The following is a 455599-nucleotide window of genomic DNA, read 5'->3' as shown; positions in this document are numbered from 1 at the left end:
GCATCGCCGCGCTGGAAGGCGGCGTGGCGGGCATCGCCACCGCCAGCGGGCAGGCCGCCATGCACCTCGGCCTGGCCACCATCGCCGGCGCCGGATCGCACATCGTCGCGTCGCGGGCGCTGTACGGCGGCTCGCACAACCTGCTGGGCTACACGCTGAAGCGCTTCGGCATCGCCACCACCTTTGTCGACCCGCGCGACATCGACGCCTGGCGCGCCGCCATCCGCCCCGAGACCAAGGTGCTGTTCGCCGAAACGCTGGGCAATCCGGGCCTGGACGTGCTGAACGTGCCCGCCGTGGCCGCGCTGGCGCACGAGCACCATCTGCCGCTGATGGTGGACTCCACTTTCACCACGCCGTATTTGCTCAAGCCCTTCGACCACGGCGCCGACCTGGTGTTCCACTCCGCCACCAAGTTCCTGTGCGGGCACGGCACCGCCATCGGCGGCCTGCTGGTGGACGGCGGCACATTCGACTGGCAGGCCGCCTACGACCAGACCGGCCGCTTTGCCGAACTGTGCGAGCCGTATGACGGCTTCCACGGCATGGTGTTCGCCGAAGAGTCCACCGTGGCGCCGTTTGCGCTGCGCGCGCGGCGCGAGGGCCTGCGCGACTTCGGCGCCGTCATGAGTCCGCACAACGCCTTCGCCGTGCTGCAGGGCATAGAGACGCTGGGCCTGCGCATGGAGCGCCACGTCGCCAACACGCGCAAGGTGGTGGAATTCCTGCTGGCGCATCCGGCGGTGGAATCGGTGTCCTATCCCGAGCTGGAATCGCATCCGGACTACGAGCTGGCCAAGACCCTGCTGCCCAAAGGCTGCGGCGCCGTGTTCACCTTCACCATCAAGGGCGACCGCGCCGCCGGCCGCCGCTTTGCCGACCGCCTGGCCGTGTTCTCGCACCTGGCCAATGTGGGCGACGCCAAGTCGCTGGTGATACATCCGGCGTCCACCACGCACTTCCGCGTGCCTGCCGAGCAGTTGGCTGCATCCGGCATTGCCGAAGGCACCATGCGCCTCTCCGTCGGCCTGGAGGACGCGGACGACCTGATCGAAGACCTGGCGCGCGGCCTCAAGCTGTCGCAGAAAGGAGGCTGAGATGCTGTTCGACATTGATGGCGCGGCCGCGTACTGCTACACCGGCGGAAAAACCTTCGACCCCGCCCTGCCCACGGTGGTTTTCATCCACGGCGCGCAGAACGACCATTCCGTGTGGGCGCTGCAAAGCCGCTACCTGGCGCACCACGGCTACGGCGTGCTGGCGGTTGACCTGCCCGGCCATGGCCGCAGCAAGGACGAGGCAAAGCGCAGCGTGGAGGAGATGGCGGACTGGCTGCTGGCGGTGCTGGACGCGGCCGGCGTGGTGCAGGCCGCCCTGGTGGGCCACAGCATGGGCTCCTTGATTGCGCTGGAACTGTCGCAGCGCGCGCCGGAACGGGTTGCCAAACTGGCCCTGCTGGGAACGGCCTATCCGATGAAGGTGTCCGACGCGCTGCTGAACACCTCGCGCGCCAATGAGCAGGCGGCGATCGACATGGTCAACATCTACTCGCACTCCAGCATGGCGCAGAAACCATCTTGTCCCGGTCCAGGCTTTTCCGTCATGGGCGGTGCGCAGCGGCTGATGCAGCGCATGTCGGCACTGAATCCGGAGCAGCTGTTCTATACCGACTTCCATGCCTGCAACGCCTACGCCAACGGCGAAGCGGCCGCGCAGGCGGTGCGCTGCCCCACCCTGTTCATCCTGGGGTCCAAGGACATGATGACGCCGGCCAAGGCCACCAAGCTGCTGACCACCGCGATCCCGCATGGCCGGGTGGTGCAGGTCGATGCGGGCCATTCCATGATGGCGGAGCAGCCCGACGCCGTACTGGACGCGCTGATAGCCTTCCTGCGCTAACGGCAAGCCCGCTGGGGCAGCCCGTGGATGAAATCTATGGCCGCCCCGGCCACGGCCGGCGCCAGCGGCAGGGCCGGATTTGAGTAGGAGGCCATCTGCTGGCCCATATCAGCCGGCACCCGCTTGAGCACGTGGTTCACGCCATCCGCCAGCACCAGGCGGCTTGCCGGATTCGCCTTGTGCAGCAGCGTGGCCTGTTCGGCGCCAACCTGGATATCGGTCGTGCCCTGTACGATCAGCGCAGGCATGCGCAACTTGGCGAATTCCTGGGACGGCACATATTTGAACCACGAAATCATATAGGGCTGCACGCTAGGACGGTAGATGGCCTGCAGCTCCGTCGGCAGCGTAGCCGGGCGCTTGCCGCTTTCAAGCGCAGACAGAATCCGGTCGTTGGCCTGCGCCAGCTCGGCGGACAGCTTCGAGTCGAGCTGGCGGCGCAGCAGCAGTGACGCGCGCTCCGCAGGGCCGGACAGCGAGATAAACCCGTCCGTCTTCGCCGCGCGCGCGGCCAGCATGCCGATCAGCGAGCCTTCGCTGTGGCCTATCACCGTGACGGATGAGTAGCGCCCTTCCTGCCTGAGCTGATGCACCCAGGCGGCGGCGTCGCCGCTATAGGTCTCAAAGCGCAGCTGCGCCTCGCTGGCTGCGGCGCGGGCGCTGGCGCCGATGCCGCGCTTGTCATAGCGCACACTGGCAATGCCCGCTTCCGCCAGCGCCTGGGCCAGCATCTTCAGGCTGTTATTCGCGCCGGGCGCCAGCTTGCTGTTGCCGTCGCGGTCCGTCGGCCCGGACCCGGCAATGATCAGTGCAACCGGCGCGCAGCCAAGCGGCAGCGGCACCATCAGCGTGCCTTGCACGTCGCCGCTGGGCGTGGACAGCGTGGCGGCACGCGGCAGAGCCGTATATTCCGCCGCCGTGCAAACCGATGCCAGGCCGAGCGCAGCGCCTGCCAACATGATGAGTTTTCCTTGCACGCGCAGTCTCCTGTGGTTCCAGGCCCGATCCTCGGGCCGCGATAATTATGGCCGCGACAAATCTATGCCGTACAGCGCCAGCCCCTTGCCTGCGCCGTCGTCGGCCTGCAGCTGCGTTATATTGTCCAGCCCCGCCGCGCGCGCCAGCTCAAGCTTGCCGGGCGCGGAATGGAACACCACCGGCCCCTTGGTCCGCACGGCGGCAAAGCGCCAGCTGCGCGCGGCGCCGTGGGTGGCGCGCAGCAGCGTCTTCGTGCGCTGGATGTAGGCGATCAGCACATCCCGGTTGGCGTCCGGCGCCGAGAAGATGGTGCTGCGAGCGTCCACGCCGGGGAAGGAGCCGCCGCCGGACGCGCGGTAGTTATTGGTCGCCACCAGGAATTCCTGGCCCGGCTGGACCGGCTTGCCCTTGTAGCTCAGGCCCTGTATGCGGCTGCCTTGCGGCTGCGTCACGTCGATGCGGTAGCTTACGTCCGGGCTGCTCAGCATGTCGAAGTTGTAGCCCGCAAAGCCGGGATTCACCAGCTCCTGCGGCGCGGCCTTGTCAGGGTCTATCGTGTTGAAACGGCTGGCCGCTTTTTCCAGCCAGGCTTTCAGGCCCGCGCCGTCCACTTTGACGCCGGACAGCGTGTTCGGATACAGATACAGGTCGGCAGCGTTGTTCAGGGCGATGGCGCCCAGCTTCACATCGGTGTAGTCGCCCGGCCCGGCGGCGCCAGACTTGAACGGCGCGGAGACCGACAGCACCGGCAGCTGCGCGTACTGCGGCAGATTGGCGCGCACGTAGCCGGCAAGGTAGGCTGCCTGCGCTTCGTTCACCGCCTGCACGGCGCTCACGTCGCCCACGTCCGCAAAATAGGAAGTCATGGGGAAATCGGTCGTACCCAGCGGCGTTTGCACATAGCGGATGGTGGCCGCATGCTCGGCCGCCACCAGCGGGGCGATGGCCGGGTCGGGCTCCACGTAGCGCTTCGCGCCGGTGTTGGCTGCACTGGCCGTGCTGCGGGCCTCCACCGTGGTGCGGGCCTTGTCCAGCACCCAGCGCTGCCCCTCGCGCTGCAAGTGCAGGCCGATCACGCCGAGATGCTTGCCCCACAGGCTGGCCATCACGGCCGGCACGCCATGCACCGTGCCCTTTACCTTGTCCACGCCGGGCAGGCTGAATGGCGCGGACGTGCTGGCCGCGTTCGGGAAGGCTTCGTGCGCGTGCCCCAGCAGCATGGCGTCTATGCCAGGCACTTGGGCCAGGTACAGGCCCGCATTCTCCATCTGCGGCGTGTACGGCGCGCCGTCCAGGCCGCCGTGCAGGATGGCCACCACGATGTCGGCGCCCAGCGCGCGCATCTGCGGCACGTATTTGAGGGCAGATTCGCGCACGCCTTCCGCGTACACGCGCCCTTCCAGCCAGCGCTTGTCCCAGCCCAGTATGCCCGGCGGCGTGAAACCGATCAGGCCCACTTTGAGCACCGCCTGCACCGGCTTGCCGTCCGTGCCGGTGGCGCTGATGCGCTTGTCGATAATGGTGTAAGGCTGGAACAGCGGCTGCTTCGTCTTGCTGCTGTAGATATTGGCCAGCACCAGCGGGAAGGCAGCACCGGCGCAGCGAGGCGCGCCCGGGTCCAGTCCCTCCACGTCAAAACGCGCGCCCGTCACCTGGCTCAGATAAGGCAGGCCGTAGTTGAAATCATGGTTGCCCAGGCCGCCGCCCTCCACGCCCAGCAGGTTCAAGGCTTTGTAGACCGCCAGCGTTTCACCGCAGGACAGCGGCGCGGCCAGCGCCTGGTAGTCCGCAAGCGCCGTGCCCTGGATGGTGTCGCCGTTATCGAGCAGCATGCTGTTCGGGAATTCCGCACGCGCCTGGCGGATCAGCGTTGCGGTGCGCTCCAGGCCCAGCGAGGCATCGGGCGCCAGCTTGTAATAGTCGTAGCTCAGCACATTGGCGTGCAGGTCGGAGGTTTCGAGCAGCGCCAGCGTGGCCCGCGTGCCGTCCGGAACTGCCGGTAGGCCGGCGTCCAGCGTACTGCATCCAGCCAGGGCGGTCAGGAACAATGGGAGGGAAGACTGGCGCAAAAAGGACATCTTGATATAGGGCAAAGTATTCGGACGGGCCATCATACGCTGCGCACACCCCTGCCGCAATCCCTGCCAAGTCAAGGAATATCGCTGGTAAAAATGCGATGTGCGGAAATGCGACGATGTTAAAAAGAAATGTATTGATGACAATTTATCGGGCGTATGATCTCAGCGGTGACCAGGGCATTTCCAGCTATTAATTTGCTAGGGAAGACATCGACATGTACACGATACGCTCCGTTTTACTCGCCGCCGCGCTGTTCTGCGCCTCCCCGTTGCTGCATGCCACCGAACTTATTCAGAACGGCAATTTTGAAGGCGCCGACAAGAGCATGTGGCTGCTGTCCGGTGACTCCTTCTACCAGCTGTACGCCCTGGACACGAGCGGCACGCCGCTCTCCAACCCGGCCAACAATGTTTTCGCGGATGGCAATTACCTGTCGCCCGGCGTCATAGGCCAAAAGATCAACACGCTGGCGACGGCGACCTATACGCTGAGCTTCGACTTCCAGCGCTACAGCCTCCCGAACGACCCGGTGCAAACCGTCTTCCAAGTCAAGTTCAACGGCGTATCGCTCATGCTGGAAAGCGACATCACGTCCGACTGGCTGCACGTTGTCATCCCCAACCTCACGGCCGCGACCGGCGAGTCCCTGCTGGAGTTCTACAACCTGAACGCCAGCTACTACAACCAGCTCGACAACATCTCGCTGTTTGAAACCCGCGACGGCACGCCAACCGACCCGACCGGTCCTGGCACCGTGCCGGAACCGGCCACGCTCGCCATTCTGGCAGCAGGACTGGCACTGATGGCCGGCGTCCGCCGCCGCGCATCGCGCCCATAAGCAAACCACCCTCGGGAGGCACCCATGTCCAACCCCTATCTCGGAGAAATCCGTCTGGTATCGTTCAACTTCGCGGCCAAGGGATGGGCCAGATGCGAAGGCCAGCTGCTGTCCATCGCGCAGAACCAGGCTCTATTTTCACTGCTGGGCACGACGTATGGCGGCAACGGCCAGTCCACCTTCGCCCTGCCCGACCTGCGCGGACGCGTTCCGATGCACATGCACAGCAACTACCCCCAGGGCATGGCCGCCGGCTCCACCGTCAGCACCCTGACTGCGGCGGAAATGCCGGCCCACACCCACGCCGCCATGGCCTCGCCCACGGTAAGCCATTCGGCTGACCCGGCCGGACGCGTGCTGGGCTCCGTTGAGGCCGGCGCGCTCAACATCTACCGCCCTGCCGACGGTAGCGCCGCCTTGCATCCGAGCACCCTCAGCAATGCTGGCGGCTCGCAGCCGCACACGAATATGCAGCCCTACCTGACGATGACCTTCATGATCGCGATGGCGGGCATCTTCCCTTCACGCGATTGACGCCAACCAACCGGAGCGCATCATGGGTCAACCCTATATAGGCGAAGTTCGCATGTTCGGCGGCAATTTCGCTCCACGCGGCTGGGCTTTCTGCAATGGCAGCCTGGTGCCGATAGCCGAATACGACGCCCTGTTCAACCTGATCGGCACCACCTATGGCGGCGACGGCCAAACCACCTTCGGCCTGCCCGACTTGCGCGGACGCGCGCCCATGCACCAGGGCACGCAGCAGGGCAACACCTACCAGATGGGAGAATCCGGCGGGGTGGAGCAGGTCACCCTGACGGTGGCGCAGATCCCCAACCACTCGCACAGCGTGGGCGCGAGCAGCGCCGCGCCCGCTGCCGCAGGCGCCGGCGTGGACCTGCTGGGTGCGGTCGCCTATGTGCCGTCCTCGCCCACGCCCAAGCCGAAGATGTACGCCCCGCCGGGCGCCACCGTGGCCATGGCGAGCGCTGCCATCGCCCCCGCCGGCGGCAGCCAGCCGCACAACAATATGGCGCCCTTCCTGGCGGTCAATTTCATTATCTGCCTGGAAGGCATCTTCCCGTCACAGTTCTGAGGAGCATGCCATGTCCGATCAATTCGTCGCAGAAATCCGCATGTTCAGTGGCAATTTCGCGCCTACCGGCTGGGCCATGTGCAACGGCCAGCTACTGCCGATCTCGCAGAATACCGCCCTGTTCTCCCTGCTCGGCACCACCTATGGCGGCGATGGACGCACCACTTTCGCCCTGCCCGACCTGACGCAGCGCATACCCATCCATCCGGGCCAGGGGCCGGGCCTGAGCGAGCGTTTCCTGGGCGAGGAAGGTGGGGAAGCGGCGGTGACGCTGACCATCAGCCAGTTGCCGGGACACAGCCATGCGATGCAAGCCTCGTCCGCTGGGGCAACCCTGAACGCGGCGGGCGGCAACCTGCTGGCAAAACCGGTCGTGCCGAGCCCGCCTTATCACGATCCGGTCAGCCTGGCGGCCATGCCGCCTGGACTGATAGGCACGGTGGGGACTGGTGTGCCGCACAACAATCTGCAGCCCTTCCTGGTCGTCAATTTCATTATTGCGCTGCAGGGCATCTTCCCGCCGCGCAGTTGACGCCCCATGGACAGCGCCACGCTGGCCTTGCGCCCCGCCACCGACGGCGACCAGCCCTTTCTGCTGGCGCTGCTGGCAAGCACGCGGCCGGAACTGTCGCTGCTGGACGAAATCCAGCGCACCATGCTGCTGCAGATGCAGTTCAGCGCACAGCGCTCGCACTACCGGCAGCAGTATCCGCATGCCGAACACAGCATAGTGATGGCCGGCGGCGAGCCTGCCGGGCAGATGCTGGTGGCCCGCTCCGATGCCGAACTCAGGCTGGTGGACGTCAGCCTGCTCCCGGCTTGCCGGGGCCGGGGCGTGGGCTGCCAGCTACTGGCGGCCTTGCAGCAGCAGGCTGCGCAGGCGGGACTGCCGCTGCGCCTGCAAGTGCTGCACAATAATTCAGCCCGCCGGCTCTATCTCCGGATGGGCTTTGTACCGGGACTATCCGAAGGCGTGCACGAAACCATGGAATGGCGCGCCGCTGTCAACTTCATAGGGGAACCGACATGAAACGCCGTACCTTCATCGTGGCAAGCGGCAGCCTGCTGGGCGCAGCCAGCCTGGGCCGGGCCGCCACCTTGGCCGGCGGTCTGCCGGCCGCAAGTTCCGTCCGCATGGCGGCTTTCAGCGGGCTGGAAGGCGCGAGTTTCAGCGCCACCCAAAACCGCCGCAGCACCGAACTGCGCCTGGTCTCGGTCAAACAGGCGGCCTCGTCGCCGGGCATCGAGCAATTTTCCCTGGTATTTAGCGCCGGCGCCCCGCTGGCCAGCGGGCTGTACGAGGTTGAACAGGCCGCTACCGGCACGGTCGCCATGTACCTGGAAGCGGCCGGCGAATCGCCCCAGGGCCAGCTCTGCCGGGCCGATTTCAGCCTGCTGGCGTAAAACTGCGGCAGGGGACGCCGCGGCGGGCCGCGACACTGGTCAACTGGGGTATAATCGAAGGTTTGATTACACCACTAAAAGACTAGAAGATCATGGAAGCCGAACGCATCAACGCCCTCTCCGCCCTGCTCGCCGATCTGACGACCCGCGAAGCCGAACTTCGGAGGTATCTTTGACTTCACTGTCAAAGAAGAGAAGCTCGAACAAGTAAACGAAGAACTGGAAGACCCCACCGTCTGGAATGACCCGAAACGCGCCCAGGATCTGGGCCGCGAGAAGAAGGCGCTGGAAGCCATCGTCCATACGCTGACCAAGGCCGACGCCGACCTGAAGGACATGGCCGACCTGTTCGCCATGGCCAAGGAAGAAGGCGACGACGACACGTTGGAAGCGGTCATCACGGACACCGAGGAAATCAAGACCGTCATCGAAGGCATGGAATTCCGCCGGATGTTCAACAATCCGATGGACCCGAACAACTGCTTTATCGACATCCAGGCCGGCGCCGGCGGCACCGAGGCCCAGGACTGGGCGTCCATGCTGCTGCGCCAGTACCTGCGCTATTGCGAGCGCAAGGGCTTCAAGGTCGAGGTCATGGAACAGTCCGACGGCGAGGTGGCCGGCATCAAGACCGCCACCCTGAAGGTCGAGGGCGACCACGCCTACGGCTACCTGCGCACGGAAACCGGCGTGCACCGCCTGGTGCGCAAGTCCCCGTTCGACTCGGCCAACGGCCGCCATACCTCGTTCACGTCGCTGTTCGTGTACCCGGAAGTGGATGATTCGATCGACATCGAGATCAACCCGGCCGACCTGCGCATCGACACCTACCGCGCGTCCGGCGCCGGCGGCCAGCACATCAACAAGACCGACTCCGCAGTGCGCCTGACGCACGGCCCGTCCGGGATTGTGGTGCAGTGCCAGAACGACCGCTCGCAGCACCGCAACAAGGCCGAGGCGATGGACATGCTGAAGGCCAAGCTGTACGAACTGGAACTGCGCAAGCGCATGAGCGAGCAGCAGAAGCTGGAAGACTCCAAGACCGACGTGGGCTGGGGCCACCAGATCCGCTCCTACGTGCTGGACCAGTCCCGCATCAAGGACTTGCGCACCGGTTTCGAAACGGGCAACACCAAGGGCGTGCTGGACGGCGACCTGGACGAGTTCATCTCCGCATCCCTCAAGCAAGGCGTCTAATGGCACAAGCTCAGCGCGCGTTCATCTTCGACATGGACGGCACCATCGTGGACAACATGGCCTTCCACACCAAGTCGTGGCTGGCCTTCTTTGAACGGCGCGGCCGCGCGCTGGACGCGGACGCCTTCTTCCGCGACACGGCCGGCCGCCAGGGCCATGAGATCATGCGCCTGTACATGGGCGACCACCTGAGCAAGGAAGCCAGCGCCGAGCTGGACGCCGAGAAGGAAGCGCTGTACCGCGAGCTGTACGGCCCGCACCTGGAAACCGTGCCCGGTTTCGACCAGCTGATCGCCACCGCCCAGGCGGACGGCGTGGCGCTGGCCGTGGCCACCGCCGCGCCGAACGACAACATCGTCTTCACGCTGGACGGCCTGGACCTGCGCAAGCACTTCAAGGCCGTGGTGGGCGCGGCCGACGTGGCGCGCGGCAAGCCGAATCCGGACGTGTTCCTGCTGGCCGCCGAGCGCTGCGGCGTGGCGCCCGAGCACTGCATCGTGTTCGAGGACGCGCCGCTGGGCGTGGAAGCGGCGCGCCGCGCCGGCATGCGCGCGGTGGTGCTGACCACCACCCTGCCGGCCGAAGCGTTTGCCGAATTCGACAACGTGATCTGCGTGGCGCGCGACTTCAGCGAGCTCAATATCGCCGAGCTGTTTGCAGCCGAAATTAATTAATCTACCAAATACAATCATGACTACGGATATCCAAGAACAAGCAGCCGCCCCGCAAGACGAGAACAAAATCATCGCCGAGCGCCGCGCCAAGCTGGCCGCCATCCGCGAACAGGGCGTCGCCTTCCCGAACGACTTCAAGCCGCAGCACAAAGCCGCCGACCTGCACATCCAGTACGGCGAGAAGACCCGTGAGGAACTGGAAGCCAATCCGGTGACCGTGGTGCTGGCAGGCCGCATGATGCTGAAACGCGAAGCCGGCAAGAAAGCCGCCTTCGCCACGCTGCAGGACGCCTCCGGCGCCAAGGCCGACGGCCGCATCCAGATCTACGCCACGCTGGACCTGACCGGCGAAGCCGCCATGGCCGCCCTGCACCACTACGACCTGGGCGACATCCTGGGCGTGACCGGCACCCTGTTCAAGACCAAGACCGACGAACTGACCATCAAGGTCACCGAGCTGCGCCTGATCACCAAGTCGCTGCGCCCGCTGCCGGACAAATTCCACGGCCTGGCCGACCAGGAAACCAAGTACCGCCAGCGCTACGTGGACCTGATCATGAGCGAAGAGACGCGCCGCACCTTCAAGGCCCGTACCGCCGCCATGTCCTCGATCCGCCGCTTCATGGAGAAGAACGACTTCATGGAAGTGGAAACGCCGATGCTGCACACCATTCCAGGCGGCGCCGCAGCCAAGCCTTTCATCACCCACCACAACGCGCTGGACATGCAGATGTTCCTGCGCATTGCGCCCGAGCTGTACCTGAAGCGCCTGGTGGTGGGCGGTTTCGACCGCGTGTTCGAGATCAACCGCAACTTCCGCAACGAAGGCGTGTCGATCCGTCACAACCCTGAATTCACGATGATGGAGTTCTACGCGGCCTACACCGACTACAAGTGGCTGATGGACTTCACCGAAGCCGTCATCCGCCAGGCCGCCATCGACGCGCACGGCACCGCCACCCTGACCTACGGCGGCCGCGAGCTGGACCTGGCCAAGCCATTCCACCGCCTGACCATCGTGGAAGCAATCAACAAGTACGCGCCGGGCTATACCGACGCGCAGCTGAACGACGCGGAGTTCATCAAGGCGGAACTGAAGAAGTTCGGCGTGAAGCCGCACGCGCACTCGGGCCTGGGCGCGCTGCAGCTGGCGCTGTTCGAAGAAACCGCCGAGTCGCAGCTGTGGGAACCAACCTACATCATCGACTATCCGGTTGAAGTGTCGCCGCTGGCGCGCGCTTCGGACACCCGCGAAGGCATCACCGAGCGCTTCGAGCTGTTCATGGTGGGCCGCGAGATCGCCAACGGCTTCTCGGAGCTGAACGATGCGGAAGACCAGTCGGCGCGCTTCCTGGCGCAGGTTGCTGCCAAGGAAGCGGGCGACGACGAAGCCATGTTCTACGACGCGGACTACATCCGCGCGCTGGAATACGGCATGCCGCCGGCCGGCGGCTGCGGCATCGGCATCGACCGCCTGATGATGATCATCACCGACTCGCCGAACATCCGCGACGTGCTGCTGTTCCCGCACTTGCGCAAGGAAGAGTAATCGCGTAGCGATTACGAACACTTTTGGCTTTTGTAAGAAGCCGCCCGGCAAGCAAGCCCGGCGGCTTTTTTTACGCCTGCTTGCGCTGCCTCAGCAGGCGGCCGGGTTCGCTTGACGCCCTGCGGGGCACGGCGCAGCATCAGGGAATGAACGGGCCGCCCTCACGAGAAGAAGTCGATACCAAGCTGGACAATGTTCGCATGTCCGCCGAGGTCTTTTTCGCCCGTATGGACGCACGTTGCGCAAGGATGGAGGCAGCCTTCGAACTGCACCTGCGGGAAATGGACTTGAAACTCGCCAAGATCACGGAAGAGTTTGCAGCTAAACTGGACGCAAAAATCGCTGCCCTCTACAAGGCAATGATCATCACCGCCATCACCTCCACGCTCACCATCATTCTCGGCGTGGGCGCCATCAACGCGACGGTGTTCACCGGCATGCTGGCTGCGCTGGACAAGGGCGAGGAACTAGGCACCATGTACACCAAGCTGGGCCAGCGCATGCTGGAGCAGGATGCGCAGTTCAACCGGATGATGCTGAAGCAGCGCGAGGACTTTGCGCGCATGGAAGCCAAGCTGGAGGCCCACATCGCTGAAGAAAAGGCCGAGCGCGCGCGCCAGCAAAGCCAGCGCGCGCCCCGGCGTTAGAGCACTACTGGACGATGCGGTAGCAAGGCGTGTAGGCCTTGCCCGCCAGTTTCATGCGGCTCTGCGCCACAAAGGACGCCAGCAGCGAGTCCATCGGCCCCATGATGGCCGGGTCGCCGTGGATCTCGAAGTGGCCGAATTTCTCGATGGCGCGTATGCCCTCGTCCTTCACATTGCCCGCCACCACGCCCGAGAACGCCCGGCGCAGATTCGCCGCCAGCAAGTGCGTGGGCTGGTTCTTGTGCAGGCTCAGGTTGCGCATATTCTCATGCGTGGGCGCGAACGGCTTCTGGAACTCCTGGTCGATTTTCAGCGCCCAGTTGAAATAGTAAGCGTCGCTGCGCGCCTTGCGGAACTCGCGCACTTCCTTGATGCCGGCCTGCATTTCGCGCGCCACCAGTTCCGGGTCGTCCACGATGATCTTGTAGCGCTTCTGCGCCTCGGGTCCCAGCGTGTCGGCGATGAACTGGTTGATCTGCACGAAATACTCGCGCGACGTTTCCGGGCCGGTGAACACCAGCGGGAACGGGATTTCCGCGTTCTCCGGGTGCAGCAATATGCCCAGGATGTACAGGATCTCCTCGGCCGTGCCGGCGCCGCCGGGGAACACCACGATGCCGTGGCCGGTGCGCACAAAGGCCTCCAGCCGCTTCTCGATGTCCGGCATGATGATCAGGTCGTTCACGATGGGGTTGGGCGACTCGGCCGCGATAATGCCCGGCTCCGAGATCCCCAGGTAGCGCCCCTGGTGGGTACGCTGCTTGGCGTGTCCGATGGTGGCGCCCTTCATCGGCCCCTTCATCGCGCCCGGACCGCAGCCGGTGCAGATGTCCAGGCCGCGCAAGCCCATCTGGTAGCCCACTTCCTTGGAATAATTGTATTCGGCGCGGTTGATCGAGTGGCCGCCCCAGCACACCACCAGGTTGGGATTCAGGTGCGGCTTGAGCACGTTGGCATTGCGCAGGATATGGAACACCGCGTCGGTAATGCCGTCGGTGCGGCTCAGGTCAAACTTCGGATTGTCCGTCACCTCGTTGCTGACGAAAACAATATCGCGCAGCACCGCGAACAAATGCTCGTGTATGCCCTTGATCATTTTGCCGTCGACAAAAGCAATCGCCGGCGCGCCCTTGATTTCCAGCTTGATGCCGCGCTCGCGCTGCATGATGTTGATGTCGAACGATTTATAGCGCTCCAGCAGTTCCTTTCCATCGTCGATAGTGCTACCGCAGTTCAGCACCGCCAGGGCGCAGTTGCGGAAGATGTTATACAGCCCGCCCTTGCCGGAATCGAGCAACTTTATTACTTCCGCCTTGGAAAGCACCTCCAGCATGCCTTCAGGGGAAATCAGGGTATCGACAACGTCATGTTCCATGATACGAATTCCTTATTCAGTTCCACACAACCACAACAACTCTTGAGCCTGCGACACCAATATACGACAAAGGCACCGTTTTGGGGCCAGTGTTTAATAGGAAACGGCTATCGCAAATGGACATCCAGCGAATAGCCGTTGCAAGTTTAGCCACATTGCTGCGGCGCAGCAAGCGAATTGCTGGACATAAGTGCGCGGTAGATTAAAATGGCGCCCTGTTGGGACGCGGACTACCGGCAACCACGCTACAAGCGCGCTTGCTTAGCCCGGTCCCATATTTTTTTATCTAAACAGAAAATTTTTCAGGAGAAGCCGTGAGCGGAGCAACTACGCAAAGCCCGGAAGTCAAAATCCCGGAGTTCAAACAGATCCTGGGCCATCCGGCCCCGCTGTGGATGCTATTCATGACAGAGTTCTGGGAGCGCTTCGCGTTCTACGGCATACGCTGGGCTTTGGTGCTGTACATCGTGGCCCAGTTCTTCGGCGGCGACGCCTCCGGCCAGCAAACCGCCAGCGCGCTGTACGGTTCCTACCTGGCGCTGGTGTATGCCGCCGCGCTGTTCGGCGGCTACGTGGCCGACCGCGTGCTCGGCTACCAGCGCTCCATCCTGGTGGGCGCCGTGTTCATGGCCGCCGGCCTGTTCGCCATCGCCATCCCTGACGACACCATCTTCAAGATCGGCCTGGCCACCATCATCGTCGGCAACGGCCTGTTCAAACCGAACATCTCCACCATGGTGGGCAAGCTGTACTCCGTGGCCGACCCGCGCCGCGACTCCGGCTTCACCATCTTCTACATGGGCATCAACACCGGCGCCCTGATCGCCCCGGTACTGACCCAGATCCTGGCCGAGAAGGTATTCGGCGCCGAAGGCATGCCTTCGTACAAAGTGGTCTTCATGGCCGCAGGCGTGGGCATGATCATCAGCCTGGTCTGGTTCTTCATCGGCCGCGCCCAGCTCAAGGGCATCGGCGCGCCGGACCCTGCCGCTCCCGGCATGAACCGCGTCGCCTACGTAGTGCTGGGCGGCCTGGCCGTGATTCCTGTGTTCTACCTGCTGCTCGCCGTGGGCGCCAACCAGCTGCAAGTGGTGCTGACCGTGCTGTTCCTGATCCTGGCCGCCATGCTGCTGCTGGAAGGCTTCCGCAACGGCGCCGTGGCGCGCGACAAGGTCATCGCCATGATGGTGATCTTCACCTTCAACATCATGTTCTGGATGTTCTTCGAACAGGCCGGCAGCTCCTTCACCTTCCTGGCCGATAACATCGTGCGCCGCGACTTCGGCGGCTGGACCTTCCCGACCGCCTGGTTCCAGACCGTGAATTCGATCGCCATCATCGCCTGCGCACCTATCGTGGCTGCTGCATGGGTGTTCCTGGCCAAGCGCAACGCCAATCCATCGATCCCGCGCAAATTCGGTCTGGGCATCCTGTTCAACGCAGCCGCCTTCGGCCTGCTGTGGTTCTCGCTGTCCTCGCTGGTCGGCGCCGACAGCAAGATCCCGTTCTGGACCCTGTTCATGGTCTACGTGATCCAGTCGGTTGGCGAGCTGTGCCTGTCGCCTATCGGCCTGTCCATGGTCACCAAGCTGGCCCCTACCCGCCTGGTTGGCCTGGGCATGGGCGGCTGGTTCCTGTCCACCGGCATCGGCAACAACCTGTCCGGCATCTTCGCCTCCCACGCCTCCGGCGAGAGCGGCATGTCGGTGACCACCGCCCTGTCGGCCTACACCCAGGGCTTCTGGATACTGATGGCCGGCGGCGTGATCCTGTTCCTGGTCGCACCGCTGATCCAGAAACTGATGCACGGCGTGAAGTAGGCTTCAGCGCTTCATGGAAAACGGCAGCCGAGGCTGCCGTTTTTTTTGCGCGGGCGCATGCTGGCGGGTTACGGCGTGCCGCCTAACCCGCCCTACGGCCGCGCTATCGTTAGCACGTAGGGCGGGTTAGCGAAGCGTAACCCGCCTATGCCGGCAAGGGATGCGCGGCCATCCATGCCGCGAGGCGCGCTTCCGCGCCCTCGGGCACGTGCAGGCCAAGCTTGGAGCGCCGCCACAGGATGTCCTGCGCCGCCGTAGCCCATTCGTAGCGGCGCAGGTAGTCCACTTCCACCGCATACAGGCCGGGCTCCACTTCCGCGCCCATGTCCTCCAGCTTCACGCGCCCCGCCAGCAAGGTGTGGATGCGGGTGCCGTAAGCGCGGGCATAACGCGCCACCAGCACGCGCGGCAGCCAATCGTACTGCTGCAGCAGCTTGTCGCGCCATTCGTCGTAACGCAGCACGGCGCAGTTCTGCGGCGTGTCGCCGAACAGGTCGCCGCCCGGCAGGCAGGCTTTCGCCGTCCAGCCCGGCTGGCGGTTGCCCAGCGCCTTGCACAGCATGTCCACCGCTTCCTCCGCCAGCTTGCGGTAGGTGGTGATCTTGCCGCCGAAAATACTCAGCAGCGGGGCCGCGCCGCCATCGTCGTCCAGCTCCAGCCGGTAGTCGCGCGTGACGGCCTTGGCGTCCTGCGCCTCGTCCTCCACCAGCGGGCGCACGCCTGAATAGGTCCACACCACATGCTCGGGCCGCACCGGCTCCTTGAAGTACTGGCTCACCAGCTCGCAGAGATAGGACACTTCGTCCGGCGTGATCGCCACCGCGTTCGGGTCGCCCTTGTAGTCCAGGTCGGTGGTGCCGATCAGCGTGTAGTCCTGCTCGTAGGGAATCGCGAACACGATGCGGCCGTCGCGGTTCTGGAAAATGTAGGCGTGGTCGTGGTCGAACAGCCGCTTGACCACGATGTGGCTGCCCTTGATCAACCGCAGATGCTGGCTGCTGCGCTGAGGCAGCGCCTGGCCCAGCAGGCTGGCGGTCCATGGCCCGGCCGCGTTGACCACGCTGCGGGCGCGCACCACCGTGTCCTGCCCGTCCGCGCCGCGCAGCGTGGCGTACCACAGGCCGCCCTCGCGCCGCAGGGCCGTGCAGGCGGTGCGGGTCTTGATGGCGGCGCCGTGCATGCAGGCGTCCATGGCGTTGAGCACCACCAGGCGGGCGTCGTCCACCCAGCCGTCCGAATAGACAAAGCCGCGCGTGAACTCGGGCTTGAGCGGCCGCCCCGCCACGTGGCAGCGCAGGCCGATGCCGCTGGAACCGGGCAGCAGCTCGCGCTTGGCCAGGAAGTCATACAGGAACAGGCCGGCGCGTATCAGCAGCGCGGGCCGTTGGCAGGGCGCATGCGGCATCACGAAGCGCAGCGGATGCATGATGTGCGGCGCGGCGCGCAGCAGCACTTCGCGCTCGATCAGCGCCTTGCGCACCAGCGAGAATTCATAGTATTCGAGGTAGCGCAGGCCGCCGTGTATCAGCTTGGTTGACGCGGACGAGGTGTGCGACGCCAGGTCGTCCTTCTCGCACAACACCACGCACAAGCCGCGCCCTGCGGCGTCGCGCGCTATCCCGGCGCCGTTGATGCCGCCGCCGACCACCAGCAAATCGCATTCGATATCGTGCACCGCAGCCGTCATTCCATTATCCGAGATGTTGCCGTGGGATAAAGATACGCCATTTATGAAGAATCTGGCAACCCCTATCTGGGCGCCTGTTCCGGCGCCGGCGAGCAAGCCGCCAGCGCGCGCTGCATTTCCGCCATTTCGTCGGCCAGCCAGGCGCGGAAACGCTCGATCTTGGGCATGCGTTCCTTGTTGATGTTGACCAGGAAGCGATAGCCGGAGGTGTAGGGTATGGGGCAGGCGGCGATCATGTGCAGGTCGCCCCGGCGCAAGTCCTCGTAGACGATGCTGAACGCGGCCAGCGCCACCCCCTGCCCCGCCACCGCCGCCTGCGCCAGCACGCCCCAGTGGCTATAGCCGCGCGAGACCTTGTAGCCGCCCCTGGGCAGGCCGTTGGCCTCCACGTAGCGGTCCCAGTACACATTGCTGCCCTCGTCCAGCAGCGGCAGGCTGCGCAGGTCCGCCAGCGTGAACTCGCTGCGGCCCGGCGGCAGGATGTCCGGGCTATAGACCGCCACCAGGCGGTCCGAGAACAGCATGGCGGGGTCGCCCGGCTCGTACAGGCCATAGCGGATGGCCACATCCACGCTGTCGTCCTCCAGGCTCACGTTGCGGTCGCTGGCGTCCAGCCGGATATCGATGTCGGGATGCAGGCGCGTGAAATGCGTCAGGCGCGGCGCCAGCCATTTCAGCGTGAACGAGTGCGTGCTGGAGATGCGCAGCACGCACTCTTCGCCGCTCTTTTGCAGCGCCGCCGCCTTGGTGCGCAGGTCGCCCAGCACGCGCGCCACCGTGGCGGCGAAATCGCGCCCCTTCTCCGTCAGCGCCACGTGGCGCGGATGGCGCAGGAACAGGGCGAAGCCGAGTTCCTCCTCCAGGTTCTTGATCTGCTGGCTCACGGCGGCCGGCGTCTTGTGCAGCTCCTCCGCAGCCAGCTTGAAGCTGCCCCAGCGGGCTGCGGATTCCAGGTCGATCAGCCCGGACAGGCTGCGCAGCGGTTTGGCCATGCACGCTCCATGAATTAGTTTAACTTGTTCTCAGACTGGCAATTTTCTCGTTTGATCGCCACCCGGGCAGGAAGGACAATGAATCCATACTAACAGGAGATTATCATGCACAAGAATATCTTGGTGATCGGCGGCACGCGCTATTTTGGCAAATTATTGGTCCAGAAGCTGCTGGACGCTGGCCACCGCGTCACGCTGGCCACGCGCGGCGTCAGCGCGGACGGCTTCGGCAGCCGCGTCCAGCGCATCCGCGTGGACCGCCGCGACCATGCCGCCATGCGCGCGGCCTTCGCCGGCAGCCAGGGCTACGATATTGTGTATGACCAGACCTGCTACAGCCCGCTGGACGCGGCCATCGCCATCGAACTGTTTGCCGGCAAGGTCGAGCGCTACGTGATGGCGTCCAGCATGGAGGTGTACCGCAAGCTGCTGGGCCGCCAGGACGGCGCCTTCGAGGAGCTGGACCTGGACCTGAAAGCGCAGCGCATCGACCTCGCGCATCCCTGGAACGACCCGCTGATGGCGGATGAGAATTACGCCGAAGGCAAGCGCCAGGCCGAGGCGCTGCTGTACCGCGACGGCAAGCTGCCCGTGGTGACGGTGCGCCTGGCCCACGTGCTGGGCGGCGACGACTTCACGGGACGGCTGGCCTATTACGTGGCGCTGGCGCAGGCGGACCAGGCGCTGCTCTACGCCAGCGCCAGGGCGGCCACCTGCTTCATCAGCGCGGAGGAAGCGAGCGATTTCCTGCTGTGGACCGGCATGCAGGATTTTCTCGGCCCGGTGAACGCGGCCGACAGCGGCGCGCTGTCGGCACTGGATCTGCACCGCCGCGTGGGCAAGGTGCTGGGACTGAAAGTGCGCGCGCTGCCGCACATCACGCAGGGCGGACTGAGCCCCTTCGACTACCCGGTGCCCTACCTGATGGACACGGCGCGCACCCGCTGCCTGGGTTACCGCTTCGGCGACAGCGCCAACTGGCTGGACCTGGCGATCCACCAGCTGCAGCCGGAGCTGGTGTGCGGCGGTCTTGCCCCTGTCTCAGCGCTTGAAGACCACGCCGTCCTTCATCACAAAGCGGACCTGCTGCAGCAGGCTGATGTCTTTCAGCGGGTCGCCGCTGACGGCGACGATGTCGGCGGCGTAGCCCGGCTCCACCGAGCCTAGGCGGCTGCCCTGGTTCAGCAGCTCGGCCGCGTTCAGCGTGGCCGAGCGTATCGCCTCCAGCGCCGGCATGCCCGCTTCGACCATATAGGCGAACTCCTTGGCGTTGTCGCCGTGCGGGAAAACGCCCGCGTCGGTGCCGAAGGCGATCTTCACGCCGGCCTTGTAGGCACGGCCGAAAGTGGCCTGTATCAACGGGCCGATGGCCGCCGCCTTGGGCCGCACCACAGGCGAGAAGAACTCCGGATCCTTGGCCTTGTCCGCCACGTAGCGCCCGGCGCTGATGGTGGGCACGTAGTAGGCACCCTGCTTCTTGAACAGGGCGATCGCCTCGTCGTCCATATAGGTGCCGTGCTCGATGGAGTCGATGCCCGCGCGCAGTGCGCGCTTGATGCCCTCCACGCCGTGCGCATGCACGGCCACGCGGAAGCCGTAGTCCTTGGCCGTGGCGGTGATGGCTTTCAGTTCCTCGTCCGTGAACTGCGAGTTCTGGCCGCTGGCGGCCTGGCTCAGCACCCCGCCGGTGGCGGTGATCTTGACCAGGTCCGCGCCCTCCTTGTAGCGGGCGCGCACCGCTTCGCGCGCCTGGTCCGGGCCGTTGATCACGCCGTCGTACGGCGTTGGATGCCCCACCGCCTTGCCCAGTTCCCGCGACAGGCCGTTGGTGCCGTCGCCGTGGCCGCCGGTGGTGGAGATGATGGTGCCCGCCGTGTACATGCGCGGCCCGACAATGGCGCCGCTGGCGATGGCGCGCTTGAGCGATATATTCAGGCCGTCGCCGGCGCCCAGGTCGCGCACAGTGGTGAAGCCGGCCTTCAGCGTGCGCTCGGCGTAGGCCACCGAGCGGAAGGCGTCGTCCGCCACGTCCTGGCTCAGCTTCATGCGCAGCGACTCCACTTCCTTGTGCGACTCGCCCGTCAGATGCACGTGCATGTCAATCAGCCCGGGCAGGCAGGACTGGCCGCTCAGGTCGATATCGCCCTTGGCCGCGCCGGTCGGCGCCACCGACTTGACCACGCCGCCGTCCACCACCACGGTCACGCGTTCGCGCCAGACGCCGGCCTTCACGTCCAGCAGGCGGCCGCAATCAAGCGATTGCGGGGCAGCGGTGGCGGTCGTGGCAACAGCGGCGCCGTTCAATAACAGCAGCAGACCCAGGGCAGACTTGGCACGCATAAGCGGATTCCTGTAAAAATTGGTGTGCGGCAAGCGTAGCATAAGAACAAGCTGTGGCGGAATGGGCTTGGACTATAATTGCCCGCATCCGCAAACCTTGCGCAACCATGAGTACCCGTTTTGACTGCCAATTCTCCTGCCTTGCCTAAGTGGCTCACAAAGTGTCTCACCCGCCGCAACGCCATCCGCGCCCTGGCCGCAAGCGGCATCGCCGCCGCCGTGGGCGCCGCCCTGCTGGGCGGCTACATGGTGCTGTTCATTGCCCCCAAGCTGCCTGCGCTGGATGCCGTTACCGACTACCGGCCCAAGATCCCGCTGCGCATCTACACGGCGGACAATGCGCTGATCGGCGAGTTCGGCGAGGAGCACCGCGACTTCGTGGCCATCAAGGACGTGCCGGAGATGATGAAGAAGGCCATCCTCGCCATCGAGGACAAGCGCTTCTACGACCACGGCGGCATAGACTGGATACGCGCGCTGGGCGCAGTCAAGTCCAATCTGCGCGGCAGCTTCCGCCAGGGCGGCTCCACCATCACCATGCAGGTGGCGCGCAACTTCTTCCTCACCCGCGACAAGACGCCGGCCCGCAAAATGACCGAAGTCATGCTGGCCTACCGCATCGAAGCGGCCCTGAGCAAGGACCAGATCCTGGAGCTGTACCTGAACCAGATCTACCTGGGCCAGCGCTCCTACGGTTTCGCCAGCGCCGCGCAGGCCTACTTCAGCAAGCCGCTCAAGGAACTATCCATCGCCGAAATGGCGATGCTGGCCGGCCTGCCGCAAAACCCCGCGCGCCACAACCCGGTGGCCAATCCCAAGCGCGCGCGCCTGCGCCAGCACCTGGTGTTGAAGAGCATGCGCAGCCAGGACGTCATCACCGAAACGCAGTACCAGCAAGCGCTGAAAGAGACTCTGCACGTCAGCAACAAGGGGCAGGAGTTCGACACCCACGCCGAATACGCGGCCGAGCTGGCGCGCCAGGCGGTGTATGAGCAGTACAAGGAAGAGTCGTATTCGCGCGGCATCAGCGTCTATACCACCATCCTGAAGGCGGACCAGGACGCGGCCTACGAGTCGGTGCGCCGCAATGTGCTGAACTACGACCAGCGCCACGGCTACCGTGGCCCGGAAGCCTTTATCGACTTGCCTTCCGACCCGGAAGACCGCGAGGACGCCATCGACGAGGCGCTGCAGAAGCGCCGCAGCAGCGACCGCCTGATCCCGGCCGTGGTGCTGGCCGCGTCGGCCAGGAGCGTGACGGTAGAGACCATAGACGGCGAAGAGGTGGAGATCACCGGCGACGGCCTGAAGCTGGCCGCGCCTGGGCTGAGCGAGAACGCCAAGCCCGGCCTGAAACTGCGTCCCGGCGCCATTATCCGCGTCTCGCAGGGCGACAAGAAGCGCTGGGCCATCACGCAGGTGCCGCAAGTGGCGGCGGCCTTCGTGTCCATGGATTCGGCCACCGGCGCCTACCACGCCATGGTGGGCGGCTTCGACTTCAACCTGCACAAGTTCAATCACGTGACGCAGGCATGGCGCCAGCCCGGCTCCTCCATCAAGCCTTTCGTCTACTCGTCGGCGCTGGAAAAGGGCTATTACCCCGGCACCCTGATCAACGACGTCAAACTGTCCGAGACCGGCGTGGACAGCGGCGGCTGGGATCCGCAGAACGACGACAACGTCTACGACGGCCCCATCTCCATGCATGTGTCGCTGGCCAAGTCCAAGAACGTGACCTCGGTGCGCCTGCTGCGCGCGGTGGGCGTGCCGTATGCGCACGGCTTCCTCGAAAAATTCGGCTTCACCCCGGCCAAGCACCCAACCAACCTGACCATGACGCTGGGTACGGGCGCGGTCACGCCGCAGCAGATGGCGGGCGCCTACTCGGTGTTCGCCAACGGCGGCTACCAGGTGCAGCCCTACCTGATCGCCCGCATCGTGGACGGCAACGGCAAGGTGCTGTCCGAGACCAAGCCGCAGCAGGCCGCGCAGGAAAGCAACCGCGTGCTCGACCCGCGCAACGTCTTCATCACCGACTCCATGCTGCGCGAAGTGGTACGCAGCGGCACCGGCGCGCAAGCAGGCGCGCGCCTGGGCCGCCCCGACCTGGCCGGCAAGACCGGCACCACCAGCGACGCGGTGGACGGCTGGTTCGCCGGCTACGGCGGCGGCGTGGTCGGCGTGGCGTGGATGGGCTACGACGATCCGAAATCGCTGGGCGGGCGAGAATTCGGCGCCACCCTGGCCATGCCGATCTGGATAGACTACATGCGCGTGGCGCTGCAAAAAGCGCCGCCGCGCGAACGCCCGGTGCCGGAAGGCGTGGTGCAGGCGGAAGACGGTTCATGGATGTACGCCGAATACATCAACGACGCCTCGGTGCGCAGCATCGACCTGAACGCACAGCCGGCGCCGGCGCAGCCACAGGAGCCCGGGGCAATAAACGTCCAACCCACCACGCCGTAGGGCGGGTTAGGCGCGGGCGCGCCGCAACCCGCCAACACCAAGCTCAACAATGCTACACTCTTGCCAATTCAATATCACGGCTATCCGGGTGTGCAAGCATGGCGATGTCACGACTCAGCGTTACGATTACCGCGCCCATCGTGCTGATTTCGGCGCTGGCCATCGGCCTGACGGTTTTCCTCAACGTGGGAAAGCTGGACCGCACGCTGGGCGAACTGGAAGACTCGCGGCTGCGCTTCACCATCAACGTGCTGCGCCAGAACCTGGAGACGGGGCTAGACCTGGGCCTGCCGGTGCGCGGCCTGGGCAACGCGCAAGCGGCCATCGACTTCGAAACGCGGCAAGACCCGGACATCGTGGCCATCGTCGTCAAGGACGAGCGCGGACGCCCCGCCTTCACCACCGGCCGCCCCGCTGAACGCAACAGCGTCACCGTCAGCACGCCGCTGTCCAACAACCTGGGCGTGACGGTGGGCGCCATCGAACTGCACTATTCCCGGCGCGGGCACGACCAGTTCGTGGCCGGCATTTCGCGCCAGCTGCTGCTGGCGGGGCTGGTGGCCACCGCTTTGTCCACGCTGCTGGCGGTGCTGGGCACGCGGCTGTGGGTGCGGCGCATAGGCCGCACGCTGGGCAGCATGGAACACGCGCTGGACGCCAGCGCGCCGCCGGTGGCGCGGCCGGACCGGCACGCAGCCGCGCTGGCGGAACTGGCTGCGCACAGCGCCGGCCAGGCCTTGCGGGAGCTTGAGCAGGCGCAGCACGCCATCACCAGCAAGGACGTGGCGGGGGAAAAGCTATGAGCCTGGCCGCGCCGCTCACCGTGGCCCACGAGGAGCGCCTCTACACGCGCCCCGTGCGGCGCCTGTTCGTGTTCACGCTGGCGCTGCTGCTGGCGGTGCAGCTGGCGCTGTCGCTGTATGCGTGGTCGCTGTCCGAGCGCGCGCTGCTGCCGGAGTTCGGCCGCAAGGCGCAAACCACCGGCACGGCGCTGGCGGCGCAACTGGCGCGCGCGCTGGACTACGGCATCCCGCTGCAGCGACTGGAAGGTGTGCCGGAATTCTTTGCCGACGTGCTGAAGCAGAATCGCGACCTGGCCTATCTGCGCATCGTGGACGGCAGCGGCAAGGCACTGTTTGGCAGCACGCAGGCCGAGAGCAGCGCACCGGAGCAGTTCCTGGATACGGCGCTGCCGCTGATGCACAAGGGACAGGCGGTGGGCCGGCTGCATGTGGGTGTGGACAAGAACTACATCGCCGCGCGCGTGCGCGAGCTGCGCTACGACATCGGCATTGTGCTCATCACCAGCCTGCTGATTGCTTTCGAAATCCTGTGGTTCGTGGTGACGCTCACCTTCACCGCGCCCATGCGCCAGATCCTCGGGCTGATGACCAGCATGGCGGCGGGCGACTTCCGCCAGCGCGCCGCGCCGGAAGCCGGCGCCGCCATCGCCGTCCGCCTGCACACGCTCAGCGCACGCATCAACCACGGCTTCGGAGAACTGGTGCGCAGCGCAGCAGCGCTGCGCCAGACCAGCCCGCAGCAGGCGGCGCATGCCGAGCCGCTATTGCAGCGGCTGCGTCAGGCTTACTCCTTCGGCGACGCCGCCGCCGATCCCGCCCAGGCGCCGCGCATCGTGCTGGTGCGCGTGCTCAGCTTCCTGTTCATGTTTGCCGAAATGCTGTCCCGCCCCTTCCTGCCGGTGTACGCGGCATCGCTGCCGGCCGGCGCGGCCGCCGGGTCCCTGCACGCCAGCCTGCCGGTCACCGCCTTCCTGCTCGGCGTGGCGCTGAGCATGCCCTTTGCCGGCCGCTGGTCGGACCGGATGGGGCGGCGCAGCAGCTATATCGCCGGCGCGCTGGCCGTCATGGCGGGACTGGCCGTCACAGGGCTGGTGCCGGATTACTACGCCCTCGTCGTCGCGCGCGCACTCACCGGCGTGGGCTACGCCATCATGTTCATGGCCTGCCAGGGCTTCGTGTTCGACAACACGGACAGCAGCAACCGGGGCAAAGGCATGGCGCTGTTCGTGGGCGCCATCATGGTGGCCGAGATCTGCGCACCCGCCGTGGGCGGCATCCTGGCGGACAGGGTCGGCTACCGCATGGTGTTCCTGCTGGGCGCGGCCGTGGCGCTGGTGGCGGCCGCCATCGCGGCGGCGGTGCTGAGCAAGGGCGTGCCGGCGGGCGTTCAGCAGACGCCGGCACGGCAGCCCCAGTCCCAGCCGCCGCAGGCTTCGCTTCTGGCGCGGCTGGTGCGGAACCGGCGCTTCCTGGCGTTGTCCATCCTGTCCGGCGTGCCCGCCAAGTTCCTGTACTCCGGCTTCCTTATCTTCCTGGTGCCGGTGCTGCTGTCCGGCCTGGGTTTGTCCAAGTCGGAAATCGGCCGCTACACCATGCTGTACGGCCTGAGTTCCCTGGCCCTGGCGCCGCTGTTCGCGCACCTGGCCGACCGCTACAACGCCTACGCGCCGCTGGTGGCGGCCGGGGGCGTGCTGACCGGCCTGGGATTGCTGCCGGTGGCATGGGGAGCCAGCGGGGAGCTGGTCATGCTGGGCATAGGCGCGCTGGGTGTCGGCCAGTCCATGAGCATCTCCGCCCAGCTGGTGCTGGTGGCGCGCGTGACGGCGCAGGAAGCGCAGGACGCGGGCACCGGCCCCATCGTCGGCCTGTTCCGGCTGCTCGAGCGCCTGGGTGCGGCGGCCGGGCCGGTGGCCACCGGCGCGCTGGCGGCGCGCTACGGCGCCGCCCACGCCATGGCCTTCCTCGGCGTGTTCGCGCTGGGCGCCTCGCTGCTGTTCTCGCTGGTCTTCGCTCTGGCCAGCCGCGCGGCCGGAAAACCGGCCGGCCCGCCGGCGGAGGCATCGGCATGAGGCGGCGTTCCATTTGCGGCGCGGCGGCCGCACTGGCCCTGGGCTGCGCCCTGCCGCGCGCGCTGGCGCAAAGCGCGCAAGCGGCGCCGCGCCCGCCGCGCATCTACATGATACTGTTCCGCGGCGAGACCGCCGTGGAAAAAGGGTTCCGCGACTACTTCGCCGTGAACGGCATGCCGGTGGAGCTGATCGTGCGCGACGTGGCGCTGGACGTGGGCAAGGTGCCGCAGCTGATCGCCGAAGCGCGCGCCATGAAGGTGGACCTGATCTACACCTGGGGCACGCCCATCACGCTGGCGGTGGCGGGCAAACAGGGCGCGGTCGATCCAACCCGCCACGTCACCGACATCCCGGTGGTGTTCACCATGGTGGCCTCGCCGCAGGGTTCGGGGCTGGTCAAGTCGCTGGTCTCGTCGGGCCGCAACATCACCGGCGCCTGCCACGTGGTGCCGCCCAGCCAGCAGCTCAGCGCCATCCGCGCCTACCGCCATTTCGACCGCCTGGCCATTATCTACAACCCGGCCGAACCGAACTCCGTGCAGAACGTGAAGGACTTGCGCGCGGTGGCCGCCAGCGAGCGCTTCCAGCTGCTGGAGCGCCCGGTGCCGCTGGACGCCAAAGGCCAGCCGCTGGCGTCCGAACTGCCCGCCATGGTGGCGGAACTGGCGCAGCAGCGCGTGCAGCTGCTCTACATCGGACCGGACAGCTTCCTGGCCGCCAACCGCAAGCTGCTGACCGAAGCCGCGCTGGAGCAGCGCCTGCCCGCCTTCTCCGCCACCGAGATCGCCGTGCGCGAAGGCAAAGCGCTGTTTGGCCTGGTGTCCGGCTACGAAAGCGTGGGCCGGCTCACGGCCCACAAGGCGGAACAGATCCTGCGCCAGCACATGGCGCCTGCCGCCATACCGATTGAAACGCTGGCGCGTTTCTCCTACCTGGTAAACATGCCTGTAGCCGCCCAGCTCGACCTCTACCCGCCGCTCAAGGTGCTCAACTACGCGGAGCTGCTGAAATGACTTCCTGCTCGAACGATCCGCAATTCCGCTGGCAGCAGATGCGCCAGGACGAGGCGGCCGAGGTACACCAGCTGCACCTTGGCGTGCTGGCGCAGATGCCCGCCGGCCTGGTGCGGCCCGATGAACTGAGCCACTTCGAACAGCACGCGCAGGCCCAGGGCCGCATCCTGTGCTGCCGCGCGGACGGAGAGCTGGTGGCCTACGGCGTGCTGGGGATGGACTCGCACACGGTGGACCACATGGCCGAGCTGCTGCATGCCGGCCCGGCCGGGCGCGCGCGCATGTGCGTGCTGGACGGCGCCGCCTCGCTGCCCGAATGGCGCGGGCGCAGGCTGCATTGCGCGGCCATCGAAGAACGCATGGCGCTGGGCCGGGAGCTGGGCCGCACGCTGGTGGTGGCCACGGTGGCGCCGGAAAACATGCGCAGCCTGCGCGGGCTCACGCTCGAGGGTTTCTGCGTATCCGGCTACGCCATCGTCTACGGCGGCCTGGCCCGGCTGCTGGTGCAGCGCGACCTGCTGCAGCCGCAGGCGCCCTGGATCGCCTGCCGCCGCGTGGCCCATGGCGACCACGCAGGCCACCAGCGCGCGCTGGCGGACGGCCTGCGCGGCTTCCAATGCTGGCAGGACGAGAACAATCACTGGTCCGTGGAATACGGCGTGCAGGCCTCAGGCTAGCGGCACGCTCTGCTCAAAGCGGAACAGATTGTGCGGGTCCACGCGGCGCTTCACTTCCGACAGCCGCTTCAGGTTCGTGCCGTAGTAAGCCTGCGCCCAGTTCTTCAGGTCGCGGTTGGGGAAGTTGACGTAGGACTCGGGCTGCAGGAAACGCTGCATGTCGTCGTAATAGTCCTTCAGCCAGGCGCGCTGGCGCTGCACCGTCTCCGGCTTGTCGATCGGCCCCCACGAAGCTTCCATTTCGAAGATGTAGTTGGAATCGCGGTGCACATAGGCCGTGGCGTTGCTCGGCACCTCCTTCACCTTGCCGCCGATGGCGAACAGGATGCCCATATTCTCCTGCAGCAGCGAGCCGCCCGGCCAGCGCGTCATCCAGTTCAGCATATTGTCCAGCGCCGCCTCGCTCAGCTCCTTGTGCACGAAGCTGCAGCGGATGTCGTACAGGCCGTTCGGATCGTCGGTCAGCAGGTAGTCGCGGCCGCGCCAGTAATCGACTTCATAGATGTCGGCAATCTGCGGCACGGCGACGGCGTACAGCGGCGCCAGCATCTCGCGCAGCTCTTTTTCGCCGCCCCAGAACTGGCCCAGCGTTTCCACGTACAGGCTGTCGCGCGAAGGACGCGGGCCGGCGGCCAAGGGCAGCGCCTTGCTGCGCGTGGAAATCCGGGTTGGGTGCGCCAGCTGCAAGGCCTGCAAGGCGCGCAGCAATTCGATCTGCTTGCCCGGCGCCCACGTCAGGTTGAAGGTGGTGACCGTGCCCACCGGGTGCACATTAAAGGTAAAGCCGGTATGGACGCCGAAGTTGCCGCCGCCGCCGCCGCGCACCGCCCAGAAAAGTTCACTGTCGCTATTGGCGTCGATGCGGCGGGATGCAGCGCTGGCGACCACCAGCTCGGTGCCGACCAGGCTGTCGCAGGTCAGGCCCCTGTGCGTGGCGGCAAAGCCCCAGCCGCCGCCCAGCACCAGGCCGCTGGTGCCCACCGTGGGGCAGCGCCCCGAAGGAATGGCCACGCCGTAATTGCGCAGCGCCGCCGCCACGTCGTTATTGTTGGCGCCGCCCTGCACCCACGCGGTCTGGTTCTTCAGGTCCAGCTTCACGTTGTTCATGGCTTTCACGTCGATCAGCAAACCGGCCGTGGTGGAGAAGCCCGCGTAATTGTGGCCGCCGGAGCGGATGGCGAAAGGCATGCGCGTGTCGCCTGCCAGGCGGATGCAGCGCTGCACATCGGCCTCGGTGGCGCACATGGCCACAGCCTGCGGCTGCACGCCGGCCCAGCGCGCGTTGTTCGGCCAGGCGGCCAGCGCAAAGCCATCTTCGCCCGGCAGTATCAAGCGTCCCTCAAAGTCCCGCGCCAGGGAGCGCAGGCCGTGCGGCCCCAGCTTCAGCGCAGGCTTGGCCAGTACCGCCGCCGGCGCCAGGCCCAGTGCTGCGGCGCCTAAAGCGCCTGCCTGCAGAAAGCCGCGGCGCGTGTTCACGATTTCATTCGTCATCCTGTTGATTTTCCTTTGATTGATGTCCAAGTTTACCTCTCTGCTTCTCCCGCTCCCGCTGCCGCAGCACGTCTATCATGACGTTGAAGGTGCGCGCCAACCGGCCGATTTCATCGGTGCTGGTGACCTTGATGCTGGCGCGGTCGTAGTCGCCGTCCTTGAGCGCATTGGCCGCTTCCGTCAGCCGCACCACGGGACGCGTAATGCTGCGCGCGAACAGCACCGCCAGGATCAGGAACACCAGGCCCACAGCGGCCACGCTGTACAGCACATTGACGAACAGGCGCTGCAGGGGCTCCTCGAAGCGCGTGCGCGACTCGGTCACGCCCACCACCCAGTTGTGGCCCTGCACCGGCGCGTAGCCCGCGTGTTCGTCCACGCCGCTCAGCGTGGAGTGGTAGCTGATATTGCCCGCCGTCCTGGCGCCTATCAGCACCTTGGCCAGCTCCGGCATGTCCACGCTTTCTATGCGGTGGCGGCGGAAGCGCTGGTCGGCCACGATGCGGCCCAGCGTGGCCTTGGGCAGCGGCGCCAGGCTGCGGTACAGCTGGTTCTGGTCCGGGTAGTGCACCAGGATGCCGTCGCCGTCTATCATGAAGGGCACGCGCTTGCCGTTCCCGCCAGCGCCGGCATCGTTGAGGATGGACGATATCGTGCCGCCCTTGATGCGCAACACCACCACGCCTATCACCTTGTTCGCGTTGTCGAACACCGGGTTTGCGTAGTACACGCCGGGCTTGCCCGCCGTGGAGCCGATAATCACGCCGGTCATGAAAGGATGGCCCTTCATGGCCTCCTGGAAGTACTCGCGGAACTTGAAGTTCACGCCCGCCACGCCAGGCTCGCTGGACACCAGCGCCGTGCCTTCGCTGTTCATCAGGAAGATCAGGTGCGCGTCCGGATTGGTCTTGATCAGGTTGGCCAGCTTGGCGCTCACCACTTCCCGCTTCGCATCGCTGGGCGCGCGCAGGTAGTCGATAAAGGCGGAATCGGTCGCCAGGTAGCTGGCCTGGTAGCGGCTGTCCAGTATCAGCTGCGAGATGCGGCCCGCCGTCGCTTGCGCCAGGCTCTCCAGGTTGCGCAGCTCGCTGGCCGACACGGCGGCCACCGAACCGTTCAGGTTGTAGTAGGCGGTAATCGTCATGGGCAGCAGCGCGGCCAGCATCATGGCGATGGTCATCTTCACCACCAGCGGCCACGAGGATGGCCGCCAGATGGCCTTGCCCAGCTTGCGCACGCCTTTCGTCAGCCGCCGCTGGCCTTCCAGGTCGCCCACGCGCAGCGCCTCCTGCAAGCCCAGGCTGCCGGCGTGCGAGGCGAACAGGCTTTGCGAGAGCTCCGCGATGCTTTGCGGACGCTGCTTGGGATCGACCACCAGCGCCCAGTCCACCGCCATCAGGAATTCTTCGCTGTAGCGGCCCTTGCCCGCCTGCGTGGCGGGAATGTATTCGGCCACGCCGCTCTGGCGTTCCGGCGCGGGCGCTGGCTTGGCGCCGGTGATCATCCAGTACAGCGTGGCGCCGATGGCGTAGATATCGGTCCACGGCCCCTGTTCGCCGCCCTGGTACTGCTCCAGCGGCGCGTAGCCGGGCGTGACCACGTCGGCCATGGTTTGCAGGCCGCCCACGGTCTGGCGCGCGGCGCCGAAGTCGAGCAGCACCCAGCTGCCGTCTTCCTTGCGCACGTAGATGTTATCCGGCTTGATGTCGCGGTGGAGGTAGCCCGACTCGTGCACCAGCGACAGGCCGTCCAGCAGCGGCTGCACCAGCGACAGCAACTGCTGCTCGCCCATGTTCTTCTGCTTGTCCCACCACTGCTTGAGCGGCTGGCCGCGCTCGTATTCAAGCACCATGTAGGCGGTGCGGTGCGCCTCGAAGAAGCGCGCCACCCGCACGATGTTGGAGTGCCGGAAGGTGGCCAGGGTGCGCGCTTCGACCAGGAAGCATTCCAGGCCGTTCAGGTAGAAGTCGTTATCTTCGGGCCAGCGCGGCGAGACCGACTTGTCGCTGGCGCGGGTGGCGAAATCGGCCGGCAGATACTCCTTGATGGCCACGCGCACGTTCAGGTTCACGTCCGTGGCCAGATAGGTGATGCCGAAGCCGCCCTGCCCCAGCACCGCGTCGATGCGATATTCAAACAACTCGAAACCCGGCGCCAGGGCCAGCGGCGTGGAAATGCCGGGCGCAATGGAGCGGTTGGGCGCGGCGGGCAAAGCCGGCAGCTGCGAGCGCACCGGCTGCGAAGGCGGCTGCGAGCGGCCCAGCGTGGGCGTGGTGGGCTGGGTGTGCGAGGGCTGCCCGGCATCCGCGTGGGCAGGCGTGGCTTCCCCGCCGCGCTGGCGCGCCGGTTCGCGCGTGCCGTCGGGACGGTAGTGCGGCACGGGGATGGTGGCGTCATCGTCATGCGCGTACTGCGCGCTGTGCGGGCGCGGGACAGTGATGTCGGCCTGGCCGTCGCGCGCGGCCAGCTGGTCCGTCGCTGCGCGGGCCGTCATTTCCTGCACGTCGCGCATGCGCCGTTCAACCGCCACCACGGCTTCCAGCGCAGCCACGCGCCGCGCCAGGATGGCCGCGCGCGCCTCGGCGGCGGCGTTGCGGCCTTCATTGGCCGTTCCCTCCGCTCCGTCCGCTCCGTGCTGCTGCCCGCGCTGTTCGCTATCGTCCATGCATCATCCCGCCATTCATTTTTCACCACGTGGCGCCATAGAGCGCATTGCGCATGCTAGCATGCAGTTATGGCCTTTGTGACAAAGGCCTGGAGACAATTTCTACTACTGGAGACACCTTGGGCAATTGGAAGCAATTATCACCGTCGGCGCTGCACCGCCTCGACCTGGGCCTGGCCTACGGCCTGACCGATGTTGGCACCGTGCGCGAGTCCAACCAGGATAATTTCTTCATCGCTCCCGAACTTGGCCTGGTGGTCGTGGCCGACGGCATGGGCGGCCACGAGGCGGGCGAAATCGCCAGCGCGGACGCCATCCGGCTGCTGCACAGCTTCCTGCGCGCATCGCACGGCGACCAGCAGTCCTCGCCCGGCGACGCCAGCGACGCCACCGTGCCCGCCTTCCACGCCAGCGCCTTCGATCCGGTGCAGGCCGACCCCGACGCCACCTGGACCGACGCCACCATGCGCGCCATGATCACGCTGCACGACGCGGTGGAATTCGCCAACGAGCGCATGTACCAGACCAACAGCGCCAACGACCAGGCCGACGGCGCGGGCATGGGCACCACGCTGACCGGCATGTGGCAGGTGGCGCAGGACGGGCCGGTGTTCATCTTCCACATCGGCGACAGCCGCCTGTACTGCTTCCGCAATGGCCGCCTGAACCAGCTCACGCGCGACCAGACCTTGTACCAGCAGGCGCTGGAGGCGGGCATGGCGGAGCCGCTCCCGGCGCGCAACCTGCTGCTCCAGGCGCTCGGCCCGGCGCCGCTGATCAAGCCGGACCTGCAGACGCAGGCCGTGTCGCCGGGCGACGTCTACATGCTGTGCAGCGACGGCCTGTATGGCAACTCGCCGCCGGAAGCCATCGCCGCCATCCTGGCCCGGGTGCGCGACGACAACCTGGCCGAGTGCTGCGCCGAACTGGTCGCCATGGCCAAGCGCGACGGCAGCCGGGACAACATCACCGCAGTGATCGTGCGCTGCAAGGACGCGTGATAGCGGCGGGCTACGGCGCCTTGCGCCTAACCCGCCCTTGTATTATTCCATCTGCCCCGAAAACGGAACGTCGGGGCAGAGCAACTGGATGCCGTACCCGCCCTTGGTCGCCAAGACCGTGATGTAGATTTCGCAGCAGTTGCTCTTATTCCATTAAAGATCGAACAGTATCTTTGGCCCGGCGTGCCGTGAGCCCGCATTTGCAAGGTTGATCAGGAGAAGAGTAATGTTGTGTCTTGGTATAGATGTCGCCAAATTGAAGGTCGATTGCGCACTGCGCCTGGAAACGGGCAAACACCGTGCGAAAGTTGTAGAAAACACCCAGGCTGGCTTTGCCAAACTGGAAGCGTGGCTGCAGAGTCATACGGACGGGTTGCCCCATATCTGCATGGAGGCCACTGGCGTCTATTGGGAGGCGATCGCGGAGTTCTTTGCCCGTCGGGGCTACCGCGTCAGTGTCGTCAATCCGGCCCAGATCAAGGCGTTTTCCCAGGCGCAGCTGGTGCGCACCAAGACCGACCAGGTCGACGCCAAGGTCATTGCCGAGTTCTGCGCCAAGCATGGTCCGGAAGCATGGCAGCCGCCGCCGCTGAGCGAACAGGAATTGAAAGCGATGGTGCTGCGCCTGGATGCGCTGCTGGCCATGCAGACGCAGGAAACGAACCGCCTGGACGTGGCGCGCGAATCGGTCCGGGCCGATATCGAACAGCATATTGCCTGGCTCGGCGAGCAGATTAAACAGCTGCGCAAGCGCGTACGTGATCACATCAACGACGATCCCGACATGCGCGGCAGACGCGACTTACTCGATACCATTCCCGGTGTCGGGGACAATACCATTGCGTTACTGCTGGCCTATGGCATGCATGCCGGGCGCTTCGACAACGGTCGGCAGGCTGCCGCCTTTGCAGGCCTCGATCCGCGCCAACATGAGTCCGGATCAAGCGTGAAGCAGCGGCCCCGGATGTCCAAGATCGGCCACGCGCATCTGCGCAAAAATCTGTACATGCCGGCTATGGTGGCGCTGTACCGCACCGACTGGGGGCGCCAGTTCCGCACCCGCCTACAAGCAGCAGGCAAGCCGGCCAAGCTGGTGATCGGCGCCATGATGCGCAAGCTCGTCCACGTTGCTTTCGGCGTCTTAAAATCTGGCAAACCATTCAATCAGGAGCTTCAAAACGCTTGACCGGCATAACAGTATCTACGCACCAATACAGTCCCGGGCCTTGTAGGGCGGGTTAGGCCGGAGGCCGTAACCCGCCAGGCGGTCACGCGCCCCATCCGCTCTGCAGCCACGTCCCCGCCAGCATCCCCGCAAAAGCCGCCGGCGCAGGCAAGCCCCGGCACAGCAGCAAGCTCGGTTCCACCTCGGCCGAACCGTCGGTCCACCAGATACTCTGCCCGCGCAGCGCCGCTGCGGCCAGCGCCGGAACCTGCGCCGCCACGGCATCCAGCGATGCGAGCGGCAAGCGGCAACCCACGCCTCCCTGCTGTCCGGCCAGCGGCGCATCGCTCAGCGGCGGCATGGCCTGCAGCAAGCCATCGAACGGCTCCAGCTGGAAGCGTTCCTCCAGCGATGACAAGGCCAGCGCCTCCAGCTGGTCGAACCATGGCTTGCCGTTCGCCACCCAATCCAGCAGCCCCCCGCCGCCCGGCGCACCGGCCGCTATGGTGAGCGGAAAGTGCCGCCCCACGCGGTCCACGCTGGGCATCAGCACGCCGGCCCAGGCATTGCGGTCGCACACGCCCGGCGCCAGCGCAAAGCGCCAGATCGGGCTCGTCAGATAGGTTTGCAGCCAGCGCGCGCCCAGCGCCTCGCGGCTGCCCTGCATGGACGCCTGCAGCCACGCGTCCCACACGCCCAGCAGGGGCGGCGGCAAGCGGCGCGAAACGAAGTCGCCATGCGTGCTCACTTTGCCGAAGAATCCCGGCGCCAGTTCCGGCTCTTCCATTACAGCGACTCCAGGCAGCGGAACTGCTCCACGCCGTCGCGCTTGAACGGATTGTTCACGCTGTTGGCTGTCAGTTCGTAGATAATCTTGCGGCCTTCCAGGTCGAAGGTCAGCTTGTAGCGTTCGCCCTGAGCGGAAGGCTCCAGCATGGCTTTGTCCAGCATGCGGAACCAGGCCCACGCGCCCTCGGTGCGCAGCTCCGCCGTGGTGGCGGGCGCCACCTCGAAGCGCACCGCGTTCACGCCTTTGCCGCTCGGGATCTGGAAGCTCGCCGCGCCCTGCTGCGTCTTCGGCGCGAACGCCAGCTGCTGGCCGTCGACGTCCAGCAGCACGCGGGTCAGCGCGGCGTCCGCCGCCAGCGGCTTCAGGTCGAAGCGCACGGAAGGCTGCTTGCCGCCGTTGCCGAAGAACTTGTCGCGTATCTGCGCGGCGCGCTGGAATTCGTTCAGCACTTCCTGGCTGATGCCAAGATCCATATTGTTCACCATGCGCCAGCGCCATTGCGCGCCGCTGGTGTCGACGTAGTTGACCAGGTGCTTCTGGAAGAATTCATCGGCCAGGCCGCCGGGGCCGAAGAAGCGGCCGAAGTCGTCCGGCGTGGCTTCCTGCACGGCCTTGCGAACCAGCGGGTAGCGGCCTGCGATGGCGGCGCGGCAGAACAGCGCAGGGCCGGTCTTCCACAACGCGTCCAGGCGGTCGCGCTCCGTGCCCAGCGTGAGGCCAGAACCGGCCGTGTTCACATTGCGCACCAGCGCGCCCAGCGGCGCCGGCAAGCCGTCCGCCTCGCGCTTCAGGCGCGCCAGCGCGTCGGCCGGCGGCGCGGGCTGGCCGGCGGCGCGCGCGGCGCTGGCCGCGTCCAGGTAGACCGCCACGTCCTTCAACTTGAGCAGCACGCCGTCCAGGCCCGAGGCCCCGCCTGCGCCGCCGGCCGCACCGCCTGCAACGCCCGCCCCCGCCTCCACCATCTTGTGCAGCGGAGCGAAATGGATATCGACCGGATTCACGGGCCGCACGTCGGCCGGCAGCACGTCCTGCGTGCCGTCGCTGAGGGCGGACTCCAGGCGCCGCTTGGCCGCGTCGCTGAGCTGCTTGACGGTGTCGGTGGCCGCGTCCACGCTGGACTTGGCGGTTTTCAGCTTGTCGAGCCGCGTCTGTTTCGCGGCCGCCTGCAGGAATTTGCGCAGCGGCGACTCCTGGCTGCTCACGCTGTTGATCACGCGCGCCGCCTGGTCCAGGGACGTGAACGGCACCAGCGTCACGTCCGCCAGCAAGCCGTCCCACAGGCGGATGTACTCCTCGAAATACATCTGCTGGACCACGGCCTTCATCTGCGCCGCGCTCTCAAGGCTGTCCACCGCTTCGCGCTGGTCCAGCACCCAGCTGTCCTTGACCACGTCGGCAATGGCGCCGTCTATCTGCTCGGTGAATTTCTTGTAGCCGGCCAGCGTGAACGGACCAGCGATGCCGCGCGTGAGCGGCAGGCCGCTTTGCCGCTCCAGCACCACGCCCGCGTCCCGTCCAGCGGCGGCGGTCACGTCGAAGTCCGGCACATTGGCGGCGGCCAGCCCGCGCTTCAAGCGGGTGTAGACCCGTTCGCCCATCGGCAGCTTGGCCAGGCTGAGGCGAACCTGCGCGATCAGCGCCCTGTTCAGCTGCGGCGGCGCCTCGGCCTGGCTGGACGGCGCCAGCATGGCCGCCACGTGCTGCGACAGATCCTGGCGCTGCAGTTCGTTCGCCTCCGGCAGGTTGCGGCTCCAGTCGTAGTCCAGCCAGGCACGCACGGCCGGCGCGTCCAGGTGGTTGCGCTCGCCCAGCATGATGTAGACGCGCAGCAGCTCGTACAGGTATTCGGGATTGTTGGCGGTGCCGCGCCGCAGCTGGGTCTCCATCTGCTCCAGGATGCGCGGCATCAGCGCCTCGCGCAGCACGCGCTGGTAGGCGCCCTGCGCACCTTCGCCCAGTTTGCCGCCCTGGTACAGGCCCAGCCCCATCAACAGCGGCACTTCCTCGCCCTGGCTGCGGTAACCGCCCGGGATGTCGCGCAAGGCGTTCAGCAGCGGCAGCGCAGCAACCGGCGACGGATCTTTCGGCAAGGCCCGCGCCAGCTTGTCGATCTCTTGGCTGCGCGCGGCCACGTCGTTCACGTAATTCTGGTTGCGCACATAGCTCGTGACCAGGCCCGCCGTCACCAGCACCAGCACGGCGGCCGTCAGCGCGTAGGCGCCCCATTGCAGCCAGCGCCGGTTGCGCTCCAGGCGCAGATTGGCGCCCGCCAGTTCGCTCTCCTGGAACACCACGTCGCGCAGCAGCCGCGTGATGAAGTAGCTGCGCCCGCCGAAGGCGTTCGCCGGCAGCACTTTGCGGTCCAGGCCAAAACTGGCGGCCAGCGTGGACATCACGCGGTCGATCGGGCTGCCCTCCTGGGTGCCGCTGGTGAAGTACACGCCGCGCACCAGCGCCGCTTCCTCGTAGGAGGTGGATTCAAAGACGTCGGTCAGGAAGGATTCCAGCACGTCGCCGATGGCGGCGAACTGCTGCGGGAAGTTGTACATCAGCGCGCGGCGCTGGATGTCGCGCTCCTGCTGCATGCGCTCGAACAGGCGCGCCTGCAACTGCGCCTGCAGCGCGTCGAACTCGGCTGGGAAGGCTTTCAGGCCGGCGTCCGCCTGCTCGGCAGAAGCCAACGGGAAGGTCACGCCCCAGACCTGGGTGCGCTCCTCGCGCCCCAGGTTGTCGAAGAACTCGACAAAGCCGGCCAGCAGATCGCACTTGGTGACGATGACGTAGACCGGGAAGCGGATGCCCAGTTCCTCGTGCAGCTCCTTGATGCGCGCGCGTATCGCCAGCGCCTGCACGCGGCGCTGGCCTTCGCCTTGCTGCAGCAGGTCCGCCACGCTGAGCGCCACGATCACGCCGTTGATGGGGCGGCGGCGGCGGTGCTTGCGCAGCAGCTGCAAAAAGCCCTTCCACGCGGCCTGGTCCACTTCGGTGTAGCTGTCCTGCGTGGTGTAGCGGCCCGCCGTGTCGAGCAGCACCGCCTCGTCGGTAAACCACCAGTCGCAGTTGCGAGTGCCGCCCACGCCGCCGATGGCGCCTTTGCCGTGCGTCTCGGACAGCGGGAACTTCAGGCCGGAATGTACTAGCGCAGTGGTCTTGCCGCTGCCGGGCGCGCCAACAAACATGTACCAAGGCAGCTGGTACAAGCCGCCGCCGTTGCCGAATCCGCTGCCTGCCTTCGATTTGCGCAGCACCGCCATGGCTTCCTGCAGGCGCTTGGCCAGCAGCGCCATTTCAGCCGCGCTTTCCTTCTGCCCCGGCACCACGGCGGGCGCGGAATCCGGATCGCCGGCCACGCTTTTCATCAGGCGGCGCTCGGCCAGCCTTGCGCGCAGCAGCTTCCATCCAAAATAGATGGCCCAGGCCAGGAACATCAGGCCGATAAAGAACCAGCGCACGCCGGTGGAGGCGAACGGCTCCTTACCGTCGAAGGCCAGCAGCGGCGCCTCGAACCAGAAGATCAACGACAGCAGCAGCACGCCGAAAAAAGCCAGCACGGGCGGCTTGATGAACCAGTTGAAGAAGCGTTTGATCATGGGGTCGGTACTGGGGTCAGCACAATAATCACTACGCGGCGGTTGCGCGCGCGGTTGGCGGCGCTGTCATTGGGCACCAGCGGTTCGGTCTCGCCGCGCCCTTCCACGGTATAGCGCGCTGCGGGACCGGCCTGTTTGGCCAGCAGCTCCACCACGGTGGCGGCGCGGCCCTTGGACAACGCCCAATTGGAAGGATAGCGCGCCGATCCGCCGGGCACGTCGTCCGTGTGGCCGATGACGATGACCTTGCCGGGCACCGGCTTGAGCGCTTCGCCTATGCGCCGCAGCAGGCCGTCGTAGGACGGCAGCACTTCGGCGCTGCCGGATTTGAACACGCCGTCGCCGTGCAGCACGATGGTGGAGCGGTCCGGCGTTTCCGTCACGCTCACCAGGCCGCGCTCGATTTCGGGCGCCAGGAAGCGGGCCACGCGCACCGGCGGATTGGCCATGGGTGGCGCCGGCGGCACAGGGGCCACCAGGCGGATGCGCTGCAAGGCGGCGTACACGGGGTCTGAATGGCGGTTCAGCAGGAAGCTGAAGCCGAGATGAATGCACAGCAGGACCAGGCCAGCAACGGCGGCGATCACCCAGACGGGAATCAGGCGCAGCAGGCCGGGGCGTTTTTCGTTCGAGCCTTTCCAGCGCAGCGACAGGTCCGGTTCGAAGGGGCCGCGCTCTTTCTGGATCAGCTGCTGCAGCCGCTCGCGCAGCACGTCGAGCTGGACGCGGCCGCCGTCCATTACGCGGTAACGTCCTTCCAGTCCCAGCGCCAGGCACAGATACATCAGCTCCAGCACGTGCAGGTTGGCGCGCGGCTGCTGGCTGAGCTTTTGCAGGATGAGGAAGAATTTCTCGCCGCCGAAGGCCTCGTTGTGAAAGGCCACCAGCAGGCTGCGGCTGGCCCACACGCCGCTGCCGCCCCATGGGGTGCTGGAGATGGTCTCGTCCAGGAAGGTGCACAGCGAGTAGCGCGCCACGGCAATGGCCTCCTGCGCGCAGCCCGCGTTCCTGGCGTCGATCTCGAATTTTTTGATGGCGGCCACCAGCTGGCTGCGCAGCCCTTCCACGCTGGGGTGCGTGGCCATGATGCGCAGCGGGACCACCAGGTCCAGCAAGGCGTTGGCGGCGCCGACCAGCGGGTTGACGCCATTCAGGTGGGCGCGCGGCGCGGCCGTCAGCGGGGCCAGCGCGGCGTCGTAGTTTACATGGCCGGCGGCGCGTTCGGCGCCGTAGCTGTTCGCAGCGGCTGCCGCGCCCAGGCCGGGTCCGGGCCAGGCTGCCGCCGCAGGCTCGCCGCCAGCGGCGCCGCCCATGCCGTCGCCGCCGCCAGGCGGAGGGCTGGCCGGGAAAGCGCCGGCTGCCCCCGCAGGCGGGACGCCTGCATCGCCGCCCAGTCCCAGTCCCGGTACGGGCGCGGGTGCACCGCGCCGTCCGCCGGGCTTGGGGACCAGGATGGTGCGGTCGGAGTCTGGCAAATCGTCCTGGCTCATCTTCGCTTACTTCCGGATGGCCCAGAACTCCATCTGCAGGCCGGGGAAGTCGCCCGCCACGTGCATGGCGAAACCGGCGGAAGTGGCCAGGTGCTGCCAGTACTCGCTGCCCTTGTCCAGCTCAAAGTAGGTATGGCCCGCGTGGAACGGCAGCTGGCGCGGCGCAACCGGCAGGGGGCGCAGCGCAATGCCGGGCAGCTGCAGATTCACCAGGTCGCGGATTTTCTCGACCGAGCCTATCTTCACCTGGCGCGGGAAGCTGCTGCGCACCGTTTCGGGCGGCATGTGGGCGTTCACCATCAACACGAAGGTGGCGGACTTCAGCAGTTCCGGATCGCGCATCACCGCCACGCGGATGCCGAACTGGCGCTCCTCCAGCGGAATTGGAATGGCGTGCGTATCGAGCACCATGGACAGCGACTGGCGCAAGTCCTCCATCACCGGCAGGAAGGTCTCGCGCAGCTGGTCGTGGCGGTACACCGGATACTGGATGGCGCGCTTGTTGTTCGGGCTGAAGGTGGCCAGCTCACCGGCCAGCTGCACGGCCTCGCGGTAGTAGTCTTCGGGATGCAGGCCCGTCATCGTGGCCAGATGCGCGAACAGCGGCTCGGCGCGGTTCACCAGTTGCAGCAGCAGGAAGTCCGCAATCTCGGCCGCGCCGGCGGCGCCGGGCTGGGACAGGCGGTTTCCGAGCGCGTCGCCGCGCTGGTGCAGCAGCCCCACCACTTCGTCCGCAAAACCACCGAGGCGCGGCGCAACGCGGAAGTCCAGGCACGGCGGGCAGAATTCGGGGTCCAGCACCACGCGGTTGTCCGGCCGCCGTTCGATCACGCGCGCCACGGCGATACAGGCGTAGGCGTTGGCGACGTCCGATTCCAGCGCCAACCGCAGGCGCAGGCGCCCCACCTGCATCAGCGCGCTGTTGTCGATGCCGTTGCTGTCCCAGGCTTCGTGGTCCACGGCGCCGTGGCGGGCAAAATTGTCCGGCGCCGGGCTGTCGCCGGTTTCCGGTATGCCGGGCCGGCGCAGCGGCAGCGCCAGCACGATCACCGCGTTGCGCGCGTCTTCCGGTATGTCCAGCGGCAGCGGCAGGTCGTCGTCCGCCGGCAGGATGAATGGCGTGCCGTCCGGCAGCACCGCGCTGCACGACAACAGCGCCAGCTTGCCCAGCGCAAGCTGCTGCTCGTCTATCTTCAGCGAAGAAAAGCCCCAGGAATAAGGCCGCAACCTGGCCACCCGGCTTTCGAGCTGGGTTTGCAGGTAGCGGTCGTGCTGCTGCAAGTGCTGCGGTTGCAGCAGCATGCCTTCGGACCAGATGACTTTACGGTTCCACGCCATGATGTCTCACTCGATAGGATTATTTGCGGTGCAGCCGGCCGATCTGGTCTTCATAGGCGGCAGAGAATTTTTCGCCGAACAGGTGCTGGAAATCATCGTCCGCTTCGCGCAGGATGTCTTCGTGCAGCGCCACCATGCGGTCCCAGAGGCGGGCCTTGCGGGTGGTTGCCATCATCTTGTCCATCACGCCTTCCGGCTCCTTGGCCTCGATCAGCGCGGGGTTGAAGCGCGCCAGCACGCCGTCCAGCGCCGCGCGCATGCCGGCGATGACGGCCAGTTCGTGGGCTTTCAGGTCTTCAAAGGCGCTGCCGATGGACTTCACCGGCGGCATGTAGCCGGACAAGGTGTTGGTCAGCATTTGGGACAGCGCGCTTTCGGCGTCCGGGAAGAATTTCAATGGGTTGTTGGCTTGCGCACCCAGCACCGTCATTTCAAGGCGGCTTTCGCGCTTGGTCATGGCGCGCGCCATCAGCACGGCCATGGTGCCGGAGGTCGCCTCGCGCAGCATGGCGCCCACCAGTTCAGCCGTTTCGGCCGGGGACTTCGTGGTGCGCAGGCCGGTCAGGCCCAGGCCGCGCAGCAGCGCCTGAATCACTTCCTCGCCGCCCTGGGCCGCACCCACCTGCGCCGCCGCACCGCCGGGAGCGGCGTGGCTTTGCTGCGGCGGCAGCGCGTAAGCGATGGGCGCGGCGGGCTGCGGCACATATGGCGCGGCCGGCGCCTGCACGCGCGGCGGCAGGAAATCGGCCAGGGGGTCGTAGTCGTCCGGTATCAGCATGGCAGGTGCAGGCGCAGCGGGCGCTGGCGGCTGCGGTGCGGCGCGCACGGTCAGCACTGTCGGCTCGGGCGCATGGGCATAGGGCTGCGCTGGGGCGCCGTATGCCGGGCTGGCCCACTGCGGGACGGGTTCCGGGGCTGGCGGCTGCGGCTGCGGCTGCGCCATCGGCATCCACTGCGGCGGCGCGTGGTCCGCCTCCGAGCCACGGAAGGCCACAGGCGCCGCGGCCTGGGCGGCGTTGGCGTCGCTCAGCATATTCAGGCCGAGCGGATCGTTGGCGGACGGCGTGGCCAGCGGATCATGTCCGCCGCTCAGTTCCAGTATCTTCACGCCGGCCAGCGTGTCACGCATCTCGTCAAAGGATTTGCCCTCGTAGGGCGACGCCGCCACCGCTGGCTGGGCCTGGAAAGGCAAGGCGTCCGAGGTCTCGGGCTGGAACACGGGTATGGCCGGCGCGGCGGCGCCCTCGCCCACCTGCACTTCCAGCACGTAGTCGCCTATCAGCAGCCGGTCGCCGTCGGCCAGCACGGCGCTCTTGCCTGTGCCTACCGGACGGTCGTTGATCCAGCTTGGATTGGCGCCCAGGTCCATCAGCGTGTACTGGCCGCCCGCGAAATCGATCTTGCTGTGGTTGCGCGAGATGTATTTGCCCGGATCGGGCAGCTCCAGGTCGTTGCCTGCGGCACGGCCTATGGTGCCGCCCAATTGATCGAAGCGGCGCTCAACGGGCGCAGCCGGAGCTTGCTTTCTGTATGACTGGATCCGCAGGGTTAAGTACATCGGCTCACTATCGCTGCTAAGAGGCTGCTAATTGAAATCAAAGGGCACGGCGCGGATCATTATACGGTTGCTATTGCGTAAAACACAATCACCCCGGTCAGTTGATCTTCACGAGCGCGCCGCCTATGGTCATGATGCCGCCCGCCTTGAGCGTGGCCATGCCGTCGGCCTGCACCGTCACATCCGGCGACTTGATGGTGATCTTGGCCGGTTCCATCTTGATGCTGGTGCCGCCCACCTTCAGCTCTATCGACGTGGTGGCCTCGATTACGATGGTCTTCGACACCGTCACTTTCTGGTCGCCCTTGATGGCCGTGGTCTGGTTGCCGCCCACGTCCAGCTTGCGGTCCACCGCGATCTTCATGGTCTGGTTGTTGTCGACCTTGAGCGTCTGGTCGTTGGTCACGGTGATGATCTGGTCGTGGTCCACCGTCACCGTGTGGTCGTTCACCACGTGCTCCTTGTGGTCGTGTCCCACGTCCAGGCTGCGGTCGTTCTTGATCTGTATGGTCTGGTCGCCCTTGTCCTTCTTCTCGAAGCCGACCTTCAGCGTGTCGTTGTTTTTCACCACGCGGTTGAAGTCCTTCTCGGCCTGGACGTAGATCTCCTCGGCGTCCTTCTTGTCCTCGAAGCGGATCTCGTTGTAGCCGCCCCCGCCCTTGCTGGTATTGGTCTTGACGGTGGACTTGGTCTGCTCGCCCGGCAGCGCATACGGCGGCATGGCGTCGCTGTTGTAGACGCAGCCGGTGACCAGTGGCCGGTCCGGATCGCCTTCCAGGAAGCTCACCACCACCTCCATGCCGATGCGCGGAATGAACACGCTGCCCCAGCCCGCGCCGGCCCAGCTTTGCTGCACGCGCACCCAGCAGGAACTGAGCTCGTCTTCCTTGCCCTCGCGGTCCCAGTGGAACTGCACCTTCACGCGGCCATATTTGTCGGTCCAGATCTCCTCACCCGCCTTGCCCACCACCATGGCGGTCTGCGGCCCCTGCACCACCGGCTTGGCGATGGTGCGCGGTGCGCGGTAGCTGTGTTCCTTGCCGATGGCGTTGAACACGCAGCGGAAGTCCAGCGGCGTGTCGCCGCCGGTGGCGTAGTCGTCGCCGACGATCTCATACTGCGCGCCGGTGACCAGGAATTCGCGGTTCTGGTCCGCGCGCGGATGGTGCACCAGCTTGAACAGGCCGCCCGGGAACAGGCCGCGCGCATTGGTGTCGGCGGAGATCTCCTCGCACTGCCCGTGCAGGCCCTCCATGCGCCCGCGCGCCAGCGTGGTGCCCGTGGCCGCCACGTTGTACAGGCCGGGATAGTCGTACATCTCGTAAGCCTGCTGGTCAAAGGCCGCCGCGATGGTGGACTTTACTTTCAGGCCGCCGCTGTTGCTGGCGGCGGCTTTTTCAAAATCGAAATCGTTCAGCGCATAGCTGCTGGCCTGGATCGCGCCGGCCGCAGCCCAGCCGTACACGGCCTCCTGGTCCACGATGCGGCGGCCCGCCTCGCCGGAAAACTCCACGCTGGCGTAGCCGGGCAGGCTCTGGTGGGCGCTGTAGGAGTCGGCCAGCACCATGGTGTGCTTGCTGGCGTCGTGCGTGAAGTAGAAATAGATGCCCTCGTTCTGCAGCAGGCGGCAGACAAAATTGAAGTCCGTCTCGCGGTACTGCACGCAATACGTCATGGCCTCATAAGTGCCGCTCAGCGCGGATACGTTCAGGTCGATGGCGCCGCCGTAGGCCGCGTCCTGGCACACCGCCTTGACGATGTCGAGGACGTTCTTCTCCTGGAAAATGCGGCAGTTGGAAGAGCGCGTCAGCAGCCACAGGCCGGGGTGGACGGTGGCCTCGTAGCGCGCCAGGCTGCCATGCCAGCCGGTGCAGGCGAAGCGCGTGACAATGCCGTGAAAGTGCCGCACGCCGTCGGCCATGTCCACATGCACGCCCAGCGGCTTGCCCAGCACATCGGCGATCTTCACGTCCGGCTTGGTGCTCAATAGCTGCACACGGAATTCGGACAACTGCCCCAGCCGCTCGCTGCCGCTCATGCGGTCGAACAGCAGCACATCGGTTCCCAGGGGACTGGTGACGTTTACTTCTCGGTTGGCTTGCGTAACTGGCATACGGGTTCCGGTCCGGAATCAGGGGATCATGGTTTTGGTGGTGCCCGCCTGGCTGAAGGCGATCACGCCGCCCCAGTTGCACATGCACTTGCAGAGGTTGTCCAGCGCCGGCATATTCGCAATCAGCACCGTCGGTGCGCCCGGCACCCAGGGTGCGGACGTCATCGGTATGCAGGGCATGGGCGTAAGCACGCCCAACGCCGCGGCGGTAGCGGCGGCCACGGTCGGATTGGCCATCGAACTGCACACGCCGAAAGGCATGATATTGACCATGGGCTTATGATCCATGATATTGGCGGCCGGCGGCCCTTCGGCCATGACCTTGTTCGCGGGAAGCACCACCAGCGTCGACGGCGCAGCGCCGAACGTGCAAGTCATCATCGCCCCCATCACAACCTGATTTGGCATATCCCCTCCTGGACCTATTATGACCGAAAAAACTGTCTTAAAGGTAAGGTTTTAGGATAAGCTCCACAACACCACCACGTATCGACGAGGGACAGTCATGGCCACATCGCTGACATTCGAATTCGGATTTGCCGCCGCCGGCCCCCAGGAGGCCGGAGAGGACGGGCAGCCCATGCGCATCTTGGTGATGGGGGATTTCAGCGGCCGCGCCGGAAGGCCCATGGCTGCGGGCATAGGCGCGGCGCGGCGAGTCGATATCGACAATTTCGACCACCTGCTGGCACAGCTCGCGCCCAGCGTGCAAGTCACACTGGACGGCGCCGTCAACACCTTCCAGTTTCGCGAGCTGGATGATTTCCATCCCGACCAGCTGTATCAAAAATCAGACGCATTTGCAGCGCTGCGCACGCAGCGCCAGCAGCTGCGCAATCCCGCCACCTTCGCTGCCGCCTCCGCCGCGCTGCAATCAGCCGCCGGCTCAGCAGCGCCGCCCGCATCTGCTCAAGCTCCCCAGCCAGCCGCCAGCGACTTCGCCAGCCTGCTCGGCGGCCAGGTGCGCCAGCCAGCCGCGCCGGCAAGCGGCCTGCCGGATATCGACCAGCTGATACGCCGCATCGCCGGCGCCATGCCGCCCGGCCCAGACCCGCGCCAGCCCGAATACGTGGCCGCGCTGGATGGCGTGATCGCCCAGCGCATGCGCGCCGTGCTGCATGCGCCGCAATTCCAGGCGCTGGAAGCCAACTGGCGCGGCCTGCGCCAGATCGTCACCGGCCTGGAACTGGGCCAGGACTTGCAGCTCTACATAATGGACGCGGACAAAGCCGCCTTGCAGGCCGATATCGACACGGCCGACGGCGCCCTGGAAACCAGCACGCTGCACAAGCTGCTGGTCGAGCAGCCGCGCATGGGCGCCGATGCCGCGCCCTGGTCCGTGCTGTGCGGCGCCTACAGCTTCGGCCCCGGCGAAGCGGACGTGGGCCTGCTGGCCGCCCTGGGCGCGCTGGCCGCCCGCGCGCAAGCGCCCTTCCTGGCCGACGCCAGCGCCGCGCTGGCGGGCGCCACCTCGCTGGCCGACCAGCCCGACGCCGCGAGCTGGCAAGAGCTGGACGCCGCCGGCGAAGCGCGCTGGCAAGCGCTGCGCGCAACGCCGCAGGCGAGCTGGCTGGGCCTGGTCCTCCCGCGCGTGCTGCTGCGCCTCCCCTACGGCAAAGCCACCGACCGCACCGACCAGTTCGAGTTCGAAGAAGCGGACGCGGACCACGAGCATGAGGACTACCTGTGGGGCCACGCCTCCCTGGCCTGCGCCTTGCTGCTTGGCCGCGCCTTCGAGGACAGCGCCTGGGACATGTCGCCCGGCGACGCGCTGGACCTGGACGACCTGCCCGCCCACACCGTGCGCCGCGACGGCCAGGCCCATATGCAGGCCTGCGCCGAAGCCTTCCTTTCCGAGCGGGCCGGAACCGTGCTGCTCGAGCGCGGCCTGATGCCGCTGCTCAGCTTCAAGAACCGCAATGCCGCGCGCCTGCTGCGCAGCCAGTCCATCTCCCACCCCGCCCGGGCACTCTCCGGCGCATGGAATTCCTGAGTCAGAATGAAGAAGAAAGCCTTGCAAAAGATCTCGCTGGACGACGCGCTGCAACTGGCGGTGTCGGTGCACCGCCAGGGCAAGCCGCGGCTGGCGGCGCAGCACTACGAAGCCATACTGCAGGTGGCGCCCACCCATCCGGACGCGCTGCATTACATGGGCGTGGCCCAGCACCAGCTGGGCAACCACGAAGGCGCGGTCAACCTGATCAGCCGCGCGCTGCAGGCGGCGCCGGACTATGTGGATGCGCGCAACAACCTGGGCAACGTGCAGAAGGAGATGGGCCGCCACGTGGACGCCGAGCATTCCTACCGCGCCGTGCTGGAAGCGCGGCCGGACTTTGCGCTGGCCCATAACAATCTGGGCGTGGTGCTGCGCGCGCAGGAACGGCTGGAGGAGGCGGCCGCCGCCTACCGGCAAGCCATCACGCTGTCGCCCGAGTTTGCGCAAGGCTGGATCAACCTGGGCCATGTGCTCAAGAAAACCGGCGACTTCACCGAAGCGCTCAGCGCCTACCAGAAAGCCATCCTGCTCTCGCCGGACAATCCGGACCTGTACCGCAGCCTGGCGCGCGCGCTGGTGTCGCAGCAGCGCGATGCGGAAGCGCTGGAAGTCTACCGCCAGTGGGAGAAAATCGATCCGGACAACCCGGTGGTAAAGCACCACATCGCCGCCTGCCAGGGCGCCGCCGCGCCCGAACGCGCATCGGACTCCTATGTGCAGACCGTGTTCGACCGCTTTGCCGACAGCTTCGACGAAGTGCTGGCCAGGCTGGACTACTGCGCCCCCGCCATGTGCGGCGAGATGGTTGCGTCCCTGCTGGGCGGGGCCAGCGAGGCGCAGCGCACGCTGGACGTGCTGGACGCCGGCTGCGGCACCGGCTTGTGCGGTCCGCTGCTGAGGCCGTACGCGAAGCGGCTGGAAGGCGTGGACCTGTCCGCAGGCATGCTGTCCAAGGCAGACAAGCGCCGCGAATACGACAAGCTGCACGAAGCGGAGCTGACCGCCTGGCTGTCCGGCCACACGGACGCCTACGACCTGGTCGTCTCCGCCGACACGCTCTGCTATTTCGGCGCGCTGGAAGCCCTGTTGAACAGCGCAGCGGCGGCGCTGCGAACCGGCGGCCACCTTGTGTTCACGGTCGAAGCTACGCAAGACGTGGCAGCCGCGCCCCAGTTCCTGCTCCATGCGCACGGCCGCTACAGCCACGCCGAACCCTATGTGCGCGGCACGCTGGCCGCCGCAGGACTGGAACTGGCGCAGCTGCGCCACATCACCTTGCGGCAGGAAGCCGGCAAGCCCGTTGCGGGCCTGCTGGTCGGCGCAAGAAAGCCGCAGGAGAAACCGCATGCTGGTTGAAGTACAGGTCACCATCAAGGGGAGCAAGGCGGCGATCTGGGCCGCCATGACGGACATCGAAGGCGCCGCGAAGATCATCCGGGGCATCGACAGCATCGAGGTGGTTGAGCGGCCGGCGAGTGGTCTCGTGGGTTTGAAGTGGCGGGAGACCCGCATGCTGTTCGGGAAACCGGCCACCGCTGAAAAGTGGATCACCGACGCGGTGGAGAACCAGTTCTACAAAACGAGGGCCGAAAGCGACGGCTTCATCTTCCTGTCCACGACCACCATCTCCGAAAGCAGCGGCGGCTTCGCGCTAACCAGCTTCCATGACTCCCAGCCGCAAAGCTTAGCCGCAAAAATCATGTCCATCCCGATGGGACTTCTGTTCAAGGGCGTGGCAAAAAAGGCCCTGCTGCAAGACCTGATCGACATCAAGGCCGCAGTCGAGCAGCAATGAGCAGCGTTATTTAACGGCGGCCGGCCGCACCGGCGCGGCGGGCGCCATCAGGCGCTTGACGGCCAACTGCACCGCGAGCGCGCAGGCGAAGGCTGCCGCGAAAGCAGTGGCGACGCTGCCGTCGCGCAGTTGCAGCGACAGCACGAGGCAGAACGTGGCGAAGGCGAAGTAGCCGTAGACCATGCCGCGCAGCAGGGCCACCGCGAAGGCGCGGCCGGAGCGCACATGCGAGAAGCCCACCAGCACGGTGCTCATCACGGGGAACATGGCAAAAAATCCGCTCAGGCGCGCGCCTATCGCGGCGGCGCCGTAGCTCACGGCCAGCACCAGCGCAGCCCCGGCCAGCATGCGCCACGGCAGGTCGCTGGCAGCTGCGCCGCCAGCCGGCCGTGCCGCAGACAGCCCTGGCATGGCGTCGCCGGAACGCAGCGGCGGAAACAGCCTGGGTGACACCAGCAAGGCCAGCACCACCAGCACGAAGCAGGCCTCCACCGGCAGCGGCAAAGCCTTCAGGCCCGCCACCGCCACGCCCCAGGCCAGCAAAGCGCTCAGCATGGACAGCGCCATGCCGAAGCGCTGCGCAGCCCATGCGTAGACGATGCTGAATGCCAGGATCGCCAGCACCGCCAGCAGCGTGCCCTCGGCGGCGCGCGCCGCGAAGCCGGCGCCCTGCTCCAGCGTCACCGTCAGCAGGATAGGCCCGGAGACGATGGGAAAGGCGGACATCCATCCCGCCACGCCCGGCCCCCATTTGCGGCCCGCCAGCGTTACCGCATAAATCAAGACAGGGACAAGCAACAGCTTCAGCAGCAAAACAAACGGCATCTATCAGGTATCCGTGCGCATGAAGTTATCGATATTCTTCACCAGGAAAGTGGGAGGAATGGTGTTGAGCTCCAGGATATGCTTGCATTTTGCCTCGTCGACGAAATCTATCATCACGAAGTTAGGCATGAACGCCTTCAGCACCGTGCCGCTGGCGAAGCCGTCTATCTTGGCAAACTTGCTCATGCGCGAAGTGATGGCCTCATCCAGCCCGTTGGTCCACATATCCTTCAGCTTCGCCACATTGGGCGCGGTCCACATGCCGGTGTTGCGGTCGCGGATGCTTTCGAACACACCCGTCGTGGTCCAGTACATCATGCCGACCACGTTAGGATTGCCATCGCCGCCGCGCGCCATCAGCTTGCGCTGCTTCTTGATGTTCTGCTCGACCTTGCCAAACGGTTTGCCCACGCTGGTGCCGCCCTTGCCGAAATACTGCATGCCGTCGTACACGTCCTTGTAGGTGCTGCCGGCCTTGCTCAGGTTCTTGATGCCCAATATGCCCTGCGCCGCGCTGTAGGTGCCGCGCACCAGCTCCAGGCCGTCCGAAGCAAACAGCACGATCACCTTGCCCTGCAGCTGGCGCAGCGTCTTGTTATTCAGGTTGCCGGCGCCCTTGTAGATTTGATCGCCCAGCACTTGCACGCAAGCCTCGGCGATCATCTCCCAGTTGTGGCAATGGTCGAACTTCAGTATCACGAACTCGCTGGGGTTGTTGGTGACGAAGCGCGACGCGTCGGTCAGGATCTTGGTCAGCGACAGGCCGTATTCGCCGCCCCACATGCTTTTCACCTTGGCCGTGGCGGCGGTACCGGTGCGCAGGTCCACGCCGGTGGTATTGCTCTCCGGCCCTTTGCCGTGATAGGCCTTCAGCGTTACCACCTTCTCCGCGCCGCCCTTCTTGACCACCGCGCCGGTGATGCGGATGTCGAACAGGCGCGCGCCGGCAACGGCCTGGTCGTGGATGTCCAGGTCCTGGGTCTGCGTATTGGCGCCGCCCATGGTCACCGCCGCGTCATGGCTGCCCGCCATGACGACTTCATTCAGTTTCTTGTCCGGGCCTAACTCGTAGTAGTTAATCATCTCACCCCCTCCAGCTCAATCAATCGAAACGATAAGAGAACTCGCCGTCTTTTACATCAACCTGCACGCCCGCGATGGCGTCGCCCTGCATCATGCGGTTCAGGAACTCGCGGCTGATATCGGGCAGCATGGTGTTGGTCAGGATGGCGTCTATCATGCGGCCGCCGGACTCGCCCTCGGTGCAGCGCGACACCACCAGCTTGACCACTTCCTCGGTATAGTTGAACGGGATCTTGTAGCGCGCCTCGACACGCTTCTTGATGCGGTTCAGCTGCAGCTTGACGATCTGGCCCAGCATCTGGTCCGACAGCGGGTAGTAAGGGATGGTGACGATGCGGCCCAGCAGCGCGGGCGGGAACACCTTCAGCATCGGCGCGCGCAGGGCCTTGGCCATGCCGTCCGGGTCGGGCATCAGGTCCGGGTCCTTGCACAGCCCGGCGATCAGGTCGGTGCCGGCGTTGGTGGTGAGGATGATCAGCGTATTCTTGAAGTCGATGAAGCGGCCTTCGCCGTCTTCCATGAAGCCCTTGTCGAACACCTGGAAGAACATCTCGTGCACGTCCGGGTGGGCCTTTTCCACCTCGTCCAGCAGCACCACGGAGTACGGCTTGCGGCGCACGGCTTCGGTCAGCACGCCGCCTTCGCCGTAGCCCACGTAGCCGGGCGGCGCGCCTTTCAGCGTGGAGACGGTGTGCGCCTCCTGGTATTCGCTCATGTTGATGGTGATCAGATTCTGCTCGCCGCCATACAGCGCTTCGGCCAGGGCCAGCGCCGTTTCGGTCTTGCCGACGCCGGAGGTACCGGCCAGCATGAACACGCCGATAGGCTTGCTCGGATTGTCCAGCCCCGCGCGCGAGGTCTGGATGCGCTTGGCGATCATCTCCATCGCATGGTCCTGGCCGATCACGCGCTGGCTCAGCAGCGAAGCCACCTTGAGGATGGTTTCCATTTCGTTCTTGGCCATGCGGCCGACCGGGATGCCGGTCCAGTCGCCCACCACCGCCGCCACCGCCTGGTAGTCCACGGTCGGCAGGATCAGCGGGGACTCGCCTTGCAGCTCGCTCAGCTTGGCCTGCACGCCTTTCAGCTCCTCCATCAGCGCGGCGCGTTCATCGGCGGTCAGGCCGTTGCCGACCTTGTGGCCGGCCATTTCCGCGCCGGCGACGGCTTCTGCACCGGCCTCCAGCGCGCTGCCCGTGCCTTCGACGGGCAATGCGCCGTCGCGCAGCTTGGCGCGCAAGGCCAGCAGCTGGTCCACCAGTTCGCGCTCGGCGTTCCAGCGCGTTTCCAGGCCGGCCAGGCGTTCGCGTTCCGCGCCCAGCAAATCGTCCGCGTCGGATTTGCGCTTGCCGATGTCGATGCCGATGGCGCTTTCGCGGCCGATGATATTCAGTTCAGTTTCCAGCGCTTCGATGCGCTTGCGGCTGTCGTCCACTTCCGCCGGGGTGGCGTGCAGGCTCACGGCCACGCGCGCGCAGGCCGTATCGATCAGGCTGACCGACTTGTCCGGCAGCTGGCGCGCCGGAATGTAGCGGTGCGACAGCTTGACGGCCGCTTCCAGCGCCTCGTCCAGGATCTGCACCTTGTGGTGCTTCTCCATGGTGGAGGCCACGCCGCGCATCATCAGGATGGCGCGTTCTTCGCTCGGCTCGTCCACCTGCACGGTCTGGAAGCGGCGCGTCAGCGCAGGGTCTTTCTCGATGTGCTTCTTGTATTCGGCGAAGGTGGTCGCGCCTATGGTGCGCAGGGTGCCGCGCGCCAGCGCAGGTTTCAGCAGGTTGGCCGCGTCGCCGGTGCCGGCCGCGCCGCCCGCGCCCACCAGCGTGTGCGTCTCATCGATGAACAGGATGATGGGTTTCGGGCTGCCCTGCACTTCGTCGATGACCGAGCGCAGGCGCTGCTCGAACTCGCCCTTCATGCTGGCGCCGGCCTGCAGCAGGCCCACGTCCAGCGTCAGCAACTGCACGTCCTTCAGGCTTGGCGGCACGTCGCCGCGCGCGATGCGCTGGGCGAAGCCTTCCACCACGGCGGTCTTGCCCACGCCGGCCTCGCCCACCAGGATGGGATTGTTCTGGCGGCGGCGCATCAGGATGTCCACCACCTGGCGGATCTCGTCGTCGCGGCCCACGATGGGGTCCATCTTGCCGCTGCGGGCCTGCTCGGTAAGGTCCACGGTGAACTTCTTCAGCGCTTCCTGCTTGCCCATCGCCGCCGGGGCGATGGCGCCCGACGCTTCGCCCGGTGCGGCGCCGCCGCCGGCCTGGAAGCCGTCCGTGGCCGTCATCTGCGATTCCGGCGAATCCTTCAGCAGGCTGGCGAACTTTTCGCTCAGGTCGTCGCTCTTGATCTTCTGGAACTGGGCCGACATGCCGTACAGCGCGTTACGCAGGCTGGAGGTTTTCAGCATGCCGATCAGGATGTGGCCGGAGCGCACCTGCGATTCGCCGAACATCAGCGTGCCGTACACCCAGGCGCGCTCCACGGATTCTTCCAGCTGCGAGGACAGGTCGATGCCGGACGTGGAGCCGCGCGGCAGCCGGTCCAGCGCCGCCGTCAGGTCGCGCGCCAGCGCGGCCGCGTCCAGCTCGTAGTGCTTCATCAGCCGCAGCAGGTCGGAGTCCTGCAGTTGCAGGATCTGGTGCAGCCAGTGGACCAGTTCCACGTAGGGATTCCCACGCAGTTTGCAGAAAACGGTACTGCTTTCGATGGCGCGGTAGCACAGCGAATTCAATTTGCCGAACAGGGCAACGCGACTAATTTCTGCCATGGTGATTTTCCTTAGCCCGCATGGGCGCTTGGGTTGATGAGCAATTGGTCCGGATTGCGGCTGGGGGCCGCGCTGGCCGGCCAGGTGCTCCAGCCGAGGCGGAGGCCGCGCCCGCTGGAGTCCCTGCCCAGCCGCAATGCCGGGGTTTCTTCCTTCTTCAGAATCAGGCGCACGTCCCAGTCCAGGGCCGTGCCCGCGTAGTTGCGCACCCAGGCCAGCAGGCGCTTCATGCTGTCCCCGCCGGGCAGCATGCGTTCATAATCGGCAAAGCCCATGGGGCCGATGACGATGCGGAATTTGTTCTGGCTGTCCCACACCTTGCTGCCAAGGACAGTGGAAATGCCGAGCCGGTTGCCGTCCTCCACGCCGCCCAGGCGCGACTGGATTTCCAGCGGCAGCCGCATCCAGTGGCCCACGAACTGCTCCACCTGCACCGGCAGCTTGAAGTACTCGCGCAGGATGGACACCAGGCCGGACGCGGGCCGCGCGTTGTTCGCCAGCAGGCCGGCGAAGTGCAGCTTGGCGAAGTCGCCGATCTCGTCGCGCTGGCGCAGCGCGGGCGCGCCGATGCCGAACAGGCTGCCGACGAATTCGGCGTAGCGGTCGGTGTCCTCGCGGTCCAGGTTGATGGCGGGTTCGGCCTGCGCCTTGGCGCGGTAGAACAGCGACAGCATGCGGTGGTGGAACACGTCCAGGAAGGCCAGCATGGTGGCGTCGCCGCCGTTGCGCAGGCGGTCGCGCACGTATTCGGTGATATGGGTCGGCATTGGCCCGTTGGCGCCCAGCAGGCCGAAGAAATTGACCGCCAGCCGCGCCCTGGAGTCCGGCCCGTTGGCGCCGGCGCGCAGGAACTGGCCCAGCGCGGTGGCGTGGAAGGTCAGCGCCGGGTCCTGGCCGAAGCGCACCGCGTCGTCGCGCGGACGCAGCGAGGCGCCGATGCGCGGCAGTTCGGGGTGCGCGTTCTCGATCAGCCGCAGCACCTGGAAAAAGTCCATGCGCGCGGCGTTGCGCTCCAGCTCCAGGTCCAGTTCTACAGGATCGCGCATGCGCCTCCCTTGGCCGGCCAGCGCATGATTTCGCCCCGCCCCACGGTGCGCACCACGGTCTCGGTGAAGGAATTGATGGAAACGTATTGCGCGAAGAACTGCGCCAGCACGCCGCCCAGCAGGAAGGCGCCGGTGCCCTCGAAGGCCGCGTCGTCCATCGTAACGGTCACCTGCAGGCCGCGCCCGAAAGTGATAGGCCCCGGCGACGGCATGCGGCGCGTGATGCTGGAAGTGCTGATGGACTGCACGCCCTCGATCTGGCGCTGGCCATTCAGGTCGCCTGGATGGCAGTATAGCGACAGCATTTCGCGCAGCGCCACCGCGCCCTGGCGCGGATCGCTGTCGGTCAGCGACAGATAATTGAGCGACAGGTGGTTCAGCAAGCGCCACGCCACCGCGCCCTCGGCGAAGGACGCATTCGGCTGGCTGGGGCCGGCCAGGCAGCGCACCGCCGTCACCGGCGCGCCGGAGTCCAGGATGAAATCGGTCTTGCCCACGCCCAGCGGCATGGACAGCGGCAGGTCGCGGTTGGTGCACCAGACCTGCAGGCCGAGCTGGCGCAGGTCGCTGCGGTACGGCGCCTCTGCCGCGTCGACGATGGAGATAAAGGTCTCGCTGCCGATATAGCTGGAGCGCGGCCCCACCTTGCGCTGGCGCTGCGAGATCACGCGCGGCTCGCGCCGGATATGGTAGAAGGCCTTGTCCTGGTGCAGGCCACCAATGTCCTTGGCCGTGTAGAAGGGGCGGAAGGTCTGCTCGGCCTGCGGGCCGGTGCCGTAGCCCGTCACGTCCTCGATCTGAAATACCTCGAAATCCATCGGCCGCGTACGGTCCACCAGCACGTGGTATTCAAACTGCTCGCCGCTGACGTTGATACGGTCCGCGCGGCGCTGGAACAGGTTGATGGCGGGCGTGCAGTTGAGCGCGAAGTTGGACGCGTCCAGCATCTGCTCGAGCTGGGCGTCGCCCCGGTTCAGCAGGATGACCAGCTCGATTTCCGATTCGGCGCAGCGGCCCAGGGCGCGCCGCAAGCCGCGCAGTTCAACGAACAGGTAGCGCTGCGGGAAGGCGAAGTATTCCTGCAGCAGGCGGTAGCCCTGGAAGGTGCGCCGGCCGCTGGGCAGCAGCGCTTCCTCTTCGCCAAATCCCAGCGGGGCCACGGCGCTTTTCGGCAGCAAGGCCGAACCGCCGGCCGAGGACACCAGCACGCCCTCGACGCTGCCCAGGATTTTTTCGTAGATCTTGACCGGCATTTCGTCGCTGCCGCGCAGGTTCAACGCCAGGCTGTCCATGTTCAGCGCGTGGAAAGGCAGCCCGCCCACGGTGCGCAGGCGCAGGCGGATGCCCGCCTTGACGCCGGCCGGCAGCGGCATAGGTGCGCCGCCAAGCGCGCCGCTGTGGGTGAAGAACTTGGCTTCGGCCAGTTCCACCGGCCACATGGTCACGTCGTGCGCGGTGCGGTATTCGCAGGCCGTGGTGTCGCCCTTGCCCAGCACGCTGCGCATGGCGGTCCCGCGAGGCACCACATAGCCCTGCTTCAGGGCCGGGTTGCTCAGGTCCGGCTGCAGCTGCACCACCGCCATCGACGGCGTGGGCGCCAGGAAGTGCGGGTAGACCAGCTCCGACATATGCTGCGTAAAGCGCGGGAACTCGGAGTCTATCTTCATCTGCACGCGCGCGGCAAGGAAGCTGAAGCCTTCCAGCAGCCGCTCTACATAAGGGTCGGCGCAGTCGAAACCCTCCAGGCCCAGACGGCCGGCGATCTTGGGATATTCCTTGGCGAACTCGCCGCCCACTTCGCGCAGGTGCTGCAGCTCCTGGCTGTAATAGCGCAGCAGGCGCGGATTCATGCCGCCACTCCCTTGCCGCCGCTGTTTTCGGTCAGGCGTATGGTGGCGCGGTCGATGTCGAGTTCCGTTTTCAGGTACAGCCGTTCAGGGTAGGGTTGCGCCCACATATCGCCTTCAATTTCAAACATGATGGTGTTGCCTTCCGACTGCTGCGGCACCGCCTTCACGCTGACCGTGGCGCGTATCAAGCGCGGCTCGAAGTCCCAGATCGCCTGGCGAATGCCCCGTTCCAGGTCGGTCAGGTTCATGCCAGCGACGGAGATGCCGGAGATGTCCGGCATGCCGTAGTTGACCACCGAGTTGGCCACGTGCGGCAGTTTCGGAAAATCCGTGACCGACAGCAGATTGGTGGTGTTGAGCAGCCACGCCAGGTCGCGCAGCACGCTCTCGCGCAGGGTGCGCAGCGACAGCACGCGCCGCTCGCGCGATTCCACGCTGCTGTCCGGCTCGTCGTCGGTCAGGCGGTCCAGCAGCGAGGGCTGCAACCGCTCGCGTGGCGCCAGTTCAGCCATTGGCGGACGTGTCTACTGCATGGCCGCCGGCGTCGAACTCCACGGTCCGCACGTCCATCAGCGCGTAATCGGCGGCGTCGGTGGCCAGCATGCGCTGGCCCAGGCCTATGCCCTCCTCGCTCCATTCCGTGCGGCGCGCCAGCAGCAAAGCCTCGTCGGCGCCGGGGCGCACGGTGCCCGCGTAGCGCGTCGGGATCAGGCCGACCGTGCTGGCGCCGTTGGTCCAGGTGAAGGTGGCGGGCATCCACACCTTGTCGCGCAGGTCGGACGGCGCTTCGATCTCGATGCGGCTCACGTGCTGCACCGGCACCCAGATATAGCGCCCGTTCATGATCACTTCGAGCACCGGACCGATGCGGGCGTCCGCGTCGGCCAGCCATTCAAAGCGTTCGCCGTTGATGCTGCCGGAGCTGGCCGGCGCGTCCTCGAAAGCGCGTGCACGGGCCGCGGCGCCGCCGGCGGCATTGCCCTCGCCTTCCAGCTTGAGCGCCTCGGCCACCAGCGCTATCCACGGCAGCGGCTCGCCGAACACCACTGGCAGGCGCTTGCCGGAAAAAATTTCATCGCGCAGCGCCTCGCACTGGATCGCCTCGCGGTAGGTTTGCGCCATCGGCAGGGTGGCGGCGTCGAGTTCGGCGGCCACGTTCAACTGCGTCAGCGCGCGGTTCCACTGTCCCTGCACGCAGAGCAGCTGGAACAAGAAGGTGCGGTATTTCGCATTCGACGGGTCTTTACGGATCTGGTCCTGCAGCGCGGTGAGCGCGGCGCCAAGCTGGCCATCACTAATAAGCTGTTGCGCGTCCATAAGGAGCCCTGGTGTAAGTCAGAAGAAACAGGTGAAAAAAAAGCCGGGGCGGCAATGCCCCGGCTGCACGAACTTACTTGGCCACGTTGCCGGCGATGTCGTAATTGAACACGCCGCCGGACGCCGTAACGCCCTTCTCGTTTTGCAGGAAGTATTCCATCTTCACTTCAGCGAAATTCAGGCTGATGTTTTCGGTCAGACGGTCTTCGCCGCCGCTGCCGCCGGTCGACAGCGACGTGACCAGCACCTTGGTCATGGTGATTTCCAGGTACTTCTGCTGGCCTTCGCCGGCTTTGCGCACCAGCAGCTTGGCCACTGGAATGTGCGAGCCCTTGGCCAGCGCGCTCAGGATGGCGGTCGAGGACTTGTCCAGGTATTTGGTGATCGAGATATCCTGGAAATTGGCCTTGCCTGCGCCGCCGCCGCCGCCGGTGTGGAAGGAACCGGCGTTCGAAGCGCCCCAGCTCCATGCCAGCACGTCGATATCGCCGGCTGCTTTTTGCGCTTTGTCCTGGGTTTCACCTTTGATGGTGGCGCCCAGATTCAGGAACATGTCTATTGCCATCTTATTCTCCTAGTGTGTGGTCCGACTTGATCTAACTACGATGAAAAACTTAGCCGCCTTTGGCCGACGGCAGCTTCGATACCAGGCGCAGCGACACGGTCAGGCCTTCCAGCTGGTAATGCGGGCGCAGGAAGAACTTCGAGGTGTAGTAACCCGGATTGCCTTCTACTTCTTCCAGGATCACTTCCGCCGCGGCCAGCGGTTTCGTGGCCTTGGTTCCTTCGCTGGAGTTGGCTGGATCGCCGTCGACGTAACGGTTGATCCAGTTGCTCAGCCAGCGCTCCATCTCATCGCGCCCCTTGAAGGAACCGATCTTGTCACGCACGATGCACTTCAGGTAATGCGCAAAACGGCAGGTGGCGAACAGGTACGGCAGGCGCGCGCCCAGGTTGGCGTTGGCGGTGGCGTCCGGGTCGTCGTATTCGGCTGGCTTGTGCAGCGACTGCGCGCCGATGAAGGCGGCGAAGTCGGTGTTTTTCTTATGCACCAGCGGCATGAAGCCGTTGGCTGCCAGCTCGGCCTCGCGGCGGTCCGAAATGGCGATCTCGGTCGGGCACTGCATGGCCACGCCGCCGTCGTCGGTCGGGAAGCTGTGCACCGGCAGGCCTTCCACCGCGCCGCCGGATTCGATGCCGCGGATGCGCGAGCACCAGCCGTATTCCTTGAAGGAGCGGTTGATGTTCACCGCCATGGCGTAGGCCGCGTTGGCCCAGGTGTAGTTCTTGCTGCCGGCGGCCGAGGTGTCTTCCTCGAAGTCGAAGGCTTCCACCGGATCGGTCTTGGCGCCGTAGGGCTGGCGCGCCAGGAAGCGCGGCATGGCCAGGCCCACGTAGCGCGCGTCCTCGGACTCGCGGAAGGAGCGCCAGGCGGCGTGTTCCGGGGTCTGGAAGATCTTGGTCAAGTCGCGCGGATTGGACAGCTCCTGCCACGATTCCATCAGCATGACGGACGGCGCGGCGGCGGCGATCAGCGGCGCATGCGCGGCGGCGGCGATTTTCGCCATGCCGGCCAGCAGTTCCACGTCCGGTGCGCTGTTGTCGAAGTAGTAGTCGGCCACGATGGAGCCGAAAGGCTCGCCGCCGAACTGACCGAATTCTTCCTCGTACATCTTCTTGAAGATCGGGCTCTGGTCCCAGGCCGTGCCCTTGAATTTCTTCAGGGTCTTGGCCAGGTCGTTCTTCGAGATGTTCATCACGCGGATTTTCAGCGTTTCGTCGGTCTCGGTGTTGTTCACCAGGTGGTGCAGGCCGCGCCAGGCGCCTTCCACTTTCTGGAACTCATCGGTGTGCATGATCAGGTTGATCTGCTCGGTGAGCTTCTTGTCCAGCGCCGCGATCAGGCCCTCGATGGTGCCCAGCACGTCGTTCGAGATCAGGTTGGTGCCGCTCAGGGCCTGCTCGGCCAGCGTCTTGACCGCGTTCTCGACCGCTTCCTTGGCCTTGTCCGATTGCGGCTTGAACTCCTTCTGCAGCAAGCTGCCGAAGTCGCTCATCTCCAGGGTGCCGGCCGCGCCTTGTTGTGCTTCAGTGATCTGTGCCATCAATTCCTCCGTCGATTATTCTTGCGGCTTCGGTGCCGAGGTCAGGGCCTGCATCAGGGCCGGTTCGGCCAGCAGCTTGCCGATCAGTTCCTCGGCGCCCGTCTTGCCGTCCATATAGGTCAGCAGGTTGGACAGCTGGCCGCGCGCTTCCAGCAGCTTGTTCAGCGATTCCACCTTGCGCGCGATGGCGGCCGGGGTGAAGTCGTCCATGCTTTCAAAGGTCATGTCGACCGCCATATTGCCTTCGCCGGTCAGCGTGTTCGGCACCTGCACCGCCACGCGCGGCTTCATCGATTTCAGGCGCTCGTCGAAGTTGTCGACGTCGATCTCCAGGAACTTGCGGTCCGCCACCGGCGCCAGCGGATCGGCCGGCTGGCCCGACAGGTCGGCCAGCACGCCCATCACGAAGGGCAGTTGTACGCTTTTTTCCGCGCCGTAGACTTCCACGTCGTACTCGATCTGCACGCGCGGCGCGCGGTTGCGCGCGATGAACTTCTGGCTACTTTCTTTGCCCACGATTTACTCCTCCTAGTGATGGAAACAACCTGAATTAGTACGCCTGCCTGATACTCAATACTTAATACTCAGTACTCGCTTTGCTCCTGCTGCTCGCCCTCGCGCGGCCCGCTGACCATCAGCAGCTGCGCCATGCCCTCCGGCGCCAAGTCTTCCATGATTTCGAAGAAATTCTTGGGCACCAGCCGTTTGGCGCGCTCCAGCAGCAGCGGCACGGGACTGGACGGTTCATACTTCTGGTAATACTGGCTGATCTTGTCCAGCATGCGTATCACGTCGGCCCGGCTGGCCACCTCGCCGCTGATGGCGCCGCCGCGCCCCGCGCGCCCACCGCCGCCCGCCGCGCCGGCGCCGCCGTCTTCACCTTCGCCCTCATACTCGCCTTGCGCCGGCGCGCCCTCGTCGGCCTCGCCGGCCTGCTCGGCGAAGAAATCGCGTCCGCGCCGCAGCAGGCGCACCAGGCCGTCCAGGTTCAGCGCCTGCGAGCTGCCCACCTGGCGCACCAGTATCAGTTCAATCTGCGTGGCGCTCTCGCAAGCGGCGGCCAGGCCGGCGCTGCTGGCGGCCACCCGTTCGGGGTCCGCGTCGCGCAGGGCGGCGGCGATGGAATGCAGTTCTATCTTGCTTTCGCCCTCGGCCGGCGGCAGCTCGCCGCTGCTCACTTCGAGCGTGCGCAGCGACAGCGGCCCCAGTCCGGGCAGCATCAGCAGCGTGGCGTCTTTCAGTTCACGCAAAAAGGCGTTGTCGACCAGGGCGGCCAGGGAATTGATGCGCAACATGGGGTCCATGTCGTCGTCGGGGTCGAGCTGGGGATGGACGCTGTCCCAGCGCTGGTCCAGCAGGCGCTCGATCAGCGCCAGGCCGCTGGCCATGCCCGGCGCGCCTTCCAGCGCGAGCAGCGCGCGCGACAGCGAAACGGCTAGCCGCAAATCACGGCTGCGCTCCAGCAGATCCTTGGCCAGGCGCTTGACAACCTTCCATTCCGGCGGCACGGCAGGCGTGATGGTGTCGCCATACTGGACTTCCGGCTTGCCCAGGATGGCCTGCTCCAGCTCGAGGAACTCCGGGTCGTATTCAAGATTGGGGCCGCACGGCGCGTCGGCCTCGACATCCTGAAGCAAAGAATCTATATCCACTCCACCACCTTAGGCAAATAACCGATTTTCGACCATGACTATAACTTGAAATTGGGAAAAGTATTCTAAAAAATAATTCTATTTTGACACGAATTTGTTGCCCAAACATATTGCAAGATGTGCAGCGTTATGCTTATGCAGCCGTGTCGAGGGCGGCGAGGAATTCGCTGGCATGCTGAAAGCGCCCCGACGGCGCCTTGGCCAGGCCACGGCCGATCACGGCCTGGAAGCGCGCCAGCGCCGGCGGCAGCGGCGGCGGCGCCCCGATCAGCACCTGCTGCATCATCTGGAAAGGCGTGCCTTCGAAGGGACGGCGTCCGGCCAGCATCTGGTACAGCACCACGGCGGCGGCGAACAGGTCGCTGCGCGGATCGGCCTGGCCGCGCATCTGCTCGGGCGCCATATACCCTGGCGTGCCATGCGCGCTGGCGGCGCCGGCCTTGCCGGCAAGGCCGAAGTCGGAGATTTTCAGTGCGCCGCCGGCGTCGAGCAGCAAATTGGACGGCTTGATGTCGCGGTGGACCACGCCCGCGCCGTGCGCGTACTCCAGTCCTTCCAGCATTTGTGCCATCCACGCCACGGCGCGCGCGGCCGGCAGCGGGCCTTCCTGCAACAGCGCGGACAGCGCGGGACCGGCCATATATTCCATCACCGTGAATCCGGGCGCCGCCTCCAGCACCGCCACGATGCGCGTGTGGCGCAGCCCCGGCGGCGGGAAAAGCGGCGCAGCTGCCAGCTTCAGCGCCACCTGTGCGCCGTCCGGAGCGCCGGCCAGCCACACGCCGGGAGCCAGCGCGCGCCGCAGCACATAGGCGCCTGCGCGCCCGGGCAACACACTGCCGATATTTATTTGCATGGGCGCTGGCTTACAAGGTTGTCATTCGCTTATCATACGACGAGACGTTTCTGCTATAAACTTAATCTTTCCAAAGTCTTATACGAGTCTTGCCACTCACATCGCCACATGAATGAACTGAAGCAGCTGGGCCGGTATCAATTATTGCGCGTGCTGGGACGCGGCGCGATGGGCCTGGTCTATGAAGGTGTCGACCCCAAGCTGAACCGCCGGGTCGCCATCAAGGTCATCCACATGGGCCGGATCGACGATCCGGCGCTGCGGGCCGAATATTCGGCGCGCTTCACCCAGGAGGCGCAGGCGGTCGCGCGCCTGAACCACCCCAATATCGTCACCGTGTACGACTTCGGCGAGGAAAACGGCGAAGCCTACCTGGTGATGGAGCTGATCGCCGGCGAGGAGCTGGGCAGCTATTTCGACGATAGCCAGGTGTTCTCGCTCGACTTCACGCTGGAAGACTCGGTGCGCATGACCTGCGAGCTGCTGGACGCGGTGGACTACGCCCACCAGCAGGGTATCATCCACCGCGACATCAAGCCCGCCAACATTATGCTCAGCGGCCAGCTGCGCGTGAAGCTGACCGATTTCGGCGTGGCCCGCATGCAGGACGTGAACACCATGCACACCGAAGCGGGCACCATGGTCGGCACGCCCAGCTACATGTCGCCCGAGCAGATCACCGGCCAGGCCGTGGGACCGCGTTCGGACATTTTCGCGGTCGGCATCATCCTGTACCAGTTCCTCACCGGCGAAAAGCCCTTTGTCGGCCAGGGCCTGTTCGCGGTGCAGCAGAAAATCGTCTACGAGCAGCCGGAGCTGCCGAGCACCCTGAGCCCCCTGATCAGCCCCGCCTTCGACCGCGTGGTGCTGCGCGCGCTGGCCAAGCGCCCGGAAGACCGCTACCCGAGCGCGCGCAGCTTCAAGGAAGACCTCAAGCGCGCCCTGAACGGCGAAGAAGTGGGCCTGGACGACACCATGCCGCCGCAGGCGCGCATGCAGAACGCCTTCCTGGCCGGCACCGGGGCTGCCTCGGGCGCCGTGCATGGCATGGGCGCCCCCAGCACCCTGCCCCCGTTCCAGCCCTACGCCGCCGGCGAGGATCCGGACGCCACGCAGATCTCGGGCGTCGGCCTGCCGCTGCCCACGCCGCCGGGCCTGGACCAGGACGCCACCGTGGTCACCACGCCGCCCGGCGTGCGCCCTGACGTGAAACGCTGAGAGCAGCGGCCATGACCTCCGCCGAAGACCGGCTGCACTTCTTCAAACGCCTGCAGCTGCTGACCAACAAGATCCACGCCACGCAGGATATCGACGACATCATGCTGGAGATGTCGGCCGAACTGTGCGAGCTGTTCAGCGGCGACCGGCTCACCATCTACGCGCTGTCCGAGGACAAGAGCAGCATGGTGTCCAAGGTGAAGACCGGCCTGGCCTCGTTCAAGCAGCTCAAGCTGCCCATCTCGGCGCAAAGCATTGCCGGCTACGCGGCGCTGTCGAAGAAAATGCTCAACCTGCTGGACGTGTACGACGAAGCCGAGCTGCGGCGGCATGATGCCGCGCTGTGCTTCCAGCAGGGCGTGGACCGGCGCACAGGCTACCGCACGCAGCAAATGCTGGTGGCGCCCATCCTGGCCGAGGACGGCGCCGTGCTGGGCGTGCTCCAGCTGATCAACAACCGCAAGGGCGGCGCCTTCGACGCCATGGTGGAGGAAGGCGCGCAGCACCTGTGCGACTCCATCGCCATCGCCTTCGCGCACCGCCACAAGGCGCCCACGCGCGAGCGCAGCCGCTTCGCCGGCATGCTGTCCGAATCGGCGCTGCCGCGCACCCAGCTGGACCAGGCGCTGCGCAGTGCCGCAGCACGCAACATCGACATTGAAGACGTGCTGCTGGACGAACTGGCCATCAAGCCCGCGCTGGTGGGCCGCGCCCTGGCCGACTTCTTCGGCGTGCCCTACTTTATGTTCCAGGTGGACCGGCGCCGCCCGCAAGGCCTGCTCGACAGCTTCAACCGCGAATACGTGGTGCAGAACCAGTGGATGCCGATCGAGGAAGGCCGGCACGGCCTGTTCATCCTGGCGGTGGACCCGGACCAGCTGAAAGCCAGCGGCGCCGTGCAGCGCGTGTTCCCGAACGCCACGCCGATCTACTGCGTGACCACGCGGCGCGAATTCGGCTGGATGGTGAACCAGTTCTTCGGCGCCGCCAATGCGGCGGCGGCCGACGCTTCGCCTTCCGACACGGTGCCGCCGGCGGCGCCTGCGATTGCCCCGCCGGCAGCCCAAGCCGCGCCGTTTGCCATCCCGGACCATGCTTCATCCGAAGCCACCATCATCGCCGCGCCGCGCCGCCCGCCCATTCCCGCGCTGCCGGATGTTGAACAAACCCTGGTCTCCAGCGCCATCAGTCCGCTGCTGCTGGCCGCCGCGCAGCACGGCATCAGCGAACTTCACATCACCACCACGGCCGGCCCCGACGGCGAAATCCGCTTCCAGGCCACCGGCGTGCTCAGAAAGGGTTAATGTCCTACCCCATCCATAACAAGCTGGTGATCGGCATCGCCTCCAGCGCCCTGTTCGACCTGTCGGAATCGCACAAAGTCTACGAAGACGGCGGCGAGGAGGAATACCGCAAATACCAGGAAGCGCACCTCGGCGACATACTGGGCAAAGGCGTGGCCTTCCCCTTCATCCGCCGCTTCCTCAACATCAACAAGCACTTCCCAGGCCAGATGCCGGTGGAAGTGGTGCTCCTGTCGCGCAACTCGCCCGAGACCGGCCTGCGCGTGATGAAATCCATCGCCCACTACGGCCTGGACATCTCGCGCGCCGCCTTCGTCACCGGCAAGTCGCCCTACACCTATCTGCCCGCCTTCAACACCTCGCTGTTCCTGAGCGCGAACGCGGACGACGTGCGCAGCGCGCTGGCCAGCAACTACCCCGCCGGCCTGGTGCTGCCCTCTCTGATCGAGGACGACGAGGACGACATGGAACTGCGCGTGGCCTTCGACTTCGACGGCGTGATCGCCGACGACGAATCCGAAACCGTCTACAAGCGCAACAACGACGTGGGCGAATTCCACGCCCACGAAACCGAGCGCGTGGCCATACCCCACCGTCCCGGCCCGCTGGCGGACCTGTTCCGCAAGCTGCACGTCATGCAGCGCTACGAAGCCGCGCTGGCGCGGCGCGACCCGGGCTACAAGCGCATCCTCAGCATCGCCATCGTCACCGCGCGCAGCGCGCCCTCGCACGAGCGCGTGGTCACCACGCTGAAAAACTGGGGCGTGTCCGCCAACGAAACCTTCTTCCTGGGCGGCATGGAGAAGTCGCGCGTGCTGTCCATCCTCAAGCCCCACATTTTCTTCGACGACCAGCTCAGCCACCTGAAGTCCGAAGGCGGCACCATCCCCATGGTGCATGTGCCTTTCGGCGTGGCCAACCTGCCAAAAATTTAGCAGTGTGGCGGAATAGCATCTAGTGACAATCGGCGTAGTTTCAAAGCACCGCACGCACTAGAATTAGAAAACAACTATTCCCGGAGACACCATGAAAAAACTCGCACTCGCAGCGCTGATGGCCTGCGCCAGCCACGCCGCTTTCGCCGGAGACGGCAGTCACTGGGGCTACGCCGGCGCCGAAGGGCCGGACCAATGGGCCAAGCTCTCGCCGGACAACTACGCCTGCAACGGAAAAAACCAGTCGCCTGTCGATTTGAAAGGCACCATCCACGCCGCGCTCAAGCCGCTCAAGATGGAATACCAGGCCGGCGGCGGCGAAGTGCTCAACAACGGCCACACGCTGCAAGTCGGCTTTGCGCCTGGCAGCGCACTGTGGCTGGACGGCCAACGCTTTGAGCTGAAGCAGTACCATTTCCACGCTCCCAGCGAAAACCTGATCGCGGGCGTGTCCTATCCCCTCGAAGTCCACCTGGTCCATGCGGACAAGGACGGCAACCTCGCAGTCGTCGCCGTCATGTTCAAGCAGGGCGCCGACAACAAGGCGCTGGCCGCACTGTGGCCGCAACTGCCGAAGGAAGCCGGCGCCAAGGCCGCGCTGGCAGCGCCGCTGAGCGCGGCCGCCCTGCTGCCCGCCAAGCGCGGCTACTACCGCTTCAGCGGCTCGCTCACCACCCCGCCCTGCTCCGAAGGCGTGCGCTGGCTGGTGATGAAAAGCCCGGTGACGGTATCCAAAGCGCAGGTCGACGCCTTCGCCGAGCTGATACACCATCCCAACAACCGCCCGGTTCAAGCGCTGAACGGCCGCAGCATCCTGGACTGAAAGCGTCATGGCGCAGTAACAATGCATGGGTAGCATGCCGGAAGTTTTTATCCGTCAGCTCACAAAAGGAAACCCATGCAAGACCTCACCATGTTGCGCCGGCTGCCGCTGGCACTGGCCATCGGCGCCGCCCTGGCGCTGGCCGCCTGCGGCAGTTCCGACAGCAATGCGCCGCAAGCGCTCGTCATCCCTGCCGCGCCCGCAGACGCCGGCGCAGCCGACACCGCGCCGGTGCCGGCCGGCGTGCCGGCCTTCGTCGATAACGTCGCCACCAACCAGCGCGGCGACGCGCGCTACGCCACCGCCGCCACCAACGCCGGCGTGCGCGTGCTGATCGGCATGCTCGACATCTGGAAGCCGCTGACCGAGATCGTGGATGCGGGACAAACCGCGCCCGCAGTGGCGGGCTTCCCGGCTGTTGTGGCGTCAGCCTGGACCGGCCTGCCCAACGACGGCACTCCCGGCGGCACCATCGTCAACGCCGCCGTCCACAACGCCAATATCGACTACGTGGTGAAAGCCACCACCAGCCGCAGCAAAGAGCAGGAAGTGGCGGCCTACCTGGACGACAGGCGCGGCAAAGGCTATAGCCTGACCGACGGCATGGGTCCATTGACCGAAGCCTGGCGCAGCGCCGCGCGCCAGACCACCAGCATTACCGGCGTTCCCGCCGACGCCACCACGGTGCTGTACAACGACAGCGGCAATAATACGGGCGTCGCCGGTAGCGCTAACCCGGAGTTCGGCGACGTTGTCACGCTGGTCAACGCCATGGGCAACAACGGCTCTACCGAACCGGCCAAGCGCTTCTTCAAGTACGCGCGCCCCTACCGCTGGAGCAGCAGCGTGGTGGTGGTGCCGGCCCTGGTCCCGGCCAAGAGCAGCACGCCGTCCACCGACGGCGGCTTCACCAGCGGCCACTCGGCGGAAGCGGTGCGCGGCGCGATGGCCATGGCTTACGCCGTGCCGGAGCGCTACCAGGAGATTATTTCGCGCGGCCTGGAACTGGGCGAAAGCCGCATCATCGCCGGCATGCACTCGCCGCTGGACGTGATCAGTGGCCGCGTGCAGGCGCAGGCCATTGCTGCGGCCAACCTGCTGGATCCGGCCAATGCCGCCACCAAGGCTGCCGCCGTCACGCAGGCGCACGCCACGCTGATGCTAAAGACCGGCACCACGGCGGAGACTTTCAATGACTACGCCCATTCCGGCACCGCCGCCAACGACCGCTTTGCCGACTACGCCGCCATCAAGGCCGCCTATATCCGACGCCTGACCTTCGGCTTTACGCAGATCGGCGCCGCCACCGCGCCGGCCGTGGTGCCGAAAGGCGCAGAGGTGTTGCTGGAAACCCGCTTGCCCTATCTGAGCGAGGCGCAGCGCCGCGTGGTGCTCAAGACCACCGCGCTGCCGTCCGGCTATCCTATCCTGGACGACGCCGAGGGCTGGGGGCGCTTGAATCTGTTCGCGGCGGCGGACGGCTACGGCGTATTCACCGGCAACGTGGTGGTGGCGATGGACGCGGCCAAGGGCGGCTTCAACGCGAACGACCGCTGGCGCAACGACATCTCCGGCAGCGGCAAGCTGACCAAGCAAGGCTCGGGCACGCTGAAACTGGGCGGCAACAACACCTGGAGCGGCGGCACCCAGCTCGAGGCGGGCCGCCTGGAAGGCTATTCGGCCAGCGCCTTCGGCAAGGGCGACGTGTACGTGAGCGGCGGCACGCTGGTGAGCAATGCACCGGCCTCCCTGGCCCTGGCAGGCAAGTACACGCAGCTGGCCGCAGGCAGCCTGGAACTGAAACTGGGCAGCGGCCAGCAGGGCCGCCTGCAAGTGGCGGGTACCATGACGGTAGCCGGAGGCAGCCTGGTGGTGAGCTTCCAGAACGGCTACAGGCCGGCCGCCGGCGACACGCTCAATGTGATCGCCGCCGCCAGCATGCAAGGCAAGTTCGACACCATCACCGTGCCGGGCTTTAAGGTGGAAGCTGTCTATACAGATACCGGCTTGCAGCTGAAGCTGAGCATCTAAAGGCCGGCGGGTTACGCTGCTGCGCAGCTAACCCGCCCTACGCGTGCCCACAATACGCGTGCCCGCCGAGCCGGAGCCGGGATGGGGCCGTAGGGCGGGTTAGCACGCAGTGCGTAACCCGCCAGAGTAGCCACGCCCTCGAGTGGCATCGTCTATAATGTCCGGAGCGTGCGGGGACGGGTCCCGCGCTCAACCGTTCATAGATGTCATCGATGTCCTTTGACTTAAAAAAAGCACTCCCCAAGCCAGGCAACCGCTTTGCGCTCCCCACTTTGCATGGTTCCGCCGACGCGCACGCGCTGGCGCAGGCCGCGCTTGAACTCAAGGCGCGCGGCCAGATGCTGGCAGTGATCGTCGCCAACGCCAGCGACGGCCAGCGCCTGCTCGACGAAATCCCCTGGTTCGCCAGCGAAGACACGGCTTCAAAGCTGCGCTGCCACCTGCTGCCGGACTGGGAAACCCTACCCTACGACGCCTTCTCGCCGCACCAGGACCTGGTATCCGAGCGCCTGGCCACGCTGCACGAGATCCAGACCGGCCAGTGTGACGTGATGATAGTCCCCGCCACCACGGCGCTGGTGCGCATGGCGCCGCCGTCCTTCCTGGCGGCCTACACCTTCTTCTTCAAAAAGGGCGAGTCGCTCGACGAGGCCAAGCTGAAGTCGCAGCTCACGCTGGCCGGCTACACCCACGTGACGCAGGTGATGTCGCCCGGCGAATACTCGGTGCGCGGCGGCCTGATCGACCTGTTCCCGATGGGCTCCGCCCTGCCCTACCGCCTGGACCTGTTCGGCGACACCATCGAGACCATCCGCACCTTCGACGCCGACACCCAGCGCTCGCTGTACCCGGTGAACGAGGTGCGCCTCCTTCCCGGCCGCGAGTTTCCCATGGACGAAGCGGCCCGCACCACCTTCCGCAGCCGTTGGCGCGAACAGTTCGAGGGCGATCCCTCGCGCTCCGTGGTGTACAAGGACATCAGCAGCGGCATCGCCTCGGCCGGCATCGAGTACTACCTGCCGCTGTTCTTCGACGAAACGGCCACGCTGTTCGATTACCTGCCCGAAGGTTCCACGCTGGCCATGGTGGGCGACATCGACGCGGCCATCAAGCGCTTCTGGCTGGACACGCAGTCGCGCTACCGCTTCCTGAAGTCGGACCGCGAACGCCCCATCCTGGCGCCGGATGCCATCTTCCTGGGCGACGAACAGTTCTTTACGCTGGCCAAGCCGCACGCGCGCATCAGCATCTCGCGTGAAGACCTGGGACAGGCTTCCGAGATCTCGGCGCCGGTGCCCAATATCGCCGTCAACCGCCACCTGGACGACCCGCTCACCAATCTGCGCGCCTACCTGCTGCAAAGCGGCCGCCGCGTGATGATCTGCGCCGAATCCAACGGCCGCCGCGAAACGCTGCAGCAGTACTTCGGCGAATTCGACCTGGCGCTGGCGCCGGTGGAAGGCTACGAAGGCTTCCTGCAGTCGGACGCGAAGCTGATGCTGGGCGTGGCTCCGCTGCACGCGGGCTTCGAATGGTCCGCAGACCAAGGCCAGCTCGTATTCATCACCGAGACCGAGCTATACGCCGGTTCCGGCCGCCGTGCGGGCAAGAAAAAACAGGAAGGCGTCACCCAGGTCGAGTCCATGGTGCGCGACCTGTCCGAGCTGAAGATAGGCGATCCGGTGGTCCACATCAATCACGGCATCGGGCGCTACATGGGCCTGACCAGCATGGACCTGGGCGAAGGCGAAACCGAGTTCCTGCACCTGGAATACGCCAAGGACACCAAGCTGTATGTGCCGGTGTCCCAGCTGCACGTGATCTCGCGCTACTCCGGCGCCTCGCCGGACGACGCGCCGCTGCACTCTCTCGGCTCCGGCCAGTGGGAAAAAGCCAAACGCAAGGCCGCCGAGCAGGTGCGCGACACCGCCGCCGAACTGCTCAACCTGTACGCCCGCCGCGCGCTGCGCCAAGGCCACGCCTTCGAATACTCGGCGCACGACTACGAGCGCTTTGCCGACAGCTTCGGCTTCGACGAGACGCCGGACCAGGCAGCCGCCATCGGCAATGTGCTCAAGGATATGACCTCCGGCAAACCGATGGACCGCCTGGTGTGCGGCGACGTCGGCTTTGGCAAGACGGAGGTGGCGCTGCGCGCCGCCTTCATCGCCGTCATGGGCGGCAAACAGGTGGCCATCCTGGCGCCGACCACGCTGCTGGCCGAACAGCACGCGCAAACCTTCGCCGACCGCTTTGCCGACTGGCCGGTGCGCATCGCCGAAATGTCGCGCTTCCGTACCGGCAAAGAGATCGCGCAAGCCATCAAGGGCATGTCGGACGGCACGCTGGACATCGTCATCGGCACCCACAAGCTGCTGTCGGACGACGTGAAGTTCGAGCGCCTGGGCCTCGTCATCATCGACGAGGAACACCGCTTCGGCGTGCGCCAGAAGGAAGCGCTGAAGTCCCTGCGCGCCGAAGTGGACGTGCTGACCCTGACCGCCACGCCGATTCCGCGTACGCTGGGCATGGCGCTCGAAGGCCTGCGCGACTTCTCCGTCATCGCCACCGCGCCGCAGAAGCGCCTGGCCATCAAGACCTTTGTGCGCAGCGAGAACGAGGGCGTAATCCGCGAAGCCTGCCTGCGCGAGCTGAAACGCGGCGGCCAGGTCTACTTCCTGCACAACGAAGTGGAAACCATCCAGAACCGCCTGGCCGCGCTCACCGAGCTGCTGCCGGAAGCGCGCATCGCCGTGGCGCACGGCCAGATGCATGAACGCGACCTGGAAAAGGTGATGCGCGACTTCGTGGCGCAGCGCTACAACATCCTGCTGTGCACTACCATTATCGAAACCGGCATCGACGTGCCGACCGCGAACACCATCATCATGCACCGCGCCGACAAGTTCGGCCTGGCGCAGCTGCACCAGCTGCGCGGCCGCGTGGGCCGTTCCCACCACCAGGCCTATGCCTACCTGCTGGTGAACGACGTGCAAAGCCTGAGCAAGCAGGCGCAGCGCCGCCTGGACGCCATCCAGCAGATGGAAGAACTGGGCAGCGGCTTCTACCTGGCCATGCACGACCTGGAAATCCGGGGCGCGGGCGAAGTGCTGGGCGAGAACCAGTCCGGCGAAATGCTGGAAGTGGGCTTCCAGCTCTACACCGACATGCTGAACGAAGCGGTGCGCTCGCTCAAGGCCGGCAAGGAGCCGGACCTGGCGGCGCCGCTGTCGACCACCACCGAGATCAACCTGCACGTGCCTGCCCTGCTGCCGGCCGACTTCTGCGGCGACGTGCACGAGCGCCTGTCCATCTACAAGCGCCTGGCCAACTGCAAGGAACAGGACAAGATCGACGACCTGCAGGAGGAAATGATAGACCGCTTCGGCAAGCTGCCCGAGCCGGCCAAGGCGCTGATCGAAACGCACCGGCTGCGCATCGCCGCGGCCACGGTGGGCATCGTCAAGATCGACGCGCACAGCGAAGCCGCCACGCTGCAGTTCATGCCCCAGCCGCCCATCGACCCGATGCGCATCATCACGCTGATCCAGAAGAACAAGCAGATCAAGCTCAATGGGCAGGACAAACTCAAGATCACAGCGAACATGCCCGACCTGTCGGCGCGCGTCACGCAAATCAAGACCGCAATTAAACAACTGGTAGCCTGATCCGATGAAGACCCAAAACAACCACACGATGAACCTGGTGCTGCAAGGCCTGGGCGATTGCATGCCGCGCCTGGAGCGCATTGCGGCCCTGACCGCGCCGCAGCGCGTGGTGCGCATTTCCGACACCGCCATTCGCTGCGAAGGCATCACCTACTCGGTGGCGCTGCGCCAGACCATCGAAGTGGCGGCCCACGCGGCCCAGCTGGACGCCACCTATATGATGGGTGTGCACAAGCTGGACGAATTCAAGCTGGTGGCCATGGATATGGACTCCACCCTCATCACCATCGAATGCATCGACGAAATCGCCGACATGCAGGGGCTCAAGCCGCAGGTATCGGAGATCACCGAAGCGGCCATGCGCGGCGAGCTCGATTTCTCGGCCAGCCTGCGCAAGCGCGTGGCGCTGCTCAAGGGCCTGGACGCGTCCGCGCTCGAGCGCGTGTACACCGAGCGCCTGCAGCTGTCGCCGGGCGCCGAGGCCATGCTGGCCGCCGTCCAGCGCGCAGGGCTCAAAACGCTGCTGGTATCGGGCGGCTTCACCTTCTTCACGTCGCGCCTGAAAGAGCGCCTGGGCCTGGACTACACGCTAGCCAACGAACTGGAAATCGTGGACGGCAAGCTGACCGGCGAAGTGCTGGGCGAGATCGTGGACGCGGAAGTGAAGAAGCGCACCGTGGAAGAATGCTGCGCCAAGCTGGGCATCAGCACCGGCGAAGCCATCGTGATGGGCGACGGCGCCAACGACCTGAAGATGATGGGTGTCGCCGGCATGTCGGTCGCCTTCCGCGCCAAGCCGGTGGTGCGCGAGCAAGCCAGCGTAGCCCTGAACTTCGTCGGCCTGGACGGCATCCTCAACCTGCTGGCCTAAGCTGCCAGGGCTTGGCCTTGCAGCAGTAGCGACCGGATTTGACCAAGCACAATACGGCTTCACATTGGGCAAACTACCATGGCCTCCTCACATACAGGAGGCCGAATGCATTTAGCCCCAGCTATCAAATGAATGATACAGGCCTTATGCGCGCTGCGGCGTTCGCCGTTGCATGGACAGGCCTCAGTGCGGTTCATGCGGAGGGCATAGTGTGCCCTCAGACCATCATGGTCACATCCTCGGCCCCGACTGTTCGAGAGTGGCAGCCGGCCGGCGGAAGACATGAGCATACGCTGGAAAATGCGCAGATTTTTTCCGGTCATCCCAGCGAAGAGGCCGCGCTCGTGCCTGACGAGGCTTCCAGCAAAACCACACTGACGGCAAGGTGGCAGCTGCCACCGGAAGCCCAGCAGGGTTATTGGATAAGCTGCAGCTACAGAGACACAGCCCTCACCATGGTCCGCAAGCTGGACCGAAAATATTCCACCTGCATGATCCGCTACAAGCGCAACAAAGGTCCGCCGCCAGGGCGCCTGCAAACAATCGAGTGCTCCTGACACAGGCAGCATGCGCTCGGGCGGCGAAAGCTAGGCCGCCCGGGCGCATAGGCAGGTCTTAGAACTTGTAGGTCGCGCCCACGAAGTAGCGGCGGCCGGACCAGGCCATCTCGTTGCGGCGCGAGGTGGAGCCGGAGTTCAGGTACTGCGCTTCATCCGACAAGTTCTTGCCCTCGAAAGAGATGGTCAGATTGTCGTTCACGCGGTACTGGATCTTCGCGTCCAGGAAGCCCACCGCTTCGCCGTACACCGGCAGCGACGCGTTGGCGTCCACCGAACCGGTGTAGTAGGCGTCGCGGTAGTTGTAGGCCAGGCGCGCGTTCCACTGTCCCCTGTCGTACCAGATGCCCACGTTGTAGCTGTTGCGCGACATGCCCGGATACGGCAGCACCGTGTTGTCCAGTGGATTGAGCAGCTCCTTGCCAGGCGCGTAGGCGAAGGACATGCGGGTGTAGTTGGCGTCCAGCCCCAGCCCGCCCAGCACGCCGGGCAGCATGGTCAGCGCGGTGCGGCCGGCCAGCTCCCAGCCCTTGGTCACCGCGCCTTCGCTGTTGATCGACGTCTTCAGATCCCACAGCCTGCCGTCGCCGAACACGTCCTGGTTCGGCAGCACCACGTCGTTCTGGATGTAGCTGGCGATGTCCTTGCGGAAGAAGGCCAGCGACAGCTGCGAGTCGCGCGATGGATACCATTCCACGCTGAGGTCCTTGTTGGTGGCGCGGAACGGCTTCAGGTTGACGTTGCCGCCGGTGCAGTCGTCCGCGCTGCCGTCGCCGCCGAATTGCGACTGGCCGCTGTTGGCGATGCAGTTGACGGTCGGCGTCAGGCGGTCGATGAAGGGACGCGACATCACCTTGCCCCAGCCCAGGCGCGCCACCAGCGTGTCCGGCACCAGCCAGCCGGCCAGGTTGAAGCTCGGCAGCACGTCGTTGTACTTGTTGTTGACGGTGACGATGTCGTTCTTCAGCACGGTCTCCACGCGCGCGCCGCTGGACGGATTGAGCGTGTAGATGCGGTAGGAACGCAAGCCGGTGGCGTTGGTTTCCGTGCCCGCGTAGCGCACGCCCACGTTGCCGTCCCAGGCCACGCCGAACAGCTCATGCTCGAAGTCGGCCCGCAGGTAGAAGGCCTTGATGCGCTCGGAGACGGCGAACTGCGGCGGCATCTTGTACATCTTGCCATCGCTGCCGATGGATTCGCGCAGCAGGTCATGGTTGTAGCGGCTCAGGTCGAAGAACTGCGCCGAGTTGGCGAAGCTGGGCGCCATCCAGCCGGTGGGATAGCCGCTCAAGCCGTCGTAGCCGTTGAGGAAGGTGCCCGGCGTGTTGGTGCGGATGGCGTCCACCAGCGTGGCCATCTGCGGCGCGGTCACATAGCGCGTGGTGTTGTTGGCCGTGAGCCCGCTGCCCGGAATGATGGCGCCGCCGTTGCGCAGCACGCCGCTGGTGTTGAGCGGGTCGAAGATAATCTCGTGGGTCACTTCCGGACTGCGCACGATGATGTCGTCCGCCGTGCTGTTTGGATCGGCGCCCGCGCTGGCCATATAGCCGGTCCAGCGGTACTGCTCGGAGGTGGACTTGCGGCCCTGGCCGCCGAAGTGCAGCATGGTCAGGATAGGCAGGTCGGGACGATACTTCAGGTCCAGCTTGACCTGGTCTTCGGTATTGTCGGTGAACGAAGGCTGGTAATTCGAGCGGATGCGGGTGTAGCTGCTGCTCTTGTTCGGGTCGAAGTTGGCCGGGAAGACGAATTTCGGCAAGCCCTGTTCGTCGAACTTCACCTGCAGGCCGGGGATGTTCGCGTCCAGCACGATGTTGTTGGTGTGCAGCTCATAGAAGGAGCTGGTCTTGGCCACCAGGCCCTCGGCGGACCACGCGCCTTTTTTGTAGTTGAAGCCGGCCGACTTGTAGTCCGAGTTGATGTTCAACGCAAAGTCGCGCGCGGCGGTATTGAAGTTGTAAGACGCGCCCTCGCCCGGCACGTTGACGCAGCTACCAGCGGTGAAGCCCGTCATCACGTGGTTGGTGAAGCTCATACCCGGCGGCGTGACGCCGGTGGGTGGTTCGGCGCAGGACGCGGCGGGCGTGCCCAGCGGCGCGCCGTTGGCGCCATACACCGGCGCCACGCCACTATTGGAAAAGCGCTTGATGGCGCCGAAGTCGGTCACATAGTTGCGGTCGTTGAGCTTCTGCTTCTGGTCGTTCTTGTTGTAGCGTGCCCACACGTTCAGGTCCTTGTCCACCTTGTACTGCGCGGTCAGCTCGGCGCTGGAGCGCTCATGGTCGCGGGTCCAGATGCCGTAGCGCGGCACGCCGGGCGAGTAATCGAACCACTGGCTGTCGCAGGCGGTGCGGTCGGCTGCCGTGCCCAGGGCGGCGCAGCCAGCTTTCGAGCCGACGGCGGCGGCGCGCGGGTTCAGGCTGGTGTTGGTTTTTTCCGGCGACTGGTCCCAGTCGCGGAAATAGCGCCAGTTGCTGTTGCGGACATAGTCGTTCTGCGTGAACACCTTGTCGTACACCAGGTTGGCCATCAGGCCCAGGCGGCCATCCAGGAACTTGTCGGCCCACAGCAGGCTGCCGCGCGGCTGCGCGCCGCCGCGGTTGGTGCTGCGCTCGCCTTCCAGCTTCACCACCATCGTGCGCTTCTTGAAGTCCAGCGGCATATTGGTCTTGATGCTCACCGTGCCGCCGATGCCGCCCTCGGTCTGGTCGGCCGTTACGCCTTTGAACACGTCGATGGACTTGATCAGCTCGGCCGGCAGCTCGCGCAGCTCCGCGCCGCGGCCCGCCGTGCCGTTGGTGCTCAGCACCGACAGGCCGTTGATCTCGATCCGGTTCAAGTTCGCCTCGACGCCACGGATATTGACCTGCGAACCCTCGCCGAAGTCGCGGGACAGCTGCACGCCGGTTACGCGCGACAGAGCCTCACCCACGTTTTTGTCGGGGAATTCGCCGATGTCTTCCGCCACGATGGAATCGACCACGGTGCTGGCGTTCTTCTTGCGGTCGATGGCGCTGGCCACCGACTGGCGCGTGCCGGACACAATGACGACGCTGCCGCTAGCCGCCGGCGCCTCCTGGGCGTAGGCCGCAGGCGCCGCCAGCAGCGCCAGCGCACTGGCCACTGCGGCCGCACACGCGGTAGGCCGGATAAGTTGATGGGTAATGCTATTCGATGCCATGCCTAGGTCTCCTCATATTTGTTGTAGTGGACTAGCAAGGTGAAATACGCCTTACAAAATCGATAATAGGCGTAAACGTTTAACTGGAATTGTCAACAATGTGACTAATTGCGGCAGGCGGCTCGCCCGGCTGGCGGCAAGCGGTATGTCAAAAAGATGAAAAATTCGCTACACTGGCGATATCAACTTTGCAAGGAGCAAGCATGGCAAGCGACATCGTTTTGGACAACCGGCTGGAATCGGCCAAGAACACCGCCTGGTGGCTCTACCTGCTGCACGGCGTGGCATTTGTATTCTCAGTCGGCACGCTGTCGCTGCTGGTGCTGATCATCAACTATGTGCAGCGGCCGTCCACCGAAGGGACTTTTGTTTACAGCCACCACAACTGGCAGATACGCACCTTCTGGTGGTATCTGGTCTGGTTCGTGGTCGGCATCATCTTCGCCGCCACCTTCATCGGACTGGTGGTTGCAGTGCCGATCTGGGTCATCGCCTGGCTGTGGTCCGCCTACCGCCTGATACGCGGCATCAAAGACCTGAACGAGAACCGGCCCATGCCGGACTGACATGACGGCAGCGGGGGAGATCCTGGCGCACAACCGCCAGTTCAGGGACAGCAACCGGGACGACCTGGAGTTCAAGATAGCGAGCATGCGCAAGGATGTGTATCCCTTCTTCCGCGCCACCGCCCACCTGTTCTACCGCGACATGGCCGCCCTGCCCTCGTCGCCCTACACCAACGCGCAAACAGCTCGCTGCTGGCTGGTGGGCGACGCCCACCCGGCCAACTTCGGCTCCATGCGCGACGCCGGCGGCGGCCAGGTCTTCGCAGTCAGCGACTTCGACGAAGCCTATCCCGGCCAATACCTGTGGGACCTGCGGCGGCTCGCCGTCGGCCTGCTGCTGGCCCCCTACGCCGCCGCGCTGGCGCTGGACGAGCGGCGGGCCGCCATCGCAGCCATGGCAACGGCCTACCTGGCCTGCATGGAGCAGTTCCAGAGCCCCGGCGCCGCACAGGCATTCCGGCTCAGCGAAGACAACACCAGCGGCATCGTTCAAAAGACCATCAAGAAAGGCGCCAAGGGCGAACGCGGCGAACTGCTGGCCAAATTCCAGGACAAGAACACCGGCGCGCTAAGCCAAGCCAAAATCGACGAGGTTGTCGCCGCCATGCCCGGCTACGTCGCCGGCATCGCGCCATCCCTGCGCAAGCCCGCCGGGTTTTACGAAGTGTTGGACGTGGGCCAGCGCTTCGGCGCCGGCATGGGCAGCCTCGGCAAACTGCGCTACTACGCGCTGCTGCGCGGCGGAGCCGACGGACAGGTGCTGCTCGAACTGAAGCAAGCCATCGCCAGCGCCGTCGCGCAAGCCAGCCCCGGCGAGCTGCCGGAAGCAGCCGGCGGCGGCCACGAAGGCCGGCGCATCGCCCTGGCGCAACAAGCCATGCTGCCCGGCGCCGACGAGCTCGCGGGCTACGCCACCATCGGCGGCCTGCCCTTCTACGTGCACGAAAAAGCGCCCACCGATAAGGACTTCAAATTCGAAGACATCGCCACCGCAGCCGAGCTGAACAAAGCCGCAGCCAGCCTCGGCATGGCACTCGCCTCCGCCCACGCCCTGGCCGGCCAGAACCTCGCCAGCCCGCTGGCCACGGCCGATATCGCCGGACAGATCCACCGCGCCGTCAGCAGCCTGAGCGGTTTCCTCGCCGAGTTGACCGGCTTTGCGGACAGCTACGCCGCCAAGGCCAGGCAGGACTGGCAGGACTTCGACGCGGCAGTGGCGCGGGGCGAGCCCATGTACTGAGCGGTAGCTTGATTTTCATCTAAACGCGCGCTGCCGGTGCGTCCTACCATGGAAGTTCTCGTGGAACCGGGAGGCGACATGAAACACGCAGCCGCAATGCTCTGCGCCGCGCTGGCAACCAGCGGCGCGCGAGCCCAGAAAGAAGAAATCGTGTGCCCGCCCGCCATCCTGGCGTCCACCACCGTCACCACCGCCGAAGGCTGGGAACCGGTGGGCGGCGCCGCCGAATACAAGCTCGAGCACGCCCAGCTCTTCTCAGGCCATCCCAGCGACTCCGTGCAAGTCACGCCGGACGAGAGTTCCAAGGGCAAAAACCTGATCACGCAGTGGCGCATCCGGCACGAGCAAGCCCCGGAATTCTGGATCGGCTGCGCCTACCGCGACACCACCGTCGTCCTCGCCCGCAAACTCGACACCCACGTGTCCCGCTGCGTGGCCCGCTATGACCAGAGCGACGGCCCGCCGCCGGGGCATCTGCAGTCGCTGACGTGCTCTTGAGGCGGCTTGCTCCGCGCTGCGCGGGACTTAAACTGCCAGCGTAGCCTTAGATAAGGAGAGCGAAATGAGCCGGACTGCCTCATCTCCCATGCTGCTCAGCGATGAGCAGCGAGCCGCCATCGTCCAGCTAGCCGCTGACGCGGGCCTGTCCAACGAAGAATTCCTGTTCCGCGCATCGCTGTCCCTGCTTCCCGAGCGCAGCCGGCGGTCGCTCAAGGACCTGCTGGACAGGGCTATACAAAGTATCGAAAGCACGTGCGCTGCTATCGATGAAACGGTTGCATTTGTAGAAGCGTCAGAGCAGCGCATGGCCGCACGTGACGCCGGTACGCAGGGATCTCAATGAAGGGCGGTTTCAAATACCAAGCGCAACACTGGGTTAATTAACAGTGTCAGTTGAATGTTGTAGCAGTTCGATGTGTTGAGTATAAACGACGAGTGGCGATTCGTAATTGAGCCTTGCTCTGGGGCGCGTATTGAGCGATAAGGCGATGGCGTCGAGCTCGTCCTGCGAGTAGATCGACAGGTCGGACCCCTTCGGCATGTATTGGCGCAGCAGCCCATTGGTGTTCTCGTTCGAGCCGCGCTGCCAAGGGCTGTGCGGGTCGGCGAAATAGATCTGGACACCGGTGCGCGCGGTAAGGATTTTATGGCCGTGCATCTCGCGGCCCTGGTCGTAAGTCATGGTCTTGCGCATCGCCGCCGGCTCGCGGTTGAGCACAGCGGAGAAGCTGTCGATGACCGCCTTGGTGGTGGCGTTGTCCATCTTGGCGAGCACCACAAAGCCGGTCGTGCGTTCGACCAGCGTGCCGACCGACGAGCGGTTGGCGGCGCCTTTGATGAGGTCGCCCTCCCAGTGGCCAGGGATGAGCCTGTCCTCAACCTCTGCTGGACGGATATGGATGCTTTGCATATCCGGGATTTGGCCGCGCCGGTCAGTGCCCCGGCTGCGGGGTTTGCGGACTTGATTGTGGTGGCGCAGACAGGCGATCAACTCGCGCTTGAGTTCACCGCGCGGATGCACGTAGATGGCGTTGTAGATAGTCTCGTGGGACACGGTCGCGGTAGGGTCGTCTGGCCAAAGGGCCTTGAGTTTGCGCGCTATTTGCTGCGGTGACCAGAAAAGATTCAGGTGATGCCGGACCACCTGGAATAACACGCCGTCCGGATGCAGTTTCGGCAGGCGGCGTGGCAGCACGCGCCGGGCTTGACACTGCGCATGGGCGGCGTCGGCGTCATAGACTCCGACGCCGCTGGTGCGCTTGAGTTCGCGGCTGATCGTGCTGGCAGAACGACAAAGGCGTTTAGCAATGGATCGGGTGGAGCACTGGTCGTCGCGCATGGTCATGACGACAGCGCGCTCCTGGGTTGTCAAATGTTTGTAGATTCTCGCCATGGCGGCACCTTACAGCAAAAGGTGTTGCACTTGGTCTTTGAGAACACCCCTTTAAGCATTTCTCAATTGGCACTGCAGCGCCGGCCGCTCCTGCAACGCCGCCGCCATTATGCCGAAACTGAACGTTTCGTCATTTCCTGTTGATGAAATTTGCCAAAAGGTGTGCGCCCGTAAAAGTCAGGACACCCAATATCAACGGAAATTTAATTGAAAATTCACTCCGAAAATGAATTTAAAACTATCGGATTTAAATGGTTGATATTGGCCTCACAAAAGCCGCAAGATCTATAAACAAATTTCTCAGGGACACGAAGACTTCCAGCAACTCTTCCAAATCTTGAGGTAAGGGTGTAGGGAAATAGTCCACAAAGTTTGGATTAAAGTCTTTCATTGAGTAACAATACAAACTGTGCATAGTTGACGCGTATTCGTCGATACGAAAATTTGCATATATAGAGCCTGTCGATTTTAAGACAAATCTTAGAGAACATCCCTCTGGAATATCTAACACATCATAGACGTTTCCAGGTGGTGGGCATTTTTTTAAATTAATAATTCCAACGGAGGATTTTAATAGCTCTTTTGATGTTGGGCGAGATTTGGCCGACCCACGAGTGTAACTATACGTATCGCAGAGGCTTAGATATTTCTCACAGAAAATCGCTCTAGCATCAGAAAACATTTTTGAATTTTTATCCATTAAGAAATACCGTCAAGAAAATAATTGGAGCACAATCCGCAGCCTTTTTAAGATATCGTGCTCCTCGGCCGCGATTCAATCGCTCATGAGTATCTACAACGGTCATGGCGTTTCAATGAATATTGGGTGTTCTCAAAGACCAAGTGCAACACCTTTTGCTGTAAGGTGCCGCCATGGCGAGAATCTACAAACATTTGACAACCCAGGAGCGCGCTGTCGTCATGACCATGCGCGACGACCAGTGCTCCACCCGATCCATTGCTAAACGCCTTTGTCGTTCTGCCAGCACGATCAGCCGCGAACTCAAGCGCACCAGCGGCGTCGGAGTCTATGACGCCGACGCCGCCCATGCGCAGTGTCAAGCCCGGCGCGTGCTGCCACGCCGCCTGCCGAAACTGCATCCGGACGGCGTGTTATTCCAGGTGGTCCGGCATCACCTGAATCTTTTCTGGTCACCGCAGCAAATAGCGCGCAAACTCAAGGCCCTTTGGCCAGACGACCCTACCGCGACCGTGTCCCACGAGACTATCTACAACGCCATCTACGTGCATCCGCGCGGTGAACTCAAGCGCGAGTTGATCGCCTGTCTGCGCCACCACAATCAAGTCCGCAAACCCCGCAGCCGGGGCACTGACCGGCGCGGCCAAATCCCGGATATGCAAAGCATCCATATCCGTCCAGCAGAGGTTGAGGACAGGCTCATCCCTGGCCACTGGGAGGGCGACCTCATCAAAGGCGCCGCCAACCGCTCGTCGGTCGGCACGCTGGTCGAACGCACGACCGGCTTTGTGGTGCTCGCCAAGATGGACAACGCCACCACCAAGGCGGTCATCGACAGCTTCTCCGCTGTGCTCAACCGCGAGCCGGCGGCGATGCGCAAGACCATGACTTACGACCAGGGCCGCGAGATGCACGGCCATAAAATCCTTACCGCGCGCACCGGTGTCCAGATCTATTTCGCCGACCCGCACAGCCCTTGGCAGCGCGGCTCGAACGAGAACACCAATGGGCTGCTGCGCCAATACATGCCGAAGGGGTCCGACCTGTCGATCTACTCGCAGGACGAGCTCGACGCCATCGCCTTATCGCTCAATACGCGCCCCAGAGCAAGGCTCAATTACGAATCGCCACTCGTCGTTTATACTCAACACATCGAACTGCTACAACATTCAACTGACACTGTTAATTAACCCAGTGTTGCGCTTGGTATTTGAAACCGCCTTGCATATCGTAGGCCATCAAACTTGAACAACACATCTGACAAGCGTCCGGCTGTTCCGCTAAATATTTTCAGGTCCCGAAATGCATTGCTCTTTGAGTTCAACAAAACTACGCCTTGGCCACCGCTGTCCAGCACAACTCGGTAGTGAGTCTTCTCATTTCTCAATACCCAGATTTTTGCAGTTGATGCCCCCCACGCGCAGCCATCCGCTGTCTTTGCGATCCAGTCCAGTTTCCGGCCGCGGCCATCCAAGTCCACCGTGCTTCCGACAAACTGACCTTGCGCACAGTCTTTGTACTCTGTCTTGCTAACATGAGCGCGCAAAGCCTTCATTACGGCTGGTGGTACCAGGCGCAACTTGTCGTCCTCAATGCCGAAACCCTCTTCAGCATGAGCCGGATGAAGTCCGGCACACACAGCAAGCGATGCCACAACAACAGGAAGGTGAAGGTATCTAGCCATTAAACCCATAGCGGTCCGTTGCGCTAGCGGGCGCAATCAGGAAATTTGGGTTTCACGTTTGCTATTACCGTACATTGCTTGACGTTAGGGGGAAGGTTTGTGAGAGCCCTTGATTCACCAACCTTGAGAGAAAATTCAGTAACGAATTCGTGAATGCATTGCAGCACGGGATGGTCATTCTTGATGGCACCCTGGTTGCACTCAGAGGAATACAAGAGGAATGCACACTCGCCGGACGGGCTGCTATCGCATCGAAGCGTCATACTGTTTGTCTTCAAAATCGGCGCTTCCATTTGAGCGAAGACCGAGGTGCAGCCAAGAGCAGCAGCCAGCGATACCAATATGGCGCTTACGTAAGGAGTTACCTTCATTTCTTCCTTCAATAAAAACATGACATAGTGCACGATGGCAACGCTGACCTATAATTTACCTCAAAGCATGCTCGTGAAAATGCGCGCTTTGTCACCAGCCACTTGCAATCTTCTGCTGCGACAGCGCTCCTACAATTCCGGCGCAGGCAAAACGGCCGTGCTCCACGGCGCAAGCAGCCGCCAGCCGAGACTCATGTAAAGGCCTCGGCCTTCCTCGGTGGCGACCAGCAGGCGCTCAGTCACATTTGCTTGCCTGGCTATCGCTTCCAGATGCTGCATGACCACCGTACCCAGGCCACGGCGGCGATGGAATTCGGAGGTGATGATCTGATCGAATACGCCGCAGCCTTTGTCCGTGGTTATGCGGCCTGAGGCGGCTACTTCGCCATCCGCGTGCATGACGCGCACGAGCTTGGCGCCGTATTCCGCCGACTCTTCGATCACATAGCCGGGTGGGAGTTCTGCATGCTTGGTCATCGTCTCGGGTCCCAGCATCAGGTAGCCCGGGTCTTCCACGACCCAGCGGGACGGCAGTGCAGCGCGCAGGACGGCGGGATCGACCGGCGCCTTCAGGTAGATGAGAGGGGCATGTATTTTGTCGGCACATGCCTGCAGCGCAGGTCCGGCGTCGAGGAAAACATGGCGGCGCAATTGGAGTGGCATGCCAACTTCGACGCTCAAGCCACCATTTTCCCTGACGGGCAGCGGCACGCCACGGGACAGGCTCCAGCCAGTCAGCCAGCGTTCCAGCAAGGGCAAATCGATCTCGTTCATTCTCGGTTCTTTCTGTTAGAAGAGTTCATCAAGCTGCTCGAAGAATTCACGCTTGGCAGGAGCGTCGTGCAAGCCCAGGCCGAGCAGCAGTTGCGCGGCTGCGTGCTCGGAGACATCCTCGCGCAGGTTGCGGTGGGCGAAGGCGATGTCCATCCAGCGGTCGGCCAGCCCTCCCCGGCCAAAGTCGATGAAGTGCAATTGATCGTGCTGATCGACGAAGACATTGCTGTCGCCCAGGTCGCCGTGGGCGAAGACGAGGTCCTCTTGGGGGACGGTGGCGTGCTGGCGCGCCACGAGATCCTGAGGCGTGGCGAGGCCGGACCATGGCGTGAGGTCGTAGTCCTCGTCGATGAGGCCTTTGCCGAGCAGGTAGTCCAGTTCGCGCAAACGGAACTGCGCGCCGGCGTCGAATGGGCAGCCGGCGGCGGACACCGACTGCACCTGGCCCAGCGCTTCAAGGAACAGTTCGAGCACGGGCTGCCCGGCCTGCACGCGCGCGGACAGCGGCACGCCGGGCACGGCGCGCGTGATCATGTATTCGTGCGTATCGCTGCTGGCGGTGAGTACCACTTCGGGCACGTTCAGCCGCCCGGAAAGCCAGCCTAGGATGGCGGCTTCGCGCTGAACGCTGTAGGTGGTGGGCGCGTACACGGCCGGGGATGCCTTCAGGTAGAACAGCTCCTTGCCACGCTTGAAGCTATGCACCTGGCACGGCGATTCGCCAACCTTATCGCGCCGCAGCGCGGCGTTCCCGATAAAACCGGCAATCGCTGGCGGCCGCATGCGCTTACAGCTTGCCGAGCGCCTGCTCGATGTCGGCGATCAGGTCGTCCGGATCTTCCAGGCCAATGTTGAAGCGGACCAGGATGCCTTTTCCGTGCTGCCAGTCCTGGCGCATGGCCTGGATGCGGTATGGCACCGCCAGGCTGTTGGCGCCGCCCCAGCTGTAGCCGATGCCGAACAGCTTCAGCTCGTCGACAAAGCGGTCGGTCTGCGCTTCGGTGTAGCGCTCGTCGAACAGCACCGAGAACAGGCCGCCCGCCCCGCTGAAGTCGCGCTTCCAAATGTCGTGGCCTGGGCAGTCTTCCAGCGCCGGATGCAGCACCTTGGTGATTTCGGGACGCGCCTTCAGCCACGCCGCCACTTTGCGCGCGCCCCTGTCGTGCGCTTCGAAGCGCAGCTTCATGGTCGGCAGGCCGCGCAGCACCAGGTAGGTGTCGTCCGCGCCCACGCCCATGCCCAGGCGCATGTGCGCCTGCGAGATGCGGTCGTGCACCGCGCGGTCGCGCGTGATGACGGCCCCCATCAACACGTCCGAGCCGCCGGACTGGTATTTGGTCAGCGCCTGCATCACCACGTCCACGCCCAGCTCGAAGCCGCGCAGCGCCAGGCCGGCGGCCCAGGTGTTGTCCAGCGCGACCAGCGCGCCCTTCTCGTGCGCGGCCTTGCAGATGGCCGGCAGGTCCGGCACTTCCATCGACACCGAACCCGGCGCCTCGGTCCACACCAGTTTGGTGTTGGGCTGGATCAGCGCGGCGATGCCGGCGCCGATCAGCGGATCGTAATAGCGCGCGCTGACGCCGAAGTCGGCCAGCCAGCGTCCCAGCTCGCGGTTAGGGTTGTAGACGTTATCCGGCAGCAGCACGTCGTCGCCGCTTTTCAGCAGCGCGAAGTCGACCATGGCGATGGCCGCCAGCCCGCTCGGCGCCAGCAGGCAATGCAGGCCGCCTTCGATTTCTGCCAACCGCGCTTCCAGCGTAAACGTGGTGGGCGTGCCGTGCAGGCCGTAGGTATAGGCGTTCTTCTCGCGCCACTCGCCCGAGCGCAGGGCGGCAACGTTCTTGAACAGCACGGTCGATGCGTGGTGGATGGCGGTCGGGAAGGCTGCGAAGCCGGACGGCGCTTCATAGTCGGTGTGGATCAGGGCGGTCTGCTGGGATTTTGGATTCGTCATGGCTCTTGAATGAAAAAAGGCGGACCGCCTGTGCGCGTCCGCCTTCGATTTTACAGCAGTGGAATAATTACGCCTCGCCCCACAGGTCATGCGCGTCGGCGCGGGTGATTTCCACGTCGAAGAATTCGCCCACTTTCAGTTTCTTGTGCGGCTCGTATGGCTTCTTCACGTAGACCACGCCGTCGATCTCGGGCGCGTCCGCAGCGGAACGGCCGACCGCGCCGCTCGGGGTCAGCTCGTCGATCAGCACGCGCACGGTCTTGCCGACCTTGGCCTGCAGGCGCTTGCGCGAGATTTCCTCTTGCAGCAGCATCACGCGGCCGCGGCGCTCTTCGCGCACTTCTTCCGGCACCGGGTTGGCGATCTCGTTGGCGGTCGCGCCTTCCACCGGCGAATAGGCGAAGCAGCCCAGGCGGTCGATCTGGGCTTCTTTCAGGAAGTCCAGCAGGTATTCGAATTCGGCTTCGGTCTCGCCTGGGAAGCCGGCGATGAAGGTGGAGCGGATGGTCAGGTCCGGATTCATGGCGCGCCAGCCCAGGATGCGGTCCAGGTTCTTCTCGCCGCTGGCCGGACGCTTCATGCGCTTCAGCACATCCGGATGCGCGTGCTGCATCGGGATGTCCAGGTAAGGCAGCACATTACCGCCGCTCATCAGCGGGATGATCTGGTCGACGTGCGGGTATGGGTAGACGTAGTGCAGGCGGATCCAGGCGCCGTAGGACTTGGCCAGCTCGCCCAGCGCTTCGGTCAGCTGCGTCATGTGGGTTTTGATCGGGCGGCCGTTCCAGAAGCCGGAGCGGAATTTCACGTCCACGCCATAAGCCGAGGTGTCCTGCGAAATGACCAGCAGTTCCTTCACGCCGGACTTGAACAGGTTCTCCGCTTCCAGCATCAGCTCGCCGATTGGACGCGACACCAGGTCGCCGCGCATGGACGGGATGATGCAGAAGCTGCAGCGGTGGTTGCAGCCTTCGGAAATTTTCAGGTAGGCGTAGTGCTTGGGCGTGAGCTTCACGCCTTGCGGCGGCAGCAGGTCGATGAAAGGCTCGTGCGGCTTGGGCAGGTGGAAGTGCACCGAGGCCATCACTTCACCCAGCGCGTGCGGACCGGTCACGGCCAGCACTTTCGGGTGGATGGTCTTGATCATGTCGTTGCCGTCGCCGTCCTTCTTGGCGCCCAGGCAGCCGGTCACGATGACTTTGCCGTTCTCGGCCAGCGCCTCGCCGATGGCGTCCAGCGATTCCTGCACGGCGGCGTCGATGAAGCCGCAGGTGTTGACGATCACCAGGTCCGCGCCGTCGTAGGACTTGGCGGTCTCGTAACCCTCGGCGCGCAGCTGGGTCAGGATTTGTTCGGAGTCAACCAGCGCTTTCGGGCAGCCGAGCGAAACGAATCCGACTTTGGGAGCGGTGCCGGCGGGTGCCGCTGCGGTTGCAGCCTTGGGAATACGGGAGATTTCTTGCATGGTAGTGGGAAGCGATCAATGTTCAAGCCAATCGGCCATTATACCCTATGCGGGCGCAGGCAAGATGTTTCCAAAATGCACTTCACTTATGTATAATTGCCTTAAGTAAAAGATTCCATCCCAGAGGCACTCTTGCTCAGCTTACACACCAGCCAGGCCAATCTGGCCGCACTGAACGCCACCACGGCCACGCAGAGGCAGATGGCCGTCAGCGCGACGCGGCTGGCCACCGGCTACCGCATCAACTCGGCCATGGACGACGCGGCCGGGCTGCAGATCGCCACGCGCCTGAAGGCGCAAAGCAGCGGCATGAAGGTGGCGATGCGCAACATCCAGAACAGCATTTCGCAGCTGCAGTCGGTGGAAACGCTGTACGAGGGCATAGGCAACAACCTGCAGCGCATGCTGGACCTGGCCACGCAGGCGGCCGACGGCAGCTATAGCGAGAGCGACCGTGCAGCCATGCAGGCCGAATACGACGGCCTGGCCAAGGACAACAGCCGCGCCATCTGGCACGAGACGGTGTTCGGCGAGAGCGGCCTGTTCCCGGGCGGCACCTTCACCGACTTCGACCGCTCCTTCCAGATCGGTTCCGACGCCAGCGAACGCTTCATTTTCCAGTTCGACGACGCCTACGAAGACGCCTTCCAGCCCCTGACGAAGACTTCGGTCTTCAACGCCGGCAACATCGCCGCCCTGCCCGTGCTGGGCGATGAGCTGCTTGGCGGCAATGCCGGCGACACGATAGACAAAGTCAACGCCGCAATCGACGGCGTCGCGGCCGGCCGCTCCATCTTCGGCTCGGTATCCAACCGGCTGGAGCATGCTTACGCCAACCTGCAGAACATCAGCCTGAACACCACGCGCGCCGAAGGCCGCTTCATGGACGCCGACTTCGCCCAGGAAACAGCGGTCATGACGGCCAGCCAGATGCTGATGCAAAGCGGCACCGCCATGCTCAAGCAAAGCAGCAGCGTCAGCAGCCTGATCATCTCCCTGCTCCAGTAATCTTCCGTACGGAAACGCAAAAAAAGGGGTCAGGGTTAATTTTCCGCTCGCGGAAAATTAACCCTGACCCCTTTTTCGGTGGGGAAAGCGCGTTACTTTTTGTCGGTGGGCGGGACCGGCATGACGAAGGGGAAGGCGCCGAACAGGTTTTTGCTCTGGTTCTGCATCTGCTCCTGCATCTGCACGAACAGGCTCTTGCTCTGGTCGATATAGTTATTCATCATGCCTTGCATCATCGGGCCTTGCACGTTCATGAACTGGGTCCACATTTCCGGGCTGAACGGTTTGCCGTCCAGCGAGGCGCCGGTGAATTTGCGCTGGATGTCGGTGAAGGCTTCCACGTTCTTTTCCAGGTAGGAACCCATCATGCCCTGCATGGCGTGGCCGTAGTAACGGATGATCTGCGCCAGCACGCTGGTGGAGAACATCGGCACGCCGCTGGCCTCCTCTTCCAGGATGATTTGCAGCAGGATGCTGCGGGTCAGGTCTTCATTCGACTTGGCGTCGACCACCGTGAATTCTTCGTTGTCCAGCACCAGCTGCTTGACGTCGGTTAAGGTGATGTAGGAGCTGGTCTGCGTGTCATACAGCCGGCGATTGGGATATTTCTTGATCAAGCGTTCCGCATTTTTTTTTGCACTACTCATCACAAGTCCACGTATTGCGCCGCAGCGCGTTAATCCGAAAAAAAAGCGAACCAGGTTCGCTTTTTCACAAGCCTTATAGTCCTATTATAGAGTGAAAAAAACTCATCAGCACGTTCTGGCTTATAACTTTCGTGTTTTATTGCAACGCAACCAAGACGCTAGTCGGCTTTCATTTTTACGTAGCGGCCTGGAGCCGGCTCGATAGGCTGGTATGTGGCGTTGCCGGGCTGGGTGGGCGCTTTGATGTCCTTGCCGCCATGCTCGGCCAGGAACCTGGCCCATTCCGGCCACCAGCTGCCCGCGTGCTCGGCCGCGCCCTGCAGCCAGGTGTCGGCGTCGGCGCGCTTGGCCTTGGCGGTCTTGGGCGTGGCTTCGTCATTGATCCAGTAGCTGCGTTTTTTCTTCGAGGCCGGATTGATCACGCCGGCGATGTGGCCGGACGCGCCCAGCACGAAGCGGTTGGCCTTGGGCTTTTTCGGGTTCAGGATGTTCAGCGAGCTGTAGGCCGAGGTCCAGGGCACGATGTGGTCTTCGCGCGAGGCATAGATGAAGGCCGGGGCGTCGATGGCGGACAGGTCGATCTTTTCGCCCGCCACGGTGAGCTTGCCGGGCTCCTTCAGGCTGTTTTCCAGGTAGGTGTTGCGCAGATACCAGCAGAACATGGGGCCGGGCAGATTGGTGCTGTCCGAGTTCCAGTACAGCAGGTCGAACGGCACCGGTTCGTTGCCTTTCAGGTAGTTGGACTGCACATAGTTCCACACCAGGTCGTTCGGACGCAGGCTGGAGAAGGTGGTGGCCAGGTCGCGGCCCGGCATCAGGCCGCCCGCCTTGAGCGACTGCTCGCGCAGCGCCACCTGGGTTTCGTCGACGAAGACGTTGAGCACGCCGGTGTCGCTGAAGTCCAGGAAGGTGGTCAGCAGGGTCAGGCTGGCGGCGGGCTGCTCGCCGCGCGCGGCCAGCACGGCCAGCGCGGTGCTGACCAGAGTGCCGCCCACGCAAAAGCCGAAGGCGTTGACCTTGTCCTGGCCGCTGATGTCGCGCACCAGGCCGATGGCGTTGATCACGCCGCGCTCGACGTAGTCGTCCCAGCTCACCTGAGCCATGGACTGGTCCGGATTGCGCCAGGACACCAGGAACACGGTATTGCCCTGCTCCACCGCGTAGCGCACCACGGAGTTTTCCGGCTGCAGGTCGAGAATGTAGAATTTGTTGATGCATGGCGGCACCATCAGCAGCGGCCGCTCGTGCACTTTGGCGGTGGCCGGCGTGTACTGGATCAGCTGGAACAAATCGTTCTCGTAGATCACATGGCCCGGCGTGAGCGCCAGGTTGCGGCCCACTTCAAAGGCGGACTCGTCCGACAGCGAGATATGGCCCTTCTGCATGTCGCCCAGCATATTGGCCAGGCCCTTGGTCAGGCTTTCGCCCTTGCTTTCCACCAGCTTTTGCTGGGCTTCCGGGTTGGTGGCCAGGAAGTTGGCGGGCGACATGGCGTCCACTACCTGCTGCACGGCGAAGCGGATTTTCTGCTTCTGTTGCGGCGCGGCGTCGATGGCGTCGGCCATGGCGGTCAAGAATTTGGCGTTAAGCAGGTATGATGCGGCATTGAATGCGGTCACCGGGTTGCTTTGCCAGGCGCTCGAGGAGAAACGGCGGTCGCTCAGCGACGGCGCCTTGCCGGACAGGACTTCCTGCCACAGCGCGCCGAATTGCTGGAGGTACTCGTTTTTCAGCTGCTCGATCGTGTCAGGCTTGATGGTGGCGCCCGCATCGCGCAGGATGGCGCCGATGGGGTGGGACTGGACGTCCGGCACCATGTTGAACCAGGATTGCCATTGGGCCGGGTCGCTGAATTGCGAGGTCCAGGAGGTGGCAAAGGCTTGAGGATCGGGCAATTTCATGTTTAGTCCATAAAAAGAGTTTTTTACCGAGACTGCTTATGCTGATTGTCGCTGTTGCTTGGATCTACGTGGTGGTGCTGATGGCATTCACCGAACCTACCGTGGTTGCCGGAATTATGACGTTTTTGCTGTATTGCGTGTTGCCTTTGGGAATACTATTCTATTTAACAGGATCGGGCCGGCGCAAGCGCGCCCGCGCCGCCCGTGCAGCCGCCGAGCGGCCACCCGAAGCCTAAGGCCTTCCGGCCGCACATCATTTGATCCAGATCAAAGTGGCTTGCCGCCCGGTCACGCCGTCGCGGCGGTAGGAGTAGAAACGGCCGGAATTCGACACCGTGCAGTATTCCCCGCCCGCAACCCGCAGCACGCCGTCGCGCCGCAATATGGCGCGCGCCAGCGCGTACATGTCCGCCAGGTATTTGCCCGGTTTGATCTCGATAGGCACGATGGCGGCCTGCACCAGGGCTTCCGCCGCCGCGTCGCCGGACGCGCGCGCCTGCTTCAGGAACGCCTGCAGCACGTCGTTGCCGACTTCAAAGCGCACCGGGCCGATGGCCACACCCAGCCAGGCCATGATCTCCCCCGCCCCCGCCTCGCGCATCGCGCGCGTGGTTTCCTGCAGCACGCCGTCGGCCAGGCCGCGCCAGCCGGCGTGGGCCGCGCCCACCACCGTGCCGGCGGTGTCGCAGAACAGCACCGGCAGGCAGTCGGCCGTGAGGATAGCGCAAACCGTGTTCGGCACGCGCGCGATACTGGCGTCGGCCGTCGGCACCTGGCCGGGACGGACCTTGTCCGCGTCCGCCACGGCCACGCCATGGACCTGGTTCAGCCAGACCGGCTCGTCCGGCAGCTCGGCCGCCAACGTGGCGCGGTTTTGCGCCACGTTGTGCGGCTGGTCGCCGACATGGATACCAAGGTTGAGGCCGCCTCCACCCTGGCCGTCGTCATAGGGCGCGGGGCTGACGCCGCCGCGCCGCGTGGTGGCCAGCACGCCGATATTCGGCGGCAGGCCCGGCCAGTCGGGAACCAGCCATTGCGGGGAGCCTCGGGGTGCTGTCATCAGTCGTCGTCACCGTAGTCGAAGTCGTCTTCCTGGTAGTCGTCCTCGATGTCGCCGCCCACGTCGCCCAGGCCGGGGTTATGGATGCCGACCTGCTCCAGCAGCGCCGCGAAGTCGTCCGCCAGCGGCACGCGCCATTCGCAGTCCTCGCCGGTGGCCGGATGGATCAGGCCCAGGCGGCGCGCCTGCAGCGCCTGGCGCGGGAAGAAGTGGGTCAGGTGGGCCTTGCCGTACACATAGTCGCCGACCAGCGGGAAGCCAAGGTGGGCCATGTGGACGCGAATCTGGTGGGTGCGGCCGGTGGACAAACGGCACTGCACCATGCTCACCGGACGGCCTTCCAGCACGCCGGACTCGATGCGCTCGTAGTGCGTGATGGCAGGCTTGGCGCCCAGGCCGGTGGACACGGCCATCTTCACGCGGTCTTTCTGGTGTCGGCCCATGGGGGCGTTGATGGTGCCGCCGGACTGCGGCGTGCCCCATACCAGGCACCAGTATTCGCGCTTCACGCTGCGCGCCTGCAGCTGGCGCACCAGGTCGGTCTGCGCGGCCAGGGTCTTGCCGACCACCATCAGGCCGCTGGTGTCCTTGTCCAGGCGGTGCACGATGCCGGCGCGCGGCACGCCCATCAGCTGCGGGCAGTGGTGCAGCAGGCCGTTGAGCAGCGTGCCGCTCCAGTTGCCGTTGCCGGGGTGGACCACCAGGCCGGCGGCCTTGTTGACCACGATCAGGTGCTCGTCCTCGTAGACGATGTCCAGTTCCATCGGCTCGGGCTTGAAGGCCTCGGTTTCCTGGTCCGGCTGCGGCAGGATGACGACCTTCTCGTCGCCATACACGGTGGCCTTGGTTTTCGATGGCTTGCCGTCCACGGTAACGAAGCCGCCTTCGATCCACATCTGCAGGCGGCCGCGCGAAAACTGGGGCACCAGCTTGGAGATCACTTTATCCAGGCGTTCGCCGCACGCTTCGGGGCTCAATTCGAGTACGATAGGGGCCAGCGCGTCGCTGGCCTCGTCTTCGCCCAGGAAGTCCGCATCAAAGTCGGCGTCTATTTCGTTATTATCGTTATTAGTTAAAATCACAGCATTCCCATCGGCTATAATCAGCCAGTTGTACATATCTTGGTTAAACGTTCTTGCAAAACAACATGCAAAAAAAATTATCGGTAAGCGCGGCAAAAACAGCAGCAACCGCAGCAACTTTCTTAGTGCTCAGCCTCTCCGGCTGCAGCTTGCTGCCGGAAAAGGCAGATGAAACCAAAGGCTGGTCCGCTACGAAATTATACTCGGAGGCCAAGGAGGAATTGGCCGGCGGGCACTACGAGCGTGCAATTCAGTTATTTGAGAAGCTGGAAGCGAGCTATCCGTTCGGCACTTACGCGGTGCAGGCGCAGATGGAAATCGCCTACGCCAACTACAAGGCCCAGGATCAAGCCCAGGCGCTGGCGGCCGTGGAACGCTTCATCAAGCTGCACCCCAATCATGCCAACGTAGACTATATGTACTATCTGCGCGGCCTGATCAGCTTCAACGATCAGATCGGCTTCCTGAACTTCATCTACGAACAGGATCCCACCGAGCGCGACCCGAAAGCCACCCGCGAAGCCTTCGCAGCGTTCAAAGCGCTGGTCGACAAGTTCCCGGACAGCCAGTATACGCCGGATGCCATCGACCGGATGAAGTATCTGATTAACGCGATGGCTTCCTATGAAGTGCATGTGGCGCGCTACTACTACCGCCGCGGCGCCTACCTGGCCTCCGTGAACCGCGCCATGGGCGTGATCAGCGACTACCGCGACTCGCCTTCCATCGAGGAAGCGCTGTTCATCATGATTCGCGGCTACGAAAAAATGGGCAACGTGCAAATGCACGATGACGCCCTGCGCGTGTTCAAGAAGAACTACCCGAACAGCAAGTTCCTCGACGAAGGCGTGAAAAAAGAGCGCCAGTGGTGGAAACTCTGGGGCTAAGCGCTTGGCGGGTTAGGCGGAACGCCGTAACCCGCCAAGCTCAGTCGGCCACGCGGCGGCGGAACACCCAGGTGCGTTCGTCCGAGTCCTTCTTGTCGAAGGCGTAGCCGTCCACGTCGAAGGCCTTCAGCTTCTCCGGATTCGTGATGTTCTTCACCGCCGCGTAACGGGCCAGCAGGCCGCGCGCGCGTTTGGCGTAGAACGAAATGATTTTGTATTTGCCGTTCTTCCAGTCCTCGAACACCGGCGTAATCACCGGCATGCCCAGCTTGGCGCGCTTGACCGACTTAAAGTATTCCTCGGAAGCAAGGTTGATCAGCACTTCGGCGCCCTGCTCCTCGGCGGCTTGGTTCAGCGCATTGGCAATGGTGTCACCCCAGAAGGAATACAGATCCTTGCCGCGCGGCGTGCTCAGGCGCGTGCCCATTTCCAGGCGGTGCGGGTGGATCAGGTCCAGCGGACGCAGCATGCCGTACAGGCCGGACAGGATGCGCACGCGCTGCTGCGCATAACCCAGCTGCTTGGGCGTGAGCGTGCGGGCGGCCAGGCCGTCGTACACGTCGCCATTAAAAGTCATCACCGCCTGGCGCGCTTCCGACGTATCCTTGGTCCAGGACGCGTAGCGGGCCACGTTCAGCGTGGACAGCGCATCCGAAATGTCCATCAGCTCGCCGATTTCAGCGGGCGAGAAATCGCGCAGGCGGCTGATCAGCTGTTCCGAATGGTCGAGAAAATCGGGTTGGGTGTGCAGTTTGGTGGTCGGAGGGGTCTCCAGGTCGAGACTTTTTGCGGGCGAAAGCACTATCAGCATAGATTTTAAAAATTACTTCATATCAAGAACCGACATGATACCTGTTTCACCAAAACGCATCGTGCTGGACACCAATGTCTGCCTCGACCTGTTCGTCTTCAAGGACCCGCGCTGGTCCGCCCTGCTGGCCGCGATGGAAAGCGGCGCGGTGGAAGCCATTACCCGGGCCGACTGCCGCGCCGAATACCTGGTGGTGCTGCACTACAAGCACCTGCCGCTGGACGACGACAGCCGCCCGCTGAGCGCGGCGCGCTTCGACCAGCTGATCAAGGTGGTGGAGCCGCCCGAGTCCGGCGTGCGCCTGCCGGTCTGCACCGACCGCGACGACCAGAAATTCCTGGAGCTGGCGCGCGATGCCGGCGCCGCCATCCTCATCACCAAGGACAAGGCGCTGCTCAAGCTGGGCAAACGCCTGGCCAAGGCCGGCATGTTCAAGGTCATGGTGCCGGAGGCGTGGACGCCGGAGGCATAATGCTGTGGCGGGTTACGATACACCACGCGGCAGGCCGTAGGGCGGGTTAGCAGCGCAGCTGCGTAACCCGCCATGCAAGAAAATAGTGGGCGGATGAGCAACACCGAATGGTGGCGGCTGCGCTAGAATAAGCATACGCATTCTTCCGTCCACGCCCCATGAACAGCCGTCAAATACTGCCCGAAACACCCGTCCTGGCCACCCGCTTGCCGGCGGTGGGCACCACCGTTTTCACCCGCATGTCCGCGCTGGCCGCCGAACACGGCGCCGTCAACCTGGGCCAGGGCTTCCCGGACTTTGCCTGCGAGCCGAAACTGGTCGACATGGTGAGCGACGCCATGCGCGCCGGCTTCAACCAGTATCCGATGATGACAGGCGCGCCGGTGCTGCGCCAGGCCATCGCCGCCAAGATCGCCGCCCATTACGGCCACCAGTACGACGTCAACGCCGAGATCACCGTCACCGCCGGCGCCACGCAGGCGCTCACCACCGCCATCCTGTGCGCGGTCCATCCGGGCGACGAAGTGATCGTGCTCGAGCCCGCTTACGACAGCTACCTGCCCGCCATCGAACTGGCCGGCGGCGTGGCCGTGCGGGTGCAGATGGCCGTGGGCGAAGCGGGCTACAGCGTGCCCTGGGGCCAGGTGCAGGCCGCCGTCAGCGGCAAGACCCGCATGATCGTCATCAACACGCCGCACAACCCCACCGGCACCGTGCTGCGCGCGGCCGACATGCAGGCGCTGGCCGACATTGTGCGCGGCAGCAACATCCTGATCCTGTCGGACGAAGTGTACGAGCACATGGTCTACGACGGCCAGCGCCACGAATCGATCTGCCGCCACCCCGAGCTGGCGGCGCGCAGCTTTGTGGTGTCCAGCTTCGGCAAGACCTACCACGTCACCGGCTGGAAGATAGGCTATGTGGCCGCGCCGGCCGCGCTGATGGTGGAGTTCCGCAAGGTCCACCAGTACAACGTCTTTTCGATCAACACGCCCATGCAGCACGGCATCGCCAGCTATATGGCCGATCCGGCGCCCTACCAGCAGTTGCCGGCGTTCTACCAGCGCAAGCGCGACATCTTCCGCAATGGCCTGCAAGGCAGCCGCTTCGAATTGCTGCCGGCCGACGGCACCTATTTCCAGTGCGTGCGCTACGGCGCCATTTCGGGCATGCCGGAAGCAGAGTTCGCCGAATGGGTGACCACGGAAGTGAAAGTGGCGGCGATACCGGTTTCCGCGTTTTACCAGCAGGGCAAGGAGTCGGGCATTGTGCGCTTCTGCTTTGCGAAGAAGGACGACACGCTGGCCCTGGCGCTCGAACGCCTGGCCGCAATATAAGAAGACGGCAGCACAGGGATAGAGCCATGAACCAGTACAGCAGCCTGAAAGACATCGTCCTGGGCGACACACCCAACCTCGCCATGGCGCGCCCTTCCGCGCTCAACGCGTTGAACAAGTCCAACCGCCGCCTGGAAAAGCTGCTGGCCGATTTGCGCAACGAAGCGAACGCGCAAAGCGAACTGCGCGCCATCGCGCGCGAAGTGATGGCGGCGGTGCAGTTGAACCAGGACGTGGCGCTGGCCAGCATCTTCCTGAGCCAGATCGCCGGCACCTACGCGGTGCGGCACTGCATCGAGACCGCCATCGTGGCCACGCTGGTGGCGCAGCGCATGCGCAAGCCGCAGGAGGAAATGCTGGTGATCGCCGCGGCCTCGCTGACCATGAACGTGGGCATGCTGCGCCACCAGAACACCTTCAACAAGAACTCCAGCCTGACCAGCGAGGAAATGTCCATCGTGCGCCGCCATCCGGAAGAAAGCGTGGACCTGCTGCGCGACGCGGGCGTGGACGACGAGGAGTGGATCGCCTGCGTGCTGATGCACCATGAGAACGACGACGGCACCGGCTATCCCGAAGGCCGCACCAGCGCGCAGATCACGCAGAACGCGCGGCTGATCAGCCTGGCGGACCGCTATTGCGCGCAAGTGTCGGCGCGCAACTACCGCTGTTCGGTGCTGGCCGACAAGGCGCTGAACAATTTGCTGGGCGACCCGGCCAAGGTCAGCGACGCGCTGCTGGCGGACCAGTTCATCAGCCAGATAGGCACGTATCCGCCGGGCGCGCTGGTGCGCCTGCAAAACGGCGAGGTGGGCGTGGTGACGCAGCGCGACGGCGGCGGGGAGATCCACATCCACTGCCTGCGCGACGCCAACGGCAAGTCCTTGCGCGACGCCAGCGGCCTGAGCCAGGCCCTGCGCCGCGCCAGCGATCCGGACTGCGCCATCGCCGAAGTCCTCAGCGAAGACCAGGCAGACGTGCGCTTCAGCATGAAGCAAATCTGGGGCGAGCAGGCCAGCCTGTAAGCGCCTCAGCGTCCCAGCTGCTGCAGCTTGCGGTCTACGAAGCTATGCAGCTCCTGCGACAGATTGCCGCTGTTCTTCGCCCGCGTGAAGGCTTCCTGCGCTTCGGCGTTGCGCTTGTCGGCCATGAGCGAAATTCCCAGCCCCATCCACCACACGCCGTTCTGCGGCTGCAGGCGCAGCGCGGCCTGATACTGTTCGGCCGCTTCGCGGTTGCGTTGCGCGCGCTGCAAGGCGCCGGCCAGAAAAGCGATGTAGTCGCCATTCGCGCCGGCATAAGGCAAGGTCCGCTGCAGGGTCTCGATGGCCGGACCACCCTTCTCTATCTGCAAGCGCGCCAGTATCATGGCCATCTGCGGCTGTTTCAAATCCAGCCCCAGGCCGAACTGCAAATGGCGCATCGCCTCGTCCAGGCGCTTGTTCTCGATCAGCAAGCCCACCAGCGTCTGGCGGGCCGTGTCGTGGCGCGGATACAGGAAAACCGCCTGCTCCATATTCGCCAGCGCGTCCGGCACGCGGCCTTCCTGCAATGCAGCAAGGCCGCGCCGGTAAGCGTTCTCGCCCTGCTGCTGCGACGTCATCGTCACGCCGCCGGTGCCGGGCTGGGCGCCAACTTCGGCGGTGCGCACAGCCTTCGCTTTGGGCTCGGCCTTCGCCGCGCGCGCACCGGCCTGCGCGCCCGCCGGGCCAGCTGCGGGCGCAGCTGCGGAGGCGGCTTTCGCGCTGGCCTTGGCCGCAGCAGCGTCGGCCGCGGCCAGACGCTCAGCCTCGATCTTTGCCTGGCGCGCCTTCTTCTTCGCAGCCTTCAGTTCCGCCGCCAGTTCCGCCGCGCTGTGTTCATCCGCGTTTGAGCGCGGCGGGCGGCGCGAGAAGCTCGCTGCCGTATCGCCCGCGTCAGGCGATACCGCGTCCGGGGATACCGGCATCGGACGCGCGACGGCCAGCAAGGGCGCCGAACCGTGCGGCGCCACTGCAGGCGCGCTGCCGGCGGCGGTTGTGGCGGCTGCGTTGCCGGCGGAGGCGGCCGCCGTATTGGGAGCGGCAGCGGCACTGGCGGCAGTCGCGCCGGAGGCCCCCGGGGCTAAGGCAGCGGTGGCAGGCGCTCCCTCCGGTCTATGCATAAATCGCCATCCCAGCCAGCCACTAAGACCCAGCAGCACCACGGCCAGCCCGGCCCCTGCCGCCATCATGGCGCGCGGCGGCTGGCCTGTCGTAATTGCCCGCATCTGCGGCACGCTGCTCTGCCCGGCCTGCGCGCCGCCGCGCGCGTCCAGATCCTGCAGCATTTTATTTATCAGACTCATTTGATCAAGGCCCAGGTAATGCCGCACGCCGCCAGCGCCAGCCCCGCCGCGCCCGCAAACCACGGCCATGCCGCGCGCTGCGGCGCCACCGTGTCCGACGCGGCCAGCACCACATGGCGCTTTTCCACCTGCTGGCGGCCTTCGCCATACGCCAGCATCAGCGCCTTGTGCGACATGATGTTGACCAATCGCGGTATGCCGCCGGTCGCCAGGTAAAGCTTGCGCACCGCGCCGCGCGCGAACAGCCTGCCGCCGGCATAGCCGGCAATGCGCAGGCGGTGCGCCAGGTAGTAATCCAGGTCGTCCTTCGACAAGGCGCCCAGGTGGTAATGGAAAGTGATGCGCTGCGCCAGTTGCCGGATGGTGGGGCTTTCCAGGTGCGCGTTCAGCTCGGGCTGGCCGAACAGCACGATCTGCAGCAGCTTGCGTTTTTCGGTTTCCAGGTTGGTCAGCAGGCGCAAGGCTTCCAGGCTCTCCACCGGAATCGCCTGCGCCTCGTCCAGGCACAGCACCACTTGCTTGCCTTGTCCCGCCAGTTCCAGCAGCCGGTAGTTGATGGACTTGAGCAGCTGGTGCTGGTCAACGTCGCGCTCCAGCGTAATCTCCAGCTCGTCGGCCAGGGCCAGCATCAGCGTGCGCGGCTCCAGGTAGGGATTGGGAATGTAGGCAGTGACGAATTCCTCGCCCAGCGTGGCCATGAACTTGCGGCACAGCAGCGTCTTGCCCGTGCCGACCTCGCCGGTAATCTTGATAAAGCCTTCACCGCTTCGGGCCGCCACCAGCAGCGTATTGAGCGCCTCCTGCGAATGCGGGCTGGTGAAGAAAAAGCTCGTGTCCGGCGTGATGCTGAAAGGCACCTCACGCAGGCCGAAGTGGGACTTGTACATCAGCGGCGCTCCATAGGCCGGCGCGGGTCCAGCTTGTCGATGCGGCCGCTGGCGTCCTGCATATCCTGCGTCCAGCTGGCGGCGCCGTCCACGATGGTGGGCTTGATCAGCACCACCAGCTCGCGCTTCTGGGTCTGGCTGTCGGTATTGCGGAACAGCGCGCCCACCACCGGCAGGTCGCCCGCGCCGGGCAGCTGCGAACGGTCGTTGACGGTGGACTGGCGCATCAGGCCACCGATCGCGACGATCTGGCCGTCCTGGCCGCGCACCATGCTGTCCATTTCCGACGTACTGGACGCCGCCAGCGGCAGGTTCAGCGAGCCGGCGCTGCCCAGGTTCACCACCTTGTTCACGGTGGTCACCTGGCTGACCGAGGGATGCACGTGCAACATGATGTTGCCCTCGTCGTCGATCTGCGGCGTCACGTCCAGCACCACGCCGGAGAAGAAAGGCTGCAAGGTCACGTTGGGGCTGGTGGTGTTGCCGGTGGCGTTGGAATTGGTGGTGGTGCTCACGCCGGTGACGTAGAACTCGTCGGTGCCTATCTTCAGCACAGCCTTCTGGTTGTTCATGGTGGCGATGCGCGGGCTGGACAGCACATGCACCGAACCCTGCGACTCCAGGAAGGAAATCATGGCGGCGAAATTGCTGGTCTGGAAGGCCAGGCCGAACAGCGAACCGGGGTTGGTGGCGGCATTGGCCAGCGCGAAACCAGTGCTGGCGGCCAGGCCGGCGCCGGTGGTCATGGTGGGCGGCTGGCCGCCGGCATACGGCAGCGGCTGCAATGCCGAGCCCGGCTGCAAAAAGCCCGCCGAGACGCGGTTGTCGTGCCCGGTTTTGAAGGACGCGAACGAGGCCCAGTTGATGCCGCTCTGGAAGCCGGTGTTGAGCTGCACCTCCAGGATCTTGGCCTCCAGGATCACCTGGCGCTCCACCGCCAGCTGGGTGGCTTTCAGGTACTGGTCCACATTACGCAGCTGCTCGGGCATGGCGCGCACCACGATCACGCCGGACTGCGGGCTGATGACCAGGCTGCGGCCGTCGGCCACGCCGCCCATCAGCGCGGTCAGCGCTTCCTTCAGGTCAGCCCAGAAATTGCTGTCGGACGTGGTGGTGACGTTGCTGGAATCTTCCTGCGTCGCCTGCTGGTTGTTCTGCTGCGGCTGCTGCGGCGTGTTGTTCTGGCCGTTGCCGCTCTGCCCGCTCTGGCCGGACGTGGTGGCGCCCGACGTGCCCACCGAGGTGGACGACACGCGCACATTGGAACTGCCCTTGCGGTTGGCGGTCAGGTAGTTCACCTTGAACATGCGGGTCTGCATCGTCAGCGGACGGATATAGATGCGCGTGCCTTCCACCTTGTAGTCGTAGCCGTACAGCTCGCGGACCGCGTCGAGCGCCTCGAACAGCGTGACGTCTTTCAGGTGGGCGGTGATGGTGCCGCTCACTTCTGGGTGAATCAGCATGTTGTAGCGCGTGCCCGCCACGATGGAGTTGTAGAACTGCTGCACCGGCACCTGGTTGAACGCCACATTGAAGCGCTCGTCCAGCACAGCGCGCGCCTTGGGCAGCTGCGAGGCCAGCGCGGGCAGTTGCGGCAGCAGCGCCGCCTCCACCGCGTCCGGCGCGGCCTGCTGGCGCGGCGAGTTGGCGGCGGCCTGGCGCACTTCCTTGCCGATTTCCTCATAAGTGTCGCGCTTCGCGGCAATCTGGCTCTGGCAGGCCGCCAGGCTGGCTACGGCGCCGGCGGCGCAAGCGAGGTGTATGAGTTTTTGCATATTGTGGACTCGGTTGGTACCTATTTTTTGATGCTTCATGGTTTAGCGAACAGTTTCAGCGTTTCCCGGGATTTGCCACGGCGCAGCACCACTTCCGTTTCGCCTACCCGCTCGACGACAGCGTCGCCAACTTTCATTCCCACCCGCACCATTTCGCCATTAATCACGGCAACGCGGCGCCCGCCTGGCTCGCGCGAGACGAGGATGGACTGCAGCTGCGGCGCGGCAGGTTCGCCGGGCTCGCCCGCCTCACCGCCCTGCACACCCATAACGGCGGGCGGCTTGGTGGGATCGGCCAGGCTTTGCGCCTGCGCCGGCCCCGCCAGCAGGCAGGCCAGAGAGGCGTACAGGGCGATAGGCTTCATAGCGCCATCCATTTGGTATCCAGGCTCAGGGTGTACAGCGTCAGCGTCAAGCGCGCTTTCGGGTAGTCTTCCGCTTCCAACGTGGCCTTGCCCCAGAACAGCTGGGACGGCATATGCTCCAGCGCTTCCATATAATTCACCATGTCCAGGTAGCTGCCCTGCAGCACCAGCTGCACGCCGTGGCGGTACAACAATTCTTCCTGCTTGGCCGGGGCCGGCACCGGGGTCGCGCCTGGCGGCGCGGCGGCTGCCCCGGCAGCATTGGCGGGAGCGGCGGCGGGCTGCAACAGGTTGTTGGCAACGCGCTGGGTATCGTTCAGCACCGGCGCGGCGCCGCTTTCCGGCTCGGCAAAACGGCCGTCGCTCATGCCGCGCGGCGGCAGCGTCTTCAGCGACACCAGCTTCAGCTTGCCGCCCTGCAGCATCTGCTCCAGCATATGGCCTATCTTCTCCGGCGCCACCAGGCCTTTTTGCATGGTGCGCAAGGCGGTGCGCATGGCCTCGTTCTCAACCTTGAGCTTGGCCAGGCGGTTCTTGCTGCCCTGGTCCGGATCGACCTGCGCCACGGCCTGGCGCTGCGCCAGTTCCATGTCGTTGGCGGCCATTTGCTGCCGCTGCTGGCTGATCACGGCCTTCAGCGACTTCTCGCGCGCCAGGGCCGGCTCTATCATCATGGTGTACAGCAAAAACACGATCATCGCGGCGGCGGCGCCGCACGCCATCAGCCGCTCGCGCAGGCTCAGCGCTTCAATGCGGGCGGCCAGTTTCAACCATTGCTGCTTCATGGCGCCTCCGCTTTGGCGCCGGCGGGCATCGCTTGCAGGCGGAATTCAATATAGGGAGCCACGGCCGGTGCGCTGGATGCGCCTTCGCCGCCCGGGGCGGCCGCGCTCAGCGCAGGAGCGCCCGGCACCGCTGCGGCAGGCTTGGGCTGGTTCATCTCCAGGTGGCCAAAACTGGTGCCTTTCAGCACCGGCTCGCGCGACAGGCCGCCCAGGTAGCCAGGCAGCAGGCTGGCCTGCAAGGTGCGGCCCTGCAAGCCGATCTCGTTGCCCGCGCCGACTATCTGCACACCGGTCAGCCACAGGCCGTTGACGCGGCTGCGCGCAAACGCCTTGAAATAAGCCGAGTACCCGCGCGTATTGCCGAACTCGCCCTTGTCCAATATGGCCGACACGCCTAGCAGCGCGCGGTTTTCGGCCTCGGCCTGGTCCAGCTCCTGCTGCACCGTCGCGCTGCGCTGGCGCGGCGCCAGTTCGGTCAGCGCGGCGGTCTTGCGGGTTTCACTCTGCGCCAGTTCGCCTTTGACGACGGCGGCCTGCGCTTCCAGCGCGGCGGCGCGCTGCTTGGCCACCATGCCGGCCGCCAGCGCGCCCAGCAGGACAACGCCCAGCACGCCCGCCAGCGCGGCGGCGGAAAAATAGTTCTTCTGCTTGAGGAAACGCGGGTTGAACAGATTGATCTGCTGGCTCAAGGGCGGTCTCCTTCGTCGCGCAGGGCCGCGCCCAGCGTCATGAAGTAGCGCGCCTGCTGCGCCGGGTCGCGCAGCTCGGGCACCTGGTCCAGGTCCAGCACGCTGTCCAGGTCCAGCACTTCCACCGGCAGGTAGAGATTGCGCGACAGGTACTCGTGCAGCTCCGGACTGCCGGTAGGCGCCAGCACCAGCTTGGACACGGCCACATGGCTGAACTGCCGCTCGAAGTGGTCCAGCGAGCGCTGCAGTTCCAGCGTGATGCGGTCGTGCAGTTGCTGCTGCTTGCCGCTGTCGCCGCTCAGAAGCTGGGCCAGCGTGATGTCCATGCGGCGCGCAAGATACAGCTCGCCGCCAAAGGTGACCGTCAGCAGGCCGCCGTCCAGGTCGAACGACAGCAAGGCCACGCCGCGCCCTTCCGGCTCCAGCATGGCGGAGATATTGCGTTGGGCCATTTCAGGAATGTCGATGGCGTCCAGGCTGACTTTGCTGCCCGCGAACAGGTTCTGGCGCGGCTCGATCACGCTGTTGCGCGCGGCCACGGCGAACACCTGGTGGTTGTGGGCCGGCGCGTTCTTGGCCACCGGCACATCGAGCACATCCACAGTGGCGTCGGCCACGGGAAAATCGATCATGTCTTTCAGGCGCCAGCTCACCGCCGTCTTCAGCTCCTCGGCCGGCACATTGGGCGCTTCCAGCATCAGCAGCTGGTATTCGCCCATGCCCAGCACGCTCGAGCATTGGTACTGCGCGGTGTTCAGGTCTTTGTGCAGGCGTGCCAGGGCCGCGCCGGCCTGCTCGCGCGCGCCCTGCACAAACAGCGCCGTCCGGACGGAAGGACGGGCCTCGCGGCGGCGCTCCACGCGCGCGGCGAGCACGCCATCCGCGTACAGCGCGATAGCCAGCCAGCCGTCTTTCTTTTTCGCTTTTCCCCAAAAACCCATAAAACCGTCTCAATATTTAGCAATGCATTCACAAAGCGTCGCAGTGGCTTGATTATATTCAAGATTCCTGTCGCGTCGAGACCATATTTCATCCCTTGAAACAACTTTCCCACGCTTTTTTGCCGAATGGAGACAAAAAGCATATTGCAAGGCGGTCAATGCATTTCCCTGAGGTAAATATATGGCGCGCGGTAGGTGCCAAACGTGAGACGCCCATAGACGCCGGGCAGCCAGACCGGCTTGTTCGGCGTCACATTCGCGCTGCCATAATTGCCCGCGCCCGGCGCCGCCAGCCGGATGCTGATCACGCCATTTTGCAACGTCACCGTGGCGGGGGATGTGCTCGCCAGCACAGGCTTGCATTGCGCGCCCGCCGCCAGCATCTTGGTGCAACCGCTGAACGTGAGGTCGGTGCCGGCCAGGCTGCTGGCGTTGTCGCTGCTGCTGAGCTGCCAGCCGCTGCTGCTGAAGAATTGCGCCTGCAAACGCAGCGGCATGGGCAGCAGCTCCGAGCCGTAGCCGTGGCTGGCCACAAAACGGCCGCTGACGATGACGAGGCCGCCTTCGATGGCGCTGCTGACCTTGGAGGTGACGCCGTCCGTGCCGCTGGTCTCGGCGCCGCGCAGGAAGACATTCGTGGGCGGGATCGTGCTGGCCGCATTGACCGTTGGGAAGGTATACACCGGCGTGAGCGTGGCGACGCCGTCCGCAAAGCTGCTGGCAGCAGCGCTCGCCGCGCTGAGCACTGAACCCGCCGGCGTACTGGGCGGATTGGCGCTGCTGCCCTGCGCGGCGGAGAAAGCGGTCAACGCCGCTGCCCTGGCAAAGCCTCCGCGGTAGTTGCGGGTCGTGGCGCCGAGCGCATTGCGCGCCAGCAGCTGAACCGGGAACGGCTGCTTCGAATAGGCCGCGCCGTTGACGCCGGCCGCGCATGGCAGCTGGGTGTGGCAGTTCATGGTCCCAGCAGGAACGGCGTCGAAATGGTGCGGGTAAAAACGGCCGACATTGACCGGCAGCACATCAATCGGGCCCGTCCCCAGGTAGTCCGATACCTCCGCCGCTAGCCGGATAATGCCCACGTCGTTGAAAACAAGGTCGCCGCTGGCCACGCCGTTGCTGAAAGCGCCGAATCCACCGCCCACGTCGACGTCGCCGAAGTCGTTCTTCTTGTCCATGTCCGGGAAGAACTCACCACTCGCATCGGTCGCCACCCTGGCCTTCACCGTCAAGACCACAGGGACGTCCTCGCGGCCGAAGTTGGGCGTGATTACCGGCGTAATGCCGCCCGACATGGCTTGCACCTGCACCCGGAAGGTCGATCCCGCCGGCACGAAAGCGCCGTCGCTCAAGGACGCGGTCGGCCAGCCCGCCTGGTTGTTGCGGGATGGGGTGATGCCCACGCTGGTGACGGTGGTCAGCTGCAATTCGCGCGGGCGCGATACGAAGGGATCGGTGCTGCCCAGCTTGCCGGCCTGGTCGATGGCCAACAGCTCAACCCGGCCGGCGTCGGCGTAGTTGAACTCGTAGATCACCGCGCTGGTCGGCGAATTGGCCGGCAACACCACATCGCGGAAAGCACTGCCCCACTCGGCGGCGCTGGAGGCCGGCACCAGGCCGCTCTGCGCGCACAACTCAAGCGGAATGGCGGACGCGCCGCGCGGGGTAAAACTGGCCTTGCGTCCGTTGGCGGTGGCCGGATTGTGGCAAGACAAGGCAAACTTCATTTTGACCGTGGTGTCTACGGTATCCAGGCTGGTCGGCACTTCGTTCACCGTGTAGGTGACAAACATCGGTATCGCCTCGTTCGCCGTTACCGTAGTCAGTGAAATCCGTTTGCAGGTCTGGCCGCTGTCGTTGAACGGAAGGCCATGCCTGCAAACACCGTCGGTAAACACATACACGGGCAAAATGCCGCCCTGGCCGACGCGCACGCTGACCGTCGCGCTGTTATTGCTGCTGTCATAGTCAAACAGGGAGCCGCTTACCCTGGCTGTATTGCTCACCAGGCCGCTGGCGTTGGCGGCCGGCGTGACGCGCAGCGTGATGGGGGGCAGCGTGGTTCCCGTCGCCATCGTGCCGCTGTAGGTGCAGGTCACCACCTGCGCCGCCATGCCGCAAGTCCAGCCAGTGCCGCTGGCACCGGTATAGATCAGCGAGGCCGGCAGTGTATCCCTGACCACGATGGGACCGGTCTCCGTGAGCGGACCGTTATTACCTACCGTAATCGTGTAAATACTGGGCAGCGAAGGCGCCAGCGTGTTGTTCAGTGTCATCGTAATACTGCGGTCGGTCGCCGGCACATTCGGCGCCGCGATAATCTCCGCATTCAGCAGTACCAGATCCTGACCGGAACGATAGGTGGTGATCGCCTGTGTATCGCCGCCTTTGATAACCGGCGAACGCACCGTGTAGGCATCGAAATCGATACCGTAGGAGGCCGCATTGTTGTCTATGCTGCTGGCGGAATTGAACTGGTTGTCGCTATTGTTGAGCGTATCCTGCATCGCCACGCCGTTGTACTGCAGATACTCGCTATCGTTCAGCGTAGCGTCGCCTTCCCAGGTGATATGCCCTACCCGGCCAGTAACAGTTCCGATCGGGTTCGGCGTCTGGAAATTGCTAAGCACCAAGGACTGCGAAGAATTGCTAATAAACTGGAACCCTTCGTAAATATTCAGTACGCGGAACGTTTCACTCGGCAGCGAATAGACCACCAGCAACTGGAAGCCGCCAAGCACCGTCTGGTTTGTGCAATACGGAGCGCCCTTTACGATCGCCAGGCCGCCGACGGTATACACCGCATTGCCTTTAGCCCTCACCTGGCCTGTCACGTCGGCTGCGCCGGCGAAGAATGGCCTGCTCACGCCGGCACTGACGTAGTTCAAGGAAAACTGGCGCGCCGCCGGCGCGGTGACGGTTACACCGTCGAAGTTGACTGTGTACTGCTGCGGCGCAGAGTTGGAACCGGCCCAGTACAGCTGCGCGCTCAGAACGGTGGAGCCGGACGGCAAGCCGGTCAAAGACATATTCAAAGTGCCTTCGTCGACCGCGCAGGCATCGCCACCATTATTGCCGCTGGGATTGGGCAAGGTCCGCATGCTCTTCTCGGTGCCGGTGAAGTTGATATTGCCGGCGAAGGCCTTGACTTGCTTGATCGGCGTATCGGCGCGCGCGGCCGGCGCGGCCAGCAGCAGCGCCCCCAGCCCGGCCAGCAATGCCTTGCGCAAGGCCCGCATCAGAACTGCACCGTCACAACGCGCTGCACATAGTCGGGCGACGTTGGCGCAGGATTCGGACAAACGCCGCCGGCCGGCTGGTTGCACGCGGTCGAGGTAATAATGGTTTGCAGCGGATGCCCCGGTGGCTGGTAGTCAGGCGCGCCAAGGGTGCCTATGGAAGACATATTAGTGGTCGCGTTCTGTACGCACTGCACGCTGACCATAAAAGGCGCCATCGTTGGCGCCGGCATGGTGAAGGAACTGCTGCCGCAGGCGCCGTCTATCGCCTGCCGGTACAAGCCGTATTCGGCCCCGGAGCGCGCCGCTTCATATGCGCGTGAACCGAGCAGATCCAGTGCCGAACCCACGTGCTGGGTAGTCGACAGCGTGACGATGGCCGCGCCCAGCGCCGACAGCACCACCAGCAGGAAGATCGCGGTGACGATGCTCACCCCGGCCTGGCGCCGCAAGCGCCGCGCTATGGAAAGTTGCGTTTTCATGGCGTGTTGTCCACGTGAACCTGCCGCACCAGCTCCACGGCCTCGCCGTTGGGCAGCTGCAGCTTCAGCTTGATGGTAATCAGGGCGGTCTGGATGTTCGGCAGCTGCGTGGCATCGAACTGGCAGGTCGCCACCGCGTTCGACATCAGCGCGCCCACGCCCAGCGGCCCCGGCACGTCCACCGCCTGCAGCACCTGGTTGTTTGTGTAGCGCGTCAGCGTGCCGGTCCCGCTCGCGGGCAGCGCGCACTGGTACACCACCGTGCCGCTCACCACCTGGAAGCGGCTGGTGGGCGACGGCATGGTGGGCGTGGCGACGGCGAAGGGGTTGGTGGCCATGGTGATCTGCGTGCCGTTCACGGCAGTGACCAGGCCGGCGTTCTGCTGGTTGTAGGCGTCGGCCGGGCTCTGGCCCTGCCCCAGGTTGTACACCACGATAAAGTCGCCCGGCACGATGGCCTGGCGGCCGGTGGGCGCCGCACCCGCCATGTGGAAGGTGCGCGCGGCCGGGTTGGTAAAACTGAGCGGCAGCACGGCGGGCGGCGGCTGGTCGCGCACGTCGATATAGCGGCCGCCGGTCTTGGTAATCAGGAACATGACCGAACGGCGGTCGGCCGACACGACGATGCTGTTGGGCAGCGCCAGGCGCAGCTCGCGGCTGATGCGGCGCAGTATCAGGTCGGCCGCATCGCTCAGCTCGGCGCGCGCCACGCTGTCGACATAGCTTTGCACCGGGGCTTTGATAAAGATGGCCACCATGCCGGCCACAATACCTGTGATGACGATGACGATAATGGCTTCAACCAGCGTGAAGCCGCGCGCGCGGCGGGTCGGGTAATTGGGTCTCATAGTGGCGACGGTGGGCTGACCGGCAAGTTCTGCGGCGTGTAGCGCGCGCGATAGCTTTCCAGCACCACGTTCTCCGAACCGTAGGCTACGCGCACGGTGATGCGCAGCGCCAAGTTTTGCGGCACCCGGGCGCCCGCCGGACCGAAGGCGCTGTCCTCGACGATGGTAACGGTGGCGGCGTATCCGGTAGGGAAGCTGTTGCCTACCACGTCGGTGGTGTAGGTCGCGGGCGAGCCGAAGGCGGCCACGTAGTCGTTCACGTTGTCATATGGACGCGAGTTGCCAAGCTCCGGGCCCACACCCTCGGCGACGGCGCAGGCCGCGCCGGGGGTTTCCATGGCCGGATCGGCGCCATCGCAGGCCGTGAACGGCGCTAGCCGCACCTCTTCCATCAAACTTTCGGCGATGGCCATGGCCTGCTTGCGACGGGCCGGATCAGTGCTACTGCGGTTGCTCACGGTGATCACCTGCAGCACGCCAACCACGGCCACACCGACGATGACGATGAAGATGATCAGCTCGACCATCGTCAAGCCGCGCTGGCGCCGCTTAATAAACATAGCCAGTCTGCGTTGTGACGACGACATTGTGGTTCAGGCCGTCGCCAGCGATGACGATGGTCTGGGTGGGAAGACTCTGACTGCTGGACGCCAGGAAGGGCTCGCCGGAAGCGTCGAAGTAGAAAGTGGAGTACGCCGTAATGCTCAGGCCGGATGGCACGCCTTCGCAGGCCCACGCAGTGGAGTTGCCGCACCGTTGCAGCGTGGCGCTGCTGCCGGAGTTGCCGCCCGCGGCCGGAAGAACACGCTGCGCGCAGGCCGCGTCGAAGCACAGGGCAGCGCTGGCGCCGTCCAGGCGCACGAACACGTTGCGGTTCTGGGCGATAGCCAGCTTCTGTCCGTATCTGATCAAACCGCGCACCTGGTCGCTGTAAGCCACGGCGCCGAAGTTGCGCTGATCGAACAGGCGAGGCACAGCTACCGCCCCGAGGATGCCGGCCAAGACTATCACGATGATAAGTTCCACCAGCGTAAACCCAAACTGCCCGGACTTACGGCCAGGCAGTTCAGTTAAGCCAGCCACTACGGACAGGCTCAGATGCGTCATGGCGCCAGGATTAGCAGCCAGTGGTGGTCGGCGCACTTACAACGCCGGTCGCTTCGGTGTAGGTAAAGAAGCAGTTGGCCCGTCCAGTATCAGTGCCGATGGTAGCCACCCCCGACGCGGTGGCAAAAGAATAGTCCGACAGACTACCTGCCGCTACACCAATGCCATTCGCATCTGCGGTAGGGTAGCCGCTGCCGTTCATCGTCACACCGTTGAGAGTTTGCGCGGTACTTGGCGAACCCGCAACCAACCAGGCACCGCGCGAAATGCCTACGGCGCTGCTGACAGCGCCGCGTGCGCCGTTCAGCTTGGCGCGACGGGCATCAGCACCCAGGTCCGCAAACTTCGGCAGCGCGGTTGCAGCCAGAATGCCGAGGATGACGATCACCACGATCAGTTCGATCAGGGTAAAACCAGCTTGAGCACCACTACGGATAGAACCGATTTGTTTGTTTTGCATTTAATACTCCACCTTAGTCTGAAAGAAATTGTGACAGGCCTGTAGTCAGTATGTATAACGACCTCAGCTTCCGTCAACTTGAATCAGGGCGACGCTGCCATTCTGGTCATGCGTTCCATCCGGCTTGGCGTCTTTCGTGGGCAAGCGGCTGAATTCTACCTTGAAATACCAGCGATCAATTAGATCCTGCGGAAAACTTTTTTTCCCTCTGAACACATAGACAAGAATACGCTTGTCCCGATTGAAATACCAAAAACCGGGTTCCAGCTTATTTGCTGACAATCCATCAATTTCGCCCTTGTAATTCTCAGGTTCTCGCTCAAGCAGCCTGATCGGATTCGCGCTGACCAACTGGGCAAGGCGTGCACGGTCTTGCTGCACCGCCGCCTCAAGAGCCTTGCTGTACAAGGCGCTACGCATATTTGCCACCAACAATTGCGCACCAGCCCTCTCGGCCTCGTCCTGATAAAAAGCCAAGCGCTGCAACAAGACGGCCGCCAGAACGCTGAAAATAATTGCAACAACAGCGAGTTCGAGCAGGCTGAAGCCTTGCCCTCGCCTCCGTTGCGGCGAAACGACACCAATTGTGTACTGGGCCGGTTTGCGCATCAGTGCAGGGCCGCTTGCCCCAGATTCCAGATCGGCAGGAAAATCCCCAGCGCCAGCACCAGCACCATCGCCCCGAGAAAGGTAATCATGATCGGTTCAATCTGGGATGCCAATGTTTTCAACTCATAATCCACTTCGCGCTCATACATTTGAGCGATCTCATCCATCAAATCATCCAGTGCTCCCGACTCCTCGCCAACGGCGATCATCTGCAGTACCACTGGCGTGAAGACGCCCGCCGCGATGGAAGTACGCAAGATGCTGTCGCCCCGCTCCACGCTGTCGCGCATCTGCTCCACCCGCGACGACAAATACGCGTTATCCACCGTCTGAGACACCACGGTAAGTGCCTGCACGATAGGCACTCCGCTGCGACTGGATAGCGCAAAGCTGCGCGCAAAGCGGGCCATGGTCGCTTTGTGGATGATTTTCCCGGCAATTGGGAAGCGCAGCTTGGCCTTGTCCCAGGCGAAGCGTCCGCCAGGTGTCGCAACCCAGGTGCGCGAAGCGAAAAAGCCCGCAATTGCCGCCACCAGCAATACTGGCCAGTACTCAACGGTGAATTTGGAAGTGGCTATCAAAATGCGCGTCATAAGCGGCAGTTCGGCTTTGAAACTCTCGAACACTTTGACGAACTGCGGAATGACAAAAATGTTCACGACGACCATCGCCAACGTCATGGCGATGATGACAAACGTCGGATAACGTGTAGCGCTTTTGACCCGGTTTTTCATCTCCCGGTCAAATTCCAAGTGATCAAACAGGCGCAGAAACACGTCGTCGAGCCGGCCGGTCATCTCGCCCACCTTCACCATGGACAGGTAAAAGTTATTGAACACTTCAGGGTGGCGCCGCATCGCGGCGGACAATTCGCGGCCCGCGTCCAGCGATTCTCGCAAATCCTTTATAACCCGCCCGAACGATTTGCTGATGGCCGACTCTTGCAGGCCAGCCAGCCCGCGCATGATCGGCACGCCGGATTTGAGCAAAGTATAGATCTGGCGGCTAAATAGCTGCACGTCCATGGAATTGACCTTTTTCTCGGTCATCCTGGCCCACCAGCTCTCGCCGTCCTTGGCCGCAGCCTGGCGCGTGAGCGTGATTTCCACCGGCGTGGCGCCGGTGCCGAACAGCTGGTCGGCCACCGCGTTGCTGTCGGCGCCCTCCAGCACTCCCTGCATCAGTTCGCCGCGCGCGTTGCGGGCCTTGTAGGCAAAAAACGGCACGTCACTCCTCGTACTGGTTGCTGATGCGCATGGCTTCAGAGATGGTCGTGCGGCCCTGGATCACCAGGTGCACCGCGTGCCGGCGCAGGGTCTCGCCCCGCATCTGCGCATGCGCCACCTTCATGAAGTGGCTGGTGTCATGGTGGTGCGACGCGTCCACCACCGCCTGCGTCATCTCCAGCAGCTCATACACGCCGGTACGGCCGCGATAGCCCATGCCGTTGCAGTGCGAGCAGCCCTTGCCGTGGAAATAGCGCGCCATGTCCACCTTGTCGTTCAGCTCCAGGCGCAGCCATTCGTGCTCGGTCGGCGTGGGCGTGTACGGCGTGGTGCAGCTTTCGCAGATCACGCGCACCAGGCGCTGCGCCAGCACGGCCTGCAACGAACTGCCCACCATATAGCGCGGCACGCCCATGTCCATCAGGCGCAGCGGGGTGCTGGCGGCGTCGTTGGTGTGCAGCGTGGAAAGCACCAAGTGGCCGGTCATGGCGGCGCGCAGGCCGATCTGGGCGGTTTCCTGGTCGCGCATCTCGCCCACCAGCACGATGTCCGGATCCTGGCGCAGCGCGGAGCGCAGCACGCGCGCGAAATTCAGTTCGATCTTGTCGTTCACCTGCACCTGGTTGATGCCGGGCAGGCGGTATTCGACCGGATCTTCCACCGTGATGAGCTTTTTCTCCACCGAATTGAGCTCGGCCAGCGCACTATATAGTGTGGTGGTCTTGCCGGAACCGGTGGGGCCGGTCACCAGCACCAGGCCGTTCGGGCGCTGCACGATGGCGCGGAACTTCTCCAGCACACCACGCGGCATGCCAATCGCGTCCAGCCTCAGGTTGATGCCGCCCTGGTTCAGCAGACGCATCACCACCGATTCGCCGTACTGGGTGGGCATGGTGGAAATACGCACGTCGATGCGCTGGTTCTTCACGCGCACGGCAAAGCGGCCGTCCTGCGGCAGGCGCTTTTCCGAGATGTCCAGGTCCGACATCAGCTTGAGGCGCAGCGCCAGCGACGGCGCGATCTTGATATCGGCCTCGGTCTGCAGGTGCAGCACACCGTCGATGCGGAAGCGGATCTGCAAGCGGCTTTCCTGCGGCTCGATGTGGATGTCCGAGGCGCGCACCTGGGTGGCGTCGTCGAACACCGACTGCAGCAGCTTGACGATGGGCGCTTCTTCCAGGCCGGGATTGGCGGCCAGCGCGCCGAAGTCGACCGACACGTCGCCCAGGTCCTGCTCCAGCTCGCGCGCCAGGTCGGTGATATCGTCGGTGCGGCGGTAGATGCGGTCGATGGCGGCCAGCACCTCGGTCTCGTTGACCACGGCCAGCTCGATATTCTGCTGCACCAGGCGGGCGATTTCGTCGTAGGCGAACAGGTCGGTGGGGTCGGCGATGCCGACCAGCAGCGAGCCGCGCCTGTCCTCCAGCACCAGCGCGCGGAAGCGGCGGGCCTGGGTTTCCGGCAGCAGGCGCACCACTTCCGGATTGATGTTGTAGAACTTGAGGTTGATATAGGGGATGTTGAGCTGGCGTGCCAGCGCCCCGGCGATCTGCTCCTCGGTGACGTAGCTGCTCTCGATGAAGACCCGGCCCAGCTTGCGGCCGCTGCGCTTCTGTTCGGCCAGCGCCAGTCCCAGCTGTTCCTCCGTCAGCAGCTTTTGCTGCACCAGGATTTCGCCTAAGCGGACTTTTTCGGGCCGAGCCATACACTACTCCGATCGTTGCACATTGGTCGCGGCCATTTTATGCCAGATCAGCCCGTTTCTACGAGTAATATGTGCTGCCCGCTGGCTAAACCAGTCCGATATTTGCTACAGTGCTCATCTGTTCAGCATGCACGCATATGGCCCTCGACCACTTCAACCTGACCCGCCCGCCTTTCAGCCCCGCAGCCGGCCCCGCCTTCCACTACGAGGACGCGGCGCGGCGCGAGTTGCTGGGCGCCCTGCACTACGCGCTCAGGCTGGGCGATGGCGTGATCAAAGTGACCGGCGAGCCGGGCAGCGGCAAGCGCATGCTGTGCCAGGTGCTGGCCGAGCGGCTGGCGCAAGGGGCCGTGCCGGCCGCGCCGCCGGTGCAGGCCTTGCTGCTGGGGCGGGGCACGCAGTTCCCGGTGTCGCCGCTGGACGCGGTGTGCGCCATCGCGCGCAAGCTGGACCTGGCGCCGGGCGGGCTGCGCACCGACGAAGTGATGCGGCTGCTGCACACCCATCTGGCGGCCGGGCGCGCCGCCGGCAAGCTGGCCGTGCTGCTGGTGGAGGAAGCGCACGCGTTGCCGCTGGACACGCTGGAGACGCTGCGCCAGCTCACCAACCTCAGCGCCGGGCCGCATACGCTGCTGCCGGTGGTGCTGGTCGGTACGCCTGAGCTGAACCATGTGCTGCGCCAGCCGCGTTTGCGGCAGCTGCGCGAACGCATCACGCTCAGCTTCGTGGTGCCGCCGCTGCCGCCGGAACTGGCGCCCGAGCTGCTGGCCTGCCGCCTGCGCGCCGCCGGGCACCCTGACGGCGCCCTGTTCCAGCTTGACGCCGCCAAACTGATCGCCCGCACCGCCGGCGCCGACCTGCACGCGCTCGTGGCGCTGGCGGACCGCTCGCTGGCCGTCGCCGCCGGCGCCAGCGCCTCCGCCGTGGCCATGTTCCATGTGCGCGACGCGATCAAGGGCGTACCGGTGCGGCCCGCCGGCGATGCCGCACCGGCTACCCCAGCTGTGGCGGTTGTGGCGTTTGCCCCAACGGCGCCGCTAGTGGCGGAAGCGGCGCCAGCGCTAAAGACCGAGGCTGAGCCAGAGCCCAAGCTTGAACCCTCCTTCGCGGCAGCGCCTGAAGTTGAGCTTGCGCCCACGCCTGCGCCGGAACCGCCGCCGCCCGCCTCACCCGCCGCACTCGAACTGGCTGAACGATTCGCCGCCCCGCCGTCAACACCGCCTGGCGGCCTGCAAGACTTAATGCCGGCGCAGCTGCGGCCCAGCTCGCTGCGCCGCAAAGCGGTGATTGCAAGCGGCGCCATGCTGGCTGTCGCCGGCATTGCAAGCGCCGCTTTCCTGCTACGCCCTGCGGCCGCCCCGGCCAGCGCCATCGCCGCCGCGCCCCAGCCAGCGGCAGCGGAGTCCGTCCCGACCGCTACGGCAGTTGCATCGGCCCCGCCCGCTGCGGCAGCGGCGCCCGCCCAGTCCCCGGTGAAAGCAGCCGCGTCTGCGCCCGCCATCGCCGCCGCGCGCGGCCTGACGCTGGACGTGCCGCGCCACACGGCGGCAGCCGCCACCTCCCGACCCGCCAGCCTGCTCAAACAGTCCCTGCTGGCCAGCAAGACCTGGCTGCGCGATGAGCCTGCAAACAACTTCTGCGTGCAGATCGAGAACTTCCCCGCCAGCGAACCCGAGCGCGCCGAGCAATTCCTCGCCGACACCCGCGCCGCCATCGGCCTGAGCGAAGTCCACAGTTACCCCATGCTGATCAAGGGCGAACCCCGCATCGCCATCGTCTACGGCAGCTTCGCCTCCGCCAAAAAAGTCCAGGAAGTGCAAGCCACGCTGGCCGAGCGATCCGGCGCCCGCCACAAAATCCGCACCATCAAAGGCATCCGCGAGGCCGTGCGGCTTGCCCAGCAAAAAGCCGCGTCCGAATAGTCATCGCGCCGCAATCTCCCAAAGGTTGGATGGCGCCATCTCCCGCATTAAGGATAATGGGACGCTCTTGACAACGTCCCCCCGGAGACCGCAATGAACAAAAACTTTCTCACAGGCATCGTCGGCATTATCATCTGTGGCGGCCTCCACGCCGCCGAACATGGCACCGAAAAGGAAGCCGAAGACCTGGTGGCGAAAACCATCGCCCAGATGAAGGCGGAGGGCCAGGACAAGGTGCTGACCCAGATCAATAGCCGCGCCGCCGGCACCGAATTGAAGGACCTGTTCGTCTTCGTCTACGACTACGGCGGCACCATGCTGGCGATGGGGCCGAACAAGAAAATGGTGGGCAAGAACCTGATCGATATGAAGGACGTGGATGGCACACCGCTGGCCAAGGGCATGATCGACATGGTCAAGGCCAAGGGCAAGGGCTGGTACGGGCCATACAAGTTCTCCAACCCGCAAACCTCTTCCTACGAATACAAGAAAGCCTACTGCCAGCAGGCGGTCGGCGAGACGCTGGCCTGCGTCGGCGTTTATCTGGGCGACAAGCGCCCGAAATGAGGCGACGCGCCGCCTGCCTGCAGCTGTTGGCCCTGCTGCTGTGCTGCGCCGCCACCGCAGCCGACGTCCAACCGGTGCTCAGGCTGGCAGCCAACTATTGGGAGCCTTACACCGGCGCGGAGTTGCCCGGCAAAGGTCTCGCCGCCGAGATCGTCGCCACGGCGCTGCAGCGGGCCGGCTACGCCACCGCGATCGACATCATGCCCTGGAGCCGGGTACTGAGCAACGCTTACAACGGCCAAAGCGACGGCGTGGTGGCGATCTGGCCGACCGCACAGCGCCGCGCCCGCATCTTGTACAGCGACAGCTACCTGTCCAACGAGCTGCACCTGTTTTTCCTGCGGCCAGAGCTGGGCGACCGAAGCAGTATGGACGCCCTGACCGGCCTGCGGATAGGCGTGATGCGCGGCTACGACTACAGCGACAATTTTCTTCTCCACGACAATTTCCAGGTGCTGCCGGTGGACCGGGTGGTGCAGAATCTGCTCAAACTATCCGTTGACCGAATAGACATGCTACTGGAGGACAAACGCATCGTTGCCTACAATCTGCGCCACCGCTCGGACGAGCTGCGCGGGCTGCCGCCGCTGAGGCACTCGGCCACTCCCCTGTTGACGCTGCCGCTGCATTTCGGCATGAGCCGCCGCCATCCGCAGGCCGAGCAAGTGATAGCCGCTTTCAACGCGCAACTGGCCCGCATGCGCAAGGATGGCACGCTGGCCGCCATACTCCGACGCTTCGACGAGGCCCAGCCAATCAAATTTACAGTTGGCAATTGAACCGTGCGCCCCTGTTGCAGGTTTTGTTAGATGATGCGAACTGTCGTTCCAAAACTACAACATTCCGCTTGCCTGGGGCGTTCTGCACATGAAACAACTCGTCGCTCCGCTCATCCCGGTTGCCTGCTTCCTGCTGGCCGGTTGCGCCACGCCGCAACTGGCGCTCTCGCCTGCGCATCTGGCCGACACGCCGCGCGTGGCCGGCGCCATTCCGGATCCCGTGCGCCAGAGCACGCTGCCGCCGCCGCCCAAGCCTTCCGCCAAGGTGGAGACCTATAGCGTCACCGTGCACAAGGTGCCGGTGCAGTCGCTGCTGTTTGCGCTGGGGCGCGATGCGGGCATGAACGTGGATATTCATCCCGGCATTGAAGGCACAGTCACCCTCAATGCGCTGGACCAGACCTTGCCGCAGCTGCTCGGCCGCATTGCGCGCCAGGTGGATATGCGCTACGAGATCGAGGGCAGCAACCTGGTGGTGCTGCCGGACTCGCCCGAGTGGCGCAACTACAAGGTCGATTACGTCAACGTGGCGCGCAGCACGAACAGCAGCGTGAATATCGCCACCCAGATTTCCACCACCGGCGGCGGACAAGGCCAAAGCAGCAATCCGGTCGGCGCGGCTACGCAGGGCGGCGGCGGCGCCAGCTCCAGCCTCGGCAGCGGCAACAACAACTCCACCACGTCGGTGTCCAACCGCTCGGACAATAATTTCTGGTACAGCCTGGAAAAGAACATCCGCGACATGCTGCGCGCCTCGACCCTGGGGGATGCGCAGCAGGATCCGCTGGCGCAGATGGCGGCGCAGGCCGCGGCCCAGGCCGCGCAAAGTGCGCCGGGCGCCGCCGGCCAGGGCGCCATTGCCCCCATGGGCGCGGCGCCGCAGCCTTTCACCGACAACGCCTCGCCCTACTCGCCGCGCGGGCGCGCCCGCAGCGATCCGTCCATCGTGGTCAATGCCGAGAGCGGCCTGATCGGGGTGCGGGCGACCGCGCGCCAGCACGAGAAGATCCAGGAGTTCCTGGACCTGGTGGTGAACAGCGCCAGGCGGCAGGTGCTGATCGAGGCCACCATTATCGAAGTGAAGCTGGGCGACCAGTACCAGCAGGGCATCAATTGGAACGGCCTGAACGGGCGCCTGAACCTGATCCAGGGCCAGGTGGGCACGCAGCCCCTGCCAAGCGGCGTGCAGCCGGGCGTGAGTCCCGGCATGTTTGTGCTGAACTACCTCAATCCGGGCAACCTGAGCGCGACCATCCAGCTGCTGGAGTCCTTCGGCAAGGTGAAGGTGCTGTCCAGCCCGAAAATCAGCGTGCTGAACAACCAGACCGCCATGCTGAAGGTGGTGGATAACAATGTGTTCTTCACCATCAAGGTCACGCCCGCCGTGCTGAACTCCACCGGCACGGTGACCGCTCCCGCCACGTATGAATCCACCCTGCAGACCGTGCCGGTGGGTTTTGTGATGAGCGTGACCCCGCAAATTGCCGACAGCGACGAGGTGACCCTTAACGTGCGGCCGACCATCACCCGCATCGTCGGCTATGTGCAGGATCCGAATCCGGCTCTGGCGGCGGGAAATGTGCGCAGCCAGGTGCCGGTGATCCAGGCGCGCGAGCTGGAGTCCATTATGAAGATCAGCAACGGCCAAGTGGCGGTGATGGGCGGACTGATGCAGGATTCGGTGGACAACGCCAAAGATGGCGTGCCTTTCCTGAGCACGCTGCCGGTGGTGGGCAATCTGTTCGCCTACCGCAACGAGAGCGCGACCAAGACGGAGCTGGTGATCTTCATGCGGCCGGTGGTGGTGAAGGACGCCAGCATGAGCGGCGACTATAAGGACTACCGCTACCTGATGCCGGGCCAGGCAGGTGGGCTATGAGCTTGCTGATGCAGGCGCTCAAAAAGGCGGAGCGCTCCAAACAACATACCTTGCTGGACGAGGAGACGGCGGACAAGCCGTCCGAGGCGTTTGACGAGGTGCTGGCGCTGACGCCGCAGGACCTGGCGCAGGACCGCTTTCAGCCCAGGCCGACCGAGTTTTCGCTGGAGCCCCTCGATGAGCCGCTGCTGCCGGAGCAGGAGGATGAGCAGATTCCTGCATTGACGCCAGCCGAGGAGGCGCCCCATGATCCGACGCCGCCCCAGGCTCGCGTCGGCGGCGAGCATGCCGGTGCGCCTGCAGCGGAAGCCAGGCATAAAACGGAAAGCGGGGCCGGACCGGACAGCAGCGCCCGCTCCTGGCCACGGTCCGCCCCTGGCCCGCGCGTTGAAGCTGGCACTAGCGCGGGCGCGGGCGCGGCAGCCCGGATGCGGGCGGCGGCGCGCGCGGCGGCGGATGAGAAGCTGGGCTGGGATCCGGCCCGCATGCGGATTGCGGTGCTGGGCGGTATTTTGCTGCTGGTCGTGGCTTTGTTCGGCTATCTGTTCTGGCGCGCCACCACGTCGCCCGGGCCAGGCGCAAGCCTGCCCATGGTGCCCATGCCGCCGCCGGATGCAGCGGGCGCGAAAACCGGCACCATTGTCGTTCCGGCCGGGAGCACGCTGGGCGGGCCGGTCGGCGCTGATCTGCCGGGAGCGCAGGCCGGCGCCGCCGGCGCAGGCGACCATCCGGCGCCATCCGGTGCGGCGCAGCCCCAGGCGCCATCATCCGGCATCACGCTGGCCACGCCCTACCCGCGCGGGTCTTCCGGCCCGGGCTCCATGCTGGGCTCGCCGCGCGGCGCGCCTCCAGCATCCAATACGGTCATGGCGACGCCGGAGGAAATTGAGCAAGCCATGCAGATGCAGGCTGGCCAGCAAGGTGGCTCGCCACCGCCATTCGCGGCGTCGGCGCACGGCACGCCACCGGCCGGATCGGCCGGAAGCGCATCCGGCGCGGGCGGCCTGGGCGCAAACGGCACGGTATCGTCCGGCGCACGCCCGTCGGACACGGCCTGGTCCAGCGGCGACATCAAAGTGAGCCGCCATAGCAATGCCCCGCGCCTCAGCCCGGCGCTGCAAAGCGGCTACCAGGCACTGCTGGCGGGCGACCTGCCTGCCGCCGCCGAGCACTACGCCGCCGCCCTGCGCCAGGAACCCAACAACCGCGACGCCCTGCTCGGCAACGCCGCCGTGGCGCTGCGCCGCAACGACGCCGCGCAGGCTTCGGCCAGCTACACCCGCCTGCTGGAGCTCGACCCCAGCGACGCGGACGCCCTCGCCGGCCTGCTCAGCCTGCGCCCCGGCGACGCCGGCCAGTCCGAGCAGCGCCTCAAGGCCCTGCTGCGCAAAACGCCGGACGCCGCGCCCATCCAGTTCGCCTTGGGCAATCTGTACGCGCGGCAGGCGCGCTGGACCGACGCCCAGCAGGCCTATTTCCGCGCCTACACGGCCAGCCCGGACAACCCGGATTACGCGGTCAACCTGGCCATCGGCCTGGACCGCTTGAACCAGCCCCGGCTGGCCCTGACCTACTACCAGCGCGCGCTGGCCCTGTCCCAGTCCGCCCCAGCGGGCTTTGACGCCGAGGCCGTGCGCGCCCGCATGCGCCAGCTCGGGGCGCCGGACTAAGCGATGGGCGAGTCTCCGAAAATCCCGCTCGGCAAGCTGTTGATCCAGAAAGGCGTCATCAGCGAAGACCAGCTGCGCATCGCCCTGATCGAGCAGAAGCGCAGCGGCGAGCCGCTCGGCAAGATGATGATCGCGCTGGGCTTCGTCACCGAAGCCATCATGCGCGAGGCGCTGAGCGAAAACCTGCACACCCCCAGCGCCGACCTGAACAGCCTGGTGGTGGACGCCGTCGCCCTCAAGCTGATTCCCAAGGAAGTGGCCAAGCGCTACCGCGTGTTCCCCATCGTCTACCAGCGCGACACGGACAACCTGGTGCTGGCCATGTCCGACACCAGCAACATCGTGGCGCTGGACCAGATCAACGCCATGCTGGTGCAGGGCATCACCATCACGCCCATGCTGGCCAACGAGTCCGACATCCAGCGCGCCATCGACCAGTACTACGGCTTCGAGCTGTCCATCGACGGCATCCTGCACGAGATTGAAACGGGCGAAGTGAACTACGCCAGCCTGGGCACGCTGAGCGACGAGTACAGCCAGCCCATGGTGCGCCTGATCGACGCCCTGCTGGCGGACGCGGTGCAGAACGGCGCCTCGGATATCCACTTCGAGCCGGAGCAGAGCTTCCTGCGCATCCGCTACCGCATCGACGGCATCCTGCGCCAGATCCGCAGCCTGCACAAATCCTACTGGCCGGCCATGGCGGTGCGGCTCAAGGTGATCAGCAAGATGAACATCGCGGAAACGCGCGCGCCGCAGGACGGCCGCATCGCCATCAAGTTCTCCGGCCGCCAGATCGACTTCCGCGCCTCGGCCCAGCCCACCACGCACGGCGAGAACATTGTGCTGCGCGTGCTGGACCGGCAAAAAGGCATCGTGCCGCTGGACGGCCTGGGCCTGGACGAGCCCGAGCTGACCCTGCTCAAGCTGATGATCGCCCGTCCGGACGGCGTGATCCTGGTGACCGGCCCCACCGGCAGCGGCAAGACCACCACCCTGTATTCCATCCTGAACCACATCAACACCGAGAGCGTGAACATCATGACGCTGGAAGACCCGGTGGAATACCCGATGAACATGATACGCCAGACCTCGGTCAACGAATCGGCCAAGATGGGCTTTGCCGATGGCATCCGCTCCATGATGCGGCAGGACCCGGACGTGATCCTGGTGGGCGAGGTGCGCGACAAGGAAACCGCCGAAATGGCCTTCGCCGCCGCCATGACCGGCCACCAAGTGTATTCCACGCTGCACACCAACTCGGCCGTCGGCTCCATCCCGCGGCTGCTGGACATCGGCATCGTGGCCGACGTTATGGCGGGCAATATCATCGGCGTGATCGCGCAGCGCCTGGTGCGCCGGCTGTGCCCGCACTGCCGCGCGCCGAACACGGCGGACCCGCTGGAGCGCCGCCTGCTGGGCCTGCCAGAGGACAGCCGGGGCGACACGCCCGCCACGCTGTACCGCGCGGTGGGCTGCGAGCGCTGCGCGCACCAGGGCTACAAGGGCCGGCTGGCCATCATGGAACTGCTGAAGATGAACGCCGAGCTGGACGAACTGGTGGCGCGCCGCGCCTCGGCGCGCGAGCTGCGCAAGGCGGCGCACGCGGCCGGCTTCAAGACCCTGGTGGACGACGGCATGCGCCGCGTGCTGGAAGGCGTGACCACGCTGGAGGAAGTGTCGCGCGTGGTCGATCTGACGGACAGGCTGAGCTGATGCCGCACTATCTTTACACCGCCATGGACAGCGCCGGCCAGCTTATGCCGGGCAATATGGACGCGGCCAACGTGCCCGACCTGGAGCTGCGCCTGGGCCGCATGGAGCTGGACCTGATCGACTACACGGTCACGCGCGAGAAGCTGCTGGTGCTGGGCCGGCGTTCGATTACGCGCGCGGACCTGATCAATTTCTGCTTCCACATGGAGCAGATGACGGGCGCGGGCGTGCCCATCCTGGAAGGCCTGGACGACCTGCGCGAGAGCATGGAGCAGCACCCGCGCTTCCGCGAGGTGCTCACCGCGCTGATCGAGAGCATAGAAGGCGGCCTGCAGCTGTCGGACGCGCTGGCCGCGCACCCGGAAACCTTCGACCGCACCTTCACCAGCCTGATACACGCCGGCGAGCAGAGCGGCAAGGTGGCGGAGGTGTTCGGCAACCTGTCGGACAGCCTGAAATGGCAGGACGAGCTGGCCGCGCGCATGCGCAAGATCCTCACCTATCCGCTGGTGGTGGCCCTGGTGGTGCTGGGCGTGACCTTCTTCCTGATGATCTACCTGGTGCCGCAGCTGACCGCCTTCATCCGCAACATGGGCAACGAGCTGCCGCTGCACACGCGCGTGCTGATCGCCGTGTCCGGCGCATTTATCCAGTACTGGTACGCCATCCTGCTGCTGCCGGTGCTGGCCTGGGTGGCGCTGCGCGTCTGGCTGGGCCGCAGCGAGCGGGCGCGCTTCGCTTTCGACGCCTTCAAGCTGCGCGTGTGGCTGGTGGGGCCGGTGCTGCACAAGATTATCCTGGCGCGCTTTGCCACCTTCTTTGCGCTCATGTACGCGTCCGGCATCACGATACTGGAGTGTTTGCGGCTGTCCGAAGGCATCGTGGGCAACCGGGTGGTGGCGTCCGGGCTGCGCCGCGCGGCGCAGCTCATTTCGGAAGGCTATAGCGTCACGGCGGCGTTCCAGCACACCGGCATCTTCCCGCCGCTGGTGATCCGCATGCTGAAAGTGGGCGAAGCCACCGGCGCGCTGGACCGCGCGCTGCACAACGCCAGCTATTTCTACGACCGCGAAGTGAAGGAGATGATAGAGCGCGTGCAGGCCATGATAGAACCGGCCATGACGGTGACGCTGGGCCTGATGCTGGGCTGGATCATGTTGTCGGTGCTGGGGCCGATCTACGACACCATCAGCAGCATCCGGCTGTGAGGACCACCACCATGCGCCGCAAACACCTCTTTTACCTGAGCAGCGACAGGCTGGACGCCTGGCTGTGGCAGTCCGGCAAGCTGAGCGGACCGGCCAGCTTTGCCGCCACCCGAGCGGGACTGGACGCCTTCCTCGGCTACCTGGAGCACAAGCATCCCGGCGCGCCCGCCCTGCTGCTGGCCGACCTGGTGGAGGAGGACTTCCAGCGCATGCTGCTGCCGCACGTGGGCGGCAAGGCGGGCCGCAATCTGCTGGAACGGCGCTTGCTGCAGCAGTACCGCGAAACGCCCTACCGCCAGGCCATGGCCCAGGGCCGCGCGGAGGAAGGCCGGCGCGACGATATCCTGCTGTGCTCGGCGCTCACCAATCCCTTGCTGCTGCAGCCGTGGACGGATGCGCTGGCGCTGCTGAAGGTGCCGCTGGCGGGCCTGTATTCGGTGCCGCTGCTGAGCGAGGAGCTGGTCTCCCGGCTGGGCCTGGGACGCGAACACGAGCATTTGCTGCTGGTGACGCAGCAGACGGCGGGCGTGCGCCAGAGCTATTTCCACGATGGCCGCTTGAAATTCAGCCGCCTGACGCTGGCCACGGACCGGGAAGGCGCGCTGGTCAACGCCGGCGCGGAGACGGCGCGCACGCAGCAATTCCTGGTGAGCGTGCGGCTGATCGAACGCGGCGAGCAGCTGCACGCCGTCATGGTGGCGCCGGAGCCGGACCTGGAGCGCTGGAGCGCGCAGTGCGAAAGCGGGCCGGAGACGGCTTACCACTTTATTCCGCTGGCGATCGCAGCCGGACTGGCCGGGCTCGGCGGTGCGGGCAACCTGGGCCAGCCGTCCACGGACGCGCCGCTGGCCGATCCGCTGTTCCTCGAGCTGCTGGCCAGGACGCAGCCGGCCGGCCAGTATCCGCTGGGCGAGGACAGCCGCTACTACCGCCTGTGGCGCATCCGGCAAACGCTGATGTCCTCCAGCGCGGCCCTGGCCGCGTGCGCGCTGCTGTGGACCGGGGGCAATCTGTGGGCCTATGCGGACGCGCAGCACGAAGGCAGCCGGCTGGTGATGGAGGCGGCCGGCTACGACGCCAGCTACCGGGTCAGCATGTCGGACATGCCGCCGTCGCTGGCGCCCACCGCCAATATGAAGGCGGCGGTGACGATAGAGCGGCTGCTGGCCACGCAGGCGCCCGCGCCCATCGATATGGTGGGCATGCTCAGCGCCGCGCTGGACAAAGTGCCGCAGGTGCAGATCGTGCGCCTGGACTGGCGCGTGGCGGCGGACGGGGCCGACCCCGAAGCGGCCATTCCATCCAGCGTGCTGGGCATTCCCTCCAAGCCGCCGCAGTCGCTGCGCGTCGAGGCCGAGATTCCGCTGGTGGCCAGCAGCACGCGCGCCATTGTCGACAGCATGAACGCCTTTGCGCAGGAGCTGGCCCGCAACCCCAGGCTGACGGTGGCCATAGAACGGCCGGTGCTGGACGTCAGTTCCTCGGCCAAGCTGAGCGGCAGTACCGGCGCGGCCGGCGGCAAGCCGGCCCCGTTCATCCTTAACCTGAGCCTCGCGCCATGAACGCCGCGTCCCGCAAAGCCCTCTCCCCGCGCGCGGCGGCGCTGCCCTACTGGCTGCGCGAGTTTTCGCTGATCCGCGCGCAGGTGCTCGCTTTCGTGCTCACGGCAGCGCTTGCGGCGGCGGCCGTGACCGCCAGCCGCTGGTACTTCCACCAGGCGCGCGACTACCAGGCCTGGGCGCAGCAGAAGCGCAACGGCGCACGCGACCGGCTGTTCAACGCAGAGACCGAAAAGCGCGAAATCCGCCTGTACCAGCCGCAGTACGCGGCCCTGCGCGAGCGCGGGCTGATCGGCAAGGAGAACCGGCTCGACTGGGTGGACGCCATCCGCCAGGTGCAGGAACAGCGCAAGCTGCTGCCCATCAGCTACGAGCTGGCGCCGCAACAGCCGGTGCGCCTGGATCCGGCCACGCCGCTGGGCGGCTACCGCCTGCACGGCAGCCGCATGAATTTGCATATGGACCTGCTGCACGAAGGCGACCTCTTCGTGCTGCTGGACGACCTGCGCCAGCGCAGCTTCTACAGCGCGCAGGAATGCAGCATCAAGCGCGCCGCCACCGGCCTGCCGACGCCGCTCGCGCCCACGCTCACGGCCGACTGCACCCTTAACTGGCTCACGCTGACGCCCGCGCCGGCCCCGCAAATCGCCCAGCAATGGAGGCCGCAATGAGCCACCTTGCAGCGATCCGCGCAAGCTGCGCGGCCATCGCGGCCTGCCCGGCGGCGGGCCGGGCGCACGTCGCAACAGCGCTCCTGTCCATGTTCGCCGCAGCGCCGCTCTGGGCCATGCCGCCCGAGACGCAGGCCCAAACGCAGGCGCCGGCCGCCCAGGTCCGCCACCTGGGACGCCTGTTCTCCACGCCCCAGCAGCGCGCGCAGCTGGACGCCCAGCGCGACGGCAACGCCGTGGAAAACCAGGCCAGCGCCGACGGCGCCGCCATGCCGGCCGCAACGCCGCCCGCGCCGCTGCAACTGAACGGCGTGGTCCAGCGCAAGGGCGGCCGGGCCACGGTCTGGCTCAACGACGTGCCGCTGGCCGAGCCCGGCAGCCAGGTGCTGCCGGACCGCTCGGTCTTGCTGCATCTCCCTTCCGGCAAGCGCATCACCCTGAAAGCGGGCCAAAGCTATGACGAAGCCACGGGCGCCATCACCAATGCCGGCCAATAAGCCCATGCGCCGCCAGCGCGGAGCCGTGCTCCTGATCCTGCTCGCCGTGCTCGCGCTGGCGGGCGCGTCGCTGTTGATGTCGGCCTTCAGCGGCGGCGCGGTGGACAAGCGGCGCGTCCAAAGGACGCAGATGCTGCTGGCCGACGCCACCGACGCGCTCACCGGCTTCGCCGCCGCCAACGGCCGCCTGCCGCGCCCCGCCGTCTCCGCCACGGACGGCCGCGAGCGGCCCCAGCCCTGCGCCAGCGACGAACAATGCACCGGCTTCCTGCCCTGGGTGGCGCTCGGCGTGGCCGGCGAGGACGCGTGGGGCAAACTGCTGCGCTACAGCGTCACGCCCGCCTTCACCAGCTACGACTACCAGCCTGCAACGGCCGCCGCCACGCGCACCGTGCAGCAGCGCGGCGCGGACGGCGAACTGCACTACGTGGCCGGCGGCCCCGCCTGCACCGCCCAGCTGCGCTGCGCCGCGCTGGTGCTGCTCTCGCACGGCAAGCACAACTACGGCGTGTCGGCGCACGGCGTGGAGCAGGCCAACGCCAGCACTGGCGCCGACGGCGGCGACGAAGCCGTCAACGCCACCACCAGCACGCACTTCATTACCCGCGCCGCCAGCAGCAAGCCGGACGCCCCCGGCGGCGAGTTCGACGACCAGCTGGCCTGGCTGTCCCTGCAAACCCTGTACGCCCGCATGCGCGCCGCCCGCACGCTGCCCAACTGAAGACGCCACGCCGCCATGAACAAGCAACACGGATTCAGCCTCGTCGAAATCGCCATTGTGCTGGTGATCGTCGGCCTCATGGTGGGCGGCCTGCTCACGCCGCTCACCATGCAGCTCGAGCAGCGCAAGGCGGCCGACACCCAGCGCGCGCTGGACGAGGCGCGCGAAGCGCTGGTGGGCTTTGCGCTGCGCAACGGCTACCTGCCCTGCCCCGCCATTTCCGCCAGCGACGGCCAGGAGGACCGCAGCGGCGGCCGCTGCACCGGCGAGCGGCGCGACGGCTATCTGCCCTGGGCCACGCTGGGCCTGCCCCGGCTGGACGCCTGGAACCACTTGTACCGCTACAGCGTCACGCCCGCCTTTGCCGACAGCGCCATCCGCTTCAAGCTGGTCACCGCGCGCGACATCACCGTCTACACCCGCGACGGGCTGGGCAACCTGGCGCCCGCCACCGCGCCGGCCGACATCCCCGCCGTCATCCTCTCGCACGGCAGGAACGGCTACGGCGCCACCAGCGACGCCGGACTGCTTGTCAGCAACGGCTCGCGCAGCAACGAAGACGAACAAAACAACGCCCACGCCGACATCAATTTCATGGCGCGCAGCGCCAGCGACAACCACGCCCTGCCGGGCGGGGAGTTCGACGACATGGTGGCCTGGGTCTCGCCCAACATCCTGTTCAACCGCATGGTGGCGGCGCAGGTACTGCCCTAATCTGAACACAGCGAAAGGAACTCACATGCGCAAATCAAGCAAACCGGCCGCCCAGCGCGGCTTCACCCTGGTGGAAATCGCCATCGTACTGGTCATCATCGGCCTGCTGCTGGGCGGCGTACTCAAAGGACAAAGTCTGATCGACAGCGCCAAGGTGAAAAACATTATCCAGCAGGTGAACTCGCTCACCTCGGCCGTGAATGCCTACCAGGACAAATTCCGCGCCCTGCCCGGCGACGATCCGCTGGCCACCGCCCATGTGCCCGGCGCCACCGGCAACGGCAATGGCGACGGCCAGATCACCGAATACCAGCTCGCGCCGCAGCACCTGGCGCTGGCCGGCTTTATCACCGGCTCGTACAACGGCAGTTCGGACTTCATGACCAGCGCCCAGGGCGGCGCGGTCTATCTGTACAACGACGTGGTGGGCGGGCGCGGCGGCAACGGCATCCGCATCGACAACCTGCCCGACACCGTGGCCGAACAGATCGACGCCAAGCTGGACGACGGCAAGCCCAACACCGGTTCCGTGCGCGCCGCCGTCGCCCCCGGCGTGACCGCCTACACCAACACCGGCGCCATCATCACCCGGCTGGCGATCTTCTTCTGATCTTGGCGGGTTACGGTGCGTTGCACCTAACCCGCCCTACGCTCGTCGGCGCCGTGGTTCCGCATCGACGCATTCGGTTCCGGCCTGGCGCCGTTGGGCTCGCGTAGGGCGGGTTAGCGCGAAGCGCGTAACCCGCCAACACAAAAAAGTACGCGCGTTCGTTTTTATGCGATAGAATAAATAAACTATCCCAACGCAGGAGACGCGATGTTTGAGGAATTCATGGGCACCAAAGCAGTGTCCGAACGCCACCAGTTCGACGTGGCGGCGCTGGACGCGTATCTGCGCCAGCACGTCGAAGGCTACCCGGAAGGCGAGCTGGCGGTGGTGCAGTTCAAGGGCGGCCAGTCCAACCCCACTTTCAAGCTGAGCAAGGGGGACCAGCCGCATTGTCAACACTACGTCCTTCGCACCAAGCCGGCCCCGGCCGCCAAGCTGCTGGCCTCGGCCCACGCCATCGACCGCGAATACCGCGTGATGGACGCGCTCAACAAGGCCGGCTTCCCCGCCGCCCGCCAGTACACCCTGTGCACCGACGAATCCGTGATCGGCCGCGCCTTCTACGTGATGGAGTTCGTCGACGGCCGCGTGCTGTGGGACCAGGCCCTGCCCGGCATGACGCCGGCCGAACGCAGCGCCATCTACGACGAGCAGAACCGCGTCATCGCCCAGCTGCACAGCATAGACTACACCGCCATCGGCCTGGGCGACTACGGCAAGCCCGGCAACTACTTCCAGCGCCAGATCGAGCGCTGGAGCAAGCAGTACGTGGCTTCGCAGACCGAGCAGATCGAAGCCATGGACCAGCTTATCGCCTGGCTGCCCAACAACATCCCGCCCGGCGACGACACCGCCATCGTGCACGGCGACTACCGCCTGGACAATATGATTTTCCACCCCACCGAGCCGCGCATCCTGGCGGTGCTGGACTGGGAACTGTCCACGCTGGGCCACCCCTTCGCCGACTTCTCCTACCACGCCATGGGCTGGAATATCGAGCCGGGCCAGTTCCGCGGCATCGCCGGGCTGGACCTGAAAGCGCTGGGCATCCCCTCGCAGCAGGAATACATCGCCAAATACGCCGAGCGCACCGGCAAGACCATACGCCTGGAAGACTTCAACTTCTACCTGGCCTTCAATATGTTCCGCCTGGCGAGCATCATGCAAGGCATTATGAAACGCTATGTGGACGGCACCGCCGCCAGCGCGCAGGCGCTGGAATCGGGCAAGATGGCGCGCCCCATGGCGGAGCTGGCCTGGGCCTACGCGTCCGGCAAACAAATCTAACAGGAGACGGGCATGGAATTCGAGTACTCGGCACGCTGCAAAGAACTGCAAGCCAAACTGCTGGCCTTCATGGACCAGCATATCTACCCGAACGAGAAGGTGTTCTACCAGGAAGTGGAGCGCAACGGCCGCGAAAAGGGCAACCGCTGGATACCCACCGAGATCATCGAGAAGCTCAAGCCGCTGGCGCGCGAACAGGGCCTGTGGAATCTGTTCCTGCCCAAGTCCACGCGCGCGCCGGAAGGCCTGTCCAATCTGGACTACGCGCCGCTGTGCGAAATCATGGGCCGCGTGCCCTGGGCGCCGGAGGTGTTCAACTGCGCCGCGCCGGACACCGGCAATATGGAAACGCTGGAACGCTACGCCAGCGAGCAGCACAAGCAGCAATGGCTGGAGCCCCTGCTGCGCGGCGAGATCCGCTCGGCCTTCGCCATGACCGAACCGGCCGTGGCCTCGTCGGACGCGACCAATATCGAGACCCGTATCGAGCGCAACGGCGACGAGTACGTGATCAACGGCCGCAAGTGGTGGATTTCGGGCGCGGGCGACCCGCGCTGCAAGATCTACATCACCATGGGCAAGACCGATTTCAGCGCCGCCCGCCACCAGCAGCAGTCCATGATACTGGTGCCGGCCGATACCCCCGGCCTGACCGTGGTGCGTCCGCTGCCGGTGTTCGGCTACGACGACGCGCCGCACGGCCACTGCGAGCTGGTGTTCGAGAACGTGCGCGTGCCGGCCGCCAACATCCTGCTGGGTGAAGGACGCGGCTTTGAAATCGCCCAGGGCCGCCTGGGGCCGGGCCGCATCCACCACTGCATGCGCGCCATCGGCGTGGCCGAGCGCGCGCTGGAGCTGATGTGCCAGCGCCTGCACAGCCGCGTGGCCTTCGGCAAGCGCATTTCCGAACAGGGCGTGTGGCGCGAACGCATAGCCGAGGCGCGCATCCAGATCGACACGGCCCGCCTGCTGACCCTCAAGGCGGCCTATATGATGGACACCGTGGGCAACAAGGGCGCGCAGGCCGAGATCGCCATGATCAAGGTACTGGCGCCCAACGTGGCCCAGCAGGTGCTGGACTGGGCCATCCAGGCGCACGGCGCGGCCGGGGTGTCGGACGAATTCCCGCTGGCCTACCAGTGGGCCGGCAACCGCACGCTGCGCCTGGCCGACGGCCCGGACGAGGTGCACCGCAACGCCATCGCCAAGCTGGAGCTGGCCAAGCACCTGCCGCTGAAGGAAGACCTCGGCCTGCCCGTCACGCGCAGCTGAGCACCCTCCCTGCCCCTGCGACATTGTTTCAGCAGTGTTGCATCGGGGCCGGCGGGCGTGACAATTTTTCTTGGTCGCCGCGCGGCGCTCGGCTATCATCAGAGCGCTATCCACGCACTCCGGGGGCGATGCGGTGCTAAACACTACGGCCAGGCTGCCATCGATACGCTTGCAGATCGCGCTGCTGGTCCTGGCCTGCGCGCTGCCCTCCGTCATCGGCCTGGGCGTGCTGGTCCAGCACTTCTATCACCGCCAGCAGCTGCAGATCCAGCACGACACCCTCATTACCGCGCGCACCCTGGCCGGCGCCATCGGCCATGATATCGACGCTGCCGAAGGCGCGCTCCTGGCGCTGGCCGGCGCGCCCGGACTGGACAACATCGGCGACAGCATGGAAGGCGCCGGCGAGGCCGCCTTCGCGGCGCAAGCCGGGCGCCTTCTGCGGCCCGGCTTGCCGGTCCACCGCATCCTGCTCAGCGACGCGGGCGGACGCCAACTGCTGAACGCAGGGCCGGCCGGCGCCGCCATCCCCCAGCAGGACAACCTCAAGCGCCTGGCCACCCTATTCGAACAAGGCAAGCCGGCACTGTCCGTGCTCCCCCAGCCCGGCCAGCCCCACCAGCCGGAAGTGGCCGTGGACGTGCCGGTACTGCGCAACGGCAAAGCCGTCTACGCGCTGACCGCCGTGCTGCTGCCCCAGCGCCTGGACGCGGCCGCCGCCGTGCAGCACCTCTCGCCCCAGCTGCTGATGGCGCTGATCGGCGCGGACGGCATCGTGGTGGACCGCAACAAAAACCGCGAGCGTTACGTGGGCACGCCCATGTCGGAAACCAACCGCGCATTGTTGCTGGCCAACGGCGAGGCCGCGCTGCGCACCGATTCGCGCGACGGCTTCCCCGTCTTCGCCGCCCTGTGCCTGCTGCCGGGACGGACCTGGGCCGTGGGCGTGGGCATGCCGGAGCAGGAAGCCATACTGAATGCCGAACTGCCGTCGGTGCCGCTGGTGTCCGGCGCGGTGTCCATGCTGCTGCTGGTGGGCATCGTGCTGGCCTGGCTGATGGGCGGCCAGATCAGCCGCTCCATCGTCGGCCTGACCCGGCCCGCGCGCTCGCTGGCCAGCGGCGAAGCCATGCAGCTGCCTGTGATGACTTTCCGCGAAGCCGATGAAGTGGCCCAGGCCCTGGCCCAGGTGGAAGTGGACGTGCACCGCCACCGGCACGAGCTGGAGGCCCTGGTGGCCGAACGCACCGCCGAACTGGAGGCGTCCAAGGCGCTGCTGGAGAACGTGTACGCCAGCGCGCCGGTCGGCCTCAGCTATGTGGACCTGGACCTGCGCATCGTCATGATCAACGACTACCTGGCCTCCGTGAACGGAAGGCCGGTGGCCGAGCACATCGGCCTGCATTTCGGCGACGTGATTCCCGACCAGCAGGTGAGGAACGACGTGGAGCGCGACTACCGCAGGGTGATCGCCACCGGCGAAGCCATCTCCGGCATCGAAATGAGCGGCAGCGCGCCGGGCCGGCCGGACCAGGCCTGCCACTGGCTGTCCGGCTACTTCCCGGTGCGCGACGCCACCGGCCGCATGATAGGCATTACCGGGCTGCTGGTCGACATCTCGCCGCAGAAGCGCATCGAGCGCGAACTGCGCCAGTCCAAGCAGCTGTTCAAGTCGGCCGTCGAATACATGCCCGCCATGCTGTTCCTGAAAAGCGCATCCGACCTGCGCTTTGAAATGCTGAACCGCTCGGGCGAACTGACGCTGGGCCGTCCGCGCACCCAGGTGCTGGGCAAGAACGATTTCGATTTCTTCCCCCGCGAGCAGGCCGAAGCCTTCGCCGCCGCCGACCGCGCCGTGCTGGCCAGCGAGGATGTGGTGGAAATCGCCGAGGAGGAGCTGACCGCGTCCGACGGCACCGTGCACGTGCTCAACACCCGCAAGGTAGCCTTGCGCGACGACGACGGCGTGCCCACCCATTTGCTGGGCATGTCCATCGACATCACCGAACGCAAGCGCGCCGACGAGGTGCTGCGCGCCACCTCGCTCAGCCTGGCGCGCAGCAACGCCTTTATCCGCACCGTGACCGACCACGTGCCCGGCATGGTCTCCTACTGGGACGAGCAGCTGCGCTGCCGCTTCGCCAACCGCGCCTTTATCGAAACCACCGGCAGCGACATCAACACCGTGCTGGGCGCCACCATACCCGAGATCATGGGCGGCGATATGTACCGGCGCAACCGCCAGCGCATCGAGGCGGTGCTGGCCGGCCATCCGCAAAGCTTCTACCAGGACCGCCCGGACCGCAACGGCGAATCGCGCTTTGTATGGGTCAACTATATTCCCGACCTGAACGAAGACGGCAGCACGCGCGGCTTCTTCAGCATGGTGTCGGACGTGACGGAGCTCAAGCGCACCGAGCTGCGCCTGCACGACCTGAACGAGCAGCTGGTGCGCGCGCGCGACCGCGCCGAGGCGGCCAGCCGCGCGAAAAGCGCTTTCGTTGCCAATATGAGCCACGAGATCCGCACGCCAATGAACGCCATCATCGGCCTGGCGCGGCTGCTGGAGGAGGCGCCGCTGGCGCGCCGCGAGCGCAGCTACGTGGGCAAGATCCAGCTGGCCACCCACTCGCTGCTGGCGGTGGTGAACGACGTGCTGGACTTCTCCAAGATCGAGGCCGGCCAGCTCAAGCTCGATCACAGCCCCTTCAATCTCGACCACATCCTCACCAGCATCGGCGTGCTGATCGGGCAGACCGCCTGGAACAAGGGCGTGGAGCCCATCTTCTGCATAGCGCCCGAGGTGCCGCTGGAGCTGCTGGGCGACGCCATGCGCCTGCAGCAGGTGCTGCTCAACCTGTGCAGCAACGCCGTCAAGTTCACCGAGCAGGGCGAAGTGGTGCTGGCCGTGCGCCAGCTCTCGTGCACCGCCACCTCGGCCACGCTGGAATTCGCCGTGCGCGACACCGGCATCGGCATCAGCCCGGCGCAGCAGGCCCATTTGTTCGAGGCCTTCTCGCAGGGCGACAACAGCACCAGCCGCCAATACGGCGGCACCGGGCTGGGCCTGGCGATCTGCCGCCGCCTGGCCGACCTGATGGGCAGCGCCATCAGCGTGCACAGCGAACTGGGCAAGGGCTCCACCTTCCGCTTCGCCTGCACGCTGGAGCGCGCCGTGCACGGCCTGCCGGCGCCGCGCACGCTGGCGCCGACGCTGGAGGGACTGAGCCTGCTTATCGTGGACGACAACGCCACCGTGCGCGACATGCTGGCGCGCCAGTGCGAGGCGCTGGGCTGGCGCGTGTGGAGCGCCGACAGCGGCCAGGCCGGCCTGGCCATGCTGCGCAAGCTGGCGCGCGCCGGCGCCCCGGCGCAGCTCGATTTGCTGCTGCTGGACGCCGGCCTGCCCGACCTGGACGGCATCTCGCTCTTGACCCAGGCGCATACCGACGATACCCTGCTGCTGCCGCCCACCATCATGATGGCGCCCGACCATTACACCGAGGAGTTGATCCCCATCGCCGATAGCCTCCACATCGCCACCGTGCTGGCCAAGCCCACCACGCCGGCCCGCCTGCTGTCGGCCATTACCGCCGTGCGCACCGGCTCGGTGCAGCCGTCCGCGCTGCCGGCCCACACGCCGTTGTCCGGCCGCCTGGCCGGCATGCGCGTGCTGCTGGTGGAAGACAATGAAATCAACCAGGAGATGGCGCAGTACATCCTGCTGCACGCCGGCGCCCGGGTCGATATCGCCGGCAACGGCCGCGTGGCGGTCGAGCTGCTGACCGAGGACCGCAAGCGCTACGACGCGGTGCTGATGGACCTGCAAATGCCGGTCATGAACGGCTACGAGGCCACCGCCGCGCTGCGCGCCATGGGCCTGGCCGACCTGCCCATTATCGCCATGACCGCCAACGCGCTGGACGAGGACCGCCAGCTGGCCATCGAAGCCGGCGTGAACGCCCATGTGCCCAAGCCGATTGACGTGGACGAGCTGCTGGCCACCTTGCTGCGCCTGGCGCCGCTGCGCCCCGGCCCCGGCCGGGCCGCGCCCGACGACAGCTGGCGCAAGCCGGGCGCCGAGGACAGGCCGCTCAGCCTGCCCGGCATCGACCTGGAGGCGGCGCTGAAGCGGCTGGCGGGCAACTACCCGGCTTTTGTCGGCCTGCTCAAGCGCTTCGAGAATTCGCAGGGCGGCACGGTGGGCGAAGTGCGCACCCTGCTGGGCAACAGGAAGCACCACGCCGCCGCCCAGCTGCTGCACCGCCTGCGCGGCGTGGCGGCCAACCTGGGCGCGGGCGACATCGCCCGCCTCAGCGCGCAGGCCGAGGTGGCGCTGCACGAGGCACGCGAAACCGAGCTGGCTTTCCTGCTGACTGCGCTGGACCAGTCCATCAGCGTGGTGACCGAGGCGGCGCGCACCCTGCCGCTGCCGTTGCCGGAATCAGACGCGGCCAGCGGGCCAGCCGGGGCGCCGGACGGCCCCGCGCTTCCGCAAGCACTGGAAGACCTGTTATCCTTGTTACAGACTAACAATATGAAAGCGTTGACGCACTTCCAGTCACTGCGGCCCGGACTCAAGGCGCACGGCCACGACGCCGTGCTGGCCCTGGCCCACGCCGTGGAGACCTTGGATTTCGCTGCCGCAGAACAATTGGTGCAAGATATGCTGAAGCGAAAGGACACTGCATGAGCTGGAGCGACCTGGCGATGAACGGACGCATCCTGATCGTCGACGACGCGATGGAGAATATTCAGATTCTCCACCATGCGCTGCAAGACGAGCACGACGTGCTGTTTGCGCTCAGCGGTGAAAAAGCGCTGCAGATAGCGCACAACCAGCAGCCGGACCTGATCCTGCTGGACGCGGTCATGCCCGGCATGGACGGCTACGAAGTGTGCGCCGCGCTGCGCGCCTCGGCCGCCGTGCGCGACATTCCGGTGATCTTCGTCACCGCCCTCACCCATCCCGAGGACGAAACGCGGGCGCTGGAAGCGGGCGCGGTGGACTTTATCAGCAAGCCCTTCAACGTGGCGGTGGTGCGCGCGCGGGTGCGCACCCAGCTGACCGTCAAACGCCAGGCCGACGCCATGCGCGAACTGACGCTGACCGACGCGCTGACCGGCGTGGCCAACCGCCGCAGCTTCAACGAAGCCATCGACAACGAATGGCGCCGCTGCGCGCGCTCCGGCGTGGCAATGGCGGTCGTCATGATAGACATCGACCACTTCAAGCACTACAACGACGCCTACGGCCACCAGGCCGGCGACCTGTGCCTGCAACAGGTGAGCGCGGCCATGAAGCGCTGCGCCGGGCGCCCGCCCGATCTGCTGGCGCGCTACGGCGGCGAGGAATTCATCATTTTGTTGCCGCAGGTGGGCGCGGACGGCGCCGAAGTGGTGGCCAAGCGCATCCTGGACGAAATCCGGCTGCTGCAGATACCGCACAAGGCCTCGTCGGTGGGACCGCTGGTCACCGTCAGCATGGGCGTCGCCACCGCCCTGCCGGACGAGAACGCGGACCCCAGCGCCCTGATACGCACCGCCGACGCCCTCCTCTACCGCGCCAAGGAAACCGGCCGCAACCGTTATTGCATGTCCGCCACGGACTAAGCCAGGCGGTGGCGGCTGCAGACGCGTCAGCCAAAGTTCGGGCGTGTACGGCAGATTTGCAGCTGGTTTTTTGTCCGGCTGACCGAGCAAGTGGAGATTTGAATGAAATATTTTTTGCGTATCATTCTGGCCGGAGTATCCCTATCTTGCGCTGTTGGCTTTAGCTCTTCGATGTTTTCAGTGTCGATTTCTTCTCTGGAGATGGGGCGGCCAAGCTTTGCATTGCAAACTCGTAACCCTACGGCTTCCAGCGATGAGCCAATCAAAATTTCGAGCTTCGCCGTTTATTCAAAAAAGGATGGTAAATGGGATTACGGCCATGCAGTTTGGGAAATAAAGACTGTCGGTGATTTCAGCATTTCATTGAGAAGTGTCACTTACGGGGTCGTTCCCCGGGAGTTCACTGAGACTGTCAGTGCAAAACCGCTTGCGCCGGGGGTGGAATACCAAGGGGTAGGTTTTGGTCCTGGTTCTACGGGGAGCATTGATTTTATAAGATAGCACTCCCCGAGCTCTCTTGGCGGGTTACGCGCTTTGCGCTAACCCGCCCTACGCATTGGACGGCCTTTAGTAGCGCCGCATGACGAACTCGGCCACGCAGACGGGTTTGGCCTGGCCTTCGCGCTCGATGACCACGCCCCACTCCACTTGCGCGCCGCCTTCGATGTCGGCGATGGACTGGATGGTCAGGCGGGCGCGCAGGCGGCTGCCGACCGGCACGGGGCCGGGGAAGCGGACTTTGTTGAGGCCGTAGTTCAGGCCCATTTTCATGTCCACCATCCTCAGCGCGCTTTCCAGCATGGCGGGCACCAGCGACAAGGTCAGAAAGCCGTGCGCGATGGTGCCGCCGAACGGGGATTCGCGCTTGGCGCGCTCCTCATCCACGTGGATCCACTGGTGGTCGTCGGTGGCGTCGGCGAAGCGGTTCACGCGCTCTTGCGTGATGTCGAACCACTCCGAGACGGCCACTTCCTCGCCCACCAGCTGCTTCATGTCCTCCAGCGTGGCGATCTCACGCATCGGCCGCTCCCGCCGGGCGGCGGCCGAACATGCCCATGCCTTCCACCGTGGCCACCAGCTCGCCGTGCTGGTTGGTGGCCTTCCAGACCGACACCACCACGCCCCGGTCCGGCTTGGAGTTCGATGGCCGCACTTCCTTGGTCACGTAGCTGACGTTCAGCGTGTCGCCCGCGTACACCGGCTTGATCCAGCGGATGCTGTCCAGGCCGGGCGAGCCCATGCTGGACGAGTCGTTCAAAATGCCGTCCACCACCATGCGCATCATCATGCTGCAGGTGTGCCAACCGCTGGCGGCCAGCTTGCCGAAGATGGACTTGGCGGCTGCGTCGTGGTCGATGTGGAAGGGCTGCGGGTCGAACTGGGTGGCGAAGGCGATGATCTCCTCCTCCGTCACATGCCGGCCGCCCAGCGCAATTTCCTGGCCCTCGGCAAAATCCTCGAAATACCATTTCTTCATGCGGCCTCCTGATCAAGCGGCGTGTTTGAATCCGGGCTGGGCAATGAAGCGTTCCAGGTGGTGGTCGGCGTCGCCCAGGGTCAGGTCTATCATGGTCAGGCGCTTGAAGTGGTGGGCGGCGGGCAGCTCGTCCGTCACGCCCATGCCGCCGTGCAGCTGCACCGCCTGCTGGCCGACGAATTTGCAGGCGTGGCCCACGCGCACCTTGGCGGCGGACACCACGCGGCGGCGCTCTTCCACGTCGCTGGAGGCCACTTTCACCGCCGCCAGCATGGCCATGGAACGGGCCTGCTCCAGGTGGATGAACATGTCGGCCATGCGGTGCTGCAGGGCCTGGAATTTGCCGATGGGCGCGCCGAACTGCTGGCGCGTTTTCAGGTAGTCCAGCGTGGCGGCGAAGATGGCGTCCATGGCGCCCACGGCTTCGGCGCACAGCAAGGTGGCGCCGTAATCGGAGGCTGCGTCGAGGATGTCCCAGCCGGCGCCCACGCCGCCCAGCAGCGCGGATGCAGGCACTTCGGCCCCGCTGAACCGCACGGTGGCGGCGCGCTGGCCGTCGATGGTGCGGTAGTCGGTGACGGTCACGCCCTTGGTATCGGCCGGCACCACGAACAGGGAGATACCGCCCTTGTCGCGCTGCTCGCCGCCGCTGCGGGCGGACACGATGAAGGCGCCGGCCTGGCCGCCATGGATCACCACAGTCTTCGTACCGTTCAGCACGTAGCCATTGCCCAGTTCGTGGCCGGTGGTGGCGACGTCGCTCAGGTCGTGGCGCGATTGCTGCTCGCCCAGCGCGCAAGCCAGCTTGAGTTCGCCGCCCGCCACTTGCTCCAGCAGCTTGCCGTGACCGCCGGCCAGGTTCAGGAATTGCGCGCCCAGCACGGTGGCGAAATAGGGTTCCACCACCAGGCCGCGGCCCAGTTCCTGCATCACCACCAGCATGTCCACGGCGCTGCCGTTGAAGCCGCCCTGATCTTCAGGGACGGGCAGCGCCAGCATGCCCAGCTCGGTGAGCGTGGCCCACGCTTCGTCCGACACGCCGGCCGGCGAGTGGATGATGCGCTTGCGCGTCTCGAAGCCGTAGTCCTTGTCCACCCAGCGGCGCAGGGCGTCGGCGAACTGCTGCTGTTCTTCTTTGAAAGTAAAGTCCATGCTGTCTCCCCTCACAGGCCCAGTATCATCTGGGTGATGATGTTTTTCTGAATCTCGTTCGAACCGCCGTAGATCGAGGTCTTGCGGAAGTTGAAGTAGTAGCCCGCCAGCGGCGCGTGGTCGTCGTCGCCGGTGACGGCGTGCTCGGACTTGCCTTCCAGGTAGCTGGTGTCGAAGGGCAGCGCGTCCGGCCCCAGGGCTTCTATCATCAGTTCGGTGAGGATCTGCTGGATTTCCGAGCCGCGCACTTTCAGCATGGACGCTTGCGGCCCCGGGGTCTGATCTTCCTGGCAGATGGTGCGCAGCACGGTGGTTTCCAGCGCCATCAGCTCGATTTCCAGGTTGGCCACTTTGGCCGCGAACAGCGGATCCTCCAGCAGCGGCTTGCCGCGCTTGAGCTGCTTGAGCGCCACTTTTTTCAGGAATTGCAGCTCGCGCTTGGAGCGGCCCACCGCTGCAATGCCGGTGCGCTCGTGGCCCAGCAGGTATTTGGCGTAGGTCCAGCCCTTGTTTTCCTTGCCGATCAGATTGGCGACCGGCACTTTCACGTTGTCGAAGAAGACTTCGTTCACTTCGTGGTCTTCGTCCAGCATGATGATGGGGCGCACAGTGATGCCCGGCGTTTTCATGTCGATCAGCAGGAAGGAAATGCCCTCCTGCTTGCGCACGGTGCTGTCGGTGCGCACCAGGCAGAAGATCATGTCGGCATGCTGGCCCAGCGTGGTCCAGGTTTTCTGGCCGTTCACTATGTAGTGGTCGCCCACGCGCTCGGCGGTGGTTTTCAGCGAGGCCAGGTCGGAGCCGGAGCCCGGCTCGGAATAGCCCTGGCACCACCAGTCTTCGCAGCTGAGGATGCGCGGCAGGTAGTAGGCTTTTTGTTCTTCATTGCCGAAGGCCATGATGACCGGGGCCACCATGTTGATGCCGAAGGGCAGCACGGGCGGCGTGCCGGCGATGGCGCATTCTTCTTCCCAGATGTGGCGCTGGGTGGCGTTCCAGCCCGGGCCACCGTACTCGACCGGCCAGGCGGGCGCAACCCAGCCCTGTTTGGCGACGATCCGGTGCCAGCGCACGATGTCTTCGCGCGACATGCGCAGGTGCTTGCGCACTTTCTGCTGCAGGTCGGCGGGCAGGTTGGCCGCGAGGAAGGCGCGCACCTGGTCGCGGAACGCCAGATCCTCGGACGAGTAGTTCAAATCCATGCTGTCTCCTTGTTATGACGAATCTTAAAAAGCACGATCGTTCATTTATTGTACCGCACCGGGAGACAGCGGCAAGCTCTTTATTATCGCTTCAACTTGCTACAGCAGCGTGAACGGCAAATCGCGCCCCTCGATGGCTTGGTTGCCCGCATAGTCAGCCGCCAGCACGCGCAGCTTGTAGTTGCCGGGCGCCAGGCCGGCCACGCTCCACATGCCGGGCGTGACCTGGCCGTGCATCATGCGGTTGGTGAGCGTGTAGGCGAAGCGCGTAGCCTTGCTGCCGTAGACGGTAATGCCGCTGTTGGGCGCGTAGGCGTATTTCACGGCTTCGCGGTTGCGCGGGAGTTCGTCGTAGACCTGGGTGATGGTGGGCTGCTCGTAGCCGGCCACCGGGCTGCCGTCTTCGCGCAGCAGCTGGTAGCCCAGGGTGTACAGGCCCAGGCGGCGGCGCGCTTCGTTGCCGTCCATCTGGTCGTAGGCGTCCACCACGATGCTCAGCTCGCCGACCTCGCGCGCGATGACCAGCGGCTTGCGCTTGGCGGCCTTGATGACCTTGCCCCGGCTGTCGAACAGGGTGATGCTGTTGATGTGCGGGCGCACCGTGTCCACCTGGCCTTTGAATGGCAGGCTGAGGGGGTTGAGGACTTTGCCTTGCTCGTAGTAGTCGAGGTGGACGTGGGCCATGCCGTTGATGGTGCCCAGCGTGTCGCCCGCCGCGAAACGGGCGCCGCGACGCACGCGCACACGTTCGGGCTTGCCCTTGGCGTTGCGCAGCAGCTGGAAGCGTTCGTCCAGCGCGGCGTTTTTCGTGTTGCGGCCCACGCGCATGTGGATGTAGGAGATGTGGCCGAGGGCAATGCCTTCGCTCAGGCTGCCGAAGCCCCAGTTGGGCAAGGGGTCGCTGACTTTGACGGGGGCCACGGCCAGCACGGGCTGCCCGACGTCGGCCTGCACGTCCAGGCCGGCGTGGAAGTGGTCGCGGCTTTCGCCTTCGAAATTGCCGCGCACTTCGCCCATCAGGCCAACCACTTCGTGCGGCGCGTTTTGCGGGCCGACCGGCCACAGGATGCTGGTCACCGGAGACGGCCTCCGCGCCGTATTGGCCGGTGCCGGGGCGGCCGCAGGGGCGGCAGCTGCCGGCGCCGCTACGGCCACATTGAGCATGCCGTTGCCGCCACCGGCGGCAGGCTGCAGGGCGGACTGCGGCGCGCCCGTGGCGGACGCCGAGGCAGCCTGCGTATCGGCCGGCGTGGCCATGCTGAGGCGGTGGATGCGGAAGGTGGCGGCGTCGCTCACGACCAGGCTGCCATTGCGCGCCAGCGCCATGCCGCGCGGCGCGTAAAGCTGCACTTTGCCGTCGCTGCCATAGCCCGGCTCGACTTTCTGGCTGACGTCGACCAGTCCGTCCAGCCCGCCCTGCGGCGTGAGCTGCAATATCCGGCCTTGCGAGCCGGTGGCGATGTACAAATGGCCGTCGTGCGTGCGCGCCAGCGCGATGGGGCGGCGCAGCAGGGCTTGCCTGTCGTTGTCCGGCGCGCGCACCACCGTGCTGACCATGCCGTCCTTGCCCAGCTTGCGGATGGCGTTGTTGCGCGTGTCGGCGATCAGCAGCGCGCCGTCCGCGTCCAGCAGCAGCGCGCAGGGGGTGTCGAAGCCCGCCTTCAGCGCCGGACCGTCCGCATCCCCCGGCAGGCCGTTGCCCGCGACGGTGCTTACTGTGCCGTCGGGCGCGATGCGGCGGATGGCGTCGTTATAGGTGTCCGCCACGTAGACCACGCCGTCGTCGCCCACCGCCACGCCCACCGGACCGTTGAACTGCGCTTCCCTGCCCTTGCCGTCCGCCGTGCCGGCCACACCGCTACCGGCAAGCGTGCTGACCGTGCCGTCCGGCGCGACCTTCCTGATGGCGTTGTTGCCGGTGTCCGCCACATACAGATTGCCCTGCGCGTCGATGGCGATGCCGGATGGCGTATTGAACATGGCCTGCCCGCCCGGGCCGTCGGCAAAGCCTTCCTTGCCGCCTGCAAGCGTGGACGTGGCGCCACCTGGCGTGAGCTTGCGGATGCGGTTGTTATCGCCCGCGTCGGCGATATAGATATTGCCTGCGGCGTCGAGCGCCACGCCGTAGGGATCGGCAAAACGCGCCACGGTCAGGGGCATATTGCCTTCCGCCTCACCCGCCGTGCCGTCGCCGGCCAGCGTGGTCACGCGCGCAGCCCAGAAGTCCGGCGTTCGTTCCACCGCCTTTTCCGGAGCAGCCTGCCCGGCCTCCACCTGCGGCGCACGCGCTTGCAGATAAAAATACACGCCCGCCCCTGCCACGGCTGCCGCCACAGCGATGCCCGCCAGGGGCAAATGTTTTCTTTGATGCTGCCGATTCTGATTTGCCGCCACGTTACTACCCATCCAGGAATGAATGATGAGCTTAACCGAAAAGGTGATGCGGATGCTATAGTTGGCGATCTTGCAACCCACACGCCGGAGACAGCCATGCTGAAGATTTCCCTGCTTCCTCTCGCCCTCGCGCTGAGCCTGTGCAGCGCCGGCGCCGCCGCCAAAGTGCAGCAGTTGCCGGGCTTTGCCGCCAACAGCAAGGAGGCCAGCATCGCGGTCGATATCAACGCCAACGGCCAGGTGGCGGCCGTGATCGAGGACGAGGACGGCAAGCAGCGCGCGGTGCTGTACGACAAAGGCGTGCTGGAACTGGGCACGCTGGGCGGCAGCGACAGCTACACCAAGGGCATCAACGACGACGGCGTGGTGGTGGGCTCGGCGCAGGACGGCAAGGGCCACTGGCGCGCTTTCCTGGTGCGAAAGGGCGAGCGCATGCGCGACCTGGGCACACTGGGCGGCGGCAGCAGCTACGGCACGGCCGTCAACGCGTCGGGCCAGGCCGCCGGTTTCGCCGACACGGCGGACGGCTATTTCCGCGCCTTCGTGCTGGACGCGCAAGGCCGCATGGTGGACCTCGGCACGCTGGGCGGCAATATCAGCTACGCGTCCGGCATCAACAACAGTGGTGTGGTGGTGGGCACGGCAGCGCTGCCGGACGGCTACCGGCGCGCCTTCATCCACCGTCCCGGCGCGGGCATGACGGACCTGGGCACGCTGGGCGGGCGCTCCAGCGCAGCCACCGGCGTGAACGACGCGGGCATGGTGGTGGGCGCGTCCGAAATGCCGAACCGCCGCTGGCACGCTTTCCTGCACGACGGCAGCAAAATGGTGGACCTGGGCGCGCTCATCGGCTACGGCAACAGCTACGCCACCGGCATCAACGCTGCGGGCCACGTGGTGGGCACTATCCTGATCGGCGACGAGCGCCGCTCCTTCGTCTACCGCGACGGCAAGATGGCGGTGCACCAAGCGGGCAAGGGTTTATACCTGACCAACGCCATCAATGACGAGGAAATCGTGGCTGGGGCAACCTATCTGAGCAAGCGCTACGCGGCGGCCACCATGCGCTCGGACATGGTGCCGGTGGTGCCCAAGGGCCACCGCGAGTTTATGGGCATGATGACGATGGCGGTCGGCACCGCCGTGGCGCTGATGCTGCTGCGCCGGCGCTATCGCGGCATTGCGCTGGCGCGCTACTGAGGCTTACTTCTTCCGCGCGCGCTTGAGGAAAGCGGGCAGCAGGTTGAACAGGCGGACCAGCGCGTGCAGCTGCCAGGGGAACACGCAGCGCTCGTCGCGCCGCGCGATGGCGGCGGCGATGCGCTGCACGGCCTCCTGCTCGGACAGGAGGAAAGGCTTGTGGCTGGCGTCGCCGTGGTTCAGCTCGCGCAGGCGTGCGGTATCCACATAGCCCGGCACAATGACGGTGACGGCGATGCCGAACGGCGCCATCGCCTTGCGGTAGGCGCCGCAGATGGCGATGGCCGCGCGCTTGCTGGCACTGTAGAGGGAGCCGTTCGGATAGTCGTCCTGCAGGCCGGCGATGGAGGCGACCGCCACCAAGTGGCCCTGGCCCCGTTCCATCATGGCATCCGAGGCGGCCGCGAAGGCGTTATCCAGGCCACCCACGTTCACGCGCAGCACCGGCAGCACGCTGCTGCGGTCCCGCGCGATTGCGGCGGCGTCGGTGTACTGGCCGGCGGTGACGATGAGCAGGTCGAGCTGGCCATCGTGGGCAGCATCCGGCAGCGCGGCCACTTCGGCCACCGTGCGCGCCACAGCGGCGCGGTCCGAGATATCGCACACATGGATGCTAACGCGGCTGTCCCGCGCAAACGCCACGCCGTCCAGCTTTTCCGGCCGCCTCCCACAGATTGCCACGCGCGCGCCCTGCATCCAGTAGTGCTGCGCCAAACCCAAGCCTATGCCGCTGGTGCCGCCGATAATCATCACCTTCATGCCAGCGCCTTGTTGTGGCGCGTGGCGCGGCGCATGGCTGGGCTGCGGCCCTGGGCGGCCAGCGCGTAGGCTTCGGCGGCGCGCGCGTAGCCATACTGCCACTGCGCCTCCACCTCCTCAACGTAGCGCGCATAACTGCTTGGCGCCACCAGCCGCACACGGTTGCGCAGCCAGTCCACGCGCTTCTGGATGCCGTTATCGCGCAGGGCGATGCCAACATCGCTGGTATCCACCCACACGTCCACCGGCTGCCCGTGCACATGGCGCATGCGCTGGTTGCCGTCAAAGCCGAACACGGTGCGCAAGGCAGGAATGGCCATCAGCTGGTCGTAGGGCGGCTTCATTTCCATGGTGACGTGCCGCGCCAGGCTGCGCGCCAGCTCAACAGGAAACAGGTCCACCACGCCGCCGGTATAGTCTCCGGCGCCAACCGAGTGGCAGCGGAAGTAATACATATCGGAGATCGAAATGCGCACGGCGTCGGCCAGCGGCATGGTGGAATCGACCCGCAGCTCGGGCGCCACCGCATCCGTCCAGCCGCCGCTGCCGATGGCCGAAGGCAGGCCTTCCGCCAGCGCGGCGGTGCGGCTGCCGCAGAACAGGGTTACGCCGTACAACTGGCGCCCTAGCCTGGGCTGGCCCACCTCGTGCTCGCCGAACAGCATCTTGCCACCCAGGATGGCCAGCGCGGCGCCGCCCTGCCCGGCCGCCGGAGGCAACGGCAGCACGGCGGGGATCTCGAACAGGTAATCCTGGAACAGGTCCGGCAGGCGGGCCGCCTTGCCCGGATGCAGGCGGCGCAGCGCCACGTTGGCCAGCGCGCGCAGCGGCGAAGCGCGCGGCCCTGGCTGCAGGCCGCAGAAAAACTCGTACATCTGCGGCGAAGCCACCCAGGCTTTGCGCGACGCGCTGTCCGGCAGGTTGCGGATGATGGCGCCGGCCACCGCGCCGCCGCAGGTAGCCAGCAGCAGGTCCGGCTCCTGGCCCGCGTCCACGGCGGCGGCGTGCATGCCGAGGTAGTAGCCGAAACGGAAACCGCCGCCGGCCAGCACCATGCAGCGCTGGTATGGTTCGGGCCGTTCCTGCCTTTGGTCTGGTTGTGCTTGCATCATGCGTGCCATAATGCATCAATTACATAGTTAATAACAAGGACAGCTTGACCATGAATCCGGTGGCCGTGCCCAGCATGCGCGAGCGCGTGACACAGCTTGCGTTCAATGGCGCGCTGTTCGGGCTATGTTACCCCTTGGCCAATCACCTTGCCGAACGCTCCGGCGCCGCCCGCAGCGTGGCCCTGCCGTGGGACGCGGCCGTACCCTTTCTGCCGTGGATGGTGCTGCCCTATATGACGTCCGGCCTGCTGTTCGGACTCAGCTTTCTGCTGACGGACAGCCGCGCCACGCTGTCCGCGCTGAGCCGCCGCGTGGCGTTTGCCACTGTGGCCGCCTGCCTGGTGTTCGCCGCCTTCCCGCTGCGTTTCAGCTACTTGCGGCCGCTTGTGGACGCTCCGCTGCCCGCCTGGCTGTTCGCGCAATTGTCCGCCATGGACCAGCCCTACAACCAGCTGCCATCGCTGCACGTGGCCTACTGCGTGATCTTCTGGCCCGCGCTGCGCCGCTTTGCAGGAGGCCGCACACAGCAGGCCGCGCTGGCCGCCTGGCTGCTGCTCGTCGCGGCCGCCACCGTGTTCACTTATCAGCACCATCTGGCCGACGTCGCCGCAGGCGCCCTGCTCGGCCTGCTTGCCATACGCCTGCTGCCCGAGGCCGCGTCCGGCGCGTCCGAGCCCGTCGCCTTCAGCTACACGCTGATGGCGGGCCTCTCACTGCTGGCGTGGTTCGCGTTGGGCGGCCTGTGGTGGCTGTACCTGTGCGCCAGCCTGCTGCTGGTGGCGTGGGCCTACCATCGCCGCCATGCCCCCTTCCTCCACAAGCACGAGGGCCGCTACCCGCTGTGGGTCTGGCTGCTGTACGCGCCCTACCTGGGCGGCTATCTGCTGACATGGCAACTGGTGCGCTGGCGCGAGCGGCACCGTCCGCCTTTCGACCGGCACAGCGAGCGCCTGTGGGTGGGCCGCCGCCTGAGCAATGCGGAAGCGGCCCGCCTGCCCGCCGGATGCGCCGTCATCGACCTGGCCAACGAACTGAGCGAAACAAAGGCACTGCGCAACCGCCCCTACCATCACTTCCCGCTACTGGACCTGCATGCGCTCGATGCGCGCTCAGTCCAGCCCATCCTGGCCGCCATCGCAGCCCACGCCGCCCAGGGCCGCGATATTTATCTGCACTGCGCCATGGGCTACCAGCGCAGCCGCCATATCGCCCAGCTTTACAAGGAGTATTCCCAGCAATGAGCTTTTCGATCTACCAGCTGAAGCCCAAATTCCAGCAACTGCTGCAGCCGCTGATGCGCGCGCTGGTGCGCTGCCGCGTAACGCCGAACCAGATCACGCTGGTCACCATGCTGCTGTCCGTGGCCTACGGCGCCGCGCTCACGTGGCAGCCTGATTGCGCAGGCTTGTGGCTGGGCCTGCCCGCCTTCCTGCTGCTGCGCATGGCGCTGAACGCCATCGACGGCATGCTGGCCAGTGCCACCGGCCAGAAAACCCGCCTCGGCACGCTGCTCAACGAACTCTGCGACCAGGTGTCCGACGCCGCGCTCTACCTGCCCTTCATGCTGGCCGCCGCGCTGCACGCGCCGCTGGTGGTGCTGTGCGTGGTGGGCGCGCTGCTGGCCGAGTTCGCGGGCGTGCTGGCGCTCAGCGTGGGCGCCGCCCGCCGCTTCGACGGGCCGATGGGCAAGAGCGACCGCGCCTTCTGGTTCGGCCTGATTGCCCTGCTGATCGGCTACCAGGCCGCGCCGCTGCTGTTGAACGGCATACTGGTGCTGGTGATCGCCCTGTCCGTGTGGACCGTGTTCAACCGCCTGCGCCAGGCGCTGCGGGCTTCTGCGCCAGCGACACCGTAAAAATGCCCTCCAGGCCGATGCGCGTGGCAATCTTACGCCCGCCCGCATAGGCCACCAGGCCGTCCATTTCAGCTTGCGGCCGGGGCCGCATCTGCCACGGCGTGCCCCGGTGGCTGGTCAGCGTGAGAGCGATCATATCCAGCTGCGGGTGCCAGGGCTGGCCGGTATAAATCAGATAGCCGCCCGGCCGCAGCACGCTGAAGATGCCCTTGAGCGAGGCGCACACCGGCTCGTTGTCGCTGAACAGCTCATGCAGGCCGGACACGATGGCAATATCGTACTCGCCTTCGGCGGCGCGGTAGCTGTCCGGGCTGAAGGCGTCGCGCAGCTGGAAGTCCACGCTGGCGCGCAGTTGCAACTGCTCGGCCAGCACGCGCGCCTGGTCCATGTTGTGCTGCGTGTAGTCGCGCAGGGTGACCTGGATGTCCTTGTCCTGGAAGCGCTTCACGGTTTCAAGCACGTAGCGGCCGGAGCCTGCGGCAATATCCAGGATGCGCAGCGGCCCATCGCCCGTGTGCGCGGCGATGCGCTCGCCCAGCATCTGCTGCAACTGGCGCTTGCGCAGGCGGATGCCGCGCCAGCCCACCGCGTCCAGATAGCCCCGGTCCATGGTTTTGCCCATGATGAATCGTCCGCCGGCCTGGTTGCGGTACACATAGTCCAGCGACGCGCCGGAATCGAAGCCGTGTTCCAGGCCTATCTTCATGCCGTCGCTCACGCCGCCCAGCGTGCCCAGCATGACGCGCTGCATGCCGAACCAGGCCTTGGCGAGCGCGCCGCAGCTCTCGCCGGCCTGCATGGCGGCGTAGCGGCGCGCACTATGGCTGTCGCGGTCGGCATTCAGGTAATGCGACGGCGCCCACGGTGCGCGCTGGAAGCACTGCTCGACGAACTGGCGGCTTTCATGCAGAGCCACGCTGGTGTCCTGCTCGTAGAACAGCGCGTGAAAGGCGTCCGGCAGACGCACGTAGCGCTTCAGCGGCGAGGACAGGCGGTCGAAGAAGACCTGCTGCGGCGCTTCCTTCACCACAAAGTCCTTGCCTGCGGCCAGCATCAGCACCGGCGTATCGATGGCGGCGGCGTCGTGCACGATGCGCTGCGCGGTGTCCGCCAAGCCCAGCAGCACGCAAGCCGAGATGGCCTTGGCGATCAGCGGATCGGCCGCGTAGGCGGCAGCCTCCTGCGGCGAATGCGTCAGCATGCCGGGGCGGATATAGCTGGTGACGAACAGCTCGGGCTTGAAGCGGCGCGCGAAACGCAGCGCGGGCTTGGCCAGCGGTACGTAGAGCTTGATCTCGAAGGCGGCGGCGGCCATGATGACGCCCCGCACGCGCGGCGCGTAGTCGTGCAGCCAGGTGGCGGCGATGACCGCGCCGACGCTGTTGGCCACCACCAGGATGTTTTCCTCGGCAAAGCCGTGCGCGTCGCGGATGTGGCGGATGAAGGTGTCGAAGTCTTCCACCAGGGCTTCGAAACTGGGGGCGTCGCCGCGCTCTCCCGGCGAGTAGCCGTGTCCGCGCGCGTCCCAGGCAAAGGCGTGGTCCTGTGCAAAGCCGAATTGCTCGACCAGCGGCTGGATGCGGCCGGAATGCTCGTGGCCCCGGTGCAGGAAGACCAGCGCGCGCTGCGGCCCGTCCCGGCGCGGCGCCAGCGGTTCCCAGGCGCGGTAGAACAGCCGCGTTCCATCCTTGCAGTCGAAACCGGATTCGGTCGTGCGCCAGGCCAGTGAGCGTTCAGCTTTCATGCGGGCATCCCTTGAGCGTAGGTAATCAGAAAATACAGCAGCGGCGCGGTGACCACCAGGCTGTCCACCCGGTCCAGCATGCCGCCGTGGCCAGGTATCAGATGCGAAAAATCTTTCACGCCCAGCACGCGCTTGGCGGCCGAGAACATCAGGTCGCCGCAGAACCCGCCCAGCGACAGCAGCACGGCATAGCCCGCCAGTTGGCGCGCCGGCGCCAGGTGCAGATAGCTGCCCAGCGCCAGCGACAGCAGCAGCGTTGCCGCAACGCCGCCCAGCAGCCCCTGCCAGGTCTTGTTCGGACTGATGCCCGGCGCGATACGGTGCCGTCCGAACAGCGTGCCGCTGATGAACTGCGCCACGTCGTTCAGCGCGGTCAGCACGTACAGGTAAAACAGCCAGGCCAGCCGCTGATGCGGCGCCAGCGGCAGCATGTCGTAGCGCGGCAAAAAGCTGACGCCAAAGCACAGCATGAGCCACAGCAGCCACAACAGCGAAACCGTGCTGCGTAACCAGAGGAAATATACCAGTGTTATGAGGATGGCAATGGCCAGCGCAAGCGCAATTGCCTGAGGTTTGAGAAAAATCAAGGTGATGGTGGCGGCCAGTGTGGCCCCGGCGGGCCAAGTAAAGCGCACCGCGCCGCCCTGCCCGGCAAACGGCGCCAGCTCCCGCAGCGCCAGCACGCCGATGAGCAGCGCCAGCAAGGGCGCGCCCGCCGGGTGCAGCAGCAGGCTGAGCGTAACCACCGGGAAGATGGCCCACCAGGCGTTGACTTGCAGCCTGAGCCTGCTCTGCGGGCGGGCGCGCAGCTTCAGGCCGACGCCCAGCGAAGCCATGCCCAGCATCAGATACAGCATACCGAGCGCGGTCAGGATTTCCGTGCCCAGCAGAGAAAGCAGTGCTTGCATAATCGCCTCAATTGCTTGAAAGGCAATTATACGTTAAATTTTCCTTTAGACAACGTCCTGCGCGACAGGCAGCGCTTCGGTCTTCCAGCGCAGCATGCCGCCGGCCAGGTTGGCGACCTGCTTGAAGCCGGCCTTGGTCAGCAGCACGCTGGCCTGGGCCGAGCGCACGCCGGAGCGGCACACGGCAACGATGGGACGTTCGCGGTCGAATTCGTCCAGCTTGAACATCAGCTGCGACAGCGGCACCAGGCGCGCGCCGCGCAGATGGCCAAGGCGGTCGATAAACTCGGGCGCCTCGCGCACATCCACGATCTGCACCTGGTCGGCATGCTCGAGCAGCGCCATCGGTTCGATTTCCCACACGCCGCTGAAGCGCAGCGTGAGCGGCGCCCAGGCCGGCGTATCGGGCGGCTCGGTCCCGCCCTCGGGCTGGCCGCAGCGCAGGTTGGCGGGCACGGCCACCGCGATCATCTTGGGATGCGGCAGGTTCAGGTTGTTCATATGGCCGGCGAAATCGCCCTCGTCCACGTCGCCGCCCAGGCGCGGGTTGAAGCGGCGCTCCTCGGCCACGCTGGTGACGGTGATGCCACGGTAGTCGTGCGCGGGATAGAGCAGGCAGTTGTCGGGCAGCGTGAGGATCTGGCCGCGCACCGAGGCGAACAGTTCCTGCGGGCTGCCGCCCTGGAAATCGGTGCGGCCGCAGCCGCGTATCAGCAGGCTGTCGCCGGTGAAGGCCATGCTCTGGTCGTCCAGCACGAAGGTCAGGCAGCCGCTGGTATGGCCCGGCGTGGCGCGCACTTCCAGGTAGCGGCTGCCGAACTGGATGCGGTCGCCGTGCCGCAGCGGCCGGTCCGCCAGCTCGGCGCCTGCCGCCGCCGCCAGCGCAATGCCGCTGCCGCAGCTCTGGTGCAAGCGCCAGGCGCCGGTGACGTGGTCGGCGTGCACATGGGTGTCCAGCGAGGCCAGCAGGCGCAAGCCCAGCTCGCGCACCAGCGCCAAGTCGCGCGGCACCTGTTCGTAGACCGGGTCGATCAGCACGGCCTCGCCGCCGTCGCCGAGCAGGTAGGTGTAGGTGGACGAGGTTGGATCGAATAGCTGGCGGAAAATCATGGTCGTCCCTGAGTTGTTATTCCTCGAATGATAGCAAAGGGCGATGCCCATGCCAGGCGGCAAGGCAAAAAAAGCCCGCTCAGGAAGCGGGCTACATCTATTGTCCTATTGGCCGGATGGGCCGAGAAATTTCTGGGACGTCTTTCGAACGCGTCAAGTCTCCACTAGCCAACGCAGCAGTCATCAAATGCGCAGTTCTCAACGCGCTGGAACGCTTCAAATTCAACAATTCCGGTTTCAGCAATTTATCTTCTTTGGAAGCCATGAAATTCTCCTAAAGGACACTCTATCGCTTTGAACACGGAAAGCACACCGTTCATAGGTAACTGCTTGAAAATTCTAGCATAAAACCTGTCCAGCACTGCAGAAACGGCCATGTAGAAGTATTGCGTAATCGCTGGATTCACCCCGAAATGCTGCGCCACTACATCTCCCAGGGCCTCGCCGAACTGAAACACGTACCGTGCGTCATCCAAGTGCCATTCCGACGCTCTGAACTCATCGCCGGTTGCATCCGCACGGAAAACCTTGCGAGAACGACCTGCTCCCGTCACATCCCCAAAACTACCTGGGCGAGTGGCGCGCGCCGGTCTGACGCTGGCAAAAAAAAAGCCCGCTCAAGGAGCGGGCTAAATCTAATCTCTTGGAGGAGAATAGAGGAGACAGGTGTAATCATGCCGCGTCGCAGCATATAAATCTACTTTATCTTTCCAATGACAGTCATAGCCAAAACAAATATGTCTATTGCCTTCAGCCGCCGCCTCGCCCTCATCTTTGGAATTTTGCTTCCGCTGGCTGAACTGGTACGGCGCAGCGGGCAGCTTGGCAGCGCGGCCGTGATTCCCCATCTGCTGGACGACTTCCTGTTGGGCGGGAGTTTGCTGTATGCCGCCGCGCTATGCCGGCGCGATCCGCGCCGCGGCCGCCTCTATCTCGCGGCGGCGTGGGGCGCAGCGTGCGGCATGGGCTACAACAGCTTCATGTGGCAGCTGCTCACCCTGGACCAGCCCGACCCGGCACCTATTTCCTCAGCGGCGGTCGCCGCCGTCAAAGGCATCGGATTGCTGCTGTGCCTGGCCGCCCTGCTGGGCTGCCTGCGCGAACCGGATGCCGCGCCGCATCGACAAAAAAAAGCCCGCTACGGGAGCGGGCTAAATCTAATCTCTTTGAGGAGAATAGAGGAGACAGGAACTATGATGCCGTAGCGCATCATATATTTCTACTTTATATTGGTGATGATAGAAATAAATGATGCGTATAACTTGGCAAAAATACTTACTTTCCCACGTCGGCTGCGTATGGGAGCACGCGGGAGGCCAGTCGGGTATCGGTTTTGAGCAGGCCCACTTCGTCGGCCAGGATGTGCACCGCTTCATTCAGCAGCACGTCCTTGGCCGCTTTGGCGGCTTTCTCCGCGTCCAGCTCGGCGCTCAGGCTGCGCTCGTCGCCTTGCAGGCCGTCGTCGGTGCGCAGCGCGCCCTTCACTGCCGCAATCTGGCGCGCGGCCTTGGCGTTGGCGTTGGCCGGCTTGGCCGCGATGGCCTTGTTCAGCGCTTCCTTGGCGTCCGGGATCAGCACCGGATCATCCGGTGAGGCCACCAGGTTCAGCAGGCGTGCCTCGCGCAGCTTGGCGCGCGCTTCCTGCTGGTCGCGTTCCTTGCGGCGCGCAGCTTCGTTCAGCGAAATGGTGTTGTCCTTGCGCTGCTTCTTCACCAGGGCGATGTCCTCGGCCAAGTACTGGAAGTCCTTGTCCTTGGCCACGCGCGCCTCGTGCTTCTTGTCCAGCAGCGGCACGATCTCCTTCAGCTCGCCTGCGGGAATGTAGATCGCCGGCTTGATGGCCACCCACGGCAGCGCGTTGTCATAGCTCGATTCGCCAAAGGTTTCCGGGTCCGACATCGACGGCAGGTTGATGTCCGGCACCACGCCGCGCAGCTGCGTCGTGCCGCCGTTGATGCGGAAGAACTGCGCCACCGTCATTTTCAGTTCGCCGTAGCGCGGCTTGTCGGCCTGCGAATAGCGGTCCAGGCTCACCAGCTGCTGCACGGTGCCCTTGCCGAACGACGGTTCGCCGATGACCAGGCCACGGCCGTAGTCCTGGATCGCGGCGGCGAAAATCTCCGACGCCGAGGCCGAGCTGCGGTTGATCAGCACGCCCACCGGACCGTCCCATGCCAGGCCGGCGTTGGTGTCGCTCTCCACTTCCACTTTGCCTTGCGCATTGCGCTGCTGCACCACCGGGCCTTTGTCGATGAACAGGCCGGTCAGTTCCACCGCCTCGGTCAGCGAGCCGCCGCCGTTGTTGCGCAGGTCGATCAGCACGTTGTCGACTTTTTCCTTCTTCAGCTCGGCCAGCAGGCGGGCCACGTCGCGGGTGGCGCTCTTGTAGTCCTTGTCGCCCTTGCGGCGCGCTTCAAAGTCCAGGTAGAAGGTCGGCAGCGAAATCACGCCGACGCGGCGCTTGGCCGTGCCATCGCGCACTTCGAGGATGGATTTCTTGGCCGACTGCTCTTCCATGCTGATTTTCTTGCGCACCAGCGACAGCTGCGCCAGCTTGCCGTCCGGGCCGGCGTCGGCCGGCAGAATCTGCAAGCGCACCGTGGAATCCTTGGCGCCGCGGATCTGCTGCACCACGTCGTCGATGCGCCAGCCCACCACGTCGGTGAAGCTGCCGGACTCGCCCTGGGCCACGCCCACGATACGGTCGCCCACTTTCAGCTTGCCCGACAGCGCGGCCGGGCTGCCCGGCACCACTTCGCGCACCACGGTGTAGTCGTCGCGCTGCTGCAGCTGGGCGCCGATGCCTTCCAGCGACAAGCGCATGGCGATGTCGAAGTTTTCGGCGGCGCGCGGGCCGAGGTAGTTGGTGTGCGGCTCGATCGACATGGCGTAGGCGTTCATGAAGATCTGGAACACGTCTTCATTGTTCAGCTTGCGCGAACGGCTCATGTAGTTTTCGTAGCGCTTGTCCAGCGTCTCGCGGATGGCCTTGTCGTCCTTGCCGGCCAGTTTCAGGCGCAACCAGTCGTTCTTGACGCGCTTGCGCCACAGGTCTTTCACTTCCGCGTCGGTCTTCGGCCACTCGGCCTTTTCCCGGTCGATCTGGTAGCTCTCGTCCAGCGAGAAATCGAATTTGGTCTTCAGCAGTTCGCGCGCATAGCCAATGCGCTCGTTGAAGCGCTGCTGGTAGAGGTTGTAGATGGCGAACGGCACCGTCAGGTTTTCCGACATGATGGCGTCGTCCATCTTGGTGCGCATGGGGGCGAACTGGTCCACGTCGGCTTGCACGAAGAACAGCTTTTCGCCGTCCAGGGACTTGAAGTAGCGGTCGAAGATCTTCTCCGACATCGCGTCATCCAGCGGGGTAGCCTTGTAGTGATAGCGCGTCATGACGTGGGAAGCCCACAACGCGGCCTGCGACTGCACCGCCTGCGGCTTGACGATCTCCGCGGCCTTTTCAGGCGCCGCGGCGCCCACTTGTACCGATACGGCCAGCGCAATCGCGCTCAACAACATCTGCTTCTTCATCGGCTTACTCCGAAAACTTTGATTTCATGGAAAACTGGGTCCCGCTGCGCCTTATTCTACAGGATAGCAGGACGGCGGCAACGGCTGTACGGCTCAGTTTCGGCGCCTAGCCTTAAGGCTGAATTAAAGCGCCCGGCAGCGCCTCAGCCGCCGGCCTCGGGCACGGCGGACGCAGAGGGTCTCCCGGAGCGCGCCCACTTGACCAGCTCGAACCAAGCCACGCTCAGCAGCGCAACCAGGCCGCTGCCAGCCAGTTGCGCCGGGCCAGGCCGCGCAAATGCGAACAGACTGCGCAAAGGCCCCCAACTGAGCACCAGCGCCAGGAGCAGGACGGCAGCCAGGCTGATCCAGGCAAACCAGCGGCTAGCTGCCGCGCGCGGCGCCCACGCCGGCCGCGACCAGGTCCGATTGCTGTAGATTAAGCCCAAATCAGCCAGCACCAGCGCCACGAAGGCCGACGTGCGCGCCAGGTCGTCGGATAGGCCGGACCATCTGACTTGCAGATACAGCCCGACCAGCAGCAGCAACAGGCCGCCGCCTTGCAGCAGGCCGCGCAGGAGTATCTCGCGGTCGAACAGGCGCATATCCGGCCGGCGCGGCTTGCTCGTCATCGCGTCGGGCTCGAGCGGCTCGGCCTCGAAGACGATGGAACAGGCCGGGTCGATCACCAGTTGCAGGAACATGATGTGTACCGGCATCAGCAGCATCGGCCAACCCAGCAGCACCGGCACGATGGACAGGCCGACGATGGGCACGTGCACCGCGACGATGAACACTATCGCCTTGCGCAAGTTCGCGAACAGGCGGCGCCCGTGCCGCACCGCCAGCAGCAGCGAGGAAAAATCGTCCTTGAGCAGCACCAGCGCGGCCGCTTCGCGCGCCACGTCGCTGCCGCGCGCCCCCATCGCCACGCCGATGCTGGCCGCCTTCAGCGCCGGCGCGTCGTTGACGCCGTCGCCGGTCATGGCGACGATATCGCCACGGCGGCGGAAGCCCTGCACCAGCCGCAGCTTCTGTTCCGGCGCGATGCGGCAGAACACCGCGGTGTCCCGCAGCCGCAGTTGCAGGGCGGCATCGTCCATCGCCGCCAGCTCGGTCCCGGACAGCACGCCGGCGGACGCGCCGCCTATCCCGGCCTCGCGCGCGATGGCCTGGGCGGTGGCCGGATGGTCGCCCGTGATCATCACCACCCGCATGCCGGCCGCCTGGCATTCCGCCACGGCGGCCGGCACCTCCGGCCGCACCGGGTCGTGCAGCGCGACCAGGCCGAGAAAGCTGAACTCGAAGACATGCTGGTTGTCCGGCAGGCCGGCGGCCGGAAAGGTCGCCTGCGCCACGCCGACCACGCGCAGTCCCTGGCCGGCCAGCGCGGCGGCCCGGGCCGCAATGGCCGCCGCGCGCGCCGGCGCCAGGTGGCACAGATCGGCGATGGCTTCCGGCGCGCCCTTGGCCGCCACCAGATATGCCGAACGGTCCGGCGACCGCCACACGCGCGACATGGCCAGCATCCCCGGCGACAGCGGGTAGTCGTCTATCAGCTCCCAGTCGGCATGCAGGTGCTCGGTATCCGCCAGCAGGCGCGCGCCGGCCTGGACTATGGCCGACTCCATGGGGTCGAATGCCCGGCGGTGGCTGGCCAGCACCGCGTACTCGAGCAGGCCGTGCAGCTCCTCCTGCAGCGGCGCGCCGCCCGCCGCCCGGCAATCGTAGCCGGACTGCTCCGACCACAACTGGGCCACCTCCATGCGGTTGACCGTCAGCGTGCCGGTCTTATCGACGCACAGCACGCTGGTCGCGCCCAGCAATTCAATCGCCGGTATGCTGCGCGCCAGCACCTGCTCGCGTCCCAGCCGCCAGGCGCCCAGCCCCAGAAACAGCGTCAGGATCACCGGCAGCTCTTCCGGCAGGATGGCCATGGCCAGCGTCAGCCCGGCGAGCAGGCCTTGCAGCCAGTCTCCGCGCAGCGCCCAGTAGGCCAGCGCCAGGGCGCAGGCCAGGCCAATGCCGCCGCTGGCGACGGCCTTGACGACAGCGCGGGTTTCGCTTTGAATCGGCGTCAGTTCGCCGCCGATGGCGGCCAGCGACGCGCCGATGCGCCCCAGCGCGCTTGCCGCGCCGGTGGCCACCACCACGCCACTGGCGGCGCCCTGCGTGACCAGCGTGCCGGAATAGACCCGGTGTTCGGCTTCGCCTTGCGCCGCGCCGGCCGCGCGCTTCATCACCGGAACCGATTCCCCCGTGAGCATGGACTCGTCCGCGCTCAGGCTGGCGGCGGACAACAGATCGATATCGGCAGGGACGCGATCGCCTTCGGCAAGCAGAACCAGGTCGCCCACCACCAGTTCGCGGCCCGCAATGCGTTGCTGCTTGCCGTCCCGCACCACCAGGGCGCGCGGACAGGACAGGTCGCGCAAGGCGCTCAGCGAGCGCTCGGTGCGGCGCTGCTGGAAAAACGTGGTGCCGACCACGATGCCGACAAAGCCCAGCAGCATCAGCGCCTCGTTCCGGTCGCCCAGCATCAGGTAGACCGCGCCGCAGGCGGCCAGCAGCAGAAACATCGGCTCCGATGCCACATCGAGCAGCAGGCGCCAGCCGTTCAAGGGGGGCGAGGCGGGCAGCGCGTTCGGGCCGGCGGCGCGCAGCCGCGCCGCCGCCTCCGCCGCCGTCAGACCTTCCCGCTCAGCGTGCAATGCCATCGTTGGACTCCGGTTCGGATGAGCAATTCCTTGGCGCGCAGCGCCAGCGGACAGCGTATCACACACTGCGCGCTCGCCGTCCTTAGCGGGCCGGCTTAAGGATTGCCGATGGCATCGCGGCGCCGCGTTCAGAATTCCTTAATCTCCGGCAGCCACCATCCGCCTATGCCGACGCGCCGCCGGCCCTTAGCCGGGACGCGCGATTTGGCCAAACCAACGCACAGGAGCATCCCATGAACGACATGCAGACCCGCCCCGGAGAGCGCAACGGCTCCGCTTCCCCACCGTATCAGACGCTGGTCTGGGATCTGCCCGTCCGGCTGTTTCATTGGCTCATGGCCTTCAGCTTCGCGGGCGCCTATTTGACGGCGGAGATGGAGCGCTGGCGAACGGTCCACGTCACCCTCGGCTACACGATGGCGGCGCTGGTCTGCTTCCGCATTGTCTGGGGCTGGATCGGCACCGACTACGCCAGGTTTTCCAGCTTCGTGCGCGGACCGCGAGCGACGCTGCGCTATGTGCGCTCGCTGTTTAGCCCGCGCCCGCAGCATTTCACCGGGCACAATCCGGCCGGCGCCGTCGCGATCCTGCTGATGCTGGCCACCACCATGGCCCTGGCCGGTTCAGGCTGGCTGCTCTACACCGGCCGCGCCGGCGCATGGATGGAGGACGGGCATGAATTGATCGCCGAGCTGATGCTGGCCCTGGTGCTGGTCCACATTGGCGGCGTGCTGGCCGCCAGCCTGCTGCACCGGGAGAACCTGGCCAAGGCCATGCTCACCGGCCGCAAGCGGGCCGACGCCGGTGCGAAGGCACAGGGCCGGCGCGCCGGCACCGCCTTGCTGCTATTGCTGGCCGTGCTGGCGTTCTGGTGGTGGCAGGCCGGTCATGCGGAGGCGCCGGCAAGCGGTGCCACGTCCGCGGCGCAGCGGCACGGCGCGCACCGCGGCGATGACGACTGAGCTGGCAATCGTGGGATAATCCGGGCATGCACATACTCCTCGCCGAAGACGATACGCTATTGGGCGACGGCCTTCAGGCCGGCCTGCGCCAGCTCGGCTTTCAAGTCGACTGGGTGCGGGATGGCGCCGCGGCGGCGCGCGAACTGCGGGTGTCGCCCCCTTACACGGCGGCGGTGCTCGACCTCGGCCTGCCCGTCAAGGATGGCTGGGCCGTGCTGGACGACGTGCGGCGCGCCGGCGTGACGGTGCCGGTGCTGATCCTGACCGCGCGCGACGCCGTCCCCGACCGCATCCGCGGACTCGACCTGGGCGCCGACGACTATGTGGTCAAGCCGGTCGACCTGTATGAATTGGCCGCGCGCCTGCGGGCGCTGGTCCGGCGCGCACACGGCCAGATCCAGCCCTGCCTGCGCGCGCAGGATGTCGAACTCGACGCCGCCGCCAGAATGGTGCGCAAGGGCGGCGCGCCGGTATCGCTGTCGACCCGGGAATTCGACTTGCTGCAGGCGCTGATGCTCAATCCGGACAAAGTGCTCTCGCGCGAGCAGCTGGAACAATACCTGTATAGCTGGGGCAAGGAAGTCGAGAGCAATGCAATCGAGGTCCACATCCACAATCTGCGGCGCAAGCTGGGCGGGACGCTGATCCAGACGGTGCGCGGCGTCGGCTACATGTTGTTGCGGAGCGCCCCCTAGCATGCAGGACAGGCCCGCCTCGCTGCAAGGACAACTGATCCGGCCGGTGCTGGCTGTCGTCAGCCTGATCTGGCTGGTCGCCGCCGGCGCCGTCTGGTTCGACGCCCGGCACGAGCTCGACGAGCTGCTCGATGCGCGGCTGGCGCAGGCGGCGTCGCTGCTGCTGATCCAGAAATTCGGCGACTTCGACGGCGACGACATCGCGCCGCCGCCCGCCGGCACGGAGCAGTACGCCACCGCGCTGATGTTCCAGGTCTATCAATCGGGCCGGTTGATGCTGAAATCCGCCGACGCGCCGTCGCGGCCCATGATGGCGGGTGGCGCGCCCGCGGCGCAATACGCCACGCTGTCGCTGGCGGGCGCTTCTTGGCGGGTCTACCGGGCGCCGGACCGGACCCGTGCGCTCGAAGTGATCGTCGCCGAGCGCCTGGACGCGCGCCGGGAAGTGCTGTGGGCGGTGCTGCGCAGCAGCCTGTGGCCGCTCGCCGTGGCGTTGCCGCTGCTGGCCGCCGCCACCTGGTGGGTGGTGCGGCGGGGCACGGCGCCGCTGCGCGCGCTCAGCCGCGCCATCATGTCGCGCCAGCCGCACGCGCTCGAGCCCATCGCGGACCCCGGCATCCCCCGTGAACTGCAGCCGCTGCTGCGCTCAATGAACGGCCTGTTCCAGCGAATCGCCACCCTGCTCGACTCGGAGCGCCGGTTCACCGCCGACGCGGCGCATGAACTCAGAACGCCGATCGCCGCCATCCGCATGCAGGCGCAGGTGGCCGCCGCCGCCGCCGAGCCCGCGGCGCGACAACACGCGCTCGGTGCGACAATCGATGGCTGCGACCGCGCGACGCGCCTGGTGGAACAGCTGCTGACGCTGGCGCGCCTGGAAGCGAACGGCGTCACGGACCAACGCTGCCTGGACTTGCGGCAACTGCTGCGGCAGGTGGTGGCGGAGCTTGCGCCTCAATCCGCGGCGAAACAGCAGGAGCTGAGCTTCGACGCCGACCGGGCATGCCTGGTCCAAGGAAATGAGCTGCTGCTGGCTATCCTGTGCCGCAATCTGATCGACAACGCCATCCGCTACAGTCCGGTCAAGGCCAGCGTCGCGCTGCGGCTGCGGTGTGACAAGGACCGCTTCCGCCTGACGATAGAGGACAGCGGCCCCGGCATGGCTGCCGCCGACCTGCTACGCGTGGGCGAACGGTTTTTCCGGGTTGCCGGCAGCGGCGCAAGCGGCAGCGGGCTGGGCTGGTCCATCGCGCGGCGCATCGCCGCGCCGCACGGCTTCGCGTTGTGCGCGGAACCGTCCGCGCGGCTCGGCGGGCTGGCGGTCGGGCTAAGCGGTCCGCTGCTCAAACAGGCGGCAGGATGACGGTGTAATAGCTGGCGGACCAGGCCAGGGCGGCGATCACCAGGTAGGGCCAGGAGCGCAGCGCTATCTTCCAGTCCACTGCCGAGGGCCAGCAGGCCAGGAACTGCGGCGCCACGGCGAAGGCCAGCAACAGGTCCAGCGGCTCGAAATGCCAGCCGGGCTGGGCGCGCCACAGCGCCACCGCCAGCGGCACGGCCGCCACCAGGAAGGGGGCCAGCGCGACCGGGGCGGCGTTGTACCAGCGCACCCGGGTCAGGCTCACCGAGCCGAGCTGCCAGCTCTGCCCTACCCTGCGCGGCACCACGGAAAAGCCGGCCGGCCGCGCGCCCGTCAGCAGGCCGACGCAGAAATGCGCCAGCTCGTGGCAGATGGTGCCGGCCAGCGTGAACAGGAAAAAGAAGGGATGGAAGGCGGCCAGGCGCCGTATCACCAGCGCCAGCGCCAGCGACGGGGCCAGGTAGAGCAGAACGTTGAGCAGCACTTCGCGGTGCTGGCAGAACCAGGCGGGGGCGATGGCGGCACAGTCGAACATGGTCGGATACTACCGTGTTTCCGCCACCGCCGGCACAACTATCACTACTCGGAGTAGAAGCAGCGGCCGCAGGCCTGGCGGTAGCTCTCGTTGCCGCCTATGCTGATCTGCTCGCCCTCCTTCATGCGCTTGCCGTCCTGGTCCACGCGGATATTCATGGTGGCTTTCTTGCCGCAAGTGCAGATGTTTTTCAGCTCTTCGATATCGTCCGCCAGCGCCAGCAGGTAGGCCGAACCGGGGAAAGGCTCGCCCCGGAAGTCGCTGCGCAGGCCGTAGCTGATGACCGGAATGCCGCGCACCTGCGCCAGCTTGTGCAATTGCTGCACCTGCACAGTGGTCAGGAACTGCGCCTCGTCGATCAGCAGGCAGGCGATGCGTTGATCGATCACCTTGAGAAAATCGGTGTCGGCGTCAAACACCTCGGTCTCGCGCTGCGGGCCGAGGCGGGACGTGACCTTGCCCACGCCGTAGCGGTTGTCGATGGCGGCGGTGAACAGGCGCACGGCCTGGCCCTGTTCCTCGTAGTTGTGGGCGACCTGCAGCATGGCGGTCGATTTGCCGGCGTTCATGGCCGAATAGCGGAAGTAGAGTTTTGCCACGGCGATGCGAGTGAAATGAACAAAGCGGGATTATACGGCCCGAGTCCCCGGCCCCGCCAGTATGGCGTTGCCGCATCGCCAACTGCGCACGCTGGCACACCAAACCGACATGGTTGCAATTTAGCCAATCACATTTGACTTCAAATGTATTGCTTGCTACGATGGCCGCGTCCTCTGGCGCCTGGCGCCCGGAACCATATCCACATATGCCATCACCTTTGCCTTTGTGCAGCAGGAACCGAGATATTGAGTCGATTAAATAAACTGGGCGCTATCTTGCTGGCAGCCATGATGCTCGCCAATGCAGCTCGTGCGGAAACAACCCTGGAACGCATAGTCCGGACTGGAGTCCTACGCTTGGGGTATGTCGACGAGGCGCCGTTTGCCTACCTCCTGCCCGACGGCACGCTGACCGGCGAGTCCGCCGTGATCGCCACCGAAGTACTTGGCCGTTTGGGGGCGCAGCGCATTGAGCCGGTGGCTGCGACATGGGAGTCGCTTATTCCGGGCTTGCTGGCGGGCCGCTACGACATGGCCGCGGGCGCGCTGACGATTACACCGGAATTGAGCAATACCGTGTTGTTCAGCAATCCGCACTACCGGCTAGGCGATACGCTGCTGGTTGTGCGCAGCAATCCGCGCCAGTTGCGCAGTTACGGCGACATTGCAGCCGACCGGCGCCTGCGCCTGGCCGTGGTGACTGGGTCGGCCCAGTACGACTATGCGCTGGACGCAGGGATGAGCGCGCACCAGTTGCTGTCGGTGCAGAACAGCCAGGCGCAGTTGCAGGCCGTGCGCACCGGCCGGGCCGCCGCAGCCGCCGGCTCGGAACTGAGCATGCGCCGGCTGGCGCAGCGCGATCCGGCCCGGGTGCAAGCGCTGGCGGTGTTCGCTGACGACCCGGTACATGCCGGTTACGGCGCGTTCGCCTTCCGGCCTGAAGACGCGACCTTGTGCGATGCGGTGAACCGCGCGCTGAAGGGATGGCTCGGTAGCGCAGAGCACCTGCGCCTGGTGGCGCCATTTGGTTTTGGGCCGCTGCATGTCACAACCAGGACGGCGGCCGAAGTGGTGGCGCGCGCAGCACCTTAACACTTGTCGAAGACAAGGCAGTCCAGCTCAGTAGGCGGGTTACCGGACCCGTTGGCAGCCCTCATCGGGCTGCTTTTTTTTTGCGGCCCGCAGCCGGCCTATCAGCACGCGCGGGTTTTTCCGCTATGATGCGCCCATGTCTACCTCCACCTCGTCACTTGGCCACGAAAGTGCTTCCGATCCGGCGGCGCCTGCACGCGTGCTGCGCCAATTCCGCGTGCTGTTCAACGCGGTGCGCGGCCATTTTCGCGAAGTGGAGCGGGCAGCCGGCATCGGCGGCGCGCAGTTGTGGGCGCTAAGCGAGATCAGCGCCTCGCCAGGCATAGGACTGGGAGAGCTGGCAGCGGCGCTGGATATCCATCAATCGACCGCCAGTAATTTGGTGAAGGCGCTGCAGGAGCGCGAGCTGGTCACGCTGGCGCGGCGCGCCAAGGACCGGCGCGCGGTACAGCTGACGCTGACCGAAGAAGGGGCTGCGGTACTGGACAAGGCGCCCACACCTTTCCGGGGCGTGTTGCCCACCGCGCTGGGGGAGCTCGATCCGTCCGTGCTGGTCCGGCTGGAGGACGATCTGGCCGCGTTGATCGGGCTCTTGCAGGCCGGCGACCATGGCGCAAGAACGCCCTTGGCGGACCTGTAACTGTTCCGCTAGCGCGGCGGCGCCCGGTTTTTATTGATGATCGCCACCAAGATCAGCACATAGGACGCCAGACGGATCAAGTAATACAGGGGCGCGTCGGCATCGCCCAGCGGCGCCAGCGCCCATAGCAGGCGGTGCAAGGCCTCGAGCATGAAGGCGACCGCGAAATACAGGAAAAAACGGTCGCGGGTCTGGCGCCAGAAACGCAGGAAAAACAGCGCGGCAACCAGTGCCGCCATCACGATGGCGCCGCTCAGCAAAGAGTTGACCGCCATCAGTCGTCCTCCCAAATCAAGCCATACAGCAGCGGCATCAAGGACAGCAATGCCGAACCCAGGCGCCAGAGCGACAGGTCCTGCTCAGGAAGAATGACGCGGTCCAGCATAAGCAGCATATTGTTGATGAACATGCCGGCGAAACACAGTCCGCTCCACAGCAGCAGCCGGTGCCGGGTCCTCGTGTAGCTACGCAGCAGCAGCCAGGCACAGGCCAGCGCGGTTGCCGCGCACAGCAGGTAAATGATGATGGCCATTCAGCGCTCCTTCTTACGCCACACAAAGGCATCGGCAAACAGATGCGCTTTGCGGTTGGTCTTCAGGTGGATCAAGGTACTGACTTCGATCAGATTTTGCCCGTATATCACCGCCAGCTGGTCGACGAGGCCAGCGAGCTGCGGCGTGCGCGGGGCGTAGAAATACCGCGTCGGCGCCGCCTCGTGCAAGCTCAGCAGGCCAGCGCGCAGCAGTTGCGCCAGCAACTCGTCGGCCTTGGCCGTATTCAGGTACAGGCGTTGAGCCAATTGCGCGCTGTCCCACTCCCTGGCGCCACCGTCGCGCAGCAGCAGCAGCGCTTCCAGGAAGGGCACGGAGGGAATGCACTGGACAATGAAGCGTCGGATGTCGTCAGGAATCATGGATGGGCAGTCGCGCCACAAAAATACATTTGGACAAATTATATTCCGGAAACAATATGCCTGGCGCACGATGTTGTGCGACCGCCATGGGTCGCTTCGCCGGAGGCACAGCCTAGGCCGGCGGCGCCACGCGCCGCAACTGCAATTGCGCAAGCGCCCCGTACAGCGGCGGACTGAGCACGCGCGAGACCGTGCTGGCGATGACCGCGCAGGCCATCAGGCTCAGCACCATGGCATGGCCGTCCACCATTTCCATCACGATGATGAAGGCGGTGAGCGGCGCCTGGGTCGCGGCGGCCAGGAAGCCCACCATGCCCAGTGCGATGAGCGCCGGCGCGTAGGGATAGGCGGTCAGCAGCGCGATATCGCGCCCCAGTCCGGCGCCGATGGACAGGGACGGGGCGAAGATGCCGGCCGGTGCACCGGTCCACACGGTAAGCCAGGTGGCGGAAAATTTTTGCAAGGCGAAGCCCGGCGCCGGCGCCGCCGCGCCGTCGAGCATGGCTTTGGTGGCCTCGTTGCCGCTGCCAAACGTCGCGCCGTGACTCAGCACGCCGATCACGGCGACCAGCAGTCCGCAGCCCGCCGCGAACAGCACCGGACGGGCCGCGCGCCAGCGGCTGAAGCGGTCCGCCGACTGGCCGCTCAGGCTGGCGATCAGCAGGCGCGCGAACAAGCCGCCCGCCAGACCGCTGGCCAGCGCGGTGAGCAGCCCCGGCCAGAACAGCGGCCATCCGATGGGGCCGGCGTGGATCACGCCGAAATGCGTGCCGTTGCCATACACCGACACGGCGATCAGGCCAGCCAGGACGATGCCGGCGACTATCAGGCCGCTGTTGCGCTGCTCCGGCGCCCGCGACAGTTCCTCGATGGCGAACATCACGCCCGCCAACGGCGTGTTGAACGCTGCGGCGATGCCGGCCGCGCCGCCGGCCACCAGCAGCGACTGCGCCGAGACCAGGGATCGGCGCGGCAGCAGCGGCTGCACCGCCAGCATGACGCCGGCGGCAATCTGCACCGACGGCCCTTCGCGCCCCAGCGACAGGCCGCCCAGCAGGCCGGCGGCGGTCAGCCCGATCTTGGTCGCGCTCAGGCGCAAGGACACGAACAGCCCGCGTTGCGTCGGCCCCACCTCAGCTTCGAGGCAGGCCATCACCTGCGGGATGCCGGACCAGGCCGCGCCGGGGGCGTAATGCCGCGTCAGCCAGACCACGCCGGCCACACAGGCCGGGCTCCAGACCAAGGGCAACCACCAGGCCCAGTGGCTGGCCCACTCGAACACGGCCAGCGCCGATTCGGCCAGCCAGGTGAACCCGACCACGATCAAGCCGGCCAGGGCGGCGGCGCCCACCACCACCGCGCGTGTCCACCATAGCCGTGGCGTGGCGAATTCGCGCCGGAAGGCGCTGGGAATGTCGTGCCGCTGGTGCATGGGATCGCCGGAGGAGAATAGAATCGTTATTATAGAAGATAGATTTGAACAAATGTAATTTCCGCAGCGACTATATTTGCTATACTTGCCACTTTGCCACTTTGCCAAATTGAAACTCGGCCGCCTCGCCACTGCGGCTCGGCCCCTATTGAAGATCGCCCATGGAAAATCACACCGTCGAACTTGTCGCCGCCGTCTTGTTCGGCCTGGCACTGCTGCACACCTTCAGCGCCAAATTCTTCGAGGTGCTGGCGCACCGCAACGGCCGCCACGCGGGCTTGTTCCACCTGCTGGGCGAGGTCGAAGTGGTGTTCGGTTTCTGGGCCGCCGTCCTGATTGTCGCCATCGCGCTGATCGCCGGCAGTGAACCGGCGGTGCGGTATGCCGAGTCGCGCCAGTTCGCCGAACCGCTGTTTGTCTGCGTGGTGATGGTGGTGGCCGCATCCCGGCCAGTGCTGGCCTTCGTCAATGCGGTGCTGGTTCGGCTGGCGCGGCTACTGCCGCTGCCCGCGCCGTTGGCGCTGGCCTGGCTCGGGCTGGCCGTCGTCCCCCTGCTGGGCTCCTTGATCACGGAACCGGCCGCCATGACGCTGGCGGCGCTGATCCTGGCGCCGCTGGTGTTTCGGGCCGGAATGCCAGAATGGCTCAAATACGGCGCGCTGGGCGTGTTGTTTGTGAATGTCTCGATAGGCGGCACCTTGACTTCCTACGCCGCGCCGCCGGTGCTGATGGTGGCTGGCGCCTGGCAATGGGACAGCGGTTTCATGCTGATGACCTTTGGCTGGCGCGCGGCGCTGGCGGTACTGGTCAACGCGACCGGCGTGACTTTGCTGCTGAGGCGCCATATGGACACGCAAACAGTCCAGGCTGACGCTGGCGAGCCGGTACCCGTGCTGGTGAGCGCCATCCATCTCGGCTTTCTGGCCGCTATCGTGCTGCTGGCGCACCACCCCGTCCTGTTCCTCGGCATCTTCCTGTTTTTCCTCGGCTTTACCCAAGCCTACGAGCGCTACCAGCAGCCGCTGATTTTGAAGGAAGGGCTGCTGGTCGGTTTCTTCCTGGCTGGGTTGGTGGTGCTGGGCGGCCTGCAGCAATGGTGGCTGCAGCCTATCGTCGAGCAACTCTCGCCCACCGCCATGTTCTTCGGCGCGCTAGGGCTGACCGCCGTGACGGACAACGCCGCGCTCACATATCTGGGCTCCCTGATCGCCGGTTTGTCGCCTGAAGGCCGCTACAGCCTGGTCGCGGGCGCGGTGGCTGGCGGCGGGCTGACCGTGATCGCCAATGCGCCGAATCCGGCAGGCGTGGCCTTGCTGCGGCGCGGCTTCAACGATGAATCCATAGGCGCCATGGGACTGCTGCTAGGGGCTTTGATCCCGACCATGGTCGCGGCCGCGGCTTTTCTGACATAAGTGCCACCGCTGTGCCGGTAGTTGCCCGTCTACGACAATAGCTGCCCAACACACACCACTCCGCCACCGCCCCCCGCCGCCGAAAATAGGCGCATACTTGGACATGCAGAATTTGCATATACAAGCACACAATGATTCCTTCCCAGCGACTATCGTGCGGCCTAACATCCGCCTTTTTTCACGGAAAGCGCGGCCGACACAATCGGCCGGCGCTGTTTCGAAGCGAGGAGTGTTTATGAACCAACCCCACGAGGCCGCCCTGTTCGGCCTGATCGGCAATACCCCGCTGATCGAAGTCACCCGGCTCGACACCGGCCCCTGCCGCCTGTTCCTCAAGCTGGAATCGCAAAATCCCGGCGGCTCCATCAAGGACCGCATCGGCCTGTCCATCATCGAAGCTGCCGAGCGCAGCGGCCAGCTCCAGCCGGGCGGCGTCATCATCGAAGCCACGGCGGGCAACACCGGCCTGGGCCTGGCGCTGGTGGGCCGCATCAAGGGCTACCGCGTGGTGCTGGTGGTGCCGGACAAGATGTCCACCGAGAAAGTGCTGCACCTGAAGGCGCTCGGCGCCGAAGTGCACATGACGCGCTCGGACGTCGGCAAGGGCCACCCCGAGTACTACCAGGACTACGCGGCCCGCCTGGCGCGCGAGCTGCCGGGCGCCTTTTACGCCGACCAGTTCAACAACCCGGCCAACCCGCTGGCCCACGAAACCACCACCGGCCCCGAAATCTGGGAACAGATGGGCCACGACGTGGACGCCATCGTGGTCGGCGTGGGATCGTCCGGCACCCTGACCGGGCTGAGCCGCTTCTTCCGCAAGGTGCAGCCGGAGCTGGAATTCGTGCTGGCCGACCCCAAGGGCTCCATCCTGGCCGAATACATCGACAGCGGCGTGGTGTCCGACACCAGCGGCTCCTGGGCGGTGGAAGGCATAGGCGAGGACTTCATCCCGTCCATTGCGGACATGACTTCTGTGCGCAAGGCCTACACCATTTCCGACCAGGAAAGCTTCGACAGCGCGCGCGCCCTGCTGGGCGCCGAAGGCGTGCTGGGCGGCTCGTCCACCGGCACGCTGCTGGCGGCGGCCCTGAAATACTGCCGCGAGCAGACCGAGCCCAAGCGCGTGGTCAGCTTCGTGGCCGACACCGGCACGCGCTACCTGTCCAAGATGTACAACCACGGCTGGCTGGTGGACCAGGGCCTGGTGCAGCGCCCGCAAACGAACGACCTGCGCGACCTGATCGGCCGCCGCTACGACGAGGGCGACGTGGTCAGCGTGGCGCCGTCCGACACCTTGCTGGTGGCCTTCAACCGCATGCGCGCGGCCGACCTGGCCCAGCTGCCGGTGCTGGACCAGGGCCGCCTGGCGGGCATCATCGACGAGTCCGACCTGCTGCTGAAGGTGGACAACCACGCCGAACAGTTCAGCAGCCTGGTCGGCGCCACCATGACCACGCGGCTGGAAACGCTGCATCCCTCGGCCAGCGTGCAGGCGCTGCGCAGCACCCTGGACCGCGGCCTGACCGCCGTGGTGGCCGACGACAACAAGTTCTATGGCCTGATCACCCGTTTCGACCTCCTCAACCACTTGCGCAGGACTTTATCTTGAGCTCAAACAAAGACCACAAAGCCCACCTGGCCACCCGCGTCATCCACGCGGGCCAGTCGCCCGATCCGTCCACCGGCGCCATCATGCCGCCCATCTACGCCACCTCCACGTTTGTGCAGGAAAGCCCGGGCGTGCACAAGGGCCTGGACTACGGCCGCTCGCACAACCCCACCCGCTGGGCGCTGGAGCGCTGCGTGGCCGACCTGGAAAGCGGCGTGCAAGGCTACGCCTTCGCGTCCGGCCTGGCCGCCATTTCCACCGTGCTGGAGATTGCCGACGCCGGCTCGCACATCATCGCGGGCGACGATATGTACGGCGGCAGCTACCGCCTGTTCGAGCGCGTGCGCCGCCGCAGCGCGGGCCACGACTTCACCTATGTGGATTTGACCAATCCGGAAAACCTGCTGGCCGCCATCCGCCCGGAAACGCGCATGGTGTGGGTGGAAACGCCGACCAACCCCATGCTCAAGCTGGCCGACCTGCAGGCGATTGCCAAAATCTGCCGCGAGCGCAACATCATCGCCGTGGCCGACAACACCTTCGCCAGCCCGCTGGTGCAGCGCCCGCTCGAGCATGGCTTCGACATCGTGGTGCATTCGGCCACCAAGTACCTGAACGGGCACTCGGACATTATCGGCGGCATCGCCGTGGTGGCGGGCGAGGAACGGCAGGCGGCGTGGCGCGAGCAATTGGGTTTTCTGCAAAATTCGGTGGGCGCCATCGCCTCCCCCTTCGACAGCTTCCTGGCCTTGCGCGGCGTGAAAACGCTGGCCATCCGCATGGAACGGCATTGCGCCAGCGCCTTGCAGCTGGCCGAGTGGCTGGAGCGCGAGCCCAAGGTGAAAAAGGCGTTCTACCCGGGCCTGAAGTCGCATCCCCAGCACGAACTGGCCAAGCGGCAGATGGAGGGCTTCGGCGGCATTATCTCCATCGACCTGGACACGGACCTGGCGGGCGCGCGCCGCTTCCTGGAGCGCTGCGAGGTGTTTGCGCTGGCCGAAAGCCTGGGCGGCGTGGAAAGCCTGATCGAGCACCCGGCGCTGATGACGCACGCCAGCATACCGGCGGCCCAGCGCGCCGCGCTCGGCATAGGCGACGGGCTGATACGCCTGTCGGTCGGCATCGAAGACCTGGCCGACCTGCGCCAGGACTTGCAGCACGCGCTGGACGCCATCTAGCGCGGCTTCGAGGGGTCCGGCACGTTGAACAGGCGCCGGACAAAGCTTTCCATGGCCTGGAACACCCCTTCCACGCCGAAGCCGGCGATAAAGGACAGCGCCGAGCCGCTCAGCGTCCACGCGCCCGCCAGCGCGGGCTCGGCGGTGCTGCCTGTGCCGCTGGCGTTGACGAACAGGCCGATGCACGCGCCTATGGTGGCGCCCAATGCCAGCTGGCCCAGCGCCAGCGAATGGTCGCGCGGCGACAGCATGCTTTCCCGCATCTTGCGCCACAGGTCGCGCACCACCGCCGCGCCAGCGCCCAGGATGCCGTAGCACAGCGGCAGCACCGCGCTGCCCAGCACCAGCGTGAGGATGCGCGCGGTTTCCTCGTCGCCGCCCTGGCGCGGCGCGCGGCCGGGACGCTGCGGCGGCTCGGGAATGGGTTCCAGGAAATAGGTTGCGCTGCGGTACAGCGCCTTCCACGGCTGCAGCCAGGCGGCCAGGTTGTGGCGGGTGACGGAGCGCTCGCGGTCCAGCCGGCTGTCCTGCGCGCACAAATGGTATTCCTCTATGCTGCGGTAGCGCTGCGCCGGCGGCGTGTTGTCCAGCTGGGGCGCACGCTCGGGGTCGCAGTAGACCACCAGGCGCATGGGCGGCGTGACGGCCGCCGCTTGCGGCGCACCCTTTGCCAGCCGCGCCAGCTCGTCCGCCGCCAGCTTGGCCTCGGCGTCCGACACCTTGGCGGTCAGCTCGCGCTGCTGGGTGCGCAGCGTGTCCAGGTGGGTCAGGATCACATTGCCCGCCGTGACGTTCCAGGACAGCAAACAGGTGAACACCAGCCAGATCACCAGGCCCACCACGATGCGCCAGATGCCACGGCTGAACTTGCCGGCCGGGCCGATCAGGCCGGGGAAGGCGGTGCGCGCCAGCGACATGCGCGTGGGCGGGCGCGTAAAGCCGCCGCCCGGGGCGATCAGGTCGCCATTGCTGGCGCCGGCACGGCTGCCCGGCCAGCCGTTGCCTCCGCCGCCGGCCCCACCGCCTCCGCCTCCGCTACCGCTTCCGCCACTTCCAGCACCGCTGCCCCCGCCGCTGCCATGGCCGCCGTCGCCTCGGCCGGAACCGGGCGCCCTGCGGCTCGCGCTGTCACCCATCAAGCCGCCGGGGCCGGAGGGGCCGCCCAGCCAGGGCGGCGGCCCTGCGTCCGCGCGCATGCCCTCCCCGTCGCCGGCTCCGGGCTGCGCGACGCCGCCTCCCCGGCGGTCGACATGGCGGCCCCAGCGCGAGCGCTGGCGCGGGTCGTCCTCGCCCACCACCAGCAAGGTGAAGGCGATGGTGGCGCCGTTGGCCGGCTTGGCGGCGGCGTTCAGTTTGTCCTTGGCTTGCAGCAGGATGGCCGCCTGATGCGCCTGGCTGGCCTGGCCGGCCTCGGGCGGCCAGCCGATTTCGCAGATCTCGGTGATCAGCTCCTGCACATCCGGCGCCAGGCCCTTGTCCCAGCGGCCGGAAATGAAGTCGAGCAGCAAATACACTTCGCTGAGCTCGCGCACGAAGATGAAATCGCGGATCTGGACGGGCCGCGCGGCCCCTTCGCTTTTAATGTCAGCCATGGCGCACCTCCATACGCCACAGCATGTTCCCTCAAGGCTCAGCCACCATGATTTGCATCAAGCACGGCAGCCGAACTTTTCACTCGCCCGGGTGATACTTGCGTTCCAGGTGCTTTTCCACGTCTTCCTTGTAGAACAGCACATCCTTGAACTCGCCGCGCGCATACATTTCGGCCTGGTCCATGAAGTGCGGCGAGGCCGGGTTGCCGCTCTGGCCGCCCGCCAGGATGCTCCTGGCGCGCACCCGCTTGCCGAATTCCACCGCCGCCACAAAGCTGTTGCCGCGCTCGCCATAGATGCGCTTGGTCTTCGGCGCGGACGTCTGGCCGTAGGCCGCCAGCGCGCCCCAGTTGCCGGAGGCGTAAGGCACCGGAATGCTGGGCTTGCTGTCGTCGAAAGGCTGCACCACGTCGCCAGTCAGGCGCTGGAAGCGGTTGATTTCACCCCACGGCGTTTGCCAGCTGCCAAAGTCCTCGTTCAGCTTGGCCGACGCGCGCGCCAGCGCGTACAGGCGCTCCTGCGGCGCCAGCTGGGTGGCGATATAGTCCAGCACCGGCAGCTCCATCTTGCGGGCCGCCGGGCCGAATATCTTGGCCAGATCCTGCAGCCAGAAGATGGCCAGCGAAGTCTGCACCGAGGCCAGCGAATAGCGCATGTCCCAGCGGCGCAGCACATGCACCTGCGGCGCCAGGCTGGATTTCAGCGTGTCGCCGTCGGGCAGCTCGTCCCAGGCCGCGAACAGCTGCGGCAGCAGCGGCTCGAAGGCGGTGAGCTGGCTGTCGTAGGCCGAGGCGATCAGGCTCTCCAGCGTGAAGTCCTTTTTGTTCTCCAGTACCCGCACGGCGTGGATGCCGCGCGCGTTCTCCGGCTGCGCCGCCATGTAGGCCGGATAGTCGGCCGCTTTCGGGCTGTAGGCGCCCGCCGCCGTGAACGGCGTGCTGTTGGTGTTCTGGATCCAGCCGTTCTTCGGATTGAACAGCTGTATCGTGTCCTTCACCGCGTGCAGGCCCTTCCAGTCGGTGGCGGGATCGCTGCCGTCCACCGGCTTGCGGTAATTGAAGCGCGGGTCGCGCACGGGAATAAAATTGCCATGGAAGTAGGCGATATTGCCGTCCGCATCCGCATACACGGTGTTGTTGGACGAGTTGGTGCGCAGCTCCATCACCTTGTAGAACTCGGCATAGTTGCGCGCCTTGGTGCGCAGCCAGGACTGTTGCAGCGCTTTCAATGGCTCGTTCATCAGGCTGACCGATACCCAGCGGCCGTCGATGGCACGCACCACCGGGCCGTGGTGCGTGAAGTAGGCGGTGACGGTCTTCTCCGCCATGCCGGCGGCGGTTTTGTAGGGCAGGCGCAGCGGCACCGCTTTCACGGGACGCTCCTCGCGGCCGTATTTGTAGACGAATTTGCCATCCTTGCCGCTGACCGTCTCCAGGAACTCGTCGATGACGTCGCCGCCGCCGGAAGTGTGCATCCAACCCAGGCGCTCGTTGAAGCCCTGGTAGACGAAGAACTGGCCCCAGGTCACGGCGCCGTAGGCGTTCAGGCCTTCCATGCTGCTGACCTGCACTTCGGGCCGGAAATAGAAGGAGGTGTGCGGATTGATCATCAGCATGGCGTGGCCGGACTTGCTGATGGCCGGCGCAATGGCGAAGCCGTTCGAGCCGCTGGGCTCGTGGTCCAGGTCGCTGCCGGCCAGCGCCAGCGGCGGCAACGGCTGCGGCGTCTTGCCGTAGAAGCGTTCCAGCTCCTTCAGGTCCACCGATTCGATATCGCCGCCTATGCTGCCTTCGCTGAAGCTAAGCGCCATCCACGGCTCGAAGCGCGTGATCAGCGCCGGCTGCACGTCGGGATGCGTGAGCAGATAGTAGTTCAGGCCGTCCGCATAGGCGTTCATCAGCTTTTTCAGCCAGGCCGGCGCGGCCGCGTACTGCGCTTTCAGACTCTCGGGCGTGATGAACAGCTTCATGCGCAGGTCCCGGTACAGCTCGGCCTCGCCCTGCACCTCGGCCAGGCGGCCCATGGCGTTGATGTAATTGAGTTCCACCCGGTGGAAGTCGTCCTCCGCCTGCGCGTACAGCAGGCCGAACACGGCGTCCGCGTCGGTCTGGCCGTAGACGTGGGGAATGCCCCACTTGTCGCGCAAGATCGTCACGCGCTGGGCCAGCCCTTTCAGGCGCGCGGCCTCGGCTTTGGACGGCGGTACGGCGGCGGCAGCGCGCGGCGTGGCAGGCGTGCCGGACTGCGCTGCACTGGCGCACAGCGGCGCGGCGCTGGCGCCGCAAGCGGCGGCCAGCAGCAGAAAACTCCATCTCGACATAGGCAACTCCGGGTTTGTTCTGATCAGGAAGCGTCCACCAGCTGCGCGATGCGCTCGCGCAGTTCCGCGTTTTCATTGCGCAACTTGGACACGCGGTCTTTCAGCTGCGCCACTTCGGCGCGCAATTGCTCGACTTCGCTCATCGGCTCGGCCATCGCGCCGTCCTCGCCCGCCTTGGCTTCCTTGGGCGGGCGCGATGCGGCGCGCTGTTCGCGGATCTCCTTGGCGGCCTGCTGCAGCAGCTTCTTGCCACCCGCCACCGCCGCCACCTGCTCGGCCTCGGGCAGCGACGCCACCGTGGCGGCGGCGTTGATGGAGATGGTGCCGGCGCGCACAGCCTCCACCAGCTCGGGCGCGGCCGTTTTCTGGATCTTCTCGATCTGGCTGATGGTGTTGCTGCTCAGACGGGCGGCGCGCGCGATGTCCTCGCGCGAGGTGCGCACCTTGGCCGGCGCAGGGGCGCCTTCCTGGTCCGGCTCGGGCGGGGTGATGCTCGCGTCCTCGGCCGCCGTTTTCGCGGCCAGCTCGGCGCTGCGGGCGTCCATGATGTCCTTCTTGCGCAGCGCCAGCACGCCGCGCTGGAAGTCGGACACGCTGCGGCGGCCCAGATGGTTGTCTATCATCCACAGCATCACGTCTTCCATGCTGTGGAAGCTCTCGTTCTGGATCACCTTGAACGGAATGCTGTGGCGCTGGCAGATGGAGTAGCGGTTGTGGCCGTCCACCAGCACGTCGTTCCACAGCACCAGCGCGTCGCGACAGCCTTCGGCCAGGATGCTGCGCTCAAGCGCAGCGTACTCGGCCTCGGTCAAGGGGTCGATATAGCTGCGCAGCATGTCATTGATTTGGATTTGCATTCGGTATTCCTGGAAAAATCGGGCGCGGCCGGCGCGCATGCGCGCACCCTGCCCCATCGCCGTCCAGCATGCTACACCAATTGCGTGTCCAACCCAAGGCGGGCGGCCCTGCTCTCCGGCAGGCTCAGGCGCCGCGCACCCGCAGCACCCGCTCCGCCCCCACATAATTGACCGCGTAGCCTTTGCGGCCCGCCGCTTTCACGCCGTACAGGGCCTGGTCGGCGGCCCGCATCACCAGGTCCGCCGCCACCGGCAGCTCGGTGGTGAGCGCGATGCCCACGCTGGCGCTCACGGCCAGCAGCTGCCCGCCCGCCGCGAACGGCGCCCGCATGGCCTCGATAATCTTTGCGCCCAGCAGGCTGACCTCGGCCCCGCCGGGCAACTGCTCGAAAATGATCACGAACTCGTCCCCCGCCAGCCGGGCCACCGTGTCGGTGCAGCGCACGGCGTCGCTCAGGCGGCGCGCAAACTCCACCAGCACCGCGTCGCCGGCGGCGTGGCCGTGCTGGTCGTTGATGGACTTGAAATGGTCGATATCGAGGAAGGCCAGGCCCACCTGCTGCCCGGCGCGCTGGGCGCGTGCCAGCGCCAGCGGGAAATAGTCGTCGAACATGCGGCGGTTGTGGATGCCGGTCAGCGCGTCGGTGGTGGCCAGGCGCTGCAAGTCCTTCTCGGCCCGCTCGCGGCGGCGCGACAAGGAGAAGAACGCCCGGCTCAGCTGGGCAAACTCGTCGCGGCCCTGGACGTCGAACACGCTGATCGGCGCCAGGCCGGTGTCGATGTCGACCACGTGGCGGTGCAGGCGCAACAGCGGACGCAGCATGAGCTTGACCAGCAGCCAGCCGAACAGGCCCGCCAGCAAGGTCACCACCGCCACCGCCACCAGTGCCCGGGTACGCACGCTGGCCATGGGCGCGAACGCGCTCTGGATCGGATAGGACACGGCGATCACCCAGTCCACCTCGCGCAGGCGCTGGTGCGCCAGCAGGGTCGGCACCCCTTCGTCGAGCAGCTCGTCGGTCCAGCCGTCCGCGCTGCCCAGCACCGCGTCCACCAGAGAGCCGTCGCCGGCGTCCCCGTGGTTCAGCAGCAAGGCCTTGTTGGGATGGTGCACAAAGACGCCGTCGCCGGTCACGATAAACAGATAGCCGCCCGTGCCGGAGCGCAGACTGTCGAGGCGTGCCGAAAACGAGGGCCGCAGCAGCTCGATGGAGCCCTGCACCACGCCGATGATCTCGCCCTTGGAATTGAGCAACGGCTGCGTCAGCGCGACTATCGGCTTGCCGGTCAGTACGCTGCGGAACGGCGCCGACGTCACGCCTTCGCGCGTGCGCAGGGTGTCCCTGAAGTACTGGCGCGCGGCCACGTTCAGCGTGCCCCGGGCGCGGCGGTCCACCAGACTGGCGACCAGATTGCCTTGCGTATCGAACACGGTGACGTTGAAGAATTCGTCGCGCAGGCTGCTGTGCGCTTCCAGCAGCGCCTGCATGTCGCCGAGCGCAGGTTCGGCACCGGACGGCTGCTCGGTGAACGCCTTGAGCATCTGGCGCTTGGCCACGATGTCGCGCTCCACATAGGCTGCGGCGGTCGCCAGCAGCGCCTGCTCCTGCTGCGCGATCGACTGGCGCATGGCCGATTCGGCAATCAGCAGCGACACGCCGCCCGCGCCCAGCGCGGCGAACAGCACCATCGCGGTGACGAGCATCGTGATCTTGAATTTGAAACTAAGGAAGAAATGAACCACTGGCCGCATAGCAAGCCTCCTGCCGCGCACGGAGCGCATCCAATTAATACATTGGCGGAGCTGGGGCCATTTCGGTAGCCGGGAGCGGAGGCGAGGCGCCGGCCAATCTGCCGCGATTATAGTGGATATTCCCGCTGGGCATAACAGCAATTGACGTGCGTTGCACGATGGCAACGAGGGCGCTGGCGAAGAGCAGGCACGAAGAAAATTGCCAATCGTGTATTATTTCCCGACATTTAACTGGAGGGCAGAATAAGTGGACAAACTACTGTTGACCTTGCGGGCCGCCGCTTTCCCGAAAAAGCTGGCTGGATTTGCCCTGCTGTTTTCAGTCGGCGTGGGCGCATGCGGTTCGAGCCACGCGAAGCCGGCCATAGCGGCCCCAGCGAGCGGCTTGGAACACATCGCAGCCCAGACTTGCGAGAGCGGCGTGATAGCGCGCTCGAAAAACAAGACTACGCTGGATTTCCACCATTCCACCACCACGCCACAGGTGCGCAAATTGGGCGAGGACATGGTGGTCGTGCTGCTCAAGTTTTCCGCGAAAAACGCCTCCGGCGCTGAATCGGGATCGATCGCCAAATGCGTGCTCTCCGCAGACGGCAAGAGCTGATTGTGATTGATGTTGAGGATGCTAAGTAAGCCACCTGCGCCGTGCAGGGCCTCATAGCAAGTTTCGCGCAATGTGGCAGGGATCAGCTAATAGCTCTGCGAATATTCTCGCTTCTGAAAACTGCTGGACTTTGGTCGCCATCACCCGCGCCAGCACGCTCTGCACGTGCGAAGAAATGGCATAGGCACGCGCCCCGGGGTGTCGTCGCGACGGATAAATAAACCCGTGTACTTGCCCACCGAGTTCGGCCAAGATCTGGTCAAGCTCAAACCCGAGCCATTGGCACCAAATATAATCTGGACTACGGAGATGATCATAAATTCCCAGTCGGCTCGCAGCGACACCGGAGAGATCGAAAAGCTGCAGTGGCTGAGAGAACGATAGGTTAGCAATCAAGCCATTTTCCGCGCCCGCCTCAATGACGAAACGACCAGGATGGGTCGCGGGGTTCTTGCAAAACTGCGCTTCCCACACTGCTGTATGCCGTGGTCTAATTTGCCTGGACACCTCAATAGGTGGAAAATTCACCATCTGAGGAGTTAAAGCATGACAACAAGAAAACGCAAGACATTCGATCCGAGCCTGAAGCTGGAGGTGGTCAGAATGATCAAGGAACAGGGCCTGAGCATCCAGAACGTCAGCGAAAGCATGGACATCGGCCAAACTGCTATCCGGCGCTGGCTGGCGCAATACAGTGCCGAGCAAAGCGGCCAGCCGGGCATCGGCAAACCACTCACCGCCGAGCAGCAGCGCATTCGGCAACTCGAACTGGAAAATCAGCAATTGCGGCAGGATGTGACCATCTTAAAAAAGGCCTCGGCCTTCTTTGCCCGCGAAATGAAATGATCTATCAGCTCGTTCATCAACTGCAAAAGGAGGCCATTCCGGCCCAACAAAGCTGCCGCGTTCTGGAGGTAAGCCGATCAGGCTACTACGCCGCGCAACGACGCTCCGCCAAACCGGCGGTGTGCAAGGCTAGCGTGCATCTGAAAGCCGAATTTCAAGCCAGCGGGCAAAGCCGGCTTCCACATCGGGCGCTACAAGGTGCGCCGTTTGATGCGCCAAGCGGCTTTGAAGCCCGTCTGGAAACGCAAGTTCGTTCACACGACGGACAGTAAGCACGACCTGCCGATCGCCGCCAATGTGCTGAACCGGCAGTTCAATCCGCCCGCGCCCAACATGGCATACGTATCGGACATCACGTACATCCGCACCGGCTCCGGCTGGCTGTACTTGGCCGTCGTGATAGATTTGTACGCACGCAAGGTGGTCGGCTGGTCCATGGCGCCAAGCATGCCTGCCAAGCTCGTCTGCGAGGCCCTGAACATGGCCATCCAGCAGCGGCGCCCAGGACCCGGCCTGATCGTCCATTCGGACCGGGGCAGCCAATACGCCAGCGAGCTCTACCAAGACCTGCTGGCGACGCATGGTTTTGTTTGCAGCATGAGCCGGAAAGGAAACTGCTGGGATAACGCCGTAGCAGAACGCTTCTTCCTGAACCTGAAAATGGAGCGCGTCTGGCAGCGCCAATACGCCAATCACGCCGAGGCAAAGACCGACATCACCGACTACATCGTCGGCTTCTATAACTGCAAGCGCATCAATTCAGCACTGGGCAATCTGCCGCCCGCCGTCTATGAACGGAAAATGGCAGTGCATGAACCTATCGTAGTGTCCGAAATTACTTGACCACCGCAGTATAGGCTGTCTCGGCGGTATAAATCCAGAAGAAAGGAAATCCCGCACCAGTCTTCATACTGTCCGGCGGCCCGAATCTGTAGGTACGCATCACGGCGTGCGGCCAGATCGACGGCGTATTCCAGGCCGCCCTAACCAGCTCGCAACCGGCTGGAATTTCAACAATATAAGATGCCAGGACTTCCCTTAGCAAATCACGTGGCGGCAACTGTGCAGCAATGGCAGGCGGTATCGCCACTGCATCGGTTGGATAAGACATGTTTAGCCTATAAAGTCGGCCTCGCTCCTGAGTTTGAACTCAACCAGTTCAGTCACCTTGCGCGCACGCTCTGGTGCTGGCGCGCGCAGGATAGCCCACTGGCTGGTGTGTGTTGTGTGCCGCGTTGCAAATGGCAGCCCTGCAAGCACTTCCGCTGGAGACATACCATTTAGTTCCTCGGCCTCGCTCACCCAGAATGCGTGGATTTCACTACTCGGCATGTCGTCAAATAGTGCGAGCACCGGCGCGATCAATTCGGGGACGGGCGGCACAAATTGCCAAGCCGGAAATTCCTTACCGATTGCGCGTCCTGCTGGGGTGATGCAGTAAAACCGCTTGCTATCTACAGCGCGATAAAACGACGCTTGAGAAAGCCCCACCCATCCTTGCCCGACGACTTCCGAAACCTTGAGCTTAGACACTGGAAGAGCACTGGGACTGGTATTGGCAGGCACTTCCGTCGCACCGCCACTTCCGGTCAATGCCTGCCGACCTTCTGAAACAGCGCGTTTTACCAAGTTGAGCACACGGAGACGATCCGGTCCTTGCGCAAGCGCATCTGCCCGTTCGATAACCAGTTGAGAAAAACGGTCCAGAACAGCCAAGTCGCGCTGGGTAAGGTGGATATCCCAGGACTCAATGACAGAAGGTTCAGATTGCAGTGTCATCTCTCGATCCTTAAGCAATTTGTGGTAGAGCGGCTGCAGGATGGGTGGCAGCATGGGATTGATCCTGGCGGCCTAGGGGCTAAATTAGCTATCAGTCGTTAGAATATCAACAATTCTTAAGTTTATCAACTTTCTCGAGATTATCAAAATCCTAAACATAGACATGCTCCAGGGGATGTTGTCGTCCAACGCAGCATGAATTTCCTGAGCGCGCGTGGCAGCATTCGCAAGCCCAGGTTCCGCAAACGCCCATATGCGCAACTGGGCTGCTGGTGGTGTATGCTGCTGCGATTTAGCTCATCCACTATGAAAGTACTCATGAAACAACTGATCCCCTCCAGCCTCCTGGCGCTGTCCCTGACGTTGACCCTGGCCGCGTGCGACCGCGCCAAAGCCCCCGCCGCAGCCGCAGCGCCTGCCGTGGCTTTCCAGAAGATCGACACCGTCACCGGCACGGGCAAGGAAGCGGTGGCGGGCAGCACCGCCGTGGTGAACTACACCGGCTGGCTGTACGAGCCGGCTGCGCCCCAGCAGCACGGCCAGCAGTTCGATTCCTCGATCGGCCGCTCGCCATTCGCCTTCCCACTGGGCGCCGGCCAGGTTATCAAAGGCTGGGACGATGGCGTGCAAGGCATGAAGGTGGGCGGCAAGCGCACCCTGATCGTGCCTGCAGCACTGGGCTACGGCGACGGCGGCGCGGGCCCGATTCCGCCGAATGCCACGCTGATCTTCGAAGTGGAACTGCTGGACGTGCGATAAGGTTCGGCCGCTTAGTCGTTCGCGTTATAAATCGCCACTTCGAAGAGTTTTCGTGGACGAAGCAGCGGAACCTTGTAGTCGAACTCGATAATCGCGTCGTTGCTCCACTGCCCGCTCGCGATTGGCATCCGATACATTGGGTTCTTGGGATCATCGTTGGCTTGCAAGGGCGTGCGCCGGCTTCCCTCGATGATCCACGCGCCGCTGGTGGCTGCCCAAGGCTGATGCCATATTGCCTTGCTGGGCCGCTTGCAGCGGCTCCAGCGCCCCGTCCCCTTGCATTGGGCGTCGTATTCCTGCGGATCGTCAAACATCGCAATGGCGGCGTTGATTTCATATCGCAGGCGAAGGTCGCCCAGGCGCAGCTTTTCAGGCGATACCGTGGGGGTGTGCACGAGTAGTCCAATCCGTAAGGTGCCTCCCTTGAAATTGCTTACCAAGTCCGCCTCCGCTTCAAGATCGGGCAGCAGCGGCAGTGTGAACAATTCGCCATGCTCAAGGGGTATTGGGAATTCCTGCCCTGTCTCGGTGCGCACACGCAGCGCGAAATTGGGCGGGAGCTGCATTCCCGCCGGCGGCATCAGCGCGAAACTGAATACCGCGTCGGGCGCGAGGGATTTGTGTTTTTCGTAGGCCGAGACAGCTGCACGCATGGCGCCATAGCTCTTCCAGGGCACCGCCCGCAAACCGGTCACGCGGACCATGGCCAGGCCTTCCCCTGCCTGGCCATGGCTTTCTGCGGGAAGGACCATCTCGTCGGCAGCAGCGCTCGCCACCGGGCCAGGCAAGCCGTGCCCTGCCGGTTTTGCCAGTTCTGGCGCGGCCTGCGCATGCTCGCCAAGTGCAGACATCCGCCCAATCGCAAGCTGGGGGCCGGAGTGGCCCTCCTCCGCCGCCATGCTGAAATAGCGGTAAGCCCGGTCCAGATCGCGCACGACGCCATCGCGTCCCAGATAGTACTCTCCCAAGGTATTCCATGCCGGTACGAACCCGAACTCAGCAGCCCTGACATACCATCTCTCCGCCTCGGCCCAGTCCCGCTCCGCCTCGTCCCCGAGCTGGTAAATGCGTGCCAACGCCATGGCAGCCTCAATGCGGGCATTCGTCGTTTCCGGCTTGCGGGGATTGAAACGCATCCGGTCGCGGTGCGGATTGAACCGGTCCTCGGCGACCGCACGGAGCCACCGGATGCCCTGGACAGCATCCTTCGGCGTGCCGAGCCCTTGGCGATGCATATGCGCCAGCATCAAGGCAGCATCCGGGTAGCCTACTTTCTCGTACGCGGCCTCGAATCGCTGCAGTGCTATCGCATAGTCGTGCTTCTCGAAGGCCTCCAGCCCTTCACCCAGGCTCTTGTCCTTCGCCTGGATATGGCTCCTGCCGCACATGACTTTAAAATCGAGATTCGTGATCGGCCCCTTCAGGCACCAGCGCAGCAATCCCTCGAATGCGGTGGCCTGCCCCGAAACGATTTTCCGTATCCGCGCTTCGGTATCCGCCATCGGCTGCTTGACCGGGCGCGGCGCAGCCACCACAACGGTGCTGGATTGCTGTGGCTCCTGCGCCAGCGCGGGGGACTGGGCAAACGCGGTGTGCGACAGACCGGCCGCCAGCCAGATCAGGATCTCGGCGCCGTGCCCATATGCTTTTCTACGCAAAGTCCCTCCTGGTAAGCAAAATGACTTCATCCTGCATTGGAGAATTGACTTTGCCACTGGCGCTGATATTTGGCAATGATTAGTACAAAACCACCGAACGGATCGACTCGCCGCTCTTCATCAGGTCGAAGCCTTCGTTGATGCGTTCGAGCGGCAGGCGGTGGGTGATCAGGTCATCGATGTTGAGCTTGCCTTCCATGTACCAGTCGACGATCTTCGGCACGTCGGTGCGTCCGCGCGCGCCGCCAAACGCCGAGCCGCGCCACTCGCGGCCGGTGACCAGCTGGAACGGACGGGTCGAGATCTCCTGCCCCGCAGCGGCAACGCCAATGATGAATGACTTGCCCCAGCCTTTGTGCGTGCACTCCAGCGCCTGGCGCATCAGCGTGGTGTTGCCGACGCACTCGAAACTGTAGTCGGCGCCGCCGTCGGTCAGCTGGACGATGTGGTCGACGACGTTCTCCACCTGATTCGGATTGATGAAGTGCGTCATGCCGAATTTGCGCGCCATTTCCTCGCGGCCAGGGTTGATGTCCACACCGATGATCTTGTCGGCGCCCACCATCCTGGCCGCCTGGATCACGTTCAAGCCTATGCCACCCAGGCCGAACACCACCACGTTGGCGCCGGCCTCCACCTTGGCCGAGAACAGCACCGCGCCCACGCCGGTGGTGACGCCGCAGCCGATGTAGCAAACCTTGTCGAACGGCGCATCTTCGCGGATCCTGGCCAGCGCAATTTCCGGCACCACGATGTAGTTCGAGAACGTGGACGTGCCCATGTAGTGGAACAGCGGCTTGCCGTCCAGCGAAAAGCGGCTGGTGGCGTCCGGCATCAGGCCCCGCCCCTGGGTCGAGCGGATCGCCTGGCACAGATTGGTCTTCCGCGACAGGCAGAATTTGCATTGGCGGCATTCGGGCGTGTACAGCGGGATCACATGGTCGTCTTTCTTGAGGGTCGTGACGCCCGGCCCAACATCCACCACCACACCCGCTCCCTCATGGCCCAGAATGGCCGGGAACAAGCCTTCCGGATCGGCCCCGGACAGGGTGTAGTAGTCGGTATGGCAGATTCCCGTGGCTTTTAGCTCGACCAGAACCTCGCCCGCGCGCGGTCCCTGCAGGTCAACTTCCTCGATGGTCAGCGGCGCGCCGGCGCGCCACGCAACAGCTGCTTTGGTTTTCATAAAACGTGCTCCCGTAAAGGTGTGTGAATCAGGCCGAGGCATTGTGCATGCCTTCGCAGGCCAAACGGCGGGAGCCGGGAGAGAATGGCCGGAAATGGTGCCATAATGACCGGATTTTTCAGACCTCCCAGCATCACCTCTTCATGAATTCACCCTCACACCGCGCAGCAACGACCATCGACATCATCGTCTATCCAGGCTTCAAGGCAGTCGAAGCGATTGGTCCCATGTCGGTGTTCGAATACGCAAATTTGCATCTGCAGCGCCGTGGCAAGGCGCCGGGTTATGACGTGCGGGTGGCGTCGTGCAAGGTCGGCCAGGTGCGCTCGGACACCTTGATGTCGCTCGACGCCACCAAAGCCCTCAGCCCCCTCGCCCTGCCCGACAACGCCATCATCGTCGGCGCGCGCCACATCCAGGAGGCGCTGGTCGAGAGCGCGGCAATCATAGACTGGGTCGCCTCCGTGGCGCCGCGCCTCAAGCGCCTGGCCTCCTTGTGCTCCGGTGCGTTTTTCCTCGCTGCGGCAGGCGTACTGGATGGCAAACGCGCGACCACCCATTGGAGCGTGGCGGAGCGATTGCAAACGGACTTCCCCGCCGTCCACGTGGACGCCGACGCCATCTTCATCTGCGCCGGCAATGTGTGGACGTCCGCCGGCGTGACAGCGGGCATTGATTTGGCGCTGGCACTGGTTGAGGAGGATTTCGGCCGCGAGCTGGCATTGGAGGTGGCCACCGAGATGGTGGTGTTCCTGAAGCGGCCAGGCGGGCAGTCGCAATTCAGCGCGCACCTGCGCAATGAGCGCACGGCCCGGCCCAATATACGTGAACTGCAGAACTGGATACTGGACAACCTGCAAGAAAAGCTTTCGGTGGCGCAGCTCGCGCAGAAGGCGATGATGAGCGAGCGTCATTTCACCCGGGTGTTTCAGCAGGAAGTGGGCATGAGTACCCAGGAGTTTATCGAGCGCAGCCGCTTCGAAGGAGCGATGTCATTGCTGGCGGAGCTGGCGCTCTCGCTGAAGACAGTCGCGGCGCGCGCCGGTTTTACCGATGAGGCGCATATGCGCAGGGTGTTTTTGAAAAAACTGGGCATCACGCCCAAGCTCTACCGCGAGCGTTTTGCCACAACGGGCGTTGAGGCCTGAGGGGCCGAAAGGCTGTTCGAGAGCATCTCGAACAGCGTGCGCGCGGCGGGCGCCATGGTGTGATTGCGCTTGCTGATCAAACCCAGTGTCCGATGGATGGCAGGATTCACCAGCGGCACGCCGACGATGGTATCCGGCCGCCCAGGCAGCACGGACAAACCGGGCACCGCGGCCACCCCCATGCCCGCCTCGACCAGGGCCAGTACGCCCGACACGTGATTGGCTTCGCAAAAGATAAGTGGATGTTTCTCCACGCCGGCCAGCGCGGCGTCGATGACGCTGCGGTTGCCGCTCGACTTGGCCACCGAAATATACCGTTCGCCCACCGTGTCTTTCCAGTTCAGCTTCTTGCGGCGCGCAAAGGGATGATCGCGGCGCATGGCCAGCACATAGCGCTCCTCGTAAATCGGTTCGAACACGATTTCCGGGTCCGCCGCGCCAGTGAAATTGATCCCGAAATCGGCCTCCCCCGCCAGGACCAGGTTTAGCACGTCCTGGGCGCTTTCGTCGTGGATGCGCACCCGGATGCGCGGAAAGCGTTCACTGAACTGCTTCAACACCTCGGGGAGGAAATGCCAGACGGCAGAGGGCACGCACGCAAGCGTCACCGTGCCCGTCCGGTGCGCCGCGAGGTCGGCAACGCCCAGCACGGCATCCTCCAGCCCGCCGAGCGCGGTGCGGACATTCACCAGGAAAGTTTGCCCCACATTGGTCAATTGCACGCGGCGCGTGGTGCGCTCGAACAACTTGACGCCAAGGCCTTCCTCCAGTTTTTCGATCCGCCGGCTCAGCGCTGATTGCGACAGGAAGAGGTCGCTTGCAGCCTGGCGAAAACTGGCGCGGTCGGCAACGGCGACAAAGGCCTGCAAGTCGTGGAGATCGTAATTGATGCGCATGGTGCATTAATACGCTGGAAAATTGCAATTATCAAATTATGCCATTTAGCGGATGATTCATCCACTGAACAATGAGCCTCATCAAGAAGGCATCCAAAGAGGAGACATCGTGCGCCATTCCTGCACCCTTACCGCACTGCTCATGGCAGGCAGCCCCTGCCTCGCGCAGTCAGGCATCGACGTGTACGGCATCATCGATGTCGGCGTGCGGGGCACCAGCGACCTTGGCGCGAACAATGCGCCCGCCCTGCCCGGCCATAGCACTGCAGTCAGCAGCGGCGTGGACCAAACCAGCCGCTGGGGCGCAAAAGGCAAAGAGACACTTGGCGGCGGCTGGGCCGCGCTGCTGCGCCTGGAAGGCGGCATCAATGCCGACACCGGCGCTTCGGCCAAGAGCGACCGCCTGTTCGACCGGCTGGCATGGGTCGGACTTGAATCACCATATGGCACCCTCGCTGCGGGACGCCAGACCAACCTGCTGTCCGACGCGCTCATCCCCGTCGATCCACTCGGCAAGCGCTACGCCTCGTTCAATCCGAACATCAACGTGGCGGGGCTGAGCAATACCGCCTTTGGCACGCATGCATTGGGGCGCCAGTACGGCCCCAGCGGCTACGCCGACAATTTCTACCGCCTCGACAACACGGTCAAATACACCGCCAACGCCGGGCCATGGCAAGCCCGCGCCGCCTGGTCCTTCGGCGAAGCGCCAGGCGACGCATCAGCCTCCTCAAGCCACGGCGCCGCGCTGGCTTACCAGCGCCCGGACTGGGTCGTCTCCGGCGCCACCATGCAATTTCGCAGCCGGGAGGACTTGCCGCTCAACGCCTGGACGCTGGGCGCAGCAGTCCGCATCGCCGGCTGGGACTTCAAGGCAAACGCCGCGCGCAACAAGGCCAACACGGGAGCGGACAAGACGTTACGCCAGCGCGTGCTGTCGGCAGGCGTGAGCCGCGAGGCCCGTCCGGGCCTGCTCGTCACCACGGCCTGGTACAGCGTGCGGCGCGAAACCACGGGTTTTTCCGGCGACGGTTTTAACCGCGGCTTCCTTTTCCTCGAAAACACGCTAGCGCCGCGCACCACGGCATATGCCGAGGCCGACTACACCGTCTGGCGCGGCGACGCGGCTGGACTGACCGCGTCGCGCCCGAACGGCCGCCACGGCAGCGGCCTGACACTCGGCCTCATGCACAAATTTTAACGCACATAAGGAAATCGCCATGCGTCCACATCACTTAAAAACCAAGGCCCTGTCGGTGTTCGCGGCGCTCGCGCTCGCTACCACTGCGCATGCAGCCGACGTCCGCGTCGTCAGCTCCGGCGGCTTTGCCCAGGCCTATAAGGACCTCTCCGGCCCATACGAACACGCCAGCGGCGACCGCCTGCTCTCGGCATGGGGACCATCGATGGGCACGACGAAGAATGCCATCCCCGCGCGCCTCGCGCGTGGGGAAGCTATCGACGTGGTCATCATGGTGGGCGACGCGCTCGACAAACTGATGGCCGAAGGAAAACTCGAACCGGGCAGCAAGGTCGTTCTGGCCAATTCCCCGATCGCATGCGCCGTCAGGCATGGCGCGCCGAAACCGGACATCAGCACAATCGATGGATTGCGCCAGGCCTTCCTGCATGCGTCCCACGTGGCCTACTCCGACAGCGCGAGCGGTGAGTATATCAAGCGGCAACTTCTAGACAAGCTCGGCATCAAGCCGGCGATGGAAGGCAAGGCCGCGCAGATTCCCGCCACCCCGGTGGGGGAGATTATCGCGCAGGGCGAGGCGGATTTCGGATGCCAGCAGCGCAGCGAGCTGAAACCGGTGCACGGCATTGACATCGTCGGCCTGATCCCCGAGGAAGTTCAACTCAGAACGGAATTTTCCGGCGCCGTTGTGCGCGGCTCCAGCCACCCGGAGGCCGCCCGCGCGCTATTGCGCTTCCTGGCTTCGCCCGCCAACGCGGCGGCCATCGAGGCAACGGGCCTGGAACCGGTGGCCACGCGGCACTGAATCCCATTTTCAAGCCGGCGCGGCGCGCCGGTGCTTTTTTTTTTTGAGAGGTCGTTATGACAAGCTACTCCACCATCGACGCGGGCGTTGCGGCTCCCGCCGCAACCGTACCGGTGCGCCGCGCGTCCAGGCTAGGCACGGTCATCCGTGTTACCAGCGGCAACTTCATCGAAATGTATGATTTCTTCCTGTTCGGTTTTTATGCGCAGCAGATCGCTGCCGCATTCTTTCCCGCCACCAGCGAATATGCGGCGCTGATGATGACGTTCGCCACTTTCGGCGCCGGCTTCTTCATGCGTCCGCTGGGCGCTATCTTCCTGGGCAGCTACATCGACCGCATTGGCAGGCGCAAGGGTTTGGTGCTTACCCTCGGCATTATGGCCTCAGGGACCGCGCTGATCGCCTTCGTCCCTGGCTATGCCAGTATCGGCCTGCTGGCGCCGCTGCTGGTGCTGATAGGCCGCCTGCTGCAGGGTTTCTCTGCGGGTGTGGAGTTGGGCGGCGTTTCGGTCTACTTGTCGGAAATGGCAACGACGGGCAACAAGGGTTTCTACGTCAGCTGGCAGTCGGCCAGCCAGCAGGTGGCCATCATCTTTTCCGCCGCGCTGGGCTATGCGCTCAACCAAGCGTTCGCGAAGGAGATGATCGCCGACTGGGGCTGGCGCATCCCGTTCTTCATTGGCTGTTCGATCATTCCTGTGGTGTTTTACATCCGCCGCTCCTTGCAGGAAACCGAAGCCTACCTGGCGCAGAAGACGCATCCGACCTTCCGCCAGATGATGGGGACCATCGCCCGGAACTGGCCCCTGGTCACAGTCGGCGCCATGCTGGTCGTGCTGACAACCGTCGCGTTCTACATGATTACGGTGTACACGCCAACGTTCGGCAAAAACGTCCTCAAGTTGAGCACGGAGGACAGCTTGCTCGTGACCTTGTGCGTCGGACTGTCGAATTTTATCTGGCTGCCCATCATGGGCGCCCTCTCGGACCGGATTGGACGCTGGCCCATCATGGCCGCCTGTTCGGCGATGGTGGCATTGACGGCCTACCCTGTGCTGTCGTGGCTGATCGCCAATCCGAGCTTTGCCAATATGGTACTGGTTGAATTATGGCTGTCGTTCCTGTACGGCAGCTATAACGGCGCCACCATCGTCGCGCTGACGGAGATCATCCCGGTGCAGGTACGGACCACCGGCTTCTCACTGGCCTACAGCCTGGCAACTGCGATGTTCGGAGGATTGACGCCGCTGCTGTGCACCTGGCTGATCAATGTCAGCGGCGATAAGGCGGCCCCTGGCTATTGGCTGGCAGGCGCAGGCGCCATCAGCCTGGTGGCGACCTACCTCGTGTACCGCGGCATCGTCAGGGAACGCCACGCCTGAACTAGTTGCGGTCTGGCTCAGTTGATGCCGGTGGCGGCAACACGTAACCATACTGCAGTAAGTTCGGGGTGTAACTGCCGCCATGACGATACCGGATCCGGACGCCGCCACCATCATCGCGCGCTGCATAGTATAGAGATGGGGCGAACGCGGATAGCCTACCAGGCGCGCCATGTAGCGCAATAGATCGCACACCATGCCGCCGGTTCCGGCGGTATCCCCCCCGCCAGCCGGTGCGGCACAAGTGGCGTCCAGCAGCCCACAGGCAGCCGTTGCGATCACGGCTCGCCGCCATCCTTTCGGCAGTGCGCCGCAACCCGCTAGGGCACGATGTGCCACTCCTTGAGTATCGCCTTCAAAGTACCGTCTCGCCTCATGTCGCTCAGTGCCCGATCAAAGTCGCGCACGATGGCCTCGGCGTCGGGCAGGTCTTTGCGTATGCCCAGACGAATCGGCAATACCAGCACGTCGCTGTTTGACAGAATGACCGTGCGCAACTGCGGATGCTCGGCGCTATGGCGCACTATATTGTATTGAATGATCAACCGGTCCTCGATGGCCGCGTCGATGCGCCCCAGCGTCAGTTTTAGCAGGTTCTGCAGCGCATGGTCCACCGGCTGAGTAACAATACCCGTCTCGCTCAAAAACTCTTCGCTGTAATCGTAATCGCGCCCAATGCCGACTTTCAGGCCGCGCAGTTCGCCGAGCCTTTGGACACGAACGAAGCGCTGCGCCGTCCCGACAACCGCGATCCTGTTTTCAAGGTACTTTTCGCTGAACAGCAGGCGCTCCGAGCGCAACGATGTGCTCCACACCGCCACCAAGCCATCGACGCCACCTTGGTAGGTCGAGTGCAGCGCGCGCGGCCAGTTGGAAAAGCGGACTGTCACGGCGTAGCCGGCTCTTTGCAAAGCAGTGCGCACAATTTGGGTGGCCACGCCCTGCTTTGGCACGTCGCTGCCAGTGTAGGGCTGCCATTCATTCGCGGCCAGCTCGATCGGCCGCCCCGCCTGCGCGCCGCCACAGCCGACAGCGGCCCATACCGTCAACCATACGGCCAGCTGGCGGCCAGTCCCGCCCCTGCTGCGCTGCCGTTCGCTCCATTTGAACACAGCCCTCCCCTTTCCCATGTGATTTCTAAAAAATCAGTGCCTTGCACGGAGCGTGATGTTAGCACCACGCAATGTAACGTGCGGCAGCAAATGGGGGAATGGAGCAACCTTCCGCGATAACAAATCTTTATTGGCGGCATAACATTTTCTAATTGGATGACTGGATGGAGTTGCCATAGAATCCGCCGCGGGCAACCTGGCCCAACCAAGCACAATCGACACCCTCTGGCTCTTCGTGACAGTGATTCATATTCTCGGCATTCTTCTTTCAGTCGCGCTGCTTCCCCTGCGCGGCCTTACATGGCAACCTTGGCGCCAATGGCAGGCCACTATGCGCCAGCAAGAACGCCTGCGCGAGCGGCAGCGCATCGCACGCATTCTTCACGACAATTTTCTACAACAATGCCAGTGCGTCCAGCTGGCGCTGGAGCGACAGGTCGAGCAGTGCGACTTCGCGTCGCAAGACAAGGCCGCACTGCTGCGGCTGGCGAACCAGGCGAACGAGGCAATGGCGGAGGGTCGCGCGCTGATTCTGCAACTGCGACAGGACGGGCACACGGCGTGCCTGGGCCAGCGCGTTGACGCGCTCGGCGCAATGCTGCTGCGCCTGCGGCCCGCCAAGTTTTCATGCAGGCTGCGGCCCGCACTGTACTGCCTGCGGGATGCCTATTCCGACGAACTCTACATGCTACTTGCAGAAGCCATCCGCAACGCGTTCATGCATTCCGCCGCCACACACATTTGGGTCGCAGATTTTGGTTGCCAAGCGGACCTCTCGGTTGCCGTTGGCGACGATGGCGTCGGATTGGGCGGTGCGAGCATGGACAACGCCGATTCGGCGCGCCACTACGGCCTGCTTGGCATGCAAGAGCGGGCACGACTGCTTGGCGCCAGCCTGTCGCTCGACAGCCCGACGAGCGGCGGCACCACCGTGTCCCTGCACCTGAAACGAGCGGGATGGGCGTAGTGCGCGGCGAGCTGGCATCTTGCAAGACCGCACACCGCTTTGCCCACTAGGAGTATTATGCCAGCAGTAGCCACAGTGAACGGGTGGAAGCGCATGAGAATTGCAGAATTGCGGGTCTATCACCACTTCCTTATCCTTGCCCAAGAGTTGCATTTTGGCCGGGCCGCCGACATCGCCCACATCACCCAGCCAGCGCTGAGCCAACAAATCGCGAGGCTCGAGGACGGGCTCGGCGTCAAGCTGTTCGCTCGCGAGCAGCGGCAGTTGAGCCTGACCCCAGCCGGTGCCGTGTTCAGGGACGGCATCGCGCAGTTGATGAGCGACCTGGACCGCCTGACCGAGCGCACCCTGGCCGCCGCAGGTGGCGAGGACTACAGCATGGCGATAGGCATCGTCGAATACGCCAATTTGCCGCTGGTCTCCGCGACCATGTCGCTGCTTCAGCAAGCGTACCCTGCCGCCCGGCTGACCCGGCACAACATCCATTGCGTGCATCATGGCAGTGCGCTGATGCGTGGAGTGATCGATGTGGGGATCGGCATTGTGCTAGCGGAGCGGCAGCCGCCGATGCCACTCGCCGCCGGCATCGACAGCCAGCGGGTGGCAAGCTCCCAGTGGCGACTGCTCATGCCCCAGACCCATCGCCTGGCGGGCGCCGGCAGGCTGCCGCTGCACTGCCTTGGCCATGAAAACGTCATCTTGCCTGCGCGCGAGGTCAATCCCTCGGTGTACGACGGCATTATGCATGCGTGCAACGCTGCCGGCATCGTCCCCAACGTCGTGTATGAAACCTCGCAGGCGCTGTTTGGCATCCAGCTTGCTCGCGACGGCCTCGGCCTCATGCTGGGCAGCGCCTTCTCGCTGGACGTGGCACCGCCGGGCATGGTGACCGTGCCGTTGGACGGCTTGCCGGCGCTGGAAATTATCGCCAACTGGCGCGCCGACGAGTGCCGCGCCATCGTCAAGCAGTTTCTCGAGCTTCTAGGCCTAGAGGGGTGCCGCCATGCGGAACTGGGCTCGATGTCGCCCGCTCGCACCAGGAAAGCCGCGACAAAGCCAGCGCCGCGACCTTCATGATCCCACGAAACCGGATCGATGACCCCTCGTGCTCGGAATGCGGGTTTACAGAACCAATATCCTTGCGTCCGGTCGATCCGGGCATCGTAAAGGCTGTCACGCTCAGATCAGGTTTCTATGCCTTCGGCGAGCACTCGTGCGTCGAGCGCGGCGCACATCGCCACAATGCTATCGACGATAGCCTGTTCCGGCGTGCTGGTATCGATTCTCGAATGTGCTACGGACACAAGCCGCCGGTAGGCAGACTGCGTCCGGCAGAGAATTAATCGACAATAGCCCGGTCAAACCTAGTTCTGCCGCCCCTTCGATTGCCTGCCCCCTGCACTTCGGTGCGGTAGCACTGGTCGAAGCCGCCGCCGCCGCGCTTCATGATGCGGCTGTCCGGGTCGGAGAAGTTCTCCTGAGCCAAGTCCTCCGGCACGCCGAAGTCGGGCTTGTAGCGGTTGCCGTTCTTGTTCTTCGGCTTGCCATCCTTGTCTCGGGGCATGCGCTCGTCATCGTCACTGCGCCCCTTGGCAAGGTCGGCCTCGCGCTGGCGCGCTTCGAGCCGTTCCCGCGGCGCCAGGATCACTTTGAGCCGTTCTTCGCGCCGCTCGATTTCGGCCGGCAGATCCAGTTCTGCTTCATCCCGCTCGGCCACATCGGTCTGCCGGGCACGTTCCATCAACTGCGCAATCTGCTCCTTCAACTCTGCTTCGGTATCGACCATGCGTCGATAACTCATGGCCTTGTGTCGCGATGCCGACGCTTTGACCTTGGTGCCGTCGATCGCCACGGTCCCAAGCTTGACCAGGCCGCACTCGCACTCCAGCTTCACAACCTGGATAAACAGGGCCGACAGCTCATCCAAATGAAACGCGCGAAAATCGCAGATCGTCCTGTGCTTGGGGAAGTTACCAGCGCCGAGCACCCGGAACGCGACGTCCCCGTGCAGCTTGCGTGCGATCTTCCGGGATGAGAACACGCCACTCGCGTATGCATACAACAATACCTTGCCCCATCATCGAAGGATGAAACGGCTGATTCCGAGGGCCGCCGCCCGCGTAACGCGTATGGAATGCACTCAGATCGAGTACATCGACGGTATCGTTGATGAAATACGCAAGATGCCCTTCAGGTGGCCATTCTTGCAGCGCGGGTGGCAGCAAAAACTGCTGCTGCGGATCATAGGGAAGGTAACTGGTCGCCATCCCTTGATTGTAATCCGGGCAGCACGTCAGTTCCAGTCTCTGCCGCGCAGACTCCTAGGCGAATTGGCGCCAGTGTCATCTCTGGTGTGCAACGGCACCGAGGCCTTGCACTGAATCGCCACGACCATGGTAGACATTCTGGAGTGAACCCCTCGGGCTGGATCAAGGTAATGAAACGGATGGCCTATGGCTACCGCAACTCCGACTTCTTTTTCCTGAAGATCAAACCCGCGTTTCCCGGAAATCCGTGAAAAACCAAAAATTTAGGCTGTCAACGGCCACTGATGGAGGTGTGAGCACTGAAAATCCCAATGCGTAATAGGAGAATGGGCGTATTGAGGACGCTGCCGGACGCCGAAATGGTGCTCCGAGCCGGAATCGAACCGGCACGCCTTGCGGCGGGAGATTTTAAGTCTCCAGTGTCTACCAATTTCACCATCGGAGCGGGGAAGCCTGACATTATGCCATGAGTGAAACATTACTACCAGACTAAAGTGCTGGTCCCGCCAGCTTGCCCAAGCTCAAAATGCACTTTGCACGCACCTTCTATAATGGGAAATGACGCATGACGGGAGCAAGCAATCATGGCGGACGTGTCGCGCGAGGAAATGGATGCCAAACTGGGGACCCAGCAAGCAGGGGCCAACGGGCTCATCGCCGAAATGCGCGCGTCGCTGGAGGGGCACGTCCGGCTGGCCCAGGAGCGGGAAAAGGCCAGCCAGCTCCGCATGAAGCGCTTTGAGATGGTGATGGAAGCAAGGATGTCGCGCAGCGAGCAGCGTAGCGAGCGGCAGATCGAACAATTTGCCAAGCTGGTGGCGAGCGTCCGGGCTACAGTGATCGTCACTGGCATCACGGCCACCATCGCATTCGCCTCCCTCGTTGCCGGCTTCCAGGCCAATACGCTGGCCGCTTTAAGCACCGGAAAAGAAGCGGCGCAGATCCTCGCCGAGGCGCAAAAGCAGAACCAGCAAGCGATGCAAGAAATGCACCGTCAAGTGGCGATAATTATCGAAATCGCCGAGGAATTGAAGGCCCAAAAAACGGAAAAAAACAGGCCTCGGCAACCCCGCCCGTAACGTCAAAAAACCAGCCCGTAAGCCGTTTTCCGGGAGGCAAACGTATCCGGATTTGTCCTGTTCAATTTTCACATCAAGTTCTTCCCGGAAACCACTTCCCGTAGAGAAACCCCCTTCTGTGGTTTTTCCGCACTGACGAAATTTTTTCTCCAAATATGAGGCTGGCTGGGCTTTTCGACGCCCTCTTCTTGTCTGGTTTCGTTACCACCAGCTGGGCTTGTTACATTTTGTGAGATTTGTCCTACAATGTACAGAGATTATCAAATAGAAAACTTGCGATGTAGAAATTATAACGAAATTTTGTTGCGCCAATGCACCAAAAATTGTTACAGGACCATGAAATTTTTCTATCGATGATCCAAGTTGCTAGCTGATGTGTTAGACTTTTTCTACACTGCAACGGGTAGAGTCAAAATGAAAACATTTACTATCTCAGCGATTGCGTTTTACTTCTTTTACGTACTGAACGGCCTGATGGCCCCAGGACATGTCCAACGAAATGTTGGTTCGTGTAACGACGTTATTGCCGGCATCGATGCCGGTGCAAAGACCAGTATGCCTAAGCACTGCAAGCGCGACGCGCTGGTAGCGCAGCAAGTCGCTACGGCCGTCCCAAGCAACTAAGGCGGCCGCCATCTGCGCCGGCGCAAGCCGGCGCGTTTCCCCTCTTGATTATTTGTGCTCCACGCCAGTCTTGGCGTGGCTGCGCCTTTGCGCGTGGTAGATGCCGGTGTGGCCTGAGAACAGGTAGCTGACCACGCACGCGAGGGCTGCATAGGGCGCAATTTCCGGCCCGAACAGCTCTATCGCCATCACCGTGGAAGCGATGGGTGTATTGGCTGCGCCCGCGAACACGGCGACGAAGCCCAGGCCCGCCAGCAGCCCGAAAGGCAGGTGCAGCAGCGGCGCCAGCGCGTTGCCCAGCGTGGCGCCGATGTAGAACAGCGGCGTCACTTCCCCGCCTTTGAAGCCGCTGCCCAGCGAGGCGACAGTGAACAGGAATTTGCCCACGCTGTCCCACGGCGCCAGCGGCTGGCGGAACGCGTCCGCAATGACGGGGATGCCGAGGCCGATGTAGCGGTCTGTGCCGATGACCCACACGGCCAGCGCAATCACCACACCGCCCGCCAGCGGCCGCAATGGCGCGTAGGCGATGTGGCGCTTCATGAAGGCCGACGCGCCGTGCGCAGCCTTGGCGAACGCCATGCCGGCCAGCCCGAAGACGATGCCGGCAGCCATCACCGCCAGCAGCGGCAGCGCGCCGACGGGGACATGGGCGCCGACGGCGTAGTGCATATGGTGCACGCCCCAGGCCATGCCTGCCAGGTCGGCGACTATCGCCGCCAGCATGCAGGGGAAGATGGCGTCGTAGCGCATGCGGCCTATGGCCAGCACTTCCAGGCCGAAGATGGCGCCTGCCAGCGGGGTGCCGAACACGGAGGCGAAACCGGCGCTGATGCCCGCCATGAGCAGGATGCGGCGGTCTTCGTGGCGCAGCCGGAACAGATGCGTGAGCTGGTCCGCCAGCGCGCCGCCCATTTGCACGGCCGTGCCTTCGCGCCCCACCGAGGCGCCGAACAGGTGCGACACGATGGTCCCGCCCAGCACCAGCGGCGCAAGGCGCAGCGGCACCACTTGCTTGGGGTCGTGTATCTCGTCGATCAGCAGGTTGTTGCCCGCTTCAACCGAGCGGCCAAAGTGCAGATAGATCCAGCCCACTGCAAAACCGGCCAGCGGCAGCAGCCAGATAATGGCGGGATGGGCTTGCCGCCAGTTGGTGGCGGCGTCCAGCGCGTACAGGAACAGCGCCGACGCGGAACCGGCCAGCGCCGCAACAACGCTGGCGATGACGGTCCATTTCAGGAGATAGGCGAGAGGTTTTATCAAAGTCGGGCCATCGTAGCAAAGGAACGATGGCCCGGCAAGGCGGCAGTGGCTTAGTGCTGGTGCGAGCCGCCGCGTTTGACTTCCATTACGTGGTTGTGATGCGGATTATCCGGCGCCGGCGACGGTGACGGCGCAGCGGCAGGAGCGCCGGGAGCGCGCGGCGCGGCGGGCAGTTCGCCTGTCCATTCGCGCGCCAGGGTGCTCGGCGGGTGCTTGTACCAGCCTGTATCCTTGTAGTCGTTGCGCGCCAGGCCTTCGCGCACTTTCACCGTGGTGAACATGCCGCCCATTTCAATGCCGCCGAACGGCCCCTCGCCCGTCATCATGGGCAGCGTGTTTTCCGGCAGCGGCATCTGCATACCGCCCATGGAGCCGCCTTTGTCCCCCATCACCATATAGTCCGGCACCAGGCGGTTGATCTTCTCCGCCACGCCGCTATGGTCCACGCCGATCAGGTTGGGCACGTTGTGGCCCATGGCGTTCATGGTGTGGTGCGATTTATGGCAGTGGAAGGCCCAGTCGCCCGGATTGTCGGCGATGAATTCGATGGCGCGCATCTGGCCCACCGCGATATCGGTCGTCACCTCCGGCCAGCGCGCGGACGGACGTACCCAGCCACCGTCCGTTCCGGTCACTTCAAACGTGTGGCCATGCAGGTGGATGGGATGGTTGGTCATGGTCAGATTGCCGGCGCGGATGCGCACGCGGTCGCCCTTGCGCACCACCATGGGGTCGATGCCGGGGAAGGCGCGGCTGTTGAAGGTCCACAGGTTAAAGTCCAGCATGGTGTTGGTCTTGGGCTTGTAGCTGCCGGGTTCAATGTCGTAGGCGTTCAGCAGGAAAACGAAGTCGCGGTCCACCGCGTGCTGCGCAGGATCCTTGGGATGCGTCACCCAGAAGCCCATCATGCCCATCGCCATTTGCGTCATTTCGTCGGCGTGCGGGTGGTACATAAAGGTGCCGGCATGCTTGGCCACGAACTCGTAGACAAAGGTTTTGCCCGGCTGGATGCCGGGCTGGGTCAGCCCGGTCACGCCGTCCATGCCGCATGGGAGGATCTGGCCGTGCCAATGCATGCTGGTGTGTTCGGGCAGCTTGTTGGTGACGAAGATGCGCACGCGGTCGCCCTCCACCACTTCGATGGTCGGCCCCGGACTCTGGCCATTGTAGCCCCATAGCCGGGCCGTCATGCCGGGCGCAAGCTCGCGCTCCACCGGCTCGGCCACCAGGTGGAACTCCTTTACGCCGTCCTTCATGCGCCAGGGCAGAGACCAGCCGTTCAGCGTTACCACCGGGTTGTAGGGACGGCCGTTCGGCGGCAGCAGCGGCGGCGCGGTTGCCGCGCCCGACTGCTGCGGCGCTTCCGGCAGCGATGCGGCGCCTGCCCTGGTTGCCATACCCGCGCCTATCAGCGCGGCGCCAGTCAGGAATGATCTGCGGTTGGTCATTTGTTTGCTCCCTTGCCGCCCATCGCAGCTTCCAGATTGGTTTGCGCGACCCAGAACTCCTTGAGCGCGTTGATGTAGGCGCTTACGGCGGCAGCCTGTTCGCGCGAGTCGGCCAGCAGCTCGAAGGTGCTGGCCAGCATGCCGTTGTAGCGCAGCAGCGTCTCCTGCGACACCTGGCGGCGCAGCGGGATCACATTGTCGCGATAGTGCTTCGCCAGCTCGTAGGAGGCGCGGTAGTCGTGATAGCTCTCGCGGGCTTCGCTTTGCGCGTTGGCTGCAGTTTCGGCCAGCTTGTTCACGGCTTGCATATACACCGCCTCGGCGCGCGCCACGCGTGCCGAGCCCCAGTCGAACAAGGGGATTTCCAGCGTGATCTCGTAGCCGCGCTCGCGCGGCCGGCCGGTGGCGCTCTCGCGCACCGCAGCCAGTTCCAGCACGTTGATGAAGCGCGTGCTGCGCGTCAGGCCCAGCGTGGATGCGGTGTGGCCGGTCTCCAGTTTGGCGGCCTGGATGTCCAGGCGGTTGCGCATGGCAGCCTGCTCAACGTCGGCCACCTCCTGTACTGCGGAGGGCAGTTCAGGCAGATGCGGAGGCAGCTTGAGCGCGGATTCGGCCCCGCTCAAACCCAGCAAGCGGTTGAGCTTTTCACGGCTGGCATTCACCTGTTTGCCCGAGCGTAACGCTTCGGCCAACGCGTCGCCGTGGAAGGCCTGCTCGCGCGCGGCATCCAGCTTGCTCCAGTTGCCCGCCTTTTGCATGCGCTGGCCCAGCTCAGCGCCCGCTTCCGCCGCGTCGCGCACTTGCAGCGCGTATTCGTGGGCCTGGGCCGCAGCCACCGCCTCGTAATAGGCGCGGCGCGTTTCAGCGGCCACTTTCAGCGCCTGCTCGGCCACGGCCAGCTTGGCCTGTTCGAAGCGCCGCCCTTCTATGCGGCTGGCCAATGGTGCGGTGATCAGGCTGACCAGATTGAAGCCCAGCGTGCGCTCGATGGACGTGTCGCCGCCGCCCTGGGTGTGCTTGTAGCCAAAGGCCGGGTTTTGCAGGCGCCCGACCTGCACCAGGTCCGCCTCGGCGATGCCGAGCGACCAGTAGGTGGCTTGCAGGCCACGGTTGTTCAGCAGCGCTATCTGCACGGCGCCGTCGGCCGTAAGCGGCTGTTTCAGCTGTTCTTGCAGCAGTCCGGCGAGCGCCTTGTGGTCTTCATCGCTGCGCAGCAGCTTGCCCTGCTGGCCGATGCGCTCTTGCGTGGCCTGGGCCACGGCGCTGAAACCCTGGTCGCCGGAGAACGAGGCGCAACCGCTCAGGACGACGGCCATGGCCACCGCGAGTGCGGGCGCGAGCCTGGCCGCAGGCCGTCCCGGCATAGGTGTGTGTTTACTCATTGCTAAGTCTTCCTTGTCTTGCATGGATGTGGAGCCGCGCGCGCGGGTGCGGAGCACATGCGCAGGCGCGGCAGCAGGCTTTAGACGCGGGCTTCCCGGGGTGGACGCTCGGGCAGCGCCAGATCGACCGCAGGAAGGCGGCCGGAATGGAAGGAAATGCATTGGGAGGATGCTGCTGGCAGCTGCGGCAGTACGGGAAGCGCGGGCGCCAGGGCGGCGCCTACGCAGCAGGCGCCGGTGCTGCCGCACTTGGATGGGCCGTGGGAGCCGTGCATGCCACGCTCATCCTGGCCGCCGTCATGGCTGGCATGCGCTGCGGCGGCCAGCATGGCGGCGTGGTCGTGGTCCGCCGTCATGGCGGGCATGCCGGACGGCGCCTGGGAAGGCGCCGCAGCCGTGGCCGGCCCGCACAGCAGCATGCTGGCCGAGGCGACACCCTGGAAGGGAATCGCCAGCAGCATGAGCCACAGCAGCAGGGATCGGAACACGGCTTTCATGCCCGGCATCCTATCACAACATGGCTTACTTCTCGACCACCGGGGCGCGGCCCAGCGGCTGCTCCATGTTCGCCAGATACCAGGACAGCGTGGACATCACCGCCACGTGGCGGCGCAGGTTTTCCGGGTCCACTTTGTCCAGCGTGTCGGCCGGGGTGTGGTGGTAGTGGAAGTAGGTCGACGTGTCCACCTGCGGCTGGAACAGCGGCACGCCGTCTTTTTCCAGCAGCGCCAGGTCGGCCGCGCCCACGTGGTCGCGGCGCGTGAACACGCCGGCGCCGATAGGCTGCAACGCCGCCATCACGGGCGCAAAGTGCTTCTCCGCCTTGGCTTCCACGCTGGCCAGGATGCCGAACGGACGGCCGCCGCCGCTGTCGCTTTCCATGGCGGCGAACTGTTTCAGGATGCTGTCCTTGTTGGCCGCGTGGTAGGCGGCGCCGCCGCGCGTGCCGTTCTCCTCGTTCATCCACGCGATCATGCGGATGGTGCGGCGCGGCTTCAGATTGAGCGCCTTCAGCGTTTGCAGCACACCCATGGCGCCCGCCACGCCGGTGCCGTCGTCGTTCGCGCCGGTGGCCAGGTCCCAGGAGTCCAGGTGGCCGGAGACGACCACGATCTCGTCCGCCTTGTCGGTGCCAGGCAGGTCGGCGATGACGTTGAAGCTGTCGGCGTCGGGCAGGTTTTGCGGGGTCAGCGTCAAATGCATCTTGACCGGGCCGCGCTTGGACAGGCGTGCGATCAGCATCGAGTCCTCCGCCGTCACGGCCGCAGCGGGAATGCGGTCCGCTTCGGACAGCGCGGTGGCGCCGGTGTGGGCGATGCGGAAGTCCGCGCCGCCGACCGAGCGCACCAGGAAGCCCGCCGCGCCCATTTGCGAGGCGATCTTCGGCCCCAGGGTGCGGTAGCGCGAGCCGTTGCCGTAGGCCGGGCCGGCCAGGCCGCGGTCGGCCATTTCCTGGTCAAACTTCACGTCGAACAGCACGATGGCGCCTTTCACTTCGGCGGCGCGCGCTTTCAGTTCGTCGAAATCGCGCACCACGATCACCGGCGCGGTCAGGCCCGCAGCGGGCGTGGCGCCCGAGCCGCCCAGGGCGGTCAGCACCACGCGCTGGCTCAAGCCGGCCGGACGGCCCGCGTAGTCCACCAGTTCCGCCGTTTCGGCGCCGCGTACCCAGTGCGGCACTTTCACCGGCTGCAGGGTCACCGTTGCGCCCAGCTTGCGCATGGCGGCGGCCACCTGCTCCACCGCCGCCGCCGCGCCGGGGGAGCCGGACAGGCGCGGACCGATCAGGTCCGTCATGTCGGCCAGGCGTTCGTAGGCATAGTCACTCTTCATCGCTGCGTCGCGGATCTGTCCCAGGGTCGCGGGGTCGTTGGCTGGGGCGGCGATCGCGCCGGCGCTCAGCATGCAGCTCATCAAAACGGTCAAAACGGTTTTCATGCAGGTCCTGGTTGGGTAGAACTGTAGGGAGGGAAACGATAACGTATTTAATAATGTTGCGCACTAGTTTTTGGATTTACACTGAAGCTTTTCCAACGGATGGAAGCGGCCATGCTTAAAGGACAACTGTGCACCGTGCGCCATTTGCTCACCGCCGACCTGAATACCTTCATCGCGCTGGCCAATGACCTGCCCTCGCGCGGCGACTATTTTTCGCAGCAGTTCAAGTCGCCGGAAGCCATGCGCCGGGAGTTCATGCAGAACGGCTTCGTCACCGAAGACAGCGAGCTGTTTGTGGTGGAGGACCGCGCCCACCATATTGTCGGCGTCATTACGCATTTCAAAAGCCGCACGCCAACCTCGCGCGAGATCGGCTACCGCCTGCTGGAACCGGCACTGGCCGGGCGCGGCTACATCAGCGAGGCGCTGCGGATGCTGGTCGACCACTTGTTCAAAGTGCATGCCTGGCACCGCATCGAGCTGCTGACGGCGCCGGAGAACACCGGCTCGGTGCGCATCGCGCAGAAATGCGGCTTTACCGAGGAAGGCAGGCTGCGCGGGGCGTTCTTCATCAACGGACGTTATCAGGATGTCAGCATCTACGGCCTGCTGCGGCCGGAATGGGAGCGCCGGCGGGCAGCTTTGTAAGAATGTGTATATTCGTTCCGTGCGCCCGATTTGCCGAGCTATAGTAATACTCATACGACGGCAACATGACCATTCCGGTCCTGGCCGAGCAAAGGGGAACACCATGCTGAACAAAAAATTCCTGGGCGCGGTAGCACTGCTGGCCACCGCTGCCGTCTCGTCTACCGCCATGGCTGCAGGCGACCGTGACTTCAATACCGCAGCCGGTGCCGTCATCGGCGCGGCCATCGGCAGCCAGAATGGCTCCGGCGGTGCCGTCGTGGGCGGCCTGGTTGGCGCGGCAGTCGGCAACAGCCTGGGCGGCGGTCGCCATCACGGCGGCGGCTACGTGTCCACCCGCGTGTACACCCAGCCTGCGCCGGTGTATTACGCACCAGCACCGCAGCCGGTCTACTACGCGCCAGCGCCGCGCTACTACGAGCCCGCCGTGGTTTATGTTGAACCGGCCCGCCCATACTACTACCGCGAGTCGCGCCGCGACTATTACTATGACCGTGGCTACCACGGTCATGGCCGCGGCCACGGTCACGGCCATCGCTGATACCCGATCCCTGTAAGACCCCTTAACGGCCTCCGCCCTCGGCGCAGGCCGTTTTTTTGCGCTTTTCCCTACCCTCCGCTAGGGCTCCCCGACGGCATGCCGCCGTATGGGGAGCACCATGACAGCAAGCGACAGCATCATCACCCTGGAACTGGGCCATTACCGCGTGCGCGAGCGCATCGGCGGCTCGGCCTATGGCGTAATCTGGCGCGCCGAGGGGCCGCGCGGCACGCGCGACGTGGCGCTCAAGCTGATCAACGAAGCCCAGATGGCCCGCGCCCTGCCTGCGCAGCGGGAGCGCTGGATCGCCAGCGCGGAAAACGAGATCACCTTTCTGCAACTGCTGGAGCCCTGGGACGAGCGCCATATCGTGCGCCTGCTCGACAGCGGCTGGCACAACGGCCTGCCCGTGCTGGCGCTGGAGCTGCTGGACTGCGACCTTGGGCGCCACATGAAGACCCTGCGCGGTCGCGGCGAGGCGCTGCCGCAGGAACGGCTGCTGGGCTGGATGTCGCAGTTGAACCAGGCGCTGGCCAAGGTGCATCAATACGGCTGGCGCTACCTGGACCTGAAACCCGCCAATGTGCTGGTCGATACCCTGCTGGGCAATGTGAAGCTGGCCGACTTCGGCACCAACCGGAGGCTGGATGCGCGCAGCGAGCACTCCTACGCAGGAACTGCCAACTGGCAAGCGCCCGAGCAGTTTTTCCCTGCAGCCGGGGGCGGCTATGCCACCGGCCGCCAGAGCGACTATTTCGCGCTCGGCGCCCTGTTCTACTTCCTGGCAACCGGCGGCACCCAGTTGCGCTATTGCGGCGAATGCGGCCAGGCTTACCGCGACCATCCGACCGGGGGCGCGGACATGCTGCTGCGCCAGCATGGCGGCCTGCCCCCCACCTTGCATGCGGACGAGGAGACGCTGTTCATGCGCGCCTTCGGATCCACCGGCCCCGCAGCAGACGCAGCGCTGCGCCTGCTGCGGCAGATGCTGGCTCCCGAGCCGGGCGCGCGCCCGCGCCACGCGATCGACATCAGCCGCCAACTGGCCGGCATCGCCGGCCCGGTCGCATTGCCCGCGCCGGACGCCAGTACGCAGCATTGGTGGAGCGCCCAAGCCGGACTGGCCCACACCAACTGGCATAGCGGCGCGGAGGCGTGATGCGCAACCGCCTGCTCGCCGCCACCGCCGCCGCGCTGCTGGTGCTGACGGCTCTGCAAGCCTGGTCGCTGCTGCGCGCTCCCGCCGCCTGGTCTCCCACCGCCATCGAGATCCGGCTCGCTCCGGGCGTGCAAACCATCCTCGGCGCCCGGGAACTGGCCGCTCCGCAGGCCGAACGCGCCCATATCCAGTTGCGCAGGGACGCGCAAGGCGCCTGGCTGCTGCGCAATCTGAGCGCATCGCGGCCCGTCGTTCTGCACGGCCCGGACGGCGACAAACGCATGGGCAGCGCGGCGCTGGCTGGTTTGGGAAGCTTTCAGATCGGCGGCACGGTGTTCGCGCTGGAGCAGGCTGGCGCTGGCCGCGAGGCCGCATTCCATTTTGGCGGCAGCGCCTGGCGCTACGACGGCGTCACGCTATACCGCGACGGCAGCGCCCAGCCCGCATGCCCGGACGCCTCCGCAGCGGCGCGCATAACGGCGCTGTGGAACCGCGTGGCGCCCGGTGTGCTCACACTGGCCCGTCCACTCGCTTTCGGCGGCAATATCCACTGCGGCAACAGGCTGGGACTCGGCGGCATTGCGCCCGGCGCAGCCATACTGGCCCGCAGCGGCGGCCAGCTCGTGCTCAACGCGGGGCCGCAGGATGACGGCCACACCGCCCTGCGCACCATACGCAACGCTGCAGCGAACGCGCACGCGCCGATGCAGGCCAGCCTGCGCCAGGAAGAACGTCCGCTCGCAGGCGTGAATTCATTCAGTATCGGCCGCACCCGCTTTTTGCTTGGACCGCAACCCGGCGCGGTTGACGGCGATGCGCTCAATCTTGAGCCGTCCCGGCATCTGGCCCTGTTCGCGAGTCCGGAGTCTCGGCTGCCGCCAGGCGTAAGCTGGCAATGGCGCCAGCGGACGCTTCTGGGCATTGCCGACTCCCCTGCCATCCTGGCGCTGCTGGCCATGGCGATAGCCGCGCAGCTGCTCGCCCACGCGGGGGGAAGCCGGAGGACGCCGGCCGCACGAGCTGTTCCTGCGCCCGGAGCGGCGGGGGCAGCGCGCCTCGCATCGGCAGAGCCATTGGCACGTGCCGTCGCCGCCGCGGCGCTGCTGGCGGCGGGGATTGCAGCCATCGTGGCGCAGCGGGCCGGGCATCCTGCCAGCGCGGCCTGCTCCCTGCTGCTCGGCGCAAGCGCGCTGGCTTGCTGGCTGCTCACGCCCAGGCGACTGCCGCTGCCCCTGGCCGCTGCCCTGGTATTGCTGGCGGCGGGCCTGCTGGCGCAACTCGAACTTGGCCTGGGCGCCAGCGTATCGTCCTGGCTGCGCTACTACCAAAAGAGCACCGCGCTGCTCGCGGCAGGCAGCGGCGCCAGCGCGCTGTGGCATCTGTCCCGTACCTGGCGCCGCAGCGCACTTGCCGTCACGCCCCAGCGCACCATGGAATGGCTGCTGGCCGTCCTTGCCGCCGTAGCGCTGGCCGCGCTGGCCGCGCAGGTACTGTGGGGCGACGAAACCGGCGTGTTCGACCTGCAGCCGGTGGAACTCGCCAAACTCGCCCTCACCGCCCTCACCGCCCACTGCCTTGCCCTGCGCATGAGCTGGAATGATGGAGGCCACCGCCAGCCCGGCCACGCCGCGCGCTGGCTGCAGCTGGCCGCCCCCGCCCTGCTCTTCCTGGCGCTGCTCGCCTTCGCGTTGGTCCAGGTGGACGACTTCTCGCCGCTGATCCTGCTGCTGGTGTGGACCCTGTCCATGGCCTTCGCCTACGCCCTGGCGGCCCGCCGGCCCGCGCTCGCTGCGGTAATGGCCTGCGGCGCGCTGTCGGCCATCGCCGTCATCGCCGTGGTGCGCGGCGCGGGCGCGGAAGGCGTGGCGCAATGGCCGCTGGCCAGCAGCTTCTATGCCGACCGCTTCCAGGTCTGGCTCGCACCCGCCGCCCACCCCCACACCGGCCAGCAACTGCTGCTCGGCGCGCACGCCATCGCCGAAGGGGGCTGGCTGGGTGCGGACAATATGCTGGGCCTGCGCTCCCTTGGCCTGCCAGTCGGCGCCGCCGTCAATATCCCCGCCGTACAGGACGACTTCGCGCCCGCCTTCTTCCTGAACCGCCACGGCCTGATCGGCGCTGTGCTGCTGTGGGCCGCCCAGGCCGCGCTGGTGGCGGGCCTGCTGCACGTGGCCGCCCGAACTTATGCCGCCGCCACATTGGCGCGCGACTTCCGCCAGGCCTGGCTGGGCCGCTTCCGCTACTTCGCTTTGTGCGGCGGGGCGGCGTTTGTGCTGGGCCATCTGCTGCTGTCCTGGGGCACCAACCTGGCCATCTTCCCCATCATGGGCCAGCCCATGAGCTTCCTGTCCGCCGGAGGCAGCCATCTGCTGTTTTTCCTGTGCCCCCTGCTAGCCTGCTGTGCGGTCAGCGCGCAATCTTTAGAGGAGAACGAACATGCCGATCTACGTCCAACATGAAGTCCTGGGCCGGATTCCCGACGTCTTCAACGCCGAGGCAATCTGGCAAGCCCCCGGCCTGGCGCTGTTCTCGCGCCGCCCTCTGCTGCGCGACCTGCTGGAACGCAGCCCGCGCGAACATCGCGGCCGCGCCGCCACGCGCTGCTTCTCGCACGTGACGCTGATGCTGCCGCAAGAAGAAGTCGATGACGACTACCACCTGACGCGCGGCGCCCGCGCCCGCGAACTGGCGCAAACCCTGGCTGCCCTGCACCAGAAAGACTTCGGCGACCTGCTCGGCAGCGACCAGGTGCGCTACGACGTGCTGGGCAAGGATGAGCTGGCGCCGGGCGAGGTTGAGGTCCGCTTCGGCCATGCTGTCTATCTGCCCGCGCCCGACGAGAAGGCGCTGTTCAACGTGAGCGTGTCGCGCGACAGTGCGGTTTGGAAGCCCGTGTGCGCGGTCTACCCCAGCCAGCGCCTGGCGCTGATAGGCGGCAGCGAGGGTGTGGCCAGCTATGTGGCAAGCGGCTGGCCTTTCGGCGGCGACAGCGCCATCCTGCTGCTGAACGACGGCCCGGATGCGCAGCCGGTCGTGCAGATGCGGCCAAAGGACGCCTTCGATTGCAACTTCGACGCCAGCCAGGGCCACTACGTTATCAAGGCCAAAGGCAGCAGCGCCAGCGCGCGCCTGCTGCTGAAGATTACCCGCAGCAGCTCCGCGCCGCCAGCGGCCCGCCCGGCGCCACAGCGCAGCGCATCCACCGCAGCGGCCGTCGCCGGCACCGCCTCGCCGTCGCGCGCCGCAGTCTGGCAGGCCCGCCCTCAGGCGCAAGCGGACAGCAGCGACCTGACCGCCGTTCCACAGCCAACCCGGCGGCCCGCCCCGCGCAGCGGAGAGACCGACGCAACGTATGCACCGATGCTGCAACGCCAGCGCGTGAGCCTGGTGGCGCTGGCGTTGCCGCGCCTGAGCCGCTACCGCGACACCGGCGCCACCGCACTGGAAGTCCCGTTCAGCCACACCCTCGGCCTGAATGCAGATCCGGCCGCAGGCAGGGCAATCAGCTTCCTCGTCAACGACAGCGACGAACTTTATGCCTGCACGGACAGTGGCCGCCAGCGCATCACCGCGCCCGCCAGCTTCACGCCGGTGGACGCGCGCGCCATCCGTGTGCTGCCCGCACCACCGGCCATGGCGGAGCGCTACTGCGCTACCGTAAGCTTGGTGCAGCCGCTCAGTACCGGCGTCGCTCCTGGCGCGCGCCTCGCCTTCGGCCGTGGCTCTCCCGCGCTGGCCGCGCTGCGCGTACTCGATTCGCCGCGATTCCTGGGCAGCGGCAACAACGCCAGCGCGGACCGCATCGGCCTGTCGCGCAACGCCTTCAGCTTCGAGGCGGCGCCGCAGGGCTTCAAGATCGGCCGCCTGTCCGCCTCGCAGGCGCTCTATCACCTGGACGAGCGCATGGAATTTGTGGCCAGCATAGGCGAAGCCAGTGCCGACGCGCCATACCTGCTACCGGCAGGCCACCATCTTGTCGCGGGCCACTACGTGCTGCGTTTCGACGTGTGAGCGGCGCCATGCGGATTGATTCTTTTCACGGTCTTGCCGCCTGGCTGGCGGGACTGGCCATCACGCTGGTGCTGGCGTCATGGCTTACGCCGCGCGAGTGGTGGCGCCGTCCCACAGTGCGCAATCTGTGCATTGCGGTGCTGGGCACATGGGCTTTTGGCAGCCTGATACTGCATTTCGCCAGTGCCCCGCTGCCGCAGATGCAGCTGGCTGGCCTGCCCGGCTCCTTCGCTCCGGCCAGCGCAATGCAAGCGCAGACACTGCCGCAAGCCCGCAACATGCCGCCGCCCGCATCCCATCCGTTCCGCGTGCATCGCGACCTGAACCTGCGCGCCTCGGCCAGCGTGGATGCGGAGCGCCTGGCACTGGTGCCGGCCGGCGCCAGCGTCACGCCCACCGGCGTCCGCTACGGCGACTGGTGGGAAGTGCGCGCCCATGCGGACGGCAAGACCAGCACCGGCTGGGTGAGCAGTTTGTGGCTGCGGCGCGCGGCGGAATGAGCATGCCGTCATTATTCGAGACACTTGATTTCGGCCCCGGCCTCGACGTGGCAGCACGCAGCGCCTCCAGCAACAGCAGCAGCCACGCGCTGGAAAACCAGGACAACCTGGTGCTCATAGACGCCAACGGACGCGCCATCGTCCTGCATGGCCAGATCGAGCGCGCGGTCCAGCTTCCAAACTGGCCGCGCGGCCATATGCGCATGGCGGTGCTGGACGGCATGGGCGGCCACGGCTACGGGCGCCAGGCGGCGGAAGCGGTAGCCGCAGGCCTGCTGCGCATGCCCGCCTGCGCCACGCTGGCAGAACTGGCCTCGCGCCTGGACGCCCTGCATGCGCAGCTCCAGCAGCAATTCAGCACACCGGGAGACGCGGGCCAGGCGCGCCGCCCCGGCACCACGCTCACGCTGCTGGAACTGCGCCCGCAGCAGGCGCCGCTGCTCTACCATGTGGGCGACTCGCGCCTGTACGAGATCACGCCCGACCGCGCGAGCGCGCTCACCATCGACCACGTGCCCGCAACGGCTTTCGCCATGCAAGGCATGCTGAACGCCGAGGAATGGTGGCGCCAGGTGCATGGCGAGCACCGGCCGCACATCGCGCAGGCTTTCATACTAGGCAACGCCTTCGCCGATCCGCAGCAGCTTAACGATGCGCTCTGCGCCCTCGACGGCGCGCGCCTGCCCGGCTTCCTGCGGCCGCTGGCGGACCGCCGCGCCATCACGGTGCGCAGCGGCGCGGTCTACCTGCTGGCCACGGACGGCTTCTGGGCCTGCCGCCGTCCGCAGGAATGGATAGCGCAATGGCCGGAATTGCTGGGCAGTTCGGCCAGCGCCGCCGAGGCGGTCGACACGCTGTTCGGCAGCTACCGCAGCGCGCCGCCGTCCGGCCTGAAACTGGACAATCTGACAGCCATCGCCTTGCGTTTCAACGCCAAGCAAGATGTCAGCAATGTTGACGAAACGGCACTACCACTACCCGGCGCGATGCCGTTTTGATCAGGGCATTGTTGCGCCCTTGCCCCGCTCTTTGGCGCTGGCGCAAATCAAATGCAATAAGCGGCGGGAACGGTTGCCATGCACAGGCAAAACCCGTAAGCTCTCGTTTATGCCGCCGGTCCTGAAGCCATGAAAAAATGCAGCAACACTGACCACCCGCACTGCACGTTCTGGGTACTCCCCGGGGAAGATGCATGCGCGGGCGGACATCAGCAGCCTGCAGCCGCGCCCACCAGTTACGATCTACTGAGTGCCATGCGCAGCGCCCGTGCCGCCTCCCCGGCCACGGCGGTCAGTCACGCCCCTGCAAACGCACCTTCAAACGCCAGCGCGCCCGCCTACCAGACGGCGCGGCCCCGCCCCCAGCTCCACATCAGCGGTTTCGACCCGCGCGCCGCAGGCGGCCGCCAAACACTGAAAATGGAATTGCGCGGCATGCCGGACGACTGCGCGCCGCAACTGGCTATCCAATTGCAATCCGAGCTGATACCGAACGGCGCCTCTCGCCAGCAGTTCGTGCGCGCGGCGGACGGCAGCTGGCGGCCTGCGTTTGTCGAATTCACATCACGGAACAAGGAGCACGGCCAGTACCAGATCAGCGCCGAAGTGCTCAGCCAGCACGCCGGCCTTGCCACGCGCCGCTGGGAATGCGTGTTTGTCATCCTGGTGCCGCGCCTGGACGCCACGCTCACTGAAATCCACCGCATCTTCCTCAGCACGCACAAGAATGTGCGCGTGGTGGCGGAAGACGCTTCGATTGCCCGCGTCAGCGCGCAAGGCGGCGAAAGCCTGGATATCGACGTCACCGCCCGCAACGCCGGCATCGCTCACGTCAACCTGGACGCGCCGCAAGGCAAAGTGGACATGGGCTTCTCCACCATCGCCTGGGACGAAGACCTGATCGAAATCGCCGTGCCACGCAGCGCGCCGGTGCACCCGCATCCATCCACTGCGGCAAGCTTCGTCAACGCCGCGCCGGAAGCGGGCTCGCAACGCCAGCTGCGCCTGTTCGCGCTGGACGAATGCGTGCTGGGACGATTTGAACTGGTGGACCCGGAAGCGGACGTGCTGCTGCAGCACTTTGGCGAAGGCAGCCCGGAAGCGAACGGCCTCACGCGCCGCCTGTCCGGCCGCCACGCCGTGATACGCCGCGCCGCGCAAGGCAGCGGTTTTGAAATTGAAGACGTGTCGCGCTACGGCATCCTGCTGGACGGTGTCTGGCCCGGCAAGAACAAGCCGGTGCGCCTGCGCCAGGGCATGCGCATTGAGATGAGCGCCAGCATCAAGGGCATCGTGGTGCTGCACGTGTCGGCCATCATGCCGCACGGCGTGATCCTGCACCGTCTGGACCAGGGCGCGCACGCCGAATGCCTGTTCCTGCTGGCGCCGAACTGCCACCCCGGCTACCCCATGCCGTCCTTCCCCGCCACGCCGCAAGCGGCCGCGCTGCCGCTGATACTGCACCACGACGGCGGTTTCTGGCATCTGGACCAGCTCACCGGCAAGGAGACCGCACTGGCTCCGGCCACCTCGCTGGAAAAACTGAGCCGCATGCCGCGCCTGATGCGCTTTGCCAGCGAACCGTATCCGGAAAGCTGGATCATCCGCACCGGCGCGCACGACCTGCACAGCACCATCGCCGCGCAGGACATGCACACCGCCTGATCAAAACGCTTACAGCGGCGTGGGCTCCTTGTCCACGGGACGCTTGGGCAGCGGAATGCGCTCGGTTTCTCCAGGCACCTGATCGAAACGCATCGCTTCCCAGTCCTCACCCGCCTGCACCACGCGCTCCTTGCGCGACGAGACAAAATTCCAGAACATGTAGCGGCGCCCGTCCAGTGGCTCGCCGCCTATCACCATGAACTGCGCGGCCGAGCGGGCGAGCACGCGCTGGGCGGTACTCGTATCCAGCAGCGCCATGGTGTGCAGCGCCAGCGGCACGCCGTCGATTTCCAGTTCGCCGCTGATGGGGTAGATCGCCGCTTCGGCCGGCAAGCCAGCCAGGCCTATCTCCTGCTCCGCCTTCAGCGCCACGTCCAGGTACAGCGTCTGGCTGTAGGTCTTCACCGGCGAGGTCTTGCCGAAAGCGGTGCCGATCAGCACCCGCACGCTGGCGCCGTCCACCTGGAAGGAAGGAATCTGGTCAGCCCGGGTGTGCTCGAAGCACGGCTCGCATTCCTCGTATTCCTTGGGCAGCGCTACCCACAGCTGCAGGCCGTGCGTGCGGTGCGGCTGGTCCACCAGGTCCTTGGGCGTGCGCTCGGAATGGACGATGCCCTTCCCGGAAGTCATCAGGTTGATCGCTCCCGGCTCGATGCGCTGCACCGTGCCCAGGCTGTCGCGATGGTCCATCGCGCCTTCAAACAGATACGTCACCGTGGCCAGGCCGATATGCGGGTGCGGACGCACGTCATGGTCCGAACCCGGCGCCACGTCGATCGGGCCGAAATGGTCGAAGAAGATGAACGGGCCAACCGCCTGCTTCACCGCGGACGGCAGATAGCGGCGCACCACGAAGCCGCCGCCCAGGTCTTTCTCATGGCCTTTCAACACATTGGAAATAGTCATGATGCTTACCCCAGCACGGTGTTGATCTCGGTGGTCACAGCCGTCATCAGCTTGTGGACCGGGCATTTCTGCGCGGCCGACAGCAGTTCGGCGCGCTGCGTTTCGCTCAGGTCGCCGGTCAGGTGCACCGTGGCGGACAAGCGGTACACGCCCTTGCGCTCCTCGCTGTCGTCGCGTTCGGTGGTCACTTCCACGTTCTCCAGCGGATAGCCCTTGCGCTTGGCGTACCACACCACGGTAAGCGCCTTGCAGGCGCTGATAGCCGCGTCGTACAGGTCGTGCGGCGAAGGGCCGGCGTCGCTGCCGCCTTCCTCCACCGTGCCGTCGACGGAAATGATGTGGTTGCGCACATGGGCGATATGCCGCATCGGCAGGGACTGGTCGCGGATTACTTTGATAGACATGGGCTCCTCGCATGCGTAAGTCTTGGAAGCCACAATGTACACCGTTTGCCCTTGGTTCGCCTATCCCATTCGCCCATCTACACAGAATGCATATCTCATGACCTAGCTCAAACACAGGCCGCATATGGCTGGCAATCGGCACTTGCGCTCCATAGAGTAAAAAGGTGCAGGGCCAACAATGGAGACCATCATGAGCGAAATTACAGGCGCCATAGACTTGAGCAAGATACCCGAGGAAGAATTCGATCCCGACCTGGACCTGCGCGCAGCGGTGGTGCGCGACGGCGCCGTGCTCGGCTCCACCGTGGTAAAGGCGGGCAACCGCCGCGAGCCGCTGCGCTTTGCCGTGCAGTTCGATGCGCCTCTGCTGCCCGGTGCCACGCTGCCATGCCCGGTGCGCCTGGTGATCGGCCCCAACGTGGGCGACCTGGAACTGCTGGGAATAGACACGCTGAACCACGTGGTGGACCTGGCCGGCCAGCGCTCCGATACGGACGACGGCGGCGACGCCACCCCGGGCGAGCCAGCCGGCGCCAGCGCCAGCTACGAAGTGAAGGTGGACGTGGGCGTTCTGGCGGTGGACATCGCCATCTACCACTGCTGGCTGTTCTGCTGCCGCACCTACACGCTGCGCGGGCGCGTGGTCTGCCGCCGCTGGCACTACAATCCGGCCACCGGCCACTGGAGTTTCTGCGACGAGCCGGTGCCCGGCGCCACCGTCGAAGCCTACGACGTGGACCGTTTCTTCTTCTGGTACCACCGCGACCTGATCAAATCCGCCGTCACCGACATCAACGGCAATTTCGTCATCACTTTCCGCTGGTGCTGCCTGCGCTGGCGCCCCTGGCTGCTGCAAAGCTGGGCCGTGGACCATGAGCTGATCAACCAGATCCAGAACCTGCTGACGCGCTACCGCATCCCGCTGCCGCCGGTGCCGCCCCCACCGTCGCCGGACCCGCTGTACCTTCAGCAGCTGGCCGCGCACGCCACGCGCAGCGGCGCCATGCCCAGCGCCCGCACGCAGGTCGGCCAGGGCGTTCCGGACAACGCCATGTCGGCCGAGGCGCTGCTGGCGGTGCTGCCGCCCTCGCCCGAGCTGGCGGCCCTGCACATCTGGCCCTGGTGGGACCGCAACGACTGCGCGCCGGACGTGGTGTTCCGCGTGACCCAGCCTTGCGGCGGCACCGTGCGCGTCATCCGCAATGAAAGCAATGCGCAGACGCGCTGGGACATTCCCGCCAATCTGCACGTTACGCTGCTGGCCAACGACCTGGCGTGCTGCCTGCCGGTGTGCTACGACCCCGATTGCCCCGAGTGCCTGCAAGTGACCTTCGTCGGCTGCGTCGACACCAGCCAGATCGGCGCCGCCGACCTGCCACCTGTGCCGCCGCTGCCGGACCTGCGCGGCTACGCCTACACCGCCATGCCGTCGCCGGACGACCGGCCCTTCTATGGCTCGCTGCGCATACGCGGCGGCGTGGGCAGCGACGTGGACTACTTCAAGGTGCAGATCTCGCGCGACGGCGGCGTCTGGACCGACCTGCCGCCGCCGGCCTTTGAAGGCTTCCAGCGCAACTACTGGGACGGCAGCGGACAAGCCGTGGAGCCGGCGCCCGCCTTCACACCCATCGTCAAGAACGGGCAGACCGTCATGATCACGCGCCAACACTACGAGGCGCTGCACCCGGCCATTCCACGCTTCGGCGGCCAGGTCATCTGGTACGACCCTGACACGCTGTTCTATTTCGACACCACGGCCAATCCCGCCATCACGCCGGACGCGTTGTACCAGCTGCGCTTCATCGGCTACTCGGCCGACGCGGCGGACAACCTGATACTGGGGAGCGCACGCGTGCTGCCCGGCTGCGGCCAGCAGGAGGCGCAGAAAGTGTTCATCCGCGTGGACAACCAGGCCATGGTGCATCCGGCGCCCACCGCGCTGCATCCTTGCGGGCCGGGCACGGTGCATGACTGCACCAATGAGCCGGACTGCTATATCCGCCGCATCTGCGTCAACGAAGGCACGGCGGGCGAGTACTGCATCAGCGCCTGCGACATGGTGCGCCTGTCCGCCAGCGACACGCTCACCGTGCACTTCAGCGCCACCGTTCCGGCCACCGTGCAGGACGGCCACCTGGGCGGCTACACGCTGTTCGCGGAATACGGCGTGGCGCAGACCTTCCAGATCGGCACCGGCGTGCACGGCGCGTTCAGCGCAGACCCCACGTTTGAAGTCGGGCCGACCTATCTGGAAGCGCTGTCGCAAGGGGCGCCACGGCCGCACTGGTACGGCGGCCACTACAAGGTGACGCTGCGCGGCAGCGACTTTGACCGCTGCTGCGCCTACATTCTGCGGCTGAAGGCCTGGAAGCGCACGGCCAACTGCGGCGCACCCAGCCTGACGCACTTCAATGAGTTCGAGGTGGCGTTCACCATATTGCGGCCCGAGCTTTGCCCGGACGTGTGCCCGGAGCCGGACGAGAACAAGGGCTAGAGGCTGCAGATGGGCGGCGCATGGTACGAGCTGCTGCTGGCCGTCCTGGCGGTATGGCGGGTGACGCACCTGCTGCACGCCGAGGACGGCCCGTGGGACTTGACGGTGCGGCTGCGCGGCTGGGCGGGCGACGGTTTTCTGGGGCGCACGATGGACTGTTTCTACTGCGCCAGCCTGTGGGTGGCGCTGCCGGCCGCCGCCATGCTGGGCACAAGCTGGCAGCACTTTGTACTGCTGTGGCCCGCGCTGTCCGCCGCAGCGATCACGCTGGAGCGCGTGCGCGGCGCGCTACGGCAAGAGGAGCCTTAAATGGGATGCTGCGGAAGCAAGCGCCAGCAGGTGGTGCAGAAGATCTATGGCTCGCAGGGATACAGCGCCAGTGCGGGGCTGCGGGCGAGTGCGCAGGACAGCATGCGGGCCGCACAGCCGGCCGTGGCCGAAACGCCGGCAGGCATGCCGCATTTCGCCACGCCGGCGGGGGTGCCTTTTGTGTATGACGGCTTGGCGGCGCTGGTGGTGACCGGCAGCGCCACCGGCCGCCGCTACCGCTTCGCCGCACGCGGCGTCCGGCTGATGGTGGATCCGCTGGACGCGCCCACCATGCGCCAAACGCCCAAGCTGCGCTGCCTCGCGTGATGGCGGGTTACGGCTTCGCCTAACCCGCCCTACGAATGCAGCCGGCGATACCACTGCGTAGGGCGGGTTAGCGTAGCGTAACCCGCCATGTCCGCAGCCCGTCGGCTTACGCGAGCTTGCGCGCTACCCGGAAGCCGACGATGTCATTGGCCAGCACGGCCGAGTAGCCGTTGCGCAGCGCGGAACGCAGGTAGCGCGGCTGGTACAGCCAGGAGCCACCGCGCAGCACGCGCCGCGCAGCGTCGCCGCCCCGCTCCCAGGCGCTGCCGTCGCCCGGCGCGCCTTCGTAATTGTCATGCACCACGTCCTGCGTCCATTCCCACACATTGCCGTGCATATCGAACAGCCCCCAGGGATTCGGCTGGAACGCATCGACCTTGGTCGTCCCGTGCCGGAACTCTCCCTTGGCCCCGTTGTTGTAGGTGAAATTGCCGTCGTAGTTGGCCATCTCCGTGCTGATGTCATCGCCGAAGCTGAACGCCGTGTGCGTGCCGGCGCGGCAGGCGTATTCCCACTCCGTCTCGCTCGGCAGGCGGTACAGCTGCCCCGTCTTCTCCGACAGCCAGGCCAGATACTTCTGCACGTCGTTCCAGCTCACGCCCACCACCGGATGCTCGTCTCCCTGCTTGAATCCGGGCGAGGCCCAGTCCGTGTCCGACATGGACTCCCAACCCGTGGCGCGCGCAAACTGGCGCCACTGGCCCACCGTCACCGGGAAGCGTCCCAGGGCGAAGGGATATTCTATGCCCACCCAGTGCTGCGGCGTCTCCCGGTCCAGCCAGGACTTTTGCGATCCGGCCCGAATGGCGACAGCGCGCTCATGCTCGGACGAACCCATTTGAAAACGCCCGGTCGGTATCAGCACCAGATCCGGCCCTACGCCGGTGCCGTCCAGAAAACGGTCGCGCAGCACGCCGCTGGCGTCCGCAACGGGGCTGCCGGGCGTGGGCATGAGCGCCGCCAGTTCGGCCGCATTGCGCGCCGCCTGCTCCTTCCGGTGACGCTCCTGCTCGGCGCGATAGGCGGCTTCCGCCTTGAGCTGCGCCGCCTTGCGCTGCTGTTCCTCCTGCGCCTGGCGCGCCTTCAAGGCGTCCGCCTCGCGCCGCGCCAGCAACTGCTCGCGCAGGCGCGCCTTGCGTTCCTTGGCAGCCTGCTCCGCGTCCAGCCGCTGCTGGCGTTCCAGCTCGCGCCGCTGCTGGTCCAGCTTTACCTTTTCCAGCGCGGCCGCCTGCGCCTCCGCCTTGCGGCGCTCGGCCAGCTCCACCTGGCGTTTCAACTCCTCCGCCTTGGCCTGTTCGGCGCGCACCGCCTGCTCGCGCCGCTGCTCCTGCTCGCGCTGGCGCTCGCGCGCCAGCCGCTCGGCCGCCTGCGCCGCCAGTTCCTCCTCGCTGGGACCGGATGCGCCCAGCAAGGCGTCCAGCAGCGCGGTCACCGACTCGGGACGCTGATCCTGCGCAAAAGCGAAGCCGCGCTGCAGCACCTGCCATTGCATCTCGTTGAGCGCGGCGGGTGCGGAAGGCAGAAACTGTCCGCTGCGGTTTTCGTCGAAGGGCAGCCTGCCCTCCAGCAGCTGGTAGATCATCACCGCCACCGCGTACACGTCCAGCTTGGGGCTGGGCTGACGCTGCGAAGCGCCCGCTTCCGGCGCGCGGTAGCCGGTGGTGCCTGCGTTCGGCGTCTGCATCCCAAGGCTGCTGCCCGCGTTGCGCGCACGCGAGGCGATGCCGAAGTCCAGCAGCTTGACCTCGCCTTTCTGGGTCAGGAAGACGTTGCCGGGCTTGATGTCGCGGTGCACCAGCTTGTACTTGTCCCAGGCATAGTCCAGCGCATGCGCCACGGGCCGCAGCAAGGTCTGGACCTGCTCCGGCGTGGCCGGGCCGGAGTGGGCCAGCCAGGCGTCCAGGTCCTGGCCGTCCAGGCATTCCATGATGATGAAGTAGCTGGCCGTGGCCGGGTCCTGCGCCCATTCGTAGATGCGCACGATGTTCTCGTGCGACAGGCGGCGCGCCTGCGTCGCTTCCTCGATCAGCAGCTTGGTGTGCGTGGCGCTCTGGGTCAGCTGCGGCGGCAATATCTTCAGCGCCACCTGCGCGCTGTGGCCAAGTTCCTCCTGCGTGGCCAAATCGGTGGCCTGCCACACCTGCCCCATGCCGCCCAGGCCTATCAGGCGCTCCAGCCGGTAGCGCCGGTTCTGCGGGCCGATCTCCTGGCCCGCCATCAGGCCCAGTTCCGTACCCTGCCTGATCTGGATGGGCGATGCGGACGCGCCGGGCGCGGCGCTGCCTCCCAGCGGCGAATACTCGGCGTCCAGGATAGCGTTCTTGCGGCGGTCGAACTCTTGCAGGCTTAACAGGCCATCGTCATGCAAGGCGCGCAGTTCACGTATCTTGTCTCTTGCTGTTTGCATCTTCAACTTATAAAGGCACGCCGCATTCGGCGCAGAATTTCGCATTCGGACGGTCGGCGGCGACCGGGTGGCCGTTCACGCAAACATTAACGGCAGGCTGCCCAGGTCCATTAGCAGCCGCGTGATGGTGATGCACCGGTGCGCCCGCCTGGGCCACGCCCACGCCCAGCTGCATCTGTGCGCTGAGCGCATTGGCGTGGGTGGCGTTTTGCAGCTTGAGCAGGTCGAGCTGATGCTGCTTGTCCTTCTGTTCCTGTGCGTCGCGGTGGGCGCGTTCTTCATTCACGCGCTCCTGCAGCATGCGCATGGCCTCGGCCGGGCTCAGGCTGTTTTCGGCGGCCACCACGGCCGCCATGGACTGGATTTGCGCGGGGCTCATGCCGGCGCGCACCTGCTCCTTCATCACCTGCGCCAGCGCAGCGGCGTTCTGCGCGGGCGCCATCGCCACCTTGCCGGTGTCGCTCAGGTTGCCGATGGTGGCGATGCGCTCGATATCGATGCGCGCCAGTTCCGCCGCGTGCGACTGCTGCGCCAGCAGCAGGTCGTATTCGCCTTTCCAGCGCGCGAAGTTCTGCTCGCGCTCATGCTCCATCTTCTTCAGGTCGCGCTGCCAGTCGGCTTCCTGTTCGCGCTGTTTCAGCGCCAGGCGCTGCTCGTCGACCGCCAGCTGGTCCAGCGCGGCGCGATGGATCACGGCCTGGGCCTGGCGCTGCTGCACGCCGTCCGCATCTATCGTGCGCAGCAGCCTTTCGTGCTGCGCCACCGCGTCGGCGCTGGCGCCGTCGCGCCGCATCTGGTCCAGCTTCTGGTTCACTTCAGCCACTTGTACAGCATTCTCGGCGTCCTTCACTGCTTCGCCGCGCAGCAGTTCGCGCTGATGCGCCAGTTGCTGCTGGTCCTGCCATTCCTGCACGCGCTCCGCTTCGCGCTTGCGCGCCGCGTTGGCCAGCGCCACGCCGTGGAAGCGCGCCTTGTGGTGCTCCGCCTCCAGCTCGGCCTCGCGCTGCTGCGCATCCGTTTCACTCTTGCGCAAGCGGAGCAGCTGCGCGCGGCGGTGCGCCTCGTCCTCGATGGTCAGCGCCTGCGCCACCTGGTTCTGGATCTGCTGCATGTGCAACTGGTGCGAGAAGCGCTGCTGCGCCAGTTGGCGCTGCTCCAGCGCGGCCTGCTGCGCCACTTCCAGCTCGGTGCGCATCTTGATCTGCGCCAGTTGGCGTACATGCTCCCATTCGGCCACGTCGCCGGCGCGGCCGGCCTTCTTCTTCGCCAGATCGTGTTCCAGTTCGATCAGCGTGGCGCCGGCGCCCCGCTCGAAGGCCTCGCGGCGCGTGCGCGATTCGATAATGCGGCCGTACAGATCCACCTCGCGCGCGCGGATGGCCTGCACGCGTTCGGCCTCCTGCTGCGCCAGTTCGGCCTTGTCCACATTGGCGTCCTGGCGCAGTTCGGCACGGCGGAAATCGCTGCGCAGCTTCTGCTCCTCGCGCCAGATGGCTTGCCACTCTTCTTCGTTGTAGAGTTCATCGAGCTGCTTGACGTGCTCCAGCTGCGCGTGGCGCTCGTCGGCTACCAGCCACAGGGAACCCACACGCTCGCGGTTGTTGTCGAACTTGTCGTGCCGCAGGGACAGCGTGTCCACCTGCGCCACGGCCAGGCCGAATTCGGCCAGGCGCAGCTTGAGGGCGGCTTGCAGGCGCTCGTCCAGTTGCAAACGCAGGTCGGCATTGCCGCTCATGTCGCGCATGGAGCGTCCGCCGATGAATTCCGCCGCCACCTGGCGCACGGAGTCCGCCAGCAACGCGTGCAGATGCAAGGTGGTCACGGCGCCGGGCACGGTCATGAAATGCTGGGCAAAGGCGGCGACGTTTTCCACCTTGATGCCAACCTTGAAACGCGCGGCCACTTTCAGGTGCTCGGCGGTGTGCAGGTCGCTGAAGGAGAACTCCACCGGCAGCGGCGTGGTGCGCGTGATCAGGATTTCGGCATGCTGGTCGCGCAGCAGATGGTTCAGGCGCGTGAAGAAGCCTTCGATCTCGTATTCGCCTTGCGGCACTTCGGTGGCCTTGTCCGCCTGCAGGATGTAGGCGCGGGTGGTGGCCGGCACGCGCAGCGTCTTGTTAAAGACGCCCGATAGTTGGCGCACGCCGAAATAGACGGCCAGTTCGTCGTTGGCCGGTATCCAGCGGTTATCGCGCAGCACGGGCTCATTGTGCGGCGCACCCAATATCACTCCGCAGTTCGCGCAGTAGCCGGTGCCGGCGCCATTTTTATGCTCGCAGCGCGGGCATTTTACGCCGCCAAAACCAAACATTCGGAACATGTCGAACTCCTTGTAAACCTGCTTACCGCATACCCATTCCAGCCGCCCCGTCCGGTCCTGATTTTAGCAGGGGCGCGCCGCTTTTATCTTGCGCACGATTCAAGCCCTGGCTTAGATCATGCCTATCCGCTCTATGCACGCCAGCGAGGCGCCTCGGGCGCGCAAGGCGCTGGCGTAGGCTGGCGGGATGTCGTTTTGCCAATCCCGGGGCAGCAGCACGCGGTCGCCCTGGACGGCTTGTTTTAGTATCAACTCCATCTTGGCTTCGCGGCCTTCCACAGTGTCCACGCGGCCGGCATGCCAGGCGCTGGAGCAGCCGCTGGCGATGATGCGGCCGCGCGGCACGAACTCGCGGCCACGCGCGAGGCGGTCGGCCATGACCAGCGCCAGTTCGTGGGAGGCGCCCTGGAAGCGCGGCTGGCCGAAGCGCACCACGGTGCGCCAGCGGCCCAGGCCACGGCCGTCGAAGTGGCGCGCGCCGGCCAGCGCCTGGCGGATGGCCAGTTGCGCGGTCAGGCCCAGGCCAGGGACGGCGATGGTGTCTTCCTCGTCGGCGCCGCCCTGCTCCACGGGGTGGACGCTGACTTCCACCCAGTTCAGGCTATCGTTGATGCCGCCGCTGTGCAGCGGGAACCAGGCGCGCGCGCTGGACACGGAGGCCGATGGATCGGTGTGTCCGGTCAGGGCGCCAAGGTGGGACAGGGTCAGGCTGCCGGGGATGGATTGTGCCGCTTCGGCGCCTGGGGCGCTCGCCGCGCCCAGCACGGCCAGCGCCGGCACGGGGCTGGCGGAGATCAGCGCTTGCAGATGCACTGAGGCTTCGGCCTGGCCGCTCACGCTGCCGCAATGCCAGTTGTCGGACCAGCCGTCAGCGTAGACCAGCGGGCAGGCGGGCTGCCAGGCGCCGCGCACCATGCGGTCCGCCAGCACGGCAGCCAGTTCCCAGCCACGTTCACCGGCCGATGGGGCGAGGTCCATGCTGAGCACAACCTGGTCGCGGCTGTCGAAGCGGTGTTCGGTGTGGCGCGCCAGGCGCACGACTTCCTGCATACGCTCGCTCAGGGCGGGCGCGCCGGACACGGCGCATTTGACGTCGGCGCGGTTGGCGCGCGGGCGGCGGCTGGCGGTGATGGTCAGCACGCGGCCGTCGGCCAGCACGCAGCGGCACTCTGCGTTGGCGGGGAGTTTCGGGCTTGTGCAGGTCATAGCGATGGCTCCCGGCGCTGTTCAGGCCCCGCATAGGCCTCTACTGCGTGTTCGCCGGTGGCGGCGCGGCGTTGCGCAAGGTGGTGGTCAAGGTTGGCGACGATGCGCTCGGCTTCGTCCATCAGGGCGGCGAGTACCGGTTCAGGGTCGGCCGCGCCGCAGGCGGCGCCGAATTGCAGCGGGTTGGCGGCCAGTTGCAGGCGCGCGAGCAAAGCCCAGGCTTGGTCAAGTTCGCGCGCCGCCTGGATGCTGTGGCCCGAACGGCGCTCTTGTTGTGCGCGCGGAGACGGCAGGTCGGGGGCGGACCAGGCCAGGGCGGGCATGGTGTTGACGTCGAGCGCGAGCAGCGCGGCACGCTGCAACAGGCTGCGGTGCGCCAGGAACAAGGCCTGGCCCGGCGGCAGCGCCACCTGCCGGAAGCCGCTCGACAGCGCGGGCAGCTCAAGGAACAGGCGGCGCAGCGCATGCGCGTCGTCGCGGGCCGTAGCAGCAAAGGCGGCGTTCGTGGCGCCGGCTGCGGCGATGGCGGCTACAGCAGCACCTGCGCCAGCGTGCGCGGATGCGGGCGTTGCTTCGTCCAACAGGATTTCGGCAGTTGCGGGGGCGTCTGGCATGCTGGCAGACGCGTTGCTGGCGGCGGACGCGTCCAGGGCGGCGGCGGCGGCGGCGGCAGGCGGAGTCTGCGCACGGGCACGCAGCTGGGCGGCGTAGTCGGTTTGCTCGCCCAGATCTACCGGCAGGCAGTCTTCCACCGTCACGCCGAAGCGCGTGTAGAGCAACTGGTTCAAGCCTGCGCGGAAGCCGTTCCACTCGTCCAGCGAGGTGCATGGCGGCAGGTCCAGCATGCCTTGCGACAGCGCTTCCTGCACCGCCGCTTCCACGGCCGCCTGCAAGTCCGCCAGGGCCAGCGCTTCCGCCACTTCGCTGAACAGGTACAGATCAAAGCGCTGCTGCGCCACGCGCGGATCCGCCGCATCGATCAGCACACGGGTACGCAGGCCGATTTCCGGCGCGGCGGCATAGGGCGTCACATCCACGCTATATGGCCCCGGATGGAAGGCATACGCAACCTCGCCTTCCCTTGCGCCGCCAGCGGCAGCACGCCGGGATTGCCCGCTCTCGCTGAATATCACCTGCACGCAGCCGGCGGGCGCCTGCGCGCCGCGCAAGCGCACCGCCACCAGGCTGCGTCCCAGTGCAGCGCAGGACGCATCCTGTGCGGCATCCTGCGCTGCGCTGCGGCTGCGGACGAAGGAAAAGAGGCCCATGATTACCGCGCCACCGGCTCAACGGCAAAGCTCGCGCCGTACAGCTGGAAATGCGCCGCCGGTGCGATGTCAAACGGCCACGCGTGCTCGCATTCGCCGTCCGCGTCCAGCCGGCCCTGCAGCAATATGGCGCCGCCCCCGTCCACCACGCGCAGCATGGGCTGCTCGCGCAGCAGGCGCGCAGCGAATGGCGCACCGGCGTCAAGTTTGAGAATGAGCTGCCAGCCCTCCCGGTCATCTTCCCCGTTTTGCACAAAATGCAACTGCCAGTGGCCGTCGTCCGTCATCAGTTCGTCCAGCACGGCGCTGGTCGAAGCGGCGCGCAGCATACCTGCGCTGCGCTGCCACACCGCGTCATTGGCCGCACCAGCCTCCGCTACCGCGCGGCGCTCCAGCGACAACTGGCGAAAGCGCCGCAGCGTCAATGGCGAAGCCTGGAGCGCGGCGCGCTCGTTCGGCGTAAGCGCGCGGCTGCCGTCCAGCGCCGCCAGCAGCACCGCGTCCGACAGCATCAGGCGGTCTCCCGGCACCGCCCGGGACAGCAGCAGGCGCTCTTGCAATTTCCGGTCCGGCGTGGTCATTTTTGCATCCTTCCATTCATTGCGTACAGCTTGTCGATGGCCTCGTTGCGGCGCTTGCGCAGCGTCGGCATCGAAATCCGGTCCAGCGCCGCCAGTTGCTGCAAGGTCGGCAGTTCGCCGGTGGCCGGGTCCAGCCAGGCGTCCGGATAGCTTTCGTCTTCCGCGCCGAGCAGTTTCTGGTACACCGCCAGCCGGATCGGCAGCGATTCCTCGTCCAGCACCTGCAGCATGCGGCTGCCGCCATCCTGGGCGGCGGTAGCCAGCTCCATAAAGCGGAGGGGCAAGGAAAGGCTGGCAGCGAGGGCCTGGTCGGCTGCGGCAAGCGCGGGGTCGCGGATGGGCTGGGGCACGTCCGCATCCGCATCGGAGTCCGCATCAGGCGGGACATCGACGCCATCCTCTTCTCCGGGCGCGGGCAGGATCTGGTCCTCCACATGCTGCCGGGCGTCATCCTCCGACTCGCTCACCACGCGCAAATAATCATCCAGCCAGGCGGTGGCTTCGCCATCGTCGCCGCGCCAATCGTCGGCGCCGCCCATATTGGCAGACAGCGCCTCGTACTCGCCGATTTCCGCCATCAGCGCGGCAATCTTGCCGGGGCTGTTCTTCAGGCTGGAGAAGCGCTTGGACTTGGTGTGCAGCGGCCCGGGCGAGCCGGCGAAGCGCTCCTGCGACTCGCTCCAGCGTATCACCCACTCGGCCTTGCACCCGCCTATGGACTTCATCTGGCGGGCTTCGATGGGAATGCCCTCCGCCGCGCGGCCCAGAATGGCGGCAATCTGCTGCTCGTGCTGCTGCCAGTTGGCGAACAGCTGCTCAATTTCGCGGTAGGCGGTATCGAGCATGCGGTAGGTGTACATTTTATTGGGACTGCAATCGCGCCCGGTGGCTACCTGGTAATTGTCCGAGTCCACCTTGTCGCGCAGGCCGGCGTACATATCGTTGAATTTCTTGCGCAGCATGGCGTCGCTGCCGGGGTTCAGCCAGAATGCGCCGTGCCGGGCGTGCTCGCTGGCCAAGGCCGAGGCCAACCCGCTCCAGTACGAGGGCTGCGCCTGGAGTTCGAACGCGAGGCTGGTGGCCAGTTCGGAGACGCTTTCGCCGTAGCTGTTGCCCGGCGCTTCACCGCGCGCGCTGCGCTGCGCCTGCCGCAGCTCGGACGCCAGCGCGTCCGTGTAGATGTCGAGCTGCTCGGCTTCGCATCCGCCGCCAGCCAGCAGCAGCAAATCCATGCGCTGCACGGCCAGCAGCGAGCAGTGGCCCAGCAGCTTGCGCACCTGTTCCCATCCGTGTTCCTGATAACGCGTTCCCGGCAGCCGCATGTGATCCCGTAGTTCAAAAAAGGCGCCGCCGGACCATAGGGATCGTATGGTCTTCGACGGACACTTCAAAATCATGCCACATCCTTGACTCAGCCATTCCTCTTGTTACACGCCTATTTACCCCTCTGTTCCGCGTTCTGCCCAGGCCAGCCCGCCAGCAGCGCGGCCACCATGGGCGCGGCATGCTCGCCGCCGCTGGCGCCGGAATGGCTGACAAAGGCCGCCACCGCAAGCCGGTGCGGCTGCTGCGGCAGGCTGCGCGGCTCCAGCCAGCCGGTGAACCAGACCGTGGCCGCCCCGTCGCTCACAGGCGCGGTGCCGGTCTTGCCGTACAAGCCAAGGCGCAGCGGTGCCAGCCCAGGCGCGCTGAAAGCGGCGGCGGCGGTGCCGGAGTCCACCACGCCCTTCATGCCGGCGCGGATGCGGTCCAGCCGCGCGCCCAGCGGCGCGGCTTGCGCGTCGCTAGCCGCTTTGCCGTTCAGCTCCAGCAGCAGCCGAGGCGTGACCGTGGCGCCCTGGCCGATGGCGGCGGACACCATCGCCATTTGCAGCGGCGTCGCCTGCATACGGAGGCCGATGGCCATTTGCCGCAGCTCGTGGCGGGTGTGGATTTCGTCCACGTGGGCAGGCGTGGCTTGCAGCGCGTCGTAGGCCTGCCAGGGAAAGTCGCCGGGCAGCAGGCCGCCGTCCAGCCGCAGGCGCTGCTCGAATCCCAGCCGGTGCGCGGCGGCCGCGATGGGCCGCACCGGGTCGAGCGCGCCCGCTTCCAGCGCCTGCACGCCGGGCACACCGCCGTCGGGGCGGCCGAACAGGCTGCGGTCGCTCAGCTCGGAGGACCAGGCGAACCAGGTGTTCAGGCTATAGGTCAGCGCTTGCGCCAGTCCCAGCTTGCCTTCCTGCGCGCGCCGATCCAGCCCCTGCTCCTTGTAGTTGGTGATGTGGGCGCCGCCCGGGCTGGCCGGATAGGTCGCGGCTCCGGTCTGGAAGGCGTAGCCGCGCTGCCGGGCGATGGCGTTGATGGCCGGGAGCGGCATGCCGCTCAGGAGCGCGTCCAGGCGCGGATCGGTCTGGGCGGCCAGTTCGAGGCCGAGCGCGCTGACGATCTTGAACGTGGAGCCGGGGCTGCGGTGCGCGCCGCCGTCGTGCTGGAGCGCGGGCAGGCGCAGGGGGCTGCGGGCGGGGTTGGCGCGGTCAAAGTCGCGCACTTCCGGCCAGTTGGCGGAAGTCGCGGGGGCGTTGCCGGCGCCTGCGGCGGCGAGGATGTCGCCGGTTTCGGCATCGAGCACGATAAAGCCGGCATGGCGCCCTTGCGGCGCGGGCTGGCCGCCGGTGCAGGCCTTGCCGTCCCAATGGCCCTGGCGCATGCCGATGCAGTCGAGGATGCGCTGGCTGAGCGCTTGCAGCGGCAGGTCGAGCGACAGCTTTGCAGTGGCGCCCGCAGCGCCGCCGCCCATGGCCGATGCGCGGGCCAGCATGCCGGCAATGCTGCTGGCGTGTTCAGGACCGACGCCCAGCATGGGCGCCAGGCCGGCGTCCAGAGCGGTGGGCGTGCCGCTGCCGTCCGCCCACAGCAGCGCGCCGTTGCGGTCCTGGAGCTGCACGCCCGCTGCGGCTTTGCCTGCGGCTGGTGCAGCGGGCGCCGCGCCGGGCAAGGCTGTTTCCAGGGGCTGCCAGACGATGCGCCCTGCTCCCTTGATCACGCGCAGGTGGCGGTAGCCCTGGTCTCCGGCTGCGGCGACACTCGTCATGTCCAGTGGCTGCATCTCGACGGTGATGGCGCGGGCGCCGGGCAGCGGGTCCAGGGTAAGCTGCACCGCATCGCTGGCGCTCGCGCAGCCGCGCCCTGTGCAGGCAGGAAGCAGCTTTGCATGCGCGCCGCTGACCGAGAGCACGCGTCCGGCCACCAGCAATTGCAGCGCGCCACCGGAGGGCGCAGGCAATGTCAGTTGCACTGCTTGCGCGGCGCTGGATTGCGGCCAGTAGGCGGCGCGCGTCCAAGGCTGCCAGCCTTGCGGCAGCTCGGCGAACAGACGCGCGGCGGCGGGCGGCATCTGCGAGGTAGAAGCCAGAGGACTGCCGCCGGCGCTGGCTTCCCAGGCTGGTCCGGACTTCACGCGCCACGCGAGCAAGCGCCGTTCGCTGTTGTAGATGTCGATCTGCTGCCGCACATAGGCGCCATCGGCCTGCTGGTACAGGCGCTTGAGCAGCTTGGCTGTGGCCTCGCCGGGCTGCACATGCCGCCACTCGGCCAGTTCGGTGGCGCGGGACGACGGTGCGCTGGCCAGCCATTGCGGCAAGTCGCGCGGCGCGACGGCGATCATGCCGCTGGCGTCCAGGCGTACCAGTCCGGCGTCTTGCAGGGCGGTGAAGAGAATCTGGTCTTCCAGCTGGGCCGTGGCGCGCGCCGGAACCTTGTAGACGCCGGGCTGCAGATAGCCGGTGGCCGGGCTGCCTTCGGCGGGAAATGCGGCCAGCAGCACTTTGTCGCCCGAAGCTATCATGCTGCCAGCGGCCAGGCTGGCACTGCGGACGCCCGTGCCGGCGGAAGCGCCATCTGGCTGACGCAACTGATACAGCTGCACCAGCAGCTCGCCAGCCTGTGGGCAGCCCACGCTGGCGCGCCGCTCCACGCGCATGGCGGCGCCGGCGCCCCACGACAGCCAGCCTTGCCGGCGGAATCCCGCAGCGCCGCTGCCGCCCTCCACCACCCGCCCTTCGCTCGCATCGCTCAGCCAGCGCGCCGATGCGCCTGGCGCGCTGCGCCAGTTCAGCTCCAGCGGTTCGCCGCCGAAGTCCGCGCGCGCGTCGCCGCTGATGCGCACCTCCGGCATTGCCGCCGTGACGGCGGACTCGCCACCAACCAGCAGCACATTGCGCAAGGCCCCGGCGGCAAGGCCGGAGCGCTGCACGTCGTCGAAGCGATAGCCCAGCCGCAGCGGCACCAGTTTTGCGCTGCCCGGCTCGCGCAGCTGGCTGCACAGGTCCACGCGCACCGTACCCATGCCCTGCATGCCCGCCAGCGTGAGCACTGCGCCGCCCGCCACGGGGCTGAAGCGCACGCCAGCCTGCCGCGTCACTTCCAGCGTGGCGCCCGGCAGTGCGGCTTGATATACGGTTGCCGCATGGCGCTCGCTGGTGGCATCGGCGGTGGTGATGGTAGCGGCACCAAGCGCGCGCGCATGGCCGATGATGAGCACTGCGCCAGCCAGCGCAGCCAGCGTGCCCAGCCCGGCCATCCACAACGCGAGCGGAGACATGCCGGCGGCGCGGCGCCGCAGCGAGCTTGCGCCAGCGCTTGCACTAGCCGCGCCTGTCCGCGCCCCTGCGCCAGGCCCTACGCCAGCGCCGCGCTGCGGACGCGCCCCGGCGCGCAGGTTCCGGCTGCGGCGCCATGTGCGCAGCAAGTGACTGATTTTGGCCCGCATATGCTCCCCGCCCCGGTGGTGTCTGTATGGCCGGGCTTAGCGGAGGGGTGGGGAAAGCGTGGTTCGAAAGCTATCGTTTTGTCGCCGGATTTTGCATTTCGCGCCGCAAAAACCGCCACTCGTCGCAATCCCTTGGAAGCTTGAGGGCGGATTGAATACAGTGCAGTCATCGGAACACAAAACACCACTCACCCACCACCTGAAGGAAGACTAAAATGAACGTCCTGAAAAACTTCGAAGCCCTGTTTGTTGCGACCCTGGGCCTGGCCTGCGCCGCCAACTACGTGCTCGATAGCGGCACCGCAACGGCCACCGAAGCACAGCTCATCGTCGCCCGTGCCAACGCACCCGCCATCGCTGCCGCCAAGGACATGCAAGTGGTTGTGGTCAGCGCCAAACGCCCAAGCGCCGAACAGAAACTGCAACTGCTGAACGACGAACGCAAAGCCAACGCTTCGGCCAAGATCTGATGCCGGCCCAGAACATTCGCCTGCACGCCATGCGCCCCTCTACAGCGCCCGCGTGGCAGGCGAATCCTGCTTCTGTGTGCTAGCGCACACACCATTCCAAAGCTGTGTCAGTTGTAAGAAGTTGCATCTTCCTTTCTCCGTATCCCTGCCGCTTGATATAGTGAATTCAGCGTCACACATCAACGGAGAACAAAATGATCAAGCCTACCTTTTACGCAGCAGCCTTGCTGGCTGTAAGCTCTGCCGCTTTCGCGCCGATGCCTGCTTCGGCACAGGTGGACGTCAACCTGGTCATCGGCACCGCGCCGCCTCCGCTCCGCTATGAAAGCATGCCGCCGCCGCGCCATGGCTACGTCTGGGCGCCCGGCTACTGGAACTGGAACGGCCATCGCCACGTGTGGGTTGCCGGCCAATGGATGCGCGAACGTCCGGGCTACTACTACATCCAGCCGCAATGGGTGCAGTCAAACGGCCACTGGATACGCCACGAAGGCCGCTGGGACCGCCGAGGCCGGGGCGATATGGACCATGACGGCATCCCGAACCGCTATGACCGCGACCGCGATGGTGACGGTATCCCCAACCGCTACGACAACCACAACAACCGTGGCCATGACCGGGGCCGTGGCCACGACAATGACCGCGACGGCGTGCCTAACCGCTATGACCGCGACCGCGACGGCGACGGTGTGCCCAACCGCTATGACAGCCGGCCGGACAACCCGCGCCGCAACTAAGCCATCAACTAAGTCCGCTTGACCGGGCTGGCGCTCCAGTACTGCGCCAGCCCGAGGTTCTTCAGGGCCGCGTTCACAAAGCGCGGCTCCAGCTATTCCTATGGCGGCAAATTCCGGTAGCCGGCCGATCCGATGCGGCCGCTGGCATAGGCCACGTCTATGGTGGCTGCGGCGGGCTCCTCCAATGCGAACCACGCCAGCGCCCCCACCCGCCGCGCCTAGACCGCCCTCCGCCCAGCAAGCATGCTTTGCCGGCAATGGTCGGGGCGAGAAAGAGCATGCGTATACACCGGCACCGTGCCAGCCGCGGGACGTGCTTTTAACGTCCCGGCGTGCGCAAAAGCCAGCAGCGCTGCGCGAATTTCAGCAGCGCGTGTTGATTCAGGCGGGGCGCAGGCGGTAGCATGGCGGCATGACGACTCTCCCCTCCTCCTCCCCGGACCTTCCCGCCAGCCTGGCCGATGCCGCCTTCCACAATGAGCGCGTGGCGGCGCGCCGCATGGCCGCCAGGGAGGGGTTGGACGAAGCAGAGGCGCTGCTGCGCGTTATGCGGCAGTCGGCCACGGCGCAGGGGCTGGCGGAACTGGCCGACCTGCTGGCGGCGCGCGCCAAATTGAAACGGGATGATGCGGAGCGGCGGGCGGCGAAGCTGGCGGCGCGCGGCGAGAAGGTGGCGGGCATCAAGGCGCGCGCGCGGCCGGCGCCGCAGCCTGGCGCCTGGCAGGCGTGGTTCGACGGCTCGGCGCATCCCAATCCGGGGCGGCTGGGCATAGGGGGGCTGCTGCTTGGGCCGGCGGGCGAGCGGATCGAGATCAGCGCGCGCGCGGGGCACGGCAACAGCGGCGAGGCGGAGTATCTGGCGCTGCTGGCGCTACTGGAAGCGGCCGTCGCGGCGCGTCCGGGCGTGCTGGCGATTTATGGCGACAGCCAGGTCGTGATAAGCGATGTGGCGGGCGGCGCGGGCGCGAAGGGGCTGGAGCAGCACCGCGAACGGGCGCTGGATCTGATGGCGCAACTGGGGAAATCGGGGCGGGTGACGCTGCACTGGGTGCCGCGCCACCGCAACGGCGAGGCGGACCGCCTGTCGCAACAGGCGATCGCCTCCTGGGGAGAGCTGGAGTAAAGCGCGGACTAGCCGAGCAAGCGGGTGCCGCTGCCCTGCCCGTGGGCCGCAGGCGAGCGGCCCGCAGACGTGCGGCCAGCGGCCACGAGCCCTGCGGGTGCGCGGTCGGCGCCACCCACCTGGAACACGCTGACGACCTGCGCCAGCTGGGCCGCCTGCTGCTGCATGGACTCGGCGGCGGCGGCGGACTGCTCCACCAGCGCGGCGTTCTGCTGCGTGACCTGGTCCATCTCGCCAATGGCCTTGTACACCTCCTCGATGCCCGCGCTCTGCTCTTTGCTGGCGGTGGTGATCTCGGTGATGATGGTGCTGACGCGGTGCACGCTGTCGACGATGTCTTCCATGGTCGCGCCGGCGTCGGCCACCAGCTTGCTGCCCTGGTTCACCTTGTCCACCGAGTCGCCGATCAGCTCCTTGATTTCCTTGGCGGCGGCGGCCGAGCGCTGCGCCAGCGTGCGCACTTCGCTGGCCACCACGGCAAAGCCGCGTCCCTGCTCGCCCGCGCGCGCCGCTTCCACGGCCGCGTTCAAGGCCAGGATATTGGTCTGGAAGGCGATGCCGTCGATGACGGCGATAATGTCGACGATCTTGCGCGAGGCGGCGTTGATGGCGTCCATCGTGCCGACCACCTCGGCCACCACGGCGCCGCCCTTGACGGCCACGCCCGCCGCCGCGCTGGCCAGTTCCTTGGCCTGATGCGCGTTGCTGGCGTTGTTCTTCACGGTGGCGGTCAGCTCCTCCATCGAGGCGGCGGTTTCCTCCAGCGAGCCGGCCTGCTGCTCGGTGCGCGAGGACAGGTCCTGGTTGCCGGCAGCGATCTCGGTGGACGAGGTTTCGATCTGCGCGGTGCCGCTGCGCACCTGCAGCACGATGTTGAGCAGGGAGCTGTTCATGTCCTGCAGGGCCAGCAGCAGCTGGCCGGTCTCGTCTCCGCCGCTGACGGTGATGCGGCCGGTCAGGTCGCCCGCCGCCACGCGCCGCGCCGCCGCCAGCGCCTGGCCCAGCGGCTTCGTGATGCCGGTGGTCAGCAGCCAGGAGCACACCACGCCGAAGGCCAGCACCAGCACAGTGAGCGCTATCAGCAAGGTGCGGCTGGACCCAGCGCCGGCTTCGATCTGCTGCGCGATGGCGTCGATCTTGCCGCGCTGGAGCTTGAGCAGCTCGGCCATCAGGCTCTGGTAGGCGGCGGCGCCGGGCGCGAACACGTTGTTGAAGTGCGCCTCCGCCTCCTCCAGCGCGCCCTCGGCCTTGAGCTTGGCCACCTTGTCGCGCGAAGACAGGTAGATCTTGCGCTGCTCGCCTATGCGGCCGAACAGTTCCTTCTCGTCGTCGTCGATCAGCGTCTCGACTTTTTTCTGCAGTTCGGCCGAGATGGCGCTGGACTTCTTCGACTCGTCGGCGAAATAGGCCGCCAGCGACGGGTCGCTGCTGCGGGCGATCGCCGTGGTGCGCCGGATGGCGCTGTCGATCTTGCCCGACCAGTCGCTGATCAGGCGTTCTTTCGCGAGCGGCACTTCCATCATCGCACGCGTGGCGCTGGCCACATCGTGCAAACGCCAGATGGCGACGCCGGTAATGGCCACGGACAGGGCCAGGATAACGGCAAAGCCCAGAGCCAGGCGCTTGCCGATGCTGATGCGGGAAAGTGCGCTCATGGCGGTCCTTACGCGGCCAGCGCGGTGTCGAGCAGGCCCATGTCGGCGCTCGTCATCAGGCGGTCGATGTCCACCAGGATCAGCATGCGCTCGTCGATGGTGCCCAGGCCGACGATGTACTCGGTGTTCAGGGTGGAGGTGATTTCCGGCGCCGGCTTGACCTGCTCCGGGGTCAGGATGGTGACGTCGGACACGCTGTCGACCACCATGCCCACCACGCGGTGGCCGATGTTGAGGATGATGACCACGGTGAACTGGTTGTAGGTCGGCTCGCCCACGTTGAACTTGATGCGCATGTCCACGATCGGCACGATCAGGCCGCGCAGGTTGATCACACCCTTGACGAACTCCGGCGCGCTGGCGATGCGGGTGGGCGCTTCGTAGCTGCGGATCTCGCTGACTTTCTGGATGTCGATGCCGTATTCTTCCTGGCCCAGGGTGAAGGCGAGGTATTCGGCGGCGGCCGCCACATTGGCGGTGGTGATGGCGTCGTTGGACATAGTTTCCCTTAAGGCTAGATGCCGTAAATTAAGAGCCGTAATGTTACCGTAAGTCAAGACTTGACGCATCAAATAAATGCACCAAGGCAATAGCAGCGTGCAAACGGCTATGGCCTTCTTGTTAATTCAATGCCACAATTAGGCGGTAGGCATCAATGCAAACCGCAGGGCAAGGAGAACAATGAATAGTTTGTTAAGCAGCTGGCACCCGCGCCTGGTGGCGCTGGCCGCCGCCGCCGCAGTCGACGACGGCGCGCACGACACCAACCATCTGCACCGCGTGTGGCGCAACGCCACGCTGCTGATGGACGATTACCCGGAGGCCGATGCGCTGGTGGTGCTGGCGGCCTGCTATCTGCACGACCTGGTGAACCTGCCCAAGAACTCCCCGGAACGCCACCTGGCCTCGCGCCAGGCGGCCCGGCTGGCCAGCCGCCAGCTGGCCGAACTGGGCTTCCCGCAGGAGAAGCTGGCCGCCACCGCGCACGCCATCGAGACCCACAGCTTCTCGGCCGGCATCCAGCCCGAGACCATCGAGGCCAAGATCGTGCAGGACGCGGACCGGCTCGACGCGCTGGGCGCGGTGGGCCTGGCGCGCATGTTCTACACCGCCGGCCGCATGGGCTGCGCGCTGGCGCACGCCGAAGACCCGATGGCGCTGCACCGCGAGCTGGACGACAAGGCCTATTCGCTCGACCATATCGACGTGAAGCTGGCCACCCTGCCCGGCAAGATGCAGACCGCCGCCGGCCGCCGCCTGGGCCAGAGCCGCCTGGCCGAGCTGATAGCCTTCCGCGACAGCTTTATCGCCGAGTGGGCCGCCAGCCCGGCCACGCCTTAGCCCCGCCACGCCCCACGCACCGCACATTACAACCGCCATGACCAGCAAAAGCGAACCCGTTCCACTCTCCACCACCTCGCAAGGCAACCTGAAATTCGTGCTGGTGTGCGTCTTTATCGACATGCTGGGCATCGGCCTGGTGGTGCCGGTGCTGCCCATCCTGGTGGGCGAATTCGTCCACACGCGCGACCTGCAGGCGCTGTGGTACGGCATCATGGGCGCGGTGTTCGGCCTGATGCAGTTCATCTTCATGCCCATGCTGGGCGCGGTGAGCGACCGGGTGGGGCGGCGGCCGGTGCTGCTGTACTCCATGGCCGGCATGTGCATCAACTTCCTGTCCACCGCCTGGGCGCCCAACCTGGCCTGCATGTTCATCGGCCGCGTGATCGGCGGCGCCTCGTCGGCCAGCATGTCGGTGGCCTCGGCCTACGCGTCCGACATTTCCACCCACGAGAACCGCGCCAAGAGCTTCGGCAAGATAGGCGCGGCCTTCGGCCTGGGCTTCATCGCCGGCCCCATGCTGGGCGGCCTGCTGGGCAGCATCAACCTGCACCTGCCGTTCTACGTGGCGGCGGGCCTGTCGGCGGCCAATTTCGTCTACGGCTATTTCTGCGTGCCCGAGTCGCTGCCGGAGGCGCGCCGCTCCAAGTTCAAGCTCACCCGCGTGAACCCGCTCGACGGCCTGTTCAAGCTGGCCCGGCGCGAGGACATCCGCGGCCTGATCATCGCCTTCGCGCTGATGACCTGCGCGCAGATGATGCTGCAGTCGACCTGGGTGCTGTACACCCACTTCCGCTTCAACTGGAGCCCGGGCCAGAACGGCGCCGCGCTGTTCTGCGTGGGCATGGCCGCCGCCGTGGTGCAGGCCGGGCTGCTGGGCATCTTCATCAAATGGTTCGGCGAAATGCGCCTGACCCTGATCGGCCTCGCCTCCGGCTGCATCACCTACACGCTGTACGGCCTGGCCACGCAGGGCTGGATGATGTACCTGTTCATCTGCTGCAACCTGATGGCCTTCGCCGCCGGGCCGGCGCTGCAGGGCATCATCTCCAAATCCACCGACGCGGCCCGGCAGGGCGAGCTGATGGGATCACTGCAGTCGATCAGCAGCATCGGCATTATCTTCATGCCGCTGCTGGGCAGTGCCATCCTGGGCGAGGTGAGCCACCTGCCCGCCAACGACTGGCGCATCGGCAGCAGCTTCTTCGTCTGCGCCGCCATGCAGGCCGTGGCCATCCTGGTGGCGCGCCACTATTTCCGCACGCACGACATGAAGCAGGCGGCCGTCAAGGCGGTGCAGCCATGATGGTGCGGCTGCGCTGCGGCGCGCCGCCAGCGCTGGGCGCCGCTGCCGCGCTGGCTGCCGCGCTGGCGGCGACGCCCGCGATCGCCGAATGCTCGCGCGAGATCGCCGTGCCGGTGGCGCCCATCGGCGTGAGCATCACCGTCAACGGAGCCGCCGTGGGCGGCATCTATCCCGACGTGCTGCGCGCCGCCAGCCAGAAAGCGGGCTGCCAGCTGGCGTTCTCCGTGGTGCCGCGCGCGCGCCAGGAAGTGCTGTTCGAGGTGGGCAAGGCCGACTTGCTGGTGCCCGCCTCGCGCACGCCGGCGCGCGACGTGATCGGCACCTTTATTCCGCTGATCGGCCACCGCGCCACGCTGATTTCGGTGGCGAGCAACCGCCCCCGCTGGCCAGCGCGCAAGACCTGCTGGACCGGCCCGAACTGCGCGTGGCCGTGGTGCGCGGCTTCGACTACGGCGAGCGCTATCAGGCGCTGATCAAGGAACTGGCCAAACAGGGGCGGCTGTTCCAGGAAGTGGACACGGTCGCGGTGGCGCGGCTGATGCTGTCCGGCGCGATCGACGTCACCATCATGGGGCCGACCACGCTGGCCGGCGCGGTGATACGCGACGCGCGCCTGTCCGGCATGCTGGACAAGCTGCGCATCGAACCCATACCCGAGCTGCCGTGGAGCGTGAGCGGCGTGTACGTGTCGCGCCGCTCGCTCAAGCCGGAAGACCAGGCCGCCATGCTGGACGTGATGGAGAACATCGCGCGTTCCAACACCATACTGGAAAGCTTCCAGCGCATGCACCGCGCCGACATCCTGGCCGAAAGCGTGCGGCCGCGCTAGGCGCCGGGCGCGATCAACCCGTGTCCGGACAGGTCGCCGCAGTCATCCTGCTTGCTGCGCTGCTGCACGCGGGATGGAACGCGCTGATCAAGGCCGGCAAGGACGCCTTCCTGACGTCCGTGCTGGCGGTGTCGGGCGCGGCGCTGATCTCGCTCGCGGCGCTGCCCCTGCTGCCCGCGCCCGCCCCGGGCAGCTGGCCCATGCTGTGCGCCACCACCGCGATCCACTATTGCTATTTCGGCCTCATGTCCGCCGCCTACCGGCACGGCGACATGAGCCTGGCCTACCCGCTAATGCGCGGCAGCGCCCCGCTGCTGGTTGCGCTGGCCAGCGCGCCGCTGCTGGGCGAGCAGCTCACGGCAGTGCAATACGCCGCCGTGGCCTGCATCAGCGGCGGCATCTTCAGCATGGCGCTGGCGCGAGGCGGCGCAGTGCCGGCAGCTGCGGCAGCGACCGAGCCTGTGCCGCGCCAGCGCCGCGCCGTGCTATACGCGCTACTGAATGCCTGCGCCATCGCGTGCTACACCTTGGTGGACGGCGTCGGCGCCAGGCGCTCCGGATCGCCGCTGGCCTACACCATGTGGCTGTTCGTGCTGACCGCTGCCGGGCTGCTGGCCTGGACGCTGCCGCGCCGCCGCGCCGGCTTCGCGGCCTATGCGGCCGCCCACTGGCGCGCCGCCGCGCTGGGCGGCGCGGGCACGCTGGCCTCCTACGCCTTATCCCTGTGGGCGATGACGGTGGCGCCGGTGGCCGCCGTGGCGGCGCTGCGCGAGATCTCCATCCTGTTCGCCGCCGCCATCGCCGTCGTCTTCCTGCATGAGAAAATCATCCCGCAACGCTACGCCGCCATCGCACTCATTGCCTGCGGCGCGGCGCTGATGCGCTACGCCTAGTGTCCGGCGGTGGGCCGCACCACCATCTCGCTCACATCCACATCCGCCGGCTGCTCGATGGCAAACAGGATGGCGCGCGCGATCGCGTCCGGCGCGATGGCCACCTTGCGGAACTCCTTCATCTCGGCGCGGGCCTGCTCGTCCGAAATGCCGTCCGCCAGCTCGGACTCCGTCACCCCCGGCGACACCAGCGTTACGCGGATGTCGCCGCCCACCTCCTGCCGCAGGCCCTCGGTAATGGCCGCCACCGCGAACTTGGTGGCGCAATAGACCGCCGCCGTCGGGCTCACCGTGTACGCGCCGATGGACGCTATATTGATGATCTGCCCCGCGCGCCGCACCTGCATCAGCGGCAGCACCGCCGCGATGCCGTACAGGACGCCGCGCACGTTCACGTCCAGCATGCGGTCCCACTCCTTGAGCTTGAGCGCATCGAGGCGCGACAGCGGCATCACGCCCGCGTTGTTGATCATCACATCCACGCGGCCGTGCTGCTTGTGCGCGGCCAGCACGAAGGTCTGCACGTCGTCCGCGTCCGTCACGTCCAGCCCGTGGAAGTCCGCCGAGCCGCCCGCCGCGCGGATCTGCGCCGCGAGCAGTTCCAGCCTGTCCGTGCGGCGCGCGCCGAGCACCACATGCATGCCGTGCTGCGCCAGCAAGCGCGCCGTGGCCTCGCCTATGCCGCTGCTCGCGCCGGTGATTAGCACTACTTTTTGATTTTCCTGTAGCTGCATGATGCGCCCCCTGAGCTTAGTCTGATGCACAGGATTTTAAGGAGGCGCAGCGCCGCCGTGAATGCCGGAAGATCTCGGTCTATTGCCTAATCCTCCAATCCGCACGATAAACGTGGCGGAATCGGGCATAATATCTGCACGAAGCTACTACCCACAGGATACCCATGACTAGCCAGCAACAACGCATGATGGCGCTGATGGACCGCCTCGCCCCGGCCGAAGGCTCCACCTTGTCAGCGCTGGACGGCGTGAAATTCATGCGCGTGAACAGGCCCGTGCCACGCACACCGGTGCTGTACGAGCCGTGCATCGTCATCGTCTGCTCCGGCCGCAAGCGCGGCTACCTGGGCGGCCAATCCTATGACTACGACGCGCAGCAGTTCCTGGTCATGTCCGTGCCGCTGCCGTTTGAAGGCGAGACTGTGCAGGCCTCCGAGGCCGAGCCCATGCTGGCCGTGTCCATCCGCATCGACCTGCAGATGGCGGCGGAGCTGATGCTGGCGGTGGAGCAGTCCGGCGCCGCCATCGCGGCCGAGCCCAAAGGCATCATCTCCTCGCCGATGGACGCCAAGCTGTGCGACGCCGTGCTGCGCCTGCTTGAGGCGCTGACCTCCCCGCTGGAGACGCAGCTGCTGGCGCCCAGCGCGATGCGCGAGATCCTGTACCGCGTGCTGACCGGTGTGCAAGGCGGCTCGCTGCGCGCCGCGCTGGCGCACCAGAGCCATTTCGGCAAAATCGGCAAGGCGCTGCGCCGCATCCACGCGGACCTGAGCAGCCAGATCGACGTGGCCACGCTGGCCGGCGAGGCGGGGATGAGCGTGGCGGCCTTTCACGCCAACTTCAAGGCGGTTACGCAAACCTCGCCCATCCAGTATTTGAAATCGACCCGGCTGCACAAGGCGCGCCTGCTGATGGTACAGGACGGCCTGAGCGCGGCCAGCGCGTCGGCGCGGGTGGGCTACGAAAGCAGCTCGCAGTTCAGCCGCGAGTTCAAGCGCTTCTTCGGCCGCACGCCCGCCGACGAAGCCCGCGAAATGCGCACCCTGCTGTCCCAGATGCCGGCCGAGCGCGGCGCGCCCTACATCACCGTGCAGTAACGCCGCCGTGCCCGGCAGGTGCTCGAGCGCGGTGGCAATCAATCATCCGTCAAGCAGTCTTCCATGCGGCGGTGCTTGGGCAGGCGGCGCTCGGGCTGGATAGTGGCTTTGTGGTGCACATGCTGGACCAGGGTAAGCGTGGTTTGCAGCGCGTCGCTCATGGTGCGGGCGGCGGCGGCCATGGCGTCGAGCGGCGAGGCGGCCACCGGGCGCGACTCCAGCGCGTTGCGCAGCTTGATGGCCTGCACCCACTGTTTTTCACCATGCAGCTTGACCCAGAATTCGCGCCAGGCGTTGCGGCCCGGCCCCATCAGCATCAGCGTGAGCTGGTGCGGCGATAGCGGCCTGCCTTGGTAAAGCAGCTCCTCGCCGACAACGTGGGCGTAGTGGCAAAGGCCTTCGTGCTGTATGCGCAGGCCGCTCCCGCTTGGCAGGAATAGAGATTTCCATTGGTAGCCGCTAACCGGCTCCGCAGCCTTGCGCTGCGCGGCGATCCAGTCCTGAATGGCGTGGCTGATTGCCTCGGACGCAGAGAGCGTGCTGCCCGATGTGCGCAGGTAATCGGCCAGCATGCGATAGGCGGCGGGTGGTATCCCTGCGGGGTGCGTCTGTAGAATCATTCTCTTTCCCCTTTCTCTTCTTGTCTCTTTTTGTCTCTTCCTGTCTCTTGGACAGCAGGAGACAAAAAGAGTTCAAAAGAGACAAAAAGAGAACGCCGGAAGAGAAGGTTTCTACAGAGGGACTTCAATCAGACAAGGGCACCTCTTACGCCATCAATTCTATACTTTGACCGAACCCGGCCAGCTCATGAAAAATATCGTCGAGGTAGATGGCGATTTCGTCTTCCGCCAATGTGGGCGGGATGACGATTTCCTCCATCGGCACGCGCTTGCCGAAATCCAGGCGGTAGACTTCCCACTCCTCGCCCACGCGGCGCACATCAATCTGGAACCGGCCGTAGATGTTGAACTTCATTTGCTGATTACTTTGCGCGCCATCCGAAGCGCCACCAGGATTTTCTTCGTTTGAAGCGCATGAGCGGTATCGATTCCGGCTGCAGATGCGTCGGATCGATCATACCTTCCAGCTGATAACCGAACAGCGACAGCAGCGCGGCCTCGCCCATGTCCAACGGATGAAAGACGAAGGGGTAGTCAGCAGCATCCTCTTCAGAATCGACAGCCGGATGCTCTCCGTCCCAATACGGTGCCTCAAAAGACTGCCTTTCGCCGATATCCTCCAGTACGCCACTATCCGGAGAAAGGCTCAGCGACCGCTGCAATTTTCCGTCTGCCCATACGGCATAGGCAAACCAGTCAACCACGCTATGCATCGCGTGCAGATAAACCCCATGTCCCGGCATCGCCTCAAGAAATTTGGCCGGAAGCCTTGATGGGTAGTCAATGCCGAATTCCTTGGCCGCCACCACAGTCAGTCCCGGAAAACATCCCACGACCAGCACATCATCCGCCGGGCAGGTAGAGGACAAGTCCCCGTCACCTAATGGTTCCAGCCTCTCAGACACGAACAGCCGCTTCGCCAGCGCAATGGTGGCGTCACGGTCCAGCACAGGACTGCCCATCAATATCTCAACAGGATTCCCTTTGCTGTACACCAGCATCCAGGTCTTCGCCCCCATTCACTCAGCCTTCTTCGGAGGACGGATGCCGGTGTACTGCGCGGACACCAGCTTCCATTTGCCGTCCTTCAGTTGCGCCACATAGCTTGCGCGCATGGCGAAGCTGCGGGCCTGGCCTTCCGCGCTCATGGTGTAGTTGAGCTTTGCCAGCACCACGGCGGTATCGCCCAGCACCCGCACCATCGGCTCGGTGACCGTCAGTTGCGGCGAGGCGCGCTTCTGATCGGGCGCATAGAAGGACAGCATCTTCTCGCGGCTGTCCACTTCGCCCGCAGGCGACACTTCGACATAGTTATCGGCAGTGGTAGCCTGCAGCGTAGCCTGGTCGAAATCCCGCTGCGCCTCGGCATGGCGCTGCACCAGTTCGACCAGCGCGGGATTACCCGCATCAGGTGCGGCCAAGGCACTGCCGGTGCACGCCAGCGCAACGGCCAGACATTGAAAAAGGAAACGCGGTTTGCTCAGGTAGCTTTTCTGCATATACATCCTTGTTCTGATTGAATTAAACGGCGCGGACTAGCTAAGCCACAGTATCGCGCCATGTCCCTTGGCGGCCGTGTCGCGGTAGAAGGTTCGCAGGCTGCGATAGTTTTGCACGATGTAGTCCAGCGCGGCGTCGCCGTCGCTGGCCAGGCTGTCGCTCAGATAGACCTCTGCCGCCACCATGGAATCTGGCGCGTAGCGGGCCGTGAAGGCATCCTCGTCGATGGCGTCCAGCGCCGCCGCCACGCTGCGCACCTGGCCGGGCGCCAGCACGCGGGCCGGCCCCATGCCCATGTCCTCGCCCAGCTCCGTGCCGCCCAGGATGGACCAGCCAGCCGTCGGCGCCGTGTCGACCGCGCTCCCCGTCAGCATGAAGTGGATGCAGTGCCATGCCTTGTCCAGATCCACGAAATCCGCGTCCTCGCCATGACCATCCGGCGGATAAATCACCGCCGCAACATCATCCGGATTGGCCTGCAAGCGGGCCATGGTCACGTCGTCGACACCGGCCAGATAAGCTATCATCCCCATCGTTCTCTCCGTTGAAAAATATGCAAGCAGGATAACAGGCGGCGGCGCACAAAAATGCGCACATTCTCACACTACGCTAAAGGTTCAAGCTGCCCACGCGATTGCGTCCATCAGGCTCTGCAGCCTGCTGGCACGGGCCGCATTCACCATCTTCACGTAGGAGATTCTGCCTGCAAGATAGGCGTGAAAATCCGGACGGCGGTCGCGGTTCTGGGATGCGGGGCCGTGACGCACGCAGTTGGTCAGCGTGGCTTTGAGCTTGTCGTATTCGTCGCGGGCGATGTTGGGGTGGGCGTTCACCACGACGCCCGTCACCTGCTGCCGCGCCCCTGCGCGCATCAGGCGCGTTTTGCGCGTGTTCACGCGGAAGCCTTCTTCCAGGGCGATTGCGGCGACCTGGATGTGGAAGCGGTCCGCAGCCCGCGCAAACGCCGGGCCGCCGGAGAATGCCAGGTCGTCCGCATAGCGGCTGTACGCGCCGCCCAGCGACTCCGCCAGCGCCGCGAGCCGGATGTCGAGACGGTAGGCGCACAGATTGGCCAGCGCGGGCGAGCAAGGGGAACCCTGCGGCAGATGGGGAGACTTCAGCGCCTGGCGCTCGCTCCAGGACAGCGAATCTCCGTCGGGCGTGCTGCGAAAGGCGCCAAGCGGCGTGCGGTTGACGCAGATGCGGGCCAGCGTTCCCGCCGTTTTATACGGATAGCCCAGCTTTTCAAACAGCGCATGGACCCGCGACAGCTGTATGCTTGGGAAGAAGTCCTTCAGGTCCATGCGCACCACCGCGTGCTGCCCAGCGTGCTGCGCCGCGTGCGTGACGCAGGAGTGGCCGCGCCGGAAGCCATGCGCGGCCGGGTGCGGCGGCACCAGGTCCAGTATCTCGCGCAGGATTTTCTGCTGGATGCGCCGCAGCCGCGCCTTCGGTATTTCTATCAGCCGCACGCCGCCGCTGCGCTTGGGCACCCAGCGATAGTGGTAGTGCTGGAGCGGCGATTGCCCGTCGCGCGCAAGCCGCCATTGGTCGGCGAACCAGTCCAGCGCCCCCACCGGCTCATTCAGCCAGGCCGCCAGCGCGGCGGCGTTAGCCAGTTCCGGCAGCGCCAATGCGGCAAGCCACTCGGGTTTGGGCGGGCGCACCGGCGGATCGACGCAGTAGCGGCGCACCGCGGGCAGCGCTATCGGCTCCGGCAACGCAAAGTCTTCGGCATCGTCGCCATCCTGGCCATCAGCGCCCGGGCCGCCGCGCCCATGGCCTATGCACTCCAGCAGCAAACCGGCCAGCTCGTGACGGCTGTAGTAATGGAAGTGTTCACCCGTCCGCGCGATGAGTGCCTCGCACACAGCGGGCACCCACGGCGGCTCAGCGTCGAATACCCGGTGGCATGCGGCGGTCAGGCTGGCCAGGCTGCCGTCCGTGGCCAGCGCCATATCGGCCAGCGCCAGCACGGTATGTTGTTTGATATTCATGCGCGGCGTAGGGGCGGAGATCCTTCAACGAGTCTCGTGATGCGTGGGCTGTCTTGCGCGGAAGCGCAACGCGGCCCAGGCGGCGAAGTACTGAACAATCAATGTCCCACGGGGTAGCCCCGTAGAGGCTGTCCCTGCACGAGGCAGTGACAGGCCGGCTTGAAGGAGTCCGCCCCGCCCACACAGTAGGGCAATTTTGCACAAAGGTCAACACAACAGCACTAGCGCGCCTCCACCACCGGCAACTCGATCGCGCTGGCCGAACCGGGCGCGTGGTAGATGCGCTGCGTGGCCTTGATATAGTCCGACGGCTGCGCATGGAAGATGTTCGGCACGAAGCGCTGCGGGTTGCGGTCGTACAGCGGGAACCAGCTGGACTGGATCTGCACCATCACGCGGTGGCCCTTCAGGAACACGTGGTTCACGTTCGGCAGCGCGTAGCGGTAGCGCTCCACCTTGTTGGCCGGGATGGCCTCGGCGTGCTCCAAGCTGTTGCGGTAGCGGCCGCGGAAGATGTCCATCGCAATGCCCTGCTGGTAGCCGCCCAGCTCCGGCTGCGACGCCATCTCGTCCGGATACACGTCGATCAGCTTGACCACCCAGTCGGCGTCGGTGCCGCTGGTGGCCGCGTACAGGTTCACCATGGGCTGGCCGGACAGCTGCAGCGGCGCGGCCAGCGGCTCGGTCACATAGGTCAGCACGTCCGGGCGGTCGGACACGAAACGCTGGTCGCTCACCAGCCACGGCTTCCACACGTTCTCGTCGTGCATGCGCACCGGGCGCGGCACGAAGGGCACCGGCTTGGCCGGGTCGGACACGTATTCGTCATAGGCCGCGCCGGCCTTGGGCGCGTCGAAGCCGAGCTTGTAGCCGTCCTGCAGATAGATGGCCTTGGACGCGGCCGGACAGCCGCTGGCGCAGGACTGCGGCCAGGTGCTCAAACGCTGCCAGCGGTTGGTGCCGGTCTGGTAGCTCAGCACCGGCGGCGTGTCGGCCACCGGCGCGCCGTCCTTCAGGTACTGGTTGAAGAAGGGCTGCATCACATTGCGGCGGAACTCCAGCGCGGTGTCGCCGGTGAACTTGATGGCGCCCAGGCTGGAGCCGTCGTAGTTCACGCCGCTGTGCCGCCATGGGCCGATCACCAGGAAGTTCAGCTTGTTGTCCTTGTCCTGCGGCTCCATGGCGGCGTAGGCCGCGTAGGGGCCGTAGATGTCCTCCTGGTCCCACTGCCCCACGATGTGCATGGTCGGCACGCTCAGCTTGCGCGCGCCCACCAGCTTGTCGATGGCCTGGTGCTGCCAGTAGCTGTCGTAGGCCGGGTGCTCGAACAGCTTTTTCGTGTAGGGCAGCTGGTCCAGGCCGAATTTTTTCGCGTAGCCGCCCGCCGAGCCGGCGCGCAGCAGGCCCTCGTAGTCGTCGTAGACGCCGCTGGCCGGCGCCTCGCCGCGCCCCTTGACCGAGGTCTGGCCGCCGATGTACGGCAGGCTGGGCATGCGGAAGGCGCCGTTGTGGAACCAGTCGTCGCCGCGCCAGCCGTCCACCATGGCGCTCATGGGCGCGGCCGCCTTCAGCGCCGGGTGCGGGTCCATCAGCGCCATCATGACGGTGAAGCCCTCGTAGGAGGAACCCACCATGCCCACCTTGCCGTTGGTCTCCGGCACGTTCTTGGTCAGCCACTCGATGGTGTCCCAGGCGTCCGTGGCGTGGTCTATCCTGGTGTTGTTGAGCGGGCCGCTGAGCGGGCGCGTCATCACATACTCGCCCTCGGAGCCGTATTTGCCGCGCACGTCCTGGAACACGCGGATATAGCCCTCGTCGATAAAGGTCTCGTCGCCCTGCGGCAAGGTGGCGCGGATGCTGGGGCTGGCGTTGCGCTGGGCGCGGCGCGCCGCGTTGTACGGCGTGCGGGTCAGCATGATGGGCGCATTCTTCGTGCCCTTGGGCATCACGATCACCGTGTACAGCTTCACGCCGTCGCGCATGGGCACCATCACCACTTTTTTCACATAGTCCGCATTGTCTGCCGGGGCGGCCAGGCTGGCCGGGATATCGGGCGCCATGGGCGGCGTTTGCGCCAGCGCGGACGAGATGAGCAGGGTCAGCGCGGCCAGGGCCGGCAGCTTCAGGGCGGTGCGGGTATGCGATGTGCGCATGGGTAAAGTCTCCGTGTTGTGCTGCGGGCCATGGTAGACAACTGCTTGCCATCACGCAATGCCGCGTTTGTAACGCAAGTTTGCACGGCTATGCGCGGCGCCGCACAGAAGCCAGGGCAGAGCCGGCTTACAGTAGAGCCACAACCAACAGAACGAGGAGTGCCATCATGAAAAAACTGCTGATCGCCGCCGCCATGGCCGCCACGCTGGGCGGCGCCGCCGCCCCGTCCTTCGCCGATGTGGTCGTGGTGCGCACCGCGCCGCCGCCGCCGCGCCATGAAGTGGTGCCGCACGCCCGCCACGGCTACACCTGGGTGGCCGGCCACTGGGACTGGAACGGCCGCCGCAACGTCTGGATCAAGGGCACCTGGGTGCGCGACCGCAACGGCTATGTCTACCGTCCCACCGCCTGGGAACAGCGCGACGGCCGCTGGGTGGTCGAGCGCGGCGGCTGGCAGCGCGGCGACCGCGACCATGACGGCGTGCCCAACCGCGTCGACCGCGACCGCGACGGCGACGGCGTGCCCAACCGCCGCGACGACAGTCCCAACAATCCGAACCGCCATTAAGCGGCCCCCGCCGCCGCCCACCTTGACAGGGCGGCGGCAAACTGCAACCATACGGGCATGAAATTTTTCCAACCACATCGCACCTGCCTGAATTGGTGGCCCCGCTGACCTAGCGCGGCCACTGCACAGTGATGTGAGTACTTAGACAACGCCGCCTTCGCAGGGTGGCGTTTTTCTTGGCGCATCGTGCGGGGGCAACAGCCCGAGGAAGCCGTATGAACCAGCCCGCAACGCCCGCCACCGCCACCCCGTCCGTGATCCTGACCGGCGACCGCCCCACCGGTCCGCTGCACCTGGGCCACTACGTGGGCAGCTTGCGCAACCGCGTGACCTACCAGCACGACTACCAGCAGTTCATCATGCTGGCCGACTCCCAGGCCCTGACCGACAACATGGAAGACACCGGCAAGGTGCACCGCAACGTGGTCGAAGTGGCGCTGGACTACCTGGCAGTGGGCATCGACCCGGCCAAGTCCACCATTTTGATCCAGTCGCAAATCCCCGAGCTGGCCGAGCTGACCTTCTACTACCTGAACATGGTCACCGTGGCGCGCCTGGAGCGCAACCCGACCGTCAAGCAGGAAATCGTGCTGCGCGGCTTCGAGCGCGACATCCCGGCCGGCTTCCTGACCTACCCGGCCAGCCAGGCCGCCGACATCTCGGCCTTCAAGGCCACCCTGGTGCCGGTGGGCGAGGACCAGATCCCGATGATCGAGCAGACCAACGAGATCGTGCGCAAGTTCAACCGCCTGGCCAACCGCGACATCCTGGTCGAGTGCAAGGCCCTGGTGCCGGAAATCGGCCGCCTGCCCGGCATCGACGGCAAGGCCAAGATGAGCAAATCGCTGGGCAACACCATCAACCTGGGCGCCTCCGCCGAGGAAATCACCGCCGCCGTGAAAAAGGTCTACACCGACCCGCTGCACCTGCGCGTGCAGGACCCCGGCCACCTGGAAGGCAACGTCGCCTTCATCTACCTGGACGCCTTCGACCCGGAAAAAGCGGCGCTGGAAGAAATGAAAGCGCATTATGTGCGCGGCGGCCTGGGCGACAGCGTGGTCAAGAAGCGCCTGGAAGTGGTGCTGCAGGAGATGCTGGCCCCGATCCGCGCCCGCCGCGAGGAGTTCGCCAAGGACAAGGGCCAGGTCATGCAGATCCTCAAGGAAGGCACGGCCAAGGCGCGCGAAGTGGCCGCCAGGACCGCAGACGAAGTCAAGGCCGCCTTGGGCCTGAGCTACTTCTAAGCTCCGGCGCCGCGTGACACCGCCCGCCCCGCGCAGGACCCGGCCCGCCAAGGCCCGGCCCCAGCCCCGGGGCCGGGCGCCGCGCCGCCGCACGCTGCGGGCGCCGCCGCCTATCTCGCCATCGGCGTCCTCGCCCTGCTCTACCTGGCCGCCATCCTGCTGTGGCGCCTGCCCGCCTGGCCGGCCCTGCTGTACGGGGGCGCCAGCGCGGTCTGCTTCATCTTCTACGCCATCGACAAGGCCGCCGCCAGGGCGGGCCGCCGGCGCACGCCGGAAAGCACGCTGCTGCTGCTCGGCCTGTGCTGCGGCTGGCCCGGCGCCGTCCTGGCCCAGCAATGGCTGCGCCACAAGTCCAGCAAGACCTCCTTCCAGCTGGCCTTCTGGGCCACCGTGGCCGCCAACCTGGCCGCCTTCTGCTGGCTGGCCCAACGCTGAATCCATGGACAACGCGCTCGCCGGCAAATTCATCCGCCTGCTCGAATACCGGGCCATCCGCAAGCTGGGGCTGACCCGGGACGGCCTGCAAACCCGCCGCCTGCATCCGAAAACCATCAATATCTTTGCCGGCCCCAACGGCGCCGGCAAATCCACGCTGCTCGACGCCATCGCCATTGCCGGCCACCCCGCGAAAATGGCCAGCCTGCGGCGCAACCAGCCGCCCACCGGCGTGGATGCCCGCATCCGCCTGATCTTCGCCAACCAGTCCGAGCTGTCGTTGGACCTGCGCTACAACTCGCAGGTCGCCCAGAACGCCGACTTCGCCGCCTCCTACGCCGTGCTGGGCGTGTACACCAGGAACGAGGCGGAACCCTGGCGCGGCCCGCGCAAGGTCGGCCAGGACATCGCCCGCGGCGCCGACCTCCAGCCCTTCGCGGACCGCCTGGCCGACTCCCGGGTGCAGGTGTGCGACATCGGCCCGGCCGGGGCCGCGCAGCTCGCCGGCGCCGACATTGCCGCCGAACTGCAGCGCCTGAGCGGCGAACTCACCGGCCTGCACGCGTCCAGGCCCATCGGCCACGGCCCGGACGGCTACGTGCTCGCCTTCGCGGACGACCCCGCCGCCCTCAACACCGTGCAAGCCGAGCACATGCCCTCCGGCTGGATGCACCTGGCCGGCCTGCTGGCGCAGCTGCGCCGGGCGCCGGAAGGCAGCATCTGCCTGATCGAAGAGCCGGAAACCCATCTGCACGCCTCGCTGCAGCGCACCCTGGCCCGCTGCATGGGCGAGATCGCGTCGCAGCGCACCCTGCAGCTGTTCATGTCCACCCACTCCAGCGTGCTGCTCAACGACAAGCTCTGGCCCGCCGGCACCGCCTTCTTCAGCGTGGACGGCGACGTCGCGCGCGAAACCGCGCTCGGCAGCGCCATGCTGGACCTGCTGGGCGTAAAAGGCAGCGACCTGCTGCAATCGAACGGCGTGCTCTGGGTCGAAGGGCCGTCCGACCGCCTGTACTTCAACGCCCTGCTGGCCGAACTGCAACTGCAGCAGTACGGCGCCCTCCGCTACCGCGAGAACGTGCACTACAGCTTCAGCCTGTTCGGCGGCGCCTGCATCAGCCACTTCGGCGCCGCCGCCGAGGCCGACGTGGACGGCCTGATCAACGTCATCCGCATCAACCGCAACGCCGCCATCGCCATCGACCGCGACGCCGACTTCGGCATGGACGGCTACGGCAGCCTCTACCCCGTCAACGGCGCCGGCCGCACCAAGCAGCGCCTGCTGGCGGAAATCTACCGCGACGGCCAGGGCGGCAACGCCGCTTACCTGGGCGACCGCTACACCATCGAGTGCTATCTGCCGTCCGCCCTGGCGCACAAATACCTGGACCCCGCGTCCGGCTACAGCAAGGTGCGCAGCGGCGTCACCAAAGTCTGGCTGGCGCGCCACGCGGTGGACACGCCCGGCCTGATGGCGCGCATGCTGGCCGCGCACGGCGACCTGCGGCAAGGCATGCAGCGCCTGCTGAATGCCATCGCCGCCTGGAACTAGGCGCCGGCGCCATGCAAGGCGCGCTTCCCGCGCCGCCCCATGCTGTGCGACACTGTCGCCCTTGCAACAAGGAATACTTAACGATGTGGAATGGTGTACTGTGCGGCCTGCTGGCCGGGGCCATGTGGGGCATGGTGTTTATCGTGCCGGAATTGCTGTCGGCCTTCTCGCCGGTGGAGATGGCGGTGGGCCGCTACGTCGCCTACGGTGCCATCGCGCTGGGGCTGATGCTGCCGCGCCTGGGCTCGCTGTACGCGCGCCTGGACCGCGCCGACTACGCGGCGCTGGTGCGCCACGCGCTGTCGGGCAACATCGTCTACTACATGCTGCTCGCGCTCGGCGTGAAGCTGGCCGGCGTGGCGCCCACCTCCTTGATTATCGGCGTGCTGCCGATCTCGGTCACTCTGATGGGCCGCAAGGACCACGGCGCCCTGCCGCTGCGCCAGCTGGCGCTGCCGCTGCTGGTGGCCGCGGCCGGCATCGCCTGCATCAATGTGGACGTGTTCCTGCACGCCGGCTCGGCCGGCCACCCGGTCTGGCAGACCCTGCTGGGCGTGCTGTGCGCCGCAGGCGCGCTGCTGTGCTGGAGCTGGTACACGCTGGACAACGCGCGCTATCTGAAGCGCAACCCGCACTTCAGCAGCGCGGAATGGTCGGCCCTGTACGGCCTCTCGAGCGGCCTGATCGCGCTGCTGATCGGCCTGGCCGCGCTGGCGGTGTGGCATGGCGACGTGCTGGGCGCGGCCGGCCAGGCCAGCGGACGCGACTGGCTCGTGTTCTGGATCACCAACACCCTGCTGGCCCTGGGCGCCTCGGTGATCGGCAACCACTTGTGGAATATCGCCAGCCGGCGCGTGCCCGTCACGCTGTCCGGCCAGCTGATCCTGTTCGAGACCCTGTTCGCCCTGCTGTACGGCTTTATCTACAAGCAGCAGTGGCCGCGTCCGCTGGAAACGGCCGCCATCGTGCTGCTGGCGGCGGGCGTGATGTGGTCGGTGCGCGTGCACGCGCTGGAGGACGAGGTCACCCCGCCCTGACGGTCCTAGTCCAGCAGGCCGCTTTCGCACAGCACGTCCTGCACCAGCTCCAGGCGCAGCACCGGATTCTGCTCGGCCATCAGCAGCTGCTTGCGGTTGGGCGTCATGCGCAGCAGTTCGCACCAGCGGTTGGCCACCCAGCCGGAGTCGTCCAGCTTGTAGGGCGGCAGCAGCGGCATCTGGGTCGACGGCAACTGGCGTTTTTGCAGCGAACGGATCACCGCCGCCAGCGCGTCGGCCACGTTCTTCTGCTCCTCGGGCACCGGCACGTCCAGGTCCGGCGCCAGCATCTCCACCTCCCCCATCCACAAGCCGTGCTTGAGCTGGGAAGCGGACTGGATGCGGAAGCGCTGGGTGCCGACGCAGGTCAGCTTCAGCAGGCCGGACAGCGGAGAGGTCCAGTCCACAATGCGCGCCATGGTGCCCACCTCGGTCAGTTCCTCGTGCTGCTCGGGGCGCTGGATTTCGCTGCCTGAAGCCAGCGCCACCACGCCGAACTCCTCGGAGCGGGCAATGCACTTCTTGATCAGGTCGAGATAGCGGACTTCGAATACCTGCAGGGGCAAGTGTCCGTCAGGAAAGAGTACTGTATTAAGCGGAAATAACGGTATCGAAGGCATCCCGCCATGATCGCACAATAAGGTCATGCCGCCGAGCAAATTCCAGTGCCTGCGGCGGAACGTGCGGGCGGTGTGGCGCAGGCCCTACGCCCAAATGAAAATATCCGGACTGGCCGGATATTTTTTTGCAACGAATTCGCTGGTGTTTATTTAATCAGGAACTCTTCTTTGCTTTTACCTTCCAGCCATTTCGGTGCGCGGCCACGGCCGGTCCAGCTTTGGCCGGTGGCTGGGTCGCGGTATTTCATAGGAACAGGAGCGCGTGGCTTGCTCACTTTTGCAGGTTTGGCCGTACCAGCCAGGTCAGCCAGCGACAGACCATGCTCGCGCATGATGGCGGCGATTTTTTCTTTAGCCGAATTCAGTTCCTCGCGGCGAACGGATTCCGCCAGATTTTGCAGTTCAGCGATTTTTGCCTGGTATTCCTGATAAGTGGTCATGACTCAACTCTTCCTTGATGGTTGATAAGAGACTCCCCCAAAAACGCAGCCCCTGGTGAACACGGTGACATTTCGTGAGAATTCAAGACCGCAATTTACCACAAGAGCGCAGGGATATTCTAGTTAAATGTGAAACTCCCCGCAAACTTGTATCGTCCAAACTAATTATTTTTTGCGCCGCAGTCGCCAGGTAGTAATACCGGTAATAAAGAACAGGGCCGGCAGCAAGCCCGCCAGCGCCAACAGCCATTTGACGGCGGTGCCGCCCAACTGGCCCGAATGCAGGGGAAACAGCGCGGCCAGAAAACGGTCGCCGGCCTTGCCGGATAATGGATCGATGGCTTCCAGGACTTTACCGCTGCGCATATCGATGTAAATACGCAGCGTGCCGGTGCGCTGCCAGTCGTCGGCCCGCACCAGGCGTGCAATGTATAGACCTTTATCGGGCTGGCGGGAAATACCGGCCATGGTGGCGCCGCCCTGCAAATACGGCGCGGCTATTGCCTGCGCTTCGCCCCAGCTAATAGCACTTTCGTCTTTTTTCAGCGCCGGCCTGGCGATACTGCGGCGTTCCGCGCCCACATCGGCAATCCGCGCCACCATGCCTCCCACTACTTCCGGCAAACCGTTGTAAAAACCCGTCAACGCCAGCAGCAGCAAAGGCAGCGCCGCCAGCAAACCGATGGAACGGTGCAAATCATAATGGCTGCGGTAAGCAGATTGATTCAATTTAATCCGCAAGGCGCGCCGCCACTGGCGTTTAAGCGGCCATGCCAGATAAAGCCCGACCGCCAACAGCAGCGCGATGGCCGCGCCGATATAACCCTGGGCAAGGCGGCCCGATTTACCCTGGAACATATTCAAATGCCAGGTCTGCACCATCGGCATCCAATATTGCGCCCCCAGGCCGATGGCGGACCGGTCGCGGCTGCCCAGCAGCGCGCCGGTGCACGCGTCCAGCATGGCCTCGCCCGTTTCCATGCCCGGCGCCTTGAACGTCACGCGCAGGCTGCCGCCCTCGTGGCGCGGCAGGAACACGCCGCCCACTTTGGCCTTGGTCCACTGCGCCTGCACGGCTTGCGCGGCCGCGTCCACGCCCAGCGGCGCGGCGCACGCGGAGGCGCTATGGAACAGGTGGGGATTCAGGGCTGCGTCGATATCATGCTCGAAGACCAGCAAGGCGCCGCTCAAGCCCATCAGCACGAACAGCAGGCCCAGCGTCAGCCCTGCCCAGCGGTGCAGCCAGACCAGGGCGGGCTTGAAGGAAATGCGGCGTTGCGCTGATACGGGTGTTGCTGCTGCGGTGAGGGACATAATCTGGCGCGATGATACGGAAGGGTGCATCATAGCATTAGAATGAGAATGGGTCTCAATTACAAATTACATACACACTTCGCGGAATGGCGACTGATGCCATAATGGAAAGATTCACAATCTGGAGCTGCAAATGAAGAATGTGGTTTTATTGTCCGGCAAGGCCGTTCCCGCTTTAGGCCAGGGCACCTGGAATATGGGCGAAGACCCCACCTATCGCGCGCACGAGGTGGCGGCGCTGCAACTGGGCATGGACCTGGGCATGACGCTGATCGACACGGCAGAAATGTATGCCGACGGCGCCAGCGAGGAAGTGGTTGGCGAGGCCATCGCCGGGCGGCGCGAGCTGGCCTTTTTGGTGAGCAAGGTCTACCCGCACAACGCCACCCGGGCCGGCGTGGTGGCGGCCTGCGAGCGCAGCCTGAAGCGGCTGAAGGTGGAGCAGATCGACCTCTACCTGCTGCACTGGCGCGGCTCGGTGCCGCTGGAGGAAACGCTGGCCGGCTTCGCGGCCCTGCGCGAGGCGGGCAAGATAGGCGCATACGGCGTCAGCAATTTCGACCTGGCCGATATGCGCGAGGCGCGCGCCCTGCCCGGCGGCGCCGATATCGCCGTCAACCAGGTGCTGTACAACCTCGCCAAGCGCGGCATCGAATGGGATCTGCTGCCCTGGTCGCAGCAGCAGCAAGTGCCGCTGATGGCGTATTCGCCGCTGGAATCTAACCCGCACGAGCAGCGCGCCATGCTGGAGAACCGCAGCTTGCAAACCGTGGCGCGCCGCCACGGCGCAACGCCGGCGCAGATCGCGCTGGCCTGGCTGCTGCGCCAGGACGGCGTGATCGTCATCCCCAAGGCCGCCAATCCGGACCATATCCGCCAGAACCGCGCCGCGCTCGACATCGCCCTCAGCCCGGAGGACCTGGCCGACCTGGACCAGGGTTATCCCCTTCCCCGCCGCAACAGCCCGCTGGCCATGCGCTGAACGCCGGCCGGCTAAATCGCCGGGCAGCCGCCGGATTTGTATTTGCAGTGGCGGGCCACGACGGCGCGGATAATGCTGACCAGCTGGCAGGCGGCCGGCCCCGGCCGCTCCGTGTTGGCGATAATCAGCGACAGCGACAGCTTGCGCTTCTGCCCCACGCGCAGCCGCAGCGGCTGCAGCAGGCCGGAGGCGAGCTGGCTCTGGATCTTGTGCGTGGCCATCCACGCGAAGCCCAGGCCGGCGCACACCATCTCGGTGCGGGTGGCCGGGCTGGTGACGGTCCAGCGCTGCGCCGTGTTGAGCCAGCCGAAATCGCGCGTGGACGCCACGCCGCCGTCGCGCACGACGATGTGCAGATGGCGCTCCAGGTCGTCCTCGTTCAGGTCGCGGCCCAGGCCGTGCAGCGGGTGGCTGGGATGGGCCACGGCCAGGAACTCGATGTCCAGCAGCGCGTCGCCGAGGAAGCCGCTGGGCACATAGTTGGCGATCACCACGTCGGCGCGCTTTTCGCGCAGCACGTCGTCCGAGGCCGACAAGATGGTTTCCTCCAGGTTCACCCGCGTATGCCGCGCCAGGGGCTCGAACTCCTGCAGGATCTGGATCAGCAGCTCGCTGGGAAACAGGCTGTCGACCGCGAAGCGCAGCTCGGACTCCCAGCCCTCGTTCAGGCTGGCCGCCAGCTCCTCCAGCTGGAAGGCGTCGTCCAGCAGCTCGCGCGCCTTGCGCAGCAGGGTTTCGCCGTTGCGCGTGAGCTTGGCGCGCCGGCCGTCGATTTCCAGCAGCTCGATGCCAAGCTGCTCCTGCAGCTTGGCCACCATATAGCTGACCGAGGACTGGCTGCGGTGCAGCGCCTCGGCCGCCTGCGCATAGCCGCCGCACTCCACGATGGCCTGCAGCACCCGCCACTGCTCCAGCGTACTGCGCGGGATTTTCATTATTTGCTTTGCATGATGTAGGTGCCGTCCCAGTCGTCCGGCGGCGGCTCGGCGGCCAGGCGCTGGCAGCGCTCCACATACATGGCGGCGGCCTTGTCGCCCGGGTTCAGCGCCAGCACTTCCTCGAACAGCTTGCGCGCCGCCGCCCATTTGCGCTGGCGGTAGTTGATCAGGCCGTTGCGGAACAAGCCCATGGCGTCGATCAGGTTGGGATAGCTGTCCTCGCTGTGGTAGTCCAGCACCTCGTAGACCGAGACCGGCTTGGTCTTGCCCTGCACCACCACGCAGTCCAGCTCGCGCATGCGATACGTGCCGCGCAGCGCGCGGTAGGTGAACTCGCTGATCAGGATGTGCGCGCCGTACTGTTTGCAGGCCGACTCCAGCCGCGCGGCCAGGTTCACGCCGTCGCCGATAATGGTGTAGTCCATGCGCTTCTTGGAGCCGATATTGCCCGACACCACCTGGTCCGTGTTCAGGCCGATGCCGATATCCACCGCCAGCTTGCCGTCGCGCACGCGCAGCTGGTTCCAGGCGCGCAGCTCGCGCATCATGGCGATGGCGGTGCGCACCGCGCGGTCCGGGTCGTCCTCGTGCGCCACGGGGATGCCGAAGGCGGCCATGATGGCGTCGCCGATGAATTTGTCCAGCATGCCTTCTTCGCGCTGGATGCAGTCCACCATCATGGTGAAGTACTCGTTGAGCAGCGCCACCGTGCCCTGCGCGCCCAGCTGCTCGGTAATGGTGGTGAAGCTACGCACGTCCGAGAACAGCACCGTGGCGTTGACGTTTTTCCCGCCCAGCATTTCGGCGCCGTTGGCCACCATCTGGTCCGCGATGCCGGGGTCCATATAGCGCGACATGGTGGCCTTGAGCCGCTTTTCGCTGGAGATATCCTCCAGCATCAGCATCCAGCCGATGCGTTTTTTCTCCACCGACAGCAGCGGCTGCACGTTGAAGTTGACCGAGATGGTGTCCTCGCCCACCATCAGCGGCGCGTCCATCAAATGGCCGGCGACCTGGTTTTCCTCCACCAGGCGCAGCTTGTCCAGCACCCAGGCGTTGGCGCCGCCGAAGAACTCGGCCGCCGGCCGGCCCAGCAGCTCGGCGGGCGAGGCGCGCAGGATGCGCAGGCCGGCCGCGTTGCAGGTGACGATCTTCTCCTGCCCGTCCAGCGTGATCACGCCGCTGGACATGGATTCCAGCATGGCCTCGTTGTAGTTCTTCATCTGCTGCACGTCGGCAAACAGCTTGGCGTTCTCCAGCGCGATGGAAATCTGCGCCGTGAACGCGCGCAGGCGCGACTCGTCCTCGGCGCTGAAGGGGCCGCCGCGCTTGTTGAGCACCTGCGTCACGCCTATGGTCTTGCCGTGCTTGTTGACGATGGGTACGCACAGGATGGAGCGCGTGAAGAAGCCGGTGCGCTTGTCGAAAGCCGGGTTGAAGCGCAGGTCGGCGTAGGCGTAGGGGATGTTGATGGTCTTGCCGGAGCTGAACACCGCGCCCGCGATGCCGGCCGTGTTGGGCAGGCGTATCTGCATCGACTCCAGGCCCTGGCCCACTTCGGACCACAGCTCGCCGGTTTTCTCGTCGTTCAGGAACAAGGTGGAGCGCTCGGCGCTGAGCAGGCGCGTGGCCTCGCCCATCACGCGCTGCAGCAGCGAGCCGAGCTTGATGTCGGCCGTCACTTCGGACACCACGTCGATGAATTCCATCTCCTGGCGCCGCACCTTCTTCATGCTCTCCAGGAAGCGCGCGCTTTGCAGCGCCAGGGTGCCCTGCGTGGTGAGCGCCGCCAGCAGTTCCAGGTCCTTGGGCGTGAAATGGCCGCGCTGCTTGTTCAACGTCTGCGACACGCCGATGATCTCGCCCTTGAACGTGCGGATGGGCACGCACAGGATGTTGCGGGTGACAAAGCCGGTCTGCTCGTCGATGGCGCGGTTGAAGCGCGGGTCGGCGTAGGCGTCGGCGATCACCAGCGGCTCGCCGGTGGTGAACACATGGCCGGCAATGCCGGACGTGTTCAGGAAGCGGATTTCGCGCTGGGTCTCACCCTGGGCCACGCGCGAGAACAGCTCGTTGGTTTCCGGGTCGTTCAGGAACAGCGTGCCGCGCTCGGCGTCCAGCTCCTCGGTGGTGACTTCCACCAGCGCGGTCAGGATCTCGTCCAGGGTGTCGTAGGCGGCCATGCGGCGTGACACTTCCAGCAGCAGCTCGGCCATGCGCAGGCGGGACTGGGCGCCGGCCGCGGCGCGCAGACTGGCGGCCGGCTTGGCATCCGTTCTGCCACCGCCCTTGGTCATATCATTCATGCGGCGTGGCTTTCCAGGGCGAGGCGCAGGGCGCGTATGGTGTCGTGCAGCTGCTGCACCTCGGCGCGCTGGGCGCTGATCTGCTGCTGGTTCAGGCTGGCGTACTCGGCGTGCACGCGCTCCAGCTCCTCGCGCAGCACCGTCACGGTGTCACGCAGCTGGGCGATTTCGGCAATGGCGCTCGTGAGCGCGGCCTTGACGGCGATGTCGCGCTCGCCGTGCGCCTGCTCCAGCGCGTCGCGCAGCGACATCACGGTGGCGCGGATCTGCTGGGTTTCGTTGTGGGCTGCGGCAAGCGCGTCCTGCACCTGGCGCTGGCGGTCGTGCTGGGACTGCTCCAGCTCTGCGCGCAGCACAACGACGGTGCGCTGCAGGTCGCGCACTTCGGACTGGGCCAGGCTCAGGGCGTCCGGCTCGGCAAAGATGGTGTTGGTCGCGCGTTGGGTCATACCTTTATCATACCACCCGCTCTTGCGGCGGAGAACTGCCCCGCGTCTTACAATTTCCACTCCAGGCCGGCGCGGAACTGGGCCGCGCCCGGCGCCAGCGAGTTGCGGCGCAGGCTGCCGGCGGCGTCGCTGTAGGTGTTTTCCTCCAGGTAGTCCTCCGCCAGCGCGCTGACGACGGACAGCCGCAGCGCGTGTTTGGGCGTGAATTTGTGCAGCCAGTACATTTCCAGGTCGCGCTTGACGGTGACGAAGCTGCTTTGGGCGGCGCTGATGCGCATCACGCCGCCGCGCTTGAAGACGAAGCTGGCGCCGGCGCTTTCCATCGTGTCGGCCGATTTGTAGTCGAAGCCCAGCGTGGCCGACAGCGGCAGCTGCTGGTTCAGGCGGTTGTACGGCCCCGGCACCGCGTCCACCCGCGACCAGTTGCGGCTGACGCTGGCGCGCAGGTCCAGCGCCTGCGCCGTCCGCATCAGCGCCTTGAGCGGAACCTTGGCCTCCAGCTCCACGCCGCGCGCCACCGCGCTGCCGTCGTTGATGCTGGTCTGCACCCAGCGGCCGTTCTCCAGCAGCAGCGTCTGGCGCGTGTAGTCGGTGATGCGGCGCGCAAAGCCGCTTGCACTCAGCAAGGCGGTGTCGGCCCAGTAGTGCTCGTAGGACAGGTCCAGGCCCAGCGCCAGCTCAGGCTTCAGGCCGGGATCGCCCCGGAAATCGGGGGTGGTCTGGCTGTTGTTATTGGCCAGGAAGCGGCGCGGTATCAGCTGCGTGGTGGCCGGCGCCTTGTAGGTGCGGGTGAGCGCCAGGCGCAGCTGGTCCTTGGTGTCGGGAATTTTCCACAGCGCCTGGAACAACGGGCTGAACACGCTGCTGCGGTTGCGCACCGGGGCGAAGCCGGTGCCCTCGCTGCCGGTCTCCAGTCCCTCCCAGCGCAGCCCTGCGTAGACGGACAGGCGCGGCGTAGCGGCCCATTCGTCCTGCAGGAACAGCGCCAGGCGCCGCACGTCGGCGTCGAAGTCCTCATCCATATTGGCCGGCCGCTTGCCCGCCAGCCCCACTTCGCGCTGGCCACGGAAGTCCGCGCGGCGGCTGTCGGCCCCGTCCCAGCCCATGGACAGGGCGTGGCCGTCGGCCAGCGGCATGGCGTACTTGCCGGTGACAGTGTAGCCGTGCTCCCTGGACAGGATATCGACGCGGCGGTCCAGCCCCGGCACGCCGTGGCTGGCGCCGGTCTGGCGCGTGGCGTTGCTGTTGCGGTTGGCGTTCAGGCCCAGCTTGGTGTCCAGCTTGCCGCCGCCGGCCAGCTTGTGCACCCAGGTCAGGTCGGTGCGGTAGAAGTCATTCCGGGCGCGGACAAGGTTGGCCGTGCCGTCGAAGTCCTGCGGCGGGCCGAACACGGTGGCGATGTCCACGGTGGCCACCACGCGGTAGCGGTTGGTGGCGAGAAAGGACTGCGAGGTCAGCGTGTCGCCGTTGGCCAGGTTCCAGTTCAGGCGCGGCGCCAGGTTGATGTACTCCATCCGGCCCACCTCGTTGGAATCGGCGTCGCGCAGCAGGCTGGCGCGGCCCTGCGCGTCGCCTCCGTGGTCCTGGATCAGCTTAAGCCAGTGGAAGTTCAGGCGGTTGGCCGACAGCACGGTGGAATAGGAAAAATTGCCGTCGCGGTCGGACAGGGTGTAGACCCCGTTGCCCTGCGAGAAATCCTTGCCCTTCCCCGCCAGCGCCTTGATCTCCCGCTGCGCCGTCCGCACCGCTTTCCTCAGCACGATGTTGATGGTGCCCGCAATGGCCTGGGTGCTGAACTCGGCGCTCGCGGCGCGCATGATCTCCACCCGTTCGATGGCGTCCGGCGACAGCTGGTCCACGGAGAAGCCCGCCGGGGCGCGCTCGCCGTTGAGCAGGATCTGCGTGTAGCCGTTGCCCAAGCCGCGCAGGCGGATGTCGGTGCTGCCGCGCCCGCCCGCCACGGTCACGCCCGGAAGGCGCTTGAGCACATCGGCGATATTGCTGTCGCCGTAGCGCAGGATTTCCTCGCTGTTGACGATGATTTTGCTGGCCGTATCGTCGCGCCGCGCGTCGTACTCCGCGCCGGAGGCCCTCACCTCCACTTTCTGTATATCCTTGCCTTCCTTGGACGCTTCTGCGGCGCACGCGCTCCACGCGGCAGCCACCGCAGCGGCAGCGAGCGTGAGTTTCATTGCAGTATGAAAGCGAGGCATGGCGACGGCGTAAGTTTGCAAAAAAGACTACAGTCTCGCATAATTGCTTGTTGTTGGGAAATAGTTTGCATCGCCGATTTTCTCCCCAGGGCGCGGCGCACCGTTATAATGCGTATTCGTCTATATTGATAGGTGTGATAACTGTGTCCGACCGTCTTGCCGTACTCCCGCAATACCTGCTGCCCAAGGGCGCGCTGACCAATTTCGCGGGCCGCGTGGCCGGCGCGAAGGGCGGCGCCATGACTACCCGTTTGATACGCTGGTTTGTCGGCCGCTATGACGTGAACATGGCCGAAGCGGCCAATCCGGACATCGCCAGCTACCACTCCTTCAACGAGTTCTTCACGCGCGCGCTGCGCCCCGGCGCGCGGCCGCTGGCGGACGCCGACTTTATCTGCCCGGTGGACGGCCGCATCAGCCAGTTCGGCACCATCGAGGACGACCAGATTTTCCAGGCCAAGGGCCACAAGTTCAGCACCACCGCGCTGGTGGGCGGCGACAAGGAACTGGCCGCGCAATTCCAGCACGGCAGCTTTGCCAACCTCTACCTGAGCCCGCGCGACTACCACCGCATCCACATGCCCTGCGACGGCAAGCTCACGCGCATGATCTACGTGCCGGGCGAGCTGTTCTCGGTCAATCCGACCACCGCGCGCGGCATCCCCGGCCTGTTCGCCCGCAACGAGCGCGTGGTGTGCGTGTTCGACACCGCCAGCGGCCCCTTCGTCATGACGCTGGTGGGCGCCACCATCGTCGGCAGCATGGCCACCGTGTGGCACGGCGTGGTCAACCCGCCGCGCCACAGCAGCGTTCAGGAATGGACCTATGCCGACCAGAACATCGTGCTGAAAAAAGGCGACGAACTGGGCCGCTTCCTGCTGGGCTCGACCGTCGTGATGCTCTTCCCCAAGGACAAGCTGCACTTCAACGACAGCTGGCAGCCGGCCGGGCCGGTGCGGCTGGGCGAAACGATGGCCAACCTTAAATAAGACTGTTGAAGACTCCGATGATGCTGAAACATATCGTAATCGCCCTGGGCACGGCCGCCGCGGTGTTCGCCGCTGCCAGCGCCTCCGCCTCGCCCGCCGTCCCGCGCGACGGCGCCGAATACCGGCTGCTGTCCTCGCCGGTGCAAGTGCAGGCGCAGGGCAAGAAAGTGGAAGTCATCGAATTCTTCATGTACCACTGCCCGGCCTGCAATATGCTGGAGCCGGGCCTGGCCGAGTGGGTCAAGAAGCAAGGCGACGCCATCAGCTTCCGCCGCATCCACGTGCCGCACAACGGCGCCGCCGATCCGGAAGCGCACCTGTTCCTGACGCTGGAAGCGCTGAAGCTGGACGAAAGCCTGCACGCCAAGGTGCTCAGCACCTGGCACGTCGAACGCAAGCGCCTGAAGTCGGACGAAGACAATGTCGAGTGGGCCGTCAAGAACGGGCTCGACAAGACGCAATTCCTGGCCGCCTACAATTCCTTCGGCGTGCTGACGCGCCTGCGCAACCTGGAAAAGCTGGTCGGCAGCTACCGGGTGGACGGCACGCCCACACTGGTCATCAACGGCCGCTACCTGACCTCGCCGTCCATCGTCGCCGAGGGCAACCCCAACATGCCCCGACCATCCGTCGAAGCCGCTGCCTTCCAGGTCATGGACGCGCTGGTGCTGAAGGCGCAGCAGGAGCTGGGCAAATAAGCCACAGCAGCTTGCGCTGCATCACCTCCGGTTGCATTCCTTTATACTAAAATAAAGATCACAACCGGAGATCAGCGTGCCTACTCCTGCCTCATCCATCAATATTCAGATCGATGCCGATCTGGAACGTCGCGCCAACGAAGCCCTGGCACAGGTCGGGCTATCCATGTCGGATGCTGTCCGGATGTTTTTGCATCAAGTTGCCACCGACCAGCGGTTTCCGTGGGATCTCAGAGTTCCAAATCAGACCACACGCGATGCAATGAAAGAATGCGACGACATAATCGCGCATCATCAAGCGCGCTTCATAAAGGCCGAGCAACTGTTCGCAGATCTTGAAAAGAGTGGCAAAGAATAAGCGGACCGCCATGCCGCGCGCGGTGGGCATGCTGCTCCTGATTGCTGGTGACGCGCCTTTGGGAGCGGAATGGCGAGACCATGCGTTGCGCGGTCCCTGGAGCGAGTATCGGGAATGCCACATAGGCGGCGACTTTCTTCTTATCTACAGAATTGCAGGGGATGTCATTACCTTTGCGCGCACAGGAACACATGCGGAGCTCCTTGAGTAATACATAAAATCATGGCAAAGGCGCGCGCGTTGCGCCTACCGGGCTGCCCAGCGATTCCAGCATGTCCAGGAACACCCGCGTCTTGGCCGGCATGAGGCGGCGGCCCGGGAACACGGCCCAGCCGGTCACCGTGGGGAAGCTCCACTCGGGCAGCACGCGCACCAGCTGGCCGCTTTCCAGAAAACTCTGCGCGAACAGCTCCGTGCTGGCCGCGATGCCGATGCCGGTGCAGGCCATGCGCACCAGCAGCTCGGGCGAGTTGGCGATCATGCGCGCGGGCAGCTCGCGCTCCCATTCCGTTTTGCCGCGCAATAGCTTCCACCGTATCATGCCGTTCGCCTTGGGCGGCAGGCTCAGAAGGTCGTGCTTGTACAAGTCGTCCGGCTGCTCGGGCAGGCCGCGCAAGGTGGTGTAGCCGGGCGACGCGTACAGCGCCAGCTTGCTGATGGCCACCGCGCGCGCCGCCAGCGTGGAGTCGTCCGGCAGGTTGCCCATGCGGATGGCCAGGTCGTAGCCCTCGGCCACCAGGTCCACCCGGCGCGGCGACAAGTCGATCTCCAGCGAGATGGCCGGATACTTTTCCATAAAGCGCGCCATCAGCGCCCCCATGGCGTGGTTGGCGAAGTCGCCCGGCATGGACACGCGCAGCAGGCCGCTGGGCGCCTGCTGGCGGTGCTGCGCCAGCGCGCCGGCCGCCTCCACTTCCTCCGTCACCTTGCGCGCGTGCTCCAGCAGGCTGGCGCCGAACTCGGTCAGCACCAGGCGCCGCGTGGTCCTTTGCAGCAGGCGTTCGCCCAGCTGCGCCTCAAGCAGCGACAGGCGGCGCGACACCGTGGACTTGGGCTGCCCCACCCGCTCCGCCGCCGCGCTGAAACTGCCGCACTCCACTATCCGGGCGAACAGGAGCAAGTCGCCAGGGTCGATATCCGCCATATGAATTCCATGCTGTGTATGCCAGCGCACCTTACCACAACAGGCGCTGGCTGGAAAACAACGCCGCCGATAAATTGATTTACACTTAATATGTTTAAGCTTAAAGTATATTCAGGCCGTCCCCTTTCAACCAATTAGGAAAAAGAAGATGAAAAAAACCTTGATCGCCATCGCCCTGACCTCCCTATCCGGCCTGGCCGCAGCGCAAAGCGCCGTCGTGATCTACGGCGCGGTCGATGCCGGCATAGTGCGTGAATCGGGCGGCGTCGCCGGCAACATCACCAAGCTGACGGGCGGCGTGGAAGGCGGCTCCCGCCTTGGCTTCCGTGGCAGCGAGGACCTGGGCGACGGCATGAAAGGCATCTTCGCGCTGGAAATGGGCCTGGGCCTGGACACCGGCGTGAGCGGCCAGGGCGGCGTGCTGTTCGGCCGCCAGGCGCTGGTCGGCTTGCAGACCAAGTCCGGCACGGTCACCCTGGGCCGCCAGTACACGCCGCTGTTCATGGCCATGACCTTCATCGACCCCTTCCAGTCCCTCAGCACCGCAGGCTCCGCCGCCAACCTGATGTCGAACGCCGGCATCCGCATGAACAACACCGTGAAGTACGCCATGCCGGACACCAACGGCTTCTCCGGCGAAGTGGCTTACGGCCTGGGCGAGGTGGCGGGCAATAGCGATGCGGGACGCAACCTGGGCGCGAACTTCGGCTATGCCAACGGCCCGCTCAGCATCAAGGCCGGCTACGCCAACATCAACAGCATCCCGGTCGGCACCGCCGCGCTGACCAAGGGCCGCACCACCATGCTGGGCGCCACCTACGACTTCGGCGTGGCCAAGGCCGCGCTGGCGTATGCGTCCAACCGGGGCACGGTCAACATCAACAACACCATCAACCCGAACAGCCAGGCCGACTCGCGCGACCTGCTGCTGGGTGTGACGGTGCCATACGGCCTGCACACCTTCCGCGCTTCCATCATCAACAAGAAGGACCGCGCCGGCACAAGGCGCGGCGCCGACCAGTGGGGCGTGGGCTACAGCTACTACCTGTCGCGCCGCACCGATGTCTACCTGGCCTACGCCCGTATCGACAACGACGCGGCCAAGGGCGCCACCGGCTTCTACACCGTGGGCAACGCCACCGAAGTCGGCTCGGGCAACCGCGCCGTCAACGCCGGCCTGCGCCACAACTTCTAAGGCCTAAGCGATGGATGCCAAACCGGACTACTCTTTCGAACGCGAAGTGCTGGTCCGGTTTGCGCATTGCGACCCGGCCGGCATCGTCTACTTCCCGCAATACCTGGTGCTGTTCAACGGGCATGTGGAGGACTGGTTCAACGAGGGGCTGGGCATAGGCTATGCCCATTTCATCGGCGAGCGCCGCTGCGGGCTGCCGATGGTGAAGCTCGACTGCGAGTTCAAGGCGCCGAGCAAGATGGGGGAGCGGCTGACGCTGTCCCTGGGCGTGACGAAAATCGGCAACAGTTCCATAGCGCTGCAGCTGCGCGCCAGCGCGCAGGGGCAGTTGCGCGTGCTGTCGAACCAAGTGCTGGTGACCACCTCGCTCGATACCAATAAGTCGATTCCCATTCCCGGCGACCTGCGCCACGCGCTGGAACGCTGCGTGGCGGAGCTTGGCGGGTTACGCACTCCGTGCTAACCCGCCCTACGATTCGTCACCTGGATTGGTTATTGCGTAGGGCGGGTTAGCGCTACGCGCGTAACCCGCCAGCTCCGCCACCAGCCTCACACCCCCACGTAGCGGTGCCAAACATCCGGCGCCGCCCGCAGCGTGGGCGAATCGCCCGACCACACCACTTTGCCGCGCTCGATAATCGTATGCTGGTCCGCAAAGCGCGTGAGCCGCTCCACGTATTTATCGATCACCAGCGTGGTCTGCCCCACGCTGCGCAGGCGTTCCAGGCAATGCCAGATCTCCTCGCGTATCAACGGCGCCAGCCCTTCCGTGGCCTCGTCCAAAATCAGCAAATGCGGATTGGTCATCAGCGCGCGGCCTATGGCCAGCATCTGCTGCTCGCCGCCGGACAGCTGCTTGCCCATATTGCGCGAGCGCTCCCGCAAGCGCGGAAACAGCTCGTAAATGCGCGCCAGCGTCCACGGCTCAGCCGCCTTCGACCGGTTGGCCGAAAAAGCCACCAGGTTCTCCTCCACCGTCAGGTTGGGAAAAATCTGCCGCCCTTCCGGCACGATCGCCACGCCGGCGCGGGCGATGCGGTCCGTGGCCATGGCGTCGATGCGCTGGCCGTTGAAGGTGATGCTGCCGCTGCCGATGCGGTTCAGCCCAAGAATCGAACGTATGGTGGTGCTCTTGCCCATGCCGTTGCGGCCCAGCAGCGTGGCGATGTCGCCGCGCTTGATCTCGAACGTCACGCCGAACAGCACCTGGCTGCTGCCATAGACCGCCGTAATGTCCTGCACCTTCAGTATCGCGCTCATGCCGCCACCTCGTCTTCCAGTTCGTCGCCCAGATAGGCCTTCTTCACCTCGAGATTGCACCGGATCTGGTCCGGCGTGCCGGTGGCGATAATGCGCCCGGACACCAGCACCGAAATCCGGTCCGCCATACGGAACACGGCGTCCATATCATGCTCGATGATCAGCACCGCGATCTCCGGCCGCAGGCTTTCGATCAGCGGTATCATCTCCACCGATTCCTCGTGGCCCATGCCGGCCATCGGCTCGTCCAGCAGCAGCAGGCGCGGACGCGTGGCGAGCGCCAGGCCCAGCTCCAGCTGCCGCTGCGCGCCGTGTGCGAGATTGCCCGCCAAACCATCCACTTGCCCTCCCAACCCCACCCGGTCCGCCAGCGCGCGCGCCTCCTCGAACATCGCGCGCTCGCTTACCGCAGGACGCCAGAAACGCATGCTGGAACCGCTGCGCGCCTGCACCGCCAGCGCCAGGTTGTCCAGCACCGAAAAGCGCGGAAAGATATTGGTGATCTGGTAGGAGCGCGCCAGCCCGGCCTGCACCCGCAAGTGCATGGGCACACGCGTGACGTCCGTCCCGGCGAAGACGATGCGGCCGCTATCCGACGCCAGCGCGCCGGAAATCTGGTGGATCAGCGTGGTTTTTCCCGCGCCGTTGGGACCGATGATGGCGTGGATCTCGCCCGCGTTCACGGTCAGGTTGAGGTTGTGCGTCGCGGTCAGGCCGCCGTAGCGCTTGACCAGTCCTTGCAGTTCCAGCAGCGCGCTCATTTTCCGGCTCCCTTGGTAGTGAAACGGTCCGCCAGGCTGGCCATCCCCTTCGGCAGCACCAGCACCACGATCAGCAGCAGCACGCCCAAAGGCAGCTGCCAGTGCTCGGTATAGCCGGACAGAACTTCCTCCAGCAACAGCAAGGCGAAAGCGCCCAGCGCGCCGCCCCAGAAATAGCCCGCGCCGCCCAGGATCACCATCACCATCAGGCTGCCGGACTGGGTCCAGTGCACCAGGCTGGGGCTCACCAGCATGTTCTGGTTGGCGATCAGCGCACCCGCCAGCCCGGCGAGCGCACCGGCGATGGCGAAGCAGGTCAGCTTGTAGCGGAACACCGGGTAGCCGATGGCGGCCATGCGCGTTTCATTCTCGCGCACCGCCTGCAGCACGCGGCCGAAGCGGGAATTGACCAAACGGTGCAGCAGCAGCAAGCAGGCCGCCAGCAAAGCCAGCACCACGTAATAAAAGGCCGTGTCGCCCGACAGGTCCACGCCCGGCAGGCCGAGCGAGGAGCGCGACATGAGGTTCAAGCCGTCCTCGCCGCCGTAGCTGCGCAGGGAGATGAACAGGTAGTACACCATCTGCGCGAAAGCCAGCGTGATCATGATGAAGTAGATGCCGCGCGTGCGCAGGCACAGCGCGCCTATCGCCAGCGCCAACAGCCCGCCCACCAGCATGGCCAGCGGCCAGGCAATCCAGGCCGACGCCACGCCGTGCTGCATCAGGATGCCGACCGCGTATGCCCCGGCGCCGAAATAGGCCGCGTGGCCCAGGCTGACCATGCCGCCGAAGCCGAGAATGAGATTGAGGCTGCTGGCCGCCAGCGCGAAAATCATCAGGCGGCAGGCCATGCTCACATAGAACTCCTGGCCCAAAGCCTGGGCGCCCAGCGGAAAGGCCAGGAAAACCGCCAGCAGCGCCAGGGTGCGCGGCAGCGGGAGTTGGTGGTGCAGATTGCTGTGCATGGTGGGCTCCTAGCCGCGTGCGGGGAACAAGCCCTCGGGTTTAAAGAACAGCACGGCGGCCATCAGGATGTAGATCAGCATCGATGACAGCGCCGCGCCCAGGTCGGCCATCAGCCCCTCCGGCGCCAGCGAGCGCGTAAGCACGGGCAGCAGGGTGCGGCTCAGCGTATCCACCATGCCCACCAGCAGCGCCCCGGCCAGCGCGCCCCGGATCGAGCCGATGCCGCCGATGACGATGACCACGAACGCCAGTATCAATATGCCCTCCCCCATGCCCGACTGCACCGTGAGTATGGGACCGAGCAAGGCGCCCGCCAGGCCGCACAGCGCGGCGCCGAAGGCGAACAGCAGCGTGAACACGCGGCCTATGCTGGCGCCCATCACCACCGCCATTTCCCGGTTGGACGCGCCGGCCCGCACCACCATGCCGATGCGGGTCTTCACCACCACGAAGTACAGCAGCAGCGCCACCGCCAGGCCCGCGCCGATAATGAACAGGCGGTAGGCCGAATAGCTGAAGTCCTGCGTGAACTGCACCGGCGTGGCCAGCGCGGCCGGCACGTTCAGCGAAATGGGCGCGGCGCCCCACAGCATGCGGGCGGCCTGGTTGAAGATGAGGATGAGCGCAAACGTGGCCAGCACCTGCGACAGGTGGTCGCGCCGGTACAGCCTGCGCACCACGGCGAGCTCCAGCACCACGCCCAGCAGCGCCGTCGCGCCCACGGCCAGCAGCAGCCCCAGCCAGTAGGAGCCGGTCAGCCCGGTGAAGCTGGCGGCGAAATACGCGCCCGCCATATAGAGCGAACCGTGCGCCAGGTTCACCAGGTCCATAATGCCCAGCACCAGTGTCAGCCCGGCCGCCAGCAAAAACAGCATCAGGCCGAATTGCAGGCCGTTCAGGCCGTGCTCGATCAGTAGCGCGATATCCATACCCATCCTTGTCCGAAGTACGCCATCAAAATTACTTTAAGCCTCAAGCATATTACCCGAAAACCGCGTCTTTCCAAGCTTTTTCGCAGGAGGGCAACGCGTTTTTTTGAGGCGAGACATTTATCTTGACGCCTATATATTTTAAGCTTAAAGTATATTTCAGAGCATCTGGAAAGCAAGCAGTTCGAACGCCCCCACAGACATAGTCAACACGGAGCAGAAATGATCGCTACAGGCTACACCGACACCTTCGCCAGGGACAATCTGCCGCCCGGCGAGCTATGGCCGGACATGGCGGCCACCCTGCCGGAGCTGCAATATCCGGACCGCCTGAACTGCGCCGCCGCGCTGCTGGACGAGATGGTGGCACAGGGCTTCGGCGAGCGTCCCGCCATCCACAGCTACCAGGAATCGTGGACCTACGCCGAACTGCTGGAAAAAGTGGACCGCATCGCCCACGCGCTGCGCGGCCCTCTGGGCCTGGAAGCGGGCAACCGCGTGCTGCTGCGCGGCGCCAACAGCCCCATGATGGCGGCCTGCGCGCTGGCCGTGCTTAAAGCGGGCTGCGTGCTGGTGCCCACCATGCCGCTGCTGCGCGCCAAGGAACTCTCCACCGCGCTCACCAAGGCCAAGGTCAACGCCGTGCTGTGCGCCGCCGCGCTTTCCGAGGAAATGGAACTGGCGCGCGGCCAGACCGCCATGGCAGGCCCCGCCGTCTACTTCGGCTCAGACGGTGCAGACAGCCTGGAAGCGCTGATGCAGCAGCAGCCCTCCAGCTTCAAGGCCGCCGACACCGCCGCCGACGACGTCTGCATCATCGGCTTCACCTCCGGCACCACCGGCGTCCCCAAGGGCACCATGCACTTCCACCGCGACGTGCTGGCCATCTGCGACTGCTTCCCACGCTCCACGCTGTGCACCAAAGCCAGCGACGTGTTTATCGGCACGCCGCCGCTGGCCTTCACCTTCGGCCTGGGCGGCCTGCTGCTGTTCCCGCTGCGCGTGGGCGCCGCCGCCGTGCTGCTGGACCGCCTCACGCCGGACCTGCTGCTGAAAGCCATCCAGGACTTCCGCGCCACCATCTGCTTCACCGCCCCCACCTTCTACCGCCTGATGGCGCCGCTGGCGCAGGCCTACGACCTGTCCTCGCTGCAGAAGGCCGTGTCGGCGGGCGAGGCCCTGCCCACCGCCACGCGCACGCTGTGGCGCGAGAGCACCGGCCTGGAAATCATCGACGGCATCGGCGCCACCGAAATGCTGCACATCTTTATCTCGGCGGCGGGCGAGGAAGTGCGGCCCGGCGCCACCGGCAAGGCCATTCCCGGCTACCAGGCCTGCGTGCTCGGCCCGGACGGCAAGCCGCTGCCGCCCGGCGAAGTGGGCCAGCTGGCCGTGAAAGGCCCCACCGGCTGCCGCTACCTGGACGACGCGCGCCAGGAGCAGTATGTGCGCAACGGCTGGAACCTCACCGGCGACGCCTACCGCATGGACCAGGATGGCTATTTCTGGTACCACGCCCGCACCGACGACATGATCATTTCGGCTGGCTATAATATCGCCGCGCCCGAGGTGGAGGACGCGCTGATGTGCCATCCGGCCGTGGCCGAATGCGCCGTGGTCGGATGGCCGGACGAGGAACGCGGCCAGATCGTTAAAGCTTTCGTAGTGCTGCGCCAAGGCCATGACGCCAGCGCGGAACTGGCGCGCGCCCTGCAGGAGCATGTAAAACAAACCGTGGCGCCGTACAAGTACCCGCGCGCCGTAGAATTCCTGGCGGCGCTGCCGCGCACCCAGAGCGGCAAGCTGCAGCGCCATGTGCTGCGCAGCGCGCCGGCCAAGTAAGCCAGTGAACAACCCGTCCCACCACCCAACCAGGAGCCGCCAGTGAAATTCACCGCCATCACCCTACGCCACACCGCCCTCGCCGCCGCAGCCGTAGCCGCCCTGTCCAGTGCCGCCGCCCCCGCGCTCGCCGCAGACAGCGTGAAGGTCGGCATGGTGACCACGCTGTCCGGCGCCGGCGCAGGCCTGGGCGTGGATATCCGCGACGGCTTCGCGCTCGCGCTCACCCACCTGGGCAACAAGATGGGCAACCTGCCGGTGGAAGTGATCACCGGCGACGACCAGCAATCGCCCGACGTGGCCAAGCAGCTGGTGGACAAGATGATCAAGAAGGACAAGGTCGACTTCATGAGCGGCATCGTGTTCTCCAACCTGATGCTGGCGGTCGGCCCCACGGTGTTCAACTCCAAGACCTACTTCGTCAGCGCCAACGCCGGCCCTTCGCAATACGCCGGCGAACAGTGCAACCCCTATTTCTACAACGTGGCCTGGCAGAACGACAACCTGCACGAGGCGGTTGGCCAGCAGGTGCAGCAACGCGGCTTCAAGAACGTGGCCCTGATCGCGCCCAACTACCCGGCAGGCAAGGACGCGCTGGCCGGCTTCAAGCGCTATTACAAAGGCAAGGTGGCCGATGAAATCTACACCAAGCTGGGCCAGCTGGACTACGGCACCGAACTGGCGCAGCTGCGCGCGCTGAAGGCGGACGCGGTCTACATCTTCCTGCCGGGCGGCATGGGCATCAACTTCATCAAGCAGTTCGTGGACGCCGGCCTGTCGAAAAACCTGCAGCTGTTCGGCCCCGGCTTCTCGGCCGACGAGGACATCATCCGCGCCGTGGGCGCGCCCATGCTGGGCATGTTCAACGCCTCGCAGTGGGGCCACGACATCGACAATCCACAGAACAAGCGCTTCGTCGCCGACTTCGAGAAAACCTACGGCCGCCTGCCCAGCCTCTACGCATCGCAAGGCTACGACGCCGCCATGCTGATGGATTCGGCCGTGCGCGCCGTCAAAGGCAACCTGGCGGACAAGGCCGGCGTGGGCAAGGCGCTGCAAGCGGCCAGCTTCAAGTCCGTGCGCGGCGACTTCAAGTTCAACCGCAACCACTTCCCGGTCCAGAAATATTACGCCCGCATGATAGGCAAGGACGGCCAGGGACGCATCACCAACCGCACCCTGGGCGTGGTATTCGACGCCCACCAGGACGCCTACGTCGGCGCCTGCAAGCTGCAATAAGGAAGACACCATGAACATCACCTGCATAGGCGGCGGCCCCGCCGGACTGTATTTCGGCCTGCTGATGAAAAAGCAGAACCCAGCCAACCAGATCACCGTCGTCGAGCGCAACCGCGCCTACGACACCTTTGGCTGGGGCGTGGTGTTCTCAGACCAAACCCTGGGCAACCTGGTCAACGCCGACGAGCAGACCGCGCGCACCATCCTGCAGTCCTTCAACCACTGGGACGACATCGACACCCACTTCAAGGGCGCCAAAGTCACCTCGGGAGGCCACGGCTTCTGCGGCATAGGCCGCAAGCGCCTGCTCAACATCCTGCAAAGCCGCTGCGAAGAACTGGGCGTGAAGCTGGTGTTCGAGACCGACGTCGCCGACGACCAGGAAATCGCGGCCGCCTACAATGCCGACCTGGTGATCGCCAGCGATGGCCTGAACAGCCGCATCCGCACCCGCTACGCCGCCAGCTACCAGCCGGACATCGAGCAGCGCAACTGCCGCTTCGTCTGGCTGGGCACCAAGAAGCTGTTCTCCGCCTTCACTTTCGCCTTTGAGCAGACGGAGCACGGCTGGTTCCAGGCCCACGCCTACCAGTACGACGGCGACACCTCCACCTTCATCGTCGAAACGCCGGAGGAAGTGTGGCGCAAGGCCGGGTTGGACCAGATGAGCCAGCAGGAATCCATCGCCTACTGCGAGCGCCTGTTCGCCAAGCACCTGGACGGCAATCCGCTGATCAGCAACGCCACTCATCTTCGTGGCTCGGCGGCGTGGAGCACCTTCCCGCGCATCATCTGCAACAACTGGGTGCACTGGAACACCGTGGGCGGCAAGCGCGTGCCCGTGGTGCTGATGGGCGACGCCGCCCACAGCGCGCACTTCTCCATCGGCTCCGGCACCAAGCTGGCGCTGGAGGATGCGATCGAGCTGGCGCGCTGCTTTGAAAAACATGGAGAGCAAGGCATGGAGCAGGTGCTGGACGCCTACCAGCGCGTGCGCGCCGTGGAAGTGCTGAAGATCCAGAGCGCCGCGCGCAACTCCATGGAATGGTTCGAAAACGTGGACCGCTACACCGCCATGGAAGCCGAGCAGTTTGCCTATTCCATGCTCACGCGCAGCCAGCGCCTGTCGCACGAGAACCTGCGCGTGCGCGACGCCGGCTACGTCGAGCGCTACGAAGGCTGGATCGCCGAACACGCCCACGCGCAGGCCGGGCTGCCGCCGCCTGCGGCCGGCCGCCACAGCATTCCACCCATGCTCACGCCGTTCAAGCTGCGCGGCACCCTGCTGAAAAACCGCATCGTGGTCTCGCCCATGGCCCAGTATTCGGCGGTGGACGGCGTGGCGGGCGACTACCACCTGGTGCACCTGGGCGCGCGCGCACAGGGCGGCGCCGGCCTGGTATTCGCCGAAATGACCTGCGTGTCCGCCGACGCGCGCATCACGCCGGCCTGCCCCGGCCTGTACAAGCCGGAACACACGGCAGCCTGGAAGCGCATCGTCGACTTCGTGCACAACAACACCAGCGCCAAGATCGCCATGCAGATCGGCCACGCCGGCGCCAAGGGCTCCACCCGCCGCGCCTGGGACGGCATAGACCAGCCGCTGGAAAGCGGCAACTGGCCGCTGGTGTCGGCCTCCGAACAGCAATACCTGCCCGGCGTATCCCAAACGGCGCGCGCCGCCACGGCCGAAGACATGGCACGCATCAAGGCCGATTTCGTCTCCGCCACCGTGGCGGCGGCCGAAGCGGGCTTCGACTGGCTGGAACTGCACTGCGCGCACGGCTACCTGCTGTCGTCCTTCATCTCGCCGCTGACCAACCAGCGCCAGGACGAATACGGCGGCTCGCTGGAAAACCGCTGCCGCTATCCGCTGGAAGTATTCAAGGCCGTGCGCGCCGCCTGGCCGCAAGACAAGCCGATCAGCGTGCGCATTTCCGCGCATGACTGGGTCGAAGGCGGCATCACGCCGGACGACGCGGTGACCATCGCCCGCCTGTTCAAAGCGGCCGGCGCGGACATGATCGACTGCTCGTCCGGCCAGGTCAGCAAGCGCGAAAAGCCCATCTACGGCCGCATGTTCCAGACCCCGTTCGCGGACCGCGTGCGCAACGAGGCGGGGATACCGACCATCGCCGTGGGCGCCATCTTCGAGGCGGACCATGCCAACAGCATCATCGCCGCCGGCCGCGCAGACCTGTGCGCCGTGGCGCGCCCGCACCTGGCCAACCCGGCATGGACGCTGACCGAGGCGGCCAAGATCGGCTACCTGGACGTGGAATGGCCGCAGCAGTACACGGCGGGCAAAGTGCAGCTGGAGCGCAACCTGGAGCGCGAGCGCCAGATTGCAGCAGCCAGCAGCGGCATGACGCCGCAGCAGATCGCAGCCAAGTTGCTGGAAGGATGAGCATGAAGCCAGGTATCCAGGGTGTGCCTTCGGCCGCCGGCGGAACGCTGCAAGGCAAACACGCTTTCGTCACCGGCGGCGGACGCGGCATCGGCAGCGCCATTGCGCATGCCCTGCTGCTGCAAGGTGCGCGCGTCACGCTGGCCGGGCGCACGGCAGCGGTGCTGGAACAGACGGCGCGCGAGCTGGCGTCCGCGCTGACCGCCGGGCCGTCCTCCGAAACTGGCGGCTGCGCCATCGACTTCGTCACCGTCGACGTCACCAGCCGCGAATCCGTCAACGCGGCGCTGGCCGAGGCGGCGCGCCGCCACGGCCCCATCGCCATCCTGGTCAACAACGCGGGCCAAGCCGCCTCCGCCCCCTTCGCCAAGACCGGCGACGACATCTGGCGCCAGATGATGGCGGTGAATCTGGACGGCACCTACCACTGCATCCAGGCCGCGCTGCCGGGCATGCTGGCGGCGGGCTGGGGCCGCATCGTCAACATCGCCAGCACCGCAGGCATGACGGGCTACGCCTACGTGTCCGCCTACTGCGCCGCCAAGCACGGCGTGATCGGCCTCACGCGTTCGCTGGCGCTGGAACTGGCCACCAAGGGCATCACCGTGAATGCGGTCTGCCCCGGCTACACGGAAACCGATATCGTCAAGGACGCCGTCGCCAACATCGTCGCCAAGACCGGCCGCAGCGAAGAGCAGGCGCGCGCCGAACTGGCGGCGGGCAACCCGCAGAAACAACTGGTCCAGCCGGACCAGGTAGCCAACGCCGTGGCCTGGCTGTGCCAGCCCGGCGCCAGCGCCATGACCGGCCAATCGCTGGCCGTGGCCGGCGGCGAGATCATGTAAGGAGCAGAAGAATGACGCGCAAATTACCAGCCAAGGCCGTCTTGCAGGCCGTACCCGCGCCAGCGCCGGCGCCGGGCTCCCAGGTGTTCGACCTGGAGTCGCGCCTGACGCAGGACCACCACCAGTCGCTCAAGCTGTGGCTGCGCATGCTGTCCTGCACCACCATGATAGAGAGCGAAATCCGCACCCGGCTGCGCAACGAATTCGGCATCACCCTGCCCCGCTTCGACTTGATGGCGCAGCTGCAGCGCCACCCCGAAGGACTCCGCATGGGCGAACTGTCCAAGCGCATGATGGTCACCGGCGGCAATATCACCGGCATCACCGACCAGCTGGAACATGAAAAACTGGTGCTGCGCGTGCCGGACCCGAAAGACCGCCGCGCCTACAGCGTGAAGCTCACCGCCGCCGGGCGCCGCTCCTTCGAGCGCATGGCGCTGGTGCACGAAGGCTGGATCGCCGACATGCTGGATGGCCTGTCGGTGCAGGAAAAGAACGACATGATCGCGCTGCTGTCGCGCATGAAAGGCCATCTGAGCGACGGCCCCCAACACGAAGAATGAAGAAGGAATACCCCATGCGCCACCTTCCCGGAACCCCGCACCAGCTGCCCGGCAACAGCCTCTCGCTGGCAGGCTACCAGGCCTCCCACTTCAAGTTTGAAGTGCAGGCCGGCGTCGCCACGCTGACGCTGAACCGCCCCGAACGCAAGAACCCGCTCACCTTCGAATCCTATGCCGAACTGCGCGACCTGTTCCGCGCGCTGGCCTACGCGGAGGACGTGAAAGCCGTCGTCATCACCGGCGCCGGAGAAAACTTCTGCTCCGGCGGCGACGTGCACGACATCATCGGCCCGCTCACCAAGCTGGACATGCCCGGCCTGCTGGCCTTCACCCGCATGACTGGCGACCTGGTGAAAGCCGTGCGCGTCTGCCCGCAGCCGGTCATTGCCGCCATCGACGGCGTATGCGCCGGCGCGGGCGCCATCCTGGCCATGGCCTCCGATATGCGCCTGGGCACGGAGCGCAGCAAGACCGCCTTCCTGTTCACCCGCGTGGGCCTGGCCGGCTGCGACATGGGCGCCTGCGCCCTGCTGCCGCGATTGATCGGCCAGGGCCGCGCCGCCGAACTGCTGTTCACCGGCCGCTCCATGGCCGGTCCCGAGGGCGAACGCTGGGGCTTCTTCAACAGCCTGCACGAACCGGCCGCGCTGCTGCAAGCGGCACAGGCGCTGGCGCAAGGCCTGGCCAGCGGTCCCACCTTCGCGCACGGCATGACCAAGAAGATGCTGCAGCAGGAGTGGAATATGGGCGTGGACGAAGCCATCGAAGCGGAAGCGCAGGCGCAGGCCATTTGCATGGCCACCAACGACTTCCACCGCGCCTACCACGCTTTCGTGGCCAAGCAAAAACCTGAATTCGAAGGCAATTAAGGAGACGCCATGTCCGATAAAAATTACCTGAGCTGGCCCTTCCTGGAGCCGCGCCACCGCCAGCTCGAGCAGGAGCTGGACAGCTGGGCCACGCAGCACATCACCCAGGAGCACGGGCACGAAGTGGACGCGGCCTGCCGCGCGCTGGTCGCCCTGCTGGGCCAGTCCGGCTGGCTGGCGCACGCCATCGCCGGCACCCGCCACGGCGGCGGCGCGGACGTGATCGACACCCGCGCCCTGTGCCTGATCCGCGAAACGCTGGCGCGCCACAACGGCCTGGCCGATTTCGCCTTCGCCATGCAGGGGCTGGGCTCGGGCGCCATCAGCCTGTTCGGCAGCGACGCCAACCGCGAAACCTATCTGCCCCGCGTGGCGCGCGGCGAAGCCATAGCTGCCTTCGCGCTGTCCGAACCGCAAGCCGGTTCCGACGTGGCGGCCATGCAGTGCGCCGCCGTGCAGGATGGCGACAGCTACGTCCTGAACGGCGAAAAGACCTGGATCTCCAACGGCGGCATCGCCGACTTCTACGTGGTGTTCGCCCGCACCGGCGAGCAGCCGGGCGCACGCGGCATCTCCGCCTTTATCGTGGAAGCGGGCACGCCGGGCTTCGAGATCGCAGAGCGCATCAACGTGATCGCCCCGCATCCGCTGGCGCGGCTGAAGTTCTCCAACTGCCGCATCCCTGCGGCGCAGCGCCTGGGCGAAGCCGGCCAGGGCTTCAAGGTGGCCATGGCCACGCTGGACGTGTTCCGCACCTCCGTCGCCGCCGCCGCGCTGGGCTTTGCCCGCCGCGCGCTGGACGAAGCGCTGGCGCACGCCAAGCAGCGCAAGATGTTCGGCCAGACCCTGGCCGACTTCCAGCTGACCCAGGCCAAGCTGGCGCAGATGGCAACCGGCATCGACGCCGCCGCCCTGCTCACGTACCGCGCCGCCTGGCAGCGCGACCAGGGCCGGAACGTGACCAAGGAAGCCGCCATGGCCAAGCTCACCGCCACCGAGACCGCGCAGCAGGTGATCGACGCGGCGGTGCAGATGTTCGGCGGCCTGGGCGTGGTCAGCGAGCATCCGGTGGAAAGGCTGTACCGCGAAATCCGCTCGCTGCGCATCTACGAAGGCGCCTCCGAAGTCCAGCAACTGATCATCGCGCGCGAAATGCTGCGCACATAAAAACGAAAGGGACACCATGCAATTCCTGCAACCACCAGGCTGGGTACAGCCCAAGGGATACGCCAACGGCGTGGCCGCCAGCGGCCGCACCGTCTGCGTCAGCGGCATGATAGGCTGGGACGCGGAAGGCCGTTTCCACACCAGCGACTTCGCGGGCCAGGTAGAACAGGCACTGCGCAACATCGTCGCCGTGCTGGCCGAAGCCAATGCAGGCCCGGAACACGTTGTGCGCATGACGTGGTACGTGATCGACAAAAAGGAATACGTCGCCGCCTACAAGGAAATCGGCGCGGCCTACCGCGCCGTGTTCGGCCGCCACTTCCCCGCCATGACGGCGGTGCAGGTGGCGGGCCTGATCGAGGACGAGGCCAAGGTGGAAATTGAAGTCACCGCCATCGTGCCGGAACCAGCATGACAGCTACGCTCAGCAAGCTCACGCTGGGCGTAGCGGGTGCGGGCGCCATGGGGCGCGGCATCGCGCAGGTGGCGGCGCAGGCCGGCATCACCGTTCTGTTGTACGACGTGCAGGACGGCGCGGCCGATAAAGCCGTGGCCACTGTGCGCGAGCAATTCTCCACGCTGGCGACCAAGGGCAAGCTCACGCCGGATGCGGCCGGCGCGGCCGGCCTGAAACTGCACGCCGCCGCCTCGCTGCACGCGCTGGCGGACTGCGACATCATTATCGAAGCCATCATCGAACAGCTGGAAGCCAAGCGCGCGCTATTCGACGCGCTCGAAGCCATCGTCCATCCCGGCTGCGTGCTGGCGACGAATACCTCATCGCTGTCCGTGACCGCCATTGCCGCCGGAGCGCAGCTGCCGGGCCGCATCGCGGGCTGCCACTTCTTCAACCCCGTGCCGCTGATGAAGGTGGTGGAAGTGATCGCAGGCGCGCTCACCAACGCCAGCGCCACGGAAGCGCTCACCGCCTTCGTTCACCGTATCGGCCACACGCCGGTGCAGGCCAGCGACACCCCGGGCTTTATCGTCAACCACGCGGGGCGCGGCTACCTCACCGAAGCGCTCAAGATCGTCCAGGAAACCGTGGCCGATTTCGCTCAAGTGGACGCCGTGCTGCGCGGCGCTGCAGGCTTCCGCCTCGGCCCCTTCCAGCTGCTCGACCTGACCGGACTCGATGTGTCGCACCCGGTAATGGAATCGATCTACCGCCAGTACTACCAGGAGCCGCGCTACCGCCCCAGCCCTATCACCGCGCAGCGGCTGTCCGCCGGCCTGCTGGGCAAGAAGACCGCGCGCGGCTTCTACCGCTATGACGATGGAAAGGCTGAACCGCAGGCCGCCAGCGCCACCGCTACCGCCTGGGCGGGCCCAATCTGGCTGGACGCACCCGACGCCGAAACCCACGCCAGCCTGGCGGAGCTGCTGCGCGGCCTCGGCGCCGACATCGAAGCCGCGCCCCGGCCCTCCGCCAATGCCCTGTGCCTGGTGGCCCCACTGGGCGAAGACGTCAGCACCTGCGTAGCGCGGCTGGACCTCGACCCAGGCCGCACGCTCGGTATAGACCCACTCAGCACCGCCCACGCCACGCTGATGCTCAACCCCGCCACAGACACCGCGCTGGCCGCCAGCCTGCTCGCCCTGTTCGAGCAAGGCGGCCGCCCCGCCACCCTGATCAGCGACAGCGCCGGCTTCATCGTGCAGCGCGTGCTGGCCACCATCATCAACATCGGCTGCGACATCGTCCAGCAAGGCATCTGCACGCCGTCCGACCTGGACAGCGCCGTCACGCTCGGTCTGGGCTACCCGCGCGGACCGCTCGCCTGGGGCAACCACCTCGGCCCGCGACGCGTATTCGCCATCCTGAACAATCTGCTGCGCCAGACCGGCGACCCGCGCTACCGCCCCAGCCCCTGGCTGACGCGCCGCGCCCAACTCGGCCTGTCGCTGCTGCATACCAGCGGCGCCGCAGCCAAACAATAAACGCCCCATCCAACAACCAGGAGAACACACATGGCACACGCAAAAGCATCCTTCCAGTGGGACGACCCCTTGCTGCTGTCCGCGCAGCTGACCGACGAAGAACGCATGGTGCGCGACGCGGCCCAGGCCTATTGCAACGACCGCCTTGCCCCGCGCGTGCTGGAAGCGTTCCGCCACGAGCGTACCGACCCCGCCATCTTCCGCGAAATGGGTGAACTGGGCCTGCTGGGCGCCACCATCCCCACGGAATACGGCGGCGCAGGCCTGAACTACGTCTGCTACGGCCTGATCGCGCGCGAAGTCGAGCGCGTGGACTCCGGCTACCGCTCCATGATGAGCGTGCAGTCCTCGCTGGTCATGGTGCCCATCAATGAATTCGGCAGCGAGGCTCAAAAGCAGAAATACCTGCCCAAACTGGCCACCGGCGAATGGATAGGCTGCTTCGGCCTGACCGAACCCAATCACGGCTCCGACCCCGGCAGCATGGTCACGCGCGCCAAGACCGTCCCCGGCGGCTACTCCCTGTCCGGCGCGAAGATGTGGATCACCAACAGCCCCATCGCCGACGTGTTCGTGGTCTGGGCCAAGACCGACGACGGCCAGATTCGCGGCTTCATCCTCGAAAAAGGCTGGAAAGGCCTGAGCGCGCCCGCCATTCACGGCAAGGTCAGCCTGCGCGCCTCCATTACCGGCGAGATCGTGATGGATGAGGTCTTCGTCCCCGAAGAAAACCTGCTGCCCGAAGTCTCCGGCTTGCGCGGCCCCTTCACCTGCCTGAACTCGGCGCGCTACGGCATCGCCTGGGGTGCGCTGGGCGCGGCCGAATTCTGCTGGCACACCGCGCGCCAGTACACCATGGACCGCCTGCAGTTCGGCCGCCCGCTGGCCGCCAACCAGCTGATCCAGAAAAAGCTGGCCGATATGCAGACCGACATCACGCTGGCCCTGCAAGGCTGCATGCAGCTGGGCCGCATGAAGGACGCCGGCACGGCGGCGGTGGAAATCACCTCCATGATGAAGCGTAACTCCTGCGGCAAGGCGCTGGACGTGGCCCGCACCGCGCGCGATATGCTGGGCGGGAACGGCGTGTCCGACGAATTCGGCGTGATCCGGCACATGGTCAACCTGGAAGCGGTCAACACCTACGAAGGCACGCACGACGTGCACGCCCTCATCCTGGGCCGCGCGCAGACCGGCATTCCCGCGTTTTCCTGACCCGCAGAGCGAGGAGGCGCCATGCGCAGCAAAGCCAGCATCATGGACGGCGCGGGGCAGCACGCCGCCGCGCTCTATCAGGGCTACAGCGCGGCGGAACTGGACCGCCAGTACAACGCCCGCGCCACCGTACCGGACGCCACCATCTACCTGCGCGCCTACGCAGAGCAGAGCGCCGCCATGCGCGCCGACCTGCCCTGCCACTGCGGCGTGGCCTACGGCGCGCACGAGGACGAACAGCTGGACATCTTCCCCGCGCCCAAGCCGGGCAGTCCGGTGCTGGTCTACATCCACGGCGGCTACTGGCGCGCCCTGTCCAAGGACGACTCCAGCTTCATGGCCGCCACCTTCACGGCGGCCGGCGCCACCGTGGTGGCGGTCAACTACTCGCTGGCGCCCGGCGTATCGCTGGACCACATCGTGGACCAGAACCGGCGCGCGCTGGCCTGGGTGCACCGCCATATCGCGCAATACAACGGCGACGCGGAGAAGATCTACCTGTGCGGCAGTTCGGCCGGCGGCCACCTGGTCGGCATGCTGCTGGCGCCGGGCTGGCAGCCGGCGCACGGCCTGCCAGCCAATGCCGTGGCAGGCGCCTGCCCGATCAGCGGGCTGATGGACCTCGCGCCCATCCCCGCCACGCATATCAATGAATGGGCGAAGCTGGACGCAGCGGCGGCGCGCCGCCTCAGTCCCCTGCACCATCTGCCCGAGCAAGGCGGCCCGCTGATCTCCTGCGTGGGCGGCGCGGAGACCGCCGAGTTCCGGCGCCAGAGCCGCAGCTACGCCGACGCCTGGCGCGCCAGGGGGCTGACGGCGGAATACCTGGAAATAGAAGGCGCCAACCACTTCGACGTGGTGCTGGAACTCGCCAAAACCGATAGCCCGCTCACCCGCGCCCTGCTGCGCATGATGGGCCTGGCCGGATGACATGCTAGCGGCGGTGCTTGGCGAAGAACTGCCACATCGCCTCGTTGGCGTCCATATCGCGCGTGGTCTTCCCTATGGGCAGGCCGACATTGAACGGGTCGGCGCCAGGCCAGGTATGGCCGCCTTCCCGCACCGTGACCAGCGCCACGCTTTGCTCGCCGTTCCCCTGCTCCATCCACGCGACGTCCTTGCCTTCAGTGCGGGGGCTTGTGGCTACGGGCGCAATGCCGTTCCGCTTCAGCCAATAGCTGTAGCTGTCCTCCGCCGACAGATAGCCGCCTGGCTTGCCGCCATAGGCCACCACCTGGTCCGCCGTGCCATGTATCAGCAGTACGCCGACCTTGGCAGGATTTGCCGGTTTGCTATTGTGCTGCACCACCGGCTCCGGCATCGGCGCGCCGACGGAGGCGACCGCCGCAAACAGCTGCGGCAACTCGGCCGCGATCCGCAGCGCGAAGAAGCCGCCACGCGACAGGCCGGCCGCATACACGCGCTGGCTGTCTACGCGGTAGTCCTGCCTGATCTTCGCGAGCAGCGCCTCCGTATAGCCGATATCGTCGCTGCCTTCAAGGTAGGACATGCCGAAGCCGACGTTCCAGTCCTGCTTGATCCCCAAGGGATAGACCACGATGAACTGGTGGCGGTCCGCCGCGCGGTTCATCTGCGTGTAGAGCATTTGCTCGGCCATGGTCATGCCGCTGCCGTGGAAGTTGAACACCACCGGGAAGGCGCGCTGCGGCTGGCTGTCATACGAGGCAGGCGTGTAGACCAGGTAGCGGCGCTTCTCCTCCTTGTGCACCAGGGACTTCACCTGCGCGAACGCGGGACAGGATATGCTAACGAGGAGGACAAGGCTGATCAGAATTTTCATTATGCGCACACGAGGAAAGTTGACGAGTACGCAGCATAGAAAGGCGGCGGTGAAGCCGAGGTGAAATCCGGCGGATTTCAGCTGGCGCGCAGCGGCACAACGTCGACGCGGTAGGCATCCTGAGCGGCATGGAAGCTGATTGCCCATCCCATGGCCTCGGCGATGCGCCGGAGCAGATGCTGGCCGTGCATGAAGCCCTGCATGGCGCCCGTTCGGCCAGGATCGATCGTATTGCCCACGCCAAGCACGCCGTCCGCGAACGACAGCCGCAGCCGCGAGCCCGGCCCGCCATGGAACAAGGCGTTGCCCAGGCAGTTATTAATGAGCAGCGTGGACAAATGGCGGTTGCCCAGCACCGGCAGGCGGTCCGGCAAATCAAGCGCCAGGTCGCCCCACGCACCCTGTTCCAGCAGGCGCAGCAAGCTATCCTCGATGCAGGCGCGCAGGTCCACCGTCTCGCGCGCGATGTGCTCGGCGCGCGCCAGGGCAAACAGCACGTCGATGGTGGCGCCCATTTCATCAAGCCCGGCCTGGAGCTGCGCCACTTCCCGCCCATCCAGGGGGCGCGATTGCGCCTGCGCCACGGTATTATTCAGTACCGTGAGCGGCGTGCGCAGCTCGTGGCTGACGTCGCGCGTGAACGCATGCTCGCGCCGCAGCGAGGCATGCAGCTCGCTGACGGTGGCGCCGAGCTTCTGCGCCAGGTAGCCGATTTCGTCGCGGCGGTGCCGCGCGCTGAACGTGGCCGGCCCTTGCTCCGGCAAGCTGCGCACTTCCTGCGCCAACACCTGCAAGGGCAAGACCAGGCGCCGGGACAGCAGGTAGGCCAGCAGCAGCGCAAGGGCGATCAGCCCCAGCGCCAGCAGGACCAGCAGCCAGCCGACTTCCTGGAACAGATGCGACACCACCAGCAGCGGCCCCACATCGGCCAGCAGATAGACCGCCTGCGGCGCCGGTTCCGCACGCAGGCGGAGCGTGCGCAGGTGATAGTGCTGGCCTGTGCCGGTGAAGATCTCGGCGCGCTCCCGGCCAGCGGCAAGCTGTTCGCGCACCGGAGGGGGCAGCGCCTCCACGCTGCGGTAGACGCGGATCAGGTCCAGGCCCGGCGGACGGATGTCACCGTGCTGGCGGAAGTGCACAGCCATGGACGCCGCCTCCCGCTCCAGCAGCCGGTCCACCAGCATGTCTTCCGTCACGTAGGAGATGACCAGCGCCAGCCCGGTGTAGCAGACGCAAATGAGCACCGTGAATCCGGCCAGCGCGGCAAACAGGCCATGGCGGATCGACCTAAACATGCTGCCCCGGCGCGAGTTCCAGACGGTAGCCCAGCTGCGGAATAGTGACTACCGACGCCGGCGCGCCCGCCTGCTCCAGCTGCTTGCGCAGCACGTAGATGTGCGACTTGAGCGCGTCGCTGTCCGGCGGATGGGCGCCCCACAAGTCATGCACCAGCGCGGAACGGGACACGGCGTGCGGATAAGCGGTGCACAGCATCAGCAGTATCGCAAAGCCGGTCTGCGTCAGCGGGACCGGGGCGCCCTCGCACAGCACGCGCTTGTCATGCAGCTGCAGGGTCAGCGCGCCGAGCTGCAATTCGCGGCTCAGGTGCAGCTGGCCGCGCCGCGCCAGCGCCTCGCAGCGCAGCGCCAGCTCGCGCAGGTCGAAGGGCTTGGTCAGATAGTCGTCCGCGCCCTGCTTGAAGCCGCGCGCCTTGTCCTCGAACGCATCGCGCGCGGTCAGCATGAGCACCGGCACATTGCGCGGCGCGCCGGCCTTGATCGCACGGCAGACCTCCAGGCCGTCGATATCGGGAAGATTCAGGTCCAGCAGCACCACGTCATAAGCCTCGCGCGTGGCCAGCTGGATGGCCAGCGCACCGCTGGCGGCGTGGTCGGCCTGCCACTTCAGCCCCTCCAGGAAGTCCACCACCTGGCGCGCAATCGTCGGATGGTCTTCCACTACCAGGATGGTCAAGGAGCTACGGTTCATGAAGAGCTTGTGTAGTTAGAGATTACGGCCCGGACTGGGGACAGCGGCGCCAGTATAGCAATTACTGCAACTTGGGCAGAACATTGAGGCGATTGTTCCACCAGTGGTTCAATGAAACCCATTTACCCGGCTTAATCTATCGTTTTGGGACTGTTAAAGTACATCCATCGCAGCACACAACCCAACACGAAGGAACGACATCATGAACATCCTGCAAATCAACTCCAGCGCCCGCAGCACCGGTTCCGAATCCACCCGCCTGGGCGACTCCATCGTCGCCAAGCTGACCGCCGCCAATCCAGGCGCATCGGTAGCCCGCCGCGATCTGGCCGCCAACCCGCACCCAGTGATCGACGAACCAACCCTGCAAGCCCTGTTCACCCCGGCCGAGCAGCGCACCCCGGAACAAGCCGCCCGCGTGGCGCTGGACGACGCCCTGATCGCCCAGGTGCAAGCAGCGGATGTGATCGTGATCGGCGCGCCGATGTACAACTTCGGCATCACCGTGCAGCTGAAATCGTGGTTCGACGCGATTGCCCGCGCCGGCGTGACGTTCAAATACGGCCCAACCGGCCCGATCGGCCTGCTGAGCGGCAAAAAAGTCTACGTCGCGCTGTCGCGTGGCGGCCTGCACCGCGATGCGCCTAGCGACACCCAGCTGCCGCACGTGAAAATGTTCCTGAGCTTCCTGGGCATGACCGACGTACAGTTCGTCTACTCCGAAGGCCTGGGCATGGGTCCGGACGCAGTGAGCAAGGCACAGGCCGAAGCCGACGCGCAAGTGAACGCAGTACTGGCCTAAGGCCGCAAGGCGGCGCTGAACAACCAACAACAGGAGAATGGCAATGACTCAAGCAACATTGGTAACATCGGAAAGCGTGCAGCAATCGCGCGGCGTAGAGCGCATCATCAACGGCCAGGCCGTGATGGACGGCGCGGGCGTGAAGATCAACCGTGTCTTGACGCAGCCATTGCAGCGCCGCCTGGACCCGTTTTTGATGCTGGATAATTTCGGCAGCGACTCGGCCAACGACTACATCGCCGGCTTCCCCGAGCACCCGCACCGCGGCTTCGAGACGGTAACGTATATGCTCACCGGCCGCATGCGCCACAAAGACAGCGCCGGCAACGAAGGCCTGCTGACCAACGGCGGCGTGCAATGGATGACGGCGGGCCGGGGCGTGATCCACTCCGAAATGCCCGAGCAGGAAGAAGGACGGATGGAAGGCTTCCAGCTGTGGCTGAACCTGCCCGCCAAGGACAAGATGCGCGCGCCGTGGTACCGCGACTTCAACGCTGAGCAAGTGCCATCGTTCAGCACCGAAGGCGCGCAGGTGCGCGTGATCGCGGGCAGCAGCCACGGCGTGGCGGGCGCGGTGCAGCGCGAAGTGACCGAGCCGATCTATATCGATGTGGAACTGAAGGCGGGCGCCAGCTTCAGCCAGCTGATCCCGGCCGGGCACAACGCCTTCGTGTTCACCTATCGCGGCGGCGTGCACATCGGCGGCAAGCCGGTGGCCAATGGCCGCATGGCGATCCTGGAAAACACGGCCGGCGCCGACGGCGTGACGGTGCAGGCGGCGGAAGACAGCCGCTTCATCCTGATCGCAGGCCAGCCGCTGAACGAGCCGATCGCGCAATATGGCCCCTTCGTGATGAACACGCAGGCCGAGCTGATGCAGGCGGTGGAAGACTTCCGCGCCGGCAAGCTGGGCGAGGAAGCCCACGTCTAAGTTCTTTATGATCAAACCAGTCTCTGGGGGAAGCAACACCCCCAGGGCTGTCCCGATTTTCCGCTAAAATGCGGCCATGACATCACCACTCATTGGTTGGCTCAAGCACCTGAGCCGTATCTGCGGCTTCGACACCGCCGACTCCTTCCCGCCCGGCCACGCGCATGCGCGCACGCGCTGGAACGCCGCCTATTTCGACATTGCGTCCGACGTCAAAGCGGACGAGATGGAGCGCCGCATCTGCGAGGCCATCGGCAACACGCCGCTGGTATTCGCGCACATCACCGCGCCCACGCCAAGGATGCAGCGCGCGCTGCTGGGTGTGATCGAATCGCGGCTGCGGCACAACCACGGCAAGGAAGCGGCGCAATTCGCCGCGTTGCTGATCAAATCCTACCAAAGCCCGCACACGGCGGAAGCCCTGCCCGGCCTGCGCCGGGCCATCGACAGCACACGCGACGACGAAGCCCCCGCCCGCGTCCGCGCCCTGCTCGAATTCCTCAACAGCATGCAATCCCCCTACGACGTCATCGAAATGCGCCCATAGCCCCAAGCAGCCTGAGCCGCATTTCCCCCACCCCGGGGTCTGACCCCGAATTGCGCGAAATGCGGCTCAGCTCGCTTGATGAAAATATAGCTAAGAGGCAAGACGTTAGCTAAGCGGCAATCAGGGATTCAGCACCGGCACAGCGCCTACAGAGTGCAGACAAGGCAGAAGCTAGGCGAGCTGAGCCGCATTTTCCGCCTTGGGGTCTGACCCCGGAGGGGGAAAATTCGGCTCAGGTCGCTTGTAGGAAAAGTAGCGGTCGCGTAGGACTAGGAAGGGGGTTTCGATGGCGGCGTACAGTAGCCAGCCGAGGGGGATGCTGACCGCTGTCATGATGGCGATGCCGGTCCAGCTGGCGGCGCTGATGCCATGCTCGGCCAGCTCGGGCTTGAGCAGCAGGAAGATCTGCTTGTGCGTGAGGTAGATGGCGTAGGACCACAGCGCCACCTTGCCGAAGCCGGGAATGCGCGTGCGCTCCAGCAGCGAGCCCCGACTGAGCGCCGCGATCAGCAGCAGCGTGCAGCCCAGCGCCAGCAGCGGGTAGCCGAATACCGTCATGCCGTAGCCGTAGTGGTCTTCCGAGAACAGGTAGAGCGCGGCCCCCGCAACCGCCACGCCGGCGCCCAGCGCCCAGTTGCCGCGCGAGGTGAGCCTGTTCCACGCGGCGCCGTGGTGGTTTTTCAGCAGCGCCAGCGCGACGCCGGCCACCAGCTCGTCGAAGCGGCACAGCGATGAGTAGTAGATGGCGTTGTAGTAGTGGAAGCCGCCTTCGCTGTCGCCCACCTGGGTCTGCCAGAGGTAGCCGCGGATGGCCATGCCGGCCAAAAAGCTGGCGCAGACCGCCACCCAGGCCCACACCAGCGAGCGGCGCAGCGCGCCAATCAACAGCGCCACCGCCGGCAGCAGCACGTAGAACTGCTCCTCCACGCACAGCGACCAGGCATGCGAGAACGCGGTGCCCGGCATCAGGTCGAAATTCTGCGTAAAGGTGAGGAATTGCCACAGCGGCGGCAACGTCAGCCCGGCCCGGAACCAGGGCCAGCAGGCGTACAGCGCCAGCACCGCGTAGAACGCGGGCAAGGTACGCAGGAAGCGGCGGATGTAGAAGGTGCGCAGCGAGAAGCCGGCTTCGCTGCGCATGGCGGCAAAGATCTGGTTGCCGATCAAGTAGCCGGACAGGGCAAAAAACAGGTCGACCCCGGTCCACCCTACTTCGCCCCAAAAGCCGAACGGCGCCTGCCTGCTGACGAACAGCACGTAGTGGTTCATGAACACGAGCATGATCGCCACGGCGCGCAGCGTGTCCAGGCCATGAATGCGGGTTATGGATTTCATGCAGTATTTTAACTGTTGCCGCGCCCAATCCCCGCTAGAATAACGGCCATTCATCAGCCTCGGGGACCAGCATGACTGTAGCAAGCGATCTGCATTTCAAATCCGTCAACTATACCGGCCAGGGCAAGGGCCCGCGCGTGATCATCACCGGCGCCGTGCACGGCAACGAAACCTGCGGCACCAAGGGCATCACCCGCGTGATGCAGGAGATCGACAGCGGCCAGCTGCGCATCCTGAACGGCATGGTGACCTTTGTGCCCATCGTCAATCCGCTGGCCTACGCCAAGCGCGAGCGCTCGGGCGACCGCAACCTGAACCGCAACCTGTTCCCGAACGAGAATCCGCAGGATTTCGAGGACCGCATCGCCAACTGGCTGTGCCCGCTGCTGGACCAGCACGACGTGCTGCTCGACCTGCATTCCTTCAACGCGCAGAGCCAGCCCTTCCTGATGGTGGGCCCGCGCAACAACGACGGCACGCTGCAGCCTTTCCAGCATGAGGAAAAGGAACGCGCGCTGGCGCGCCGCATCGGTGTGACCCGTTTTGTCGATGGCTGGCTGGCCACTTACGGCGCCGGCGTGCAGCGCCGCCTGCGCGACGATTCGCAGCTGGAAACCGTGCTGCGCTACGGCGTGGGCACCACCGAGTATATGCGTTCCACCGGCGGCTACGCGCTGACGCTGGAGTGCGGCCAGCACGCCGATCCGCAGGCGCCGGAAGTGGCTTACCGCGCCATCATGAACACCTTGGCCTTCCTGGGCCTGATCGATGCGCCGCAGCCGGTGGCGCTGGCGCCTGAACAGACCGAGTACCTGAGCATGGTGGAAGTGCACGACAAGCAGCACGCGGACGATCGTTTCAGCCGCGTCTGGTCCAGCTTCGACCGCGTGGCCAAGGGCGAGGAAATCGGCCGCCGCCACGACGGCACGCCGGTGCTGGCCGCCGATGACGCCATCGTGCTGTTCCCGGACACCAACGCCCGCGCCAATGCCGAGTGGTATTACCTGGCAAAAGCGAATCCGGCCGGCTTCTAACTCCCCCCAGGGCCGCCTCCCGTGCGGCCCTTGATTCAGCTTTCCGCAATGATCCATTGCATTCCAGCCCGTTGATGCTGGTGTTCCTGACTCCTATACTGGTTTCATTCCCACCCCATAGCGAGCCAACACCATGTCCGACCATATCGCCTTCGTCGTCCGCCTCAGCTCCAAGCCTGAAGTGCGCGAGCGTTTCCGCACCGAACTGTTCAACGTCGTCAACCGCATGAAGGACGAGCCGGACTTCATCAACACCTGGGTGCATGAGGATGCCAACGATCCCAACACCTTTGTGCTCTATGAAACCTGGGCCTGCACCCGCGAGTACTTCCTGGCAACGCACCTGGCCAAGGATTACCGCGTGCAGTACGAGGCGCTGCTGCCGGAGATGCTGGCCAAGGAGCGCAGCATTGATTTCCTGAACATTATCGCGGCCTACCCCGGCCGTTCCGCCAGCTGAAACGGCGGCGCGTGCGGCGCGTTTTCCGCTGGCTTCGGTATGTCCCTGGGGATACAATCGCTGGCAGGAGAACAAGATGCACATTACGCTGCCCCTCGCTGCAATACTACTCGGCCTACCCCTGGCGGCGCAGGCCGAGCACTATGTGGTCCGCACCATGGGCCAGGAGAGCCTGCCCCCCAAATGGATGCTGCGCGACAGCCGCCCCGAGGGGCTGTGTCCGGACATCCTGGCGGCCATGGAGAAGGCCGAACCCCACCTGAAATTCACCGGGCAGGACGATTTCCGCTCGGTGCCGCAGATCGAACAGGGCCTGGAATCCGGCTCCGTGGGCGCCGCCTGCGCCCTGCTGGATTCGGAGCGCCGCCGCAAGGTGGCGTTTATGTCGAGCAAGCTGTACACGGTGCGCCACAGGCTGGCCGCCGCCATCGGCGACAAGGCCAGCGTGGAGTCCATCGACGAGCTGGTCCGCCTCAGGCCGCTGATCACCACCTCGCGCGGCGCCGCCTATTCGGACCAGCTGCGCGTGCTGGGCCTGGAAGTGGACGACAGCACCAGCGACAATCTGACCAATCTGAAAAAAATCCTGGCCGGCCACGGCCGCTTCGTCTACATGAACGAGCTGACGCTGGCGTGGATCATCCGCGAGAACAAGCTGAGCGATAAAGTGCGGCTGCTGCCGGCGGTGCTGAAAGAGGAGCCGATTTTCTTCTGGATCAGCAAGAAGGCCGACCCGGGTGCGATGCGCCTGATGAACTCGGCGCTGCAAAAACTGCGGGCCAGCGGAGAGCTGGCCCGGATTTACGAGCGCTGGTCCAATGAACGGGCCGCACCCCTGCCTAATTGACTAACTGGCTCAGTGCGCCAGCTTCAAGCCCAAGATCCCGCAGGTAATCATGGTGATGCACACCAGCCGCAGCACGCCGGCCGGCTCGCCCAGCACCATGATGCCGAACACGGCCGTGCCCACGGTGCCGATGCCGGTCCACACCGCATAGGCCGTGCCCAGTGGCAAGTCGCGCAGCGCCAGCCCCAGCAGCGCCATGCTGCCGCCCATGGACAGCAGGGTCAGCACCGACGGCACCAGCTTGCTGAAGCCTTCCGTGTACTTCAGGCCCACCGCCCAGCCGATTTCCAGCAGTCCGGCAACAAATAAGAATAGCCACGCCATTTTTCTTCTCCCTGTGTGGCAAGGTCGTCCCCGCCGAGCGCCTTGAGAATGCGAGGTCGTCCCCGCAGGCAAGAGGCGACAGTATATCATTGCAACATTTCCATCATGAAGGGGTCCCGATGTTACTCTTTGCGCAAGCCGTCACCGGCCTGGTACTGCTGATCCACGTCTACATCGTGCTGCTGGAAACGGTGTTGTTCCGCACCCGTGGCCGCCGCGTGTTCGGCCTGAGCGCCGAGAAGGCGGAAATCGTGCAGCCGGCCATGTCCAACCAGGGCTGCTACAACGGCTTCCTGGTCGCGGCGCTGGCGCTCGGCTTTCTGCATCCGGACCCGGCCATCGCGCGCGCCTTCACGCTGTTCGGCCTGTGCTGCGTGGCGGTGGCGGGCCTGTGGGGCGCGGCCACCGTATCGCGCCGCATCCTGTTCGTGCAGACCGTGCCGGCCGTGATCGCCCTGCTGCTGCTCCAACTCGCTTGATTTTTTGACATTGCCAGCGTGCCGCCAGCACGTTTTTCATTTATATCGTAAGATACCGATATATGCATCGTGATTTACAGATGCACATATCGCTAGAGACCAATATGGACATAGACATCGACGCAATCCACAAGGCGCTGGCCAATCCGGTCCGGCGCCAGATCCTGAGCTGGCTGAAAGAGCCCGAGGCTTATTTCACCGAGCAGGCCCATCCGCTGACCTTCGGGGTCTGCGCGGGCCTGATCGACCAGCGCACCGGCCTGTCGCAATCGACCGTGTCGGCCCACCTGGCCACCTTGCAGAAGGCCGGCCTGGTGACGGTGCAGCGGGTGGGACAGTGGAACTTTTTCAAGCGCAACGACGAAGTGATCCAGGCCTTTATCGACCATATGAACCAGGGCCTGTGAGCAGGCCCGGCAACTCAAGGAAGATACACCATGGCAAACCTGTTTGACCCTATCAAAATCGGCGACCTGACCCTGAACAACCGCATCATCATGGCGCCGCTGACCCGCGCCCGCGCCGTGGGCGGCGACCGCGTGCCCAACGCGCTGATGGCGGAATACTATGTGCAGCGCGCCTCGGCCGGCCTGATCCTGAGCGAAGCAACCGCCGTCACGCCACAGGGCGTGGGCTATGCGGACACGCCGGGCATCTGGTCGGACGCGCAAGTGGCGGGCTGGAAAGTGGTCACCGACGCGGTGCACGCGGCAGGCGGCAAGATCTTCCTGCAGCTGTGGCATGTGGGCCGCATTTCGGACCCGAGCTTCCTGAACGGCGACGCGCCGGTGGCGCCGAGCGCCATCGCGGCCAAGGGCCATGTCAGCCTGCTGCGTCCGCAGCGCGAGTATCCGGTGCCGCGCGCGCTGGACCTGGAAGAAATCCCGGGCATCGTGGCGGCCTACCGCAAAGGCGCGGAAAACGCCAAGCTGGCCGGCTTTGACGGCGTGGAAGTGCACGGCGCCAACGGCTACCTGCTGGACCAGTTCCTGCAGGACGGCACCAACAAGCGCACCGACGCCTACGGCGGCCCGATTGAGAACCGCGCACGCCTGATGCTGGAAGTGACGGACGCCGTGATCGAAGTATGGGGCGCCGGCCGCGTCGGCATGCACCTGGCGCCGCGCCGCGATTCGCACGACATGAGCGACTCCAACCCGGCAGAGACCTTCGGCTACGTGGCGCGCGAGCTGGGCAAGCGCGGCATCGCCTTTATCTGCGCGCGCGAAGCGGTGGGCGAGGACAGCCTGGGACCGCTGCTGAAGAAGGAATTCGGCGGCATCTATATCGCCAATGAGAAGATGGACAAGGCAACCGCAGAGAGCATCCTGGCTGCGGGCACGGCGGACGCCGTGGCCTGGGGTAAAGACTTCATCGCCAATCCGGACCTGCCGGCACGCCTGCAGCAAGGCGCGGCGCTGAACGCACCGCGTCCGGAGACCTTCTACCACGCAACGGCGGAAGGTTATACGGACTACCCTGCCCTGGCCTAAGCCGCCGGCGGCACCGGCGGGTTACGGCGCTCCGCGCCTAACCCGCCCTACGGCTGCGTCGAACGTAGGGCGGGTTAGCGGCGCAGCCGCGTAACCCGCCATCTCCATCAAATCAGCGCGGAATGGTGTAATTCACCGGCACAAACTGATACGCCTTGCCCTGGCTGCGGATATGGCCCAGTCCCGGGAACTGCAAGTGCGCCGCACCAATCAGATACCCTTGCTTGGCCGCTTCCGCAAACGCCGCCTTGCGCTGCGCCAGCGCCGCCTTGCTGTCGCTGTCGAAGTCTATCGTCACCGACGGATCGTCGAACTGCACCGCCTGCACGTGCAGCAGGTCGCCCAGCAGCACCAGCTTCTGCCCTTTGCTCTCGATCACATAAGTCGTGTGCCCCGGCGTATGCCCGTAGCTGTTCACCGCCTTGATGCCCGGCACCAGCTCGGTGTTGCCTTCAAACGGGTTCAGCTTGCCCGCATCGCTGTACGGCGACACCGACGCCATCGCGCCCTGGAAGAAGCCTTTCTTGTCTTCCGGCGCTTTCTCCAGGTTCACTTTGCTCAGCCAGAAATCCGTATCGTGCTTGTCCGCGCGCAGCACGGCGTTCGGGAACGCCGCCTTGCCCGCAGCCGCCAGGCCGCCCACGTGGTCCGGGTGCAAATGGGTGATGTAGATCTCGTCCACCTGCTCAGGCTGGTAGCCCGAGGCCTTCAGATTGGCCACCAGCTTGCCCAGCGTAGGACCGAACAGGCCGGCCGCGCCGGTATCGATCAGCACCAGCTTGCTGCCGGTGTTGACCAGGAAACCGTTCACCGACGTCTCCAGCGGCGCTTTCAGGAAGGACTTGCCCAGTGCTTGCGTGGTCTTGGCGGGCTTGTCATGCAACAGCTTGTCCACCGGCAGGTCCACCGTGCCGTCGTTCAGCGCGGTCACTTCGAAATCGCCCAGCATCATACGGAAGTAGCCGGGCGCCTGGGTCTTGGCCAGCGGCGCGGCCGCGAAGGCAGGCGACTGGCCCAGCATGGCGGCGATTGCGATGGCCACGCCTGCGGCCGGAATGCGACGAGAGATCATATTTCCTCTTGGATGAGTGGTGTTGAATTGCTTATATTATCGTAAAAATACGATATACGTGCAGCACCCTCAAAAGCTCATCGGGAAGCGGACCGACAGGGTCACGTCCGGCGTGTCGCGCGTGAGCCCGGCGCCCACCGACACATTGAGCGAGCGCTTGTCGCTGTAGCGGTAGGAGAAGCCCATCAGCAGGGTGCCCAGCTGGGTGCGCACCGATCCGGGCACCGGCAGGCCGTTCTGCCTGGTGCGGCCGATGGAGTCGTGGCTGTAGCCCAGGCTGAGCGTGGTCTTCTCGTTCAGGGCCAAGCCCATGCCGAAATTGAAGCCGAACACGGCGCCCGGCTTGAGCGTGCCCAGGTCCTCGAATTCGCCGTTGCGCACCATGCGCCGCACGCCGCTGCGCTGGAAATTGTGCAGATAGCTCACGCTGCCGAACAGCACGGCGGGATCGGACGGATACAGCCAGGTCAGGCTGGGCTGCAAGCCGTAAAAGCCGGAACCGGTGGGCAAGTCCAGCGGCAGCCCGGTGCCGGTGGCGTTCGGCCCCACGCAGCGCTGCACGCAGTCGGTGACCACTTCAAAGGGGTCGCGGCCGGTGCGGCTTTTCAGGCGCAGGCCCGCCACGTAGTAGGCCCGGTCCGGACCGCCCGCATTCAGCTGGTGGCGCAGCGCCAATTCGGCGTCGCCGACGCCGCGGCCGCTGGTGGAGAACACATTGTCCACCGCCGAGCCGGTGAAGATTTCGCGGCTGACGGTGGAGTCGGAACGGTAGACGTAAGGGATGCGCACTTCCAGCTCGGTGCGCGGCGTGAGGCCGTAGCGGCCGGCCAGCGCCGCGGTCATGGTGTTGCGCTTGACTTCGCGCACGTCCACCAGGCCGATCAGCAGGGCCGGGATGATGGTGTAGCCCACCAGCACCACGCGGTTGCTGGACGAATAGCCGAACTGGTAGGACGGTTCGAGCACGAAGCGGCCCTTGGGCGTCAGCACGCCGGGCGCTTCGAACAGCGGCGCCACTTCGGGTGGACGGCTGTCGCGCTGCGGCGCCTGGCCGACGGCCGCAACGCCCTCGCCAGCCAGCGCTCCGCCCTGCCCGGCCTGGCCGCCCTGCACCGGCTGCGCGGCACCCCCGCTTTGCTCACCCTGTCCGCCCGGCAGCGGCGCGGCGGCGGCGGGGCCGGTTCCCCGCTGGCGCGCAAGGCGTTCGGCCGGCGCGGGCACCGCCTGAGGCGCAAGCTGCTCGCGCAGCTGCCGCAGCAACTCGCGCTGTTCGGCCAATTGCCGCTTCAGCGCCTCGATTTCACCCGCCAGCTCGGCAACACCCCGCGCCACGGATTGCCCATGGGCCAGCGTCGTACACATCACAACAGACAAACCGGCCGTGCCGGCGCGCAAAACCTTGGCAAATCGCATGCATTCCTCCCTATCTTGGCGCAACCGCACTCGACAGCGCGGCGCGCATGCTGCTTTCAAAATTACTACTGGTCAGCATAGATAAGCTGGAAACAGCCGCATTGATAGTTGTCTGGCTCTGTATCAATTGGTCATTCACTGTGTTCTGAATAAACAACACCGGCAGCCCCGCCTGCGCGGCGTTGCCCATGCCGTTCTGCACCGTCAGCGGCTGCAGGGCCGCGCTCACCAGCGCAGCCTCCTCGGCGGTGATGCGGGACAGATCGGCAATCTGGAACTGGCTGCTGGCGACCGTGCCGCCGTTGATGGCCACCAGCCGCTCCACGCCCAGCGACACCAGCATGCCGCCGGTATCGAAGCCGCCGCGCTGGGCTTCCAGCGTTTGGTCGGAAACCGGCGTCCAGCCCGACGGCAGGCCATCCGCTCCGGCGGAAAACACGATGCCGCACAGCGCGGCGGCGATGCAGCGCAAGTGCTTCATTGCGTGCTCCTTAAAAATTGCCGCTGCCCAGCTTGGGCAGGGTCTGGCGTTGCAGGCTGTCGCGCTCGATGCCGCTGGCCAGCAGCGCTTGCGGCGCAACGCGCCAATCGGCCGCCGCGTTGAAATGCGCCTTGCCGGGGCCGCCGTGCACCACGAACAGCAAGCCGTTCTGCCAGATCGCTTCGAACGCGCGGCGCGGCATGGCGCGCGTGCCACTGGCCGGGTCGCCCAGCAGCACGCGGCCGCCGGACACGCCCTTGATCACGACAAAATGGTGATAGCCCCGCTCCGCCACCAGCACGATGGCCGGCAGGCCGGCTTCGGCCAGCTTGTCGAGCGGCAATTCGAAGCCATCGGCCACATAGCCCAGGCTGGCCAGGTAGCGCTTGATGTCCAGCAAGGAAAAACCCTCGCGCTGGATGCGCTGCTGGTCGCCGTGCAGATACATCTGCTGGAACGCGGCCTGTTCGCTCACGGGCCGGTCGAAATGGTAGGTCAGCAGGGTCGCCACCGCCGCCGACCCGCAGCTGAAGTCATACTGCTGGCGCACGGTGGCGCGGAAGCGCAACTCCTTCATGCTCGCCAGCGGCACGGCGTAGCTGCCGCCGCCCGCCGCCGCGAAGTCCGCCGCCTGCATGGCGGGCGGCAGGCCCGCCAGCAGCAGCAGCACCAGCATCAGTGATGATGGCGCCCTCATTTGAACTGCACATTCACGATGGTGGCGTTCTGGATCAGCACATTGGCGCCCGAATTCTGTATCACCATGGGCAAACCCGACGCATTGCTGAACGACCCATCGGCGATGACATTGGCGCCGGTGGCCACCGCCACCGCGCTGTTGCCGCTGACGGCGCCCTGCAGCTTCATATCGCTCCAGGGCGTGTCGCTGCCGCCGCGCAGCGCGTCCAGCCGCCGCGCGCTGAGCGCCGGACCCAGCGCCGGGACCAACACCGGGCCTGATGCCGGGCTCGATGCCTGCCCCGGCGCCAGGTCCGGCCCCGGCCCTTGGGCAGGCTGCTGCGCGGAACCTGCTTCCGCAGATCCGGCTGCAGCGGCCGGCACCATAGCCACAGGCACCGCCAGCGCGGCCAGCACACCGTCCTCCCCCAGCACGGGGAGGACGGGCGCCGCCAGCACCAGCGCCATGACCAGTTTGGCAGCGTGCCGCATCGCTACCTGCCGACGCTCAGGTTGGCCTGCACGTTCACGCTCTGCTGGATCAGCGACGAGAAGCCATTGTTCTGGCTCACCGTCATGATGCCCGCAGCCGACTGGCCTACGGTGGTCATGGTGTTGGACATATTGAACGTCCCGGCATTGACGGTATTGGTACCGCCCGCACCGCCGGTGCCGCCCGCGCCCGCGCCGCCGGCCGCATTCCCGGCCGTCTGCGTGCCGCCCGCGCCGCCGGCTCCCCCGGTGGCCGCGCCGCCTGCCGCACCGGCGCCGCCGGTGTTGCTGCCGCCGCCCGCGCCGCCTGCGCCGCCGTAACCGGAGGTCGCGCTGCCGTTGCTGGCCGTGCCGCTGCTAGCCGCACCACCGGTCGCGCTGCCGCCGGCCGCGCCCGCGCCGCCAGTGTTCGAGGCGGTGCCGCTGTTGCCGCCGGCACCGCCTGCCGCGCCGGCTGCGCCTGCGCCGCCGGTGCTGGTGCCGTTACCACCTGCCGCGCCAGCGCCACCGGCACCACCGGTGGCGGCAGCGCCGGCACCGCCCGTATTGCTGGCCGTGGCGCCCGCGCCGCCTGCCCCGCTGGTGTTAGTGCCGCCCGCAGCACCAGCGCCGCCGGTATTGCTGGCCGCCGCGCCTGCGCCGCCGGCCCCGGAACCGCCGCCGGCCGCACCCGCTCCTGCCGCGCCCGACGTCGATGCGCCCGAAGTGGCACCATTCGTGCCCGCGCTAACCGCACCGCTGGTCGCCGTGCCGGCGGTGGCGGTGGCGCTCTGGCCGCCCCCCACCGCGCCGCCACTGCCGTCCGGCGTGCCGCTGGCCGCCGTCGCAGTGCTGGTGGCGCCGCCGGCCTTCGCATTGCCGCCGTTGGCATACTGCTTGGCTGCCGCGTCGCCGCCATACACTTTGCCCGAATCGCCGCCTGCGCCGCCCTTGCCCCCTGCCCCGGTGTAGCCGCCATCACCGCCATAGGCCGTGCCGGTCCGGCCACCGTTGCCGCCGTCCGCGCCTCGGGCCGAGCCGGTGTCGCCGCCCGCGCCGCCGCGCGCATTGCCGGTGGCGCCGCCGTCGCCGCCATAGGCCAGGCCGCCCGCGCCGCCGCTGCCGCCCGCTCCGCCCTTGCTGGCGCCCGCCCGGCCGCCGTAGCCGCCGTCGCCACCCGCGCCGCCGTCGCCAGCCCGGCCGCTGGTGGCGTTGGTAGCGCTGCCGCCTTTGCCGCCATTCGCGCCATAGGCCTCACCGCCATAGGCTTTGCCGCTGCTGGCGCTGCCATTGCGCGCCTTGCCGCCGGATGCGCCGTCGCCGCCGTCGCCGCCATAGGCGCTGGCGCCGTTGCCGCCGTCGCCGCCGTAGGCCTTGGCGCCGTCACCACCATCGGCGCCCCGGTTCGAACCGCCGGTGGCTTTGCCGCCCACGCCCCCCTCCCCAGTGCCACCATTGCTGCTGCCCCAGTTGCCGGCGGTATTGCCGATGTGATGCACAGCGTTGCCGCTGACCTCGCCGTTCAGCCGGCTGATCGCCGTGGCCTTCGAGGTATTAAACGAATTGCTCAAATTCGAGGTTGCCGTTGCGCCACGGTCCGCCGCCGCCTTGCTGTCGGACAGGGCGCGCGCCATGGCATCGGCGTTGGTTTCAGGATCGCTTTGGGCATATGCGCTTGCGCAGCACAGCAGCGCTATGGTTGTTGCCAGCATTGTTTTCTTCATTTCCATGCCTCACCAGGTTAAGTTGAAAGAGTCGCCGGGATATGCCCGGTCAGAGCATGGATTGCAAGCTTGGTGCCAGCCACCAAAAACGCCGCAAGTCTCTGATATCATTCAACTTTCCAGGATGGCAACAGCTTGCTGCCGGACCGGACCGGTGGCCGCGTCACACTTCTGTGACGAACCCGGGCAGCGCCTCCGGCGGCAAACGCTTGATTTAGCTGGGCCATGCCGGCGCAGGCGCTGTAACGCGGCTGTGGCGGGCGCGGCGCTACTTGCTGCGCGCGCGGGCAGGGTTGGAAATGCCGTGCTTGGCCATCAGCCGGTACAAGGTCATGCGCGAGACGCCCAGCTCCTCGGCCACCTGGGTCATGCTCTTGCCCTGCACCAGCCCGCCCTCTATCGCCTGCCGCTCGGCGCGCACGCGGGCGCCACCCAGCGGCTCGCAGCCGTCCGGAGCCGCCGTCCCGGCCAGGCCCAGGTCCTCCGGCTGGATCAGCCTGCCCTCGGCCATGATCAGCGCGCGCCGGATGCGGTTGATCAGCTCGCGCACATTGCCCGGCCAGTCGTGTCCCCGCAAGGCAGCCAGCGCGGCCCCGCTATAGCCCCGGAGGCGCGGCGCGCGCTCGGCCGCGTAGCGTTCGAAGAAATGGTCCGCCAGCAACGGCAGGTCATCCTTGCGCTCGCGCAGCGCGGGCACCACCAGCGACAGCACGTTAAGGCGGTAATACAAATCCTGGCGGAACGCGCCGCGCGCCACCGCCGCCTCCAGGTCCACGTGGGAAGCGGCGATCACGCGCGCGTTCACCGGCACGCTGCGGTTGGCGCCCACCCTCAGCACGGACTTCTCCTGCAGGAAGCGCAGCAGATTGGCCTGCAGCTCCAGCGGCAAATCACCGATCTCGTCCAGGAAGATGGTGCCGCCGTCGGCCGACTCGAGCAGACCGCGCCTGTCCTGGGCAGCGCCGGTGAAGGCGCCGCGCATATGGCCGAACAGCTCGGACTGCGCCAGGCCGGGGGCGATGGCGGCGCAGTTGACGGCCACGAACGGGCCGGCGGCGGCCGCCGAGCGGGCATGGATGGCCTGCGCCACCAGTTCCTTGCCGGTGCCGCTTTCGCCCCAGATCAGCACCGCCGCGTCGGCCGGGGCCACGCGCGCGATCTGGCCGTGCAGGCGCCGCATGGCCGGCGTATGGCCCACCAGTTGCCCCGCCGTCTGCCCGACCGCGGCCTCATGGTTCCCGCTGCCTCCGCGCTGCGGCAAGGGCGGAAACGGCACCGCGCGCAAGGCCGCCAGGCCGAGCGCGTGGCCCAGCGTATGGCGCAGGCGCGCGCTGTCCAGCGGCCAGGTGTGGAAATCGCAGCAATGCTCGCCCACCAGCTTGCGGCCAGCCTCGTGCTGGAGCAGCGGCCGGTGGCAGACCGCGATCCAGTGCAGCCAGTGATGCTGGCGCAGAAACGCGTCCAGCTCGGCCAGCGCGGCGGCCGTCGCGGCGGCAATGGCGGCAACGGCTGCGCCCGGCCCGGCCGGCTCGTATTCCAGCAGCAACAGTCCTACACTGAGAGAACGCGATCGCAACTGCCGGGCGGCATCGCGCAGGCTGGCGGCAAGACACAACTCCCAACCGGGCAGCAGGCCGTCCAGCTGGCGCGGCATGGCGGACGCGGGCGCGCCCAAGCTCAGGCAAAGCAAGGTTTTTGTTGTCATTTATTAGTCTCCGGTGCCGGTCTGAGCTGCAACAATGACAAAACGGCAATGAAGACTGTACCAGAGGCGATATTGCTGAGCGTTGTTTTCAGTGCGTCTGGCGTGCAGCGGCGCGGGCCGCGCTTGCCGCAGCCGGGCCACCCGGATAGAATACCGGCGCACTTTTTCCGACAGGCAAGCAGACCAACCATGAACAAAGATCAACTAAAACCGGCAGACCTGCCCAAGCTGGGCCAGCGTATTGCGCTGCGCATGTTGATGGCGTTCGGCTGGCGCATACTGTACCGTCCGCTACCCGGCCCGCGCGGTATTGCGGTGGTGTACCCGCATACCTCGAACTGGGATTTCATGGTCGGCATCTTCGGCAAGTGGACGCTGGACCTGCCGTTCCGCTGGCTTGCCAAGGACTCGCTGTTCAAGATTCCGCTGCTGGGCAAGTGGTTCCGCGCCATGGGCGGCGAGCCGGTGGACCGCAGCGCCAAGACCGGCATGATACAGCGCCAGGCCGAGCGCATGAACGCGGCCGACTGGTACTGGGTGGGCATTACCCCGGAAGCGACGCGCGGCTACCGCGATAGCTGGAAAAGCGGCTTCTACCACCTGGCGCTGGCGGCCAATGTGCCGCTATGCCTGGTGTATATCGACTACCCGAACAAGACGCTGGGCCTGGTCAACCACCTGGTGCTGACCGGCGACCAGGAGGCCGACATGGCCGCCATCCGCGCCGCCTACGCAGGCCACCAGGGCCTGCATCCGGAAAACGCGGCGCCCATCGTGCTGTCCGAGCGCAAGCCGAACTAAGCTGCCATTAAAAGAACACCGGTGGCGGCGATGCCCGCGCCGGTGATGCGCACCATGCCCAGCTCGGCCGCCCGGCCGAACCAGCGTCCCACCAGCATCAGCACGCCGCTCGCGGCCAGGAAACCGAAGGCGCTGCCCGCCAGCGGCAGTTCATGGCCATGCGCATTGCCGTGCAGGATGGCGAAGGCAGCGATCAGCGCCGCGCCGGCCGCCAGCGGCAAGCGCGTGGCCATGGCGATCAGCACGCCCGCCAGCACCACCGTGGCCGCGATGCCGGTTTCCAGCCCCGGTATGGTGACGCCCGCCACACCGCTCAGCGCCCCCAGCAGCATGGCCGCCAGGAAGACCAGCGGCAGCGCCCTGCCCTGCGGCTGGCGCGCGCTCCAGATGCCCACCGACAGCATGGCCAGCAGATGGTCGAAGCCGGTGAAGGGATGCAGGAAGCCGTCCTGGAAGGCGTCCCCCCAGCCCGCCTGGGCAGCGGCGTGCGCGGCGCCGTGCGACGCCTCGGGATGGGCCAGCGCCGGCAGGCACAGGCCGGCGGCCAGCAGCGCCAGCAGCGCTTCGCGGGAATTCAGTCGTAATGTCATGCTTGCTCCTTGTGTGCCTGCTCCAGCAGGCCTTGCTCTCGAATAAAGGCGATCACCGCCTCCACGCCCTCGCCGCTGCGCAGATTGGTGAACAGGAAGGGCCGCGCACCGCGCTGCTGGCGGGCGTCGCGCGCCATCACGCCCAAGTCCGCGCCCACGTGCGGCGCGAGGTCGGTCTTGTTGATGATCAGCAGATCCGAGCGCGTGATGCCCGGCCCGCCCTTGCGCGGTATCTTCTCGCCGCCGGCCACGTCGATCACATAGATGGTGAGGTCGGACAGCTCGGGACTGAAGGTGGCGGCCAGGTTGTCGCCGCCGGACTCCACCAGGATCAGGTCCAGGTTCGGGAAGTCCGCCTGCATGCGGGCGATGGCCTCCAGGTTGATCGAGGCGTCCTCGCGGATGGCCGTGTGCGGGCAGCCGCCGGTCTCCACGCCCATCAGCCGTTCGGCGGGCAAGGCGTCCGCGCGCAGCAGGATCTCCATGTCCTCCTTGGTGTAGATGTCGTTGGTGATGACGGCCATGTCGTAGTGGTCGCGCATGCCTTTGCACAGCATTTCGCACAGCGCGGTCTTGCCGGAGCCGACCGGGCCGCCGATGCCGACGCGCAGCGGATTGGATGGCGGTTTGGACTGAGGTTTTAGCTGACTCATGATGCTTCCTTTTTATGATCGGTATAAGCGGCTGTACTGGACCTCGTGCCGCATCGACAGCAGCGACAGGCCAGGCGCCCAGTTGCTCAGGTCTTCTTCGGCCAGCCGCTGCGCGTGCAGCGCGGCCGCCTCCAGCTCGGGCCGCAGCGACAGCAGCATGCGCTGCCCCGCCACCTGCCCCAGCGGCACGGATTTCACGCACACCAGCACCTGGTTCTCGGCCCATGCGAACAGCATGGCCAGCAGCGCCTCGGCGTGCGGGATATCGAGCGCGGCGACGGCGCAGGCGTAGGCGACCGGCAGCGCCAGCTCGCTTTCCGCCGGCAGCATGGCGATGACGGCGGCGTCGGCGATGCCCAGTTCGGCCGTCAGGCGCGACAGTGAAAAACCCATTTGCAGCGTCTCGGCGCGGAATTCGGCGGTGTCGCGCGAGGCCAGGAAACGCTCGCTCCACAACGCCACGGCCTGCGCGTCGCGCTGCTGGAAGGCGCGCATCAAACGCCAGCACACCGGCGCCTCCCACTGCGCCATCACCTCGCGCAGCTGGCGCGCGATCCAGGCGCGCGCGGTGTCCGCGTTGCGCACCGTGCCCGCTTCAAGCGCCGCCTCCAGGCCCTGCGAATAGCTGTACGCCCCTATCGGCAGCGCGGGGCTGGCGAATTGCAGCAGATGCAGCAGGGCCGTGGCGTGCATCATCGCGCGCTGTCTCCGGGGCGGTGGATTTTCTGGCGCAACGGGATGGGCGCCAGCGGATGAGCGCCGTGGCCGTCGTGGCTGTGGCCATGGCCGCCGCCGTAAGCCCCCGACTCAGGCTCGAAGGGCGCGTCTTCCGCCACCACGTTCGCGCCCAGCCCGGCCAGCATGTCCTTCAGCACCGCGTCCGCGCGGATGCGCAGGAAGCCATCGCCCACTTGCGCCTGCGTATGGCGGTTCCCCAGGTGGAAGGCGCAGCGCAGCAGCGTGTGGGCGTCCGCGCACGTCACCTTGTAGGTCGGCTCGCGCGCGGCCACCACTTTTACAACTTGGCTGCGGTCCTCGCCGGTCAGCAGGTCGCCGTCGCGCAGCACGGTGCCGCGCACGGTGAACACGGCCGCTTCCTCGCCGGTGCTGAGCACCGCGCGCAGGCGGCACTTTTCACGCAGCTCGTAAGGCAGCACAAGCTGCGCCGTCACGCCGCCAGCATCGGCTGCGGCAATCTTGGTGTGCAGGGTAAGCATGGGTTAACCTCGTCAGAACAGGAAATAGCGCTGCGCCATCGGCAGCACGGCGGCCGCTTCGCAGACCAACAACTGGCCGTCGGCGCGCACTTCATAGGTTTCGGGATCGACTTCCATATGCGGCGTGGCGCCGTTGTGGACCATGTCGCTCTTGCGCAGCGTGCGCATATTCTTCACCGCGATGGTCTGCTTCTGCAGCCGCAGCTGCTCGCCGATGCCGGCGTCGAACGCGGCCTGCGAGACAAAAGTGAAGGACTTGCGCAGGCCGCCGCCGAAGGCGCCGAACATCATGCGGTAATGCACCGGCTGCGGCGTGGGGATGGAGGCGTTCGGGTCGCCCATCTGCGCGGCGGCGATCATGCCGCCCTTTAAAATCATGGACGGCTTCACGCCGAAGAAGGCCGGCTTCCACAGCACGATGTCGGCGATCTTGCCCACTTCCAGCGAGCCCACCACGTGCGAAATGCCGTGCGTGATGGCCGGGTTGATGGTGTACTTGGCGATATAGCGCTTGGCGCGGAAGTTGTCGTGCCGCGCGCCGTCCTCGGCCAGCGAGCCTCGCTGCACCTTCATCTTGTGCGCGGTCTGCCAGGTGCGCATGATGACTTCGCCCACCCGTCCCATGGCCTGCGAGTCTGACGACATCATGGAAATGGCGCCGATGTCGTGCAGGATGTCCTCGGCGGCGATGGTCTCGCGCCGGATGCGCGACTCCGCGAACGCCACGTCCTCGGCGATGGCCGGATCCAGGTGGTGGCACACCATCAGCATGTCCAGGTGCTCGTCCAGCGTGTTGACGGTGTAGGGCCGGGTGGGATTGGTGGACGAAGGCAGCACATTGCCCTGCCCCACCGCCGCGATAATGTCCGGCGCATGGCCGCCGCCCGCGCCTTCGGTGTGGAAGGTGTGGATGGTGCGGTCCTTGAATGCGGCCAGCGTGTGCTCCAGGAAGCCGCCCTCGTTCAGCGTGTCGCTGTGGATGGCCACCTGCACATCCATATTGTCGGCCACGGTCAGGCAGTTGTCGATGGCGGCCGGGGTCGAGCCCCAGTCCTCGTGCAGCTTCAGGCCGATGGCGCCGGCGCGCACCTGCTCCTCCAGCGGCAAGGGCTGGCTCACGTTGCCCTTGCCGAGGAAGCCCAGGTTCATGGGGAAGGCGTCCGCCGCGCTCAGCATGGCGTGCAGGTGCCACGGCCCCGGCGTGCAGGTGGTGGCGGCCGTGCCCACGGCGGGGCCGGTGCCGCCGCCCAGCATGGTGGTCACCCCGCTCATCAGCGCCTCCTCGATCTGCTGCGGGCAGATGAAGTGGATGTGGGAATCGATGCCGCCGGCGGTGACGATCAGCCCTTCGCCGGCGATGATCTCGGTGGCCGCGCCGATGGCCATCGTCACGCCCGGCTGGATGTCCGGGTTGCCGGCCTTGCCGATGGCGGCGATCAGGCCGTTCTTCAGGCCGATGTCGGCTTTGACGATGCCCCAGTGGTCCAGGATGACGGCATTGGTGATGACGGTGTCCATCACGTCCGCATGCGGGCGCTGCGACTGGCCCATGCCGTCGCGTATCACCTTGCCGCCGCCGAACTTCACTTCCTCGCCGTGGATGGCGTAGTCATGCTCGATCTGGATAAACAGCTCCGTGTCGGCCAGGCGGATGCGGTCTCCGGTCGTGGGGCCGTACATTTCAGCGTAGGCTGCGCGCGGGATAGTCGCCATCGTCAGGCCTTGGGCGGAGTGTCGGACAGCTTGCCGTTGACGGCGCCGTTGAAGCCGTGCACCACGCGGTCACCGGCCAGCTTCACCAGTTCAATGGTGCGGGTCTGGCCCGGTTCAAAACGCACTGCGGTGCCGGCGGCGATGTTCAGCCGCATGCCGTAGGCTTTCCAGCGCTCGAACGCCAGCGCGGGATTGACCTCGAAAAAGTGGAAATGCGAGCCGACCTGGATGGGCCGATCGCCACGGTTGGCGACAACGACGGTGACGGTTTCGCGGCCTTGGTTAAGGCCGATCTCGCCTTCTTCGAGCATGAATTCACCAGGGATCATGATGTGCTCCTTCAGGGATCAGGGTATGGGGTGGTGTACGGTGACCAGCTTGGAACCGTCCGGAAAGGTGGCTTCAACCTGGATGTCGGGGATCATTTCGGGCACGCCTTCCATGACGTCGGCGCGCGTCAGGATGGTGGCGCCTTCGGACATGAGTTCGGCCACGGTGCGGCCGTCGCGCGCGCCTTCCATGATGGCGGCGGAGATCAGCGCCACGGCCTCCGGATAATTCAGTTTCAGGCCGCGCGCGCGGCGGCGCTCGGCCAGCAGGGCGGCGGTGAAGATCAGCAGCTTGTCTTTTTCGCGTGGGGTCAGGTCCATGATTTTCCTAAGTGCGCCAGCTGCGCGGATCGAAGGCCGCGCGGCCCAGCAGGTGCGGCCGCAGCGTGCGCCACGCGGCCAGCATGATTTCGCGTGCAGCCTCGCTGTCGTGGCCGAGATGGCGCACGCACAGCAGGCCTTTCATCTGGGTTGCGCCAAAGGCGGCCCCGGAGACGGCGACCGCTTCGGCGCCGTCGCTGCGCAGCTGCGCCAGCACGGCGGCGGGCAGCGGCGCGCCCACGGCCAGCAGGGTGGCGCAAACGCTGTAGCGGTCCATGCCGAGCGGGCTGGCCACGCCGTCCGGCGTCAGCGCGCCCTGCTCCCACCACAACAGCCTGGCGCCATGGCGGATGCGGGTGCGCTGCACCACGCGGCCGCTGCGGAAGGATTCGCCGGAAGCGCGCCGGCCCATGCAGAGGATTTCGCAGCCGATGAAGCTGGCGTCCGCCGCCAGCGTAATGTCCTGGTCCAGCTCCACGTGGGCGTCGTCGAAGAAGATGGTCTCCTGCGGCATCCACTCGATGCTGGCGCCGGCGCCGGCCTGCAGGCGCACGTTCTGGCGCGACACCTTGCCGTTGGCCTTGTACCACTTGGCCGCGCCGGGTGTGGTGAGGAAGGCGCGCGCGCCCTCGCCCACGTCAGCGCTGAGCGCCAGCTGGTCGCCACCCACCACGCCGCCCGGCGGATGCACGACGATGGCGTGGCACACCGCGCCCCCTTCCGGATACAGCGCCTTCTGCACGCGCAGCGGCCCGCTGTGGCGGCGTTCGACCAAGCGCGTGGTGCCCTGGTCGTCCGCGAAGCGCAGCGACAGGCTGGCATGCCACGGCGCATGGCCCTGCTCCGGCGCAGCGCCGCCCGTCCCCGGCAGGCGGGAGCCTGGGGGCTGGCTGTTAGCGCTATAAAGCGCGTTTGCGTGGTCGGCGGTGTCGGGCATGTAGCGCTTGTCGTGTCTCGTGTTGTGCTGGACATGCATTACGCAAGTAGCGTGCCAGCACCAGCGTGCTATTCCCCCGCCAAGCGCTGCGCCAGCCGCACCATTACTGTACAAATGCACCAAAATGGCGCAAATGGCATGAAGCCCAACGCCGCGCCATTGCAGGCAGGCACCGCGTATATTGCTCAAGCATGAGTACCACTCTCTGGTTTATCCTGATCGGCTGCCTGATGCTGGCGCGCGGCCTGGCGGCCACCACGCTGTCCCGGCTGCCGGTAACGTCGGCCATCGTCTATCTCGGCGTCGGGCTGGCGCTGGGGCCGGCGTTTCTCGGCGTGTTCGCGGTCGACCCCTACGCCCAGGCGGGCATGCTGGAAGTGCTGACTGAGCTGGCCGTGCTGGTCTCGCTGTTCTCGGCGGGGGTGAAGATGCCGGTGCCGTTTTCGCTGGCGCGCTGGGCGCCGTCGCTGCGGCTGGCGTGGCTGTCCATGAGCATCTCGGTCGGCCTGATGGCGGCCTTCGGCACGCTGGTGCTGGGCCTGCCGCTGGGCGCGGCGGTGCTGCTGGGCGCCATCCTGGCCCCCACCGACCCGGTGCTGGCCACCGACGTGCAGGTGCGCCACGCAGGCGACAAGGACCAGCTGCGTTTCGCCCTCACCTGCGAGGCCGGCATGAACGACGGCAGCGCCTTCCCTTTTGTCATGCTGGGCCTGGGCCTGCTGGGCCTGCACGACCTAGGCGACTCCGGCTGGCGCTGGGCGCTGCTGGATGTGCTCTGGGGCACGGCGGGCGCTGTGCTGATCGGCATCGCGAGCGGCGCGGCGCTGGCCCGCCTGGGCTGGGCGCTGCGCGGCAAAGATCCCCGGCACGAGGTGCTGGACGACCTGGTGGGCCTGGGGCTGATCGCGGTGGTGTACGGCGCCAGCACGTGGCTGCACGCCTGGGGCTTCCTGGCCGTGTTCTTCGCCGGCGTGGCGCTGCGGCAGACCGAGCTGATACTGGCCGGGGCGCCCAAGGACAGGCACGGCCTGCTCAAGGCGCCGCCTGCCAGCACCGCGCATGCGGGACCGCCATCTGCCGCCGAAGGCGCGGCCGAGACGACACTGACCGTCAGCGGCGAGTCGCTGATCTTCAAGGAGCACCTGGAGCGCCTGTCCGAGCTGACGCTGGTGCTGCTGCTGGGCGGCGCCGTGACGGCGCAGGCCTGGGACTGGCGCGCGTGGAGCACGGCGCTGTTCCTGTTTGTAGTGGCGCGGCCGCTAAGCGTCTACCTGGGCCTGTGGCGCTCCAGCGCGCGCGGCCGGGTGCGCGGCATCAGCGCGTGGTTCGGCGTGCGCGGCATAGGTTCGGTGTATTACCTGATGTACGCCATCAACCACGGCCTGCCGCAAGGGCTGGCCAGGAACCTGATCGACATCACGCTGGTGGTCATCATGCTTTCCATCGCAGTGCACGGCATCAGCGTCAAGCCGCTGTTCGACCGTTTCTGGCGTGATTAGTTATTGCTTATATGATATCTTGCGTGCCTACGATTATTTCTTTCCGGACCCTACATGCGGCTTTTGTGTATTGCGCTGTTCCTGCTGGCGCCTGCGGTGCGCGCCGAGGTTGATGTACAGGTAAAACTACTCTCCAATGATGCGCTCGAGGTCAGCTACACGCTGCCCGCCGCCTGCCGGGCGCTGCCCTTCGACAAGAACGGCGACGACGGCCGCGCAACACGGGCAAGCTGGCAAGCGCTGGACCAGTGCGGCACGGCGGACGCCAACCAGCTTGCCCGCAGCGGCGAGGTCTGCCCGGTGCTGCGCTTCCGCGTCCCCGCCGCCATCCGCCAAACAGGCTATTCGGCCGCCTTTCCCATGGGCCAGGGCGTGTACACCCACATGTCCAACTACGCGGTGGGCGACGGCTGCGGCAAGGTCAGCTACCGTTTCGCCGCGCCCGGCATCGCCGCCAACGGCCGCGCCTACAGCGGCACCGCCCCGGCGGAAGCGGGTCCGGACACGCCCGCCCTGCTGCTGGCCGCCCCGCTGCCGCAGCAGGACGGTGAAACGCCCAGCTATTTCGACCCGCGCCTGTCCCCGGCTACCGTGGCCAACATCAGGACCGTCGCCGACGGCACAGTGGCCTATCTGCGCCGCGCCATGCCGGACGCCGTCTTCCGGCGCCCCGTTGTGGCGGCGGCCTTCGTGGCCGCACCCGGCACGCCCTACGTAGGCGGCGACGCCAGCGACGTGCTGCGGCTGGCCCTGTACAACTGGCCGGCCGATCCCTCCCCCGGCGTGCAGGCCAAGGCCACGCTGCTGGTGGCCCACGAATTCAGCCACCGCTTCCAGCTGCGCGACGCGGTCGACAGCTACCCGGACGCGCGCCTGATCCACGAAGGCGGCGGCGAGTTCCTGCGCTGGATGGCCTCCCTGCACAACGGCTGGCTCACGCCCGCGCAGGCAGCCGAAGAACTGGATGAAGCCCTGGCCACCTGCATCCTGTACAGCGACACCAAAAGCTGGCGCCAGCTCACGCCGCGCCAGATCGGCGTAAACCGGCTGGAATACAAATGCGGCCTGCCCGCCTACGTCTACGCGCTGGCGGCGCGCCAGGGCGGCGAAGCGCCGATGGCGCGCATCAACGCCTTCTACCGCAGCCTCCGCCAAGGCGCGCAGCCGGACTTTGCGCAAGCGCTGGAATGCGGCGGCGCGGCCACCCCGTCCTGCCAGCCGCGCTGGCTGCCGCGCCTGCTGGGCGCGGACGGCCCCATGGAACGGCAATGGCAGGCCTTGTTCGCCGGCACCGGCCTGGCCACGCCGCAGCCCCCGTCGCAGGCCGTGCGCGACGCCATGGTGCTGCGCGCCTTCGTCAAGCTGATGAACGACGACTGCGGCGGCCGCAGCGGCACCACCGAAACCTCGGACGGGGTGATACTGGACGGCATGAAAGCCTGCAAGACCTTCCATACGGATGCCTACGTCACCGCGATAGAAGGCCTGCCCGTATTCGGCCACCCCGCCACCGGCGGCACCATGGCGGCCGCCTGCACCGCACGGCACCAGTTGGTGCTGGGCCTGAAGGACGGCGGCACGCTGGCCGTGCCGTGCGCAGAGCCCTACCGCATGCGGCAGCAGTTCCACCGCGCCGACATCGTCAAGCTGCTGTCCGCCCTCGGTGTGCAATAAAGCGCAATCTGCAGCACTGTTGACGCATTCGTAGTCCGCCCGAGGGGCGGCGTGGAATATTGGCCGGACCGTCCCCGCCGGGAGTCCGCCATGCTGTCCACCTTGAAACTGACCTGGCAAAAGCTGGCCTGGTCCAGCTGCTTGTCGCTGCTGCTGCATTTCACATTCTTCTGGATGGTGGCGGCGGCCAGCTTTTCCGGCTATATCGGCAAATGGGGCATGCGCGACAACACCGCGCGCTTCTCGCTGGAAGCCATGCTGGACGCCAGCGCGGACCGCCCCTTCGTCTACCGCCAGCTGCTGCCCATGCTGGCCAACGGCGCGGCGCGGCTGGTGCCGGAGCGCATCCAGGCGCGCGTGGCGGAAAAACTCAACCCCGCCAAGGTCTACACCAAGACCAGCGCCGCCGCCAACCCAGCGCTCGGCTTCCGCTACGTGGTGGTGTACTACCTGTCCTTCCTATCGCTGCTGGGCAGCTTGCTCCTGCTGCACTGCATCGCGCTGGACGCGGGCGTGGGCAGGCTGGCGGCCCTGATCGCGCCCGCCGTGCTGTCGCTGGGCTTTCCCTATCTGCAAACCATAGGCGGCTATTTCTACGACACGGCCGAACTGCTGTTCTTCAGCCTGGCCTATCTGCTGGTGTCGCGCCGCCGCATCGCCTGGTTCTTCGCCATACTGGCGCCCGCTACGCTGAACAAGGAGTCGTTCTTCTTCTACATCATCACGCTGCTGCCGCTGCTGCTGGCCGCCTACCCGCGCCGGAAGGCGCTGGCCATTGCGGCGGCGGCGCTGCTGGTGTCCGGGCTGGTGAACGCCGCCGTCAAGCTGCATTACGCGGGCGCCGGCGGCGCCCCGGTGGAACTCCACCTGGGCGACAACCTGGCGGCCTACCTGTCCCTGCGCACCTACAGCCAGATGGAGCTGACCTACGGCATCATGGGACCGCGCCAGGCCTTCGTGCCGACGCTGCTGCTGATCGCCACGGTGTTTGCGCGCGGCTGGCGCGCCAGTCCCGGGGAAGTGCGCCAGCACATGCTGCTGGCGGCGGCCGTCAACCTGCCGCTGTTCGTGCTGTTTGCCGCCGTGGCCGAGCTGCGCAACCTGAGCTTGATGTTTGTCGGCTTCGCCATTGTGATCGGGAAGGCGCTGGAGGCGGAACCGGCGAAGCCCTTGCCGTAGCCAGAGTCAGCTCAGATGCCGAACTCGGCGGCGGCCTTGGCGGCCCACACGGCCTCGTCGCGGCTGGGGAAAGGCTGGTCGTAATCGTCCACTTCGCCGTTCGGGCCGACAAAGCAGGTCCACCACCCGGCATCGTCGTGCCGGATGGCAATACAATTCTGCGTGCAGTGCTGCAACACGGCTTCGCCCTCGTCCAGGGTGACGATGGCAACGCCGCGATGCGTGATTTTGCTGGCCATGGGAGCCCTCCTGCCACTAGTTTAGTACGTTGCGGGCGCGGCAGCAAAAAAGCGCATACCGGACTCAGTCCTCCTTGGGATACGGGCTCTTGCCGCCTTCCGCGATGAAAGCGTCGATGCGCGCATGCAGCACCGGCAGCGGCACCGAACCGAGGTTGAGCACCGTGTCGTGGAAGGCGCGGATGTCGAACTTGGCGCCCAGCGCCGTTTCCGCCTTCTTGCGCGCCTCCATGATGGCCATCTGCCCCAGGTAGTAGGACAGCGCCTGCCCCGGCCACGAGATATAACGGTCGATCTCGGTCGCCACTTCGTGCTCGGACAGCGCCGTGTTCTCGCGCAGATAGGCCTGCGCCTGCTCGCGGGTCCAGCCCTTGGCGTGCACGCCGGTGTCCACCACCAGGCGCGACGCGCGCCAGGCCTGGTAGCTCAGCATGCCGAAGATTTCATACGGCGTTTCGTAGATGCCCATCTCCACGCCCAGGCGCTCGGTGTACAGCGCCCAGCCCTCGCCGTAGGCCGAGATATAGGCGTTGCGGAAGGCCGGACGGCCCTTCTGCTCCAGCGCGATCGGCATCTGGAAAGCGTGGCCGGGGGCCGATTCGTGCAGGGTCAGCGCCGGCAAGCTGTACAGCGGACGCGCCGGCAGATTGTAGGTGTTCACCATGTAGACGCCCGGACCGCCCCGGCCCGAGGTGTAGTACGGCGCAATTTCCGGCGCCACCGGCGTGATGGCGAAGCGGCTGCGCGGCAGGTAGCCGAAGTAGTTGGCCACCTTGCCGTCGAAGCGCTTGGCAATATAGGCCGCGCGCATCAGCAGTTCCTCCGGCGTGCGCGCGTAGAAGCGCGGATCGCTGCGCAGGAACTGCAGGAACTCGGGCAGGCCGCCCTGGAAGCCCACCTGCTTGATCACCTCCAGCATCTCGGCGCGGATCTTGGCCATCTCGGCCAGGCCGGTCTGGTGGATCTGCTCGGCGCTCAGCGTGGTGGTGGTGTATTCCGTGATCTTGGACTGGTAATAGGCTTTGCCGTCCGGCAGGCGCTCGGCGGCCAGGGCCTCGGCCGCGTTGGGCAGGTATTCGGTGCGCAGGAAAGCCAGCAGGCGCTGGTGCGCCGGCACCACGGATTCGCGCAGCGCCCTGAGCGCGGCGGCGCGCAGTTCGGCCTGGCGCGCCGCCGGTATGGCGGACGGCATGTCCTTGAACGGGCGGTAGTAAGCCAGCTTCTCCAGCGCGGTCTCCTCGGCCACTGCCGCCACCGACTTGTCGCGCCCCTGCAGGGTCACGCGCGGCGGCGTGAAGCCGCGCGCCAGGCCGGCGCGCATATTGGCGGTGGCCTCGGCGAAGTAGCGCGGCATGTCGTTCAGCTGGCGCACATAGGCCGCGTACTCGGCGTCGGTGCGGAAGCTTTTATCCGCTTCGCCGGCGATGTTGGACCAGAAGGCCGAATCGGAATTGAGCGGCTTCTCGTATTCGCGGAAGCGCTGGTTCTCGATCAGCGCGGCGATCTGGGCGCGGTAGACCGCGTAGTCGATGCGCTGCGCCGGCGGCAGCGTGGCGGGCGACATGGCGTCCAGCCTGGCCAGCACGCGCTGCCAGTAGGCCAGGCGCGCCTGCTGGGTGGCGGCGTCGATGCGCGGCAGGTCGGGACGGATGCCGTTGACGTCGTCCTCGTCGTCCTCCAGGCGCTGCCCCATGCGCCATTGCCATTCCTCGGTGTACAGCGCCTTGAAGGCGGCGCCGTCGTCGGCGCGGGCGGGGGCGGAAGCAAGGGCGGAAGCGGCCAGCAGCATGCATGCGGCGGCCAGGGCGGCACCGGTTTTCTTCATCACTATCCTTTTCGGATCAAAGCTGCAGCATGCGCTTCTCGCGCAGCAGCGTGGTGTAGGCGCCGGCCGCCAACGGCCGGCTAAAGTAATAGCCCTGCATTTCGTCGCAGCCGTGCGCGGCCAGGAACTCGACCTGTTCGCGCGTTTCCACGCCCTCGGCGATCACGCGCATGTTCAGGTTGTGCGCCAGCGAGATCACCGACAGCGCAATGGCCGCGTCGCTGGCCTTGCTGGTGACGTCGTCGACGAAGGACTTGTCGATTTTCAGCACGTCAATGGGGAAGCGCTTCAGGTAGGCCAGCGAGGAATAGCCGGTGCCGAAGTCGTCCAGCGAAATGGCCACGCCGATGTCCTTCAGGCGGCCCAGCGCGGCCACGGCCTTGTCCGGGTCGCCCATCACCGTGCCCTCGGTGATCTCCAGCCCCAGCGAGGCGGCCGGCACGCCGTGGCGGCGCAGCGCCTGCTCCACGCTGGCCACCGTGCCGTCGTGCGCGAACTGGCTGCCGGACAGGTTGACGGCCACCTTGACCGTGCCCAGCCCAGCCGCCTGCCAGGCCGCTATCTGCGCGCACACGGTATCGACCACCCACAGACCGATGGGCGCGATCAGGCCGTATTCCTCGGCCAGCGGAATGAAGCGGTTGGGCGGCACCTGGCCCAGCACCGGGTTATGCCAGCGCAGCAGCGCCTCGGCCCCCAGCATGGTGCCGGTGCGCAAGCACATCTGCGGCTGGTAGTGCACTTCGAATTCGCCGCGCACGATGGCGCCGCGCAGCTGCGCCTGGATCGCCAGCTTGGCGCGGATGTCGGCGTCCATGCGCTCGGTAAAGAAGGCGTAATTGTCGCGCCCCACTTCCTTGGCGCGGTACAGCGCGGTGTCCGCGTTGCGCAGCAGCTCGTCCAGCGTGGCGCCGTCGGCCGGCCACACGGCGATGCCGATGCTGGTGGTCAGCGAGGCGTGCTGGCCCGCCTGCGCCTGGGCAATTGCCTGCACGTCGAGCTGCACGCCGGCGCGCAGCCGCGCCAGGATGGCCTGCGCGGCCGCCATCGTTGCGCTCAGCTGGGCGTCGTCCGCCATGATGATCTGGAACTCGTCGCCGCCCTGGCGCGACACGGTGGCACCCTCGGGCACGCAGCCGCGCAGCAGGCGCGCCACCGCCTGCAAGGCCTGGTCGCCCACCTGCGCGCCGTAGGAATCGTTCATGCTCTTGAAGCGGTCCAGGTCCAGGCACAGCACCGCCACGCACTGGCCGTTGCGCTGCGCGGCCGCCTGCGCCTCGTCGAAGCACTGGCGCGCCAGCATGCGGTTGGGCAGCCCGGTCAGCGCGTCGTGATAAGACAGGAAGTCGATCAGGTGCTGCTCGGCCTTGCGCTCGGTGATGTCCATGAACACCACGATGTAGTTTTCCACCGCGCCGTTATCGCCCATCACGGTCGACACGCTGAGCAGGCCGGGGAAGGTGGTGCCGTTCTTGCGCCGCGCCAGCATCTCGCCGGACCAGTGGCCATGCCCGGCCAGCGTGGCCAGCATGGCCTCGTAGGCGGCGGTGTTCTGCTGCACCGTGTGCAGCGTGGTGACGTGGCGCCCCACCATTTCGCCGCTGGCGTAGCCGGAAATGGTGGAGAAAGCCGGATTGGTGGCCACGATGATGCCTTGCGCGTCGGCGATGACGATGGCGTCCTGGGTGGCGGCGAACACGCGCGAGGCCAGGCGCATATTGTCCTCGCTGGCGCGGCGGCGCTCCACTTCGCGTTCCAGCGAGGCGGCCAGTTCGGCCAGTTCGGCGGTGCGCTCGCGCACCCGCTGTTCCAGCAGCGCGCGCTGCGCCGCCAGCGCCAGCTGGGCGCGGCCCAGGCGCACCTGGGCGTCGGTGCGGGCCAGGATTTCTTCGGCCTGGAAAGGCTTGGCCACAAAGTCCGCGCCGCCCAGGGCGAAGCCGCGCACCTTGTCGTCGGTGTCGTGCTGGGCCGACAGGAAGATCACCGGCACATGGGCCGTGGCCGGCGCGGCCTTCAGGCGGCGGCACACTTCAAAGCCGTCTATGCCGGGCATGCGCACGTCCAGCAATATCAGTTCGGGCGGGCGCGATTGCACAGTCCACAGCGCCAGCTCGCCGTTGGGCGCCTGGCGCACGTAGTAGCCGGCTTCCGTCAGCAGGTCGCTGAGCAGCTTGAGCGAGGCTGGCGTGTCTTCCACGATCAGCACTTCCCCCTTGCTGGACTGTTCCGACAAATCCCGATGCATCACCTGCGTCCTCTCCTATATGGCTTCGCTCGCCACCCTACCATAGATTGGACGCCCGCCCAAGGGCTGGCGCGTGCAGCGGCAGCCGCATGGCGAAGCGGGTGCGGCCGGGCGCGCTGGCCAGTTCGATGGCGCCGCCCAGCACATTGGTCACCAGGTTGTGCACGATATGCAGCCCCAGGCCGCTGCTGCGGCCCATGCGGGCGCTGTTGAAGGGCTCGAAAGCGCGCGCCAGGCCGCCGGCCGGGAAGCCGGCGCCGTTGTCCTCGAACTCCAGCCGCACCGCGCCGCCGTCGGCCGCCATGCGTATGGTGATGGCGCCCGACGCGGGCCTGGAAGCGGAATCGGGCTGCGCGAACGCGTGCAGCAGCGCGTTGCTGGTGAGCTGGGTCAGCACCTGGCACAGCGCGCCGGGGTAGCTGTCCATGGCAAGTCCGCCGGCCGACTCCACCCGCAGCTCGGCGCCGGCCGCGCGCAGGGACGGCGCCAGCGTCTTGGCCATGCCGTCCACCAGCGTGGCCAGCTCGAAGCTGCGGCGCTGCGAACTGGTCTGGTCCACCGCCACCTGCTTGAAGCACTCGATCAGATCGGCCGCCTTGTGCAGGTTACGCAGCAACAAGGTGGTGGCGTGCTCGGTGTCCGCGCCGAAGCGCTCCAGCTCCGAGCGCTTCACGCCGTGTTCCATGCTGCCGAAAAAAGCGCTGCTGCGGTCCTGCAGCGCGCTGGCGGCCAGCACGCTGTTGCCGATGGGCGTATTCAGCTCGTGCGCCACGCCCGCCACCAATGCGCCCAGCGCCGCCAGCCGCTCCGAACGCACGATTTCGGCGCGCGCCGTGCCCAGCTCCTCCAGCGTGCGCGTCAGCTGCGCATTGCTGGCGGCCAGCGCCTGCTGCGCGCGCGCCAGGTGGATGTGGGCGCGGGTGCGCGCCAGCACCTCCTCCGACTGGTAGGGTTTGGCGATGAAGTCCACCGCGCCGGCCTGGAAGCCGCGCACCTTGTCGTCGGTGTCGTACTGGGCGGACAGGAAGATCACCGGGATGTCGCTCAGTGCGGGATCGGCCTTCAGGCGGCGGCACACTTCGAAACCGTCGATGCCGGGCATGCGGATGTCGAGCAGGATCAGCTCGGGCGGCCGGGCCTGCGCGCTCCACAGCGCCAGCTCGCCGTCCGGCGCCTGCCGCACCAGATAGCCCGCATTGCCCAGCAATTCACTGAGCAGCTTGAGCGAGGCCGGCGTGTCTTCCACCACCAGGATTTCGCCGCTGGAGTTCTGGTCCGCGCGCTGCATCATCATGCCGCCCTCTCTCTTATTCGGCCAGAGCCGGCGCCAGCATGGCGCACAGCTCGGGGTATTGATGGCGCGCCAGCATGGCCTCGATGGCCGCCACCGTGCCGGCGCTGGCTGGCGGCAGCTCCGCCAGCAGCTGGGCCGCGCGCGCCAGGTTCAGCTGCAGCACCGCGTCGCGCAGCGCGCCGGCGGTATCGCCCGGCAGCGCCGCCAGGTCCGCCGCTGTCGGCGGCGCGGCGGCGCCGTCGATGCTCTGCAGCTCGGCGCTGCCGGCGCAGTCCCCATCATACCCCTGGCTGTCCGAGCCGGCCGCACCGCCTTGCGCCAGCCCGGCCGGCACCGCGAAGCGGAATTCCGCGCCCTCGCCCAGCGCCGACTGCACCGTGAGCGAGCCGCCCATGAGCTGCACGAATTCGCGCGAAATCGGCAAGCCCAGGCCGGTGCCCTCGGCCGCGCCGTCCTGCGCGGCCTGCACGAAAGGCTCGAAGATGCGCTCGTGGTCCTGCGGCGCGATGCCGGGGCCGGTGTCGCTGACGGCGAACGCCAGCAGCCAGTGGCCATAGCCGCCGCCGTCGACACCGCTGCCGCCGTCCGCGTCTATCCAGCTGGCGCGCGCCTGCAGCGTGATGCGCCCGGCGCGGGTGAACTTGACGGCGTTGGACATCAGGTTGAGCAGCACCTGGCGCAGCTTGGTGCCGTCCAGCTGGGCGCGCAGCGGCAGTTGCTGGCTGTCGAGCCGCAGCGCCACCTCCGGCCCGGCGCGCATGCTCACCATGTCCATCACCTCCTGCAGCATCTCCGACAGCAGCACCGGCTCGCTTTGCAGCGCAATGCGCCCGGCCTCGATCTTGGACAGCTCCAGGATGTCGTTGATCAGCGTGAGCAGATGCTGGCCGGAGCGGTGGATAATGCCCAGGTTGCGCTTTTCCTCCGCCTGCATGCTGGGCGAGCCGGCCATCAGGCGCGAAAAGCCGATCACCGCGTTGAGCGGCGTGCGCAGTTCGTGGCTCATATTGGCCAGGAACACGCTCTTGGCCTGGCTGGCCGCCTGCGCCTGCGCCACCGCCACCGACAGCGCGCGCGTGCGCTCCACCACCAGTTCCTCCAGGTGGTGGCGGTGCCGGCGCAGTTCCTCCTGCGCCGCCTTGTGCGCGCTGATGTCGTAGTTCACGCCGACCATGCGCTGCGGCCGCCCTTCGGCGTCGCGGAACAGCATCGAATCGGCCTGGATGTGGCGCACCGTACCGTCCGGCCAGACCAGGCGGAACTCGCGGTCGAATTGGTCGTCGCTGTCGAGCGTGCGCTGCAGCGCGGCGCCAATGCGTTCCTTGTCCTCGGGATGCAGCATGTCCATCCACAGCTGCATGGGCGACTCCACCTGCGCGCGCTCGACGCCGAACAGGCGGTACATCTGGTCGTCCCACTCCACCGCGCCGCTCTGGATATCCCAGTCCCAGATGCCGATGGCCGCCGCGCGGGTGGCGATCTGCAGGCGCTGCTCGCTGGCATGCATGGCGCGGTAGCGGCTGTCGAGCAGCGCGATCATTTCGCGCAGCGAGGCCAGCAGCACTTTCAGTTCACCGAACAGCCAGGCGCGCGGCGCCGGCGCAGCGGGATTCAGGCCGGCCTTGACGTCGGCCGCGTAGCGCCCGATGGCCTGCACCGGCTTGAGCATCATATGCCACAGCACCAGGTACAGCCCGGCCACCAGGGCCAGGTCCAGCGCCAGTATCATGCCGGCGATGGCGTAGCTGCGGCTGCGCAGTTCAGCCAGTAGCGCGGCCGGCGAGGCGTACAGGGTGATGCTGGCGACGATCTGCCCCTGGGCGCGCACGTCGCGCCGCTCCTGCAGCAGTTCAGGGTCTTGCGGCGGCTGCGTTTCGCTGTGCAGCAGGCCGTCCGCGCCGCGCACCAGGATGTAGGGCGGCACGCCCACCGGCGCCACCATGCTGGCGTGCAGGCCCCGGTTGCTCAAGCCGCTTTTCATGATGGTGACCAGCTGCGCGTGGTCGTAATTCCATACCGGCAGCGCGGCAGCGTCGGCCATTTCGCCGGCGCTGGCGGCCAGTTCGGCGCGCAGCTGGGTCCAGCGCTGGGCTTTCTCGCTCTGGTAAAAGTAGACGGCGAAGGCGGCCAGCACCAGCGTCACCACCGCCGTCACGGCCACGCTCACCAGCAGGGCAATCGAAATCTCGCCCCTGGCATGCAGCCTTGCCGCGCAGCCCGTCCGATATTTCAATGTGCCCATGGCGTTCCTTTCAGGCCGTAGCGCGCCGCGCCGGCCGCCTCATTAGAACTCTTCCCAGTCACCGTCCGCCGCGGCCGGCGCCGCAGCGAGGCGGCGTGCCGCCGGGGCCGGGGCAGATGCCGAGCGGGCAATCGCAGGCGCCGCAGGGCGCTTGGCCGCAGGCACGGCGCGCGGCGCCGCCGGACGAGGCGCCGGGCGGGCTGCAGCCTGGCGGGTCAGCGCCGCACCGTCCAGCCTGAACACGCTGACCGCCTGCTCCAGCGCGCGCGCCTGGTCCTGCAGGGACTCGGCGGCCGCAGCCGCCTGCTCCACCAGCGCCGCATTCTGCTGGGTTACCGTGTCCATCTCGGCCACGGCCTGGTTGATCTGCTCGATGCCGGAGGACTGCTCCACGCTGGCCGTCAGGATGGCCGACATCATGCCGGTCATGCGCTCCACGCTGTGCACCACTTCCTGCATGGTGGCGCCGGCCTGGTCGACCAGCTTGCTGCCCTCGCCCACCTGGGCCACCGAATGGCCGATGAGTTCCTTGATTTCCTTGGCCGCCGCCGCCGAACGCTGCGCCAGGTTGCGTACTTCCGAGGCCACCACGGCAAAACCGCGTCCCTGCTCGCCGGCCCGTGCCGCTTCCACCGCCGCGTTCAGCGCCAGGATATTGGTCTGGAAGGCGATGCCGTCGATGGTGCCGATAATGTCCGCGATCTTGCTGGACGACTGGTTGATGGCGCCCATGGTGCTCACCACCTGCGCCACCACCGCGCCGCCGCGCTGCGCCACCGAGGCCGCCTCGTGGGCCAGCGCGTCGGCCGAGCGCGCGCTTTCGGTGTTGTGCTGCACGGTGGACGTGAGTTCCTCCATCGAGCTGGCGGTTTCCTCCAGGCTGGAAGCCTGGGTTTCGGTGCGAGAGGACAGGTCGGCATTGCCGCTGGCGATCTCGCCCGAGGCCACCGTGATGGTCTCCGTGCCCTGCCGCACCTCGGCCACGATGCTCACCAGGCTGTCGTTCATGCGTTTCAGCGCGGCCGTCAGTTGGCCCATTTCATCGTTCGAGCGCACTTCGATGCGCTGGGTCAGGTCGCCCGCCGCCACCGCCTCGGCCACCTCGATGGCGCTGCGCAGCGGCGTGAGGATGGCGCGCAGCAGCCAGAAGCCCATCACCGCGCCCACCGCCACGCCCAGCACGATGGAGCCGATGGAGATGGCGCGGAAGGTGCTGTAGCGCGCCTGCGAGGCGTCGTATTCCTGCTTGCCCACCACCAGCTGCAGCTCCACCAGCGCGTCCAACGCCTTGTCCGCCGCCGCCATGGCCGGGTCCAGCTTCTTGTGCTGCAGCACCGCCGCCTGCTCGCGCTCGCCCGCCGCCACCGCCGCCGCCAGCGGCTGCATGGCCTGCTCGCGCATGGCCGAGTTGGCCGCCGCGAAGGTCTTGGCCAGCGCAGCCTCTTCCGGCGTCAGATAGGTTGCCATATAGGCCGCCCACACCTTGTCGATCTCGGCGCCGCGCTTGCGCACGTCCTCCAGCAGGCCGGTGTGGGCGCCGTCGGCGGCGTCCACCGCGTTGCCCAGGCCGATCTGCTGGTACAGCAGGCCGGTGCCGATCTGGTTCAGCATGCCCATCGCCACCAGGCGGTCGTCATACACGGTTTGCAGTGCGGAGTTGGTCTGGCTCAGGCTGTTCAGGCCGGCCAGCCCTATGGCCGCCAGCAGCAGCGACAGAAACGCCATGGCGGCAATCAGGCGCGCTTTAATCGTGATGTTTTTCATAGTGCATCCCTGGTCAGTGGTTGTGCGCGGCCAGCTGCAAGGCCGCCAGCAGTTCGTGCGAGTCAAAAGGCTTGCGCAGATAGGCCAGGCAGCCCAGGCGCTGGGCTGCGGCCTGCATGCCGCCGTCTATCTGGCTGGTGACGAAGACGATGGGCGGCGCCTTGCCCGCGCCGACCAGCATCTGCTGCAGCTCGATGCCGGACAGCCCGCCGAGGTCGATGTCGAGGATGAGACAGGTGATATCGCTATGGTCGTCGCGCTGCAGATACAGCTCGGCCGACGCGTACAACTGCGCCATATAGCCGGCCGCGCGCAGCAGCCGGCCCAGCGCCTTGAGCATGCCTGCATCGTTTTCGACGACGGCAACGACGATTTTTCCTGTTTCCATGACGCCATCCCTGTGGGTGCAAGCACCGATAGGTATGACTGTAGGGAGAATTCACACGGCTGTAACGTGTCCTTTGGTACAGGTGGGGCGGGGATGCAACTTTATTTTCTGGCCAGCCCCAGGCGGTTCGCCATCTGCACCAGCTCGGCCAGCGAGCCGGCCTCCAGCTTTTCCATCAGGCTGTGGCGGTGCGCCTTGACGGTGCGCTCGGTGTTGCCCAGTTCAAAGGCGATCTGCTTGTTCAGCATGCCCTGCACCACCAGCACGAACACCTCGCGCTCGCGCGCTGTAAGCGTGGCGGCGCGCTTGCGCAGGCCGCTCAGCTCGCTGTTGTGCGCCGCCGCCGCCTCGTAGCGCAGCATGGCGCGGCCGATGGCGTCCAGCAGGTCCTCCTTGGCGATGGGCTTGGACAGGAAGTCCTCGGCCCCGGCCTTGATGGCGCGCACGCTCATGGCAATGTCGCCGTTGCCGGTCAGGAAGACGATGGGCAGGATACTGTTGCGCGAACGCAAAAGATCCTGCAATTGCAGGCCGCTCAGGCCCGGCATGTCCACGTCCAGCAGGATGCAGCCGGCCTCGTCGCCGGTTTCAGCGCGCACGAAGGCGTCGCCGGACTCGTAGACGGTGACGCGGTAGCCGCAGGCGCCCAGCAGGCGCGACAGCGCGGTGCGCAGCGCTTCGTCGTCGTCGATGATGTGGATTTTCATGGCTGGCCTCCGGCCGCCGCCGGTGCGGAAGGCAGGGCAAAGCCCACCGTGGCGCCGCCGTCCGGGTTGTTGTCGGCCCAGATGCGCCCGCCGTGCGCCTGCACGATGGCCGCCGCGATCGACAGGCCCAGCCCCATGCCGTGCGCCTTGGTGGTGAAGAAGGACTCGAACAGGCGCTCCTGGTTGGCGCCGAAACCGCAGCCGTGGTCGCGCACCAGCACTTCGGCCATGCCGTCGCCGCGCAGGCCCGCGCGCAGCACCACCTGGCGCGGCTTGCCGCAGCCGCCGTCGGCCGCGCCTATGCCTTGGGGCGAGGCGCCCATCGCGTCCATGCCGTTCAGCACCAGGTTGATCAGGATTTGCTGCAGCTGCACCGGATCGGCCGACACCATCAGCGGCGCCGGGGCCGGCTCGGCCTGCAGCAGCACGCGCCGCATGCGCGCCTCGCTGCCCAGCAGCGCGATCACCTGCGCCACGGCCTCGTTCAGGTCCAGGCGCTGCGCCACCGGGTCGGATTTCTTCAGCAGCTCGCGCATGCGCTGTATCAGCTCGCTGGCGCGGCGGTCGTCGCGCCGGATGTCGCCCAGGATCTCTTCCACGTCGTCCAGCGCGGGCGGCGTCATCTGCAGGAACAGTTCGGCCGCCTCGGCGTTGCTCATGATGGCCGCCAGCGGCTGGTTCAGCTCGTGCACCAGGGCGGCGCAGTACACCGACGCGCTGGCGTTGCGGTTCATGTGCGCGATCTCGGCCAGGCGCTGGCGCGACTCGCGCTGCAGCTGGTCGTTCTGCGCGGCCAGCTGCTGCTGCAGGCGGCGTATCTTCAGGTGCGCCATCACGCGCGCATTGACTTCCTCGAAATGGAAAGGCTTGGAAATGAAGTCCACACCGCCGACCTGGAAACCGCGCAGCTTGTCGTCCGTGTCGCTGTGGGCGGACAGGAAAATCACCGGCACCTCGTCCAGGCCGGGCATCTGCTTGAGGCGGCTGCACACTTCGTAGCCGTCGATGCCGGGCATGCGGATGTCCAGCAGCACCAGTTCGGGGGCCTGGGCCTGGGCGCTCCACAGCGCCAGTTCGCCGTTCGGCGCCTCGCGGACGCGGTAGCCGGCGTCGGTAAGCAGCTTGGACAGCAATTGCAGCGACGCCGGCGTGTCCTCGACCACCAGGATATCGCCGCGCACCTGCTCCGGCGCCTGCTGCGCCTGGTTCTGTTCCCTTGCCTGCTCCCGCCGCCCTTCTGCTTCCATTCCCGCTCCCATGTGCGCCGATTGTCATGGGCGCTCCTGCGCCCCGCCAGACGATATCGGCCACGCCAGTATATTGCAAGCAAGAGTGGCTGCGCCACGTCCACAGCGCACGGGTTTGCAACAAAAATGACACGGCGGCGGCTCCAGGCCGCCTATTTTGTCTCGCCGAGGCAACATGGCGGCGGCGTGGCCGGCTACTTACGCCGACTGCAGCCGGTCCAGTTCCGCCTCGCTGAAGCCGGCCTTACGGCGCGCTTCCAGGTTGAACGGCCCCTTGGGCGTGGGCGCCCGATAGCGCGCGGCGAGCTCGTCGTAGGTGGCGCGCGGCTCCAGTCCGCGCTGTTCGCACAGGTAGCCGTACCAGCGGTTGCCGATCTCCACATGGCCGATCTCGTCGCGCAGGATGATGTCCAGGATGGCGGCGGCCGCCATGTCGCCCGCCTGCGCGATCTTGGCGCGCAGCGGCGGAATGGCGTCCAGGCCGCGCGCCTCCAGCGTGCGCGGCACCAGCGCCATGCGCGCCGTGATGTCCTCGCGTGTGCGCTCCACCATCTCCCACAGGCTGTCGTGGGCGCTGAAATCGCCGTACTGGTAGCCCAGGGTTTGCAGGTGCGCGGCCAGCATGGAGTAGTGGTAAGCCTCCTCCCTGGCCACGCGCAGCCAGTCGGTGTAGTACTCGGCCGGCATGCCGGGGAAGCGCCACAGCGCGTCCAGCGCCAGGTTCACCGCGTTGAATTCGATATGGGACAGCGCATGCACCAGCATCGCCCTGCCCTCCAGCGTCGCCATCGAGCGGCGGCCCACCAGGCGCGGCGGCACCAGTTCCGGACGCACGGGACGGCCCGGGATGGGCAGTTCGGACGCCGGCGCGGCGGCCGGGTCGTGCGCCGGGTCCAGCGCAAGAACGCCCTCGGCCCAGGCTTGCGCCATGGCCGCCACGGCGGCGGCTTTCATGGCGGGATCGGTTTCGAGCAGGCATTGCAGCGCATAGGCGCGCAGCTCAGTTGGGTGCGGCATGGAACTACCTTGAAGCGAGGAAAAGGACGCAGTGTACCAAACCGCCGCGGCCGCCGTCCGCCGATTCAGGCCGCCGCTGCGGCGGGCTGGGCCGCCAGGCGCAGTTCCAGCTTGTCCCACAGGCGGTCATGGAGAGGCAAGGCGACCACGTTCAGCACCGGCTCCAGCACGGCAGCCAGGCCGCCCACCGCCATCGAGCCGGTTGCCCACCACAGCATCAGGAAGGCCACCGCCGCGTGCATGATGGTCTGGCTGACCTTCTCGCCGGCCAGCGCCGCGTAGCGCTCGCGGGCCTGCACGGCGCGGGCGCGCAGCTTGTGCCAGGCGCGCTCGTGGAAAGGCAGCAGCAGCACATTGACCACAGGCTCCAGCACCGCAGCGAGCCCGCCGAACACGACGGAGCCGGTCAGGACGTACATCAGGCCGAATGCAATGCCGGTGTGGGCGGCAACCTGGCTGACTTTTTTCGCTGCGGTAATCATGGTGAGCCTCGTTTCAATGTCTGGATCAGTCACTGAATAATAACGATTCTCATTTAACATTGAAAGACAATTGTTTTTACCGAAGCGATAGATTTTACCTAAGGGATGGCGCGCACCACCCGGCAAGGGTTGCCCACCGCCAGGCTGTTGGCCGGGATGGACTTGGCCACCACGCTGCCGGCGCCTATGGTGCAGTTGTCGCCTATGGTCACGCCGTGCAGGATGGTGACGTTGGCGCCTATCCACACATGGTTGCCTATGGTGATGGGCAGCGCCTCGAACACGCCGGCCGCGCGCGCCACCGGGTCCACCGGATGGCTGGCGGCCGAAATCACGGTATTCGGGCCGATCAGCACGTGGTTGCCCAGCGTGACCGGCGCGCAGTCCAGTATCACCAGGTTGTGGTTGGCGAAGCAGTGATCGCCCACGGTAATGTTGTAGCCGTAGTCGCAGAAAAACGGCGCCTCGAAGTGGGCGTTGTTCGGCTTGCGCAGCAGCTGCTCGAGGATTTCGGCGCGCCTGGCGACGTCGTCCTCGCGGTTGAAGGCGGCGCACAGCAGCTTGGCTGCGCGGCGCTCGACGCTGCCGGGCGAATCGCCCGGACGGTAGACCTGATCCTGCATACCGGCTCCTAAATGTATTCCGCCACGCCGCCCTCGCGGCATTCCTGCAAGGCGTTGCAGGCCATGGCCGTGCTCAGGAAGATGGGACCGCTCAGCTGCGCCGGCAGGTCGCTCTCGCGCAAACGGTCCATCACCGGCCCCTTCACCTCGGCCAGGTGCATGCACACGCCGCGCCGGCGCATGCTGGCGTTCCATTCCGACAGCGCAAACAGCGCCGTGGTGTCGATCGAACTGACGGCGGTCATCACCAGCACCACGTGGCGCGCGGACGGATGGGTGCGCAGCTCCTCCTCGATACGCTCACTCACCGCCTCCACGTTGCCGAAGAACAGGTTGGCGTCGATGCGCAGCACCAGGATGTCCGACTGGGTCTGGGCGGCGTAACGCTCGATATTGCGGAAGTGCTCGCTGCCCGCGATGCGGCCCAGCACGGCGATATGGGGCCGGCTGGCGCGCCAGATCAGCGTGCCCATCGACAATAATACGCCGATCACCACGCCCGCCTCCACGCCCAGCGCCAGCACGCCGGCGGCGGTGACCGCCCAGGCGGCGGCGTCGCCCCTGTCATAGCGCCAGGCCATGCGCAGCGTATCGAACTCCAGCATGCCCAGCACGGCCACGATAATAGTCGCCGCCAGCGTGGGCAGCGGCAGCAGCGCCAGCCAGCCGGTGGGTGCCACCAGCGCCGCCGCCAGCAGCACAGCGGTGATCACGCTGGCCAGCGGCGTGTTGGCGCCGGCCGAGAAATTCACCGCCGAGCGCGAAATGCTGCCCGTGACCGGGAAGCCGCCGGACACCATGCTGGCCACATTGGCCGCGCCCAGGCCGAACAGCTCCTGGTTGCTCACCAGCTTTTCGTTGCGCTTGAGCGCCAGGGTCTGGGCGGCGGACATGCTCATCAGGAACACGATAAAACCGATCAGCAGGCCCGGCTGCAAGAGCGCGCGCCAGTGGCTGCTGGAAGTGGCCAGGTTCAGCTCCGGCAGGCCGGAAGGCACGGCGCCGGTGGCGTGGATGCCCAGCGCCTGCAAACCCAGCAGCGGCATGGCGGCGGTGGCGGCCAGCACCACCAGCATGGGCGCCAGGCGTCCGCCCAGGTCCGCGTGCGCGGCGGACAGGCCGCAGCGCTGCAGCAGGCGCGCCAGATAGCGTTTGCCCAGCAAAAGCAGTAGCAAGGACACGCCGCCCAGCACGGCGCTGGGCGTGTGGAATTGCGGGAAGGAAGCGCCCAGCAGGGGCTTGAGCTGGCCGCCGGCAATGACGATGGCCGAGCCGACGGTGAAGCCGCTCATCACGGGGCGCGAGAAGAAATTGGCCAGAAAGCCCATGCGCAGCGCGCCGCACACCAGCAGCACCACGCCCGCCACCAGCGCCAGCTGCGCGGCCAGCACCCCGTACAGCGCCGAGCCGGCCGGCGCCAGCGGCGCGATCACCGCCGCCGTCATCAGCGACACGATGGCCATGGGGCCGACGGACTGGGTCATGCTGCTGCCAAAGAGAGCGTAGGCCAGGGGAGGCAAAATGCTGGCGTATATCCCCGCCACCGGCGGCAAGCCGGCAACCAGCGCGTACGCCATGCCCTGCGGGATCATCATCATCGCCACCACGATACCGGCGCTCATGTCGCCCGGCAGCATGGCACGCCGGTATTGCCTCAACCAATGCAGCATGCTCTAACCCGTCCTCCCCTGGAAATAAGCGAAGCCTACCATACGGGCAACGCATATGGATATAAGGAAAACAGATATAGAAGCCGCTTGATCCTTATCGGCGAGCTATCTCGTCACAAAGGCAGATTTGGGAAAAGCGCTGCATGGCATGACATGGCGCATTATCGGCGCGATCGCACTGCTGACGGGCGCAGTCTGGTTTGCCTCCCGCTACAATCCGCCATACGGCCCGCCTGCGGCAGTTTCGGCTACAGCGGCAGCAGCACCTGCGCAGGCGCCACCGCGTCGACTGCCCTGACGGCCACAGTGCTTATCGGGCAAGCGCCATCCCGGCCGTTTCCATAGCCATGCGCCGCGCTATTTCCATGGCGTCCTTGCGGATCGCTTCGACGTCGGGCTTGACGCCGCTGCTTTGCCAGTTTCCGCCCGTGGTGGCGTTGACGGCGCGCGCGACGGGAACCCAGGCCTGGAAGTGCTCGGACAGGGGGAAACGGTCCGACAGGTGAGCGCTGCCCCTGGTCGCCCGGCCTATCACGGTCGCCCTCCCCATTTTTTGCATGGAATAAGCGAAGGACTCCGCCGCGCCGTGCGTGTTGGGCGAGGTCAGGATATAGACCGGCCGCTTTGCGCCGTAGCGCGGCCCCAGCGGCTCGGCATCGGTCCAGTTCTGCACGGTGAGGTCCTGCTTGCGGTAATAGATGTCGTCCAGATGCACGCGCTGGTCGAAAAAGTAGGTGGCGAAAGTGTTCACCGCTTCGGGCCAGCCGCCGGCGTTTTGCCGCAGGTCGATGATGACGGCCCGCGTATCCTTGAGCTTGTCCATCGCTTCGGCGTACTTGCCGCGCGCATTGTAAAAATGGTCGAATTTGTGGATCTGCAGGAAGCCCACGTTGCCGTCCAGGACTTTCACATTCCAGACCCCGCCGCTGTCCCAGGAGCGGCGCACGCGCGTGATCCAGCTCTGCGGCCAGGCCTCCAGCGGCTCCACGTCGCGCACCGTGCCGGGCGGCGTTTCGCCCAGGACAGGCAGCGCCAGATATTCCAGCAGCAAGGCATTATCGTCGGCGGCGACTTGCATGTCTTCGCTGATGCTGCGCGCCAGCTCGTGGCCGCTTTCGGCGGCGTCATACTCACCTGCCGCATTCCGGCGGTGCACATCCGCCTCGATCCGTGGCGTCCGCTCCGGGAACACATAATTGTCTCGCACCGCGGACAAGGTGCGGCCGACCACGCCGCTCCGCTCCGCGGGCGGCAAAGACTCGGCCATTTTCTCGCCATCGCGAACTGCGCCCAGCACCACGGGAAACACCACCAGCCCGTGAAAGGCCAGGACGCCCATGAATAAGGTGCTGCGGATGCTACGGTTGATCAGACTGTTCAAGAGTTGCATGCGGCCTCCGGGTTTATTAAATAACAATATACCCGTTTTTCTTGCTCCGCAGCCATCCCGCCGCAAAGCACCCGCACTGCCTCTAGCGGCCCTGCTCCAGCTCCGCCAGCACCGCCGCCAGCACTTCCTCAGACTGCGCCGGGTCCGCCATCACGCGCGACAGCACCAAGCCGCCCACCATGCTGGCGTAATCGGCGATGGCGCGCTGGCGTTGGGCGGCGGCGTCCGCGCCCGGCTCCAGCTCGGCCAGCAGCTTGAGCTGCGCCTGCACGCCGGCCGCCATGGCCTGCCGCACTTCCGGACCGGAACGCGCCGCATCGGTGCCCAGGGTGCTGACGGCGCAGCCCCGGCCCGGGCAATCGCGGTGCGCCACCGACAGATAGGACTCGGCGATGGCCGCCACCGGCCGCGCCGGCGCGCCATCGGCCAGCTTGCGCCACTTCATCAGCGACTTCTCCAGCGCCTTGGCGGTGGCTTCCGCCAGCAGCACCTCCTTGGAAGCGAAGTGGCCGTAAAAGCCGCCGTGCGTCAAGCCCGCGCCCTTCATCAAATCGGCCACGCCGATGCCGTCAAAACCCTTCTCGCGGAACAGCCTGGCCGCCGTCTCCACAATCCGCTCGCGGTTCAACGCCGCCTGCTCCCTGCTCGCCTTCATGATGCCCTCCCCGTCGCCAAGTTCTGCTTGACATTATACATTACGGCCGTAATATATGAATCATTGATGATGATCGTAATTTAAGGAGCCACTATGAAAGCCGTGATCAGCGCCTACGCGCGCTCCCCCTTCCATTTCGCCCGCAAAGGCAAGCTGGCCGAAACCCGTCCCGACGACCTCGCCGCCCAGGTGGTGCAAGGCCTGATGCAGCGCACCGGCCTCGACCCGGCGCTGCTGGACGACGTGATCCTGGGCTGCGCCTATCCGGAATCGTCACAGGGCAACAACCTGGCGCGCGTGGTGTCGCTGCTGGCCGGCTTCCCGTTCGAAGTGCCGGGGATGACGGTGAACCGCTTCTGCGGCTCGTCCATGTCCGCCATCCACATTGCCGCCGCGCAGATAGAGGCCGGGCTGGGCGAGGCCTACCTGTGCGTGGGCGTGGAATCGATGACGATGGTGCCGCAGGGCGGCTTCAACTTCTCGCCCAATCCGCAGCTATACGAGCACAGCGACACCTACATCAGCATGGGCGACACCGCCGAAAACGTCGCCAGCCGCTATGAGGTGGCGCGCGGCGACCAGGAGCGGATGGCCTTTGAATCGCACCGGAAAGCGGCCACGGCGCGCGAGTCCGGCCTGCTGGCGGACGAGATTGTGCCGGTGCGCACGGCCGCAGGCGAGCTGGTGAGCGAAGACGGCTGCATCCGTCCCGGCACCTCGCTGGAAGCGCTGGCCGGCCTGAAGCCGGTGTTCCGCGACGACGGCGTGGTGACGGCGGGCACGTCCTCGCCGCTGACCGACGGCGCCTCGGCGGTGCTGGTGACGAGCGAAGCGTTCGCGCGCAAGCACGGCCTGAAGCCAAGCGCGCGCATTATCGGCATGGCGTCGACGGGCGTGGACCCGGCGGTGATGGGCATCGGGCCGGTGCCGGCCACGCGCAAGGCGCTGGCGCAGGCCGGCATCACGGCGGCGCAGCTGGACGTGGCGGAAATCAACGAAGCGTTCGCCTCCCAGGCGCTGGCCAGCGTGCGCGAGCTGGGCATCGATCCGGCGATCGTCAACATCGACGGCGGCGGCATGGCCATCGGCCACCCGCTGGGCGCCACCGGCGCGCGCATCACCGGCAAAGCCGCCGCGCTGCTGGCGCGCCAGCAAGGCCGCTACGCGCTGGCCACCCAGTGCGTCGGCGGCGGCCAAGGCGTCGCCACCATCCTCGAAGCACTCTAAGCCAAGCAACCTCAGCCGCATTTCCCCCATTTCGGGGTCAGACCCCGGACGCGGGAAATGCGGCTCAGGCTGCTTGTAGGAATACAGGAATCCAGATGGGATGGGATGGCAGATCCCGTAGGACTCCAGCGACAATTGGCCAGCTGCCGCCCAATAAGGCAAGCGAGCTGAGCCGCATCCTGTGCCATCCGGGGTCTGACCCCGAATTGGGGGAAATGCGGCTGAGGCTGGCCAGGGATCAGGAGGCCATGGCGAGTTCGACACAGTTGCGGCCGGCGCGCTTGGCGCGGTGCAGGGCGGCGTCCAGGCGCTCCAGCAGGGTGCTGGCGCCCTCTTCCGGGCCGGCTTGCGCCACGCCCAGGCTGATCGTCACCATTTCGCAGCCCGGCAGCTCGGTGGTGGCGATGGTCTCGCGCAGCTTTTCGGCCAGCTTCAGCGCGTCGATCGCGGCCGTGTGCGTGGCGATGATCAGGAATTCCTCGCCCCGCATCCGCACCAGCTGGTCCGACGTGCGCAACCGGCTCAGCACCGTCTGCGCCACCGTGCGCAAGGCCTGGTCGCCACAGGGGTAGCCGTAGATGTCGTTCACCGAACGGAAGTTGTCGATGTCGAACGCGATCACGCCCAGCGGCATGCCGTAGCGCCGCGCGCGCCGGATTTCGTTGTCCAGCTCGGCCTCGCCGTGGCGCCGGTTCACCGCACCCGTCAGCGCATCCACCGTCGTGATCTGCGTCAGCTTGCCAGCCAGCGCGTCGTTCTGGTGCTTGAGCTCGCTCATCGCGAGCCCGAAACTGATGAACTGCGCCAGGCTGCCCAGGCCGGAAAACTGCTCGCGCGAAAACGCAATGTGGCGGTCGAACATCAGGCTGACGGCGCCCTGCACCGGCCCGCCCGCCTCGCTGCGCAGCGGCAGCGCCAGCACCATGCGCACGCCCTTGTCGTGCAGCTGCATGGCCAGCTCGGGGTCGCCCGCTTTTTCCGGCGCGTCCAGCAGCACCATGTCGCCGCTGCCCACCGCCATCAGCGGCGGGAAGGTGTCCGACAGCGGCGACTGCAGCAGCCGCTCGCTGCGCTGCAGCAGCCGCGCCATGTCCAGATGGTTGCGCGCCTCCTGCGCCGCCAGCACCAGGTTGCCGCGCTCCTGCATGTGGAACAGCGCCGCGTGCCGCACGCCGGGGAAGCTGCACAGCGCGGTGCAGATGCGCGCGGCCATTGTGCCCAGCTCGTCCATGCCGGTCAGCGCGCGCTGTACGCCGCGCTGGATGGCCAGCAGGTCGCGCAGCTCTTTCTCCTTGTCCAGCAGCGCCTGCTGTTGCGCGGCGGCCGCGTCCAGCGGCGCCGTTAGCGCCTGGCTCACCGACTGCTGCAGGTCTTCGCTCAACAGCGGACTGATGCGGTAAGTCAGCGGTCCGGCCGCCATCAGTTCGGGCAGCCAGGCGGTGTTTCCGTAGGGACATAAAACCAGCACCGGTGCACCCTGCCGGGCACGCACCAGCGCGCTGGCGGCGGACAGGTCGCCGCTGTCGTCGAAGCCGTCCAGGTCGAGTACCAGCAGGTCCACCGGCTGGCGCGCCAGCATGGCGGTGGCGCCATCGAAGGTTTCCGTCAGCAGCAAACGGTTGAACAGCTCGCCGCAACTGGCTTGGAACTCGCCGCGCCGCTCGCCTGCCAGGTTGAGAAAGAGCCCCACGCGCCGGGCATGGCTGTCGATTTCTGCGGTCATGAGATATCCCCAAAGCATTCTTATAAGTATGGCCTCTACAGTTTGCCATAAAGTTCATAGTTAGCAACGTATGTGGGTTAAAAAACCAGATTTATGTGTGAAACCGCACGGTTGTCCACGCCATCCTTCCCAATACTGGCAGCTTGCAGACGAAGGAGAGCACCATGGCACAATCGGAAAACAAGGCGCCGCAGTCCGCCGCCAGCATGCAACGTGCTGTGCAGCAAGAGCAGGACCAGCGCGACCAGTCCCGGGGCCAGCAGAAGGCCAGCCGGGATGCCGTGCAGACCGGCCACCACGACCAGCCCAGCCCGCCCCTACCCAGGCAGCACCTGCAAAAGCCCGGCAGCGAAGCGGACATGGAGCTGCGGCCGCGCTTCCTGGCGCCGGACTATCGCGGCAGCGGCAAGCTGGCCGGCATGGCCGCCATCATCACCGGCGGCGATTCGGGCATAGGCCGTTCGGTGGCGGTGCTGTACGCGCGCGAGGGGGCGGACGTGGCCATCATCTACCTGGACGAACACGGGGACGCGGCCGAAACCAAGCGCTTCGTGGAGGCCGAGGGCCAGAGCTGCCTGCTGCTGCCCGGCGACGTGAGCGACCCGGCCTTCTGCCGCCGCGCCGTGGATGAGGTGCTGGCGGAGTTCGGCCATATCGACATCCTGGTCAACAACGCGGCCTTCCAGGCGCATGCCGGCTCGCTGGCCGAGCTGTCCGAGGAGCGCTTCGACCTCACCATGCGCACCAACGTATATGGTTACTTCCACATGGCCAAGGCGGTGGAACCGCACCTGCAGCGCGGCGCGTCCATTATCAACACCGGCTCGGTGACGGGGCTGCAAGGCTCGGCGCACCTGCTGGACTATTCCACCACCAAGGGCGCCATCCACGCCTTCACCATGTCGCTGGCGTCCAACCTGCTGGACAAGGGCATACGCGTGAACGCGGTGGCGCCCGGCCCGGTCTGGACGCCGCTCAATCCGGCCGACCAGCCGCCGGACAAGATCGCGCAGTTCGGCGCCTCCACCGACATGAAACGCCCGGCGCAGCCGGAAGAGCTGGCGCCGTCCTATGTGTTCCTGGCGGCGCCCTGCTGTTCCAGCTATATCACGGGCATCGTGCTGCCGGTGACCGGCAGCGTAGGCAACTAGGAGGACGGTCCCATGGCACGCGCATTGTGGAAAGGCGCCATCAGCTTCGGGCTGGTGCACATTCCGGTCGAGATGCACACGGCGGTGCAGTCGCATGACCTGGACCTGACCATGCTGGACCGGCGCGACTTCTCGCCCATCGGCTTCAAGCGCTACAACAAGAACACCGGCAAGGAAGTCGTGTGGGACAACATCGTCAAGGGCTACGAGTACAAGCAGGACGAGTACGTGGTGCTGTCCGACGAGGATCTGCGCCAGGCCAACGTGGCGGCCACGCAGACCATCGACATCCTGGCCTTCGTGGACGCCGCCGACGTGCCGCTGACCTACTTCGAAACGCCCTACTACCTGGCGCCGGGACGCGGCGGCGGCAAGGTCTACGCGCTGCTGCGCGAGACCTTGCGCAAGGCCGGCCGCATCGCCATCGCCACGGTGGTGATACGCGTGCGCCAGCACCTGTGCGCGCTGGTGTGCGTGGACGACGGCATCGTGCTCAACACCTTGCGCTTCGCCGAAGAGATCCGCAGCACCGAAGAGCTGAAGCTGCCGCCGAAAACGCTCAAGTCGGCCGGCATCACCGACAAGGAGCTGCAGATGGCCCTGTCGCTGGTGGAGGGCATGACGGAGGAATGGAATCCCGAGCAGTACCACGATACGTACAAGAACGACGTGCTGGCACTGGTCGAGAAGAAAGTGAAGGCGAAGCAAACCAAGTCGATCACCGTTGCCGCGCCGGAGAAGGAAAAGCCCGCCAGCAGCAACGTGGTGGACCTGGTGGCGCTGCTCAAGCAGAGCCTGGGCGGCAAGGAGAAGGCGCCGAAAGCCGATGCGCCGGCGCGGGCTGCGGCCAAACCCGCCGCCAAGCCTGCGGCGAAGGCCGCAGCCAGGACGGCAGCGAAGACCGCTGCGAAACCTGCGGCCAAGAAGGCGGCCAAGCCCCGCTCCACGGCGGCGTCCACGCGCGTGCGCCGCGCAGCCTGACCTCGGCGCCCCGCCCTGCCGCTAGTCTTCCGGCTTGAATCCCAACTGCTTCATCGCTGCAGTGATGCTCTTCGCGCTGGAGGCGTAGTCGTCCCACGGCGCGTTGCCCTCGTCCAGCCGCTGGTGCACGGTGGCCACCGTCCAGTGGTCGCCGCCTTTCAGCTTGGGCAGCTCGTCCCAGCGGACGGGCACCGAAATGCCCAGTCCCGGCCGCGTGCGCGCCGACCATGCGCACACCGTGGTGGCACCACGGCCATTGCGCAGGTAGTCGATATAGATCTTGCCCACCCGGTTTTTCGGCCCGCTCTTGAACGAGAACCGGTCCGGCAGCGCGCCCGCCACATGCTCGACGATGGCTTGCGAGAACGCCTTCACCGTGTCCCAGCCATACGCGGGCTTGATCGGCACCACCACGTGCAGGCCCTTGCCGCCGCTGGTCTTAAGAAAAGCGGGAAGTCCCAATTCGGCGAGGAAGGCATGCACCAGTTCCGCCGCCTCCTGGATTGCGGGCCATTCCACGCCTTTGCCGGGGTCCAGGTCGAAGATCATGCGGTTCGGCTTTTCGTAGCTGCGCGCGACGGCGTTCTGGGTGTGGATTTCAACCACGTTCCACTGCGCGGCCGACAGCAGGCCCTCCACACTGCCAACTGCCAGCATGGGCGGATGGTCCGGGTCCAGCGCCTGGTCCAGATGCTTCAGGCCCGGCATTTTGGCCACGTCGGCGTGCTTCTGGAAGAACAGCTCTCCGCCCACGCCCGCAGGAGCCCGCACCAGCGATACTGGCCGCTCCTTCAGATGTTCCATCATCAGCTCGCCCACCAGCGCGTAGTAGCGCACAAGCGCAATCTTGGTCGTGCCGCTTTCCGCATCGATCACACGGTCCGGATTCGTGACTTTCAACGTGTCCGGCAGCGTGCCGTGCAGCGCCGGCGTGGCGGCATCGGCCTCTCTGGGCTTCGCGCTGGCTTTTGCGCTGGCGCCGACGCGGTTCCGGGCCGTCTTCCGCGCGGGCTTCCCAGGCTCCGCATGTGCCAGATCTTCAAGGTGCGCCGGCTGCTCGCGCATGATCATGCGGGGCAGCTTGTCCTTGCGCAGCCCCTGGAACACGGCGTGCCGCACCGAGCCGCTGCGCGTCCATTCGCCGAAGCTGACCTCCGCCACCAGCGTCGGCTTGACCCAGTGCGCTTTTTTGGCAATGGCGCGCGTGGACGCAAACGGGTTTTCGTCGACCGCCAGCTTCTCCAGGCTGGCCCTCAGCGCGGCCAGGCTGGCTTGATTGAAGCCGCTGCCCACATTGCCCGCGTAGTGCAGCTTGCCGTCCTTGCCGTGCGTACCGAGCAGCAGCGAACCGATGCCGGTGCGCGAGCCCTGCGGGTCGGTATAGCCGCCGATGACGAACTCCTGCCGCTGGCCGCATTTGAGCTTGATCCAGTCGCCCGAACGGCGGGAGGTATAGGCCGAGTCGCGCCGTTTCCCGATAATGCCTTCCAGGCCCATTTTGCAGGCGGCGGCCACCATTTCCTCCGGCAGCGCGTCGATCTGCGCGCTCAGGCGCACCGTATCCGTACCGTGTTTTGTCATGACGGCGGACAGCAGCGCGCGCCGCTGCTCCAGCGGCACGCTGCGCAAGTCATGGCCGTCCAGGTAGGGAGCGTCGAAAACGAAATAAACAATATCTTCGGTTTTTTCGTTGTCGAAGGATTGCTGCAGAAGGCCGAAATCCGGCCTCCCTGTCTCGTCATGCACGACAATTTCGCCGTCATACCAGCCGGAGGGCAGCTTCATTTTCAGCAGTGCGGCTTGCAGGGGCTTGAGCTTGTGGGTCCAGTCGTTGCCGTTGCGGGTGAACAGCTGCACGTCCTTGCCGTCCACCCGCGCCAGGATGCGGTAGCCGTCGAACTTGATCTCGAACAGCCAGTCCTGCGGGCTGGAGGGCGGCTTGTCCACCAGCGTGGCCAGTTCGGGAGACAGCGTGGCGGGCAGCTCGCGGGCCGGCGCGGCTTCGGCAGCATCCGCCGCCTTGGCGGCCGGCTTGGCGCTGGCTGAGCGCTGGCTCGCAGCCTTGGGCATGCCGAGCTTTTTCACGCTGTCCGGCATCTCGTCCACCACGCTGAATTCGGCGGCGGGCCGCGCGTACTCGTCTTTCTCCTTGATGAGCAGCCAGGCCTCCTGCTTCTCGCCCCGCCCCTTCATCCGCACCAGCGCCCAGCGCCCGTGCATCTTGTGGCCGCGCAGTTCGAACTTCAGGCTGCCCGCCTTGTAGCCCTTGTGCGGATCCACCAGCGGATGCCAGGTTCCCTTGTCCCAGATAATGACCTTGCCCGCCCCATACTGCTTCTCCGGTATGGTGCCCTCGAAGCTGTTGTAGGAAATGGGATGATCCTCCACATGCACGGCCATGCGCTTGTCGTGCGTGTCGTAGCTGGGACCTTTCGGCACGGCCCAGCTCTTCATGGCGCCGTCCAGCTCCAGGCGGAAGTCGTAATGCAGCCGCGAGGCCCAGTGCTTCTGGATGACGAACGACAGGTTCTCGCCGCCCTCCTCGCCTCCCTCGGCAGGTTCGGGCGTCACGTCGAAGTTGCGCTTGGCCTTGTAGGTTTTGAGTGAGTCGCTCATGGCGCCAACTTTACACCCGCCGGCCACGCGCCACGGTTAAGCAGCTAACAAAGTTCTCAGCTACGGATCAGCAAACCCGCATGCTGCTGCGAATTGCGGTCGCCGCGCCGGTAGCTGCGGAAAGCCAGTTCACCGTCCGCGCGGCGCGCGCAGCAGGTGCAGCCGCCCACATGCTCAAACGCGCCCATTCCGGCGCGTTCCAGCTCGTATTGCGCCACCGCGCGCAGATCCAGATGGCGGTGCGTGGGCACCACCGTGGCGGCTGGCAGTCCGGCATAGTGGCGCGTAAAGTCCTGCGCCAGCTCCTCGCTCACCTCGTAGCACGGCGCGCAAATGGTCGGACCGATGGCGGCCACCCACTCGGACGGCCGTTCGCCGCGTTCGCGCATCTCCTGCCAGAACTGGCCGATAATGCCGGCATACAGGCCGCGCCAGCCCGCGTGCAGCGCAGCGGCCATGCCGCCGTCGCGCCGCGCCATCAGCAGCGGCACGCAGTCGGCAGTGATCACGCTGACGGGTATGCCTGCGGCAGAGGTGTAAAAAGCGTCGGCCTCGCCGGCCGCCTGCTGCGGCCCGGTGATGCGCACCGACCGCGTGCCATGCACCTGGCGCTTGTCCGGCCGCAGTTCCCACGCGGCCTGCAGCACTTCCGGCACCAGGCCCGCCGCCGTGCCAAACCCATGTTCCACTCCTGGCACAGACGCCAGCAACGCACTCGTAATCAAAACCGCCCCATCGTTATCCACGCCAAAGCAGCATCATAGTCGAACCGCCGCAGCCAGTCAGCAACGTGCCGGTTGCAGGTTGATTCATACCGAAAATCAGCTTATAGTCGGGAATCGCATTCAATCGAGGGCCGCCATGAAACTGCCGCATCAGCTGCGAATGCTATCGCTTCTGTTGCCACTTCTATTGCCGCTTTCCGCAGGCGCTGCGCAGCCGCAGGTCCTTACCTTTGTCATGCAGCCCTTCCCTCCGCTGACCACCAACGGCACCAACAAGCCGGACGGTTTTTTCCCCGAAGTTCTGCAGGCCGTTTGCGCTTCCATCAAGGTCGAGTGCAAAGCCGAGGTCTATCCCTGGCGCCGCGCCTTTGCCATGATGAGCGGCGGCACGGCGGACGGCATGCTGATGCTGCTGAAAACACCGGAGCGCACGGTGGCCTTTAATATGGGGCCGCCGGTCCTGCAGTCGGCCTATGTGCTGTACACCACGCCGGGCACCACCGTGCGCTACACCAGTCCCGCCGACCTGGCGGGCTACACGGTGGCCGGCTACGGCCCTTCCGGCACGTCCGTCACCGCCGAGGAGCTGGGCCGGCTGGCGCCCAACAGCCGGGTGGAGATCGAAGTGGACAACCAGACCGCGCTGCGCAAGCTGCGCCAGGGACGCTACGGCAGCAAGGCGGTGGTGGTCATCAACAAGGAGCTGGGGCGGTTTTTGCTGAAGCAGGATGGCGACGCGGGCCTGCGCCAGATCGGAGAAGTGAAGAAGACCGAGTACTACATCGGCCTGTCGCGCACACGCATGCCACCGGAACTGGCGGAGCGCTTCAACCAGGCACTGAGCCAGTTGCTGCGCGACGGCACCATCAGCGCCATCGCGCAGAAATTCGACGTGAAGGCGGCGCCGCCACAGTAATCGCCGTCTAGTGCGGCTGGTTCTTCGCCCTGTCCTTGTGCGGCACGCGCTCGAAACGATGCGCGAAGGTGCGCAGGATGACGTAGAACACCGGCGTGAGGAACAGGCCGAAGAAGGTCACGCCCAGCATGCCGGCAAACACCGCCACACCCATCGCATGGCGCATTTCCGAGCCCGCGCCGCTGGAGAACACCAGCGGCAGCACGCCCATGATGAAGGCGATGGACGTCATCAAAATCGGACGCAGACGCAAACGGCAGGCCTCCAGCGCGGCCTGCAAGATGGTGCGGCCGTGGTCCTCCAGCTCGCGCGCGAACTCCACGATCAGGATGGCGTTCTTGGACGCCAGCCCCACCAGCACGAACAGCGCAATCTGCGTGAACACATTGTTGTCGCCATGCGTGAGCTTCACGCCCAGCAGCGCGCACAGGATGGACATGGGCACGATCAGGATCACCGCCAGCGGCAGCGTCCAGCTCTCGTATTGCGCCGCCAGCACCAGGAAAACCAGCAGCACGCACAGCGGGAACACGTAGATCATGGTGTTCCCGGACAGGATGTCCTGGTAGGTCAGCTCGGTCCATTCATAGCTGATCCCCTTGGGCAGCACTTCGCGCGCCAGCTTCTCCAGCGCCTCCTGCGCCTGCCCGGACGACACGCCCGGCGCCGGGCCGCCGTTCAGGTCCGCCGCCACGTAGGCGTTATAGCGCTGCACCATATCCGGCCCGTAGGTATCGCTCACGCGCATCAGCGACGACAGCGGTATCATCTCGCCCTTGTCGCTGCGCACCTTGAGCTGCGCCATCTGCTCCACGCGCGAGCGGAACTGCGCGTCCGCCTGCACGCGCACCTGGTAGGTGCGGCCGAACTGGTTGAAGTCGTTCACGTACAGCGAGCCCAGATTGATCTGCAAGGTCTGGTAAATGGTGGGCAGCGCCACGCCCAGCTGCTTGGCGCGGGTGCGGTCGATGTCGGCGAACAGCTGCGGCACGTTGATCTGGTAGCTGGAGAACACGCCCGCCAGCTTGGGCTCCTGCCAGGCTTTCATCTGCAAGGCCTGCACCGCCTTGTACAACTCGTCATAGCCCAGGTTGCCCCTGTCCTCTATCATCATCTTGAAGCCGCCTATGGTGCCCAGGCCATTCACCGGCGGCGGCGGGAAGACCATGATGAAGGCGTCCTGTATCGCCCCCATGCGCTTGTTCACTTCCGCCGCGATGCCCAGCCCGGACTCGGCGGCGCCATGCCGCTCATGGAAGGGCTTGAGCCCGACAAAGACGATGCCAGCATTGGGCGCGTTGGTGAAGCCGTTGATGGACAGGCCCGGGAAGGCGATCGAATCCTGCACGCCCGGCACGCCGGTGGCGATGTCGGACATGCGGCGTATCACCGAGTCGGTGCGGTCCAGCGAGGCGGCGTCCGGAAGCTGCGCGAAGCCCACCAGGTACTGCTTGTCCTGCCCCGGAACAAAGCCTTCCGGCACGGCGCGGAACATGAAGCCGGCCGCCACCACCAGCAGCAGGTAGACGCCGACCGCGCCCGCCTTCCGTTTCAGCACGCCGCCCACGCCGTCCTCGTAGCGCGCTGAGGCGCGGCCGAAGACCCGGTTGAACCAGCCGAAGAAGCGGCCGAACAGCTTGTCCATCAGTTTCGTGAGCGGGTCCCTGGGCGCGTCGTGCGGCTGCAGCAGCGAGGCGGCCAGCGCGGGCGCTAGCGTGAGCGAGCTGAATGCCGAGATCACCGTCGATATCGCGATGGTCAGGGCGAACTGGCGGTAGAACTGGCCGGACAGGCCGGACACGAAGGCAATCGGCACGAAGACGGCGCACAGCACCAGCGCGATGGCGATAATCGGCCCGCTCACCTCCTTCATGGCCTGGATGGTGGCGTCGCGCGGGGACAGTCCGTTGGCGATATTGCGCTCCACGTTCTCCACCACCACGATGGCGTCGTCCACCACGATGCCGATGGCCAGCACCAGTCCGAACAGCGACAGCGTGTTGATGGAAAAGCCGAACATCAGCATCACCGCGAAAGTGCCGACGATGGACACCGGCACAGCCAGCAGCGGAATAATCGACGCGCGCCAGGTCTGCAGGAACACGATCACCACCAGCACCACCAGCGCCACCGCCTCCAGCAGCGTATGGATAACGGCCTTGATGGATTCGCGCACGAACTGGGTGGGGTCGTACACCACGTCGAAGTCCACGCCCTCGGGGAAGTCCTTTTTCAGCTCGGCCAGCGTCTTGCGCACGTCGGTCGACAACTGCAGCGCATTCGCGCCGGGCGCCTCGAAGATACCGATGGCTGCGGCCGACTTGTTGTTCAGCAGCGAACGCAGGGAATAGGAATTGGAGCCCAACTCTACCCGCGCCACGTCGCGCAGCAGCGTGGTGGCGCCGTCGGTGCTGGTCTTGATGACGATGGCGCCGAAATCCTCCAGCGATTTCAGCCTGCCCTGCGTGTTCACCGTCAGCTGGAACTCGGAGCCGCGCGACGGCGCAGCGCCGATCACGCCCGCCGCCACCTGCACGTTCTGCTCGCGGATGGCCTGCACCACGTCGTTGGCGGTGAGGTTGCGCGCGGCGACTTTCTGCGGATCGAGCCAGACGCGCATGGCGTAGTCGCCCGCGCCGAACAGCTGCACCTCGCCCATGCCGGGGATGCGCGCCAGCTGGTCCTTCACGTTCAGCACCGCGTAGTTGCGCAGGTAGACGTCGTCGTAGCGGCCGTTGGGCGACACCAGGTGGGCCACCATGGTCAGGTTGGGCGAGGACTTCACGGTGGTCACGCCGATCTGGCGCACCTCCTCGGGCAAACGCGGCAAGGCGCGCTGCACGCGGTTCTGCACCTGGGTTTCGGCCTGCTCGACGTTGGTGCCGATCTTGAACGTCACCGTCAGCGCCAGCGAGCCGTCCGAGGTGTTTTTCGAGTCCATATAGAGCATGTTCTCGACGCCGTTGATCTGCTCCTCCAGCGGCGCGGCCACGGTTTCGGCAATGATCTTGGGATTCGCGCCGGGGTACTGCGCACGCACCACCACCGACGGCGGCACCACGTCCGGATATTCGGAGATGGGCAGCTCGATAATGGAAATCAGCCCCGCCACGAAAATAATGATGGACAGGACGGCTGCGAAGATGGGTTTGTCGACAAAGAAGCGGGAGAAGTTCATGACTTGTCCCCGGCCTTGGCGGACTTCTCAGGCTTGGGCGGGGCCGCCGGGTCGTAATCCATGCTGACCATCTGCGGCGTGATCGGTGCGCCGGGCCGCACGCGCTGCAGGCCGCCGACCACGATTTTCTCGCCTTTCGCCAGCCCGGAGCGCACCACGCGCAGGCCGTCGATGGACGGCCCCAGTTCCACCGGCCGGTACTCGGCCTTGCTGTCCTTGCCCACCACGAAGACGAACTTGCGGTTCTGGTCCGTGCCCACGGCGCGCTCGTTGATCAGCAAAGCCTGCCCGGCTTTGCCGTCCTTCCCGCCGCTGACCTGCACCCGCGCGAACAGGCCGGGCACCAGGACGTTGTCCGCGTTGGCGAAGGTGGCGCGCATGCGCACGCTGCCGGACTGCGGATCGAGCCGGTTGTCCACGAATTCCAGCTTGCCCTCGTGCGGGAAGCCCTGTTCGTTGGCCAGCCCCACGCGCACCGCTACCGGCGTGCCCTTGTGCGCCAGCGGGCCCACGCGCAGATAGGTTTCCTCGTCGCCGTCGAAGCTGGCGTAGATCTTGTCCACCGAGACCACGGAGGTCAGCATGGCGGTGGTGTCGACCAGGTTGCCGATGGTGATTTCGGCCTTGCTGACGCGGCCCGCAATGGGCGACTGCACGCGCGTGTAAGCCATGTTCAGGCGCGCCGTTTCCAGCGCGGCCTGGGCGGCGCGCAGGTCCGCGTCCAGCTGCTTCAGGCCCGCCGCGCGCTCGTCCAGTTCGCGCTGGGCGATGGCGCGGTCGGCGTACAGGCGTTCGGCGCGGGTCAGCTCGAGTTTGGCCAGGTCCGCCTTGGCTCGGCTGGACGCGGCCCCCGCCTCGGCGCCGCTCAGGGCCGCCTGGTAGGGGCGCGGGTCGATCACGAACAGCACGTCGCCCTTGCGCACGATGCTGCCCGGGGTGAAGTTGACGGCGGTGATGTAGCCGCCCACGCGGGGCCGCACTTCGACGCGCTCGATGGCTTCGAGCCGGCCGGAGAATTCCTGGGTTTCGGTGACGTCCTTTTCCACCACCACGGCGGCCGATACCGGCGCCCCGCCCTGCGGCGGCGCCTCTTTCGGCTTCTCGCCGCAGCCGGCAAGCAGGTATAAGGAGAGGGTCACGGACAAGACGAACGGCAGAGCAGGCTGGCGCATGGCTTTCCTTCGCAGGGGGTGGCTATCCTGCGCCGAGTCTACCGGGCTTGCCGCCCGGTGGCGAGTAAATCAATGTTAAAAAGTGGTAAGGGGCGGCGGCACAGTGGCGGGTTACGGCTGCGCCTAACCCGCCCTACGCACTGAAAATCTTAGGGCGGGTTAGCGCGCGAGCGCGTAACCCGCCACCACGCGGCACAAAAAAAACGGCGCCATCTCTGGCGCCGTCAAAGGGCAATACTACCGGTAAAGGTCTATTCGTCTTACTTAGAGGCAACAGTCAGCGGCGCCGCATCCCAGCCGCCGCCGAGCGCGCGTATCAGCGCCACGGTGGTGACGGCGCGGCTGCCGCGCAGCTGGACCGCGCTGCGCTCCACGCTGGCCAGGTTGCGCTGCGCGTCCAGCAGGTCCAGATAGCTGGAACGGCCGGCATCGTACAGCTTCTGCGCCAGGTCGGCCGAGCGGCGCGCTGATACCACCGCGTCGTCGATTTCCTGGGTCTGGCCGGACAGGATGCGCAGGCCGGCCAGGTTGTCTTCCACCTCGGCGAACGCGGTCAGCACGCTCTGGCGGTAGCTGGCGACGGATTCTTCCAGCGCCGCTTCGCTGCGCACCACGTTGTTCTTGTTGCGGCCACCGTCGATCAGCGGCATGGACATCAGCGCGCCCAGCACCCACGAACGGCTGCTCCACTTGAACACGTCCGAGAACGTGCCCGCCGCGCCGCCGCCGTTGGCGCTGATGTTCAGCGCCGGGAACATGGCCGCGCGGGCCACGCCGATGCGGGCGTTGGACGCTTCCATGGCGCGCTGCGCGGAAGCGATGTCCGGACGGCGTTCCAGCAGCGTGGACGGCAGGCCGCCCGGGATGGCCGGCAGCAGCGACGAGTCCAGCAGCGGGCTCACGCCGGCCGTGAAGTCGGCCGCCGGTTTACCCAGCAGCACGGCCAGTGCGTGCTCGGTGGTCACGCGGGTGCGCTGCAGGCCGATGGCTTCGGCGCGCGAGGTGGCCAGTTCGGTCTTGGCGCGCGACAGGTCGAATTCGCCGATGTCGCCCAGGTCGAAGCGGCGCTGGTTGACCTTCACGTTTTCCTGGCGCAGGCGCACAGTCTGCTCCAGCGTGGCCAGTTCGGCGTCCGTGGCGCGCAGACGGAAATAAGTCTGCGCCACGTCGGCCTGCACGGACAGCAGCACCGAGCGGTAGGTCGCCTCCACCGAAGCGGCGTCGCTGCGCGCGGCGTCCACGCCGGAGGAAACGCGGCCGAACAGGTCCACTTCATAGCTGGCCGTCAGGCTGGCGGTGTAGCTGGTCTGCGGCGCCACCGGGCTGCCTTGCGGCAGGCCCAGCGACTGCGCCGAAGCGCGGGCGCGCTGGGCGCCCACACCCACGCCGATTTGCGGAATGCGGTCCGCTTCGGCGATGCCGGCGATGGCGCGCGCCTGCTTCACGCGGGCGGCCGCCACGGCCAGGTTGGCGTTGGCCTTGGTGGCTTCGGCGATCAGCTGGTTCAGGGCCGGATCGTTGAAGGCCAGCCACCATTCGCCGCGCGGCTGCTGCTCGGCGGGCTGCGCCTGCTTCCAGCGGGTGCCGTCGGCGGCGGTCTGCACGGGCGCCTGGCCTTCCTTGAAGGCGGCCGGCACGGCGATCTCGGGCTGTTTGAAAGTGGGCGCGGCGCAAGCGGTCAGCAGCAGTGCTGCGACCAGGGGCGCGACGCCTTTAGCGATCATATTCATTAGTGAGTCCCTTCCAGTTTGGCAGGCGCGATGGCGTCGGCCGGGGATTTCTTCTCAAGGCGCTGGGCCAGGGTGCGCAGCAGGACGTAGAACACAGGCGTGAGGAACAGGCCGAAGAAGGTCACGCCCAGCATGCCGGCAAACACCGCCACACCCATGGCGTGGCGCATTTCCGAACCTGCGCCGCTCGAGAACACCAGGGGCACGACACCCATGATGAAGGCGATCGACGTCATCAGGATCGGACGCAGACGCAGGCGGCAGGCTTCCAGGGCGGCTTGCAGCACGGTGCGGCCATGGTCTTCCAGTTCGCGGGCGAATTCCACAATCAGAATAGCATTCTTCGAGGCCAGGCCCACCAGCACGAACAGGGCGATCTGGGTAAAGATGTTGTTGTCGCCGCCGGTCACCTTCACGCCAATCAGGGCGCACAGGATGGACATCGGCACGATCAGGATCACCGCCAGCGGCAGGGTCCAGCTTTCATACTGGGCAGCCAGCACCAGGAACACCAGCAGCACGCACAGAGGGAACACATAGATCATGGTATTACCGGACAGGATCTCCTGGTAAGTCAAATCGGTCCACTCGTAGGCTATCCCTTTTGGCAGAGTCTCTTTGGCGATCTGCTCGAAGATGGCTTGCGCGGTACCCGACGATACGCCGGCCGCAGGGCCGCCGTTCATGTCGGCCGACACGTAGGCGTTGTAGCGCTGCACGCGGTCCGGGCCATAGCTGTCCTTCACGCGCATCAGCGACGACAGCGGAATCATCTCGCCTTTGTCGTTGCGCACTTTCAGCTGGGCGATCTGCTCGGCCTGCGAACGGAACGGGGCGTCAGCCTGCACGCGCACTTGATAGGTGCGGCCGAACTGGTTGAAGTCGTTCACGTACAGCGAACCCAGGTTGATCTGCAAGGTCTGGTAGATGGTCGCCAGCGGCACGCCCAGCTGCTTGGCCTTGGTGCGGTCCACGTCCGCGAACAGCTGCGGCACGTTGATCTGGAAGCTGGAGAACACGCCTTGCAGCTGCGGATTGCCCCATGCTTTCATCTGCATCGCCTGGCTGGCCTTATACAGTTCGTCGTAGCCCACGTTGCCGCGGTCTTCCAGCATCATCTTGAAACCGCCGATGGTGCCCAGGCCATTGACTGGCGGCGGCGGGAACACCATCACGAAGGCGTCCTTCACGGCGCCCATGCGCTTGTTGATTTCAGCGGCGATGGCTTCGGCCGACTGGCTCTTGTCCTTGCGCTCATGGAAAGGCTTGAGCGTGGTGAACACGATGCCCGAGTTAGGCGCATTGGTGAAGCCGTTGATCGACAGGCCGGGGAAAGCCACGCTGGCTTCCACGCCGGGGATTTCCTGGGCGATGGCGGACATCTTCTTGATGACGGCGTCGGTGCGGTCCAGCGAGGCGGCGTCCGGCAGCTGGGCGAAGCCGACCAGGTATTGCTTGTCCTGCGCCGGCACGAAGCCCGACGGCACGGCTTTGAACATGAACACGGCGGCGATGGCCAGCAGCGCATACACGCCCACGGCGGCCGATTTGCGGCGCAGCACGCCCTTCACGCCCACTTCATACTGGTCCGACTTGCGGCCGAAGAAGCGGTTGAACCATGCGAAGAAGCGGCCGAAGATCTTGTCCATGCCGCGGGTCAGCGCGTCTTTCGGCGCGTCGTGCGGTTTCAGCAGGGCTGCCGACAGGGCCGGGGCCAGGGTCAGCGAGCTGAATGCCGAGATCACGGTCGAGATGGCGATGGTCAGCGCGAACTGGCGGTAGAACTGGCCGGTCAGGCCCGCCACGAAGGCGATAGGCACGAACACGGCGCACAGCACCAGGGCGATGGCGATAATCGGACCGCTCACCTCTTTCATGGCCTGGATGGTGGCGTCGCGCGGGGTCAGGCCGTTGGCGATATTGCGCTCCACGTTTTCCACCACCACGATGGCGTCATCGACCACGATACCGATGGCCAGCACGAGGCCGAACAGCGACAGCGTGTTGATGGAGAAGCCGAAGCCTATCATCACGGCGAAAGTACCGACTACCGACACCGGCACCGCCAGCAGCGGAATGACGGAGGCGCGCCAGGTTTGCAGGAAGATGATGACGACCAGCGCCACCAGCACAATCGCTTCAATCAGCGTGTGGATTACGGAGTCGATGGACTCGCGCACGAATTGGGTCGGGTCGTACACAATGCTGTATTCGACGCCTTCCGGGAAATCTTTCTTCAGCTCGGCCATCTTGGCGCGCACGTCCGAGGACAGCTGCAGCGCGTTGGCGTTCGGGGCTTCGAAAATAGGGATGGCCACTGCGGACTTGTTGTTCAGCAGGGAGCGCAGCGCGTAGGAGTTCGAGCCCATTTCCAGGCGCGCCACATCCTTCAGCAAGGTCACAGCGCCGTCGGCGTTGGTCTTGACGATGATGTTGCCGAATTCCTCAACCGTCTGCAGGCGGCCCTGGGTGTTGACGGTCAGCTGGAAGTCCGCGTCTTTCGATGGGCCCTGGCCGATCACGCCTGCCGCCACCTGCACGTTCTGCTCGCGGATGGAGGCGACCACGTCGCCGGCGGTCAGGTTGCGCGCCGCGACTTTCTGCGGATCGAGCCAGACGCGCATGGCGTAGTCGCCCGAGCCGAACAGCTGGACTTCGCCCATGCCCTGGATGCGGGCCAGCTGGTCCTTCACGTTCAGCACGGCGTAGTTGCGCAGGTACAGGTCGTCGTAACGGCCGTCAGGCGACTGCAAGTGCACCACCATGGTCAGGTTGGGCGAGGACTTCACCGTCGTCACACCGATCTGGCGCACCTCTTCCGGCAGGCGCGGCAGCGCGCGCTGGACGCGGTTCTGCACCTGGGTTTCGGCCTGCTCGACGTTGGTGCCGATCTTGAACGTCACGGTCAGCGCCAGCGCGCCGTCCGAGGTGTTCTGCGACGTCATGTAGAGCATGTTTTCGACGCCGTTGATCTGCTCTTCCAGCGGCGCGGCCACGGTTTCGGCAATGATCTTGGGGTTGGCGCCGGGGTACTGCGCGCGCACCACCACGGACGGCGGCACCACATCCGGATACTCGGAGATGGGCAGCTTGAAGATGGATATCAATCCACCGACGAAAATGATGATCGATAGAACCGCCGCGAAGATCGGTTTATCGACAAAGAAGCGTGAAAAGTTCATGGATTATTCCTTCTTATTTCTTACTTCGAAGCGGTGCCGGCCTTGGTGCTGGCGGCAGCGACTTTTTCATCTTTCTTGGCTTCTGGCTTGGCTGGCGCCGGCGCGAGCGGATCGAAGTCCATCTTCACGATTTCGGCGGTCACCGGGGAGCCCGGGCGCACACGCTGCAGGCCGTTGACCACGATCTTCTCGCCCGGCTTCAGGCCGTCGCGCACCACGCGCAGGCCGTCGATTTGCGGACCCAGCGTGACAGGACGGTATTCGGCCTTGCTGTCGGCGCCGACCACGAACACGAACTTGCGGTTCTGGTCCGTGCCCACGGCGCGGTCGTTGATCAGCAGCGCAGGCTTGCCGCTGCCGGCGCCTTCCAGCTGCACGCGGGCGAACAGGCCGGGCACCAGCACGTTGTCGGCGTTGGTGAAGGTGGCGCGCATGCGCACCGAGCCGCTGCGCGGGTCAAGCTGGTTGTCCACGAATTCCAGCTTGCCTTCGTGCGGGAAGCCGGTCTCGTTGGCCAGGCCCACTTTCACGGTCACAGGCTGACCCTTGGCTGCGGACGATCCGACGCGCAAATAGGTGTCCTCGTCGCCGTCGAAACTGGCGTAGATCTTGTCGAGCGAGACCACGGAGGTCAGCACGGCGGACGCGTCCACCAGGTTGCCCAGCGTGATTTCCGCTTTCGAGACGCGGCCGTTAATCGGCGACACCACCTGGGTGTAAGCCACGTTCAGGCGGGCCGCTTCGGCTTGCGCGGAAGCCGCGCGGGCGTTGGCGTCCAGCTCTTTCAGGCTGGACGATTTCTCGTCGTATTCGCGCTGCGCGATGGCTTTGTCGGCCAGCAGCTTCTCGGCGCGGGCCAGTTCCAGCTTGGCCAGGTCGGCCTTGGCGCGCGCGGAATTCGCGGCGGCTTCGGCGCGGCTCAGTTCAGCCTGGTATGGACGGGCGTCGATCTGGAACAGCACGTCGCCCTTTTTCACCAGGCTGCCCGGCTTGAAGTTGACGGCGGTGATGAAGCCGCTGACGCGCGAACGGATTTCCACGCGCTCGATGGCTTCCAGGCGGCCGGAGAATTCCTGCGTCTCGGTCACGCTTTTTTCCACCACGGCAGCGGCGGAGATCGGCGGGCCGCCGGCCGCTGGGGCTTCGGCGGTCTTGCCATTGGCGGTATCGCATCCTGCAAGGCTGACGGCTGCCACCCCTGCTACGACCAGTGCGGCGGCCAGCGGACGCAGCATGGCAGTGAAGTTTTTCTCGGTTTTCATATTCATCCCTTTTTGTATGAAAAATTTTAATAGATGCGGCGATACCGCTCGCCACTGCAAAAACGTAGGGACAAGACGGCCCTACCGCGCACGAGGCACGGAAAAATTGTTACTGCATGGAATGTCTCTGGTTTACAAATATACTGGCAGGCAGATAATATGTAAACTTATTTGTTTAGTTATTCATGGTCAGGACTCCGCACCGTCCAGTCCGGCGATAAAGCCGGCAATCTCGCTCAGCGCAAACACCTTGCACGCGCATTCATTGCGCGCTTCGACGTCGGAAACCGGCGCGGCAGGCAGGCGCCGCACCGTGGTCTTGATCCCGCAGGAGATCAGTTTGCTGCCGTATTGTTCAGCTTCATCGCGTAATGGGTCGTCTTCGCCCGACAGGATCAGCGCGGGCGGCAGATTCTTCAGCCGGCTCGACTGCAGCGGCGAGGCATAAGGGTGGGTACGGTCCGCCGCATTGGGCAGGTAGCCGCGGTAGCCGGCGGCGCACACGTCGGCCGCCTTGGCCTTGTCGGTGCATGTCGGCAGCTCCCGCATGGAGCTGCTCGACAGGCCCGGGTCCAGCATGGGCATAATGAGGATCTGGCCGGACAGCGCAGGGCCGCCGCGGTCGCGCGACATCAGCGTGCTGACGGCGGCCAGGTTGGCGCCGGCTTCAATGCCGGCCACCACCAGGCGCTTGCCATTCCAGCCCAGCTTGGTTTTATTCTTTTTTGCCCACAGCAGTACCGCGTGGGCGTCCTCCACCGCAGCCGGGAAAGGGCTGACAGTGGCGAGGGTGTAATTACTGGCCAGCACGAGGTAGCCGGTGTCGCAGCTCACCAGGCCGCGCAGGAACTCGTCGGCTTCCTCCAGGTCACCGCTGACAAAACCGCCGCCAGGGAAGAAGACGATCAGCGTATCGCGCTTGCCGGCGCCCGACCAGGCGCCGCTGTACAAGCGCGCCGCCAGCGGGCCGTGCGCGCCGCTTACTTCGATATCGCGCGTCTTCAACGCCAATGGGGCCTGCTCCATCATTGCTGCACCGCCGCAGAAGTCGTGCCGTCCACGCTGTCTGCGGAGGCTACCAGGCCACCGCCGATGACCTCGTGGGTCAAGGCGTTGACGCCACGGACCTCCGTACCGGTCGCTGCCGAGTACGCGTCGGTGTACATCATTCCGGCCAAGGCGAACGAACTCAGCGTCAAAGCGATCGTTGCAAAGATTCCATCCCGATGTTTCATGGTAAAACTCCTAGTAGCTGTGCGTAACATTTCCGCATGCATGAACTATAAACTTGATCTACAATCCGATAAATACGATGAAGTCGAATTGATTGTTCAGAATCCCGAACAATAAGGAAATAGATGAACAAACTGCTAGCAATGGAAGTGTTCGTGCAGGTGGTGGACGCCGGCGGCTTTACGCGCGCGGCCGAGAACATGCAATTGCCCAAAGCCAGCGTCTCGACGCTGGTGCAAGGCCTGGAAACGGCGCTGGCGGTCAAGCTGCTGCACCGCACCACGCGCCAGATCAGCGTCACCGCCGACGGGGCTGCTTATTATGAGCGCTGCCTGCGCATCCTGTCGGACGTGCGCGAGGCCGAGGAGTCGCTGTCGCGCACCAAGCTCAGCCCCAGCGGGCGGCTGCGGGTGGACGCGCCCACCGGGCTGGCCAGCGAAATCCTGATCCCCGCCCTGCCCGACTTCTTCGAGCGCTATCCGGACATCACCCTGGAACTGGGCTGCAGCGACCGCCCGGTGGACCTGATAGAAGAAGGCGTGGACTGCGCCGTGCGCGGCGGCCTGCTGGGCGACTCGGCGTTGATCGCGCGCCGGATCGGGATACTCAGCTTTGTTACCTGCGCCGCCCCGTCCTACCTGGCGCGCTACGGCGTGCCGCGGCACCCGCGCGAGCTGGAGCGCCACCGCTGCGTCAACTATTTCTCCTCCAAGACCGGCAAGATCTACGACTGGGACTTCACGCTGAACGGCGAGCGCATCCAGATGCCGCTGCCGGGCGTGATCGCGCTCAACGACAGCAACGCCTACGTGGCGGCCGGCGTGGCCGGGCTGGGCATCGTGCAGATGACGGACTTCGCGCTGGAGGAGCATCTGCGCGCCGGCCGCCTGACCCAGGTGCTGGACGAGTGGATTACCGACCCCATCCCGATTCATGTAGTCTATCCGCAGAACCGCCACCTGTCGGCCAAGGTGCGCGTGTTCGTGGAGTGGGTGGCCGAGCACTTCGCCGCCCACCCCGGCATGCGCATCCGCACCACGCCCAACCTCCTATCCAGCCAGCAGGCCGCCCAATGAACAATTCGCACAACATCGTCTTCCTCGACCGCGAAAGCCTGATCGCCAATGTGCGCCGGCCCGTTTTCAGCCATAGCTGGACCGAGTACGCCGCCACCGGAGCGGCCGATGCCGCCAGCCGCCTGGCCGGCGCCACCATCGCCATCACCAACAAGGTCCCGCTGCGCGCCGACACGCTGGCGCAGCTGCCGGAGCTGAAGATGATCGCCGTGGCGGCCACCGGCACCGACATCATCGACCTGGCCGCCTGCAAGGCGCGCGGCATCGTGGTCGCCAATATCCGCAACTACGCCTACGCCACGCTGCCGGAGCACACCTTCGCCATGATATTGGCGCTGCGCCGCAACCTGCTGGCCTACCGGGCCGACGTGCTGGCCGGGAAATGGCAGAAGTCCGACAAATTCTGCCTGTTCGACCACCCCATCGCCGACCTGGCGGGCAGCAAGCTCGGCTTGCTGGGCTATGGCGCGCTGGGGCAGGCGGTGGCCAGGCTGGGGCGCGCCTTCGGCATGGAAATCATCGTGCACAAGCGCACGCCGGTGGAGGAAGACGGCGTGCGGAATGTGTCCTGGGACGAGCTGCTGGAGACGTCGGACGTGCTCAGCCTGCACGCGCCGCTGAACGACCAGACCCGCAATCTGATCGGTGCGGCCGAACTGGCGCGCATGAAGCGCAGCGCCCTGCTGATCAACACCGCCCGCGGTGGACTGGTGGACGAGGCGGCCCTGGCCGGAGCGCTGACCACCGGCGTGATCGCCGGCGCCGGTTTCGACGTGCTGGTGAAGGAACCGCCGCCGGAAGACAACGTGCTGCTCAATCTGCACCTGCCCAACTTCATCCTCACCCCCCACATCGCCTGGGCCAGCACGCAGGCCATGCAGATCCTGGCCGATCAGCTGATCGACAATATCGAAGCTTTCGCGGCGGGCAAGCCGGTCAACGTGGTGGGATAGCGGAGCGCATCCACCTTAATGGCGGAGAATTGCTTCTTTCAGCAGGAAGAACAAGGTGATGCTCATGCCGGCCTGCGAGAAAAACAGGCCGATGGCGACGCCTATCATCCAGGTTCGCAGCTTGTCGATCTCGTCTTTCAGTTCGGCTTTGGTCGCGAAGTGCGGCAGCTGGGCCTCGATGCCGGCAAAACGCGCGTTCATTTCGCCGCGCAGCTCGGCAATGTCCTGCTTCGTCGCCATGGTGGCGCGTATCAGGGCCAATTCTGTCTCGGCGGAGTACATGCGTTTCTCCAGGTCGCGCGCGGTCATCCGGAATTTCAGCATCGGACATGCCCATCTCCTTGTCAAGCAAGCTCCTGTCACAATGCGCCAGGAAGCTGCCGACAAGTTTGAGCCGTATCAAACTCCGCGCGGGCGACCAGCCACCTTGGCGCCTATTTTTGCTTGGATATTTTCTTGTGAATATCACCTACCGCCATCAGGCCGGCGGAGGCAAAGAAGGCGTGGAATTCGCCCACCATTTCGCCGTTGATGATGACAGGATCGGTGGCGACGATCTTCTTCGCTTCCTCGATATTATCGGTGGCAATCACGAACACGCCGCGCCAGCCGTCCACGCCGTCCAGCGGGCCGGCCAGCGCCAGCTTCTTCTCGTCGGCGAGGCGCTGCATATTGGCAAAGTGACCCTTGAACATGTTGTCGCGTTCGGCGCCGGCCGGCATCTTGTTGGGGCCGGTTTTCAGGATGACCAGCACATATTTCTTCATCCCCATTTCATTGCCGCCCAGCGATTTGGCCAGCTCGGGATCGCTCTGGGCCGCAGCCGGCAACGAGGAGAAGGCCAGGAATCCGCACAGTACCGCCAAGCTCTGCTTCCACATGGTTTTGCTCCTTTTTATAGATTTATTTCAACACACTAACACACCGCCGCAAGCGCGCACCACTGCCGCCGCAGATCCGCTAGTATCTTTGATCGATATCAGATTGGCAGGTTTGAGGAATGAAAGCCCAGCTGCAGGAAGACATAGGCGACAGCCATCCGCCTGCGCCGCCCCACGCCGCGCATGAGGCCGCAACATCGGATGCCGGAGCATGGGCAACGCCCCCTCCGATCTCCGATCCGTGGCCTGCGGATGATCCACCCGTCTGGCGCGCGCCGGCGGCGCCCGATTATTCGCAACCGGAAGAGGCGCCGCACTGGTTCGCACGCTGGGGCCGGCGAGCCGCTGCGGGAACGGCAATTTTGCTCGCCACGCTCGCCGTGGGCGGCGCCGGTCTGTGGCTGTACAAGGAGAGCAAGGTGGAGCAATCGCTGTCCGTGCTGGCCAGGGCGCCCATCCCGGCGCGCCACGCCATGCCTGCGCCCGCCGCGCATGCCCAGGCCAGCGATACGCAATATGCACAGCAAGCTTTGGCAACACAGCCAGCGGCGGCGACGGCAGCGGCAGCCGACGCGCCGCCACTCCTTGCTGCCCTCCCACCGCCGCAGGCCGGCAGCCAGGAAGCCCCGCCGGCCATCGCATCAGCTCCCGATCGGATACGCAAGCGCGCATCGGCGCCGCGATCCCGGACTGCATCGGCGGCTGCGCAGCTCAAGGTCAAGTCCGCCATCGACAAACCCGGCCGCACCGCGCCGCTTGCGGAAACACTCAGGCTCTGCCGTGCCGCCGGCTATCACGCGGCCAAGTGCGTGCAGCTCGACTGCACCGCCACCCAGTACGGGCTCGCATGCAAAGGCGCGCGCAATGTGCGGCGCTAGGCGTCAGGGCCGCTGCGGATAGCTGCCCGGCAGCAGGATGTTCTTGTCCACCAGCGCCACGTCGCGCAGGCCGCAGAAGGCCATCGTCAGGTCCAGTTCGTTGCGGATGATTTCCAGGCAGCGCGTCACGCCCTGCTCGCCCATGGCGCCCAGCCCGTACAGGAAAGGCCGGCCGATATACACACCCTTCGCCCCCAGCGCCAGGGCCTTGATCACGTCCTGCCCGGAGCGGATGCCGCCGTCCATATGCACTTCGATCTCCTTGCCCACCGCCTCCACTATCGCAGGCAGCGCGCCGATGGACGAGTCCGCGCCGTCCAGCTGGCGGCCGCCGTGGTTGGACACGATGAGCGCATCCGCGCCCGCCTCCACGCAATGGCGCGCGTCCTCCGCGTCCATAATCCCTTTGATGATAAGCTTGCCGCCCCAGCGCTGCTTGATCCACTCCACGTCTTTCCACGACAGGCTGAGGTCGAACTGCTGGCTGGTCCACGACGACAGCGAGGACATGTCCGACACCGACGTGGCGTGCCCGACGATATTGCCGAAGCTGCGCCGCCGGGTGCCCAGCATGCCCATGCACCAGCGCGGCTTGGTTGCGAGATTGATGAGATTGGCCAAGGTAGGCTTGGGCGGCGCCGACAGCCCGTTGCGGATGTCCTTGTGGCGCTGCCCCAGCACCTGCAAATCCAGCGTCAGCACCAGCGCCGAGCAGCGCGCCGCCTTGGCGCGGTCGATCAGGCGGTTGATGAACTCGCGGTCCTTCATCACGTAAAGCTGGAACCAGAACGGCTTGGTGGTGTGCGCCGCCACGTCCTCGATGGAACAGATGCTCATGGTGGAGAGGGTGAAGGGCACGCCGAAGGCTTCGGCGGCGCGCGCGGCCAGGATTTCGCCGTCGGCGTGCTGCATGCCGGTCAGCCCGGTCGGCGCCAGCGCCACCGGCATGGACACGGCCTGCCCCGCCATGGTGCTGGCCAGGGTGCGGTTTTCAAGGTTGACAGCCACGCGCTGCCGGAATTTGATGGCGGAAAAGTCGCTGGTGTTGGCGCGGTAGGTGGACTCGGTCCACGAACCGGCGTCGGCGTAGTCGTAAAACATGCGCGGCACGCGTTTTTGCGCCAGCACGCGCAGGTCTTCGATGCAGGTGATGATGGTCATGCAGGCTCCCGGGATTGCTATTCCAGCAAATCATAACAGGAGCCCAAAACGAAAAGGGCCAGATCTTCCGATCTGGCCCTCGTATTCTGGTGCGGCTGGCAGGAATCGAACCCACGACCCCTTGGTTCGTAGCCAAGTACTCTATCCAGCTGAGCTACAGCCGCTTGGTATTGCTAAACTTCTCACATCTCTACTACGGTAAAACTGGTGCGGCTGGCAGGAATCGAACCCACGACCCCTTGGTTCGTAGCCAAGTACTCTATCCAGCTGAGCTACAGCCGCAAACTACATCACAACACAATATATCAGTAAGACTGGTGCGGCTGGCAGGAATCGAACCCACGACCCCTTGGTTCGTAGCCAAGTACTCTATCCAGCTGAGCTACAGCCGCATCGCCACTACTGATACTGCTACGCTATCACGATAATAACGTATTTACTACTTCTAAAACTGGTGCGGCTGGCAGGAATCGAACCCACGACCCCTTGGTTCGTAGCCAAGTACTCTATCCAGCTGAGCTACAGCCGCATCGGAAACCACTGATAAACTGCAGTTTTCGCTTTCTTTCTCTGGTTCCCCGTCGAAAGAAGCAAGATTATAGGGAACTCCATTGTGCTTGTCCAGAGGGAAATCGCATGAAACGCGTTCGGCGTCGCTTCAGCACTTCATTCATGCAAGTGATATTGATCATCACCAACTGCAATTGGATTTTCCATAGGGCATGTTGCATAGTTACACCTGTCTCCTCTATTCTCCTAACCGGAAATAGATTCAGCCCGCTCCCGCAGCGGGCTTTTTTTTCGCCCGGCGCTGGTGTAGCATCAAGCCACGTAGCAAAAGACGCAACAACGGGCCCTGGATGACACAACAAGAAAGTATCAGCCTGCATACCCTGCCGCCCATAGACTGGCCGCGCACGGCGCTGGGGCCGCCGTCCGGCTGGCCGGCGTGCTTGCGGCTGTCGGTCGACATCATGCTCAACTGCCCCGCCGGCATGGCCATCGTCTGGGGGCCGGAAAAAATCCTGCTATATAACAAAGCCTACGCGGCGCTGATGGGCGTGCGCGCCGAATCCGTGCCCGGCGGCGCCGTGCCGACCATGATCCCTGCCGTGTTCGGCTGGAACCATGCCGCGCTGGAAGCGGTCTGGGGCGGCGCCGCGCTGGCCTACCCCGCCCAAGCCATGCCGCTGTGGCGCGACGGCGCGCCCGACCATCAGCTGCTGGACCTGCACTACACCCCGCTGCGCGACGACGCCGGCGTGGTGCGCGGCGTGCTGTGCGCGATGCAGCCGTCCGCCGCGCCGCCGCCCACGGCCAGCGCGCCCTCCCACGCCCGCGTGCTGGTGGTGGAGGACAATCCGGACGCCCTCTACCTGGTCTGCGAAATGCTGCGCGCGCTGGGCTACGAAGTGGACGCGGCCGGCGACGGCGAACGGGCGTTAGCCATGCTGCAGGACGGGCGCTACGCCATCCTGTTCAGCGACGTCAGCCTGCCCGGCATGTCCGGCATCGAACTGGCGCGCACCGCGCTGCGCAGCCAGCCACAGCTGCAAGTGGTGTTCGCCTCCGGCTACGGCGGCGCCCTGACCAGCCAGCTCGATTTTCCCGCCACTTCCATGCAAAAACCTTACGAAATCGACCAGCTGCGAGATATGCTGGCCAGTGCCGCCGCCCGGGCGCCAATGGTGCGTTTGTAAACCCCGCAAGGCGGCTACAATGAAAGCACGGCCCGGTTGGGCCGCTCCCGAGATGCAAATGCCGATGAGTTATTCCGCCCCACACCGCTGCCCGCAACAGCCGCCACAAAATGGGAGAACCTGAGTGGCCAAGCTCGACAAAGAGGAAGAAGCACGCATGCAACTGGCCGCCATGCGCGGCGCCAACAGTGTGCTGCTGGCCCGCCAGCGCGCCGAACACGAGATGCAGGAAGCGCGCGAGGATTTGCGCCGCTCCAACGAGCGGCTCAAGACCGTGCTCGAGAGCATTACCGACGGCTTTATTGTGCTCGACCACAACTGGACCGTCACCTATATCAATCCGCAAGCGAGCAACATCATCCATCCGCTGGAGAGCGGCGGCCAGCACGTGCTGGGCATGAGCTTGTGGGACGCCTACCCCGAGCTGCTCGGCACTGTGCTGGAAGCGCAGTTCCGCCGCGCCATGGAGAAGCAGCAAAGCGTGGGCTTCGAGCTGTACTATCTGCCGCGCAAGAGCTGGCTGGACGTGCGCGCCTACCCGTCCGCCGAAGGCCTGTCCTGCGCCATCCAGAACATCACCAAGCGCAAGCTCGACGAGCGCGCGCTGCGCGAAAGCGCCAACCGCCTGCAGGTGGCGCTGGCGGCGGGCAAGCTGGGCGACTGGCTGTGGGACGCCGGCAGCAACCTGGTCACCCTGGGGCGCCGCGCCGCCGAGCTGCTGGACCTGCCGGAAGAAACCACCAGCACCTGGGACGCGCTGAGCGCGCACGTCTTCAAGGAGGACCGAAAGCCGGCCCGCGCCGCCTTCCTGCGCGCGCTCGACGACTGCAACGATTTCAACGTGGAATGCCGCATCGAGCGCGCCGGCGGGGAACTGCGCTGGCTGTCGGTGGTCGGCCACGGCAACTATGCCGACGACGGCGCCGTGCTCGGCATGACCGGCATGGTGCAGGACATCAGCGACCGCAAGGCGGCCGAAAGCACGCTGCGCCAGAGCCAGGAAGAACTGCAGGCCATGGCCAACTCCATCCCGCAGCTGGCCTGGATCGCCCGCTTCGACGGCGCCGTGGTGTGGTACAACGAGCGCTGGTACGAGTACACCGGCCTGCCGCGCACCGAGGCGGGCAGCCATGCGCCGGCCCACGGCTGGGACGAAGTCTACGACCCGGACACCGTGCCCGCCATCCGCCAGCGCTGGCAGGAGGCGCTGCGCACCGGCCAACCATTTGAAATGGAATTCCCCATCCGCGGCGCGGACGGCGAATTCCGCTGGTTCCTGTCGCGCGCCAACCCGGTGCGCGACAGCACCGGCCGCCTGGTGCGCTGGTTCGGCACCAGCACCGACGTCGACCAGGTCAAGCGGGTGCAGGAAGCACTGCGCGACGAGAGCGCCATCCTGGAACTGCTCAATAGCACCGGCAACGCGCTGGCCTCCAAACGCGACCTGCGCTCGCTGCTGCAGGAAGTGACCGACGCGGCCACCCGCATCAGCGGGGCGCGCTTCGGCGCCTTCTTCTACAACAGCACCAGCGCCGACGGCGGCGTGCTCACGCTGTACACGCTGTCCGGCCTGCCGCCCGAGGCCTTCGCCCGCTTCCCCCATCCGCGCGCCACCACCCTGTTCGGCCCCAGCATGCGCGGCGAAGGTACGCTGCGTAGCGACGACCTGCTGCAAGACCCGCGCTACGGCCAGAACGCGCCCCACCACGGCGTGCCCAACGGCCACCCGACCGTGCGCAGCTATATGGCGCTGCCGGTGGTGTCGCGCTCGGGCGAGGTGATAGGCTCGCTGTTCTTCGGCCACCCCGAGCCGCGCATGTTCAACGAACGCACCGAGCGCATCGTCGGCGGCATCGCGGCGCAGGCCGCCGTGGCCATCGACAACGCGCGCCTGTACGAAGCGGCGCAGCAGGCCGCCGAGGAGCGCAAAATCCTGCTCGACAGCGAACGCAGCGCGCGCGCCGAGGCCGAGCGCACCAGCCAGATGAAGGATGAATTCCTGGCCACGCTGTCGCACGAGCTGCGCACCCCGCTCACCGCCATCCTGGGCTGGGCCCAGGTGCTGCGGCGCGGCAGCCGCGACGAGGCCGACCTGCACAAGGGCCTGCAAACCATAGAACGCAATGCGCGCGCCCAGGCCCAGCTGATTGAAGACCTGCTGGACATGAGCCGCATCACCTCGGGCAAAGTGTTGCTTGATATACAAACCCTGTCGCCGCTGACGGTGGTGGACGCCGCCATCGAGACGGTGCGCCCGGCCGCCGACGCCAAGAACATCCTGATCGAGCGCGACTTCCACAGCATCGGCCTGGTGGCGGCCGACCCGAGCCGCCTGCAGCAGGTGATCTGGAACCTGCTCACCAACGGCATCAAGTTCACGCCCAAGGGCGGCGCGCTGAAAGTCAGCGTGACCGAGGCGGACGGCCACGTGGCCATCACCGTGGCCGACACCGGCATCGGCATCCGGCCCGAATTCCTCGGCCACGTGTTCGAACGCTTCCGCCAGGCCGACTCCACCACCACGCGCCGCCACGGCGGGCTGGGGCTGGGGCTGTCCATCGTCAAGCACCTGGTGGAGCAGCACGGCGGCACCGTGTCCGTGTCCAGCCCGGGCGAAGGGCGCGGCGCCAGCTTTACGGTCGGCCTGCCGCTGGCCAGCGGGCACAACGGCGCGGCGCCCCAGCCCCGCGCCATGGCCCCGCTGCCGCCCTCGGTGCCGGCCGACACCGGCCTGCGCGACCTGTCCGGCCTGCGGGTGCTGGTGGTGGACGACGAAATCGACGCAAGAGACCTGATCAGGCGCATACTCAGTGACTGCAACGCAGTCGTGCTGACGGCCGCCAACGCGGCCGAGGCGCTGGCCCTGGTGGAGCGCGAGCGGCCCAGCCTGCTGGTGAGCGACATCGGCATGCCGGACGTGGACGGTTTTGAATTGCTGGCCCAGGTGCGCGCGCTGGGCGCGGCGCGCGGCGGCGGCCTGCCCGCCATCGCGCTGACCGCCTTCGCCCGCTCCGAGGACAGGCTACGCGCGCTGGAGTGCGGTTTCCGCGACCATGTGTCGAAACCGGTGGAGCCGGCCGAGCTGGTGTCCGCTGTTGCTCTTGCGCAACATATACGGTGAAAGAAAAGATGTTGCCGCATGGAACAACTTGCCTTCCTACCTGACGACGCGGCGCTGTCCTACAAGCAACGCGACTATCCTTTGCTAAACTCAAAGCATTGAACTGACCGCCTCTACCGCTTTTGATGAGACCCTACCATGCCTAGTCCGGACGAGATTCTGAACGCCAAGATCCTGGTGGTCGACGATTGCGCCGACAATATCGACCTGATGCTCGAAATCCTGCGCGATGCCGGCTATAGCAACGTCTCGTCCACCATGCTGCCCGAGCAGGTGTGCGGACTGCACCGCCAGCATTGCTACGACCTGATCCTGCTCGACCTGCAAATGCCCGAACTGAACGGCTTCCAGGTCATGAAGGGCCTCAAGGAAATCGAACAGGAAGGCTATCTGCCGGTGCTGGCGCTCACGGCCCAGCCCAGCTTCAAGATCGCCGCGCTGGAAGCGGGCGCGCGCGACTTCATCAGCAAGCCTTTCGACCTGCTGGAAGTGCACAAGCGCATCCACAATATGCTGGAAGTACGCCTGCTGTACAAGGAACTGGCGCAGTACAGCAGGCAGCAGCAGGAACTGGCGCTGCACGACCCGCTCACCGGCCTGCCCAACCGCCGCCTGCTGGAAGACCGCATCGCCACCACGCTGCAGCACGCCGCGCGCCACCAGCACAGGGCCGCCGTCATGTATCTGGACCTGGACGGCTTCAAGGCCATCAACGACACCCACGGCCATGCCTGCGGCGATGAAATCCTGAAGCTGGTGGCCGGCCGCCTGGTCGGTTCCTCGCGCAAGGAGGACACCGTGGCGTGCGTGGGCGGCGACGAATTCGTCATCGTGCTGGGCGAAGTGGGCAGCCTGGCCGACGCCCAGGAACCGGCCTGCAAGCTGATTGAAGTGGTGTCCGAGCCCTACCAGGTGGGGGCGCTGACGCTGCGCCTGTCCACCAGCATCGGCATTGCGCTCTATCCCGACCATGCGGACCATGTCGCCGCGCTGATACAGCGCGCGGACGAGGCGCTGTACGAAGCCAAGCGCGGCGGCAAGAACCGCCACTGCGCGGCGCGGCGCGAGGCGGCGGAGGCCGAGTCCTTCGTTGCCAGCAGCCCGGTCCACAGCGCCTCGGCAGCCTGAACGTGCGCGCACTGCACAAACGGACAGGCCGCGCAGCAAGCTGCGCGGCCTTTGCCGCATCTTACTGCGCGGCCGCTTCCCTGGCTGCGCCCTCCTCGGTCGACTGCTCCACCTTGCCGGCGTGCTGGTGATCGCCTTGCGCGTTCACCATGTCCGGCGCCACTTCGATCCGCGTGATGCCGGCGTCCACCGAAATCGGATCGCTGGCCGGGAAGGTCATCTCCACCGCCTCGTCCAGCAGCGTTTCCTTGGCCACTTCATGCGGCGCGGGCTGCTCCTGGCCGGCCAGTACGGTGATGGCCTGCGCCCATTTCACGAAGTCCAGCTCGGCCAGGTCGCGCACCGTGTTGACGTTGAAGGCCTTGGCCAGCGCCTTGGCGTCGCTGGCGCTGACGCCTTTGAGCGCGCTCACCGGGGCGTCCGCCAGTTCGCGGAAGCACTTGCCCACATAGTCTTTATCCACAACGGTATCGATATTCATGATGCGTCCTTTCTAGGTTGGTCGGCACCAGGCCACTATGGCATGCACGGCCCGGACTGTATGTGCGCAGCCGAACATAGCCCGCGGCGGGGTGCGCGCGATAGCCGGGGGCGCTTTTGACTTTCATTTATCAGGTTGTTATGATCAGTCAACAGTTTGTCAGGCGAAACCCTTCCCTCCAGAAGCTCCAACAACAACGTGCCTAAAGTAGACAAACCCAAAGTCCTGGTCGTCAACGACGACGCCAACAGCCTGTTCGCATTGACCAGCCTGCTCGCGCAATGGTCGGACCAGGAAGGTTACGACGTCATCGCGGCGCGCTCCGGCGAGGAAGGCTTGCGCCAGGTGCTGATGCACGACTTTGCGGTGATCTTGCTGGACGTGAACATGCCCGGCATGGACGGCTTCGAGACGGCCGAGGCCATCCACCAGCGCGCCCGCTCGGCCGACATTCCCATCATCTTCGTCACCGCCTTCGTGGCCGACGAGCTGGACCGGCTGAAGGCCTACCAGCGCGGCGCGGTCGACTTCCTGTTTACGCCCATCATTCCACAAATCCTGCACGCCAAGATCTCGGTGTTCGTGGCGCTGGCGGTGAAGAACGAGGAGCTGAAGCGGCAGGCGCGCCAGCTCAGCCTGCGCACCACGGAATTGACGGCCGCCAACAAAAAACTCACGCGCGAGATTGAAGAACGCCAGGTGGCCGAGCGGCAGAACCACGCCAAGGACGAGTTCCTGGCCATGCTGGGCCACGAGCTGCGCAATCCGCTCAGCGCCATCAGCAGCGCCGCCTCGCTGATCGCCCTGCCCGGCGTGCAGAGCGACGCGGTCACGCGCGCCAAGCACATCATCCAGCGCCAGAGCCGCCACCTGGGCCGCATCGTGGACGACTTGCTGGACCTGAGCCGCGCCATGTCGGGCAAGATTTTGCTCAACCGCGCGCCGCTGGACCTGGCCGCGCTGCTGGCCACCTGCCTGGAGACCTACCGCACCACCGGCCGCAGCACCGGCCACACGGTGACGCTGGAAGCCGAACCGGGCTGGGTGCATGGCGACGCCACCCGGCTGGAACAGATATTCTGCAATCTGATGGACAACGCCCTGAAATACACCCCGCCGGGCGGCGCCATCACGGTGTTTTGCGAGACGGACGGCGGCGAAGTGCTGCTGTCGGTCGAGGACAGCGGGGTGGGCATTCCGGCCAGCCTGCTGCCCCATGTGTTCGAGGTGTTCGTGCAAGGCACGCGCACGCTGGACCGGGCGCAGGGCGGGCTGGGCATCGGCCTGGCGCTGGTGCGGCGGCTGACCGAGCTGCACGGCGGCAGCGTGACCGCGCACAGCGCCGGCGCCAACACAGGCAGCAACTTCACTATCCGGCTGCCGCGCTGCGAGCGGCCATCCGAAACGAGGCAAGCAATGACAGACTCCATAGAAACCGGCAAGCCTACCGTGCTGCTGATAGAAGACAACGACGACGGCCGCGAGATGATGTCGATGATGCTGAGTTGCTATGGCTACGAAGTGCGGCACGCCGCCGACGGTCTGCAAGGACTGGAACTGGCGGCCACCTTCCGCCCCGACCTGGCGCTGGTCGACATCGGCCTGCCGGGCATAGACGGCTACGAAGTGGCGCGCCGCCTGCGCGCCGGCGACGGCACGCGCGGCATGAAACTGATCGCGCTGACCGGCTACGGCCTGGCCGAAGACCAGCGCCGCGTGCTCGAGGCCGGTTTCGACATGCACCTGGTCAAGCCGGTCGACATCGACCACCTGATGAAAGCCATCGGCTCCTGCTCGGCCACCGAGCGCCAATGAGCGCGCGCCGGTGCGACAGGCAAAATCAACCTCAGGTATGATCGCCGCATAAAAACAGACTTTCTTACGCTGAGACCACTATGTCCGCACAGTTACATCTTGCCCCCGACGACAGCCAGCGCGCCGCCGAGCTGAGCGAACTGCTCGGCCACGTCAACGCCTGCTGGGACAACGAGCGCCGCTCGCTGTCGCGCCAGCTGCACGACAGCATGGGCTCGTCGCTGACCGCGCTGACCATGCACCTGGGCCTGCTGACGCAAAAGCTGCCGCCCGACCCGGCGCTGCTGGAACGCACCACGCAGATGAAGAACCTGCTGCACACCATCATAGAAACCAACCGCCAGATGCAGCACCGGCTCTGGAACGACAAGCTGGAGTTTCTCGGCGTAAAGGTGGCGCTAGGCGAACTGGTGGCGCAGTTCGGCGAGCAGCACGGCATGGCCGCCAGGTGCAGCCTGCCGGAGGACGAGCCGCGCTGTCCCCGCAGCCACAACGTGGTGCTGCTGCGCGCGCTGGAGGAAGGGTTGCGCAACATCGCCAGCCACGCGCGCGCCAGCGCGGTGGAAGTGGTGGTGGACGACAATGAAGACGAGATCATGCTGACCGTGAAAGACAACGGCGTCGGCCTGGCCATGCCGGCGGACGCCATCGGCGCCGACAGCGGCAAGCACGGCCTGCGCGTGCTGCGCGAACGCGCCGCCTACCTGGGCGGCGTGCTGACCCTGTCGGCCAACGGCGGCGGCGGCGCCATCCTGACCGTCATCCTGCCCAAGCCGCTGGCCCAGCAGCCCTGAACGGCCTCTGAGTGGAGCCTTAGTGCAGCTTCACCAGCGGCGTGCTGCGCTTGATCAGGAAGCGCGCCAGCGCCAGCACGCCGGTGCGCACCGTGCCGAGCACAGCCTGGTGATGCATCAGGTGCAAGCTCACATACATCAGGCGCGCCACAAAGCCGTCCACGAACCAGCTCAAGCCTTTGAGCGAGCCCATCAGGCTGCCCACGGACGAAGTCTGCCCGAAGGACACCAGCGAGCCGTAGTCCTTGTACACATAAGGCGCGCTCTGCGGGGGCTTGCCCCGGGCCTGGCGCAGGAAAGTCTGCGCGAGGTAGTCGGCCTGCTGGTGCGCGGCCTGCGCGCGCGGCGGCACGGCCTTGCCGTCCGCCCCCAGGCATAGGGCGCAGTCGCCCAGCGCGTAGATATTGCCGTGGCCCTTGACGGCCAGCGTGCCGTCCACCTCCAGCTGGCCGCCCTTGGCGGTGGGCAAGCCCAGCGTGGACAGCAGCGCCGGCGCCTTGATGCCAGCCGCCCAGACGACAATGTCGGCCGGATAGAGCTGGTCCGGCTGGCCGCCCTCGCCCGCCGTCACCTGCGCGGCGCCGATGGCGGTCACGCGCGTACCGGTCACCACCTTGATGGCGCGCTCCTGCAGCAGCTTGAGCGCGGCGGCCGACACCCGCTCGGGCAGCGGCGCCAGGATGCGCGGCGCCCCTTCCAGCAGCGTGATGCGCACGTCCTTCATGGGTTCCAGCTGGCCAAAGCCGTAGGCGGCATACACGCCGCTGGCCTCGCGCAGCTCCGCCGCCAGCTCGACGCCGGTGGCGCCGCCGCCGATGATGACGATGTCCACACCGTCCTGCCCCGCGTCCGGCGCGCCCTTTTTCAGCGCGGCCTTGGTCAGCAGCTTGAGCAGCGTGAGCCGGAAGCGTTCGGCGTCTTCGGTGGCGTTCAGGGATATGGTGTGTTCCTCGGCGCCGGGGACGCCGAAGTAATTGGACGTGCTGCCGATGGCCAGCACCAGCGATTCATAGCCGATGCGGCGCTCGGGCAGCACTTCCTCATGCTCGGCGGTGGCGATGGCCGCCACCGTGAGCTGCTTGCCCGGCGCGTCCAGCGCCGTGAGGGCGCCGTACACATAGGTAAAACCGTTGTCGTGGGCCAGCATCTGGTAGGACAGGCCTTCCTGATGGATGTCCAGCGTGCCCGCCGCCACTTCGTGCAGCGACGGTTTCCAGATATGGTACAGGCGGCTGTCGACCAGCATCACCTGCCCCGGTCCCAGCTTGCGGCCCAGCTTGCAGGCCAGTTCCAGCCCGCCCGCCCCGCCGCCTACGATAACGATCTTGCTATGCATGGCGCTCCCGAGGCGGTGGAAAATCAGTCTTTGCCGTGGCCTTTGCCGTGGCCGTGGCCGTTGTCGTGCTTGTCGTGCTTGTCGTGCTTGCCTTCATGCTTGTCGCGGTGGTCATCACGGCGGTCGTCGCGGCGGTCGTCACGGTCGTGGCGGCCATGTTCAGAGCGGTAGCGCGGCGCATAGTCGTTCACATACCAGTCGTCGCGCACGAAATACACGCGGCGGCCGCAGGCGTTGTACGCGCCGCAGTGTTTCGACCACTTCTTGGCATGGCCAGGCGGCACGCGCAGATACAGCGGCTCTTCAATCACGCGCACCGGACGGTGCACAATGACAGGTTCCGTGTAAATGACAGGAGGCGGCGCCATGTTGCCCAAATCAATGCGTCCGTAAAAACCCGGCTGGCCCACGCTGATGGAAACGTTCTGAGCGGCGGCGGTCAGGGAGATGGCCAGCATGCTGGCGGCGAGAATAAGTTTTTTCATGATTCAATCTTCTAGTTATGGGTGTTACAGCACCACCATATTAAACCGCAAGCCGCCTCATGTATGTACGCTTGCGCACATAACTCTACCAAAAGTTTACCAACGGCAACACAATTCCGCTGAAGAACTGCCAGTCCGGCGCGGCGCGGGTAATGCCGCGCGCCAGGCCAAAGTCGATGGTCAGCCGGGGATGCGGGCTGTAGGCCGCCGCCAGCAGCAGCTGCGCGGTGCCGGGCGCGCCGCTGCGGTGCGTGCCCGCCAGCTCGGCCGTAGCGCCCCAGCGCTCGTCCAGCGGCACCGAGAAGGAGGCGGAAGCGCCGGTCTGCACCCGCCCCAGGCCGGGTTCGGCGCCGCCCAGCCGCGCCAGGTTCAGGTTGGCGTCCATGTGCACGCTGCCAAAGTCGCGGCTGAGGATGCCGTTCACGCTGTAGTCCGGCCGCCCGCTGCCGATGCCGTCCCGGGCGGTGGGCATCTTGGCGCCGAGTTCCAGCCCCAGCGCGCTGCCTTCCCCCATGGCCCAGGCGCGCTTGACGACGAACAAGGTGTCGCCCGCGCCGCGCAGGCGGGGAGCGCCGTCATCGCGCTGCGCCACCCAGGCCTCGCCGCCCAGCAGCACGCCCCACTCCGGACTGAACGCCAGCTTGAGGGTGTAAGGCAGGCTGGCGCGCCGCGCGCCGCCGTCGCGGCTGGCCAGGCCGCCGAGCTCCAGTTCCAGCTGTCCCGGCGCCGGCAGTTGCGCCGGACTGGACACCGAGGGCCGGTACGGCAGCACCGGCGGCAGCTCCGGTCCGCCCGCAGCCGTGTCCGCGCCCTGCTGCGCCATGGCCGGCGCCAGCGCGCCCCAGCCCAGGACGGCGCCCGCCGCCATTGCCGCCCGCATCGTCTTCCGCAGTCCCATAGTTCCTCCGCATCGATACCGCCAGCCTACCATGCCTGCCCCATTGCTATCGAGCAAAGTAGCATGCTACACTAATCGTTAGATCCCTAACCATTAGATAGCTCAGCATGGAATTGACACTCGAAGAACGCTTCTCGCTCGCGTTGCACACCACCGCGCGCGCCTGGCGCCTGGCGCTGGACCGGCGCCTGAAAGACCTCGGCATGGGCCAGGCCAGCTGGATGGCGATCGCCGCCGTTGCCAAGAGCCAGCCGCTGTCGCAGACCGAGCTGGCGCGCCTGCTCGGCGTGGAAGACCCCACCATGGTGGCCATGATCGACCGCCTGGTGAAAGCCGGCTACCTGCAGCGCACGCCGTCGGACAAGGACCGCCGCGTCAAGCTGGTGTCGCTGACGCCGGACGGCAACGACATCTACAACCGCGTGAAGAAAGAGGCCAACGCCTTCCGCCAGGAGCTGCTGGGCGACGCCGATCCGGCCACGCTGGCCATCGTTACCGGCTTCCTTGAGCAGCTGCAAACGGCCGTCGAGTCCAAGCTGTGACCACGGGCAGCGCCGAGGCGCCGATCAACCGCCGCATGATCACGCTGTCCATCATGCTGGCCACCATCATCCAGGCGCTGGACGGCACCATCGCCAACGTGGCGCTGCCGCACATGCAGGGCAGCCTGTCCGCCTCGCAGGACCAGATCACCTGGGTGCTCACCTCCTTCATCGTGGCCGCCGCCATCGCCACCCCGCTGACGGGCTGGCTGTGCGACCGTTTCGGGCAAAAGAACGTCTTCCTCGTGTCGGTGGCAGGCTTCACGCTGGCCTCGGTGCTGTGCGGCCTGTCCGCCACGCTGGGCGAAATCGTCGCGGCGCGGCTGCTGCAAGGCGTGTTCGGCGCGGCGCTGGTGCCGCTGTCGCAGGCCGTCCTGCTGGACATCAACCCGCGCGAAAAACACGGCTCGGCCATGGCGGTCTGGGGCATGGGCGTGATGATAGGCCCCATCCTCGGCCCCACGCTGGGCGGCTGGCTCACCGACAGCTACGACTGGCGCTGGGTATTCTTCATCAACGTACCGGTGGGCGCGCTGGCTTTCTACGGCATCTGGAAGTACATCCGCCCCTCGGCTGCGCCGCGCAAGATGCGTTTCGACGCCTTCGGCTTCGCCACCCTCAGCCTGGCCATAGGCGCGCTGCAAATGCTGCTGGACCGGGGCGAGCAGAACGACTGGTTCGCCTCCAGCGAAACCTGGATCGAGGCCATCGTGCTGGCGCTCAGCTTCGCCTGGTTCGCCGCCCACACCGCGCTCACGCCGGCCGGCCAGTCCTTCTTCAACTACCGCCTGCTGAAGAACGCCAATTATGTGAGCGGGCTGCTGTTCATCTTCATCGTCGGCCTGGTGCTGTTCGCCACGCGGGCGCTCACCCCTTCGCTGCTGCAAGGGCTGATGGGCTACCCGGCGCAGCTGGCCGGCATGGTCACGGCGCCCAGCGGTCTCGGGACCATGGTGGCCATGATGCTGGTGGGCCGCCTGGTGGGGCGCTACGACGTGCGCCTGCTGCTGGCAATCGGCTTTGCCATCACCGCGTTTTCGCTGTGGCAGATGAGCGGCTACACGCTGGTGCTGTCCACCGGCGACATCATCTGGCCCGGCGTAATCCAGGGCCTGGGGCTGGGACTGGTGTTCGTGCCGCTGAGCGCCGCCACCTTCGCCACCCTGTCGCCCGAGATGCGCGCCGAAGGCACGGCCATCTACAGCCTGGTGCGCAATATCGGCAGCAGCGTGGGCATCGCGCTGGTGCAGGCGCTGCTGGTGCGGAATACGCAAACCGTGCATTCGGCGCTGGCCGAGCGCGTGGCCGTCAGCGACACCGCGCCGGACGCCCTGGCCCTGCTGAACGCGGAAGTCACGCGCCAGGCATCGATGATCGCCTACGTGGACGACTTCTGGCTGATGACATTGCTGACCCTGGCGGTGATCCCGCTGTTGCTGCTGATACGCCCTGCAGCCAAAACCGCCGCTCCGGCTCCCGTTGACCATGCGGCCATGGATTGAACATGAATAAAAAAATCACACTCCCCAAACTCACCACGCTGGCCGCGCTCGCCTGCGCACTGGCCGGCTGCGCCCACGTACCGGCCGAACGCAATGCGCCGCTGGCGCAGCGTGACGTCGCCGCCACCGTCATCGCGGAAGACATCAAACTGGCCCGCGACGGCTGGCCCGAAGCGCGCTGGTGGGGCAGCTACGGCGACCCGCAGCTGGACGGCCTGATCGCCGCCGCGCTGGCCGCCAATCCCAATCTGGACACCGCTGCCGCGCAGATCGCGTCCGCGCACTCCACGCTGGACCGCACGCGCTCGGCCGCCGGGCTGGAAGCCGGCGTCTACGGCGGCATGAACCGCCAGCGCTACTCCGCCACGGGCCTGTTCCCCGCGCCCATAGGCGGCAGCTACTTCACCGAGGAGACCGTGCGCGTGGAAGCGCGCTACAACTTCGACTGGTGGGGCCGCAACAAGGCGCAAGTGGCGGCAGCGGCGGGCGAGGTCCACGCCCACCAGGCCGACTACGCGCAAGCGGAACGCGCGCTGGCCGCCGCCATCGCGCAAAGCTACTTCCGCCTGCAGGGCGGCTGGGCGCGCCGCGCCAACCTGGCGCAGCTGGCCACTGCGCAGCAAGCCGTGATCGACGACGCCGCCAAGCGCATCGCGCGCGGCCTGGGCGTGAGCGACGAAGAGCGGCAAGCCAGCGGCGAACTGGCGCAGCTCAGGAAGCAGCTCGCCCAGCTCGACGGCGACAACCTGCGCGAACGCGAAGCCCTGCGCGCCCTGCTCGGCGGCGACAACGCGCCCGGCGCCGGCGCATCCGGCACTGCGGCCGATGCCGCGCCGCGCGCCACCACAGCGCAGCTGCTGGCCGCGCTGCAGCCGCGCGCCTTGCCCGCCGGTCCGCACGCGCTGCCGTCGCGCCTCGGCATGGAGCTGCTGGCGCGCCGCCCGGACCTGCAAGCGGCGCGCTGGCGCGTGGAAGCGTCGCTCAGCCGCATCGACGCCGCCAAGGCCGCGTTCTATCCCGACATCAACATCAGCGCCGCCGCCGGCCTCAACTCGATCTCCTTCGAGCGGCTGCTGGAAGCGCCTAGCCGCACGCTGTTCGCCGGCCCCACCATCACGCTGCCGCTGTTCGACAGCAAGCGCCTGGCGGCACAGCTGGAAGGCACGCGCAGCGAACGCAACGCGCTGGTGGCCGAATACAACCGCGCCGTAGTCGCCGCCGTGCGCGACGTGGCGCAGGACGCGGCCGCCGTCCAGGCGCTGGAAGCGGAGACCGCCGAACAAGCGGCCGCCAGCGCCAGCGCCCAGTCCCTGCTGCGCTCCGCGCAAGCCAAGCTGGCGGGCGGTCTGGCCGGCCAGCGCGCCGTGCTCAACGCCAGCCTGAACGCCCTGCGCCAGCAGGACGCGGCCCTGCAGCTCCAACAGCTTTCGCTGCAAGCCGAAGTCGCCCTGATCCATTCCCTCGGCGGCGGCTACCGCGCCGATACCGCATTCACCCTGAAATAAGCCGAGCCATGACCACTGCCACCCCAACCCCAGCCAACAACAAGAAACGTGTCCGCGTCCTGGCGGGCATCACCCTGGCCTTCGTCGCCGCCGGCGCGGCCTACGCCTTCTACTACGAGACCGTGCTGTCCAGGCAGCAGGAGACCGACAACGCCTACGTGGGCGGCAACCTCGTCACGCTGTCCTCCCAGGTGGCGGGCAATGTCGCCGAGATCCGCGCCGACGAAACCCAGCTGGTGCAAGCCGGCGCGCAAATCGTCAAGCTCGACCCGGTGGACGCGGAAGTGGCGCTGGAGCTGGCCCAGGCCCGCCTCGGCGCCGCCGTGCGCCAGGAACGCCAGCGCTATGCCGACGTGGGCCAGTTCGACGCCGCCGTCACCCAGCGCAAGCTGGCCCTGAAAAACGCGCAGGACGACCTGGCGCGCCGCCTGCCGCTGGCGGCCGACCATACCGTCTCCGGCGAGGACGTGGAACACGCGCGCCAGGCCGTGGCCAACGCCCAGGCGGCCATCGAGGTGGCGCTGAAGCAGAGCGAGGCCGCGCACGCGGGCGTGGCCGGCGTGGCGCTGGCCGAACACCCCGCCGTGCAGGCGGCGCGCGCCGACTACATGCAAGCCTGGCTGGCTGCGCGCCGCAACGCCATCGTGGCGCCGGTGTCCGGCTACGTGGCCAAGCGCAGCGTGCAGGTGGGCGCGCGCATCACGCCCGGCATGCCGCTGCTGTCCATCGTACCGCTGGACCAGCTGTGGGTGGACGCCAATTTCAAGGAATCGGAACTGCGCAGCATCCGCATCGGCCAGCCCGCCACGGTGGAGGCGGACCTGTACGGCAGCAAGGTGGAATACCACGGCAAGGTGCTGGGCCTGTCGGCCGGCACCGGCAGCGCGTTCTCGGTGCTGCCCGCGCAAAACGCCAGCGGCAACTGGATCAAGGTGGTGCAGCGCGTGCCGGTGCGCATTGCGCTGGACGCCAAAGAGCTGGCCGCGCATCCGCTGCGCATAGGCCTGTCGACCACGGTGAAGGTGGATATCAGCAAAACCGACGGCGCCATGCTGGGCAGCCCCATGCCGCAAGCGCCCATCTACAGCACCAGCACCTTGGCCCAGCCGCTACCGCAGGCCAGCGCGGCGGCGGACTCCATCATCGCGCGCAATATGGTCCACTAAGTGGCGCACTGAAAGATGTACTAAGCCTGCTGCCGCAGGTGGTTCTCGAGCTGTTCGATGGCCGCCTGCGACTGCGCGATCACCTTGCCGGCGATGCGCTCGCGCATGCCCTGCACCCGTCCCGCCGCCTCGGCCTCCAGCAGCAGCGGCGTGAGCATCTGCCGGGCGGACTCGTGGAAGCCCAGCGACACCTGGTCCAGCTGCGCCAGATAGGACTGCTCCGCCACTTTCAGGCGCGCGCGCAGCTCGTCCTCGAAGGCGCGGCGCTTGTCCCGGATTTCCGAACGCTTGCGCTTGCCGCCGTCGCTGAACCACTTGAACGCCCCCGCCAGCAACACCGCCCCGCCTACGAAAGGCGCGGCCGGCGCCAGCACCGGCATCACCACCGCCACGCCGAACAGATAAGCCACCGTCCCGGTGCCCGCCGCCGCCACCGCGCCGCCCATCAGCGTGAGGCTGGCGGCGGTATCGACCGTGTTCACGATGCGCGTGCCGATGCGCAAGCCGGGCATCAGCCTGGCCAGCGCGGCATGGTGCTCGCGCTGGAACACGCTGGCCTGCCCCAGGCGCATGCCGGACTGGAACAGGCGCAGATCGTGCTGCATCAGCTTGAGCGCCTCCTCCTTGCGCCGCACCACGCGGTCCAGGCGGCGCTCCATCTCCTGGCCGAACTGGTTGCGGCCTATGCTTTCCCACACCTCACCCTCTTTCCACTGGTCGGTGGCAAGGCGGTCGGCGATGGCCAGCTCGATGGCGTTGCCCGCATCGTGCACAGCGTCGTCGATGTCCTGGAACAGGGTGCTGCGCTCGTAGGCCACGCGCGCATCCACCAGCGCCAGCCGCTGCTGCACCTGGGCGCGCAACTCCAGCGCGGCGCTCATCATGCGCTCGGCATTGGAGGCGGACGCGGCCAGCGAGGCGGCCAGCTCCTGGTAAGCGCCTATGCCCTGGACGATGGTGGCCGTAGCCTGCCGCACCATGCCGCGCAGCTGGTCGTCGTCCAGCTTGCCGCTCTGGAAGCGGCGCGCGCCGTCCAGCAGCTCAACGTGGCCGGTGCTGCGGCCGAAGTCCGCCACCACGTCGGCCAGGCTGCGGCCCGCCACCAGCTTGCGCGCCTGCTGGCCCAGGCTGCTGAGCAGGCCGCGTTCGTCTTCCGGCGGCAGCATGGCCAGTTCATCGGTGCGCAGGCGCACGCCCAGCGCCCTGGCCACGCGCTGCGCCAGCGCGCGCGCCTTGGGGCCTTGCAGCGCCACCAGCGGACGCAGCATGGTGTAGGCGCTGTCCCGGGTCTGCTGGTCCACTTCGGGCGAGCAGCGCGCCAGCGCGTTCAGTGCCCAGTCCACGCTCACGCCGGACTCGATCGCGTTCAATACCAATGCAGTGAAAACGGCGGAGGCCTTGCCTTCGCCCGCCAGGTCGGCGACGGCGGCAAACTGGCCCAGGGTGACGGTGCCATCGGCTGCCGCCAGCGCCCCAACAGTACGCGCCAGCGCCGAGCCGAAGCTCTGATCGGACGACAGGTGCTCGTCCAGCGTGCGGATTTCTAAGGGTTTTTCAGCATCCATCCAGTACTCGTGGGAACAATTTCAAGGCATCCGGCATACCGGCTCACATTGGATCCGAGGGCTGGCATGGCTGCCGCCCGGTCGAGATCATTATAGTTCGCCCGGAGAATGTGGCAACCTTGATAACGCTCAATCGTGTGCTAGACCGCTTCGGTGGACAGGAACAGCGTTTCCTTGATCTCCTCCATCACCACGTAGCTCTTGCTCTGCGCCGCGCCCGGCAGCTGCAGCAGCATCTCGCCCAGCAGCTTGCGGTACTCGGCCATCTCGTGGATGCGCGCCTTGATCAGATAGTCGAAATCGCCCGACACCAGGTGGCACTCCTGCACCTCCGGTATGCGCAGCACCTCGCGCCGGAACTGCTCGAACATCGAGGCCGACTTGGTGTTGAGCGTAATTTCCACAAACACCAGCAGCTTGGCGCCCAGAGCCGGCGGATCGATGCGGGCATGGTAGCCCGTGATGACGCCGTCGCGCTCCATGCGCTTCACGCGCTCGATGGCCGGCGTGATCGACAAGCCAACCTGCTCGCTCAAATCCTTCATGGAAATGCGTCCGTCCTCCTGCAGGATGCGCAGGATCTTGCGGTCCATCTTGTCCAGGATGCGGACGGAATCCTTCTGAATACGCATGATTTTTTACTGAATTGTTGAATTTTTATAGTAACAAACACTAGTAGAACAAACTTATCATAGCGTTATATCTGGCACAAGCCATAAAAACTCATCCACAAAGGAAGCGTTATGCGTATCGTCATTCTTGGCAGCGGCGTCATCGGCGTCACCAGCGCGTATTACCTGGCCCGCGCAGGCCATGACGTGACCGTGCTGGACCGCCAGCCCGCCTCCGCGCAGGAAACCAGCTTCGCCAACGCCGGCCAGATTTCGCCCGGCTACGCTTCCCCGTGGGCCGCGCCCGGCATTCCGCTGAAAGCCATGAAATGGATGCTGCAGCGCCACGCGCCGCTGTCCATCACGCCCGACGGCACCCTGTTCCAGCTGCAATGGATGTGGCAGATGCTGCAGAACTGCAATGCCGACCGCTACGCCGTGAACAAGGAACGCATGGTGCGCCTGGCCGAGTACAGCCGCGACTGCTTCAAGGCGCTGCGCGCCGCCACCGGCATCGAATACCAGGGCCGCCAGAAAGGCACGACCCAGCTGTTCCGCACCCAGCAGCAGCTGGACGGCGCCGCCAAGGACATCGACGTGCTCAAGGAAACCGGCGTGCCTTACGAACTGCTGACCCGCGAGCAGCTGCTCAGCGCCGAACCCGGCCTGGACAAGGACAAGCTGGTCGGCGGCCTGCGCCTGCCCAACGACGAGACCGGCGACTGCCAGCTGTTCACCACCCGTTTGACCGCCATGGCGGTGGAGCTGGGCGTGAAGTTCCGCTACAACACCGAGATCGACAGCCTGGTCATGGAAGGCGGCGAGATCAAGGGCGTGCTGACCGACGCCGGCCTGGTGCAGGCGGACAGCTACGTGGTGGCGATGGGCTCCTATTCCACCCAGCTGCTGCAGGACATCGTCAAGATCCCGGTGTATCCGCTGAAGGGCTACTCCATCACCGTGCCTATCGTGGACGCCGCCAAGGCGCCCACCTCGACCATCCTGGACGAAACCTACAAGATCGCCGTCACCCGCTTTGACGACCGCATCCGCGTGGGCGGCATGGCCGAGATCGCCGGCTTCGACAAGCGCCTCAACCCGCGCCGCCGCGAAACGCTGGAAATGGTGGTCAACGACTTGTTCCCGGGCGCCGGCGACACCGCCAAGGCCACCTTCTGGACCGGCCTGCGCCCGATGACGCCGGACGGCACGCCCGTGGTCGGCCCCACCGCCGTGCGCAACCTGTTCATCAACACCGGCCACGGCACGCTGGGCTGGACCATGTCCTGCGGCTCGGCGCAGCTGCTGGCGGATATTATCTCCGCCAAGCGCCCGGCCATCTTTGCCGACGACCTGTCCGTCAGCCGCTACAGCAAGCAGCCCGGCCAGCGCGCGCCGCAGCTCGCCAACGCCTGAGCCGCTGAAGCACCGGCGGGTTACGCTCCGCTAACCCGCCCTACGCTACGATGCTGTAGGGCGGGTTAGGCCGGAGGCCGTAACCCGCCATGCCACGGCCGCGCTCGCCGTTGTGCCGGCACCACCGGCGGACGCCGGGTGCGATTGGCCGTTGTGCGGCCCACGCGCCCTGCGTATAATTTTTTACATGAATAAACTAGAAGCTTACGGCCACATCGCCGCCCTGGCGATACGCGGCGATCTGGTCTTCCCCACCAGCGTCAACGCGGCGCTGCGCGTTCAGCTCGCGCTAGACGACCCCGAGTGTCCCATCGACGAAGCGATCCGCCTGGTGCTGGCCGAGCCCCAACTGGCGGCGCGCACCGTCGCGCTGGCCAACTCGGCCATGTTCAACCGCACCAATGGCCCGGAAGTGACCAATGTGCGTGCCGCCATCATGCGCATCGGCTACCACAACCTGTTCGCGCTGGCCGCCGCCATGGTGGTGCGCCAGTTCGGCAGCAAGATCGCCGACCCGGAGCTGCGCGCCAAGGCCGAGCAGCTGTGGCAGCACACGGTGCACGTGGCCTGCCTGGCCCGCATCATCGCGCGCGACGTCACCTACACCAATCCGGACACGGCGCTGTTTGCCGCCATCGTGCACGAAGTGGGCAATTTCTACCTGCTCTCGCGCGCCGATGAATTCCCCGGCCTGCTGGAAGACGACCCGGAAAACTGGCAGCCCGCCAGCGAGGAAATCATCACCCGCGAAGTGCTCAAGAAACTGAACATCCCCGAGCCGGTCAGCACCGCCATCCAGGGCATGCGCGACAGCTTCCTGCAGATTCCGCCGGAAACCCTGCTCGACACCCTGCTGCTGGCCAATCACCTGTCGCCGGTGGCGTCCCCGCTGCAGGCCGCGCCGCGCGAGCTGCCGCCCCACTCCGAATCGGTGATCGACCTGTTTATCGACGAAGAAATGATGGAAGAACTGCTGGCCCAGGCCGGCAAGGACGCCGAGGCCATGAACGCGACCATGCTGGTCTAGGCTTCCGCCTTGGCCGCCAGATGCAGCTGCACCGGATGCGGCTGCGCTTCCGCCGGCGCGCCCCGCTTGGGCAGCAAGTCGGCCAGCGTCACCCCGTCCAGCACCTTCAGATAGGCGTCCGTCGCCTCCTCCAGCTTGGTCTTCAGGAAGCAGGCGCCGTTGAACACGCAGGTATTGTGTTCGCCGTCGAAGCACTCGGCCATGTAAAAATCGCTCTCGCTGCCGCGCACCACGGCGCCGATATTGATGTCGGCCGGCTCGCGCTTGAGCCGCAGGCCGCCGTTGCGCCCGCGCACCGTCTCGGCCAGGCCGATCACGCCCAGCTGGTGGATCACCTTGGTCAGGTGGTTCTTGGAAATCTTGTGCAGGTCCGCAATGTCCTGGATCGTGACCAGCTTGTCGCGGTTCATACCCAGATACATCAGCGAGCGCAGCGTGTAATCAGTAAACGAAGTCAGTCTCATGGCGTGGCCATCCAGAATTTAAACATGCATACAAAGTATTGCTTTAAGTCCAGCCCTAATGTAGCATTCATTATATAGCTTATTGCTCGTTCAGCTCATTGTTCTCCCATTTTCAATAAAGACACGGATCCCTTTTTCTGTGACACTTGTTGTAGTTTAAATCAGGAAAGGTAGACGCCCATCATGGACACCGTGACCATATTGCTCTCCTCGTTTATTTTGTCCGTCACCGGCTTGCTGGTGTTCATCTGGTCGCTGCGCAAGCGCATGTTCGACAAGGAATCGGCCGCCGCCCACGTGATCTTCTCCACCGGCGAGCTGGGCCACGGCGAAGAACCCGCCGCCAGCGCCACCCAGCGAGCCGGGCTGGCCAAGCCGGTGCCCGGCGAAACCAAGGCTGTGCTCAACCCCGAACAGCAAGCCGCGCAGAACCAGGAACTGGCCGACCGCATCGAAGCCGACCGTTCCAGCGCCTTTGTCTGCTTCGTCTTCCTGGCCTGCGCCATGGTGTGGCTCATCGTCGCCTCGCTGGCCGGACTCACCAGCTCCATCAAGCTGCACGAACCGGACTGGCTGGTGCAGCAGGCCTGGCTCACCTTCGGCCGCATCCGCACCATCCACCTGAACGCCGTGGCCTACGGCTGGGCGCCCATGGCCGCGTTCGGCGTCGCCATCTGGCTGCTGCCGCGCCTGCTCAAGACGCCGCTGGTGGGCGCGCGCTACGCCATCCTCGGCTGCATGCTGTGGAACGCCGGCCTGATCGCGGGCCTGGGCTGCATCGCCGCCGGCCTGAACGACGGCATGGAATGGCTGGAAATCCCCTGGCAGGTGGACATACTGCTGGTGGCCGGCGGCGCGCTGGTGGGCTTCCCGCTGGTGTACACGCTGCAAAACCGCAAGGTGCACCACCTGTATGTGTCGGTCTGGTACATGGGCGCGGCCCTGTTCTGGTTCCCCATCCTGTTCCTGATCGGCAACTTGCCCGCCGTCCACTTCGGCGTGCAGCAGGCAGCCATGAACTGGTGGTTCGGCCACAATGTGCTGGGCCTGTTCTACACGCCCATGGCGCTGGCCTCGGTCTACTACTTCCTGCCCAAGATCATCGGCCGCCCGGTGCAGTCGTACAACCTGTCGCTGCTGGGCTTCTGGACCCTGGCCTTCTTCTACGGCCAGGTCGGCGGCCACCACTTGATAGGCGGCCCCGTGCCCGGCTGGCTGATCACCCTCTCCATCGTGCAAAGCGTGATGATGGTGGTGCCCGTGATCTCCTTCTCGATCAATCAGCACCTGACCATGCGCGGCTACTTCTCCAAGCTGATCTACTCGCCCACGCTGCGCTTCATCGTGCTGGGCGGCATGATGTACACGCTGAGTTCCATCCAGGGCTCGGTGGAAGCGCTGCGCGCCGTCAACACCGTGGCCCACTTCACCCACTTCACGGTGGCCCACGCCCACCTCGGCCTGTACGGCTTCTTCACCATGGTCATGTTCGGCGCCATCTACTTCGTCATGCCGCGCATCATGGCCTGGGAATGGCCTTACCCCAGCCTGATCGCGGTGCACTTCTGGCTGGTGGTGCTGGGCTTCTCCATCTACTTCATCGGCCTGACGACCGGCGGCTGGCTGCAAGGCCTGGCCATGCTGGACGCCTCCAAGTCCTTCATGGACTCGGTGGCCGTCACCATCCCCTACCTGCAAAGCCGCTCGGTGGGCGGCGCGATCATGACGCTGGGGCATATCGTGTTCGCCGGCCACTTCGCCGCCATGGCCCTGCGCAACGGCCCGCGCCGCATCGGCGCCGCCCTGCTGCACACCCGCAGCGCCGGCGCGCAGGCCACCAACCTGGCGGGAGCATAAGCATGCAAGACGAACTGAAACTGCTGGGCGGCGCCATGGTGACGCTGGCCCTGGCCACTTCCGCGCTGGTGGTGGTGCCCCACATCCAGCTGAGCAAACTCGAAGCGCCCGCCGGGCTCAAGCCCTACACCAGCGCCCAGCTGCGCGGACGCGAATCCTACATCCGCAACGGCTGCGTGTACTGCCACTCGCAGCAGCCACGCGACAAGGCGCAGGCGCCTGACGACAAGCGCGGCTGGGGCCGCGCCTCGGTGGCCGGCGACTACTTCTACGACAAGCCCCACCTGCTGGGCACCATGCGCACCGGGCCGGACCTGTTCAACATCGGCGCGCGCCAGCCCAGCGCCGACTGGCACCTGGGCCACCTGTACCAGCCGCGCGCCTACACGCCCGGCTCCATCATGCCGTCCTACCCCTATCTGTTCGACATCAAGGACGCCGCCGAACCGGGCGACCGCGTGGTCAACCTTCCGCCCGGCTACAACCCGGCCGGCAAGATTGTCGTCGCCAAGCAGGAAATGCTCGACCTGGTCAGCTACCTGCAAGGGCTGGACCACACCTACCCCGTGATCGCAGCCCCGACACCGGCCGCGGCAGCGAAAGGAGCGGCCAAATGAAAACCGAACTCCCGCAGCACGACGCGCAAGAGCGCGAAAATGCCGACCCGCACGAACAAGGCCGCCCGGTGCCCAAGCTGGTGCTGCTGGTCGTCACCGCCGTGTTCGCCTGGGCCATAGGCTACATTTTCACCACCCAGCGCGACGACGACCCCGCCCTGGGCGACCGCCGCACCATGTCCACCCTGATGGGCAAGACCGCCGACGCCGGTGGCGGCGGCGCCGTGGACGGCGCCCAGATCTACGGCGCCCAATGCGTCGCCTGCCACCAGGCCACCGGCGCCGGCCTGCCCGGCGTGTTCCCGCCGCTGGCCGCCTCCGAATGGGTAACCGGCAAGGATACGCTGGCCGCCAACATCGTCCTGCACGGCATCACCGGCAAGCTGACCGTGAAAGGCAGCGCATATAATGGCCAGATGCCCGCCTTCAAGGACAAGCTGAGCGACGCCGAAGTGGCCGCAGTGCTGAGCCACATCCGCAGCCAGTTCGGCAACAGCGCGCCCAAGGTCAGTCCCGACACGGTGAAAGCCGCGCGCGAAGAAGGCAAAGAGCGCAAAGACCCATGGAATGGTGATGACGAGCTGGAAAAACTTAAGTAAATACCGCACCGCCGCCGCCCTGCTGCTGCTGACCGCAGCCGGCACGGCCGCCCTGTACACCGGCACCTCCGGCTTCCGCGTCATCTCCACGGAAGCCGGGCGGCGCCTGGACATAGCGGACCATCCGCGCGCGCTGCCCGTGGCCCAGGTCGTGGCCGCCACCGGCCAGCCGCAGCCCGCCACGCTGCAGCAAGCGCTGCGCAGCGACGCGCGCGTCGCCATCGTCACCTTCATCTACACGCAATGCAACGCCATGTGCTCCGTGCTCGGCTCCGAATTGCAGCAGATGCAGGACAGCCTGCGCCAGCGCGGCCTGCATGACAAAGTGCGCCTGATCAGCATCAGCTTCGACCCGCGCGACACGCCGCAACTGCTGGCCAGCTACGCCGGCAAGCAGAAAGCGCAGCCCGGCACCTGGCAATTCCTCGCCATGCCCGACGCCGCGCAGCGCCAGCAGGTGCTGGACGCCTTCGGCATCGTCGTGCTGCCCGCGCCGCTGGGGGAATTCGAGCACAACGCCGCCTTCCACCTGATCGACCAGCAAGGCCGCCTGGCGCGCATTATCGACTTCACCGACGGCAAGGGTGCGCTCGACACCGCCCTCGCCATGGCAGGAGGCGCGCCATGAGCCCCAGCAACGCCGCCGGCAACGTCCTCGAACAACGCGACCGCCCGCGCCTGCGCCTGTTCGGCCAAATCTGCGGCGCCCTGCTGCTGGCGGGCGCCTTCCTGTTCCGCGGCGCGCTGGAAAAGACCATGCTCGGCCACATGGTCGCGCAGCTGCCCATGATCTTCCTCGGCGGCCTGCTGCTGTTCGGGCGCGCCGCGCGCAACAGCGCAGTGCTGGCCAGCTACGACCGGCACGGCCTCACCGGCCTCACCGCGCTGCTCCTCATCAGCAGCTACTGGATGATCCCGCGCGCGCTGGAATTCAGCCTCACCATGCCAGCCTACGAAGCGGCCAAGTTCGCCTCCTGGGCGCTGCTGGGCGCCGTGCTGCCCGGATCGATTGCGCGCGCCAACATCGTCATCCAGCTGTTCTTCCTCGGCAACTACTGCGCCATGACCGCCATTGGTGGCATGCTCTACCAGGACGTGCCCGAACAGCTCTGCAACGCCTATTTGAAAGACGACCAGGCGCTCACCGGCGCCTTCCTCATCATCGTCGCCGTGGCCGCCGCCGTAGGCTGGTGCATCTACCGATTCCCCGCGCTGAACGCGCCCACCCCACCCGCCCCCGTCCGAGACTAAGCCATGCAGTACGAAGAACTGAACACCGCCACCATCACCGCCCTGGTCCACGAATTCTATGACGGCGTGCGCGCCGATCCCGAGCTCCAGCCCGTATTCGACGCCGCCATCGGCGGCGACTGGGAGCCGCACCTGGCGCGCATGGTCGACTTCTGGAGCACGGTCATGATGGGCACCAAGCAGTTCCAGGGCAACGTCTTCGGCACGCATATGCAGCTGAGCGGCATCGAACCGCAGCACTTCCGCCGCTGGCTCACCCTGTTTGAAATGACCGCCGCCCGCCTGTTCGCCCCGGCGCTGGCCGGCGAATTCCTCACCGTCGCCCGCCGCATCGCCGCCAGCCTGCAATACGGCTACTTCGGCAAAGTCGTCGCCCAATAAGCCTTCGCCCCGCCGGGGTCAGTTCTGTCATCACGCCATATAAAATTGGGGTCAGTTCTCGCTTCGCGTCATGCTTTCCGGCATGACGTGATGCGAGAACTGACCCCAGCGGGATTATGGCGTGATGACAGAACTGACCCCGGTGGTGGCGGACCCCGGTGGTGGCGCTAAGCAGCGGCGGCGCTGAGGGCGCGGTGGGTTTCGGTCCAGCGCGCGATGGCGCCCGGGAGGTCGGCTGCGCTTTGGGGGCGCGCCATGAAGTAGCCTTGGGCGTAGCCGCAGCCCATGCGCTTGAGCAACGCCCAGTCTTGCCGCGTCTCGACGCCTTCGGCCACGGAGCTGAGGCCGAGACGCCCTGCGAGGTCGAGGCTGCTGGCCAGCATGGTGCGCGTGGTTTCGCTGGCGCAGGCGCCGGTGACGAAGGAGCGGTCTATCTTGAGCTCGGAGAACGGGATCTGCGCCAGTTGCTGCAGGCTGGAGTAGCCGGTGCCGAAGTCGTCTATCGAGAGCCCGTAGCCTTTCATACGCAGCCGCGTGAGGTTCTCCAGGCAGTGCGGCAGGTCCGTCATGGCGGTCGATTCAGTAATCTCGAAAACAAAATGCCGGCTGCCGATGCCTTGTTCTGCGAGGTAGAAGATGATGCGGTCCGCGTAGCCCGGCTGCTCCAGAGAGGACAGCGACAGGTTCACCGAGATTCTAAACTCCATGCCCTGCGCCGCCCACGCCTTCCAGGCCGCTGCGGACTGCTCCAGCATCTGCCAGGTAAGTTCGTCGATCAGGCCGAGCCCTTCCAGCTTGTCGATAAACGCGCCCGGCGCCACCACCCCGGCTTGCGGATGCCGCCAGCGCGCCAGCGCTTCCACGCTGTCGATACCGCCGTCCGCCAGCCTCGCCTTGGGCTGGAAGTACGGCAGGAATTCGCGCCGCTCCAGCGCCGCGCGGATCTCGTCTTCGCTGAACACTGCACGCCGCGCGCGCTGGCTTTCGGCCACCGGGCCGTAGCTCGCGATCAGTTGCCGCAGCTTGTCCGGCGTGGCGGGCTTTTCTATCACTCCCAGCAAGTGCACGCCGTAGGCGCGCGCCATGGTTTCCACCGAGGCCAGCAAGGCCCGGTCCAGCGCGCTGGAGACGATGATGTGCGCTGGACTGTGCAGCTCGGCCAGGTGGCGTATCAGTTCCATGCCGTCCATGCCTGGCATATTCAGGTCGACGATGGCGATATCGATGGCGGCGCGCTGCAGCACTTCCAGCGCGGCCGCGCCGTCGCCCGCTTCGGCCACTTGCACTGCGCCCAGCAGCTTGAGCATGCGCACCAGCGATTTGCGCTGGAAGCTGTGGTCTTCGGCGACCAGGAACTTGAGGGTTTCGGTTGGCATGGGGGTTCTTCCTAATTGACGGCTTGCGGCAGGCGGGCGCTCAGCTGCGCGTAGGCGTCTTCAAAGGCGCTGCGGGCGCGCTCGGCGGCGCCGGGGTCGTTGTCGCGCCAGGCGCGCTCCAGCAGTTCGGCGGCCTGCGCATAGGGCACTGCGCCTATGGTGCGCGCGGCGCCCTTGATGGCGTGGGCGATGCGGCCGATGGCTTGCAGGTCGCCGCGCGCAAAGGCGCGCTCCAGCGCGGCGTGGTCGCTGTCGTTGGCAGTGGCGAATTCGGCCAGGATCTCGGCGCTGGCGGCAGCGTCGCCGCCGGCCAGTTCGGCCAGCATGGCGGCGTCGAGCAGCTGCTCGTCTTGCGCTTGCCGCGGCAGCCATTTGTCCAGTATCCGCGCCAGCGCCGCGATGGCGGTGGGCTTGGCCAGGTAGTCGTCCATGCCGGCGGCGAAGCAGATGCTCATCTCGCTGGCGTAGGCGTTGGCGGTGCAGGCGATCAGCGGCATGCGCGCGCGCCCTTCTTCCTGTTCGATGCTGCGGATGGCGCGCGCCAGCGCGTAGCCGTCCATCTCCGGCATTTCGCAGTCGGTGATGGTGAGCGCGTAGCGGCCGCTGCGCCATTTGCGCAGCCCTTCCACGCCGTTGCTGGCGGTCTCGGCCTGCAAACCGAGTGCTTCGAGCTGCCGCAGCAGCACCTTGCGGTTGGTGGGATGGTCGTCCACCACCAGCACCGGGCTGCCGCTGCGCGCACCCTGCGATGCGGCGGCGGCGCTTGCCGCATGCGCGGCCGGCGACGCGGGCGCGGCGGCGCCCGGCGCCACGTCCCGCTGCCTTGGGTCGGCCACGGCCAGCGCCAGCGTGAGCGACATGCGCGTGCCCTTGCCCAGCGTGCTCTCCATTTCGATGGCGCCGCCCATGCCGCGCGCCAGTCCGGCGCAGATGGTCAGGCCCAGGCCGGAGCCGCCAAAGCGGCGCGCGGTGTCGCCCTCGGCCTGCACGAAGGGCTGGAACAGGCGCGCCTGCTGCTCGGGCGCGATGCCGATGCCCGTGTCGCTGACGGTGAAGCGCACCGTCTCGCGCCCGCCTTCCACGCGCAGCAGCTCGGCGCGCAGCTCCACGCTGCCGCTGGCGGTGAACTTGATGGCGTTGCTGGTGAAGTTGTGCAGGATTTGTCCCAGCCGCAGCGGGTCGGCCAGCAGCGCGGGGCTGATGCGCGGGTCCACATGGCGCGCCAGAAGCAGGTCCTTGCTGGCCGCATTGCCCAGGTGGGTGCGGTAGATGTTCTCCACCACGTCCTCGCCGATGGCGACCGGCTCGCACTGCACTTCCAGCTTGCCCGCTTCGATTTTCGAGAAGTCCAGGATATCGTCCAGTATGCGCAACAGCTCCTTGCCCGAGTGCTCCACCAGCTCCAGCGTGGCGCGCTGTTCGGCGTCCAGGCGGCTGAGTCCCAGCAGCTCCAGCATGCCCAGCACCCCGTTCATGGGCGTGCGGATTTCATGGCTCATGGTGGCCAGGAAGGCGCTCTTGGCGCGGTTGGCCGCGTCGGCGGTCTCCTTGGCCTGCTGCAGCGCCGCCTCGGTGGCTTTCAGGACCGAGATGTCGCGCATGATGGCGGTGAATTTGCGCTCGCCGCGCTCGGCCTGCTCACCCAGCGACAGGTGCACGTGGAAGCGCGAGCCGTCCTTGCGGCGCGCGCAGACGTCGCGCCGGTGTCCCATCACCTTGGATTCCCCGGTCTGCACGTAGCGGCCGATGTAGTGGTCATGCTGGCCGTGGTCCGGACCGGGGATCAGCAGCTTGACGTTGCTGCCCTTCATTTCGTGGGCGCGGTAGCCGAACATCTCCTCCGCACTGGGGTTGACGGTCTCGATGATGCCGCGCGCGTCGATGGTGATGATGGCGTCCGAGGCCGAGTCAATCATGCGCTGCAGCCGCTGCGAGGCGTTCCAGATGCGTATCAGCGATATCAGCAGCAGCACACCCGCCACGGCGGCGGCGATCAGCAATAAGGTGGTGGTGGTTTCCATGCAAACCATCGTAGTCCAGCCTCATCAATAAATCAAGCATTTAAAATGCATGTTTAAGAATTTTGGTCTACAATGGCTTCAAACCTCAACCAGGAGTCCATGATGAAGACCTTGCCCGACAACGTCGCTCACTACAAAAGCACCGCCGTTTTCACCGAGCACACTGTGCCCGGCGCCCTGCAGCGCAACCACAATACCGCCGCCGGCGTGTGGGGCCGCATCACCATCCTCGAGGGCGCGCTGCTGTACCACATCAGTGAACCGGAACGGGAAACCATACGGCTCACGCCGGAGCAGCCGGGCATCGTCGAGCCGCGCGTGCTGCACGAAGTCGAGGTGATCGGACCGGTGCGTTTCCAGGTGGACTTCCACAGGTAACAACCGTTTGCTATGCTTGCGGCACTCAACCTTGGAGATGCCCATGCTGATCAACGCGCCTGCCTACGGATCGGACCAATCCGGCCTGGTTTGCGGCTATCTGTTCGGCCGCGACCATCAGCCCTTGCCGATCGAAGCCGGCGCGGCGCAGGAATGGCTGGCGCAGCCTGGCCACCATGAGGGGGAATTCATCTGGCTGCACTTCAACCTGGCCAACACCGCCACGGAAAAATGGATGAAGGAGCACGTCACGCTGGCCGAGGAGTTCTATGAGAGCCTGCACGAAGGCCAGCGCTCGACCCGCATCGAACTGGCCGACAATGCGCTGATCGCCGTCGTCAACGACGTGGTGCACGACTTTTCCTTCGATCCCTCCGACATCGCCACCTTGTGGCTGAGCGTGGACCGGCAGGTGGTCATCAGCGCGCGGCGCCAGCCGCTCAAGGCCATCGAGGGCCTGCGCCAGGCCGTGCGCGGCGGCGAACCGATACGCTCGCCGGTGGAGCTGCTGACGCATCTGCTGCGCGACCAGGCGGACGCGCTGGTCAAGATCGTGCGCGACGCCATCGTCCGCGTGGACGGCATCGAGGACAATCTGCTGCAGGGGAAATTAAAACGCAAGCGCACCGACCTGGGCGCGCTGCGGCGCGTGCTGGTGCGCCTGCGCCGCCTGCTGGCGCCCGAACCGGCGGCGCTGTTCCGCCTGCTGCAAAAGCCGCCCGGCTGGGTGGCGGACGTGGACAGCGAGGAGCTGCGCGCGGCCACCGAGGAATTCGCGGTGGTGCTGAACGATATGGCCTCGCTGCAGGAGAGGATCAAGCTGCTGCAGGAGGAAATCGCGGCGCAGGTCAACGAGAGCAACAACCAGAGCCTGTATGTGCTGACTATCGTCACCGTGCTGGCCCTGCCCATCAACATCATCGCCGGTCTGCTGGGCATGAACGTGGGCGGCGTGCCGATGGCGAACGACCCGTCGGGATTCTGGGTGGTGGCCACCATCGTGGCCGCGTTCACGGCGGTCGCGGGCTGGCTGGTGTACCGCAAGCAGCAGGACCAGGAATAGTAGGGCGGGTTAGGCGGCGCCAGCCGCCGTAACCCGCCAAGCTGCCGGCTGCACATTGGCGGGTTACGCGGGCTGGCGCCCGCTAACCTGCCCTACGCTATTCGAGCGCTGTCTTGTGGACGTCGTAGCGCAGCTCGGCCATGCTGGTGCCGATCTGGCGCATGGATGTGAGGCTCAGAACCGGACTCAGAACCCGGCGGGGGAACAGCGGCCTGCCTTTGCCCAGCGTGACCGAACCCACCTGCAGTATCAGCTCGTCCAGCAGGCCGGCGTCGTAGAACTGGCCGGCAAGATCCCCTCCTCCAACCACCCAGATATTTTTCCCGCCCGCCGCCGCCTGCATGTCGGCGTACACCCTGCGCACGTCGCCGCTGGCAAAGCGCAGGTCCGCGCCTTCGATGGCGGGCAGCTTGCGGCTGGTGAAGATCCACGTCGGTTGCCTGTAGGGCCAGGCCGAGCCTACCTCGGCGATGACCTTGTCCGCATTGCGCATCATCCATTCATAGGTCGTCGCCCCCATGGCCAGCGCACCCACTTCAGCAATGAATTCGGGATAGCTGGACTGGCCGACCTCGCCCAGCGGGAACAGCCAGTCCAGCGAGTCGTCCTCGGTGGCGATAAAGCCGTCCAGGCTGGTCGCTGCGTAGTATTGGGTTTTCATGCTGCCCCTCCCTTGGCGATGGAATAGGCATATTAACAAGCTTGTGCGAGAATCGCGATTCCTGCATACCCGGGCTGCCCATGATAGAAATCCTGTTCCAGTTCCTCGGCGAGTTCCTGATCCAGATCCTGGGAGAGGCACTGATAGAAATGGGCTTCCACGCGATTGCGGAGCCGCTGCGCAAACCGCCCCGGCCCTGGATCGCGGCCATAGGCTACTTCCTGATCGGCGCCATGGTGGGCGGCCTGAGCCTGCTGGTGATCTCTTCGCACCTCGTGTCGGGCCAGGGTTTGCGCATCGCTAACCTGGTCTTCACGCCGGTGGCCGCAGGACTGTGCATGTGCGCGGCCGGCGCGTGGCGCGCGCGGCGCGGCCAGGCGCTGCTGCGCATCGACCGCTTCGCTTATGGCTACTTGTTTGCGCTGGCCTTTGCGCTGGTGCGCTTTGCATTGGCGCGCTGAGACCGGGCTGGCGTTTCGACGGCGCTGGCGGGTTACGCGCGATGCGCTAACCCGCCCTACGCGGCTCGCTTATTTGCGGGCTTGGGGGTTGGGCGTGGCGTCGGCCACCTTGCGCAGCAGGTTACGGTCGACGTGGTGGAAGGGCTCGTCCTCTTTGCCGCGTATCAGCATGACGGTGTCTTCCTCGTAGCCCCAGGTGCCGTCGTCGTTGATGGTGACCTTGATGCGGTACTCCACCGTCTTGAAGCCGAATTCGAGGAAGGGATTGGAGCGGATGCCGTAGGTGTCGGACTCGCGGTAGGCCACCAGCTCGAAGGACTTCGCGTCCGGCGCGGCGGTGCCGGAGGCCATGGCGATCTGGCCGCGCGGGATGGCCAGGGTCTGGATCACGGTGTTGGTGGCCGGTTCCCACAGCCAGTAGCCCACCTGCTCGTGGTAGGTCTTCACCTGGTCCGGCTTGGTGATCAGGATAACGTAGCGCAGGCCGTAGAACAGCTGCGGGCCGTTGGTCACCGGGTCGATGGGCTGCAGTTCGATGCGCTCGACGTAGGCCTGCTTGCGCGGGCCGTCTTTCTTGGGTTTGATGTCCAGCCCGCGCTCGCCCTCGAAAATGCCAGCCATCGCGGTCAGCGGGCCCAGGTTGGCCAGGGTATTGACGTCCACGTCGGACGGTTCGGTGTAGATATCGTCGGAGAATTGTTGGCTCATGGCTGCTGAAATCTTAATAGATGCGATTTAGCAATTGTAGCGCATGCAACGGGAGCGGGATGCTGGACTAAGTGGAGAGCGCTTCTCCCTGCGCTTCCAGCATGCCCTGGATCTGCTCCGGCATCACCGGGCGGCTGAACAGATAGCCCTGCATGTCGTCGCAGCCGCTGTCCTGCAGGAAGCTGCGCTGCTGCACGGTTTCCACGCCCTCGGCGATCACGCGCAGCTGCAACTGGTGCGACAGCGAGATGATGGCGCGCGCGATGGCCTGGTCGTCGCTGCTCACATCCAGGTCGCGGATGAAGGACTTGTCGATTTTCAGGCTGCTGATGGGGAAGGACTTGAGCGCGGCCAGGCTGGAGTAGCCGGTGCCGAAGTCGTCGATGGACAGCGAAATGCCCATGGCCTTGAGCTCGCGCATCTTGGCGATGGCCTGCTGCAGGTCGCGCATGATCAGGCTTTCGGTCACTTCCAGTTCCAGCCACTGCGGCGCTAGGCCGCTCAGCTCGAGCGCGCGCTGCACCCGCATGACCAGGCGCGCGTCGTCGAACTGGCGCGCCGACACGTTGACCGAAATGGTCACCGGCGCCAGGCCCTCCAGCTGCCATGCGCGCGCCTGGCGGCAGGCCGTCAGCAGCACCCATTCGCCGATGGAGACGATGGCGCCGCTTTCCTCGGCCAGCGGGATGAACTGGTCCGGCGCCATCATGCCGCGCACCGGATGCTGCCAGCGCAGCAGCGCTTCCACGCCGAACACCATGCCGGTGTCCAGGCTCACCTTGGGCTGGTAGTAAATGCGGAACTGCTCCTCGGCCAGCGCGGTGCGCAGGCCGTCCATCAACTCCAGCTTTTCCTCCAGGCTGGCGTTCATTTCCATGGTGTAGAACTGCACATTGTTCTTGCCGGTGTCCTTGGCGCGGTACATGGCGGCGTCGGCGTTCATCAGCAGCGTGTCGGCGTCGCAGCCGTCGCGCGGATACATGGCCACGCCTATGCTGCAGCTCACCTGCACCGGCTGGCCGCCCAGCACCACAGGGCGTATCACCGCCTCGCGCACCTTCTCCAGCAGCAGCATCAGCGCGCCTTCGCTGTCGCGCTGCTCCGGCAGCACCAGCACGAATTCGTCGCCGCCGAAACGGCCCACCGTGTCGTGCCGGCGCACGCAGCCCACCATGCGCGAGGCCACCTCGGTGAGCAGCTGGTCGCCGGCGGTGTGGCCCAGGCCGTCGTTCACCAGCTTGAAGCTATCGAGGTCGATAAAGGCCACCGCCACTTCGCGGTCGTTGCGCTCGCCGTGCAGTATCGCCTGCTGCAGACGGTCGGCGATCAGGCTTCGGTTGGGCAGGCCTGTCAGGCTGTCGTGGTGCGCCAGGTGGACGATGCGCTCCTCGGCCAGCTTGCGCTCGCTGATGTCGCGCACGATGGCCACCACGCCGCCGTCCACGCCCACCACCTGCCAGTGCAGCCAGTTGGCGTGCAGCTGCGGCATGCCGTTGCGCTGCTCCTCCTGGTAGACGCCGCCCACTTGCGCAATGTGCGCCAGGGTTTCGAATTTGCCGCTCACGCGCACCTGCGGCAGCCAGCCGCACAAGGTCATGCCCTTGAGCTGGGCGCGCGTCAGGCCGGACAGCGCTTCGGCGCGGCCGTTGGCCTCCGCGATGTCGAAGTCCGTCACCATGCCGCGCCGGTCGCGCACCGCGCGCAGCACGAAGAAGGCGTCCATGCTGCCCTCGGACGCGGCGGCGTAGGTTTCCTGCGCGTGGCGGATGCGGCGGCGCGCCATGGCGCCCTGCCAGGTCCAGATCCACAGCAGCGCCGCCAGCATCACCACCACGGCGCTGGCCACGCCGGCCTCCCACAGGCTGGCCACGCGGCGGCGCTCGAACACGGCCAGCTGCTCGTGCTCGGCCAGGCCGGCAACCGCCGTCAGCGCAAAGCCGTGCATGGGGCGGGCCATTGTGTAGCGCCCCACGCCGTCCCAGGAATTGGCCAGGCTGGCGCCGACTTCGGCGCGCAGGTCCAGCTGCTGGCCCCAGCTGATCTTGTCGCCCACGCGCAGCGCGCGCACCACGCCGTCGTTGCCCACCAGCGCCAGCATGCCCTGCTCGCCCTGGCGGCGGCGCTCGTAGCCGCTGGTGAAATAGGCCGGGTCCACTTCCATCACGGCCACGCCGGCGAACTGGCCGGCCGCGTCGTCAAGGCGGCGGGTGAAATGCAGGCGGGCGTCGCCGCTGGCGGCGTCGCGCAGGGTCTCGCCGGCGATGGCGCTGTGGCCCGGCGTCTCCTGGTGGAATTTGAAATAGGGCTGGTCGGCCACCGACACCGGCCGCGCCGCCGGATTGCGCGCCACCACGCGGCCCTGCGCGTCGGCGATGCTGATCGAGTACACCAGGGCGGACGGCAGCAGGCCGTGCTGGTTCAGTTCCGCCAGCGCGTCGGCCGCGCCCCTGCGCTCGACCGCGTAGGCAATCACTTTCAGGCTCTGGTCTATGCCGCCGAGGTTGCGCGCCACCTGGGCTTCGTAGGTGTCCACCAGCTCGCGCACCGAGTCGGCCGCGCCCTTGCCGGCCGCCTCGCGCTCAATGCCGATGAAATGGAAAGTGAAGGCCCAGATCGCGCCCAGCAGCAGCACGGTGAAAAACGGCAGCGAGACATAGGTCTCCAGCAGCAGCCGCAGCCAGCGCTTGCGCTTGGCGCCGCCGGCTGCGCCCGCATTGCCCCAGTTGCTCCCGCCCGCCATCATTTCACCACCAGCACAACGCGCACGCTGGCATTGAGCGCGGCGCGGTCGATATAGCCGATCAAGGCGGGGTCGGCCGCCACCATGCGGCGCACGGCGGCGCTGCCGGCCGCTTCGCGCGGCGGCTGGCCGCGTCCGGTGAACATCATCTTGGTCCAGTGCGCCTTCATCTGCTCCGGCGCGCGCCCGGCCACTTTGCTGTAGAACTCGTTGCGCGCCGCCGAGCCCAGTTTCTGGTCCAGCGCCACGGCCTCGCCGCCGCCGGGATAGCGCGCCGCTTCGGCCAGGAAAATGTCGGCCACCTGCCGCGCCTGCAGCGCCATGACCGGGCTCTTGGCCGATACGACCACCACCAGCTCGCGCGCACCCGCCTGCGCCTGCCATGCGCAGGCGCACAGCAGGCAGCATAGCAGCCTGATAGCGAGGCGGCGGACGGAAAAGGCGTTCAGCATGACGTTTATTTGTTTTTCTGCGACAGTGCAACATGCCAGCCGCCAGGGGCGGTGGCTAACCAAAGGTAACCGGGCGAGAGCAGGCTGGGATGAGGCCTGTCATGGGGAATCCAGCGTGAGCCCGGCACTTTATCGTAGCTGCTAGTAACTGTCGATCACTTTCTCGGTAGAACTACTTATTTGGATTATGGAAATATTAATCTGTAGTAGAACGCCATGCCGTCATTTCTCAGCGTTGTCAGCAATTTAAGTTGCAAGCTCGGCTATACTATGTGAAACGCTTACAGGGATGACAACATGCAAGCCTCACTGAAAGATATATTCCTTTCGGTACTGAAATACTGGCCGCGCCGCAAAGGCGCAGCGGCCGGCAAGCCAGTCCCCCCCGCAGCCCAGCCGCCGGCCATACCGCTGCGCCTGGTTGACGCCGCCATGGGAAGCAAGGGCACGGATCTGGACGAGCAGGCGTTGCGCGCCGAAATCTCGGCCTGGATGAAGGCCAGCGGACAGGGCAAGCTGGACGCCAGCGCCGAGTACTGGCGCACCATGGCGCTGGCCACGTCGGCCATGCGTACACTGGCGGCCACCGCCGGCAAGCACGGCGGCCTGGCCGACGGTGCGCAGCCGGGGCTGCCCCACCTGCAACTGATCGCCCTGCTGCCCGCCGAATGGAAAGGCCCCTGGCGCGACGCCGCTGGGCGCTGGCTGCAGCAGCAGTTGCTGGACGCGGGATGGCCGCAGGAGCGCATTCTGCGCAACGCCCGCCGCAACCAGCATCCTACGCAAGTACTCGCCGCGCTCAAGTACAGTACCGAACCTTGCCTGGCGGTGCTGCTGGCCTGCGGTGCGCAAGCCGGGGAAGGCGCCGCCGCCCTGCTGCTGGCGGACGACCAGCAGGCGGTGCAGATCGGCGCCGGCCCCTACCCGCTGCTGCAATCGGTGGCCGAAGGCCGCACCGGCCCGATGGCGCATACGCCTGCCCCCGGCTTTGCCATCCTGCGCACGCTGGCGCAGCAATCCACCCAGCCGCTGCCGGTGGACATGCCGCTGGTGGCGGCCGAGACCGGCCAGCATGCGCCGCACGCCTCGCAGGCCTGCTTCTACGCCGCACCCCACACTGCACAGCCCACCCCGCAGCCCGCGCAGCTGGTGCGCGGCTAGCCCAGCCCATGCTGACCGGAAGCTGCCTGTGCGGCGCGGTGGCTTACCGCGCGGAAGGCCCGGTCAGGCACGCCAGCCATTGCTACTGCACCATGTGCCGAAAACAGCACGGCGCGGCAGCGGGATCGTATGCCAACGTGGCCGCCGCCGGCTTCACCATTGAGCGCGGCGCGGAGCGGGTGACGGAATACGCCTCGTCCAGCCACGGACGGCGCGGCTTTTGCAGCGTGTGCGGCTCGAACCTCTACTGGCGCAGCACCGAAGCGCCGGACCGCATCGCCGTCACGCTGGGCACGCTGGAACCGGAATTCAGCGGCCCCGTGGAGCGCGAGTGGCACACCGGCCAGAAGCCGAACTGGCTGCCCGTCAGGTAAAAAACCATCCTCCGCTTGCGTCAACAGCCCCGGGCTGGCCATAATGAATCTATGGCAATATTTACGCACAAAAACTTCCTGCGGGCCGCCCTGGCGCTGGCGCTCATGGCCGGCACTGCCGCCCAGGCGCTGGACCCGGCCGTTCCCATCACCGGCTACCACCACGACATCTGGACCAGCCGCGAAGGCGCGCCGCGCGAGGTCGATACGATGGCGCAGACCGCCGACGGCTGGCTGTGGCTGGGCACGGTGACCGGCCTGCACCGCTTCGACGGCGTGCATTTCGAGGCCTTCAAGCCCGCGCCGGGCGAAAACCTGCTGGGCAAGCGCATCACCTCGCTCACCGCCCTGCCCAATGGCGATTTGTGGATAGGCTACACCTTCGGCGGCCTGAGCCGCCTGCGCAACGGCCGCCTGCTGCACCTCGCGTCCGGCGCCGGCAATCCCATCGGCGCCACCTACGGCCTGGTGGTGGAGTCCGACGACAGCATCTGGGTCGCCAGCACCAGCGGCTTGATGCATTACAGCGGCGGGAAGTGGGAAAAGATAGGCGCGGACTGGAACTACCCGTCCCCGCGCGCCGAGCTTGTCCACCTGGACCAGTACGGCCGGCTGTGGGTGGCGGACCAGCAAAAGCTCTACCTGCTGGACCGCGCCGCGCGCAAATTCCAGTCCACCGGCCACAGCGCCACCGCGCCGATGCTGAACCAGTCCCCCGACGGCCGCCTGTGGCTGACCGGCAAGGACGGCTACACGCCGCTGCCGCCGCCGCCCGGCCAGCCCCTGCCGCGCTCGCCCTGGCACAACCGCGCGACGGCGCTGTCCAATCTGTTCGACCGGCACGGCAATCTCTGGGCCGGCTGCCCCGCCGGCCTGTGCCGCACGCTGCCGTCCACCTGGCAGGGCAAGAACGGCGCCTTCCCCCGCAGCGCGGCGGACGACAGGCTGGACCAGCCTTGGCAGATGGGCAGCCTGAACGTGCACTCGTTGCTGGAAGACCGCGAAGGCAATATCTGGATCGGCACGCCGGCCGGGCTGGAGCGCCTGCGCCAGAACAAGCTGCAAACCGTGCTTTTCCCGCCCACGGCGGGCTACCTGGCCTTTGCGCAGGAGGAAGACGGCACCGCCTGGGCCGCCTCGGCGGAGGCCGGCCTGCTGTGGCGCATGGACGCCGGCGGCCAGGCCGTCAAGCAGGAGACCGGGCAAAAAGTGTACGTGGTGGCCAAGGGACGCGACGGCTCGGTGCTGATCGGCGGCGACCAGCGCATCGAGCGGCGCAAAGGCGGCGTGGTCGAGATCTGGCCGCTGCCGCCCTTGCTCGGGGGCGAGAACGGCAAGAACTTCGTGCTCATCCTGTCGGACGACGCCACCGGCACCTGGGTGGGCATAGGCGGACGCGGCCTTTACCGGCGCGAGAACGGCCAATGGATATCGCCCGGCGAGCACAAGGGCGTGCGCGGGCCGCTGTACGCCGCCGCCGACAGCAAGGGCAACACCTGGTTCGGCTTCCGCAACAACAAGCTGCTCTACCACGAGCGCGGCAAGCTCACCGAATACGGGCCGGCGCAAGGCATAGACCTGGGCGCGGTCACCTTTGTCGATACGCAGAAGGAGCTGCTGATCGCGGGCGACAACGGCATGGCGGTGCTGCGCGACGGCAAATTCTTGCCCCTGAGCGCCGCCGATCCGGGACTGCTGTCGAATGTGTCCGGCATGGCCATCACGCCCGACGGCGACCGCTGGCTCAACACCAGCAAGGGCCTGGCCCACGTCACCGCCGCCGACTGGCAGCGCAGCATCACGCACGAGGACACGCCGCTGCGCTACGAACTGTGGGACAGCTCGGACGGCTATCCCGGCGCGGCGGCCATGGTGGTGCGCACGCCGTCCGCGCTGGCCGGCAGCGGCGGCCGGCTATGGTTCGTGGGCACCGGCGGCATCGCCTGGTTCGATCCGGCCCGCCTGGAGCGCAACACCGCCGCGCCGGCTGTGCGCGTGACCGGCATGCACAGCGACGGCGTGCCGCACGCGCTGGACGCGGGCCTGCGCCTGCCGCCCGGCACCGGCAAGCTGCAGATCGACTACACCGCCCTGAGCTACACCATGCCCGAACGCGTGCGCTTCCGCTACCGGCTGGACGGCGTGGACCAGGACTGGCAGGAAGCCGGCCCGCGCCGCACCGCCTACTACACCAACCTGGGGCCGGGCAGCTACCGCTTCAACGTGGAGGCGGTGAACGAGGACGGCGTGTCCAGCGGCATCCACAGCGCGGAGGACTTCGTGATTGCGCCGCGCTTCACGCAGACGGTCTGGTTCGCGGCGCTGTGCGCGCTGGCGGCGGCCCTGCTGGCCTACGCCATGCACCAGCTGCGGCTGCGCCAGCTCACGCGCCGCCTGCGCGAGCGCATGCACGAACGGCTGGTGGAGCGCGAACGCATTGCGCGCGCGCTGCACGACACCTTCCTGCAAAGCCTGCACGGGCTGATCCTGCATTTCCAGGCCGTGGCCAACCGCCTGCCGCCCGGCAGCGACACCCGCGCGCTGATGGACAAGACGCTGACCCAGGCCGACCAGGTGCTGATAGAAGGCCGCGACCAGGTGATGGACTTGCGCGTCTCCCGCAACTGCCTGTCGGCCGCGCTCAAGGAGGCCGGCGAGACCATGGCGGCCAATGGCGGCTGCCTGGAAGCCCCGGGCGAGGAACCCTTCGCACTGACCGTGCGGGTGGAAGGCAAGGAGCGCGAGCTGGCGCCGGCCGTGCACGACGAGGTGTACGCCATCGCGCGCGAAGCCATGAGCAACGCCTGCCGCCACGCGGGCGCCAGCGTGCTGGACGTGCAGCTGGCCTACGGCGCGCGCGAGTTCACGCTGGCCGTGCGCGACAACGGCAAAGGCCTGAATCACGCCACCCAGACGCAAGGCAAGGCCGGGCACTGGGGCCTGACCGGCATGCGCGAGCGCGCCGAGCAGATCGGCGCGCGGCTCGAGATCAGCAACCGCGCAGGCAGCGGCGTGGAAGTGCTGCTGATGCTGGCGGCGTCGCAGGCCTACGCCGGCAAGTAATTGGTCCGCAGCCTAGCCGCACATCGCGTCCCGGCTGTCCGCATACAGCTTGGCCAGCCAGGCCGACACCACCTTGAAGCGCGCGATGGAACCGGCGTCGCGGTGGCTCAGCAGCCATAGTTCGCGCTGCAGCTCGGCCTGGCCACCCAGCCGCCGCAGGCCGGGCGGGTGGCCGATCAGGCAGGGCAGCAGCGCCAGCCCCAGTCCCGACTCGCAGGCGCGCAGCATGGTGGTCAGGCTGTTCACCCGCACCGAACCGCGCACGTCCGGCCCCAGGCTGCGTATCCAGGCCATCTCCGGCACATGCGACAACTCGTCGCCGTACATGATCCAGGGTTGCTCGCCCCACTGTTCGCGCGGCACCGGCTCGGCGTCCGCGCTGCCGTAGACGGTCCAGCCTATATCGCCCAGCTTGCGCATCACCAGCGCCGCGTCCTCGCCCGGCTGCGCCAGGCGCAGCGCAAAGTCCGCCTCGCGGCGCGTGAAGGACAGGTTGTCGTTGTCGCCCAGCAGATGCACGTACAACTGCGGATACTGCGCGGCCAGTTCCGGCAGCCGCGGCAGCAGCCAGTAGTCGAACAGGAAATCGATGGCCGTGATGCGCACCGCGCCGGTAATGGCCTCGGCCTCGCGCGACGACGCCAGCAGCATGCTCTGCACATTGCCGTACACCGCCTCGCCATATTCCACGAACACGCGGCCCGCCTCGGTCAACTGGTAGCGCGTGTTATCGCGGATGAACAGGCGCAGCTGCAGCGACTTCTCGGCCGCTGCAATGCGGCGGCTGATGGTGGACGCGTCCACCCCCAGCGCGCGGCCGCTGGCGCTCATGCTGCCGGTGCGCGCCAGCGACAAAATCAGCGGAATATCGTTCCAGTCAAAATCGTTAGCCATTCGTCGCTTGTTTCCCTATCCCTATCGAAAGACCTGCATTTTTACAAAGCGGCATTGCAGCTTTGTGCGTTCCCACCCGGCGTTTTCCGACCTAAGATGCATCCATCGCATCGCACTACCCAACGGAGAAAACAGATGAAACCAGGCATTTCCATCCAGGCCGAAGACGGCAGCTTCAACTGCTACGTAGCCCGCCCCAGCGGCGCCGCGCCAGCCCCGGTGATCGTGGTGCTGCAGGAGATCTTCGGCGTCAACGCCGGCATCCGCAGCATTGCGGACAACTACGCGGCGCAAGGCTATATCGCCGTCGCCCCCGACCTGTTCTGGCGCGCCGAGGCGGGCCTGGACATGTCCGAAGCGAGCGAAGGCGACTGGGCCAAAGGCTTCGCCCTGTACAGCGCCTACGACTTCGACAAGGGCGTGCGCGACATCGCCGCCACTGTGGCGGCGGCCCGCACCATGCAAGGCGCCAGCGGCAAGGTGGCCGTCACCGGCTACTGCCTGGGCGGCCTGCTCACCTACCTGAGCGCAGCACGCGGCCGCGCCGACGCCTTCGTGGCCTACTACGGCGGCGGCACCGAGAAGTTCGTGTCCGAAGCGGGCAAGGTGCAGGACCCGCTGCTCTACCACCTGGCTGGCGAAGACGAATACATCGGCAAGGAAGCGCAGGCCGCCATCAATGCCGCGCTGGGCCAGAACAAGCAGATCGAACTGCATACCTACCCCGGCTGCAACCACGCTTTTGCGCGTCCCGGCGGCAACCACTACGACGCCGCGGCAGCCGAACTGGCGAACGGGCGCACCGCCGCTTTCTTCAAACAGCATCTTGCCTAATGTAGCACAGCGTTTTTTAACCCAACATACACTAAAAGGAAGAACCCATCATGTCCACCAAGCCCCAGGATCAAGCCCTGAATGAGATCAACACCGCCCGCCGTGGCGCCCTGACCGGCGGCGCCAGCCTGGCCGCCATCGCCGCAGCCGCCATGCTGCCGCTGGCCGCCACCAGCGAAGCGCAAGCCGCGCCGGCCGGCAAGCCTGTCCGCAAGACCGCCAGCACCATCACCACCAAGGACGGCGTGGACATCTACTACAAGGACTGGGGCTCGGGCCAGCCGGTCGTGTTCAGCCACGGCTGGCCGCTGAATTCGGACAGCTGGGAAGCGCAGATGTTCCACCTGGCGAACAACGGCTTCCGCGTCATTGCGCACGACCGCCGCGGCCACGGCCGCTCCAGCCAGCCATGGGACGGCAACGACATGGATCACTACGCCGACGACCTGGCCGCCGTGATCGAAGCGCTGGACCTGAAGAACGCCATCCTGGTCGGCTTCTCCACCGGCGGCGGCGAAGTGGCGCGCTACGTGGGCCGCCATGGCACCAAGCGCGTGGCCAAGCTGGCCCTGGTGTCGGCGGTGCCGCCGCTGATGCTGAAAACGGCCGACAATCCGGGCGGCCTGCCGATCGAAGTGTTCGACGGCATCCGCGCCGGTTCGGTGAAAGACCGCTCGCAGCTCTACCTGGACATCGCCAGCGGCCCCTTCTACGGCTTCAACCGCCCAGGGGCAAAGGTCTCGCAAGGCATGATCAACGCCTGGTGGATGCAAGGCATGATGGGCGGCCATAAAAACACCTACGACTCGATCAAGGCCTTCTCGGAAACCGACTTCCGCGCCGACCTGAAAAAGTTCGACAAGCCGACCCTGGTGATCCACGGCGACGACGACCAGATCGTGCCGATCGACGCAGCGGGCCGCGCCTCGGCCGCGCTGGTCAAAGGCGCCAAGCTCATCGTCTACCCCGGCGCACCGCACGGCCTGACCGACACCCACAAGGACAAGGTCAACGCCGACCTGCTGGCCTTCGCCAAGTCCTGATGCCGGCATAAAGCCGGGCCAGAAAGCCTCCGGGGCCAGCCCCGGAGGCTTTTTGTCTTTTCAGATAGCTGCATGTGACAATCCGCGCATTTTTCCCGCCGTAGCGCCCGCTATACTCGCCCTGTCCTAGCAGCCATCTTTATCCCCATGACAGTGATCTGCCCGAAATGCAGCCATGTGCGGCCACCCGACGCCACCAATCCAGACTGGCAATGCCCTGCCTGCGGCATCTGCTACGCCAAATTCCAGAAGCCCGGCGCCGAGCCGGTCCGGCCCGCACGTGAAACCTATGTCCACGCCGACCAGGGCTGGAATCTGGGCTGGCTGTTCAAAGCCATCCTGCTGGTTGCATTGGGCTGGGGATTGAACGCCGCCATTGAGCGCAGGTCCAAGGCGGTTCCCGACGCGGAGGCGGTCGTGGCGGAAGAAAGAGAATCAGAATCCAGCACGGGCGGCGGCGCCGGCGTAGCCATCGCCAACACCGCCCTGCAGGTATCCGGCGCAGACACCGGCATGCTGAAAAGCCTGTCCGGCCGTCTGGAAAAAGCCTGCGCCCGCAACAAATACAACCTGAGCGAAAGCGCCTGCATCGCCCGCCTGCACGAACGCGAAGATCTCTGCGCCACCGCCACCGCCCAACGCTACCCCGGCCAGATCGGCGACACCGACCGCATGCAAATGGTCACCAAAGCCTACGTCGGCTGCATATTCGAGAATTAAGCGTGGGCAGGTGGGGCCGAAGGGCCTATTACACAGGGCGTAGGGCGGGTTAGGCGGCGCCAGCCGACGTAACCCGCCATGATCCGTCGAACAGCACCCATTGGCGCCCACGGATATTCACGACACGAATTTCTCTCATCACAAAGATAAAGTAGACGCATATGCTGCAATGCGAGATGATGCACCTGTCTCCTCTATTCTCCTCCAAGAGATTAGATTTAGCCCGCTCCCGTAGCGGGCTTTTTTTTATTTGCCGCCGCCGACCGTCAACGTGGTGGCGGTAATATAAGACGCAGCGGGCGACAGCAGCCAGACCGCCGGTTCCGCGATCTCCTCCGGATTGGCCGGACGGCGCATCGGTATGCCGGGTGCGGCGCGCTCCAGGCGGTAGGCGTCGCCGCCACGGGCGTGGATCTCGGTCAGCGTCATGCCCGGCGCCACGCCACACACGCGAATGCCTTCCGGCGCCAGCTCGCGCCCCAGTCCCATCGTGAACGCTTCCACCGCCGCCTTGCTGGCCGCGTAATGCACATAGTCGCCCGGGCTGCCGCTGCTGGCCGCCGTGGAGGAGATGTTGACGATCACGCCTTTCACACCGCTGCGCTTGAAGGATGCGATCGCCGCGCGGCAGCAATCCATCAGCCCCAGCACGTTGACCTGGAACACGGCGGCGATGCCGGCCGGGTCGGCGTCCGCGAAGCGCCCCAGCCCGCCGGTGATGCCCGCGTTGTTGACCAGCGCCGTCACCGGCCCCAGCTGCGCCTCCACCGTGGCGAACAGGCGCGCCACGTCCGCAGGCACGCCCACGTCGCCCTGCACCGCGACGGCGCTGCCGCCCGAGGCCACGATCTGGTCCACCACCCTGGCCGCGGCCGCCGCGTCGCTATGATAGTTGACGCCCACCGCATAGCCGTCCTGCGCCGCGCGCAGGGCGATACAGGCGCCGATGCCGCGCCCCGCGCCGGTAACGATCAATACTTTTTTCATCATTTTTCCTCCAAAGCAGCCCGACTGGGCGCCCAGTGTAGCGCAGGCGCGCCTGTATTGGCTGGTCCGCCTTGCAAGATTGGCCTGTCCAAACTAAAATCTGACCACCTTGCATCTTTAACACCTCTCTCGGACACGTCCATCCAATGAAGAAACCTCCTGCGCCGCGCGAAGCCACTGTGGCCGAGCCGCGCCTGTACCGTGTCGTAGCCTCCCGTATTCAACAACTGATCAAGGACGAAGATATCCAGCCAGGCTCGCGCCTGCCCGCAGAACGCGAACTGGCCGCCAAGCTGAGCGTAAGCCGCGCCTCGCTGCGCGAAGCGCTGATTGCGCTGGAACTAGGCGGCATGGTCGAGGTGCGCGGCGGCTCCGGTGTGTATGTGTCCGAACTGGTGGAGACCCCGGCCGAGATGCCCGAAGTCGGCCCCGGCCCCTTCGAGGTGCTGGCCGCGCGCCGCCTGATCGAGTCCGAAGTGGCGGCCATCGCCGCCAAGGTGGCCACCGATTCCCACGTCGACGCCATCCTGCGCGCGGTGATGGAGATGGAGCAGCACCACGAAGACCGCACCAGCAACGAACAGGCCGACCGCAACTTCCACCTGGCCATCGCGCGCGCCACCGGCAACACGGCGCTGGTGGGCGTGATTGAATACCTGTGGAACCAGCGCGGCACGCTGTGGCACAAGCTGAAGGAGCACTTCCAGACCGAGGACCTGCGCAAGCAAACGCTGCAGGATCACCGCAAGGTACTGGAAGCCATCGCCGCGCACGACGTGGCCGGCGCCCGCCAGGCCATGCGCGCCCACCTGGAACGCGTGACCCGCACCTTCTCCCGGGGCTAAGCCCAACAGTCTCCGCCCCCTAAATTGTAAATGGCGCAACAAGGCGGCTAGTCCGCCTTGCACATTTGGTCAGACCAAACTAGAATGGCCTGACCAAATGACGCACCATCTTAAATAGCGCGCGACGGAGACACATGCACACCACCAAGAAACTGCTGGCCAGCGCGGCCGCCCTCACCCTGCTGCTGGGCTCGGCCCACGCCGAAGGTCCTTACCGCAACCCCGACAACAAAAGCCTGACCGACGCCGGCGAGGGCACCTATCCCGTGCCGTACAAGATGCCGGTGGTGTCCGAAATCACCGAGGTGCTGAACCGCATACGCGGCTATATGGATGCGTCCACGCCCACCCGCGTGATCGACAAGAAAACCGGCAACCAGATCACCGACTTCAGCAAGCCCAATAAGGACGCCATCTTCGCGCCCAGCGCGGGCGACTACGGCATCATGGTGTACGAAATGGGCGTGGTGCACGCCGGCCTGTTCAAGGCGGCCGAAGCCACCGGCGACCCGCACTTCACCGACATGACCAAGCGGCACTTCCAGTTCTTCGCCGACACCCAGCCCTACTTCCGCGCCCAGGAACAGCAGTTCAAGCTGGAGCGCAACAACAGCTTCTCGCGCTTCCTCGACCCGCGCGCGCTGGACGATTCCGGCTCCATGTGCGCCGCGCTGATGCGCGCCCGCGCGCTGAAGATCGGCCCCGACCTGAGCGGCATGATCGCCACCTGCAGCGACTGGGTGGCCAACAAGCAGTTCCGCCTGCCAGACGGCACCATGGCGCGCAAGCGTCCGCAAGCGGTGTCGCTGTGGGGCGACGATATGTATATGAGCATCCCCGCGCTGGCGGAAATGGGCCGCATGACCGGCAAGCGCGAGCACTTCGACGACGCGGTGAAAAACGCGCTGCAAATGTCGAACTACCTGTTCAACCCGCAGCTGAACCTGTACACCCACGGCTGGCACGCCAACATCCCGGACGCGCCGCGCTTCTACTGGGCGCGCGCCAACGGCTGGGCCGTCATGGCCATGTCCGACCTGCTGGACGTGCTGCCGAAAGACCACCCCGGCTATCCTAAAGTGCTGGCCCAGCTGCGCCTGAGCCTGAAAGGCATCGCCGAGCTGCAATCGGGCAGCGGCCTGTGGCACCAGATGATAGACCGCAACGACTCCTACCTGGAAACCTCGGCCAGCGCCATGTTCGTCTACGTGACGGCGCACGCCATCAACCAGGGCTGGATCAGCCCGACCACCTACGGTTCGATTGCGCAAGCGGGCTGGGCCGGCCTGGTGTCCAAGGTCACGGCAAAAGGCGAAATCGAAGGCATCTGCGTGGGCACCACGCTGGCCGGCGACCAGACCTATTACTACCACCGCCCCACCAGCGTGAACGCGCTGCACGGCTACGGCCCCACCCTGCTGGCCGGCGCCGAGATGATCAAGCTGCTGAAGAACCCGAACATCGCCGTGGAGCACCGCGTGCGCACCTACCACTACATGCCGAAGACCAGCGGCCAGACCGACTACCGCGAACACCACTAAGGACACGCCATGAAAATGACCACCACCCCTCTGCTGGCCGCCATGCTGGCCACCCTGGCGCCGATGGCCCACGGCGCCAGCTTCACCGTCAAACTGAGCCATGACCTGGACATCGCCCGTCCGTCCGAAACCGTGACCATCCCCTGGGTCGAGGTCAACAAGCAGCTGCCCGGCGCGCTGATCCAGCGCCTGGCCGTGAAGGACGCCTCCGGCCGCGTGGTGCCGCACCAGGTGACCAATGTGGCCCCGCAGGCCAAGGACCCGAAGAACGAAGGCGTCGCGTATGGCGAACTGATCTTCCAGCACAGCTTCAAGGCCGGCGAAAAAACCGCCAGCTACACCGTCGAAACCATCGACGCGCTGGCGCCGCCCTTCGCCAGCCAGTCCTCGGCCCGCTACGTGCCGGAACGCCTGGACGACTTCGCCTGGGAAAACGACAAGCTGGCGCACCGCACCTACGGCCCCGCGCTGGCCGCCCCGGCCGCGCCGGGCAGCGGCAAGGAAGTGCTGGAGACGAGCGGCCTGGACCTGTGGTTCAAGCGCGTGAACTACCCCATCGTCGACCGCTGGTACAACAAGGGCCATGACCACTACCACCACGACGAAGGTGAAGGCATGGACATGTACAACGTCGGCAAGTCGCGCGGCGCCGGCGGCGCCGGCGTGTGGCTGGGCGGCACCCTGTACACCAGCAGCAACTACGCCAGCTGGAAAGTGCTGGCCAACGGCCCGGTGCGCACCATCTTCGAGCTGAACTACTCCGCCTGGAACGCCAACGGCACCCAGGTCAGCGAAGTGAAGCGCTTCACCGTGGACGCCGGCCACTATATGGACCGCGTCGACAGCACCTTCACTTTCGCCGGCCCGAAAACGCTGCCCATCGCCATCGGCCTGAACAAGACGCCGACCGACAAGGGCGAAGATCCCAAGATCGCCGTGGTCAAGGACAAGGCCTCCACCGCCGTGCTGCAGTGGATACAGCAAGCCACCAAGGGTTCCTTCGGCGTGGCCATGGTGCTGCCGAGCGCCACCGACTACACCGAGGACAAGCTCAACGAGCTGATCGTGGCCAACGCCACCTCGGGCCAGCCGCTGACCTACTACGTGGGCGGCGCCTGGGAGCGTTCCGGCGACATCACCTCGCAAGCGCAGTGGGAAGCCTATGTGCACAACGTGGCCTTGCGTGCCCGCAACCCGGTGAAAGTGAGCTGGAAACAATAAACTTTTTCAAACCGCCGTCGTACTCGATATACATAACTAAACAGGGAGACAGTATGGACAACAGCGAACAACCAACCCGCCGCCCGGCACGCTTCAACGTGCGCCTGGCCGGCTCCACCTCGATCACGGCGATGGCCCTGGCCATCGGCGCCGCCTATGCCCCGGCCTACGCGCAAAGCACGCCGCCCGCAGCGCAGGAACCCACCACCGTGGTGGTGACCGGCATGCGCGCCGCGCTGGAAAGCGCGCTCAACAAGAAGCGTGAAGACAACGGCATTGTCGACGTCATCAAGGCCGAAGACATGGGCAAGTTCCCCGACACCAACCTGGCCGAGTCGCTGCAGCGCGTGCCCGGCGTGGTGATCGACCGCGACGCCGGCGAAGGCCGCAGCATCACCGTGCGCGGCCTGGGCCAGGACTTCACCCGCGTGCGCATCAACGGCATCGAGGGTCTGGCCACCACCGGCGGCACCGACAGCTCCGGCGGCGCCAACCGCTCGCGCGGCTTCGACTTCAACGTGTTCCCGTCCGAACTGTTCAACTCCCTGACGGTGCGCAAGAGCTCCTCGGCCGACGTGGACGAAGGCTCGCTGGGCGCCACGGTGGACCTGCAGACCACCCGCCCCTTCGACCTGAAAGGCTTCAACGCCACCGTCATGGCCAAGGGCAAGTACAACGACTTGTCGCGCAAGACCGACCCGCGCGTGGGCTTCCTGATCTCCAACACCAATGCCGACCGCACGCTGGGCTTCCTGGTGTCCGGCGCCTACTCCAAGCGCCAGGTGCTGGAAGAAGGCTTCTCCACCGTGCGCTGGGATAACGGCCCCTCGTCCGGCGGCTGGTGCGCCCCCATCGGCGTGACCCCGGCCAACCCGGCCACGTCGACCGCCACCACCTGCGGCCCGGCCGCGCAAGGCGTGCCGCGCCTGCCGGCCTCGGCCGCCGCCACCGCCGCCTACAACGAAGCGAGCAAGGCCGAGAACTTCGTGCCGCGCCTGCCGCGCTACGGCCGCCTGACGCACGACCAGGACCGCCTGGGCCTGACCGGCTCCTTCCAATGGCGTCCGGCGCGCGGCTCCCTGCTGACCTTCGACATGCTGTACTCCAAGCTGGACGCCACGCGCCAAGAGGACTTCCTGGAAGCGATCTCCTTCAGCCGCACCGCCACCCAGGGCGGCAAGCCGCAAACCAGCGTGGTCGAAGCCCAGTTCGCGCCCAACGGCTCGCTGCTGTACGGTAAATTCAACGGCGTCGACATCCGCGCCGAATCGCGCTACGACGAACTGTCGACCACCTTCACCCAGCCCACGCTGACGCTGGAACAGGACATCGGCGACTCGCTGCGCCTGCTGGCCAAGGTCGGCAGCGCCAAGTCCAAGTTCCGCAACCCGGTGCAGACCACCACCACGCTGGACGCGCTGAACGTCAATGGCTATACCATCGACTTCCGCCAGAACGACCGCATGCCGTCCATCACCTACCCGTTCGACCCGGCCAATCCGGGCGCGGCAATGGGCATCGTCGGCGTGCCGGTGGTCACCAGCGGCACCCAGCCTGCGTCGGTGACCAACACCACCACCAGCGAAATCCGCATCCGTCCGCAAGGCGCCACCAACACCAACGACGTGGGCCAGGTCGACCTGGTGTGGGAAGCCTTCCCAGACCGCCTGAGCTTCAAGACCGGCGCCAACTACAAGAAATACACCTTCGACTCCTACGAGTTCCGCCGCGTCAACCAGGGCGACACCATCTTCGCGCCGGCCGTGGGCACCAGCATGGCCAGCCTGATGACCACCATCAGCGGCTTCGGCCGTGGCCAGAGCCTGCCGGCCGGCACGCCGACCTCGTGGGTGATCCCTGACCTGAACGCCATCGCCAAGGCCTACGACATCTACTGCAACTGCATCAAGAGCGGCCCGGCCGGCGGCCCCGGCGACTTCACGCTGTCCTCCATCACCAACGGCAACGCGCGCGGCAACAACCGCTCCGTCACCGAAGAAGACAAGGGCATCTACCTGATGGGCGAGTTCACCGAAGAGCTGGGCGGCATCCCGCTGCGCGGCAACTTCGGCGCCCGCTACGTGCGCACTGCCATGAGCGCCACCGGCTACCAGTCGGCCGGCGGCGGCTCCGAAGTCACGGTCGGCAACGACTACTCCGACGTGCTGCCATCGTTCAACGTGGCCGCCAACCTGACCAAGGACTTCATCGTGCGCCTGGCCGCGGCCAAGGTGATGACCCGTCCGCAGCTGGGCAACCTGTCGCCGGGCGGCACCGTGGCCACCACCGGCACGCTGACCATCACCTCCGGCAACCCGCTGCTGAAACCGTTCCGCGCCAAGACCTTCGACACCAGCTTCGAGTGGTACCACGGCAAGAACGCCTTCATCGGCCTGGGCCTGTTCCAGAAGAACATCGGCACCTACATCCAGAGCCTGCGCACCAACGTCGCCTTCAAGGACACCGGCCTGCCGATGTCGCTGCTGCCGGCCAACTTCAACGGCGAGGAAATCTTCCAGGTCACCGCCCCGGTCAACACCGACGGCGGCAAGCTGAAAGGCTTCGAGCTGAACTTCCAGCAGCCGTTCACCTTCCTGCCGGGCTGGGGCCGCAACTTCGGCACCTTGATGAACTACACCTTCGTCAAGTCCAAGATCGAGTACCTGGTCTCGCCGACGAGCAACACCACCATCACCGACGACCTGCTGAACCTGTCGCCGCGCTCGTGGAACACCACGCTGTACTACGACGACGGCAAGTTCAGCGCCCGCCTGTCGGCCTCGCAGCGCGCCTCCTTCGTCACCCGCGTACCGGGCCAGAACAACAACGACGTGGAAGGCAAGAACAAGTCCACCAACGTCGACATCTCGTTCTCGTACAAGGTCAACGACAAGCTGGACCTGACGCTCGAAGGCGTGAACCTGACCAACGAGCCGAACGACCAGTTCGTCAGCCGCGCCCGCAACAGCGTGGTGGTCAACAACGTCACCGGCCGCGAGTTCCTGGCCGGCCTGCGCTACAAGTTCTAAGGTCCGTGTGCGGCGGGTTACGCGGGCAAAGCCCGCTAACCCGCCCTTGTATTATTCCATCTGCCCCGAAAACGGAACGTCGGGGCAGAGCAACTGGATGCCGTACCCGCCCTTGGTCGCCAAGACCGTGATGTAGATTTCGCAGCAGTTGCTCTTATTCCATTAAAGATCGAACAGTATCTTTGGCCCGGCGTGCCGTGAGCCCGCATTTGCAAGGTTGATCAGGAGAAGAGTAATGTTGTGTCTTGGTATAGATGTCGCCAAATTGAAGGTCGATTGCGCACTGCGCCTGGAAACGGGCAAACACCGTGCGAAAGTTGTAGAAAACACCCAGGCTGGCTTTGCCAAACTGGAAGCGTGGCTGCAGAGTCATACGGACGGGTTGCCCCATATCTGCATGGAGGCCACTGGCGTCTATTGGGAGGCGATCGCGGAGTTCTTTGCCCGTCGGGGCTACCGCGTCAGTGTCGTCAATCCGGCCCAGATCAAGGCGTTTTCCCAGGCGCAGCTGGTGCGCACCAAGACCGACCAGGTCGACGCCAAGGTCATTGCCGAGTTCTGCGCCAAGCATGGTCCGGAAGCATGGCAGCCGCCGCCGCTGAGCGAACAGGAATTGAAAGCGATGGTGCTGCGCCTGGATGCGCTGCTGGCCATGCAGACGCAGGAAACGAACCGCCTGGACGTGGCGCGCGAATCGGTCCGGGCCGATATCGAACAGCATATTGCCTGGCTCGGCGAGCAGATTAAACAGCTGCGCAAGCGCGTACGTGATCACATCAACGACGATCCCGACATGCGCGGCAGACGCGACTTACTCGATACCATTCCCGGTGTCGGGGACAATACCATTGCGTTACTGCTGGCCTATGGCATGCATGCCGGGCGCTTCGACAACGGTCGGCAGGCTGCCGCCTTTGCAGGCCTCGATCCGCGCCAACATGAGTCCGGATCAAGCGTGAAGCAGCGGCCCCGGATGTCCAAGATCGGCCACGCGCATCTGCGCAAAAATCTGTACATGCCGGCTATGGTGGCGCTGTACCGCACCGACTGGGGGCGCCAGTTCCGCACCCGCCTACAAGCAGCAGGCAAGCCGGCCAAGCTGGTGATCGGCGCCATGATGCGCAAGCTCGTCCACGTTGCTTTCGGCGTCTTAAAATCTGGCAAACCATTCAATCAGGAGCTTCAAAACGCTTGACCGGCATAACAGTATCTACGATGGTCAAGCGTCCCTGTAGGGCGGGTTAGGCAAAGCCGTAACCCGCCAGAGCAGCCCAAGCGCCCCCGCCGCAAGCAGCACCCAGGCCCCTTCGGGGGCCTTTTTCGTATCTACCGCGTTGACACCCCCGCAGCGCGCCGATACACTGGGCCGATAGCAAAGGGGGAGCGCATCGTGGGTACATTTGCAGTGGACGCCTCGGTCAACCAATGGGGCAATGGCCTGGCGGTAAGGATCAGCAAGGCGGTCGCCAAAGCCGCAGGTGTTTCGGAAGGCACGCGGGTCCGCATCACGGCCGAGGAAGGACGCATCCTCGTCGAAAAGATAGAAGCCACGCCCGCGCTCGACGCCATGCTTGCCGCCTTCGACCCCGAGCGGCACGCCGGCGAAGCAATGGCCTTCACCCCTGTCGGCAAAGAGGTACTTTAATGGCGGCAGGCGCAGCGCTGAACTGGTGCCCGGACCGCGCCGACATCATCTACATACAGCACAGCCCCCACGCAGGCAAAGAAATGCCCGGCATGCACCCCATGCTGGTCTCCTCTCCGCGCGCATTCAATGAACGCACCGGCATCGTTATCGGCTTTCCCATGACGCACGCCGAATTCAACAAAGACAACCCCTTTGCCGTCGCGGTACAAGGGCCGAAAAACGAAATTGGCTACGTGCTCGCCTTCCAACCCAAGTCATTCGACTGGCGCGAGCGCAAAGCCGGCCCGCATCCGTGGGGCGGCGGCCACCACGCCATACTGGCCGCCGCCCTGGCCAAGCTCGATACCATCTGTGGAATAAGCCAAACATGATCAAGATAATCCCGTTCGTCCTCGCCGCCATGCTCGCAGGCTGCGCCAGCGTGCCCACTCCGCCGGTTGCCACCGCGCCGCAGCCCAAGCAGCTCTACCAGATGACTCCGCAGGAAGCGGACGGCTACATCGCCCAGATGCAGCAGACTGAGCCCGACCTGCGCAAGCGCATCGCCGCCATCGGCCGCCGCAACATCGGCCAGCCCTACATGCTCAACCTGCTGGGCGAATACCCCTACGAGCTGCACGACACGCTGCCCATGTTCAGCCTGACGCAAAGCGACTGCGTGGTGTTCGCCGAGCACACCTACGCCATGGCGCTCTCGCGCAACTGGAAAGAATTCTTCTGGATGCTGCAGCGTATCCGCTACAAGGACGGTGTGGTCGGCGTAGCCACGCGCAACCACTACACCGAGCAGGACTGGAACATCAACAACGGCTGGCTGCTGACGGACGCCACGCGCGAACTGGCGGGGGACTTCGTGGCCTCGTACCCGCTGCACGTAGACCGCCAGCGCTTCCTGAAAACGCGCCACAACACCGAGGTCAGCATGCCGGTGCAGGACAGCACCGAATACTACATCCCCAAGGAACGCGTGGCCGAAGTATTGGGCAAGCTGCGTGACGGCGACTTCGTCAACATCATCTCCACGCGCGACGGCGGCTACTGGGCCTCGCACGTCGGGCTGGTGGTCACGGCGGCGGACGGCAAGCGCATGTTCCTCAACTCCGCCGAGCCCAAAGTGCGCGAAGAAAGCTTCGACCAATTCCTCGCCCGCACGGCCGAACGCGAAGCGCGCAACGCCGCCGAAGGCAAAAACGGCCAAAAGCTCGCCGGCTTCAAATTCCTGCGGCTCAACGACACCATCATCGCCCCCCCCGCCCTGCCCCAGCCCCGCCCCTGATGCAACGAACACGGAACAATGAAAAATTATGCACTGGCCTTGTTTGCGGCTTCACTCACCGCATGCACTGCGCCAATTCAAATTCAGGCACCGGCAGCAGGCACCATGCAGAAGCAGGCCGCCACGCCCAAGGCGACTTCATATCAATCGATTGCACATGCTGATGCCGTTTCGATAGTGGAAAATAATACGGCAGGCTTTGACTCGGCAGCAAAACTGGCGGCGCAACGCCCGCGGGTCAAACATGAAATCAGTGGCTTCACCGTTGAGTCTCTCGCTCCGGATTCCGAAGGCTCGCGGTCGGAAGTCCGCTTCTCGCCTTTGCCGCTGGGACTGGACTATATGCTCCACCATGTTCCGGCTTCGGAAACCAAAACAGCACTGACCGAGAGCAGTATCGACGTATTCGGGGCGACGGGGGTACTATACTGGAACAGCCGCTTCTCCTACCGGAATGGCGCAGTGAACGTCGCGCCCGAGCAGGTTCGGCTGGTCAGTGGGCAGCTGTTTGAGCCCGGGGCAAAATTTGTACTGGAAAACGGCACGGGGAAAAGCGCCGTTACGCTTGACTGCGCGCCAATCAGCAGGGCTGCAGCAACAACGATCCATGCATCGCTGAGTGGCAATGTGACGACGTTCGCCTGCAAACAAGAGGAAGGGGTGTCGCAGCTTCTCTGGTACTTCGACGACTATGCTCGCTACTTCAACGAAGAAGTCAAAGTTGACGACGAGATACAGTCACGCTTCAAAATCATCTCCGTATATTTCACCGGTCCGCGCACCAGCCTGCAATAAAGGAAAGCGGCGATAATTGGGGTCAGTTTTGCCATCGCGCCAAATGGCGTGATGTCAGAACTCGTATATTGAGCATACCGTATCGCCATCGGATAATCTGGAGGTGGCAGCGGCCAGACAGGGTGAGACCGACCAGAACTTGGGCCATTAATCCCGCGGGTCAGATTGGTCCCCCTGTCTGTTTCATTTTATAAGTCCGAACGGTATCTTGGGCCATCGCGCTGAGCGTAAGCCCGCATACGAGGAAGGTCGAAAATGGATAGCTCAAAAGTGGTCGTGGGGATTGATGTCAGCAAGAAAAAGCTCGATGTGGCCCTGCTGGTGAACGGCAAGATGAAAGCCAAAGTAGTGGACAACTCTCCAGCAGGCCATCAGTCGCTGCTGGAGTGGCTGGATAAAAGCAAGGTGCCAAGGGACGCTTTGCAGGTGTGCATGGAGGCGACTGGTGTCTATTACGAGGCGGTCGCAACCGCACTTCATGATGCGGGGCTTGCCGTAAGCGTGGTCAATCCAAGCTGCATCAAAGGTTTTAGTCAGAGTGAAAATCTACGCAACAAAACCGATAAGGCTGACGCGGCGTTGATCGCGCGTTACTGCGCGGCGATGGTACCGGCAGCATGGGCGCCACCGCCGTTAGAACAGCGCCAGTTGCGTGCATGGTCGCAGCGCATACTCGCCTTGAAGGACATGCGCCAGCAGGAGCGCAACCGGCTAGAAAGCTATGAGGCAAGCGGCATGACCGAGGTAGCCGAGCATGCACGCTCGCTCCTTGCTTGGCTTGACGGAGAGATCAAGCAGCTTGAAGACGATGTTGACGACCATATCGACCGCCACCCCGGCCTCAAGCGCGATGCCGAGCTCATCACCAGTATTCCAGGCATAGGCAATACTACCGCCGCTCGGATCTTGGGACAGCTGGGCGACATCCGGCGCTTTGGCAGCGCGAAGGCACTGGCCGCATTTCTCGGCGTGACGCCCCGTCAGCGCAGTTCAGGCACCTCGGTTAAGGGACGCACCATCATGAGCCGAAGTGGCAGCACCTCGATGCGGGCAGCGCTGTACATGCCCGGCATGGTAGCCAGTCGCCACAACCCACTGCTACATCAGTTTGCCCTACGCCTGGCGGCCAACGGCATGGCGAAAAAGGCCGTGATCGGTGCCGTGATGCACAAACTGGTGCATCTCATCTTCGGCGTCATTCGTACAGGCAAGCCCTTCGATCCCAATTACCTTTCAAAAGGACTTGCTATTCAAGACGGTATCTGACCCCGGGCTTGGGTGCTTACTTCAGTTCGGTGATGAACTGCTCGCGCGGGCGGCGGACCTTTTTCAGGTTGACCAGCCAGTCGCCGTCACCGGCGCGGTAGCCCAGCGGCAGCATCACCACCGAGCGCAGGCCGCGTTCGCGCAGCTTGAGGATCTCGTCCACCTTGGCCGGATCAAAACCTTCCATCGGCACCGAATCCACCTGCTCCTGTGCGGCGGCGATCAGCGCCGTGCCCACGCCGATATAGGCCTGGCGCGCGGCGTGCGCGTAGTTGGTCTCGGCGTCGCGCTGCGGGTAGGTGTTGAGCAGCTGCTGGCGGTACGCTTCCCAGCCTTCGTTCTTGATACCGCGCTCTTCGTTCACCAGGTCGAACATCTGGTTGATGCGATCAGCCGTGTAGTTGTCCCACGCGGCAAACACCAGCAGGTGCGAGCAGTCGGTGACCTGGCCCTGGTTCCACGCGTGCGGCTTGATCTGCTCGCGCAGTTCGGGATTGGTAACGACAAACACTTCATACGGCTGCAAGCCGCTGGAGCTGGCCGTCAGGCGCACCGCTTCCAGGATGCGATCAACTTTTTCTTGCGGAACCGCCTTGGTTGGTTCCATTTTCTTGGTGGCGTAACGCCATTTCAGGACTTCGAGCAGATCGGACATGGTGACTACTTTCTTGTGGGTTAATCTACCCCCCATATTTAGGCGGCCCCAGCCATTTCAAGTCTATTCAGTAATGAAGTGTTGATCTTGCTGGCACGCATCCTGCATTACCCCTCTCGGCGCTGTTGCCTTTGTAAGTAACCGAGGTGGGAAATGAACACTGAAATCGTCCGCAAAACCGTCACCACCGCTCTGGTGGCCGCATCTATCCTGGCCCTGGCGCCTGTTGCTCACGCAGCAGCCACCCGCGCCGAGAAGAACGACCGCCCATCCTGGCTGCTGGGTGCGCTGAGCATCGCCGTTGCCATTGCCGTGCGGCGCAAGACTGTCAATACTGACGTGTAAATCAACCGCCGCAAGGCGGTTTTTTACATGAAAATTGACATTCGGCCCCGAAATCATTCCCTAAGCACAATATTTCACTGGCGGATGGGCGTCCGCTATGCGAGACTCACCATATCTGCTATTGAAAGGCGGTTCGGCAACGCAAGCGCCGTGCCGTCCCCGGAAAGATATGGAAAACCAAGCCGCCGAAGTCACCAGCCCGCCGCCAGACGTCCCCCAGTTCCAGCACTATCAAATTCTGGCCCGCCTGGGCGCGGGCGGCCACGGCGAGGTGTACGAAGGCTGGGACAGCCGGCTGCGCCGCAAGGTGGCCATCAAGCGCCACCGCGCCCTCGACCCGCTGCGCGACCCGGCCAGCCTGGTCAAGGAAGCGCGCATGACCGCGTCGCTGCACCACCCGGCCTTCGCACAGATCTACTCGATTGAACAGGACGACGAAGGCTGGGCCATCGTCATGGAGCTGATCGCCGGCCAGACCTGGCGCCAGCTGGCGCAGGACAAGGAGCATCCGCTCGACCTGCCCACCGTGCTGGGCTGGATGGGCCAGCTGGCCGTGGCCATGGAAGCGGCGCACGAGTCCGGCCTGATCCACGGCGACCTGAAGCCGTCCAACCTGATGCTGGACCCGGCCGGCAAAGTCCGCATCCTCGACCTCGGCCTGGCCTTCCACGACGACGCGCAAGCCACCACCTCGGTGATGCAGCTGGAGCAGCAAGGCACCATCGCCTACATGGCGCCCGAAGTGCTGCTGGGCGCCGCTCCGGGCCGCCAGTCCGACATCTACGCCATGGGCGTGATCCTGTTCGAACTGGCCACCGGCGCCCGCCCTTTCGGCAACATGAGCGGCCTGGCCCTGGCTGCGGCGCAGATGCAGTCGACTTCCAACGACTGGACGTTCCCGGATACGCTGCCGGAAGAAATAGTCCAGCTGATCCGCGCCATGACAGCCCGCCGTCTAGACCAGAGGCTGGCGACGATGAAATTGACGGCGCTGCAGATAGAGACCTGCTTTGCCGGATTAACCGGAGATACGTCAAAAGCGGCGGCAGCTCATATCCAGTCGACCAAGCTATGGGTCAACCGGATACTCAAGCAACCACGCAGTACCGCATTAGCTTCGATTATCCTCGTGGCGCTGGGATTAGGAGCTTGGCAATTGACGACTCGTGCGCCATGGATAACTTCCAACGCCCCCGCCTTCTCTAAAGCGCATGCAATCTCCCGAGCGCTGAGTGCTCTGCAGCAATTTGAACGGCCTGAACGATTAGAAGATGCTGCACGCGATTTCAGCGCCATCTTAGATGTGGATCCAGATAATGCAGCAGCCGTAGCAGGCATGTCGCTTGTTTATAGCTTCCGGTACGCCAACAACCAGCAAGATGAAACATGGCTACAGCGTGCCGCAGCAAGCGCCCAGCAGGCACTCAAGTTAGACAGTCAACTGGCTCTCAGCCATGCAGCTCAAGCATGGGTCCTACTCAAACAGGGCAAGCAAGACGATGCATTAGCCGAAAGCGAGCGAGCGCTGGCATTAGAACCGGGTCACTTTTTCGGAACGGTTGCCAAGGCAACAATATTAATCAAGCTCCGTCGCTTCGATGATGCACTGCCTTGGCTACAGCAAGCCATCGACCACAACCCGGGTGAGCGAAGTTTTGCGGACGGCTTAGGTACAGTTCTTTTTGAGCAAGGTAATTATGTTGCGGCCGAAAAAGCCTTTCGTCGCAGTATTGAGCTTCAGCCTGACTCAGCCTATGCCTACGCCAATCTGAATGCCGCGTTACTTCGCTTAAACCGCAGCGAAGAAGCGTTGCGCGTATTGCAGCAAGGGTTACAGGTACGACCTAACGGCACGCTTTACACAAGCTTGGGCAATGCGTTGTTCGCACGGGGAGACTATGTAGGTGCTGCGGAGGCTTTTCAGCACGCGGTTGCTCCGCCTTCTGGCGATCCGAAGAGTTATCTACGCTGGGCCAATCTAGCAGATACGCTCTTGTGGATTCCCGGTCGCAAATCGGAAGCACGCGATGCCTACATGAAAGCACTCGCGCTATTAGAACCTCGTTTACTTCGTACTCCCGAAGATGCAACCTTGCTCTCACGCATGGGGCTGTATTCGGCACGAGCCGGCGATCGGGTGCGTAGCGTTGAACTACTGCAAAAAGCTACGGCAATTGCACCGAGCAGTCCTGATGTCCAATTCCGTGCTGCCCTGGCATATGAATTGCTTGGAGATAGAGAGCTTGCGCTTGGCACATTGGCCAAAGCAAAAAAGAATGGCTATCCTAGCAGCGCAATTGAATCCGAACCGGATTTTGTCGAACTGCGCAGAGATCCCCGTTATCAGTCCCCTTCAACGAATGGAGTTAAGCAATGAGAGATGTAATCCTCAACGTAACATTTGACATTGACCAAGATACGCAACTGCTGCGCTGGAACTTTGAGGCCGATGGTAAGCCCATCGCCGGGCAAGGCGTGGAAACGGGATTACTGGCTTTTCAATTGGCGGACAAGCTCAGCGTTAACGTTATTGCAGAATGCAAAAGCTCCGAATATACGGCCGATGTTCACATCGACGGCTGCCATTTCATTACTATTCCACGTGCGTTCACCAAACGTGAAAATCCCGAGCGCGCAGGCGAATTTCCTGAAGCGTCCCCATTTAATGATTATGGCGCAGTAATTAGCTTGGGCAGCGGTGATTGCGTTGGCCATCCCCCAACCACAGTCAAGCTATGGCAACCGGACCTGCCAATGCAGTGCGACAATCTTGGTCGCTGGGAGTTGTCTATGGTATTGACTACGACCATCACGCGCAACCAAGGTGGCTTGACTCACCGGGAACAGCGCGTCTTCGCTTTCGATCCGGAGTGCGAAGTGGGCATGGGTACTTAATTACCTTACCACAGATAGGCCATCGATCCGGACCCACTGCACCGAGCTTGCCCAAGATTGCTTCGGCAAGCTCGAGACTATAGGACGTGATCTGGCGCCCCAAGAACGCCTTAGCCTCGGCAGACGCTTTAAGTTGTGTGGCGTAGGGGCGACAGAGCCATCGCAAGCGGTGTGCGGCGCAGTTCTCACTGGCGATCCGCTCGGATCGCCGGATCTGCAGATGTTCATCCAGCACCGCGTACGCGGCCGGACGAAAAATCCCCAGCAGCCATATAGCGCTCAGAATGCGATAGCGGAGTCGCCAATAACGGTGACAATGTGTGTATTTCCTTAACGCAAAACGCTATATGATGATGTGTTCCTACCTAACAATTCTAAGGACCTCAATATGCAACATGTACAACACGAATCGATTTTCTCCACCGTCCGCAAAATGCTCGCAGGCGAGGCGCCAGCAAAGAATACTGCGCCTGAAATGCGTACTCTGACCGAGGATGAACTGCGCGCAGTAGCTGGCGGCCCTGAACTGGAAGTAGGCAACGGCGTTTAAGCCCTCAGTTGAGGCCTAACGCGCCAAGGTAGCGCCTTAGCGCCTCGGCAGGCGTTCTGAGCTGCGCAGCGCAGCGGTCGACGGCGCCGTCGCAGGCGGCCAGCGCGCTGCGCAGCTCTTCTTCGGCGATCCGCTCGGGTCGCCGGATCTGAGGATGTTCATCCAGCAGCTTGTACATGGTCGGACGGGAAATTCCCAGCGATTGCGCGGCGCTCAGGATGCGCCAGCCGTTGCCGTCCATTGCGGCCAACACTTCCTCGTGATCCGGCATCGCACGCCGTCCGCGCCTGGCTTCCGCCGGCGCCGCTGCGCCATTCCCGGCCGGACTAACGCCGCCGTTGCTCGCCACGCCCTGCCCCGCACGCCCTTGCCCGCCGCGATACGCTCCTGCCTCCGCAGCAAAGTCATCCCCCTGCGCGGCCGCTGAGGCCGCCAGCCGGGCCGCACTGCCCTGTGGCGCTGCCACGCTGCGCGTCAGCGCCGTCAGTAAGGGCACCTCGCCCATGCGCACCGACAGCAACGCGCGCCGCACCACCTGGGCCAGCTGGCGCACATTGCCCGGCCAGTCGTAGCAGGCGCAATCGCTCACCAGCGCAAACGGGAATTCCTCAGCCGCCGCGCCGCCTTCGGCCAGGAAATGCAGGATCAGCACGCCGATGTCCTCGCGCCGCTCGCGCAGCGGAGTCATGGGGATGACATAGCTTTCCAGGCGCCGCAGCAGCGCGTGATTGAAGGCGCCGCCGTACAAATCCTGGTCGGTGGCGGCGATCAGGCGCGCGCTGCTGTGGCGGTCGCCCGCCGCGCCCACCGGGCGGTAGTCGCCGCTTTCCAGCACGCGCAGCAGCATGGGCTGCACCACGGCCGGGGTGTTGCCGATTTCGTCCAGGAACAGGGTGGCGCCGTCGGCCTCGCCGAACAGGCCCACGCGCACGGTCTGGGCGCCGGTGTATGCGCCCTTGGCGGCGCCGAACAGCTCCACCGCCGCCAGCGATTCGTTCAAGGTCGCCATGTTCACCGCCACCAGCGGCGCGGCCGCGCGCGGCCCCATGGCGTGGATGGCGCGCGCCGCCACTTCCTTGCCGCTGCCGGTTTCGCCCAGCAGCAGCACCGGCATATTGGTCTGCGCCGCCGCGCGCACCTGCTCGCGCATCATGATGGCGGCGCTGCCCACGCCCAGCAGGCCCTTCACGGGATTGTTGCGCGGCAGCGAGGTGGCCCAGTGCAGGCACAGCAGCACGGCGCGGCCCAGGCCCAGCACGGCGCCCTCGGCCACGCGCTCGGCGCCCAGCTGCTGCGCGCCGCCGACTTCCTCGCCGTCCAGCTCAACGATCATGCGGCTGTCCGGCGGGGTAATGGCCACGCCGCCGTCCGGCGTGCGCGCAATGCGCAGCGGCTGACGCGAAATGCCGCCGTAGCCCAGCGGCAGCCTGTCCTTGCCGGGACGGCTGAACATGGGCATGAAACGGCCCAGCTCGATCACGCCGTCGCCGCTGCCGTCCAGGTACTGCTCGCCGATCCGCGCCGGGTCGGGATGCCACAGCACCGTCAGCGCCAGCACCGGCCCGCCCGTCACTTCTGCGTCGCGCAGCGGGGAGGTCAGCGTGTAATCGGAATCGTTCAAGCCTGCAACCAAAGTCTTCTCCTAGTGTAAATGACAATGTAAAGCCCGCCGGTTGACATGTCAATTAACGGAATGAAAGGGTTGCAATATGAAAATCAGGTCAGTTTGTCCATATTGCGTGCAGGCATGGGGTTTGCTATTGACATCCAGTAATGATGAATTGCAGGAGCAGCAACATGAAAACACGCACCGAACTGACCGATCTCCCACTGAACAGCACCTATCAGGACGGCCTGTGTACCGAGCTTGCCATCATCGGCGCCGGCGCTGCCGGATTGTACAGTGCGTGGCGCATGGTGGCCGATGGCGCCTTGCCCGGCTCCCAGGTGCAGCTGTTTGAAATGGACGACCGCATCGGCGGCCGCCTGGAATCCGTCACCCTGCCGGGCATGGACGTGGTGGGCGAGCTGGGCGGCATGCGCTATATGGCGTCGCAAAGCATCATCGCCACGCTGGTCGAGCAGGTGTTCAGCCACACGCTGCAAAGCGTGCCCTTCCCCATGGGCGACAACGCGCACCTGTTCGCCTTCCTGCGCAAGCAGTACCTGCGCGCGGACGCCTGGCAGCGCGCCCAGGCGCGTGGCGACCGCCAGCTCACCCGCTACATGCTGACCGAAGGCGACATCGGCTACAGCGCGGACCAGCTGTTCAACAAGGTGGTGTACGAGGTGCTGACCGCAGACCCGTGGTTCAACGCGCGCTACGCGGACAAAGTGAAGCACTTCGGCGCCTACGACTACACCTTCCTGCTGAGCGCGGAGGACTGGAGCCGCATCAAGCCTCAGCTGCGCTACTGCTTCGCCGGCCCCTACCAGGATGCGCTGGTGAGCGAGCTGGGCTTCTGGAACATGCTGAAGGACCGCGTGGGCCAGGAGGGCTACAACTTCCTGGCCGACGCCGGCGGCTACTACTCCAACACCATCAACTGGAACGCAGCCGAAGCGCTGCCCTATATGGTGGGCGACTTTTCCAACGCCGGCACGGCCTACAAGACCATCGCCGGCGGCTACGACGGCATCGCCTACGCGCTGGCGGACGCCTATCTGGCCGAGCCGGGCGCCTGCATCTGGCGCGAAAACCAGCTGCTGGGCTTCACCCGCTCCAGCAAGCCGGGCTACCGCTACACCCTGCACTTCCTGAACCGCCCAGGCCGCGCGCCGTGGGCGGTGCACGCCAACAGCGTGGTGCTGGCCCTGCCGCGCCGCGCGCTGGAACTGCTGGCGCAGGACAGCTTCTTCTTCCGCAACGACGAGTTGCAGCGCAATCTGGCCGCCGTCATCCCCGAGCCGTCCTACAAGATACTGATGGGCTTCGAGCAGCCCTGGTGGCAGCAAAGCTTTGGCGCGCAGGCCGGCCATTCCATCACCGACCTGCCCCTGCGCCAGTGCTACTACTTCGGCACCGACCCGTCCAACAGCCACTCGCTGCTGCTGGGCAGCTACAACGACATGCGCGCCACGCCGTTCTGGCAGGTGCTGGCGCGCCATCCCGAGCGCTTCCAGCCGCGCGCCACGGCGCTGGTGTCGCCGGCCCAGCTGCAAGGCCTGCAGGAGGTGCAGGCGCCGCAGCGCATGGTGAACGAGGTGATGAAGGAGTTGCGCGAGCTGCACGGCAGCGGCGTGAGCATTCCGCAGCCCTACGTCACCTGGTTCAAGGACTGGTCGGCCGATCCTTACGGCGGCGGCTACCACGCCTGGCAGCCGGGCTACGCAGTGGACCGCGTGATGCCCTTCATGCGCAAGCCCGACCGCGCCGAGGCGATCCACATCGTGGGCGAGGCCTATTCGGACCAGCAGGGCTGGGTGGAAGGCGCGTTCTGCACGGCCGAGCGCATGCTGGAGGAGCATTTCGGCCTGCGCCGCCCGCAATGGCTGGACCCGGCCTACCACCTGGGCTACTAGGATGCGCATGCAACCGGCCTATCAGGTTGAACTGGACCCAGGGCTTCTGGAACTGCGCGTGCAGCTGCACATTGCCGGGCTCACGCCGCGCGAGACCACGCTGCTGGCCCCGGGCCTGGCGCCGGGCGACTACGATTTTGAGCGTTTCAGCCGCGCCGTGCGCGAGGTACGCGCCTTCGATCCGGCCAGCGGTACGGCCATCGAAATCCACCGCCACGGCTGGTCGTGCTACACGGCGCAGCAGCGCTCAAATTCGCTGGGCTTGTCCTACCGCATGGCCGCGCTGCGGCTGGAGTCTAATTCGATTGTGCTGGGAGGGAATTACCTGCGTGTGGCGCCGCACGACGGGCCTTGCCGGGTACGCTATGCCGCGCCCGAAGGCTGGGCCGTGCGCCATCCCGCCGGCGCGCGCGAGCTGGGCGGCAATCAGTGGGAATATTGGGACTACGACCAGCTGCTGGGTACGCCAGTGTGGTTCGAGGAAGAACGCCACGCGCTGGCTGCGCACGTGGCTCGGTGAGACATTACTTGTAAAACGCTTCGACCTTGCCGGTCAGTTTGATCAGCATGGGGCGGCCCTTGCGGTCCAGCGACTTGCCAGCGGCAACTTTGATCCAGCCTTCGCTGATGCAGTACTCTTCGACGTCCAGACGTTCTTTGTCGTTGAACTTGATGCCGATGTCGTGCTGCAGCACTGGCAGGTGGTGGTGTGGGCTTTTCGGATCAACCGACAGGCGGTCCGGCAGTGGTGGTGGGGTGGTGGTATCGTTCATGGGCGTCAATTATCCACTAGAAAGCTGATCCAGACAACGCCAGCCTCACTCACCCCGGCCCAATATGGTTCTCGCCCACGCACCAGAAAACCGATCCAGGCTAACGCTGGCCTTGCATGCAAGCGTCCTGCTTGCCGCCTTGTCCGCGCCGCCATTCGCGGCGGCAGCGGCGCCGGGCGTACCGCAGCCGGCGCTGCTTGGCCTGATTAACGGCTTCCGCGCCCTGCCGCAACGCTGCGGCGATCTACCCGCCTCCCCGATGGCACCGCTGGCCTCGGCCCCGGCACTGTCCCGCGTGCGCCTGGGCACCGGCGCCTTTATCGAACTGGCACTGGAACGGGCCAGCTACCCGGTCGAGCACGCTGCGGTCATTTACGTCGCCGGCGCTCCGGATGCGCCCGCCGCCATGACTGTGCTGCGGGAAAAATACTGCCACCAGTTGCTCAACACGCAATTTTCCGCCGTGGGCGCCGCCCGCGACGGCGACACCTGGCAGGTCGTGCTGGCCGAGCCGCAGCGCCCAATTCCCCTCCCCGACCCGGATCTGGCTGGCCAAGCCGCGCTCGCGGCCAGCAACGCCGCGCGCGCCGCGCCCCGGCTGTGCGGCGACCGCATGTTCGCGGCGGCTCCGCCACTATCGCTCAACGCGGCACTGGCCGAGGCGGCACTGGCGCACAGTAGCGACATGGCGTCCAAGCATTACTTCAGCCACCAGGCCCGCGACGGCAGCTATGCGGCAGACCGTGCGCAAAACGCTGGCTACGCCTGGCGCATCGTCGGCGAAAACATCGCTTCCGGCATCAACACTCCCGAGGAAGCAGTGGCCGGGTGGCTGGAAAGCCCGGGCCATTGCGCCAATATCATGAACCCGGCCTTTACCGAAATGGGTGCGGCTTACTCCCTCAATACAGCGCGGCGGCTTATGTACTGGACTCAGGTACTGGCCGCACCGCGCTAAGCAGCTTGTCGATCAAACAATCAATCCACTGATTGTTTGCTTCCCGCTATGCCCTTCCGATATAGCAACTGCCCGATTCGATATAGCTAAATCCTTCAAAAACAACAATCTTAATCAATAGGGTGATTATTTCCTGAGCGACAAACACACATTCAAACTCCAACAATAAACTCAGTTCGCAATTAATAATTCCTCAAAGGGAGACGGAGAGAATGCACATCATCGCAAACGGCCAGCTTCGGCCAAAACGTTTGAGCTACGCCATTGCCCTGGCACTTGCCAGCAACATGGCCATCGCACAGGAAGCACCGAAAGCGGCCGACGCGCCGGCCAAAGACGCAGTGGTCCAGAAAGTCGTGGTCAGCAGCACCCGCGCTTCGCAGCAAAGCAGCATTGACCGCAAGAAGAACGCGGCCACCGCACAGGATTCCATCGTCGCCGAAGACGTCGGCGCCCTGCCCGACCGTAACATCGGTGAAGCCATTTCCCGTATCGCCGGTATTGCACTGGACCGCGGCGACTTCGGCGAAGGCGTGAGCGTGGCCGTCCGCGGCAACTCCGCCGACCTGACCCGCGTCGAGATCGACGGCCAGGGCGTGCAAGCGGGCGGCGGTACTGACCTGAACGGCGGCGGCAGCGGCCGCGGCGTGGAATTCCGCGAAATGTCGTCCGACCTGATCAAGAGCGTGGACGTGGTCAAAGGCTCCACCGCCGACATGACCGAAGGCTCGCTGGGCGGCGGCATCATCATCAAGACCCGCACCGGCCTGGACTTCAAGAAACCATTTTATTCGCTGCGCGTCGCCGCAGCGCAGAACTCGCTGAACGAGAAATGGACGCCGGACACCAACCTGATCCTGGCCAACAAATTCTTCGATGACCGCCTGGGCGTCATCCTGAACGTGACCACATCGCAGGCGCGCAACGAAGGCCATTCGGCCCAGGTCGCCACCAGCGCCAACCAGGGCTATGCGCGCGCAGTTGATTTCGACAACTCGCCGGAAAAGACCTTCAAGTTCAATCCGAGCACCGTATCCACCTCGGACCCGCTGGCCACTACTACCCTGCTGGCCAGCCCGCTGATCGCAGGCGGCTTCTTCAACGCTGCCACGCCGCTGGACCTGGTGACGCGCTCGGCCGCCGCCAACTCGAAAGCGGACTGCTACGCCGCCTTCCCGAACCTGACCACCGCGCAGCAGAACGCAATCACTGCCGGCGCTCCACGCAATGCCGCCATCAACCAGCGCGGCAATGAACTGCTGACCTGCTTGAACCAGTGGAATGACTACACGCCATCCCTGGTGCGTTACCTGGAGAAATCCCAGGTCGACAAACGCCGCTCCGCCGACCTGCGCCTGGACTTCAAGGTCAACAATGAGCTGACCGTGTACGCCAAGGGCAGCATTCAGCGCCGCAAAGTGGACGACAACTTCCTGACCTACAGTCTGGGGGGCCTGACCACCAACGCGGCCTCGACCTCCACGCCGACGTATAGCGGCGCCACGTTTAGCGACGCCACCGGCTCGCGCGTTGCCATCCCCGGTTCCGGTTACTATACCTACGACACGCCTAGCTTCCGCACCAACGCGTTCCCTATCGCCGGCACCGTGGCCAACGTGGACCCGCGCTCGGTGACGGTGGACGCCAACCACCACGTGACCAAGTTCACCATCAGCGACGGCAACGTCGGCGTGGACCAGATTCACAACACCATCGAAACCAGCAGCACCTATCTGCAAACCGGCGGTACCTACCGCAACGGCCCCCTGCTTGCGGAATTCTTCGTCGGTAGCGCCAAGTCCGACTTTTCGCGTGGCGACAAGCGCACGTCGTGGAGCTACAACTACGGCCCAGCCACGCTGCAAGTGCTGCCGAACGGCCTGTGGACCCACACCTTCCCGCAAGGCAGCACTTTCGATTCGTCGAATCCGGCCAACTTCGCCGTGGCGCGGCCTGCGGTTGCGGCGCTGGCGGCGGTACCCGCCTCGGCAACCGTGCCAGTGGCCATCCCTGCCTACACCATCAACCAGCAACCACTGCTGACCCAGGCGCCGTCGCTGCAGTTCACGCCGCGCCTGAACGAAGGCGGCGAACGCACGGCCAAGGTGGATCTGACCTACGCGCTGAACGACCAGGTGCCTTTCCTGTCACGCATCAAGACCGGTATCAACCTGCGCAACACCTTCGGCGAAAGCTGGGCGCCGAACGGCGACTATGTAGTCAAAGCGGCAGTGGGCACCTTCGGCACGCCTGGCTACATTCCTGGCGTCTACATGCCGCAGACTATCGTCCGCTCCACCTTTGTCGGTTGCGAAAACACCGCCGGTTCGCTGGGCGCAGGCGGCGCGGCATGCAAGTACGGCTACAACCCCGCCCTCAATCCGAGCAACACCAGCTCAGGCCAGCTCGTCGTGACGCAAAAACAGTTCCTGGACATCCTGACCCAGTCCATGACCAAGCCAACCACCACCTTCTTCAATGGTGCCAAGGACCGTCCGGAAAATCTGCTGAATGGCTGGACACAGATCGACGTGGAGAAGGTATTCGCCCTGACCGGCATACCAAACGTCAACTACGACTGCGTGAAAGAGTGCCTGGCCAGCGACGGCAAGGTCTACAAGAAACCGTCCAACAAGTTCGACGAAAAAGTACGTTCCGGCTACCTGATGACCGATTTCACCATCGATCACCTGCCAGGCACCACCAAGGCGCTGCCATTCAACTTGGAACTGGAAGGCAACTTCGGCTACCGCATAGTTAACACCAAGGTTTCCGGCACTGGCATCCTGGGCTTCCAGACCATTCAGAAATCTCCGTCGTACAATCCTTCGAACCCGAACGCAGACGGCGGCACCATCACCAACACGCTGATCGTTCCTACCACGCTCAACGCCAGCACCACCGACTACATGCCATCGCTTAACCTGGCGCTGTGGGCGATACCAGACCAAGTGGTGCTGCGTTACAACCGCGCCAAGACCGTCGCGCGGCCACCGGTGACGAGCTTGCTGCCATCCGGCACCTGCACCTACGACGAGCGCAAGATCGACACCCTGACCGGTACCGAACTGGACCAGACCTGCACCGGCACCATGGGCAACCCGGCCCTGCGTCCGCAGACCAACTGGAACCAGAACTTCTCGCTCGAGTGGTACCCTAACCGCGACACCACGTTCAACGTGTCCTACTTCCACCAGAAGGGCATTATCGGACCGAATGAAGTGCAGAGCCGCAGCGACGTAAAACTGTTCTCGGGCACCGAGCTGGTCGATCCGGTCACCGGCAAGTCGCTGGGTGACCTGGACTTCAACTACCGCACCTACGACAACGGTGCGGCGACCACCCGCAAGGGCATCGAGTTCCAGAGCAAGACCGCGTTCACCTTCCTGCCGTCGATCCTGAAGTACACCGGTTTTGATGCGAACTACACCAAGCTGCGCTCGGCTGTTTCGGCCGTCAACGTTGTGGACCTGATCACCGGCACCCCGCTGCCGCCGGCACGCGAGTCGAAGTATTCGTACAACGCTGCTCTGTGGTATGACGATGGCGGTTTCTCGGCCCGCGTGGCACTGCAGTTCGTGGCGCAGCAGTTCACCTGCATCGCCGCCTGCAACGCCAACACTGTGAACAACTACCCAAGCTCGCCTGGCGTGACCCGCATCACGGTCACCCCGTATAACCCAGGTTCGCCTAACTTCAAGGACGCCACCCGCTTCGTCGATGCCCGCATGGCTTACCGTTTCGCCAACGGCATCGAGATCTTCGCCGAAGGCCGCAACCTGGGCAAAGCGACCACCTCCAACAGCCAAGGTCCATACTCGCCGTTCGCGGATGGTACGCCTAACCTGCTGGACTACGCTTACGCCGGCCGCCGCATCATGATCGGCATGACGATCCGCAACTAAGTTCGTCGGCAGTTCCCTGGCTGTTCCCGCAACCCGGCCTCGCGCCGGGTTGTTTTTTTGCATTGTGGCTATACTTATGCAGCCTAAACACTGCAAAGGAACTGGCATGAGCACTACTACTGAAACCGCGCTGCTGGCAGGCGGCTGCTTCTGGGGCATGCAGGATTTGCTGCGCCGCTATCCGGGCGTGCTGAAAACGCGCGTCGGCTATTCGGGCGGCGACGTGCCGAACGCCACCTACCGCAACCACGGCACGCATGCCGAGGCGATTGAAATCGTGTTCGATCCGGCCGTGATCAGCTACCGCAAGATCCTGGAATTTTTCTTCCAGATCCACGATCCGACCACGCGCAACCGCCAGGGCAACGACCTGGGCACCAGCTACCGCTCGGCCATCTTCTACACCAGCGCCGAACAGCAGCGCGTGGCCGAAGACACCATCGCCGACGTGAACGCCTCTGGCCTGTGGCCGGGCAAGGTGGTGACCGAGCTGGCGCCGGCCGGCCCGTTCTGGGAAGCCGAGCCGGAGCACCAGGACTACCTGGAGCGCCTGCCGCACGGCTACACCTGCCACTTCATCCGCCCGGACTGGAAACTGCCCGCCCGGGCCTGATCCTACTGTTCCGGCATGCCGCGCAGATGCTCGATATCGGCCACTGCGCATTTCCAGCTCGCCTCGTCGCCCAGTGCGGCGAGCGAGTCCAACGGCAACTCGATTTCTTTCAGCACCTTGCCAGACAGCGAAATCCGGTAGCGCAGGCTGCTGTATTCAATGTCGTAGGTATTGCGCAGGCCTTGCTGCCTGGAATAGCTTTCGTGTGACATGGCCATGATGGTCTCCCAAGTAAGAACCAGTACGTACAGCTTAGCAAAGATCGGCTGCCGGCGTCGCCAGTGAGCGGTCAGGGGCAAGTGCCGATAATGTAGAACCCCGGCGCCGTCTGCGCCAGCGTGTTCGTGAAGAAGATATTGTTCAGCCCCATGTTCTGGTTCGAGCCCTTGGCCAGCGCGTAACCGCCGCTGCTGACTGCCCGGCCCGCCGTCACGTGCGCGTAATTGCTGGCCGTGGTGGCGCTGCACACATAGCCGGACGCGCTGGTGGTGGCGCTCACCGGAGTGGATTCCGCGCCGGGCGCGCCGCCCGCATCCAGCGCCCGCACGGTGTAGCTGTAGGTGGTGCTGGCGGCCAGGCCGGTATCGGTATAGCTCGTCGCCGTGACCGGATTGGCGTTGATCTTGCCGCCGCTGCGGTACACATTGTAGCCAGCCGCACCGGCCACGCTATTCCAGGCCAGGGACACGCTGCTGCTGCTCACGCTGCTCACGGCCAACCCGGCCGGCGCGGGCAGCGTGCCTTCGCCACCGCCTCCTCCGCCAGGGCCTGCGCCTGCCGCCACGCGGTCCACCATGGCTTTGATGGCAGCCATCTGGCGCCCGCTTTTTTTGGCGTAGTTGGCGTCGTCATACCCCCACCAGTCCCAGCAGCCATTCGGATTGCCTGCGCTGCTGGGCGCGGTCTGCGGATACAGCACGATGATGTTGTTGGTGTCCGCCCAGCGGTTGTAGCCGGTGTTGCGGTAGTACTTGTCCTGGATCTTGGTCGTATCCTGCTGGCAGCCGTGCACCACCACGTGCAGCTTGCATTGCTGCTGGCTGCCGCAACTGGCCGGCACATAAGCCCAGCCGCTGGCCGCCATGCCATGCGCGGCGGGACTGGCGATAAACTCGGCCTGGTCAAACTCCACAAAACTGCCGCCCAGCGTGCCCGTGTTGCGGGTGTTCAGCGGGCCGTAGATCCATTGCAGGATATTCCCCGCCAGGTCGAAATTGCAGTTGTTGATGTAGGGACTGGCCTTGGTGCTGCAGCCGCTGCCGAAGAAGTCCGTCACCATGGCGTGCTCGGACGCCAGATTATTCTTGTAAAAGATATTGGCGCTGGCGATGTAGTTTTTGTAGTAGCTGTTCGCCTCATTCATCACCAGCTGCTTGACGGTGCTGTCTATGGTGCCGGAATACAGATAGACTTTGGAGCCGGCCAGGTTGCTCGTGGGGTCGATCAGGCCCTGGCTGGCCCAGCTGTTGGTGGTAGATACCAGCGTCGCCGTGGCGGGCTTGCTGAAGCTGCTGGCCGCCATGCAGGGGCCGAGAGCTGTGCTCACCGCGCCCTGCGCGCAGTAGTAAGGTCCGCCGGCGACGATGCCCGCGCCGGCCTTGAAGGTGGCCGAAAACGCCACATGCAATTGCACGGCCATAAAGCCGCCCGAGGACAGGCCGGACACCGAGGTCTTGGCAATATCCACGTTATAGGATGGAAGCGGCACCGGCGCAGCCAGCACCGACGCCTGAACCCCGGCGGCAAGCAGAGCAATGCCAAGCAGGCGGGAATACGCTGCAGAGTTTGTCATTGAAAGTCTCCTTTACTCGACCTGCGGCGGCAGCCGCCGCGCCTCCCCCTAGGGGAAAGTCGATAGTAATAGGATTTTCAATGGAGGCGGCGCACACACTCGTAACTAGCACCTCCACGCGCAAGCCCAACTTGGTGATTCGGAGTACACTTTCCTTGGCAAGCTATATGTGTAAATACAGGCTAGGGAGGGAGCAATGCGCAAATCTGCCCACAAACTTATTGAACCAGCGATCGCAGCTGGCCACAGGCAAAATCATCATACCGATGCAGAACTTCCTCCGATTGAACGGCGGAAGGCCGCGTTGAGCAAAGTCTTCGGCATACTTAAAGGCCGTACTGACGCTCCCCAAGACGGACTGGCGTTTCAGTTGGAAATGCGTTCCGAATGACCGCAGCGCTATTTGACACCAATATCATTATCGATGCGTTGAATGGGCGCGAAGCGGCGGCGGCAGAGCTGCTCGCCTACAGCGACGCTGCCATCAGCATCATTACCTGGATTGAAGTCCTAACCGGCATGCCGGCTGCTGTCAGGCCAGAGGTCGAACAGTTTCTAGCCGATGCAGCGCTAACCGTAGTGTCTTTAACTGGCGCAATCTCCGCAGAGACCGTGCGAATCCGGTACGCCGCACTACACTAACTTCCCAAGCGCCGGCTCAAACTGCCTGATGCAATCATCCAGGCAACTGCAAACTGCACGGGCAGGTTACTGATCACGCGGAATACAACCGACTTCAGCGGCGGGGGAATCAGAGTCCCCTATGAAATCAATGCAGATGGAGTAGTGATCAATGTCCTCCCCACTCCGCAAGGGAACTCCTGAAAATGTAATTGCCCGATGGCGTGCTAAGCCGAGGCGGCTGCCGCTGCTGCCGCTTCCAGCTGGGCTACGCGGATGCGCAGCTGGCGCTCTTCGGCCCAGCGCACGGTTTCGTCGCGGATGACGGCGACGATGGCGGTGACCTTGCGCGCGTCGTCGAACAGCATGGCCACCGTGAACGCGATCGACAGCGTGCGGCCTTCCTTGTGCAGCGCCGGCACGCGCAGCACGTCGTTGCCGTAGCGGGTCTCGCCGGTGGACATGGATTTGTTGTAGCCGTCCCAGTGCCGCTGCCGCTGGCGCTCGGGGATGATCAGGTCGAGCGACTGGCCCAGCGCGTCCTCGCGCGTAAAGCCGAACATGCGCACCGCCGCGTCGTTCCACACGGTGATGGCCCCGGCCGCGTCGCACACCACCACCGCGTCGCCGATGCCTTCCACCAGTTGCTGGTAATCCTTGCTCTGCATAGCTGTCTCCCAAAATAAACGGGGGCGGAATGCATCCGCCCCCGGGTTAGCCTCAAGGCGAGCTTACACGGCCGATGCGGCGTGCAGCGCGGCGATCTCTTTCGAGCTGTAGCCCAGCGTTTCCAGTACTTCGTTGGTGTGCTCGCCCAGCAGCGGGGAGCCGGTGATTTCCACTTTCAGGTCGGAGAACTTGATCGGGCTGCCTACGGTCAGGTATTTGCCGCGCTCTTTGTGGTCCACCTCGGTGATGGTGCCGCTGGCGCGCAGCGACTCGTCGTTGGCCAGTTCTTTCATCGTCATCACCGGCGCGCAAGGAATGTCGAACTTGCGCAGGATGTTCACCGCTTCGAACTTGGTCTTGTCGGCCAGCCAGGCTTCAATGGTGGCGAAGATGTCGAAGATCTTGTCCTGGCGCGCCGAGGCGGTCATGTAGGCAGGGTCTTCTATCCACTCCGGCTTGCCGATGGCGCGGCAGATCGGCGCCCACGCGTGGCCCTGGATGGTGAAGTAGATGTAGGCGTTCGGATCGCTCTCCCAGCCTTTGCACTTGAGCACCCAGCCCGGCTGGCCGCCGCCGCCCGCGTTGCCGCCGCGCGGCACCACGTCGCTGAACTTGCCGTGCGGGTATTGCGGATATTCTTCCAGGTAGCCGATGCGGTCCAGGCGCTGCTGGTCGCGCAGCTTCACGCGGCACAGGTTGAGCACGCTGTCCTGCATGGATACGGCCACCTTCTGGCCCTTGCCGCCGTTGCGGTTGCGCGCGTGCAGCGCGGTCAGGATGCCGATGGCCAGGTGCATGCCGGTGTTGCTGTCGCCCAGTGCGGCGGCGCTCACGGTTGGAGGGCCGTCGTCAAAGCCGGTGGTGGAAGCCGCGCCGCCCGCGCACTGCGCCACGTTCTCGTACACTTTCAGGTCTTCGTAGTGGTGGCCGTCGCTGAAGCCCTTGACCGACGCCACGATCATGCCGGGATTGAGTTCGCGGATATGCTCCCAGGTGAAGCCCATGCGGTCCAGCGCGCCGGGGCCGAAGTTTTCCACCAGCACGTCCGACTGCTTGATCAAACGGGTCAGCACTTCCTTGCCTTCAGGCGTCTTGGTGTCCAGCGTCAGCGACTTCTTATTGCTGTTCAACATGGTGAAGTACAGCGCGTCCACGCCGGGAATGTCGCGCAGCTGCGAGCGCGTCACGTCGCCCGCGCCGGGGCGCTCGACCTTGATCACATCGGCGCCATACCAGGCCAGCAGCTGGGTGCATGCCGGGCCAGCCTGCACGTGGGTGAAGTCGATGATCTTGATGCCTTCTAATGGTTTGGTCATTTAAGTCTCCTGGTGTTGTTCGGTTTTTACTTCTTGCCTGCGGTGCTGGGGTTCAGATTGGTAAGGCGGCCGCTCTCCGTGCCGGCGGTTTCGTCGATGACGGCGTTGATCAGCGCCGGCTTGCCGGCCGCGATGGCCTCGGTCAGTGCGCGCGTCATTTCCTCCGGCGTGGTGACGTGGTAGCCCACGCCGCCGAAGGCTTCTATCATCTTGTCGTAGCGGGCGTTCTTCACGAACACGGTGGGCGCCACGTCTTTGCCGCCGGTGGGGTTGACGTCGGTGCCGCGGTACACGCCGTTGTTGTTGAAGATAATGGTGGTCACGGGCAGCTCGTAGCGGCAGATGGTTTCCAGCTCCATGCCGCTGAAGCCGAAGGCGCTGTCGCCTTCGATCGCCACCACCGGCTTGCCGCTGGTGACCGCCGCGCCGATGGCGAAGCCCATGCCGATGCCCATGATGCCCCAGGTGCCCGAGTCGAAACGCTTGCGCGGCTCGTACATGTCGATAATGCTGCGCGCAAAGTCCAGCGTGTTGGCGCCTTCGTTGACCACGTTGATGTCCGGCCGGGTCTTCAGCACGTCGCGGATGGAGCGCAGCGCGCTGTGGAAGTTCATCGGCGACGGGTTCTGCGCCAGCATGCCCGCCATCTTGGTCAGGTTCTTGTCCTTGCGTTCGGCGATGGCCCCGGTCCAGGCCGGATCAGGCTTGCCCTGGCCGCTGGCGCGGATGCCGTCCAGCAGCGCCGTCACGCAGGAGCCGATGTCGCCGATCACCGGCGCGGCAATCGCCACGTTGCTGTCGATCTCGGTGGGCGAGATGTCGATCTGGATGAACTGCTTGGGGCTGCCCCAGGTCTTGCCTTTGCCGTGCGCCAGCAGCCAGTTCAGGCGCGCGCCGATCAGCATCACCACGTCCGCTTCGGCCAGCACGTAGGAACGGGCCGCCGAGGCCGACTGCTCGTGGGTGTCCGGCAGCAGGCCCTTGGCCATGGACATGGGCAGGTAGGGAATGCCGGACTCTTCCACCAGCGCGCGGATGGCGGCGTCGGCCTGGGCGTAGGCTGCGCCTTTGCCCAGCAGGATCAGCGGCTTCTTCGCGCCTTGCAGCAGCGACAGCGCGCGCTGCACCGAGTCCGGCGCAGGAATCTGGCGCGGCGCCGCATCCACTACCTTCACCAGCGAGCGGCGGCCGTGTTCGGCGTCGATCACTTGTGCCAGCAGCTGCGCCGGCAAGTCCAGGTAGACGCCGCCGGGACGGCCCGACACGGCGGCGCGGATGGCGCGCGCCACGCCGATGCCGATGTCCTCGGCCTTGTTGATGCGGTAGGAGGCCTTGGCGTAAGGCTTGGCCGCGTTCAGCTGGTCCATCTCTTCGTAGTCGCCCTGCTGCAGGTCGACGATTTCGCGTTCGCTGGAACCGCTGATCAGGATCATCGGGAAGCAGTTGGTGGTGGCGTTGGCCAGCGCGGTCAGGCCGTTCAGGAAGCCGGGCGCGGACACGGTCAGGCAGATGCCGGGCTTCTGCGTCATGTAGCCGGCGATGGCGGCGGCGTTGCCGGCGTGCTGCTCATGACGGAAACCGATGAAGCGCATGCCTTCGGCTTGCGCCAGGCGCGCCAGGTCGGTGATCGGGATGCCGACCAGGCCGTAAATGGTGTCGATGTCGTTGTGCTTGAGGGCGTCGACTACCAGGTGGAAACCATCGGTCTGCTCGGATGCCGCTGCGGTATTGGTCATGATGAGTGTCTCTTATATTGTGGTTATGAAACGGGCCGGTTGTTGAAGGCCATATTAGCGAGAGCACTTGTTTTCTCTCATTGACCGCGGTCAAGATTCAAAGGAAGATGCTTAACATTTCCAGATCGGTATCAATTTCTAGCCATGACGCTGTTAGCCAATCACCCCGAACGCAATGTGCTGCGCGTGCAGCTGCGCCAAAATATCGTGCTGAAAGAACTGCGCGAAAGCGAGATGGCGGCGCTTGAGCCCTACCTGAGCGTGGTCGATTGCCAGAAGGGCGACCTGCTGCTGAACCAGGGCGTGCACGAGATGGAGCAGTATTTCATCCTGGACGGCATACTCAAGCGGGTGGTGACCAACCAGGAGGCCAAGGAAATGATTTTGCGCTTCGCGGCCGAGCGCGACATTGAAACCAGCTACGCGGCCTGGCGCCTGAAGACGCCCACGCCTTACAGCATCGTCTGCGTGAGCAAGGCGCGCGTGGCCAAGCTGCCCATGCCGCAGTGGGTGGCGTTTTTGGAAAGCCATTCCCAGCTCAAGCAAAGCTTCGAATACGAGGTGATGCATTTGATGAGCGAGATCATGGGCCACACCATTACCCTGCATCTGCTGGACGCGCCGGGCCGCGTGCACCGCTTTGTGCGCAAGCATGGGGAGATGTTTGAGCGCTTGCCGAAGAAGCAGCTGGCAGCGTATCTGAATTTGTCGCCGGAGACGCTGAGCCGACTCAAAAACCAGGGCAAGATTTAGCGGCTCTGGCGGATCCGGCGGGTTACGCGGCTCCGCCGCTAACCCGCCCTACGAATGATCAACTTCCGCGTAGGGCGGGTTAGGCGCGAAGCGCCGTAACCCGCCACGAATCTTGACCGCGGTCAAGAATCCTGAAATTAGGAATATGTGGAAAAACCGGGTTTTTCATAGGCAATATTCTTACCGGTGATATCTGATATGCGCGTCCGCAATTGGCGGCGTGCTGGGCGTCTACCTATACTCGTTTCATACCAAACGCGTTGGCACCCATTCTTAACTTCAGAGGAAATATCATGACCACCATCACCAGCAAACAGACCCGTCCCGCCACCGAACAAGCAGCGCCGTTCAGCCTGATGTTCATCATTGAAACCCTGTTCGCCGTCAACCTGCGCGAACAGCTGGACGCCAGCACCGGCGGCGACAAGAGCGACGCCAAATACACCTACGGCCTGTAATTCAGCCGCAAAGCAAAACGGACGTCCTTGTGAGACGTCCGTTTCTTCATCAGGCCGCCATTTTTTGCAGCCTGACCTGCCCTCTCTCATCGGCCATGGTCCGCTCCAGCATTTTCACCAGCGCGTAGACCGCGTCGATATGGGGCGTTGCCGTGCCGGTAAGCCGCCCCAGTTCCACCACCGAGCCGACCAGGGCGTCGATTTCCGGCCCCCTGCCTGCCTCGATATCCATCAGCATCGACGTCTTGTGCCGCCCTACTTTCTCGGCCCCGGCGATGCGCTTGTCCAGCGTGACGCGGAAGGTCACGCCCAGCTGGTTGGCCACCGCCTCCGCCTCCCGCATCATGTCCGCCGCCAGGCCGCGCGCCAGCGGATACTGGCAGATGCCCTCCAGCGTGGCGTGGGACAGCGCGCTGATCGGGTTGAAGCTCAGGTTGCCCCACAGCTTGAGCCAGATCTCGGACCGGATATGGTCCAGCACCGGCGCCTTGAAGCCGGCCCGCGTAAAGCAGGCCGAGATGGCTTGCACCCGGTCGCTGTTCGAGCCGTCCAGCTCGCCCAGCGGGAAGCGCTCGCCTTCCACATGCCGCACCACGCCAGGCGCCACCAGCTCCGAGGCCGGATAGACCACGCAGCCAATCACGCGTTCCGGCGCAATGCGCGCCGCCAGCAGGCCGTCCGGGTCCACGCTGTGCACCACCCGCCCTTCCAGGCTGCCGCCGTGGCGGTGGAAATACCAGTACGGTATGCCGTTCTGCATGGTGACCACGCTGGTCTCCGGGCCGAACAGCAGCGGCAGCTGGTCGGCCACGGCCGCCACCTGGTGCGCCTTCAGCGCCAGGATCACCACGTCCTGCGGTCCTGCTTCGGCGTAGTCGTCCGTGGCCGTCACGTTGACCGCCACCTTCTCCGTGCCGTCATGCTCGATCAGCTTGATGCCCTTGTTGCGGATCGCCATTAAATTGGCGCCCCGCACCAGGAACGTCACCTGCTCGCCTGCCAGGGCCAGCCTGGCCCCCACCAATCCTCCTATTGCTCCCGCCCCTACTATGGCGATTTTCATTTTCAGCTCCTTGGTTTTTACTCAAAACGGTTGCTGAGCTTGCCAATGCCGTCGATCTCGACCTCCACAATGCTGCCCGGCCGCATCGAACCGACGCCGACCGAGGTGCCGCACAGCAGGATGTCGCCCGGATCCAGCGTCATGTCTTTGGAAATCCGGCTCACCAGCTGGGCGGCGGAAAACACCATGTCGTTGATCGGGTAGTCCTGCCGCACTTCGCTGTTGAGGATGGTCCGCACCACCAGCATGGCGGGGTCCAGGCCGGTGGCGATCACCGGGCCGAAGGGGCAAAAGGTGTCGAAACCCTTGGCCCGCACCCATTGCGGAAAAGTCGGATCGCGCTTGATGATGTCGTTCACGGTGACGTCATTGGCACAGGTATAGCCGAATATATGGTCCGGGGCGTCGGCCTCGGAGACGTTGAAACAGGTTTTGCCGATCACGATGGCCAGCTCGCCTTCGAACGCCACCTTGTCCTCGCACAGCGGCTTGCGGATGGTGGCGCCGGGGGCCAGGTAGGAGTTCGGCGTTTTCAGCAGGTACAGCGGCTCGGGCGGCGGTTCCAGCCCCAGCTTGCGGCCCAGCGCATGGAAGTTGTTCCACATGGCCAGCACCTTGCCGGGCACCGCCGGCATCAGCAGCTTCACGTCGGACAGCTGCAGGGTGTAATCGGTCGGCGTGGGCGCATCGAACATATCGCCTTCGTAGATGCGGATTTTGTCGCCTTCCACGGTGCCGAAACGCACGGTGTCGAAGTGTTGGAAGCGCAGCCAGCGTTTGATCATGTCGTTCTCGTTTCGAAAGGCGCCGGCGTGCAGAGTCCCTCGGCGGCGGCAGCGGGAGCTGCGGCTGCCAGGGCTGCTGCTGCAGCCGGCGCGTATCAGTCAGGGGGTTGGACTAGTTGGCAAGCCGGGCGGCGGCCGCCAGGCCTTTTTCGTCGGCCACTTCAACCGGGGTGACGGCAGTGTCCATGAAGCGTTTGCGCATCGGACGCAGCACCCACCAGGCCATGAAGGCAGCCACCGCGTTCAGGCCGCAGCCCACGAAGAACACCGCTTCCCAGCTGCCGGTGGCCGCCGTGATGACGCTCGACAGCGGCACGAAGATCGACGCCGTGCCCTTGGCCGTGTACAGCAGGCCGGCATTGCCCGCCGCGTTCTTGGTGCCGAAGGTGTCGGCGCAAGTAGCGGGGAACAGGCTGTAGATCTCGCCCCAGGCAAAGAACACCAGGCCGGTCAGGATCACGAACATGATAGGATCGCGGCCCCAGTAGTACAGCGCCAGGATGCCCACAGATTCCAGCGCGAAGGCGATGAACATGGTCTTCTCGCGGCCGATCTGGTCCGACACCCAGCCGAAGAAGGGTCGCGTCAGGCCGTTCAGCACGCGGTCGATGGCCAGGGCGAAGGTCAGTGCAGGCAGCACCATGCCCATGACGTTGAAGGTCACGCCGTCAATTTTGAAGTCCTTGGCGATAGGACCCATTTGCGCGGTCGCCATCAGGCCGCCGGCAGCCACCAGCACGAACATCGTGTACATGACCCAGAACACCGGTTTGCGGATGATCTGCGACGGGCCGAATTCGGCGCGGCCTTGCTGCACCTTGGTCTGCTTCTGGATCTTGCTCGGCACGTGGGCCGGTGGACGCACCATCAGCAGCGCCAGCAGCATCACAATGGCGCCCTGGCCGATGCCGAAGGTGAGGAAGGTGGACTCGTAGCCGCTTTTGGCGATCATCATGGAGATCGGGATAATGGTGGCCGCCGATCCGGCCCCGAATCCCGCCGCCGTCAAGCCCGCCGCCAGGCCCCGGCGATCCGGGAACCATTTCAGTGCCGAACCCACGCAAGTGCCGTACACCGCGCCGGCGCCGATGCCGCTGATGGCTGCCGCGATGTAGAGCATGGTCAGCGAGTCGGCGTAGGAGTTCATGATCCAACCCAGCGCGCACAGCAGGCCGCCAAACAGCACTACGGGACGTGGTCCCCATTTGTCGACCGCCCAGCCTTCCACTGGCACCAGCCAGGTCTCGGTCAGGATGAAGATGGTGAAGGCAACCTGGATGGCGGCCTTGCTCCAGCCGTACTTGTCGGCGATAGGGTTCACAAACAGGGTCCAACCGTACTGCAGATTGGCGATCATGGCCATACAGATAATGCCCATGATGAGTTGTAGCCAGCGGTACGAAGGAGGCCTGATCACTGGCGCGATGTCATCGTCATGCTTCATTTCGTTATCTCCATTAAATTTATTATGTGGGACTGTGTCTGGTCGACCGTGTCACGAGATGATTGTGGAAGAAGCAAAAACCGATATCCTTGACCGCGGTTAAGATTCGACATTCTTTCATTTATTTCAAGCTAAATAAAGCACCCCCTGCACGGGCCGCCTCCAGGCAGCGCGCCATGGTGGTCTGGATGGCGTTCACGAGGAAATCGGCCTCGTACACCTTGAGCATGTGCGGGTGGTGGTTCTCCACATAGCGGCGCAGGTGGGCGCGCTGGCTCTCCACGCCCATCTGGCCGGTGTAATCGTTGCTGCCCCAGTACCAGCGCAGGCCCAGTTCGCCAAAAGCGGCGTTGTAAGCCTCGCGCTGCGCGTCTGCCAGGTCGGCGGTATCGATCTGCATCATGGTCTGCTCCTCCTGTTGGAATAATGTCGGTTGACTAATGCATCGTAGGCCCAGACAATGATTAGGTATAGTTAAAGGTTTTTGTCATTTCCATACACGATGCTGTATACATAGGACGCCGATGAAACATGCCACCCTGCGCCAGCTGAAAGTCTTCGAAGCGGTAGCGCGCCACCTGAGCTTTTCCCGCGCGGCCGCCGAGCTGCACCTGACGCAGCCGGCCGTGTCGACCCAGATCAAGACGCTGGAAGGCCATGCCGGGCTGGTGCTGTTCGAGCAGCTGGGCAAGAAGGTCTACCTGACGCCGGGCGGCGCCGAGCTGCTGTACCACAGCCGCGCCATCATCCAGCAGTTCCAGGAGGCCGAGGAGGCGCTGACGCAGTTTCGCGGCATCGCGGGCGGCAAGCTGAACGTGGCGGTGATCAGCGCGGGCGACTACTTCTTCCCGCGCCTGATGGTGGAGTTCGCCCGCCGGCATCCAGGCGTGAAGCTGAACCTGACGGTGCACAACCGCGCCGAGCTGCTGGAACGGCTGGCCAGCAACCAGACCGACCTGGCGGTGATGGTGCGCCCGCCGCAGCAAGGCGACGCCGCGCATGCGGCCTTTGCGCCCCACCCTTACGTGATCGTGGCCCCGCCGCAGCACCCGCTGGCGGGCGAGCGCCGCATTCCGGTCGAGCGCATCGTGCAGGAACCGTTCGTGGTCCGCGAGCGCGGGTCGGATACGTGGAATTCAATGGAGGACGGCTTCGGCGCGCACCTGGAGCACCTGAACGTGACGATGGAGATCCGCAGCACCGAGACCATCAAGCAAGCCGTGATCGCGGGCATGGGCGTGGCGTTTTTGTCGGCCCACACCATCAGCCAGGAGCTGAAGGCCGGCAGCCTGGTGGTGCTGGACGTGGAAGGCTTCCCGGTGATGCTCAACTGGTACGTGGTGCACCGCAAGAACAAACGCCTACCGCCGGTGGCGCAAGCGTTTAAGAACTTCCTGCTGAGCGACGGCGCAGCGCTGATCGAGCAATACTTGGCACCAGCTTAGGACACGCACGCCACAACGCCGGAGGACGAAGGGACGGTCCCGACATGGCGGCGCCTGGTGGCAATTTGCCACCACGGATGCTACTATTTACTTGCCGTCCTCGCTAAAACACCAGTCCCGTAGATTCAATTGGAGTTTGATCATGAATGCACCTCTAGAGAGAGAGCGCATCACTGCCCGCGTCTCAAGCACGGTAGCTGAAACATTAAGTGAAGCAGCAGATTTGACCGGCACGACGCTCAACAATTTTGTCATACAGGCCGCGCTCAAAGAGGCGCAACGGGTCATTGACCGTGAGAAGACAATTAGCATTTCGAAAGATGATGCGGCCATGCTACTGAGCCTGCTTGATAGTCCACCAGCACCGAACGAGGCGCTGAAACGAGCTTTCGACCGTTTTATCAAGGTGAAATATGGCACCGACGGTACAGGCACTGGAAAAACTGCATGACCTAAAAAGCTTCGATTGCGGCGTTTCTCAGCTTAACCATTGGCTCCAGACGACGGCTATGCAGCATCAAAGAAATGGCGCATCAAGAACCTTTGTAATCACGGACGAGGCACATCCGGAGAAGGTGGCGGCTTACGTGACTATCGCGCTTCGAGGCCTGAGTCCGACTGCAGCTCTGCCCAAAGAAATGCAGAAGAAATTGCCTAGCCAAATGCCAGGATTCACACTAGCCCGGCTCGCGGTGGCGCTAGACCATCAAGGCAAAAGACTTGGCGAATATCTGCTGTTGGAAGCAATGGAACGGGCATGGCGTGCCGCCCGAAACGTTGGTGGGTTCGGCTTGTTCGTCGACGCCAAGGATGGAGCGGCAGCCTTCTACGAAAAATACGGCTTCCGGCCACTGCCCCTCGATCCGAATATCCTGGTGCTGCCAATCGCATCCATGCCTACATTCCCCGAACAAGATCCAAAATGAAAGCATCTGGAGGCGCCAATATCGCGTTGGCGCCAGGGACGCATGATTACGACATCATCAGCGCTCGCACATGGGCGGCAGCGCCGCCCGCCAGGCCAGCCAGGCTGTAGCCGCCCTCCAGGATGGAAACAACGCGCCCCTGCGCCGTTTCAGCCGCAATGGCCATCAGCTCCCGCGTGATCCAGTGGAAGTCGTCGTCATCAAGCTGCAGGCCGGCCAGCGGATCGTCACGGTGGGCGTCGAAGCCGGCGGAGATGACCAGCAGCTCGGGCGCCCAGGCGCGCACCGCCGGCAGCAGTTCCAGGCGCATGCGGTCGCGGAAGGCGGCGGAGGCGCAGCCGGGCGGCAGCGGCACGTTGAGGATGTTGTTGCGGCTGCCGGTCTCGCTGCGCAAACCTGTGCCCGGATACAGCGGCGACTGGTGGCAGGAGGCGTAGAACAGCCCCGGCAGCGGCGAGAACGCGGCTTGCGTGCCGTTGCCGTGGTGGACGTCGAAATCGACCACCACCACCCGCTCCAGCTCATACGCGCGGCTGGCGTGGGCGGCGGCGATGGCGGCCTGGTTGAAGATGCAGAAACCCATGGCGCGGTCCGGCTCGGCGTGGTGGCCGCAGGGCCGCGTGGCGCAGAACACATTGGCCGCTTCGCCCAGCATCACGTCGTCCACGCCGGCGCAAGCCGCGCCTATGCAGCGCATCACCGCGCGCCAGGAGCCGGGGGACAGCATGGTGTCGCCGCCGTCCAGCGGCACCACACCGCTCGTTGGCAGGGCTTCGGCCACGGCGTCGTAGTAGTCGGCGTCGTGTATCAGTTCGGCCTGGGCACGCGTGCCCAGCGGGGCTTCGCGCCAGTCCAGCGCGGCGAATTCGGACGTCTTCAGCGCTTCGAGCACCAGCGCCAGCCGCTGCGGCGATTCGGGGTGGCCCGCGCCGGGCTGGTGGTCGTAGCAATCGACGTGGGTGTAGACGCGGGTATGGACATGCTTGCGCGGTTTCGTCATGGCTGGCCTTGCTCGTGGAGGAACAGGTTGTCCGCGCCTGTGTCGCGGATGATGGCGGCTGCGTCGGGCGCGTCCTGCGGGGCGATCAGCAGCGCAATGCAGTGCGGCTTGAGCGCGGCGGCGGCGTGGCGGAGGTTGTTCACCAGCGTCTGGCGGGCCAGTTCCGGCGCCAGTCCCGGCTGCGGCAGCCCGGTCAGGCAGCGCAGCTGGCGCACGCCCAGCGGGCGGGCGTAGCGAATGGCTTCTTCCACGCCGTAGCGGAACTCAGCGCAGCGCGACGGCTGGTTGGCGATGCCGCGCTCGCCGCCCACCCAGTCGCCGGCGGGCAGGCAGAAGCGCACCAGATGCAGGCCGTGGCAGCAGAGCCGGTGGGCGATCTGCTCCACTGGGTACAGATAGGGGAACAAGCATTCCACGCGCTCGAAGCCGGCTTGCGCCGCCGCGTCGAAGCGGTCCAGGAAGGCCAGTTCGCCGTATAGCGCGTTCAGGTCGGCAGCCGGCGCGGGGATGGCGCCGGTTGCCGCCGACAGCGCGGCGGGTGCAACGGCGGGCTCCCCATGCGTCCCGCCTGGCGTGACGTACTGCACGGCTGCCGCCGCGTCAGATCACGCGTTCGTCGCGCAGCGCGGCGATCTGCGCGGCGTCGTAGCCCAGCTCGCGCAGCACCTCCTCGGTGTGCTCGCCCAACAGCGGCGAGCGGGTGACCTCGGTGGCGCTGTCGGACAGCTTGATGGGGTTGCCCACCGTGAGATACTTGCCGCGCTCGGGATGGTCCACTTCCACGATGGTGCCGCTGGCGCGCAGCGACGGTTCCTCGGCGATTTCCTTCATCGACAGGATGGGCCCGCACGGAATGTCGTATTTGTTCAGGATGTCCATCACCTCGAACTTGGTGTGCTCGCGGGTCCACTCCTCCACCGTGGCGAAGATGGACATCAAACGCGGCAGGCGCGCGCGCGGAGTGGCGTAATCGGGATCGCTGATCCAGCCTTCGCGGCCTATCACCTTGCAGATCGCCGGCCACACCGGCGCCTGGGCGATGAAGTAGATGTAGGCATTCGGGTCGGTCTCCCAGCCCTTGCACTTGAGGATCCAGCCCGGCTGGCCGCCGCCGGACGCGTTGCCTGCGCGCGGCACCGAGTCGCCAAAGGTGCCGCCCTCGGCAAACTGCGGGTATTCCTCCATGGTGCCGGTGCGCTCCAGGCGCTGCTGGTCGCGCAGCTTCACGCGGCACAGGTTCAGCACTGCGTCCTGCATGGCCGTATCGACCTTCTGGCCCCGGCCGGTGGCATTGCGCTGGAACAGCGCGGTGACGATGCCCAGCGCCAGGTGCAGGCCGCTGCCGCTGTCGCCGATCTGCGCGCCGGTGACGACCGGCGGACCGTCGGCGAAGCCGGTGGTGGCGGCCGAACCGCCCGCGCACTGGGCCACATTCTCGTACACCTTGCAGTGCTGGTAGGGACCGGGGCCGAAGCCCTTGACCGAGGCCACGATCATGCGTGGATTCAGCTCCTGGATGCGCTCCCAGCTGAAGCCCATGCGGTCCAGGGCGCCGGGGGCGAAATTCTCCACCAACACGTCGCAGTCGCGTATCAGGGTCTCCAGCACCTGCTTGCCCATGGTTTTCTTGGTGTCCAGCGTGATGGAACGCTTGTTGTGGTTCAGCATGGTGAAATACAGGCTGTCCACGCCGGGAATGTCGCGCAGCTGGCCACGGGTGGCGTCACCCTCCCCGGCTCTTTCCACTTTGATCACATCGGCGCCGAACCAGGCCAGCAGCTGGGTGCAGGTCGGCCCCGATTGCACGTGGGTGAAGTCGAGGATGCGCACCCCGTCTAATGCTTTGCTCATGGGTCTATCTCCAGTAGTTATAATTTTTTGATGGCTAGTATGGCATGCGGCTTGCACCGCGAGATAGTCCCATCATAGGCAGCGGCTGAGACAACACGCATTGACCCCGGTCAAGATTCGCAAGATGGCCCCTGTCCCGTCAATTTGTGGAAAATTGACTGCGGTCATCGGCGTGCGCGCCCACCCGCGCCTACCATCGGATTCCCCCATTTCTAGAGAGGAAACCATGCGCGCCATCGAAATCACCCAGCCCGGCGGCCCGGAAGTGCTGCAACTGTGCGAGCGCCAGCGCCCGTCGCTGCAGCCGGGCCAGGTGCTGATCAAAGTCCACGCAGCCGGCGTCAACCGGCCCGACCTGCTGCAGCGCGCCGGCAGCTACCCGGTGCCGCCCGGCGCGTCCGACCTGCCGGGGCTGGAGGTGGCCGGCGAGATCGTGGCCGGACATGTCGGCGACAGCGGATGGCGCATCGGCGACATGGTGTGTGCGCTGGTGCAGGGCGGCGGCTATGCGCAGTACTGCGCGGCGCAGATCGAGCTGTGCCTGCCCATTCCGCAGGGCTGGTCGCCGCTGGAAGCGGCTTCGCTGCCCGAGACCTTCTTTACCGTGTGGAGCAATGTGTTCGACCGCGCCGCGCTGGCGCCCACCGAGACGCTGCTGGTGCAAGGCGGCAGCTCGGGCATAGGCGTGACCGCTATCCAGCTGGCCAAGGCGCTGGGGCACCGGGTGTTCGCCACGGCGGGGTCGGATGAGAAGTGCCGCGCTTGCGAAGAGCTGGGGGCGGACCTGGCGATCAACTACCGTACCGGCGACTTTGCGGCGGCGGTCAAGGACGCCACCGGCGGCAAGGGCGTGGATGTGATACTGGATATGGTGGGCGGGGCGTATGTGCCGCGCGAGCTGGCGTGCCTGGCGGACGACGGGCGGCTGGTGTTTATCGCGCTGCTGGGCGGGGGCAAGGCGGAAGTGCCGCTGGGGCAGATACTGCTGCGGAGGTTGACGGTGACGGGGTCCACTCTGCGTCCGCGTCCGGTGCTGTTCAAGGCGGCCATTGCGCGGCAGTTGCTGGCGCGCGTGTGGCCGCTGCTGGAGGATGGCTTGATCAAGCCGGTGATTTACCGCATTTATGCGCTGGAAGAGGCGGCGGAAGCGCATGCGCTCATGCAGAGCAGCACGCACATTGGGAAGGTGATGTTGAAGGTTGTGTGAGGTGATGTGCGCGGCGTGCCATCGTAGGGCGGGTTAGGAGGCGCCAGCCGACGTAACCCGCCAAGGTGCCGCCAACGGCTCAATGGCGGGTTACGGCGGCTGCGCCGCCTAACCCGCCCTACGTCGGAACAGGTTTCGACAAGGCCTGGGCCGCCGGGGACAAGCGCACGAGATTGGCCTGGATGGACGCCAGCACCAGCGGCGCCAGCCCCTCCCCGCCGTGTTCCGCCACATGCGCCAGCAACTGCCGCCGCATGGGCGGCGCCCAGTAGCGCTGCAGGTGGTTCGCGATCTCGCTGTTGGCCTCTTCCTGGTCCGGGTAGGACGCAAAGAAAGTGCCGATCTGGTTGGCCATAATGACCAGGTGGTGAATATTCATCATCTCTCCTAATCTCAAGCCGGCTGCGCCGCAGCGTCTTTGTGGGCCATCTGCTCTTCGTGGAAGCGCGCAAACTCCAGCTGCCAGTCGGACTGCTGCTGCACCGGCATCACCTGCACCGCCGTCACCTTGTATTCAGGGCAGTTGGTGGCCCAGTCCGAATTCTCGGTGGTGATCACATTGGCGCCCGATTCCGGGAAGTGGAAGGTGGTGTACACCACGCCCGGCTGCATGCGCTCCGTCACCAGCGCGCGCAGCACGGTCTCCCCTGCCCGGCTCTGGATGCCCACCCACTGGTCGTCCTTGATGCCGCGCTCCTGCGCATCATGCGGGTGGATCTCCAGCCTGTCCTCCGCGTGCCAGCGCACGTTCTCGGTGCGGCGCGTCTGCGCGCCCACGTTGTACTGCGACAGGATGCGGCCCGTGGTCAGTATCAGCGGATACATGCGCGTCACCTTCTCGTCCGTCGGCACGTACTGCGTAATGATGAAGCGTCCTTTGCCGCGCACGAACTGGTCGATGTGCATGGTCGGCGTGCCTTCCGGCGCGGCGTCGTTGCACGGCCACTGGATGCTGCCCAGCTTCTCCAGCTTCGCGTAGCTCACGCCGCTGAAGGTTGGCGTCAGGCGCGCGATTTCGTCCATGATCTGCGACGGATGCGTGTAGTTCATCGGATAGCCCAGGCGGTTCGCCAGTTGCACCGTCACCTCCCAGTCCGCATAGCCGGCCTTCGGCGCCATCACCTTGCGCACACGCGAGATGCGCCGTTCGGCGTTGGTGAAGGTGCCGTCCTTCTCCAGGAAAGAGGAACCCGGCAGCAGCACGTGGGCGTATTTGGCGGTCTCGTTCAGGAAGATGTCCTGCACCACGATGCACTCCATCGCTTCCATGGCCGCGATCACGTGCTGGGTGTTCGGGTCCGACTGCACGATGTCCTCGCCCTGGCAATACAGGCCCTTGAAGCTGCCGTCCAGCGCCGCTTCAAACATGTTCGGAATGCGCAGGCCCGGTTCGGCCTGCAGCTCCACGCCCCACGCGGCCTCGAACTGCATGCGCACCGTGGTGTCGGACACGTGGCGGTAGCCCGGCAGCTCGTGCGGGAAGGAGCCGATGTCGCAGGAGCCCTGCACATTGTTCTGGCCGCGCAGCGGGTTCACGCCCACGCCTTCGCGGCCCACGTTGCCGGTGGCCATAGCCAGGTTGGCGATGCCCATCACGGCGGTAGAACCCTGCGCATGCTCGGTCACGCCCAGGCCGTAGAAGATGGCGCCGTTGCCGCCCTGCGCGAACATGCGCGCCGCGCCGCGTACCTGCTCGGCAGGCACGCCGGTCACCGCCTCCATCGCTTCCGGAGAATTGGCTTCCTGCGCCACAAAGTCACGCCACTGGTGAAAGGCGCGGTCGTCGCAGCGTTCGGCGATGAACTGTTCTGCCAGCAGGCCTTCGGTCACGATCACGTGGGCCAGCGAGCTGACCATGGCCACGTTGGTGCCGGGACGCAGCTGCAAATGGTAGTGCGCGCGGACGTGCGGCGACTTCACCAGGTCAATGCGGCGCGGATCGATCACGATCAGCTTCGCGCCCTGGCGCAGCCGGCGCTTCATGCGCGAGGCGAACACCGGATGACCGTCGGTAGGATTGGCGCCGATCACCATGATGACGTCCGACTTGGCCACCGAAGCGAAAGTCTGCGTGCCGGCCGATTCGCCCAGCGTCTGCTTCAAGCCGTAGCCGGTGGGCGAATGGCAAACGCGGGCGCACGTGTCAACGTTGTTGTTGCCGAAAGCCGCGCGCACCAGCTTCTGCACCAGGTAGCCTTCTTCATTGGTGCAACGCGAGGACACGATGCCGCCTATCGAATCGCGGCCATGCTTGGCCTGGATGCGCTTGAATTCGGAGGCCGCGTAGTCCAGCGCCTCGTCCCAGGACACTTCCTTCCACGGGTCGGTGATCCTGGAACGTATCATCGGCTTCAGGATGCGGTCCTTGTGCGTGGCGTACCCCCACGCGAAGCGGCCCTTCACGCAAGCGTGGCCTTCATTGGCCTTGCCGCTCTTGGTCGGCACCATACGTACCACTTCGCTGCCCTTCATTTCCGCGTCCAGCGAGCAGCCCACGCCGCAATAGGCGCAAGTGGTGGTCACCTTGTGCTCGGCCTGGCCCAGCCAGATCACCGATTTCTCCTGCAGCGTGGCGGTCGGGCAGGCTTCCACGCAGGCGCCGCAGGACACGCACTCCGATTCCATGAAGGTCTCGCTCTGCCCGGCCGACACGCGCGACTCGAAGCCGCGTCCGGAAATCGTCAGCGCAAACGTGCCCTGCGTTTCCTCGCAGGCGCGCACGCAGCGGTTGCAGACGATGCACTTGGACGAGTCAAACGTGAAGTAAGGATTCGATTCATCCTTCTTCAGCTTCAAATGGTTGGCGCCCTCGTAGCCGTAGCGCACCTCGCGCAGGCCGGTCACGCCGGCCATGTCCTGCAGCTCGCAGTTGCCGTTGGCCGGGCAAGTCAGGCAGTCCAGCGGGTGGTCGGAAATGTACAGCTCCATCACGCCCTTGCGCAGCTCCTGCAGCTTGGCCGTCTGCGTGCGCACCACCATGCCCTCTTCCACCGGCGTGGTGCAGGAAGCGGGATAGCCGCGCCGGCCCTCGATCTCCACCAGGCACAGGCGGCAGGAACCGAAGGGCTCCAGGCTGTCCGTGGCGCACAGCTTGGGAATATTGGTGCCGCTTTCGGCGGCGGCGCGCATCACCGACGTGCCGGCGGCCACCGTCACGCGCTGGCCGTCTATGGTCAGCGTAACGAAGTCCGTGGCTACGCTGGGCGGGGTGCCGAAGTCGCGGCTGATAATTGTCTCGATCATCTATGTCTCCTAGGCGGCGCGCTGGTCTTGGGAGACCTGGCCGAAATCTTGCGGGAAGTGGTTCAGGGCCGACAGCACGGGGTACGGCGTCATGCCGCCCATCGCGCACAGGGAGCCGTGCAGCATGGTGTCGCACAGCTCGCGCAGCAGGATCACCTGCTTGGGACGCTCGCTGCCCTCGCGGATCTTGTCGATCACCTCCACGCCACGGGTGGAGCCGATGCGGCACGGCGTGCATTTGCCGCACGACTCCACGGCGCAGAACTCCATCGCGTAGCGCGCCAGCTTGGCCATGTCGGCGCTGTCGTCATGCACCACGATGCCGCCGTGGCCCAGCACGGCCCACAGCGAAGCGAAGGCCTCGTAGTCGAGCGGCGTGTCCCACTGCGACTCGGGCAGATAGGCGCCCAGCGGGCCGCCCACCTGCACCGCCTTGATCTGGCGGCCGGAAGCGCTGCCGCCGCCGTATTCAAACAGGATGTCGCGCAGGGTTACGCCGAAGGCCAGCTCAATCAGGCCGCCGTGCTTGATATTCCCCGCCAGCTGCACCGGCAAGGTACCACGCGAACGGCCCATGCCGTAGTTCTGGTAATAGGCCGCGCCCTTGTCGAGGATAAGCGGCACCGCCGCCAGCGACAGCACGTTGTTGATGACCGTGGGCAGGCCGAACAGGCCGGCCAGCGCAGGCAGCGGCGGCTTGGCGCGCACCACGCCGCGCTTGCCCTCGATACTCTCCAGCAGCGCCGTTTCCTCGCCGCAGATGTAAGCGCCCGCGCCCTTGCGCACCTCCAGGTCGAAAGCGCGACCCGAGCCCATGATGTCCTGGCCGAGGAAGCCCGCTTGCACGGCGGTGGCAATCGCGTGGTTCAGGTTAGCGATGGCGTGCGGGTATTCGCTGCGCACATAGATATAGCCCTTGTTCGCACCCACCGCCAGTCCGGCGATGGTCATGCCCTCGATCAGCATGAAGGGATCGCCCTCCATCACGATACGGTCGGCAAAGGTGCCCGAATCGCCCTCGTCCGCATTGCAGACGATGTACTTCTGCGGACCGGCCGCCTTCAGCACCGTGTTCCACTTGATCCCGGTGGGGAAAGCGGCGCCGCCACGGCCGCGCAGGCCGGAAGCGGTAACGGCGGCCACGATCGCGGCGGGCTCCATCGCCAGCGCGTTGCGCAAGCCCTTGTAGCCATGGTGTGCCTCGTAGTCAGCCAGCGACAGCGGATCGGTCACGCCGGCGCGCGAGAAAGTCAGGCGGCTTTGCCTGGCCAGATAAGGAATCTGCTCCACCAGGCCCAAGGCCAGCGCATGCTTGCTCTCGCCGAGATGGAAGCCCGCCTCGAACAGCGCGCCCACGTCCGCCGCGTCCACCGGGCCAAAGCCGATGCGGCCTTCCGCCGTGGCCACTTCCACCAGCGGCTCCAGCCACAGCAAGCCGCGCGTGCCGTTGCGGACGATGTCGACGTCAACACCGCGGCGCGCAGCTTCGGCGGTGACGGCTGCCGCCACGTCGTCGGCGCCCAGCGCCAGCGCGGTCGAATCGCCGGGAATGTAGATGCGGATGCTCATGCTGCCTCCTTCACTTTGGCCAGCAGCGCGTCGAAACGGGCCGGGGTAACGCGCGCATGCAGCGCCTCGTTAATCATCATCGACGGCGCGGTGGCGCACTGCCCCAGGCAGTAGACCGGCTCCAGCGCGAACTCGCCGTCCGTGCTGTGCGCATGCAGCTTGCAGCCCAGCGCGCTCTCGGCGTGCGCCAGCAGCGCGTCGCCGCCCATGCTCTGGCAAGCCTCGGCGCGGCAGATCTGCACCACCTGGCGCGCCGGCGCCTCGGTACGGAAGTAATGATAGAAAGTGATCACGCCGTGCACCTCGGCGCGCGACAGGTTGAAAGTGGAGGCGATTTCATCCACCTGTCCGGGCGGGATATAGCCGATAGCATCCTGGATCGCGTGCAGGACCGGCAACAACTGGTCCTGGGCGCCGCTGCTGGCGGCAAGGATGGCGCTTGCCTGGGGAATACGCTGCTGCATAATGCCTCCGTCGTTTTTATTGTGTACCGTGAGCGCTGAAGTTATGTTCTGCGAAACATATATTTCAGTTAATATTCACGCATAAGCCTAGGCTAGCACTGTAAAAACAGCAACGCAATATGAAGGATTTTGCATATGTTCAAAGTTGAGATCCGCCCTGACTGGGTGCTGCGCCACCCGAACGGGCAAACCGTGCCCCTGCCGGTGCTGCTGGACCTGCTGGCGGCGGTGCGCAGCTCGGGCAGCATCAGCCAGGCAGCCAAGGCCTGCGGCATCTCCTACCGCCACGCGTGGGGATTGCTGAACGAATTCAACGAACAATTCGGCGCCGAGCTGGTGCACAAGTCGCGCGGATCGGGCACGGTGCTGTCGCCTCTGGCGGACAAATTGATCTGGGCCGACAAGCGCATCGCCGCCCGCCTCAGCCCCATGCTGGACAGCCTGGCCTCCGAACTGCAGCAAGAACTGGCCAGCCTGCTCGACGAGCGCCCGCCCGCGCTGCGCCTGACCGCATCGCACGGCTTCGCGGTGGCGGCGCTGGTGAGCCGGCTGGAACAGCAAGGCGTGCTGGTGGACCTGCAATACCGCAGCAGCACCGAAGCGGTGGCGGCGCTGGCGCGCGGCGAATGCGACCTGGCAGGCTTCCACCTGCCCGTGGGCGAGTTCGAAGGCGCGGCGGCCGCAAAATACCGCCCCCTGCTCGACCCGGGCCGCCAGATGCTGGTCCACCTGGCCTACCGCATGCAGGGCATTTTCACCGCCAAAGGGAATCCGAAAGACATCCGCACGCTGGACGACCTGGCGCGGCAGGACGTGCGCTTCGTGAACCGCCAGCGAGGCTCGGGCACGCGGCTGCTGCTGGAACTGCTGCTGAACGGGGCCGGCATCGCGCCGGACCGCATCAACGGCTTCGAAAGCGCCGAATTCACGCACGCGGCGGTGGCCGCCTACGTCGCCAGCAACATGGCCGACGCCAGCTTCGGCGTGGAAACCGCCGCCCGCCGCTTCGACCTCGACTTCGTGCCCGTGGTGCGCGAACGCTACTTCTTCGCCTGCTCCCGCGAAGCCCCCGCCGCCCCCCTGGTCGCCGCCGCGCTGGCCGTGATGGAAAGCGCTGAATTCAAGGACACGCTAGCCGCCCTGCCCGGCTACGACGGCGCCCTCAGCGGCCAGCGCCTTTCCCTGCAGTCACTTTTCTAAGGCATTCCGCCACCACGAGAGGGTGCGAAGAATGATTGCGCTATTCTTTTTATGTTATAAAATGGTATCAAATTTTCTAAAGATAAAGGTAATGCGGATGAAATTGCTGTGCGCACTGGTTTCAAGCTTTGCAATCGCCTGCCTGGCCGCGTCGCCAAACGCGTTGGCGATTGGGCAAAAGAAGTTCGTGGACTCCGGCACGGCCGCCGGCGTGGAACTGATCTCGCGCGGAAAAGCAGCCGCCATCCATTTGGATGGCGATGATTACCCCGGCGTGCTGCGTGCTGCGCGCGACCTTCAAAACGACATCGAAAAAGTGGGTGGCCAGCGCCCCGCATTAAGCCTGCAAAACGCAACCAGTGCAGCTGGCGGCCAGGACGTGATCCTGATCGGCACCATCGGACACAGCCGCCTGATCGACCAGTTGATCGTACAAAAGAAGCTCGACGCCAGCGCCATCAAGGACCAGTGGGAAGGCTACCTGGTGCAAGCGGTTAAATCACCCATGCCCGGCGTGGCGCGCGCACTGGTGATCGCCGGCAGCGACAAACGCGGCACGATCTTCGGCATCTACACGCTGTCCGAGCAGTTGGGCGTGTCACCATGGTATTGGTGGGCGGACGTGCCGGTTCCCCACAAGGACCGCGCTGTAGTACCATTCGGCACACTGGTGAATGACCGCCCTGCCGTGAAGTACCGCGGCATCTTCCTCAACGACGAGGCGCCCGCGCTGACCAACTGGGCCAAGGACAAATTCGGCGGCTTCAATCACCAGTTCTACGAAAAGCTGTTTGAACTGATGCTGCGGATGCGCTCCAACTACCTGTGGCCTGCCATGTGGTACTCGGCGTTCAACGACGACGACAAGGAAAACGCCAGGCTGGCCAATGAGATGGGGATTGTGATGGGCACCTCGCATCACGAGCCGATGATGCGCTCGCAGCAGGAATGGCACCGTTACGGCAAAGGACCGTGGGACTACGAGAAGAATGGCGATGCCTTGCGCAAGTTCTGGGCCGAAGGCCTGCGCAACAGCCACGACTACGAACAGGTGATCACGATGGCGATGCGGGGCGACGGCGACGAGCCCATGTCCGAGCAAGCCAACGTGTCTCTGTTGCAGAACATCGTGAACGACCAGCGCAAGCTGATTGCAGCCGAGTGGAACAAGGATCCGGCCACGGTGCCGCAGTTATGGGCCTTATACAAGGAAGTGCAGGAATACTACGACAAAGGCATGCGCGTGCCGGACGACCTGCTGCTGCTGATGTGCGACGACAACTGGGGCAATATCCGCCGCCTGCCGACAGCGGAGGAACGCCGGCGCAGCGGCGGCGCCGGCATCTACTACCACTTCGACTACGTGGGCGTACCGCGCTCCTACAAATGGCTCAACGTGACCCAGATCTCCAAGGTGTGGGAACAAATGAACCTGGCCAGCGAGTTTGGGGCGGACCGCATGTGGGTGGTCAACGTCGGCGACCTGAAGCCCATGGAAATACCGACCGAGTTCTTCCTTAGCTACGCCTGGGACCCGAAGGTTTGGCCGGCCGAACGCCTGGGCGACTATCTGAAACAGTGGGCTGCGCGCGAATTCGGCGCAGCCCACGCGGACGACATTGCCGATATCGTCAACCAGTACACGCGCTTCAACGCGCGCCGCCGCCCCGAGCAGCTCGATCCGGCCACCTTCAGCCTGGTGAACTACCGGGAGGCCGAACGCGTGGTCAACGCCTACAACGGCCTGGCCGAGCGCTCACGGCGCCTCGCTGCAGCCCTGCCGCCGCAGCAGCGCGACGCGTTCTTCCAGTTGGTGGAGTATCCTGTGCGCGCTTCGGCCAACGCGCTGGACATGTACGTGAGCGCCGGCATGAACCGCCTTTACGCGAACCAGGGCAGGATCACCGCCAACGACATGGCGGCCAGGGTGCGCGCGCTGTTCGCCAACGATGCGGAGCTGGCACGCCAGTACCAGCAAGACGTCAGCGGCGGGAAGTGGAAACATATGATGTCGCAGACCCGTTTCGGCTATACCAACTGGGACCAGCCATACCGCGATGTGATGCCGGCTGTGAGCGAGCTGCGCGTTCCCGTGAATGGCGAGCTTGCGGCTCCGAACGGCATCCATCCTAGCGACCAGATGGGGATAGCGTTTGAAGGAGAGACCGTCGCATGGCCTGTGTTCCCGATCAAACCGCTGGTGCTGCCGCAGCTGGACGTGTTTCAGAAGCAGGCTGGCCGCATCGAACTGTTCAACCGTTCAAGCACGCCCTTTACGTTCAGCATCTCCGCCAACCAGCCTTGGGTGCGCCTGAGTACGAGCGGTGGAACCGTCGAGAAAACGCAGCTGGTGGAAGTTGATGTGCAGTGGGATCAGGCGCCACTGGGCGACAGCCGCGCGGAACTGACAGTGACCGGGCCGGACAAGGCCAGCGTGAAGGTGGCCGTCCCGGTCCGCAACCCTGCCGCAGTGCGGCCGGAGCAGGCATCCGGGCACGTAGAGACGCGCGGCGTGATAGCCATCGAGGCAGAGCACTACACGGCGGCGCCGAGCGCACCGGGCCGCCGCTGGCTGAAGATTCCTGACTACGGCCGTACTTTGTCCGGCATGACCGTATCGCCCGCGAATGCGGGGGCGCTCGATCTGCGCGATGGCATGCAGCTGCAATATGCCGTAAACATTTTCAATCCCGGCAAGCTGCAAGTTGAAGCGGTGCTTGCGCCGACGCTTAAATTCATGCCAGGCAGCGGCTTCCGCTACGCGATCTCCTTTGACGATGAAGCGCCCCAGGTAATCAATATCCATGCGGATGAATCCGAAGACCACTGGCGCAAGATCGTGTCTGACGGCGTGGCCAAATTCTCCAGCACGCACATGGTGAAATCGGCTGGCAAGCACACGCTGAAATTCTGGGCGCTGGACCCTGGCGTGGTACTGCAACGGCTAGTGGTCAACACTGGCGGACTGAAGCCGAGCTATCTGGGACCGCCGGAGAGCCCCTACTTCCCTGCGCAGAAGCGCTAAGCTGCCGACCAGCCGCGACATCGAGCCGCCATTCAAGCCTACATCGACGACAGCCTCGCGCGCTGAAGTTCGGTGGCTTCGGTGGCTTGAGGTGCCAACAACGCCGCCTGAAGCGGCGGCCAGGCATCATCCACCTGATCCATCGCGGCCAGCTTGACGTGGCCGTAGCCGCGCACTTGCTCCGGCAGCTGCGCCAGTTTGAGCGCGGCGGCTTTATTGTGCGGCGTGAGGCTGGCGGCGAGGTCGCGGGTGAAGGCCAGGTAGCGGTCGCGCAGGGCGCGCTCGCGGCGGCGCTCTTGCGTGTAGCCGAAGATGTCCAGCGGCGTGCCGCGCAGGCCTTTCAGGCGCGCCAGGCCGCCGAAGCCTTTCATCATCCAGCCGCCGAAGGCCATCTTGGCCGGCACGTCCGAACCCGGCTTTTTGCGCGCCAGCAGCGGCGGCGCGAGATGGAAGCCCAGCTTGTAGTCCCCTTCGAATTGCGCTGCGATCTGCTCGCGGAAAGCGGGGTCGGCGTGCAGGCGCGCCACTTCGTATTCGTCCTTGTAGGCCATCAGCTTGAACAGGTTGCGCGCCACGGACTTGCTCAGCACGCGCTTGGAGCCGTCGCCTTCCAGCGCGATTTCTTTGCGCTCGACGGCGGCCACTGCGTCGGCGTACACGCCGGCGTAGGCGGCGTTCTGGTACTTGGTCAGCCATTCGACGCGGAAGGCCACCAGCTCGGGCAGCGATTTGGGCGCGGCGAACTGAATCACCTTCTCCTGCGGCTGCGCAAGGCGCGCCAGCGCGTCCTGGTCGGCTGCGGCCAGGCGGCCCAGCATGAAGGCGCGCTTGTTCATGTCGATGGCGACGCCGTTCAGTTCAATCGCGCGCATCAGCGCTTCCAGGCCGGCGGGCACCAGGCCTTTTTGCCACGCGTAGCCCATCAGCAGGATGTTGCCGCCGATGGGGTCGCCCAGGAAGCGCGCGGCGATTTCCTGCGCGTCCAGTTGCAGCACGCGGTCTGCGCCTGCGGCCGAGGCGAGCTTCTCCAGCAGGCCGTCCTTGTTGATGGAGGCGTCGCGGTCGCGGGTGAATTCGGCTGTCGGGATCTCGCGCTCGTTGGCCACCACTTGCGTATGCCCGCGCCGCATGACGGACAGGCTGTCGGGCATGGCCGCCACCACTAGGTCGCAAGCAAACACGGCGTCCGCCTGCTGCAGGTCGATGCGCACCTGGTTCAGCGCCGACGGCGACGCGGCCACGCGCACGTGCGACAGCACCGCGCCGCCCTTCTGCGCAAAGCCCATGAAGTCCAGCGTGGAGGCGCCCTTGCCTTCCAGGTGCGCGGCCATGGTGATCAGCGCGCCCACGGTCACGATGCCGGTGCCGCCCACGCCCGCCACCAGTATCTCGAACGGCTTGGCCAGGGCATGCGGCGTGGGAGCTGGATAGCGGCCCAGCGCCTGCTCCAGGTCCGACAGCGTCAAGGCCACGCTGGCGGGCTTGCGCAGCGTGCCGCCCAGTACCGACACGAAGCTCGGGCAGAAGCCTTCCACGCAGGAGTAGTCCTTGTTGCAGGACGACTGTTCGATCTGGCGCTTGCGCCCCAGCTCCGTTTCCAGCGGCAGGATGGACAGGCAGTTGGACTGCACGCCGCAGTCGCCGCAGCCTTCGCACACGGCGGGGTTGATCACCATGCGGCGCGCCGGATCGGGGAACACCACCTTGTCCGGCTTGTTCTTCTTGCGGCGGCGGCGCTTTTCGGCCGCGCAGGTCTGGTCGTACACCAGCACCGTCACGCCCGCGATCTCGCGCAGCATGCGCTGCATGGCGTCCAGTTCACTGCGGTGGTGCACCGTCACGCCCGCAGGCAGCGTCACGCCGTTGTAGTTCTCCGGCTGGTCGGTGACCACCACCACTTTCTTCGCGCCCTCGCTCACCACCTGCTGCACGATCTGCGGCACGGACAGCGTGCCGTCCACCGGCTGGCCGCCGGTCATGGCCACCGCGTCGTTGTACAGGATTTTGTAGGTGATGTTGGTGCGCGCAGCAATCGCCTGCCGGATGGCCAGCGAGCCCGAATGGTAATAAGTGCCATCGCCCAGGTTCTGGAACACGTGCTTCTCGCCGACGAAGCGCGAGGAGCCCACCCAGCTGATGCCCTCGCCGCCCATCTGCGCCAGGTAGTTGGTGTCGCGCTTCATCCACGTTGCCATGAAGTGGCAGCCAATGCCGGCCATGGCGCGGCTGCCTTCCGGCACGCGGGTGGAGGTGTTGTGCGGGCAGCCGGAGCAGAAATACGGCGTGCGCTTGACGCCGTCGGCACTGTTGGACAGCAGCTCGGCGGCGCAGAAGTCCGGCAGCATGCGCTGCAGGTCCAGCGCCGGGTAACGCGGCGCCAGCCATTGCACCAGCGCGGGAGCGATGCGCGACGGACGCAGCTCTCCCAGCGCGGACAGCAAGGAGTGGCCGTGCTGGTCGGTCTTGCCGATAACGGCAGGCCGTTCGGACTGCGGCAGGTTGTAGAACAAATTCTTCACCTGCTGCTCGATCACGGCGCCCTTCTCTTCCACCACCAGGATCTCCTGCAGGCCTTCCGCAAACGCGGCCAGGCGCGTGCGCTCGAGCGGATAGGTCAGGCCCGGCTTATACAGGCGCACGCCCATCTCTTCCAGGCGGCTCAAAGGCAGGCCAAGGCGCTCCAGCGCTTCCAGCAAATCAAGGTAAGCCTTGCCGGCGCTGATGATGCCGATGGCGGCGCCCGGCGCAGGCACCACCAGGCGGTCGATGGAATTGGCGCGGGCGAAGGCCTGCACCGCTTCCAGCTTGGCTTCCACGCGCACTTCCAGCGCCAGTCCGGGCAGATCAGGCCAGCGGTTGTGCAGGCCGTCCGGCGGCGCGGTGTAGCCGGTGGGCGCCACGTATTGCGGCAACTGTGGCAGGTCCACCACCGCGCCGCCCTCCACGGTTTCGGAGATGGCCTTGAAGCCGGACCACGCGCCCGAGTAGCGCGACAGCGCCCAGCCGTACAAGCCGTATTCGAGATATTCCTGGATGTTTGCCGGGTTAATCACCGGCATGCCCCAGGCGATCAGCGCCTGCTCGCTCTGGTGCGGCATGGACGAGGACACGCAGCCGTGGTCGTCGCCCAGGATCACCAGCACGCCGCCGCGCGGCGAGGAGCCGTAGACGTGGCCGTGCTTGAGCGCGTCGCCCGCGCGGTCCACGCCCGGGCCTTTGCCGTACCACATGGCGAACACGCCGTCGACCTTGCGGGTGGGATCGGCTTCCACCTGCTGCGAGCCGAGTACCGCCGTCGCGCCCAGCTCCTCGTTAATCGCAGGCAGGAACTGCACGTTGTGCTTTTCCAGCAGCGCGGATGCGCGCCACAGTTCCTGGTCCACCGCGCCCAGCGGCGAGCCGCGGTAGCCGCTGACGAAGCCGCCCGTGTTCAGGCCTTGCGCCTCGTCGGCAGTCTTCTGCATGCACAGCAGGCGCACCAAGGCCTGGGTGCCGGTCAGGAACACCCGGCCCTGGCTGCGGGTCAGGTTGTCGGACAGGGCGTAGTCGGGATCGGCCAGCGTAGGCAGGAGGGACTGCGGCAAGGTCATCGAATTCATGGGCGGGCGTCTCGGATTGGGAACTTATAGTGCGGAAATGATATCGCGCTCCTGGCGAAATATTTCTTCTATTTGTTCGGATGGAGGCAATAGAATGGTTTTTTCTTTCGCAAAACCGCACAAAACATGAAAAACGATTCTCTGGATGCCGCTTCCGTCAAAATCCTGTCGGAATTGCAAAAGAACGGCAGGATCTCATCCAACGAACTGGCCGAGAAGATAGGCATGTCGGCCAGCCCATGCTGGCGCCGCCAGAAGGAGCTGGAGGACAACGGCTACATCATCCGCTACACCGCGCTGGTGGACCGGCGCAAGCTGGGGTTGTCGGTGGTGTGCATGGCGCACATTACGCTGGCGCGGCACGAGGAAGGCGTGGTGAAAAATTTCGAGGAAGCCATGCGTTTGCGGCCGGAAGTGGTGGAATGCTACGAGACCACCGGCAACGCGGACTACCTGGTCAAGATCGTGGTGGCGGACATGGACGGCTACCACGACTTCCTGCACAACGTGCTGGTGAAGCTGAACGGCGTGTCGCAGGTCAACACCAGCGTGGCGCTGCGCGAAGTGAAGTACGAGACCGCGCTGCCGCTGTAAGCAACGCTTCAGGGCGCCTTGGCTTGCTTTTCCAGGGGAGGACTGGTAACGTTCACACACCCTCTCTTTACGGCCAGCCATGAAAAACGCCCTCCTCTGTCTCCTTACACTTTGTGCATCCTCCGCATGGGCTGAAAAGCCCGGCGCCTGGCAGGCTTTCCAGGGCGAAGATGTCGCGCAGCGCCCCTTCATCGATTTCTCCTGGGCCGGCGCCCGTTACGGCGAGCAGGAAATTGCGCCGGTGAACACGGCGATCTTCAAGGTGGCCGACTACGGCGCGATCCCGGGCGACGCGCTGGACGATACCGACGCGATCCAGCGCGCCATCGACGCGGCCAGCGCGGCGCATGGCGGGATCGTGCAGTTCGAGGCTGGAACCTATCTGCTCAACAGCGGACCGGCGCCCAGGCGCCTGATCGTGTCCGCCAGCGACGTGGTGCTGCGCGGCGCCCAGCAAGGACAGACGCATTTCAAGATGGTCAATGCACTGGCTCCGGCCAACCCGGCGCAGTTGTGGGCCGCGCCGGCCCTCGTGACCTTCACGCCGGGCAAAGTTCAGCCGGGTCCGGCGTCGCCCCTGGCAGCGCCGGCGCGCATGGGCGACACGCGCATCGTGCTGTCCGCCCCCGCCGGCTTCAAACAGGGTGATTTCGTCCGTATCGAGATGCAAAGCACGGCCGCGAACGCCAGCTATCTCGAAGGCAAGCCCACGCGCCGGATCTGGAGCAAGATCAACAGCCAGGGCGTCAAGGTATTGGAAATGCACGAGGTGGCAAGCGTCGACGGCGCGGTCCTGCACCTCAAGACGCCGTTGACGACGTCCATCGATCCCCGTCTGCCGTGGACCGCAAGCAAGGCCACGGTGCTGCGCAATGTCGGCTTCGAAGGCATACGGCTCGAGGGCAGCTTTACCGAGCGTTTCGTTCATCACAAGAATGCCT

405 protein-coding genes, 5 tRNA genes and 3 pseudogenes (2 of these 413 cut by a window edge) are annotated in these 455599 nt (G+C 65.6%); 204 read left to right on the top strand and 209 right to left on the bottom strand.

Annotated features, from left to right (window positions below; all coding sequences use genetic code 11):
- Positions 1-1097, top strand: partial view of an O-acetylhomoserine aminocarboxypropyltransferase gene (locus tag KT882_RS15255; protein WP_228896514.1) — the 3' portion only. The gene continues 214 nt to the left of window position 1, outside the view; 1097 of the gene's 1311 nt are visible here — the last part of the coding sequence; its start codon lies off the left edge, out of view; the stop codon is at positions 1095-1097.
- A gap of 1 nt (position 1098) precedes the next feature.
- Positions 1099-1899 (top strand): alpha/beta fold hydrolase, encoded by an 801-nt coding sequence (locus KT882_RS15250; protein ID WP_161074804.1) that lies wholly within the window; start codon positions 1099-1101, stop codon positions 1897-1899.
- Here the strand turns inward: KT882_RS15250 and KT882_RS15245 are convergent.
- Positions 1896-2858 (bottom strand): alpha/beta hydrolase family protein, encoded by a 963-nt coding sequence (locus tag KT882_RS15245; RefSeq protein ID WP_228896512.1) that lies wholly within the window; start codon positions 2856-2858, stop codon positions 1896-1898. The genes KT882_RS15250 and KT882_RS15245 overlap by 4 nt on opposite strands.
- Positions 2859-2921: 63 nt before the next feature.
- Positions 2922-4955 carry a bifunctional 2',3'-cyclic-nucleotide 2'-phosphodiesterase/3'-nucleotidase gene (locus KT882_RS15240; RefSeq protein WP_228896652.1) on the bottom strand — a complete coding sequence of 678 codons (2034 nt, stop codon included), beginning with the start codon at positions 4953-4955 and terminating at the stop codon, positions 2922-2924.
- Positions 4956-5170: 215 nt separating this feature from the next.
- On the opposite strand from KT882_RS15240, the gene KT882_RS15235 reads away from it, so the two are divergent.
- The 10 genes from KT882_RS15235 to KT882_RS15190 all read left to right on the top strand — a co-directional run bounded on the left by KT882_RS15235 (position 5171) and on the right by KT882_RS15190 (position 12361).
- Positions 5171-5794 (top strand): PEP-CTERM sorting domain-containing protein, encoded by a 624-nt coding sequence (locus tag KT882_RS15235; protein ID WP_228896510.1) that lies wholly within the window; start codon positions 5171-5173, stop codon positions 5792-5794.
- Between the two features lie 24 nt (positions 5795-5818).
- Positions 5819-6328 carry a phage tail protein gene (locus tag KT882_RS15230; RefSeq protein ID WP_228896508.1) on the top strand — a complete coding sequence of 170 codons (510 nt, stop codon included), beginning with the start codon at positions 5819-5821 and terminating at the stop codon, positions 6326-6328.
- Positions 6329-6350: 22 nt separating this feature from the next.
- Complete coding sequence (locus KT882_RS15225; RefSeq protein ID WP_161074808.1) at positions 6351-6890, top strand: phage tail protein; 540 nt, start codon at positions 6351-6353, stop codon at positions 6888-6890.
- Positions 6891-6900: 10 nt separating this feature from the next.
- Positions 6901-7422 (top strand): phage tail protein, encoded by a 522-nt coding sequence (locus KT882_RS15220; RefSeq protein WP_228896506.1) that lies wholly within the window; start codon positions 6901-6903, stop codon positions 7420-7422.
- Positions 7423-7428: 6 nt separating this feature from the next.
- The gene (locus KT882_RS15215) at positions 7429-7920 is read left to right on the top strand and encodes a GNAT family N-acetyltransferase (RefSeq protein ID WP_223149396.1); all 492 of its coding nucleotides are present in this window, start codon (positions 7429-7431) and stop codon (positions 7918-7920) included.
- Positions 7917-8294 (top strand): DUF6916 family protein, encoded by a 378-nt coding sequence (locus tag KT882_RS15210; RefSeq protein WP_161074810.1) that lies wholly within the window; start codon positions 7917-7919, stop codon positions 8292-8294. The genes KT882_RS15215 and KT882_RS15210 overlap by 4 nt, the downstream gene beginning before the upstream one ends.
- A 92-nt stretch (positions 8295-8386) precedes the next feature.
- A protein-coding gene (gene prfB, locus KT882_RS15205; RefSeq protein WP_161074811.1) for a peptide chain release factor 2 occupies positions 8387-9491 on the top strand; the annotation gives its coding sequence in 2 pieces (ribosomal slippage) (positions 8387-8467 and positions 8469-9491; 1104 coding nt in all).
- Positions 9491-10165: an HAD family hydrolase gene (locus KT882_RS15200; RefSeq protein WP_228896505.1), complete on the top strand. Its 675-nt coding sequence runs from the start codon at positions 9491-9493 to the stop codon at positions 10163-10165. The genes prfB and KT882_RS15200 overlap by 1 nt, the downstream gene beginning before the upstream one ends.
- Before the next feature lie 16 nt (positions 10166-10181).
- Positions 10182-11714 (top strand): lysine--tRNA ligase, encoded by a 1533-nt coding sequence (gene lysS / locus KT882_RS15195; protein WP_161074813.1) that lies wholly within the window; start codon positions 10182-10184, stop codon positions 11712-11714.
- Between the two features lie 287 nt (positions 11715-12001).
- A complete protein-coding gene (locus KT882_RS15190; protein WP_161074814.1) occupies positions 12002-12361 on the top strand; it encodes a hypothetical protein in 360 nt (119 codons plus the stop codon).
- Between the two features lie 4 nt (positions 12362-12365).
- Here KT882_RS15190 and ppnN read toward each other — a convergent pair whose 3' ends face one another.
- Positions 12366-13736, bottom strand: coding sequence for a nucleotide 5'-monophosphate nucleosidase PpnN (gene ppnN, locus KT882_RS15185; RefSeq protein WP_161074815.1), 1371 nt, complete (start codon positions 13734-13736; stop codon positions 12366-12368).
- A gap of 314 nt (positions 13737-14050) precedes the next feature.
- Between ppnN and KT882_RS15180 the strand changes: the two genes are divergently transcribed.
- Positions 14051-15556, top strand: a complete 1506-nt coding sequence (locus KT882_RS15180; RefSeq protein WP_161074816.1) for a peptide MFS transporter — start codon at positions 14051-14053, stop codon at positions 15554-15556.
- Positions 15557-15701: 145 nt separating this feature from the next.
- Here the strand turns inward: KT882_RS15180 and glpD are convergent, their stop codons facing one another.
- On the bottom strand, positions 15702-17243 hold the full coding sequence (glpD, locus tag KT882_RS15175) for a glycerol-3-phosphate dehydrogenase (RefSeq protein WP_161074817.1): 1542 nt from the start codon (positions 17241-17243) through the stop codon (positions 15702-15704).
- Between the two features lie 62 nt (positions 17244-17305).
- Positions 17306-18235: a LysR substrate-binding domain-containing protein gene (locus tag KT882_RS15170; RefSeq protein ID WP_228896501.1), complete on the bottom strand. Its 930-nt coding sequence runs from the start codon at positions 18233-18235 to the stop codon at positions 17306-17308.
- Between the two features lie 105 nt (positions 18236-18340).
- Between KT882_RS15170 and KT882_RS15165 the strand changes: the two are divergent.
- Positions 18341-18850, top strand: a pseudogene (locus KT882_RS15165) (NAD-dependent epimerase/dehydratase family protein); the annotation flags it as partial.
- A gap of 426 nt (positions 18851-19276) precedes the next feature.
- Here KT882_RS15165 and KT882_RS15160 read toward each other — a convergent pair.
- The gene (locus KT882_RS15160) at positions 19277-20575 is read right to left on the bottom strand and encodes a metal-dependent hydrolase family protein (protein WP_161074819.1); all 1299 of its coding nucleotides are present in this window, start codon (positions 20573-20575) and stop codon (positions 19277-19279) included.
- 120 nt (positions 20576-20695) lie between these two features.
- On the opposite strand from KT882_RS15160, the gene KT882_RS15155 reads away from it, so the two are divergent.
- From KT882_RS15155 to KT882_RS15135, 5 genes are all read left to right on the top strand, one after another.
- Positions 20696-23041 (top strand): penicillin-binding protein 1A, encoded by a 2346-nt coding sequence (locus tag KT882_RS15155; protein WP_228896499.1) that lies wholly within the window; start codon positions 20696-20698, stop codon positions 23039-23041.
- 98 nt (positions 23042-23139) lie between these two features.
- Positions 23140-23844: a hypothetical protein gene (locus KT882_RS15150; protein WP_161074821.1), complete on the top strand. Its 705-nt coding sequence runs from the start codon at positions 23140-23142 to the stop codon at positions 23842-23844.
- Positions 23841-25913, top strand: coding sequence for an MFS transporter (locus KT882_RS15145; protein WP_161074822.1), 2073 nt, complete (start codon positions 23841-23843; stop codon positions 25911-25913). The genes KT882_RS15150 and KT882_RS15145 overlap by 4 nt, the downstream gene beginning before the upstream one ends.
- Complete coding sequence (locus KT882_RS15140) at positions 25910-26926, top strand: ABC transporter substrate-binding protein (RefSeq protein WP_228896497.1); 1017 nt, start codon at positions 25910-25912, stop codon at positions 26924-26926. The genes KT882_RS15145 and KT882_RS15140 overlap by 4 nt, the downstream gene beginning before the upstream one ends.
- Complete coding sequence (locus KT882_RS15135; protein WP_161074824.1) at positions 26923-27603, top strand: hypothetical protein; 681 nt, start codon at positions 26923-26925, stop codon at positions 27601-27603. The genes KT882_RS15140 and KT882_RS15135 overlap by 4 nt, the downstream gene beginning before the upstream one ends.
- On the opposite strand, the gene KT882_RS15130 is transcribed toward KT882_RS15135, so the two are convergent.
- On the bottom strand, positions 27595-29094 hold the full coding sequence (locus KT882_RS15130; protein ID WP_161074825.1) for an FAD-binding oxidoreductase: 1500 nt from the start codon (positions 29092-29094) through the stop codon (positions 27595-27597). The genes KT882_RS15135 and KT882_RS15130 overlap by 9 nt on opposite strands.
- Entirely contained in the window at positions 29084-31759 is a 2676-nt protein-coding gene (locus KT882_RS15125; protein ID WP_228896494.1) for a protein kinase domain-containing protein, read from the bottom strand. The genes KT882_RS15130 and KT882_RS15125 overlap by 11 nt, the downstream gene beginning before the upstream one ends.
- Before the next feature lie 119 nt (positions 31760-31878).
- Between KT882_RS15125 and KT882_RS15120 the strand changes: the two genes are divergently transcribed.
- A complete protein-coding gene (locus KT882_RS15120) occupies positions 31879-32760 on the top strand; it encodes a PP2C family protein-serine/threonine phosphatase (RefSeq protein WP_223149397.1) in 882 nt (293 codons plus the stop codon).
- A gap of 226 nt (positions 32761-32986) precedes the next feature.
- Positions 32987-33946 (top strand): IS110 family RNA-guided transposase, encoded by a 960-nt coding sequence (locus KT882_RS15115; RefSeq protein ID WP_228892791.1) that lies wholly within the window; start codon positions 32987-32989, stop codon positions 33944-33946.
- Positions 33947-34028: 82 nt separating this feature from the next.
- On the opposite strand, the gene tagF is transcribed toward KT882_RS15115, so the two are convergent.
- The 7 genes from tagF to KT882_RS15080 form a co-directional block, all read right to left on the bottom strand.
- Positions 34029-34712: a type VI secretion system-associated protein TagF gene (tagF, locus tag KT882_RS15110; RefSeq protein WP_161074828.1), complete on the bottom strand. Its 684-nt coding sequence runs from the start codon at positions 34710-34712 to the stop codon at positions 34029-34031.
- Positions 34712-38305 (bottom strand): type VI secretion system membrane subunit TssM, encoded by a 3594-nt coding sequence (tssM, locus tag KT882_RS15105; RefSeq protein WP_228896492.1) that lies wholly within the window; start codon positions 38303-38305, stop codon positions 34712-34714. The genes tagF and tssM overlap by 1 nt, the downstream gene beginning before the upstream one ends.
- The gene (gene icmH, locus KT882_RS15100; RefSeq protein ID WP_228896490.1) at positions 38302-39795 is read right to left on the bottom strand and encodes a type IVB secretion system protein IcmH/DotU; all 1494 of its coding nucleotides are present in this window, start codon (positions 39793-39795) and stop codon (positions 38302-38304) included. The genes tssM and icmH overlap by 4 nt, the downstream gene beginning before the upstream one ends.
- A 6-nt stretch (positions 39796-39801) precedes the next feature.
- A complete protein-coding gene (gene tssK / locus KT882_RS15095) occupies positions 39802-41133 on the bottom strand; it encodes a type VI secretion system baseplate subunit TssK (protein WP_161075290.1) in 1332 nt (443 codons plus the stop codon).
- 19 nt (positions 41134-41152) lie between these two features.
- On the bottom strand, positions 41153-42691 hold the full coding sequence (gene tagH / locus KT882_RS15090) for a type VI secretion system-associated FHA domain protein TagH (RefSeq protein ID WP_228896488.1): 1539 nt from the start codon (positions 42689-42691) through the stop codon (positions 41153-41155).
- Positions 42692-42788: 97 nt separating this feature from the next.
- On the bottom strand, positions 42789-44804 hold the full coding sequence (locus KT882_RS15085) for a type VI secretion system Vgr family protein (RefSeq protein ID WP_161075292.1): 2016 nt from the start codon (positions 44802-44804) through the stop codon (positions 42789-42791).
- An 18-nt stretch (positions 44805-44822) separates the two neighbouring features.
- Positions 44823-45212 (bottom strand): DUF4280 domain-containing protein, encoded by a 390-nt coding sequence (locus tag KT882_RS15080; RefSeq protein ID WP_161075293.1) that lies wholly within the window; start codon positions 45210-45212, stop codon positions 44823-44825.
- A 97-nt stretch (positions 45213-45309) separates the two neighbouring features.
- Between KT882_RS15080 and KT882_RS15075 the strand changes: the two genes are divergently transcribed.
- The 3 genes from KT882_RS15075 to KT882_RS15065 are packed head-to-tail and all read left to right on the top strand — an operon-like array spanning position 45310 to position 48595.
- Positions 45310-46797 (top strand): type VI secretion system contractile sheath domain-containing protein, encoded by a 1488-nt coding sequence (locus KT882_RS15075; protein WP_228896486.1) that lies wholly within the window; start codon positions 45310-45312, stop codon positions 46795-46797.
- Between the two features lie 6 nt (positions 46798-46803).
- Positions 46804-48156, top strand: coding sequence for a tetratricopeptide repeat protein (locus KT882_RS15070; RefSeq protein ID WP_161075295.1), 1353 nt, complete (start codon positions 46804-46806; stop codon positions 48154-48156).
- Positions 48146-48595: an SRPBCC family protein gene (locus KT882_RS15065; RefSeq protein ID WP_228896483.1), complete on the top strand. Its 450-nt coding sequence runs from the start codon at positions 48146-48148 to the stop codon at positions 48593-48595. The genes KT882_RS15070 and KT882_RS15065 overlap by 11 nt, the downstream gene beginning before the upstream one ends.
- A gap of 6 nt (positions 48596-48601) precedes the next feature.
- Here the strand turns inward: KT882_RS15065 and KT882_RS15060 are convergent, their stop codons facing one another.
- From KT882_RS15060 to KT882_RS15005, 12 genes are all read right to left on the bottom strand, one after another.
- The gene (locus tag KT882_RS15060) at positions 48602-49321 is read right to left on the bottom strand and encodes a hypothetical protein (protein ID WP_228896482.1); all 720 of its coding nucleotides are present in this window, start codon (positions 49319-49321) and stop codon (positions 48602-48604) included.
- A gap of 102 nt (positions 49322-49423) precedes the next feature.
- Complete coding sequence (locus KT882_RS15055; protein ID WP_161075298.1) at positions 49424-50503, bottom strand: PI-PLC domain-containing protein; 1080 nt, start codon at positions 50501-50503, stop codon at positions 49424-49426.
- Between the two features lie 19 nt (positions 50504-50522).
- Entirely contained in the window at positions 50523-53270 is a 2748-nt protein-coding gene (gene tssH / locus KT882_RS15050) for a type VI secretion system ATPase TssH (RefSeq protein WP_228896480.1), read from the bottom strand.
- 11 nt (positions 53271-53281) lie between these two features.
- Positions 53282-54316: a type VI secretion system baseplate subunit TssG gene (gene tssG, locus KT882_RS15045; RefSeq protein ID WP_161075300.1), complete on the bottom strand. Its 1035-nt coding sequence runs from the start codon at positions 54314-54316 to the stop codon at positions 53282-53284.
- Positions 54301-56166, bottom strand: a complete 1866-nt coding sequence (gene tssF, locus KT882_RS15040) for a type VI secretion system baseplate subunit TssF (protein WP_161075301.1) — start codon at positions 56164-56166, stop codon at positions 54301-54303. The genes tssG and tssF overlap by 16 nt, the downstream gene beginning before the upstream one ends.
- The gene (tssE, locus tag KT882_RS15035; RefSeq protein WP_161075302.1) at positions 56163-56678 is read right to left on the bottom strand and encodes a type VI secretion system baseplate subunit TssE; all 516 of its coding nucleotides are present in this window, start codon (positions 56676-56678) and stop codon (positions 56163-56165) included. The genes tssF and tssE overlap by 4 nt, the downstream gene beginning before the upstream one ends.
- A complete protein-coding gene (locus KT882_RS15030) occupies positions 56671-57483 on the bottom strand; it encodes a type VI secretion system accessory protein TagJ (protein WP_161075303.1) in 813 nt (270 codons plus the stop codon). Before KT882_RS15030 ends, tssE begins: the two co-directional genes overlap by 8 nt.
- A gap of 73 nt (positions 57484-57556) precedes the next feature.
- Positions 57557-58048 (bottom strand): Hcp family type VI secretion system effector, encoded by a 492-nt coding sequence (locus KT882_RS15025; protein ID WP_161075304.1) that lies wholly within the window; start codon positions 58046-58048, stop codon positions 57557-57559.
- A 49-nt stretch (positions 58049-58097) separates the two neighbouring features.
- A complete protein-coding gene (gene tssC / locus KT882_RS15020; protein WP_161075305.1) occupies positions 58098-59588 on the bottom strand; it encodes a type VI secretion system contractile sheath large subunit in 1491 nt (496 codons plus the stop codon).
- A gap of 15 nt (positions 59589-59603) precedes the next feature.
- The gene (gene tssB / locus KT882_RS15015) at positions 59604-60104 is read right to left on the bottom strand and encodes a type VI secretion system contractile sheath small subunit (RefSeq protein WP_161075306.1); all 501 of its coding nucleotides are present in this window, start codon (positions 60102-60104) and stop codon (positions 59604-59606) included.
- A gap of 68 nt (positions 60105-60172) precedes the next feature.
- Positions 60173-61240, bottom strand: coding sequence for a type VI secretion system protein TssA (tssA, locus tag KT882_RS15010; protein WP_228896477.1), 1068 nt, complete (start codon positions 61238-61240; stop codon positions 60173-60175).
- A 133-nt stretch (positions 61241-61373) separates the two neighbouring features.
- The gene (locus tag KT882_RS15005) at positions 61374-62096 is read right to left on the bottom strand and encodes a serine/threonine-protein kinase (RefSeq protein WP_228896475.1); all 723 of its coding nucleotides are present in this window, start codon (positions 62094-62096) and stop codon (positions 61374-61376) included.
- A 108-nt stretch (positions 62097-62204) separates the two neighbouring features.
- Here KT882_RS15005 and KT882_RS15000 point away from each other — a divergent pair, with 108 nt between their 5' ends.
- The 8 genes from KT882_RS15000 (at position 62205) to KT882_RS14965 (ending at position 73503) form a co-directional block, all read left to right on the top strand.
- Entirely contained in the window at positions 62205-63314 is a 1110-nt protein-coding gene (locus KT882_RS15000) for a serine/threonine protein kinase (protein ID WP_161075309.1), read from the top strand.
- Positions 63315-63325: 11 nt separating this feature from the next.
- Positions 63326-64618 (top strand): GAF domain-containing protein, encoded by a 1293-nt coding sequence (locus KT882_RS14995; protein ID WP_228896471.1) that lies wholly within the window; start codon positions 63326-63328, stop codon positions 64616-64618.
- Positions 64618-65553 carry a 5'-nucleotidase gene (locus KT882_RS14990; RefSeq protein WP_228896469.1) on the top strand — a complete coding sequence of 312 codons (936 nt, stop codon included), beginning with the start codon at positions 64618-64620 and terminating at the stop codon, positions 65551-65553. Before KT882_RS14995 ends, KT882_RS14990 begins: the two co-directional genes overlap by 1 nt.
- A 91-nt stretch (positions 65554-65644) precedes the next feature.
- The gene (locus tag KT882_RS14985) at positions 65645-66376 is read left to right on the top strand and encodes a carbonic anhydrase (RefSeq protein ID WP_161075312.1); all 732 of its coding nucleotides are present in this window, start codon (positions 65645-65647) and stop codon (positions 66374-66376) included.
- 75 nt (positions 66377-66451) lie between these two features.
- Complete coding sequence (locus KT882_RS14980) at positions 66452-68407, top strand: phosphatase PAP2 family protein (protein ID WP_228896467.1); 1956 nt, start codon at positions 66452-66454, stop codon at positions 68405-68407.
- Between the two features lie 212 nt (positions 68408-68619).
- Positions 68620-72075: a transcription-repair coupling factor gene (gene mfd / locus KT882_RS14975; protein WP_228896465.1), complete on the top strand. Its 3456-nt coding sequence runs from the start codon at positions 68620-68622 to the stop codon at positions 72073-72075.
- Positions 72076-72079: 4 nt separating this feature from the next.
- The gene (gene serB / locus KT882_RS14970) at positions 72080-72946 is read left to right on the top strand and encodes a phosphoserine phosphatase SerB (protein ID WP_228896462.1); all 867 of its coding nucleotides are present in this window, start codon (positions 72080-72082) and stop codon (positions 72944-72946) included.
- 128 nt (positions 72947-73074) lie between these two features.
- Positions 73075-73503 carry an STY0301 family protein gene (locus tag KT882_RS14965; RefSeq protein WP_321170362.1) on the top strand — a complete coding sequence of 143 codons (429 nt, stop codon included), beginning with the start codon at positions 73075-73077 and terminating at the stop codon, positions 73501-73503.
- Between the two features lie 58 nt (positions 73504-73561).
- On the opposite strand, the gene KT882_RS14960 is transcribed toward KT882_RS14965, so the two are convergent.
- Positions 73562-76684 (bottom strand): TonB-dependent receptor, encoded by a 3123-nt coding sequence (locus tag KT882_RS14960; RefSeq protein ID WP_228896460.1) that lies wholly within the window; start codon positions 76682-76684, stop codon positions 73562-73564.
- A 203-nt stretch (positions 76685-76887) separates the two neighbouring features.
- Between KT882_RS14960 and KT882_RS14955 the strand changes: the two genes are divergently transcribed.
- From KT882_RS14955 to KT882_RS14940, 4 genes are all read left to right on the top strand, one after another.
- Positions 76888-77250, top strand: coding sequence for a DUF4870 family protein (locus KT882_RS14955; RefSeq protein WP_228896458.1), 363 nt, complete (start codon positions 76888-76890; stop codon positions 77248-77250).
- Between the two features lies 1 nt (position 77251).
- Complete coding sequence (locus tag KT882_RS14950) at positions 77252-78490, top strand: DUF2252 family protein (protein ID WP_228896457.1); 1239 nt, start codon at positions 77252-77254, stop codon at positions 78488-78490.
- A 78-nt stretch (positions 78491-78568) separates the two neighbouring features.
- The gene (locus KT882_RS14945; RefSeq protein WP_228896455.1) at positions 78569-78988 is read left to right on the top strand and encodes an STY0301 family protein; all 420 of its coding nucleotides are present in this window, start codon (positions 78569-78571) and stop codon (positions 78986-78988) included.
- 64 nt (positions 78989-79052) lie between these two features.
- Positions 79053-79334, top strand: coding sequence for a hypothetical protein (locus KT882_RS14940; protein WP_228896453.1), 282 nt, complete (start codon positions 79053-79055; stop codon positions 79332-79334).
- A 33-nt stretch (positions 79335-79367) separates the two neighbouring features.
- On the opposite strand, the gene KT882_RS14935 is transcribed toward KT882_RS14940, so the two are convergent.
- Positions 79368-80384, bottom strand: coding sequence for an IS30 family transposase (locus tag KT882_RS14935; RefSeq protein WP_267478617.1), 1017 nt, complete (start codon positions 80382-80384; stop codon positions 79368-79370).
- Between the two features lie 873 nt (positions 80385-81257).
- Between KT882_RS14935 and KT882_RS14930 the strand changes: the two genes are divergently transcribed.
- Positions 81258-82274 (top strand): IS30 family transposase, encoded by a 1017-nt coding sequence (locus tag KT882_RS14930; RefSeq protein ID WP_267478617.1) that lies wholly within the window; start codon positions 81258-81260, stop codon positions 82272-82274.
- A 994-nt stretch (positions 82275-83268) separates the two neighbouring features.
- Here KT882_RS14930 and KT882_RS14925 read toward each other — a convergent pair.
- The 4 genes from KT882_RS14925 to rimO all read right to left on the bottom strand — a co-directional run bounded on the left by KT882_RS14925 (position 83269) and on the right by rimO (position 87332).
- A complete protein-coding gene (locus KT882_RS14925) occupies positions 83269-83913 on the bottom strand; it encodes a GNAT family N-acetyltransferase (protein WP_228896451.1) in 645 nt (214 codons plus the stop codon).
- Positions 83914-83928: 15 nt separating this feature from the next.
- On the bottom strand, positions 83929-84696 hold the full coding sequence (locus tag KT882_RS14920; RefSeq protein ID WP_228896449.1) for an APH(3') family aminoglycoside O-phosphotransferase: 768 nt from the start codon (positions 84694-84696) through the stop codon (positions 83929-83931).
- A gap of 4 nt (positions 84697-84700) precedes the next feature.
- Positions 84701-85867: a cystathionine beta-lyase gene (locus tag KT882_RS14915; RefSeq protein WP_161072220.1), complete on the bottom strand. Its 1167-nt coding sequence runs from the start codon at positions 85865-85867 to the stop codon at positions 84701-84703.
- Between the two features lie 67 nt (positions 85868-85934).
- Positions 85935-87332 (bottom strand): 30S ribosomal protein S12 methylthiotransferase RimO, encoded by a 1398-nt coding sequence (rimO, locus tag KT882_RS14910; protein ID WP_187358684.1) that lies wholly within the window; start codon positions 87330-87332, stop codon positions 85935-85937.
- 132 nt (positions 87333-87464) lie between these two features.
- On the opposite strand from rimO, the gene KT882_RS14905 reads away from it, so the two are divergent.
- Positions 87465-88340: a flagellin N-terminal helical domain-containing protein gene (locus KT882_RS14905; RefSeq protein WP_228896447.1), complete on the top strand. Its 876-nt coding sequence runs from the start codon at positions 87465-87467 to the stop codon at positions 88338-88340.
- 92 nt (positions 88341-88432) lie between these two features.
- Here the strand turns inward: KT882_RS14905 and phaR are convergent, their stop codons facing one another.
- Positions 88433-88987, bottom strand: a complete 555-nt coding sequence (gene phaR / locus KT882_RS14900) for a polyhydroxyalkanoate synthesis repressor PhaR (protein WP_228896446.1) — start codon at positions 88985-88987, stop codon at positions 88433-88435.
- A gap of 158 nt (positions 88988-89145) precedes the next feature.
- Positions 89146-90888: a class I poly(R)-hydroxyalkanoic acid synthase gene (gene phaC, locus KT882_RS14895; protein WP_228896443.1), complete on the bottom strand. Its 1743-nt coding sequence runs from the start codon at positions 90886-90888 to the stop codon at positions 89146-89148.
- A gap of 38 nt (positions 90889-90926) precedes the next feature.
- On the opposite strand from phaC, the gene KT882_RS14890 reads away from it, so the two are divergent.
- Positions 90927-91124 carry a hypothetical protein gene (locus KT882_RS14890; protein WP_161072224.1) on the top strand — a complete coding sequence of 66 codons (198 nt, stop codon included), beginning with the start codon at positions 90927-90929 and terminating at the stop codon, positions 91122-91124.
- 17 nt (positions 91125-91141) lie between these two features.
- Here the strand turns inward: KT882_RS14890 and pgeF are convergent, their stop codons facing one another.
- Both pgeF and KT882_RS14880 read right to left on the bottom strand, forming a co-directional pair.
- Entirely contained in the window at positions 91142-91948 is an 807-nt protein-coding gene (pgeF, locus tag KT882_RS14885; protein ID WP_161072225.1) for a peptidoglycan editing factor PgeF, read from the bottom strand.
- On the bottom strand, positions 91948-93027 hold the full coding sequence (locus KT882_RS14880) for an RluA family pseudouridine synthase (protein ID WP_371869351.1): 1080 nt from the start codon (positions 93025-93027) through the stop codon (positions 91948-91950). The genes pgeF and KT882_RS14880 overlap by 1 nt, the downstream gene beginning before the upstream one ends.
- A gap of 68 nt (positions 93028-93095) precedes the next feature.
- Here KT882_RS14880 and KT882_RS14875 point away from each other — a divergent pair, with 68 nt between their 5' ends.
- Complete coding sequence (locus KT882_RS14875) at positions 93096-93917, top strand: outer membrane protein assembly factor BamD (protein WP_161072346.1); 822 nt, start codon at positions 93096-93098, stop codon at positions 93915-93917.
- 40 nt (positions 93918-93957) lie between these two features.
- Here the strand turns inward: KT882_RS14875 and yaaA are convergent, their stop codons facing one another.
- Positions 93958-94728, bottom strand: coding sequence for a peroxide stress protein YaaA (gene yaaA, locus KT882_RS14870; protein WP_161072227.1), 771 nt, complete (start codon positions 94726-94728; stop codon positions 93958-93960).
- Between the two features lie 34 nt (positions 94729-94762).
- Between yaaA and KT882_RS14865 the strand changes: the two genes are divergently transcribed.
- The 3 genes from KT882_RS14865 (at position 94763) to KT882_RS14855 (ending at position 97562) form a co-directional block, all read left to right on the top strand.
- Positions 94763-95200 carry a putative toxin-antitoxin system toxin component, PIN family gene (locus KT882_RS14865; RefSeq protein ID WP_161072228.1) on the top strand — a complete coding sequence of 146 codons (438 nt, stop codon included), beginning with the start codon at positions 94763-94765 and terminating at the stop codon, positions 95198-95200.
- Between the two features lie 158 nt (positions 95201-95358).
- On the top strand, positions 95359-96537 hold the full coding sequence (locus KT882_RS14860) for a pyridoxal phosphate-dependent aminotransferase (protein WP_161072229.1): 1179 nt from the start codon (positions 95359-95361) through the stop codon (positions 96535-96537).
- A 26-nt stretch (positions 96538-96563) separates the two neighbouring features.
- Positions 96564-97562, top strand: coding sequence for an HD-GYP domain-containing protein (locus KT882_RS14855; RefSeq protein WP_161072230.1), 999 nt, complete (start codon positions 96564-96566; stop codon positions 97560-97562).
- Between the two features lie 5 nt (positions 97563-97567).
- On the opposite strand, the gene KT882_RS14850 is transcribed toward KT882_RS14855, so the two are convergent.
- The 16 genes from KT882_RS14850 to KT882_RS14775 form a co-directional block, all read right to left on the bottom strand.
- Positions 97568-98845: a tetratricopeptide repeat protein gene (locus KT882_RS14850; RefSeq protein WP_161072231.1), complete on the bottom strand. Its 1278-nt coding sequence runs from the start codon at positions 98843-98845 to the stop codon at positions 97568-97570.
- A gap of 14 nt (positions 98846-98859) precedes the next feature.
- The gene (locus tag KT882_RS14845) at positions 98860-99750 is read right to left on the bottom strand and encodes an ExeA family protein (RefSeq protein WP_161072232.1); all 891 of its coding nucleotides are present in this window, start codon (positions 99748-99750) and stop codon (positions 98860-98862) included.
- Entirely contained in the window at positions 99750-101525 is a 1776-nt protein-coding gene (mshL, locus tag KT882_RS14840) for a pilus (MSHA type) biogenesis protein MshL (RefSeq protein ID WP_228896441.1), read from the bottom strand. The genes KT882_RS14845 and mshL (KT882_RS14840) overlap by 1 nt, the downstream gene beginning before the upstream one ends.
- Positions 101526-101560: 35 nt before the next feature.
- Complete coding sequence (locus KT882_RS14835; protein ID WP_161072234.1) at positions 101561-101890, bottom strand: MSHA biogenesis protein MshK; 330 nt, start codon at positions 101888-101890, stop codon at positions 101561-101563.
- The gene (gspM, locus tag KT882_RS14830; RefSeq protein ID WP_161072235.1) at positions 101887-102675 is read right to left on the bottom strand and encodes a type II secretion system protein GspM; all 789 of its coding nucleotides are present in this window, start codon (positions 102673-102675) and stop codon (positions 101887-101889) included. Before gspM ends, KT882_RS14835 begins: the two co-directional genes overlap by 4 nt.
- Positions 102672-103364, bottom strand: coding sequence for an MSHA biogenesis protein MshA (locus tag KT882_RS14825; protein ID WP_161072236.1), 693 nt, complete (start codon positions 103362-103364; stop codon positions 102672-102674). The genes gspM and KT882_RS14825 overlap by 4 nt, the downstream gene beginning before the upstream one ends.
- Complete coding sequence (locus KT882_RS14820; RefSeq protein ID WP_161072237.1) at positions 103361-104305, bottom strand: type IV pilus biogenesis protein PilM; 945 nt, start codon at positions 104303-104305, stop codon at positions 103361-103363. Before KT882_RS14820 ends, KT882_RS14825 begins: the two co-directional genes overlap by 4 nt.
- A gap of 155 nt (positions 104306-104460) precedes the next feature.
- Positions 104461-107541, bottom strand: a complete 3081-nt coding sequence (locus tag KT882_RS14815; protein WP_161072238.1) for a DUF6701 domain-containing protein — start codon at positions 107539-107541, stop codon at positions 104461-104463.
- Entirely contained in the window at positions 107541-108023 is a 483-nt protein-coding gene (locus tag KT882_RS14810; RefSeq protein ID WP_228896439.1) for an agglutinin biogenesis protein MshP, read from the bottom strand. The genes KT882_RS14815 and KT882_RS14810 overlap by 1 nt, the downstream gene beginning before the upstream one ends.
- Positions 108020-108871, bottom strand: coding sequence for a prepilin-type N-terminal cleavage/methylation domain-containing protein (locus KT882_RS14805; protein WP_161072240.1), 852 nt, complete (start codon positions 108869-108871; stop codon positions 108020-108022). The genes KT882_RS14810 and KT882_RS14805 overlap by 4 nt, the downstream gene beginning before the upstream one ends.
- The gene (locus KT882_RS14800; protein WP_161072241.1) at positions 108868-109431 is read right to left on the bottom strand and encodes a prepilin-type N-terminal cleavage/methylation domain-containing protein; all 564 of its coding nucleotides are present in this window, start codon (positions 109429-109431) and stop codon (positions 108868-108870) included. The genes KT882_RS14805 and KT882_RS14800 overlap by 4 nt, the downstream gene beginning before the upstream one ends.
- Complete coding sequence (locus KT882_RS14795) at positions 109421-109978, bottom strand: pilus assembly FimT family protein (RefSeq protein ID WP_161072242.1); 558 nt, start codon at positions 109976-109978, stop codon at positions 109421-109423. The genes KT882_RS14800 and KT882_RS14795 overlap by 11 nt, the downstream gene beginning before the upstream one ends.
- Positions 109979-109988: 10 nt before the next feature.
- Entirely contained in the window at positions 109989-110438 is a 450-nt protein-coding gene (locus KT882_RS30800) for a type II secretion system protein (RefSeq protein ID WP_161072243.1), read from the bottom strand.
- A gap of 63 nt (positions 110439-110501) precedes the next feature.
- Positions 110502-111047, bottom strand: coding sequence for a type II secretion system protein (locus KT882_RS14785; protein WP_161072244.1), 546 nt, complete (start codon positions 111045-111047; stop codon positions 110502-110504).
- Positions 111047-112273: a type II secretion system F family protein gene (locus KT882_RS14780; RefSeq protein WP_228896437.1), complete on the bottom strand. Its 1227-nt coding sequence runs from the start codon at positions 112271-112273 to the stop codon at positions 111047-111049. The genes KT882_RS14785 and KT882_RS14780 overlap by 1 nt, the downstream gene beginning before the upstream one ends.
- A gap of 1 nt (position 112274) precedes the next feature.
- The gene (locus KT882_RS14775) at positions 112275-113978 is read right to left on the bottom strand and encodes a GspE/PulE family protein (protein WP_161072246.1); all 1704 of its coding nucleotides are present in this window, start codon (positions 113976-113978) and stop codon (positions 112275-112277) included.
- Between the two features lie 137 nt (positions 113979-114115).
- On the opposite strand from KT882_RS14775, the gene KT882_RS14770 reads away from it, so the two are divergent.
- The 18 genes from KT882_RS14770 to KT882_RS14685 all read left to right on the top strand — a co-directional run bounded on the left by KT882_RS14770 (position 114116) and on the right by KT882_RS14685 (position 137164).
- Positions 114116-115900, top strand: coding sequence for an ExeA family protein (locus tag KT882_RS14770; protein WP_228896435.1), 1785 nt, complete (start codon positions 114116-114118; stop codon positions 115898-115900).
- A 93-nt stretch (positions 115901-115993) separates the two neighbouring features.
- On the top strand, positions 115994-116467 hold the full coding sequence (locus KT882_RS14765) for a cache domain-containing protein (RefSeq protein ID WP_228896433.1): 474 nt from the start codon (positions 115994-115996) through the stop codon (positions 116465-116467).
- Positions 116464-117246 (top strand): substrate-binding periplasmic protein, encoded by a 783-nt coding sequence (locus tag KT882_RS14760; RefSeq protein WP_228896425.1) that lies wholly within the window; start codon positions 116464-116466, stop codon positions 117244-117246. Before KT882_RS14765 ends, KT882_RS14760 begins: the two co-directional genes overlap by 4 nt.
- A gap of 88 nt (positions 117247-117334) precedes the next feature.
- The gene (gene mshL, locus KT882_RS14755; protein WP_228896423.1) at positions 117335-119125 is read left to right on the top strand and encodes a pilus (MSHA type) biogenesis protein MshL; all 1791 of its coding nucleotides are present in this window, start codon (positions 117335-117337) and stop codon (positions 119123-119125) included.
- An 8-nt stretch (positions 119126-119133) separates the two neighbouring features.
- The gene (locus KT882_RS14750) at positions 119134-120795 is read left to right on the top strand and encodes a tetratricopeptide repeat protein (protein ID WP_228896422.1); all 1662 of its coding nucleotides are present in this window, start codon (positions 119134-119136) and stop codon (positions 120793-120795) included.
- A 3-nt stretch (positions 120796-120798) separates the two neighbouring features.
- Positions 120799-122511: a GspE/PulE family protein gene (locus tag KT882_RS14745; RefSeq protein ID WP_228896414.1), complete on the top strand. Its 1713-nt coding sequence runs from the start codon at positions 120799-120801 to the stop codon at positions 122509-122511.
- On the top strand, positions 122511-123719 hold the full coding sequence (locus KT882_RS14740) for a type II secretion system F family protein (RefSeq protein ID WP_228896412.1): 1209 nt from the start codon (positions 122511-122513) through the stop codon (positions 123717-123719). Before KT882_RS14745 ends, KT882_RS14740 begins: the two co-directional genes overlap by 1 nt.
- Positions 123720-123730: 11 nt before the next feature.
- Positions 123731-125281, top strand: a complete 1551-nt coding sequence (locus tag KT882_RS14735; RefSeq protein WP_161072254.1) for a hypothetical protein — start codon at positions 123731-123733, stop codon at positions 125279-125281.
- Positions 125278-125949, top strand: a complete 672-nt coding sequence (locus KT882_RS14730; protein WP_161072255.1) for a hypothetical protein — start codon at positions 125278-125280, stop codon at positions 125947-125949. The genes KT882_RS14735 and KT882_RS14730 overlap by 4 nt, the downstream gene beginning before the upstream one ends.
- Positions 125946-126446 carry a hypothetical protein gene (locus KT882_RS14725; RefSeq protein WP_161072256.1) on the top strand — a complete coding sequence of 167 codons (501 nt, stop codon included), beginning with the start codon at positions 125946-125948 and terminating at the stop codon, positions 126444-126446. The genes KT882_RS14730 and KT882_RS14725 overlap by 4 nt, the downstream gene beginning before the upstream one ends.
- Positions 126433-127167: a hypothetical protein gene (locus tag KT882_RS14720; protein ID WP_228896411.1), complete on the top strand. Its 735-nt coding sequence runs from the start codon at positions 126433-126435 to the stop codon at positions 127165-127167. The genes KT882_RS14725 and KT882_RS14720 overlap by 14 nt, the downstream gene beginning before the upstream one ends.
- A gap of 15 nt (positions 127168-127182) precedes the next feature.
- Positions 127183-127881: a type II secretion system protein gene (locus KT882_RS14715; protein ID WP_161072258.1), complete on the top strand. Its 699-nt coding sequence runs from the start codon at positions 127183-127185 to the stop codon at positions 127879-127881.
- A gap of 25 nt (positions 127882-127906) precedes the next feature.
- On the top strand, positions 127907-128491 hold the full coding sequence (locus KT882_RS14710; RefSeq protein ID WP_161072259.1) for a prepilin-type N-terminal cleavage/methylation domain-containing protein: 585 nt from the start codon (positions 127907-127909) through the stop codon (positions 128489-128491).
- Positions 128492-128698: 207 nt separating this feature from the next.
- Positions 128699-129778, top strand: a complete 1080-nt coding sequence (locus KT882_RS14705; protein ID WP_228896409.1) for a phosphotransferase — start codon at positions 128699-128701, stop codon at positions 129776-129778.
- Between the two features lie 12 nt (positions 129779-129790).
- Positions 129791-131050, top strand: a complete 1260-nt coding sequence (locus tag KT882_RS14700; protein ID WP_161072261.1) for an acyl-CoA dehydrogenase family protein — start codon at positions 129791-129793, stop codon at positions 131048-131050.
- A gap of 133 nt (positions 131051-131183) precedes the next feature.
- Complete coding sequence (locus KT882_RS14695; RefSeq protein WP_228896407.1) at positions 131184-135743, top strand: PAS domain-containing protein; 4560 nt, start codon at positions 131184-131186, stop codon at positions 135741-135743.
- A complete protein-coding gene (locus KT882_RS14690; RefSeq protein WP_228896404.1) occupies positions 135740-136663 on the top strand; it encodes a diguanylate cyclase domain-containing protein in 924 nt (307 codons plus the stop codon). The genes KT882_RS14695 and KT882_RS14690 overlap by 4 nt, the downstream gene beginning before the upstream one ends.
- Positions 136664-136765: 102 nt before the next feature.
- Positions 136766-137164, top strand: coding sequence for a hypothetical protein (locus KT882_RS14685; RefSeq protein WP_228896402.1), 399 nt, complete (start codon positions 136766-136768; stop codon positions 137162-137164).
- Between the two features lie 66 nt (positions 137165-137230).
- Here the strand turns inward: KT882_RS14685 and KT882_RS14680 are convergent, their stop codons facing one another.
- From KT882_RS14680 to KT882_RS14660, 5 genes are all read right to left on the bottom strand, one after another.
- Positions 137231-137683 (bottom strand): MaoC family dehydratase, encoded by a 453-nt coding sequence (locus KT882_RS14680; protein ID WP_161072264.1) that lies wholly within the window; start codon positions 137681-137683, stop codon positions 137231-137233.
- A complete protein-coding gene (locus tag KT882_RS14675) occupies positions 137676-138140 on the bottom strand; it encodes a MaoC family dehydratase (RefSeq protein ID WP_161072265.1) in 465 nt (154 codons plus the stop codon). Before KT882_RS14675 ends, KT882_RS14680 begins: the two co-directional genes overlap by 8 nt.
- 12 nt (positions 138141-138152) lie before the next feature.
- The gene (locus KT882_RS14670) at positions 138153-139292 is read right to left on the bottom strand and encodes an acyl-CoA dehydrogenase family protein (protein WP_228896400.1); all 1140 of its coding nucleotides are present in this window, start codon (positions 139290-139292) and stop codon (positions 138153-138155) included.
- Between the two features lie 11 nt (positions 139293-139303).
- Positions 139304-140494, bottom strand: coding sequence for an acyl-CoA dehydrogenase family protein (locus KT882_RS14665; RefSeq protein WP_161072267.1), 1191 nt, complete (start codon positions 140492-140494; stop codon positions 139304-139306).
- Between the two features lie 99 nt (positions 140495-140593).
- Positions 140594-142849 carry a gluconolaconase gene (locus KT882_RS14660; RefSeq protein ID WP_228896396.1) on the bottom strand — a complete coding sequence of 752 codons (2256 nt, stop codon included), beginning with the start codon at positions 142847-142849 and terminating at the stop codon, positions 140594-140596.
- A gap of 135 nt (positions 142850-142984) precedes the next feature.
- Here KT882_RS14660 and KT882_RS14655 point away from each other — a divergent pair, with 135 nt between their 5' ends.
- Complete coding sequence (locus KT882_RS14655) at positions 142985-144088, top strand: HAF repeat-containing protein (protein WP_161072269.1); 1104 nt, start codon at positions 142985-142987, stop codon at positions 144086-144088.
- A 3-nt stretch (positions 144089-144091) separates the two neighbouring features.
- Here the strand turns inward: KT882_RS14655 and KT882_RS14650 are convergent, their stop codons facing one another.
- Both KT882_RS14650 and KT882_RS14645 read right to left on the bottom strand, forming a co-directional pair.
- Entirely contained in the window at positions 144092-144847 is a 756-nt protein-coding gene (locus tag KT882_RS14650) for an SDR family NAD(P)-dependent oxidoreductase (protein ID WP_228896394.1), read from the bottom strand.
- Entirely contained in the window at positions 144844-145959 is a 1116-nt protein-coding gene (locus tag KT882_RS14645) for a patatin-like phospholipase domain-containing protein (protein ID WP_228896393.1), read from the bottom strand. The genes KT882_RS14650 and KT882_RS14645 overlap by 4 nt, the downstream gene beginning before the upstream one ends.
- A 50-nt stretch (positions 145960-146009) precedes the next feature.
- Here KT882_RS14645 and KT882_RS14640 point away from each other — a divergent pair, with 50 nt between their 5' ends.
- Positions 146010-147200 (top strand): phosphatase PAP2 family protein, encoded by a 1191-nt coding sequence (locus KT882_RS14640; protein WP_228896391.1) that lies wholly within the window; start codon positions 146010-146012, stop codon positions 147198-147200.
- Positions 147197-147814, top strand: a complete 618-nt coding sequence (locus tag KT882_RS14635) for a CDP-alcohol phosphatidyltransferase family protein (protein ID WP_228896389.1) — start codon at positions 147197-147199, stop codon at positions 147812-147814. The genes KT882_RS14640 and KT882_RS14635 overlap by 4 nt, the downstream gene beginning before the upstream one ends.
- On the opposite strand, the gene KT882_RS14630 is transcribed toward KT882_RS14635, so the two are convergent.
- The 4 genes from KT882_RS14630 to KT882_RS14615 form a co-directional block, all read right to left on the bottom strand.
- Entirely contained in the window at positions 147765-149558 is a 1794-nt protein-coding gene (locus tag KT882_RS14630) for a bifunctional alpha/beta hydrolase/class I SAM-dependent methyltransferase (RefSeq protein WP_161072273.1), read from the bottom strand. The two genes, KT882_RS14635 and KT882_RS14630, sit on opposite strands and share 50 nt — an antisense overlap.
- Positions 149555-150466, bottom strand: a complete 912-nt coding sequence (locus tag KT882_RS14625; protein ID WP_161072274.1) for a phosphatidate cytidylyltransferase — start codon at positions 150464-150466, stop codon at positions 149555-149557. Before KT882_RS14625 ends, KT882_RS14630 begins: the two co-directional genes overlap by 4 nt.
- 45 nt (positions 150467-150511) lie before the next feature.
- A complete protein-coding gene (locus KT882_RS14620; protein WP_161072275.1) occupies positions 150512-151576 on the bottom strand; it encodes an MBL fold metallo-hydrolase in 1065 nt (354 codons plus the stop codon).
- Positions 151577-151673: 97 nt separating this feature from the next.
- The gene (locus KT882_RS14615) at positions 151674-151841 is read right to left on the bottom strand and encodes a hypothetical protein (protein WP_161072276.1); all 168 of its coding nucleotides are present in this window, start codon (positions 151839-151841) and stop codon (positions 151674-151676) included.
- A 472-nt stretch (positions 151842-152313) separates the two neighbouring features.
- Between KT882_RS14615 and KT882_RS14610 the strand changes: the two genes are divergently transcribed.
- A complete protein-coding gene (locus KT882_RS14610; RefSeq protein WP_228896388.1) occupies positions 152314-152781 on the top strand; it encodes a hypothetical protein in 468 nt (155 codons plus the stop codon).
- Positions 152782-152851: 70 nt separating this feature from the next.
- Here the strand turns inward: KT882_RS14610 and KT882_RS14605 are convergent, their stop codons facing one another.
- Complete coding sequence (locus KT882_RS14605) at positions 152852-155104, bottom strand: carboxy terminal-processing peptidase (RefSeq protein ID WP_161072278.1); 2253 nt, start codon at positions 155102-155104, stop codon at positions 152852-152854.
- Positions 155105-155247: 143 nt separating this feature from the next.
- Positions 155248-157800 carry a cation-translocating P-type ATPase gene (locus KT882_RS14600; protein WP_228896386.1) on the bottom strand — a complete coding sequence of 851 codons (2553 nt, stop codon included), beginning with the start codon at positions 157798-157800 and terminating at the stop codon, positions 155248-155250.
- A gap of 233 nt (positions 157801-158033) precedes the next feature.
- Here KT882_RS14600 and KT882_RS14595 point away from each other — a divergent pair, with 233 nt between their 5' ends.
- From KT882_RS14595 to KT882_RS14585, 3 genes are read left to right on the top strand one after another with little or no spacing between them, the layout of a single operon-like run.
- The gene (locus KT882_RS14595) at positions 158034-158762 is read left to right on the top strand and encodes a cytochrome b/b6 domain-containing protein (protein WP_321170361.1); all 729 of its coding nucleotides are present in this window, start codon (positions 158034-158036) and stop codon (positions 158760-158762) included.
- 26 nt (positions 158763-158788) lie between these two features.
- Positions 158789-159457: a winged helix-turn-helix domain-containing protein gene (locus KT882_RS14590; RefSeq protein ID WP_161072280.1), complete on the top strand. Its 669-nt coding sequence runs from the start codon at positions 158789-158791 to the stop codon at positions 159455-159457.
- Position 159458: 1 nt separating this feature from the next.
- Entirely contained in the window at positions 159459-160820 is a 1362-nt protein-coding gene (locus KT882_RS14585) for an ATP-binding protein (protein ID WP_161072281.1), read from the top strand.
- On the opposite strand, the gene KT882_RS14580 is transcribed toward KT882_RS14585, so the two are convergent.
- Complete coding sequence (locus tag KT882_RS14580; RefSeq protein ID WP_228896384.1) at positions 160801-161352, bottom strand: hypothetical protein; 552 nt, start codon at positions 161350-161352, stop codon at positions 160801-160803. The genes KT882_RS14585 and KT882_RS14580 overlap by 20 nt on opposite strands.
- A gap of 44 nt (positions 161353-161396) precedes the next feature.
- Entirely contained in the window at positions 161397-161951 is a 555-nt protein-coding gene (locus tag KT882_RS14575) for a thymidine kinase (RefSeq protein ID WP_161072283.1), read from the bottom strand.
- A 246-nt stretch (positions 161952-162197) separates the two neighbouring features.
- On the opposite strand from KT882_RS14575, the gene ehuB reads away from it, so the two are divergent.
- Complete coding sequence (gene ehuB, locus KT882_RS14570; RefSeq protein WP_260048716.1) at positions 162198-163043, top strand: ectoine/hydroxyectoine ABC transporter substrate-binding protein EhuB; 846 nt, start codon at positions 162198-162200, stop codon at positions 163041-163043.
- A gap of 136 nt (positions 163044-163179) precedes the next feature.
- The gene (locus KT882_RS14565; protein WP_161072285.1) at positions 163180-163683 is read left to right on the top strand and encodes a MarR family winged helix-turn-helix transcriptional regulator; all 504 of its coding nucleotides are present in this window, start codon (positions 163180-163182) and stop codon (positions 163681-163683) included.
- 8 nt (positions 163684-163691) lie between these two features.
- On the opposite strand, the gene KT882_RS14560 is transcribed toward KT882_RS14565, so the two are convergent.
- From KT882_RS14560 to KT882_RS14545, 4 genes are all read right to left on the bottom strand, one after another.
- The gene (locus KT882_RS14560; RefSeq protein ID WP_161072286.1) at positions 163692-163958 is read right to left on the bottom strand and encodes a DUF5985 family protein; all 267 of its coding nucleotides are present in this window, start codon (positions 163956-163958) and stop codon (positions 163692-163694) included.
- On the bottom strand, positions 163958-164215 hold the full coding sequence (locus tag KT882_RS14555; protein WP_161072287.1) for a DUF5985 family protein: 258 nt from the start codon (positions 164213-164215) through the stop codon (positions 163958-163960). Before KT882_RS14555 ends, KT882_RS14560 begins: the two co-directional genes overlap by 1 nt.
- A complete protein-coding gene (locus KT882_RS14550) occupies positions 164216-164596 on the bottom strand; it encodes a hypothetical protein (RefSeq protein WP_161072288.1) in 381 nt (126 codons plus the stop codon). It abuts the gene before it with no gap.
- Positions 164597-164708: 112 nt separating this feature from the next.
- Complete coding sequence (locus KT882_RS14545) at positions 164709-166028, bottom strand: chloride channel protein (RefSeq protein WP_228896381.1); 1320 nt, start codon at positions 166026-166028, stop codon at positions 164709-164711.
- A gap of 161 nt (positions 166029-166189) precedes the next feature.
- On the opposite strand from KT882_RS14545, the gene KT882_RS14540 reads away from it, so the two are divergent.
- From KT882_RS14540 to KT882_RS14530, 3 genes are all read left to right on the top strand, one after another.
- Positions 166190-167440 (top strand): putative Na+/H+ antiporter, encoded by a 1251-nt coding sequence (locus KT882_RS14540; RefSeq protein WP_161072290.1) that lies wholly within the window; start codon positions 166190-166192, stop codon positions 167438-167440.
- Between the two features lie 235 nt (positions 167441-167675).
- Positions 167676-169052, top strand: coding sequence for a pyridoxal-phosphate dependent enzyme (locus KT882_RS14535; protein ID WP_161072291.1), 1377 nt, complete (start codon positions 167676-167678; stop codon positions 169050-169052).
- The gene (locus KT882_RS14530) at positions 169049-170230 is read left to right on the top strand and encodes a trans-sulfuration enzyme family protein (protein ID WP_228896379.1); all 1182 of its coding nucleotides are present in this window, start codon (positions 169049-169051) and stop codon (positions 170228-170230) included. Before KT882_RS14535 ends, KT882_RS14530 begins: the two co-directional genes overlap by 4 nt.
- On the opposite strand, the gene KT882_RS14525 is transcribed toward KT882_RS14530, so the two are convergent.
- From KT882_RS14525 to KT882_RS14510, 4 genes are all read right to left on the bottom strand, one after another.
- Complete coding sequence (locus KT882_RS14525; protein ID WP_228896378.1) at positions 170227-171822, bottom strand: hypothetical protein; 1596 nt, start codon at positions 171820-171822, stop codon at positions 170227-170229. The genes KT882_RS14530 and KT882_RS14525 overlap by 4 nt on opposite strands.
- A gap of 79 nt (positions 171823-171901) precedes the next feature.
- Positions 171902-174142, bottom strand: a complete 2241-nt coding sequence (locus tag KT882_RS14520; protein WP_228896375.1) for a penicillin acylase family protein — start codon at positions 174140-174142, stop codon at positions 171902-171904.
- Between the two features lie 23 nt (positions 174143-174165).
- Complete coding sequence (locus KT882_RS14515; protein ID WP_161072294.1) at positions 174166-174999, bottom strand: hypothetical protein; 834 nt, start codon at positions 174997-174999, stop codon at positions 174166-174168.
- A 124-nt stretch (positions 175000-175123) separates the two neighbouring features.
- Positions 175124-176752 (bottom strand): diguanylate cyclase domain-containing protein, encoded by a 1629-nt coding sequence (locus KT882_RS14510; RefSeq protein ID WP_228896373.1) that lies wholly within the window; start codon positions 176750-176752, stop codon positions 175124-175126.
- 247 nt (positions 176753-176999) lie between these two features.
- Here KT882_RS14510 and KT882_RS14505 point away from each other — a divergent pair, with 247 nt between their 5' ends.
- The gene (locus tag KT882_RS14505) at positions 177000-177356 is read left to right on the top strand and encodes a hypothetical protein (RefSeq protein WP_228896371.1); all 357 of its coding nucleotides are present in this window, start codon (positions 177000-177002) and stop codon (positions 177354-177356) included.
- Positions 177357-177407: 51 nt separating this feature from the next.
- On the opposite strand, the gene KT882_RS14500 is transcribed toward KT882_RS14505, so the two are convergent.
- Complete coding sequence (locus KT882_RS14500) at positions 177408-177830, bottom strand: RES family NAD+ phosphorylase (RefSeq protein ID WP_228896369.1); 423 nt, start codon at positions 177828-177830, stop codon at positions 177408-177410.
- Positions 177831-177902: 72 nt separating this feature from the next.
- Here KT882_RS14500 and KT882_RS14495 point away from each other — a divergent pair.
- Positions 177903-179045, top strand: a pseudogene (locus KT882_RS14495) (IS3 family transposase).
- On the opposite strand, the gene KT882_RS14490 reads toward KT882_RS14495, so the two are convergent.
- Complete coding sequence (locus tag KT882_RS14490) at positions 179038-179313, bottom strand: hypothetical protein (RefSeq protein WP_228896366.1); 276 nt, start codon at positions 179311-179313, stop codon at positions 179038-179040. The pseudogene KT882_RS14495 and the gene KT882_RS14490 sit on opposite strands and share 8 nt — an antisense overlap.
- Before the next feature lie 2 nt (positions 179314-179315).
- Positions 179316-180035 carry a hypothetical protein gene (locus KT882_RS14485; RefSeq protein WP_161072298.1) on the bottom strand — a complete coding sequence of 240 codons (720 nt, stop codon included), beginning with the start codon at positions 180033-180035 and terminating at the stop codon, positions 179316-179318.
- Positions 180036-180299: 264 nt separating this feature from the next.
- On the opposite strand from KT882_RS14485, the gene KT882_RS14480 reads away from it, so the two are divergent.
- Entirely contained in the window at positions 180300-180740 is a 441-nt protein-coding gene (locus KT882_RS14480) for an FKBP-type peptidyl-prolyl cis-trans isomerase (RefSeq protein ID WP_161072299.1), read from the top strand.
- An 11-nt stretch (positions 180741-180751) separates the two neighbouring features.
- On the opposite strand, the gene KT882_RS14475 is transcribed toward KT882_RS14480, so the two are convergent.
- Together KT882_RS14475 and KT882_RS14470 are read right to left on the bottom strand one after the other, a co-directional pair.
- Entirely contained in the window at positions 180752-182398 is a 1647-nt protein-coding gene (locus tag KT882_RS14475; protein WP_228896364.1) for a tetratricopeptide repeat protein, read from the bottom strand.
- 79 nt (positions 182399-182477) lie between these two features.
- A complete protein-coding gene (locus KT882_RS14470) occupies positions 182478-183584 on the bottom strand; it encodes an S-(hydroxymethyl)glutathione dehydrogenase/class III alcohol dehydrogenase (protein ID WP_228896362.1) in 1107 nt (368 codons plus the stop codon).
- Positions 183585-183727: 143 nt separating this feature from the next.
- Here KT882_RS14470 and KT882_RS14465 point away from each other — a divergent pair, with 143 nt between their 5' ends.
- The gene (locus KT882_RS14465; RefSeq protein ID WP_228896643.1) at positions 183728-184732 is read left to right on the top strand and encodes a GlxA family transcriptional regulator; all 1005 of its coding nucleotides are present in this window, start codon (positions 183728-183730) and stop codon (positions 184730-184732) included.
- Here KT882_RS14465 and KT882_RS14460 read toward each other — a convergent pair.
- A complete protein-coding gene (locus KT882_RS14460; protein WP_228896359.1) occupies positions 184693-185628 on the bottom strand; it encodes a LysR family transcriptional regulator in 936 nt (311 codons plus the stop codon). The two genes, KT882_RS14465 and KT882_RS14460, sit on opposite strands and share 40 nt — an antisense overlap.
- A 109-nt stretch (positions 185629-185737) precedes the next feature.
- Here KT882_RS14460 and KT882_RS14455 point away from each other — a divergent pair, with 109 nt between their 5' ends.
- From KT882_RS14455 to tcuC, 3 genes are read left to right on the top strand one after another with little or no spacing between them, the layout of a single operon-like run.
- Positions 185738-186829 (top strand): porin, encoded by a 1092-nt coding sequence (locus KT882_RS14455; RefSeq protein ID WP_228896357.1) that lies wholly within the window; start codon positions 185738-185740, stop codon positions 186827-186829.
- Between the two features lie 19 nt (positions 186830-186848).
- The gene (locus tag KT882_RS14450) at positions 186849-187634 is read left to right on the top strand and encodes a substrate-binding domain-containing protein (protein WP_161072304.1); all 786 of its coding nucleotides are present in this window, start codon (positions 186849-186851) and stop codon (positions 187632-187634) included.
- Between the two features lie 56 nt (positions 187635-187690).
- Complete coding sequence (gene tcuC / locus KT882_RS14445; protein ID WP_161072305.1) at positions 187691-189016, top strand: MFS transporter; 1326 nt, start codon at positions 187691-187693, stop codon at positions 189014-189016.
- Between the two features lie 320 nt (positions 189017-189336).
- On the opposite strand, the gene KT882_RS14440 is transcribed toward tcuC, so the two are convergent.
- Positions 189337-190128, bottom strand: a complete 792-nt coding sequence (locus tag KT882_RS14440) for a substrate-binding periplasmic protein (protein ID WP_161072306.1) — start codon at positions 190126-190128, stop codon at positions 189337-189339.
- A 331-nt stretch (positions 190129-190459) separates the two neighbouring features.
- Here KT882_RS14440 and KT882_RS14435 point away from each other — a divergent pair, with 331 nt between their 5' ends.
- Both KT882_RS14435 and KT882_RS14430 read left to right on the top strand, forming a co-directional pair.
- Positions 190460-191095: a sensor histidine kinase gene (locus tag KT882_RS14435; protein WP_161072307.1), complete on the top strand. Its 636-nt coding sequence runs from the start codon at positions 190460-190462 to the stop codon at positions 191093-191095.
- 93 nt (positions 191096-191188) lie between these two features.
- Positions 191189-192172, top strand: coding sequence for a LysR substrate-binding domain-containing protein (locus KT882_RS14430; protein ID WP_161072308.1), 984 nt, complete (start codon positions 191189-191191; stop codon positions 192170-192172).
- Positions 192173-192497: 325 nt separating this feature from the next.
- On the opposite strand, the pseudogene KT882_RS14425 reads toward KT882_RS14430, so the two are convergent.
- Positions 192498-193362, bottom strand: a pseudogene (locus KT882_RS14425) (transposase); the annotation flags it as partial.
- A 360-nt stretch (positions 193363-193722) separates the two neighbouring features.
- Positions 193723-193807, bottom strand: a tRNA-Leu gene (locus tag KT882_RS14420).
- A gap of 139 nt (positions 193808-193946) precedes the next feature.
- Between KT882_RS14420 and KT882_RS14415 the strand changes: the two genes are divergently transcribed.
- A complete protein-coding gene (locus KT882_RS14415; RefSeq protein WP_228896355.1) occupies positions 193947-194441 on the top strand; it encodes a hypothetical protein in 495 nt (164 codons plus the stop codon).
- Positions 194442-194855: 414 nt separating this feature from the next.
- The gene (locus tag KT882_RS14410; protein ID WP_228896353.1) at positions 194856-195065 is read left to right on the top strand and encodes a hypothetical protein; all 210 of its coding nucleotides are present in this window, start codon (positions 194856-194858) and stop codon (positions 195063-195065) included.
- Between the two features lie 48 nt (positions 195066-195113).
- Here the strand turns inward: KT882_RS14410 and KT882_RS14405 are convergent, their stop codons facing one another.
- The 5 genes from KT882_RS14405 to KT882_RS14385 form a co-directional block, all read right to left on the bottom strand.
- A complete protein-coding gene (locus KT882_RS14405; RefSeq protein WP_228896352.1) occupies positions 195114-196328 on the bottom strand; it encodes a voltage-gated chloride channel family protein in 1215 nt (404 codons plus the stop codon).
- 50 nt (positions 196329-196378) lie between these two features.
- Positions 196379-197776 (bottom strand): multicopper oxidase family protein, encoded by a 1398-nt coding sequence (locus tag KT882_RS14400; protein ID WP_228896350.1) that lies wholly within the window; start codon positions 197774-197776, stop codon positions 196379-196381.
- The gene (locus tag KT882_RS14395) at positions 197773-199158 is read right to left on the bottom strand and encodes a TolC family protein (protein ID WP_228896348.1); all 1386 of its coding nucleotides are present in this window, start codon (positions 199156-199158) and stop codon (positions 197773-197775) included. The genes KT882_RS14400 and KT882_RS14395 overlap by 4 nt, the downstream gene beginning before the upstream one ends.
- 80 nt (positions 199159-199238) lie before the next feature.
- Positions 199239-199655: a hypothetical protein gene (locus KT882_RS14390; RefSeq protein ID WP_161072312.1), complete on the bottom strand. Its 417-nt coding sequence runs from the start codon at positions 199653-199655 to the stop codon at positions 199239-199241.
- Between the two features lie 25 nt (positions 199656-199680).
- Positions 199681-201096, bottom strand: a complete 1416-nt coding sequence (locus KT882_RS14385; RefSeq protein ID WP_161072313.1) for a M20/M25/M40 family metallo-hydrolase — start codon at positions 201094-201096, stop codon at positions 199681-199683.
- Between the two features lie 111 nt (positions 201097-201207).
- Between KT882_RS14385 and KT882_RS14380 the strand changes: the two genes are divergently transcribed.
- From KT882_RS14380 to KT882_RS14345, 8 genes are all read left to right on the top strand, one after another.
- Positions 201208-201744 carry a GNAT family N-acetyltransferase gene (locus tag KT882_RS14380; RefSeq protein WP_161072314.1) on the top strand — a complete coding sequence of 179 codons (537 nt, stop codon included), beginning with the start codon at positions 201208-201210 and terminating at the stop codon, positions 201742-201744.
- A 103-nt stretch (positions 201745-201847) separates the two neighbouring features.
- A complete protein-coding gene (locus KT882_RS14375; protein ID WP_161072315.1) occupies positions 201848-202285 on the top strand; it encodes a hypothetical protein in 438 nt (145 codons plus the stop codon).
- 118 nt (positions 202286-202403) lie between these two features.
- On the top strand, positions 202404-203444 hold the full coding sequence (locus tag KT882_RS14370) for a serine/threonine-protein kinase (protein WP_228896346.1): 1041 nt from the start codon (positions 202404-202406) through the stop codon (positions 203442-203444).
- A complete protein-coding gene (locus KT882_RS14365; protein WP_228896344.1) occupies positions 203444-205903 on the top strand; it encodes an FtsW/RodA/SpoVE family cell cycle protein in 2460 nt (819 codons plus the stop codon). Before KT882_RS14370 ends, KT882_RS14365 begins: the two co-directional genes overlap by 1 nt.
- Positions 205881-207455 (top strand): hypothetical protein, encoded by a 1575-nt coding sequence (locus KT882_RS14360; protein WP_228896342.1) that lies wholly within the window; start codon positions 205881-205883, stop codon positions 207453-207455. Before KT882_RS14365 ends, KT882_RS14360 begins: the two co-directional genes overlap by 23 nt.
- An 8-nt stretch (positions 207456-207463) precedes the next feature.
- Positions 207464-207955, top strand: coding sequence for an SH3 domain-containing protein (locus tag KT882_RS14355; protein WP_228896340.1), 492 nt, complete (start codon positions 207464-207466; stop codon positions 207953-207955).
- Between the two features lie 2 nt (positions 207956-207957).
- Complete coding sequence (locus KT882_RS14350; RefSeq protein ID WP_228896338.1) at positions 207958-208953, top strand: PP2C family protein-serine/threonine phosphatase; 996 nt, start codon at positions 207958-207960, stop codon at positions 208951-208953.
- Positions 208954-209208: 255 nt separating this feature from the next.
- Complete coding sequence (locus KT882_RS14345; RefSeq protein WP_228896337.1) at positions 209209-210618, top strand: FHA domain-containing protein; 1410 nt, start codon at positions 209209-209211, stop codon at positions 210616-210618.
- Positions 210619-210627: 9 nt separating this feature from the next.
- On the opposite strand, the gene KT882_RS14340 is transcribed toward KT882_RS14345, so the two are convergent.
- Together KT882_RS14340 and KT882_RS14335 are read right to left on the bottom strand one after the other, a co-directional pair.
- Entirely contained in the window at positions 210628-211524 is an 897-nt protein-coding gene (locus KT882_RS14340; RefSeq protein ID WP_161072322.1) for a pirin family protein, read from the bottom strand.
- Between the two features lie 5 nt (positions 211525-211529).
- Positions 211530-211928: an OsmC family protein gene (locus KT882_RS14335; RefSeq protein WP_161072323.1), complete on the bottom strand. Its 399-nt coding sequence runs from the start codon at positions 211926-211928 to the stop codon at positions 211530-211532.
- A 190-nt stretch (positions 211929-212118) separates the two neighbouring features.
- On the opposite strand from KT882_RS14335, the gene KT882_RS14330 reads away from it, so the two are divergent.
- The 3 genes from KT882_RS14330 to KT882_RS14320 are packed head-to-tail and all read left to right on the top strand — an operon-like array spanning position 212119 to position 215058.
- Entirely contained in the window at positions 212119-214422 is a 2304-nt protein-coding gene (locus tag KT882_RS14330) for a hypothetical protein (RefSeq protein ID WP_228896335.1), read from the top strand.
- 9 nt (positions 214423-214431) lie between these two features.
- Positions 214432-214731 carry a hypothetical protein gene (locus KT882_RS14325; protein ID WP_161072325.1) on the top strand — a complete coding sequence of 100 codons (300 nt, stop codon included), beginning with the start codon at positions 214432-214434 and terminating at the stop codon, positions 214729-214731.
- Positions 214732-215058, top strand: coding sequence for a hypothetical protein (locus KT882_RS14320; protein ID WP_161072326.1), 327 nt, complete (start codon positions 214732-214734; stop codon positions 215056-215058).
- 106 nt (positions 215059-215164) lie between these two features.
- Here KT882_RS14320 and KT882_RS14315 read toward each other — a convergent pair whose 3' ends face one another.
- The 7 genes from KT882_RS14315 to KT882_RS14285 all read right to left on the bottom strand — a co-directional run bounded on the left by KT882_RS14315 (position 215165) and on the right by KT882_RS14285 (position 227419).
- Positions 215165-217465 (bottom strand): SUMF1/EgtB/PvdO family nonheme iron enzyme, encoded by a 2301-nt coding sequence (locus KT882_RS14315; protein ID WP_228896332.1) that lies wholly within the window; start codon positions 217463-217465, stop codon positions 215165-215167.
- Between the two features lie 7 nt (positions 217466-217472).
- The gene (locus KT882_RS14310) at positions 217473-219785 is read right to left on the bottom strand and encodes a coiled-coil domain-containing protein (protein WP_228896331.1); all 2313 of its coding nucleotides are present in this window, start codon (positions 219783-219785) and stop codon (positions 217473-217475) included.
- A gap of 111 nt (positions 219786-219896) precedes the next feature.
- Positions 219897-220991, bottom strand: a complete 1095-nt coding sequence (locus tag KT882_RS14305) for a hypothetical protein (protein ID WP_228896329.1) — start codon at positions 220989-220991, stop codon at positions 219897-219899.
- Positions 220988-222259, bottom strand: a complete 1272-nt coding sequence (locus tag KT882_RS14300; protein WP_228896328.1) for a hypothetical protein — start codon at positions 222257-222259, stop codon at positions 220988-220990. Before KT882_RS14300 ends, KT882_RS14305 begins: the two co-directional genes overlap by 4 nt.
- A gap of 2 nt (positions 222260-222261) precedes the next feature.
- Complete coding sequence (locus tag KT882_RS14295) at positions 222262-222840, bottom strand: hypothetical protein (protein ID WP_228896326.1); 579 nt, start codon at positions 222838-222840, stop codon at positions 222262-222264.
- On the bottom strand, positions 222837-224162 hold the full coding sequence (locus KT882_RS14290) for a hypothetical protein (protein ID WP_161072331.1): 1326 nt from the start codon (positions 224160-224162) through the stop codon (positions 222837-222839). The genes KT882_RS14295 and KT882_RS14290 overlap by 4 nt, the downstream gene beginning before the upstream one ends.
- A 113-nt stretch (positions 224163-224275) precedes the next feature.
- The gene (locus tag KT882_RS14285) at positions 224276-227419 is read right to left on the bottom strand and encodes a penicillin-binding transpeptidase domain-containing protein (protein ID WP_228896319.1); all 3144 of its coding nucleotides are present in this window, start codon (positions 227417-227419) and stop codon (positions 224276-224278) included.
- Positions 227420-227802: 383 nt separating this feature from the next.
- On the opposite strand from KT882_RS14285, the gene KT882_RS14280 reads away from it, so the two are divergent.
- The 3 genes from KT882_RS14280 (at position 227803) to KT882_RS14270 (ending at position 229917) form a co-directional block, all read left to right on the top strand.
- Entirely contained in the window at positions 227803-228057 is a 255-nt protein-coding gene (locus KT882_RS14280) for a hypothetical protein (protein WP_228896317.1), read from the top strand.
- Positions 228058-228251: 194 nt separating this feature from the next.
- A complete protein-coding gene (locus KT882_RS14275; RefSeq protein WP_161072334.1) occupies positions 228252-228794 on the top strand; it encodes a YXWGXW repeat-containing protein in 543 nt (180 codons plus the stop codon).
- Positions 228795-229206: 412 nt separating this feature from the next.
- Positions 229207-229917 (top strand): reverse transcriptase-like protein, encoded by a 711-nt coding sequence (locus KT882_RS14270; RefSeq protein WP_228896315.1) that lies wholly within the window; start codon positions 229207-229209, stop codon positions 229915-229917.
- A gap of 8 nt (positions 229918-229925) precedes the next feature.
- Here the strand turns inward: KT882_RS14270 and KT882_RS14265 are convergent, their stop codons facing one another.
- Together KT882_RS14265 and KT882_RS14260 are read right to left on the bottom strand one after the other, a co-directional pair.
- Positions 229926-231572 carry a methyl-accepting chemotaxis protein gene (locus KT882_RS14265; protein ID WP_228896313.1) on the bottom strand — a complete coding sequence of 549 codons (1647 nt, stop codon included), beginning with the start codon at positions 231570-231572 and terminating at the stop codon, positions 229926-229928.
- An 8-nt stretch (positions 231573-231580) separates the two neighbouring features.
- A complete protein-coding gene (locus KT882_RS14260) occupies positions 231581-232072 on the bottom strand; it encodes a chemotaxis protein CheW (RefSeq protein WP_161074253.1) in 492 nt (163 codons plus the stop codon).
- A 181-nt stretch (positions 232073-232253) separates the two neighbouring features.
- Between KT882_RS14260 and KT882_RS14255 the strand changes: the two genes are divergently transcribed.
- From KT882_RS14255 to KT882_RS14235, 5 genes are read left to right on the top strand one after another with little or no spacing between them, the layout of a single operon-like run.
- On the top strand, positions 232254-232913 hold the full coding sequence (locus tag KT882_RS14255) for an HD domain-containing protein (RefSeq protein WP_228896310.1): 660 nt from the start codon (positions 232254-232256) through the stop codon (positions 232911-232913).
- 37 nt (positions 232914-232950) lie between these two features.
- The gene (locus tag KT882_RS14250) at positions 232951-234219 is read left to right on the top strand and encodes a TCR/Tet family MFS transporter (RefSeq protein ID WP_161074255.1); all 1269 of its coding nucleotides are present in this window, start codon (positions 232951-232953) and stop codon (positions 234217-234219) included.
- Positions 234216-234692: a hypothetical protein gene (locus KT882_RS14245; RefSeq protein WP_228896308.1), complete on the top strand. Its 477-nt coding sequence runs from the start codon at positions 234216-234218 to the stop codon at positions 234690-234692. The genes KT882_RS14250 and KT882_RS14245 overlap by 4 nt, the downstream gene beginning before the upstream one ends.
- The gene (locus KT882_RS14240) at positions 234644-235048 is read left to right on the top strand and encodes a hypothetical protein (RefSeq protein WP_228896307.1); all 405 of its coding nucleotides are present in this window, start codon (positions 234644-234646) and stop codon (positions 235046-235048) included. The genes KT882_RS14245 and KT882_RS14240 overlap by 49 nt, the downstream gene beginning before the upstream one ends.
- 20 nt (positions 235049-235068) lie before the next feature.
- A complete protein-coding gene (locus tag KT882_RS14235) occupies positions 235069-235941 on the top strand; it encodes an EamA family transporter (RefSeq protein WP_228896285.1) in 873 nt (290 codons plus the stop codon).
- Here KT882_RS14235 and KT882_RS14230 read toward each other — a convergent pair.
- Complete coding sequence (locus KT882_RS14230; RefSeq protein WP_228896283.1) at positions 235938-236675, bottom strand: SDR family oxidoreductase; 738 nt, start codon at positions 236673-236675, stop codon at positions 235938-235940. The two genes, KT882_RS14235 and KT882_RS14230, sit on opposite strands and share 4 nt — an antisense overlap.
- Positions 236676-236839: 164 nt before the next feature.
- Between KT882_RS14230 and KT882_RS14225 the strand changes: the two genes are divergently transcribed.
- The gene (locus KT882_RS14225; protein ID WP_161074258.1) at positions 236840-237772 is read left to right on the top strand and encodes an AraC family transcriptional regulator; all 933 of its coding nucleotides are present in this window, start codon (positions 236840-236842) and stop codon (positions 237770-237772) included.
- A gap of 38 nt (positions 237773-237810) precedes the next feature.
- On the opposite strand, the gene KT882_RS14220 is transcribed toward KT882_RS14225, so the two are convergent.
- The 7 genes from KT882_RS14220 to KT882_RS14190 all read right to left on the bottom strand — a co-directional run bounded on the left by KT882_RS14220 (position 237811) and on the right by KT882_RS14190 (position 244042).
- A complete protein-coding gene (locus KT882_RS14220) occupies positions 237811-238392 on the bottom strand; it encodes a hypothetical protein (protein WP_161074259.1) in 582 nt (193 codons plus the stop codon).
- Positions 238393-238537: 145 nt separating this feature from the next.
- Positions 238538-238747, bottom strand: coding sequence for a DUF7661 family protein (locus KT882_RS14215; protein WP_161074260.1), 210 nt, complete (start codon positions 238745-238747; stop codon positions 238538-238540).
- Between the two features lie 7 nt (positions 238748-238754).
- Positions 238755-239411 carry a DUF6928 family protein gene (locus KT882_RS14210; RefSeq protein ID WP_228896281.1) on the bottom strand — a complete coding sequence of 219 codons (657 nt, stop codon included), beginning with the start codon at positions 239409-239411 and terminating at the stop codon, positions 238755-238757.
- On the bottom strand, positions 239412-239813 hold the full coding sequence (locus KT882_RS14205; RefSeq protein ID WP_228896279.1) for a nuclear transport factor 2 family protein: 402 nt from the start codon (positions 239811-239813) through the stop codon (positions 239412-239414).
- 114 nt (positions 239814-239927) lie between these two features.
- Positions 239928-240425 carry a YfbM family protein gene (locus tag KT882_RS14200; protein ID WP_161074263.1) on the bottom strand — a complete coding sequence of 166 codons (498 nt, stop codon included), beginning with the start codon at positions 240423-240425 and terminating at the stop codon, positions 239928-239930.
- A gap of 84 nt (positions 240426-240509) precedes the next feature.
- On the bottom strand, positions 240510-241889 hold the full coding sequence (locus KT882_RS14195) for a reverse transcriptase family protein (protein WP_228896277.1): 1380 nt from the start codon (positions 241887-241889) through the stop codon (positions 240510-240512).
- A 221-nt stretch (positions 241890-242110) separates the two neighbouring features.
- Positions 242111-244042 carry a CocE/NonD family hydrolase gene (locus tag KT882_RS14190; RefSeq protein ID WP_228896275.1) on the bottom strand — a complete coding sequence of 644 codons (1932 nt, stop codon included), beginning with the start codon at positions 244040-244042 and terminating at the stop codon, positions 242111-242113.
- A gap of 167 nt (positions 244043-244209) precedes the next feature.
- On the opposite strand from KT882_RS14190, the gene KT882_RS14185 reads away from it, so the two are divergent.
- The 5 genes from KT882_RS14185 (at position 244210) to KT882_RS14165 (ending at position 248882) form a co-directional block, all read left to right on the top strand.
- Positions 244210-244611, top strand: a complete 402-nt coding sequence (locus tag KT882_RS14185; RefSeq protein WP_161074266.1) for a YXWGXW repeat-containing protein — start codon at positions 244210-244212, stop codon at positions 244609-244611.
- A 215-nt stretch (positions 244612-244826) separates the two neighbouring features.
- Positions 244827-245855: a tryptophan--tRNA ligase gene (trpS, locus tag KT882_RS14180; protein ID WP_161074267.1), complete on the top strand. Its 1029-nt coding sequence runs from the start codon at positions 244827-244829 to the stop codon at positions 245853-245855.
- Positions 245856-245975: 120 nt separating this feature from the next.
- Positions 245976-246290 (top strand): DUF1294 domain-containing protein, encoded by a 315-nt coding sequence (locus tag KT882_RS14175; protein WP_321170366.1) that lies wholly within the window; start codon positions 245976-245978, stop codon positions 246288-246290.
- Between the two features lie 4 nt (positions 246291-246294).
- Positions 246295-247845: an ATP-dependent nuclease gene (locus KT882_RS14170; RefSeq protein WP_161074268.1), complete on the top strand. Its 1551-nt coding sequence runs from the start codon at positions 246295-246297 to the stop codon at positions 247843-247845.
- Between the two features lie 83 nt (positions 247846-247928).
- Positions 247929-248882, top strand: a complete 954-nt coding sequence (locus tag KT882_RS14165; protein WP_161074269.1) for a DMT family transporter — start codon at positions 247929-247931, stop codon at positions 248880-248882.
- A 5-nt stretch (positions 248883-248887) separates the two neighbouring features.
- Here the strand turns inward: KT882_RS14165 and KT882_RS14160 are convergent, their stop codons facing one another.
- From KT882_RS14160 to KT882_RS14150, 3 genes are all read right to left on the bottom strand, one after another.
- Positions 248888-249502, bottom strand: coding sequence for an LON peptidase substrate-binding domain-containing protein (locus KT882_RS14160; RefSeq protein ID WP_161074270.1), 615 nt, complete (start codon positions 249500-249502; stop codon positions 248888-248890).
- 146 nt (positions 249503-249648) lie between these two features.
- The gene (locus KT882_RS14155) at positions 249649-249942 is read right to left on the bottom strand and encodes an H-NS histone family protein (protein WP_161074271.1); all 294 of its coding nucleotides are present in this window, start codon (positions 249940-249942) and stop codon (positions 249649-249651) included.
- 165 nt (positions 249943-250107) lie between these two features.
- Entirely contained in the window at positions 250108-251256 is a 1149-nt protein-coding gene (locus tag KT882_RS14150) for a PepSY-associated TM helix domain-containing protein (RefSeq protein ID WP_228896273.1), read from the bottom strand.
- 133 nt (positions 251257-251389) lie between these two features.
- Here KT882_RS14150 and KT882_RS14145 point away from each other — a divergent pair, with 133 nt between their 5' ends.
- The gene (locus KT882_RS14145; RefSeq protein ID WP_161074273.1) at positions 251390-252238 is read left to right on the top strand and encodes an aldo/keto reductase; all 849 of its coding nucleotides are present in this window, start codon (positions 251390-251392) and stop codon (positions 252236-252238) included.
- 11 nt (positions 252239-252249) lie between these two features.
- Here the strand turns inward: KT882_RS14145 and KT882_RS14140 are convergent, their stop codons facing one another.
- From KT882_RS14140 to KT882_RS14125, 4 genes are read right to left on the bottom strand one after another with little or no spacing between them, the layout of a single operon-like run.
- Positions 252250-253173, bottom strand: coding sequence for a LysR family transcriptional regulator (locus KT882_RS14140; RefSeq protein ID WP_161074274.1), 924 nt, complete (start codon positions 253171-253173; stop codon positions 252250-252252).
- Entirely contained in the window at positions 253173-255482 is a 2310-nt protein-coding gene (locus KT882_RS14135; protein WP_228896271.1) for a GAF domain-containing protein, read from the bottom strand. The genes KT882_RS14140 and KT882_RS14135 overlap by 1 nt, the downstream gene beginning before the upstream one ends.
- A complete protein-coding gene (locus KT882_RS14130) occupies positions 255479-255931 on the bottom strand; it encodes a hypothetical protein (protein WP_228896268.1) in 453 nt (150 codons plus the stop codon). Before KT882_RS14130 ends, KT882_RS14135 begins: the two co-directional genes overlap by 4 nt.
- 47 nt (positions 255932-255978) lie before the next feature.
- Entirely contained in the window at positions 255979-258123 is a 2145-nt protein-coding gene (locus KT882_RS14125; protein WP_228896266.1) for a TonB-dependent receptor plug domain-containing protein, read from the bottom strand.
- A 164-nt stretch (positions 258124-258287) separates the two neighbouring features.
- Between KT882_RS14125 and asd the strand changes: the two genes are divergently transcribed.
- From asd to KT882_RS14105, 4 genes are all read left to right on the top strand, one after another.
- Positions 258288-259133, top strand: a complete 846-nt coding sequence (gene asd, locus KT882_RS14120; protein WP_228896265.1) for an archaetidylserine decarboxylase — start codon at positions 258288-258290, stop codon at positions 259131-259133.
- A gap of 17 nt (positions 259134-259150) precedes the next feature.
- Positions 259151-259831, top strand: a complete 681-nt coding sequence (locus KT882_RS14115; protein ID WP_321170360.1) for a thiol:disulfide interchange protein DsbA/DsbL — start codon at positions 259151-259153, stop codon at positions 259829-259831.
- Between the two features lie 76 nt (positions 259832-259907).
- Complete coding sequence (locus tag KT882_RS14110; RefSeq protein WP_161074277.1) at positions 259908-260189, top strand: type II toxin-antitoxin system RelB/DinJ family antitoxin; 282 nt, start codon at positions 259908-259910, stop codon at positions 260187-260189.
- Between the two features lie 10 nt (positions 260190-260199).
- The gene (locus KT882_RS14105; protein ID WP_161074316.1) at positions 260200-260400 is read left to right on the top strand and encodes a type II toxin-antitoxin system RelE/ParE family toxin; all 201 of its coding nucleotides are present in this window, start codon (positions 260200-260202) and stop codon (positions 260398-260400) included.
- 9 nt (positions 260401-260409) lie between these two features.
- Here KT882_RS14105 and KT882_RS14100 read toward each other — a convergent pair whose 3' ends face one another.
- Positions 260410-261333 (bottom strand): LysR family transcriptional regulator, encoded by a 924-nt coding sequence (locus tag KT882_RS14100; RefSeq protein ID WP_228896261.1) that lies wholly within the window; start codon positions 261331-261333, stop codon positions 260410-260412.
- A gap of 148 nt (positions 261334-261481) precedes the next feature.
- Here KT882_RS14100 and KT882_RS14095 point away from each other — a divergent pair, with 148 nt between their 5' ends.
- Both KT882_RS14095 and KT882_RS14090 read left to right on the top strand, forming a co-directional pair.
- Positions 261482-262528, top strand: a complete 1047-nt coding sequence (locus tag KT882_RS14095) for a porin (protein WP_161074279.1) — start codon at positions 261482-261484, stop codon at positions 262526-262528.
- 10 nt (positions 262529-262538) lie between these two features.
- Positions 262539-262991 carry an acyl-CoA thioesterase gene (locus KT882_RS14090; protein WP_161074280.1) on the top strand — a complete coding sequence of 151 codons (453 nt, stop codon included), beginning with the start codon at positions 262539-262541 and terminating at the stop codon, positions 262989-262991.
- Between the two features lie 86 nt (positions 262992-263077).
- Here KT882_RS14090 and KT882_RS14085 read toward each other — a convergent pair whose 3' ends face one another.
- From KT882_RS14085 to KT882_RS14070, 4 genes are read right to left on the bottom strand one after another with little or no spacing between them, the layout of a single operon-like run.
- A complete protein-coding gene (locus tag KT882_RS14085; protein ID WP_228896259.1) occupies positions 263078-263788 on the bottom strand; it encodes an ABC transporter ATP-binding protein in 711 nt (236 codons plus the stop codon).
- On the bottom strand, positions 263785-264549 hold the full coding sequence (locus KT882_RS14080) for an ABC transporter ATP-binding protein (protein ID WP_228896257.1): 765 nt from the start codon (positions 264547-264549) through the stop codon (positions 263785-263787). Before KT882_RS14080 ends, KT882_RS14085 begins: the two co-directional genes overlap by 4 nt.
- On the bottom strand, positions 264546-265514 hold the full coding sequence (locus KT882_RS14075) for a branched-chain amino acid ABC transporter permease (protein ID WP_161074283.1): 969 nt from the start codon (positions 265512-265514) through the stop codon (positions 264546-264548). The genes KT882_RS14080 and KT882_RS14075 overlap by 4 nt, the downstream gene beginning before the upstream one ends.
- 9 nt (positions 265515-265523) lie before the next feature.
- A complete protein-coding gene (locus KT882_RS14070; RefSeq protein ID WP_161074284.1) occupies positions 265524-266444 on the bottom strand; it encodes a branched-chain amino acid ABC transporter permease in 921 nt (306 codons plus the stop codon).
- 222 nt (positions 266445-266666) lie between these two features.
- Between KT882_RS14070 and KT882_RS14065 the strand changes: the two genes are divergently transcribed.
- The 11 genes from KT882_RS14065 to KT882_RS14015 are packed head-to-tail and all read left to right on the top strand — an operon-like array spanning position 266667 to position 279462.
- Positions 266667-268286 carry an AMP-binding protein gene (locus KT882_RS14065; protein WP_228896255.1) on the top strand — a complete coding sequence of 540 codons (1620 nt, stop codon included), beginning with the start codon at positions 266667-266669 and terminating at the stop codon, positions 268284-268286.
- A 42-nt stretch (positions 268287-268328) separates the two neighbouring features.
- Complete coding sequence (locus KT882_RS14060) at positions 268329-269525, top strand: ABC transporter substrate-binding protein (RefSeq protein WP_228896252.1); 1197 nt, start codon at positions 268329-268331, stop codon at positions 269523-269525.
- Between the two features lie 10 nt (positions 269526-269535).
- Complete coding sequence (locus tag KT882_RS14055; RefSeq protein WP_228896250.1) at positions 269536-271932, top strand: bifunctional salicylyl-CoA 5-hydroxylase/oxidoreductase; 2397 nt, start codon at positions 269536-269538, stop codon at positions 271930-271932.
- A 2-nt stretch (positions 271933-271934) separates the two neighbouring features.
- Positions 271935-272777, top strand: coding sequence for an SDR family NAD(P)-dependent oxidoreductase (locus KT882_RS14050; protein ID WP_161074287.1), 843 nt, complete (start codon positions 271935-271937; stop codon positions 272775-272777).
- 11 nt (positions 272778-272788) lie between these two features.
- Entirely contained in the window at positions 272789-273340 is a 552-nt protein-coding gene (locus KT882_RS14045; protein ID WP_161074288.1) for a MarR family winged helix-turn-helix transcriptional regulator, read from the top strand.
- A gap of 14 nt (positions 273341-273354) precedes the next feature.
- Positions 273355-274209 (top strand): enoyl-CoA hydratase family protein, encoded by an 855-nt coding sequence (locus KT882_RS14040; RefSeq protein ID WP_161074289.1) that lies wholly within the window; start codon positions 273355-273357, stop codon positions 274207-274209.
- A 9-nt stretch (positions 274210-274218) separates the two neighbouring features.
- Entirely contained in the window at positions 274219-275376 is a 1158-nt protein-coding gene (locus tag KT882_RS14035; protein ID WP_161074290.1) for an acyl-CoA dehydrogenase family protein, read from the top strand.
- A gap of 16 nt (positions 275377-275392) precedes the next feature.
- Positions 275393-275791: a RidA family protein gene (locus tag KT882_RS14030; RefSeq protein ID WP_161074291.1), complete on the top strand. Its 399-nt coding sequence runs from the start codon at positions 275393-275395 to the stop codon at positions 275789-275791.
- Positions 275788-277317 carry a 3-hydroxyacyl-CoA dehydrogenase gene (locus tag KT882_RS14025; protein ID WP_161074292.1) on the top strand — a complete coding sequence of 510 codons (1530 nt, stop codon included), beginning with the start codon at positions 275788-275790 and terminating at the stop codon, positions 277315-277317. Before KT882_RS14030 ends, KT882_RS14025 begins: the two co-directional genes overlap by 4 nt.
- A gap of 30 nt (positions 277318-277347) precedes the next feature.
- Positions 277348-278532, top strand: coding sequence for an acyl-CoA dehydrogenase (locus KT882_RS14020; RefSeq protein WP_161074293.1), 1185 nt, complete (start codon positions 277348-277350; stop codon positions 278530-278532).
- A 21-nt stretch (positions 278533-278553) separates the two neighbouring features.
- On the top strand, positions 278554-279462 hold the full coding sequence (locus KT882_RS14015; protein WP_228896248.1) for an alpha/beta hydrolase: 909 nt from the start codon (positions 278554-278556) through the stop codon (positions 279460-279462).
- A 4-nt stretch (positions 279463-279466) separates the two neighbouring features.
- On the opposite strand, the gene KT882_RS14010 is transcribed toward KT882_RS14015, so the two are convergent.
- The 3 genes from KT882_RS14010 to KT882_RS14000 all read right to left on the bottom strand — a co-directional run bounded on the left by KT882_RS14010 (position 279467) and on the right by KT882_RS14000 (position 282322).
- The gene (locus KT882_RS14010) at positions 279467-280333 is read right to left on the bottom strand and encodes an extracellular catalytic domain type 1 short-chain-length polyhydroxyalkanoate depolymerase (protein WP_228896245.1); all 867 of its coding nucleotides are present in this window, start codon (positions 280331-280333) and stop codon (positions 279467-279469) included.
- 77 nt (positions 280334-280410) lie between these two features.
- Complete coding sequence (locus KT882_RS14005; protein ID WP_161074295.1) at positions 280411-281628, bottom strand: sensor histidine kinase; 1218 nt, start codon at positions 281626-281628, stop codon at positions 280411-280413.
- Positions 281621-282322, bottom strand: a complete 702-nt coding sequence (locus KT882_RS14000; protein ID WP_228896244.1) for a response regulator transcription factor — start codon at positions 282320-282322, stop codon at positions 281621-281623. Before KT882_RS14000 ends, KT882_RS14005 begins: the two co-directional genes overlap by 8 nt.
- Positions 282323-282524: 202 nt before the next feature.
- Between KT882_RS14000 and KT882_RS13995 the strand changes: the two genes are divergently transcribed.
- The 3 genes from KT882_RS13995 (at position 282525) to KT882_RS13985 (ending at position 284602) form a co-directional block, all read left to right on the top strand.
- Complete coding sequence (locus tag KT882_RS13995) at positions 282525-283124, top strand: FMN-dependent NADH-azoreductase (protein WP_161074297.1); 600 nt, start codon at positions 282525-282527, stop codon at positions 283122-283124.
- Between the two features lie 43 nt (positions 283125-283167).
- On the top strand, positions 283168-284055 hold the full coding sequence (locus KT882_RS13990; protein ID WP_223149382.1) for a pirin family protein: 888 nt from the start codon (positions 283168-283170) through the stop codon (positions 284053-284055).
- Positions 284056-284131: 76 nt separating this feature from the next.
- Entirely contained in the window at positions 284132-284602 is a 471-nt protein-coding gene (locus KT882_RS13985) for a hypothetical protein (RefSeq protein WP_161074299.1), read from the top strand.
- 171 nt (positions 284603-284773) lie between these two features.
- On the opposite strand, the gene KT882_RS13980 is transcribed toward KT882_RS13985, so the two are convergent.
- Positions 284774-285937 (bottom strand): acyltransferase family protein, encoded by a 1164-nt coding sequence (locus KT882_RS13980; protein ID WP_161074300.1) that lies wholly within the window; start codon positions 285935-285937, stop codon positions 284774-284776.
- 71 nt (positions 285938-286008) lie between these two features.
- Here KT882_RS13980 and KT882_RS13975 point away from each other — a divergent pair, with 71 nt between their 5' ends.
- The 3 genes from KT882_RS13975 to KT882_RS13965 all read left to right on the top strand — a co-directional run bounded on the left by KT882_RS13975 (position 286009) and on the right by KT882_RS13965 (position 288278).
- The gene (locus KT882_RS13975) at positions 286009-286971 is read left to right on the top strand and encodes a M14 family metallopeptidase (protein ID WP_161074301.1); all 963 of its coding nucleotides are present in this window, start codon (positions 286009-286011) and stop codon (positions 286969-286971) included.
- Between the two features lie 133 nt (positions 286972-287104).
- Positions 287105-287431 carry a putative quinol monooxygenase gene (locus KT882_RS13970; RefSeq protein WP_161074302.1) on the top strand — a complete coding sequence of 109 codons (327 nt, stop codon included), beginning with the start codon at positions 287105-287107 and terminating at the stop codon, positions 287429-287431.
- 76 nt (positions 287432-287507) lie between these two features.
- Positions 287508-288278: a substrate-binding periplasmic protein gene (locus KT882_RS13965; protein WP_161074303.1), complete on the top strand. Its 771-nt coding sequence runs from the start codon at positions 287508-287510 to the stop codon at positions 288276-288278.
- Between the two features lie 9 nt (positions 288279-288287).
- Here KT882_RS13965 and sugE read toward each other — a convergent pair whose 3' ends face one another.
- Positions 288288-288602: a quaternary ammonium compound efflux SMR transporter SugE gene (gene sugE / locus KT882_RS13960; RefSeq protein WP_228896242.1), complete on the bottom strand. Its 315-nt coding sequence runs from the start codon at positions 288600-288602 to the stop codon at positions 288288-288290.
- A 119-nt stretch (positions 288603-288721) separates the two neighbouring features.
- On the opposite strand from sugE, the gene KT882_RS13955 reads away from it, so the two are divergent.
- The 3 genes from KT882_RS13955 to KT882_RS13945 all read left to right on the top strand — a co-directional run bounded on the left by KT882_RS13955 (position 288722) and on the right by KT882_RS13945 (position 290574).
- A complete protein-coding gene (locus KT882_RS13955) occupies positions 288722-289081 on the top strand; it encodes a DUF1304 domain-containing protein (protein ID WP_161074305.1) in 360 nt (119 codons plus the stop codon).
- Positions 289082-289185: 104 nt separating this feature from the next.
- Positions 289186-289488 carry an ArsR/SmtB family transcription factor gene (locus tag KT882_RS13950; protein WP_161074306.1) on the top strand — a complete coding sequence of 101 codons (303 nt, stop codon included), beginning with the start codon at positions 289186-289188 and terminating at the stop codon, positions 289486-289488.
- A 30-nt stretch (positions 289489-289518) separates the two neighbouring features.
- The gene (locus KT882_RS13945) at positions 289519-290574 is read left to right on the top strand and encodes an alkene reductase (RefSeq protein ID WP_161074307.1); all 1056 of its coding nucleotides are present in this window, start codon (positions 289519-289521) and stop codon (positions 290572-290574) included.
- Positions 290575-290686: 112 nt separating this feature from the next.
- On the opposite strand, the gene KT882_RS13940 is transcribed toward KT882_RS13945, so the two are convergent.
- The 7 genes from KT882_RS13940 to KT882_RS13910 form a co-directional block, all read right to left on the bottom strand.
- Entirely contained in the window at positions 290687-291646 is a 960-nt protein-coding gene (locus KT882_RS13940; protein ID WP_161074308.1) for an MBL fold metallo-hydrolase, read from the bottom strand.
- 69 nt (positions 291647-291715) lie between these two features.
- A complete protein-coding gene (locus tag KT882_RS13935) occupies positions 291716-293059 on the bottom strand; it encodes an acetate kinase (protein ID WP_187358801.1) in 1344 nt (447 codons plus the stop codon).
- A 10-nt stretch (positions 293060-293069) separates the two neighbouring features.
- The gene (locus tag KT882_RS13930) at positions 293070-293540 is read right to left on the bottom strand and encodes a hypothetical protein (protein ID WP_161074309.1); all 471 of its coding nucleotides are present in this window, start codon (positions 293538-293540) and stop codon (positions 293070-293072) included.
- 10 nt (positions 293541-293550) lie between these two features.
- Positions 293551-294216 carry a C39 family peptidase gene (locus KT882_RS13925; protein WP_407682048.1) on the bottom strand — a complete coding sequence of 222 codons (666 nt, stop codon included), beginning with the start codon at positions 294214-294216 and terminating at the stop codon, positions 293551-293553.
- 17 nt (positions 294217-294233) lie between these two features.
- A complete protein-coding gene (locus KT882_RS13920) occupies positions 294234-294710 on the bottom strand; it encodes a hypothetical protein (protein WP_161074311.1) in 477 nt (158 codons plus the stop codon).
- 2 nt (positions 294711-294712) lie between these two features.
- Complete coding sequence (locus tag KT882_RS13915) at positions 294713-296401, bottom strand: hypothetical protein (RefSeq protein WP_228896240.1); 1689 nt, start codon at positions 296399-296401, stop codon at positions 294713-294715.
- A gap of 280 nt (positions 296402-296681) precedes the next feature.
- Positions 296682-298118 carry a sigma-54 dependent transcriptional regulator gene (locus KT882_RS13910; RefSeq protein WP_228896238.1) on the bottom strand — a complete coding sequence of 479 codons (1437 nt, stop codon included), beginning with the start codon at positions 298116-298118 and terminating at the stop codon, positions 296682-296684.
- Positions 298119-298307: 189 nt separating this feature from the next.
- Here KT882_RS13910 and KT882_RS13905 point away from each other — a divergent pair, with 189 nt between their 5' ends.
- On the top strand, positions 298308-298919 hold the full coding sequence (locus KT882_RS13905; protein ID WP_161073596.1) for a 1-acyl-sn-glycerol-3-phosphate acyltransferase: 612 nt from the start codon (positions 298308-298310) through the stop codon (positions 298917-298919).
- Here KT882_RS13905 and KT882_RS13900 read toward each other — a convergent pair.
- Genes KT882_RS13900 through KT882_RS13865 form a run of 8 tightly spaced genes read right to left on the bottom strand, consistent with a single transcriptional unit; the run spans position 298916 to position 304679 of the window.
- Positions 298916-299509 carry a HupE/UreJ family protein gene (locus tag KT882_RS13900; RefSeq protein WP_228896235.1) on the bottom strand — a complete coding sequence of 198 codons (594 nt, stop codon included), beginning with the start codon at positions 299507-299509 and terminating at the stop codon, positions 298916-298918. The two genes, KT882_RS13905 and KT882_RS13900, sit on opposite strands and share 4 nt — an antisense overlap.
- The gene (gene ureG, locus KT882_RS13895) at positions 299506-300162 is read right to left on the bottom strand and encodes an urease accessory protein UreG (protein ID WP_228896232.1); all 657 of its coding nucleotides are present in this window, start codon (positions 300160-300162) and stop codon (positions 299506-299508) included. The genes KT882_RS13900 and ureG overlap by 4 nt, the downstream gene beginning before the upstream one ends.
- 12 nt (positions 300163-300174) lie before the next feature.
- Positions 300175-300855, bottom strand: a complete 681-nt coding sequence (locus tag KT882_RS13890) for an urease accessory protein UreF (RefSeq protein ID WP_161073608.1) — start codon at positions 300853-300855, stop codon at positions 300175-300177.
- On the bottom strand, positions 300855-301379 hold the full coding sequence (ureE, locus tag KT882_RS13885; RefSeq protein ID WP_161073593.1) for an urease accessory protein UreE: 525 nt from the start codon (positions 301377-301379) through the stop codon (positions 300855-300857). Before ureE ends, KT882_RS13890 begins: the two co-directional genes overlap by 1 nt.
- Positions 301380-301391: 12 nt before the next feature.
- Entirely contained in the window at positions 301392-303092 is a 1701-nt protein-coding gene (gene ureC / locus KT882_RS13880; protein ID WP_161073592.1) for an urease subunit alpha, read from the bottom strand.
- Between the two features lie 2 nt (positions 303093-303094).
- Positions 303095-303421 (bottom strand): urease subunit beta, encoded by a 327-nt coding sequence (locus KT882_RS13875; protein WP_161073591.1) that lies wholly within the window; start codon positions 303419-303421, stop codon positions 303095-303097.
- Between the two features lie 18 nt (positions 303422-303439).
- Entirely contained in the window at positions 303440-303742 is a 303-nt protein-coding gene (locus tag KT882_RS13870) for an urease subunit gamma (RefSeq protein ID WP_161073590.1), read from the bottom strand.
- Positions 303743-303749: 7 nt separating this feature from the next.
- Positions 303750-304679 (bottom strand): urease accessory protein UreD, encoded by a 930-nt coding sequence (locus KT882_RS13865; protein ID WP_161073589.1) that lies wholly within the window; start codon positions 304677-304679, stop codon positions 303750-303752.
- A gap of 191 nt (positions 304680-304870) precedes the next feature.
- Between KT882_RS13865 and KT882_RS13860 the strand changes: the two genes are divergently transcribed.
- The 3 genes from KT882_RS13860 (at position 304871) to KT882_RS13850 (ending at position 309031) form a co-directional block, all read left to right on the top strand.
- Positions 304871-306178 (top strand): cation:proton antiporter, encoded by a 1308-nt coding sequence (locus KT882_RS13860; protein ID WP_228896230.1) that lies wholly within the window; start codon positions 304871-304873, stop codon positions 306176-306178.
- A gap of 54 nt (positions 306179-306232) precedes the next feature.
- Positions 306233-307852 (top strand): hypothetical protein, encoded by a 1620-nt coding sequence (locus tag KT882_RS13855; RefSeq protein WP_228896227.1) that lies wholly within the window; start codon positions 306233-306235, stop codon positions 307850-307852.
- A 90-nt stretch (positions 307853-307942) separates the two neighbouring features.
- Positions 307943-309031 carry a hypothetical protein gene (locus tag KT882_RS13850; RefSeq protein WP_228896225.1) on the top strand — a complete coding sequence of 363 codons (1089 nt, stop codon included), beginning with the start codon at positions 307943-307945 and terminating at the stop codon, positions 309029-309031.
- Positions 309032-309042: 11 nt separating this feature from the next.
- On the opposite strand, the gene KT882_RS13845 is transcribed toward KT882_RS13850, so the two are convergent.
- From KT882_RS13845 to KT882_RS30655, 15 genes are all read right to left on the bottom strand, one after another.
- Entirely contained in the window at positions 309043-309270 is a 228-nt protein-coding gene (locus tag KT882_RS13845) for a hypothetical protein (protein ID WP_161073585.1), read from the bottom strand.
- 64 nt (positions 309271-309334) lie between these two features.
- Positions 309335-311095 carry a DUF885 domain-containing protein gene (locus KT882_RS13840; protein WP_161073584.1) on the bottom strand — a complete coding sequence of 587 codons (1761 nt, stop codon included), beginning with the start codon at positions 311093-311095 and terminating at the stop codon, positions 309335-309337.
- A gap of 16 nt (positions 311096-311111) precedes the next feature.
- Complete coding sequence (locus tag KT882_RS13835; protein WP_228896634.1) at positions 311112-313340, bottom strand: EAL domain-containing response regulator; 2229 nt, start codon at positions 313338-313340, stop codon at positions 311112-311114.
- 37 nt (positions 313341-313377) lie between these two features.
- A complete protein-coding gene (locus tag KT882_RS13830; protein WP_161073583.1) occupies positions 313378-314634 on the bottom strand; it encodes a sensor histidine kinase in 1257 nt (418 codons plus the stop codon).
- Between the two features lie 13 nt (positions 314635-314647).
- Complete coding sequence (locus KT882_RS13825) at positions 314648-316876, bottom strand: PAS domain-containing sensor histidine kinase (protein ID WP_161073582.1); 2229 nt, start codon at positions 316874-316876, stop codon at positions 314648-314650.
- 42 nt (positions 316877-316918) lie between these two features.
- Positions 316919-318640, bottom strand: coding sequence for a methyl-accepting chemotaxis protein (locus KT882_RS13820; RefSeq protein WP_161073581.1), 1722 nt, complete (start codon positions 318638-318640; stop codon positions 316919-316921).
- 13 nt (positions 318641-318653) lie between these two features.
- Positions 318654-319028, bottom strand: a complete 375-nt coding sequence (locus tag KT882_RS13810; RefSeq protein ID WP_161073580.1) for a response regulator transcription factor — start codon at positions 319026-319028, stop codon at positions 318654-318656.
- 101 nt (positions 319029-319129) lie between these two features.
- Positions 319130-319735 (bottom strand): response regulator transcription factor, encoded by a 606-nt coding sequence (locus KT882_RS13805; protein ID WP_161073579.1) that lies wholly within the window; start codon positions 319733-319735, stop codon positions 319130-319132.
- Positions 319732-320982, bottom strand: coding sequence for a sensor histidine kinase (locus KT882_RS13800; protein ID WP_228896223.1), 1251 nt, complete (start codon positions 320980-320982; stop codon positions 319732-319734). The genes KT882_RS13805 and KT882_RS13800 overlap by 4 nt, the downstream gene beginning before the upstream one ends.
- Positions 320983-321180: 198 nt before the next feature.
- Entirely contained in the window at positions 321181-321999 is an 819-nt protein-coding gene (locus KT882_RS13795) for a ferritin-like domain-containing protein (protein ID WP_228896221.1), read from the bottom strand.
- Between the two features lie 65 nt (positions 322000-322064).
- A complete protein-coding gene (locus KT882_RS13790) occupies positions 322065-322481 on the bottom strand; it encodes a DUF2061 domain-containing protein (RefSeq protein WP_228896219.1) in 417 nt (138 codons plus the stop codon).
- Positions 322482-322579: 98 nt separating this feature from the next.
- Complete coding sequence (locus tag KT882_RS13785) at positions 322580-323104, bottom strand: sugar O-acetyltransferase (RefSeq protein WP_187358759.1); 525 nt, start codon at positions 323102-323104, stop codon at positions 322580-322582.
- 8 nt (positions 323105-323112) lie between these two features.
- Positions 323113-324774 carry a SulP family inorganic anion transporter gene (locus KT882_RS13780; protein ID WP_161073574.1) on the bottom strand — a complete coding sequence of 554 codons (1662 nt, stop codon included), beginning with the start codon at positions 324772-324774 and terminating at the stop codon, positions 323113-323115.
- 310 nt (positions 324775-325084) lie between these two features.
- Positions 325085-326164 carry a S41 family peptidase gene (locus KT882_RS13775; RefSeq protein ID WP_228896218.1) on the bottom strand — a complete coding sequence of 360 codons (1080 nt, stop codon included), beginning with the start codon at positions 326162-326164 and terminating at the stop codon, positions 325085-325087.
- 82 nt (positions 326165-326246) lie between these two features.
- The gene (locus tag KT882_RS30655) at positions 326247-326819 is read right to left on the bottom strand and encodes a TetR/AcrR family transcriptional regulator (RefSeq protein WP_267478649.1); all 573 of its coding nucleotides are present in this window, start codon (positions 326817-326819) and stop codon (positions 326247-326249) included.
- Between the two features lie 93 nt (positions 326820-326912).
- Here KT882_RS30655 and KT882_RS13760 point away from each other — a divergent pair, with 93 nt between their 5' ends.
- Entirely contained in the window at positions 326913-328046 is a 1134-nt protein-coding gene (locus KT882_RS13760) for a thiolase family protein (RefSeq protein ID WP_161073571.1), read from the top strand.
- 238 nt (positions 328047-328284) lie between these two features.
- On the opposite strand, the gene KT882_RS13755 is transcribed toward KT882_RS13760, so the two are convergent.
- Positions 328285-329769 (bottom strand): GGDEF domain-containing protein, encoded by a 1485-nt coding sequence (locus KT882_RS13755; protein WP_161073570.1) that lies wholly within the window; start codon positions 329767-329769, stop codon positions 328285-328287.
- 164 nt (positions 329770-329933) lie between these two features.
- Here KT882_RS13755 and KT882_RS13750 point away from each other — a divergent pair, with 164 nt between their 5' ends.
- Positions 329934-330920: an SDR family oxidoreductase gene (locus tag KT882_RS13750; RefSeq protein WP_161073569.1), complete on the top strand. Its 987-nt coding sequence runs from the start codon at positions 329934-329936 to the stop codon at positions 330918-330920.
- Between the two features lie 12 nt (positions 330921-330932).
- The gene (gene ku, locus KT882_RS13745; protein WP_161073568.1) at positions 330933-331901 is read left to right on the top strand and encodes a non-homologous end joining protein Ku; all 969 of its coding nucleotides are present in this window, start codon (positions 330933-330935) and stop codon (positions 331899-331901) included.
- Between the two features lie 21 nt (positions 331902-331922).
- Here ku and ligD read toward each other — a convergent pair whose 3' ends face one another.
- On the bottom strand, positions 331923-334517 hold the full coding sequence (gene ligD / locus KT882_RS13740) for a DNA ligase D (protein ID WP_228896217.1): 2595 nt from the start codon (positions 334515-334517) through the stop codon (positions 331923-331925).
- Positions 334518-334573: 56 nt separating this feature from the next.
- Positions 334574-335206 carry a polyphenol oxidase family protein gene (locus KT882_RS13735; RefSeq protein WP_161073566.1) on the bottom strand — a complete coding sequence of 211 codons (633 nt, stop codon included), beginning with the start codon at positions 335204-335206 and terminating at the stop codon, positions 334574-334576.
- Between the two features lie 271 nt (positions 335207-335477).
- Between KT882_RS13735 and KT882_RS13730 the strand changes: the two genes are divergently transcribed.
- Positions 335478-336158, top strand: a complete 681-nt coding sequence (locus KT882_RS13730; RefSeq protein ID WP_228896216.1) for a substrate-binding periplasmic protein — start codon at positions 335478-335480, stop codon at positions 336156-336158.
- Between the two features lie 7 nt (positions 336159-336165).
- On the opposite strand, the gene KT882_RS13725 is transcribed toward KT882_RS13730, so the two are convergent.
- From KT882_RS13725 to KT882_RS13695, 7 genes are all read right to left on the bottom strand, one after another.
- Positions 336166-339336, bottom strand: coding sequence for an efflux RND transporter permease subunit (locus tag KT882_RS13725; protein WP_161073564.1), 3171 nt, complete (start codon positions 339334-339336; stop codon positions 336166-336168).
- Entirely contained in the window at positions 339333-340508 is a 1176-nt protein-coding gene (locus tag KT882_RS13720) for an efflux RND transporter periplasmic adaptor subunit (protein WP_161073563.1), read from the bottom strand. Before KT882_RS13720 ends, KT882_RS13725 begins: the two co-directional genes overlap by 4 nt.
- 260 nt (positions 340509-340768) lie before the next feature.
- Positions 340769-342238: an efflux transporter outer membrane subunit gene (locus tag KT882_RS13715; protein WP_228896215.1), complete on the bottom strand. Its 1470-nt coding sequence runs from the start codon at positions 342236-342238 to the stop codon at positions 340769-340771.
- On the bottom strand, positions 342238-345420 hold the full coding sequence (locus KT882_RS13710; protein ID WP_228896214.1) for an efflux RND transporter permease subunit: 3183 nt from the start codon (positions 345418-345420) through the stop codon (positions 342238-342240). Before KT882_RS13710 ends, KT882_RS13715 begins: the two co-directional genes overlap by 1 nt.
- Positions 345421-345440: 20 nt before the next feature.
- Complete coding sequence (locus tag KT882_RS13705; RefSeq protein WP_161073560.1) at positions 345441-346682, bottom strand: efflux RND transporter periplasmic adaptor subunit; 1242 nt, start codon at positions 346680-346682, stop codon at positions 345441-345443.
- 189 nt (positions 346683-346871) lie between these two features.
- Positions 346872-347711, bottom strand: coding sequence for an alpha/beta hydrolase (locus KT882_RS13700; protein ID WP_161073559.1), 840 nt, complete (start codon positions 347709-347711; stop codon positions 346872-346874).
- The gene (locus KT882_RS13695; RefSeq protein WP_161073558.1) at positions 347708-347917 is read right to left on the bottom strand and encodes a hypothetical protein; all 210 of its coding nucleotides are present in this window, start codon (positions 347915-347917) and stop codon (positions 347708-347710) included. Before KT882_RS13695 ends, KT882_RS13700 begins: the two co-directional genes overlap by 4 nt.
- A gap of 123 nt (positions 347918-348040) precedes the next feature.
- Between KT882_RS13695 and KT882_RS13690 the strand changes: the two genes are divergently transcribed.
- Both KT882_RS13690 and KT882_RS13685 read left to right on the top strand, forming a co-directional pair.
- On the top strand, positions 348041-348991 hold the full coding sequence (locus KT882_RS13690; RefSeq protein ID WP_161073557.1) for a LysR family transcriptional regulator: 951 nt from the start codon (positions 348041-348043) through the stop codon (positions 348989-348991).
- Positions 348988-349944, top strand: coding sequence for a D-2-hydroxyacid dehydrogenase (locus KT882_RS13685; RefSeq protein ID WP_161073556.1), 957 nt, complete (start codon positions 348988-348990; stop codon positions 349942-349944). The genes KT882_RS13690 and KT882_RS13685 overlap by 4 nt, the downstream gene beginning before the upstream one ends.
- A gap of 15 nt (positions 349945-349959) precedes the next feature.
- Here the strand turns inward: KT882_RS13685 and KT882_RS13680 are convergent, their stop codons facing one another.
- Positions 349960-350268 (bottom strand): hypothetical protein, encoded by a 309-nt coding sequence (locus KT882_RS13680; RefSeq protein WP_161073555.1) that lies wholly within the window; start codon positions 350266-350268, stop codon positions 349960-349962.
- Positions 350269-350378: 110 nt separating this feature from the next.
- Entirely contained in the window at positions 350379-350825 is a 447-nt protein-coding gene (locus tag KT882_RS13675; RefSeq protein WP_161073554.1) for a YciI family protein, read from the bottom strand.
- Between the two features lie 119 nt (positions 350826-350944).
- On the opposite strand from KT882_RS13675, the gene KT882_RS13670 reads away from it, so the two are divergent.
- Positions 350945-351703: a hypothetical protein gene (locus KT882_RS13670; RefSeq protein ID WP_228896213.1), complete on the top strand. Its 759-nt coding sequence runs from the start codon at positions 350945-350947 to the stop codon at positions 351701-351703.
- A 3-nt stretch (positions 351704-351706) separates the two neighbouring features.
- Here the strand turns inward: KT882_RS13670 and KT882_RS13665 are convergent, their stop codons facing one another.
- The 5 genes from KT882_RS13665 to KT882_RS13645 all read right to left on the bottom strand — a co-directional run bounded on the left by KT882_RS13665 (position 351707) and on the right by KT882_RS13645 (position 353393).
- A complete protein-coding gene (locus KT882_RS13665) occupies positions 351707-352864 on the bottom strand; it encodes an alpha-hydroxy acid oxidase (protein WP_161073552.1) in 1158 nt (385 codons plus the stop codon).
- A gap of 87 nt (positions 352865-352951) precedes the next feature.
- A tRNA-Arg gene (locus KT882_RS13660) sits at positions 352952-353028 on the bottom strand.
- Between the two features lie 41 nt (positions 353029-353069).
- Positions 353070-353146 (bottom strand) — tRNA-Arg (locus tag KT882_RS13655).
- 33 nt (positions 353147-353179) lie between these two features.
- Positions 353180-353256, bottom strand: a tRNA-Arg gene (locus tag KT882_RS13650).
- Between the two features lie 60 nt (positions 353257-353316).
- Positions 353317-353393, bottom strand: a tRNA-Arg gene (locus KT882_RS13645).
- A gap of 331 nt (positions 353394-353724) precedes the next feature.
- Between KT882_RS13645 and KT882_RS13640 the strand changes: the two genes are divergently transcribed.
- The 3 genes from KT882_RS13640 to KT882_RS13630 all read left to right on the top strand — a co-directional run bounded on the left by KT882_RS13640 (position 353725) and on the right by KT882_RS13630 (position 358813).
- Entirely contained in the window at positions 353725-354564 is an 840-nt protein-coding gene (locus KT882_RS13640; protein ID WP_161073551.1) for a response regulator, read from the top strand.
- A gap of 124 nt (positions 354565-354688) precedes the next feature.
- The gene (locus KT882_RS13635) at positions 354689-357685 is read left to right on the top strand and encodes a hybrid sensor histidine kinase/response regulator (RefSeq protein ID WP_228896211.1); all 2997 of its coding nucleotides are present in this window, start codon (positions 354689-354691) and stop codon (positions 357683-357685) included.
- Between the two features lie 138 nt (positions 357686-357823).
- Positions 357824-358813: a diguanylate cyclase domain-containing protein gene (locus KT882_RS13630; RefSeq protein WP_228896208.1), complete on the top strand. Its 990-nt coding sequence runs from the start codon at positions 357824-357826 to the stop codon at positions 358811-358813.
- Between the two features lie 61 nt (positions 358814-358874).
- Here the strand turns inward: KT882_RS13630 and KT882_RS13625 are convergent, their stop codons facing one another.
- Entirely contained in the window at positions 358875-359294 is a 420-nt protein-coding gene (locus KT882_RS13625; RefSeq protein WP_161073549.1) for a hypothetical protein, read from the bottom strand.
- 198 nt (positions 359295-359492) lie between these two features.
- Here KT882_RS13625 and KT882_RS13620 point away from each other — a divergent pair, with 198 nt between their 5' ends.
- Positions 359493-361109 (top strand): response regulator, encoded by a 1617-nt coding sequence (locus KT882_RS13620; RefSeq protein ID WP_228896206.1) that lies wholly within the window; start codon positions 359493-359495, stop codon positions 361107-361109.
- A gap of 80 nt (positions 361110-361189) precedes the next feature.
- A complete protein-coding gene (locus KT882_RS13615; protein ID WP_161073547.1) occupies positions 361190-361903 on the top strand; it encodes a sensor histidine kinase in 714 nt (237 codons plus the stop codon).
- A 19-nt stretch (positions 361904-361922) separates the two neighbouring features.
- Here the strand turns inward: KT882_RS13615 and KT882_RS13610 are convergent, their stop codons facing one another.
- The 3 genes from KT882_RS13610 to KT882_RS13600 form a co-directional block, all read right to left on the bottom strand.
- Entirely contained in the window at positions 361923-363239 is a 1317-nt protein-coding gene (locus tag KT882_RS13610; protein WP_161073546.1) for an NAD(P)/FAD-dependent oxidoreductase, read from the bottom strand.
- A 23-nt stretch (positions 363240-363262) separates the two neighbouring features.
- Entirely contained in the window at positions 363263-363724 is a 462-nt protein-coding gene (locus tag KT882_RS13605; RefSeq protein WP_228896204.1) for a type 2 periplasmic-binding domain-containing protein, read from the bottom strand.
- 85 nt (positions 363725-363809) lie between these two features.
- The gene (locus KT882_RS13600) at positions 363810-364622 is read right to left on the bottom strand and encodes a transporter (protein WP_228896202.1); all 813 of its coding nucleotides are present in this window, start codon (positions 364620-364622) and stop codon (positions 363810-363812) included.
- 107 nt (positions 364623-364729) lie between these two features.
- On the opposite strand from KT882_RS13600, the gene KT882_RS13595 reads away from it, so the two are divergent.
- From KT882_RS13595 to KT882_RS13580, 4 genes are read left to right on the top strand one after another with little or no spacing between them, the layout of a single operon-like run.
- The gene (locus KT882_RS13595) at positions 364730-365164 is read left to right on the top strand and encodes a MarR family winged helix-turn-helix transcriptional regulator (RefSeq protein ID WP_161073544.1); all 435 of its coding nucleotides are present in this window, start codon (positions 364730-364732) and stop codon (positions 365162-365164) included.
- Between the two features lie 35 nt (positions 365165-365199).
- A complete protein-coding gene (locus KT882_RS13590; protein ID WP_228896632.1) occupies positions 365200-366666 on the top strand; it encodes an MDR family MFS transporter in 1467 nt (488 codons plus the stop codon).
- Positions 366667-366668: 2 nt separating this feature from the next.
- Complete coding sequence (locus KT882_RS13585) at positions 366669-368171, top strand: efflux transporter outer membrane subunit (RefSeq protein ID WP_228896195.1); 1503 nt, start codon at positions 366669-366671, stop codon at positions 368169-368171.
- A gap of 8 nt (positions 368172-368179) precedes the next feature.
- Positions 368180-369337: an HlyD family secretion protein gene (locus KT882_RS13580; RefSeq protein WP_161073542.1), complete on the top strand. Its 1158-nt coding sequence runs from the start codon at positions 368180-368182 to the stop codon at positions 369335-369337.
- Positions 369338-369357: 20 nt separating this feature from the next.
- Here the strand turns inward: KT882_RS13580 and KT882_RS13575 are convergent, their stop codons facing one another.
- Both KT882_RS13575 and KT882_RS13570 read right to left on the bottom strand, forming a co-directional pair.
- Positions 369358-370902: a hypothetical protein gene (locus KT882_RS13575; RefSeq protein ID WP_228896193.1), complete on the bottom strand. Its 1545-nt coding sequence runs from the start codon at positions 370900-370902 to the stop codon at positions 369358-369360.
- Between the two features lie 140 nt (positions 370903-371042).
- Positions 371043-371534 (bottom strand): Lrp/AsnC ligand binding domain-containing protein, encoded by a 492-nt coding sequence (locus tag KT882_RS13570; protein ID WP_161073540.1) that lies wholly within the window; start codon positions 371532-371534, stop codon positions 371043-371045.
- Between the two features lie 111 nt (positions 371535-371645).
- On the opposite strand from KT882_RS13570, the gene KT882_RS13565 reads away from it, so the two are divergent.
- On the top strand, positions 371646-372929 hold the full coding sequence (locus tag KT882_RS13565; RefSeq protein ID WP_228896191.1) for a D-amino acid dehydrogenase: 1284 nt from the start codon (positions 371646-371648) through the stop codon (positions 372927-372929).
- A 187-nt stretch (positions 372930-373116) separates the two neighbouring features.
- On the top strand, positions 373117-373956 hold the full coding sequence (locus KT882_RS13560; protein ID WP_161073538.1) for an HDOD domain-containing protein: 840 nt from the start codon (positions 373117-373119) through the stop codon (positions 373954-373956).
- Here the strand turns inward: KT882_RS13560 and KT882_RS13555 are convergent.
- On the bottom strand, positions 373953-374420 hold the full coding sequence (locus KT882_RS13555) for an RrF2 family transcriptional regulator (RefSeq protein ID WP_161073537.1): 468 nt from the start codon (positions 374418-374420) through the stop codon (positions 373953-373955). The genes KT882_RS13560 and KT882_RS13555 overlap by 4 nt on opposite strands.
- Positions 374421-374603: 183 nt before the next feature.
- Here KT882_RS13555 and KT882_RS13550 point away from each other — a divergent pair, with 183 nt between their 5' ends.
- Genes KT882_RS13550 through KT882_RS13525 form a run of 6 tightly spaced genes read left to right on the top strand, consistent with a single transcriptional unit; the run spans position 374604 to position 379125 of the window.
- On the top strand, positions 374604-376277 hold the full coding sequence (locus KT882_RS13550) for a cbb3-type cytochrome c oxidase subunit I (protein ID WP_161073536.1): 1674 nt from the start codon (positions 374604-374606) through the stop codon (positions 376275-376277).
- A gap of 2 nt (positions 376278-376279) precedes the next feature.
- Complete coding sequence (locus tag KT882_RS13545) at positions 376280-376894, top strand: cbb3-type cytochrome c oxidase subunit II (RefSeq protein WP_161073535.1); 615 nt, start codon at positions 376280-376282, stop codon at positions 376892-376894.
- Entirely contained in the window at positions 376891-377493 is a 603-nt protein-coding gene (locus tag KT882_RS13540; RefSeq protein ID WP_161073534.1) for a c-type cytochrome, read from the top strand. Before KT882_RS13545 ends, KT882_RS13540 begins: the two co-directional genes overlap by 4 nt.
- Complete coding sequence (locus tag KT882_RS13535) at positions 377468-378121, top strand: SCO family protein (protein WP_161073533.1); 654 nt, start codon at positions 377468-377470, stop codon at positions 378119-378121. Before KT882_RS13540 ends, KT882_RS13535 begins: the two co-directional genes overlap by 26 nt.
- Positions 378118-378744 (top strand): hypothetical protein, encoded by a 627-nt coding sequence (locus tag KT882_RS13530; RefSeq protein ID WP_228896189.1) that lies wholly within the window; start codon positions 378118-378120, stop codon positions 378742-378744. The genes KT882_RS13535 and KT882_RS13530 overlap by 4 nt, the downstream gene beginning before the upstream one ends.
- Positions 378745-378747: 3 nt before the next feature.
- The gene (locus KT882_RS13525) at positions 378748-379125 is read left to right on the top strand and encodes a group III truncated hemoglobin (RefSeq protein ID WP_161073531.1); all 378 of its coding nucleotides are present in this window, start codon (positions 378748-378750) and stop codon (positions 379123-379125) included.
- A gap of 167 nt (positions 379126-379292) precedes the next feature.
- Here the strand turns inward: KT882_RS13525 and KT882_RS13520 are convergent, their stop codons facing one another.
- Complete coding sequence (locus KT882_RS13520; RefSeq protein ID WP_228896187.1) at positions 379293-380501, bottom strand: EAL domain-containing response regulator; 1209 nt, start codon at positions 380499-380501, stop codon at positions 379293-379295.
- A gap of 11 nt (positions 380502-380512) precedes the next feature.
- Complete coding sequence (locus KT882_RS13515) at positions 380513-382522, bottom strand: PAS domain-containing hybrid sensor histidine kinase/response regulator (protein ID WP_228896185.1); 2010 nt, start codon at positions 382520-382522, stop codon at positions 380513-380515.
- 99 nt (positions 382523-382621) lie between these two features.
- Here KT882_RS13515 and KT882_RS13510 point away from each other — a divergent pair, with 99 nt between their 5' ends.
- Complete coding sequence (locus tag KT882_RS13510) at positions 382622-382900, top strand: DUF1971 domain-containing protein (protein ID WP_228896183.1); 279 nt, start codon at positions 382622-382624, stop codon at positions 382898-382900.
- Positions 382901-382937: 37 nt separating this feature from the next.
- Positions 382938-383963 (top strand): transporter, encoded by a 1026-nt coding sequence (locus KT882_RS13505; protein WP_187358761.1) that lies wholly within the window; start codon positions 382938-382940, stop codon positions 383961-383963.
- 97 nt (positions 383964-384060) lie between these two features.
- Here the strand turns inward: KT882_RS13505 and KT882_RS13500 are convergent, their stop codons facing one another.
- Positions 384061-384624 carry a dihydrofolate reductase family protein gene (locus KT882_RS13500; protein ID WP_228896182.1) on the bottom strand — a complete coding sequence of 188 codons (564 nt, stop codon included), beginning with the start codon at positions 384622-384624 and terminating at the stop codon, positions 384061-384063.
- A gap of 80 nt (positions 384625-384704) precedes the next feature.
- Here KT882_RS13500 and KT882_RS13495 point away from each other — a divergent pair, with 80 nt between their 5' ends.
- A complete protein-coding gene (locus KT882_RS13495) occupies positions 384705-385085 on the top strand; it encodes a hypothetical protein (RefSeq protein WP_161073527.1) in 381 nt (126 codons plus the stop codon).
- Between the two features lie 69 nt (positions 385086-385154).
- On the opposite strand, the gene KT882_RS13490 is transcribed toward KT882_RS13495, so the two are convergent.
- The 3 genes from KT882_RS13490 to KT882_RS13480 all read right to left on the bottom strand — a co-directional run bounded on the left by KT882_RS13490 (position 385155) and on the right by KT882_RS13480 (position 388985).
- Positions 385155-385793 (bottom strand): FABP family protein, encoded by a 639-nt coding sequence (locus KT882_RS13490; protein WP_161073526.1) that lies wholly within the window; start codon positions 385791-385793, stop codon positions 385155-385157.
- Positions 385794-385860: 67 nt separating this feature from the next.
- The gene (locus tag KT882_RS13485; protein WP_228896180.1) at positions 385861-388536 is read right to left on the bottom strand and encodes a bifunctional diguanylate cyclase/phosphodiesterase; all 2676 of its coding nucleotides are present in this window, start codon (positions 388534-388536) and stop codon (positions 385861-385863) included.
- Complete coding sequence (locus KT882_RS13480) at positions 388533-388985, bottom strand: type 2 periplasmic-binding domain-containing protein (protein ID WP_228896178.1); 453 nt, start codon at positions 388983-388985, stop codon at positions 388533-388535. Before KT882_RS13480 ends, KT882_RS13485 begins: the two co-directional genes overlap by 4 nt.
- Before the next feature lie 297 nt (positions 388986-389282).
- On the opposite strand from KT882_RS13480, the gene KT882_RS13475 reads away from it, so the two are divergent.
- From KT882_RS13475 to KT882_RS13465, 3 genes are read left to right on the top strand one after another with little or no spacing between them, the layout of a single operon-like run.
- Complete coding sequence (locus KT882_RS13475; RefSeq protein WP_228896177.1) at positions 389283-390146, top strand: hypothetical protein; 864 nt, start codon at positions 389283-389285, stop codon at positions 390144-390146.
- A gap of 8 nt (positions 390147-390154) precedes the next feature.
- Positions 390155-390520 (top strand): GFA family protein, encoded by a 366-nt coding sequence (locus KT882_RS13470; protein WP_161073524.1) that lies wholly within the window; start codon positions 390155-390157, stop codon positions 390518-390520.
- Between the two features lie 51 nt (positions 390521-390571).
- Positions 390572-393583, top strand: coding sequence for a sensor histidine kinase (locus KT882_RS13465; RefSeq protein ID WP_228896174.1), 3012 nt, complete (start codon positions 390572-390574; stop codon positions 393581-393583).
- A gap of 12 nt (positions 393584-393595) precedes the next feature.
- On the opposite strand, the gene KT882_RS13460 is transcribed toward KT882_RS13465, so the two are convergent.
- On the bottom strand, positions 393596-394477 hold the full coding sequence (locus tag KT882_RS13460) for a LysR family transcriptional regulator (RefSeq protein WP_161073522.1): 882 nt from the start codon (positions 394475-394477) through the stop codon (positions 393596-393598).
- A 135-nt stretch (positions 394478-394612) separates the two neighbouring features.
- Here KT882_RS13460 and KT882_RS13455 point away from each other — a divergent pair, with 135 nt between their 5' ends.
- From KT882_RS13455 to KT882_RS13445, 3 genes are all read left to right on the top strand, one after another.
- Positions 394613-395311, top strand: coding sequence for a dienelactone hydrolase family protein (locus KT882_RS13455; protein ID WP_161073521.1), 699 nt, complete (start codon positions 394613-394615; stop codon positions 395309-395311).
- A 50-nt stretch (positions 395312-395361) separates the two neighbouring features.
- Positions 395362-396354 (top strand): alpha/beta fold hydrolase, encoded by a 993-nt coding sequence (locus KT882_RS13450; protein WP_228896172.1) that lies wholly within the window; start codon positions 395362-395364, stop codon positions 396352-396354.
- Between the two features lie 147 nt (positions 396355-396501).
- On the top strand, positions 396502-397074 hold the full coding sequence (locus KT882_RS13445; protein WP_228896170.1) for a hypothetical protein: 573 nt from the start codon (positions 396502-396504) through the stop codon (positions 397072-397074).
- 246 nt (positions 397075-397320) lie between these two features.
- Here KT882_RS13445 and KT882_RS13440 read toward each other — a convergent pair whose 3' ends face one another.
- Entirely contained in the window at positions 397321-398064 is a 744-nt protein-coding gene (locus tag KT882_RS13440) for an SDR family oxidoreductase (protein ID WP_321170359.1), read from the bottom strand.
- Between the two features lie 143 nt (positions 398065-398207).
- Here KT882_RS13440 and KT882_RS13435 point away from each other — a divergent pair, with 143 nt between their 5' ends.
- The 10 genes from KT882_RS13435 to KT882_RS13390 all read left to right on the top strand — a co-directional run bounded on the left by KT882_RS13435 (position 398208) and on the right by KT882_RS13390 (position 409682).
- Positions 398208-398906 (top strand): FadR/GntR family transcriptional regulator, encoded by a 699-nt coding sequence (locus tag KT882_RS13435; RefSeq protein WP_161073512.1) that lies wholly within the window; start codon positions 398208-398210, stop codon positions 398904-398906.
- A 134-nt stretch (positions 398907-399040) separates the two neighbouring features.
- On the top strand, positions 399041-400447 hold the full coding sequence (locus tag KT882_RS13430; RefSeq protein WP_161073511.1) for a glycoside hydrolase family 88/105 protein: 1407 nt from the start codon (positions 399041-399043) through the stop codon (positions 400445-400447).
- A gap of 9 nt (positions 400448-400456) precedes the next feature.
- Positions 400457-401668, top strand: a complete 1212-nt coding sequence (locus KT882_RS13425) for a DUF4861 family protein (protein WP_228896168.1) — start codon at positions 400457-400459, stop codon at positions 401666-401668.
- A gap of 53 nt (positions 401669-401721) precedes the next feature.
- On the top strand, positions 401722-404697 hold the full coding sequence (locus tag KT882_RS13420; RefSeq protein WP_228896166.1) for a TonB-dependent receptor: 2976 nt from the start codon (positions 401722-401724) through the stop codon (positions 404695-404697).
- 235 nt (positions 404698-404932) lie between these two features.
- Entirely contained in the window at positions 404933-405892 is a 960-nt protein-coding gene (locus KT882_RS13415) for an IS110 family RNA-guided transposase (protein WP_228892791.1), read from the top strand.
- A gap of 195 nt (positions 405893-406087) precedes the next feature.
- Positions 406088-406342: an AbrB/MazE/SpoVT family DNA-binding domain-containing protein gene (locus KT882_RS13410; RefSeq protein WP_228896164.1), complete on the top strand. Its 255-nt coding sequence runs from the start codon at positions 406088-406090 to the stop codon at positions 406340-406342.
- A complete protein-coding gene (locus KT882_RS13405; protein ID WP_228896162.1) occupies positions 406342-406716 on the top strand; it encodes a type II toxin-antitoxin system PemK/MazF family toxin in 375 nt (124 codons plus the stop codon). Before KT882_RS13410 ends, KT882_RS13405 begins: the two co-directional genes overlap by 1 nt.
- Positions 406713-407621, top strand: coding sequence for an N-acetylmuramoyl-L-alanine amidase-like domain-containing protein (locus KT882_RS13400; protein WP_228896160.1), 909 nt, complete (start codon positions 406713-406715; stop codon positions 407619-407621). The genes KT882_RS13405 and KT882_RS13400 overlap by 4 nt, the downstream gene beginning before the upstream one ends.
- Before the next feature lie 18 nt (positions 407622-407639).
- Positions 407640-408416, top strand: coding sequence for a hypothetical protein (locus tag KT882_RS13395; RefSeq protein WP_228896158.1), 777 nt, complete (start codon positions 407640-407642; stop codon positions 408414-408416).
- Between the two features lie 255 nt (positions 408417-408671).
- Complete coding sequence (locus KT882_RS13390; protein WP_228896156.1) at positions 408672-409682, top strand: IS110 family RNA-guided transposase; 1011 nt, start codon at positions 408672-408674, stop codon at positions 409680-409682.
- A 16-nt stretch (positions 409683-409698) separates the two neighbouring features.
- On the opposite strand, the gene KT882_RS13385 is transcribed toward KT882_RS13390, so the two are convergent.
- On the bottom strand, positions 409699-410337 hold the full coding sequence (locus KT882_RS13385) for an NAD(P)H-dependent oxidoreductase (protein ID WP_228896154.1): 639 nt from the start codon (positions 410335-410337) through the stop codon (positions 409699-409701).
- Positions 410338-410490: 153 nt separating this feature from the next.
- On the opposite strand from KT882_RS13385, the gene KT882_RS13380 reads away from it, so the two are divergent.
- From KT882_RS13380 to KT882_RS13365, 4 genes are all read left to right on the top strand, one after another.
- Positions 410491-410682, top strand: coding sequence for a hypothetical protein (locus KT882_RS13380; RefSeq protein ID WP_161075400.1), 192 nt, complete (start codon positions 410491-410493; stop codon positions 410680-410682).
- A 169-nt stretch (positions 410683-410851) separates the two neighbouring features.
- On the top strand, positions 410852-413059 hold the full coding sequence (locus KT882_RS13375) for a protein kinase domain-containing protein (protein ID WP_228896151.1): 2208 nt from the start codon (positions 410852-410854) through the stop codon (positions 413057-413059).
- On the top strand, positions 413056-413577 hold the full coding sequence (locus KT882_RS13370; protein WP_228896149.1) for a hypothetical protein: 522 nt from the start codon (positions 413056-413058) through the stop codon (positions 413575-413577). The genes KT882_RS13375 and KT882_RS13370 overlap by 4 nt, the downstream gene beginning before the upstream one ends.
- Before the next feature lie 388 nt (positions 413578-413965).
- Positions 413966-414127 carry a hypothetical protein gene (locus KT882_RS13365; protein WP_228896147.1) on the top strand — a complete coding sequence of 54 codons (162 nt, stop codon included), beginning with the start codon at positions 413966-413968 and terminating at the stop codon, positions 414125-414127.
- A gap of 4 nt (positions 414128-414131) precedes the next feature.
- Here KT882_RS13365 and KT882_RS13360 read toward each other — a convergent pair whose 3' ends face one another.
- The gene (locus tag KT882_RS13360) at positions 414132-415748 is read right to left on the bottom strand and encodes a sigma-54-dependent transcriptional regulator (RefSeq protein ID WP_228896145.1); all 1617 of its coding nucleotides are present in this window, start codon (positions 415746-415748) and stop codon (positions 414132-414134) included.
- A gap of 176 nt (positions 415749-415924) precedes the next feature.
- On the opposite strand from KT882_RS13360, the gene KT882_RS13355 reads away from it, so the two are divergent.
- Positions 415925-417649, top strand: coding sequence for a flavin monoamine oxidase family protein (locus tag KT882_RS13355; RefSeq protein WP_228896144.1), 1725 nt, complete (start codon positions 415925-415927; stop codon positions 417647-417649).
- A 7-nt stretch (positions 417650-417656) separates the two neighbouring features.
- Positions 417657-418169, top strand: coding sequence for a M61 family metallopeptidase (locus tag KT882_RS13350; RefSeq protein WP_161075406.1), 513 nt, complete (start codon positions 417657-417659; stop codon positions 418167-418169).
- 4 nt (positions 418170-418173) lie between these two features.
- On the opposite strand, the gene KT882_RS13345 is transcribed toward KT882_RS13350, so the two are convergent.
- Complete coding sequence (locus tag KT882_RS13345; RefSeq protein ID WP_161075407.1) at positions 418174-418422, bottom strand: DUF3297 family protein; 249 nt, start codon at positions 418420-418422, stop codon at positions 418174-418176.
- Between the two features lie 112 nt (positions 418423-418534).
- Between KT882_RS13345 and KT882_RS13340 the strand changes: the two genes are divergently transcribed.
- The 3 genes from KT882_RS13340 (at position 418535) to msrA (ending at position 423898) form a co-directional block, all read left to right on the top strand.
- Positions 418535-419380, top strand: coding sequence for a CAP domain-containing protein (locus KT882_RS13340; RefSeq protein WP_228896143.1), 846 nt, complete (start codon positions 418535-418537; stop codon positions 419378-419380).
- A gap of 212 nt (positions 419381-419592) precedes the next feature.
- On the top strand, positions 419593-423285 hold the full coding sequence (locus KT882_RS13335; RefSeq protein WP_228896141.1) for a TonB-dependent receptor: 3693 nt from the start codon (positions 419593-419595) through the stop codon (positions 423283-423285).
- Between the two features lie 106 nt (positions 423286-423391).
- The gene (gene msrA / locus KT882_RS13330; RefSeq protein ID WP_161075410.1) at positions 423392-423898 is read left to right on the top strand and encodes a peptide-methionine (S)-S-oxide reductase MsrA; all 507 of its coding nucleotides are present in this window, start codon (positions 423392-423394) and stop codon (positions 423896-423898) included.
- 2 nt (positions 423899-423900) lie between these two features.
- Here msrA and KT882_RS13325 read toward each other — a convergent pair whose 3' ends face one another.
- Both KT882_RS13325 and KT882_RS13320 read right to left on the bottom strand, forming a co-directional pair.
- Complete coding sequence (locus tag KT882_RS13325; protein WP_161075411.1) at positions 423901-424116, bottom strand: hypothetical protein; 216 nt, start codon at positions 424114-424116, stop codon at positions 423901-423903.
- 71 nt (positions 424117-424187) lie between these two features.
- Positions 424188-425690 (bottom strand): extracellular catalytic domain type 2 short-chain-length polyhydroxyalkanoate depolymerase, encoded by a 1503-nt coding sequence (locus KT882_RS13320; protein ID WP_161075412.1) that lies wholly within the window; start codon positions 425688-425690, stop codon positions 424188-424190.
- Between the two features lie 196 nt (positions 425691-425886).
- Here KT882_RS13320 and KT882_RS13315 point away from each other — a divergent pair, with 196 nt between their 5' ends.
- Both KT882_RS13315 and KT882_RS13310 read left to right on the top strand, forming a co-directional pair.
- Positions 425887-426081, top strand: a complete 195-nt coding sequence (locus tag KT882_RS13315; RefSeq protein WP_228896139.1) for a hypothetical protein — start codon at positions 425887-425889, stop codon at positions 426079-426081.
- Positions 426078-426332 carry a PIN domain-containing protein gene (locus KT882_RS13310; protein WP_228896137.1) on the top strand — a complete coding sequence of 85 codons (255 nt, stop codon included), beginning with the start codon at positions 426078-426080 and terminating at the stop codon, positions 426330-426332. Before KT882_RS13315 ends, KT882_RS13310 begins: the two co-directional genes overlap by 4 nt.
- 206 nt (positions 426333-426538) lie before the next feature.
- Here KT882_RS13310 and KT882_RS13305 read toward each other — a convergent pair whose 3' ends face one another.
- The 3 genes from KT882_RS13305 to oxc form a co-directional block, all read right to left on the bottom strand.
- Positions 426539-426979, bottom strand: a complete 441-nt coding sequence (locus tag KT882_RS13305; RefSeq protein ID WP_228896129.1) for a PAS domain S-box protein — start codon at positions 426977-426979, stop codon at positions 426539-426541.
- Positions 426980-427042: 63 nt separating this feature from the next.
- Positions 427043-428296: a formyl-CoA transferase gene (gene frc / locus KT882_RS13300; protein WP_228896127.1), complete on the bottom strand. Its 1254-nt coding sequence runs from the start codon at positions 428294-428296 to the stop codon at positions 427043-427045.
- Between the two features lie 26 nt (positions 428297-428322).
- Positions 428323-430032 (bottom strand): oxalyl-CoA decarboxylase, encoded by a 1710-nt coding sequence (gene oxc / locus KT882_RS13295; RefSeq protein WP_228896125.1) that lies wholly within the window; start codon positions 430030-430032, stop codon positions 428323-428325.
- Positions 430033-430176: 144 nt separating this feature from the next.
- On the opposite strand from oxc, the gene KT882_RS13290 reads away from it, so the two are divergent.
- Together KT882_RS13290 and KT882_RS13285 are read left to right on the top strand one after the other, a co-directional pair.
- Entirely contained in the window at positions 430177-430785 is a 609-nt protein-coding gene (locus KT882_RS13290) for a Crp/Fnr family transcriptional regulator (protein ID WP_161075418.1), read from the top strand.
- Between the two features lie 293 nt (positions 430786-431078).
- Complete coding sequence (locus KT882_RS13285; RefSeq protein ID WP_161075419.1) at positions 431079-431243, top strand: hypothetical protein; 165 nt, start codon at positions 431079-431081, stop codon at positions 431241-431243.
- A gap of 49 nt (positions 431244-431292) precedes the next feature.
- On the opposite strand, the gene KT882_RS13280 is transcribed toward KT882_RS13285, so the two are convergent.
- The 4 genes from KT882_RS13280 to KT882_RS13265 form a co-directional block, all read right to left on the bottom strand.
- Positions 431293-432306 (bottom strand): 2-dehydropantoate 2-reductase, encoded by a 1014-nt coding sequence (locus tag KT882_RS13280; protein ID WP_161075420.1) that lies wholly within the window; start codon positions 432304-432306, stop codon positions 431293-431295.
- A gap of 17 nt (positions 432307-432323) precedes the next feature.
- Positions 432324-433091: a fumarylacetoacetate hydrolase family protein gene (locus KT882_RS13275; RefSeq protein WP_161075421.1), complete on the bottom strand. Its 768-nt coding sequence runs from the start codon at positions 433089-433091 to the stop codon at positions 432324-432326.
- Positions 433092-433203: 112 nt separating this feature from the next.
- Entirely contained in the window at positions 433204-434535 is a 1332-nt protein-coding gene (gene oxlT, locus KT882_RS13270) for an oxalate/formate MFS antiporter (RefSeq protein WP_228896123.1), read from the bottom strand.
- 121 nt (positions 434536-434656) lie between these two features.
- Complete coding sequence (locus KT882_RS13265) at positions 434657-434938, bottom strand: hypothetical protein (protein WP_161075423.1); 282 nt, start codon at positions 434936-434938, stop codon at positions 434657-434659.
- A 121-nt stretch (positions 434939-435059) separates the two neighbouring features.
- Between KT882_RS13265 and KT882_RS13260 the strand changes: the two genes are divergently transcribed.
- From KT882_RS13260 to KT882_RS13250, 3 genes are all read left to right on the top strand, one after another.
- On the top strand, positions 435060-435980 hold the full coding sequence (locus tag KT882_RS13260; protein ID WP_228896121.1) for a LysR family transcriptional regulator: 921 nt from the start codon (positions 435060-435062) through the stop codon (positions 435978-435980).
- Between the two features lie 142 nt (positions 435981-436122).
- Positions 436123-436431 carry a type II toxin-antitoxin system TacA family antitoxin gene (locus KT882_RS13255; protein ID WP_228896113.1) on the top strand — a complete coding sequence of 103 codons (309 nt, stop codon included), beginning with the start codon at positions 436123-436125 and terminating at the stop codon, positions 436429-436431.
- Positions 436394-436906 carry a GNAT family N-acetyltransferase gene (locus tag KT882_RS13250; protein WP_228896111.1) on the top strand — a complete coding sequence of 171 codons (513 nt, stop codon included), beginning with the start codon at positions 436394-436396 and terminating at the stop codon, positions 436904-436906. Before KT882_RS13255 ends, KT882_RS13250 begins: the two co-directional genes overlap by 38 nt.
- A 46-nt stretch (positions 436907-436952) precedes the next feature.
- Here the strand turns inward: KT882_RS13250 and KT882_RS13245 are convergent, their stop codons facing one another.
- Genes KT882_RS13245 through frc (KT882_RS13235) form a run of 3 tightly spaced genes read right to left on the bottom strand, consistent with a single transcriptional unit; the run spans position 436953 to position 439757 of the window.
- Complete coding sequence (locus KT882_RS13245; protein ID WP_228896109.1) at positions 436953-437906, bottom strand: histone deacetylase family protein; 954 nt, start codon at positions 437904-437906, stop codon at positions 436953-436955.
- On the bottom strand, positions 437903-438493 hold the full coding sequence (locus tag KT882_RS13240) for a TIM barrel protein (protein ID WP_228896107.1): 591 nt from the start codon (positions 438491-438493) through the stop codon (positions 437903-437905). The genes KT882_RS13245 and KT882_RS13240 overlap by 4 nt, the downstream gene beginning before the upstream one ends.
- 13 nt (positions 438494-438506) lie before the next feature.
- Positions 438507-439757 carry a formyl-CoA transferase gene (frc, locus tag KT882_RS13235; RefSeq protein WP_161072075.1) on the bottom strand — a complete coding sequence of 417 codons (1251 nt, stop codon included), beginning with the start codon at positions 439755-439757 and terminating at the stop codon, positions 438507-438509.
- 226 nt (positions 439758-439983) lie between these two features.
- On the opposite strand from frc (KT882_RS13235), the gene KT882_RS13230 reads away from it, so the two are divergent.
- Positions 439984-440964 (top strand): NAD(P)H-quinone oxidoreductase, encoded by a 981-nt coding sequence (locus KT882_RS13230; RefSeq protein ID WP_228896105.1) that lies wholly within the window; start codon positions 439984-439986, stop codon positions 440962-440964.
- Between the two features lie 118 nt (positions 440965-441082).
- Here the strand turns inward: KT882_RS13230 and KT882_RS13225 are convergent, their stop codons facing one another.
- Genes KT882_RS13225 through KT882_RS13210 form a run of 4 tightly spaced genes read right to left on the bottom strand, consistent with a single transcriptional unit; the run spans position 441083 to position 446240 of the window.
- Complete coding sequence (locus KT882_RS13225; RefSeq protein ID WP_228896103.1) at positions 441083-441346, bottom strand: formate dehydrogenase subunit delta; 264 nt, start codon at positions 441344-441346, stop codon at positions 441083-441085.
- A gap of 11 nt (positions 441347-441357) precedes the next feature.
- Positions 441358-444207, bottom strand: coding sequence for a formate dehydrogenase subunit alpha (fdhF, locus tag KT882_RS13220; protein WP_228896101.1), 2850 nt, complete (start codon positions 444205-444207; stop codon positions 441358-441360).
- 9 nt (positions 444208-444216) lie between these two features.
- Entirely contained in the window at positions 444217-445776 is a 1560-nt protein-coding gene (locus KT882_RS13215; RefSeq protein WP_228896099.1) for a formate dehydrogenase beta subunit, read from the bottom strand.
- Complete coding sequence (locus KT882_RS13210; protein WP_161072079.1) at positions 445773-446240, bottom strand: formate dehydrogenase subunit gamma; 468 nt, start codon at positions 446238-446240, stop codon at positions 445773-445775. The genes KT882_RS13215 and KT882_RS13210 overlap by 4 nt, the downstream gene beginning before the upstream one ends.
- 135 nt (positions 446241-446375) lie before the next feature.
- Here KT882_RS13210 and KT882_RS13205 point away from each other — a divergent pair, with 135 nt between their 5' ends.
- On the top strand, positions 446376-447440 hold the full coding sequence (locus KT882_RS13205; protein ID WP_228896097.1) for a substrate-binding domain-containing protein: 1065 nt from the start codon (positions 446376-446378) through the stop codon (positions 447438-447440).
- A gap of 91 nt (positions 447441-447531) precedes the next feature.
- Positions 447532-450465, top strand: coding sequence for a glycosyl hydrolase 115 family protein (locus KT882_RS13200; RefSeq protein ID WP_228896094.1), 2934 nt, complete (start codon positions 447532-447534; stop codon positions 450463-450465).
- A 38-nt stretch (positions 450466-450503) separates the two neighbouring features.
- Here the strand turns inward: KT882_RS13200 and KT882_RS13195 are convergent, their stop codons facing one another.
- Positions 450504-454064 (bottom strand): indolepyruvate ferredoxin oxidoreductase family protein, encoded by a 3561-nt coding sequence (locus tag KT882_RS13195; RefSeq protein WP_407682039.1) that lies wholly within the window; start codon positions 454062-454064, stop codon positions 450504-450506.
- 126 nt (positions 454065-454190) lie between these two features.
- Here KT882_RS13195 and KT882_RS13190 point away from each other — a divergent pair, with 126 nt between their 5' ends.
- Together KT882_RS13190 and KT882_RS13185 are read left to right on the top strand one after the other, a co-directional pair.
- Positions 454191-454658: an Lrp/AsnC family transcriptional regulator gene (locus tag KT882_RS13190; protein WP_161072081.1), complete on the top strand. Its 468-nt coding sequence runs from the start codon at positions 454191-454193 to the stop codon at positions 454656-454658.
- A 79-nt stretch (positions 454659-454737) separates the two neighbouring features.
- Positions 454738-455599, top strand: partial view of a DUF4955 domain-containing protein gene (locus tag KT882_RS13185; RefSeq protein ID WP_161072082.1) — the 5' portion only. It continues 758 nt past the right edge of the window; only the first 862 of its 1620 coding nucleotides appear in the window; it begins with the start codon at positions 454738-454740; the stop codon falls past the right edge of the window.

This window comes from Pseudoduganella aquatica (assembly GCF_020865585.1).
Taxonomy (GTDB): domain Bacteria; phylum Pseudomonadota; class Gammaproteobacteria; order Burkholderiales; family Burkholderiaceae_D; genus Rugamonas; species Rugamonas aquatica_A.
Note: the sequence above shows the minus strand (reverse complement) of the source record. Positions and strands in the feature narration are given on the sequence as shown.

Bases quoted from the DNA above. Each gene is read 5' to 3' on its own strand.
- KT882_RS14250 (WP_161074255.1), top strand. From the start codon at position 232,951: ATGACCAGCAAAAGCGAACCCGTTCCACTCTCCACCACCTCGCAAGGC.
- KT882_RS13320 (WP_161075412.1), bottom strand. From the start codon at position 425,690: ATGACAAACTCTGCAGCGTATTCCCGCCTGCTTGGCATTGCTCTGCTT.
- KT882_RS14010 (WP_228896245.1), bottom strand. From the start codon at position 280,333: ATGAAAATTCTGATCAGCCTTGTCCTCCTCGTTAGCATATCCTGTCCC.
- KT882_RS14280 (WP_228896317.1), top strand. From the start codon at position 227,803: ATGAACGTCCTGAAAAACTTCGAAGCCCTGTTTGTTGCGACCCTGGGC.
- KT882_RS14380 (WP_161072314.1), top strand. From the start codon at position 201,208: ATGCTTAAAGGACAACTGTGCACCGTGCGCCATTTGCTCACCGCCGAC.
- KT882_RS15080 (WP_161075293.1), bottom strand. From the start codon at position 45,212: ATGCCAAATCAGGTTGTGATGGGGGCGATGATGACTTGCACGTTCGGC.
- KT882_RS13550 (WP_161073536.1), top strand. From the start codon at position 374,604: ATGGACACCGTGACCATATTGCTCTCCTCGTTTATTTTGTCCGTCACC.
- KT882_RS13290 (WP_161075418.1), top strand. From the start codon at position 430,177: ATGACGCTGTTAGCCAATCACCCCGAACGCAATGTGCTGCGCGTGCAG.
- KT882_RS13610 (WP_161073546.1), bottom strand. From the start codon at position 363,239: ATGCATAGCAAGATCGTTATCGTAGGCGGCGGGGCGGGCGGGCTGGAA.
- KT882_RS13480 (WP_228896178.1), bottom strand. From the start codon at position 388,985: ATGCTGAACGCCTTTTCCGTCCGCCGCCTCGCTATCAGGCTGCTATGC.
- KT882_RS15245 (WP_228896512.1), bottom strand. From the start codon at position 2,858: ATGTTGGCAGGCGCTGCGCTCGGCCTGGCATCGGTTTGCACGGCGGCG.
- KT882_RS14890 (WP_161072224.1), top strand. From the start codon at position 90,927: ATGCTGATTGTCGCTGTTGCTTGGATCTACGTGGTGGTGCTGATGGCA.
- KT882_RS14265 (WP_228896313.1), bottom strand. From the start codon at position 231,572: ATGAGCGCACTTTCCCGCATCAGCATCGGCAAGCGCCTGGCTCTGGGC.
- KT882_RS15210 (WP_161074810.1), top strand. From the start codon at position 7,917: ATGAAACGCCGTACCTTCATCGTGGCAAGCGGCAGCCTGCTGGGCGCA.
- KT882_RS14075 (WP_161074283.1), bottom strand. From the start codon at position 265,514: ATGCACAGCAATCTGCACCACCAACTCCCGCTGCCGCGCACCCTGGCG.
- ppnN (WP_161074815.1), bottom strand. From the start codon at position 13,736: ATGGAACATGACGTTGTCGATACCCTGATTTCCCCTGAAGGCATGCTG.
- KT882_RS14355 (WP_228896340.1), top strand. From the start codon at position 207,464: ATGCGGATTGATTCTTTTCACGGTCTTGCCGCCTGGCTGGCGGGACTG.
- KT882_RS13385 (WP_228896154.1), bottom strand. From the start codon at position 410,337: ATGTCCGATCTGCTCGAAGTCCTGAAATGGCGTTACGCCACCAAGAAA.
- KT882_RS14150 (WP_228896273.1), bottom strand. From the start codon at position 251,256: ATGTCCCTCACCGCAGCAGCAACACCCGTATCAGCGCAACGCCGCATT.
- KT882_RS15215 (WP_223149396.1), top strand. From the start codon at position 7,429: ATGGACAGCGCCACGCTGGCCTTGCGCCCCGCCACCGACGGCGACCAG.
- KT882_RS14555 (WP_161072287.1), bottom strand. From the start codon at position 164,215: ATGGCCATCATCATTTACCTGCTGTGCGCGGCAACCGCGCTGGCCTGT.
- KT882_RS14100 (WP_228896261.1), bottom strand. From the start codon at position 261,333: ATGGCGGATATCGACCCTGGCGACTTGCTCCTGTTCGCCCGGATAGTG.
- KT882_RS13800 (WP_228896223.1), bottom strand. From the start codon at position 320,982: ATGGAAGCAGAAGGGCGGCGGGAGCAGGCAAGGGAACAGAACCAGGCG.
- KT882_RS13600 (WP_228896202.1), bottom strand. From the start codon at position 364,622: ATGGGACTGCGGAAGACGATGCGGGCGGCAATGGCGGCGGGCGCCGTC.
- KT882_RS14550 (WP_161072288.1), bottom strand. From the start codon at position 164,596: ATGATTCCTGACGACATCCGACGCTTCATTGTCCAGTGCATTCCCTCC.
- KT882_RS14300 (WP_228896328.1), bottom strand. From the start codon at position 222,259: ATGGGCCTCTTTTCCTTCGTCCGCAGCCGCAGCGCAGCGCAGGATGCC.
- KT882_RS15030 (WP_161075303.1), bottom strand. From the start codon at position 57,483: ATGGACGCGCAACAGCTTATTAGTGATGGCCAGCTTGGCGCCGCGCTC.
- KT882_RS14040 (WP_161074289.1), top strand. From the start codon at position 273,355: ATGCGCCACCTTCCCGGAACCCCGCACCAGCTGCCCGGCAACAGCCTC.
- KT882_RS14230 (WP_228896283.1), bottom strand. From the start codon at position 236,675: ATGCAGCTACAGGAAAATCAAAAAGTAGTGCTAATCACCGGCGCGAGC.
- KT882_RS14260 (WP_161074253.1), bottom strand. From the start codon at position 232,072: ATGTCCAACGACGCCATCACCACCGCCAATGTGGCGGCCGCCGCCGAA.
- KT882_RS13245 (WP_228896109.1), bottom strand. From the start codon at position 437,906: ATGACGAAACCGCGCAAGCATGTCCATACCCGCGTCTACACCCACGTC.
- KT882_RS13335 (WP_228896141.1), top strand. From the start codon at position 419,593: ATGCACATCATCGCAAACGGCCAGCTTCGGCCAAAACGTTTGAGCTAC.
- KT882_RS15115 (WP_228892791.1), top strand. From the start codon at position 32,987: ATGTTGTGTCTTGGTATAGATGTCGCCAAATTGAAGGTCGATTGCGCA.
- KT882_RS15085 (WP_161075292.1), bottom strand. From the start codon at position 44,804: ATGCCAGTTACGCAAGCCAACCGAGAAGTAAACGTCACCAGTCCCCTG.
- KT882_RS13630 (WP_228896208.1), top strand. From the start codon at position 357,824: ATGCCTAGTCCGGACGAGATTCTGAACGCCAAGATCCTGGTGGTCGAC.
- KT882_RS13925 (WP_407682048.1), bottom strand. From the start codon at position 294,216: ATGCTGGTGCTGCTGCTGCTGGCGGGCCTGCCGCCCGCCATGCAGGCG.
- KT882_RS14915 (WP_161072220.1), bottom strand. From the start codon at position 85,867: ATGACGAATCCAAAATCCCAGCAGACCGCCCTGATCCACACCGACTAT.
- KT882_RS14845 (WP_161072232.1), bottom strand. From the start codon at position 99,750: ATGTACAAGTCCCACTTCGGCCTGCGTGAGGTGCCTTTCAGCATCACG.
- KT882_RS14070 (WP_161074284.1), bottom strand. From the start codon at position 266,444: ATGGATATCGCGCTACTGATCGAGCACGGCCTGAACGGCCTGCAATTC.
- KT882_RS13820 (WP_161073581.1), bottom strand. From the start codon at position 318,640: ATGAAAAACATCACGATTAAAGCGCGCCTGATTGCCGCCATGGCGTTT.
- KT882_RS14065 (WP_228896255.1), top strand. From the start codon at position 266,667: ATGATCGCTACAGGCTACACCGACACCTTCGCCAGGGACAATCTGCCG.
- KT882_RS13405 (WP_228896162.1), top strand. From the start codon at position 406,342: ATGGCGGCAGGCGCAGCGCTGAACTGGTGCCCGGACCGCGCCGACATC.
- KT882_RS14165 (WP_161074269.1), top strand. From the start codon at position 247,929: ATGTGGAATGGTGTACTGTGCGGCCTGCTGGCCGGGGCCATGTGGGGC.
- KT882_RS14725 (WP_161072256.1), top strand. From the start codon at position 125,946: ATGAGCCACCTTGCAGCGATCCGCGCAAGCTGCGCGGCCATCGCGGCC.
- KT882_RS14980 (WP_228896467.1), top strand. From the start codon at position 66,452: ATGCAAGACCTCACCATGTTGCGCCGGCTGCCGCTGGCACTGGCCATC.
- KT882_RS13990 (WP_223149382.1), top strand. From the start codon at position 283,168: ATGACTCAAGCAACATTGGTAACATCGGAAAGCGTGCAGCAATCGCGC.
- KT882_RS14525 (WP_228896378.1), bottom strand. From the start codon at position 171,822: ATGGCTGACATTAAAAGCGAAGGGGCCGCGCGGCCCGTCCAGATCCGC.
- tcuC (WP_161072305.1), top strand. From the start codon at position 187,691: ATGACAAGCTACTCCACCATCGACGCGGGCGTTGCGGCTCCCGCCGCA.
- KT882_RS14535 (WP_161072291.1), top strand. From the start codon at position 167,676: ATGAACCAACCCCACGAGGCCGCCCTGTTCGGCCTGATCGGCAATACC.
- KT882_RS14585 (WP_161072281.1), top strand. From the start codon at position 159,459: ATGCAGGACAGGCCCGCCTCGCTGCAAGGACAACTGATCCGGCCGGTG.
- glpD (WP_161074817.1), bottom strand. From the start codon at position 17,243: ATGACGGCTGCGGTGCACGATATCGAATGCGATTTGCTGGTGGTCGGC.
- KT882_RS13555 (WP_161073537.1), bottom strand. From the start codon at position 374,420: ATGAGACTGACTTCGTTTACTGATTACACGCTGCGCTCGCTGATGTAT.
- KT882_RS14930 (WP_267478617.1), top strand. From the start codon at position 81,258: ATGGCGAGAATCTACAAACATTTGACAACCCAGGAGCGCGCTGTCGTC.
- KT882_RS14330 (WP_228896335.1), top strand. From the start codon at position 212,119: ATGAGCGAAATTACAGGCGCCATAGACTTGAGCAAGATACCCGAGGAA.
- KT882_RS13465 (WP_228896174.1), top strand. From the start codon at position 390,572: ATGGCAATATTTACGCACAAAAACTTCCTGCGGGCCGCCCTGGCGCTG.
- KT882_RS13440 (WP_321170359.1), bottom strand. From the start codon at position 398,064: ATGATGAAAAAAGTATTGATCGTTACCGGCGCGGGGCGCGGCATCGGC.
- KT882_RS14510 (WP_228896373.1), bottom strand. From the start codon at position 176,752: ATGCGGCCAGTGGTTCATTTCTTCCTTAGTTTCAAATTCAAGATCACG.
- tagH (WP_228896488.1), bottom strand. From the start codon at position 42,691: ATGTACTTAACCCTGCGGATCCAGTCATACAGAAAGCAAGCTCCGGCT.
- KT882_RS14345 (WP_228896337.1), top strand. From the start codon at position 209,209: ATGCGCAGCGCCCGTGCCGCCTCCCCGGCCACGGCGGTCAGTCACGCC.
- KT882_RS14030 (WP_161074291.1), top strand. From the start codon at position 275,393: ATGCAATTCCTGCAACCACCAGGCTGGGTACAGCCCAAGGGATACGCC.
- KT882_RS14140 (WP_161074274.1), bottom strand. From the start codon at position 253,173: ATGAAAATCCCGCGCAGTACGCTGGAGCAGTGGCGGGTGCTGCAGGCC.
- KT882_RS14285 (WP_228896319.1), bottom strand. From the start codon at position 227,419: ATGTCTCCGCTCGCGTTGTGGATGGCCGGGCTGGGCACGCTGGCTGCG.
- KT882_RS13520 (WP_228896187.1), bottom strand. From the start codon at position 380,501: ATGCCAACCGAAACCCTCAAGTTCCTGGTCGCCGAAGACCACAGCTTC.
- KT882_RS13840 (WP_161073584.1), bottom strand. From the start codon at position 311,095: ATGAAGAAAACCGGTGCCGCCCTGGCCGCCGCATGCATGCTGCTGGCC.
- phaC (WP_228896443.1), bottom strand. From the start codon at position 90,888: ATGAAATTGCCCGATCCTCAAGCCTTTGCCACCTCCTGGACCTCGCAA.
- KT882_RS14200 (WP_161074263.1), bottom strand. From the start codon at position 240,425: ATGGGGATGATAGCTTATCTGGCCGGTGTCGACGACGTGACCATGGCC.
- KT882_RS14645 (WP_228896393.1), bottom strand. From the start codon at position 145,959: ATGATGCAAGCACAACCAGACCAAAGGCAGGAACGGCCCGAACCATAC.
- KT882_RS14025 (WP_161074292.1), top strand. From the start codon at position 275,788: ATGACAGCTACGCTCAGCAAGCTCACGCTGGGCGTAGCGGGTGCGGGC.
- KT882_RS13200 (WP_228896094.1), top strand. From the start codon at position 447,532: ATGCGGATGAAATTGCTGTGCGCACTGGTTTCAAGCTTTGCAATCGCC.
- KT882_RS14295 (WP_228896326.1), bottom strand. From the start codon at position 222,840: ATGACCACGCCGGACCGGAAATTGCAAGAGCGCCTGCTGCTGTCCCGG.
- KT882_RS13920 (WP_161074311.1), bottom strand. From the start codon at position 294,710: ATGCGGCACGCTGCCAAACTGGTCATGGCGCTGGTGCTGGCGGCGCCC.
- KT882_RS14635 (WP_228896389.1), top strand. From the start codon at position 147,197: ATGAGCTTTTCGATCTACCAGCTGAAGCCCAAATTCCAGCAACTGCTG.
- KT882_RS13325 (WP_161075411.1), bottom strand. From the start codon at position 424,116: ATGGCCATGTCACACGAAAGCTATTCCAGGCAGCAAGGCCTGCGCAAT.
- KT882_RS14990 (WP_228896469.1), top strand. From the start codon at position 64,618: ATGTCCTACCCCATCCATAACAAGCTGGTGATCGGCATCGCCTCCAGC.
- KT882_RS15170 (WP_228896501.1), bottom strand. From the start codon at position 18,235: ATGGCCAAACCGCTGCGCAGCCTGTCCGGGCTGATCGACCTGGAATCC.
- KT882_RS13225 (WP_228896103.1), bottom strand. From the start codon at position 441,346: ATGATGAATATTCACCACCTGGTCATTATGGCCAACCAGATCGGCACT.
- KT882_RS14995 (WP_228896471.1), top strand. From the start codon at position 63,326: ATGACCTCCGCCGAAGACCGGCTGCACTTCTTCAAACGCCTGCAGCTG.
- KT882_RS14195 (WP_228896277.1), bottom strand. From the start codon at position 241,889: ATGAATATCAAACAACATACCGTGCTGGCGCTGGCCGATATGGCGCTG.
- KT882_RS13690 (WP_161073557.1), top strand. From the start codon at position 348,041: ATGAACAAACTGCTAGCAATGGAAGTGTTCGTGCAGGTGGTGGACGCC.
- KT882_RS13710 (WP_228896214.1), bottom strand. From the start codon at position 345,420: ATGAACTTTTCACGCTTCTTTGTCGATAAACCGATCTTCGCGGCGGTT.
- KT882_RS14735 (WP_161072254.1), top strand. From the start codon at position 123,731: ATGCGCCGCAAACACCTCTTTTACCTGAGCAGCGACAGGCTGGACGCC.
- KT882_RS13730 (WP_228896216.1), top strand. From the start codon at position 335,478: ATGCAGCCCTTCCCTCCGCTGACCACCAACGGCACCAACAAGCCGGAC.
- KT882_RS14715 (WP_161072258.1), top strand. From the start codon at position 127,183: ATGAACAAGCAACACGGATTCAGCCTCGTCGAAATCGCCATTGTGCTG.
- KT882_RS13435 (WP_161073512.1), top strand. From the start codon at position 398,208: ATGAAGAAACCTCCTGCGCCGCGCGAAGCCACTGTGGCCGAGCCGCGC.
- KT882_RS14775 (WP_161072246.1), bottom strand. From the start codon at position 113,978: ATGGCTCGGCCCGAAAAAGTCCGCTTAGGCGAAATCCTGGTGCAGCAA.
- ureG (WP_228896232.1), bottom strand. From the start codon at position 300,162: ATGAGTCAGCTAAAACCTCAGTCCAAACCGCCATCCAATCCGCTGCGC.
- KT882_RS13575 (WP_228896193.1), bottom strand. From the start codon at position 370,902: ATGGATGCTGAAAAACCCTTAGAAATCCGCACGCTGGACGAGCACCTG.
- KT882_RS14220 (WP_161074259.1), bottom strand. From the start codon at position 238,392: ATGATTCTACAGACGCACCCCGCAGGGATACCACCCGCCGCCTATCGC.
- KT882_RS14855 (WP_161072230.1), top strand. From the start codon at position 96,564: ATGAACCAGTACAGCAGCCTGAAAGACATCGTCCTGGGCGACACACCC.
- KT882_RS14765 (WP_228896433.1), top strand. From the start codon at position 115,994: ATGAACAAAAACTTTCTCACAGGCATCGTCGGCATTATCATCTGTGGC.
- KT882_RS14860 (WP_161072229.1), top strand. From the start codon at position 95,359: ATGAACAGCCGTCAAATACTGCCCGAAACACCCGTCCTGGCCACCCGC.
- KT882_RS15160 (WP_161074819.1), bottom strand. From the start codon at position 20,575: ATGCGTGCCAAGTCTGCCCTGGGTCTGCTGCTGTTATTGAACGGCGCC.
- KT882_RS14005 (WP_161074295.1), bottom strand. From the start codon at position 281,628: ATGTTTAGGTCGATCCGCCATGGCCTGTTTGCCGCGCTGGCCGGATTC.
- tssG (WP_161075300.1), bottom strand. From the start codon at position 54,316: ATGCGCGATCCTGTAGAACTGGACCTGGAGCTGGAGCGCAACGCCGCG.
- KT882_RS13700 (WP_161073559.1), bottom strand. From the start codon at position 347,711: ATGATGGAGCAGGCCCCATTGGCGTTGAAGACGCGCGATATCGAAGTA.
- KT882_RS14215 (WP_161074260.1), bottom strand. From the start codon at position 238,747: ATGAAGTTCAACATCTACGGCCGGTTCCAGATTGATGTGCGCCGCGTG.
- KT882_RS14815 (WP_161072238.1), bottom strand. From the start codon at position 107,541: ATGCGGGCCTTGCGCAAGGCATTGCTGGCCGGGCTGGGGGCGCTGCTG.
- KT882_RS14945 (WP_228896455.1), top strand. From the start codon at position 78,569: ATGAAACACGCAGCCGCAATGCTCTGCGCCGCGCTGGCAACCAGCGGC.
- KT882_RS13685 (WP_161073556.1), top strand. From the start codon at position 348,988: ATGAACAATTCGCACAACATCGTCTTCCTCGACCGCGAAAGCCTGATC.
- KT882_RS13940 (WP_161074308.1), bottom strand. From the start codon at position 291,646: ATGATCTCTCGTCGCATTCCGGCCGCAGGCGTGGCCATCGCAATCGCC.
- serB (WP_228896462.1), top strand. From the start codon at position 72,080: ATGAAGACCCAAAACAACCACACGATGAACCTGGTGCTGCAAGGCCTG.
- KT882_RS13640 (WP_161073551.1), top strand. From the start codon at position 353,725: ATGACACAACAAGAAAGTATCAGCCTGCATACCCTGCCGCCCATAGAC.
- KT882_RS13705 (WP_161073560.1), bottom strand. From the start codon at position 346,682: ATGAAAACCGAGAAAAACTTCACTGCCATGCTGCGTCCGCTGGCCGCC.
- KT882_RS13545 (WP_161073535.1), top strand. From the start codon at position 376,280: ATGCAAGACGAACTGAAACTGCTGGGCGGCGCCATGGTGACGCTGGCC.
- KT882_RS15240 (WP_228896652.1), bottom strand. From the start codon at position 4,955: ATGTCCTTTTTGCGCCAGTCTTCCCTCCCATTGTTCCTGACCGCCCTG.
- KT882_RS13420 (WP_228896166.1), top strand. From the start codon at position 401,722: ATGGACAACAGCGAACAACCAACCCGCCGCCCGGCACGCTTCAACGTG.
- KT882_RS15070 (WP_161075295.1), top strand. From the start codon at position 46,804: ATGAAGAAGAAAGCCTTGCAAAAGATCTCGCTGGACGACGCGCTGCAA.
- KT882_RS13935 (WP_187358801.1), bottom strand. From the start codon at position 293,059: ATGCGATTTGCCAAGGTTTTGCGCGCCGGCACGGCCGGTTTGTCTGTT.
- KT882_RS13625 (WP_161073549.1), bottom strand. From the start codon at position 359,294: ATGAATATCGATACCGTTGTGGATAAAGACTATGTGGGCAAGTGCTTC.
- KT882_RS13205 (WP_228896097.1), top strand. From the start codon at position 446,376: ATGTTCAAAGTTGAGATCCGCCCTGACTGGGTGCTGCGCCACCCGAAC.
- pgeF (WP_161072225.1), bottom strand. From the start codon at position 91,948: ATGACAGCACCCCGAGGCTCCCCGCAATGGCTGGTTCCCGACTGGCCG.
- KT882_RS13535 (WP_161073533.1), top strand. From the start codon at position 377,468: ATGACGAGCTGGAAAAACTTAAGTAAATACCGCACCGCCGCCGCCCTG.
- KT882_RS15130 (WP_161074825.1), bottom strand. From the start codon at position 29,094: ATGACGAATGAAATCGTGAACACGCGCCGCGGCTTTCTGCAGGCAGGC.
- KT882_RS13905 (WP_161073596.1), top strand. From the start codon at position 298,308: ATGAACAAAGATCAACTAAAACCGGCAGACCTGCCCAAGCTGGGCCAG.
- KT882_RS14680 (WP_161072264.1), bottom strand. From the start codon at position 137,683: ATGCGTGAGATCGCCACGCTGGAGGACATGAAGCAGCTGGTGGGCGAG.
- KT882_RS13350 (WP_161075406.1), top strand. From the start codon at position 417,657: ATGCAACCGGCCTATCAGGTTGAACTGGACCCAGGGCTTCTGGAACTG.
- KT882_RS13475 (WP_228896177.1), top strand. From the start codon at position 389,283: ATGCAAGCCTCACTGAAAGATATATTCCTTTCGGTACTGAAATACTGG.
- KT882_RS14985 (WP_161075312.1), top strand. From the start codon at position 65,645: ATGAAAAAACTCGCACTCGCAGCGCTGATGGCCTGCGCCAGCCACGCC.
- KT882_RS13210 (WP_161072079.1), bottom strand. From the start codon at position 446,240: ATGCAGCAGCGTATTCCCCAGGCAAGCGCCATCCTTGCCGCCAGCAGC.
- KT882_RS14255 (WP_228896310.1), top strand. From the start codon at position 232,254: ATGAATAGTTTGTTAAGCAGCTGGCACCCGCGCCTGGTGGCGCTGGCC.
- fdhF (WP_228896101.1), bottom strand. From the start codon at position 444,207: ATGATCGAGACAATTATCAGCCGCGACTTCGGCACCCCGCCCAGCGTA.
- KT882_RS14115 (WP_321170360.1), top strand. From the start codon at position 259,151: ATGATGCTGAAACATATCGTAATCGCCCTGGGCACGGCCGCCGCGGTG.
- KT882_RS14835 (WP_161072234.1), bottom strand. From the start codon at position 101,890: ATGAAGCCTATCGCCCTGTACGCCTCTCTGGCCTGCCTGCTGGCGGGG.
- ureC (WP_161073592.1), bottom strand. From the start codon at position 303,092: ATGGCGACTATCCCGCGCGCAGCCTACGCTGAAATGTACGGCCCCACG.
- KT882_RS14650 (WP_228896394.1), bottom strand. From the start codon at position 144,847: ATGAAGGTGATGATTATCGGCGGCACCAGCGGCATAGGCTTGGGTTTG.
- KT882_RS13560 (WP_161073538.1), top strand. From the start codon at position 373,117: ATGAATAAACTAGAAGCTTACGGCCACATCGCCGCCCTGGCGATACGC.
- KT882_RS14190 (WP_228896275.1), bottom strand. From the start codon at position 244,042: ATGCGCACATCGCATACCCGCACCGCCCTGAAGCTGCCGGCCCTGGCC.
- KT882_RS14490 (WP_228896366.1), bottom strand. From the start codon at position 179,313: ATGTCTTATCCAACCGATGCAGTGGCGATACCGCCTGCCATTGCTGCA.
- KT882_RS13250 (WP_228896111.1), top strand. From the start codon at position 436,394: ATGGCACCGACGGTACAGGCACTGGAAAAACTGCATGACCTAAAAAGC.
- KT882_RS14155 (WP_161074271.1), bottom strand. From the start codon at position 249,942: ATGACCACTTATCAGGAATACCAGGCAAAAATCGCTGAACTGCAAAAT.
- KT882_RS14565 (WP_161072285.1), top strand. From the start codon at position 163,180: ATGTCTACCTCCACCTCGTCACTTGGCCACGAAAGTGCTTCCGATCCG.
- KT882_RS13195 (WP_407682039.1), bottom strand. From the start codon at position 454,064: ATGAATTCGATGACCTTGCCGCAGTCCCTCCTGCCTACGCTGGCCGAT.
- KT882_RS13675 (WP_161073554.1), bottom strand. From the start codon at position 350,825: ATGTGGAAGCAGAGCTTGGCGGTACTGTGCGGATTCCTGGCCTTCTCC.
- KT882_RS15025 (WP_161075304.1), bottom strand. From the start codon at position 58,048: ATGGCAATAGACATGTTCCTGAATCTGGGCGCCACCATCAAAGGTGAA.
- KT882_RS14135 (WP_228896271.1), bottom strand. From the start codon at position 255,482: ATGAATGATATGACCAAGGGCGGTGGCAGAACGGATGCCAAGCCGGCC.
- KT882_RS14595 (WP_321170361.1), top strand. From the start codon at position 158,034: ATGAACGACATGCAGACCCGCCCCGGAGAGCGCAACGGCTCCGCTTCC.
- KT882_RS15250 (WP_161074804.1), top strand. From the start codon at position 1,099: ATGCTGTTCGACATTGATGGCGCGGCCGCGTACTGCTACACCGGCGGA.
- ureE (WP_161073593.1), bottom strand. From the start codon at position 301,379: ATGCTTACCCTGCACACCAAGATTGCCGCAGCCGATGCTGGCGGCGTG.
- KT882_RS13375 (WP_228896151.1), top strand. From the start codon at position 410,852: ATGGAAAACCAAGCCGCCGAAGTCACCAGCCCGCCGCCAGACGTCCCC.
- KT882_RS14415 (WP_228896355.1), top strand. From the start codon at position 193,947: ATGGCGGACGTGTCGCGCGAGGAAATGGATGCCAAACTGGGGACCCAG.
- KT882_RS13695 (WP_161073558.1), bottom strand. From the start codon at position 347,917: ATGAAACATCGGGATGGAATCTTTGCAACGATCGCTTTGACGCTGAGT.
- KT882_RS14545 (WP_228896381.1), bottom strand. From the start codon at position 166,028: ATGCACCAGCGGCACGACATTCCCAGCGCCTTCCGGCGCGAATTCGCC.
- KT882_RS13395 (WP_228896158.1), top strand. From the start codon at position 407,640: ATGAAAAATTATGCACTGGCCTTGTTTGCGGCTTCACTCACCGCATGC.
- KT882_RS13950 (WP_161074306.1), top strand. From the start codon at position 289,186: ATGGACATAGACATCGACGCAATCCACAAGGCGCTGGCCAATCCGGTC.
- KT882_RS14955 (WP_228896458.1), top strand. From the start codon at position 76,888: ATGGCAAGCGACATCGTTTTGGACAACCGGCTGGAATCGGCCAAGAAC.
- KT882_RS13580 (WP_161073542.1), top strand. From the start codon at position 368,180: ATGACCACTGCCACCCCAACCCCAGCCAACAACAAGAAACGTGTCCGC.
- KT882_RS14275 (WP_161072334.1), top strand. From the start codon at position 228,252: ATGATCAAGCCTACCTTTTACGCAGCAGCCTTGCTGGCTGTAAGCTCT.
- KT882_RS15220 (WP_228896506.1), top strand. From the start codon at position 6,901: ATGTCCGATCAATTCGTCGCAGAAATCCGCATGTTCAGTGGCAATTTC.
- KT882_RS14770 (WP_228896435.1), top strand. From the start codon at position 114,116: ATGGCCCTCGACCACTTCAACCTGACCCGCCCGCCTTTCAGCCCCGCA.
- KT882_RS13450 (WP_228896172.1), top strand. From the start codon at position 395,362: ATGTCCACCAAGCCCCAGGATCAAGCCCTGAATGAGATCAACACCGCC.
- KT882_RS13715 (WP_228896215.1), bottom strand. From the start codon at position 342,238: ATGAATATGATCGCTAAAGGCGTCGCGCCCCTGGTCGCAGCACTGCTG.
- KT882_RS14050 (WP_161074287.1), top strand. From the start codon at position 271,935: ATGAAGCCAGGTATCCAGGGTGTGCCTTCGGCCGCCGGCGGAACGCTG.
- KT882_RS13900 (WP_228896235.1), bottom strand. From the start codon at position 299,509: ATGACATTACGACTGAATTCCCGCGAAGCGCTGCTGGCGCTGCTGGCC.
- KT882_RS14810 (WP_228896439.1), bottom strand. From the start codon at position 108,023: ATGAAAACGCAACTTTCCATAGCGCGGCGCTTGCGGCGCCAGGCCGGG.
- KT882_RS13915 (WP_228896240.1), bottom strand. From the start codon at position 296,401: ATGCTGGCAACAACCATAGCGCTGCTGTGCTGCGCAAGCGCATATGCC.
- KT882_RS13955 (WP_161074305.1), top strand. From the start codon at position 288,722: ATGTTACTCTTTGCGCAAGCCGTCACCGGCCTGGTACTGCTGATCCAC.
- KT882_RS14865 (WP_161072228.1), top strand. From the start codon at position 94,763: ATGATACCTGTTTCACCAAAACGCATCGTGCTGGACACCAATGTCTGC.
- KT882_RS14035 (WP_161074290.1), top strand. From the start codon at position 274,219: ATGTCCGATAAAAATTACCTGAGCTGGCCCTTCCTGGAGCCGCGCCAC.
- KT882_RS14950 (WP_228896457.1), top strand. From the start codon at position 77,252: ATGACGGCAGCGGGGGAGATCCTGGCGCACAACCGCCAGTTCAGGGAC.
- KT882_RS14310 (WP_228896331.1), bottom strand. From the start codon at position 219,785: ATGTTCCGAATGTTTGGTTTTGGCGGCGTAAAATGCCCGCGCTGCGAG.
- KT882_RS13415 (WP_228892791.1), top strand. From the start codon at position 404,933: ATGTTGTGTCTTGGTATAGATGTCGCCAAATTGAAGGTCGATTGCGCA.
- rimO (WP_187358684.1), bottom strand. From the start codon at position 87,332: ATGCAAGAAATCTCCCGTATTCCCAAGGCTGCAACCGCAGCGGCACCC.
- KT882_RS14785 (WP_161072244.1), bottom strand. From the start codon at position 111,047: ATGCGCAAACCGGCCCAGTACACAATTGGTGTCGTTTCGCCGCAACGG.
- KT882_RS13505 (WP_187358761.1), top strand. From the start codon at position 382,938: ATGCCCATGCTGATCAACGCGCCTGCCTACGGATCGGACCAATCCGGC.
- KT882_RS13890 (WP_161073608.1), bottom strand. From the start codon at position 300,855: ATGCACGCCACGGCCCTGCTGCATCTGCTGCAATTCGCCAGCCCCGCG.
- KT882_RS13865 (WP_161073589.1), bottom strand. From the start codon at position 304,679: ATGCCCGACACCGCCGACCACGCAAACGCGCTTTATAGCGCTAACAGC.
- ligD (WP_228896217.1), bottom strand. From the start codon at position 334,517: ATGAGCGACTCACTCAAAACCTACAAGGCCAAGCGCAACTTCGACGTG.
- KT882_RS14435 (WP_161072307.1), top strand. From the start codon at position 190,460: ATGCGCCAGCAAGAACGCCTGCGCGAGCGGCAGCGCATCGCACGCATT.
- KT882_RS14430 (WP_161072308.1), top strand. From the start codon at position 191,189: ATGAGAATTGCAGAATTGCGGGTCTATCACCACTTCCTTATCCTTGCC.
- KT882_RS13310 (WP_228896137.1), top strand. From the start codon at position 426,078: ATGACCGCAGCGCTATTTGACACCAATATCATTATCGATGCGTTGAAT.
- KT882_RS13605 (WP_228896204.1), bottom strand. From the start codon at position 363,724: ATGAAAAAACTTATTCTCGCCGCCAGCATGCTGGCCATCTCCCTGACC.
- KT882_RS14055 (WP_228896250.1), top strand. From the start codon at position 269,536: ATGAACATCACCTGCATAGGCGGCGGCCCCGCCGGACTGTATTTCGGC.
- KT882_RS14390 (WP_161072312.1), bottom strand. From the start codon at position 199,655: ATGAAAGCCGTGTTCCGATCCCTGCTGCTGTGGCTCATGCTGCTGGCG.
- KT882_RS14795 (WP_161072242.1), bottom strand. From the start codon at position 109,978: ATGACGCATCTGAGCCTGTCCGTAGTGGCTGGCTTAACTGAACTGCCT.
- KT882_RS30655 (WP_267478649.1), bottom strand. From the start codon at position 326,819: ATGAAGGCGAGCAGGGAGCAGGCGGCGTTGAACCGCGAGCGGATTGTG.
- KT882_RS15065 (WP_228896483.1), top strand. From the start codon at position 48,146: ATGCTGGTTGAAGTACAGGTCACCATCAAGGGGAGCAAGGCGGCGATC.
- KT882_RS13380 (WP_161075400.1), top strand. From the start codon at position 410,491: ATGAACACTGAAATCGTCCGCAAAACCGTCACCACCGCTCTGGTGGCC.
- KT882_RS14690 (WP_228896404.1), top strand. From the start codon at position 135,740: ATGAGCTGGAGCGACCTGGCGATGAACGGACGCATCCTGATCGTCGAC.
- KT882_RS13190 (WP_161072081.1), top strand. From the start codon at position 454,191: ATGAAAAACGATTCTCTGGATGCCGCTTCCGTCAAAATCCTGTCGGAA.
- KT882_RS15135 (WP_161074824.1), top strand. From the start codon at position 26,923: ATGACTTCCTGCTCGAACGATCCGCAATTCCGCTGGCAGCAGATGCGC.
- KT882_RS14270 (WP_228896315.1), top strand. From the start codon at position 229,207: ATGACGACTCTCCCCTCCTCCTCCCCGGACCTTCCCGCCAGCCTGGCC.
- KT882_RS13260 (WP_228896121.1), top strand. From the start codon at position 435,060: ATGAAACATGCCACCCTGCGCCAGCTGAAAGTCTTCGAAGCGGTAGCG.
- tssC (WP_161075305.1), bottom strand. From the start codon at position 59,588: ATGGCACAGATCACTGAAGCACAACAAGGCGCGGCCGGCACCCTGGAG.
- KT882_RS14745 (WP_228896414.1), top strand. From the start codon at position 120,799: ATGGGCGAGTCTCCGAAAATCCCGCTCGGCAAGCTGTTGATCCAGAAA.
- KT882_RS13365 (WP_228896147.1), top strand. From the start codon at position 413,966: ATGCAACATGTACAACACGAATCGATTTTCTCCACCGTCCGCAAAATG.
- KT882_RS14225 (WP_161074258.1), top strand. From the start codon at position 236,840: ATGACTAGCCAGCAACAACGCATGATGGCGCTGATGGACCGCCTCGCC.
- KT882_RS30800 (WP_161072243.1), bottom strand. From the start codon at position 110,438: ATGCAAAACAAACAAATCGGTTCTATCCGTAGTGGTGCTCAAGCTGGT.
- KT882_RS14105 (WP_161074316.1), top strand. From the start codon at position 260,200: ATGCCGCGCGCGGTGGGCATGCTGCTCCTGATTGCTGGTGACGCGCCT.
- KT882_RS15200 (WP_228896505.1), top strand. From the start codon at position 9,491: ATGGCACAAGCTCAGCGCGCGTTCATCTTCGACATGGACGGCACCATC.
- KT882_RS14630 (WP_161072273.1), bottom strand. From the start codon at position 149,558: ATGAAAGCTGAACGCTCACTGGCCTGGCGCACGACCGAATCCGGTTTC.
- KT882_RS13985 (WP_161074299.1), top strand. From the start codon at position 284,132: ATGACATCACCACTCATTGGTTGGCTCAAGCACCTGAGCCGTATCTGC.
- KT882_RS13975 (WP_161074301.1), top strand. From the start codon at position 286,009: ATGACTGTAGCAAGCGATCTGCATTTCAAATCCGTCAACTATACCGGC.
- KT882_RS14580 (WP_228896384.1), bottom strand. From the start codon at position 161,352: ATGTTCGACTGTGCCGCCATCGCCCCCGCCTGGTTCTGCCAGCACCGC.
- KT882_RS15125 (WP_228896494.1), bottom strand. From the start codon at position 31,759: ATGGACGATAGCGAACAGCGCGGGCAGCAGCACGGAGCGGACGGAGCG.
- KT882_RS14720 (WP_228896411.1), top strand. From the start codon at position 126,433: ATGCCGGCCAATAAGCCCATGCGCCGCCAGCGCGGAGCCGTGCTCCTG.
- KT882_RS13965 (WP_161074303.1), top strand. From the start codon at position 287,508: ATGCACATTACGCTGCCCCTCGCTGCAATACTACTCGGCCTACCCCTG.
- msrA (WP_161075410.1), top strand. From the start codon at position 423,392: ATGAGCACTACTACTGAAACCGCGCTGCTGGCAGGCGGCTGCTTCTGG.
- KT882_RS14875 (WP_161072346.1), top strand. From the start codon at position 93,096: ATGCAAAAAAAATTATCGGTAAGCGCGGCAAAAACAGCAGCAACCGCA.
- mshL (WP_228896441.1), bottom strand. From the start codon at position 101,525: ATGCAAAAACTCATACACCTCGCTTGCGCCGCCGGCGCCGTAGCCAGC.
- KT882_RS14325 (WP_161072325.1), top strand. From the start codon at position 214,432: ATGGGCGGCGCATGGTACGAGCTGCTGCTGGCCGTCCTGGCGGTATGG.
- KT882_RS13530 (WP_228896189.1), top strand. From the start codon at position 378,118: ATGAGCCCCAGCAACGCCGCCGGCAACGTCCTCGAACAACGCGACCGC.
- KT882_RS14480 (WP_161072299.1), top strand. From the start codon at position 180,300: ATGAAACAACTGATCCCCTCCAGCCTCCTGGCGCTGTCCCTGACGTTG.
- KT882_RS15225 (WP_161074808.1), top strand. From the start codon at position 6,351: ATGGGTCAACCCTATATAGGCGAAGTTCGCATGTTCGGCGGCAATTTC.
- KT882_RS15055 (WP_161075298.1), bottom strand. From the start codon at position 50,503: ATGATTAACTACTACGAGTTAGGCCCGGACAAGAAACTGAATGAAGTC.
- KT882_RS13315 (WP_228896139.1), top strand. From the start codon at position 425,887: ATGCGCAAATCTGCCCACAAACTTATTGAACCAGCGATCGCAGCTGGC.
- KT882_RS14375 (WP_161072315.1), top strand. From the start codon at position 201,848: ATGCTGAACAAAAAATTCCTGGGCGCGGTAGCACTGCTGGCCACCGCT.
- KT882_RS14920 (WP_228896449.1), bottom strand. From the start codon at position 84,696: ATGCGGCCGCCAGCGATTGCCGGTTTTATCGGGAACGCCGCGCTGCGG.
- KT882_RS14600 (WP_228896386.1), bottom strand. From the start codon at position 157,800: ATGGCATTGCACGCTGAGCGGGAAGGTCTGACGGCGGCGGAGGCGGCG.
- KT882_RS14410 (WP_228896353.1), top strand. From the start codon at position 194,856: ATGAAAACATTTACTATCTCAGCGATTGCGTTTTACTTCTTTTACGTA.
- mshL (WP_228896423.1), top strand. From the start codon at position 117,335: ATGAAACAACTCGTCGCTCCGCTCATCCCGGTTGCCTGCTTCCTGCTG.
- KT882_RS14965 (WP_321170362.1), top strand. From the start codon at position 73,075: ATGAATGATACAGGCCTTATGCGCGCTGCGGCGTTCGCCGTTGCATGG.
- lysS (WP_161074813.1), top strand. From the start codon at position 10,182: ATGACTACGGATATCCAAGAACAAGCAGCCGCCCCGCAAGACGAGAAC.
- KT882_RS14760 (WP_228896425.1), top strand. From the start codon at position 116,464: ATGAGGCGACGCGCCGCCTGCCTGCAGCTGTTGGCCCTGCTGCTGTGC.
- KT882_RS13875 (WP_161073591.1), bottom strand. From the start codon at position 303,421: ATGATCCCTGGTGAATTCATGCTCGAAGAAGGCGAGATCGGCCTTAAC.
- KT882_RS14460 (WP_228896359.1), bottom strand. From the start codon at position 185,628: ATGCGCATCAATTACGATCTCCACGACTTGCAGGCCTTTGTCGCCGTT.
- KT882_RS13425 (WP_228896168.1), top strand. From the start codon at position 400,457: ATGAAAATGACCACCACCCCTCTGCTGGCCGCCATGCTGGCCACCCTG.
- KT882_RS13400 (WP_228896160.1), top strand. From the start codon at position 406,713: ATGATCAAGATAATCCCGTTCGTCCTCGCCGCCATGCTCGCAGGCTGC.
- KT882_RS14560 (WP_161072286.1), bottom strand. From the start codon at position 163,958: ATGGCGGTCAACTCTTTGCTGAGCGGCGCCATCGTGATGGCGGCACTG.
- KT882_RS14370 (WP_228896346.1), top strand. From the start codon at position 202,404: ATGACAGCAAGCGACAGCATCATCACCCTGGAACTGGGCCATTACCGC.
- KT882_RS14925 (WP_228896451.1), bottom strand. From the start codon at position 83,913: ATGAACGAGATCGATTTGCCCTTGCTGGAACGCTGGCTGACTGGCTGG.
- KT882_RS13615 (WP_161073547.1), top strand. From the start codon at position 361,190: ATGTCCGCACAGTTACATCTTGCCCCCGACGACAGCCAGCGCGCCGCC.
- KT882_RS14730 (WP_161072255.1), top strand. From the start codon at position 125,278: ATGAACGCCGCGTCCCGCAAAGCCCTCTCCCCGCGCGCGGCGGCGCTG.
- KT882_RS13390 (WP_228896156.1), top strand. From the start codon at position 408,672: ATGGATAGCTCAAAAGTGGTCGTGGGGATTGATGTCAGCAAGAAAAAG.
- KT882_RS14095 (WP_161074279.1), top strand. From the start codon at position 261,482: ATGAAAAAAACCTTGATCGCCATCGCCCTGACCTCCCTATCCGGCCTG.
- KT882_RS13570 (WP_161073540.1), bottom strand. From the start codon at position 371,534: ATGCGTATTCAGAAGGATTCCGTCCGCATCCTGGACAAGATGGACCGC.
- KT882_RS13525 (WP_161073531.1), top strand. From the start codon at position 378,748: ATGCAGTACGAAGAACTGAACACCGCCACCATCACCGCCCTGGTCCAC.
- KT882_RS14350 (WP_228896338.1), top strand. From the start codon at position 207,958: ATGCCGTCATTATTCGAGACACTTGATTTCGGCCCCGGCCTCGACGTG.
- KT882_RS15150 (WP_161074821.1), top strand. From the start codon at position 23,140: ATGGCGATGTCACGACTCAGCGTTACGATTACCGCGCCCATCGTGCTG.
- KT882_RS14290 (WP_161072331.1), bottom strand. From the start codon at position 224,162: ATGCGGCTGCCGGGAACGCGTTATCAGGAACACGGATGGGAACAGGTG.
- KT882_RS14540 (WP_161072290.1), top strand. From the start codon at position 166,190: ATGGAAAATCACACCGTCGAACTTGTCGCCGCCGTCTTGTTCGGCCTG.
- KT882_RS13490 (WP_161073526.1), bottom strand. From the start codon at position 385,793: ATGAGCCAACAATTCTCCGACGATATCTACACCGAACCGTCCGACGTG.
- ku (WP_161073568.1), top strand. From the start codon at position 330,933: ATGGCACGCGCATTGTGGAAAGGCGCCATCAGCTTCGGGCTGGTGCAC.
- KT882_RS14170 (WP_161074268.1), top strand. From the start codon at position 246,295: ATGGACAACGCGCTCGCCGGCAAATTCATCCGCCTGCTCGAATACCGG.
- oxc (WP_228896125.1), bottom strand. From the start codon at position 430,032: ATGACCAATACCGCAGCGGCATCCGAGCAGACCGATGGTTTCCACCTG.
- KT882_RS13500 (WP_228896182.1), bottom strand. From the start codon at position 384,624: ATGAAAACCCAATACTACGCAGCGACCAGCCTGGACGGCTTTATCGCC.
- tagF (WP_161074828.1), bottom strand. From the start codon at position 34,712: ATGGAAGAGCCGGAACTGGCGCCGGGATTCTTCGGCAAAGTGAGCACG.
- frc (WP_161072075.1), bottom strand. From the start codon at position 439,757: ATGAGCAAAGCATTAGACGGGGTGCGCATCCTCGACTTCACCCACGTG.
- KT882_RS14400 (WP_228896350.1), bottom strand. From the start codon at position 197,776: ATGACCAACCGCAGATCATTCCTGACTGGCGCCGCGCTGATAGGCGCG.
- KT882_RS14090 (WP_161074280.1), top strand. From the start codon at position 262,539: ATGGATGCCAAACCGGACTACTCTTTCGAACGCGAAGTGCTGGTCCGG.
- KT882_RS14080 (WP_228896257.1), bottom strand. From the start codon at position 264,549: ATGAGCGCGCTGCTGGAACTGCAAGGACTGGTCAAGCGCTACGGCGGC.
- KT882_RS14340 (WP_161072322.1), bottom strand. From the start codon at position 211,524: ATGACTATTTCCAATGTGTTGAAAGGCCATGAGAAAGACCTGGGCGGC.
- KT882_RS13215 (WP_228896099.1), bottom strand. From the start codon at position 445,776: ATGAGCATCCGCATCTACATTCCCGGCGATTCGACCGCGCTGGCGCTG.
- KT882_RS14125 (WP_228896266.1), bottom strand. From the start codon at position 258,123: ATGAAACTCACGCTCGCTGCCGCTGCGGTGGCTGCCGCGTGGAGCGCG.
- KT882_RS14605 (WP_161072278.1), bottom strand. From the start codon at position 155,104: ATGAAGAAGCAGATGTTGTTGAGCGCGATTGCGCTGGCCGTATCGGTA.
- KT882_RS14590 (WP_161072280.1), top strand. From the start codon at position 158,789: ATGCACATACTCCTCGCCGAAGACGATACGCTATTGGGCGACGGCCTT.
- KT882_RS14245 (WP_228896308.1), top strand. From the start codon at position 234,216: ATGATGGTGCGGCTGCGCTGCGGCGCGCCGCCAGCGCTGGGCGCCGCT.
- KT882_RS13910 (WP_228896238.1), bottom strand. From the start codon at position 298,118: ATGACAACAAAAACCTTGCTTTGCCTGAGCTTGGGCGCGCCCGCGTCC.
- KT882_RS15230 (WP_228896508.1), top strand. From the start codon at position 5,819: ATGTCCAACCCCTATCTCGGAGAAATCCGTCTGGTATCGTTCAACTTC.
- KT882_RS14820 (WP_161072237.1), bottom strand. From the start codon at position 104,305: ATGGGTTTTTGGGGAAAAGCGAAAAAGAAAGACGGCTGGCTGGCTATC.
- KT882_RS14210 (WP_228896281.1), bottom strand. From the start codon at position 239,411: ATGGGGGCGAAGACCTGGATGCTGGTGTACAGCAAAGGGAATCCTGTT.
- KT882_RS13585 (WP_228896195.1), top strand. From the start codon at position 366,669: ATGAATAAAAAAATCACACTCCCCAAACTCACCACGCTGGCCGCGCTC.
- KT882_RS14085 (WP_228896259.1), bottom strand. From the start codon at position 263,788: ATGAGCGCGATACTGAAGGTGCAGGACATTACGGCGGTCTATGGCAGC.
- KT882_RS13805 (WP_161073579.1), bottom strand. From the start codon at position 319,735: ATGAAAATCCACATCATCGACGACGACGAAGCGCTGCGCACCGCGCTG.
- KT882_RS14365 (WP_228896344.1), top strand. From the start codon at position 203,444: ATGCGCAACCGCCTGCTCGCCGCCACCGCCGCCGCGCTGCTGGTGCTG.
- KT882_RS13305 (WP_228896129.1), bottom strand. From the start codon at position 426,979: ATGCAGAGCAAGGATTACCAGCAACTGGTGGAAGGCATCGGCGACGCG.
- KT882_RS13370 (WP_228896149.1), top strand. From the start codon at position 413,056: ATGAGAGATGTAATCCTCAACGTAACATTTGACATTGACCAAGATACG.
- KT882_RS14305 (WP_228896329.1), bottom strand. From the start codon at position 220,991: ATGACCTGCACAAGCCCGAAACTCCCCGCCAACGCAGAGTGCCGCTGC.
- KT882_RS13750 (WP_161073569.1), top strand. From the start codon at position 329,934: ATGGCACAATCGGAAAACAAGGCGCCGCAGTCCGCCGCCAGCATGCAA.
- KT882_RS13430 (WP_161073511.1), top strand. From the start codon at position 399,041: ATGCACACCACCAAGAAACTGCTGGCCAGCGCGGCCGCCCTCACCCTG.
- KT882_RS14145 (WP_161074273.1), top strand. From the start codon at position 251,390: ATGAAGAATGTGGTTTTATTGTCCGGCAAGGCCGTTCCCGCTTTAGGC.
- KT882_RS13970 (WP_161074302.1), top strand. From the start codon at position 287,105: ATGTCCGACCATATCGCCTTCGTCGTCCGCCTCAGCTCCAAGCCTGAA.
- KT882_RS14395 (WP_228896348.1), bottom strand. From the start codon at position 199,158: ATGAGTAAACACACACCTATGCCGGGACGGCCTGCGGCCAGGCTCGCG.
- KT882_RS14185 (WP_161074266.1), top strand. From the start codon at position 244,210: ATGAAAAAACTGCTGATCGCCGCCGCCATGGCCGCCACGCTGGGCGGC.
- KT882_RS13345 (WP_161075407.1), bottom strand. From the start codon at position 418,422: ATGAACGATACCACCACCCCACCACCACTGCCGGACCGCCTGTCGGTT.
- KT882_RS13495 (WP_161073527.1), top strand. From the start codon at position 384,705: ATGATAGAAATCCTGTTCCAGTTCCTCGGCGAGTTCCTGATCCAGATC.
- phaR (WP_228896446.1), bottom strand. From the start codon at position 88,987: ATGAGTAGTGCAAAAAAAAATGCGGAACGCTTGATCAAGAAATATCCC.
- KT882_RS13855 (WP_228896227.1), top strand. From the start codon at position 306,233: ATGCGGCTTTTGTGTATTGCGCTGTTCCTGCTGGCGCCTGCGGTGCGC.
- trpS (WP_161074267.1), top strand. From the start codon at position 244,827: ATGAACCAGCCCGCAACGCCCGCCACCGCCACCCCGTCCGTGATCCTG.
- KT882_RS13860 (WP_228896230.1), top strand. From the start codon at position 304,871: ATGAGTACCACTCTCTGGTTTATCCTGATCGGCTGCCTGATGCTGGCG.
- KT882_RS13255 (WP_228896113.1), top strand. From the start codon at position 436,123: ATGAATGCACCTCTAGAGAGAGAGCGCATCACTGCCCGCGTCTCAAGC.
- KT882_RS13565 (WP_228896191.1), top strand. From the start codon at position 371,646: ATGCGTATCGTCATTCTTGGCAGCGGCGTCATCGGCGTCACCAGCGCG.
- KT882_RS13850 (WP_228896225.1), top strand. From the start codon at position 307,943: ATGCTGTCCACCTTGAAACTGACCTGGCAAAAGCTGGCCTGGTCCAGC.
- KT882_RS13680 (WP_161073555.1), bottom strand. From the start codon at position 350,268: ATGCTGAAATTCCGGATGACCGCGCGCGACCTGGAGAAACGCATGTAC.
- KT882_RS14335 (WP_161072323.1), bottom strand. From the start codon at position 211,928: ATGTCTATCAAAGTAATCCGCGACCAGTCCCTGCCGATGCGGCATATC.
- KT882_RS13515 (WP_228896185.1), bottom strand. From the start codon at position 382,522: ATGGAAACCACCACCACCTTATTGCTGATCGCCGCCGCCGTGGCGGGT.
- sugE (WP_228896242.1), bottom strand. From the start codon at position 288,602: ATGGCGTGGCTATTCTTATTTGTTGCCGGACTGCTGGAAATCGGCTGG.
- KT882_RS14685 (WP_228896402.1), top strand. From the start codon at position 136,766: ATGAAATATTTTTTGCGTATCATTCTGGCCGGAGTATCCCTATCTTGC.
- KT882_RS15235 (WP_228896510.1), top strand. From the start codon at position 5,171: ATGTACACGATACGCTCCGTTTTACTCGCCGCCGCGCTGTTCTGCGCC.
- KT882_RS14665 (WP_161072267.1), bottom strand. From the start codon at position 140,494: ATGGATTTGAACTACTCGTCCGAGGATCTGGCGTTCCGCGACCAGGTG.
- KT882_RS14620 (WP_161072275.1), bottom strand. From the start codon at position 151,576: ATGATTTTCCGCCAGCTATTCGATCCAACCTCGTCCACCTACACCTAC.
- KT882_RS14465 (WP_228896643.1), top strand. From the start codon at position 183,728: ATGAATTCACCCTCACACCGCGCAGCAACGACCATCGACATCATCGTC.
- KT882_RS13845 (WP_161073585.1), bottom strand. From the start codon at position 309,270: ATGGCCAGCAAAATCACGCATCGCGGCGTTGCCATCGTCACCCTGGAC.
- KT882_RS14705 (WP_228896409.1), top strand. From the start codon at position 128,699: ATGTTTGAGGAATTCATGGGCACCAAAGCAGTGTCCGAACGCCACCAG.
- KT882_RS14020 (WP_161074293.1), top strand. From the start codon at position 277,348: ATGGCACACGCAAAAGCATCCTTCCAGTGGGACGACCCCTTGCTGCTG.
- KT882_RS14625 (WP_161072274.1), bottom strand. From the start codon at position 150,466: ATGCAAGCACTGCTTTCTCTGCTGGGCACGGAAATCCTGACCGCGCTC.
- KT882_RS14160 (WP_161074270.1), bottom strand. From the start codon at position 249,502: ATGCCTTCGATACCGTTATTTCCGCTTAATACAGTACTCTTTCCTGAC.
- KT882_RS13355 (WP_228896144.1), top strand. From the start codon at position 415,925: ATGAAAACACGCACCGAACTGACCGATCTCCCACTGAACAGCACCTAT.
- icmH (WP_228896490.1), bottom strand. From the start codon at position 39,795: ATGAGCCAGGACGATTTGCCAGACTCCGACCGCACCATCCTGGTCCCC.
- KT882_RS13945 (WP_161074307.1), top strand. From the start codon at position 289,519: ATGGCAAACCTGTTTGACCCTATCAAAATCGGCGACCTGACCCTGAAC.
- frc (WP_228896127.1), bottom strand. From the start codon at position 428,296: ATGACCAAACCATTAGAAGGCATCAAGATCATCGACTTCACCCACGTG.
- yaaA (WP_161072227.1), bottom strand. From the start codon at position 94,728: ATGCTGATAGTGCTTTCGCCCGCAAAAAGTCTCGACCTGGAGACCCCT.
- tssM (WP_228896492.1), bottom strand. From the start codon at position 38,305: ATGATCAAACGCTTCTTCAACTGGTTCATCAAGCCGCCCGTGCTGGCT.
- KT882_RS14655 (WP_161072269.1), top strand. From the start codon at position 142,985: ATGCTGAAGATTTCCCTGCTTCCTCTCGCCCTCGCGCTGAGCCTGTGC.
- oxlT (WP_228896123.1), bottom strand. From the start codon at position 434,535: ATGAAGCATGACGATGACATCGCGCCAGTGATCAGGCCTCCTTCGTAC.
- KT882_RS14675 (WP_161072265.1), bottom strand. From the start codon at position 138,140: ATGAAGAAATGGTATTTCGAGGATTTTGCCGAGGGCCAGGAAATTGCG.
- KT882_RS14850 (WP_161072231.1), bottom strand. From the start codon at position 98,845: ATGCTGCAGGATCTGGACGCGCGCGGCGGCGCGCAGGCCGGGCAGAGC.
- KT882_RS14740 (WP_228896412.1), top strand. From the start codon at position 122,511: ATGCCGCACTATCTTTACACCGCCATGGACAGCGCCGGCCAGCTTATG.
- KT882_RS15005 (WP_228896475.1), bottom strand. From the start codon at position 62,096: ATGCAAATAAATATCGGCAGTGTGTTGCCCGGGCGCGCAGGCGCCTAT.
- KT882_RS13995 (WP_161074297.1), top strand. From the start codon at position 282,525: ATGAACATCCTGCAAATCAACTCCAGCGCCCGCAGCACCGGTTCCGAA.
- KT882_RS14320 (WP_161072326.1), top strand. From the start codon at position 214,732: ATGGGATGCTGCGGAAGCAAGCGCCAGCAGGTGGTGCAGAAGATCTAT.
- KT882_RS14960 (WP_228896460.1), bottom strand. From the start codon at position 76,684: ATGGCATCGAATAGCATTACCCATCAACTTATCCGGCCTACCGCGTGT.
- KT882_RS13590 (WP_228896632.1), top strand. From the start codon at position 365,200: ATGATCACGCTGTCCATCATGCTGGCCACCATCATCCAGGCGCTGGAC.
- KT882_RS13470 (WP_161073524.1), top strand. From the start codon at position 390,155: ATGCTGACCGGAAGCTGCCTGTGCGGCGCGGTGGCTTACCGCGCGGAA.
- KT882_RS13485 (WP_228896180.1), bottom strand. From the start codon at position 388,536: ATGATGGCGGGCGGGAGCAACTGGGGCAATGCGGGCGCAGCCGGCGGC.
- KT882_RS14805 (WP_161072240.1), bottom strand. From the start codon at position 108,871: ATGAGACCCAATTACCCGACCCGCCGCGCGCGCGGCTTCACGCTGGTT.
- KT882_RS14450 (WP_161072304.1), top strand. From the start codon at position 186,849: ATGCGTCCACATCACTTAAAAACCAAGGCCCTGTCGGTGTTCGCGGCG.
- KT882_RS14520 (WP_228896375.1), bottom strand. From the start codon at position 174,142: ATGTCGAGATGGAGTTTTCTGCTGCTGGCCGCCGCTTGCGGCGCCAGC.
- KT882_RS13810 (WP_161073580.1), bottom strand. From the start codon at position 319,028: ATGGAAACAGGAAAAATCGTCGTTGCCGTCGTCGAAAACGATGCAGGC.
- KT882_RS14800 (WP_161072241.1), bottom strand. From the start codon at position 109,431: ATGTTTATTAAGCGGCGCCAGCGCGGCTTGACGATGGTCGAGCTGATC.
- KT882_RS14385 (WP_161072313.1), bottom strand. From the start codon at position 201,096: ATGAAAACCGTTTTGACCGTTTTGATGAGCTGCATGCTGAGCGCCGGC.
- KT882_RS13540 (WP_161073534.1), top strand. From the start codon at position 376,891: ATGAAAACCGAACTCCCGCAGCACGACGCGCAAGAGCGCGAAAATGCC.
- KT882_RS15140 (WP_228896497.1), top strand. From the start codon at position 25,910: ATGAGGCGGCGTTCCATTTGCGGCGCGGCGGCCGCACTGGCCCTGGGC.
- KT882_RS13455 (WP_161073521.1), top strand. From the start codon at position 394,613: ATGAAACCAGGCATTTCCATCCAGGCCGAAGACGGCAGCTTCAACTGC.
- KT882_RS14640 (WP_228896391.1), top strand. From the start codon at position 146,010: ATGAATCCGGTGGCCGTGCCCAGCATGCGCGAGCGCGTGACACAGCTT.
- KT882_RS14615 (WP_161072276.1), bottom strand. From the start codon at position 151,841: ATGGCTTCCAAAGAAGATAAATTGCTGAAACCGGAATTGTTGAATTTG.
- KT882_RS13830 (WP_161073583.1), bottom strand. From the start codon at position 314,634: ATGATGATGCAGCGCGCGGACCAGAACTCCAGCGGCGAAATCCTGGTG.
- KT882_RS14935 (WP_267478617.1), bottom strand. From the start codon at position 80,384: ATGGCGAGAATCTACAAACATTTGACAACCCAGGAGCGCGCTGTCGTC.
- mfd (WP_228896465.1), top strand. From the start codon at position 68,620: ATGTCCTTTGACTTAAAAAAAGCACTCCCCAAGCCAGGCAACCGCTTT.
- KT882_RS14130 (WP_228896268.1), bottom strand. From the start codon at position 255,931: ATGACCCAACGCGCGACCAACACCATCTTTGCCGAGCCGGACGCCCTG.
- KT882_RS13665 (WP_161073552.1), bottom strand. From the start codon at position 352,864: ATGACCATCATCACCTGCATCGAAGACCTGCGCGTGCTGGCGCAAAAA.
- KT882_RS13720 (WP_161073563.1), bottom strand. From the start codon at position 340,508: ATGCGCCAGCCTGCTCTGCCGTTCGTCTTGTCCGTGACCCTCTCCTTA.
- KT882_RS14360 (WP_228896342.1), top strand. From the start codon at position 205,881: ATGCCGATCTACGTCCAACATGAAGTCCTGGGCCGGATTCCCGACGTC.
- tssE (WP_161075302.1), bottom strand. From the start codon at position 56,678: ATGGCTGAACTGGCGCCACGCGAGCGGTTGCAGCCCTCGCTGCTGGAC.
- KT882_RS13930 (WP_161074309.1), bottom strand. From the start codon at position 293,540: ATGAAGCACTTGCGCTGCATCGCCGCCGCGCTGTGCGGCATCGTGTTT.
- KT882_RS13870 (WP_161073590.1), bottom strand. From the start codon at position 303,742: ATGGACCTGACCCCACGCGAAAAAGACAAGCTGCTGATCTTCACCGCC.
- KT882_RS13445 (WP_228896170.1), top strand. From the start codon at position 396,502: ATGACAGTGATCTGCCCGAAATGCAGCCATGTGCGGCCACCCGACGCC.
- KT882_RS14700 (WP_161072261.1), top strand. From the start codon at position 129,791: ATGGAATTCGAGTACTCGGCACGCTGCAAAGAACTGCAAGCCAAACTG.
- KT882_RS13795 (WP_228896221.1), bottom strand. From the start codon at position 321,999: ATGCCGCACCCAACTGAGCTGCGCGCCTATGCGCTGCAATGCCTGCTC.
- KT882_RS14000 (WP_228896244.1), bottom strand. From the start codon at position 282,322: ATGAACCGTAGCTCCTTGACCATCCTGGTAGTGGAAGACCATCCGACG.
- tssH (WP_228896480.1), bottom strand. From the start codon at position 53,270: ATGGCAGAAATTAGTCGCGTTGCCCTGTTCGGCAAATTGAATTCGCTG.
- KT882_RS13510 (WP_228896183.1), top strand. From the start codon at position 382,622: ATGATGAAGACCTTGCCCGACAACGTCGCTCACTACAAAAGCACCGCC.
- KT882_RS13265 (WP_161075423.1), bottom strand. From the start codon at position 434,938: ATGATGCAGATCGATACCGCCGACCTGGCAGACGCGCAGCGCGAGGCT.
- KT882_RS13595 (WP_161073544.1), top strand. From the start codon at position 364,730: ATGGAATTGACACTCGAAGAACGCTTCTCGCTCGCGTTGCACACCACC.
- gspM (WP_161072235.1), bottom strand. From the start codon at position 102,675: ATGAAGCAGCAATGGTTGAAACTGGCCGCCCGCATTGAAGCGCTGAGC.
- KT882_RS15145 (WP_161074822.1), top strand. From the start codon at position 23,841: ATGAGCCTGGCCGCGCCGCTCACCGTGGCCCACGAGGAGCGCCTCTAC.
- KT882_RS14750 (WP_228896422.1), top strand. From the start codon at position 119,134: ATGCAGGCGCTCAAAAAGGCGGAGCGCTCCAAACAACATACCTTGCTG.
- KT882_RS15000 (WP_161075309.1), top strand. From the start codon at position 62,205: ATGAATGAACTGAAGCAGCTGGGCCGGTATCAATTATTGCGCGTGCTG.
- KT882_RS13755 (WP_161073570.1), bottom strand. From the start codon at position 329,769: ATGACCGCAGAAATCGACAGCCATGCCCGGCGCGTGGGGCTCTTTCTC.
- KT882_RS13275 (WP_161075421.1), bottom strand. From the start codon at position 433,091: ATGATCAAACGCTGGCTGCGCTTCCAACACTTCGACACCGTGCGTTTC.
- KT882_RS13825 (WP_161073582.1), bottom strand. From the start codon at position 316,876: ATGGGCACATTGAAATATCGGACGGGCTGCGCGGCAAGGCTGCATGCC.
- KT882_RS14940 (WP_228896453.1), top strand. From the start codon at position 79,053: ATGAGCCGGACTGCCTCATCTCCCATGCTGCTCAGCGATGAGCAGCGA.
- KT882_RS14045 (WP_161074288.1), top strand. From the start codon at position 272,789: ATGACGCGCAAATTACCAGCCAAGGCCGTCTTGCAGGCCGTACCCGCG.
- KT882_RS15060 (WP_228896482.1), bottom strand. From the start codon at position 49,321: ATGTCCGCCTTTCCCATCGTCTCCGGGCCTATCCTGCTGACGGTGACG.
- KT882_RS14610 (WP_228896388.1), top strand. From the start codon at position 152,314: ATGTCTATTGCCTTCAGCCGCCGCCTCGCCCTCATCTTTGGAATTTTG.
- KT882_RS14470 (WP_228896362.1), bottom strand. From the start codon at position 183,584: ATGAAAACCAAAGCAGCTGTTGCGTGGCGCGCCGGCGCGCCGCTGACC.
- KT882_RS13760 (WP_161073571.1), top strand. From the start codon at position 326,913: ATGAAAGCCGTGATCAGCGCCTACGCGCGCTCCCCCTTCCATTTCGCC.
- KT882_RS13980 (WP_161074300.1), bottom strand. From the start codon at position 285,937: ATGAAATCCATAACCCGCATTCATGGCCTGGACACGCTGCGCGCCGTG.
- tssK (WP_161075290.1), bottom strand. From the start codon at position 41,133: ATGGCGTGGAACCGTAAAGTCATCTGGTCCGAAGGCATGCTGCTGCAA.
- KT882_RS14015 (WP_228896248.1), top strand. From the start codon at position 278,554: ATGCGCAGCAAAGCCAGCATCATGGACGGCGCGGGGCAGCACGCCGCC.
- KT882_RS13285 (WP_161075419.1), top strand. From the start codon at position 431,079: ATGACCACCATCACCAGCAAACAGACCCGTCCCGCCACCGAACAAGCA.
- KT882_RS13790 (WP_228896219.1), bottom strand. From the start codon at position 322,481: ATGATTACCGCAGCGAAAAAAGTCAGCCAGGTTGCCGCCCACACCGGC.
- KT882_RS13835 (WP_228896634.1), bottom strand. From the start codon at position 313,340: ATGCATCGGGATTTGTCGGAACAGTCCAGCAAGGGGGAAGTGCTGATC.
- KT882_RS14485 (WP_161072298.1), bottom strand. From the start codon at position 180,035: ATGCTGCCACCCATCCTGCAGCCGCTCTACCACAAATTGCTTAAGGAT.
- KT882_RS14670 (WP_228896400.1), bottom strand. From the start codon at position 139,292: ATGGACTTTACTTTCAAAGAAGAACAGCAGCAGTTCGCCGACGCCCTG.
- KT882_RS13280 (WP_161075420.1), bottom strand. From the start codon at position 432,306: ATGAAAATCGCCATAGTAGGGGCGGGAGCAATAGGAGGATTGGTGGGG.
- KT882_RS14315 (WP_228896332.1), bottom strand. From the start codon at position 217,465: ATGCAAACAGCAAGAGACAAGATACGTGAACTGCGCGCCTTGCATGAC.
- KT882_RS13780 (WP_161073574.1), bottom strand. From the start codon at position 324,774: ATGCTGCATTGGTTGAGGCAATACCGGCGTGCCATGCTGCCGGGCGAC.
- KT882_RS13775 (WP_228896218.1), bottom strand. From the start codon at position 326,164: ATGCAACTCTTGAACAGTCTGATCAACCGTAGCATCCGCAGCACCTTA.
- tssF (WP_161075301.1), bottom strand. From the start codon at position 56,166: ATGAATCCGCGCCTGCTGCGCTATTACAGCCAGGAGCTGCAGCACCTG.
- KT882_RS13725 (WP_161073564.1), bottom strand. From the start codon at position 339,336: ATGAACTTCTCCCGCTTCTTTGTCGACAAACCCATCTTCGCAGCCGTC.
- KT882_RS13460 (WP_161073522.1), bottom strand. From the start codon at position 394,477: ATGGCTAACGATTTTGACTGGAACGATATTCCGCTGATTTTGTCGCTG.
- KT882_RS13230 (WP_228896105.1), top strand. From the start codon at position 439,984: ATGCGCGCCATCGAAATCACCCAGCCCGGCGGCCCGGAAGTGCTGCAA.
- KT882_RS14710 (WP_161072259.1), top strand. From the start codon at position 127,907: ATGCGCAAATCAAGCAAACCGGCCGCCCAGCGCGGCTTCACCCTGGTG.
- KT882_RS14515 (WP_161072294.1), bottom strand. From the start codon at position 174,999: ATGCAAATCCAAATCAATGACATGCTGCGCAGCTATATCGACCCCTTG.
- KT882_RS13670 (WP_228896213.1), top strand. From the start codon at position 350,945: ATGAAAGCCCAGCTGCAGGAAGACATAGGCGACAGCCATCCGCCTGCG.
- KT882_RS15075 (WP_228896486.1), top strand. From the start codon at position 45,310: ATGGCCACATCGCTGACATTCGAATTCGGATTTGCCGCCGCCGGCCCC.
- KT882_RS13785 (WP_187358759.1), bottom strand. From the start codon at position 323,104: ATGCAGGATCAGGTCTACCGTCCGGGCGATTCGCCCGGCAGCGTCGAG.